Annotated in this window: 415 protein-coding genes, 10 tRNA genes, 1 other RNA gene and 3 pseudogenes (1 of these 429 only partly in view); 166 read left to right on the plus strand and 263 right to left on the minus strand. The window is 61.9% G+C overall.

Annotation, left to right across the window (positions count from 1 at the left end; translation table 11 throughout):
* A pseudogene (locus IB249_RS00005) lies at positions 1–994 on the minus strand (RHS repeat protein); the annotation flags it as partial.
* A gap of 186 nt (positions 995–1,180) precedes the next feature.
* A complete protein-coding gene (locus tag IB249_RS00010) occupies positions 1,181–1,969 on the minus strand; it encodes an SDR family oxidoreductase (protein WP_192301489.1) in 789 nt (262 codons plus the stop codon).
* 207 nt (positions 1,970–2,176) lie between these two features.
* On the opposite strand from IB249_RS00010, the gene IB249_RS00015 reads away from it, so the two are divergent.
* Positions 2,177–2,494: a DUF2388 domain-containing protein gene (locus tag IB249_RS00015; protein WP_192301490.1), complete on the plus strand. Its 318-nt coding sequence runs from the start codon at positions 2,177–2,179 to the stop codon at positions 2,492–2,494.
* Positions 2,495–2,703: 209 nt separating this feature from the next.
* On the opposite strand, the gene IB249_RS00020 is transcribed toward IB249_RS00015, so the two are convergent.
* Complete coding sequence (locus IB249_RS00020; RefSeq protein ID WP_192301491.1) at positions 2,704–3,495, minus strand: SDR family NAD(P)-dependent oxidoreductase; 792 nt, start codon at positions 3,493–3,495, stop codon at positions 2,704–2,706.
* Positions 3,496–3,620: 125 nt separating this feature from the next.
* On the opposite strand from IB249_RS00020, the gene IB249_RS00025 reads away from it, so the two are divergent.
* Complete coding sequence (locus IB249_RS00025) at positions 3,621–4,565, plus strand: GlxA family transcriptional regulator (protein ID WP_192301492.1); 945 nt, start codon at positions 3,621–3,623, stop codon at positions 4,563–4,565.
* Between the two features lie 92 nt (positions 4,566–4,657).
* Here the strand turns inward: IB249_RS00025 and hpaC are convergent, their stop codons facing one another.
* Positions 4,658–5,170, minus strand: a complete 513-nt coding sequence (gene hpaC / locus IB249_RS00030) for a 4-hydroxyphenylacetate 3-monooxygenase, reductase component (RefSeq protein ID WP_192301493.1) — start codon at positions 5,168–5,170, stop codon at positions 4,658–4,660.
* Positions 5,171–5,431: 261 nt separating this feature from the next.
* On the opposite strand from hpaC, the gene IB249_RS00035 reads away from it, so the two are divergent.
* Positions 5,432–6,061, plus strand: a complete 630-nt coding sequence (locus IB249_RS00035; protein WP_192301494.1) for a response regulator transcription factor — start codon at positions 5,432–5,434, stop codon at positions 6,059–6,061.
* Between the two features lie 95 nt (positions 6,062–6,156).
* Here IB249_RS00035 and feaR read toward each other — a convergent pair whose 3' ends face one another.
* From feaR to IB249_RS00080, 9 genes are all read right to left on the minus strand, one after another.
* A complete protein-coding gene (gene feaR, locus IB249_RS00040) occupies positions 6,157–7,077 on the minus strand; it encodes a transcriptional regulator FeaR (protein WP_192301495.1) in 921 nt (306 codons plus the stop codon).
* 148 nt (positions 7,078–7,225) lie between these two features.
* A complete protein-coding gene (locus tag IB249_RS00045; protein ID WP_192301496.1) occupies positions 7,226–8,173 on the minus strand; it encodes a PDR/VanB family oxidoreductase in 948 nt (315 codons plus the stop codon).
* Positions 8,174–8,282: 109 nt separating this feature from the next.
* Complete coding sequence (locus tag IB249_RS00050) at positions 8,283–9,023, minus strand: SDR family NAD(P)-dependent oxidoreductase (protein WP_192301497.1); 741 nt, start codon at positions 9,021–9,023, stop codon at positions 8,283–8,285.
* Between the two features lie 10 nt (positions 9,024–9,033).
* Positions 9,034–9,528, minus strand: coding sequence for an aromatic-ring-hydroxylating dioxygenase subunit beta (locus IB249_RS00055; RefSeq protein WP_192301498.1), 495 nt, complete (start codon positions 9,526–9,528; stop codon positions 9,034–9,036).
* The gene (locus IB249_RS00060; RefSeq protein ID WP_192301499.1) at positions 9,525–10,808 is read right to left on the minus strand and encodes an aromatic ring-hydroxylating oxygenase subunit alpha; all 1,284 of its coding nucleotides are present in this window, start codon (positions 10,806–10,808) and stop codon (positions 9,525–9,527) included. Before IB249_RS00060 ends, IB249_RS00055 begins: the two co-directional genes overlap by 4 nt.
* A gap of 48 nt (positions 10,809–10,856) precedes the next feature.
* Positions 10,857–11,978: an amidase gene (locus IB249_RS00065; protein WP_192301500.1), complete on the minus strand. Its 1,122-nt coding sequence runs from the start codon at positions 11,976–11,978 to the stop codon at positions 10,857–10,859.
* On the minus strand, positions 11,975–12,457 hold the full coding sequence (locus IB249_RS00070; RefSeq protein ID WP_192301501.1) for a nuclear transport factor 2 family protein: 483 nt from the start codon (positions 12,455–12,457) through the stop codon (positions 11,975–11,977). Before IB249_RS00070 ends, IB249_RS00065 begins: the two co-directional genes overlap by 4 nt.
* Before the next feature lie 3 nt (positions 12,458–12,460).
* Positions 12,461–12,832, minus strand: coding sequence for a hypothetical protein (locus tag IB249_RS00075; RefSeq protein WP_192301502.1), 372 nt, complete (start codon positions 12,830–12,832; stop codon positions 12,461–12,463).
* Positions 12,833–12,855: 23 nt separating this feature from the next.
* Complete coding sequence (locus IB249_RS00080; protein WP_192301503.1) at positions 12,856–14,007, minus strand: acyl-CoA dehydrogenase family protein; 1,152 nt, start codon at positions 14,005–14,007, stop codon at positions 12,856–12,858.
* A 253-nt stretch (positions 14,008–14,260) separates the two neighbouring features.
* On the opposite strand from IB249_RS00080, the gene IB249_RS00085 reads away from it, so the two are divergent.
* The 6 genes from IB249_RS00085 (at position 14,261) to IB249_RS00110 (ending at position 20,570) form a co-directional block, all read left to right on the plus strand.
* Positions 14,261–15,745 carry a PAS domain-containing sensor histidine kinase gene (locus IB249_RS00085; protein WP_192301504.1) on the plus strand — a complete coding sequence of 495 codons (1,485 nt, stop codon included), beginning with the start codon at positions 14,261–14,263 and terminating at the stop codon, positions 15,743–15,745.
* A 1,360-nt stretch (positions 15,746–17,105) separates the two neighbouring features.
* Positions 17,106–18,254 (plus strand): amine dehydrogenase large subunit, encoded by a 1,149-nt coding sequence (locus tag IB249_RS00090; protein WP_192301505.1) that lies wholly within the window; start codon positions 17,106–17,108, stop codon positions 18,252–18,254.
* A gap of 13 nt (positions 18,255–18,267) precedes the next feature.
* The gene (locus IB249_RS00095; RefSeq protein WP_192301506.1) at positions 18,268–18,807 is read left to right on the plus strand and encodes a MauE/DoxX family redox-associated membrane protein; all 540 of its coding nucleotides are present in this window, start codon (positions 18,268–18,270) and stop codon (positions 18,805–18,807) included.
* Positions 18,808–18,810: 3 nt separating this feature from the next.
* Complete coding sequence (gene mauD, locus IB249_RS00100; RefSeq protein WP_192301507.1) at positions 18,811–19,437, plus strand: methylamine dehydrogenase accessory protein MauD; 627 nt, start codon at positions 18,811–18,813, stop codon at positions 19,435–19,437.
* An 18-nt stretch (positions 19,438–19,455) separates the two neighbouring features.
* Positions 19,456–19,977, plus strand: coding sequence for a methylamine dehydrogenase light chain (locus tag IB249_RS00105; protein ID WP_027620621.1), 522 nt, complete (start codon positions 19,456–19,458; stop codon positions 19,975–19,977).
* Between the two features lie 71 nt (positions 19,978–20,048).
* Positions 20,049–20,570 carry a cytochrome C gene (locus IB249_RS00110; protein ID WP_192301508.1) on the plus strand — a complete coding sequence of 174 codons (522 nt, stop codon included), beginning with the start codon at positions 20,049–20,051 and terminating at the stop codon, positions 20,568–20,570.
* 10 nt (positions 20,571–20,580) lie between these two features.
* Here IB249_RS00110 and IB249_RS00115 read toward each other — a convergent pair whose 3' ends face one another.
* The gene (locus IB249_RS00115) at positions 20,581–21,408 is read right to left on the minus strand and encodes an AraC family transcriptional regulator (protein WP_192301509.1); all 828 of its coding nucleotides are present in this window, start codon (positions 21,406–21,408) and stop codon (positions 20,581–20,583) included.
* A gap of 131 nt (positions 21,409–21,539) precedes the next feature.
* Here IB249_RS00115 and IB249_RS00120 point away from each other — a divergent pair, with 131 nt between their 5' ends.
* The 3 genes from IB249_RS00120 to IB249_RS00130 all read left to right on the plus strand — a co-directional run bounded on the left by IB249_RS00120 (position 21,540) and on the right by IB249_RS00130 (position 24,035).
* Positions 21,540–22,058, plus strand: a complete 519-nt coding sequence (locus IB249_RS00120) for a carboxymuconolactone decarboxylase family protein (RefSeq protein ID WP_192301510.1) — start codon at positions 21,540–21,542, stop codon at positions 22,056–22,058.
* A gap of 29 nt (positions 22,059–22,087) precedes the next feature.
* Positions 22,088–22,342 carry a glutaredoxin 3 gene (grxC, locus tag IB249_RS00125; RefSeq protein ID WP_192301511.1) on the plus strand — a complete coding sequence of 85 codons (255 nt, stop codon included), beginning with the start codon at positions 22,088–22,090 and terminating at the stop codon, positions 22,340–22,342.
* Between the two features lie 268 nt (positions 22,343–22,610).
* Positions 22,611–24,035 (plus strand): undecaprenyl-phosphate glucose phosphotransferase, encoded by a 1,425-nt coding sequence (locus IB249_RS00130; RefSeq protein WP_192301512.1) that lies wholly within the window; start codon positions 22,611–22,613, stop codon positions 24,033–24,035.
* A 107-nt stretch (positions 24,036–24,142) separates the two neighbouring features.
* Here IB249_RS00130 and IB249_RS00135 read toward each other — a convergent pair whose 3' ends face one another.
* The 15 genes from IB249_RS00135 to IB249_RS00205 all read right to left on the minus strand — a co-directional run bounded on the left by IB249_RS00135 (position 24,143) and on the right by IB249_RS00205 (position 39,981).
* A complete protein-coding gene (locus tag IB249_RS00135) occupies positions 24,143–25,291 on the minus strand; it encodes a glycosyltransferase 61 family protein (RefSeq protein ID WP_192301513.1) in 1,149 nt (382 codons plus the stop codon).
* Positions 25,292–25,346: 55 nt separating this feature from the next.
* Positions 25,347–26,486, minus strand: coding sequence for a hypothetical protein (locus IB249_RS00140; RefSeq protein WP_192301514.1), 1,140 nt, complete (start codon positions 26,484–26,486; stop codon positions 25,347–25,349).
* 332 nt (positions 26,487–26,818) lie between these two features.
* Positions 26,819–27,553: a WecB/TagA/CpsF family glycosyltransferase gene (locus IB249_RS00145; protein WP_192301515.1), complete on the minus strand. Its 735-nt coding sequence runs from the start codon at positions 27,551–27,553 to the stop codon at positions 26,819–26,821.
* Positions 27,553–28,740, minus strand: a complete 1,188-nt coding sequence (locus IB249_RS00150) for a glycosyltransferase family 2 protein (protein ID WP_192301516.1) — start codon at positions 28,738–28,740, stop codon at positions 27,553–27,555. Before IB249_RS00150 ends, IB249_RS00145 begins: the two co-directional genes overlap by 1 nt.
* The gene (locus IB249_RS00155) at positions 28,737–29,939 is read right to left on the minus strand and encodes a glycosyltransferase family 4 protein (RefSeq protein WP_192301517.1); all 1,203 of its coding nucleotides are present in this window, start codon (positions 29,937–29,939) and stop codon (positions 28,737–28,739) included. The genes IB249_RS00150 and IB249_RS00155 overlap by 4 nt, the downstream gene beginning before the upstream one ends.
* Positions 29,940–29,950: 11 nt before the next feature.
* On the minus strand, positions 29,951–30,949 hold the full coding sequence (locus IB249_RS00160; RefSeq protein ID WP_192301518.1) for a DUF535 family protein: 999 nt from the start codon (positions 30,947–30,949) through the stop codon (positions 29,951–29,953).
* A gap of 7 nt (positions 30,950–30,956) precedes the next feature.
* Positions 30,957–31,922, minus strand: a complete 966-nt coding sequence (locus tag IB249_RS00165) for a glycosyltransferase family 2 protein (protein WP_412547986.1) — start codon at positions 31,920–31,922, stop codon at positions 30,957–30,959.
* A gap of 40 nt (positions 31,923–31,962) precedes the next feature.
* Positions 31,963–32,487 carry a serine O-acetyltransferase gene (locus IB249_RS00170; protein WP_192301520.1) on the minus strand — a complete coding sequence of 175 codons (525 nt, stop codon included), beginning with the start codon at positions 32,485–32,487 and terminating at the stop codon, positions 31,963–31,965.
* Between the two features lie 8 nt (positions 32,488–32,495).
* Positions 32,496–33,452: a glycosyltransferase family 2 protein gene (locus IB249_RS00175; RefSeq protein WP_192301521.1), complete on the minus strand. Its 957-nt coding sequence runs from the start codon at positions 33,450–33,452 to the stop codon at positions 32,496–32,498.
* Entirely contained in the window at positions 33,445–34,062 is a 618-nt protein-coding gene (locus tag IB249_RS00180) for an acyltransferase (protein WP_192301522.1), read from the minus strand. The genes IB249_RS00175 and IB249_RS00180 overlap by 8 nt, the downstream gene beginning before the upstream one ends.
* Positions 34,063–34,191: 129 nt before the next feature.
* Positions 34,192–35,568, minus strand: a complete 1,377-nt coding sequence (locus tag IB249_RS00185; RefSeq protein WP_192301523.1) for an oligosaccharide flippase family protein — start codon at positions 35,566–35,568, stop codon at positions 34,192–34,194.
* A gap of 116 nt (positions 35,569–35,684) precedes the next feature.
* On the minus strand, positions 35,685–36,815 hold the full coding sequence (locus IB249_RS00190) for a glycosyltransferase family 4 protein (protein WP_318653485.1): 1,131 nt from the start codon (positions 36,813–36,815) through the stop codon (positions 35,685–35,687).
* 131 nt (positions 36,816–36,946) lie between these two features.
* Positions 36,947–38,389, minus strand: coding sequence for an FAD-dependent oxidoreductase (locus IB249_RS00195; RefSeq protein ID WP_192301525.1), 1,443 nt, complete (start codon positions 38,387–38,389; stop codon positions 36,947–36,949).
* Positions 38,386–38,550 carry a twin-arginine translocation signal domain-containing protein gene (locus IB249_RS00200; RefSeq protein WP_207195359.1) on the minus strand — a complete coding sequence of 55 codons (165 nt, stop codon included), beginning with the start codon at positions 38,548–38,550 and terminating at the stop codon, positions 38,386–38,388. Before IB249_RS00200 ends, IB249_RS00195 begins: the two co-directional genes overlap by 4 nt.
* Before the next feature lie 54 nt (positions 38,551–38,604).
* On the minus strand, positions 38,605–39,981 hold the full coding sequence (locus IB249_RS00205; protein ID WP_192301527.1) for an oligosaccharide flippase family protein: 1,377 nt from the start codon (positions 39,979–39,981) through the stop codon (positions 38,605–38,607).
* Positions 39,982–40,081: 100 nt separating this feature from the next.
* Between IB249_RS00205 and IB249_RS00210 the strand changes: the two genes are divergently transcribed.
* The 3 genes from IB249_RS00210 to galE are packed head-to-tail and all read left to right on the plus strand — an operon-like array spanning position 40,082 to position 45,249.
* Entirely contained in the window at positions 40,082–41,608 is a 1,527-nt protein-coding gene (locus IB249_RS00210; RefSeq protein ID WP_192301528.1) for an O-antigen ligase family protein, read from the plus strand.
* A gap of 4 nt (positions 41,609–41,612) precedes the next feature.
* The gene (locus IB249_RS00215; RefSeq protein ID WP_192301529.1) at positions 41,613–44,225 is read left to right on the plus strand and encodes a cellulase family glycosylhydrolase; all 2,613 of its coding nucleotides are present in this window, start codon (positions 41,613–41,615) and stop codon (positions 44,223–44,225) included.
* Between the two features lie 46 nt (positions 44,226–44,271).
* Positions 44,272–45,249 (plus strand): UDP-glucose 4-epimerase GalE, encoded by a 978-nt coding sequence (gene galE, locus IB249_RS00220; protein ID WP_192301530.1) that lies wholly within the window; start codon positions 44,272–44,274, stop codon positions 45,247–45,249.
* A gap of 42 nt (positions 45,250–45,291) precedes the next feature.
* Here galE and IB249_RS00225 read toward each other — a convergent pair whose 3' ends face one another.
* From IB249_RS00225 to IB249_RS00245, 5 genes are all read right to left on the minus strand, one after another.
* Positions 45,292–46,017 (minus strand): CpsD/CapB family tyrosine-protein kinase, encoded by a 726-nt coding sequence (locus tag IB249_RS00225; protein WP_371048071.1) that lies wholly within the window; start codon positions 46,015–46,017, stop codon positions 45,292–45,294.
* Positions 46,018–46,086: 69 nt separating this feature from the next.
* A complete protein-coding gene (locus IB249_RS00230) occupies positions 46,087–47,646 on the minus strand; it encodes a GumC family protein (RefSeq protein WP_192301532.1) in 1,560 nt (519 codons plus the stop codon).
* A gap of 20 nt (positions 47,647–47,666) precedes the next feature.
* Positions 47,667–48,782: a hypothetical protein gene (locus IB249_RS00235; RefSeq protein WP_192301533.1), complete on the minus strand. Its 1,116-nt coding sequence runs from the start codon at positions 48,780–48,782 to the stop codon at positions 47,667–47,669.
* 29 nt (positions 48,783–48,811) lie between these two features.
* Positions 48,812–49,369: a polysaccharide biosynthesis/export family protein gene (locus IB249_RS00240; RefSeq protein WP_192301534.1), complete on the minus strand. Its 558-nt coding sequence runs from the start codon at positions 49,367–49,369 to the stop codon at positions 48,812–48,814.
* Positions 49,370–49,767: 398 nt separating this feature from the next.
* On the minus strand, positions 49,768–50,265 hold the full coding sequence (locus IB249_RS00245; protein WP_192301535.1) for a hypothetical protein: 498 nt from the start codon (positions 50,263–50,265) through the stop codon (positions 49,768–49,770).
* Positions 50,266–50,573: 308 nt separating this feature from the next.
* On the opposite strand from IB249_RS00245, the gene IB249_RS00250 reads away from it, so the two are divergent.
* The gene (locus IB249_RS00250; protein ID WP_192302780.1) at positions 50,574–50,975 is read left to right on the plus strand and encodes a hypothetical protein; all 402 of its coding nucleotides are present in this window, start codon (positions 50,574–50,576) and stop codon (positions 50,973–50,975) included.
* A 99-nt stretch (positions 50,976–51,074) separates the two neighbouring features.
* On the opposite strand, the gene ligD is transcribed toward IB249_RS00250, so the two are convergent.
* From ligD to IB249_RS00270, 4 genes are all read right to left on the minus strand, one after another.
* A complete protein-coding gene (gene ligD / locus IB249_RS00255; RefSeq protein WP_192301536.1) occupies positions 51,075–53,663 on the minus strand; it encodes a DNA ligase D in 2,589 nt (862 codons plus the stop codon).
* Positions 53,664–53,666: 3 nt separating this feature from the next.
* Positions 53,667–54,659, minus strand: coding sequence for a methyltransferase (locus IB249_RS00260; protein ID WP_192301537.1), 993 nt, complete (start codon positions 54,657–54,659; stop codon positions 53,667–53,669).
* Positions 54,660–54,669: 10 nt separating this feature from the next.
* Positions 54,670–56,052: an iron-containing redox enzyme family protein gene (locus IB249_RS00265; RefSeq protein WP_192301538.1), complete on the minus strand. Its 1,383-nt coding sequence runs from the start codon at positions 56,050–56,052 to the stop codon at positions 54,670–54,672.
* 163 nt (positions 56,053–56,215) lie between these two features.
* Complete coding sequence (locus tag IB249_RS00270) at positions 56,216–56,929, minus strand: tellurite resistance TerB family protein (protein WP_192301539.1); 714 nt, start codon at positions 56,927–56,929, stop codon at positions 56,216–56,218.
* Between the two features lie 280 nt (positions 56,930–57,209).
* On the opposite strand from IB249_RS00270, the gene pcsA reads away from it, so the two are divergent.
* A complete protein-coding gene (gene pcsA / locus IB249_RS00275) occupies positions 57,210–57,932 on the plus strand; it encodes a phosphatidylcholine synthase (protein ID WP_192301540.1) in 723 nt (240 codons plus the stop codon).
* A 6-nt stretch (positions 57,933–57,938) separates the two neighbouring features.
* Positions 57,939–58,325 (plus strand): DUF488 domain-containing protein, encoded by a 387-nt coding sequence (locus IB249_RS00280; protein WP_192301541.1) that lies wholly within the window; start codon positions 57,939–57,941, stop codon positions 58,323–58,325.
* Between the two features lie 63 nt (positions 58,326–58,388).
* On the opposite strand, the gene IB249_RS00285 is transcribed toward IB249_RS00280, so the two are convergent.
* Together IB249_RS00285 and IB249_RS00290 are read right to left on the minus strand one after the other, a co-directional pair.
* Complete coding sequence (locus tag IB249_RS00285; protein ID WP_192301542.1) at positions 58,389–59,201, minus strand: class I SAM-dependent methyltransferase; 813 nt, start codon at positions 59,199–59,201, stop codon at positions 58,389–58,391.
* Between the two features lie 34 nt (positions 59,202–59,235).
* Positions 59,236–59,505, minus strand: coding sequence for a DUF4242 domain-containing protein (locus tag IB249_RS00290; RefSeq protein ID WP_192301543.1), 270 nt, complete (start codon positions 59,503–59,505; stop codon positions 59,236–59,238).
* Between the two features lie 183 nt (positions 59,506–59,688).
* On the opposite strand from IB249_RS00290, the gene IB249_RS00295 reads away from it, so the two are divergent.
* Positions 59,689–60,681: an AraC family transcriptional regulator gene (locus IB249_RS00295; RefSeq protein WP_192301544.1), complete on the plus strand. Its 993-nt coding sequence runs from the start codon at positions 59,689–59,691 to the stop codon at positions 60,679–60,681.
* Between the two features lie 9 nt (positions 60,682–60,690).
* On the opposite strand, the gene IB249_RS00300 is transcribed toward IB249_RS00295, so the two are convergent.
* From IB249_RS00300 to IB249_RS00310, 3 genes are read right to left on the minus strand one after another with little or no spacing between them, the layout of a single operon-like run.
* Positions 60,691–61,920 carry a cytochrome c biogenesis protein DipZ gene (locus IB249_RS00300; RefSeq protein WP_192301545.1) on the minus strand — a complete coding sequence of 410 codons (1,230 nt, stop codon included), beginning with the start codon at positions 61,918–61,920 and terminating at the stop codon, positions 60,691–60,693.
* 48 nt (positions 61,921–61,968) lie between these two features.
* A complete protein-coding gene (locus IB249_RS00305) occupies positions 61,969–62,265 on the minus strand; it encodes a hypothetical protein (RefSeq protein WP_192301546.1) in 297 nt (98 codons plus the stop codon).
* 48 nt (positions 62,266–62,313) lie between these two features.
* A complete protein-coding gene (locus IB249_RS00310) occupies positions 62,314–62,574 on the minus strand; it encodes a DUF2790 domain-containing protein (RefSeq protein ID WP_192301547.1) in 261 nt (86 codons plus the stop codon).
* 293 nt (positions 62,575–62,867) lie between these two features.
* Here IB249_RS00310 and IB249_RS00315 point away from each other — a divergent pair, with 293 nt between their 5' ends.
* The 5 genes from IB249_RS00315 to IB249_RS00335 all read left to right on the plus strand — a co-directional run bounded on the left by IB249_RS00315 (position 62,868) and on the right by IB249_RS00335 (position 67,279).
* Positions 62,868–63,608 carry a response regulator gene (locus IB249_RS00315; protein WP_192301548.1) on the plus strand — a complete coding sequence of 247 codons (741 nt, stop codon included), beginning with the start codon at positions 62,868–62,870 and terminating at the stop codon, positions 63,606–63,608.
* A complete protein-coding gene (locus tag IB249_RS00320) occupies positions 63,605–64,912 on the plus strand; it encodes an ATP-binding protein (RefSeq protein ID WP_192301549.1) in 1,308 nt (435 codons plus the stop codon). Before IB249_RS00315 ends, IB249_RS00320 begins: the two co-directional genes overlap by 4 nt.
* A 204-nt stretch (positions 64,913–65,116) precedes the next feature.
* Positions 65,117–65,749 carry a CDP-alcohol phosphatidyltransferase family protein gene (locus IB249_RS00325; protein ID WP_192301550.1) on the plus strand — a complete coding sequence of 211 codons (633 nt, stop codon included), beginning with the start codon at positions 65,117–65,119 and terminating at the stop codon, positions 65,747–65,749.
* Positions 65,736–66,335, plus strand: a complete 600-nt coding sequence (locus tag IB249_RS00330; protein ID WP_192301551.1) for a lysophospholipid acyltransferase family protein — start codon at positions 65,736–65,738, stop codon at positions 66,333–66,335. Before IB249_RS00325 ends, IB249_RS00330 begins: the two co-directional genes overlap by 14 nt.
* Complete coding sequence (locus tag IB249_RS00335; RefSeq protein ID WP_192301552.1) at positions 66,332–67,279, plus strand: phosphatidate cytidylyltransferase; 948 nt, start codon at positions 66,332–66,334, stop codon at positions 67,277–67,279. Before IB249_RS00330 ends, IB249_RS00335 begins: the two co-directional genes overlap by 4 nt.
* Positions 67,280–67,337: 58 nt before the next feature.
* Here the strand turns inward: IB249_RS00335 and IB249_RS00340 are convergent, their stop codons facing one another.
* From IB249_RS00340 to IB249_RS00350, 3 genes are all read right to left on the minus strand, one after another.
* On the minus strand, positions 67,338–68,093 hold the full coding sequence (locus IB249_RS00340; protein WP_192301553.1) for a DUF2063 domain-containing protein: 756 nt from the start codon (positions 68,091–68,093) through the stop codon (positions 67,338–67,340).
* A gap of 2 nt (positions 68,094–68,095) precedes the next feature.
* Positions 68,096–68,920 (minus strand): DUF692 domain-containing protein, encoded by an 825-nt coding sequence (locus tag IB249_RS00345; protein ID WP_225606785.1) that lies wholly within the window; start codon positions 68,918–68,920, stop codon positions 68,096–68,098.
* 142 nt (positions 68,921–69,062) lie between these two features.
* Entirely contained in the window at positions 69,063–70,397 is a 1,335-nt protein-coding gene (locus tag IB249_RS00350; RefSeq protein WP_192301554.1) for an acetamidase/formamidase family protein, read from the minus strand.
* Between the two features lie 319 nt (positions 70,398–70,716).
* On the opposite strand from IB249_RS00350, the gene IB249_RS00355 reads away from it, so the two are divergent.
* Entirely contained in the window at positions 70,717–71,763 is a 1,047-nt protein-coding gene (locus tag IB249_RS00355; protein ID WP_192301555.1) for a class I SAM-dependent methyltransferase, read from the plus strand.
* Positions 71,764–71,898: 135 nt separating this feature from the next.
* Positions 71,899–72,741, plus strand: a complete 843-nt coding sequence (locus IB249_RS00360) for an NAD-dependent protein deacetylase (RefSeq protein ID WP_192301556.1) — start codon at positions 71,899–71,901, stop codon at positions 72,739–72,741.
* A gap of 130 nt (positions 72,742–72,871) precedes the next feature.
* Here IB249_RS00360 and IB249_RS00365 read toward each other — a convergent pair whose 3' ends face one another.
* The gene (locus tag IB249_RS00365; RefSeq protein ID WP_192301557.1) at positions 72,872–73,771 is read right to left on the minus strand and encodes a LysR family transcriptional regulator; all 900 of its coding nucleotides are present in this window, start codon (positions 73,769–73,771) and stop codon (positions 72,872–72,874) included.
* A 173-nt stretch (positions 73,772–73,944) separates the two neighbouring features.
* Here IB249_RS00365 and IB249_RS00370 point away from each other — a divergent pair, with 173 nt between their 5' ends.
* From IB249_RS00370 to IB249_RS00380, 3 genes are read left to right on the plus strand one after another with little or no spacing between them, the layout of a single operon-like run.
* Positions 73,945–74,643, plus strand: a complete 699-nt coding sequence (locus tag IB249_RS00370) for a CoA transferase subunit A (protein ID WP_077047594.1) — start codon at positions 73,945–73,947, stop codon at positions 74,641–74,643.
* A gap of 36 nt (positions 74,644–74,679) precedes the next feature.
* Positions 74,680–75,345: a CoA transferase subunit B gene (locus IB249_RS00375; RefSeq protein ID WP_192301558.1), complete on the plus strand. Its 666-nt coding sequence runs from the start codon at positions 74,680–74,682 to the stop codon at positions 75,343–75,345.
* Between the two features lie 11 nt (positions 75,346–75,356).
* Complete coding sequence (locus IB249_RS00380; protein ID WP_192301559.1) at positions 75,357–76,538, plus strand: acetyl-CoA C-acetyltransferase; 1,182 nt, start codon at positions 75,357–75,359, stop codon at positions 76,536–76,538.
* 162 nt (positions 76,539–76,700) lie between these two features.
* Here IB249_RS00380 and IB249_RS00385 read toward each other — a convergent pair whose 3' ends face one another.
* The 3 genes from IB249_RS00385 to IB249_RS00395 all read right to left on the minus strand — a co-directional run bounded on the left by IB249_RS00385 (position 76,701) and on the right by IB249_RS00395 (position 79,123).
* On the minus strand, positions 76,701–78,020 hold the full coding sequence (locus IB249_RS00385) for an Nramp family divalent metal transporter (RefSeq protein WP_192301560.1): 1,320 nt from the start codon (positions 78,018–78,020) through the stop codon (positions 76,701–76,703).
* 76 nt (positions 78,021–78,096) lie between these two features.
* Positions 78,097–78,624 carry a DUF3833 domain-containing protein gene (locus tag IB249_RS00390; RefSeq protein ID WP_192301561.1) on the minus strand — a complete coding sequence of 176 codons (528 nt, stop codon included), beginning with the start codon at positions 78,622–78,624 and terminating at the stop codon, positions 78,097–78,099.
* Positions 78,625–78,634: 10 nt separating this feature from the next.
* A complete protein-coding gene (locus IB249_RS00395; RefSeq protein WP_225606824.1) occupies positions 78,635–79,123 on the minus strand; it encodes a chalcone isomerase family protein in 489 nt (162 codons plus the stop codon).
* A 208-nt stretch (positions 79,124–79,331) separates the two neighbouring features.
* On the opposite strand from IB249_RS00395, the gene IB249_RS00400 reads away from it, so the two are divergent.
* Both IB249_RS00400 and IB249_RS00405 read left to right on the plus strand, forming a co-directional pair.
* Positions 79,332–80,123 carry a hypothetical protein gene (locus tag IB249_RS00400; protein ID WP_192301563.1) on the plus strand — a complete coding sequence of 264 codons (792 nt, stop codon included), beginning with the start codon at positions 79,332–79,334 and terminating at the stop codon, positions 80,121–80,123.
* A gap of 129 nt (positions 80,124–80,252) precedes the next feature.
* On the plus strand, positions 80,253–80,816 hold the full coding sequence (locus tag IB249_RS00405; protein ID WP_192301564.1) for a hypothetical protein: 564 nt from the start codon (positions 80,253–80,255) through the stop codon (positions 80,814–80,816).
* A gap of 3 nt (positions 80,817–80,819) precedes the next feature.
* Here the strand turns inward: IB249_RS00405 and IB249_RS00410 are convergent, their stop codons facing one another.
* From IB249_RS00410 to IB249_RS00425, 4 genes are all read right to left on the minus strand, one after another.
* Positions 80,820–81,536, minus strand: coding sequence for an alpha/beta hydrolase (locus IB249_RS00410; protein WP_192301565.1), 717 nt, complete (start codon positions 81,534–81,536; stop codon positions 80,820–80,822).
* Between the two features lie 165 nt (positions 81,537–81,701).
* Positions 81,702–82,814: a M14 family metallopeptidase gene (locus IB249_RS00415; RefSeq protein WP_192301566.1), complete on the minus strand. Its 1,113-nt coding sequence runs from the start codon at positions 82,812–82,814 to the stop codon at positions 81,702–81,704.
* Positions 82,815–83,014: 200 nt separating this feature from the next.
* Complete coding sequence (locus tag IB249_RS00420) at positions 83,015–83,794, minus strand: ABC transporter substrate-binding protein (protein ID WP_192301567.1); 780 nt, start codon at positions 83,792–83,794, stop codon at positions 83,015–83,017.
* 192 nt (positions 83,795–83,986) lie between these two features.
* The gene (locus IB249_RS00425; RefSeq protein WP_192301568.1) at positions 83,987–84,421 is read right to left on the minus strand and encodes a rhodanese-like domain-containing protein; all 435 of its coding nucleotides are present in this window, start codon (positions 84,419–84,421) and stop codon (positions 83,987–83,989) included.
* Positions 84,422–84,520: 99 nt separating this feature from the next.
* On the opposite strand from IB249_RS00425, the gene ftrA reads away from it, so the two are divergent.
* Positions 84,521–85,498 carry a transcriptional regulator FtrA gene (gene ftrA, locus IB249_RS00430; RefSeq protein ID WP_192301569.1) on the plus strand — a complete coding sequence of 326 codons (978 nt, stop codon included), beginning with the start codon at positions 84,521–84,523 and terminating at the stop codon, positions 85,496–85,498.
* Here ftrA and cobF read toward each other — a convergent pair whose 3' ends face one another.
* Positions 85,499–86,254, minus strand: a complete 756-nt coding sequence (gene cobF, locus IB249_RS00435) for a precorrin-6A synthase (deacetylating) (RefSeq protein WP_192301570.1) — start codon at positions 86,252–86,254, stop codon at positions 85,499–85,501. It abuts the gene before it with no gap.
* The gene (locus IB249_RS00440; RefSeq protein ID WP_192301571.1) at positions 86,251–86,826 is read right to left on the minus strand and encodes a histidine phosphatase family protein; all 576 of its coding nucleotides are present in this window, start codon (positions 86,824–86,826) and stop codon (positions 86,251–86,253) included. The genes cobF and IB249_RS00440 overlap by 4 nt, the downstream gene beginning before the upstream one ends.
* Before the next feature lie 552 nt (positions 86,827–87,378).
* Between IB249_RS00440 and IB249_RS00445 the strand changes: the two genes are divergently transcribed.
* The 3 genes from IB249_RS00445 to IB249_RS00455 all read left to right on the plus strand — a co-directional run bounded on the left by IB249_RS00445 (position 87,379) and on the right by IB249_RS00455 (position 90,482).
* Entirely contained in the window at positions 87,379–88,395 is a 1,017-nt protein-coding gene (locus IB249_RS00445) for an arginine N-succinyltransferase (RefSeq protein ID WP_192301572.1), read from the plus strand.
* Positions 88,396–88,426: 31 nt separating this feature from the next.
* The gene (gene astA / locus IB249_RS00450) at positions 88,427–89,461 is read left to right on the plus strand and encodes an arginine N-succinyltransferase (protein WP_192301573.1); all 1,035 of its coding nucleotides are present in this window, start codon (positions 88,427–88,429) and stop codon (positions 89,459–89,461) included.
* Positions 89,462–89,612: 151 nt separating this feature from the next.
* Positions 89,613–90,482 (plus strand): isocitrate lyase/PEP mutase family protein, encoded by an 870-nt coding sequence (locus IB249_RS00455; protein WP_192301574.1) that lies wholly within the window; start codon positions 89,613–89,615, stop codon positions 90,480–90,482.
* Between the two features lie 119 nt (positions 90,483–90,601).
* Here IB249_RS00455 and IB249_RS29900 read toward each other — a convergent pair.
* Positions 90,602–90,928: pseudogene (locus IB249_RS29900) on the minus strand (GGDEF domain-containing protein); the annotation flags it as partial.
* Between the two features lie 259 nt (positions 90,929–91,187).
* On the opposite strand from IB249_RS29900, the gene IB249_RS00465 reads away from it, so the two are divergent.
* The 3 genes from IB249_RS00465 (at position 91,188) to IB249_RS00475 (ending at position 95,111) form a co-directional block, all read left to right on the plus strand.
* Positions 91,188–92,642, plus strand: coding sequence for a flavin-containing monooxygenase (locus IB249_RS00465; RefSeq protein ID WP_192301576.1), 1,455 nt, complete (start codon positions 91,188–91,190; stop codon positions 92,640–92,642).
* Positions 92,643–92,664: 22 nt separating this feature from the next.
* Positions 92,665–93,621: an alpha/beta fold hydrolase gene (locus IB249_RS00470; protein ID WP_192301577.1), complete on the plus strand. Its 957-nt coding sequence runs from the start codon at positions 92,665–92,667 to the stop codon at positions 93,619–93,621.
* 110 nt (positions 93,622–93,731) lie between these two features.
* Positions 93,732–95,111 (plus strand): VOC family protein, encoded by a 1,380-nt coding sequence (locus IB249_RS00475; RefSeq protein WP_192301578.1) that lies wholly within the window; start codon positions 93,732–93,734, stop codon positions 95,109–95,111.
* A 70-nt stretch (positions 95,112–95,181) separates the two neighbouring features.
* On the opposite strand, the gene IB249_RS00480 is transcribed toward IB249_RS00475, so the two are convergent.
* Positions 95,182–95,862: a type 1 glutamine amidotransferase domain-containing protein gene (locus IB249_RS00480; RefSeq protein ID WP_192301579.1), complete on the minus strand. Its 681-nt coding sequence runs from the start codon at positions 95,860–95,862 to the stop codon at positions 95,182–95,184.
* A gap of 392 nt (positions 95,863–96,254) precedes the next feature.
* Here IB249_RS00480 and IB249_RS00485 point away from each other — a divergent pair, with 392 nt between their 5' ends.
* Complete coding sequence (locus IB249_RS00485) at positions 96,255–96,770, plus strand: Hcp family type VI secretion system effector (RefSeq protein ID WP_192301580.1); 516 nt, start codon at positions 96,255–96,257, stop codon at positions 96,768–96,770.
* A gap of 584 nt (positions 96,771–97,354) precedes the next feature.
* Here the strand turns inward: IB249_RS00485 and IB249_RS00490 are convergent.
* The 5 genes from IB249_RS00490 to IB249_RS00510 form a co-directional block, all read right to left on the minus strand.
* Entirely contained in the window at positions 97,355–97,528 is a 174-nt protein-coding gene (locus tag IB249_RS00490) for a hypothetical protein (protein ID WP_192301581.1), read from the minus strand.
* A gap of 11 nt (positions 97,529–97,539) precedes the next feature.
* Positions 97,540–97,782 carry a hypothetical protein gene (locus IB249_RS00495; protein WP_192301582.1) on the minus strand — a complete coding sequence of 81 codons (243 nt, stop codon included), beginning with the start codon at positions 97,780–97,782 and terminating at the stop codon, positions 97,540–97,542.
* A 61-nt stretch (positions 97,783–97,843) separates the two neighbouring features.
* Positions 97,844–98,914, minus strand: coding sequence for a lipocalin-like domain-containing protein (locus tag IB249_RS00500; protein WP_192301583.1), 1,071 nt, complete (start codon positions 98,912–98,914; stop codon positions 97,844–97,846).
* Positions 98,904–101,375 carry an ABC transporter permease gene (locus IB249_RS00505; RefSeq protein ID WP_192301584.1) on the minus strand — a complete coding sequence of 824 codons (2,472 nt, stop codon included), beginning with the start codon at positions 101,373–101,375 and terminating at the stop codon, positions 98,904–98,906. The genes IB249_RS00500 and IB249_RS00505 overlap by 11 nt, the downstream gene beginning before the upstream one ends.
* A 1-nt stretch (position 101,376) precedes the next feature.
* Positions 101,377–102,045 (minus strand): ABC transporter ATP-binding protein, encoded by a 669-nt coding sequence (locus IB249_RS00510; RefSeq protein ID WP_192301585.1) that lies wholly within the window; start codon positions 102,043–102,045, stop codon positions 101,377–101,379.
* A 204-nt stretch (positions 102,046–102,249) separates the two neighbouring features.
* Between IB249_RS00510 and IB249_RS00515 the strand changes: the two genes are divergently transcribed.
* A complete protein-coding gene (locus tag IB249_RS00515) occupies positions 102,250–102,543 on the plus strand; it encodes a type II toxin-antitoxin system RelE/ParE family toxin (protein ID WP_192302784.1) in 294 nt (97 codons plus the stop codon).
* A gap of 2 nt (positions 102,544–102,545) precedes the next feature.
* Entirely contained in the window at positions 102,546–102,854 is a 309-nt protein-coding gene (locus tag IB249_RS00520; protein ID WP_192301586.1) for an addiction module antidote protein, read from the plus strand.
* Positions 102,855–103,082: 228 nt separating this feature from the next.
* Here IB249_RS00520 and IB249_RS00525 read toward each other — a convergent pair whose 3' ends face one another.
* Complete coding sequence (locus IB249_RS00525; RefSeq protein ID WP_192301587.1) at positions 103,083–103,889, minus strand: class I SAM-dependent methyltransferase; 807 nt, start codon at positions 103,887–103,889, stop codon at positions 103,083–103,085.
* A 171-nt stretch (positions 103,890–104,060) separates the two neighbouring features.
* Between IB249_RS00525 and IB249_RS00530 the strand changes: the two genes are divergently transcribed.
* Entirely contained in the window at positions 104,061–104,444 is a 384-nt protein-coding gene (locus IB249_RS00530; protein ID WP_192301588.1) for a hypothetical protein, read from the plus strand.
* Here IB249_RS00530 and IB249_RS00535 read toward each other — a convergent pair.
* The 5 genes from IB249_RS00535 to IB249_RS00555 form a co-directional block, all read right to left on the minus strand.
* Entirely contained in the window at positions 104,435–105,862 is a 1,428-nt protein-coding gene (locus tag IB249_RS00535) for a sigma-54-dependent transcriptional regulator (RefSeq protein WP_192301589.1), read from the minus strand. The two genes, IB249_RS00530 and IB249_RS00535, sit on opposite strands and share 10 nt — an antisense overlap.
* Positions 105,831–107,327 (minus strand): ATP-binding protein, encoded by a 1,497-nt coding sequence (locus IB249_RS00540; protein WP_192301590.1) that lies wholly within the window; start codon positions 107,325–107,327, stop codon positions 105,831–105,833. The genes IB249_RS00535 and IB249_RS00540 overlap by 32 nt, the downstream gene beginning before the upstream one ends.
* Before the next feature lie 101 nt (positions 107,328–107,428).
* Positions 107,429–108,460, minus strand: coding sequence for an SCO family protein (locus IB249_RS00545; protein WP_192301591.1), 1,032 nt, complete (start codon positions 108,458–108,460; stop codon positions 107,429–107,431).
* Positions 108,457–111,264, minus strand: a complete 2,808-nt coding sequence (locus IB249_RS00550; RefSeq protein ID WP_192301592.1) for a multicopper oxidase domain-containing protein — start codon at positions 111,262–111,264, stop codon at positions 108,457–108,459. The genes IB249_RS00545 and IB249_RS00550 overlap by 4 nt, the downstream gene beginning before the upstream one ends.
* A 186-nt stretch (positions 111,265–111,450) precedes the next feature.
* A complete protein-coding gene (locus tag IB249_RS00555; protein ID WP_192301593.1) occupies positions 111,451–112,899 on the minus strand; it encodes a sensor histidine kinase in 1,449 nt (482 codons plus the stop codon).
* A gap of 320 nt (positions 112,900–113,219) precedes the next feature.
* Between IB249_RS00555 and IB249_RS00560 the strand changes: the two genes are divergently transcribed.
* Genes IB249_RS00560 through IB249_RS00575 form a run of 4 tightly spaced genes read left to right on the plus strand, consistent with a single transcriptional unit; the run spans position 113,220 to position 118,844 of the window.
* Positions 113,220–114,566, plus strand: a complete 1,347-nt coding sequence (locus IB249_RS00560) for a hypothetical protein (RefSeq protein ID WP_192301594.1) — start codon at positions 113,220–113,222, stop codon at positions 114,564–114,566.
* A gap of 35 nt (positions 114,567–114,601) precedes the next feature.
* Positions 114,602–116,851 carry an Ig-like domain-containing protein gene (locus IB249_RS00565; protein WP_192301595.1) on the plus strand — a complete coding sequence of 750 codons (2,250 nt, stop codon included), beginning with the start codon at positions 114,602–114,604 and terminating at the stop codon, positions 116,849–116,851.
* Between the two features lie 58 nt (positions 116,852–116,909).
* Complete coding sequence (locus IB249_RS00570) at positions 116,910–117,371, plus strand: curlin (RefSeq protein WP_192301596.1); 462 nt, start codon at positions 116,910–116,912, stop codon at positions 117,369–117,371.
* Positions 117,372–117,398: 27 nt separating this feature from the next.
* Positions 117,399–118,844, plus strand: coding sequence for a curlin (locus IB249_RS00575; protein ID WP_192301597.1), 1,446 nt, complete (start codon positions 117,399–117,401; stop codon positions 118,842–118,844).
* Between the two features lie 53 nt (positions 118,845–118,897).
* On the opposite strand, the gene IB249_RS00580 is transcribed toward IB249_RS00575, so the two are convergent.
* From IB249_RS00580 to IB249_RS00685, 22 genes are all read right to left on the minus strand, one after another.
* Complete coding sequence (locus tag IB249_RS00580) at positions 118,898–119,224, minus strand: DUF6124 family protein (protein ID WP_192301598.1); 327 nt, start codon at positions 119,222–119,224, stop codon at positions 118,898–118,900.
* 879 nt (positions 119,225–120,103) lie between these two features.
* Entirely contained in the window at positions 120,104–120,442 is a 339-nt protein-coding gene (locus IB249_RS00585) for a DUF6124 family protein (protein WP_192301599.1), read from the minus strand.
* A gap of 1,049 nt (positions 120,443–121,491) precedes the next feature.
* Positions 121,492–122,349, minus strand: a complete 858-nt coding sequence (locus IB249_RS00590) for a CsgG/HfaB family protein (protein ID WP_192301600.1) — start codon at positions 122,347–122,349, stop codon at positions 121,492–121,494.
* Positions 122,350–122,392: 43 nt separating this feature from the next.
* Positions 122,393–122,827, minus strand: coding sequence for a curli assembly protein CsgF (locus IB249_RS00595; protein ID WP_192301601.1), 435 nt, complete (start codon positions 122,825–122,827; stop codon positions 122,393–122,395).
* A complete protein-coding gene (gene csgE / locus IB249_RS00600) occupies positions 122,824–123,213 on the minus strand; it encodes a curli production assembly/transport protein CsgE (protein WP_192301602.1) in 390 nt (129 codons plus the stop codon). Before csgE ends, IB249_RS00595 begins: the two co-directional genes overlap by 4 nt.
* Positions 123,210–123,749, minus strand: coding sequence for a type II secretion system protein (locus IB249_RS00605; RefSeq protein WP_192301603.1), 540 nt, complete (start codon positions 123,747–123,749; stop codon positions 123,210–123,212). The genes csgE and IB249_RS00605 overlap by 4 nt, the downstream gene beginning before the upstream one ends.
* Positions 123,724–124,098: a type II secretion system protein gene (locus IB249_RS00610; RefSeq protein ID WP_192301604.1), complete on the minus strand. Its 375-nt coding sequence runs from the start codon at positions 124,096–124,098 to the stop codon at positions 123,724–123,726. The genes IB249_RS00605 and IB249_RS00610 overlap by 26 nt, the downstream gene beginning before the upstream one ends.
* Before the next feature lie 3 nt (positions 124,099–124,101).
* Complete coding sequence (locus tag IB249_RS00615) at positions 124,102–124,575, minus strand: type II secretion system protein (protein ID WP_192301605.1); 474 nt, start codon at positions 124,573–124,575, stop codon at positions 124,102–124,104.
* Positions 124,576–124,577: 2 nt separating this feature from the next.
* Positions 124,578–126,413, minus strand: a complete 1,836-nt coding sequence (locus IB249_RS00620; protein ID WP_192301606.1) for a secretin N-terminal domain-containing protein — start codon at positions 126,411–126,413, stop codon at positions 124,578–124,580.
* Positions 126,410–126,928 (minus strand): hypothetical protein, encoded by a 519-nt coding sequence (locus IB249_RS00625; protein WP_192301607.1) that lies wholly within the window; start codon positions 126,926–126,928, stop codon positions 126,410–126,412. Before IB249_RS00625 ends, IB249_RS00620 begins: the two co-directional genes overlap by 4 nt.
* Positions 126,928–127,476 (minus strand): GspMb/PilO family protein, encoded by a 549-nt coding sequence (locus tag IB249_RS00630; protein WP_192301608.1) that lies wholly within the window; start codon positions 127,474–127,476, stop codon positions 126,928–126,930. Before IB249_RS00630 ends, IB249_RS00625 begins: the two co-directional genes overlap by 1 nt.
* Complete coding sequence (locus IB249_RS00635; protein WP_192301609.1) at positions 127,463–128,008, minus strand: PilN domain-containing protein; 546 nt, start codon at positions 128,006–128,008, stop codon at positions 127,463–127,465. The genes IB249_RS00630 and IB249_RS00635 overlap by 14 nt, the downstream gene beginning before the upstream one ends.
* Before the next feature lies 1 nt (position 128,009).
* Positions 128,010–128,813, minus strand: a complete 804-nt coding sequence (locus tag IB249_RS00640; RefSeq protein ID WP_192301610.1) for a hypothetical protein — start codon at positions 128,811–128,813, stop codon at positions 128,010–128,012.
* A complete protein-coding gene (locus tag IB249_RS00645; protein ID WP_192301611.1) occupies positions 128,794–130,500 on the minus strand; it encodes a GspE/PulE family protein in 1,707 nt (568 codons plus the stop codon). Before IB249_RS00645 ends, IB249_RS00640 begins: the two co-directional genes overlap by 20 nt.
* 84 nt (positions 130,501–130,584) lie before the next feature.
* Entirely contained in the window at positions 130,585–131,115 is a 531-nt protein-coding gene (locus IB249_RS00650; protein WP_192301612.1) for a response regulator, read from the minus strand.
* 224 nt (positions 131,116–131,339) lie between these two features.
* The gene (locus IB249_RS00655) at positions 131,340–132,293 is read right to left on the minus strand and encodes a peptidylprolyl isomerase (RefSeq protein WP_192301613.1); all 954 of its coding nucleotides are present in this window, start codon (positions 132,291–132,293) and stop codon (positions 131,340–131,342) included.
* A gap of 15 nt (positions 132,294–132,308) precedes the next feature.
* Positions 132,309–133,859, minus strand: a complete 1,551-nt coding sequence (locus IB249_RS00660) for an ABC transporter substrate-binding protein (RefSeq protein ID WP_192301614.1) — start codon at positions 133,857–133,859, stop codon at positions 132,309–132,311.
* 9 nt (positions 133,860–133,868) lie between these two features.
* Positions 133,869–134,489: an SCO family protein gene (locus IB249_RS00665; protein ID WP_192301615.1), complete on the minus strand. Its 621-nt coding sequence runs from the start codon at positions 134,487–134,489 to the stop codon at positions 133,869–133,871.
* Positions 134,486–135,145, minus strand: a complete 660-nt coding sequence (locus IB249_RS00670) for an SCO family protein (protein ID WP_192301616.1) — start codon at positions 135,143–135,145, stop codon at positions 134,486–134,488. Before IB249_RS00670 ends, IB249_RS00665 begins: the two co-directional genes overlap by 4 nt.
* Positions 135,146–135,158: 13 nt before the next feature.
* On the minus strand, positions 135,159–137,111 hold the full coding sequence (locus IB249_RS00675) for a YncE family protein (RefSeq protein ID WP_192301617.1): 1,953 nt from the start codon (positions 137,109–137,111) through the stop codon (positions 135,159–135,161).
* 88 nt (positions 137,112–137,199) lie between these two features.
* Positions 137,200–143,040, minus strand: a complete 5,841-nt coding sequence (gene mnxG / locus IB249_RS00680; protein WP_192301618.1) for a manganese-oxidizing multicopper oxidase MnxG — start codon at positions 143,038–143,040, stop codon at positions 137,200–137,202.
* Positions 143,041–143,366: 326 nt separating this feature from the next.
* Positions 143,367–143,975, minus strand: coding sequence for a lytic transglycosylase domain-containing protein (locus IB249_RS00685; RefSeq protein WP_192301619.1), 609 nt, complete (start codon positions 143,973–143,975; stop codon positions 143,367–143,369).
* Positions 143,976–144,169: 194 nt separating this feature from the next.
* Between IB249_RS00685 and gspG the strand changes: the two genes are divergently transcribed.
* From gspG to IB249_RS29905, 3 genes are all read left to right on the plus strand, one after another.
* Positions 144,170–144,619, plus strand: a complete 450-nt coding sequence (gene gspG / locus IB249_RS00690) for a type II secretion system major pseudopilin GspG (RefSeq protein WP_192301620.1) — start codon at positions 144,170–144,172, stop codon at positions 144,617–144,619.
* A 12-nt stretch (positions 144,620–144,631) separates the two neighbouring features.
* Positions 144,632–145,819, plus strand: a complete 1,188-nt coding sequence (locus IB249_RS00695; protein WP_192301621.1) for a type II secretion system F family protein — start codon at positions 144,632–144,634, stop codon at positions 145,817–145,819.
* A gap of 103 nt (positions 145,820–145,922) precedes the next feature.
* Complete coding sequence (locus IB249_RS29905) at positions 145,923–146,459, plus strand: hypothetical protein (protein WP_192301622.1); 537 nt, start codon at positions 145,923–145,925, stop codon at positions 146,457–146,459.
* A gap of 119 nt (positions 146,460–146,578) precedes the next feature.
* Here the strand turns inward: IB249_RS29905 and IB249_RS00705 are convergent, their stop codons facing one another.
* Positions 146,579–147,475 (minus strand): LysR family transcriptional regulator, encoded by an 897-nt coding sequence (locus IB249_RS00705; protein ID WP_192301623.1) that lies wholly within the window; start codon positions 147,473–147,475, stop codon positions 146,579–146,581.
* Positions 147,476–147,635: 160 nt separating this feature from the next.
* Between IB249_RS00705 and IB249_RS00710 the strand changes: the two genes are divergently transcribed.
* The gene (locus IB249_RS00710; protein WP_192301624.1) at positions 147,636–148,655 is read left to right on the plus strand and encodes an alpha/beta hydrolase; all 1,020 of its coding nucleotides are present in this window, start codon (positions 147,636–147,638) and stop codon (positions 148,653–148,655) included.
* A gap of 170 nt (positions 148,656–148,825) precedes the next feature.
* Entirely contained in the window at positions 148,826–150,253 is a 1,428-nt protein-coding gene (locus IB249_RS00715) for a mechanosensitive ion channel family protein (RefSeq protein WP_192301625.1), read from the plus strand.
* A 109-nt stretch (positions 150,254–150,362) separates the two neighbouring features.
* On the opposite strand, the gene ycaC is transcribed toward IB249_RS00715, so the two are convergent.
* From ycaC to IB249_RS00745, 6 genes are all read right to left on the minus strand, one after another.
* Complete coding sequence (ycaC, locus tag IB249_RS00720) at positions 150,363–150,989, minus strand: isochorismate family cysteine hydrolase YcaC (protein WP_192301626.1); 627 nt, start codon at positions 150,987–150,989, stop codon at positions 150,363–150,365.
* A gap of 67 nt (positions 150,990–151,056) precedes the next feature.
* On the minus strand, positions 151,057–152,895 hold the full coding sequence (locus IB249_RS00725; RefSeq protein ID WP_192301627.1) for an amidohydrolase: 1,839 nt from the start codon (positions 152,893–152,895) through the stop codon (positions 151,057–151,059).
* Entirely contained in the window at positions 152,892–153,485 is a 594-nt protein-coding gene (locus tag IB249_RS00730) for an antibiotic biosynthesis monooxygenase (protein WP_192301628.1), read from the minus strand. The genes IB249_RS00725 and IB249_RS00730 overlap by 4 nt, the downstream gene beginning before the upstream one ends.
* The gene (locus tag IB249_RS00735; protein WP_192301629.1) at positions 153,478–153,894 is read right to left on the minus strand and encodes a DoxX family protein; all 417 of its coding nucleotides are present in this window, start codon (positions 153,892–153,894) and stop codon (positions 153,478–153,480) included. The genes IB249_RS00730 and IB249_RS00735 overlap by 8 nt, the downstream gene beginning before the upstream one ends.
* 322 nt (positions 153,895–154,216) lie before the next feature.
* Positions 154,217–155,137, minus strand: a complete 921-nt coding sequence (locus IB249_RS00740; protein ID WP_192301630.1) for a LysR family transcriptional regulator — start codon at positions 155,135–155,137, stop codon at positions 154,217–154,219.
* Positions 155,138–155,168: 31 nt separating this feature from the next.
* Positions 155,169–156,152, minus strand: a complete 984-nt coding sequence (locus IB249_RS00745; RefSeq protein WP_192301631.1) for an MBL fold metallo-hydrolase — start codon at positions 156,150–156,152, stop codon at positions 155,169–155,171.
* Between the two features lie 197 nt (positions 156,153–156,349).
* Between IB249_RS00745 and IB249_RS00750 the strand changes: the two genes are divergently transcribed.
* Positions 156,350–156,790, plus strand: a complete 441-nt coding sequence (locus IB249_RS00750; protein WP_192301632.1) for a helix-turn-helix domain-containing protein — start codon at positions 156,350–156,352, stop codon at positions 156,788–156,790.
* Positions 156,791–156,852: 62 nt separating this feature from the next.
* Here the strand turns inward: IB249_RS00750 and IB249_RS00755 are convergent, their stop codons facing one another.
* The gene (locus IB249_RS00755) at positions 156,853–157,428 is read right to left on the minus strand and encodes a flavodoxin family protein (RefSeq protein WP_192301633.1); all 576 of its coding nucleotides are present in this window, start codon (positions 157,426–157,428) and stop codon (positions 156,853–156,855) included.
* A gap of 379 nt (positions 157,429–157,807) precedes the next feature.
* Between IB249_RS00755 and IB249_RS00760 the strand changes: the two genes are divergently transcribed.
* Positions 157,808–160,612, plus strand: a complete 2,805-nt coding sequence (locus IB249_RS00760) for an ATP-binding protein (RefSeq protein WP_192301634.1) — start codon at positions 157,808–157,810, stop codon at positions 160,610–160,612.
* Here the strand turns inward: IB249_RS00760 and IB249_RS00765 are convergent.
* Positions 160,577–162,058, minus strand: a complete 1,482-nt coding sequence (locus IB249_RS00765; protein ID WP_192301635.1) for an ATP-binding protein — start codon at positions 162,056–162,058, stop codon at positions 160,577–160,579. The genes IB249_RS00760 and IB249_RS00765 overlap by 36 nt on opposite strands.
* Before the next feature lie 162 nt (positions 162,059–162,220).
* Positions 162,221–163,171 carry a GlxA family transcriptional regulator gene (locus IB249_RS00770; RefSeq protein ID WP_192301636.1) on the minus strand — a complete coding sequence of 317 codons (951 nt, stop codon included), beginning with the start codon at positions 163,169–163,171 and terminating at the stop codon, positions 162,221–162,223.
* A gap of 236 nt (positions 163,172–163,407) precedes the next feature.
* Here IB249_RS00770 and IB249_RS00775 point away from each other — a divergent pair, with 236 nt between their 5' ends.
* Positions 163,408–164,130, plus strand: coding sequence for a pirin family protein (locus IB249_RS00775; protein ID WP_192301637.1), 723 nt, complete (start codon positions 163,408–163,410; stop codon positions 164,128–164,130).
* Positions 164,131–164,223: 93 nt separating this feature from the next.
* On the opposite strand, the gene IB249_RS00780 is transcribed toward IB249_RS00775, so the two are convergent.
* Positions 164,224–165,087 (minus strand): LysR family transcriptional regulator, encoded by an 864-nt coding sequence (locus IB249_RS00780; RefSeq protein ID WP_192301638.1) that lies wholly within the window; start codon positions 165,085–165,087, stop codon positions 164,224–164,226.
* Positions 165,088–165,199: 112 nt separating this feature from the next.
* On the opposite strand from IB249_RS00780, the gene IB249_RS00785 reads away from it, so the two are divergent.
* The 3 genes from IB249_RS00785 (at position 165,200) to IB249_RS00795 (ending at position 168,572) form a co-directional block, all read left to right on the plus strand.
* The gene (locus IB249_RS00785) at positions 165,200–166,411 is read left to right on the plus strand and encodes a YbfB/YjiJ family MFS transporter (protein ID WP_192301639.1); all 1,212 of its coding nucleotides are present in this window, start codon (positions 165,200–165,202) and stop codon (positions 166,409–166,411) included.
* A 57-nt stretch (positions 166,412–166,468) separates the two neighbouring features.
* A complete protein-coding gene (locus IB249_RS00790; protein WP_192301640.1) occupies positions 166,469–167,467 on the plus strand; it encodes an NAD(P)H-quinone oxidoreductase in 999 nt (332 codons plus the stop codon).
* 142 nt (positions 167,468–167,609) lie between these two features.
* The gene (locus IB249_RS00795; protein ID WP_192301641.1) at positions 167,610–168,572 is read left to right on the plus strand and encodes an alpha/beta hydrolase; all 963 of its coding nucleotides are present in this window, start codon (positions 167,610–167,612) and stop codon (positions 168,570–168,572) included.
* Here the strand turns inward: IB249_RS00795 and IB249_RS00800 are convergent.
* The 3 genes and pseudogenes from IB249_RS00800 to IB249_RS00810 form a co-directional block, all read right to left on the minus strand.
* Positions 168,569–170,383, minus strand: coding sequence for an ABC transporter ATP-binding protein (locus tag IB249_RS00800; protein WP_192301642.1), 1,815 nt, complete (start codon positions 170,381–170,383; stop codon positions 168,569–168,571). The genes IB249_RS00795 and IB249_RS00800 overlap by 4 nt on opposite strands.
* A 102-nt stretch (positions 170,384–170,485) precedes the next feature.
* Positions 170,486–171,139, minus strand: a pseudogene (locus IB249_RS00805) (DUF6338 family protein).
* Between the two features lie 177 nt (positions 171,140–171,316).
* Positions 171,317–172,321: an AraC family transcriptional regulator gene (locus IB249_RS00810; RefSeq protein WP_192301643.1), complete on the minus strand. Its 1,005-nt coding sequence runs from the start codon at positions 172,319–172,321 to the stop codon at positions 171,317–171,319.
* 166 nt (positions 172,322–172,487) lie between these two features.
* Between IB249_RS00810 and IB249_RS00815 the strand changes: the two genes are divergently transcribed.
* The 11 genes from IB249_RS00815 (at position 172,488) to IB249_RS00865 (ending at position 182,232) form a co-directional block, all read left to right on the plus strand.
* Positions 172,488–173,339 carry a 3-hydroxybutyryl-CoA dehydrogenase gene (locus IB249_RS00815; protein WP_192301644.1) on the plus strand — a complete coding sequence of 284 codons (852 nt, stop codon included), beginning with the start codon at positions 172,488–172,490 and terminating at the stop codon, positions 173,337–173,339.
* A complete protein-coding gene (locus tag IB249_RS00820; RefSeq protein WP_192301645.1) occupies positions 173,326–173,928 on the plus strand; it encodes a TetR/AcrR family transcriptional regulator in 603 nt (200 codons plus the stop codon). The genes IB249_RS00815 and IB249_RS00820 overlap by 14 nt, the downstream gene beginning before the upstream one ends.
* Positions 173,929–174,092: 164 nt before the next feature.
* Positions 174,093–174,506: a VOC family protein gene (locus IB249_RS00825; protein WP_192301646.1), complete on the plus strand. Its 414-nt coding sequence runs from the start codon at positions 174,093–174,095 to the stop codon at positions 174,504–174,506.
* Positions 174,507–174,696: 190 nt separating this feature from the next.
* Positions 174,697–175,113 (plus strand): hypothetical protein, encoded by a 417-nt coding sequence (locus IB249_RS00830; RefSeq protein WP_192301647.1) that lies wholly within the window; start codon positions 174,697–174,699, stop codon positions 175,111–175,113.
* Between the two features lie 286 nt (positions 175,114–175,399).
* A complete protein-coding gene (locus IB249_RS00835; RefSeq protein ID WP_192301648.1) occupies positions 175,400–175,606 on the plus strand; it encodes a hypothetical protein in 207 nt (68 codons plus the stop codon).
* Between the two features lie 177 nt (positions 175,607–175,783).
* Positions 175,784–176,593 carry a response regulator transcription factor gene (locus IB249_RS00840; RefSeq protein ID WP_192301649.1) on the plus strand — a complete coding sequence of 270 codons (810 nt, stop codon included), beginning with the start codon at positions 175,784–175,786 and terminating at the stop codon, positions 176,591–176,593.
* Between the two features lie 104 nt (positions 176,594–176,697).
* Positions 176,698–177,813, plus strand: a complete 1,116-nt coding sequence (locus tag IB249_RS00845) for an ABC transporter ATP-binding protein (RefSeq protein ID WP_192301650.1) — start codon at positions 176,698–176,700, stop codon at positions 177,811–177,813.
* A 34-nt stretch (positions 177,814–177,847) separates the two neighbouring features.
* Positions 177,848–178,990, plus strand: coding sequence for an ABC transporter substrate-binding protein (locus tag IB249_RS00850; RefSeq protein ID WP_192301651.1), 1,143 nt, complete (start codon positions 177,848–177,850; stop codon positions 178,988–178,990).
* A 30-nt stretch (positions 178,991–179,020) separates the two neighbouring features.
* The gene (locus IB249_RS00855; RefSeq protein WP_192301652.1) at positions 179,021–179,938 is read left to right on the plus strand and encodes an ABC transporter permease; all 918 of its coding nucleotides are present in this window, start codon (positions 179,021–179,023) and stop codon (positions 179,936–179,938) included.
* 1 nt (position 179,939) lies between these two features.
* Positions 179,940–180,767: an ABC transporter permease gene (locus IB249_RS00860; protein ID WP_192301653.1), complete on the plus strand. Its 828-nt coding sequence runs from the start codon at positions 179,940–179,942 to the stop codon at positions 180,765–180,767.
* Positions 180,760–182,232 (plus strand): aldehyde dehydrogenase family protein, encoded by a 1,473-nt coding sequence (locus IB249_RS00865; RefSeq protein ID WP_192301654.1) that lies wholly within the window; start codon positions 180,760–180,762, stop codon positions 182,230–182,232. The genes IB249_RS00860 and IB249_RS00865 overlap by 8 nt, the downstream gene beginning before the upstream one ends.
* Before the next feature lie 84 nt (positions 182,233–182,316).
* Here the strand turns inward: IB249_RS00865 and IB249_RS00870 are convergent, their stop codons facing one another.
* From IB249_RS00870 to IB249_RS00920, 11 genes are all read right to left on the minus strand, one after another.
* Positions 182,317–183,795 carry an aldehyde dehydrogenase family protein gene (locus IB249_RS00870; protein WP_192301655.1) on the minus strand — a complete coding sequence of 493 codons (1,479 nt, stop codon included), beginning with the start codon at positions 183,793–183,795 and terminating at the stop codon, positions 182,317–182,319.
* The gene (locus IB249_RS00875) at positions 183,788–184,750 is read right to left on the minus strand and encodes an NTP transferase domain-containing protein (protein ID WP_225606787.1); all 963 of its coding nucleotides are present in this window, start codon (positions 184,748–184,750) and stop codon (positions 183,788–183,790) included. The genes IB249_RS00870 and IB249_RS00875 overlap by 8 nt, the downstream gene beginning before the upstream one ends.
* A gap of 24 nt (positions 184,751–184,774) precedes the next feature.
* Positions 184,775–186,283, minus strand: a complete 1,509-nt coding sequence (locus IB249_RS00880) for an aldehyde dehydrogenase family protein (protein WP_192301656.1) — start codon at positions 186,281–186,283, stop codon at positions 184,775–184,777.
* Positions 186,270–187,337, minus strand: coding sequence for an aminoglycoside phosphotransferase family protein (locus IB249_RS00885; protein ID WP_192301657.1), 1,068 nt, complete (start codon positions 187,335–187,337; stop codon positions 186,270–186,272). The genes IB249_RS00880 and IB249_RS00885 overlap by 14 nt, the downstream gene beginning before the upstream one ends.
* 5 nt (positions 187,338–187,342) lie before the next feature.
* Complete coding sequence (locus IB249_RS00890) at positions 187,343–187,687, minus strand: cupin domain-containing protein (RefSeq protein WP_192301658.1); 345 nt, start codon at positions 187,685–187,687, stop codon at positions 187,343–187,345.
* A 66-nt stretch (positions 187,688–187,753) separates the two neighbouring features.
* Positions 187,754–188,122, minus strand: coding sequence for a cupin domain-containing protein (locus IB249_RS00895; protein ID WP_192301659.1), 369 nt, complete (start codon positions 188,120–188,122; stop codon positions 187,754–187,756).
* On the minus strand, positions 188,115–189,398 hold the full coding sequence (locus IB249_RS00900) for a nucleotide disphospho-sugar-binding domain-containing protein (RefSeq protein ID WP_192301660.1): 1,284 nt from the start codon (positions 189,396–189,398) through the stop codon (positions 188,115–188,117). The genes IB249_RS00895 and IB249_RS00900 overlap by 8 nt, the downstream gene beginning before the upstream one ends.
* 34 nt (positions 189,399–189,432) lie before the next feature.
* Positions 189,433–190,509 carry an ABC transporter ATP-binding protein gene (locus IB249_RS00905; RefSeq protein WP_192301661.1) on the minus strand — a complete coding sequence of 359 codons (1,077 nt, stop codon included), beginning with the start codon at positions 190,507–190,509 and terminating at the stop codon, positions 189,433–189,435.
* A complete protein-coding gene (locus IB249_RS00910; protein WP_192301662.1) occupies positions 190,502–191,308 on the minus strand; it encodes an ABC transporter permease in 807 nt (268 codons plus the stop codon). The genes IB249_RS00905 and IB249_RS00910 overlap by 8 nt, the downstream gene beginning before the upstream one ends.
* On the minus strand, positions 191,305–192,165 hold the full coding sequence (locus tag IB249_RS00915) for an ABC transporter permease (RefSeq protein ID WP_192301663.1): 861 nt from the start codon (positions 192,163–192,165) through the stop codon (positions 191,305–191,307). The genes IB249_RS00910 and IB249_RS00915 overlap by 4 nt, the downstream gene beginning before the upstream one ends.
* A 98-nt stretch (positions 192,166–192,263) precedes the next feature.
* The gene (locus tag IB249_RS00920; protein ID WP_192301664.1) at positions 192,264–193,319 is read right to left on the minus strand and encodes a spermidine/putrescine ABC transporter substrate-binding protein; all 1,056 of its coding nucleotides are present in this window, start codon (positions 193,317–193,319) and stop codon (positions 192,264–192,266) included.
* 195 nt (positions 193,320–193,514) lie between these two features.
* Between IB249_RS00920 and IB249_RS00925 the strand changes: the two genes are divergently transcribed.
* Positions 193,515–194,447, plus strand: coding sequence for a GntR family transcriptional regulator (locus IB249_RS00925; protein ID WP_192301665.1), 933 nt, complete (start codon positions 193,515–193,517; stop codon positions 194,445–194,447).
* A gap of 95 nt (positions 194,448–194,542) precedes the next feature.
* Entirely contained in the window at positions 194,543–195,817 is a 1,275-nt protein-coding gene (locus tag IB249_RS00930) for a nucleotide disphospho-sugar-binding domain-containing protein (RefSeq protein WP_192301666.1), read from the plus strand.
* A 603-nt stretch (positions 195,818–196,420) separates the two neighbouring features.
* On the opposite strand, the gene IB249_RS00935 is transcribed toward IB249_RS00930, so the two are convergent.
* From IB249_RS00935 to IB249_RS00960, 6 genes are all read right to left on the minus strand, one after another.
* On the minus strand, positions 196,421–197,524 hold the full coding sequence (locus tag IB249_RS00935; RefSeq protein WP_225606788.1) for a hypothetical protein: 1,104 nt from the start codon (positions 197,522–197,524) through the stop codon (positions 196,421–196,423).
* Positions 197,525–197,534: 10 nt separating this feature from the next.
* Positions 197,535–198,686: a M24 family metallopeptidase gene (locus IB249_RS00940; RefSeq protein WP_192301667.1), complete on the minus strand. Its 1,152-nt coding sequence runs from the start codon at positions 198,684–198,686 to the stop codon at positions 197,535–197,537.
* 66 nt (positions 198,687–198,752) lie between these two features.
* On the minus strand, positions 198,753–199,607 hold the full coding sequence (locus tag IB249_RS00945; protein ID WP_192301668.1) for an ABC transporter permease: 855 nt from the start codon (positions 199,605–199,607) through the stop codon (positions 198,753–198,755).
* A complete protein-coding gene (locus IB249_RS00950) occupies positions 199,604–200,452 on the minus strand; it encodes an ABC transporter permease (RefSeq protein WP_192301669.1) in 849 nt (282 codons plus the stop codon). The genes IB249_RS00945 and IB249_RS00950 overlap by 4 nt, the downstream gene beginning before the upstream one ends.
* A gap of 1 nt (position 200,453) precedes the next feature.
* Positions 200,454–201,569 (minus strand): ABC transporter substrate-binding protein, encoded by a 1,116-nt coding sequence (locus tag IB249_RS00955; RefSeq protein WP_192301670.1) that lies wholly within the window; start codon positions 201,567–201,569, stop codon positions 200,454–200,456.
* A gap of 77 nt (positions 201,570–201,646) precedes the next feature.
* Entirely contained in the window at positions 201,647–202,747 is a 1,101-nt protein-coding gene (locus IB249_RS00960; protein WP_192301671.1) for an ABC transporter ATP-binding protein, read from the minus strand.
* A 130-nt stretch (positions 202,748–202,877) separates the two neighbouring features.
* On the opposite strand from IB249_RS00960, the gene IB249_RS00965 reads away from it, so the two are divergent.
* A complete protein-coding gene (locus IB249_RS00965; RefSeq protein ID WP_192301672.1) occupies positions 202,878–203,771 on the plus strand; it encodes a LysR family transcriptional regulator in 894 nt (297 codons plus the stop codon).
* Between the two features lie 34 nt (positions 203,772–203,805).
* On the opposite strand, the gene IB249_RS00970 is transcribed toward IB249_RS00965, so the two are convergent.
* A complete protein-coding gene (locus IB249_RS00970; protein ID WP_225606789.1) occupies positions 203,806–204,165 on the minus strand; it encodes a cupin domain-containing protein in 360 nt (119 codons plus the stop codon).
* 17 nt (positions 204,166–204,182) lie between these two features.
* Positions 204,183–205,580 carry an NAD(P)/FAD-dependent oxidoreductase gene (locus IB249_RS00975; RefSeq protein ID WP_192301674.1) on the minus strand — a complete coding sequence of 466 codons (1,398 nt, stop codon included), beginning with the start codon at positions 205,578–205,580 and terminating at the stop codon, positions 204,183–204,185.
* Positions 205,581–205,738: 158 nt separating this feature from the next.
* Between IB249_RS00975 and IB249_RS00980 the strand changes: the two genes are divergently transcribed.
* Both IB249_RS00980 and IB249_RS00985 read left to right on the plus strand, forming a co-directional pair.
* The gene (locus IB249_RS00980) at positions 205,739–206,557 is read left to right on the plus strand and encodes a helix-turn-helix domain-containing protein (protein WP_412547982.1); all 819 of its coding nucleotides are present in this window, start codon (positions 205,739–205,741) and stop codon (positions 206,555–206,557) included.
* A 222-nt stretch (positions 206,558–206,779) separates the two neighbouring features.
* On the plus strand, positions 206,780–207,859 hold the full coding sequence (locus IB249_RS00985) for a sensor histidine kinase (protein ID WP_192301676.1): 1,080 nt from the start codon (positions 206,780–206,782) through the stop codon (positions 207,857–207,859).
* On the opposite strand, the gene IB249_RS00990 is transcribed toward IB249_RS00985, so the two are convergent.
* The 5 genes from IB249_RS00990 to IB249_RS01010 form a co-directional block, all read right to left on the minus strand.
* Positions 207,820–208,998, minus strand: coding sequence for a carboxylate-amine ligase (locus IB249_RS00990; protein ID WP_192301677.1), 1,179 nt, complete (start codon positions 208,996–208,998; stop codon positions 207,820–207,822). The genes IB249_RS00985 and IB249_RS00990 overlap by 40 nt on opposite strands.
* 15 nt (positions 208,999–209,013) lie before the next feature.
* On the minus strand, positions 209,014–209,292 hold the full coding sequence (locus tag IB249_RS00995; RefSeq protein ID WP_192301678.1) for a hypothetical protein: 279 nt from the start codon (positions 209,290–209,292) through the stop codon (positions 209,014–209,016).
* A 178-nt stretch (positions 209,293–209,470) separates the two neighbouring features.
* Positions 209,471–210,403, minus strand: coding sequence for a homocysteine S-methyltransferase family protein (locus IB249_RS01000; RefSeq protein WP_192301679.1), 933 nt, complete (start codon positions 210,401–210,403; stop codon positions 209,471–209,473).
* On the minus strand, positions 210,403–211,377 hold the full coding sequence (locus IB249_RS01005) for a glycine betaine ABC transporter substrate-binding protein (protein WP_192302788.1): 975 nt from the start codon (positions 211,375–211,377) through the stop codon (positions 210,403–210,405). The genes IB249_RS01000 and IB249_RS01005 overlap by 1 nt, the downstream gene beginning before the upstream one ends.
* 86 nt (positions 211,378–211,463) lie before the next feature.
* Positions 211,464–213,527: an ATP-binding cassette domain-containing protein gene (locus IB249_RS01010; RefSeq protein ID WP_318653487.1), complete on the minus strand. Its 2,064-nt coding sequence runs from the start codon at positions 213,525–213,527 to the stop codon at positions 211,464–211,466.
* A gap of 396 nt (positions 213,528–213,923) precedes the next feature.
* Here IB249_RS01010 and IB249_RS01015 point away from each other — a divergent pair, with 396 nt between their 5' ends.
* The gene (locus IB249_RS01015) at positions 213,924–214,370 is read left to right on the plus strand and encodes a cupin domain-containing protein (protein WP_192301681.1); all 447 of its coding nucleotides are present in this window, start codon (positions 213,924–213,926) and stop codon (positions 214,368–214,370) included.
* A 36-nt stretch (positions 214,371–214,406) separates the two neighbouring features.
* Here the strand turns inward: IB249_RS01015 and IB249_RS01020 are convergent, their stop codons facing one another.
* The 3 genes from IB249_RS01020 to IB249_RS01030 form a co-directional block, all read right to left on the minus strand.
* On the minus strand, positions 214,407–215,009 hold the full coding sequence (locus IB249_RS01020) for a DUF4157 domain-containing protein (protein ID WP_192301682.1): 603 nt from the start codon (positions 215,007–215,009) through the stop codon (positions 214,407–214,409).
* Between the two features lie 245 nt (positions 215,010–215,254).
* Positions 215,255–215,596: a hypothetical protein gene (locus tag IB249_RS01025; protein WP_192301683.1), complete on the minus strand. Its 342-nt coding sequence runs from the start codon at positions 215,594–215,596 to the stop codon at positions 215,255–215,257.
* A gap of 34 nt (positions 215,597–215,630) precedes the next feature.
* On the minus strand, positions 215,631–216,572 hold the full coding sequence (locus tag IB249_RS01030; RefSeq protein ID WP_192301684.1) for a catalase family peroxidase: 942 nt from the start codon (positions 216,570–216,572) through the stop codon (positions 215,631–215,633).
* A 214-nt stretch (positions 216,573–216,786) separates the two neighbouring features.
* Between IB249_RS01030 and IB249_RS01035 the strand changes: the two genes are divergently transcribed.
* On the plus strand, positions 216,787–217,407 hold the full coding sequence (locus tag IB249_RS01035) for a helix-turn-helix transcriptional regulator (protein ID WP_192301685.1): 621 nt from the start codon (positions 216,787–216,789) through the stop codon (positions 217,405–217,407).
* Positions 217,408–217,419: 12 nt separating this feature from the next.
* On the opposite strand, the gene IB249_RS01040 is transcribed toward IB249_RS01035, so the two are convergent.
* A complete protein-coding gene (locus IB249_RS01040) occupies positions 217,420–218,523 on the minus strand; it encodes an FAD-dependent monooxygenase (RefSeq protein WP_225606790.1) in 1,104 nt (367 codons plus the stop codon).
* A 216-nt stretch (positions 218,524–218,739) separates the two neighbouring features.
* On the opposite strand from IB249_RS01040, the gene IB249_RS01045 reads away from it, so the two are divergent.
* Positions 218,740–219,789, plus strand: coding sequence for an NAD(P)-dependent alcohol dehydrogenase (locus IB249_RS01045; RefSeq protein ID WP_192301686.1), 1,050 nt, complete (start codon positions 218,740–218,742; stop codon positions 219,787–219,789).
* Positions 219,790–219,864: 75 nt separating this feature from the next.
* Positions 219,865–221,052: an MFS transporter gene (locus tag IB249_RS01050; protein ID WP_225606791.1), complete on the plus strand. Its 1,188-nt coding sequence runs from the start codon at positions 219,865–219,867 to the stop codon at positions 221,050–221,052.
* Positions 221,053–221,068: 16 nt separating this feature from the next.
* On the opposite strand, the gene IB249_RS01055 is transcribed toward IB249_RS01050, so the two are convergent.
* The 7 genes from IB249_RS01055 to IB249_RS01085 form a co-directional block, all read right to left on the minus strand.
* Positions 221,069–221,470: an ExbD/TolR family protein gene (locus tag IB249_RS01055; RefSeq protein WP_192301687.1), complete on the minus strand. Its 402-nt coding sequence runs from the start codon at positions 221,468–221,470 to the stop codon at positions 221,069–221,071.
* A gap of 1 nt (position 221,471) precedes the next feature.
* A complete protein-coding gene (locus IB249_RS01060) occupies positions 221,472–222,197 on the minus strand; it encodes a MotA/TolQ/ExbB proton channel family protein (RefSeq protein WP_192301688.1) in 726 nt (241 codons plus the stop codon).
* An 82-nt stretch (positions 222,198–222,279) separates the two neighbouring features.
* Positions 222,280–223,089 carry an energy transducer TonB gene (locus tag IB249_RS01065; protein ID WP_192301689.1) on the minus strand — a complete coding sequence of 270 codons (810 nt, stop codon included), beginning with the start codon at positions 223,087–223,089 and terminating at the stop codon, positions 222,280–222,282.
* 74 nt (positions 223,090–223,163) lie between these two features.
* The gene (locus IB249_RS01070; protein WP_192301690.1) at positions 223,164–224,225 is read right to left on the minus strand and encodes an ABC transporter substrate-binding protein; all 1,062 of its coding nucleotides are present in this window, start codon (positions 224,223–224,225) and stop codon (positions 223,164–223,166) included.
* Positions 224,226–224,281: 56 nt separating this feature from the next.
* Positions 224,282–224,668 carry a 2Fe-2S iron-sulfur cluster-binding protein gene (locus IB249_RS01075; RefSeq protein ID WP_192301691.1) on the minus strand — a complete coding sequence of 129 codons (387 nt, stop codon included), beginning with the start codon at positions 224,666–224,668 and terminating at the stop codon, positions 224,282–224,284.
* A 19-nt stretch (positions 224,669–224,687) separates the two neighbouring features.
* Positions 224,688–226,409, minus strand: coding sequence for an FAD-dependent oxidoreductase (locus IB249_RS01080; protein WP_192301692.1), 1,722 nt, complete (start codon positions 226,407–226,409; stop codon positions 224,688–224,690).
* Positions 226,402–227,394 (minus strand): ABC transporter substrate-binding protein, encoded by a 993-nt coding sequence (locus IB249_RS01085; protein ID WP_225606792.1) that lies wholly within the window; start codon positions 227,392–227,394, stop codon positions 226,402–226,404. Before IB249_RS01085 ends, IB249_RS01080 begins: the two co-directional genes overlap by 8 nt.
* 297 nt (positions 227,395–227,691) lie before the next feature.
* Here IB249_RS01085 and IB249_RS01090 point away from each other — a divergent pair, with 297 nt between their 5' ends.
* Entirely contained in the window at positions 227,692–228,915 is a 1,224-nt protein-coding gene (locus tag IB249_RS01090) for an MFS transporter (RefSeq protein WP_192301694.1), read from the plus strand.
* A 131-nt stretch (positions 228,916–229,046) separates the two neighbouring features.
* Here the strand turns inward: IB249_RS01090 and IB249_RS01095 are convergent, their stop codons facing one another.
* From IB249_RS01095 to IB249_RS01110, 4 genes are read right to left on the minus strand one after another with little or no spacing between them, the layout of a single operon-like run.
* Positions 229,047–230,069: an aldo/keto reductase gene (locus IB249_RS01095; protein ID WP_192301695.1), complete on the minus strand. Its 1,023-nt coding sequence runs from the start codon at positions 230,067–230,069 to the stop codon at positions 229,047–229,049.
* A 46-nt stretch (positions 230,070–230,115) separates the two neighbouring features.
* A complete protein-coding gene (locus IB249_RS01100) occupies positions 230,116–231,906 on the minus strand; it encodes an ABC transporter ATP-binding protein (protein ID WP_192301696.1) in 1,791 nt (596 codons plus the stop codon).
* The gene (locus tag IB249_RS01105; RefSeq protein WP_192301697.1) at positions 231,903–232,898 is read right to left on the minus strand and encodes an ABC transporter permease; all 996 of its coding nucleotides are present in this window, start codon (positions 232,896–232,898) and stop codon (positions 231,903–231,905) included. Before IB249_RS01105 ends, IB249_RS01100 begins: the two co-directional genes overlap by 4 nt.
* Before the next feature lie 3 nt (positions 232,899–232,901).
* Positions 232,902–233,879 carry an ABC transporter permease gene (locus IB249_RS01110; protein WP_225606793.1) on the minus strand — a complete coding sequence of 326 codons (978 nt, stop codon included), beginning with the start codon at positions 233,877–233,879 and terminating at the stop codon, positions 232,902–232,904.
* 365 nt (positions 233,880–234,244) lie between these two features.
* Between IB249_RS01110 and IB249_RS01115 the strand changes: the two genes are divergently transcribed.
* The 4 genes from IB249_RS01115 to IB249_RS01130 all read left to right on the plus strand — a co-directional run bounded on the left by IB249_RS01115 (position 234,245) and on the right by IB249_RS01130 (position 241,462).
* Positions 234,245–235,834, plus strand: a complete 1,590-nt coding sequence (locus IB249_RS01115; protein WP_192301699.1) for an ABC transporter substrate-binding protein — start codon at positions 234,245–234,247, stop codon at positions 235,832–235,834.
* A 67-nt stretch (positions 235,835–235,901) separates the two neighbouring features.
* Entirely contained in the window at positions 235,902–237,110 is a 1,209-nt protein-coding gene (locus tag IB249_RS01120; protein WP_192301700.1) for an SfnB family sulfur acquisition oxidoreductase, read from the plus strand.
* Positions 237,111–237,268: 158 nt separating this feature from the next.
* Positions 237,269–239,812 carry a TonB-dependent receptor plug domain-containing protein gene (locus tag IB249_RS01125; RefSeq protein ID WP_192301701.1) on the plus strand — a complete coding sequence of 848 codons (2,544 nt, stop codon included), beginning with the start codon at positions 237,269–237,271 and terminating at the stop codon, positions 239,810–239,812.
* A gap of 57 nt (positions 239,813–239,869) precedes the next feature.
* Entirely contained in the window at positions 239,870–241,462 is a 1,593-nt protein-coding gene (locus IB249_RS01130) for an ABC transporter substrate-binding protein (protein WP_192301702.1), read from the plus strand.
* Between the two features lie 120 nt (positions 241,463–241,582).
* On the opposite strand, the gene IB249_RS01135 is transcribed toward IB249_RS01130, so the two are convergent.
* From IB249_RS01135 to IB249_RS01155, 5 genes are all read right to left on the minus strand, one after another.
* Positions 241,583–242,761 (minus strand): JmjC domain-containing protein, encoded by a 1,179-nt coding sequence (locus IB249_RS01135; protein WP_192301703.1) that lies wholly within the window; start codon positions 242,759–242,761, stop codon positions 241,583–241,585.
* Positions 242,754–243,815: an LLM class flavin-dependent oxidoreductase gene (locus IB249_RS01140; RefSeq protein WP_192301704.1), complete on the minus strand. Its 1,062-nt coding sequence runs from the start codon at positions 243,813–243,815 to the stop codon at positions 242,754–242,756. Before IB249_RS01140 ends, IB249_RS01135 begins: the two co-directional genes overlap by 8 nt.
* 30 nt (positions 243,816–243,845) lie before the next feature.
* A complete protein-coding gene (locus IB249_RS01145; RefSeq protein ID WP_192301705.1) occupies positions 243,846–245,012 on the minus strand; it encodes an LLM class flavin-dependent oxidoreductase in 1,167 nt (388 codons plus the stop codon).
* Positions 245,013–245,083: 71 nt separating this feature from the next.
* On the minus strand, positions 245,084–247,621 hold the full coding sequence (locus tag IB249_RS01150) for a TonB-dependent receptor plug domain-containing protein (RefSeq protein ID WP_225606794.1): 2,538 nt from the start codon (positions 247,619–247,621) through the stop codon (positions 245,084–245,086).
* A gap of 153 nt (positions 247,622–247,774) precedes the next feature.
* Positions 247,775–249,016 (minus strand): acyl-CoA dehydrogenase family protein, encoded by a 1,242-nt coding sequence (locus IB249_RS01155; protein WP_318653478.1) that lies wholly within the window; start codon positions 249,014–249,016, stop codon positions 247,775–247,777.
* A gap of 277 nt (positions 249,017–249,293) precedes the next feature.
* Between IB249_RS01155 and IB249_RS01160 the strand changes: the two genes are divergently transcribed.
* From IB249_RS01160 to IB249_RS01175, 4 genes are read left to right on the plus strand one after another with little or no spacing between them, the layout of a single operon-like run.
* A complete protein-coding gene (locus tag IB249_RS01160; RefSeq protein ID WP_192301706.1) occupies positions 249,294–250,283 on the plus strand; it encodes an ABC transporter permease in 990 nt (329 codons plus the stop codon).
* Positions 250,280–251,131 (plus strand): ABC transporter permease, encoded by an 852-nt coding sequence (locus IB249_RS01165; protein ID WP_192301707.1) that lies wholly within the window; start codon positions 250,280–250,282, stop codon positions 251,129–251,131. The genes IB249_RS01160 and IB249_RS01165 overlap by 4 nt, the downstream gene beginning before the upstream one ends.
* A 15-nt stretch (positions 251,132–251,146) precedes the next feature.
* Positions 251,147–252,151: an aldo/keto reductase gene (locus tag IB249_RS01170; protein WP_192301708.1), complete on the plus strand. Its 1,005-nt coding sequence runs from the start codon at positions 251,147–251,149 to the stop codon at positions 252,149–252,151.
* A 57-nt stretch (positions 252,152–252,208) separates the two neighbouring features.
* Positions 252,209–253,804: an ABC transporter substrate-binding protein gene (locus IB249_RS01175; protein ID WP_192301709.1), complete on the plus strand. Its 1,596-nt coding sequence runs from the start codon at positions 252,209–252,211 to the stop codon at positions 253,802–253,804.
* Between the two features lie 29 nt (positions 253,805–253,833).
* Here IB249_RS01175 and IB249_RS01180 read toward each other — a convergent pair whose 3' ends face one another.
* Complete coding sequence (locus tag IB249_RS01180) at positions 253,834–255,273, minus strand: HD domain-containing phosphohydrolase (RefSeq protein WP_192301710.1); 1,440 nt, start codon at positions 255,271–255,273, stop codon at positions 253,834–253,836.
* Positions 255,274–255,382: 109 nt separating this feature from the next.
* On the opposite strand from IB249_RS01180, the gene IB249_RS01185 reads away from it, so the two are divergent.
* Positions 255,383–256,141: an alpha/beta fold hydrolase gene (locus IB249_RS01185; RefSeq protein WP_192301711.1), complete on the plus strand. Its 759-nt coding sequence runs from the start codon at positions 255,383–255,385 to the stop codon at positions 256,139–256,141.
* 176 nt (positions 256,142–256,317) lie between these two features.
* Positions 256,318–257,352: a sensor domain-containing diguanylate cyclase gene (locus IB249_RS01190; RefSeq protein WP_192301712.1), complete on the plus strand. Its 1,035-nt coding sequence runs from the start codon at positions 256,318–256,320 to the stop codon at positions 257,350–257,352.
* Positions 257,353–257,429: 77 nt separating this feature from the next.
* Here the strand turns inward: IB249_RS01190 and IB249_RS01195 are convergent, their stop codons facing one another.
* Complete coding sequence (locus IB249_RS01195) at positions 257,430–257,639, minus strand: hypothetical protein (RefSeq protein WP_192301713.1); 210 nt, start codon at positions 257,637–257,639, stop codon at positions 257,430–257,432.
* Positions 257,640–258,287: 648 nt separating this feature from the next.
* Here IB249_RS01195 and IB249_RS01200 point away from each other — a divergent pair.
* Genes IB249_RS01200 through IB249_RS01210 form a run of 3 tightly spaced genes read left to right on the plus strand, consistent with a single transcriptional unit; the run spans position 258,288 to position 264,221 of the window.
* The gene (locus tag IB249_RS01200; RefSeq protein ID WP_192301714.1) at positions 258,288–260,711 is read left to right on the plus strand and encodes a TerB N-terminal domain-containing protein; all 2,424 of its coding nucleotides are present in this window, start codon (positions 258,288–258,290) and stop codon (positions 260,709–260,711) included.
* Positions 260,708–262,003, plus strand: a complete 1,296-nt coding sequence (locus tag IB249_RS01205) for an ATP-binding protein (RefSeq protein WP_069557042.1) — start codon at positions 260,708–260,710, stop codon at positions 262,001–262,003. The genes IB249_RS01200 and IB249_RS01205 overlap by 4 nt, the downstream gene beginning before the upstream one ends.
* Positions 261,978–264,221: a DEAD/DEAH box helicase gene (locus IB249_RS01210; RefSeq protein WP_192301715.1), complete on the plus strand. Its 2,244-nt coding sequence runs from the start codon at positions 261,978–261,980 to the stop codon at positions 264,219–264,221. The genes IB249_RS01205 and IB249_RS01210 overlap by 26 nt, the downstream gene beginning before the upstream one ends.
* Before the next feature lie 155 nt (positions 264,222–264,376).
* On the opposite strand, the gene IB249_RS01215 is transcribed toward IB249_RS01210, so the two are convergent.
* The 13 genes from IB249_RS01215 to thrS all read right to left on the minus strand — a co-directional run bounded on the left by IB249_RS01215 (position 264,377) and on the right by thrS (position 277,422).
* Entirely contained in the window at positions 264,377–265,426 is a 1,050-nt protein-coding gene (locus tag IB249_RS01215; RefSeq protein ID WP_192301716.1) for a hypothetical protein, read from the minus strand.
* Positions 265,426–266,970, minus strand: a complete 1,545-nt coding sequence (locus tag IB249_RS01220; protein ID WP_192301717.1) for a hypothetical protein — start codon at positions 266,968–266,970, stop codon at positions 265,426–265,428. Before IB249_RS01220 ends, IB249_RS01215 begins: the two co-directional genes overlap by 1 nt.
* Positions 266,971–267,780, minus strand: coding sequence for a hypothetical protein (locus tag IB249_RS01225; RefSeq protein WP_192301718.1), 810 nt, complete (start codon positions 267,778–267,780; stop codon positions 266,971–266,973).
* 11 nt (positions 267,781–267,791) lie between these two features.
* Positions 267,792–269,228: a hypothetical protein gene (locus IB249_RS01230; protein ID WP_192301719.1), complete on the minus strand. Its 1,437-nt coding sequence runs from the start codon at positions 269,226–269,228 to the stop codon at positions 267,792–267,794.
* A gap of 737 nt (positions 269,229–269,965) precedes the next feature.
* Positions 269,966–270,042 (minus strand) — tRNA-Pro (locus IB249_RS01235).
* Positions 270,043–270,131: 89 nt separating this feature from the next.
* Positions 270,132–270,488: a MerR family transcriptional regulator gene (locus IB249_RS01240; protein ID WP_003179985.1), complete on the minus strand. Its 357-nt coding sequence runs from the start codon at positions 270,486–270,488 to the stop codon at positions 270,132–270,134.
* Positions 270,469–270,771 carry an integration host factor subunit alpha gene (gene ihfA / locus IB249_RS01245; protein ID WP_002553164.1) on the minus strand — a complete coding sequence of 101 codons (303 nt, stop codon included), beginning with the start codon at positions 270,769–270,771 and terminating at the stop codon, positions 270,469–270,471. The genes IB249_RS01240 and ihfA overlap by 20 nt, the downstream gene beginning before the upstream one ends.
* Before the next feature lie 3 nt (positions 270,772–270,774).
* Entirely contained in the window at positions 270,775–273,156 is a 2,382-nt protein-coding gene (gene pheT / locus IB249_RS01250) for a phenylalanine--tRNA ligase subunit beta (RefSeq protein ID WP_192301720.1), read from the minus strand.
* Between the two features lie 26 nt (positions 273,157–273,182).
* Positions 273,183–274,199 (minus strand): phenylalanine--tRNA ligase subunit alpha, encoded by a 1,017-nt coding sequence (gene pheS / locus IB249_RS01255; RefSeq protein WP_192301721.1) that lies wholly within the window; start codon positions 274,197–274,199, stop codon positions 273,183–273,185.
* 109 nt (positions 274,200–274,308) lie between these two features.
* A complete protein-coding gene (gene rplT, locus IB249_RS01260; RefSeq protein ID WP_007905879.1) occupies positions 274,309–274,665 on the minus strand; it encodes a 50S ribosomal protein L20 in 357 nt (118 codons plus the stop codon).
* Between the two features lie 28 nt (positions 274,666–274,693).
* Entirely contained in the window at positions 274,694–274,888 is a 195-nt protein-coding gene (rpmI, locus tag IB249_RS01265; RefSeq protein WP_002553160.1) for a 50S ribosomal protein L35, read from the minus strand.
* Positions 274,889–274,948: 60 nt separating this feature from the next.
* On the minus strand, positions 274,949–275,500 hold the full coding sequence (gene infC / locus IB249_RS01270) for a translation initiation factor IF-3 (RefSeq protein WP_169851780.1): 552 nt from the start codon (positions 275,498–275,500) through the stop codon (positions 274,949–274,951).
* Complete coding sequence (thrS, locus tag IB249_RS01275; RefSeq protein WP_192301722.1) at positions 275,500–277,422, minus strand: threonine--tRNA ligase; 1,923 nt, start codon at positions 277,420–277,422, stop codon at positions 275,500–275,502. The genes infC and thrS overlap by 1 nt, the downstream gene beginning before the upstream one ends.
* Positions 277,423–277,791: 369 nt before the next feature.
* On the opposite strand from thrS, the gene IB249_RS01280 reads away from it, so the two are divergent.
* Both IB249_RS01280 and IB249_RS01285 read left to right on the plus strand, forming a co-directional pair.
* Positions 277,792–278,094 carry a hypothetical protein gene (locus tag IB249_RS01280; RefSeq protein ID WP_192301723.1) on the plus strand — a complete coding sequence of 101 codons (303 nt, stop codon included), beginning with the start codon at positions 277,792–277,794 and terminating at the stop codon, positions 278,092–278,094.
* A 292-nt stretch (positions 278,095–278,386) separates the two neighbouring features.
* The gene (locus tag IB249_RS01285) at positions 278,387–278,599 is read left to right on the plus strand and encodes a cold-shock protein (RefSeq protein ID WP_003179963.1); all 213 of its coding nucleotides are present in this window, start codon (positions 278,387–278,389) and stop codon (positions 278,597–278,599) included.
* Positions 278,600–278,670: 71 nt separating this feature from the next.
* Here IB249_RS01285 and IB249_RS01290 read toward each other — a convergent pair whose 3' ends face one another.
* Together IB249_RS01290 and IB249_RS01295 are read right to left on the minus strand one after the other, a co-directional pair.
* Complete coding sequence (locus IB249_RS01290) at positions 278,671–278,991, minus strand: I78 family peptidase inhibitor (protein ID WP_192301724.1); 321 nt, start codon at positions 278,989–278,991, stop codon at positions 278,671–278,673.
* A gap of 164 nt (positions 278,992–279,155) precedes the next feature.
* On the minus strand, positions 279,156–279,461 hold the full coding sequence (locus tag IB249_RS01295; protein ID WP_192301725.1) for a hypothetical protein: 306 nt from the start codon (positions 279,459–279,461) through the stop codon (positions 279,156–279,158).
* Between the two features lie 131 nt (positions 279,462–279,592).
* Between IB249_RS01295 and IB249_RS01300 the strand changes: the two genes are divergently transcribed.
* Positions 279,593–279,805, plus strand: a complete 213-nt coding sequence (locus tag IB249_RS01300; protein ID WP_192301726.1) for a hypothetical protein — start codon at positions 279,593–279,595, stop codon at positions 279,803–279,805.
* Positions 279,806–279,837: 32 nt separating this feature from the next.
* On the opposite strand, the gene IB249_RS01305 is transcribed toward IB249_RS01300, so the two are convergent.
* From IB249_RS01305 to IB249_RS01340, 8 genes are all read right to left on the minus strand, one after another.
* On the minus strand, positions 279,838–280,866 hold the full coding sequence (locus IB249_RS01305; RefSeq protein WP_192301727.1) for a nucleoside hydrolase: 1,029 nt from the start codon (positions 280,864–280,866) through the stop codon (positions 279,838–279,840).
* A gap of 37 nt (positions 280,867–280,903) precedes the next feature.
* The gene (gene rbsD / locus IB249_RS01310) at positions 280,904–281,308 is read right to left on the minus strand and encodes a D-ribose pyranase (RefSeq protein WP_192301728.1); all 405 of its coding nucleotides are present in this window, start codon (positions 281,306–281,308) and stop codon (positions 280,904–280,906) included.
* On the minus strand, positions 281,305–282,222 hold the full coding sequence (gene rbsK / locus IB249_RS01315; protein WP_192301729.1) for a ribokinase: 918 nt from the start codon (positions 282,220–282,222) through the stop codon (positions 281,305–281,307). Before rbsK ends, rbsD begins: the two co-directional genes overlap by 4 nt.
* Positions 282,223–282,240: 18 nt before the next feature.
* Positions 282,241–283,260: a LacI family DNA-binding transcriptional regulator gene (locus IB249_RS01320; RefSeq protein WP_192301730.1), complete on the minus strand. Its 1,020-nt coding sequence runs from the start codon at positions 283,258–283,260 to the stop codon at positions 282,241–282,243.
* A gap of 3 nt (positions 283,261–283,263) precedes the next feature.
* On the minus strand, positions 283,264–284,241 hold the full coding sequence (locus IB249_RS01325) for an ABC transporter permease (protein WP_192301731.1): 978 nt from the start codon (positions 284,239–284,241) through the stop codon (positions 283,264–283,266).
* Positions 284,238–285,791 (minus strand): sugar ABC transporter ATP-binding protein, encoded by a 1,554-nt coding sequence (locus IB249_RS01330; protein WP_192301732.1) that lies wholly within the window; start codon positions 285,789–285,791, stop codon positions 284,238–284,240. Before IB249_RS01330 ends, IB249_RS01325 begins: the two co-directional genes overlap by 4 nt.
* A 55-nt stretch (positions 285,792–285,846) precedes the next feature.
* Positions 285,847–286,803: a sugar ABC transporter substrate-binding protein gene (locus IB249_RS01335; RefSeq protein ID WP_192301733.1), complete on the minus strand. Its 957-nt coding sequence runs from the start codon at positions 286,801–286,803 to the stop codon at positions 285,847–285,849.
* Positions 286,804–287,022: 219 nt separating this feature from the next.
* A complete protein-coding gene (locus IB249_RS01340) occupies positions 287,023–287,475 on the minus strand; it encodes a hypothetical protein (protein WP_192301734.1) in 453 nt (150 codons plus the stop codon).
* Positions 287,476–287,651: 176 nt separating this feature from the next.
* On the opposite strand from IB249_RS01340, the gene IB249_RS01345 reads away from it, so the two are divergent.
* Positions 287,652–287,942: a DUF1654 domain-containing protein gene (locus IB249_RS01345; protein WP_412547983.1), complete on the plus strand. Its 291-nt coding sequence runs from the start codon at positions 287,652–287,654 to the stop codon at positions 287,940–287,942.
* A 4-nt stretch (positions 287,943–287,946) separates the two neighbouring features.
* Complete coding sequence (locus IB249_RS01350) at positions 287,947–288,636, plus strand: endonuclease (RefSeq protein ID WP_192301736.1); 690 nt, start codon at positions 287,947–287,949, stop codon at positions 288,634–288,636.
* Between the two features lie 105 nt (positions 288,637–288,741).
* Here IB249_RS01350 and IB249_RS01355 read toward each other — a convergent pair whose 3' ends face one another.
* Positions 288,742–289,107 (minus strand): SPOR domain-containing protein, encoded by a 366-nt coding sequence (locus tag IB249_RS01355; protein WP_192301737.1) that lies wholly within the window; start codon positions 289,105–289,107, stop codon positions 288,742–288,744.
* A gap of 250 nt (positions 289,108–289,357) precedes the next feature.
* Here IB249_RS01355 and csrA point away from each other — a divergent pair, with 250 nt between their 5' ends.
* On the plus strand, positions 289,358–289,549 hold the full coding sequence (csrA, locus tag IB249_RS01360) for a carbon storage regulator CsrA (RefSeq protein WP_192301738.1): 192 nt from the start codon (positions 289,358–289,360) through the stop codon (positions 289,547–289,549).
* Between the two features lie 111 nt (positions 289,550–289,660).
* On the opposite strand, the gene IB249_RS01365 is transcribed toward csrA, so the two are convergent.
* Positions 289,661–290,116, minus strand: coding sequence for a DUF2214 family protein (locus IB249_RS01365; RefSeq protein WP_192301739.1), 456 nt, complete (start codon positions 290,114–290,116; stop codon positions 289,661–289,663).
* Between the two features lie 221 nt (positions 290,117–290,337).
* On the opposite strand from IB249_RS01365, the gene IB249_RS01370 reads away from it, so the two are divergent.
* A complete protein-coding gene (locus IB249_RS01370; protein ID WP_192301740.1) occupies positions 290,338–290,622 on the plus strand; it encodes a hypothetical protein in 285 nt (94 codons plus the stop codon).
* A 106-nt stretch (positions 290,623–290,728) separates the two neighbouring features.
* Here the strand turns inward: IB249_RS01370 and IB249_RS01375 are convergent.
* A tRNA-Val gene (locus tag IB249_RS01375) sits at positions 290,729–290,805 on the minus strand.
* A gap of 183 nt (positions 290,806–290,988) precedes the next feature.
* On the opposite strand from IB249_RS01375, the gene IB249_RS01380 reads away from it, so the two are divergent.
* Positions 290,989–292,272 (plus strand): NAD(P)/FAD-dependent oxidoreductase, encoded by a 1,284-nt coding sequence (locus IB249_RS01380; protein ID WP_192301741.1) that lies wholly within the window; start codon positions 290,989–290,991, stop codon positions 292,270–292,272.
* Positions 292,273–292,338: 66 nt separating this feature from the next.
* On the opposite strand, the gene IB249_RS01385 is transcribed toward IB249_RS01380, so the two are convergent.
* The 22 genes from IB249_RS01385 to leuC form a co-directional block, all read right to left on the minus strand.
* Positions 292,339–294,750 carry a TonB-dependent receptor gene (locus IB249_RS01385; protein WP_192301742.1) on the minus strand — a complete coding sequence of 804 codons (2,412 nt, stop codon included), beginning with the start codon at positions 294,748–294,750 and terminating at the stop codon, positions 292,339–292,341.
* A gap of 66 nt (positions 294,751–294,816) precedes the next feature.
* Positions 294,817–295,761, minus strand: coding sequence for a FecR domain-containing protein (locus tag IB249_RS01390; protein WP_192301743.1), 945 nt, complete (start codon positions 295,759–295,761; stop codon positions 294,817–294,819).
* Positions 295,758–296,267: a sigma-70 family RNA polymerase sigma factor gene (locus tag IB249_RS01395; RefSeq protein ID WP_192301744.1), complete on the minus strand. Its 510-nt coding sequence runs from the start codon at positions 296,265–296,267 to the stop codon at positions 295,758–295,760. Before IB249_RS01395 ends, IB249_RS01390 begins: the two co-directional genes overlap by 4 nt.
* Before the next feature lie 257 nt (positions 296,268–296,524).
* Positions 296,525–296,601, minus strand: a tRNA-Asp gene (locus tag IB249_RS01400).
* Between the two features lie 91 nt (positions 296,602–296,692).
* A tRNA-Asp gene (locus IB249_RS01405) sits at positions 296,693–296,769 on the minus strand.
* A 53-nt stretch (positions 296,770–296,822) separates the two neighbouring features.
* Positions 296,823–296,898: transfer RNA gene (locus IB249_RS01410), tRNA-Val, on the minus strand.
* Positions 296,899–297,111: 213 nt separating this feature from the next.
* Entirely contained in the window at positions 297,112–297,888 is a 777-nt protein-coding gene (locus IB249_RS01415; protein WP_192301745.1) for an SDR family oxidoreductase, read from the minus strand.
* Positions 297,885–299,096, minus strand: coding sequence for an O-succinylhomoserine sulfhydrylase (locus IB249_RS01420; protein ID WP_192301746.1), 1,212 nt, complete (start codon positions 299,094–299,096; stop codon positions 297,885–297,887). The genes IB249_RS01415 and IB249_RS01420 overlap by 4 nt, the downstream gene beginning before the upstream one ends.
* Positions 299,097–299,157: 61 nt before the next feature.
* Positions 299,158–300,663 (minus strand): amidophosphoribosyltransferase, encoded by a 1,506-nt coding sequence (gene purF / locus IB249_RS01425; RefSeq protein WP_192301747.1) that lies wholly within the window; start codon positions 300,661–300,663, stop codon positions 299,158–299,160.
* A 41-nt stretch (positions 300,664–300,704) separates the two neighbouring features.
* Entirely contained in the window at positions 300,705–301,265 is a 561-nt protein-coding gene (locus IB249_RS01430) for a CvpA family protein (RefSeq protein ID WP_017337640.1), read from the minus strand.
* 99 nt (positions 301,266–301,364) lie between these two features.
* Positions 301,365–302,030: an SPOR domain-containing protein gene (locus IB249_RS01435; protein ID WP_192301748.1), complete on the minus strand. Its 666-nt coding sequence runs from the start codon at positions 302,028–302,030 to the stop codon at positions 301,365–301,367.
* Positions 302,014–303,321, minus strand: a complete 1,308-nt coding sequence (gene folC, locus IB249_RS01440; protein ID WP_192301749.1) for a bifunctional tetrahydrofolate synthase/dihydrofolate synthase — start codon at positions 303,319–303,321, stop codon at positions 302,014–302,016. The genes IB249_RS01435 and folC overlap by 17 nt, the downstream gene beginning before the upstream one ends.
* On the minus strand, positions 303,318–304,238 hold the full coding sequence (accD, locus tag IB249_RS01445; RefSeq protein WP_192301750.1) for an acetyl-CoA carboxylase, carboxyltransferase subunit beta: 921 nt from the start codon (positions 304,236–304,238) through the stop codon (positions 303,318–303,320). Before accD ends, folC begins: the two co-directional genes overlap by 4 nt.
* Positions 304,239–304,447: 209 nt before the next feature.
* Positions 304,448–305,071 carry a phosphoribosylanthranilate isomerase gene (locus IB249_RS01450; protein ID WP_192301751.1) on the minus strand — a complete coding sequence of 208 codons (624 nt, stop codon included), beginning with the start codon at positions 305,069–305,071 and terminating at the stop codon, positions 304,448–304,450.
* 63 nt (positions 305,072–305,134) lie between these two features.
* Positions 305,135–305,959: a tRNA pseudouridine(38-40) synthase TruA gene (gene truA, locus IB249_RS01455; protein WP_192302797.1), complete on the minus strand. Its 825-nt coding sequence runs from the start codon at positions 305,957–305,959 to the stop codon at positions 305,135–305,137.
* Positions 305,960–306,245: 286 nt separating this feature from the next.
* On the minus strand, positions 306,246–308,924 hold the full coding sequence (locus IB249_RS01460) for a FimV family protein (RefSeq protein ID WP_192301752.1): 2,679 nt from the start codon (positions 308,922–308,924) through the stop codon (positions 306,246–306,248).
* Positions 308,925–309,132: 208 nt separating this feature from the next.
* On the minus strand, positions 309,133–310,143 hold the full coding sequence (locus IB249_RS01465; protein ID WP_192301753.1) for an aspartate-semialdehyde dehydrogenase: 1,011 nt from the start codon (positions 310,141–310,143) through the stop codon (positions 309,133–309,135).
* Between the two features lie 222 nt (positions 310,144–310,365).
* Entirely contained in the window at positions 310,366–311,478 is a 1,113-nt protein-coding gene (gene asd / locus IB249_RS01470; RefSeq protein WP_192301754.1) for an aspartate-semialdehyde dehydrogenase, read from the minus strand.
* 68 nt (positions 311,479–311,546) lie between these two features.
* Positions 311,547–312,629 (minus strand): 3-isopropylmalate dehydrogenase, encoded by a 1,083-nt coding sequence (gene leuB, locus IB249_RS01475; protein WP_192301755.1) that lies wholly within the window; start codon positions 312,627–312,629, stop codon positions 311,547–311,549.
* Between the two features lie 65 nt (positions 312,630–312,694).
* Positions 312,695–313,462: a class I SAM-dependent methyltransferase gene (locus IB249_RS01480; protein WP_192301756.1), complete on the minus strand. Its 768-nt coding sequence runs from the start codon at positions 313,460–313,462 to the stop codon at positions 312,695–312,697.
* Between the two features lie 119 nt (positions 313,463–313,581).
* Positions 313,582–314,226 carry a 3-isopropylmalate dehydratase small subunit gene (leuD, locus tag IB249_RS01485; protein ID WP_192301757.1) on the minus strand — a complete coding sequence of 215 codons (645 nt, stop codon included), beginning with the start codon at positions 314,224–314,226 and terminating at the stop codon, positions 313,582–313,584.
* Between the two features lie 11 nt (positions 314,227–314,237).
* Positions 314,238–315,656: a 3-isopropylmalate dehydratase large subunit gene (leuC, locus tag IB249_RS01490; protein ID WP_192301758.1), complete on the minus strand. Its 1,419-nt coding sequence runs from the start codon at positions 315,654–315,656 to the stop codon at positions 314,238–314,240.
* Between the two features lie 147 nt (positions 315,657–315,803).
* On the opposite strand from leuC, the gene IB249_RS01495 reads away from it, so the two are divergent.
* The 9 genes from IB249_RS01495 to IB249_RS01535 all read left to right on the plus strand — a co-directional run bounded on the left by IB249_RS01495 (position 315,804) and on the right by IB249_RS01535 (position 328,837).
* A complete protein-coding gene (locus tag IB249_RS01495) occupies positions 315,804–316,694 on the plus strand; it encodes a LysR family transcriptional regulator (protein ID WP_192301759.1) in 891 nt (296 codons plus the stop codon).
* A gap of 65 nt (positions 316,695–316,759) precedes the next feature.
* Positions 316,760–320,038 (plus strand): PAS domain S-box protein, encoded by a 3,279-nt coding sequence (locus tag IB249_RS01500; protein WP_192301760.1) that lies wholly within the window; start codon positions 316,760–316,762, stop codon positions 320,036–320,038.
* A 502-nt stretch (positions 320,039–320,540) separates the two neighbouring features.
* Complete coding sequence (locus IB249_RS01505; RefSeq protein WP_192301761.1) at positions 320,541–322,817, plus strand: nitric-oxide reductase large subunit; 2,277 nt, start codon at positions 320,541–320,543, stop codon at positions 322,815–322,817.
* 282 nt (positions 322,818–323,099) lie between these two features.
* Entirely contained in the window at positions 323,100–323,723 is a 624-nt protein-coding gene (locus tag IB249_RS01510) for a CDP-alcohol phosphatidyltransferase family protein (protein ID WP_192301762.1), read from the plus strand.
* A 10-nt stretch (positions 323,724–323,733) separates the two neighbouring features.
* Complete coding sequence (locus IB249_RS01515) at positions 323,734–325,488, plus strand: bifunctional alpha/beta hydrolase/class I SAM-dependent methyltransferase (RefSeq protein WP_192301763.1); 1,755 nt, start codon at positions 323,734–323,736, stop codon at positions 325,486–325,488.
* Complete coding sequence (locus IB249_RS01520; protein WP_192301764.1) at positions 325,488–326,828, plus strand: phosphatase PAP2/dual specificity phosphatase family protein; 1,341 nt, start codon at positions 325,488–325,490, stop codon at positions 326,826–326,828. The genes IB249_RS01515 and IB249_RS01520 overlap by 1 nt, the downstream gene beginning before the upstream one ends.
* Entirely contained in the window at positions 326,818–327,273 is a 456-nt protein-coding gene (locus IB249_RS01525; RefSeq protein ID WP_192301765.1) for a hypothetical protein, read from the plus strand. The genes IB249_RS01520 and IB249_RS01525 overlap by 11 nt, the downstream gene beginning before the upstream one ends.
* Positions 327,274–327,282: 9 nt before the next feature.
* Positions 327,283–327,903: a lysophospholipid acyltransferase family protein gene (locus tag IB249_RS01530; RefSeq protein WP_192301766.1), complete on the plus strand. Its 621-nt coding sequence runs from the start codon at positions 327,283–327,285 to the stop codon at positions 327,901–327,903.
* A 1-nt stretch (position 327,904) separates the two neighbouring features.
* Complete coding sequence (locus IB249_RS01535) at positions 327,905–328,837, plus strand: phosphatidate cytidylyltransferase (protein ID WP_192301767.1); 933 nt, start codon at positions 327,905–327,907, stop codon at positions 328,835–328,837.
* 69 nt (positions 328,838–328,906) lie between these two features.
* Here the strand turns inward: IB249_RS01535 and IB249_RS01540 are convergent, their stop codons facing one another.
* The 10 genes from IB249_RS01540 to gltX all read right to left on the minus strand — a co-directional run bounded on the left by IB249_RS01540 (position 328,907) and on the right by gltX (position 334,788).
* Positions 328,907–329,353: an Hsp20 family protein gene (locus tag IB249_RS01540; protein ID WP_192301768.1), complete on the minus strand. Its 447-nt coding sequence runs from the start codon at positions 329,351–329,353 to the stop codon at positions 328,907–328,909.
* 121 nt (positions 329,354–329,474) lie between these two features.
* Entirely contained in the window at positions 329,475–330,434 is a 960-nt protein-coding gene (locus tag IB249_RS01545) for a tRNA dihydrouridine synthase (RefSeq protein WP_192301769.1), read from the minus strand.
* An 89-nt stretch (positions 330,435–330,523) separates the two neighbouring features.
* On the minus strand, positions 330,524–330,973 hold the full coding sequence (locus IB249_RS01550) for an acyl-CoA thioesterase (protein WP_192301770.1): 450 nt from the start codon (positions 330,971–330,973) through the stop codon (positions 330,524–330,526).
* 48 nt (positions 330,974–331,021) lie between these two features.
* Positions 331,022–331,855, minus strand: coding sequence for an alpha/beta fold hydrolase (locus IB249_RS01555; RefSeq protein WP_192301771.1), 834 nt, complete (start codon positions 331,853–331,855; stop codon positions 331,022–331,024).
* Between the two features lie 31 nt (positions 331,856–331,886).
* On the minus strand, positions 331,887–332,426 hold the full coding sequence (locus tag IB249_RS01560; protein WP_134421324.1) for a TetR/AcrR family transcriptional regulator: 540 nt from the start codon (positions 332,424–332,426) through the stop codon (positions 331,887–331,889).
* 184 nt (positions 332,427–332,610) lie between these two features.
* Positions 332,611–332,686 (minus strand) — tRNA-Glu (locus tag IB249_RS01565).
* A gap of 79 nt (positions 332,687–332,765) precedes the next feature.
* Positions 332,766–332,841, minus strand: a tRNA-Ala gene (locus tag IB249_RS01570).
* A gap of 53 nt (positions 332,842–332,894) precedes the next feature.
* A tRNA-Glu gene (locus tag IB249_RS01575) sits at positions 332,895–332,970 on the minus strand.
* A 79-nt stretch (positions 332,971–333,049) separates the two neighbouring features.
* Positions 333,050–333,125: transfer RNA gene (locus tag IB249_RS01580), tRNA-Ala, on the minus strand.
* A 181-nt stretch (positions 333,126–333,306) separates the two neighbouring features.
* Complete coding sequence (gene gltX / locus IB249_RS01585) at positions 333,307–334,788, minus strand: glutamate--tRNA ligase (protein WP_192301772.1); 1,482 nt, start codon at positions 334,786–334,788, stop codon at positions 333,307–333,309.
* 220 nt (positions 334,789–335,008) lie between these two features.
* Here gltX and IB249_RS01590 point away from each other — a divergent pair, with 220 nt between their 5' ends.
* Together IB249_RS01590 and IB249_RS01595 are read left to right on the plus strand one after the other, a co-directional pair.
* Positions 335,009–336,058: an HlyD family secretion protein gene (locus IB249_RS01590; RefSeq protein WP_192301773.1), complete on the plus strand. Its 1,050-nt coding sequence runs from the start codon at positions 335,009–335,011 to the stop codon at positions 336,056–336,058.
* 49 nt (positions 336,059–336,107) lie between these two features.
* Positions 336,108–337,598 carry an MDR family MFS transporter gene (locus tag IB249_RS01595; protein WP_192302799.1) on the plus strand — a complete coding sequence of 497 codons (1,491 nt, stop codon included), beginning with the start codon at positions 336,108–336,110 and terminating at the stop codon, positions 337,596–337,598.
* Positions 337,599–337,690: 92 nt separating this feature from the next.
* On the opposite strand, the gene uvrB is transcribed toward IB249_RS01595, so the two are convergent.
* The gene (uvrB, locus tag IB249_RS01600) at positions 337,691–339,706 is read right to left on the minus strand and encodes an excinuclease ABC subunit UvrB (protein WP_192301774.1); all 2,016 of its coding nucleotides are present in this window, start codon (positions 339,704–339,706) and stop codon (positions 337,691–337,693) included.
* Positions 339,707–340,044: 338 nt separating this feature from the next.
* Here uvrB and IB249_RS01605 point away from each other — a divergent pair, with 338 nt between their 5' ends.
* Together IB249_RS01605 and IB249_RS01610 are read left to right on the plus strand one after the other, a co-directional pair.
* On the plus strand, positions 340,045–341,241 hold the full coding sequence (locus IB249_RS01605; RefSeq protein WP_192301775.1) for an amino acid aminotransferase: 1,197 nt from the start codon (positions 340,045–340,047) through the stop codon (positions 341,239–341,241).
* A gap of 174 nt (positions 341,242–341,415) precedes the next feature.
* The gene (locus IB249_RS01610; protein WP_192301776.1) at positions 341,416–341,625 is read left to right on the plus strand and encodes a hypothetical protein; all 210 of its coding nucleotides are present in this window, start codon (positions 341,416–341,418) and stop codon (positions 341,623–341,625) included.
* Here the strand turns inward: IB249_RS01610 and IB249_RS01615 are convergent.
* Positions 341,622–341,852, minus strand: coding sequence for a hypothetical protein (locus IB249_RS01615; RefSeq protein WP_192301777.1), 231 nt, complete (start codon positions 341,850–341,852; stop codon positions 341,622–341,624). The two genes, IB249_RS01610 and IB249_RS01615, sit on opposite strands and share 4 nt — an antisense overlap.
* Positions 341,853–342,079: 227 nt before the next feature.
* On the opposite strand from IB249_RS01615, the gene IB249_RS01620 reads away from it, so the two are divergent.
* Positions 342,080–342,155, plus strand: a tRNA-Asn gene (locus IB249_RS01620).
* Positions 342,156–342,323: 168 nt separating this feature from the next.
* Here the strand turns inward: IB249_RS01620 and IB249_RS01625 are convergent.
* From IB249_RS01625 to IB249_RS01635, 3 genes are all read right to left on the minus strand, one after another.
* Entirely contained in the window at positions 342,324–345,404 is a 3,081-nt protein-coding gene (locus IB249_RS01625; protein WP_192301778.1) for an efflux RND transporter permease subunit, read from the minus strand.
* Entirely contained in the window at positions 345,401–346,522 is a 1,122-nt protein-coding gene (locus IB249_RS01630; protein ID WP_192301779.1) for an efflux RND transporter periplasmic adaptor subunit, read from the minus strand. The genes IB249_RS01625 and IB249_RS01630 overlap by 4 nt, the downstream gene beginning before the upstream one ends.
* Positions 346,523–346,697: 175 nt before the next feature.
* Positions 346,698–347,318 (minus strand): TetR/AcrR family transcriptional regulator, encoded by a 621-nt coding sequence (locus IB249_RS01635; RefSeq protein ID WP_192301780.1) that lies wholly within the window; start codon positions 347,316–347,318, stop codon positions 346,698–346,700.
* 87 nt (positions 347,319–347,405) lie between these two features.
* Between IB249_RS01635 and IB249_RS01640 the strand changes: the two genes are divergently transcribed.
* Positions 347,406–348,875: an efflux transporter outer membrane subunit gene (locus tag IB249_RS01640; RefSeq protein ID WP_192301781.1), complete on the plus strand. Its 1,470-nt coding sequence runs from the start codon at positions 347,406–347,408 to the stop codon at positions 348,873–348,875.
* Between the two features lie 55 nt (positions 348,876–348,930).
* On the opposite strand, the gene IB249_RS01645 is transcribed toward IB249_RS01640, so the two are convergent.
* The gene (locus IB249_RS01645) at positions 348,931–349,863 is read right to left on the minus strand and encodes a helix-turn-helix transcriptional regulator (RefSeq protein WP_192301782.1); all 933 of its coding nucleotides are present in this window, start codon (positions 349,861–349,863) and stop codon (positions 348,931–348,933) included.
* 575 nt (positions 349,864–350,438) lie between these two features.
* Here IB249_RS01645 and IB249_RS01650 point away from each other — a divergent pair.
* From IB249_RS01650 to IB249_RS01665, 4 genes are all read left to right on the plus strand, one after another.
* The gene (locus IB249_RS01650) at positions 350,439–351,788 is read left to right on the plus strand and encodes an MFS transporter (RefSeq protein ID WP_192301783.1); all 1,350 of its coding nucleotides are present in this window, start codon (positions 350,439–350,441) and stop codon (positions 351,786–351,788) included.
* Positions 351,789–351,888: 100 nt separating this feature from the next.
* Positions 351,889–352,581, plus strand: coding sequence for a fumarylacetoacetate hydrolase family protein (locus IB249_RS01655; RefSeq protein ID WP_192301784.1), 693 nt, complete (start codon positions 351,889–351,891; stop codon positions 352,579–352,581).
* 49 nt (positions 352,582–352,630) lie between these two features.
* Positions 352,631–353,389, plus strand: coding sequence for an SDR family oxidoreductase (locus tag IB249_RS01660; protein WP_192301785.1), 759 nt, complete (start codon positions 352,631–352,633; stop codon positions 353,387–353,389).
* A 32-nt stretch (positions 353,390–353,421) separates the two neighbouring features.
* The gene (locus tag IB249_RS01665; protein ID WP_192301786.1) at positions 353,422–354,378 is read left to right on the plus strand and encodes a 2-hydroxyacid dehydrogenase; all 957 of its coding nucleotides are present in this window, start codon (positions 353,422–353,424) and stop codon (positions 354,376–354,378) included.
* Positions 354,379–354,423: 45 nt separating this feature from the next.
* On the opposite strand, the gene IB249_RS01670 is transcribed toward IB249_RS01665, so the two are convergent.
* Positions 354,424–355,725, minus strand: coding sequence for an Nramp family divalent metal transporter (locus IB249_RS01670; RefSeq protein WP_192301787.1), 1,302 nt, complete (start codon positions 355,723–355,725; stop codon positions 354,424–354,426).
* A gap of 243 nt (positions 355,726–355,968) precedes the next feature.
* Here IB249_RS01670 and IB249_RS01675 point away from each other — a divergent pair, with 243 nt between their 5' ends.
* Positions 355,969–357,102, plus strand: a complete 1,134-nt coding sequence (locus IB249_RS01675; protein WP_192301788.1) for a lactonase family protein — start codon at positions 355,969–355,971, stop codon at positions 357,100–357,102.
* A gap of 114 nt (positions 357,103–357,216) precedes the next feature.
* Here the strand turns inward: IB249_RS01675 and IB249_RS01680 are convergent, their stop codons facing one another.
* Entirely contained in the window at positions 357,217–358,737 is a 1,521-nt protein-coding gene (locus IB249_RS01680) for a nucleobase:cation symporter-2 family protein (protein WP_192301789.1), read from the minus strand.
* Between the two features lie 389 nt (positions 358,738–359,126).
* Between IB249_RS01680 and IB249_RS01685 the strand changes: the two genes are divergently transcribed.
* Positions 359,127–359,444 carry a BrnA antitoxin family protein gene (locus IB249_RS01685; RefSeq protein WP_192301790.1) on the plus strand — a complete coding sequence of 106 codons (318 nt, stop codon included), beginning with the start codon at positions 359,127–359,129 and terminating at the stop codon, positions 359,442–359,444.
* A gap of 9 nt (positions 359,445–359,453) precedes the next feature.
* Here IB249_RS01685 and IB249_RS01690 read toward each other — a convergent pair whose 3' ends face one another.
* Together IB249_RS01690 and IB249_RS01695 are read right to left on the minus strand one after the other, a co-directional pair.
* On the minus strand, positions 359,454–360,296 hold the full coding sequence (locus IB249_RS01690) for an arylamine N-acetyltransferase family protein (protein WP_192301791.1): 843 nt from the start codon (positions 360,294–360,296) through the stop codon (positions 359,454–359,456).
* 90 nt (positions 360,297–360,386) lie between these two features.
* Complete coding sequence (locus IB249_RS01695; protein WP_192301792.1) at positions 360,387–361,181, minus strand: exodeoxyribonuclease III; 795 nt, start codon at positions 361,179–361,181, stop codon at positions 360,387–360,389.
* A gap of 126 nt (positions 361,182–361,307) precedes the next feature.
* Between IB249_RS01695 and IB249_RS01700 the strand changes: the two genes are divergently transcribed.
* Both IB249_RS01700 and IB249_RS01705 read left to right on the plus strand, forming a co-directional pair.
* A complete protein-coding gene (locus IB249_RS01700) occupies positions 361,308–361,895 on the plus strand; it encodes a GNAT family N-acetyltransferase (RefSeq protein ID WP_192301793.1) in 588 nt (195 codons plus the stop codon).
* 89 nt (positions 361,896–361,984) lie between these two features.
* Positions 361,985–362,323, plus strand: coding sequence for a hypothetical protein (locus tag IB249_RS01705; RefSeq protein ID WP_192301794.1), 339 nt, complete (start codon positions 361,985–361,987; stop codon positions 362,321–362,323).
* A gap of 46 nt (positions 362,324–362,369) precedes the next feature.
* On the opposite strand, the gene IB249_RS01710 is transcribed toward IB249_RS01705, so the two are convergent.
* Together IB249_RS01710 and IB249_RS01715 are read right to left on the minus strand one after the other, a co-directional pair.
* The gene (locus tag IB249_RS01710; RefSeq protein ID WP_192301795.1) at positions 362,370–363,941 is read right to left on the minus strand and encodes a GGDEF domain-containing protein; all 1,572 of its coding nucleotides are present in this window, start codon (positions 363,939–363,941) and stop codon (positions 362,370–362,372) included.
* A 164-nt stretch (positions 363,942–364,105) separates the two neighbouring features.
* Positions 364,106–365,833, minus strand: coding sequence for a L,D-transpeptidase family protein (locus IB249_RS01715; protein WP_192301796.1), 1,728 nt, complete (start codon positions 365,831–365,833; stop codon positions 364,106–364,108).
* An 81-nt stretch (positions 365,834–365,914) separates the two neighbouring features.
* On the opposite strand from IB249_RS01715, the gene IB249_RS01720 reads away from it, so the two are divergent.
* The 4 genes from IB249_RS01720 (at position 365,915) to tal (ending at position 369,773) form a co-directional block, all read left to right on the plus strand.
* Positions 365,915–366,619 carry a murein L,D-transpeptidase catalytic domain family protein gene (locus IB249_RS01720; RefSeq protein WP_192301797.1) on the plus strand — a complete coding sequence of 235 codons (705 nt, stop codon included), beginning with the start codon at positions 365,915–365,917 and terminating at the stop codon, positions 366,617–366,619.
* A 59-nt stretch (positions 366,620–366,678) separates the two neighbouring features.
* Entirely contained in the window at positions 366,679–367,464 is a 786-nt protein-coding gene (locus tag IB249_RS01725; protein WP_192301798.1) for a transporter substrate-binding domain-containing protein, read from the plus strand.
* 192 nt (positions 367,465–367,656) lie between these two features.
* Entirely contained in the window at positions 367,657–368,643 is a 987-nt protein-coding gene (gene dusA / locus IB249_RS01730; RefSeq protein ID WP_192301799.1) for a tRNA dihydrouridine(20/20a) synthase DusA, read from the plus strand.
* A gap of 203 nt (positions 368,644–368,846) precedes the next feature.
* Complete coding sequence (gene tal / locus IB249_RS01735; RefSeq protein ID WP_192301800.1) at positions 368,847–369,773, plus strand: transaldolase; 927 nt, start codon at positions 368,847–368,849, stop codon at positions 369,771–369,773.
* A gap of 145 nt (positions 369,774–369,918) precedes the next feature.
* On the opposite strand, the gene rssC is transcribed toward tal, so the two are convergent.
* Both rssC and rssB read right to left on the minus strand, forming a co-directional pair.
* Positions 369,919–370,401 carry an anti-sigma factor antagonist RssC gene (gene rssC, locus IB249_RS01740; protein WP_192301801.1) on the minus strand — a complete coding sequence of 161 codons (483 nt, stop codon included), beginning with the start codon at positions 370,399–370,401 and terminating at the stop codon, positions 369,919–369,921.
* Positions 370,401–371,582, minus strand: a complete 1,182-nt coding sequence (gene rssB / locus IB249_RS01745) for a two-component system response regulator RssB (RefSeq protein ID WP_192301802.1) — start codon at positions 371,580–371,582, stop codon at positions 370,401–370,403. Before rssB ends, rssC begins: the two co-directional genes overlap by 1 nt.
* Before the next feature lie 274 nt (positions 371,583–371,856).
* On the opposite strand from rssB, the gene IB249_RS01750 reads away from it, so the two are divergent.
* On the plus strand, positions 371,857–372,156 hold the full coding sequence (locus IB249_RS01750) for a PilZ domain-containing protein (protein ID WP_192301803.1): 300 nt from the start codon (positions 371,857–371,859) through the stop codon (positions 372,154–372,156).
* 61 nt (positions 372,157–372,217) lie between these two features.
* Here the strand turns inward: IB249_RS01750 and IB249_RS01755 are convergent, their stop codons facing one another.
* On the minus strand, positions 372,218–372,907 hold the full coding sequence (locus tag IB249_RS01755; RefSeq protein WP_192301804.1) for a VacJ family lipoprotein: 690 nt from the start codon (positions 372,905–372,907) through the stop codon (positions 372,218–372,220).
* A gap of 204 nt (positions 372,908–373,111) precedes the next feature.
* Here IB249_RS01755 and IB249_RS01760 point away from each other — a divergent pair, with 204 nt between their 5' ends.
* Complete coding sequence (locus IB249_RS01760; protein ID WP_192301805.1) at positions 373,112–373,729, plus strand: HAD family phosphatase; 618 nt, start codon at positions 373,112–373,114, stop codon at positions 373,727–373,729.
* 109 nt (positions 373,730–373,838) lie between these two features.
* Complete coding sequence (locus IB249_RS01765; protein WP_192301806.1) at positions 373,839–374,102, plus strand: DUF4404 family protein; 264 nt, start codon at positions 373,839–373,841, stop codon at positions 374,100–374,102.
* Between the two features lie 74 nt (positions 374,103–374,176).
* Here the strand turns inward: IB249_RS01765 and queF are convergent, their stop codons facing one another.
* Both queF and IB249_RS01775 read right to left on the minus strand, forming a co-directional pair.
* Entirely contained in the window at positions 374,177–375,007 is an 831-nt protein-coding gene (queF, locus tag IB249_RS01770) for an NADPH-dependent 7-cyano-7-deazaguanine reductase QueF (RefSeq protein WP_192301807.1), read from the minus strand.
* Between the two features lie 61 nt (positions 375,008–375,068).
* Entirely contained in the window at positions 375,069–375,584 is a 516-nt protein-coding gene (locus tag IB249_RS01775) for a plastocyanin/azurin family copper-binding protein (RefSeq protein ID WP_192301808.1), read from the minus strand.
* A 155-nt stretch (positions 375,585–375,739) separates the two neighbouring features.
* Between IB249_RS01775 and IB249_RS01780 the strand changes: the two genes are divergently transcribed.
* Together IB249_RS01780 and IB249_RS01785 are read left to right on the plus strand one after the other, a co-directional pair.
* Complete coding sequence (locus tag IB249_RS01780; protein ID WP_192301809.1) at positions 375,740–376,420, plus strand: heavy metal response regulator transcription factor; 681 nt, start codon at positions 375,740–375,742, stop codon at positions 376,418–376,420.
* Complete coding sequence (locus IB249_RS01785) at positions 376,420–377,769, plus strand: heavy metal sensor histidine kinase (protein WP_192301810.1); 1,350 nt, start codon at positions 376,420–376,422, stop codon at positions 377,767–377,769. Before IB249_RS01780 ends, IB249_RS01785 begins: the two co-directional genes overlap by 1 nt.
* 139 nt (positions 377,770–377,908) lie before the next feature.
* Here IB249_RS01785 and IB249_RS01790 read toward each other — a convergent pair whose 3' ends face one another.
* The 3 genes from IB249_RS01790 to IB249_RS01800 all read right to left on the minus strand — a co-directional run bounded on the left by IB249_RS01790 (position 377,909) and on the right by IB249_RS01800 (position 381,161).
* Positions 377,909–379,153, minus strand: a complete 1,245-nt coding sequence (locus tag IB249_RS01790; RefSeq protein WP_192301811.1) for a lipoprotein-releasing ABC transporter permease subunit — start codon at positions 379,151–379,153, stop codon at positions 377,909–377,911.
* 63 nt (positions 379,154–379,216) lie between these two features.
* Positions 379,217–379,903 carry a lipoprotein-releasing ABC transporter ATP-binding protein LolD gene (gene lolD / locus IB249_RS01795; RefSeq protein WP_192301812.1) on the minus strand — a complete coding sequence of 229 codons (687 nt, stop codon included), beginning with the start codon at positions 379,901–379,903 and terminating at the stop codon, positions 379,217–379,219.
* 7 nt (positions 379,904–379,910) lie between these two features.
* On the minus strand, positions 379,911–381,161 hold the full coding sequence (locus IB249_RS01800; protein ID WP_192301813.1) for a lipoprotein-releasing ABC transporter permease subunit: 1,251 nt from the start codon (positions 381,159–381,161) through the stop codon (positions 379,911–379,913).
* Positions 381,162–381,255: 94 nt separating this feature from the next.
* Here IB249_RS01800 and IB249_RS01805 point away from each other — a divergent pair, with 94 nt between their 5' ends.
* The gene (locus tag IB249_RS01805) at positions 381,256–381,834 is read left to right on the plus strand and encodes a PilZ domain-containing protein (protein ID WP_192301814.1); all 579 of its coding nucleotides are present in this window, start codon (positions 381,256–381,258) and stop codon (positions 381,832–381,834) included.
* A 14-nt stretch (positions 381,835–381,848) separates the two neighbouring features.
* A complete protein-coding gene (locus IB249_RS01810) occupies positions 381,849–382,571 on the plus strand; it encodes a glycerophosphodiester phosphodiesterase (protein WP_192301815.1) in 723 nt (240 codons plus the stop codon).
* Between the two features lie 42 nt (positions 382,572–382,613).
* Here IB249_RS01810 and sthA read toward each other — a convergent pair whose 3' ends face one another.
* Positions 382,614–384,008 (minus strand): Si-specific NAD(P)(+) transhydrogenase, encoded by a 1,395-nt coding sequence (gene sthA, locus IB249_RS01815; RefSeq protein ID WP_085723066.1) that lies wholly within the window; start codon positions 384,006–384,008, stop codon positions 382,614–382,616.
* A 207-nt stretch (positions 384,009–384,215) separates the two neighbouring features.
* A complete protein-coding gene (locus tag IB249_RS01820) occupies positions 384,216–385,160 on the minus strand; it encodes an FAD:protein FMN transferase (RefSeq protein ID WP_412547987.1) in 945 nt (314 codons plus the stop codon).
* Positions 385,161–385,483: 323 nt separating this feature from the next.
* Here IB249_RS01820 and IB249_RS01825 point away from each other — a divergent pair, with 323 nt between their 5' ends.
* On the plus strand, positions 385,484–386,782 hold the full coding sequence (locus IB249_RS01825) for an MFS transporter (RefSeq protein ID WP_192301817.1): 1,299 nt from the start codon (positions 385,484–385,486) through the stop codon (positions 386,780–386,782).
* Between the two features lie 157 nt (positions 386,783–386,939).
* Here the strand turns inward: IB249_RS01825 and IB249_RS01830 are convergent, their stop codons facing one another.
* The 6 genes from IB249_RS01830 to IB249_RS01855 all read right to left on the minus strand — a co-directional run bounded on the left by IB249_RS01830 (position 386,940) and on the right by IB249_RS01855 (position 395,273).
* Positions 386,940–388,349 (minus strand): efflux transporter outer membrane subunit, encoded by a 1,410-nt coding sequence (locus IB249_RS01830; protein WP_225606798.1) that lies wholly within the window; start codon positions 388,347–388,349, stop codon positions 386,940–386,942.
* A 39-nt stretch (positions 388,350–388,388) separates the two neighbouring features.
* Positions 388,389–390,539, minus strand: a complete 2,151-nt coding sequence (locus IB249_RS01835; RefSeq protein ID WP_192301819.1) for a glycosyltransferase family 2 protein — start codon at positions 390,537–390,539, stop codon at positions 388,389–388,391.
* A gap of 1 nt (position 390,540) precedes the next feature.
* Positions 390,541–391,785 (minus strand): hypothetical protein, encoded by a 1,245-nt coding sequence (locus IB249_RS01840; protein ID WP_192301820.1) that lies wholly within the window; start codon positions 391,783–391,785, stop codon positions 390,541–390,543.
* On the minus strand, positions 391,782–392,987 hold the full coding sequence (locus IB249_RS01845; protein ID WP_192301821.1) for an HlyD family efflux transporter periplasmic adaptor subunit: 1,206 nt from the start codon (positions 392,985–392,987) through the stop codon (positions 391,782–391,784). The genes IB249_RS01840 and IB249_RS01845 overlap by 4 nt, the downstream gene beginning before the upstream one ends.
* A 595-nt stretch (positions 392,988–393,582) precedes the next feature.
* Entirely contained in the window at positions 393,583–395,046 is a 1,464-nt protein-coding gene (locus tag IB249_RS01850) for a glyceraldehyde-3-phosphate dehydrogenase (protein ID WP_192301822.1), read from the minus strand.
* Between the two features lie 20 nt (positions 395,047–395,066).
* Positions 395,067–395,273, minus strand: coding sequence for a hypothetical protein (locus IB249_RS01855; RefSeq protein ID WP_192301823.1), 207 nt, complete (start codon positions 395,271–395,273; stop codon positions 395,067–395,069).
* Between the two features lie 136 nt (positions 395,274–395,409).
* Between IB249_RS01855 and mfd the strand changes: the two genes are divergently transcribed.
* The 3 genes from mfd to IB249_RS01870 are packed head-to-tail and all read left to right on the plus strand — an operon-like array spanning position 395,410 to position 402,140.
* Positions 395,410–398,859, plus strand: a complete 3,450-nt coding sequence (gene mfd / locus IB249_RS01860) for a transcription-repair coupling factor (RefSeq protein WP_192301824.1) — start codon at positions 395,410–395,412, stop codon at positions 398,857–398,859.
* A gap of 10 nt (positions 398,860–398,869) precedes the next feature.
* The gene (locus tag IB249_RS01865) at positions 398,870–399,436 is read left to right on the plus strand and encodes a CsiV family protein (RefSeq protein ID WP_192301825.1); all 567 of its coding nucleotides are present in this window, start codon (positions 398,870–398,872) and stop codon (positions 399,434–399,436) included.
* Positions 399,437–399,446: 10 nt separating this feature from the next.
* On the plus strand, positions 399,447–402,140 hold the full coding sequence (locus tag IB249_RS01870; protein ID WP_192301826.1) for a DEAD/DEAH box helicase: 2,694 nt from the start codon (positions 399,447–399,449) through the stop codon (positions 402,138–402,140).
* A gap of 118 nt (positions 402,141–402,258) precedes the next feature.
* Here the strand turns inward: IB249_RS01870 and IB249_RS01875 are convergent, their stop codons facing one another.
* The 3 genes from IB249_RS01875 to psrA all read right to left on the minus strand — a co-directional run bounded on the left by IB249_RS01875 (position 402,259) and on the right by psrA (position 404,885).
* Entirely contained in the window at positions 402,259–402,996 is a 738-nt protein-coding gene (locus IB249_RS01875) for an S-methyl-5'-thioinosine phosphorylase (RefSeq protein ID WP_192301827.1), read from the minus strand.
* 12 nt (positions 402,997–403,008) lie between these two features.
* On the minus strand, positions 403,009–404,019 hold the full coding sequence (gene nagZ, locus IB249_RS01880; RefSeq protein WP_192301828.1) for a beta-N-acetylhexosaminidase: 1,011 nt from the start codon (positions 404,017–404,019) through the stop codon (positions 403,009–403,011).
* A 158-nt stretch (positions 404,020–404,177) separates the two neighbouring features.
* Positions 404,178–404,885 (minus strand): transcriptional regulator PsrA, encoded by a 708-nt coding sequence (psrA, locus tag IB249_RS01885; RefSeq protein WP_192301829.1) that lies wholly within the window; start codon positions 404,883–404,885, stop codon positions 404,178–404,180.
* Positions 404,886–405,114: 229 nt separating this feature from the next.
* On the opposite strand from psrA, the gene lexA reads away from it, so the two are divergent.
* Both lexA and sulA read left to right on the plus strand, forming a co-directional pair.
* A complete protein-coding gene (gene lexA, locus IB249_RS01890; protein ID WP_192301830.1) occupies positions 405,115–405,723 on the plus strand; it encodes a transcriptional repressor LexA in 609 nt (202 codons plus the stop codon).
* Between the two features lie 10 nt (positions 405,724–405,733).
* Positions 405,734–406,207 carry an SOS-induced cell division inhibitor SulA gene (sulA, locus tag IB249_RS01895; protein WP_192301831.1) on the plus strand — a complete coding sequence of 158 codons (474 nt, stop codon included), beginning with the start codon at positions 405,734–405,736 and terminating at the stop codon, positions 406,205–406,207.
* Positions 406,208–406,276: 69 nt separating this feature from the next.
* On the opposite strand, the gene IB249_RS01900 is transcribed toward sulA, so the two are convergent.
* The 7 genes from IB249_RS01900 to IB249_RS01930 all read right to left on the minus strand — a co-directional run bounded on the left by IB249_RS01900 (position 406,277) and on the right by IB249_RS01930 (position 414,735).
* Positions 406,277–406,510: a hypothetical protein gene (locus tag IB249_RS01900; RefSeq protein WP_192302801.1), complete on the minus strand. Its 234-nt coding sequence runs from the start codon at positions 406,508–406,510 to the stop codon at positions 406,277–406,279.
* Between the two features lie 151 nt (positions 406,511–406,661).
* A complete protein-coding gene (locus IB249_RS01905; RefSeq protein WP_192301832.1) occupies positions 406,662–407,186 on the minus strand; it encodes a DUF6586 family protein in 525 nt (174 codons plus the stop codon).
* 160 nt (positions 407,187–407,346) lie between these two features.
* Positions 407,347–409,971, minus strand: a complete 2,625-nt coding sequence (gene topA, locus IB249_RS01910) for a type I DNA topoisomerase (protein WP_192301833.1) — start codon at positions 409,969–409,971, stop codon at positions 407,347–407,349.
* A 114-nt stretch (positions 409,972–410,085) separates the two neighbouring features.
* Positions 410,086–410,322 (minus strand): DUF1653 domain-containing protein, encoded by a 237-nt coding sequence (locus IB249_RS01915; protein ID WP_123365569.1) that lies wholly within the window; start codon positions 410,320–410,322, stop codon positions 410,086–410,088.
* A 98-nt stretch (positions 410,323–410,420) separates the two neighbouring features.
* Positions 410,421–411,596: an acetyl-CoA C-acyltransferase FadA gene (gene fadA, locus IB249_RS01920; RefSeq protein WP_077047137.1), complete on the minus strand. Its 1,176-nt coding sequence runs from the start codon at positions 411,594–411,596 to the stop codon at positions 410,421–410,423.
* A gap of 29 nt (positions 411,597–411,625) precedes the next feature.
* Positions 411,626–413,773, minus strand: coding sequence for a fatty acid oxidation complex subunit alpha FadB (gene fadB, locus IB249_RS01925; RefSeq protein ID WP_192301834.1), 2,148 nt, complete (start codon positions 413,771–413,773; stop codon positions 411,626–411,628).
* A 524-nt stretch (positions 413,774–414,297) separates the two neighbouring features.
* The gene (locus IB249_RS01930) at positions 414,298–414,735 is read right to left on the minus strand and encodes a hypothetical protein (protein ID WP_192301835.1); all 438 of its coding nucleotides are present in this window, start codon (positions 414,733–414,735) and stop codon (positions 414,298–414,300) included.
* A 104-nt stretch (positions 414,736–414,839) separates the two neighbouring features.
* Here IB249_RS01930 and IB249_RS01935 point away from each other — a divergent pair, with 104 nt between their 5' ends.
* Positions 414,840–415,280, plus strand: coding sequence for a universal stress protein (locus tag IB249_RS01935; protein ID WP_192301836.1), 441 nt, complete (start codon positions 414,840–414,842; stop codon positions 415,278–415,280).
* Positions 415,281–415,373: 93 nt separating this feature from the next.
* Here the strand turns inward: IB249_RS01935 and IB249_RS01940 are convergent, their stop codons facing one another.
* Complete coding sequence (locus IB249_RS01940; protein WP_192301837.1) at positions 415,374–417,293, minus strand: ATP-binding cassette domain-containing protein; 1,920 nt, start codon at positions 417,291–417,293, stop codon at positions 415,374–415,376.
* Between the two features lie 213 nt (positions 417,294–417,506).
* Between IB249_RS01940 and IB249_RS01945 the strand changes: the two genes are divergently transcribed.
* Complete coding sequence (locus tag IB249_RS01945) at positions 417,507–419,435, plus strand: transglycosylase SLT domain-containing protein (RefSeq protein WP_192301838.1); 1,929 nt, start codon at positions 417,507–417,509, stop codon at positions 419,433–419,435.
* Positions 419,436–419,504: 69 nt separating this feature from the next.
* Here IB249_RS01945 and IB249_RS01950 read toward each other — a convergent pair whose 3' ends face one another.
* Positions 419,505–420,539: a Fic family protein gene (locus tag IB249_RS01950; protein ID WP_192302803.1), complete on the minus strand. Its 1,035-nt coding sequence runs from the start codon at positions 420,537–420,539 to the stop codon at positions 419,505–419,507.
* 65 nt (positions 420,540–420,604) lie between these two features.
* Positions 420,605–422,371 carry an ABC transporter transmembrane domain-containing protein gene (locus IB249_RS01955; RefSeq protein WP_192301839.1) on the minus strand — a complete coding sequence of 589 codons (1,767 nt, stop codon included), beginning with the start codon at positions 422,369–422,371 and terminating at the stop codon, positions 420,605–420,607.
* Positions 422,372–422,626: 255 nt separating this feature from the next.
* Here IB249_RS01955 and IB249_RS01960 point away from each other — a divergent pair, with 255 nt between their 5' ends.
* Positions 422,627–422,806 carry a PA1571 family protein gene (locus IB249_RS01960; protein ID WP_192301840.1) on the plus strand — a complete coding sequence of 60 codons (180 nt, stop codon included), beginning with the start codon at positions 422,627–422,629 and terminating at the stop codon, positions 422,804–422,806.
* Positions 422,807–422,914: 108 nt separating this feature from the next.
* Here the strand turns inward: IB249_RS01960 and pdxB are convergent, their stop codons facing one another.
* A complete protein-coding gene (pdxB, locus tag IB249_RS01965) occupies positions 422,915–424,057 on the minus strand; it encodes a 4-phosphoerythronate dehydrogenase PdxB (RefSeq protein ID WP_192301841.1) in 1,143 nt (380 codons plus the stop codon).
* Positions 424,058–424,273: 216 nt separating this feature from the next.
* Here pdxB and IB249_RS01970 point away from each other — a divergent pair, with 216 nt between their 5' ends.
* Positions 424,274–425,704 (plus strand): MATE family efflux transporter, encoded by a 1,431-nt coding sequence (locus tag IB249_RS01970; RefSeq protein WP_192301842.1) that lies wholly within the window; start codon positions 424,274–424,276, stop codon positions 425,702–425,704.
* On the opposite strand, the gene tusA is transcribed toward IB249_RS01970, so the two are convergent.
* Both tusA and rlmM read right to left on the minus strand, forming a co-directional pair.
* Positions 425,677–425,928, minus strand: coding sequence for a sulfurtransferase TusA (gene tusA, locus IB249_RS01975; RefSeq protein WP_192301843.1), 252 nt, complete (start codon positions 425,926–425,928; stop codon positions 425,677–425,679). The two genes, IB249_RS01970 and tusA, sit on opposite strands and share 28 nt — an antisense overlap.
* A 76-nt stretch (positions 425,929–426,004) precedes the next feature.
* Entirely contained in the window at positions 426,005–427,078 is a 1,074-nt protein-coding gene (gene rlmM / locus IB249_RS01980; RefSeq protein ID WP_192301844.1) for a 23S rRNA (cytidine(2498)-2'-O)-methyltransferase RlmM, read from the minus strand.
* Positions 427,079–427,460: 382 nt separating this feature from the next.
* On the opposite strand from rlmM, the gene acnA reads away from it, so the two are divergent.
* The 3 genes from acnA (at position 427,461) to IB249_RS01995 (ending at position 432,807) form a co-directional block, all read left to right on the plus strand.
* Complete coding sequence (gene acnA / locus IB249_RS01985) at positions 427,461–430,202, plus strand: aconitate hydratase AcnA (protein ID WP_192301845.1); 2,742 nt, start codon at positions 427,461–427,463, stop codon at positions 430,200–430,202.
* Between the two features lie 143 nt (positions 430,203–430,345).
* The gene (locus tag IB249_RS01990) at positions 430,346–431,137 is read left to right on the plus strand and encodes a type II CAAX prenyl endopeptidase Rce1 family protein (RefSeq protein ID WP_192301846.1); all 792 of its coding nucleotides are present in this window, start codon (positions 430,346–430,348) and stop codon (positions 431,135–431,137) included.
* A 104-nt stretch (positions 431,138–431,241) separates the two neighbouring features.
* Positions 431,242–432,807: a methyl-accepting chemotaxis protein gene (locus tag IB249_RS01995; protein ID WP_192301847.1), complete on the plus strand. Its 1,566-nt coding sequence runs from the start codon at positions 431,242–431,244 to the stop codon at positions 432,805–432,807.
* Positions 432,808–432,936: 129 nt separating this feature from the next.
* On the opposite strand, the gene IB249_RS02000 is transcribed toward IB249_RS01995, so the two are convergent.
* A complete protein-coding gene (locus IB249_RS02000; RefSeq protein ID WP_225606799.1) occupies positions 432,937–433,623 on the minus strand; it encodes an alpha/beta family hydrolase in 687 nt (228 codons plus the stop codon).
* A gap of 96 nt (positions 433,624–433,719) precedes the next feature.
* Here IB249_RS02000 and ccoN (IB249_RS02005) point away from each other — a divergent pair, with 96 nt between their 5' ends.
* The 18 genes from ccoN (IB249_RS02005) to IB249_RS02090 all read left to right on the plus strand — a co-directional run bounded on the left by ccoN (IB249_RS02005) (position 433,720) and on the right by IB249_RS02090 (position 450,223).
* Positions 433,720–435,144: a cytochrome-c oxidase, cbb3-type subunit I gene (gene ccoN, locus IB249_RS02005; protein WP_192301848.1), complete on the plus strand. Its 1,425-nt coding sequence runs from the start codon at positions 433,720–433,722 to the stop codon at positions 435,142–435,144.
* 10 nt (positions 435,145–435,154) lie between these two features.
* Positions 435,155–435,763: a cytochrome-c oxidase, cbb3-type subunit II gene (gene ccoO / locus IB249_RS02010; RefSeq protein WP_192301849.1), complete on the plus strand. Its 609-nt coding sequence runs from the start codon at positions 435,155–435,157 to the stop codon at positions 435,761–435,763.
* Positions 435,764–435,766: 3 nt separating this feature from the next.
* Positions 435,767–435,964, plus strand: coding sequence for a cbb3-type cytochrome oxidase subunit 3 (locus tag IB249_RS02015; protein WP_192301850.1), 198 nt, complete (start codon positions 435,767–435,769; stop codon positions 435,962–435,964).
* Entirely contained in the window at positions 435,961–436,914 is a 954-nt protein-coding gene (gene ccoP, locus IB249_RS02020; protein ID WP_192301851.1) for a cytochrome-c oxidase, cbb3-type subunit III, read from the plus strand. The genes IB249_RS02015 and ccoP (IB249_RS02020) overlap by 4 nt, the downstream gene beginning before the upstream one ends.
* Before the next feature lie 484 nt (positions 436,915–437,398).
* Positions 437,399–438,841, plus strand: a complete 1,443-nt coding sequence (gene ccoN / locus IB249_RS02025; RefSeq protein WP_192301852.1) for a cytochrome-c oxidase, cbb3-type subunit I — start codon at positions 437,399–437,401, stop codon at positions 438,839–438,841.
* Positions 438,841–439,449, plus strand: a complete 609-nt coding sequence (gene ccoO / locus IB249_RS02030; protein WP_192301853.1) for a cytochrome-c oxidase, cbb3-type subunit II — start codon at positions 438,841–438,843, stop codon at positions 439,447–439,449. Before ccoN (IB249_RS02025) ends, ccoO (IB249_RS02030) begins: the two co-directional genes overlap by 1 nt.
* Before the next feature lie 5 nt (positions 439,450–439,454).
* Complete coding sequence (locus tag IB249_RS02035; RefSeq protein ID WP_032831505.1) at positions 439,455–439,640, plus strand: CcoQ/FixQ family Cbb3-type cytochrome c oxidase assembly chaperone; 186 nt, start codon at positions 439,455–439,457, stop codon at positions 439,638–439,640.
* A complete protein-coding gene (gene ccoP / locus IB249_RS02040; RefSeq protein WP_192301854.1) occupies positions 439,637–440,620 on the plus strand; it encodes a cytochrome-c oxidase, cbb3-type subunit III in 984 nt (327 codons plus the stop codon). Before IB249_RS02035 ends, ccoP (IB249_RS02040) begins: the two co-directional genes overlap by 4 nt.
* 155 nt (positions 440,621–440,775) lie before the next feature.
* Positions 440,776–441,030 carry a type II toxin-antitoxin system Phd/YefM family antitoxin gene (locus IB249_RS02045; RefSeq protein WP_192301855.1) on the plus strand — a complete coding sequence of 85 codons (255 nt, stop codon included), beginning with the start codon at positions 440,776–440,778 and terminating at the stop codon, positions 441,028–441,030.
* Positions 441,030–441,440, plus strand: a complete 411-nt coding sequence (locus IB249_RS02050; protein WP_192301856.1) for a type II toxin-antitoxin system VapC family toxin — start codon at positions 441,030–441,032, stop codon at positions 441,438–441,440. Before IB249_RS02045 ends, IB249_RS02050 begins: the two co-directional genes overlap by 1 nt.
* A gap of 208 nt (positions 441,441–441,648) precedes the next feature.
* Positions 441,649–443,061 (plus strand): cytochrome c oxidase accessory protein CcoG, encoded by a 1,413-nt coding sequence (gene ccoG, locus IB249_RS02055; RefSeq protein WP_192301857.1) that lies wholly within the window; start codon positions 441,649–441,651, stop codon positions 443,059–443,061.
* A gap of 11 nt (positions 443,062–443,072) precedes the next feature.
* Complete coding sequence (locus IB249_RS02060) at positions 443,073–443,612, plus strand: FixH family protein (RefSeq protein WP_192301858.1); 540 nt, start codon at positions 443,073–443,075, stop codon at positions 443,610–443,612.
* 112 nt (positions 443,613–443,724) lie between these two features.
* Positions 443,725–446,175: a heavy metal translocating P-type ATPase gene (locus IB249_RS02065; RefSeq protein ID WP_192301859.1), complete on the plus strand. Its 2,451-nt coding sequence runs from the start codon at positions 443,725–443,727 to the stop codon at positions 446,173–446,175.
* 24 nt (positions 446,176–446,199) lie between these two features.
* Complete coding sequence (gene ccoS / locus IB249_RS02070; protein WP_192301860.1) at positions 446,200–446,418, plus strand: cbb3-type cytochrome oxidase assembly protein CcoS; 219 nt, start codon at positions 446,200–446,202, stop codon at positions 446,416–446,418.
* Positions 446,411–447,094, plus strand: a complete 684-nt coding sequence (locus IB249_RS02075) for a sulfite exporter TauE/SafE family protein (protein ID WP_192301861.1) — start codon at positions 446,411–446,413, stop codon at positions 447,092–447,094. Before ccoS ends, IB249_RS02075 begins: the two co-directional genes overlap by 8 nt.
* A gap of 111 nt (positions 447,095–447,205) precedes the next feature.
* Complete coding sequence (gene hemN, locus IB249_RS02080; protein ID WP_192302807.1) at positions 447,206–448,588, plus strand: oxygen-independent coproporphyrinogen III oxidase; 1,383 nt, start codon at positions 447,206–447,208, stop codon at positions 448,586–448,588.
* 274 nt (positions 448,589–448,862) lie between these two features.
* Entirely contained in the window at positions 448,863–449,597 is a 735-nt protein-coding gene (gene fnr / locus IB249_RS02085; protein ID WP_192301862.1) for a fumarate/nitrate reduction transcriptional regulator Fnr, read from the plus strand.
* A gap of 77 nt (positions 449,598–449,674) precedes the next feature.
* Positions 449,675–450,223, plus strand: coding sequence for an adenine phosphoribosyltransferase (locus IB249_RS02090; protein ID WP_192301863.1), 549 nt, complete (start codon positions 449,675–449,677; stop codon positions 450,221–450,223).
* Between the two features lie 108 nt (positions 450,224–450,331).
* Here the strand turns inward: IB249_RS02090 and IB249_RS02095 are convergent, their stop codons facing one another.
* From IB249_RS02095 to dnaX, 5 genes are all read right to left on the minus strand, one after another.
* Positions 450,332–451,480: an acyl-CoA dehydrogenase family protein gene (locus IB249_RS02095; RefSeq protein ID WP_192301864.1), complete on the minus strand. Its 1,149-nt coding sequence runs from the start codon at positions 451,478–451,480 to the stop codon at positions 450,332–450,334.
* A gap of 187 nt (positions 451,481–451,667) precedes the next feature.
* Positions 451,668–452,270 (minus strand): recombination mediator RecR, encoded by a 603-nt coding sequence (recR, locus tag IB249_RS02100; protein WP_192301865.1) that lies wholly within the window; start codon positions 452,268–452,270, stop codon positions 451,668–451,670.
* 65 nt (positions 452,271–452,335) lie between these two features.
* On the minus strand, positions 452,336–453,370 hold the full coding sequence (locus tag IB249_RS02105; RefSeq protein ID WP_192301866.1) for an NADP-dependent oxidoreductase: 1,035 nt from the start codon (positions 453,368–453,370) through the stop codon (positions 452,336–452,338).
* Positions 453,371–453,633: 263 nt separating this feature from the next.
* Positions 453,634–453,972, minus strand: a complete 339-nt coding sequence (locus IB249_RS02110) for a YbaB/EbfC family nucleoid-associated protein (protein ID WP_060539784.1) — start codon at positions 453,970–453,972, stop codon at positions 453,634–453,636.
* A gap of 66 nt (positions 453,973–454,038) precedes the next feature.
* A complete protein-coding gene (gene dnaX / locus IB249_RS02115; protein WP_192301867.1) occupies positions 454,039–456,132 on the minus strand; it encodes a DNA polymerase III subunit gamma/tau in 2,094 nt (697 codons plus the stop codon).
* A 144-nt stretch (positions 456,133–456,276) separates the two neighbouring features.
* On the opposite strand from dnaX, the gene IB249_RS02120 reads away from it, so the two are divergent.
* On the plus strand, positions 456,277–457,023 hold the full coding sequence (locus IB249_RS02120) for a substrate-binding periplasmic protein (protein ID WP_192301868.1): 747 nt from the start codon (positions 456,277–456,279) through the stop codon (positions 457,021–457,023).
* Here IB249_RS02120 and IB249_RS02125 read toward each other — a convergent pair.
* Positions 457,020–458,732, minus strand: coding sequence for a putative bifunctional diguanylate cyclase/phosphodiesterase (locus tag IB249_RS02125; protein ID WP_192301869.1), 1,713 nt, complete (start codon positions 458,730–458,732; stop codon positions 457,020–457,022). The two genes, IB249_RS02120 and IB249_RS02125, sit on opposite strands and share 4 nt — an antisense overlap.
* A gap of 418 nt (positions 458,733–459,150) precedes the next feature.
* Between IB249_RS02125 and IB249_RS02130 the strand changes: the two genes are divergently transcribed.
* The gene (locus IB249_RS02130; protein ID WP_192301870.1) at positions 459,151–459,465 is read left to right on the plus strand and encodes a helix-turn-helix domain-containing protein; all 315 of its coding nucleotides are present in this window, start codon (positions 459,151–459,153) and stop codon (positions 459,463–459,465) included.
* A gap of 179 nt (positions 459,466–459,644) precedes the next feature.
* Here IB249_RS02130 and ffs read toward each other — a convergent pair.
* From ffs to ligA, 3 genes are all read right to left on the minus strand, one after another.
* Positions 459,645–459,741, minus strand: an RNA gene (ffs, locus tag IB249_RS02135) — signal recognition particle sRNA small type.
* A 123-nt stretch (positions 459,742–459,864) separates the two neighbouring features.
* A complete protein-coding gene (locus IB249_RS02140; protein WP_192301871.1) occupies positions 459,865–461,031 on the minus strand; it encodes a putative zinc-binding metallopeptidase in 1,167 nt (388 codons plus the stop codon).
* A 207-nt stretch (positions 461,032–461,238) separates the two neighbouring features.
* Positions 461,239–461,373 carry the end of an NAD-dependent DNA ligase LigA gene (gene ligA / locus IB249_RS02145; RefSeq protein ID WP_192301872.1) on the minus strand. It continues 2,223 nt past the right edge of the window, so only the last 135 of its 2,358 coding nucleotides appear in the window; its start codon lies off the right edge, out of view — the gene reads right to left on this strand; the stop codon is at positions 461,239–461,241.

The raw sequence follows: 461,373 nt of genomic DNA on the forward strand, positions 1-461,373 counted from the left end.
GGTTTTTGAACCAGGTGACGGGTTTGGAACGGTCGTCGATTTGCACCGGATTGCCGACCGGGTCGTAGGCGTAATGCAAATCCTGCAACAGGGCTTGGCCGGGCAGACCTGCACTCAAGCGTTCGAGGCGTGCATCCTCGGGGCGAAATTCGGCGCGGGTGATGACGCCGTTACCTGCCCGCTCCTGCTCGACCAGGCCACTGGCGTTATAGTGGATGTCGCTGACCAGGGTCGTCTCATCGCGTTCCTGGCTCTGCAAGTAAACGGCACTGAGTTGCCCCGCGCACGTCCGGCTCATGCGCCGAAGATTGCCCATCGCATCGGTCTGCGCCGCCACCTCGCCCAAGGCATCGTAAGCCCAGCGGCTGTCGAGACCGGGGGCGGTCTCCAGTAACGCATCGCGAGCAGCAATCTCCTCTGGCCAGTCCACCGCCTCAAGCGATGCCAGAAAATGACTGGTCTCCAGCAGCGGCAACCCCTGCACACTGTAATCGGGCATGTGCCGGGTGGTGGCGGGGTCGTCGTGACGGATCAACTGGCCGCACTGATTGCGAGCGTCACCCTCAACCCCGCCGTACTGAAAACGCTCGACCACCCGCGCGACCTCGCCGTGAAGCTGCTCGGTGATCGCCAAGGGGCGCAGTCGATTATCGTAACCCCGCTGCTGGCTGCCGCGACTGTCCCAGCGCTGCACCAGCTGCCCCGCCTCGCCCAGCAGCGCCACGACCCATCCTGCATCGACACGGGCAGCCAACAGCTCCACCGCTGACAACCCATGAACCGCCCCCAGGTTCGGGCCAAGCCCCTCGGCAAACAACCTGTGATCAAACTGCGCCACGGCACGCCCCCGCGGATCAAACACCTGCCGGGTGATGTGCGCTTGCGACGGCTCTTCCTCGACAGCCCGACAATAAGCCACCGCCCGCACTGCCAGGCCTCGCGGGTCGATCACCGCGAGATCGGGTGTATGGGCATGTACGCCGAGGCTGTTCATGGGGCTGTGAATACCACGCCGGACATGTCGCGGCTACTGACACAAATGACAGTTCTTCGCGCCAGACCCGATCAATCTGACGACAGGCGCCTGACCACCTGCTCGGCCGATGCCAGGCAACGGGTCAGCCTCCGCTGATTCAATGCCGAACAGATCACCAGGCCGAGTACGTCATGGCGCTCACGCTCAAAACGTGCCCGGGTAGCTGCCGCCGTCGAGCAACAGGTTCTGCCCGGTGAGAAAGCCGGCGTGACGGCTGCAAATGAACGCGCAGTAAGCCCCGAACTCGTCGGGCTCGCCGAAGCGCTGCGCCGGTACGTTGCGCCGACGCTGCTGGCTGACCTGCTCGACACTGGTGCCACTGGCATCAGCAGCGGCGCTTAGGGTCTTGTGCAGGCGCTCGGTCTCGAAAGGACCGGGCAACAGGTTGTTGATCGTCACGTTGTTCCCGGCCAGCCGCGACTGGCGTGCAAGCCCGGCAATGAAACCGGTGAGACCGCTGCGGGCGCCGTTGGACAGCCCCAGCACGTCGATCGGCGCCTTGACCGCGCCTGAAGTGATGTTGACCACACGGCCGAACCCGCGCTCGGCCATGCCATCGACGCAGGCCTTGATCAGTTCGATCGGCGTGAGCATGTTGGCGTCCAGTGCCTTCAACCAGTCTTCGCGCTGCCAGTCGCGGAAGTCGCCCGGGGGTGGGCCGCCAGCGTTGTTGATCAGGATGTCCACCTGCGGGCAGGCCGCCAGCACCTGCTCACGTACCGTCGCGTCGCTGATGTCGCCGGCCACGGTGCGCACTTCAATGCCACTCGCGAGGGTGCGCAACTGCGTGGCAGCCACCTGCAAGGCTTCGTCGCCACGGGCATTGATCACCAGGTTGACGCCCTCCTTCGCCAGGGCTCGCGCACAGGCCAGGCCCAGCCCCTTGCTGGCGGCACAGACGATCGCCCAGCGTCCCGAGATTCCCAGATCCATGTCCACACTCCCGACCGTTGAAAACCATTACGTTACCACCCGCGCTCGTTTCCTCAAGCGCTGACTCAGCCGGCGCGAGGGACATGAACGCGGTCCCGGATGATCGGCGATATCGGTTGCAAGGAACTCTGGACGCGTGTCGCGAATCCTAAGTGATGTGGTACTTCCCCTCACGCAGTACGTTCCACCCTTTCGGAGGACACTGTCATGCGCCGTCTGATCATTATCTCTTCTCTTGTGTTGTGCTTACCCGTTGGCTCGGCTTTGGCGAAAGTGGATGCGGGCGATGTCGCCACATCGGCCGGGGTTTCCGCTTCGCTGTACTCGACGTTCAAGGACCATAAACTCATGATCCCTGCGCGGGATGACGCCTCCAGCTTCGTGGCCAGTGGCGGTGCCATTCGCGGCGTGTATCTGGAGTCGGTCATGCAGCAGATCCGCCAGGACAATCCCGGGCTCAACGCCAGCGACGAAGACCTGGCCAGGGCCATTTTGATCCAGGACGGTGCCGCTGCCGGGCAATAAAGGCTGAAAAAATCGTGGTGGGGCTTGTGACACCTGGATCGCGTTTCCGGCCCTGCTTCGCTTTTCCGCAGATTCTGCGTCTCAACGTGCCCAGCCGGCCATCCGCTGTGCGTTGCGGCTGACCCCGCCGCACACCCCGATCACCGCGTCATTGAACTCGGCAATCGGTGTGCACGCCCCGGCAATGGTCCCTGACCCGGGTGGCCGCTTCAGCGATAGCGCGGCGCCGGCCTTGAGCTCCCGAACAGCCCCGAAAGGACTTGGCGCTGGGCCTCGTAACGGTCCCACTGTTCACCGTCGTGCAGACCCGGAATGGTCACCACTTCGCCGCTGGCAAACCCTGCCAGCGCGGCATCGACCATGTCCTCGGCGGACATGACGATTTCATGCGGCAGGTTCTCCACCGGATTGCCCGCCTCGCTCCAGAACTCGGTGGCCGTGGCGCCGGGCAACACGGCTTGAATGCGAATGCCTTTGTCGGCCAGCTCGTGGTGCATGGATTGGCTCAGACTCAGAACGAACGCCTTGCTGCCGCCGTACACGCCATTGAGAATTTCCGGCGCAATCGCCACGATCGAGGAAATGTTGATCACCGCGCCCGTGCCCCGGGCCACGAATCCCGGGACCACCGCGTAGGCCAGGCGCATCAGTGCGGTGACGTTGAGGGTGATCATGTCCTGCATATCGTCCACCGGACTGGCGAGCAACGGCATGACACCGCCTACCCCGGCGTTGTTGACCAGCAAAGTGATGCTGGCGTCGGTGCGCAGAATGTCTTCGACGCGGCGCAAGTCCGCCGGGTCTTTCAGATCGGCGGCGACCACTTCCACGGCGCGTCCGGTTTCATTACTCAAGTGATCGGCCAGGCTGTCGAGCCTGGCCCGACTGCGGGCGACCAGAATCAGGTCATAACCCTGGCGGGCGAGACGGTCGGCGTAGACCGCGCCGATACCGGAAGAGGCGCCCGTGATCAGGGCGGTGCCTTTGGATGAGAGAGCCATGCTTGGTTTCCTTCAGTGCAGGGGGCGAGGTGTTCGCCGGTGTGCACAGTTATAAATGGACTCACGCCCGACTCAAATGACGTTTAAAGTACGGTTTTAGGACATCCGATATCGAGGGCATCGAAATGACTTCCGTGGCGTTCGTGGTGTTTGATGGTTTCCAGTCCATGGCCCTGGCTGCCATGCCCGTGTTCGAGTACGCCAACTTCAGCGCGGGCGAAGCGCTTTACCAGGTGAGCGTCGTATCAGAAGACGGCCGCACTCTGCGCGCGTCCGGCGGCTTGAGCGTGGGCACCGAGGCCTTCGATGAGCGAGTGTTCGATACGGTGATCGTGGTGGGCGGCGATGCCATTCTCCAGCAGGCCCCCGAGGGTGTTCTGGATTACCTGCGCGCCAGCGTGAAAACCGCCCGGCGCACGGCATCCATCTGTTCCGGGGCGTTCGTCCTGGCCCAGGCCGGGCTGCTCGACGGGCGACGGGCGACCACGCACTGGGCATATGCGCGGGATCTGCAGGCGCGGTTTCCGTCGATCAAAGTCGAGGAAGACCGCATTTATGTGGTCGACGGTGCGGTCTGGACCTCGGCCGGCATGACGGCCGGCATCGATCTGGCGCTGGCTATGGTCGAAAAGGACCACGGCGCCGAACTGGCCCGCTCCGTGGCGCAGAAACTGGTGATGTACCACCGCCGCGCGGGCGGCCAGTCCCAGCACTCGGCGTTGCTGGAGCTGGAGCCGAAATCCGATCGTATCCAGACCGTCCTCGGCTACGCCCGAGAACACCTGGCGCAAGCGTTGTCGGTGGAGCAACTGGCGGACGTGGCGCGCCTGAGCCCACGCCAGTTCAGCCGCGCCTTTCGCGCCGAAACCGGTCAGTCGCCGGCCAAGGCCATCGAAAACCTGCGCCTGGAAGCGGCCCGGCAGATGCTCGAACGCGGACGCCTGACCCTCGACCAGATCGCCATGGAAACCGGGTTCAGCGATCGTCGACGAATGCGTGAAGCCTTTCTCCGGGCCTTCGGACAACCGCCCCAGGTGATCCGGCGCAGTGCCCGGGCCGAGATGCTGTAGACGCCGGGAATCCAGCAGGCCAATGGACGGTGGGAGCACCACACGATCATGGCGGCAGCGAGCCTGCTCGCGATAGACGATAACGCGGTTCTTCAGCAGGCCGCCCCGGCATGCTCCAGGCGGTGAAACAGACGGTTGAAATACACCAGGCTGTCGCCCTCCCCGCGCACACCCACTTTCGACAGTTCAACGAACATCACCGAATGCGAGCCCACTTCCTTGCACTCGCTGATTCGCCCTTCCAGTTGCACCAGCGCATCGCGCAGCACCGGCACACCGGTGTCGCCGCCGTCCCACAGGTCCCAGGCAAAGCGCTCGGCCATCGACACCTGGGTCATGCCGGCAAAGTGGCGGGCCAGTTCTTCCTGCTCGCCACACAACACGTTGACGCACAATTGGCCGTTGGTGCGGAACACGTCGTGGGTGGCGCTGTTGCGGTTGACGCACACCAGCACGGTGGGCGGCGAATCCGTCACCGAGCACACCGCGCTGGCGGTAATCCCGCAGCGCCCGCCCGGGCCGTTGGTGGTGATGATGTTCACCGCCGCCGGCAACTGCGCCATGGCGTTGCGAAAGTCGATTTGCTGCTGGCTCAGGTCGGCCATGTCGGTGCCCCTTTTATTGTGCCGGACCGTCGTTTCGCGGTCCCGGGTGATGGCTACAAGACTAAGGCCCGAGGCGGCACGCAGCCATTCTGACGATCCCCATGACGAGGTGGGCTTTCCGCTAGTCGCCTAGGTGGTTTCTTTATCGTCAGGGGCTGCGGCAGTGGGTATTCTGCAGGCAGGCGTGACAATCAACGCCGATCTCCGCCGCAGCGTGCACGCGGGCGAAAACAATAATTAGAAATGTCGTGGCAACCCTTGATGGAAACTCGCAAACCGATTGTTTATATCGTCGACGACGACAAGGATCTGCGCACCTCGCTGGCCTGGTTACTGGAATCGGTCAGTGTGCAGGCGCAGTGTTTTGCCGGCGCCGAAGAATTCCTCAGCCAGTACGACCCACGGCAACCGGCGTGCCTGGTGCTGGACGTGCGCATGCCGGAAACCAGCGGCTTCCAGCTTCAGGATATCCTCAACCAGCGCGGCAGCAGCCTGCCGACGATTTTCGTCTCGGCCCATGGCGACATCCCGATGTCGGTGACCGCGATGAAAAACGGCGCGCTGGACTTCGTTGAGAAACCCTACAACCCCCAGCAGATGATCGACCGCATCCAGGCCGCGCTGAAAACCGCCGTACACGCCCAGGCCGACCAGGAACAACGCCAGCACCTGCAGAGCAAACTGGCCTTGCTGACCAGTCGCGAGCGTGAAGTGTTAATGCTGGTGATCGACGGCAAGGCGAGCAAGGTCATTGCCCGGGAGCTGAACATCAGTGTGAAGACCGTTGATGTGCACCGCACCAAGATCAAGGAAAAGATGGGCGTGACCAGCATCGCCATGCTGGTGCGCGAGGTGCTGCATCTGCCGGCGGAGGAGCCGCTGCGGCATTGACAAACCGAGGCCGCCATCGCGAGCAGGCTCGCTCCCACAGGTTGGATGGTGTCCGCAAGCCCGCTCCCCGATGGATCAGGGGTGCGGTGGCAGGGTCAAACCTGGCTGTAACGCTTGCGATAAACCCCCGGCGATACGCCGAAGCGCGATTTGAACGCTGACGAGAAATAGCTGGAATCCGAGAACCCCCACGCATAGCACAGCGCCGACAGTTTCTGCTCGACATCGCTGCGACGCAGGTTTTCCGCGCAGAAGTCCAGGCGGCGGTGCTTGATGTACTGCGCCACCACCAGGCCACGCTTGGAGAACATCCGGTACAGCCCGCGTACGGAAATCCCCACTTCCCGGGCAATCAGTTCAGGGCACAGTTCCTCGGTGCCAAGGTGGTCGTCAATGTAGGCGATGATCTTGCGGAACTGCCGCTCATGGGCGTCGCCGCCGCTGTCGCGGGTGCTGATGCCCGGCAATAGCAGGCTGACCAGCGCATCGAGCACCGCTTCGCTCTCCTGCATCTCCAGGCCTTCCTGCTGCCGGGTGTCCAGCACAAGCTTGTTGGCCATCGCCGCCAGCGGCGAGTTGGCGGCAATACGGGTCGCGCAGTTGACCGCGTTGAAATGAGAGCCGCGCTCGACCACCTGACGCGGCAGGATCAGCGACAACTGCCGCGAATCTTCGTGATAGGTCATGTCGCTGGGGCGACTGGCATCGATCAGCGCGATGTCGCCAGCGCCCAGGCGGGCGCGATTGCCGCCCTGCTCCAGCTGCGAACTGCCGCGCATCTGGAACACCGCGTAGTAATGCCCGTCGCTGCTGACGCTGACGTCCTTGCTGGTGCGGTACAGGTGCACGTGCGCCATGTCGACGACACTGAGATTGATCGCGCCGCTGCGGTATTCCGCCAGCTCACCGTAGAAATCCGTGTCCAGGGCGCGTGCATCGAAACGCCCACAGGCCTGGTTGACCTGGTTCAACCAGCTTTCGAACGCCTCGTTGCGAACCGCCGAAGAAGTCATCATCACTGCAAAGCCTCACGTCTTTATTGTTATTTTTCGACCGCTTCGTCGAGCGGTTCGGTCTGTACCCTGACCCGGCTGTCTCCTCCTTCGACCGCCGCCGGGCGTTATTCAACAGGCTCCGGCGCCGGCTTGCCAGTCTTCCCTGGGGTCAGAGGTCCAATACCAGACGAGCGGAAACCGCGCGGGACACGCAGGCGCAAATCTGCTTGTTGGCGGCCTTTTCCCTGGTCGACAGGCAGTTATCGCGATGCTCCGGCACGCCGTCCAGTACGTCAACGATGCAGGTCCCGCAAATGCCTTCGCGGCATTCGGTGTCGATGTCACAGCCGTGCGCCTGCAACACGTCCACCAGCGCCGTGTTCGCCGGCACCTGGAGCACTACGCCGGAGCTGGCCAGCTCAACTTCGAAGCCGCCGCTGGGGCCGGCATTCGCTTCGGGGTCCGCCTGGAAATGCTCAAGGTGGATGGCCTCGTCGCCACGGCAGCGGGACGCCACCTCCACCACCTTGTTCATGAACGGCGCCGGGCCGCAGGTATAGACGTGCGCAGCACTGCCGGCCCGGGCCAGGCAATCACTGAGCACCGCGTCCATGTCACCGGGCTCGACACCGTAGTGAAACTGCACGTGCCCGGCAAACGTCTCGGCCAACAGCGCGGAAAACGCGGCGTACTGTGGCGAACGAGCGAAATAATGCAGGCGCCATGGCTGGCCGGTTTCCGCCAGCCGATACGCCATGCTCAACAGCGGTGTGACGCCGATCCCGGCGGCACACAACACATGCTCGCCGGCTTCAGGGTCGAGACGGAACAGATTGCGCGGCGCCCCCATTTCCAGCTCGGTGCCCTCCTGCACTTCGTGCAGCGCGGCGGAACCGCCACGGGACTGCGCCTCTTTCTTCACCGCCACCAGGTAAGCGCGGCGGTCTTGGGGTGGACTGCACAGCGAATACTGGCGGGTCACCCCGGTGGGCCCGGTCAGGTCGACGTGGGCACCGGGCTCATAGGTGTCGAGCGGCTGGCCGTCACTGCGCACGAGGCGAAAGGAGCGGATATCCAGCGCTTCGTCGACGATCCTTTCGATCTTCACCTTCATCATTGCATCACCTGAATCATCTTGTTTTGGTTGACTGCGCCCTGTGGCAGCGAGCGTGCGACGAATCGACCTGCTCGCTCCCACACTGGGGGACTTTGCGGATTGGCTGCGCTCAGCGCATGAACAGCCCGCCATTGATGTCCAGGCACGCGCCCGTGACGGACGTGGCGTGATCGGCAATCAGCAGCAACACGCTGTCAGCGACGTACGCCGGGTCGCCGAGGGTTCCCGCCGGGATCATCTGCAGGATCTGCTCCAGACGTTCCGGCGCCACCGTTTCGCGCACCACCGGCAGGTCCAGCGGCCCCGGCGAAATGCTGTTGACCGTCACCCCGCGCGGGGCCAGTTCACGGGCGAACACCTTGGTCAGCGTCGCGACACCGCCCTTGGCCGCCGCATAGTGCGCCCCGGTGGCGGTGCCGCCGTTTTGCCCGGCCAGCGAAGCGATGTTGACGATGCGACCAAAACCACGCTCGGCGAAATGCGCACCGAACACCTGGCAGGCCACGAAGGTGCCGCGCAGGTTGATCGCCATCGACTCGTCGAACGCTTCCGGGGTGATGTCCATCAGCGCCGCGACTTTCGACACCCCGGCGTTGTTCACCAGGATGTCGGTGCCGCCCCAGCGCTCGGCCAGCAGATCGCGGGCCCGGATGAAATCGGCCTTGTTGCGCACGTCCAGTTCGATGGCGAGCGCACGGGCACCGCTGCTGTCGAGCTCGCGGGCCAGGCGCTGCACGCCGTCGATCTGTACATCCGCCAGGGCGACCCGATAGCCCGCTGCATGCAGGCGACGGGCAATGCACTCGCCGAGGCCGCGCGAGGCGCCCGTGACTAGAGCTACTCGATCCATGGTCCAGCCCTCACAAAAGGAAACCGAGCGCACTCAGGCTGTCGGTGGAGTTGATCAGGCGCACCACTTTGCGTTCCAGCCTCGGCACGCCATCGGTGAAGCGAATGCGGTGGTTCAGTTCGGCCACGAACGGCGTGTGCACGCCGCGCTTGTAGGCGTAGAGCAGCTGCGCCGAGTTGACTTCGACCTCGTCGCCCGCCGCTTCCACCAGGCGGAAGCGCGAAATGCTGCGAATGGTCTTCGCCGCGTCCACCGCCGATGGCGAGTAGCCGGCAGTCAGGCGCTCGATGCGCAGGTCACGCATGCGCGCATCGTCGTAGGCGTAGTTGAGCGTGGCCTCGAAGTCTTCGGTGTCCGGGTCGATCGGCACGATGTACCGGCCGCTCTCGCTCCACAAGCTCGCCCATTCGGCGTAATGCTTGCGGTCCAGCAGCTCGGCTTCGCGCCAGATGAATTCGATGGCCCGGGCCAGCGGGCCGCCGTTCAAGATCTCGTGATTGCTCATTGGCTCATCATCCTTTTCCACATGTCGTAGGCACCGCGCATGCCGCCTTCGTCGGTGGCGTGGCTGACCTTGTCACCGTTTTCAGCAGTGATTTCGCGGTTGAGGCCGCGGTTGACCAGGATCGGCGCATCGACCCCGGCGTACGAACCGCGTTGCACCCGGTCCCAGGCTTCGGCATCGTCGGGGCTGCCGAAGCCGAACGGGCCCTGGAAGTGTTCGTGAATGCGCAGGCGTTCGCGGTTGGCGATGTCCGGGCCGCCGTCCATGCCGAGGGCGACATGGCGGATCTCGGTTTCAGTCACCGACACCGGGCGCAGCACACGGAAGAACGACATCGACATCGCCACGTTGGGGAACAGGTTGAGGTTGAACCCGGCGCCGTGCAGCGAACGCACGATGCGTCGCACCTGTTCGGGTGGCAGGGTTTTCGACAGTTCTTCGGTGACGTGGGCGAAGCGCTCCTGCAACTGCTCGGTGCCGTCGTCGTGATCCAGGTCGACGTGCTCCGGCACCATCACCATCACGCTGTGGCCATTGCCCAACGAGTGGGTCACGGCTTGCTCGTCGGTCATGAACGAGAGCATTTGCGAGGTTTCTTCATCCACCGACGACATGAACGACTTGTGCACGATCGGGAAGTGATAGCCGTCGGTGGTGTTTTCCAGCTGGATCTTCCAGTTGCCCTTGAAGCTGAACTTGTGTTCGCCCTGGGTCTTGATCGGGTAACCGGCGCCCTGCTTCATGAACAGGTCGATCCAGTGTCTGGCGCCGCCGAGGAAGTCCTCCAGCGGTTCGATCTCGTCGTTGTAGCTGGCGAAGATCATGCCGGCATAGCTCTCGACTCGCAGGCTGGTCAGCGGCAGTTCGGACTTCTCCAGAATGCCCTCGTAGCCATCCGGGTATGGCAACGCCCGCAACTTGCCGTCCAGGCCGTAGGACCAGCTGTGGTACGGGCAGGTGAACCCGGTGGCGTTGCCCTTGGGCTTTTCGCACACCGTGGCGCCACGGTGCCGGCAACGGTTTTCCAGCACGTTGATGCGGTTCTTCTTGTCACGGACGACGATCACCGGACGACGGCCGATGGTCGCGGTCTTGAAGTCGCCGCCGTTGCGCACTTCGCTTTCGTGAGCGACCCACACCCAGGTGCGGTAGAAGATCTTTTCCAGCTCGGCCTCGAACAGCGCCGGATCGTTGTACAGCGAGACGTCGACGCGGTCGTGCCGGACCAGGTCCTCGGGGCTTTTCGTTGATGCGATCAGCCGGTATTCATGAGTGCTCATGCGGTTCTCCTCATGGCGTTTCTTATGATGGTCGTCAGGGCCGGGACGTTATCCGGCCATGCTTTGTTGCAGCTGCGCACCGAAGGCGCAGACCTGTTCGTCCTGGCCCTTGCGGCCAATAATCTGCAGGCCGACCTTCAACCCGCCGCCGTCGAGCTGCACCGGTACGGTGAGCGCCGGGTGGCCGCTGAGATTGAAAGGCCGGACCAGGGGCGTCATCCCGGCCACCGCCTGGCTGGCGCTGCGGGCCTCGAGCAGGGTCGGCGGCAGGCTTGGCAGCGTGGGCAACAGCAGCACCTCGAATGTTTCCAGCGCGGCATCGACCTGTTGGCTGAAGCGCGTGCGCACCTGTTCCGCCTGCGCCAGGTCGGCCGCGCGAGTGCGGCTGGCCACCAACAGGCGCTGTTCGACATCCGCGCCGATCAGGCCCTTGCCAGTGAGATGCCCCAACGCGGCCCAGTTTTCAAAATTGATCACGGTCAGGCCGGCGGCGAACGCAGCATCGAATTCGCTCAGGCGCAACGTGCTGCGACGCCAGCCTGCACGGTCGGCGGCAGCGCCGAGGCTGGCGTGCAGCTGCGCGTCGCAGTCCACCTCGAGAAAGCCGACCCGGGCGCCGTCGGCGGGCAGCCCCTGGGCCTCGAAGCCCGGGCAGATCACCTGCATGGCCGCGATCAGGTCGTCCATGGTCCTGGCGAACGGGCCGACACAGTCGAGGCTGGATTGCAGCGGGTGCGCCCCGACCCGGCTGACACGGCCGTAGGTCGGCTTGAGCCCGGCGATCCCGCAACAGGCTGCCGGCACCCGCACCGAACCACCGGTGTCGGTACCGATGGCGATGTCCGCCAGGCCCGCGGCTACCGCAGCCGCCGAACCACTGGAGGAACCGCCCGGAACCCGGTCCGGCGCCTGCGGATTGATGGGCGTGCCGGTCCAGTCGTTGATCCCGGTGACGCCGAATGCCAGTTCGTGCAGGTTGGTTTTGCCGACGATCTGCCACCCGGCCTTGAGGATCGACTCGACCACGTCGGCGTGCTTCGTCGCCGGCGGTGAGTCGGCAAAGGCGCGGCTGCCGGAGCGGGTCGGGTAGCCGGCGATGTCGATCGAGTCCTTGATCGCCACGCGCTTGCCGCTGCCACCGAGGAGGAATTGGCTGATGAACGTACTCATGCGCACGCCTCCGTGCCGAGGTTCATATTGAACAGGCGTTGTGTACGAAAATGTGCGATCAGCCAGAGGCCGTCGACGCAGCGAAAATCGATGTTCAGCCGGGTGCCGAACCATTCGCTGCGCCCGTCGGCGTAGGTGGAAATCTGCTGCATGATCCACTGCCCCTGCGCCGTCTCGCCGTCCACCCGGATCGACTCGCTGGTGAGGCAGTGCAGATTCAGCCGGAAATGCTCCGACGGCGGCAGGTAACCGCCGACGAACGCCGCCACGGCCTCCCGCCCATGATGTTGACCGAAGGTCTGCGCGGTCTGGCTGCCGATGCCTTCCCAGATCGCGTCGATGCAGAACAGCTCGGCCAGGTCGCTGACACGGGTCGGCGCCCTTGGTACATCGCACAGGTCCATGTAGCGCGCCATCAGGCGGCGCACTGCACTCTCCCCTTCGAGCGTCGTCAGACGCTGCAACAAGGCCTGGTCCATGGCTTACACCTTGGCCGCATCGGGAATGGTCAGCGGACGGCCGATGCGCGCTTCGACTCTGGCGTAGCGCCACAGGCTGTATTCGTTGACCGGGGTGGTGCGGAACAGGTTGCAGGCGTCGATCACCGACTGGTGGCAGTCGACGTCGGCCATGATGTACACGGTCCAGGGCGAGGTGGTGGACGGGCCGACCATCAGCCGGTCATCGTCCATTGCGCCGAGCACGTTGATGCCGGGCATGGCACCGAGCGAGGCCATCATCTGACTGAAACCTTTCCACACGCTCAGGCCTTCGCCGGTCGGCAGGTCGAAAAAGTTCTGGGTGATGCCGATGCAAAACACCACGCGCAACGGTTCTTGAGTAGTCTGGGACATGGGTTGATCCTTGAAGAGAGGGTTCAGATGTAGCCAGGGAATGGCGGCACGCCGAGGAACACCGAGCCGGCGCCGTCGTACAGGCCTTCGCTGAGAAAGGCGTGCTGGGTGACCACCATCGAATCGCGCAGGTAACGCTGCAGTGGATGGCGCAGGTAAATCGCCGTGGTCCCGGCGAGGCTATAGGCGCTTTGCACCACGGCCGCTCCGGCCTGGGACACGTGAATGGCGGACAGGCGCAGCAGGCTGGTCTGTTCGGCGGTGACCGGGTTGCCGGCGAGAATCGAGTTCCACACCTGCTCGGTGGCGTTGTAGAAGAAGCCTCGGGCGGCGGCCAGCCGGGCTTCGGCCCTGGCGATTTCGATGCGCACGTAAGCCCGGTCAGCCATTTTCGGCGCACCGGTGATGCCGCTGCCGGCGGCCATGCGGCTCACCTCGTCCAGCGCGGCACGGGCCAGGCCCAGGTTGACCACGGCCAGCACCTGGGCGGCGTAGGCAATCGATGGATAGCGAAACAGCGGCTCATCGAGGGTGGCGGCACCACCGCGGATGAACGTCCAGCGTTCGTCGACCCGTTGCTCGGTGACGCGCAGGTCGTGGCTGCCGGTGCCCTTGAGACCGACCACCTCCCAGTTTTCGATGATTTCGACCTGATCCGGGCGCAGCACCGCCGTGCGCGGCTTGCCCCCGGCAGCGCCGATGCCAACGCCCAGCAGGTCGGCGCCCTTGCAGCCACTGGCGAATTTCCAGGTGCCGTTGACCTGCCAGCCACCCTCGACCGCATTGGCCGGTTGCAGCGGGAACAAACCACCGGCGAACACCAGATCGGGGCTGTCGGCATAGATTTCAGCCAGGGTCTCAGGCGGCAAGGCGGCGAGATAGACGCCGGCACTGCCAAAACTGGCGACCCAGCCCGCCGAGCCGTCGGCCTCGGAAATGCGCTCGATCATCCGCAGGAACTGCGCCGGCGCCAGGGCGTCACCGCCGAAGCACTTCGGGGTGGCGGCGCGGTAGATACCCACCCGCTTGAAGCCCTCGATCATGTCCCGTGGCACATGGGAAAGCGCATCGAACTCGTCACGGCGCTGGCGCACTTGCTCCAGCACTTGCGCAAAAGCGCCGGTCTCGTCGACGCCTGGCAGCGGGTCTTTCTCCGCGACAGCTGAACGCAGCATGGCTTCTCTCCGTTGTATTTATTATGAGTGGGGCCGGTTCGCTGCAACCCCGTGCGGGAGTGCAGCGGTGACCCTTGCATTGCGGCCCAGTGTAAAAACCGCATCCGTGCGCAACCATTGGGGCGTGTAGCCACCTGGCTAAAGAAAACCCCTAGCCCGCCCCCGGTTACTTCTGAGCGCATCCCCACGCACAAGCCGGTATAAGAAGCCATACTCCCCATTCACCGGATTCACTGGCTGCCAGGGCTGCACGATGTACCTGCCAAAACCCCACGACTTCTTCACCCTCATCGAAGCCATGCCGCTGTGCATCATTCTTCACGATGCCCAGAGCAAGGAGATTCTCTGGGCCAACACCGCCGCCCTCGACGCGCTGGGCTTTACCCTGGAGGAGCTGACACCGCTCAAGGCCCCGGACATGACCCGCGACGCCCCGAAATACCGACGCTCGGTCGGCCTGCGCTGGCTGGAAGGCGCCGCGCGCACGGGCCAGCGCGCCATCGAGTGGTGTTACCGCTCCAAGCAGGGGGTGGAAATCCTCTCCGAGGCGGTCGCCACCCTGGTGCATCTGGAAGGCCGGGATGTGCTGATGGTGCAGTTCCGCGACATCTCCCGGGAGGACAAGGTCAAGCGCGACCTCAAGCGCTTCGAAAGCCGGCTCAAGGCCTTCATGCAGGACCTGGCCGAGGGCGTGGCGGTCCTGGGTCCCCAAGGTGAAATCCGTTTCATCAGCGACTCCGGCGCGCACCTGCTGCACGGCGAAGAACACGCGCTGACCGGCGCGAACTTCCTCTCGTGGTGCGATCAGGACTCGCGGCAGCGCCTGCTCCAACAGTTGGCCAGCGAGACCCCGGAACACGCGCCGTTCAGCGTGCATTACCACGTGCAACGCCGCGATGGCGAGTGGCGCTGGCATGAGGCGACCTGTCGTTTTATCGAGATCGAGGACGACCTGGTCGGCCATCTGCTGTTGTTCCGCGACGTCACCGAACAAGTGCGCGCCGAAGAAGCGCGGCGCCTGAGCGAACAGAAACTGGAATACCTGGCGCGCTACAACGCCATGGGTGAAATGGCCGTGGCGATTGCCCATGAACTGAGCCAGCCGCTGGCGGCGACACGCAATTTCATCGAGGGCGCGATGATCCGCCTGGGCAAGGCGCCCAGCCCCGAACAGGGCGTGGCCTGGGGCTTGCAGAACGCCGTGCGGCAGATCGAGCATGCCTCGCTGATCATCAAAAGCGTGCGCGATTACGTGGTCAAACTGGAGCAGAGCGAGGAACTGATCGACCTCAACGAGCTGCTGCGCGAAACCCGCTACTTCATCAGCCTGCGCGCCGAACCGAGCCAGGTCCGCGTCGACATCATCGCCAGCCCCACGCCGCTGTGGGTCAGTTGCGAGAAGGTGCTGATCGGCCAGGTCATCCTCAACCTGGCCTTCAACGCGATCGAAGAAATGAGCGACCTCCCCGTCGAGCGACGCGTGCTGCGCCTGCAGGCCAGCACCGATCAGGACAGGGCGCTGGTGCGCATCGAGGATCGCGGCCGCGGCATCCAGGCCGAGGCGCAGGAGAAGCTGTTCGATGGCTTCTTCTCCTCCAAGGTCAGTGGCAACGGCATTGGCCTGGCCCTGTGCAAAAACATCATCGGCCGCCATCGCGGCGACATCTGGGCGCAGAACCTCGAGCCGTGTGGCGCGGTGTTCACCTTCTCCCTGCCACTGGCTGGAGCCGCCTCGTAAACCCAATCCCTCAAGGAGCGAGCTTGCTCGCGATGGAGGCCGGCACACCGCGGGGTGTCAGGCACCCAGCGTTATCGTTGACGACCATCGCGAGCAGGCTCGCTCCTACAGGGGGGCGCGGACATCCGAGCGAATCATGTTGTCGGTCAGCCCCCCAACCAAACCACCAAACCACCAAACCACAAGGCCGAGCGTTAGCTCGCCTAGCGCTTTTGACCTTGCTTTTGCTTTTGATCCACCCGCCCCTTCGGCAGGCTGAGTGGAGGCATTCATCCGGGGATTGGGCGCGCAGCGCCGTGCGGCGAAGCCGCACACATCGAGAGGAGGTGCAGCGCAGCAAACCGGAGGCGATGTCCCCGGAGGGAGGCCGCAGCGAAGGAACGCCGAGCCCAAGCGAGGGGCCGGACGCTTGGGGCGAGCGTTTTTTGCTTACTTTTTTTGGCGTTTGAAAAAAAGTGAGTCGCCGTAAGGGCGAAACCATAAGTGGCCATTACCGCAGCAATGGATATGTACACCAAGACAACATGGTCGGCTATCCGGCCGCCATCGCGAGCAGGCTCGCTCCCACAAGGCTCATAAGCACACCTGCCAATAACCGTGGGCGGTGAGGACGTCTTCGCTGGCAAGCCAGCGCCCACAAGAATCGCGCGCATCTGCAGGAATCAGGCTGACCGCAACACCGCCATCGCGAGCAGGCTCGCTCCCACAAGAGGCGCCCACCAAACCACCAAACCCCCAACCCTCCAAACCACAAGGCCGAGCGTCAGCTCGCCTAGCGCTTTTGCTTTTGCTTTTGATCCACCCGCCCCTTCGGAAGGCTGAGTGGAGGCATTCATCCGGGGAATGGGCGCGCAGCGCCGTGTGGCGAAGCCGCACACATCGAGAGGAGGTGCAGCGCAGCAAACCGGAGGCGATGTCCCCGGAGGGAGGCCGCAGCGAAGGAACGCCGAGCCCAAGCGAGGGGCCGGACGCTCGGGGCGAGACCTTTTGGTTCCTTTTGGGGCGTTTGCCAAAAGGGACTCGACCGTCAGGGCGAAACCATAAGCAGCCGTGACCGCAGCAATGGATATGTACACCCAAGACAACATGGTCGGCTATCCGGCCGCCATCGCGAGCAGGCTCGCTCCCACAAGGATCGCTTGATCCCGCAAAAATCAGATCCGCCGCAGGCCCGCCATCATTGGGCAATCCAGCTCCCGCAGAGTCGATTGAGAACCACAAAAAAAAAGACTGGCACAGACACACAACCACTTGGCAGCCACAGCAATTCCCCCCCTCCCCCGGCAAGGCAGAATCGAACTGCAAAAATCTGCCATGCACCCGCGATTTGCGAGAACAACAATTCAGGGAGTTCCCCCTAATGCGAGCCACCAGGATCACCGTACAGTCAGCGCTGAGTCTCAGCCTGCTGGTACTGGGTTTGAACAATGCCAGCGCGGACCTGCCCGCTGACACGATTGGCCAGACCGTTTTGGAATTTCCACCGCAAGCCCACCGGGCTTTCATCGTCGACGTCGAATTCGAGAGCTTCGTGGCGGGCCGCGTGACCGTGGTCGACCCCGACAAAAAACGCGTCCTCGGCATGGTGCCGACCGGTTTCGCCGCGCCGTCGACGCTCAGCCACGACCAGAAAACCCTCTACAGCGCCGACATCTGGTATTCCCGTGGCACCCGCGGCACCCGCACCGATGTGCTGACGGCCTGGGACACCTCGACCCTGTCGCCGGCCTGGGAAGTGCTGATCCCGAACAAACGCGCCGAATCGCTGACCCAGCGCTACGGCCTGAAGACCAGCGGCGATGACCGCTTCGTCTACGTCTACAACTTCACCCCATCGACCTCGGTGACCGTGGTCGATACTCAGACCAAAGCCGTGGCCACGGAAATCGCGATTCCCGGCTGCGTGCTCAACTACCCGATCGGCAAACGCCGCTTTGCCTCGCTGTGCGGCGACGGCAGCCTGCAGGTTGTGACGCTTGACGACCAGGGCCAGGAAACCGCGCGCAGCCGCACGCCATTCTTTGACCCGAACGCGGAAAAACTGGTGGAGCGCGCGGTCAACGTCGGCGACACCTACTACTTCACCACGACCACCGGCACCGTGCGCACCGTGGATTTCAGTGGCGAGGCGCCGAAGATCCTGCCGAGCTGGTCGCTGACCACCGACGCGGAAAAAAAGGCCGGTTGGGCGCCCGGTGGCTGGCAGTTGATGGCTGTCGCGCCGAAGCTCAATCGCCTGTACGTGCTGATGCATGACGCGCACGAACCGATGAAATGGGAAGACCCAAGCCCGCTGATCTGGGCCTTCGACCTGAAGACCGGGAAGAAAATCGCCACCCTGGAAGCCCCGGCGCCGATCTGGAGCATGCAGGCCACCGGTGACGACAAACCCCTGCTGCTGGGCTCCGACGTCGAGGGCGGCCTGCAGATCTTCGACCTCAAGACCAACCAGCACACCGGCGCCATGGCCAAGGTCGCAAAAACCGCGACCCAGGTCATGAGCTACTAATCGAGGTTCGGCCATGCATCCAGATCCGATCTTCATCATTGCCAGCGCACTGGCCATCGCCGTGCTGCTGGCCAGCGCCGCGACCCACAAGTTGCGTGCGCCGGCGCGCTTCAGAAAACAACTGGCGGACTACCAACTGCTGCCCGACGTTCTCGTTCGGCCCATCGCCCGAACGATTCCCGTGGCTGAGCTGATGATTGCCTTTGCGCTGCTGGTGCCGGCCTGGCGCGTCTACGCAGCGCTGACGGCTGCGGGGCTGATGGCCCTGTACGCCGCCGCCATCGGCATCAACCTGTGGCGCGGTCGCCGCGACATCGACTGCGGCTGTGCCGGCCCTGACCAGGCACAACCGCTGCGCCCGGTCCTGCTGCTACGCAACAGCGCCCTGGTGGGACTGGCGCTGCTGGCCAGTGTCTCGCCAGTGGTGCGCGACCTGGGTGTGTTCGACGGCTTCGTCACCGTCGCCGCCAGCGCCGTTGCGCTGCTGATTTACGCCGCAGCCGATGGCTTGCTGGCGAACTCCCCTCTTCTGCTCAAACTGATTGGTAGGTGATCAATGGAAGGCCTAATCGTTTCCAACGTTCTGCTCTGGGTACTGCTGGTTGCCGTGGCGTTTGTCGTCATGGGCCTGGTACGCCAGATTGGTGTATTGCACGGGCGCCTGGCGCCGGCCGGTGCACTGATGGTCGACAAAGGCGTGGCGGTCAACGAACCCGCGCCCCAAGTCACCGCATCGGACCGCCACGGGCGCCCGGTGAATTTCGGCTATGCCGGTGAAAAGTCGCAGTTGCTGTTCTTCCTCTCGCCGACCTGCCCGATCTGCAAGTCGCTGCTGCCGGCGATCAAATCCATTGCCAGGGAACAGGCCGATCGCCTGGACGTGGTGTTCATCAGCGACGGCGACATGGACGCCCAGCAAGCGCTGATCCGCGAACACAAGCTGGACGACGTCACCTACGTGGTCGGCCCGGAAGTGGGCATGACCTACCAGATCGGCAAGCTGCCCTACGCCGCCCTGATCGACAAGGCCGGCACCCTGCGCGCCAAGGGCCTGGTGAACTCCCGGGAACACCTGGACAGCCTGTTCGAAGTGGAACACCTCAAACACGCAACGCTGCAGCAATACCTCAATGCTCAGCCCCACGACCACGCTCACGACCATAGCCACGGCCATAGCCACTGATAAGGCAGGGAGACTTTCATGAAACTGCTGGATCTGTTGTTCGAGCGCTCGACGCGCCGTGTTGCCGACACCACTTCGCGCCGCAAACTGCTGTCGCGCATGGGCTCGCTGATGGTGGCCGGTGCCGCCCTGCCTCTGCTGCTGCCACTGGATCGCACCAGCAAGGCACTGGCCGCCACCGACCCGAAAGCCGGCGACCCCGGTGATCCGAACAGCTGCGACTACTGGCGCTACTGTTCCATCGACGGCTTCCTGTGCAGTTGCTGCGGCGGTTCGGTGACGTCCTGCCCGCCGGGCACCGAGGCCTCGCAAGTGACCTGGATCGGCACCTGCCGCAACCCGGCCGACGGCAAGGACTACATCATTTCCTATAACGACTGCTGCGGTAAGCAAAGCTGCGCCCAGTGCGCCTGCACCCGTAACGACAGTGAAGAACCGGCCTACCGCCCGTTCAACAACAACGATGTGAACTGGTGCCTGGCCGCCAAATCGCACATCTACCATTGCACCGTTTCGATCATCCGTGGCGTGGCGGTCTGACGCGCATTGGCCGCCGCTTGTTCAGGCAATCGGCGGCCTTTTTTTGGGCATTTTCTGCTGAGGTGTACGTTATGCGCAGGTTGCTCCTGCTTGGCCTGGCCGGCATCATGGCCGCCCCGCTCGTCCATGCACGTGCCATCCCTGATCCGGCCCAGCGTCACGCGCCGGGCAATGAAGCGTTGCAGACACCGATTGACCAGGCCGGCTACAGCGTCGGCGTGAACTACCAACTGCAATGCGCCGGCTGCCACCTGGGCAATGGTATGGGCTCCCCCACCAATGACACCCCACGAATGGCCGGATTTGTCGGCAATTTCTTGAAAGTCTCCGGCGGCCGCGAGTTTCTCGTGCGCGTCCCCGGCATGTCGCAATCGGCGTTGAACAACGCGCAACTGGCCGACCTGCTCAACTGGCTGATGCGCCCCGACGGCATGGCCGGCAAGAGCACGCCCGAGCATTACCAGCCCTACACGGCGGAAGAGGTGACGGCCCTGCGCGCCGAAACCATGCTCAACCTCCCCGGCACCCGCGCCGAGCTGATCAAGGCGATGCGCGCGCAAGGCATTGCCATCGAAGACGGCATGAACAACTGAGCACAGGCCCCTAGCGAAGCTTGCTGCCCTGCCCCCACTCACGCGGGCTGACCCCGGTCTTGCGACGAAACGCCCTGGCCAGCGCCGATGGACTTTCATAGCCGACTTCATCGGCGATCAAGGCAATCGACTTGCCCTCGCGCAAGCGTTTCTGCGCCAGACTGATCCGCCAGCTCACCAGATAATCCACCGGTGTCTGCCCGACCACCTGACGAAAGTGTTCGGCAAAACTGGCCCTGGACATGTTGGCGGCCGCCGACAGCTCGGCCACGGTCCAGGCCCTGGCCGGCGTGTCGTGCATCAGGCTCAGGGCCCGCGCCAACCGTGGATCGGCCAGGCCGGCCATCAAGCCGGGGCTCTGCTCACGGCTGCTCAGCAGGTGTCGCAGCAACTGAATCACCAGCACCTCGAACAAGCGGTCCATCATCGCCTCTCGCCCGCACTGGCCGTCGAAGGCTTCGTTGAACAACCAGTCGAGCGTGCCTGCCAGGCTCGGCACGTCGTTGAGGTCCAGCACCAGATAATCGGGCAAGGCCGCTGCCAGCGCATTGCCCGCCCCGCCATCGAAATCCAGTGAGGCGCACACCAGCTGCGTGTCGGACGCATCGGTCGCAAACAGCCGGTGGCGGTAAGGCCTGGGGAAAAAGATCAGCGTGGGGGTATTGAGTTGCAGTTCGCGCTCGTCAGCCAGCTTCAGGCTCAACTCGCCGCCGCGCAGAAGATGCAGGTGGCCGCAGGCCTGCTCACCGTCAAAGGCCGTGACACCGCAGAATGTACCGCTGTGGAAGGTTCCGGCACTGACGCCGAAATGGCTGAGCAAGGTGGACAAACGATCCATGGCGAAACTCCTGCCGGCAAGTCTGGACGATCTGTCGCATATCCTCGACGATTTGCAGCCAATAAGCCAGAGCCGATCATTAACATGGCTTCCGTACCCAGCGCATACCGCGCCCTTTACGGAGAATCGCCATGAGCCGCATCAACACCCTGAACCTTGAACTCGCCACTGACGCCACCCGCCCCCTGCTGGAAGGCGTACAGAAAAAAATCGGCTTCCTGCCCAATGTGTTCAAGACCCTTGCCCTTGCACCGGTGGTGCTGACCTCTTACCTGCAACAATCGGCCACCCTCGGGAAAACCTCGCTGAGTGCCAAGGAGAAAGAAGCCATCTCCCTGGCCACTTCCCAGGTCAACGGTTGCGACTACTGCCTGAGCGCCCATACGTTCTTCGGCGGCAAGGTCGGGTTGTCGGCGCAAGAGATCCTCGATGCACGCCATGGCCAACTCGATGCCTACGCCACCCTCGCCCGGCAGATCACCGAAAGCCGTGGCCGCTTGAGCGACGAGCAGATAGCAGCGGCTCGGGCGGCGGGCATCGACGACGTCAAGATCATCGAAGTGATCGCCCTCGTGGCTTCGCAAACACTGACCAACTACCTCAACAACGTAGCGCTGACCGATATCGACTTCCCGGCCATCGACGCTTGAACTGACGCCCTCATCCAGGAGTACCGCTGATGAACACTGTGACGCTCTACACCACCGACACCTGTCCGTACTGCCGCAACGCCAAGGCGTTGCTGGCGAGCCGAGGGATTGCCGCCGAGGAAATCAACGTTCAAGCCGAACCCGGGAAATTCCAGGAAATGCTCAGCCGTAGCGGTGGTCGCCGAAGCGTGCCACAGATCTTCATCGGGCAGACCCATGTCGGAGGCTTCGACGAGCTGGCCAGGCTGGATCGTCAGGGCAGCTTGCTGTCGATGCTGGCCTGAGCCCGGATTTCCCTCGATGCCCACGTGACAGGCTTCATTTTTTGACAAGGATGTTGTATCAAACCTCAGCAATATCGTGATTGATTGCCCAGTACTGCTAAAGTGACAGCACCCGTCTCCATCTACCGGGACCTGAACATTCCGGCGATGGATGACGTGTGATGAGTTTGAGTGGCTTGCCGGTGACGCCAGGGCTCTCGTGGGGGGCTGATTGACCTGAATCTCGTCAGTATCGTCGAGCGCGAAGGAAAGCAAATGAGGTCCAAGCATGATTTTTGAGCCTAACAACACCCGTTCCGTGCTCCAGCGTAGAAGCAGTACCAGTACAGTGATTCAGGCCGGTCTCGATTGCGTTGCGGTCACCGGCGTTGCCTGGTTCTTGATCAACTACCACATTGGCTACCTCACTCAAGACTACGTCATCATGCTGCTGTTGCTGCTCGGGGCATTGGCCGTGGTCTACGACCACTACGCCATCTACCGCAGCAACGTGGTGTTTACCGTCAAGGCCTTCAAACTTCTCAAAGCGTGGACCGCCACGTTCGGGTTCCTGGTGGCCATGGCGTTCCTGACCAAACAGAGCGAAGTGTATTCCCGCCTGTTGATGGGCGAGCTGTTCGTGCTCGGTTATATCGCCCAGTTGCTGTTGCACCTGGGCACCCGGGAAATGCAAAAGAAGTTCCTGGCCCATCCGACGCAACTGGAAAATGCGCTGATCATCGGTTCGGGCGAGCTGGCCAGCTACCTGCACAAGAAAATCAGCACCAACCCCTGGCTGGGCGAGCGTATCGTCGGCTGCGTGCTGATTGGCGCGGACGACGACCGGGGAAAGGAGCCGGCGAATGGCAAGCATCGCCTGGCGATACTGGGCGACATCTCGCACCTGGATGAACTGGTGGTCAAACACTCCATCCGCACCGTTTATTTCGTCACGCCGCTGGGGGGATCGGAGGTCATCCAGGATGTTTACCTGAGGCTGTTCGACAAACACATTTCGGTTAACTGGGTCCCGGACATCTTTTCGCTGCGCCTGATCAACCACAGCGTGCGCGAAATTGCCGGCATTCCCGTGCTGACCCTCTCGGAAACCCCGCTGATCGGCATGCGCCTGTTCCTGAAAAACCTCGAAGACAAAGTCCTGACCTTCCTCATCCTGTTGTTCGCCGCGCCCGTGCTGGCGCTGGTGGCCCTGGCAATCAAACTCGACAGCCCGGGGCCGGTGTTTTTCCGCCAGGAGCGCATGGGCTGGAGTGGCGAGTCGTTCCGTATCTGGAAATTCAGAAGCATGGTGGTCCATCAACCGACCGATGGCACCATCAAGCAGGCCCAGAAGAATGATCCGCGGGTCACCCGGGTGGGTGCGTTCATTCGCCGTACCAGCCTCGATGAACTGCCGCAGTTGTTCAACGTGTTGATGGGCGAAATGTCTTTGGTGGGCCCTCGCCCGCATGCCATCCAGCACGACGTGCAGTACTCCCCGGATGTGTCGGGCTATTTCGCCCGCCACAACATCAAGCCCGGCATTACCGGTCTGGCCCAGGTACGCGGGCTACGGGGCGAAACCCGGGAAATCGACCAGATGATCCGCCGGGTCGATTCGGACATCGAGTACATCAACAACTGGTCGCTCTGGCTCGACTTCGTGATTCTGGTGCGTACGGTGTTTGCCTTCTCTGGCAAGCACGCGTACTAGCGACCCTGAAAATCCCCTGTGGGAGCCTGCTCGCGATGGCGGGCTGACAGTCGCCATCGCAGTGCCGGTGCAGCCATCATCGCGAGCAGGCTCGCCCCGGCACAGGTTCAGCGATATTGCAGGATGGCTTCATTGTGTGAAGACGGAAAAAGATCCAGCGTACGTTCGACCTCGTCCGGGTCGATCCTGAAGCCGTCACCCTCCGGTGTACCGACCACAAAACCGAAGTTCTGGTGATCACGGTCCGTCAGGTACTTGAAAAAACACAGGAAGCGATTCGGCGGCTGCAACACCAGCAGCGAACCGCCCGGCGGCAACACATTCACCCCATGAATCAGCTGGCTACCCTCGATGCCGACCACGGTTTGGGCCCCGGCACACGCCGCGACAATGGTCGGCACATCGCAAGTGGCAGGATCGAGAATACGAAACCCCCGGCGGTCGCGCAGTCGCTCGGCCACTTCCATCTCATTGCGCAGGCGCCGCAAGGCACCGTGACCGCCTCGCAGAATGAACACCCCGGGATGAGTGCTGACGTTGACATGAGAGAGCAACTGCTCGCCCATCGCCCGGAAACGCAGGTGTTTATTCAGGTTCTGGCTAAGGTCGTTGAAAATCACCAACTCCCGGAAATACGCATTGCGCAAGCGCACCGGATTCATGCCCAGCCAACGCTCGTAACCGGGCGCGTGCAGAATGCCGTTGCGGGCGATGGACACATTGTCGGCAAAGGGCGCGGTGGTCACCGGAACCCCTTCGTCGCAGGCCAGGCGATAGGTCAGGCAGTCATCCATCAGCCAGGTGCCGAACCATTTGTTGCCGCCCATGGTGCAATACAACGCGCCACGATCGATTTCGTTTTCCACGCGTATTCCGGGAAACCGCCCCCCTGGGGTCAGCCACGACTTGGCATTACCCTTGTACAGGGCGCCATCGATCATCCACACGTCCTTGAGCAGGAACCCCCGGGTCGCGCCATGCTCGACACGCCCGACACCTTCCATGGTACGGCGGGGATGTTCATTGGGGTAAAACAGCGCCTCCTCCCATCCGGTGACACGCTCAAGCTGGTTGGGCAGGAAAAACGCCGCAGGTGCAATCGCGGTCGAACCTGGGGCAATTTCCCAGGTTTTTACCGCCAGGCTTTCCAGGGTCGCCGACGGCTTGCGTGTAACACGGGTGTTGAACATGTATTTATACGCAGCCAGGCTCCACCGGTGAGGATGCCCATTGCTCAGTGCATTGAATTCCAACATGTGCCCACCCTCTAACCGAGGTTATACCCCATCAACTTTCAAGTCGGAAACTTATTCAGGCGACAACACTTTCCAGAACAGGCGGTAATTTCAAATGGTTGTATCGACCTTGAATAATATCGACTTGTTCCTGTCGCGGCGCACTTGAACAATGGATATATATTCTGGACAACCCGCCAAAACCCATTTCGCGATAACGGGCGGCCACTTCTTCATCACTCTTGCCCTCGGGCACACCCAGATGAAGTGTCAACTTCTTACCTTCAACTGCAAACAACGGTGTTTCCCATAGAAACTCTGCCGTTCCAACTTCAGGCAAGGTCAAAAACAAGTAACCGTGGTTTCCCAATGTATCGACATCGCCACCGCGCCTTCTCTTCCACTCAAGAAGCCCATCGTCCGGGCGGGCCAGGCAAGTGCCGATATCGTAGTAATCGAAGCCGTTCTCGATCGCCCACTCAAGTGCCATGAACGTGGTGATCGAGTTCACTTCGCGCAACTTCTTCTGATCGGAAAACACCGTATCCGGGTAACCGAACCTCACGGTGCTCCAATAGCGCTTGCCGGCGCGGGTGACCACGCAGCCAAGGTGGCAGGCCACCACCTCATCCTCGAGCAACACCAGATCAAGCCGGCCGGCGGTTTTCGCCACCCGTTGCACTTCATGGGTTTCGATTTGCGAGGCCGCCGAACCATGTCGGGCACTGGCATAGGGCTGAAGCATTTCCCGGTCCGCACTGGCAATATCGTCATCGTTCAACGCTTGCTGCATCCGGTAACGCGCCCGGTTCTTGCGCAGGTTGCGCCGTAACTCGGTGTTGTATTGCGCGGTGATGTCGTCAATCGACCGATTCAGCGGCACCACTGCACTCAGCAGTTGAGGCACGTACAACGCCCCTGGGGTCGGTATTTCACTGACCACGACCGTACGCTCGGACTTGCGCAGTCTCAGCCGGGTTCCCACCTCCCTGGACTTGGCCCCTAGCAATACCTGCACAAATTCCCTGCGCTGTTTCGTGCCCACATAAAGGATGTCATGGGCGCTGTCTGCGCGCAGTTTGAACCTGACCATTTCCCAGCGCCAGAAACAGGCACGTGCTGCCATGTCCTGCAGCCAGGCGAGCGCGTTGCGCAGCTCGAACCGCACCGACGGTGATAACAACTTACGCAATAGTTCCGCTGCTTGTTCTTTCATTTATTCATCAACACACGTCAAATAAAGTTTATGCCGGTTTAAAAACCCATAAACCAACTATTCGACACGAGCACTCTACGACGCAGCACTTTCTTGAAAAACCTGGCGCTTTATGCCCGCCGGTTTTCCAAGGCATGCCACACTTTCCTTCTTGCGAAACACTCGCAAATCCCTCCGTGGAATCCGGGTTTTTGACGCCATTTAGTCGTCAAAAACCGTTATGAAGAAAAAAGTCTCTAGTACACCTGCCAAGTCGAAATACTAAGCAGAGTAAAGATGCAAGACGAGAGTTTTGCAAGATATTTCAGAAGTGTTTCCGCAAGGATGGAGCGTCAAGAATGCCTGCTCAACAACGTGCGTAACAAAAACATCGGGTTACCCACCACGTAGCGTGTGAACAGGCGCCTGGGCTCACTGATCAGCCTGAACACCCACTCACAACCTAGGCGGCGCATCCATTGCGGTGCGCGGGAGACCTTGCCGCCAAGAAAGTCCAGGATGGCCCCGCCGCACACGACCAGGCAGGGGACGCCGCTGGCCGCCAGCATCGCCGCGACCGCCTCCTGCTTGGGCATGCCCATGCCCAGCACCACCAGTTGCGGCTGACATTGCCGAGCCAGCTCGACATAGGTCTCCATCGGCGCAAAACCGTGGTGGGCCGAGACGACATTGACCGAGAACGCAGCCTCGCTGTGTTGCACGGCCTTGGCCAGATAGGGTTCTTGCGTCCCCCAGAATGCCACCCGCCGGCCCTTGTAGGCGGCGAGCAACTTGGGGATCAGGTCGGTGCCATTCATGTTCAGCCCCGGCGCCCGACCGAGCCGGCGAAAAAGAATGGTCATGCCCGAACCATCGCGCAACAGCACGTCGGCGGCCGACAGGGCCCGGTAATAATCGCCGTTGCCGGTCACCAGGTTCATGGCGTGGGCATTGACGAAGCCAAGCACGGTCGCCGTCCCGGTTCGGGACAGCGCCTCGATCAGGGCTTGTTCGTCAGCGCCGTCATTGACCACCCTGATTTTCTGCACAATCGCTTGCCAGTTGCGTTGCCAACCCAGGCCACTCATCAATGATCATCCCGTTTCGAACGCACCCAGTCGACCTGACGCTTGAGCAGGAACCCGATGTACAGCGGGATTTTCTTCAGGGCGTAGAGCGGCGCATACATCAAGGCGGTGAACGCGATGATCGTACGCCCGAATTGGCTCCATGCCAGCAGGATCGTCACACCCAGCAGGGCCATCCCGCTCGTGGCAATGATCGCCGGTGCCGGGCTTGCGCCCAGCAGGAACACCAGCCAGGACAAAACGAAGCCAGCCCCCAGCACCAGGGTCAACAGCGCCAATGGCGGGACCCACAGGTCCAGGGTCATTGCCAGCAGGTTCCAGTTTTTGCGGCGGATCGACTCCACGAACAACTTCGGCGCATCGCCCAGGATGACGCCCAGGTGGCCGTGCTCCCAACGGGTTCTCTGAGTGGCCAGACCCTCATCGGTGCGGGGGAAATAGCTGGTCACCAGCGCATCGGGGCAAAACAGCGGCGGTTTGCCGCTGCGGCAGAAATCCAGGCCCATCTTCAGGTCTTCGACAATGTGATTGCTGCCCAACTCGATCAAGGCCAGGTCTTTCCAGACAAACGCCATGCCGGTGCCCATCAATGGACAAGGCAGGCCAAGCCAGGCCCAGCCGCGTGGTCGCACCCGGTTTTTCACACACCAGGCGAACTCGGCCAACTGGACTTTCAGCCCGGAGCCGGCCGGCGCGTGCATCAGGTCCAAGGCCTGGGTCGGTCGTCCGGATTCAATGCAACGGATCGCCAGGCGCTCGAGGGTGCCCTCCCCCAACTGGCAGTCGGCATCGATGACGATCATCACCTGCGGCGCATCGCTCGCCAGGTGGCGTGTACCGAACTCGAGCGCGTAGCCCTTGCCCCGCTGCTGGTCATTGCTGCGCTCCACCACCTCGGCCCCCGCCGTGCGGGCCACGGCGGCGGTGTCGTCGGAACAGTTGTCGGCGACCACCAACAGGCGGTCGCCCTCCAGCAATTGCGCCTTGATACTGTGGAGGGTCGCGACGATGACCGACGCCTCATTATGTGCCGGCACCAGCACCGCCACCCGTGGCCGCGGTCCTCGTGCGGGCGCTGGCGAGCGCACGGGCAGGCAGGCCAGCAGCACTTGCACAAACAGCACCAGCACGGGCAGTACGATGAGGAGCAACACTGCGCTGAACAGCCAACCGATTAATGTGATCATGCCTGCGCCTTGAACAGAGCCGCCAGTCTGGCCGCTTCGGTATCGATATCGTGCCGTACCAGCACGCGCTGGTAGGCGGCCTCGCCCATGCGCTGCAACACCTCGACCGGTTGTGCCAGGCAATCTTGCAGTGCGTCCGCCAACTCCTCCACCGCGCCCGCCGGGAACAGCCAACCGTTCTCACCCTGGCGCACCAACTCGGGAATGCCCGCGACGAAAGTCGTCAGGACGGGACGCCGCAGCGCCATGGCTTCCATGATGACCACCGGCAAGCCCTCGGCAAAGCTCGGCAATACCATGGCGCGGGCGGCGAGCATTTCCGCGCGCACCTGCTCGCTGCTGATCCAGCCGGTAATTCGCACGTGCGCTTGCAGGCCATGCTGCGTGATCAGGGCTTCGATCTGCCCGCGCATCTCACCATCGCCGGCCAGGACCATCTCGAAAGCCACGCCTTTCACCGCCAGCAGACGAGCGGCTTCCATCAACAGCAACTGGCCTTTCTGCTCGCACAGACGTCCCACGCAAACCAGCCTCGGTACGGACGGCACCGGCACCGCCGGCACCTCGTGAAATGCCCGCTCCAGTCCGCAGTGCACGACCTTGACCTTGGCCCAGTGGCCATGGTCGACCCAGCGATACAACTGGCTGCGGCCATAGGAGCTGATAGCCGCGACAAACGCCGAGCGCCGGACTTTCTCGCCCAGATGAATGAATTGCGGTTTGTCGAACTCTTCCGGACCGTGCACGGTAAAGCTGTAGGCCGGCCCGCCCAGTGCGTTGGCCAGCATCACCACCTCGGTGGAGTTGGTGCCGAAATGCGCATGCACGTGTTCGGCACCGAACGCCTGCAACCAAGGCAGCAGGCGACAGGCTTCCGCCAGGTAGATCAAATGATACGGCCAGGCACGGTCGGCACGCCGGCCCATGCGCAGCGCCAGCCACAACGCTGAAAAAAACGCCCGTGGCCGCTCGCGCAATACCTGCAGCACCGGCATCAGCAGCTCTTTGACACCGCCTTGCAACACATAGCGGGTCTTGTCGCGCTCGGACACGTCCTCGGCATCCACCAACTCGGCGTCCCAGCCCCGCAAGGCGATGCGCTGCACCTCGAAACCCTGGCGCTCCAGCGCCAGGATCTCGCGACGAATGAAACTGTGGCTGACCTTGGGGTATTGATTGATGAAGTAGGCGATGCGCATAGGGACCGGGCTTAATTGTCGTTGGGGGTGGTGACGGCAGGCATGTCCACGCCGGCAGCGATACCGAAAGCGTCAACCGGCGCCGCGCCCTGGGTGGCGGTGGTGCCGATCAACACGGCGTCGACCTTGTTGAACGTGCTCTGCAGCAACTCATAACGCCGGCGGTACATGGCGCGCTTTTTCGCGGCAATGGTGTCGAGCGGCTTGATGGACGGTGCCAGGGGGATGTCGAAAAAGTCTTCCCGCTCGGAGGGTGTCGCCCCGTGCTCCAACCAGATCACGTCATAGTTGGCCGCCAGTTCCTGAGCCTTTTGCGCACCAAAATAGGGGTGGCGATGATGACGGAACTCATCCCCGACCGCGTAGAGCTTGTCCACGCCGAGCCTGAGCGCGATATGTTTGATGACTTCAATCAGCAGGCTTCTGGGACGCAGGCCCTCGAACGCCTTGGTCAGGTCACGGTAAATCGCCAGGGACCTGTCACTGTCCACACCTTTGTGAATGCCCTGGACAGCGCCGATGAACAGGCCAGTCCCGATGTCGGTGCGGCACAGCGTGAAGGCCAGCGACGCAATGCGCAGGTCGTCCTGAAACAAATTCAGCACCAGCTCGCCTTCGCGCATGAACCATTTCGGCCGGTCCAGCACCAGGGAACAATCCGCCGCCCACTCGGACAGGTCGGCCAGTTTCAGGGTCTCGTTACGCCCCGACAACAACAGTAGCGGGCAGACCTGGGTGACCGTTTCGTAGTGCGAGGCGATGGCCCCCAACCGCTGCTCTGCTCCCCAGGCTTTACTGACGTAGGGCCACTGGACGACGCCCAGGCAGTCCGTGCCCAGGGTTTGCAGGCCATTGGCGCCCAGCGCCGCTGACATGCGCGACGAAAACGATTCGAGGGCCGGCCGGTGTCTGGCCACCAGGCCCGGAACCTTGAGCTGGTTTTTCAATGCCCTCGGGGTCACCCCGGCATTGAGCCACAACAAGCTTTTAAGGGTGAGCCAGTAATCCATGAACGCCTCACTTGTATTCGATCAAGGCCGACTTGCCGGCGCCGAATCTGCTCAACAGAAATTTGACCTGCCCCAGCATCTCGGGAAACTTCCCCAGCACCAGAAAGAAAGCCAGCAGCCAGTTCTCGCGTGTCGACCTGACACCCCGTCGGGCCAGGCGCGCCACCTGCAACGGATAAATCAGCAGAAGCAACAGCCCTGCCGCGCCCACCATCGAGCAGGCGACAAGCGTTGCCAATGGAACACCCAGGCCCCAGAACCAGGCCCGACGCGATTCGCGTCGCCAGTGCTGCTCTGCCGTCGCCCCGTGTAACGATGCGCCCTCGGCAAACGCGTGGCCACCACGCAACGTACGCGTCCACCATTGGCCGAAACGGGTCATGGCCGCATCGTGCAAGGTCATTTCCTCCTCCAGGCGCCAGACCTTCCAGCCCAGCGCCCGCAAGCGCACGCACAGTTCCGGCTCTTCGCCGGCAATCAGGTCGGCACGGAAACCGGACACGGCGGCAAAGGCCTGCGCGCGCATCAACGCATCGCCGCCACAGGCCCGGGCTTCGCCTATTGGCGTATCCCATTCGATGTCACACATCAGGTTGTACACCGAGCGTTGGGGAAAGCGTTCACGCCGCCGTCCACAGACCACCGCCACCTCGGGCCGCGCATCGAGGAACGCCTGGGCCCGGGGCAGCCAGCTGGCGACCACTTCGCAGTCACCGTCGACAAATTGCACATGCCGCATCGACGGCAGCAGGCGTTGCACACAGGCAAAACCTTCGTTGCGCGCACGGGCCGCGGTGAACGGGATCGTCATGTCCAGCTCGACCACCGCGACCCCGAGTGCCCGCGCCATCGGCACCGAACCATCGGTGGAACCCGAGTCGACGTAGACAACCTGCTGCGCCGCCCCCAGCAGTGACGCCAGGCAACGTTCCAGCCGCTGGCCCTCGTTGCGTCCGATCACCACGACACCCATTCCATTGATCAAGGCGTTCACCGAGTCCAGGCGAAAACGTTCATGAGCCTTCCTTTGCCTGTACAGGCTGTCGTTGCTTGATGATCGCGGGCACGCCCACGGCCACGCAGTCGTCCGGTACATCGGTCAATACGACCGCGTTGGCACCGATCACCACGTTGTTGCCAATGCGGATATTGCCCAGGACCTTGGCCCCGGCACCGATATCGACGTTGTTGCCCATGACCGGCGCGATGGGTTCGTTGACATTCTTCAGCCCCACCACGACCCCGTTACGGATACGGCAATCATCGCCAAACCGGGCGTAACCGCTGATGACGATGCCGCCGAAATGATCGATGACGAAGTTACGCCCGACCTCCACTTCGCACGGCAGCTCGATGCCCGTCACGATCTGCACCAGCTTGAACAGTACTTTGTAGAGCAAGGAAAACACTTTGCGTAACAGCGCCGGGCGCACGCCATAGCGCCAGCGCCCGAAGCGATAAACCAGCATCACCCAGAAGCCCTGGGCTCCCCAGTCACCGCCGTAGGCACGTAAATCCGCGCGTATGTTGTCGAACATGAAGGGCTCTACCGTGTTGGTTGGGTGGCGAACTTGGTATCACGCAGCAGCGCCCAGGTGACCCGGGCATGTTCCCAGCAGGCACCAATGGCGGCACGACCACGACGCTTGAGCAAGGCCTTGAGCGCGAGGATCAGGTCGCCCAGGCACACCAGCGCCATGTGCCAGGCCAGGCCTGCCACGCCATGGTGCTTGCGGAAATACAACAGCTCGCTTTCGATTTGCAGCCGGGGTATCTGCCGACTGGCGACGTTGAGTTCATCGACGGACTTGGCACTTTCTCCACCGATATGCACCACGGTGGTGTGTGGGTAGAAAACCACCTTCCAGCCCGCCTGCTTGACGCGTTTGCAGTGATCCACTTCCTCGTAATAAAGGAAGTAGCGCGGGTCGAACAAACCGACCGTGTCGATGACCTCGCGGCGAATCAGGTAATAACAGCCGGGCACCCAGTCACACTCGCGGACGGAGGCGTGATCCCACTGCATGTCATCGACCCGCTTCACCCAGGGGAAAAAGCGCTCAAGCCCCGCGCGCGACAGAAACACATTCAGCGGTGTCGGGAAATAACGGCACGAAGGCTGCAAATCCCCGTCCCGGCCTTCCAATCGTACGCCGAGAATGCCGCACTCGGGGTGCGCCTCCATGTAGTCGAGGGTCTTGCTCAGGGTGTCCGCCGCCACGAAGGCGTCAGTATTGAGCAGCAATGCGTACTTGCCCTGCAGGTGTTCAACCAGCTGATTGTTGGCACGGCCAAAGCCGACATTGCTTTCATTGGCCAGCAGCAACGCCCCGGGACACAGGGTCGCCAGGCACTCCAGCGAGTTATCGACGGAGGCGTTGTCCACCACCAGGTAACGCGCCCGATCCGTACTGTCGGGTTGGCGCAGGGCATTGAACATCGGCTGCAACAGCCCTGCGGTGTTGTAGTTGACCACCAGCACATCGAGAGGCGCATTAACCATTGGATTTTTCACCAAAGAAGTATTCGGCGCGCATGACTCGCAGCCTGGATTCCAGGGCCGGGTCAAACTCACCGTTACGCTCGCGGATGAGGTCCATCCAGGGATATTCGGCGCATCGATCTTCGACATTCTTCAACAACGTCTCCAATGTGCAGATCACCCGGGCTGGATTACCCCCGACCACGACATCGGGCGGGACATCGCGCAGGACAACCGCGCCGGCAGCGACCAGGGAGTTGGGGCCAATCTTCACGCGCGGCAGGATGATCGCGCCATGGCCGATGAAAACGTTATCGAGGATGTCTATCGGGCCGACGGAATCCAGCTTCGTACCGTAGCGCACGTTGAGCAGCGCGACCGAGGCATCGTGCCCGATCAGCGTGCAATCGGATAAACCGACGTTGTTGCCCAGGCGCACCAGTGATGGATCGGTAATGTTGCACCCGACGTTGATCCACACGTTTTCACCGATGGAATGCAGGGATCGCCACTGGACCAGGAATCGCGCCCATTCGAAACCATCCGGTCGGCACAGTCGTTTGTAGAGCGAGGTTCCACGTCCCGTTGTCCTGGCAAAATGAGCGATAGCGCGCTTCAGTAGACCAATCATCCTGTCAGCCCCAAAAAATTCAAAAAAACGCCTGTGCCAGGGTTCGATGCGCCCCGATCCTTCATTCGTGCCCCTAAGCGTAGCCGCCACTCCGACATCCGGCACGACGACGGCCCTGTCCCGCCAGGGTCAAAACCAGTTGACTATCGCCAGCACCGCCTCGCCACACACCATTCCCACCAGCACCATCGGCAGGACGATGAGCTCTCGCCTGAGATCGAACAACCCCACCTTGCGATTGACATACACCACCAGGATCAACGTCGGCAAGGCATGCAGCGCAACCCCCCAAATCGCGTACTTCGCGCCCCCCAAGGCCAGTAACAGCGGCAGCAGCACCCACAACGAGATGGCGCGAATGATGTTGTCCATCGCCTGGTACTTGGTCAGCCCCAACGCCAGCCAGAGTTGATGCGCCACGGCAAAGCGCCAGGTGAAGAAAGACAGGGACAGAATCGCCAGCATCTCGCCAGCACCGGCATAACGCTCATCGTACAGAAAATGGATCAGCAACGGGCTGAGGACCCAGGCCAGCCCGCAGAGAAACAGCGAAACCAGGTCGAACATCAACTTGAAGCGTACATACAGCGCGTGCAAGCGCGCGGTGTCGTTGACCCGCGCAGCCTCGCTGAACGCCGGCAGGGCCACGGCCCCGAGCAACCGTTGCATGCCCATTTGCAGCGCCCCCAAAAACAGCACGGCAATGGAATAGACCCCCAGCTCGCTGGCCGACATGCTGCCGCCGAACCAGATCCGGTCGCCGTTCATGGCCAGCACGCCCACCGCCGACGACAACAGCATCCAGCGTCCGAACACCACCACTTCCCGCAGCGCGGAGCGCTCCCAGTGCAAACGGTTGTGCGGTCCGGAAAACCAGAAATGCCCGAGCAGCGTCATGGCCAGGGCGGCCACCAGCCCGGAGCCCACCAGCGCCCAGATCGAACGGGTGAAATAACCGATGATCAACATCGTCAACAGCCCGGCCAGTTGCGAGACGAACTCGGCGAGCACGACTTTTTTCTGCTCGAAGTCGCGCACGGCCACGTCGACCTTGGTGGACTGGAAACCGTAGATGATCGCGGAAATACCGGTCACGGCCAGCACCAGCGGCAACTGCGGCGCGGCGTAGGTGGATTGCTCCGGCCACATGTGCAGGACCTGGGCAAGCCAGGCGAAACCGGCGACCAGCAGGGTGAACGCGAAAAGGATGAACCCGCGGATGATCTGCACCGTCCACACGGTGTTGAGGAAGGCCGGATCGTTGCCTCGCGGGCTCTGGATGATGTTCTGGCGGAAGCCGACATCGGACAGCAGGTGCAGCACCACCGACACGGTGGTGGCGATGACCATGATGCCGAACATCTCCGGCATCAGCAGACGGGCCATGATCAGGTTGCCACCCAGGCGGATAGCCTGTGATGTGATCAGTGCCCCCAGATTCCATGCCCCGGCAAATATCGCTCGCCTGCGAAGGCTCAACGATGGCGATACATCAGCTGGTGGCATCACTACAACCCCGGAATCCATGACACGAAAAAGTACTATAGCCGCCGCTTGCCAATCCACTGGTATCTGTCATTGGCCCAGCGGCAGGCCTTGCGATGGCACGATGGGCGTCGATATCAGCCCCGTCCTTCCAGCACGGAAGGCTCCGGTCGGGCAGCACGCTGCCCGGACAGACGCTTGCCCACCGCCTTGTTCAATGCCGCTTCAAACAGACGGGCAGAGTGCTCCCAGGTGCTTGAGGCCACGGTTTGATGAGCCGCTTCGGACACCGCACGCCACGCCATGTCGTCCAGGTTCAGCAGATACTCGACGCCCGCCGTCAGCGCTTGCGTGTCGTCGATATCCGCCAGCACACCGTTGTTGAAACAGGATATGGCTTCCATCGGCCAACCCGTACGGGTCGACACCACCGGCGTCCGACAGGCCATGGCCTCCATCGCCGTCAGGTTGAACCCTTCGCTGCGGCTCGAGGCCAACCAGACATCACATTGCGTATAGAGATCACGAATACGATCCTGATCGGGCGCCAGGTGAAACTCGACACTCGCCGGTAACGCGAACGCACCCGTGGGCGCAAAGCTGCCAAAGGAAACGACGCGCAGGGTCGGGAATTTCTTTTCGAGCGCGGCAATGACGTCGAGCGTCACGTCGAGCCCCTTCAAAGGTGTTTCATGGTAAAGGAAACCAACGGTCGGGCGCTGTTGCCTGGCCCTCGGCGCCGCGAAGAACTGCTGGTGATCGACGCTGTTGGGCACCAGATCGACATCCGCATCGCCGTAGTCCACACGCATCAAGTCAGCCAGCCATTGGGAGATGGTGATCTTGTGCAGCGGCATCCGGTAGGTGGCCATGACCCGGTCGATCGGGCAGAACGGAAAGATCTCATGCCCTTGCACGAAATACACTTTCTCGCCCTTGGCCGGGCTCAGGGCATTGACCCACTCGGCCGTCTCCCACCAGGTGGCAACCACCACATCGGCATCCGGGACATCGGACTCCACGATCGGGCGGTATTTTTCGATCACCCGGTGATCGAGGTCCATATCATCCAGATAAGAGGGAATGACCGGGGTGACCAGCCAGCCCTTTCCAGTGACGAAACTCTTGATCTTTCTGCGCAGCGGAATAGCCGGATAAGGCAGGGAAACCAGTGTCACTTCATGACCGGCATCCGCCAATGCCTGGGCGTAAATCGTCACCACGCGAATCCCGCCCGACATGCTCGCCACGCTCAAAACAAAAGTCACTTTCAACAGGCTATCTCCATTCCCCCCCTGAAAAACCAGGGGCTGGCTACCAAATTCCGATGCACATCCAGCCAGGCAAGCGCTTATCAAGCCCACCCGTACGAGCATCAGCCAGAAAATCCATTAACGCACTAACTTATACGATTGATATGCTCAGCCAACCTGAGTGTCAGTTGTAACAGCGGCATGGTCGGATTGCTCGCACCGCCGGTCGCAAAAACGCTGCTGCCCGCGATGTGGAGGTTCTCCACGCCAAATACCTTGCAGTTCTCGTCCACCACCCCGAACTCCGGTGCCGACGCCATCCGCGTGGTCCCCATATGGTGGGCATGGGGATTGACCTTCAACGGCACGGTCTGGTCATACACGCACTGCTCCAGTTTGACCAGGCCCAGCCCCGTGTCGGCAAAGCACTTGGCCATTTCCAGCCCGATCGATTTGACGGTATCGCGGTCCGCCGAGCTCAGCTCCCAGTGAACCACGGCCTTGCGCATCCCCAGGGCATCTCGCTCCGGTAGCAACGAAACACGGCTGTCGAGGTTGGGAAACTGCTCGATCAACGTGCCGATCACGCCATCGCCGGGGCAATCGAACTTGGTGATGAACTCGATCTTCTGCTCCACACCCACGTCGCAGATGAGGTTCTCGAAAAAGCTCTTGATGGCGGCCATGCGCCCATAGGTCTTGACTTCAGCGACCAGGGAAATGGCAACGTTGCCCTTGCCGGCCTTGTGCTGCGCCACGAAAGCATCGGTGGTGAAGTACTCGCGGGAGTCCTTGCCCTGCCCGTCCTTGAGGATGAAGGTGCCAAGCTCGACGTTCAGGTGCTCCATGAAACATTTGCCGACCAGGCCGCCCTCGGTAACGATGCCGCCCGCTGCCAGGGATTCGCTGTTGAGCAGTTGCCGGGCATTTTCGATGGCGCCTGTGGCCAGAATGAACTGCCGGGCCTTGACCTGCTCCCGATGCTGCTCGTAGTCCGCCACGACGATCGAGGCGATACGCCCGGTTTGGCTGTCGAACTCCAGGTCGACGCAGTTGCAGTTGATGAAGACATCCAGGCCCTCGGTCTCGTCGAGTTCCTTGGCGTACTTTTTTGCAAAACGCGTCGGCGGGCTGAGCAGGAAGCGATCCGCCGCAAATTCGGAGCCGTCCAGGGAAGGGTTGATCGCCTTGAATCCGGCGTTCGGCACCAGGTCGACAATCGCCATCGCCTGCGCCAGATGTGCCTCCATTTCGGCGAACGCAATGGGCCAGCCGGGCAGGCGCACGGGCGGGCCGTTGTTGAAGTCCGACGCTTCGAAGGGGCGGCAGCGCCCGGACCAATGGTTGGAAGTCCCGCCCAGGTAACGCAGGCGTGTTTCCTCGGCGTAGACCTCAAGGCCGGTCGAGGGGCACTGGTAGAGACTCTGCGAGTTTTGCGAGTACTCGCGACCGCCGCCTTCGAGCAGCAGCACACGCCGGCCGTTGACCGCCAGACGCAAGGCCAGGGTAATACCCGCCGGCCCGGCACCGACGATGCAGACGTCATAGAAGTCGCGCAGTTCTTTTTGCGATTGGTAGTCTTTGATCATGTTTGCGCTGGCTGAAAGTGCTGGGCCGGCAGTACCCACCCGTTGATGACGACGTACCCCGACTTGACGGCTGAGGGCACTGCAACGGCTTGCGACAATCCAGGGATGAACCCTGCGAGCCCCAACAGCGCGCACACACGCAGGAAATCCCTGCGGTCCATTGCAGAGGTATTCAAATCAGGTTCATTCACGGTTCAAGCTCCCCGACATCAAAATCAAAACCAGTCAGCAATTTTCAACACCACTTCCCCGCAGATAACCCCTGCCAATGCCATTGGCAAGACGACGAGCTCACGCTTGAGATCGAACAAGCCGACCTTGCGATTGACGTACACCACCAGAACCAGTGTCGGCAGCGCATGCAGCGCAACGCCCCAGATCGCATAATGCACGCCGCCGATGGCCAACAGAAGCGGCAACAGCACCCATAACGAAATGGCGCGAATGATATTGTCCATCGCCTGGTACTTGGTCAGCCCCAACGCCAGCCAGACCTGATGCGCCACGGCAAAGCGCCAGGTGAAGAAGGACAGCGAAAGTATCGCCAGCATTTGCCCCGCTTCGGCGTAACGCTCATCGTACAGAATGCTGATCAGCAATGGGCTGATGACCCAGAACAGTCCACAGATAAACAGCGAGACCAGGTCGAACATCAATTTGAAGCGGCCGTACAGGACGTGCAGGCGTGGCGTGTCCTGGCTGCGGGCGGCCTCACTGAATGCTGGCAACGCCACGGCCCCGAGCAGTCGCGCCATGCCCAACTGCAACGCACCCAGAATCAGCACGGCAATCGAGAACACTCCCAGTTCATTGGCCGACATGCTGCCGCCGAACCAGATCCGGTCGCCATTCATCGCCAGCACGCCCACCGCCGACGACAACAGCATCCAGCGCCCGAACACCACCACTTCCCGCAGCGCGGAGCGCTCCCAGTGCAGGCGGTTGTGCGGCCCCGGAAACCAGAAGTGGCCCAGCAGTGTCATGGCCAGCGCGGCAACCAGGCCGGACCCCACCAGCGCCCAGATCGAGCGAGTGAAATAACCGATGATCAACATTGTCAGCAGGCCGGCCAGTTGCGACGCGAACTCGGCAAGCACGACCTTCTTCTGCTGGAACTCACGCACGGCGACGTCGACCTTGGTCGACTGGAAGCCATAGATGATCGCGGAAACACCGGTAACCGCCAGCACCAGCGGCAACTCTGGCGCGGCGTAGGTGGAGTGCTCCGGCCACAGGTGGATCACCTGGGCAAACCAGGCGAAACCGGCGATCAGCAGGGTGAACGCGAAAAGAATGAACCCGCGGATGATCTGCACCGTCCACACGGTGTTGAGGAAAGCCGGGTCGTCGCCGCGCGGGCTCTGGATGATGTTCTGGCGAAAGCCGACATCGGACAGCAGGTGCAGGACCACCGACACCGTGGTGGCGATGACCATGATGCCAAACATTTCCGGCATCAGCAGGCGCGCCATGATCAGATTGCCCCCCAGCCGAATGGCCTGGGACGTGATCAGCGCCCCCAGATTCCATGCTCCGGCAAAGATGGCTCGCCTGCGAAGGCTCAACGACGGCGAGATATCAGCTGGTGGCATCGTAACAACCCCGGACTCAACTCCATGAAAACGTACTATAGTCGCACTTTGCCATTCTACTAGTCTCTCTCATTCACCCATCGGTAAAGCCTGACCATCCATGCCTGAGCACTTTCGCGCGTTAGTCGTCATTCTGGTTCTGGCCGGCGTTGTTTTTTTCATGGCGCGCCGGCCCGCAAGCGACCTGATCCCTGCCCACGACTTCACCCGTCGACGCAATCTGTGGTTCGTGCTGACCGTCCTGGCTTTTGTCTCGCACAGTTTCTGGCTGTACGTGGCCGTGACCACGGTCATTCTGACCATCGCGCGCAAACGCGAACACAATCCGGTGGCGTTGTTCTTCATCCTGGCGTTCCTGGTACCGCCGGCGCAGGCGCGAATTCCCGGTTTCGGCCTGATGAATTACTTTTTCGACCTCAACTATGTGCGCCTGCTGTCCCTGTGCGTGCTGCTGCCGGCCTTTTTCGCCCTGCGCAGACAAGCCGATACGCAAGGTTTCGGACGCACCTGGCCGGATAAATTCCTCGCCGCCTACCTGGTCTTGACCAGCCTGCTGTTGCTGCGCGAGACCACGGTCACCGATACCTTGCGCCAGACGCTCTACCAGTTCACCGACGTGTTCCTGCCGTACTACGTCGCCAGCCGGGCCCTGAAGAACCTCGGCGATTTCAAGGACGCGCTGCTGGGCTTTGTCCTCGCGGCCATGGTGATGGCGCTGATCGGCTTCTTCGAATTTGCCCGTGGCTGGCTGCTCTACAGCGCGCTGATCGGCGCCATGGGCATGCAATGGGAAATGTCCAGTTACCTGAGTCGCGGCGGCCTGCTGCGCGCCAGCGTCACCACCGGCCAGGCCATCGCGCTGGGACTGGTGATCAGCACCGCCATCGGTTTCTACCTGTATTTGCAGGAAAGCGTGCGCAGCAAGCTGCAGCGCCGCCTGGGCGCACTGCTGCTGGCCGGCGGACTGTTTGCCCCGCTGTCGCGCGGCCCGTGGATCGGCGCGGCCGCCATGCTCCTGGTGTATATCGCCACGGGGCAGAAGGTGGTCAAGCGCATCATGCTGCTGGCAGTCGCCGGGGTGCTCGCCCTCCCCGTGCTGACCCTCGTGCCGGGCGGGCAGAAGGTGCTGGACCTGCTGCCGTTCGTCGGCAACGTGGAAGTCGAAAACATCACCTATCGCCAGCGCCTGATCGACAACTCGATCCTCGTGATCCAGCGCAACCCGCTGCTGGGCACCTTCGATTACCGTAAGGCCCCCGAAATGCAGGCCATGATCCAGGGCGAGGGCATCATCGACATCGTCAACACCTACATTGGCGTAGCGCTGTCCTATGGATTGATCGGTTTGACGGTGTTCGTGGCCTTTTTCGCCGCCGTGCTGCTCGGCATCCGCAAGGCCTTGCGTTCGTTCCCCGACAAGGACGATGAAGCCCGCCGGCTGGGTCGAGCGCTCTTCGCGACACTCGCCGGGATCCTGGTGACCATCTTTACCGTCAGCAGCATCACGATCATCCCCGTGGTGTACTGGTCGGTTGCGGGGCTGGGCGTCGCCTACGTCCGGATGGCGCGCAACCTCAAGCACCCCTCGCCAGCCGTCTCGGCCAGTACCCACCTCCAACTCCGGTAACCCCATGGCCAACATTTTCCGCCGCACCCGCTTGCTGCTTCCGGTTGTCTTGTCCGTTGTTATCCTGCCGCTGAGCACCTGGGCGTCGGACTGGGTGGCCAGTGTCGATGAAAAGAGCGGCCTGCCGGGGGTGACCTATGGCGGCAGCCCCGCCCTGGCCTCCTCGTTCGTGTTTTTCGAGAGCAACTATGGCTGGACGTCCTTCCCCACCCGATTCACAATCAATGCGCCCTACGATTACACCCTCGTTGGCCAGAACCAGACGCTGGATTTCGACCTGGCGGCAAAGGTCCGCAAACAGGGCGAGCAGCAGTTGACCTGGGATGTTGCCCTGGATGCCCGCAGCCTGAAGCCGAACGTGATCGGCGGTGGCTTCGTGTTCAATTTCGACCCCGCGTTGTTCAAGGGAGAGATGGGCAAACCGCAGCTGCTGCCTGGCAACAAAGGCTGGGCCTGGGGCGATGCACAGGGGCGACGCATCGAAATGCGCTTCGAGCCGGCGCTGGCGAACGTGTTCCTCGAACCGGGCGACGGCTCCGAAGTGCGGGCGTTTTTCTACAAGGATGCGATCAAGCCCGGCCAGCAGCATTTCAAGGCGACCTTGAGCGTCTCCGGTGATGTGGCCCTGGGCCGGACCACCAGCGAGCGCTTTGGCCTGGTCGACCCGAAGACCTGGCCGACAGACAAAATCGACTGGAGAACTTCGCCGGTCGACCTGTCCTTCCTGAATGCCGCTGAAAAGCCGGCCGGCAAACGCGGGTTCATCAAGGCCTCCGGCGAGCAACTGAAGTTCGCCGACGACACCCCGGCGCGTTTCTGGGGCACCAACGTGTCGGCCTACACGCTGTTCAGCACCCCCGACGAAGAGATCAAGCAGCAAGCCAGACGCCTGTCGGCCCTGGGCATCAACCTCGTGCGTCTGCACCACCATGATTCGCCCTGGGTCAGCCCGAACATCTTTGGCGCCGCGCCCAACCCCGATACCCAGCAACCCGACCCGCAATCACTGAAAAAAATCGACTTGTGGATCAAGAGTCTCAAGGACGAGGGCATTTATGTCTGGCTCGACATGCACGTCGAGCGGGCCTTCACGGCCAAGGACAACATCTACGGCTTCGAAGAGCTGCCAAAGGATGAACACGGCAACGCCGGCCTCAAGGGCTACAACTACGTCAACATCACCATTCAGCAGGCGATGAAGCGCTTTGCCGCTGCCTACATGAATCACGTCAACGCCTACACCGGCCTTGCCTACAAGGACGAGCCGGCGATCGCCGCGGTCCTGATCACCAACGAGAACGACATCACCAATCACTTCGGCAATGCCTTGCTCGGTGACAAGGACGTGCCCAAGCACAGCAAGGTCTACATGGCTGAGGCCGAAGCGTTCGCCAAGCAACACAATCTGTCCTCGAACCAGACCTGGCGCGCCTGGGAGTTTGGCCCGTCGAAAATGTTCCTCAACGACCTGGAGCAACGCTTCAACGTCGACATGATCAAGCACTTGCGCGACCTGGGCGTGAAGGTGCCCATCGCCACCACCAACAGCTGGGGCGGCGATGGCCTGCTGTCACTGCCAGCCCTGACGTCCGGCGACATCATCGACGTACACAGCTACGGCGGCCTCGGCCAACTGGAAAAAAACCCGCTCACCAGCGCCGGCATCGTCAACTGGATTGGCGCCAGCCAGGTCACGGGCAAACCGCTGACCGTCACCGAATGGAACAGCGAGCCTTTCCCGACCCCGGATCGTCACGGTGTGCCGCTGTACATGGCCGGCACTGCCAGTTATCAGGGCTGGGACGCGCTGATGCAATACGCCTATAGCCAGGAAGGACTCTCCGGCGGCTGGATGACCGTCGGCAACTGGAACGCCTACAACGACCCGTCGCTGCTCGCCACCTTGCCCGCTGCCGCGCTGCTTTATCGGCGCGGTGATGTCAGTGAGGCGAAGACCACCTATATCTTTGCACCGACACCGGCCACCCTGTTCAACCAGGCCATCACACCGAGCACCTCGGCACTGCTGCGCACCGCGATGGAGAAAGGAAAACTGCAAATCGCCATGCCACAGACGCCGGAACTGCCCTGGTTGCAGACCGGCGCCGCCGCAGACAATGCCCAGGTGTTCCACGACCCCGACCAGTCGCTGCTGGACGCCAATGCCAGCGAATCCACGTCCGACACCGGTGAACTGAAGCGCAACTGGAAACGCGGCCTCTACACCATCGACACGCCGCGCACCCAGGCTGCCACCGGCTGGATCGGTGGCGAGTCGATCAGCCTGGGCAACATCCAGGTCAACGCCAGGACCGCGAACGCCAGTGTGGTAGTGCAAAGCCTGAACGACACGCCACTGGGCCAGTCCCAGGACCTGATGATTTCACTGGGCGCCCGCGCCATGGCGAATGAGGACGAGCGACCGCCCTATTTCGTCGAACCCCTGGCCGGCACGCTGACCATACAGGCACCACCGGGCCTGACCCTGTTCACGCCAGGTCCCCTGGCGCAGATGAAGAAGCTGCCCGCCCCCTACGCCGATGGCCGCTATACCATCAAGCTCGATGGACAGCAGACTGCCAACTGGTTGTTTTTAAGGAAAAGTGCCGCGCGTTGATGTCACAATCCGCGTTTACACAGCAATACGGGTCCAGGAGGACAGGATGAATTTCTTGGTGGTTGGCGGCGCAGGCTATATCGGCTCGCACATGGTCAAACAGCTGCGGCGCGCCGGTCATGACCTGGTGGTGGCCGATAACTTTTCCACCGGCTACCGCAGCGCCCTGATGGACGCACGCGTGGTCGAACTGGACATCGCCGACGCGCAGGCCCTCGACGACCTGTTTGCCTCTCAGCACTTCGATGCGGTGTTCCACTTCGCCTCCTTCATCCAGGTCGGCGAATCCGTCAGCGAGCCGGGCAAGTATTATCAAAACAACCTGGCCGCCACCCTGACGCTGCTGCAAGCCATGCTTCGCGCCAATATCAGGCATTTCATCTTCTCATCGACCGCCGCGGTCTATGGCGACCCGATGTATGTGCCCATTGACGAAGACCACCCGAAGGCCGCAATCAACCCCTATGGCCGCAGCAAGTGGATGGTCGAGCAGATGCTGGAAGACTTCGATCGCGCCTATGGGCTCAGATCGGTGTGCCTGCGCTACTTCAACGCCGCCGGAGCCGACCCGGAAGGACAGCTGGGCGAGCGCCATGAGCCTGAGACCCATCTGCTGCCTTTGATCCTGCAAGCGGCCTCAGGCCGGCGCGCCGCCATCACCGTCTACGGGCGAGACTACGACACGCCCGATGGCACGTGCATCCGCGACTACGTGCACGTCAGCGATCTGGTGGCCGCGCACGCCCTGGCCGTGGATTACCTGCTGGCTGGCGGCGCCAGCACGGCGTTCAACCTGGGCAATGGTCAGGGTTTTTCGGTGCAACAGGTGATCGAAACCGCGCGCCGTGTCACAGGCAAGGAGATCCGCGTCAATGAAGCGCCGCGCCGCGCCGGCGACCCGCCACGGCTGGTGGCCGACCCCAAACGGGCCAACGCCCTGCTGGGCTGGCAACCGCAGTTCGCTTCGCTGGAACAGATCGTGGCGCATGCCTGGGCGTGGGAGCAGAAGCATCCCTGGCGGTAGGCGACGGCGCTGGTCCATGGGGCCAGCGCCAGGGGGATGGCTTCAGTAGTAAGTGCGGTTGTTCGGCTCGGCCTTGTTCAGCACCGTGCCTATCAAGTTGGCGCCGCCGAGGTGATACAGGCTTTCCTCGATCTCCTTGTTGCTGTTCATGCCGTTGGCGACGACCAGCAGCACGCAATCGAATTTCGGCAGGACGGTGATCACGTCGTCCGAACTGAGGATCGGTGGCAAGTCGAAAATCGAGATGCGCGAGTCGTAGCGCTCACGCAGTTCCACGATCAGGTTGCTGACCTCGGGCGACGACAGCACCTCGGTCGAGTGTGGAATCGGCTCACGGGTGGGCAAAACCACAAAACGCGGCAAGGTCGGATTGACCAGCACATCCTGCAACTCGGCCTTGTGGCTCAAGAGTTCATTGAGCGAATTTTCCATCGACAATCCAAGGCTGGAACCGACCTTGGGGCGGCGCAGGTCGAAATCCACCAGCAACGCGGTCTTGGTGGTGTGATGGGCAATACTCATGGCCAGGTTGATCGCCAGCACGGTCTTGCCGGCCTCCGGCGTCGGCGAGGTGATCGCCAGGGTGCGCCAGCCATTTTCCTCCATGGCCTTCAGTACCTGCGTGCGCAGCAGGTCGAAGGCGGCGCCCATGTTCGAGTTCTTGTTGTACGCGACAATGCGGTTACGCTCCAGGTGGTCATACCGCAGAGGCACGACCCGAGTCTGTACGTAACTGAGTGCATTGAGCCCCGAACCCGTGGGTGTCATGGCCTTCGAAGAGGCCGGCTGCTCGGCCTTGTCGGCATCGGGCTTGAGAATGTCCATTGCTGTCTTTCCTTATGCAAACCGGCCCAGAACTTTGATCATCAAAAGATCCAGGGGCGTGTAGAGGAAGTGCACGAGCACCAGGAAGAGCGCGAAAAGCACGACTCCGATGATGATCAACCGCACTCGCCATTGCTTGCGGCGTGCCAGTTCCGCTCGGGTGTGAATGTAAGGGATGGAGACCAGTACCCGTTTGCCCAGCACGCTGGCCAGGGCTTCGGCACCGCGTACGCGGGGGTTGATCAGCTCAAGCAGCATCACCAGCGCGCCCGCACCCACCGGCGCCAGCACCAGGCCCATGGCAACCACTTTCTTGCGGTTGGGCTTGATCGGTTTTTCCGGCATCAGTGGCGACTCCAGGAGCACAAAGCGCTCGGCCTTGTTTTCCTGTTCAAGGCTTTCGGAAATTTTCGCACTCATTTGCTTGGTGCGAATTTCCTCATACTTCTTCTGAGCGTTTTCATGGTCACGCATCAACGTGACCATGCCACGCTCGACCTGTGGCGTTTCGAGAATCTGCGCCTCATAAGTGGAGATCTTCCGAAGAATTTCCTGCTTTTGATCGGCCAGCGACTTGATCCGCATGTCGGACGCTGCAATGCGCGCCTGGGCCTTGGCGACATCCATGCTGGCCGGAAGCGCTGCGCCGGAAGTGCCTTGAGCCTCAAGGGCCGCAATCTTGCGTTTGACAGCACGCACATCGGGGTGAGCTTCGGTGTACAGCGACATCAGGCGCGCGTATTCGGCCTTGAGGCTGCCCAGGTCCTGCGGTTTGTCCGCAGCCGCACCCGTTGCACCCGGTTTGGTTGCCAGCCCGGCATTGGCCGCCGACAACTCCAGCTCGTTGAAACGGACCTCTTCGCGTGCGGCCTTGTAGTCGCGATCAATTTCCTTGAGCTCGGTTTCGGCGCGCGTGAGCATGTTCATGCGCAACTCTTGATGCTCGGGCAGCGCATTGGAGTGGAGCTGTTTGAAGTCCGCCAAGCGGTTTTCCAGGGTCTCGAGTTCGAGCCGGAGCTTGTCCGCTTCCTGGGTCAGGAATTCGGTGGTTTCACTGGCGCGCTCGGTGCGCTGCTTGATGTTTTCGTCCAGGAACAGCGTGACCAGTTCGTTGGCCACTTTATTGGCGATCTCTGGCTGGCTGTGCTCGAAGCCAAGCCGGAACGCGATGGTCACCTCTCCACGGCCCTTGACGTCCGCACTGACCAGGGCAACGGTGATCGCGTTGCGCATTTCCTCGATCTTCTCGGTCAGGCTCAGTTGCCGACCCTGCGCCGAGAACAGGTTGTATTTGTTGATGATCCCCTCCAGGTGCTCACGGGTCATGACGCGCTGGCGAATGATCTCGATCCGTTCATCGGCAAACGTAGTGTTGTTCGCCCCCACCAGGTCTGGCGAAATCTGCTGCGACTCCACCAGAATCGTGCCGGACGACTCGTAGGTGGGCGGCAGGGACAGTGCGACAGCCAGGCATACCCCGAGAATGGCCGTGCCACTCAGGATGATGAGCCAGGCATGATGCTTGACGATAGCAAGGTAGTCGTTGACCGACATTTCGTACTCAGAGGCCATATTTCTCACACCACAGAATTTCAGAAACCAGGGTAGCTATAAGTCAGCGTCAACCCGACCACATTGGCAGTAGCATCCGGCAAACCATCTTGCTGGCGTTGTTTGTATGTGTAGGATAGGCGCGCCATCCAAAAAGGCGAGAGTTCCTGACTGAACCAGGCGCCGTAACTGATCAGGGTATTGGGCGTCTGCCCCTTGGAGTCCTGCCAGGATGCGGTGACACCTGCGCGCCGGGTTTCATCGATGGCATAGCTCCAGATGCCGCTCACGCCATCGACCTCGACGAAACCGCCGTCGCCGCTGGCGATGGTATTGCGGCTGGCATCGATGCCGGCATCCACCCGCTCGCCACTGTAGTTCAGATTGAGGCCGCCCTGGGCGCTCGGACCGCTGTTGGCGTTGGACTCCTCATTGACTCCCACGTACACCGTCCCGCGCAACTGTTCGGAGAACTGGTAGTTCAGGCCGATATCAGGGGTGTAGCTGTTGGAAGACTCGGCCAGGGTGGAGCCGGAGTCGGGTTTGTAACGTTTGACGCCCAGACGGGTGAACAGCTCCATGCGCTCGCTCCAGGCATAGGTATAGCCCAGGCGGTTGGAGAGTTCGTCGTAGTTGGTCAGCGAGTCGATGTCGTAGGTGACATGGCTGTATTCAATGTCGTTGGTCAGGGTACTGCGCTCGCTCAGGGCGGTGCGCCAGTTGCCTTCGAGCGAGGTTTTCTTCTGGGTGCCATCGGGGACCACGACGCCGGTTTCCTGGACGGTCGAAGACAGCGTGGAGCTCTCTTCATAGCGGGCCGTGAGGCCAAAGGCACCGGTTTCGGTCTCGCGCTGCCAGCCCAGTCGCAGTCGCGGGTCCTCCCGATCGGTGACAATCGCGGTGTCGGACGAACGCACGACATACAGGCCCAGGCCAAACAGGAACTCATCCTGATCGGACGTCGCCAGGAGCGTAGCGTCCGGCGCGACGATGTAGCGCGTCACGCCCTTCTCGCCGCTGATTGCCAATGTCGGGTTGCTGTCGTATTCGACCGTCGACGGCACCGTGATAGCCGATTGCCAAGTGGCGGCGTAAACCACGCCGGAGCACGGCAGAACGAACATTGCCGTCGCAATCCCGGTTGTACGCAGCGCCATCGAGGTCACTCCCCATGCGTCGCGCAAGGCTAGGGTACGACCAGCGTATCGCCGGCCTGCAGCTGGATGTTGGTGGACATGTCACGACCGGACATGAGGTCGCTGTAGTGCACGGGCAGGATCTGTTGCGTGCCGCCCTTGCTGCGCACCACCTTGATTTCGTCCTTGTCGGCGAACTTGTCGAGCCCGCCGGAGAGGCTCAACGCCTGCAGCACGGTGGTGACACCCGACATCGGCACCGTACCGGGCTTTAGCACTTTGCCCTGCACGTAGACCAGATTGCCGGCAGTGCCGGTGATGACGACGCTCACCTGTGGATCGGGGATGTATTTTTCCAGCCTGGCGGCCAGCTTGGCCTCGACAGCCGTGGAGTCCAGCCCTTCGACCTCGACTTTACCGGCCAGGGGAAAGGTGATGCTGCCATCGGGAAGCACATGCACATCCTGCTTGAGCTTGTCTTCGCCCCAGACCGAAACATTCAGGGTATCCCCCGGATTCAAGCGGTAGGCCGGGATATCTTCGGCGGCATTGGAAACACTGGGCAGAATAGCCAGCGCACAAAACACAGGTAGCAAGAAACGTGACATCGGGGTCCCTCCGCCTAGATAGCCATGCAAGGAGCTTTGCATAAAACGGGGAGCAAATCACGCTCGCCCATGCTCACATCGAGAAAATGCTCATAACGTGATTTTTTGCGCCTGGCAGCCGCCCTTTTTTGCAAAGGCGGCATAAAAATCACCTGACTGGCAGGCTTTTGCGAAGGAAGTTTCTTATTTAACAACAACGTGCAGTCAAACATATTACCCCCGATGCATACCCGCCAAATTATCAGCACTTTAGTTACAAGCGCCCTTCATTCAGCAACTACATCGCAACACACACTCAATGAATCACATCAACTACGGTGCTATCATCTGCACATCAAATTGATATCAGCCAATGCTGTTTCCAATGCATACCCAGATCATGAAAGTCGGAACTACGGCTACACCTTCCGACGATTGGCGACCATTACAAAACCGAACAGCGCGGATGAAAACAACCAGGCTGCGGCAGGCAAGGAAACTGCAATCGGTTGATTGGCAAAGACTTCACCCCCTCCACCCAACACCTTAGTCTGAGTATCGGAATTTGCCAGGAATTTGCCTTGGGCAAGTTGCGCCATTAATCCGTCACACGCAGAACTATTGACGGGAGCGCTCACTTTGGCAGCCGACTCAACCAGGTTGTTCAACTGCTGTTTAGTGTTATCGGAGAAGTAAGTTTCGCTGATGGAGGTGGGGACGCCCGTGCCGACGCCGACCGTATAAGGTGCGCCACCCTGCTCTTCGACCGCCATGCCCAGTTGTGGACCGGCTTCCTCGCATGAATTGCCTATGCGACTAATTTCATAGGCCAAATTGCTCGCCTGCGCGCTGGTGATTACTGCACCATTAAAGAGCACCGACAACAAAACGCATTTAAAGACGAGTGACTTGCGCATGAACCGCCTCCTTGCATAGCGGATTTTTTCTGCTGTCGGACGAAGAAATCGTTACCGGTTTTTCAGCAGACTATAAGCACATAGCCATTACGTCAATGGCCCGTCACCCCAACGGTAAAAAATAAAAAACTGGAGAGAATGACGTCAAAAACTCGACTTTGAAGGCCGTTTCGGGATACCAGCGCTATGCCTATGAAATGATTCAGAAGTCGGTTTTCCACCCCTGCTTCAACGGCGTGCAGGCGAGTAAAATCGTGCCCTGCGCTACGCTGGGCAAACCGTCCCGGAGCACTCTATGATTGAGCCTTATGACGACCTCGCTGCCGATCCGCCAACCCTGCCCCCCCGGTGCCTGCAACTGCGAGCGTGAGCCGCTGCTGGCAACGCCGGGCGCAGACCTGCGCATCCTGTTTTTGACGCGTACCGAGGAGAAGCGCCTGATCGAGCGCCTGGAAAACCTCCAGAGCCTCGGCGACCTCGAACGGATGCAACAACGGATGTATGAGCAACTGGGCATTCGGATGCAGATCGGTCCCGGGTTCAACGAGGTGCGCACGATGCGCGGCATCGCCATCACCCTCGACGACATGCCGGGCCTGTGCCGCAAGACCCGCCAGGCAATCCCCACCGCCATTCGTCGCGGGCTGGAAAAGCGCCCGGAAATCGCCTACGCACTGTTGAACGCCAACGACCTGTTGCGCGATGCCTGAGCGGCGAACAGTCTCGCATCCCGCAGTGCTCCCCCTTCAATCGCGAGCAGGCCCGCTCCCACAGGAATTGGCGCCCCAGGGTTCACGGTGGCGGATACACTATTTCTTCATCCCCACCCGCCGCCGCATCTCGGCGGTGATGGCCTGCCGGGTTTTCTTCAGGTCGGCCCAGGGCTCGTTGCCCACCTCCGCCAGGCGCTTTTGCACGGTGTGGATGTTCCACTGATTGCCGCCCTTGAGCTCGGCAACCTCGTCGCGGAAAACCGGCACCGACACCGGCAGCCCCTCGCGGGTACGCGCGGCATAGGCGCAGATCGTCGTGGCGCCGAGACCGTTGCGCAGGTAATCGATGAAGATCCGTCCAACCCTGTTCTTCGGTCCCGACACGGCGGAAAAGCGTTCCGGCAATAATTTGGCGATGTGACTGACGATGGCGTGGCTGAAATCCTTCACTTCATCCCAGCCAAGCTTGCGGGTCAGCGGCACCACGATGTGCATGCCCTTGCCGCCGCTGGTCTTGAGAAACGCCTTGAGCCCCAGTTCATCGAGCACCGACAAGGTCAGCTGAGTCGCCTCGACCATGCTTTTCCACGGCAGTGCCGGGTCCGGATCGAGGTCGAGAACAAAGCGGTCGGGCTTGTCGAGGTTGTCCGAAGTGGCGTTCCAGGTGTGCAGCTCCACAGTGCTCATCTGCACGGCTCCGATCAGTGCTTCGGCGCTGTTGATGATCATGATCGGCTGTCCGGTCAGTGCCTTGTCCAGCAAGGTGATCCCCGGGATGGCCAGGCGCTCGGCATTCTTCTGGAAAAACAGCTCGCCGGCGATGCCGTCCGGCGCGCGCACCAGGGCTACCGGTCGATCCTTCAGTTCGGGCAGGATCCATTCGGCGACACTGGCGTAGTACTCCGCCAGTTGCACCTTGGTGGTGCCGCTGCTGGCATCGATCACCCGGTCGGGATGGGTGATGCGCACCTTGCCTTCGCCCAGGCCGAGTTGGGACGGTGCAGGCGCGGCTTTCTTTGGACTGGCGGCTTTTTTGCTCGCGTCGGGCTTGTCCGCGGTTTTTCTGGTCACCACTTTGGCGCGCTCCTCGGTAATGGCCTCGGCCGGTTTGTCGTCGCGCAGGCCATGGAACACGGCATGGCGCACCGAACCGTCCTTGGTCATTTCCGCGAAGGCCACCTCCGCCAGCAGCACGGGCTTGAGCCAATGCACGCCTTTGGCGTCAAAACCGCTCGGTGGATTGACCACCGAAGGCTTCTTCGCCTGAAGCGGCTTCAGTTGTTCGTAGATGCGCCTGAGCGTGGTGTCATTGAACCCGGTGCCGACCTTGCCGGCATAGCGCAGCTCGCCGCTGTCACGGTCATGCAGCCCCAGCAGCAGCGCGCCGAAGGCATTGCGTGCCCCCTTGGGATCGGTGAAGCCGACCACGACGAACTCCTGGCGATGCTTGCACTTGAGCTTGATCCAGTCACTGCTGCGACGTGACACATAGGGCGACCCCAGGCGTTTGCCGATCAGCCCCTCCATCTGCATCTGGCAGGCACTGTTGAGCAAGGCATCGGGCGCTTCGGCAAATGCCTCGGAAAAGCGCAACAACGAATCCTCACTGGGTTTGAGCACGGTGGCCAGCGCCACGCGACGCTCTTCGACCGGCACTTCGCGCAGATCGACGCCATTGAGGTAAGGCATGTCGAACAGGTAATAAAGGATGTGTTCGCTGTGCTCGCTGTCAAAAGCGTTTTGCAGTGCCTGGAAATCCGGCACGCCGTGCTCGTTGGTGACCACCATCTCACCGTCGAGCCAGGCCGATTCCACTTGCAGCGCGGCCAGCGCCTGCGCCTGCCCGGGTAATTTGTGCGTCCAGTCATGGCCGTTGCGCGTGAACAGCCTGACTTCGCCGTGGTCGATGCGCGCCATGATGCGGTAGCCGTCGAACTTGATCTCGTAACTCCACTCACCGTCCGGGGCTCTTTCAACCAGTGTCGCCAGTTCGGGCTTCAGCAGTTCCGGCAGTTTTGCCTTGCGCGCGCCGGTCAACTGAGCCGACTTGGCCTTGGCCGCTACCTTGCGTGCCGGCTTTTTGACCGGTTTGAGCCGGTCTGCGGCCAGGGCTTTTTTCGCCACGATGGTCCGGTCACTGAGTACGCTGCCCGGTTCCGCGGCAACCACGTCGTAATCGCCTTCAGGCTTGGCCGCGCTGTCCTGATGCTTGATCAGGAACCATTGTTCCTGTTTGCCGGGCATGTGCGTACGGACCAGGTTCCATAGTCCGCCGAGCTTTTCGCCCTGCAGTTCGAATTTGAGCTTGCCCTTGGCGTACGCCTTGGCCGGATCCTCCTGCGGGATCCATACGCCACGGTCCCAGACGATCACATCACCGGCACCGTAGTGTCCTTCGGGGATGCTGCCCTCGAAGGTGGCGTAATCGATGGGATGGTCCTCGACATGCACCGCCAGGCGCTTGACCTTGGGGTCCAGGGACGGGCCCTTGGGCACCGCCCAGCTTTTCAGGGCGCCATCGAGTTCCAGGCGAAAGTCATAGTGCAGGCGCGAGGCGTCGTGTTTCTGGATGCAGAACTGCAAGGCATGCACCTTGGCGGCCTTTCTGCGCGGTTGTTTGGCTGCCGGCTCCGAGGTCGCCGTGAAGTCGCGCATGCGGTTGTAGTCGTCCAGATCCCTGTTCATGGCTCATTCACCTGTGGCCTGTTCAACCCTGGCGCCGGTGTCTGCACCGAACCGCGTCACGATCAGCGCGACCACGGCGATCCGCTCGACCCGCTGATAGCCCGGGGTGAGCAGTTCTTCGCCGAACACGTCGGGGTCGATCTCGTGATAGGTCCAGCCAAACCGCGCCGAATCCAGGTACGGCGTCAGCGCATCGAAAAAGGGATCGCAGCCATCGACCATGGCCACGCCGGTGTACAGCACCAGCGAGCCGCCGGGGGCCAGGCGATTCAACGCCTGCTCGACGATCCGCAGCGACAGTTGCGCACCCAGCGCACCGCCGCCATGGCGGTAGGCACGCGCCGCCGGGTCGGCCATGTACGGCGGATTGGCGACGATCAGGTCGAAACTGCCGTCGACATCGCGCAGCACATCGCTGGCTTCGACACTGACGTTGCCGACTTCGGCAAGGGCCGCATTGACGGCCGTCAGGCGCAGCGCCGCCGGGTTGATGTCGACCGCCAGCACTTCGGCTTCACGCCGTGCCCGGGCGATCACGATGGCACCGACACCGGCGCCGCAACCAATGTCCACGGCACGCCGCACGGGCGCGAAACGCTGTTGCAGATGACTGTGAATCAGTTGCGCAAACCGGTAGGTGTCCGGGCCGAAGAACACCGAATCGGCTGCGTCGGTCGGGAACCCGGAATGCACGAACAACAGGTCGTCGAGACTGGACCAGCGTACGTGGCTTTTCAGCCGGCCATTGCTCTCCTCCAGGACGCCCGCCTGTTGCAACTGGTGCTGCTCGTCGGCGGATAACAGGCCCGGCTCGAACGAACGAGACCAGCCGAACACCTCACGCAGGGTTCGCGCACTTTGGCCGAACGCCCGGTCATTGACCCGTTGATGGGTCAGCGGGGTCGGCGTGATGAAGCGGTAGCCGTCCGCCTGCAAGCGCCGCCCCAATTGCAGCAAGGCCAGATCGGCAGCACTCAGTTGTGGTTCGTGATTCATGCGGCGCTCCTTATCGCAGACTGGATTTGAGTTCGATAAACCGTCGGGTGGCCATCAGCCCGGCGGGATGGGCGTGGCGATGAGCGGACAACCAGGGCAACAAAAGTGGTATTTGCTCGCCGGCAGGCACGCCGTCCAATGCTGCCTGCAAACGTTGAACGTCCGGATCTTCGGCAGGCGCAGACACTTCGCTCGCCGTATCGCTGCCCTGGCGAAACGCCGGTGTCTTGCACTCGGGTGTCCAGTCGCCGGCGATCCAGTCATGCAGAAGCTGTTTTTCGTAGGGGCTGAACACCCCGAACATGGCCGCGCCGTTGCCTTCGATCAATTGCCAGAAACGGCTCTCTTTCGGATCCTGGTGGCGTTTGATCCAGCCCTTGCTCTGCATCGCCTCCAGGAAGCCCGGCAGTTGCTCGGGTGATGCCAGCCATTGATTGACGGTCTTGCCCTCGAACCGGCAGTAGTCGGAATGCATGTGCTGGCCGAAGGGACGCTTGCGCTCCAGCATGTCCAGCACTTCAGCGTCGAGGTCGAACGATTCGATGATCGCGCGACTGCCCTGGCCCAGGTCGTTGAGCCGATAACCCAGCGCCACCCTGCGCAGGAAATCCTCGCGGTCGCCCTCGATCGGCAACAGCTGCAACACCGACTGCACGGCTTTTTGTGCATGCCCGGTGCTGGCGTTGTCGATGGTGACGTGCAGGGTGAAGTAATAAGGGTCGATACCCAGTTCGCGCAGTTCGTAGGCGCTGATCAGCAGGTGCAGCGGCAATTGCTCATAGCCCAGGTTATAGCCGATCACTTCGGGCAGGAACTGTTCGGCACATTCGCCCAGCGCCAGCTGAATCGTGCCTTGCAGGTAATGCTCGTCAGCGAGCACCGCGCTGTCCAGGCCGTGCTCTGCCAGGAGTTTGCGATAGATCAGCACGTGGTTCTGCGCCGGGTTGCCATCGCCCAGCTCTTCCAGATACGTGCCGATCAAGCCGTCGAAGCGCGGATCGCGCCAGTGCCGCAGCAGTCCGTACAGCCAGGCACCGTCCACCAGTTTGGTCGGGCTGACCGCTTGCAGGAAAAACAGCGCGTGCGCCTTGTTGCTGAAAAACCGGCGGGGCCCGCCTTGCTGGCGTTCGTTCAGGTAATCGGCGTATTGCCGAGCGACCTCGGCGCAGTGCCGTTCGACGAAGCCTTGCAGGGCCGACAGGTCCTCCGGCAGCTCGTCAGGCAGGCCAGAGGCCCGTTGCAATTGGTCTTGCAGGAACGTCTGGCCGAGTGCACGGCGTTGCTCGGGATCGTCGCCCAGCAACAACTGTTCATAGCAGTGTTTGAGGCTGCCAGCAGTTGAAATGGCGTGCTCGTGGGCAGGCCGGGATTGGAATCGGGTCAAGGCAGTCATGGCGCATCTCTCGGTCTGTGGCCGGTGGGCAGGACGCTGAACCAACGTCTCTACCTCAGCAGAGCGATACGCCGTGAATAAAATTCAATCGAGGTTGAAATTGCCCGGACAGACGGAAAGTGTGGCCTCCGTGAGCGGGGCTCTTTCCCGCAACGGGCCTGATTCAGGCCGCGCCGCCCCTGGCCTGTTGTTCCAGGTGCACCTGCAACTCGGGATCGATCTGCAACGCCGCCGCCAGTTCGTCCAGGTAGTTGCGCTCGGCCTCCTGCTGATCGTCCACCAGCATGACGCTGGCCAGGTACATTTCCGCGGCCATCGCCGGGTCCGTTGCCGACCGCGCCACATCGGCGGCATCCAGCGGCCGGGCGACTTCATCGTCCAGCCATTGTTGCAGTTCCGGATCGTCGGTGTGACGACCGATTTCCGTGCTGATCATCTGCTTTTCCGCAGCATCGATGCGGCCATCGGCCTTGGCCGCCGCAATCAAGGCTCGCAGGACCGCGTGGCTGTGGCTCTCGACGTCCGGGCCGGCCAACAAGTCTGCGGTGCGCAGCGCCTGTTGTGGCGCGGTCGCCTGACTGCGTTGCCAGGCCTGATACGCCTGGAAAGCCATCATGCCCAGGGACGCCAGCGCTGCGTAGTTGGTGCCGCCCCCGGAACGGCCACGGGTCGAGCCACCCAATGCCGCACCGCCGCCCAGCAAGCCACCCAGCAAACCGCCCAGGCCGCCGCCCGCACCGGCACCACCGCCCAGCAGGCCGCCAAGCAATCCGCCCAGATCGCCACCCACGCCGCCCTGAGGTGCGCCGCCACCCTGTCGGTTCATTGAGCCTTGGCCGGCTCTCAGCAGTTGTTCGAGCAAATCGCTGGTGTTCATGACGACGTCCTCATCGAAGGGAGCATTCCGTTTGGCAACGATAGACCGCGTGCGTCATTGCGCCAGCACCGTTGGGCCGACAAACCCGCTGACCGCCACAAGCCCTTCTTTTATGGCCTCGATTTAATCCGGGGTATTTTTTAAAGGCCCAGCTAAGATTTACTGACGGTGAACCTTATTCGCGGGTTTCCGGTCGATACCTGCAACCCGACCCGGTTTGCCGCCACCCTTGAATGCCCAGGGTGATGACTGGCTTGCTTGATTTTCTGGAGACCGCCCCGTGATTTCGACCCTACACATCGCCAGACTAAAAGCATGGGGCGCCCATGGTTTTACTGCCACCGGCGTCGTCACCGCCTTCCTCGCCACCCTCGCCCTGCTGGAAAACCAGCCCACCAACTGCCTGCTGTGGCTGGGTGTCGCGCTGATTGTCGACGGGCTGGATGGCGCGCTGGCGCGCAAGGTCAATGTGCAGTCGGTGTTGCCGAGTTTCGACGGTTCGATCCTCGACCTGGTGATCGATTACCTGACCTACGTATTTATCCCGGCCCTGTTCATCTATCGCTACATCCCGCTGCCGGACTACACGCTGCTGCTGACGGTGTCGCTGATCCTGGTTTCCTCGCTGTTCTGTTTCTGCAACGTCAACATGAAGAGCAAGGACAACTACTTCCAGGGCTTTCCCGCCGCGTGGAACGTGGTTGCGCTGTGCCTGTACATCATCGCGCCCTCGCCCTGGATCACCTTGCTCGCGGTCATCGGCCTGGCGCTGCTGACCGTGACCCGGATGAAGTTCCTGCACCCGTTTCGCGTGCGCCGGTTCATGCCGATCAACATTGCGGTGACGGCCATCTGGTTGCTGTGCAGCTTGTCGCTGGTGATCAACCATCCGGTGATCAATCCGATGGTCATGGGGCTCTGGCTGCTGATGTCGGCCTACTTCCTCGGCATCTGCATCTGGCGCACGGCCATGGAGTGGTTTGACGAAGCGCGGCACCGGTAAGCCGCCATGCCGATCCACATCGTCCGCCTGGGCTCACCGCGCTTGCCCGACGAAGGCGTGCGCATCGGCACGGTCCGCCGTCCGCCTCGGGGCGTGCCGAAGAGCGAGTTCGCCCGTCGGGATTTTTATGATGTCTGGCAGCCGCTGCTGTCGCCCAGCGCAGAACTGGTGGCTGAAGCCAAGGCCGCCGAGGATGACAAAGCCTGGGACGTTTTCCGGCGCAAGTTCAAGGCCGAAATGAACCAGCCCGCAGCCAGCCACTTGCTCGACCTGCTGGCCGCCCTCTCGCACCAGACCGCCATGGCCGTGGGGTGCTACTGCGAAAACGAAGCCCATTGCCACCGCTCGGTGTTACGCGAGTTGCTGGTGGCGCGTGGGGCCGAAGTGAGTTAGCGGTCACTGGATCCCTGTGGGAGCGAGCCAGCCCGCTCCCACAGGGGCATTTGCGTGGTCGAATCAACGACGAGTGATCACCACCTCAAGGTATTCGCTCGGCACCACCAGCGACTTCTCTCCGGCCCGGTTCGAGCGGTCGATCAGATCGGTCAGGTCGGCTTCCAGGGCCTGGGCGCCGTCCGCCGGCAGCGCCGCGAAGGCTTTGTGGACCGGGCCATACCAGGAGCGGAACGTGTCGATGAAGTGCGCCGCCGAACGATAGCGGAAGTTGAAGAACCGCCGTGTCACCTGAATCAGGAAATCGCGCTCATCGAAGTGTTCATGCAACCACGCCTCGCTGCCCCAGTTCGACGGCGGTTGCGCCCCCGGTGGCGGCGGCAGGTGGCGACCAAGGGTCTTGAACATCTGCCCGACGAAACCTTCAGGCGTCCAGTTGGCCAGGCCGATCCGCCCACCCGGGCGACACACCCGGGCCAGTTCGGCGGCGGCCTTGGGCTGGTCGGGCGCGAACATTACGCCGAAGGTCGACAACACCAGGTCGAAACTGCCGTCCTTGAACGGCAGCGCCTCGGCGTCCGCCACCTGGAAGGTAACGTTCTGGCGTTCGGCACGGGCCCGGTCTTCGCCGCGCTCCAGCAGTGCCGCCACATAGTCGGTGGAGGTGACGTGAGCGCCGCGACGCGCGGCGGCCAGCGTGGCGTTGCCGTTGCCGGCGGCGACATCCAGCACGCGTTCGTCGCACAGCACGTCGCAGGCTTCGGCCAGCTGTTCGCCGACCAGTTGCAGGGTGGTGCCGATCACGGCGTAGTCGCCGCTGGCCCAAGAGGCCATCTGACGGTTTTTCAAGGCAGTGAGATCAATAGGGGTACTCATAAATCCGCTCCGTTACGAGGTACAGGGTCAAGGCTCAGTCGGCCGTGGTGGGATCGATGATCGCGGTGACCCGCGCGATGCTGGTGGCCGGGAAACCGCTCTGCCTGGCGTGCTCGCGGATCAACTCTTCGTTGGGCGAGATGTACACGCAGTAGAGCTTGTCGCCGGTGACATAGCTCTGCTGCCACTGCACCTCGGGCAAATCGCGCAGCGCCCTGCAGGACTTTTGCGACGCCGCTTTCAGATCCCTTTCCGACAGTGTTCCAGCGCCTGGTATCTCGCGCTCAATGACGAACTTCGGCATGGCAACCTCTCATTCTTGTTATGGGTGACAGAGCCGGCAGGCCCTGTGCGTCCACTATCGCGCCGCTGGCCGGGGGGCGTCCTGCCCGATCGTCGGCCAGGACTGCCCGATCGTCCGGAGGTTTTCCCAAGCGGCGCAACAGGCTCACAATCAAGGGCCATTTCGCCAAACAGGGGAAGCCCGATGGATGCCCTGTCCCAGACCCTGCGCGTCGTCCGCCTGGTCGGTGCGATCTTCATCAACGCCCGGTTCACCGCGCCCTGGTGCTACCAATCGCCGCGCGCCGACACCGCCGCCCCGTTCCTGGAGCCCGATGCCGAACGGGTGGTGATCTTTCACCTGATCACCGAAGGCCAGTGCTACGTCGAACTCGGCGATGATCCGCCTATGCTCCTGAGTGCCGGGGACGTGGTGCTGTTTCCCCAGGGCGACGCCCATCGCATGAGTTCGCGGCCGGGCTTGAAACCCGCCACCAGTGCACGACTGGACGAAATCCTCGCGCGCCGTCCTCGCCAGTTGAGCTACGGCGGTGGCGGCGAGGTCAGCCGCCTGGTGTGCGGCTACCTGGCGTGCGACACGCGGCTGGCGGGCATGCTGCTGAATGGCCTGCCGGCCATTGTGCGAGTCAACGTACGCGACTCGAATGCCGGCAAATGGCTCGAGTCGTCGGTTCGTTACGCACTGGCCGAGGCCCGTTCGCCACGCCCTGGCGGCGAAGGCGTACTGGCCAAGCTGGCCGAGGTGCTGTTCATCGAGGTGCTGCGCCTGTACATGCACCAACAGGGCAAGGGCCGCACCGGCTGGCTGGCCGGCGTGGGTGACCGGATCGTCGGCACGGCCCTCAATGCACTGCACAAAAAGCCCTGTCACAGCTGGACCCTGGAGGAACTGGCACGCACCGCCGGCACCTCGAGATCGGTCCTGGCCGAGCGCTTTCAACAACTGGTGGGGATATCGCCGATGCAGTACCTCACGCAATGGCGAATGCTGCTGGCGGCCAACCTGTTACGCAGCAGTAACAGCTCGTTGCTGCGCATCGCCGAAGAGGTCGGCTACCAGACCGACACGGCCTTCAGCCGGGCGTTTCGACGAGAGTTCGGCGCGCCGCCGGCGGCCTGGCGACGGGGGCAGGAGAAAAAGACAATGGCTCATGGCGCGCAGCCTGTGAGCCATTGATCTTCAGGTTTACACCGCTGGCACGGTGGCCTTGGCGTCGGCCTTGGCCTCTTGCAGCAGTTGTTGGATCATTTTTTCCTGGGCGTCGTAACGACCTTCGCCGAAGTGGGTGAAACGTACCTGGCCCTTGGCATCGATCAGGTAGTGCGCCGGCCAGTACTGGTTGTCGAAGTTGCGCCAGATCGCGTAATTGTTGTCGATGGCCACCGGGTAGGTGATCCCGAGCTTCTTCACCTGATCCTTGACGTTGTCGATGATCCGCTCAAAGCCGTATTCCGGGGTGTGGACGCCGATGACCACCAGGCCATCCTTCTCGTATTTCTGCGCCCAGTCCTTCACGTACGGCAGGGTGTGCTGGCAGTTGATGCAGTCGTAGGTCCAGAAGTCCACCAGCACCACCTTGCCCTTGAGCGATTCATTGGTCAGCGCAGGCGAGTTGAGCCATTCAACGGCGCCGGACAGCGACGGCATGGCGCCCTGGGCGTTGTCCTGCATCGTGTCGGCCTGAACCTTGCTGACCAGGTAATCGACCACTTTCGGTACGCTTTGCAGCACGCCTTTCTCCAGGGTACTGACGCCCTCGGACGAGGTGCGCGCCAGCAGGGTCTTGTCGGCGCCGGTGGAAATCACCAGCGCAGCGGCCAGCACGGCGAACCCGGTCCCGCGACGCAGCCAGCCGGTGACCGGAATCGAGGCTTTCAAGCGGTTGACCAGGCCGCGGCCGGCGAAGATCAACGTGCCCAGGGACAACGCGCTGCCCAGGCCGTAGGCCACCAGCAACAGGCTGGTTTGCGCATTGGCGCCTTGCAGCATGGCCCCGGTGAGAATCACCCCGAGGATCGGTCCGGCACACGGCGCCCACAGCAGACCGGTGGCGACGCCGATCATCAGCGAGCCCAGCGGACCGGACATTTTCCGGGTGTTCGGGTCGAGGCGGTTACCCAGCAGCACGAACGGACGCGCCAGCCAGCCACCGATTCGCGCGGAAATCAGCGACAGCGCGAACAGCGCCATCACGATCAGAGCGATGTGCCGCCCGGTGTTGTTGGCCTGGATCACCCACTCACTGCTGACCACCGCCAGGCTGGAGATCAGGGCGAAGGTCAGGACCATGCCGCCCAGGGTCAGCAGGATCGACGAACGCGTGCGGTCGACACCGGCAAACAGGAACGGCACCACCGGCAGGATGCAGGGACTGAGGACGGTCAATATGCCGCCCAGGAAAGCGATGAGGAACATGGGGATCACCTTGTAAGTACACAGCTACTGTGGGAGCGGGGCCCGGCGTCACGCCGTCTGGTTGTCCAGAAACTGGCCCTGAGGTGTACGACTGCTGCCGTTCTCGGCCAGCATCTGCCCCTGCGGCGTACGACTGCTGCCGTTCTCGGCCAGCATCTGCCCCTGCGGCGTACGACTGGCGCCGTCCTGGGCCAGGAAATCATTGGCGCCCTGCTCCTTCACCGGAGTCAGCTGGAAGCAGGTGCTGCTGCCGCAGGTACTGCGTTCAACGGTGGCGTTGGCGTGGGCGGCGGTGCCGGCCAGGGCGAAGGCTGCAGCGGTCAGAAAGCGTGAGAGGTTGTTCATGGTGTTCTTCCTGTTTTATAGGGGATTGACGTGCGCTCAGGGCAGCACTCAGTTGTCCGAGTTGCATTCGGCAAATTTGCGGTAGTCCAGGACCTGGGTCTTGTCATGGGAGTCCAGGTAGGTCAGCTGGGCATTCACAATCCCGCAGGAATCCGAGGCGTCCTGTTTCAGCGACACCACTTTCTTGATGTCCAGGTGCGTGCCGTAGGTGTAGGTTTTCTCGCTGACATCGGCTTCGGCACGGGCCGACAGGGTGCAGACGTTCAGTGCGGCAAACAGGCATGCGGCGTAGATGGCTTTGGTGTTCATGCTGAGTTCCTCAAGGTTGCAATGGGTTTTCGCTTGAGGCGGCTGGGCCTGCCTCGATGGAAGCCATTTAAAACCGCTGAGGTATCTCGTCTGTGTCGAAAACCGATGCGTGTAAATCGGTACGTATCCAGACCGCCTGCGGATACACAGCGATACAAAACCCCGGAAATTTGCCGATTTTAAGTCGGCGTGTATCCGCCGATACACCAGATACACTGCAATACAAATCGTGGCGGGCGCGCGGACAAAGGCTCGATAGACTGCGCGCATCCCCCTTTCTAGAGGCTTGGCCCATGGAACATGTCGATCACATTCTCATCGTGGACGATGACCGCGAGATTCGAGAACTGGTAGGCAACTACCTGAAGAAGAACGGCTTGCGCACCACCGTGGTCGCGGACGGACGGCAGATGCGCACATTCCTGGAATCGACGCCGGTGGACCTGATCGTGCTCGACATCATGATGCCGGGCGACGACGGCCTGGCGCTGTGCCGCGAGATCCGCGCCGGCAAGCACAAGGCCACCCCGGTGCTGATGCTCACGGCCCGCAATGATGAAACCGATCGCATCATCGGCCTGGAAATGGGCGCCGACGATTACCTGGTCAAGCCCTTCGCCGCCCGCGAACTGCTCGCGCGGATCAATGCGGTGTTGCGCCGCACACGCATGCTGCCGCCCAATCTGGTGGTCAGCGAAAGCGGACGCATGCTGGCCTTCGGACGCTGGCGCCTGGACACGTCGGCCCGCCACCTGCTCGATGAAGACGGCACCATGGTGGCGCTCAGTGGTGCGGAATATCGGCTGCTGCGGGTGTTCCTCGACCATCCGCAACGGGTGCTCAACCGTGACCAGTTGCTGAACCTGACCCAGGGTCGCGACGCCGATCTGTTCGACCGTTCCATCGACCTGCTGGTCAGCCGCCTGCGTCAACGCTTGCTCGACGATGCGCGGGAACCGGCCTACATCAAAACCGTGCGCAGCGAAGGCTATGTGTTTTCCCTGCCAGTGGAAGTCCTGGGTGAACCCTCATGAAGTACTCGCTGCACTGGCCCCGCACCCTGGCCTCGCGCCTGTCGCTGATCTTCCTGATCGGCTTGATCCTGGCCCAGGCGCTGTCCTTTGGCGCGCAATACTACGAGCGCTACGAAAGCGCGAAAAACACCATGCTGGGCAACCTGGAAACCGACGTCTCGACCTCCATTGCCATTCTCGACCGCCTGCCACCCGAGGAGCGCGCGAGCTGGTTGCCACAGCTGGACCGGCGCAACTATCGCTACCTGCTGGACAAGGGTTCGCCCGGCACGGCCATGAGCGACACACCGATTGCGGTGACGTCGATCAAGGACGCGATCGGCATGGATTACCCGATGACCGTGACGGACATCCCCGGTCCGATCAAACGTTTCCAGGTTCACTTGAACCTGACGGATGGCAGCCCGGTGACCATCGATGTGCGTCCGGCGATGGTGCCGTTGTCGCCATGGTTGCCGTTTGTCCTGCTCGGCCAGCTGGCGCTGCTGATCCTGTGCACCTGGCTGGCGGTGCGAATTGCCATCCGCCCCCTCACCCGCCTCGCACAGGCCGTGGAAACCCTGGACCCCAACACCCACCCGGTGCACCTGGATGAAAAGGGCCCGACCGAAGTCGCCCACGCCGCCATGGCGTTCAACGCCATGCAGGCGCGCATCGCCGCGTATCTCAAGGAACGCATGCAACTGCTGGCGGCGATCTCCCACGACCTGCAAACGCCCATCACCCGCATGAAACTGCGCGCAGAGTTGATGGACGACTGCAGCGAGAAGGAAAAACTGTGGAATGACCTCGGCGAAATGGAGCATCTGGTCCGCGAAGGCGTGGCGTATGCCCGCAGCGTCCATGGCGCGACCGAGGAAGCCCGCCGCACCAATCTGGATTCGTTCCTCGACAGCCTGGTGTTCGACTATCAGGACATGGGCAAGGACGTACAGCTGTGTGGCAAGAGTGATGCGGTCATCGACACCCGGCCCCATGCGTTGCGCCGGGTGCTGGTGAACCTGACCGACAACGCGCTGAAATTCGCCGGCGCAGCCGAATTGAAGGTGGAATCGAGCGCCGACGGCAGCCTGTCGGTAAAGGTGATGGACCGCGGCCCCGGCATCTCCGAAGAGGACCTCGCCCACGTGATGGAGCCGTTCTACCGCGTGGAGAATTCGCGAAACCGCAGCACCGGCGGCACCGGCCTGGGCCTGGCGATTGCGCAACAACTGGCGATTGCGCTCGGGGGCGCACTGACATTGAGCAATCGCGAAGGTGGCGGCTTGTGCGCACAGTTGAAGCTGCCCGCCAGCCCCCTGTAGGAGCGAGCCTGCTCCTGCAGACGGCGGTGATGACGCGGTGGGAACGGGCTTGCTCGCGAAAAAACAGCCGGGCACGCTGAGCAGTCAGGCAGTACGCGTTATCGTTGACCACCATCGCGAGCACGCTCGCGATGGCGCACGGCAGTGGCCAGGGAAAGCCTCTATATTGTCCGCACCGACTTCATCATTGATAAGGACCTGCCAATGGATGAAAACAGAAGGCCCATCAAGACGCGTTCTGCGGGATGGGCCCGGCGCATCACCGACGCCCTGGTGAAACGCAACCTCTCCCCCAATCAGATTTCCGTGGCGAGCATCGCTTTTGCGCTGTTCGGCATCGTTGCGCTGAACATTGATAACGGAGTGATCGGTTCGATCCTCTGCGCCATCGGCATCCAGTTGCGCCTGTTGTGCAACCTGTTCGACGGCATGGTGGCGATTGAAGGCGGCAAGAAATCCGACATCGGCAGCCTCTACAACGAGTTTCCCGACCGGATCGCCGACAGCCTGCTGCTGGTCGGGCTCGGCTACGCCATCGGCTATCCGGACCTTGGCTGGTGTGCTGCGCTGGCTGCGGCGCTGACCGCCTATATCAGGGTATTTGGCGGCTCCATCGGCCTGAAGCAGAGTTTCATCGGCCCGATGGCCAAGCAGCACCGGATGGCGGTGATGACCGTGGGGTTGCTGCTCAATGCCATCGAAACCTCGATTCAAGGCAGCCACTACGTGCTGTCGATCGCGCTGGTCATCATCGCCGTCGGCTCCGTCGCCACTTGCGTCACGCGCACGCTGGCCATTGCCAGGCAACTGAAAGGGGCCGTCCATGTGGATCAGTAATGCGTTGATCTCTGTCCTGCGCTTTCTCATCGGCGTCACGGCGAGGTGGGAAAGCCCGCCCGACCTGTCGCGCCAGCGCATCTACTTCGCCAATCACACCAGTCACATGGACACCCTGGCAATCATTGCCGCTCTGCCGCCCGAAGCCCGCAGGAACGTGAAACCGGTGGCGGCGGCCGATTACTGGGGCAAGAACCGTTTCCTGTCGTACCTCTCGCAACAAGGCTTGAACGCCGTGCTGATCGAACGCAACCCAGCCCCCGGCGTCAACGTGCTGGAACCGATTTTCGAGGTGGTGCGTGCCGGCCATTCGATCATCATCTTCCCCGAAGGCACCCGCTCCAGCCAGGCCCTGCCCGGCCCGTTCAAATCAGGCCTGTACCGGTTGAGCGAGACGTTTCCCGACGTCGACCTGGTGCCGATCTACCTGGAAAACCTGCACCGCTCCATGCCCAAGGGCAAACACGTGCCGCTGCCGATCATCTGCACGATCCGCATTGGCAACCCGCTGGAGCGAATCGAAGGTGAGGAAAAGCAGCGGTTCCTGGAGCGTGCCCGTGACGCCATTGTGAGGCTGTCGAAATGAGTCTTGAAGCCAAGTTCCTGTGGTTCTTTTTCGCCATCGCCTGCCTGCTGGCGCTGGCCTCTATCATCGGCCGCATGCTGGCCCGGCGCGCGACGTCAGAGAGTTCGGTCTCGACCATCGAAAACCTCAACCAGCGCGTCAATGCCTGGTGGGGGATGGTGATCATTTTCTTCGTGTCCTACCAGTTGGGGGGCCACGCGACGGTCGTGCTGTTTGCCTTTATTTCCCTGTTCGCACTCAGGGAATTCATCACCCTGACCCCCACGACCCTGGGCGATCACAACGCGCTGTTCTTCGCGTTTTTCATCCTGATCCCCCTGCAATACGTGCTGATCGGTACGCACTGGTATTCGATGTTCACCCTGCTGATCCCGGTGTACGCCTTCCTGTTGCTGCCGGCGATCGCAGTGCTGAGCCAGGACACGGACGCCTTTCTGGAAAGGACCGCGAAAATCCAGTGGGGGGTGATGATCTGCATCTACTGCATCAGCCACGCGCCGGCGCTTTTGCTTCTGGACCTGCAAGGCTTCCAGGGACAGAACGCGCTGTTGCTGTTCTACCTGGTCTTCGTCGTCCAGTTGAGCGATGTGTTGCAGTACGTGTTCGGCAAACTGTTCGGCAGACACAAGGTGGCGCCGCTGGTCAGTCCGTCGAAAACCGTGGAAGGCCTGGTCGGTGGCGGGTTGTCGGCGACCTTGATCGGTGGCTGCATGTTCTGGATGACGCCGTTCAACTTCTGGCAATCGCTGCTGATGTCGTTCGTCATCGTGGCGATGGGTTTCCTCGGCGGTCTGGTGATGTCGGCGATCAAGCGCAGCCTGAGCGCCAAGGACTGGGGCACCATGATCAAGGGCCATGGCGGCATGCTCGATCGCATGGACTCGATCTGCTTCGCCGCGCCGATCTTCTTTCACCTGACGCGGTATTTCTTTTCCGTCCCTTGATGTCAGGTCCCCCCGCCCTCAGTGGGAGCGAGCAGGCTCGCTCCCACAAAAGGGCCGCTCAAGCCAGACCCACCACCCCTTCCCCATGCATCTGGCGCAACAACGCCGCACCGCTCTCGATGAACATCGGCGAGCCGACCGCTTGCGCTTCCACAGCCAACCCTTGCAACTGTTCGCGCCCGGTCAATTGAGGAAACTCGGTGATCCGCTGCAACAGCCGCCACGCCAGCGGGCTCAACTCGGAAAACTTCACGTTCCAGTCTTCGGCCCGGCGCACCAGCAACAGCGTCGGCTGGCCCGGTGGTGCGTCAGGTTGATAATCCGGGCCGACGAGTTGCACCGGCCAGGCGTACGCCAGGGGCCAGGCCAGCGGTGAAACCTGCAATGCGCACTCGAGTAACTGCCCGGCGTCGCTGGCCGGCAACGGCTCGGCCTCGGACTGCTGCAACGCCATCTCGACCCATTCATAGTGCGCCAGTTCCACCATGAACGGTGGCCAGTCCCCATCGCTCAACCCGGGCGGCTGGGCCGCCAGGAACTCGACGAACTCCTGGGCAATCTCGCCGAATTTCGGCGTGCTCGCGCGGTAATCACGCAAAAAGATGCGCATCAGCGAACGCCAGCGCGCCTCACCGAGCACCTTGATCAGCACCGGAAACGTGCCACTGAGCAACAGCGACAGGTTGTTGAAGATCAGGTCGCGGTAGACCTGCGCCCGCGCCACGTCCATCCCGGCCGGCGGCGCACAATGATCGGGGTCGCGCAGGTAGCGACCCAGGGTGTTCTGCTCTTGAAACAACACTGATTTATCCATGGTTAAAAGCCTTGTGCCAGGCGGCGGATGGTCTGCAACTCGGCGACCAGTTCCGCGAAGGCGGGAAAATTGAAATCGCGTTCCAGCAGCGTCGGTTGCGCGCCAAAGCGAGCGTAGGCCTCGGCCAGCAACGACCACACCACGGGCTTCACGGAGGCGCCATGGGTATCGATTTTCAAGGTGTCCGACTCATCGAAATGCCCGGCCACATGCATCGCCACCACCCGGCCCGCCTCGATGCCGGCCAGGAAGGTCTGCGGATCGACGCCGTGGTTGATCGAGTTGACGTACAGGTTGTTGACGTCCAGCAACAGGTCGCAATCGGCTTCGCGCAACACCGCGTTGGTGAAGGTCACCTCGTCCATGTCCTGCCGGGGCGCGGCGTAATAGGAGACGTTTTCCACCGCCAAACGCCGCCCGAGGATGTCCTGGGCCTGGCGGATGCGCGCGGCGACGTGGTGCACCGCCTCTTCGGTAAAGGGCAGCGGCAACAAGTCATAGAGGTGGCCGTCATCGCTGCAGTAGCTCAGGTGCTCGCTGTACAGCGGCACGTTGTAGTGATCGAGGAACAGCCGCACTTCCTTGAGGAACCCGACGTCCAGCGGCGCCGGACCGCCCAGCGACAGGGAGAGGCCGTGACAGGACAGCGGATAGCGCTCGGCCAGGGCGCGCAAGGCGGCGCCGTGGGCGCCGCCGATGCCGATCCAGTTCTCCGGTGCAACTTCCAGAAAGTCGAAGTCGCCCGCCGCAGCGGCCTGCAGGTCTTTCATCAGTCCGCGACGCAAGCCCAGTCCGACGCTGGCCCGGGGGGTAGTGAGAGAAGTCATGATGTCGATCTCAAGTGGTCAGTACGTATTCACAGTTAACCCAATCGATGTATCGGGCCTGTGTGGCGTACCGACGGAAAATCACCACGGTTGTATCGCCGGCGGGTCTGTACACATTGGGGTACAGACCTGCCAACGAGGGTTACGCCAGGTCGTACTGCTCGCGCACCAGTTGGCCGATGCCGATGCGGTCGAGCACGTTCATCGGGCACAGGAACGTCACGCGCACGGTGCCCGGCAAGCGGCTGATGTCGATCGAACCGGTGATGGTCGCGCGGTTGAGCACCTCGTCATAGGGCAAGCCGGTGACCGTGGCCGCGCGTTGCAGGCCATTCTCGACCGCCACGTTGAGGTTTTCGCCACTGCCAATGAAGGTGATCGGGCCGCTCTGCTCGATCTCGGCCTGGCCCCAGCGTTCGCCCAGCTCCCGGACTTTCTGCCGTTGCACGGCGGTCATCGGCCGAGCCATGGGTGGCAGGTCGTCGAGGTTCTGCAGGAGGATCGGCCCTTCCAGGGTGAGGTCCTTGATCACCTGCACCTGCACTTCGGTCTCCCCGGAGCAATCGGTGGCGTGCCCGGCGATTTCACCGTTGCCCTGCTGCGCATGCATGTCACCCATGTACACCCCGGCCCCGGGTACTTTCACCGGGCAGATCAGCACGCAGCCTTCGCGGATCGAGTTGGTGTCCATGTGCCCGTCGGTCTTGGCCGCGTGCAGTTCTTCGCGGCTCATGCCGAAACGGTGCGGCGCGCCGATGAGGTACTGGCCAAAATCGGCACAGTTGTGCGAGTCCGGCAAATCCCGGGACGGCGTGGTACCGATGTTGCCGAGGAACGGCCGCATGTGCGCGGCAACGCCAGGGATGTCGGCGCGGGCCAGCGACAGGATCGAATGCTGGGCGGCGAATTCCGGCAGCGCCGACATGTCCGAGGCATGGCCGGCCAGGCGATTGGCCACGTCCTGGTTGACGGTGAGGCTGACCTGGTTCTGCGCATCGAACACGATCACGTAGCCATGGCTGAACCGGAACGCACTGACCTCGGCACCACAAGTGTTGCACCGGATCGAATCCTCACCGATGCCTTCGACGTGGCTGGCCGGGTGTTCGGTGCCGCATTTGGAACAGAATTTGGAGACGAAAGGGTCGCCGTGATAGCGGCCTTCGACAAAGCTCATCACGCCGGAGGAAGTGGCCTGCGAGGTGACACGCATGCTTTTGATCTTGATCGCCACCGCATCGCCGACCTCGGCCCCGGCAATGGCCACCGGTTGCGTCACTTCGTGCCCGCCTTCGAAGGCCGGCGTGATCATCGGGCCCCAGCAACCGGGCGGCGTCCCGGTGATCAGGGTGCCGCCATCGGCCAACGGCCCGAGCATCGGCTGGCTGGGGCCAATGATGCCGTGGGTGTATTGCTCGACGCGCAAGTGTTTGACGGGTTCGGATTTCAGGTCTGTTTCAGGCTGGAGCGTGCTCATTGTTATCCCCTCGACGGTTATAGGGTGCCAAACGGCCCGCCCAGTTCATCGCAGGTTTGTATCTGGGCTTTGTTCGGGGGTGAGCGTGAATGGGTGGGACTGTATCGAGGAGTGGCCTGGATACACTGCGATACACATCAACCCGGTGGGAGCGGCCTGGGACTTTCGTCGCCAGCAGCGCCGAAGCGCAGCCCGCGAACTAAACTCAATGCACCCAGGACGCATCTGTCGTCCTGTTCTCACCCACGACCACCGCCCAGAGCCGGAAGCCACGAACAACCGATCCCTGGACCGTGATCCTGCTACAGGAGCACACGTGATGGACGAGGCCAGACTCAACGATTTCATGGGCAAACTGGTGAACGACATGGGCGGCGCAGCCATGCTCGCCAACGTCATCCTCGGCGATGAACTCGGGCTGTACCGGGCGATGGCCGACAGTCAACCGATCAGCCCCGAAGCACTTGCCGAAAAAACCGGCTGCAACGCCCGCCTGCTGCGCGAATGGCTCAGCGCCCACGCTGCGTCGGGCTACATGGAACACCTCGATGGCCAATTCCGCCTGCCGCAAGAACAGGCCATGGCGCTGGGCATCGAAGACTCACCGGTCTATGTGGCGGGTGGCGTCGGGGTGGTCGCGTCGTTCTTCCATGACAAGGACAAACTGGTCAAGGCCATGCGCGGCGATGGCGCCCTGCCCTGGGGTGATCACCACCCGTGCATGTTCAGTGGCACCGAGCGGTTTTTCCGGCCCGGCTACCGCGCGCACCTGGTGGCCGAATGGTTGCCAGCGCTGGACGGCGTGGTCGCCAAACTGCAGGCCGGGGCCAAGGTCGCGGACATCGGCTGCGGGCATGGCGCCTCGACCGTCATCATGGCCCAGGCGTTTCCGGATTCGCGGTTCGTCGGTTTCGACTACCACGCCCCTTCCGTCACCGTGGCCACCCAGCGCGCCGAAGAAGGCGGCGTGTCCGGGCGGGCGCGATTCTTCCAGGGCACGGCGAAGAGTTACCCCGGCGACGACTATGACCTGATCTGCTACTTCGACTGCCTGCACGACATGGGCGACCCGGTGGGCGCGGCACGCCACGCCTATGAGTCGCTGAAACCGGACGGCACCGTGCTGCTGGTGGAACCGTTCGCCAATGACCGGCTCGACGACAATGTCACGCCGGTTGGCCGCTTGTTCTACGCGGCCTCGACCTTCATCTGCACCCCCAACTCGCTGTCCCAGGAGGTGGGCCTCGGGCTGGGCGCGCAAGCGGGCGAGGCGCGGTTGCGCAAGGTGTTCACCGAGGCCGGGTTCTCGCATTTCCGCAGGGCCACCGAAACCCCGTTCAACCTGATCCTGGAAGCCCGTAAATGACCTTTGCCGGGGCGAGCTTGCTCCGGGCGGCGCTCCGATGGAGGTCCATCAGATACACTGGTATCGACTGACACGCCTTGGTCGGAACGCTACCCGGAGCAAACTCGCTCCTGCACGTCATCCGGAGTGTTGAACATGCTCGACAGCCGTACCCGCGAACAACTCGACCAACTCCGGCAACTGATGGCCGACCAACCGTTTGCGGTCCTGACCGGGGCCGGCATCAGCACCCCGTCGGGGATACCGGACTACCGCGACAACCAGGGCGTACGTCGCGGCCGGCAACCGATGATGTACCAGGAGTTTCTTTCCGCTCCCGAATCCCGGCGCCGTTACTGGGCGCGGGCAATGCTCGGCTGGCCACGGGTGCGCCTGGCCCAGCCGAACGCGGCTCACGAAGCCCTCGCCACGTTGCAAGGCACGCGGCAGATCGGCGGCCTGATCACCCAGAACGTCGACACCCTGCACGACCAGGCCGGCAGCCGCGACGTGATCGAACTGCACGGCAGCCTGCATCGGGTGTTGTGCCTGGACTGCGGGCAACGCAGCGAGCGGGACTCGATCCAGCAGGTGATGGAGGCGCAAAACCCCTACCTGGCCGGCGTCGATGCCGTGCAGGCACCGGATGGCGACACCTTGCTCGATGCCGCCTTCGAAGCACGTTTCCAGGTGCCGCATTGCCCGCACTGCGCCGGGGAACGGATGAAACCGGACGTGGTGTTCTTCGGCGAGAATGTGGCGCAACCGACAGCGGCCAAAGCCATGGCGGCGGTCGAGAAAGCCGCAGGGTTGCTGGTGGTGGGGTCGTCGTTGATGGCCTATTCGGCCTTCCGCCTGTGCCGGGCGGTGGCGGACCACGGCAAGCCGTTGATCGCGATCAACCTGGGCAAGACACGGGCGGATGACCTGCTCGACCTGAAGATAGAAGGGTCTTGCGAGCGGCTGTTGCCCTTGCTGGTCCAGAGACTGTCTACTTAGCCCCTGATACAACCGGATCTAAAATGTGGGAGCGGGCTTGCTCGCGAAGGCGATGTGGCTGTCGACAAATATGTGGCTTGACCCACCGCATTCGCGAGCAAGCCCGCTCCCACATTTTGATCGGGTTTCTTCAGCCCGGTAGCCGCGCCCCACAGTTTTCCGCCTTGAGAATATCGAACAGCGCCTGCGCTGCCGCCGACAGCTCCACCCCCGGCTTGGTCAGCACGCCAATGGCCCGCTCCACCACCGGGTCACGCAGGGTGATGCACTGCGCGCCCAGTTCGCGCATCTGTCCGGCGCACAGCGCCGGCACCGCGCTCACCCCCAGGCCGCTGGCGACCATCCGCCCCACCGTCGCCAACTGATGGCTCTCGAATTCCACCGGCAACTTCATCCCCCGGGCCTGCAAGTGCTCCTCGAGCATCACCCGCACGGTGGAGGGTCGTTGCAGGGTGATGAACGGCTGTTCGAGCAGTGTCTGCCAGTCGATGTCCTGCCGGGATGAAAAGGCTGAATCCAGCGGCACCACCGCGACAAACCGGTCGCGATACAACGGCGTGAATTCCAGCGACGAACTCATGGTGGGCTCGAACGCCACCCCCAGTTCGACCTGACGATCGCGCACCAGCTCCAGTACCTGCTCGTTGATCACGTCATTCACCGTGACGTTGACCTTCGGATAGCGGGCGCGAAAGGTCTTGAGGATCGGGGGCAACAGGTTGCCGGCAAACGACGGCATCGCCGCCAGGGTCACGCGCCCGCGCTGCAGGGTAAAACGCTGACGCAGTTCATCCTCGGCATTGTCCCAGTCGGCAATCAGGCGTCGGGCCAGCGGCACCAGCGCTTCACCCTCGGCCGTCAGCGCCACGTTGCGCGTGTTGCGGGTAAACAGACGTCCGCCCAACCCCTCCTCCAGCGCCTTGATGGTCAGGCTCAAGGCCGATTGCGACAGGTGCAGACGCTCGCAAGCCACAGCGAAGCTCAGGCTCTGGGCCACGGCCAGAAAGGCGCGGATCTGCTTCACGGTCATGTCGAGGTACTCCGTTGTAAGCTACAGGCTCGTCGCTGCACGATTGAGACAGCTGTTTGTTGAGTTTTATGAATCAATCAACCTTAAAAATCAACTTAACAAATAAATATCCCGGCGAGACACTTCATTCCATACGGCTAGCCAGCCGCCCACAAAGAATAAAAGAGGTGCATATGGCAGGTTTCGACAAGCGCGTGAGTTCCTACGAGGAAGCACTGGCAGGTCTTGAAGACGGCATGACCGTGATCGCCGGCGGCTTTGGCCTGTGCGGGATTCCGGAAAACCTGATCGCCGAGATCAAGCGCAAGGGCACTCGCGACCTTACCGTGGTTTCCAATAACTGCGGCGTTGACGGCTTCGGCCTCGGCGTGCTGCTGACAGACCGGCAGATCAGCAAGGTGGTGGCCTCCTACGTCGGCGAGAACAAGCTGTTCGAAGAGCAACTGCTCAAGGGCGAAATCGAAGTCATCCTGACCCCGCAAGGGACGCTCGCCGAAAAAATGCGCGCGGGCGGCGCCGGCATCCCGGCGTTCTTCACCGCCACCGGCGTCGGCACCCCGGTGGCCGAAGGCAAGGAAGTGCGTGAATTCAAGGGTCGCAAGTACCTGATGGAAGAGTCCATTACCGGCGACTTCGCCATCGTCAAGGGCTGGAAAGCCGACCATTTCGGTAATGTCATCTACCGCCACACCGCCCAGAACTTCAACCCGCTGGCCGCCACCGCCGGCAAGATCACCGTGGTCGAAGTCGAAGAAATCGTCGAACCCGGCGAGCTGGACCCGGCGCAGATCCACACCCCCGGCATCTATGTCGACCGGATCATCTGCGGCACGTTCGAAAAGCGTATCGAACAGCGCACCGTGCGTAAGTGATCCCCTGCCCCCGGACCGAATGAAGGAATAACAACAATGGCACTTTCCCGCGAACAAATGGCTCAACGCGTCGCCCGCGAAATGCAGGACGGCTACTACGTGAACCTGGGCATCGGCATTCCGACCCTGGTCGCCAACTACATCCCCGAAGGCATGGAAGTCATGCTGCAATCGGAAAACGGCCTGTTGGGCATGGGTCCTTTTCCTACGGAAGAAACCATCGATGCCGACATGATCAACGCCGGCAAGCAGACCGTGACCGCGCGCATCGGCGCATCGATCTTCTCCTCGGCCGAATCCTTCGCGATGATCCGCGGCGGCCATGTCGACCTGACGGTACTGGGCGCCTTCGAAGTGGACGTGCAAGGCAACATCGCCTCGTGGATGATTCCCGGCAAACTGGTGAAAGGCATGGGCGGCGCCATGGACCTGGTGGCGGGCGCCGACAACATCATTGTCATCATGACCCACGCGTCCAAGGACGGTGAGTCCAAGCTCCTGTCCCAGTGCAGCCTGCCGCTGACCGGCGCCGGCTGCATCAAGCGCGTGCTGACCGACCTGGCCTACCTGGAAATCGAAAACGGCGCGTTCATTCTCAAGGAGCGTGCACCCGGGGTCAGCGTCGAAGAGATCGTCGCCAAGACCGCCGGTAAACTGATCGTGCCAGAGCACGTTCCGGAAATGCAGTTCGCTGCTCAGTGAGGAATCATTCCATGCAAGAAGTCGTCATTGTTGCCGCCACGCGCACCGCGATCGGCAGTTTCCAGGGTTCGCTGGCCAATGTGTCCGCGGTGGACCTGGGCGCTGCGGTGATCCGTCAGTTGCTGGCGCAAACCGGCCTGAACCCCGCCGAAGTCGATGAAGTGATCATGGGCCAGGTATTGACCGCCGGCGCCGGGCAGAACCCCGCGCGCCAGGCTTCGATCAAGGCCGGCCTGCCCTTCGCCGTGCCTGCCATGACCCTGAACAAGGTGTGCGGCTCGGGCCTCAAGGCCCTGCACCTCGCCACCCAGGCGATCCGTTGCGGCGATGCCGACGTGATCATCGCCGGCGGCCAGGAAAACATGAGCCTGGCCAACTACGTGATGCCCGGCGCCCGCACCGGCCTGCGCATGGGTCACGCGCAAATCGTCGACACCATGATCAGCGACGGCCTGTGGGATGCGTTCAACGATTACCACATGGGCATCACCGCCGAAAACCTGGTGGAAAAATATGACATCAGCCGCGAGCAGCAGGACGCCTTTGCCGCCGCCTCGCAGCAGAAAGCCACGGCCGCCATCGAAGCCGGGCGTTTCGTCGATGAGATCACGCCGATCCTGATCCCTCAGCGCAAGGGCGATCCGCTGTCCTTCGCCACCGACGAGCAGCCACGGGCCGGCACCACCGCCGAATCCCTGGGCAAACTCAAGCCAGCCTTCAAGAAGGACGGTTCGGTGACGGCGGGTAACGCGTCCTCGCTCAACGATGGCGCCGCTGCGGTGATCCTGATGAGCGCGGAAAAAGCCAAGGCCCTGGGCCTGCCGGTGCTGGCGAAAGTCGCCGCCTACGCCAATGCCGGCGTGGACCCGGCGATCATGGGCATTGGCCCGGTGTCGGCCACCCGCCGCTGCCTGGACAAGGCCGGTTGGTCCATCGACCAGCTTGAGCTGATCGAGGCCAACGAAGCCTTCGCCGCCCAGTCCCTGGCCGTGGCCAAGGACCTGGAATGGGACTTGAACAAGGTCAACGTCAACGGTGGCGCTATCGCCCTCGGCCACCCGATCGGTGCTTCGGGCTGCCGCGTGCTGGTGACCCTGCTGCATGAAATGATCAAACGCGACGCCAAAAAAGGCCTCGCCACCCTGTGCATCGGTGGTGGTCAAGGCGTGGCACTGGCGCTCGAACGGGCGTAAGCCAGGCGCGTTCAACAGGCTGCACGGGGACCCACGACGATCCGTCGCAGCCTGGCAAAACACCCGGTGCACCTTGGGTGCACCGGGTTCTTTTTTGGGTCTTTGAAAGGCCGGGAGCGACGGTAAGACGCTTCGACCTGCCGGCGATCGAGGTCCGAACGATCACCCCAGAAACTGCAGAATCAGCCAGCTGTTGGCCCCACTGATCAGCACAAACAATCCCCAGGCCAACACCCGCGTCGGCAGCCGATTGACAAATGGCCCCATCAACCGGTGATCGTTGGTCATGCGAATCAACGGGTACAGGGCAAACGGCAATTGCAGGCTCAACACCACCTGACTCAACACCAGCAATTTCCCGATCGCGTTGTCGCCCATCAGCCAGACACCGATGAACGCCGGGATCAGCGCCAGTCCGCGCGTGATCAGACGCCGCTGCCAGCAGGGAATCCTCAGGTTCAGGTAGCCTTCCATGATCACCTGGCCGGCGATGGTGCCGGTGAACGTCGAACTCTGACCCGAAGCCAGCAAGGCGACGCCGAACAACACGCTGGCCAGCGCCCCGCCCACCAGAGGGTCGAGCAGGTGGTAGGCATCCTGAATGTCCACCACGTCGGTGTGCCCGGTCTTGTGGAAAGCCGCCGCCGCGAGAATCAGGATGGCCGCGTTGACCAGCAGCGCCAGCGCCAGGGAGCCGATGGTGTCGATGCGCGCCAGCTTCACCGCGTCCTGCTTGCTGGCAAGGTCCTTGCCGATCATCCGCGTCTGTACGATCGAGGTGTGCAGGTACAGATTGTGCGGCATCACCGTAGCCCCGAGAATTCCGATGGCCAGGTACAGCGGCGCGGCGTCGCCAATGGCGGACAGCGACGGTGTGAAGCCACGGGCAACGTCCGGCCAGTACGGCTTGATCAACAGCAGTTCAACGAAGAAGCACGCGCCGATGGTGCCCACCAGCACCAGCATGATCGCTTCCAGTCGGCGAAAGCCACGGTTCTGCAGGGCCAGTACCAACAAGGTGTCAAACGCGGTGAGGGCAATGCCGACGCTCAGCGAGCAGCCCAGCAGCAGGTGGAACGCCAGCGCGCAGCCGAGCACTTCGGCGAGGTCGGTGGCGATGATCGAGATTTCCGCCAGCACCCATTGGGTTCGTGCGGTCCGGGTGCTGTAGCGCTCGCGGGACAGCTGCGCCAGGTCGCGTCCCGTGGCGATGCCCAGGCGCGAACACAGGCACTGCACCACCATCCCCGCCAGGCTTGCCAGCAGCACCACGAACAACAGGCTATAGCCAAATCGCGAACCGGCCTCGATCGCGGTCGCCCAGTTGCCCGGGTCCATGTAGCCGATGGACACCAGCAATCCCGGGCCGGCGAAGCGCAGGACCCGCTTGAAGAATGACGCGCGAGGATCGACGGCGACACTGCCCGCCACTTCGGGTGGACAAAACGGCGCCGTGGCGATTTTGGGCAAACTGAATTTCACACACACATCCAGAAACAAGTGGAGTGGCGCAGCTTAGACGTTTCAGCCCGAACGCCCAAGAGGCATTCGCTGGGGATCAGGCGCCGTGGCGGCGGAAGAACAACGTCACCTGGCCCACTTCAAAGCCGAACTTGGTCATCGCCGTGCGATTGGCCAGGGTGTTTTCATCAATCAGGTACATCCAGTCATCCATGTGCACGTCATACACCTTGCCGTCGACCGGCAGGCTCAGCACGTAGCGCCAGTGCAGCGCGTTACCCGCAGACTCGCCGCCGGCCTCGCCCACCACGTCGCCCGCCGTGCCGCGCCAACGGCCAGGGCCGTCGGGGCGTACCGTCCAGACGCGGGTCTGCTTCGTGCCGTCGCTGTAGGTAAAGTCCTCATGCATGATCAGATTCGGCCCTTCCATCCGGCTGTTGATCAGCACATGAAAACGCTTGACCACCTCCCCCGAACGCTTCTGGAACATACCCCAACCGTCCACCCGGCCGACGAAGAAGCCGGGCATGTCGAGCCGGGGATTCTGCGCTTCGTACTGCTGCACATCGACGCCACCGCAACCGGCCAGGCAGACACACAACACCATCAACAGTCTCTTCAACATGATCAAACCCTCAGTCTTTGGCATTGCCCAGCAACTGCTGGCGCAAATCGGGATTGCGCGTGCGCGGGTCGAGCCAGATCGCAAAAAAAGCCCGGGCGAATTGCGGGTCCTTCACTTCGTGCTGCCGCTGCTGGCCGACATAGAACTGCGCGCCCTGCCCCGGCAAATACACGCCGGTGATGCGCGTACCGGCCTGAACATCGACGAACGACCGCTGCATCTGCACCTTCCACTCTTCAAGTTGCCCGGCGCTCACCGACGTGCCGGACAACCGCTGGATTTCATCGACGCTGGCCTGCACCAGGTCTTCACGGCTGATGCTGCGCTGATAAATCAGTTCCAGAGCGAAGGGTTGATCCAGCGTCAATGGCCGCGCCGCGCTCCAGAGCCGAGCGTTGTACACGTCGAAACCAAACACCCGAAACTCACCGGTGCCGATGATCCGCGCACCCGGCACGACCTCCTGCCACGCGGCCAGGGCGTGTGTGCCCCACGCCATCAGAAGCAACGAAACACTGAGCTGTCGGCACCATTCTGATGGGTTCATGGGGTTCAGCCATTTTCGATTACCTCCTGAAAACTTATACGCGAAACATGTTTTTGTACAACTATTCAGGCAGATATTTTTGTATACAAAAATATTGATAATTGGCGTAATTCTTCGAGCTCAATGCTAACGTGGTCCCTCATCCAACCCGGAGGTGCATGTGCTGTTGCTAAAATTGCTGGTGATTCCCGGATTTCTTCTGCTCATTTCTCTGGCCGGCAAGCGCTGGGGCCCAAGCGTTGCCGGTTGGTTGTCGGGGTTGCCGGTGGTGGTGGGGCCGATTCTGTTCTTCCTCGCTATCGAGCAAGGCGAACTGTTTGCCGCCCGTTCGGCAACGGCTGCGTTGTCGGCGATGGTTGCGATGATCGCCTTCTGCGTCACTTACGCCCAGGTCGCGCAACGGGCCGGGTGGCCGTGGGCGCTAGGGGTTTCGTTGCTGGTCTGGGCGGTCATCGCGATGGCGCTGTCGCTGATTGCACCGTCGCTGATGTTCTCGGTGATCGCCGCTGCCACCGCACTGCTCGCGGCGCCGTTCCTGTTCCCCAGCGTGCAGCCGCAGGTTTCAGGCCCGGCACCGAAGTCCGATAGATTGCTGTTGCGCATGATCGCCGGTGCACTGCTGACCCTGGCGGTCACGTTGCTGGCGAGCACGGTCGGCGACCGCTGGAGCGGTCTGCTCGCGGTGTTCCCGGTGCTGGGCAGCGTGATGGCCGTGTTTTCCCAGCAAAGCCGTGGGCCGGCGTTCACCGCCGCGTTGTTGCAAGCCACCGCGACCGGGATGTACTCGTTTGCAGCGTTTTGCCTGGTGGTGGCGCTGGCACTGCCCGGCATGGGCCTGAGCGGGTTTGCCCTCGGCGTCGCAGTGTCCGTGGCGATGCTCGGCGTCACCCGACGGTTGCTGGCCAAATCAGCCAATCCCGGGCCCAGGCCTTCGACGGCGTCGAACGAATGACCCCTCATCGCGTCGCACCAACCCAGCGCTGCCCGGGAACGTCACCCAACCGTCCGTTAGCCCGCGCTGGATGCTTCACAACCTCCATGGGATGATCGCCCCCCACCGCGACAACCCTGGAGATTGCGAATGTCACTGTTGAGTAAAAAAGCCGTTGTCCTGCTGCTGGCGATGGCCAGCCTGGGGGCTATGGACGCGCAGGCTGCCAAGGCCGCGGCCAAGGACGCGCCGCAGAGCGTGTCGATGCTGGGCAACAAATTCAAATTCACCCTGCCCAAGGGGTTCGTCGCCAATCCCCTGCCACCCGATGCGACGGGTGCAACCGGCACGATGTACACCAACGAAACCACCAAGACCGTGGTGATCGCGGCTGAGAACACCATTCCCGGTGGGGTCAACGCCAAGGACAACGACGGCGAGTTTCTCGATGCCACGGCAGCCGACTTCACGACCCAGCAAGCCAAGGCCCTGCCGGATTTCACCCAGCTCAGCGAGAAAAGCCTCACGCAGAAAGGCACCGGCCTGGGGCTGCGGCAGATCGACAGCACCGCCACCCAGGGCGGTGGCAAGACCCTCGACACCACGCTGATGGCCGCCTCGGGCACGCGCATGGCCCTGGTTCAGGTGATTTCCCGTCTCAGCGACAATGCCGGCCACGAAGCGCTGGTCAAGCAGATCGTCTCGGGCAAGTAAGGCTCAAGGGTTGAGGCGCTGCAACCAGGCGCTCAAGTCCTGCATTTCGGCGGCACTGATGGTGTGTCCGACACCGGGGTAGGCGTGAAACTCGGGCTTGAGTGACAACCCCTGCAACAGGCTGTCAGCCTCGGTGCCATCGTTGAAAGGCAGGCGTTTATCCGCTGTGCCATGCCCGATGAAAATCGCCAGTGACTGGCGTTGCACCTGTGGTTTGAGCTCGGACTTGAGCACGGGCAGAATCCGCCCGCTCAACGCGGCAATCCCGCCCACGGCCTCGGGGTGACGCAGCGCCACCTCGTAGGACATGATCGCGCCCTGGCTGAAACCCACCAGGTAAACCTTGGCCGGTTGCGTGTGATATTTCTTCGCAGCCTGGGCGATGAAGTCCAGCAACACCTGACCGCTGGCCTTCAGGTCATCGGTCTCACCGTTGTAAGCCCCTTGGCCTTTTTGGCGAAACCATTGATAACTGCCTTCTTCTATCACGATCGGTGCGCGCACCGACAGGTAGTTGTATCCGGCCGGCAGCTCGTCCTTGATGCCGAACAGGTCCTGCTCGTTACTGCCGTAGCCGTGGAGGAAAATCACCAGGGGTTGATCGACGGAATCGGGATGTACCTGCTCCAGGTATTTGAGCGGCAGGTCGGTGTGCAGAGGGGTTTGGGCGTGGACGGCGGCGGACGCCAGGAGAGTCAGCAGAGCAAGCACTTTCAACATGAGCCTTCCTTCACAAAGCGCAGGATTCGGGGCAGAGCCTAACACCGTGAAGCTGATCGGGGGATTTTCGCTGCGGCTGATGCCGCCATCGCGAGCAGACTCGCTCCCACGGGAATATCCCTCAAATCCCTGTGGGAGCGAGCCTGCTCGCGATTCCATGTTCAGTCAGTCGTTGATCAACTTCCCGACCCGAATCGGCTCGCGCCCCGCGACCTTCGCCTGCCAGGTGCCCGGCTGGGTGTAGCGACCACGATCGATGGCGAACAACACCCCGCGGGTTCCCGCACGCACGGTGGTGACCTTGTCGTTCAACGGATCGACCACTTCGAACAGGGCATCGCCCTGCTCGACCCACTCACCGGCCTCGCGCAGAAAACTGACCACACCATGGTGCGGTGCGAACAGGTATTGCGTGCCTTCGAACGGCATTCCTTCGCAGCACTCATCCGGCGCCGCCGGCCAGTCACCCTGGATGAACCCCTGTTCGGCCAGGAACCCGAGAATCGCTTCGCAATTGGCCTGGGCCTGATCGACGCGGGTGTCGCCCATACTGCCCAGCTCCAGGGTGGTCGCCAGATTGGCCGGAGGAATCGCCGCCTGGGGAAAAGCCCTGGCCAGGCGCAACCAGGGCGAAGAGCAGGACTCATCGAAGGAACTGCCACCGGAATCTTCACACAGCAGCGCCACACCCGCCTTCAACCGCGCCGCCAGTGATTGCCACTGCGGCCAGTGCTGCGGCAAGGCGTAAATATGGATGGCCGCCTCAAAATCACAGTGCAGATCAAGCGTGATGTCGGCATCGCAGGCGTGGCGCAACAACAGGCGGTGCAGGGCTTCCAGCTGCGAGGCAGGTGCAGGCAGGTCGTCGAGCACCCGGGTCATGGTTTGCCGGATCAGTGCAACGTTGGCCTCGGCGTCGGCGCCCAGGCGATCACCGACCAACTGCGCGACCGGCGCGCTCAATTCCACGAACGAGCGATTGAAGTTCTGGCCGCTGCCGAGTTCGAAACGGCCCATGTGACTGCCTTGCAGGTGCTGATCGAGGCCGATGGGGTTGGCCACCGGCACCAGTTCGACCACGCCTTGCAGATGGCCTGAAGCTTCGAGTTCGGCCAGGCGTTTTTTCAGTTCCCAGGCGGTGCGCATGCCCGGCAGTTCGTCCGCGTGCAGGCTGGCCTGGATATAGACCTTGCGTGCACCCGTACCGTAACGAAACACGCTGAGGGTTCGTTCGGTGCCCAGGTGGCTCCAGGGTAGCGGGTGGTCGATGCGTTGCATGGGCGAACTCCTGATACTTGAAAACTTCGAGATGACCTGTGGGAGCGAGCCTGCTCGCGAAGCCGTTGTGTCAGTCAATCGCGAGGTTGAATGCACGAAAGTCTTCGCCAGCAGGCTCGCTCCCACAGAGTTCTCATCCTGGAACCAAAACAAAAAAAGTGGCCACCGCGTCAACGGTGGCCACTTTTTTCTACGGCGTATTAATGGCCGTAAACATCGAAATCGAAGTACTTGTCCTGCACTTGCTTGTACTTGCCGTTGGCGCGGATTTCAGTGATGGCGGTGTTGAATTTGTCCGCCAGCTCCTTGTCGCCCTTGCGCACCGCGATCCCGGCGCCGCCGCCGAAGTACTTGGCGTCTTCGTAGGTCGGGCCGACAAAGGCAAAGCCCTTGCCTGCGTCGGTTTTCAGGAAACCGTCGTCGAGGTTGACCGAGTCCGCCAGCAGCGCGTCGACGCGACCGGAGACCATGTCCAGGTTGGCTTCCTGCTGCGAACCGTAGCGCACCAGCTCGATACCGGCCGGTACCAGCACTTCGGTGGCGAAGCGGTCATGGGTACTGGCGCGCAGTACACCGACTTTCTTGCCCTTGAGTTCGGTCAGCGGATCCTTGATATCGGTGCCGACCTTCATCACGAAGCGCGCTGGGGTGTGGTAGTACTTGATGGTGAAATCGACGTTTTTCTTGCGGTCGTCGGTGATGGTCATGGACGACAGAATCGCGTCGATTTTCTTGACCTTCAGGGCCGGAATCAGGCCGTCGAACTCTTGCTCGACCCAGGTGCATTTGACTTTCATCTGCTCGCAAAGCGCGTCGCCGATGTCGACGTCGAAACCGGTGAGTTTGCCGTCGGGGGTTTTCATCGAGAATGGCGGGTAGCCGGCTTCGATACCGATGCGGATCGGCTTGGCGTCATCGGCCACGGCGGTCAGGGACAACATCGACAGTGCCAGGGCACCGAACATCACTAGCTTCTTCATTTATAACTCCCGTGTACGGAGGCTTTTATATTGGCAGCATTCGATTGATCGCTTTCGGTCAGCGCTTTGTTATGGGTTACGACCGAAGTGGCGGGCAGTCTAGAGCGGCTTTACACGGGCAAATTGTGTATAGGCGACAAATACTTATAAAAAAGGCGAGCGCATCCTCGAGAGGATTCGCCCGCTGCTGGCTCAGCAATCGCAGCCGATCGGCGTCGCGGCTGGCCGTTGTACCGGGGCGCTCAACGCAAACCCTTCGTCCAGCCAACCGGTCACCCCGCCGATCATTTCCTTGACCGGGTAACCGAGCGCCGCCAGCTTCACTGCGGCCTTGTTGGCGCCGTTGCAATGGGGGCCGGCACAGTAGACCACGAACAATGTGGAGGTCCCGTAGCCTGCCAGCCCTTCAGCCGTCAGCAGTCGTCCCGGCAGGTTGATCGCACCTGGCACATGACCGCGTTCGAACGCCAGCGGACCGCGCACATCCACCAGGACAAAATCCACCTCCCCCGCCTGCTGGCTGCCGTAGACGTCGGAACAGTCGGTTTCAAAGGTCAGGCGGTTGCTGAAATGCATCAGGGCAATGGCCGAAGGCGCGGCAGGAATCTTGCGGACCAGACTGGTCATGGGCGGTACTCCAGGGTTCGTGGGTGTGAGAAGACTGTATCCGCCGCTGACTTGCGGCTAAAGTGGCGCACAAGACACTCACCGGGAACTTTCCGCCAAATGCAGCCCAACCCAGGATCAGTCGCCATTCTGGCCTACGACGGCCTCTGCACGTTCGAATTCGGGATTGCCGTGGAGATCTTCGGCCTGGCGCGGCCGGAATTCGATTTCCCCTGGTATGAACACCGCATTGCCGCCGTCGATCAGGGCCCGATGCGTGCCATGGGCGGTATCCAGGTGCTGGCCGACGGTGGCTTGGAACTGCTGGCCGACGCCCGGACCATCATCATTCCCGGCTGGCGTGATCGCAGCGCCCCGGTGCCCGCTGTGTTGATCGAGGCCCTGCGTCAGGCCCACGCACGCGGCGCGCGGTTGCTGTCGATCTGCTCGGGAGTGTTCGTGCTGGCCGCCACCGGTTTGCTCGATGGCCACGGCGCCACCACCCATTGGCGCTACACCACGGAACTGGCCGAACGGTTCCCGAACATTCTGGTCGACCCGGACGTGCTCTACGTCGACTCGGGCCAGTTGATCACCTCGGCGGGCAGCGCGGCCGGCATCGACGCCTGCCTGCACCTGGTAGCCCGGGATTACGGCACGCAAGTGGCCAACAGCGTGGCGCGGCGACTGGTGATGTCGCCGCAACGCACCGGCGGCCAGGCGCAGTTCATTCCGACCCCGGTCAGCCCGACGCCGCGTAGAGATCTCTCGCGGGTCATGCAGTGGGCCCGGGAGCGCCTGCACGCCCCGCTCGAAGTGCGCGACCTGGCCAGCGAGGCGGCGATGAGCGAAAGAACCTTCCTGCGCCGATTCACCGAAGCCACCGGCCAGCCGCCCAAGGCCTGGCTGCAACATGAACGCCTGGCACGGGCCCGGGAACTGCTGGAAAGCACGGGGCACAGCACCGAGCAGGTGGCCGGGCAGTGTGGTTATCGTTCAGTGGAAAGTTTTCGGGTGGCGTTTCGCACGGTGGTCGGCGTGCCGCCGTCGGTGTACCGGGAGCGGTTTGGGCGCGGGATCAAGGCCAGTTCCGTTTGATCAAAGCTTGCGCAACAGATAGGTGTCCATGATCCACCCATGGGCCTCCCTCGCCGCCTTGCGCACCCGCTCGATTTCATCCGCCACGTCCTCGAGCCGGCCACTGATGAGGAGTTCATCCGGCGTGCCCAGGTAAGCGCCCCAGTAAATCTGCGTCTCGCGGTTCGCCACCTGCCGGTAGGCATCTTGCGCATCGAGCATCACCACCAGGCTGTCGGTATCGCTCACTTGCCCCGCGGCCAACCGACGACCCGTGGTGATTTCGATCGAGCGGCCAATACTGTTCAGCGGCACCTTGTGCTGCGCCGCCAACGCTTGAACGCTGGTGATGCCGGGAATCACTTCGAATTCGAACGCGCATCGCCCCGACGCGAGAATCGCCTGCAGAATCCGGATCGTGCTGTCGTATAACGCCGGGTCGCCCCACACCAGGAAGCCGCCGCACTCGTCGTCGGACAGTTCCTCATCGATCAGCCGTTCGAAGGTCAACTGCTTGGCCAGGTTCAGCTCTTGCACACTGCTCGTGTAATCCACCTCACCGCGCTCACGCTCCGGGCTGTGCGCCTCGACAAACCGGTGGACGTGATCGCTGATGTAGCGCTCGCAGATCTCGCGCCGCAGGTCGATCAGTTTGTCCTTGCTCTGGCCCTTGTCCATGAGGAAAAACACATCCACCCGGTTCAGCGCCTTCACGGCCTGCAGGGTGATGTAGTCGGGGTTGCCGGCACCGATGCCGATGACCATCAGTTTTTTCATGAACAGGGGCCCTCAAGGTCCGCACCTGGCAATCGCAGGCGCCAGCGTCCATTGAACCGCAGCTCGATGGCTGACAGCGGTTCAACATCGATCAGGTTGAATGCCGGACTGTGCAATACCCGGGTCAACGCCGCGCGCACGACAAAGGGATGGGTAATGGCGACGATAGGTCCCGGTGTCGCTTGCAGTGTCTCCAGCCAGGCGCTCACCCGCTCGACGAGTTGTGCCACCGACTCGCCACCGTGAGGCGCCGCCAGCGGATCATCGAACCAGGCCTGCAGCGCTTCGGGCTCGGACATTTGCAGGTCGCCAATCCGGGCACCGTTCCAGCGTCCGAAATCACAGTCCCTCAACGCCTCGACAATCACCGCGTCGCTGCCGAACAAGGCGGCGGTTTGTCGCGCGCGCAGTTCCGGGGCACTGAACAGACGCGGCCTGCCCTTGAACTGACGCCCCAGGGAGCCACTGGCCGATTGCCAATCCATCTCCACCGGTTCATCCGTAGGAAAGCGCGCCAATTTTTGTGCGACGGTTCTGGCGTGGCACAACAGAGTCAAACGGGTCGACTGCACGAAAGATCACTCGGTTTAAGGAAAAGCAACAGCATGAGGCCATCATTCATGGGCCATTGTGCCGCAAGAAAGGCCACGGCGGGGGTTTCGCTGTCCATCGAAAAGATGCACTTGCCTGCTACATAACCAGCCATCTCCGACAGCCTTGTCAGCGAAGGCCTACAAGACGGACCGACATGCATGTAACCCAAGGCTGACGGGCGTTTCGCCCCCCGTTAATGCGGTAAAGAACCTCGCAAAAATTCACTAGACAGGGGCTGCGGGTTAAATAAATACTGCTGTAACGGATTATGAAAGATAAACAAAACCCTCATCCAGCAGGAGCCCGGATGCCCTCTCCCAGCGACGCGCACCACCGCCTCCAACATGACGCCAACGCCGATCGACCGTTCAACGCGGCGGTGGTGAACATCGTGCTGCTTCATTCAATGGCTGATCAATAAAGAGCGGCGCTGGACAACCCTCGAGCAACCGCCGATTCAACGCGTGGAAACCGACAGTGATAGTCAGGTTCGTGCCGAACGCCGAACCCTTTGATACAGGAGTGCATCCATGCTGGTCATACGCCCAGTGGAGTTAACGGACCTGCCGCAGTTGCAACGACTGGCTCACGACAGCCTGGTCGGCGTCACGTCCCTGCCGGACAATGCCGAACGCTTGCGCGAGCGAATTCTCGATTCCTGTACCTCGTTCGATCAGGACGTGCGGACCCATGGCCCGGAAAACTACTTCTTCGTTCTGGAAGACCTGGCGACCCGGCACCTGGCGGGCTGTTCGGAAATCCTCGCCACGGCCGGTTTCGACGAACCTTTCTACAGCCTGCGCAACCGCCACTTCACCAGTGCCTCGCGAGAACTGAACATCGAACATGGTGTGCCGGCACTGTCGCTGTGTCATGACCTCAACGGCCACACCCTGCTGCGCGGTTTCCACATCGATGCGGCGCTGGTGCGCTCGCCGGCTTCAGAATTGCTGTCCCGGGCGCGATTGATGTTCATCGCCGCCCATGCCCGGCGCTTTGCCGAAGCGGTAATCACCGAAATCGTCGGCTTCAGCGACGATCAGGGGCACTCGCCCTTCTGGGACGCGCTGGGCAAGCACTTCTTCGACCTGCCCTACGCCGAGGCCGAGCGCCTCTGCGGGCTCGAGAGCCGGGCGTTCCTGGCCGAACTCATGCCGCAATACCCGATCTACGTACCGATGCTGCCCCAGTCGGCCCAGGACTGTATTGGCCGCATCCACCCCGATGGCCAGGATGCCTTCGATATCCTCGAGCGCGAAGGGTTCGAGACCAACAGCTACATCGACCTGTTCGACGGCGGCCCGACCTTGCACGCGCGTCTGGCCGACATCCGTTCCATTGCACACAGCCAGACCGGCACCGTCATCCTGAGCGATACCCTCGATGCGCGCGGCCGCTACCTGGTCAGTAACGATGCGTTGAGGGGCTATCGTGCCATCGTCGCCGATCTGGACTACCGCCCCGGCCAGCCCGTGGCCCTGAGTGCCGGAATGTGCGCCGCCCTGAACGTGAGCGACGGCAGCCCGGTACGGGTGATCGCCCTGTGAGCGCTCGATCGCCCGTGCGAGGAAACGCATCATGATCGTCCGCCCGGCGCAAATCACTGACCTGCCCGCCCTGCTGGCATTGGCGCGGCAAGCCGGTCCGGTGTTGACCACCCTGCCGGCCAGCGAGGAACGCCTGGCCCATCGCTTGCGCTGGACACAACGGGCCTTCGCCGGACAGATCGAGCGGGCCGACGCCGACTACCTGTTCGTGCTCGAGGACGACGATCAGCAGGTGCTGGGCATCAGTGCCCTGACGGGGGCCATCGGGCTGCGCGAGCCCTGGTACAACTACCGGGTCGGGGTGACCGTCAGTTCATCGCCCGACCTGGGCATCCAGCGGCAGATCCCGACACTGTTCCTCAACAATGAAATGACCGGCCAATCGGAAATCTGCTCGTTGTTCCTGCGCCCCGATCAGCGCCAGGGCAGTCACGGCCGGTTACTGTCCGTGGGGCGTTTATTGTTCGTGGCCGAGTTCCCCCACCTGTTCGGTGAAAAACTCATTGCGGAGTTGCGTGGCCGAGCCGATGAACAAGGGTGCTCGCCCTTCTGGGACAGCCTGGGTCGGCACTTTTTCAAGATGGATTTCAATCACGCCCACCATTTGTCGGGGCTGGGCAGCAAGTCCTTCATCGCCGAACTGATGCCACGCCAACCGCTCTACACCTGCCTGCTCACCGAACAGGCCCAGGCGGTGATCGGCAAGGCACACCCCAACACCGAGCCAGCGCTGAAAATCCTCACCGCCGAAGGCTTTACCCACGAAGGCTACATCGACATCTTCGACGCCGGTCCGGTGATCGAGGCGCCCCTGTCGAAGATCCGCAGCGTACGGGACAGCCAGGCGCTGGTGCTGGCCATTGGAACCCCGGACGATCAGGCGCCGATCTGGCTGATCCACAATCGCCGCCTGGAGAACTGCCGTATCACCGCCGCCCCCGCGAGGCTGGCGGGCAATAGCCTGGTGGTCGATCGGCTCACCGCCAAACGCCTGCAACTGCAGCCCGGCGATTCGGTTCGCGCGGTGCCGTTGCTTCGGTCGCAGGCGCAGGCGGTCGCCGCGTGAGGCGCCTGCCCTCTTCCACTGGAGGGCAATCAAATGAATCGTCCTGCAAATTCGTCATCATAATTGCCCCCGTTGCGTGATAGCCTTTTGGGTCTTCGGCGTTGACACTCTTGCTCAAGCCTTTCCATTCCTTTGTATTGGTGGAACTTATATGTCCAGGCTTTCCCATCAGGATTTGCGCCGTAACTTCCGTGAACTGTTCGCTTCCAACAAGTGCTATCACACCGCCTCGGTCTTCGACCCGATGTCGGCGCGCATCGCCGCGGACCTGGGTTTTGAAGTGGGGATTCTCGGCGGCTCGGTGGCCTCGCTGCAGGTACTGGGTGCCCCCGACTTCGCCCTGATCACCCTCAGCGAATTCGCCGAGCAGGCCACCCGTATCGGTCGTGTCGCCCAGTTGCCGTTCATCGCCGACGCCGACCACGGTTACGGCAATGCCCTCAACGTGATGCGCACCATCGTCGAGCTGGAGCGCGCCGGCGTGGCGGCCCTGACCATCGAAGACACGCTGCTGCCGGCGCAGTTCGGCCGCAAGTCCACCGACTTGATCGGGGTCGCCGAAGGCGTCGGCAAGATCCGCGCCGCCCTGGAAGCCCGGGTCGATACCGAAATGGCCATCGTCGCGCGCACCAACGCCGGGATCCTGCCGGTGCAAGAGGTCATCAGCCGCACCCAGCAATACCAGAACGCCGGTGCAGATGGCATCTGCATGGTCGGCGTACGTGATTTCGATCACTTGGAACAGATCGCCGAGCACCTGAGCGTGCCGCTGATGCTGGTGACCTACGGCAACCCGCTGCTGCGCGACGACAATCGTCTGGCGGAACTGGGTGTGCGCGTGGTCATCGACGGGCACGGGGCCTATTTCGCAGCGATCAAGGCGACTTACGACAGCTTGCGCGAACAACGGCAGATCTTCACCCAGGCGTCCGACCTGAGCGCCACAGAACTGACCCACACCTACACGCAGCCCGAGGAATACATCCGTTACGCGGAAGAATTCATGAGTGTGAAGGAATAACATCCGTTCATGATCCTTGTGGGAGCGAGCCTGCTCGCGATGGACGTCAATGATGACGCGGGCTGACTGAATGTCCTCGTCGCGAGCAGTTCGCTCCCATAAAGCGAACTGCTCTGCTGTCACACCGCATCGAACGCCTCTTGACGAGGCTCGTGATCGCCGCTGCAAATCACTCGATTGCGTCCGGTGCTCTTGGCTTCATAGAGCGCCCGGTCGGCCTCATCGAGCCATTGCGTCGCGTCGGTACAGGACGGCTTCCAGGCGGCCAGGCCAATGCTCAGGCCGACGCTCAGCGCCGGGCTCTGGGCGTCATCGAAGGTAGCGAAGCGATCGCGCAGGGCCTCCATGGCGCTGGTCGCATGATCAAGCGCCAGGTCCGGAAGGATCAGGCAAAACTCAATCCCCAAACCCATGGCGCCGGGTCGAGCGGGTACATCGCCACGCCTACACACAACAACCCCAAGGCCAGTCCCAGGGTCCGCGAGGTGTAAAGCCTCCTGGCCAGTAATAGCCCCCTTCCTCCCGCTTTGCTCATAGGAACCTCTGCGCCAGGGTTTTGAGCGTGCAGGCAGTCTAACAGGGCAACATCAAATAGCTATCACCGGCGCGCGGTCCGAATATCAGGGTATTACCGATTTTCACGGGTCAAACGTTCGGCTATACATGAAGAGGGAAACTCAACAGACAACGACAAAAAGGACGCCCATGCAGACTTTCCAGGTGTTGATCATCGGCAGCGGATTTGGTGGTCAGTGCGCGGCGGTCAATTTGCTCAAGGCCGGTATCGATGACTTCCGGATGCTGGAGCGGCGGGACTTTTTCGGTGGCACCTGGTGCCAGAACACCTACCCCGGCGCTGCCGTCGATGTGCCCTCGCCGCTTTACTCGCTGTCCTTCGCCCCCTATCGCTGGACGCAAATGTTCGCCGGCCAGGCAGAGCTGCACCGCTACACGCAGCATGTCGTGGACAGCTTTGGTTTGCGGGACAAGGTGGAATTGGAGGCGAATGTCGAACGGGTGGAGTGGGACGACGACGCCAGACACTGGATCGTCCACACCACCGGCAAGGGCACCTTCCGTGCCCGTTTCCTGATCAACGCCACCGGGCCGTTGAGCCAACCGGTCATCCCGCACTTCGACGGCCAGGAACGCTTTCAGGGCACGACGTTTCACACCAATCACTGGGATCACTCCTACGATTACCGGCAAAAACGTGTCGCCATCATCGGCAGTGGCGCCAGCGCCGCCCAAGTGATCCCGGCCATTGCCCCGGACGTCGGGCATCTGCATGTGTTTCAGCGCTCGCCCCATTGGGTGCTGCCACGGGCCGACCGCGCCTTCGGACCGGTGCAGCGCTGGCTGCTCGGCTTGAAACCGGCGTACAAGCTGCTGCGCTGGATGATTTACTGGCAGTTCGAAACCCGGGTCATCGCCTTCAAGTACTCGAAACCGGCGATCCGCCTGGTCCAGCAACACGCCCTGCGCTTCCTCAAGCGGCAAGTGCCTGATCCGCAGTTGCGACGAAAACTGACACCGGACTATGCCATCGGCTGCAAGCGGGTCATCGTGTCCAGCACCCTCTACCCCGCTCTCGGCCGCTCCAACGTCACGCTGCACAGCCGCGAACAGGGCATCGCGTCCATCGACGAAACCGGCATCAATACCCAGGATGGGCAGCACATCGATGTGGACCTGATCGTCTGGTCCACCGGTTACGACGCCACTGACGGGGTGATTTCCTACCCGGTCAGCGGAAAAAACGGCAAGCAACTGCGGGAATTCTGGGCCACCTACCCTCGGGCGTACCTGGGCACCAGCCTGCCGGACTTCCCCAACCTGTTCATCGTCACCGGCCCCAACACCGGCATCGGCCACACGTCGGCGCTGTTCATCATCGAATCCCAGATGAACTACATCCTCGATTGCATCCGCACGGTGAAAAAACAGGGGTTGCGCAGCATCGAAGTTCGCCCCGAGGCAGAACGTACCTACACTGAAATGATCCACCGGGAAATGGAACGCACGGTGTGGAAGTCCGGTGGCTGCCACAGCTGGTATCAAAGCAGGAGTGGGCATGTGATCGCCATGTTTCCCGGGTTCAGTTTCAGCTACCACCAACTGACCCGGGCGCTGAAACCCGCCGATCACATTCTGTCTTGATCAGAGAGAAGGGAGACACCTGATGCTTTTGTTGGTTGTCGTGATTGCAGTGTTCATCGCCTGGAGCTGGTTGAGCTACCCGGCCATCGGTTACTGGCTCTATGACCTGAACATGGCGGCCGAGGCCAGGTTGTACCGGCTGCACAAGATTGTCGTGCCCATCGCCGAAATGACGGTGTCGACCTGGCAAGGCGGCCCCTATGAAGCCTCGAGCAGTGTGCTGATGCTGCATGGCTACAGCGCGGACAAAAACATCTGGTTGCGCTTCGCCCGGCATTTTGTCGGCACTTACCGGGTGATCATTCCCGACATCGCCGGGCATGGGGAAACCGGTTTCAAGGCCGGCGGCGGTTATGACATTCCGTTGCAGGCCAAGCGCATGATCCAGCTGCTCGACGTCTGCGGTGTCGAGAAGGTGCACGTGATCGGCAACTCGATGGGCGGTTACATGGCTGCATGGCTGGCGGCGACCTATCCGGAGCGCATCGCCTCGGTCGCGCTGATCGACCCGGCGGGCGTCACCGCCCCCGAGGCCAGCGACCTGGAGCGCCATCTGGCCAAGGGCCACAACCCGTTCCTGATCAACTCCCGTGAAGAATTCCGCCGTTTCTACGCCATGACCATGGCGGAACCGCCGTGGGTGCCGGGCGTGGTGCTGGACGCCATTGCCCAGCGCTACGAACAGTCCCGGGACGAGCTCGAAGAAATCTTCAGGGATTTTCGCGCCAGCCCGCCCATGGAACCGAGGCTGGCCGAGATCAAATGTCCGGCACTGTTGCTGTGGGGACGCAAGGACCGCCTGATCGACGTCAGCAGCGTAGCCATCTGGAGCAAAGGCATCGAGGACCTGCGGGTGGAAATCTGGGAAGGCGTCGGGCACATGCCGATGGTCGAGGCCCCGGCGGGTTCAGCACGGCTGTATCGGGAGTTTTTGGCATCCCAGCGCCTGGAGAGCCCACAGGATCAACGGATGCATTGATCGATCAGTCCTTTGCAGAATGAAGTTCGTAAGATTCTTCGTTTGTCGGCGTCGCGCAAGGCTGCGATCTTTCTGCACATCCTTCCCGTCACTGCGCCTGGAATTCCTGCATGAGCCACTCGAACTTTGTCAGCCCTGACCTGATCCGCCAACGCTTTTCCAAAGCGATGTCCGACATGTACCGCAACGAAGTGCCGCTGTACGGCGCGCTGATGGAGCTGGTGGAGCAGACCAACCGCCACGTGCTGGACAGCGACCCGCAGGTCGCCAGGCAATTGAACAACACCGGTGAAATCCAGCGCCTGGACATGGAACGCCACGGCGCCATCCGCGTTGGCACGGCGGCAGAACTGGCCACCCTGGCCCGGTTGTTCGCCGTCATGGGCATGCAGCCGGTGGGTTACTACGACCTCACCCCGGCCGGCGTGCCGGTGCATTCCACCGCCTTTCGCGCGGTGCATGAAGAGGCGTTGCAGGTCAGCCCGTTCCGGGTGTTCACCTCGCTGCTGCGCCTGGAACTGATCGAAGACCGGGAGCTGCGCGCCTTTGCCCAGTCGGTCCTGGACAAGCGCTCGATCTTCACGCCGATGGCGCTGACGCTCATCGAACGCGCCGAATCCGAAGGCGGACTGAGCGCACCGGACGCCGAGGCGTTTGTCCTGCAGGCACTGGAAACCTTCCGCTGGCACCACAGCGCCACCGTGACCGCCGAACAGTACCGCCAGCTCAGCGCGCAGCATCGCCTGATTGCCGATGTGGTGGCATTCAAGGGGCCGCACATCAACCACCTGACCCCGCGGACGCTGGACATCGACGTCGTTCAGGCGCAAATGCCGGCCCACGGCATCACGCCCAAAGCGGTGATCGAAGGACCGCCGCGCCGCCAATGCCCGATCCTGCTGCGCCAGACCAGCTTCAAGGCGCTGGACGAGCCTGTCGCGTTCACCGATCAACCCCACAGCCACGGCAGCCACAGCGCCCGCTTCGGCGAAATCGAACAGCGCGGCGCCGCCCTCACCCCTAAGGGACGGGCGCTCTACGACCGTTTGCTCAATGCTGCCCGCGACGAACTCAAGGACTTCCCCAACGAGGCCAACGCCGAACGCTACAACGCGTTGATGACGCAACACTTCGGCGAATTCCCTGACACCCTCGATGGCATGCGCCAACAGGAACTGGCGTACTTTCGCTATAGGGTCACGGAGAAAGGCCTGGCGTCAGGCGAACGTCGCTCCGTGACGCTGGAGGCGCTGCTCAACCTCGGCTACGTGACGGCCGAGCCGCTGGTGTACGAAGATTTCCTGCCCGTCAGTGCGGCGGGGATTTTTCAGTCAAACCTGGGGGATGCGGCGCAAACCCACTACGGCCAGCACTCGAACCAGCACGCTTTCGAACAGGCGCTGGGGCGAACGACCCTTGATGAACTGGGGTTGTATGCCGAGACCCAGCGCCGGTCGATCGAGGAATGCTTCGCGGCATTGGGGCTGTAGACGCAAGCCTGCTCACGAGAACCGCCCTGGCACTGCGGGCTTCCAGGCAGCCCGCAGGCCAGGCCCGGGTCTACTTTTTCAGTTTCGCCAACAACGCCTGCGCCGCGGCTTCCGACGATGCCGGGTTCTGCCCGGTCAGCAGCAGGCCATCGGTCACCACATAACTGGCCCAGTCATCGCCCCTGGAGTAAATCCCGCCCCGCTCCTTGAGCATGTCTTCCACCAGAAAGGGCACCACCTGGGTCAGTTGCACCGCCTCTTCTTCGGAATTGGTGAAGCCCGTGACGCGCTTGCCCTTGACCAGGGGCTGGCCGTCCGACCCTTTCACATGGCGCAATACCCCCGGCGCATGGCAGACCAACGCCACCGGCTTGCCCGCCCCGTACAGCGCCTCGATCAAGGCAATCGAAGCCTTGTCTTCGGCCAGGTCCCACAGCGGACCATGACCGCCCGGATAGAACACCGCATCATAATCTTCAGCGCGCACGCTGCTCAGCAATGCGGTGCTCGCCAATGCGGACTGGGCTGCGGAATCCTTGCGAAAGCGGTCTGTGGCAGCGGTTTGTGCATCCGGCTCGTCGCTTTTGGGGTCCAGCGGTGGCTGGCCACCCTTGGGTGAAACCAGCGTCAGCTGCGCGCCGGCGTCCTTGAAAGCAAAATAGGGTGCGGCGAACTCCTCCAGCCAGAAGCCGGTTTTCTTGCCCGTGTCACCCAATTGATCGTGGGACGTCAGAACCATCAGGATTTTCATGTCGCGCTCCTTGAATTCAGGGAATGTGTTCGGCGCTGGATTCGACCACCTCGCAGCGCCGTTCGTTGCAACCGCACACCTCATTGGTGGCCTGCCGCCTTGATGTGCAAGAACTCACACGATCAATCCACTGCCTGGCGCGGTTTCAACACACAACGCCGGGTTTATCTGAGCAGCCATACAGTGCGTTGGTAATTGCGCGGCGCTGCGCAGGCGATTGCGCGCATTACCTGAATGATCGTCGCCTGAACAGCGTCGCGCTCCTGAAGAATCAGCACAACACCCTGATCTGAAAGGCTGACGACCGGGCTGGCATGGACCTTGATAACGCTGATGTTCCCCGGAGGCCATACCGCCTTCCGGGCACCTTCACTGATTCAGGGAGAGAATCCATGGCAATACCCGCGTACATGTCCATCACTGGCAAGAAACAGGGACTGATCACCGAAAACGCCTCGACCGCCGACTCGGTGGGCAACGGCTTCCAGGAAGCTCACAAGGATGAAGTCATGGTCCAGTCGGTCACCCATGACATCATCATCCCTCGGGATCCGCAGTCCGGCCAGCCCACGGGTCAGCGTGTACACCAGCCACTCGTCGTGACCAAGGTATTCGACAAGGCTTCGCCCTTGCTGCAAACCTCCCTGACCACTGGCGAAGTGCTGACCGAAGTGGTGCTCAACTGGTTTCGGATTTCGGCAACGGGCACCCGAGAGCACTACTACACCACCAAGCTGGAGGACGCGATTCTCGTCGCCATCAACAACAAGATGCACGACTGCCAGGACGCCACGGGGGCGCACTTCACCCACATGGAAGAGCTGCAATTCACCTACCGAAAAATCTACTGGACCCACGAAATAAGCGGCACTACCGGCTCCGACGACTGGCGTAACCCTGTCACCTGATTCAGCAGGACGGTTTCATGCATCGGTCAGCGCTGCTGGCCGGTGTCATTTGCATCCATGTCCAACTGTCACCACGGGCTGAGTTATTTTCAACAGGCTCTGGGAGCACACTTGCACGATCAACTAGCGGCTACAAAAACTTCGCCTTTGCGAGTGACCGCCGAATTGCACAGCGATATTGCGCACAATATTGCGCAATACTTAAAACAGTTCGGCTATTTGAGAATTACCGCAAGGACAGAGATGTCCATGGGTAAATAACGGCGAGAGAGGTGTTCGCCCAGTGTAATGGCCTTGGCAATCCTTGCACCGGTAAAGAGCCCCGCCACTGGGCGAACGGCGAGTATTTTAATGCAACTTCCCTGTCATGTCCGTGCCAATAACATGAAATTTACTGAGCATTAATTAAATGTCATCAAAAATATGACTTACATACACCACTTAAACTCACCTGTTCGACCATAACGACTGATAAATCTTGTACGAAAGATGTACAAGAACACCCGAAAGTTATAGGGCCAATGCTCGACTCCAGTATTGAGCATTGGCTAAAAACATCGACTCAGCATTACTTCGCTGTCGGTTCAACCGTTGCGGGCCGTTTCCTGCGCCGTGGATTCTCCGCTGGCGGTGCCTTTACCGCTGTCCTTGCGCCGGGTCGGATCGGTAGGACGCAGGGCGTCATTGTCGCGCTCGACTTCCCCGGGCGGACGCGGTTCGTCAGGGTGTTTCGAGGTATCGGGAGATTGGCTCTTCATGGGATTTATCCTCAGGATTCGGGATCGTCAACTTCATGGCTGACGTTCACGGCAGGCGAGTCCTTGTGCGATTGCCTGGCCTTGTCCTTGAGGGTCTGCCACTGCTCCAGGTTGATGGCGCCCTGCCCCAGCAAATCGTCCGCCACGCGCACCAGTTCGGCGTAATGGGCGTCGGGGGATTGTTGCCAGTAGGCCTGGTCGTCGAACAGACGCTGCCACGCGGCCAGGTCGGGGGCTTTGAGGTCATCGCTCATGACGGCTCCGGTGAATGGGCTGGTTCAATTAGGAGGACGCCGTACCGCCGAGAGTTCCGCCTCAGTAGCCAGTCATTTCCAGATAGCCCTGCCCCGCGTGGCTGCCGCTCAGGCGCACGGGGCCCTCCCAGTAGGGAATGCGCAGGTTCATCCAGGCATTGGGGTTGAGCGCGGTGGTGGTGAGGTCGAGCTGCTTGCCGGGAATCCTGATGGACCAGCGCACAGGCATCGAGCGCCCGGCCACCGGCTCGAAGCCTTGCGGTGTGAGGCTGATGTCAGCGGCGTGCAATAACTGGGTGCGCCCTTGCGCGTCGATCCAGGTGCCGGTGAGGTAGGGTTCGCCCTCGTTCTGGCGCATGCGGTAGAGCATCACCCGTTCGCCGCTGTCCAGATGCAGGGAAAACCAGTCCCAACCGCTCTGGTTGGCGGTGAGGGGCTGGCTGCTCCACTCACGGTCCAGCCACGCCGGGCCGCTGACCTGATACGCCTTGCCATCGATTTCCAGCGTACCGCGGGCCTGGAAAAACGGCTGGCTGTAATAGTACGACGCCTGGCCCTGTTCGGATTTCTGGCTGAAACCCTGGTCGCCCTGGAGCACTGGGGCACGGTCGGTCGTCAATTGCAGCGTGTAGCTGAAGCCCTTGTCCCGGGCGCTGAGTTGCAGATTATCCAGGCCGTCGGGGCCCAGGCTGGCGAAGCGCCAATCGTCGATCCAGGCGCTGAACGGCTGAACGCTCACCCCGGCCTGGCCGACGCCTCCCCGGGCATAACGTTCCGCCGCGTGGTGCACGCTCGCCGAAGTCACTGCCGCATGGCCGAGCCAGATCGTCTGGTTACCCCACCCCGCCACTTCCGGCGTGGCTTTCAGCGCACTGCGGAACAATGTCCATTGCACGCCAAACTCGTGCCCCTGATCGTCCTTGAGGTTCGCGGTGACGTACCACCACTCGATGCGAAAACCTTCATGGGCACCGTGATCCGCCGGAAAGATGAACGCCCGGCCAGGCACCACCGGGGTAAAGGTGGTGGCTTCACCACCGAGTCCGGCGAAGCCCTTTTCAACCGGTGCCGAGTCATCGCAGCCACTCATCAGCAGCATCAGCCAGCACAGAGCGACGCACTTAATCCTCATGGGCAAACGTCCTCAGCAGGTCCGCCGGTTGCGTGCGGTACAGCGAATACAGCGGCCACGCCGATGCCAGCAAGGTCGCGAGCAATGCCAGCCCCATCAACTGCGCCAATTGCAGCGGGAACAGCCGCAATGGCAGGCGCCAGCCGAACGCTTGCACGTTGATCACCGTGTCCAGGCACCACGCCAGCGCGATGCCCAGTGGCAAGGCGAGCACCAGCGTCAGCACCGCCAGCAGCCAGGTCTGGCCGAGGTTGAGCAGCATCAGTTGCCGACGCGTCACGCCCAGCGCCCACAGCGGCGCAAGTTGTCCGATTCTGCTCTGGCTCTGGGTCAGCAGGCTGATGAACAGCGCCACGCCGGCGACGCCAAGGGTCAGGCTGTTGAGCGCCGCCGTCGCGGCGAAAGTGCGTTCGAATACCTGGGTGGACCAGCCCTTGAGCCGGGCCTGGTCGACAATGCGGCTGTCGTCGAGGGCGAAAGCGGCCTGAAGGGCGTTCAGGAATGCCGGGATCAATGCGGGTTCGATGCGCAGGTTGAAACGATTCGGCGTCAGTTGCGGCCAGCCGCGCAGCAGGTGATCGGCGTTGACCAGAATGTGCCCCTTCGGATTGCCGTAATCGGCATAGATCCCGACGATTCGTGGCGACCATGTGCCGGTCGGCGTGGGCAGTGCCAGCTGTTCGCCCAGGCGGACGTTCAGGCGCCGGGCCAGTTGTTCGCTGAGCATCAGCGTGTCGTCCTTGACCAGTCGTTCCCACGGGTCATCGCCCAGGGCTTCGAGCAACGGCCAGTGCTGGCGATACGTCGGGTGGTCGATCACGCCAAACACATCCGCCGGCCAGCCTTGCAACTGGATCGACACCTGCCAGTTGGGCAACACCGCCGTGAGCGACGGCTGCTGTTTGAGCCAGGCCTGTAACGCCACCGCTTGAGCCGGGTTTTGCGGGCTCACATACAGCTCGGCAGTCAACCGCTGTTCGAGCCAGTCACTGAAGGTCTGGCGGAAGCCGGCGGTCATGCTGCCCGCGCCGATGTTCGCCGCCAGGGCCAGCAGCAGCGCCATCAACGCCAGGCTCAGGGCCGGCAATTGCTGGCGGCAATCGGCGAGGAAACACTGCCCGAGCACGGAACGACGGCGCTGCAACAGCAGGTTCAGCAGCGTGTTGAGCAGCACCGGCAACGCCAGCGCGGCACCGATCAGCAGTGCAGCCATCAGCACGAAGCCACTGGCGAGGCTGTCGCCAAACGCCAATGCCAGCCAGGCAATCACACCGGCCAGCAGCGCGACCCCGCCCTGGCGCCGCAACCAGCGGGCGTGGGCTTGATGCCAGGCCTGCGGGTCGGCCAGGGCCAGCAGCGGCAAACGCGCCGCCCGCAGCAGGCTGCTGGCACCGGCCAGCAAGGCGCCCAACAGGCTCAGACCAACGCCGCTGAACCACCACCCAGGGCTCAGGCTCAATTGCCCCGGCACCTCGGCGCCGTACAGGCCCCGCAGACTGGCGGCGACATCGGGCAACAACACGCTGGCCAGCAGATAGCCGCTCACCACGCCGGCCAGGGCGCCGATCAAGGCCAGAAGCCCCAGCTCGACGGCCAGGCAAGCGATCAGCCTGCGTGCGCTGACGCCGCAGGCGCGCAGGGTCCGGAGCAGGCCGCGACGTTGTTCGAGTGCCAGGCCGATGGCCGCGTGAACAATGAAAAGGCCGACGACAAAGGAAAGAAAGCCCAAGGCATCGAGGTTCAGGTGGAAGCTCTCGGTCAAGCGCGACAGGTTGTTCTCCTCACCGCTGCTCCTGAACTGCAACTGCCCCTTGAGCGAGTCCGGCAAGGGCGCGCTGAACTCCCTGGGCAGCAGCAGCCGCGACAGCTGATCTGGCAGCCCGAGAAGCTGCTGGGCAAAACCGATGTCCACCAGCAACACACCGGGAGCCATGTCGGCCTGCACCTGAAGCGGCGGCAATGGCTCACCGCTCACGCTGGAAGGCTGCTCACCCTCGCGCAAACCGAGCGCCTGCAAAGTCTGGGGGGAAATCCAGGTGGTGCCCGGAGGGCTGAAGAAGTCGACGATCCTCTCGATGGCCATGGCTTGCCCGGCCACCGCAGAGCCGGCCGGCAACGACACGGGCTCGATGCCCATCAGTTGCAGACGCTGATCTTCATGCCCCTTGAGCGTCACCCGCCCCTGCAATACCGGGGACACGGGCCAGCCCATACGACGCAGCTCGATGAATAATGCCTGGGAAAACGTGCCGCCCGCAGGCGCACTGAGACTGGCCTGGGGCTCACCGCCGATCAACTGGCTGGCACGAGCGTAACTGTCCCGCGCCTGGCTGTTCAGCGCCTGCACACCGGTCAGCAGGCCGGTGGCGAGCCACAGACCGGTCAGCACGCTGAACAACTGCACCGGGTGTCGCCGCCAATGGCTGAGCAGCGCACGCAATGCCTGGAAAAATACCCGCACCTCAGCGCTCGTCCGCGCCGGCCAGGCGACCACGGTGCAACACCACTTTGTCCGCCAGTCGCGCCGCCACGCTGGGGCTGTGGGTGACCATCAGCAAGGTCGTCGGGCTGTCGTCGAGCAGCTCCAGCAACAGCTTCAGCACTTCATCGCTGGTGGCTTCATCGAGGCTGCCAGTGGGTTCGTCGGCCAGCAGCAACCTGGGTTGCGCCGCCAATGCCCGACCCAGTGCCACCCGCTGCTGCTGACCGCCCGACAGTTGCTCCGGATAACGCCGCAGCAGATCAGCCAACCCCAGACGCTGGACCAAATGGGCGTGCCAGCGCGCATCATGACGCCCGGCCAGTCGCGCCTGGAACGCCAGATTGTCCTCCACACGCAAACTGCCGATCAGGTTGAACTGCTGGAACACCAGGCCGATTTCAGTGCGCCGCCAGTTCGCCAGTTGCGCCTCATTCATCTGTTCAAGCCGGTGCTCGCCACTGCGAATACTGCCGCGATCGACCTTGTCCAGCCCGGCGATCAAGTGCAGCAACGTGCTCTTGCCGCTGCCCGACTCCCCCATCAGCGCCAGGCTACTGCCGGGCTTGAGCGTCAGGTCGACCCCCTGCAACACCGGCAGCGGACCTTGTGCGGTGGCATAGCTTTTGTAAACGCCTTGGACCTGAAGCATGGGACACCTGATTGAGAAGCGTGGGCCAAAGGATAGCGGGCCGACGCAGGTTTTGTCCGTTGACGATTGCGGAACGAAGCGACGCACCGGTGCTCCGGACACTCAATGCAAGACGCAAACGTCCCACAAAAAGCCAGGAAGAAAGACTCGAAGCGAGCGAACGGCCTGACTGATCTCACGTATCCGAATGGGTACCTTCAAGCCATGAATTATCTTGTTCGACAAACCACACGCTTCGCCGAATGGCACACTTCAATACGCGACTTGCGGGCGAGGGTTGCTATAGCGCGTCGCATTGACAGGGCTTCTGCGGGTAATCTAGGGGATATCAAATCGGTGGGTGACGGTGTATCCGAAATGCGCGTGGACGTCGGTGCCGGCTATCGAGTTTACTTCACCCTACGGAACAACGTCGTGATTTTACTGCTTGTGGGGGGAGACAAATCCTCGCAGACAGCTGACATCAAGCGGGCAAAAAAATTGGCAAGGGAGGTTTGAGCATGAGCCAGACGTTGACTACTTTCGATATGGCAGCACTGCTGGACAGTGACGACGCGATCAGCGAGTACCTTTCCCAAGTTCTGGCAGATGGCGATAACGAGGAGTTTCTTCGAGCGATCGGCTACGTTTTAAAAGCTCGAGGCATGGCACAAATTGCCAAGGATTCGGGAATGGGTCGCGAAAACCTGTCCAAAGCCTTCGCGCCCGGTGCAAGACCTCGCTTCGATACCGTTTTGAAAGTAGTTCATGCACTTGGACTTGATCTCTACGCACAACCTGGTCATGCGGTAAATCACTCGGCTCACTAGATGTTTGCAAGCCGGGCGCCACCTGCCGCCGGTATACGACTGCGTTGAACGCAGACCCAGCCTCCACAACAGATCCCCTGTGGGAGCGAGCCTGCTCGCGAATAACGCCCGGACAACGCGGGCATCCAGACAGTCCGCGTCATCGACGCCCCCCGCGAGCAAGCTCGCGCCTGCAATGGGCTTCGTGAACACTGGCCGTCTGCCCGTTCCCGCCGGTATCGACCCGGCTCAGCGCTTCACCGCCACCCAGGTAAAACACAGCGGCAACTGCGCTGCCCGTTGTTGATAGCGGTCGTAGAGCTCTTCGCGATTGGAATGCGGGTACTCCTTGAAGTGGCTGATCTGCAAGCCCGCCGCCATGGCGCCGGTGAAGATGTCGCTCAGGGTGTGAACGAACCAGTAGGACGTCGCTGCCGGTTGTTCGATCTTGCCTTCGTAGACGATTGGCTGGTCCTGCACGAACGGCTCGCGGCGAAAGTAAGATGTGGCCAGGTGATAGGGGTCGTCGGCTTCGGGGTCGAACATTTCCAGGAACGGATGGGTTTCGTACACCACCAGCGCGCCGCCCGGCTTAAGGGTGCGTGCGACGTGGTGGAAGAACTCGCCGATGTCCGGCATCCAGTTCAAGACGCCGATGGTGATCAGCGCCACATCGAAACGCTCGTGCAGTGCCTCCGGCAGATGATGGATGTCGGCCTCGATGAATTCGGGCGCGTGCGGCGAGCGGGACGCCAGCTCCCGCGCCTGATCGAGAAACGCCGCCGACTGATCCACACCCACCACACTGCGCGCGCCCAGTGCGAACAGCGAAAGGCTTTCGCGACCATTGTTGCAGCCCAGTTGCACCACGGCCTTGCCCTCGACGCCCAGTTGCTCCAACACACCGTGCAAGGTGGCGTCCAGGCAGGAGAAATCAGCCAGGGTCACGGACTCCAGCAGTGCCGGCCATTCGGGGTTGTTCTTGTGGTGTCGGGCGGAGTCGTTCCAGGCATCGCGGTTGCTGGCGACAGCGTTGGCGTTTGAGGGCATTTCCATTTGCACGCTCCAGAATGGGACAGTGGGTTGACCGGCCCGAGTCTAGATCAGCGCTTTTGATAAGCCCATCGGGTGTTTGTTGCAATCTTGTAAGCCGGCACTGACCGCGCTCGCCAGCTATAGTTAATGACCTTGGGGAAAAGCGGGAAAACCGATTTCACAGGTGCAGCCATGAAACACACCCCTTTGACGCTGTTGTTCGCCCTCACCCTCAGCCTCAACGCTCACGCGGACGACAGCCTGACGCCAACGTCCGAATACAGCAGCGAGTTCAATTACTACGGGGACCGCCAGCCGTTCGCCCATCCCGCGCCACCCAGCCTGAGCACAGTGCCACCCGGTTCGTACATTCCCACGGCACCGCAGGATTTCATTCCGATTTCCAGCCAGCACGCGTTTTCCGACTCACGCCTGCCAACGGTCGCGGACGCCACCGTGCGCGTGTTCATCCGCACCTACGACGCAGAGCGCGGGGTCTACGTCAATCAGGAGGTGATCGACCCGACCTGCCTGCTGGCGTGCCTCAGCCAAAAGGCCACGGCGGTCTACCACTGACGCTTGTCCGGGCGCGCAAGGCCGAGCTTTTCGATCCGGTAACGCAGCATGTCGCGACTCAGGCCCAGCAGACGCGCGGATTTGGTGACGTTCCAGTCAGTCTTGTCGAGCATCTTGCGTACCATGTCGCGTTCCACTTCCGGCAGGTTCATCGACTCGCTGCCGTTGTAGGCCGGGCGGGGTTCGCTGCGGGGCACCTCGGGCATCACCAGCGGTTCATCCATCAGGCTCAGGCACACGTTCAACTGGTGCGCAGCGATGCTATCGGTCTGGGCCAGCAATACCGTTTGTTCGAGCATGTTGCGCAGTTCGCGCACGTTGCCCGGCCAGCTGTAGCCCAGCATCAGCTCTTCGGCCTGGTCACTGAAATGCAGGTTCGGCTTGCCATAGCGCTTGCCGTGGATGGCGAGGAAATGCCGGGCCAACAACAGGATGTCTTCGCCACGGGCGTACAGGCGCGGCACCTTGATCGAGATGATGCGCAGACGGAAAAACAGGTCGCGGCGAAACTTGCCCTGCTGGACCATCTGTTCGAGGTTGCAGTTGGTGGCACTGATCACCCGCAGATCGACCTTGCGTTCCTTGACCGAACCGACCCGCCGAATCGTCCGGTCTTCCAGCAGCTTCAGCAGCTTGGCTTGCAGCAGCAGGTCCATTTCCCCCACTTCATCCAGGAACAACGTTCCGCCGTCAGCCGCCTCCACCAGCCCGACCCGGCGGTCCTTGGCATCGGTGAACGCGCCCTTCTCATGGCCGAACAGTTCCGACTCCAGCAGATTGGACGGAATCGAGGCGCAGTTGAACTCGATGAACGGACCCTTGCTGCGCGGCCCGTCAAAATGCAGGGCGCGGGCCACCAGTTCCTTGCCGGTGCCGGTTTCGCCCTCGACCAGCACCGGTGGCAAATCGGCGTTGGCCATGCGGCGCTCGGCGTCGAGCAACTGGCCAATGGTGTTTTTCAGGTACAGCATGGGCGCCGATTCGCCGATCAACGCCTGCACGCCCGACTTCTGCGCCTCGCGCTCCTGATAGAACGACAGTGTGCGCTCCATGCGTTCGGTGGCCAGGGCCTTGTCCAGCATCAGCTTGAGTTCGGGCAACGCCACCGGTTTGGTGACGTAGTGGAACGCGCCCTCTTTCATCGCCACCACGGCATCCTCGACGTTGCCGTAGCCGGTCATCATGATCACTTTCAGGTCCGGCGCGCTGATGCGCAGCTTCTGGATCAGATCGTGACCGCTCATGCCCGGCAGCGAGTTGTCCGTCAGCACCACGTCCGGGGCGAACGTACGCATTTGTTCCAGCGCTTCTTCCGCCGAGTGACAGACCGTCACCTCGAAATCCTTACGCTCCAGGTAGGTCTGAATATTCTCGGCGAGGAGTTCGTCATCCTCGACCAGTAGAATGCTGTGCTCCATGATCCTCTCCCGTTGCCACTTTAAAATTGAGACTGACGCGGGTTCCTTCCTGCTCCTGGCTAGCCAGTTCGACCGAGCCGTCAAAGCGCTCCATGATTCTTTTGACCAGAGCCAGGCCCACGCCCAGACCACCTTGCTTGGTGGTGAAAAAAGGCTTGAAGACCATTTGCTGCTGCTGTCGGTTCATGCCCTTGCCGGTATCGCTCAGGGTCATGCGCAAATGGCCCGGGTGTTGCGATTCGATCTCGATGCTCAGCACGCCGCCCTTGGGCATGGCCTCCAGGGCGTTGGCGAACAGGCTATTGAGAATCTGCGTCAGCAGCACCTGTTGGCTGACGACCGGCGTACAGGCCATCGGCGTGAAGCGCACTTCGACGCCGCAGCGTTTGATCAGCGCCTCGAAGGCGCACAGGGTGTCATCGATGGCCAGCACCAGGTCCACCGTTTCCTGGTCCTCATTCATCGGCCGCAACGACACCAGCAGCTCACGCACCCAGCGCGACATGCGATCGACCTGGTTGATGATGTCGCCGATATTCTTCTGCGCGCCATGGCTGGCGACTTCCTGGGCCAGTTCGGCGCTGGAGCGGATGTTCGCCAGCGGGTTGCGCAGGCTGTGGGCCACCGCCGACGACATTTCCCCCAGGGCGACGAAGGTTTCGTTGTTGATCAACTGCTTCTGCTGGCTTTCCAGCAGCTTGGCGGCACGCCACACGATCCAGAACAGCCCGAGGTAAATGGCGGCCCCGCCCAGCAGCGTGGCGAACCAGGTCGTCTTGAAACCGCGCTGGATTCTCGCCACCAGGTCCACCGGTTCCTTGTAGATCTCCACCATTGCGATCACTTTGCTTTTGTCGGCGTTGAACATCGGGATGTAGTTCTCGATGAACAGGTATTCCGGTTCCCGCAACAGTCTTTGTTCGGGACGCTCTTCGTCGATCTCGTGGTAGCTGGTGGACACCGGTTCCTTCATTTCGAAGGACTCGTCCAGCTCCTCGTCGTCCTCGATGCGCACACCGATCAGTTCCGGGTTGGTCGACCACACCACCGTACGGTCCTGGGCATACACCGTGGCCAGCAGCAGGTCCGGCAAGTGTTCGACATGATCGAGAAACTCGGCACGCGAAGCCGCCCTGGCTTGCGCCGAAACATCGGGATAGGCGTTGTCCTGGCGCGGGTCGAGCATTTCGCCGATGGTTCTGTTCGGGTTGATCGAAGCATGACGGATTTCAGCCGCGCCGATGGCCTGGACGAATTGCGCGGTCAGCATGGAATCGCGCTCGATACTCTCTTCCACCACGAAACGCGTGGAAATGTAGCCCAGCGCCAGCGCCACACCGGCGATGATCAAAAAGCTGCCCAGGGAAAACCAGCGCAGCAGGTTGAATTGCCCCCGCAAGCCAATGCCCTCTGCTACTGGCGTATTCGGCAACGCAGGTACTTGTGGTGGTTCGAGTATCTGCATGGAAGAGTCCCGAGCGTGACGTAAGGCATTTCCCGTGGCGTTTCGGATCAGTGTAGGTGGCATTGATCGAAACCGACGGCCTCAATGATTGTAATTAGCCGCTATGGCACCTGCGCCGCCTGCAACGGTTGCTGGCGTTCGGTTTCTTCCTCCAGGAACTCGATGATGGATTGCGCCGCGTTCTCATCCAGGCGCAGGTTTGGCATCGGGATCCGCTCGAAACGTTCGAACAGCTGCGTGGCAATGGGGTCCTTCTCGGCCAGCAGGCGATCCGGCTCACGGATCCAGCGGTTGAGCCACTTCGGATCGCGCTGGCGCGTCACGCCAATCAAGTCCGGGCCGATACTGCGCATGCCGATGCCCTGACCGTCCTGCGGCCCAAGGCTGTGGCACGACGCGCAACGGGTGCGGAACAGCTCTTCACCATTGCTCGGCGGGCGGATTTCAGGGGCATTGGCGTAGTTTTGTTCGGCACTGGCCTGCTTCCAGTTCTGCAAGGTGTTGGCCAGTTGGTCGGCGAGGATCCACGGGTTCTCGAACGGCGAGGCTTTCATCCAGCGTCCGGTGCCCTGGTTGCCGACGATCAGGCTCAGGTTGTGGTCCTTGTTGCGACCGTTGTCGACGCCCTCGATGAACAGGCCGAGCTTTTTGCGCAGGTCGGTGACGGCCTCGAACTCACCGGTCAGGAAGCGCCAGCCCGGCCCGACCTTGAAACGTTGCGCATAAGCCTTGAGCACCGGCGGGGTATCGCTCAGCGGGTCGATGCTGATCGAGTAGAAGAAGATGTCCTGGCCAACCCGGTCCCCCAGCAAGGTTTGCACCTGGCGCAGGCGCGCGGTCTCCAGCGGGCAGGAATCGCTGCACGACGTGAAGATGAAGTTGATCACCACCACTTTGCCTTTGATCAGGTCGTCGAAAAACCGCACCTGCCGACCGTCCTGGTCAGTCAGCAGGGTGTTGGGGAAATAATCCTCGCCCCAGGGCGTCGCCGATGGCGTCGGCGCCAGTGCGCCGTCATGGGCCACCAGGGCACGAGTCGCCAGCAGGCAGGTCACCAGGACCAGGACCAGGTGCATGCCCAGGGCACGGGAACGCGGCGTCGACAGCGCCCTGTCGGCGCGCGCCCGGTTCATGGTTTCACCTGCACCTGCGGGCCGAAGCCATCGCCATTGCGGAAGGTGGGCAGCGCGGCAGAGTTGACGTAGCGCACACCATCCCAGCTCGGCAGCGGTGTCGGCATCAATTGCAACTGACCGGGTTTCTCCAGGTCCCAGCGCAGCAGCATGGAGTTGTCCTCATGCTGGGTATTGTGACAGTGCTCCATGTACGTCCCGGCGAACTCGCGGAAATTGATCGCCATCTCGACGCTGTCCAGCCCATCTTTCTCCGAGCCGATGCGATACACGTCCTTGCGCGCCCACTTTTCCCATTCCGGAGGGGCCTTGCCGCCCCGGCTGAGGATGATGCCTTCCTCGAAGTGCACATGCACCGGATGACTCCAACCCGTGCCGCCGGCCTTGATGTTCCACACTTCCAGGGTGCCGAAACCGCTGGTGCCGGCATCGGTCGGGCCGCTGGCCAGTTTGGTCGCGGTGTTCAGGCGCCGTGGGTCCATGTGGAAACCGAACCCGCCGTCGGTCTTGACCGTCCACGGTGCTTCATCGGTGCCGTCGGAGCGGCCGAAGATGTAAGTCCGGTGGCGGGCCTTGGCCAGCAGTTGCTTGTCGGCGGCGTTGTCGCGGTGGATTTTCAGCGGGATCATCACCAGGCCCTCGGCCTTGCCGGGTTTGGCCGGTTCATACGCCGCCGGATCCATCGCCAGGTCCTGGCCGGTGTACGCCTTGACGTTGAGTTGCAGCACCTTGCCCACCGCCGGATCGCCCTTGTCCCACTGCGGGCCCTTGCTGGTCTGCTTGATCACCGCCAGGTATTTCTCGGAGAGCAGATCGGCCAGGGAAATCACTTCTTTGGGGCCTTTGCCGTCGTCGTGTGCCTGCAGGTTGACGAAGAACAGTTTGTCGCCGGGCTTGATCCCGTTTTTCGCGAAGTTGACGATGATGTCGAACCGCTCGGCGATGCCCTGGGTCGGCAGGATGGCGTTGTGGTTCTGCTTATCGCCGTCGGCGTCCAGGTCCATGCTGCCGTCGAACGGCACGCTGTGCTCCATGATGTTGCCGTCGTTGGCGATCATGTGGAACGGCACCCGGGCGTAGGACACGCCCGAGCCCTTGGGTCCCTGGAACTCGCCGCTGCTGCCCTTGATTTCACGCACCAGCGCCAGCTTGAAGTAACGCGACACCGAGCCATTGAGGATGCGGAACCGATAGCTGCGCGCGCGCACATCCAGAGTCGGTTTCCACTGCCAGTTGACCAGCACCTGGTCACCGAGGAAGCCGTCGGTGTTGAACGGGTTGAACCACAGTTGGCCGGCCTGATCCCAGGCCTTGTCGGCGAACACCAGGTTGACGTCATAGTCACGGTTGCCCCACGGCAAGGCGTTGCCGCTGGGAAAGCGCAGGTTGACGCCGTCGTTCACCGATTCATTGCCGCGATCCAGGGCACTGTAGTAATTCATCATCGCCGCGTTGCCCTTGTAGACGTTCTGCGCGGTGAAATCGAGCATGTGGTCGTGGAACCAGTGGGTGCTCATGGTTTCGCGCCAGTCACCGCGAATCCTGATGGTGCCGTGGTCGCAGGTCTTGCGGCTGGGGGTCATGTCATTGGTCCACAGGGTTTCGCCCGGTGCGCAGGGGAATGCCGCGCGCGGGTCCTCGGCCTTGGTGTTGATGCTGTCGTAACCGGCCAGCTGGATCGGCCAGCGGTAGTCGTAGTACTGGCCGGGGAAGAAAAACGCATTGGCATAGCCGTCGCTTTCCGCCGGGGCGTGGCCGTTGTGTTCGTGGGTGCTGATGGTGTGCAGGCCAAACCCCATGTTGGCCGACGGATCGATGGGTAAACCGTTGTAGTGACGCATCAACACCGGTTGGCCGTATCGCACCATCAACAGCTTGGGCGGCAAGGTGCCGTCGAAGGTCCACACCGAATTGTGGTTTTGCACCGGCATGTTCGGGTGGATTCGCGCATCGACGCCCCGGGCCGTGCCCTCGGTCGCCGGAATGCCGGCCACGTTGTGATAGAGGCCGCCTGGCCCGAACTCACCCACCGCGTAACCGTGCATCTGATGGCTGTCGCGCCAACCAGTGTTGAGCCGAGCCCCGGTCTGTACCGTCTTGTAGGCCATCTGCGGATAGAACTCGTTCCAGCGCTGGTGCGACCAGCCCTTTCCCGGCGGACGACCTTCGGCGGACGAGCCGATGCGGCGGTTGAGGAAGTACTCGATCTGCGCCTGCCAGGGGTTGCGGTCCACCACGTTGGAGAACTGGCTGGGGAACGGCGTCAGGCCCGGTTGCCGCATGAACGCATCGAGGGCCGCGCTCGGCGGTGCGCTGCGAGCTGCACTGGTGGGGTCCTGTTGCGGCAGCGGGCCAATCGCCGCCGGTGGAAACGGCAAAGGCGCCGTCGGTGTGGTGGGGTCGAGCTTCTCCGGGCCGAACTCTTCGAACAGCACCAGTTGCTGGGTGAAGGGTTGGGCGCCGAACAGCGGGCTGGGCTTGCCGTTGGTGGGGTAGTTGAAACTGGTCTGCACCGTCGGTGGCAGGATGTTTTCCTGACGCGGGGTGTCGCGGCTGCCCTTGACCCCGTCGGGCAAGTCGAAGGCGTCTTCGTTGGCCTCCGGCATGGTCAGGATGGCATTGAGGGCTGCCGGTTCGTCGGCCGGTTCGTCGTAATACGCAGAGGGGTCGGAAGGTTCTGGCTGTCGCTCGTCATCGATCGGGCTGGCGCGCAGCGTCGCTGTGCCCAGCGTCATTGTCAGCAGGACGCCCAGCGGCGTCAGCAGGCCAAACCACTTGAAGGAAAAACGCGCTTTCATGTTCATCACCAGCCGCCTCGCAGTCATGAAGGGGGTGCTGGTGGTTTTGCAAGGAGCTCGCCAAACCTGTAACAACTTATTACGAAAGCATTAATACTCGCGGAAACAATGGCTTATCAACATCAATGTGCCATGAGTGAAAAAAGGGGGTGGGGAATGGCACCCGCTAACGGGGAAATTTCATCCCCGGTTTCAGGGAAAACGCTTGAACGACAGGCGCACGCAGGTGCCCTCGCCTTCCCGACTGTCCAGGCTCACCGCACCGCCGCATCGTTCCATGATCCGCTTGACCAGCACCAGCCCGACACCGAGCCCACCCTGCTTGGTGGTGAAAAACGGACGAAACGCCATGCTGCGTTGTTCCTCGTTCATGCCTTTGCCGGTGTCGCGCAGCAGCACATCGACGCCCCGGGGATCGGCCGGTTCCAGCGTGATGGTCAACGTTCCGCCCTTGTCCATGGCTTCCAGCGCATTGGCAATCAGACTGTTGAGGATTTGCGCCAACTGGATGGGCTGGCTGAGGACCATCGGCGTTTCCTGGGGTGCGAACACCACATTGACCCCGGCCTTGGCGATCTGCTGCTCAAAGGCCATGAGGCTGTCATGCAAGGCTGCCACCAGGTTCACCGACTCCGGTTCGTCATGCAGCGGGCGCAAGGATTGAAGCAATTCGCGCACCCACTTCGACATGCGATCGACCTGGCCGATGATGTCGTTGATGTTCTTGCGTGCCGGGCCGCTGTCGAATTCCAGGGCCAGCTCGGCGCTGGAGCGAATGGTCGCCAGCGGGTTACGCAGACTGTGGGCCACCGCCGATGACATCTCGCCCAGGGCGACAAAGGTTTCGTTGCTGATCAGTTGCTTTTGTTGCGTCGCCAGCAGTATCGCCGCCCGCCGCACGATCCAGTACAACCCCAGGTAAATCAGCCCGCCGCCCAGGGCCGTTGCCAGCCAGATCAGCACCAGGCCGCGCTCCATGCGCTCGATCAGGTCCTTGGGCTCCTTGTAGATCTCGACCATGGCCGTGACGTTCTTGCCTTCGGCGTCGAACAGCGGGATGTAGTTTTCGATGAAGATGTATTGCGGTGGCGTGACGAACTTCTGCTCCATGCGAGCGTTGTCCACGTCGTGATAACTGGCCGACACCGGGGTCTTGAATTCGAAGGCCTGGTCCAGGTCTTCGTCGGACTCGATGGTGGTGCCCATCAGCGCCGGGTTGGTCGACCAGATCACCATGCGGTCGGGGGCATAGATATTGGCCAGGATCACGTCAGGCAAGTGCTCGATATGATCCAGAAACTCGCCCCGGGCATTGGCCCGGGCCAGCGGATCGACATCGGTCAAATGGCGGTCCTGGCGCGGGTCGAGCAACTCGCCCATGGTCCGGACATTGGGGATCGAGACGTGGCGCACTTCGGCCGAGGCAATCGCCTGGATGAATTGCGAAGTCAGCAACGCGTCGCGCTGCACGCTCTCGGTAATCACGAAGCGTGTCGACACCGCCCCCAGCGCAATCGCCACGGTGCCGATCACCGCCATGCTGATCAGCGAAAACCAGCGCAGCAGGTTGAATGGCTGTTTGCGCGAACGCAGAAGAACATCGCCCTCCTCGTTCTGAAGGGTGTGTGTTGGCATGTTCATGGGCGTACTTCCCGACGACTCCCCCCTTTGGTTATAGCCCATGGCCACGCATTTGCCCGATATCGGGTTGAGGAACCGATGCGGGGTGTTTGGGCGTCGTCCCACCGAGGGCAAGCCCCTCTACAGCGAGTCATCCCCACCTGTCCCCAAACCTGGGGACAGTGGCCCGTTCGCGTCCGCGCCCCACATGCCTAGCCCAGGCCCGACATCCCGCAACAACGGGCCTCTCCTGACACTTTCAGGCTTTTGGTATGGAAGTTGCCGAACCCCCTTCAACTGACCCATCCCCAGGGGGCAGGTCTTTGATAGAGGGAAAACCCATGCACCCTTTACTGTCCAAAACCACGATCGCCCTGATCGTAAGTGCACTGGCCCAAGGCGCTGCCCAGGCCGCCCTGTTTGCCGTGGATCCGGGACCCTATGCACCGGCCAATGGCAATTTCGCTGCCTGGTACCAGGACTCTCACGGTCGGACCCTGGACCTGTGCCTGACAAAAGCTGTCAGTTCCAGGGCACCCATAGTCCCCGGCACACCGGCCTACATGTGCCTGTTGAACCCCAATCCCGGTATCTTCGACGACACGCAGCCCATCGTTTTCCCGGACAACTTTCCCGATGAAGCCTTCTGGTTCACCGGCGACGGTTCCATCGTCGATGCCGCGCGTGGTATCGACCTGACTTACGTCAGCGCCGTGGAAGCCGCTTTCGCCGCCGAAGATCCGAAGGAAGGTGACCAAGTCAGTTTCGGGCGTATCCGCATTCGCGTCGACGTGCCCACCGCCGGTATCTACACCATCACCCACCCCTACGGCGTCGACATCTTCGACGTGCCGGCCGGTGGCCGTCGCGCGATCAACATGACCCGCGACATCGGCATCGGCTCACCGAAAACCTACGACGGCGCGCTCAAGAGCGACATCGGACCGTTCCTGCGCAGCGTCAATGGCCCCTACACCGAAACCAACCCGGCCACCGGTGCCGCCGAGCAATTCGTCGGCGATCCGAACCTGGAAGAAGCCTTCACCGGCAGTCCGTTCAACACCAACTACATCCGCATCGAGGGGCCCAACGGCCTCGATCTGCGCACCACGGTCATGGCGATTTCCGGCAAGTTGTCGACCGTCGCTCGCCCCACCCCGCTGATTGCCGAGCGCAGCACCTACTCTCGCAAAGCGGGCGACAGCGCCCCGGTGGCGCAACAGGATGTGTTCGTACTGGCCCCGCCGCCACCCGCCGTGGTGAAGCTGGACAGCAACACCCCGGTGCTGAACCTGACCGAAGCCGACACTACCGGCCACTGGTACGCACAGTCCTCCACCAACCCGACGCTACCCGCCAACCTGGTGGTGACCGCGGACAACCACCTGGCCATCCCCAGCAGTACGCCGACCTCACGGAGCCTGCCGCTGACCGACCTGGTGGTGATCTCGCAAGCCCAATACAACCTGAGCAACAGCACACTCACCATCGTCGCCTCCAGCAGCGATGAAACCTCGCCACCGGTCCTGACCGCCACCTCCGGCACCGGTGTCGCCATCGGCACCCTGAGTGGCCCCGGCGCAGAGAAAACCCTGTCGACCGGCATCACGCCGATTCCACCGGCCAAGGTTCGGGTGACGTCCGCCAATGGCGGCACCGATATCGAAGACGTGGTCATCGTGCAATGAACGCTCTCATGCCCAGACCCGCATCAGGAGGCATCATGAACAAGTGGCCACGCACCGCGCTCAACGCGCTAGGGCTGACTCTTTCGTTGTCCGGCAGTGCGTTCGCGCAACTCGCCGCCGTCGACCTCGGCCCCTACACCTTTGCCACGGGGAAATTCCCCATGTGGTATCAGGACAACAATTTGCTGTCGCTGGAACTGTGCCAGTCGCGGGCCACCAGCACCCGCGCCCCCGGCGCCCCTGGCGCCCCCGCCTACATGTGCATCCTGAACCCGGAGCCGGGCATTTTCGACGACACCCAGCCCATGGTGTTCCCGGATAACTGGCCGCCGGAAGCCTTCTGGTTCCTCGCCGAAACCAGCATCAACGATGTCGGCGGCTATGGCGTGGACGCCTACGTAGCGGGGATCGAAGCGGCCTTCGCCGCAGAGAACCCGGTTGACGGCGACCAGGCCAGCTTCGCGCGGATTCGCATCCGGGTGAACATTCCCGTGGCTGGCACTTACGTCATCACCCACCCCTACGGTCAGGAGACGATCAACGTCACCGCACCGGGCCGGCGGGCGATCAACATCACCCGCGACATCGGCATCGGCGCACCGGGCAACTTCTCCGGCGCGCTCAATGGCGAGGTCGGGCCCTTCCTGCGCGGTGCCGGCGGCCCCTACACCGAGGTCAACCCGGACACCACCGCCGTCGAGACCTTCATCGGCGACCCGAACATCTCCGAGCCGGTGACCGGCAGCCCGTTCAACACCAACTTCCTGCGCGTCCAGGGTCCGGCCGGGACCATCCAGACCAACCTGTTCACCGTTTCCGGCAAAATCCTCGACAGCCGCGCACAAACCCCTGTGGACATCGGCCGTGCCACTTACCGTCGCACCTCCACGGGCCCAGGCACCAGCAGTACCCGGGTGGAGGTCTTCGGCAAATCGGCGAACAGTTCGACCCTGTGCTTCCGCGAAAGCGTGGCCCTGGTTGCCGGACCACCGCCGACCCCCTGCCTGACCAGCATGCTCGGCGACGGCCGGGGCGAGTACTTCGGTCATCGCCTGACGGGCAGCACCGTTCCACCGCTGGTGGTGCTCACCGCCACCGATCCGAGCGGTGTGACCCGGCCGACCGCCGTGTCGAGCAAAGTCAGCGACGTGGTGAAAGTGCAGACCGCGCGCTACAACTGGAGCAACCACAGCCTGCTGATCGAAGCCATTTCGTCCGATGAAGTGGCGGTGCCGGACATGGTCGCCCAGGGCTACGGACGGCTGTCGAAGTCCGGCACCCTGCAACGCCTGACCGTCGCTGACCTGACCCAGCCACCGGCCAGCGTGACGATCAAGTCTTCGGCGGGTGGCAGCGATACCGAACCGGTCGTGGTAGTCGGCAGCGCCCCGGACAGCGGCGAGAACCAGGCGCCGATTGCTGTCGCCGACACCGGCAGCACCAGCTTCGGCGTACCGATCACCCTCAGCCTGCTGGCCAACGACAGCGATCCGGACGGCAACACGCCGCTCGCCATCACCGCGCTGACCCAACCGGCCACCGGGCAAGGCAGTGTGACGCTGAGCGGCACCACCGCCGTCGTCTACACCCCGCCCGCCGTGGTCAATGCGCCACTGACCACGACCTTCACCTACAAGGCTCAGGACATCAAAGGCCTGGCCTCGACGACGGCGGCGACCGTGACCATCAACGTGGCCCCCAACCAGGCGCCAACGGCCGTGGCCGACAGCATCGCGACCCTGGGTGTGTCGGTGCCCATCAACGTGCTCGTCAACGACACCGATCCGGAAGGCAACCTACCGCTCGCGGTGGCCAGCTTCAGTCAGCCCCCTGCCGGGCGAGGCAGCGTGACCAGCAACGGCACGGTGCTGACCTACAACCCACCGGCCACCGTCACCACGGCGTTCACCACGACCTTCACCTACTTCGTACGGGACAGCTTCGGCGCCGTGTCGACAGCACCGGCGACGGTCACTGTGCAGGTCTCGCCACGGCCACCGGCAGAAAACTTCGCCGTGACCGCCGCCACCGTGACCGCGCGTTCCAACAACCGCTTCACCTGGGACTTCACGGGCACCTCGTCGGTGACCACCGGCAACACCATCACCGTTCAGGTCACCACCCCGACCGGGCTGCAGACACTGGGCACCACCACGGTACCGGTGACCGGACGCTGGCGGCTGACGGTGAACAACACGACCACGGTGATTCCATCGGCCAACCCGACGGCGACCATCACCTCGTCCCAAGGCACCGTGCGCACGGTGCAAGTGATCTCCAACTGAGCCGCGCCCCATCGACCACCCGGTTGATGGGGCCGCCCTCGCCCCAAAGGACAAGACCATGAAAACGTCGACCGCCGCCCTGCTCTGCCTGCTTCTGCTCTGCAGCAGCGCAGGCGTACGCGCCGACGATTTGATGGACAACGACGACCTGGGCCCCGGCGCCGACCTCGGCGAGTTGCCCCTACCGGTCGGCCAACAGGCGCTGATCGACCAGAACGGCCAGGCCAACGTGGCGTTGCTGCAACAGAACGGCCAGTCGTTGCTCGGCACCATCGTCCAGTCGGGCAGCAACCAGGAAGCCTACATCCTGCAACAAGGCAGCGACCTGATGGCGATGATCACCCAGCAAGGCTACGGCAACTCGGCCTCGATCACCCAGGCCGGCAGCCAGAATCGCGCGCAGATTTCCCAGAACGGCAACAACAACGACGCCAGCATCGACCAGGCCGGCACGGGGCTTTCCAGCGCCGTGAACCAGTCGGGAAACGGCATGAGCGTTTCGGTCAAACAATACCGCTGAAGCACTGCACCCCTTGGAGGTTTCATCATGTTCAAACTGACGCCCCTCACCGCCGCCATCCTGGTCATGGTCAGTGCCCAGGCCATGGCCGACGACAGCGTTTCCCTGCAGGACCAGACCGGCACCGCCAACGTCGCCGATGTGAAGCAGACAGCGGCGCCCTTCAGTACCGCCACCCAGCAGCAACTCGGCCAGGGCAACGACGCGGCCGCGGTGCAAGACACCGCCACCAGCACCATCGACCAGCACCAGGTCGGTGACTACAACGCCGGGTACGGCGAGCAGTTGTTCGAAGACAACAGCACCATCACCCAGCAACAGGTCGGCGCCCTGAACATCAGCCACGCCAGCCAGTCCATCGGCGTGGGCGGCAACGAAGCGCTGCAACAGCAACAAGGCAGCGGCAACTTCTCGTTCATCTACCAGGAAGAACAGGAAGCCACCTCTGCACGAACCTTCCAGGTCGGCGACAGCAACGAGGCCAACATCGAACAGGTCGGCCTGGGCCTGGCCAACTCCGCGACGGTCAACCAGGTCGGCATCGCCAACTACGGCACCGCCGAGCAGTCGGGTCAAACCAACGGACAGATCACCATCAACCAGACGGGCGAAAGCAACTACGCCTATTCCGACCAGAGCTTCGGCAGCGACAGCAGCGCCACCATCAACCAGCTCGGCGTGCTCAACGGCACTGAAATCTGGCAGGACGACCAACGCAACAGCCAGGCCAAAGTCGACCAGATGGGCACCAGCAACGAAACCATCGTCGACCAGAGCTTCGGCGAAAACAACGTTGCCCAGGTCCTGCAGGTCGGCGACCTCAACGCCATCTATGCCGACCAGTTCAACTCCGTCGGCTCGGCCTTGACGCTGTACCAGGAAGGCACGAACAACGTGCACTTCACCTACCAGAGCGGCGACAGCCACGTCCTCACCGCCAACTCGGTGGGCAGCCAGAACAAGGTCTACGCCAGCAACTGGAAAGGCCCGCAAACCGGTGGCCAGTTCGGCAGCAACCAGCGCGCGACCATCAACCAGAACGGCACCGCCAACGTCGCCAACTTCACCCAGGACGGCATCGGCCACATCCTGACCACCAACCAGAGCGGCTCAGGCAACAAAACCACGATCAACCAGGCGGATGCCTTCAACGAGCTGTACTTCGACCAGAACGGCAGCGACAACCTCCTCATCGCCGACCAGCGCGGCACCACCAACCTGGCCATGGGCAGCAGCAACGGCATGGGCAACACCACCGACTTCACCCAGTCCGGCACCGGCAACGAGGCCTACACCACCCAGAACGGCAACGACAACATGATCACGGTCAAACAGGCCGACACCCAGAACGTGACCTACGTGAACCAGGGCGGCACCGGCAACATTGCCAATGTCGACCAGAGTGGCGTGACACAGATGGCGACGATTCAACAGATGGGCATGGACAACCGGGCGACCGTGTTGCAGCAATAAGCGCGGGTAAAAAAACCGCGGCCCTGGTGAGGGTCGCGGTTTTTTTTGGGGGATCAATGCGGTGCCTGGAGCTCCAGATTATCCAGCGCCCGATTCACCGCCAGGTCCGCCAGCATGATGATCTGCTGGATACCCAACAGCATGTGGCGTTGCGGACCGTCGACGAATACCGAGAGATCACCGGCCATGACGCTGGCTGAAGCGAGTGATTCACAGGCACTGGCGAGCAGGGTTTCGGTATCGATGTCCGGGGCGATGGAGAACATTGTGCTGGGGGTGTGAGGTGACGCGGTATTCGGCAGCGATGGATCAAAAGCCGGGTCGTCGGCAGATTCGCTTTGTGAGGGTGATTCAGGGGGATTGGGCGTTGGTTTTGGCATGGTGAAAGCTCCTGTGACAATCGGAGCCACCAGTACTCGTCGCTAAACAAGTGAAGGTGGCGGCTGTACGAAGGTTAGCGAACCGGTCACAGGTAAACCCGGCAGACCCGAAGGTCTCCGACGCACAGCCACCATAAATGAATGACAGGCGAAAAACGCTTGCAATCATTGCCGGAGGACTTGTGTCCCTGTAAGTGTTCGAGTCGCTAAACCCGATCGCTGAATGGGCAGCGATGCGCAAACGTTAGAGACCCAAGCCAAGGCACACAAGCCGGCGGATTCTGGCGTAGTTGTAGGCAACGGCGCAAGGCATCGTAATGGTGGAAGGGTCCTACGGAAGAAGCCGACCAAGAAGAAATCCCTTTGTAGGAGCCCATCAAACCCACCCAACCACGAGGCCGAGCGTTAGCTCGCCTTGCGCTTTTGATCTTGCTTTTGCTCTTGCTTTTGATCCACCCGCCCCTTCGGAAGGCTGAGTGGAGGCATTCATCCGGGGAGTGGGCGCGCAGCGCCGTGCGGCGAAGCCGCACACATCGAGAGGAGGTGCAGCGCAGCAAACCGGAGGCGATGTCCCCGGAGGAATGCCGCAGCGAAGGAACGCCGAGCCCAAGCGAGGGGCCGGACGCCGGGGCGAGCGTTTTTTGGTTACTTTTTTTGGCGCTTGTAAAAAAGTGACCCGCTGTAAGAGCGGAACCATAAGCAGCCGTTACCGCAGAAACGGATATGTACACCAGCAAGAACATGGTCGACAGACAAACCGCCATCGCGAGCAGGCTCGCTCCCACAAGGGTTATGGGTAAATTCGCCAATTCCCGGGTGGCCGTGAGACCGTCTTCGCTGGCAAGCCAGCTCCCAAAGGAGCCGCGTGCATCCGATCTATCAGCCTGGCTGTGAAGGTGATGCCTGGAACTCCAGATTATCCAGCGCCCGATTCACCGCCAGGTCCGCCAGCATGATGATCTGCTGGATACCCAACAGCATGTGGCGTTGCGGACCGTCGACGAATACCGAGAGATCACCGGCCATGACGCTGGCTGAAGCGAGTGATTCACAGGCACTGGCGAGCAGGGTTTCGGTATCGATGTCCGGGGCGATGGAGAACATTGTGCTGGGGGTGTGGGGTGACGCGGTATTCGGCAGCGATGGATCAAAAGCCGGGTCGTCGGCAGATTCGCTTTGTGAGGGTGATTCAGGGGGATTGGGCGTTGGTTTTGGCATGGTGAAGCTCCTTGATCAATGGAGCCGCCACACATTGCTGCTAAACAAGGAGGTGGCAGCTGTACGCGGGTTAGCAGACCAGGGATCAAGGAACCCGGCGCACCGAAGTGCCCCACGCACAGCCACCATGACGAGGTGATCTCGGCGTGCCTTGAAATTGTCCGAGCTGCTAAACCCGATCGCTGAATCGGCAGCGATGCGCAAACGTTAGAGACCCGAACCAAGACACACAAGCCGGCGGATTCTGGCGTAGTTTTAGGCAAAGGAGCAAGGCGATGTAGTGGTGCAGATGTCCTACAGCAGAAGTCATTTGCAAAGAAAATCCACTGTAGGAGCGCGCTTGCTCGCGAGGGACCTGAGAGCACACGGGGGTGTCAGGCAAACCGCGTTATCGTTGACGACCATCGCGAGCAGGCTCGCTCCCACAGGAGGCGCCCACCAAAAACCACCGAACCACCAAATCACCAAACCACAAGGCCGAGCGTCAGCTCGCCTTGCGCTTTGGATCTTGCTTCTGCTTTTGATCCACCCGCCCCTTCGGAAGGCTGAGTGGAGGCATTCATCCGGGGAATGGGCGCGCAGCGCCGTGCGGCGAAGCCGCACACATCGAGAGGAGGTGCAGCGCAGCAAACCGGAGGCGATGTCCCCGGATGGATGCCGGAGCGAGGGTATCCCGAGCCTAGGCGAGGGACCGTACGCTTGGGGCGAGACCTTTTGGTTCCTTTTGGGGCGTTTGCCAAAAGGGACTCGCCGTAAGGGCGAAACCATAAGCCGCCGTTACCGCAGAAACGGATATGTACACCAGCAAGAACATGGTCGACAGACAAACCGCCTTCGCTGGCAAGCCAGCTCCCACAATGACCGCGTACAGCCGCAGCGATTAGGTTGCCTGCGAGGCCGTCATCGCGAGCAGGCTCGCTCCCACAAGGGTTATGGGTACATCCGCAAAAACTGCGGTGGCTGTTCGGCCGCCATCGCTGGCAAGCCAGCTCCTACAGGGTTCAGATTACAACCAGCGAGCACCAGGTCGGCCCGCAGGCCGCCTCGGTTCACTCCTCCTCGGTCACCCGGTTCTGGCTCAAATAACGATCGAGCGTCTCATTCTGCGCCGGCACCGAGTTATCCCCCGCCACCTGCCACAGACGCCGCTCGATGCCCTGGGCCAGCAGATGCCCCACCGCCGCTTCAATCGCCGACAACACACACAACTGCGCCGGTTCGTTGGTGGTATAGCCAACCTCCGCCTCGAGCAGCTTCTTGAACTCGATGAACTTGAAGACCCCGGCGCTGCGCCCCACCGAGTAGATGGTCTTGCTGGTCATGACATTGGCCAGCACCTGCCCGCTGCGCACATCCACGGCGCGCAGGTTGACCGTGACCTGGTCCACGCGATACTCCCGGGAAATGTCGATACCGAGGTAGCGCGCCCCTTCCCCGCCGCTCTTCACGTTGGTGTCGTAGGCAATGATCCCGCCCTCGAGCATCATGTTCGCCGCTTGCAACGGAGGCAGTTCAGCCTGGATGTTCACCGGGGTGTTGGGCTTTTTCTGCGAGGCGCGGATGATCTTGCGCTCGGTCAGCAGGTTCTGCAGCCCTTCGCGCTCCAGCACCACGAACCAGCCGCTGGCCTGCAACGCGTCCATCAACATGCTCGCCGCCCCCTGGGTCACGCTGGTGGAGAACGAGCTGGCCGGCGTCGGTTTGTACTGCCCGGTCTGGTCGCGAAAGCCGTACACCACCGCCATCAACCGGCCCTTGGGGCGCGGCATGTTGATCAAGTCGTAGTAAGTCGAAGCCCTTGGGGTCAGCGTCGGGGTTTCGCTGTCCTGCTCGGCGCCGACCGGCTCGCGCAGACTGCACCCTTGTAACGCGGCCAACATCAGCCCCAGCACCATTATTTTTTTCATGACCTTACTCCCCATCAAACCGCATCCCTGGACCCAAAGCCCTTCAAGGGGCCAGGCCACTCACCTGGATTTCCGAAATCTCACCCGTCGCCCGGTCCGTCACAACGATGGTCAATTGGCCGGAGTCGTCGACGACGTTGACGATAAAAGCGTCAGTGGTCAGGCTCCCCGTGTTGCCGGCGGAGATGTTGTCCAGCAACTGCCCGAGCAGGCGTGATTGCAACTGGCTGGTGAAGCGCTCCAGCGCCGAGGTGCCGGCCACCGACGTGCGTTTTTTCAGATCGGGATCGTCGTAGTCGTTCTGCGCCTGGGCATTGTTGAGCAACCAGGTGCCGTTCAACGGGTTGCCGCCGAACGATGGGTTGATCGGCGTGTAGACCAGTTCCGTGGCGTGCACCAGGCTGCAACTGCCAAGCCCGAGCAGGCACAGGCCGGCCCGCGAAAGCGCTGAACGTTGCGAGAAGTTTGTTGTTTTCATAATTCGTCCCTCTCAAGGTCCGTTGTGTCCTGCAACATGGCTTCCAGCTTGCGCTGGACGATCTGCCCGCGTACCCAGTCGGCGGCGTCGTACGCCTCGTCCTTGAGTTCCACGGTGTTTGGCGGCAGAAACCGCCGGTAAACCAGGCGCTGCTGATATTCCACGGTGACCAGGGCGCCCCAGCGCGCCGAAGGCCGTTCACGTACCACCAGGTTGAAATCCATCGGGCTGGTGGCACGCAGGCGTTCACTGAACGAGTAATAAAAGTCGTGGCCGATGTGCGAAATCGTGTCATCGACGATGAAACCCATCATTTCGTCCTCTTCGCCGGCCGCGGCGGCAGCGGACGCCAGCATCAGGATCAGGGCCAGGCAGCGGCGGTTCATGGCTGCAACCCCTGAGGCGATCTGGACGGTCCCTTGCCGGCACCCGGCGCGCCGTCGAGGAACGCCTTCTCGGCCACGAACTGCCAGTCCTTGTAGCTCGCCATGCCGGCAAAATCCGACCACTGGCTGGGGAAGTCCGCCTGCTTCAACGGTTTGTCCGTGGAGGCGCTGGTGAGGCCGGTGATGCGCCCGTCGAACCCGCGCATCAAGGCCCATTCGCCGCCGGTGATCGGGTCCGGGTACAGCTGACGCAAATGGTGCTTGGGGTTGGGAAAACGCTCGTCCTGCAACAGGTCCTCCAGGGCCTTGGGGTACTGCGCCAGCCCGGGCGAACTGCGGTAGTAGCTGCGCAAGGCCTGGGCGTATTGCGTACCGACCCACAGCAACTGGCGCTCGCGGTCACGGCGTGCCGCAGTGGCCCACAACTCGCCGGCACTGGCCAGCCCCATGGCCATGACCAGGATCAGCAGCAGCACGCCCAGGTAGGTGAAGCCGTCTTCGCCTGCGGGCCTACCATTCGGAAAAAAGGCTGCCATCACGCGCCCTCCCTGTGGCTCCGCTCTTGATGTCGGCGACCGCGCCCGGTACGCCGTCCGGCGGTGCGACCATTACCCAGAGGTCCTTGCGCTCGGCGATCGGGTCCATCGGCGCATTGCGCAGGTAACGCTGCTCCACCAGTTGCTCGAGCGAATCGGGATAACGCCCAGTGTCGCCGTAGTAGTGATCCAGGGCTTCGCGCATCGATGCCAGGCTTTGGCGCAGGGTGGTCTCTTTCGAGGATTCCAGGCTTTCGAAATAACGGGGCATGGCGATGGTCATGAGGGTCGCGATGATTGCCATGACCACCATCAGTTCCAGCAGGGTAAAGCCCTTTTGCCGACGCATGATTCACCACTCCCGATACGCAATGCCGTTGAGGCCCTTGCCCCGCGCCTTCGAATACACGTCGAAGATGTCTTCGCCTTCGCGCGGGTTCTGCGCCGAACTGTCGTAGGCACGCAGGCCCCAGCCACCTTCGTCGTCGCGCTTGACCGGGACCAGCGGGTCCCGGGGCACGCGGCGCAGGAAATAGAACTTGGCGCCCTTGGCGCTGCGCACGTCGCGCACGCCGTCCACCAGCACCTTGAGGCTGGGCGGATAGCCGCTGCTGTTCAGCGACTTCTCGATGTAACCGGCGTCGAACGCGCGTTTGTAGGCGTCGATCGCATCGCGGATCTGATACAGCGCGGTGCGCAGTTCCTGCTCCTTGCCCCGGCGCACCACTGTCTCGGTCAGCGGTGCGGCCATGCTGGCCAGCAGGCCGATCAGCGCCAGCGTCACCACCACTTCGACCAGGGTAAAACCACGTTGCGAGGCGTTCATGATCAAGGCTTCTCGATAAAGACCTGGGTGGTGGTCGCGGCCACCGGGCGGTCGATGCGATCGGTGGTCACGGACATTGGCAGGCTGCGATCCGGCGCCTGGATGTGCATGCTGGTTTCGGTGCCAGTGGTGAACTCCATGTCGGACGGGCTCTGGTACGGCAGGTTGCGCACCACCCGCGGGGTGATCGACAGCACCAGCTCCGATTTGCTGACCGAGTCCTTGTTGCTGCCGAACAACCGGCCCAGCCCCGGGATGTCCCCCAGACCGGGGATCTTGTTGCCGGTGGCGCCATGGTCGTTGCGCATCAGCCCCGCCAGGATCTGCGTTTCGCCGTCATGCAGGCGCAGGGTGGTCTGGGCGTTGCGGGTATCGACCTGGACCGGAATCGTGCCCTGGCGGGTCGGTTCCAGCGGCGTGGCGTTACTGACTTCGAGGGCGATCTTGATCGCCACTTCGTTGTTCAGGTGCACGGTCGGCTGCACTTCCAGTTTCAGGCCGACGTCCAGGTAGGTCACGCTTTCAGTGATCACCGGACCCTGGGTGGACGGCACCGAGGTGGCGCTGATGATCGGCACGCGCTGACCGATGTGGATGCGCGCCTGTTCGCGGTTGCTGACGCGAATGGTCGGACTGGCCAGGGTATTGATGTCGTTGTCCTGGGCATTGATCTTGGCCTGGGGCGACGGCGAGATGGTGATCCGGCTGGAGTCGATGCCCTTGAGCTGGTTGAGCAGCGTCACCGGCGAACCGTCGCTGTTGATCACGCCGAAGGTATTGGGCCATTGCAGGCCGAGGTCGAGAATCCGTTGGGTGGCGACTTCCATCACCTCCACTTCCAGCACCACTTCCGGGTTGGACTGGTCTTGCGATTGCAGGAGTTTTTCGGCCATGCGGATCGCGTCTTCGGTGTCGCGCATGGTCAATGTGTTGAGGCGTTCGTCGACGAACACGTCGCGGGTCTTGAGCATGGTCTTGACCATGTTCAACGCCGTGTTGGCGTCGATGCTGGTCAGGTAGAACGTGCGCATCACCAGCTCCTGGTAATCCTTGAGCTTCTGCGGCGAATCCGGGTAGATCAGCAGGGTGTTTTCGTTCACCACCTTCTGGTGCAGCTGGTTTTGTTGCAGCAACAGATCCACCGCGTCTTCGATGCGCACGTCGCGCACGAAGATCGTCGCCTTCATGTCCGGGCGCAGGTCCTTGTCGAAGATGAAGTTCAGGCCGGCGACCTGGGACAGCACTTCGAAAATGGTCTTCAGGTTGGCGTCGCGAAACTCCAGGGTGACCGGCCGATCCAGGCGGGTGCGCAGTTGCGGGTAGGGGATGACGTTGCGGCTCTGTACCAGGCGGATACTGCCTTGCAGTTCCAGGGCGCCGGCATTTTGCGGGTCCAGTTCGAGGATTTGCTTGACCTGGCGGTCGGCGCCGTAGAGGTCACCGCGACGCAGGTCGCCCCGGGCCAGTTCGAGTTTTTCATCCATGCTGCGCAGGTATTCGAGCTGGCGCAGGGCGTCCTGGGCACGGCGGTTGTTCGGCTCGATGGTCAACACGCGGCTGTAGTTGATCCGGGCGGCCGCGAAATCGCGACGGGAGCGGTCGGTATCGCCCTCAGTCAGCAGCGCGGTGATGGCCCGGGTCCGGGCGGTATTGAGCGCCAGGTGCAGTTCGGTGTCGCGAGGGTTTTCCCGCAGCCCTTCCTGGATACGTGCCAGCCCCGCTTCGTATTGCCCCTGCTCGATCAACTCGGCAGCTTCCTTGTTGGCCACTTGCGCGGAACTGCACGCGGCCAGCGCAACGCAGAGGCAAAGGCTCATCGACAAACGGATCGGGTTCATGGCGCGCTCCCCACAGACAAGGTCTGGGACAAATGCATAGGCAGGTAGACCAGGCTCAACTCCCTGTCGGAGATGCCCTCGATCCGCCAGGTTTCGTCGATCACATCCCCTTTGCGTACGACGTATATTTTTTCGCCGTTCTGCAAAAACACCTGCAGGTCGGAACGGTCATCCAGCCGGCCAACGAACTGGAACGGCATCGGCGGTGCAGTGGGGGCCTGCAGCACCGGGGTCACATTGACGGGTTGCTCGGTGACGCTGGCCAGGGTCGGCGCGGCTTTCCAGCTGCGGGCGGCAAACAGGTCGCCCGCCGGGCTCAAGTCCCTGATCGCCGCCGGTTTGCCCGCAGCGGGCGTGGCCGGCAAGGCACCCTTGGCCTTGGCCTTGGCCGGGGGGGCGACCGCCGCCAGCGAGACATCGCCCTCTCCGGCCGGCGTCCAGTACTCGGGTAACCAGGCCAGCGCCGCCGCGACGCCGAAGAAGCCCACCCATCCTGCTACGCGCTTGGTGTTCATCATGACCTCGACAGGTAAAGGGTCAGGCGGATGCGCCCGGTCAGGTCGGTGTCGGCGATTTTCTTGCGCTGGAACTCCACGTCTTCCACCACCACCGCTGGCAACTGGCCGAGCAAGGCATGCAGGAAGCGCCGCAGTTGCGGGTAGCTGCCGCGCACCGGCAGCAGGATCTGATAACGCGCCAGGTGGGTCTTGGGGTCGATGCCCAGGGCGTATTCACCCCGTGCCAGGGTGATGCGTTCCTTCGCCGCGAGGGCGTAGATCTTGTCGATGGCCACCGTGGCCTGGGGTTGCGCCGGCAGTTTGCTGCGAAAGTCATCGAGTTGCCGTTGCGGCACCACGGGGGCGGCGACGCTGCCCTCCTCGACCCTGGCCAGGTAGTCGCGGGCGTCAAGGGTCTGCTGGCTGAGCTGTTGCAGCGACTGCCAGTGCGGCATCAGGCCTGCCAGGCCATACACCAGCGCCAATACCAGCATCGCCGCCCCCGCCAGGCCGGGAACGCCCAGGCCCTGCAGGTATTCGTGGACGATCAGTCTAGGGATTCGCATCGCCAATCTCCCAGGTAGCCGACAGGTTGAATTGCACCGGGTGCTCCGGCACGTTGGCCACGATTTCGTGGCTGAGCAGCGACACATCGGACAGCTCGTCGCTGGCCTCGAGGTTGCGGTGGAAATCGAGCATGGCTTCCAGGTCCTTCGCTTCCGCGCTGATCCGCACCTGCCCTTTGCGGGCATCGGGGGTCAGGGTCAGCAAGGCGATGTCGTCGCGAGGCATGGCTTCGAGCATGGCGAACAGGCTTTCCCAGGGCCGGCGCAGTTGCTGCGAGACCTTGCGCATCTCGGCAAGGTTTTGTGCCTGTTCGCGGACCTGGGCCGGGGTCAGTTCGACTTTGGCACCGCTGTCGCCAGTCAGTACGCGCTGGGTGGTCTGCAGGTGCCCCTGCTGTTGCTCGACCTGTTCGCCCAAGTGCAGCGACATCACCAGGCAGCCCAGCGCCAGTCCCCCGCCCATGGCCAGCAGGCTCCAGCCCAGCGGGCCGGAACGTCGACGGGGCTGAAAATCCAGGTTGAGGGCGCGCATCTCAGGCCACCGCCCGGGACATGACGTACAGGCAATCGCGTACGGGTGTGCGGCCTTCTTCGAGGGTGCGCAAGTGCACCTCGGGCAGATCGGGCTGCACGTCGACGCGCGCCGGGGCATGCAGGTAGACGTTCAGCGGGCGCTCGCTGGTGGACGCCTGCAACTGGCATTCGCGGGCGATCAATGCGCTCAGCGCGGCGTCACTGTCGCTGCTGCCCACCGAGCGCACCGAGGTCCAGCGCTGTTCACGGGCCAGCAGCAACACACTGCGCACCGGTTCCGCCACCACGAACAGGAAGTCGCCGCCTGCCAGGCTCTTGTCGAAGTGATTGAACGCCGCCATCAGGTACGGCTGCACCGAACGCAGGCGCAGGCCACGGGCACGGGTCAGGGTGCGCAGGCGGGTCAGCAGGTCCTCGGGCAATGCGCTGGCGACGCGGTCATGGCCCGCCGGTTCCGCCGAGAGCACCAGGCTCCAGGGTTGGCTCGGCACGCCGTACAGGTCTTCGAAGCACAGTTGCGCGAAGCCGTGCAATTCGCCGGGGCTGCTGATCTGCTCGCTCCAGGGCACCAGGCAGAAGCGGCTGAAGTGCCCGGAAATCACCACGCTCAACTCGGCACCGGCACGGGTGTGGTCGGCCAGCAGGTGGTCGAGGGTGTCCAGGGCCACGGCCCAGGCATGGAAGCCTTCGTCGATGAAACCGACGCTGCCCAGCCACAGGGTTTCGCTGCCACGGCGCTGGCCGAGGCCGACGCCGCTGGCGCCGATCACGGCGACATAACGCTCACGAGATAAAAGTGACACGATTGATCTCCTCGAGAGTGGTCCGGCCCTGTTGCACCAGTTCCAGGGCCGATTCGCGCAGCAGGCGCAGGCCACGCTTGCAGGCGTGGGCCTTGATTTTCGCAATCGGTTGGCGCTCGACGATCATTTGCCGCAGCTCATCGTCCAGGTGCAGCAGCTCGGCAATGGCGCTGCGCCCACGGTAGCCGGTGCCGCGACAATGCCCGCAGCCCTTGCCATGGACGAAGTGGTAGCGGGCGGCCTGTTGCGCATCCAGGCCGGAAGCCTCCAGCTCTTCTTCGCTGGGGAGGTACGGGCTGCTGCAACTGGTGCAGACCAGGCGAATCAGGCGCTGGGCCAGTACCGCATTGAGTGCCGACACCAGGCTGTAGGGGTCGATTTCCATCTGAGTGAAACGGCCGATCACGTCGAACACGTTGTTGGCGTGGATGGTGGTGAACACCAGGTGCCCGGTGAGCGCCGATTGCACGGCAATCTGTGCGGTGTCGGGGTCGCGGATTTCCCCGACCATGATCTTGTCCGGGTCATGACGCAGGATCGAACGCAGGCCCCGGGCGAAGGTCAGGCCCTTTTTCTCGTTGACCGGGATTTGCAGCACCCCCGGCAACTGGTACTCCACCGGGTCTTCGATGGTGATGATCTTGTCCACGCCGTGGTTGATCTCGGTGATCATCGCGTACAGCGTGGTGGTTTTGCCGCTGCCGGTGGGGCCGGTGACCAGCACCATGCCGTAGGGTTCGGCGGCCAGGCGACGCAGCTGGCGCAGGGTTTCCTCCTCGAAGCCCAGGGCCTGCAATTGCACGCCGCAGACCTTGTCGGCCAGGTCCTGCTTGTCGAGCACCCGCAGCACTGCGTCTTCACCGAAGATGCTCGGCATGATCGACACCCGGAAGTCGATCTGCCGGCCGCTGATGCCGATCTTGAAGCGCCCGTCCTGGGGCACGCGCTTCTCGCCGATGTCCAGCTCGGCCATGACCTTGACCCGCGAAATCACCTGCTCGGCAAACTCGCTGCCCTGGATCTTGCTGATGTTGTTGAGCACGCCGTCGATCCGGTACTTGATCACCAGGCCGCTGCCGGTGGTGCCCAGGTGGATGTCGCTGGCGTGCATTTTCAAGGCGTCGTAGAGGGTCGAGTTGACCAGCTTGACCACGACGCTGGCGTCCTCGCTGATGCTGGTCAGCGACAGGCTTTGCAGGGTGTCGACTTCGGTATTGGCGTCGGCCTGGGCGTTGAGCGATTCCACCGCGTGAAAGCTCTCTTCGTGACGCGCCAGATACGCCTTCAGGTCGTCGGCATGCACCAGGTACAACGGCGCGCCGTGCAGGCAGTCGTCGATCCAGGCCAGGCGTGCGGTGTCGAAGGGGTCGGCGAACACGCCGATGACCGCGTCCTCGTGACGCAGCAGGATGAATTCACGTTTCAGGCATTGGGCCAGGGTGACCCGGTCGAACACCGGGGTGGCCTTGAACAGCGTGTCGGTGTCGAGCACCGGGTAATGCAGGGTCGCGCCGAGGCACTGGATGAAGGGCATGGGCGCCAGTTCGCACAACACCCCGAGGGCTTCGAGCATCCGTTCGCCGGAACGGCCGGCCAGCGCCCGGGCCTGGGCCAGTTGCTCACTGGAAAAGCGCGATGGGGGACATTCCAACTGCGCCGATTCAACGGCAAGGGATAGACGGTCCATGGCTTGCTCTCCAACGCCGGGGGCTTTGAGCCCTGTCGACGCGGCGAGCGATTACGGTGGAGACCGCAGCGGCTTGTCGCGCCTTTACTCCCCGGTGAGCAATTGTTCGTCGTCTGGTGCCTTGGAGGTCGAACTTCGTCGGCGATCCGCCAGCACCCAACTGCCGTCGTACAACTGCAGCGGGAAACTCTCATTCCTGCTCTGGCGTCGTTCGACAAAACCTTCGGCGTTGCCCATGCCGGTGAGGGGTTCACGCTTCATCCCCAGAAGGTCGCACACGGCTCGGGCCAGTTCCGCCATTGGAAACGGTTTGAACAGGATATGGCTGACACCCAGTTGGTGGGCCCTTTCGCAGACTTCAGCGGTCGGGTGCCCGGTGATCAGCACAAAATGGCAGTTCCTGTTCTGGCGGATAGCTTCGAGCACCTCAAAACCTTCCATATCAGGCAAGCGGTAATCGAACACCATCACATCGGGTGCGAACTGTTCGGCTTCACCGATACCCGTCGCACCGTCATGTGCAATCCGAACGTCCAGTTCCTGCGCCTGAAGGTAATCCTTGAGGTTTTCAGCAAGAAGCTGTTCGTCTTCAACAACCAGTACTTTGTTTAACAAGGTGGACTCCTTGAAACCGCAGGTCCGATTTCCGAGCCTGGTGGAGTGCGCGCCTTGATAGGGCTAACGCACACTTCATGCCAGGCTGAGCGCCGGTAATTTCACCACTGCATCCCATTGAATTGCTTCGAATCACCTGTTCGTCCAGGCACCCTTTTCCCCAAAGACGGGGAAGCGCACGAAAGGTCGCCGAAGCTTTTCCCCCACTATTGGGGGGGCAATCCTCAGTCGCCGTCAATCCTTTGAATTCGATTGCTGGAGCGCAACTGCGCAAGCACCTGCTGACGAACCTGGACTTGTTGCTGTCGGGCAAGGTACGCCCTGACACTTTCCAGTCCCTGTGTTTCTGAGACATCGACCGCCTCCAAGTGGTTCTGTTGAAAGATCAGATGCCAGCCCAGCGGTGTGCGGACCGGCGCGCTGACCTCACCGGGCTGCAAGGCAAACGCTGCCGCTTCGAACGTGGGCAGCATCCGTCCACGGGGGAAATAGCCCAGGTCACCGCCCGCGCTGGCGGATGCATCTTCGGACCCGGTCCGGGCCACGCTGGCAAAATCCTCGCCCTGGGCGATCCTGACCTGCATCTGTACCAGGCGCAGCCGCGCCGCTTCGACGGTGGCGGCGTCGGCGTCCTGCGCCACCTTTATCAGGATGTGCCGGGCCTGCACGGTTTCCGGCTGGCTCATGTCGGCGCGGTGTTGCTCATAGAAAGCCCGGACCTGCTGTTCATCCGGACCGTCCACCTGGGTCAATTGCGCGAACATTTGCCGGGCCGCGAGCTCGCGGCGGGTGTACTCGGCAAAACCGGCCTCGTCGAAACCGGCATCCTCCAGGCGCTGCGCGAACTTCTCGGCACCGCCCAGGGCGGCGCGCATCCGTTCCACCTGGTCTTGCACCGCAACATCACTGATGACCACACCGCGCTTGACCGATTCCTGCCACAGCAACTCACGGTCGATCAGCGCATCCAGGGCCTGCTGGCGCAATTGCTTGTACGCTTTGGGGTTGCGAATGCTGCCCAGCGCCCGGCCCTGATCTTCCAGGTATTCGGCAAAATACCGTTCGAAGCGCAACGCCGATATCTCTTGATCGTTGACCCGCGCAACCGCCGGGCCATTGCTGGCCAATGCCCCGGGCAACCACAGGGTCAGCAGTATCAGTAACGTGTTGAATGTCATGATCGAGGCCTCCGCTCAAGGGGTCGCCGTCACCGGTTTGTAGGGGGCAACCAGGTAGAAACGCTGGTCGGGCAGATCCACGGTGACGATGTGTGCGCCGTTCAGGCCCAGGCGCCGCCCCGGCCCGAAGCTGATCAGCGGGGTCAGCCCGGTGTCGAAATCATGCAAGCCTTCCAGGGCGTTGATCAGCTTCTCGCGGCTGGCATCGCGACCGGCCTGCTTCATGCCTTCGCTGAGCAGCAGCATCGAACTGAAAGCCCCGACTTGCAGCACCGAGTGCTGGCCGCCAAGTCCCTGCTGCTCGCGCACCTGGGTCAGGGCCAGGCGCCCGGCCTGCGTCCAATCACTGGGCACGAACGGATAGGAGAGGAACACCCGCCGGGAAAAACCGCTGGGCACCTGCAACAGGTCTCCGGCCACCTGATTGGACGTGGCGAACAGGTAAGGCACCTGCCCCGCTGTTTGCAGGCGTGCGGCGAAGCGGCTGAAATCCTCGCCGCAGCCCAGGTAAAACACGGACCGCGAGCCCAGCGGCAGTTGTTCCTGCGTCGGGTCGTAGGCATTGAGGCTGACGTTCTGCCAGCCGCGTCGCAGCAGGTATTGCCCGAGGTTTTGCGCCGCCTGCTGCTGGCCGGGCTCGTTCGGGTAGGTGATCAGCGTCGGGCCCTGGAGCACGCGCAGGCTGTCGGTGGCGTAATCGGCCAGGGCAAACAGTTGTTCGCGCAGCCCCGGCATCGGTTCAAAAATCTGCCGGCTGCTCTGCGTCGCCCCCTGCAACGACACCGGGCCGATCAGCGGAATACCCGCCTGTTCCAGGCGCGCCACCAGTTGCGCATCGAGGGCCGGTGCCAGCGGCGCGATCAGGGCGAACACCTGCTCCGGCCCGATCAACTGGTCCAGCGCGCGTTCGGCACTGGCCAGGTCGGGGCCCGGATCAATGATCGTCAGGCGCAATTGTCGACCGTGAATCCCGCCCGCCTTGTTGATGCGCGCGATGCTCCCGTTGAGCACCGCGGCCACCGTCGCCCCCTCCTCCGCCAGCAGGCCCTGGCTGGGCAGCAAGGTGCCCAGGTGCAGGCTGTCGGGGGTCAGGCCGGGGTCACGCTCATCGGCCAGGCGTTTGAGGTAGGCCGTGAGATTGCGCTGGTCATTCATCGACAGCACGAAGCGCGGCATCGCCGGGTCGAGGCGATTGTTGCCCGGATCACGCCCCTCCTGCACCGCCCGCGCCAGCGTGCGTTCGGTGTAGGCCGGGTAGTCGCGGCCATTGATGTGCTGCTGGCCGTGGCTGCTGGTCAACCGCGCCCAACTCAGGTCCGGCGGCCGCACCCCGCCCTCGGGCCGGCCCAGGCCATCGGCGCCGTGGCAGTTGGCGCACGGCAGGCGGGTGGCTGGCAACACCATGTCCGCCGCCCCGACCCGCGCCATGATCGGCTCGCCACTGCCCGATACGCCCTCGCGATACAGGCGTTTGCCGGCACTTTCTTCTGGGCTCAGGGGCGACGCACCAGCGCTCGGAAGGCATCCGGCGATCAGGAGCAGGCCAAGGACCAGGCTGAGGTTCATGGCGCGCCCTCAACGGCCGGCCACGGGCATTGTCAGCAACTGCAAGCGCTGGGCAATGGCGGCGGCCGGGGCATCGGGACGGATCTTGCTCCAGCGTTTGTTGGCCACATCTCCGACGATCAATTGGGTTGAATGCTGCTCGGGGGTCGGCACGATCTGGCCGATGCGGCTCAATACAAGGTCCATTTGCGCCTTGTCGCCCGTGAGAAAAAACCAGTGGGGCCCATCGACGCCCTGCTTCAAGGTGTAAGCCTTGAGCACCGCTGGCGTGTCCCGCAGCGGATCACTGGTAAGGGAAATGAAGGTGATGTCGTCCGCCTTGTCGCCCAGCACTTCACGCACGTCCTTGAGCTTCTGGGTGATCAACGGGCAGGCATCGTTGCAGCTGGTGAAAATGACATTGAGCAGCACCACGCGGTTTTGCAGGGCATCGCTGTAGAAGCGCAGGGTGTTGCCGTTCTGGTCCTGCAACGGCGTATCGGTGAACCAGGTTTTCGCATCGCGCGTGCCGCTCGCCGGTTGCGTCGCGGCGACCGTCGGCGTGGCGGGTTCATGGCCTTCATGGGCGAACGCCATCGAGCTGAAAATGCAGTAACACAGGGTCAATGAAATCCAGTCGACGACTCTCATGGCTGCTGCTCCGTGCTGGCGATGGCGGTGTGTTTGGCGTGGGCGTTGCGCTGGCCGCTGAGCTTTTCCACTTCACGGGTCAGCACGGCCGGATCGGTGAAGCCGTAGTAGCGCGTCCAGTGGCGACTGTTGCCGTCACCGACGAGGATCAGCGGCTGGTGACTCTTGAAGTCGCCACTGAAACTGCCCAGCCCCTTGAGCGTTTCGTTGACCGACTGCGGCGAACCGGTGAGCCAGCTCCAGCCCGGCCCTTTCTGGAAGGCGCGGGCATAGTCGTTCAGGCGCCGGGCGTCGTCACGCTGCGGGTCGATGCTGATCGACACCAGTTGCACCTCCTTGCCGACCCGCGCCCCCAACTGCTGCTGCACCTTGCCCATGATCGACGAGACCACCGGGCAGACCGTGGAGCAACTGGTGTAGATGAAGCTCATGACCACGATCCGGTTGCTGACCAGGTCTTTCTCCAGGCGCACGCTCTGGCCGTTCTGGTCCACCAGCGCGACGTCGGCGAACTTGACTTGGGTGCTCTCCGAGCTGGCGCTGGCGGGCGGCATGGCGTGCCCGGCATGTTCGCCCTCCGAATGCGCCAGGGCCTGGCCGATGCCGGCGGCCAGCAGGCACAGGGTCAGCAGGCCACGTTGTATGAATCGATTCATGTCGATGTCCTCTTCAATGAGCGGTGTCGGCCAGTACCCGGACACTGGCAAACGTTGAGTCGCCGAAGGTCGCGCCGAGGGACGGCGCACGCACGTGCAGGTACCAGGCACCTTTCTGGTCCAGGGTGACCGGGGCTTCGTAGAAGCCGTTGCCGAGATCCCGTGCCGCGACCCGCTGCGGCCGCGAACTCGGCGCCAGGAAGTAGCGCAGTTGCACGTCCCGCACCCCGCTGCGCACGGTGTTCTGCTTGCCCTGGACGATGCGGAAACGCACGGTGTAGGGGCTGCCGAGTGCCGCCGTGGAGCGGTCGAGCAGGAACTCCACTTTCGCCACGCCGGTCTGTTGCGCGGTGCCGTTGCCCGGTTCCACGACGGTGCTGAAGCAGTGGACGATGTTCGGCTGGTTGAGCAGGAACGCGACGTCGAAACGCCCGGCCGCCGGCAACTTCACCCGTGCGCTGTACAGGCCGGGTCCGACTTCGCGCAGGCTGCGGTCGATGACCAGCGCGGCCCGCGCCATTTGCCCGCGATTGGGGTAGCCGGACATCGGCGCGTTCATGCCTTCGGCGTAGAAGTAGGTGGTGTTGTCCACCGGGTTGACCACGAACACCGCGTTGTCGTCGCGCGACACCGCCAGGCTCGAGGCCAGCGGCAGGTCGCCGGCCAGGCGCGGTGGCTTGTTGCCGGCCTCGAACCCCTGGGTGATCGGCTTGCGGCCTTCCCCCAGCGTCGCCAGGTTGATCATCGTCACCTTCGACGACGCCAGCCCGCGAACGTAGGCGTAGGCCTTGGTGAACACCACTTGATAGGGCTCGGCGGACACGTCCAGATTGTGGATCAGCGAATCGGTGGCGGCGTCGATCACCGCAGCCTGGTTCTCCAGGGTGTTGAGCACGATGCCGAAGCGGCCGTCGGCGCTGAAGCCCATCGGGCCCAGGCCCTGTTTCAAGGCGATCACCCGGCGCACCGACTGGCTCGCGGCGTCGACCACGGTCACCGTGCCGTCCTGACCATCCGTCACGTACGCGGCGCCGGCCAGCGGCGAATACACCACCGACAACGGGTGCGAGCCGGTCCTGAGCTGCTTGATCAGGGTCAGGCTGGCGATGTCGATGATGCTCAGGGTGCCGTCGTCGCGGTTGGTGACAAAGGCGAAGCGGCTGTCCCGGCTGAAGGCGATTTCGTGATGCCCGCCGCCGGTGGCCAGGTGCTTGAGGGTTTTGAGGCTGCGGGTGTCGATCACCGTGACCCCGGACTGTTCGGCCGATGGGGCGTTGTTGCCGACCCACAGCAGGCGTTCATCGGGTTGCAGGGCCACACGGACCGGGTGGCTGCCGGCCGCGACCGAGTCGAGCACCTTGAACTGTTCGCTGTCGATCACCGCCACCTCATCAGCGGCCGGCATCGACACGAACACCCGTTTGTTGTCCCTGGGCGTCACCCAGTCCATCGCTGGTTGCTTGATGTCGATACGCGCCAGGGTGCTGGTGATGCCGCCCACCGAGACCGACGGGTCCACCACCATGACGCTGGCATCGCGGTTCATCACCAGCAGGAAGTAGCTGTTGAGGTCCAGCAGCGGGCGCGCACCGATGCTGGACTTGAGGAATACGCCGACCCGCGACTTGCAGCTGCGGTCACGGCCCTGGGCCTGATCGGCGGCCATGGCCTGCGGGTCCAGCCAGGCACCGGGCGCGGCCCCCGCCAGCGGTTGACCGGAGGCCTTGTCGGTGATGCGAAACAGCACGTCGGCAAACTCGCCTTCGCGCAGCACCCCGTCCTCGGCCAGTGACCGCATCTGCAGCGCCACCGTGACGCCGTCACGCTCCAGGGTCTGGCCGCCCCAGGTGTCGGGCAGTGCGATTTCGCTGAGCAACGTCGGTGGCGTGGCCCGCCAGACGCTCAGCCAGATCACCGCCGCCCCGATGACCAGCGTGCCTGCGACGATTGAGATGGTCTTGTTCATTATTGTTTTCCCCTGTGAATGCCCGCTGCAGCGATCCTCTGTGGGAGCGAGCCTGCTCGCTCCCACAGTGAGGGTGTTATCCCCTGCCCTACGGAACCGGTGCCGGCTCCGGTTCGTTGGTCACCCGCAGCAAGCCCCACAACCCGGAGGTGTTGCCGTAGGCGCCGTAGTCGCGGAACAGGTAGTCCCCCGGTATCGCGTTGATGCCCCCGGCACTCGGCAGCATGAAGCTGAAGTGCGCCGCCGGCAGAACGCTTTCGTGGGCACCGATGTACATCGACATCGGGTTGTACCCGAACCTCACCGACCCCACGCCGGGGCTACTCATCGGGTAACCACCGATATCGCTCTTCTCCGACTGGAACGGGTTGGTCGACCAGACATGCCCGTCCAGCTGGAAGGTGCTGCCACGACTGCCACCGGTTGGCATCAGAATGTGCGTGCGCAACGGTTGCCCCGGCCTGGCATACAGCACCGGTGTCTGCGGGTCGCCCCCCACCAGCGCGTTGCTGTAGGCCATGTGCGCGTTCGTCATGTCGCCGTAGCCGGCGCCGTCGGCATGACCGAACGGTGCATCCGGCGCCAGGCCGAAGCGGTACCACAGCGGTTCGGTCCTGTAGTTGATCGCCATGCTGGAGTTGTCCTGCGGGTCGGTCGGCACGCCGAAGCCTTCGGCGGCGATCCCTTCCACCGGACGACCATTGGCCCAGCGCATGTTCAACGCCTTTTGCCAGACCATCACGAAGTCGCGGTAGCTGGTTTGCCCCGGCGCGGTGACGGTCGCGTTGACCTTGCGCGCATCCTCGACCCAGGTCGCACCCACCGGCACGATGCTCATCGCCGCCGCCAGGCCTTTTTGCGCCTGCTTGATCACGTCCGCCGGGGTGAAGTTCAAGCCGCCGAACTCAATCGCCGTGGCGTTGATGTTGTCGACGTTGCGCCCCAGTTGGGTGATCGGTTTGCCTTCGCGCTCCAGGTGCCCGGCGTAGTACTGATAGGTACGGGTCGGGTACGCGCCGCTGTTGCCGACACGCGGTGGCACCGTCTGGATCGGGTTGGCGCCGACGTTGGTGCCGTCGGATTTGGTGATGTCGTACGCCAGCAGTTGCGCGTGCAGCCCCACGTGGCTCGACGGCCGCATCAGGTTGTTGCTGAAGGTGGTCGAGCCGGTGCCGCTGTTGCGGTCGCGCTTGACCATGCCCTGCATCACGGCGGTCTGGGTCAGGTCCGGCATCACGCTCGGCAGACGGTTTTCCAGGGTGATGTTGATGCAGTCACCGGCCGCCGCACGCAGCACCAGTGGCTCGACAGGCACCCCGGGCTTGAGTTTGCCGGTGGTCGGGTCGAGGTCGGCCTTGCGCACGTAGAGGATCGCGGTCGGGTCATGCAGCGGCCCGCTCTGCCCGCCGATGGTGATGGTCTCTCCGTCTTCGGGATCGGTGACGGTGACCTGTGGAATGCTCACCGTGCGCGAGTTGAACACCAGGGTGCCCCCTGCCGGATTCAGCGGCCCGCCGACGTGCTGGGCCAGGCCAGCCGGGTCACCCAGGGTCAGGCCCAGCGGATTGCCGAGGATATCGTTGGCCAGCGCCGCCACCACTTCATAGTTGCGCTGCGGCGTCGGCCGGGTGCCGATGCCGTTGGGGTTGGCGCCGATCCGTGGGCAGACGCCGTCGAACGCCACGGTGTTGCGCATGCCGGTCGGTTTGGCGTTGTTCGGCAAGGCGAACAGATCGTTGCGTTGCGCGGTGTAGTTGCGCATCACGCCCCAGATGCCGCTCCAGTAACCTTCGATCGACGCGTCCATCGAGTACAGGTAATCACCCGTGGTCGCCGCCGAACTGGACAGCATCGAGACCGGTGCGATGAAGCCCATCTGCTCGGAAATCCCGATCATCTGCGAGGCGCGCCAGCCGGAGTTGGAACTGTTGCCGAAGCCGGAGCCGCTTTGCAGCCATTTCACCCCGTGCAGCGTGACGTTGTGCTCCTCTTCGTGGCCACCGGCATGCACCCGCAGCCGCACGTTGTCACCGGTGTAGGTGCGCAGCATCGGGGTGAACGGGTCACCGGGTTCGGCGCCGCCCTTGTTGATGTGCGGCGGGAACAGCGTGGTGCCGCCGGTTGGGCCGGTGGCCGAAGTGATCAGGTTCGGTGCCAGGTTCATCGCCGGGATCGCCCGGTCGGTGCGGCTTTGCATGGCGTACGCCAGGTCGCCGCCCAGGCCGTCGGCCTGCATGCCGCGCTTGCCGTCTGGACCCACCTTGTTCGGGTCGTACACCCGCAGGGCCAGCGGCTCGTTGCGGTAATTGACCACGAACATGCCCGGGTCATCGACCGAAATGGCTTGCGGGCAAGGCCGGGTCGGGCAGCCGGGAACCATTGCGCCCTGAACCTCGAGAATGCCGTCCAGCAAGGTGCTGGCGTTGTTGCGCACCGGTGGGTTGATGGCGTAGCGGAAGCTGTCCGCCGTGGCCGGGAAGGCCTGCGGATCCGGCACGCCATTGGGGCCGGCGCCGACATACACACCCGCTTCATAGGCGTGCTGGAAGTCGCTGTACTCGAGGAAGAACTCACGGAAGCTGTCGTTCTTGCCGTCGCCGTCCAGGTCGCCGGTGGAAATCACTGCCTGCCACGACGTCGGCCCGCCGTCCTGACGCGCACCGCTGTACAACGGCTCGCCGGTTTCGGCATGGAACCAGGTCGAACCGGCCGGTTCGGCCAGTACCGTGGCGTAGAGGCCAATCTGCTGGTGGGTCGATGGGCCGAGGTGGTCGTGGGTGAAGATGGTGCCCAGGCCACGATCGACACCCTTGGTGTTGACCACCGGATCGACGAACCAGCGTTGCATGGCCGTGCGTGCGCCGACCCAGTCCGCCCGGCCGTACTGGCCGAAGAACGGGTGATTCCTGGCTTTCGGGCACACCGGGGTGCCGTCGCGCGGGTCAGTGCCTTCGCACTGGTTGAACTCGCGGATGGCATGGATACGCTCTTGCACGGCGCCCGGGGAAAGCACGCCGTCCTCGTAGTTCCAGCCGTTGGCCGAACCGTCGGCGGCCGTCAGGTCCCATTTCGGCAGGTGGATGTGCTGGCCGATCACATCGGTCGGTGTGCGCACCTGATAGTCGTCCATCTCGTAGGTGGCCGGCACCAGGTTGGTTTGCTGGTACTGCACGCAGTCGAAGGTGTTCATGCGCATCACCAGGGGCTCTGGCGGACGCTGTTTGGTGATCACCGGCCAGGCGTCCTCCCACAACGCCAGGATGCGTGCCTGCGGAAAGTGGTAGCCGACCTTGTTGTAGACCGCGTCGAACTGGATGTTGGCCGCTTTGTAGACTCGCGGGCGGTCGGCGGTGAAGGTCGAGGACCCGCTGAACGACATGCCGTCGACCCGCTCGCCGCTGGCGAATTCACCCAGGCCGGCGCTGCTGGTCAGGCGTTTTTGCCGGTCATCCATGCACGGTTCGTAGTACGGCGCGCCCGCCACCGGCAAGGCGCCGTTGGTGCGGAAGTTGCGCGGCACGATCTGGCTGCCCGGCAGCAAGGCGAAGCTGGGGTGATCCTTTTTCGCATGGAAGGCCATGGCCGCCTGTTCGACTTCGGTGCCCTCTTCGGGCAGGTACAGCGGCTTGGCGCGCTTCACTTCCTTGGAGAAATCCAGGGAGGTCGTCACCGTCAGGGCCTCACCGCCGGCGGAGAAACCGTCCAGGGAATGACGCCCCAGGCCACCGTCCCAGCCTCCGGACTGATTCGGGTCGAGGTTGGCCCACAGGGCATTGCCCGAGGCCTTGAGACTCTGGGCCTTGGCCGCGTCGAGCATGTCCAGCGGTGGGGTCGGTGGACGTTGGCCGACCGAGCTTTCCATGCCGCCGATCCAGAAGGGATAACCCGGGTTTTTCAGGGTGCCGTCGGCATTGCGATTGGCTTCGCTGCGATCGACCAGTGCCAGCGAGCCGATGGCCTGAGCGCCACCGCCCTGGTGTTGGCTGTCATCGTCGTGCTCATCCTCGTCATCGTCGTCATCGTCGTCATCGTCGTCATGGCCGGCGACCAGGGTTTCGCCGATTTTCGGTACCACGGCGACTTTGCCGGGCATCGGGGGCATGGCTTTGCCGGGAAGCGGTACGACCGCCGGGATCGGGGTGCCCGCGATGATTTCGCCATCGGGCAGGGCCCGCGCGCCGGAGGCCGGTTTACCCTGGCGCAGGGCATACGGCTCGCTGTGGTAGCCGTCGTCGCCCTGCTGCGAAACCTCGAGGCGGGTGCCCTCTTCGAACACGTCATGCACTCGCCACATCGCCCACATGCCCTGGGCGAAGTGCGGGTAGAAGTGGCAGTGATAGATCGCATCGCCCGCGACCCGGTTACGGTTGCCCGAACCGCCGTTGGCGATTTCATAGGTGTAGCCCGCACCCGGCCCGATGCCCTGGGCGTCGATGTAGTCGGAGTTGTCGTCATTGGGGTTGAACAGCCACTGATGGCCGTGCAGGTGGAAAATGTGCTGCTCATGGCCATTGTGGGTGTTGCGGAATTTGACGAAGTCACCGATATAGCTGTGGTTGACGTTGCTGGGCTCCGAGGGATAGAGCGCCATGGTCGCCTTGACCCCGATCTGATCGGCCCTCGGCACCTGGCCGGGGGTGATGCCTTCCAGGCCGGCGTTGGCCGGAACGTCCACCAGCATCGCCACATCGCCGACGGTGTGGGAGCTGAGGAAGAACTCTTCATAAGCGCAGGACAAGCAATCGTGCATCGGCCCGACGCCGAGTCGGTTGGCAACCACCTCGGCGCCCATGCCGCCGGAACCGTAGTTGATCATGAACGAATCCCGGGTCGGCTCCAGCACGTGAGCCATGACCGGGTCGGCCCAGTAAGCCGGAAAGGCCTGGGTCGCAGCGGTCTCGTCCTGGAACTGCGAAGCGAAATCACGGAACGGCTCCAGGCGATTGGGCAGGGCCGGGTTGCGTTTACCGACCGACTCCAGCGCATAGGTCGACGCTGGGAAACTGCCATCGGCATTGCTGCCCATCACGATGGCGTCGCTTTCGCTGGAGATGATCTCGTTGCCATCGACCATGTTGATGATGGGTGAACCGGCCTTGCCTTCGCGAATCCAGGGTTCGCGTTGCGGGTAGCGTGCCTGGTAGTCGACGATCGGCTGACCGGCCGGCGTGCGGCCGGTGCTGGCCAGGCGCATTTCCTCTTCGGTCAGGGTGTTGCGGTAGCTACGGCCGCCCTTGGGCACGACCGCCACCTGGCCGAACAGGCCGTTGGCAACGTTACCGGCCGCCCCTTCGCCACCAAAGGTGGCACCACGGCTGCTGACGGCGAAGACCCCTTCGCGCTCGGCGTACAAGGTGTAGGAACGGGTGGCGCCGGGCGCAACCAAAGTGTTGGCGTTGCGCCCGGTGAACGACGAGATGTCGTCAATGCTGTTGACCGCCTGCAAGCCGTTCACCTGAAAGCCGACATGACGGTCGGCGACTTGCTCGTCGACCTTGAATTCTTCGTTGTTGCCAATGGCGCCGAGGTCTTCCTCGCCTTCCTCGCCCCCCTCGTGGGAGCCCGGGTTGGCCTGATAAGCCAGCAGGTTCTGCAGGTTGACGGTCAGGCAGTCGCCGGCTGCGACACGTAGCACCAGCGGCCGCGGACGCTTGTCGGGGCGCAACGAAACCTTGCCCGGCACCGCCGCGCCCCCCTGCGCCAGAGAGACCTCATGGTCATCGACCACGTCACGACGCAGCGCATACATCATGCCGTTGACGTTCTGCGCGCCGAGGCGGTTGAACATCAGCGGCTGGTCCAGCGCCACGACGTTTGCCACCAGATTGCGTTCGCAGCGTGCGGCCGCTTCGGCCAACTCGACGCCCAACAGCGGCGCCAGAAACAGCAACAGGTTAACCAGGTGATGAGCGTGGGGGATGCCGGCCATGATCAGGGTCCTCGCTGTGGGTGCTCACAGGGAATGGTTCTCGACAAATCCCCTGGAGCAATCCGCATGCCATAAATATTTTTGTGATTTATCAATCGCTTACACAAACGACTTGATAAGTCGGGGGAAATCCCCCACCCACTCCCCCACTTTTCGGGTTGAAGCCATGCGACAAACACGACAGCTGCGTGGGAGCGAGCCTGCTCGCGATAGCGGTGGATCAGCCAACATCCATCTCGACTGACCTTTTGCCTTCGCGAGCAGGAACAGGGGTCGGGTCGTTGAAGCATTCAGGGGGTATTGCCCCACTTCCGGGGCAACCCCCACTACAGCGGCGCGTCGGCTGCCAGGCCCTGCAAACGGCGGTATTGGCGCAGTACGCTGGGCACGTAGCGCTGGGTCTCGGCGAACGGCGGGATCACCCCGCCACGGCTGAGCACCGCTTGCGGCCCGGCGTTGTAGGCCGCGACGGCAAGGGCGATGTCGTTGTCGAACAGGGTCATCAGGCGCTTGAGGTATTTGGCCCCGCCCTGGATGTTGGCCCTGGGGTCGTAGACGTTGGTCACGCCCATCTCACGCGCCGTGTCGGGCATCAATTGCATCAACCCGCCCGCCCCCTTAGCCGACTGCGCGCGGGGGTCATAGGCGGACTCGGCCTGGATCACCGCATGCAACAGCGCCGCCGGCAGTTCGTTGGCCTTGGCGGCCGCCGACACCAGTTCGGCGTAGGGTTGCCGGGCAATCATCTGCGGTTGCTGATCGAGGCTGACCAGCGACGATTGCGGCTCGTGAATCACTCGCTCATAGGTGCGACCAGGGCGGTGGACGTTGGACAGAACGTAGCTGCCCTTGGCGTCCACGGAAACGAATACATCGGCCTGGGCAACGCCGGCCAGCAGCACACAACCGAGCAGTCCCGCGTTGAGTGTTCTCATTATTCTTCTCCCCTGACCGACCCCGAAAAATGGGGCTATTGCCCCAATGGCCGGTGGTGAACCAGCCATACGCAAGCACTGTGCCGAGTGCGAGGAGGCCCATGATTCAAGGGTTGCGCGAGGATCCCGGGGGGTGAGCATGGCTATTGCATGAGCGACCAGGGCGACCCTTCTGCCGACTCTGTGAGGTCATCATGAAACAGCAACTGTCTTGCACCCCGTCGGGGTGTTCAGTGCGAACCCAACGTGGGTTCACCCTGCTCGAATTGTTGGTGGTGCTGGTGGTACTCGGGCTGCTGGCCGGGATCGTCGCACCGAAGTATTTCGCCCAACTCGGCCGCTCCGAAGTGAAGGTGGCCAAGGCGCAGATCGAAGGGCTGGGCAAGGCGCTGGACTTGTATCGCCTGGAGGTCGGCCACTACCCGTCGACCGAACAGGGCTTGCAGGCGCTGGTCACCGCACCCAGCGACGAATCCCGCTGGAGCGGCCCGTACCTGCAGAAAAAACTGCCGCAGGACCCCTGGGGCCGCAACTACACCTACCGCTACCCCGGCGAAAACGGCGAGTACGACTTGCTGTCCATGGGCAAGGACGGTCAACCCGGTGGTGACGGCGAGAACGCCGAAGTCACCAGCTGGCAATGACGGGAGGTGAATATGCGTTTTCACCTCAAGGCCGTCGGCAAGGCCGGCGTGGTCTCGATGAGTGTCGAGGCCCAGGGCGACAGCGAAGCGCGGCGCATGGTCGAGGACCAGGGTCTGCGGGTGGTCAGCCTGCACGCCGAAAGGCACTGGCGCGCGTTGCGCCTGCGCCAGCGCGAAACCTTCAACCTGGTGCTGTTCAGCCAGGAACTGACCACCCTGCTCAATGCCGGCCTGCCGTTGATCGATGCGCTGGAAAGCCTCGCGGAAAAGGAAACCGCGCCCCAGGCCCGCAAGACCCTGAGCGAACTGGTACGCCTGCTGTACGAGGGCAAATCGTTCTCCCAGGCCCTGGCCCAGCTGTCGGCGGTGTTCCCGCCGCTGTACGTGGCCCTGGTCCAGTCCAGCGAGAAGACCGGTGCCGTGGGCGATGCCCTGGGCCGTTACGTCAGCTATCGCCAACGCATGGACGAGGTCCGGCAGAAAATCGTCAGCGCATCGATCTACCCCTTGCTGTTGCTGGTCGTCGGCGGTGGCGTGGTGTTGTTTCTGATGGGCTACGTGGTGCCGCGTTTCAGCCTGGTGTTCGAAGGGCTGGGCTCGAACCTGCCGTGGCTGTCGCAAATCCTGATGAGCAGCGGGATGTTCCTGCACGCCCATCAAACCGAGTTTTTCGCCGGTCTGGGCGGCCTCGTCGTCAGCCTCGCTTTCCTGCAACGGCAACCGACCTTCCGTCGGGGCGTGGACCGTTTGATCCAAAAACTCCCGGCGGTGCATCAGCGCATCTTCATGTATGAGCTGGCCCGTTTTTATCGTTCGCTGGGGATCCTGTTGCAAGGCGGCATTCCGCTCGTCACCGCCATGGGCATGGTCCGCGGCCTGCTCACCGTGGCCTCCCGGACACGCCTGGACGAAGCCTGCGAACGGGTGCGCGAAGGTCAGTCGCTGTCGACCGCGCTGGAGCTCAACCGGCTCGTCACCCCGGTGTCCCTGCGCCTGCTGCGGGCGGGCGAACAGTCCGGCAACCTCGGGCAAATGATGGAGCGCAGTGCCGACTTCTACGACGAGGAAATCAGCCGCTGGATCGAATGGTTCGTGCGCCTGTTCGAACCTCTGCTGATGACCTTCATCGGCCTGCTGATCGGGGTCATCGTGATCCTGATGTACATGCCGATCTTCGAGCTGGCCTCGAGCATTCACTGACCCGCCGAATAAAACCGCACGTTGAGGTGTTCACCGACTGAACCAGCAACACGTTGCATCGTTTATCAACGTTCAAGAACGAAACAAGAAGACGGAGAACGACATGCACATCAACAGACTTTTACTCGCGGTCGCGATTGGCGCGGTCCTGTCCGCTTCGACCGTGTTGATTCCGGACAGCCTGTCCCACGTATCGAGCGCACAGGCCAAGGACGGTGGTAGCGGCGGTGGCGGCGGCGGTCATGGGGGCGGCGGAGGCTCCGGCGGAGGGGGTGGCGGCTCTGGCGGTGGCGGTGGCGGTGGCGGTGGCGGTGGAAACGGTGGCGGTCATGGCGGTGATCATGGCGGCGGCAACAGCGGCCACGGCAGCAGCGGCAGCAGCCACGGCGGCGACAGTCACAGCGGCAATGACCATGGCTCGGGACACTCCGGCAACACCGCCTCCTCCGGTCGCAGCGGCACCCACGCCGAACCGGGCGACGACCACGGCGTGCATCGCTCCGGCGAAATCGGCGACGACCACGGCGTGCATCGCTCCGGTGAAATCGGCGACAACCATGGCGTCCATCGTGCCGGTGAAATCGGCGATGATCACGGCGTGCATGTGGGTGGCGAGCCGGGTGACGACAAACGATCCTGACCACAGCTGATCCCGTCCTGTGGGAGCGAGCCTGCTCGCGATAGCAGGCTGTCAGGCAACATTTTCGTTAACTGACGCAGCGCCATCGCGAGCAGGCTCTCGCCCACAAGGAATGCAGCCTAGAGCCCCCCTTCAACCCCATCCAGACGCTCACGCAAGAACTCTATCAATGCCTGCACCGGGCGCGAACTTTGGCGATGTTGCGGATAGACCGCCGACAACGTCAGCGGTTCGGGCTGATAGTCCTCCAGCACGGGCACCAGCCTGCCATCCTTCAGCGCTGCCCCGACGATGAACGTCGGCAGGTAGGTGATCCCCATCCCGGCAATGGCCGCCTCCTTGAGCACCTCGCCGTTGTTGACGCGCATGCGTCCGGCGACGTTGACTGCCAGTGGTTTGCCCTGCCCCGCAAAGCGCCACTGCACCTGGCGACCGTGACCGTATGGCAGGCAATCATGGCCGTGCAGGTCTTCGGGTTTAAGCGGCGTGCCCCGCTCGGCCAGGTAGGCCGGGCTGGCGCAATACACCCGCTGGATGGTGGCGATGCGGCGGGCGATCAGCGTCGAATCCTCGAGCACACCGATGCGCAACGCCAGGTCGTAGCCCTCGCCCAGCAGGTCCACCGGCCGATCGCTCAAGTCCACTTCCACCGTGACGTCACGGTAGCGTTGCAGGAACACCGGCAGCAGGCAGCCCAGGTGCGCCAGCGCAAAGGACAATGGCGCACTCAGGCGAATACTGCCGCGCGGCTCGGTGGTCTGGCCGGCGATGCCCTGCTCCACCTGTTCGACCTCGCCGAGCAGGCGCAGGGCCGACTCGTAATAACTCTGCCCCAGGGGCGTCACGTCCAGTCGCCGCGTCGAACGGTTGAGCAGCCGCACCCCCAGACGCTCCTCGAGCTGCATCAGGCGGCGGCTGACAAACTGTTTGGACAGACCCAATTGATCGGCGGCGGCGGTGAAGCTGCCGGAGTCCATGACCTGGCAAAAAATACGCATGTCTTCGAACGGGTTCATTGTCACTCCCTGGTTGACAGTTAAACGCTTTATAGCCGCTTTTTCCTTTTACGGCACCTTATTAATCTGTGTCCACGGTGTTGCTGAGGCTTGAAACCCAGCGCCAGCAGCCCTGACCAACAGGTTACGAACATCCAATCAATCAAAAAGGAATTGCCCCATGAACCTCGTCAAGAAAACCCTCACCGCCTCCGTCCTCGCCCTCGCTGTCGGCAACGCTTTTGCGGCCGGTAGCCCAGGCGTCGAACACAATACCCAGGCGTTCCTCGAAGCCCTCGCCGCCGGCGGTGGCAAGCCGCTCGAGCAGTTGAGCCCGAAAGACGCCCGTGCAGTGCTGACCGGTGCACAGAACTCGGTGAAAGTGGACCTCTCGGGTGTTGACGTCAGCGATCGTGCGATCAAGGTCGACGGGCAGACCATTGACCTGAAAATCGTGCGTCCGGCCAAGGTCAAAGGCGAGTTGCCCGTGTTCATGTTCTTCCACGGCGGCGGCTGGGTACTGGGTGATTACCCGACTCACCAGCGCTTGATCCACGACCTGGTGGTCGGCTCCGGTGCCGTCGCGGTGTACGTCAATTACACGCCATCGCCGGAAGCGCAATACCCGACCGCGATCAACCAGGCCTACGCCGCGACCCGTTGGGTGGCCGAGCACGGCAAGGAAATCGGTGTCGACGGCAAACGCCTGGCCGTGGCCGGCAACAGCGTCGGCGGCAACATGGCCGCGGTCGTGGCATTGATGGCCAAGGAACAGAAAACCCCGGCGCTGCGCTTTCAGCTGCTGATGTGGCCGGTGACCGATGCGCAGTTCGAGACCGGCTCGTACCAGCAGTTTGCCGAGGGCCACTTCCTCACCCAGGGCATGATGAAATGGTTCTGGGACAACTACACCACCGATCAGGCTGAACGTGCGCAGATCCACGCCTCGCCATTGCGAGCCAGCGCCGAACAGCTCAAGGGCTTGCCTGCCGCCCTGGTGCAGACCGCCGAGTTCGACGTGTTGCGTGACGAAGGCGAAGCCTATGCCCGCCACCTGGATGCGGCCGGCGTACCGGTCACGGCCGTGCGCTACAACGGCATGATCCACGACTTCGGCCTGCTCAATCCGCTGAGCCAGATTCCGGAAGTCAAGGCGGCGGTGCGCCAGGCGGCGCTGGAACTCAAGACTCACTTGAACTGAGTTTCCCCCCTGTAGAAAACCTGTGGGAGCGAGCCTGCTCGCGATGGACTTGAAGACGACGCGTTCAATCAGGAAACACGCGTCATCGTTAACGTCCATCGCGACGGTTCGACGCCTCGACAGGCTCGCTCCCACAGGAGTATTCCAGCCCCCCTTTGCGGAGATGCCCCATGTCACTCATCTACAACCACCTGCTGTCCCTGAGTGCCCTGCTGCTGCTCATCGACACCGTGCTCTGGCACCTCGCACCGTTCAAGCATCGCGTCACGCGGGTCGGTGTGCGCCTGGTGTTGTTCGTGTTGTTCAGCGCCATCGGGATCAACGCCGGGGTCAACCCGTTGCAGGCGCCGCTGTTCGCCGATGATCGGGTGGCACAATTGGGCGCCACGGCGCTGGGGATTCTCTGGTGGCTGTACGCCGCGCGGGTGCTGACCGAACTGATCGGCCTGGTGCTGATGCGGCGCATCGGTCACAGCGGACGCCTGCTGCAGGACGTGATCGGCGCACTGGTGTTCCTGGCTGCCATCGTTGCGGCGGCGGGCTATGTGCTGGAGTTGCCGGTCAAAGGCCTGCTGGCGACCTCCGGGGTGGTGGCCATCGTCGTCGGCCTGGCGTTGCAAAGCACCCTGAGCGACGTGTTCTCCGGCATCGTGCTCAACACCACCAAGCCGTATCAGGTGGATGACTGGATCGTGATCGACGGCGTGGAAGGCAAGGTGCTCGACATCGACTGGCGAGCGACGCACATGCTGACCAGCGCCGGCACCACCGCCGTGGTGCCGAACTCGGTGGCGGCCAAGGCGAAAATCGTCAACCTGAGCCGGCCGAACAACATGCACGGCGTGTCGATCAGCATTCAGGTGCCCAATCATATTCGTCCACGTCGGGTGCTGGATGCCCTGGAGCGCACGCTGCAGGGCAGCAGTCGCCTGCTGTCCAATCCGGCCCCGAAAGCAGTGCTCAAGGAAGCCGGCGAAAGCCTGTCCGAATACGTGGTCAGCGGCTTCATCGCCGAGCTGGGCAAGAAAAGCGAAGTGCGCAATCAACTGTTCGACCTGGCACATCGACACCTCGAAGCCGCTGGTATTTCCCGTCGACTCGATGGCGTGATCGAGCCGACGACCCGTGCCCGGACGCTGCTCGATGAGGTCAAGATTTTCCGCTCCCTGAGTGACGATGAACGCGATCAGTTGGCGCAGTCGATGGTCGCGCAGCAATACGCGGCGGGCCAGGTGGTGCTGGGTCTGGAGGAAGTGCCGGAGAGCCTGATGGTCATCGCCACGGGCGTGGTCAGTGCCACCGTGCCGGACGGTGCCGGGCACACCGAAGCCGGACGCATGGGACCCAGTGAGGTGATGGGCGAACAGAGCATCCTGGGCGACACTCCTTCTGAGGCGACGTTCACCACCCTGACCTCGTGCATCATCTACCGCATCGACAAAACGCTGGTGCGCAGCTACATGGAGCAACGGGTAGAAGTGGGTCGCGCGCTGAACAAGTTGCAGGCGGTGCGGACACAGAACAGCCGGATGGCGTTGATCGCCAAACCGGCGCCGATCAAGAAAGGCGGGTTCTTGAGCTGGATGCAGAAGCGTTGAGCACAAAAAACTGTAGGAGCGAGCATGCTCGCGATTGCGATGGTTCAGCCAACGTTGTCGTTGGATGTCCTACCGTCATCGCGAGCAAGCTCACTCCTACAAGTTCAGCTTATTTGGCGGTGAATGCCGAGTAGCTGTTCATCAGGTTGCGGTAGTTCGGGATGCGCTGGGACAACAGGTTGGCCAAGCCTTCCATGTCGTTGCGCCAGTCACGCTGCAGTTCGCAGGCTACGGAGAACCAGTTCATCAGTTGTGCGCCGGCGGCGGTCATACGGGCCCATGCAGCTTGCTGGACGACGTCGTTGAAAGTACCGGAAGCGTCGGTCACGACGAAAACGTCGAAGCCTTCTTCCAGAGCGCAAAGGGTCGGGAAAGCCACGCAGACATCAGTCACGACGCCAGCAATGATCAGTTGCTTGCGACCGGTAGCCTTGATCGCCTTGACGAAGTCTTCGTTGTCCCAGGCATTGATCTGGCCTGGACGAGCGATGTACGGCGCATCCGGGAACATTTCTTTCAGCTCTGGCACCAGCGGGCCGTTCGGGCCGGATTCGAAGCTGGTGGTCAGGATGGTCGGCAGGTTGAAGAACTTGGCGCAGTCGGCCAGGGCGAGGACGTTGTTCTTGAACTCGTTCGGCGAGAAATCCTGCACCAGCGAGATCAGGCCGGTCTGGTGGTCGACCAGCAGGACAACGGCGTCGTCTTTGTTCAGGCGTTTGTACGGTACGTTGCTCATGTGAAGCTCCTCGATGGATGGGTGTTACACGAGCGTCGGCACGCAAGGCCGACGCTATTTCTTTCACTTAGAATGCGAAACACGAGCAGCCGAAGGCGCCCCAGAAACCGGCGAAATCGCTGACCGGCACACTCGACATCCGCGCCCGGTCATGGCTGTGGGCATGCACGCCACAGGGGCCGCTGCAATGGTGAACCTGGGCCTGCATCGGCGAGGCCTGGCGCCAGTGACCCGGCACCTTGGCCACCGGCGACCAGTCCGGCAGCACCGGCACGCTGGCCGGGCCGAGTTTTTCGAAATCGCCGGCGGCGTACACCACCTTGCCGCCGACCACGGTCAACACCGACTCGATCCACTTGATCGCTTCCTCGTCGACGCTGAAGAAGTCCGCGCTCAGGGCCGCGACGTCCGCCAGTTGGCCGACCTTGATCATGCCCTTCTTGCCCTGCTCGGAAGAAAACCAGGCGCTGCCGTGGGTGAACAGCTCCAGTGCGGTCTGGCGCGACAAGCCTTCGGCGTGCAGCTCCAGGCCACCGACGGTACGGCCGCTGACCATCCAGTACAGCGAGGTCCAGGGGTTGTAGCTCGAGACACGGGTGGCATCGGTGCCGGCCCCGACCGGGACGCCCTCGGCCAGCATGCGCTTGATCGGTGGCGTGGCTTCGGCGGCCTTGGCGCCATAACGCTCGACGAAATACTCGCCCTGGAACGCCATCCGGTCCTGGATCGCGATACCACCGCCCAGCGCCCTCACCCGCTCGATGTTCTGCGGGGTAATGGTTTCGGCGTGGTCGAAAAACCAGGGCAGGCCGTTGAAGGGAATGTCGCGGTTGACCTTCTCGAACACGTCGAGCATGCGGCTGATCGATTCGTTGTACGTGGCGTGCAGGCGGAACGGCCAGCGCTGTTCCACCAGGTGGCGAACCACCGGTTCCAGCTCGTCTTCCATGGTCTGCGGCAGATCCGGACGCGGCTCGAGGAAATCCTCGAAATCCGCCGCCGAGAACACCAGCATTTCCCCGGCGCCGTTATGGCGCAGAAAGTCGTCGCCCTGATGCAGGGTCACGCTGCTGGTCCAGTTCTTGAAGTCAGTCAGCTCTTCCTTGGGCTTCTGGGTGAACAGGTTGTAGGCGATGCGCACGGTCAGTTGCTGATCCTTGGCCAACTGCTCAATCACCTGATAATCGTCCGGGTAATTCTGGAAGCCGCCGCCGGCGTCGATGGCACTGGTCAGGCCCAGGCGGTTGAGTTCGCGCATGAACTGGCGGGTCGAGTTGACCTGATACTCCAGCGGCAACTTCGGCCCCTTGGCCAGGGTCGAGTACAGGATCATCGCGTTCGGCCGCGCGACCAGCATGCCGGTCGGCTCGCCATTGGCATCGCGCACGATCTCGCCACCGGGCGGGTTCGGCGTGTCACGGGTGTAGCCCGCTACCCGCAGTGCGGCGCGGTTGAGCAAGGCGCGGTCATACAGGTGCAGCACGAACACCGGTGTATCCGGCGCGGCCTGGTTGAGTTCCGCCAGGGTCGGCATGCGTTTTTCGGCGAACTGGAATTCGTTCCAGCCACCGACCACGCGGACCCATTGCGGCGTTGGCGTACGGTCGGCCTGCTCCTTGAGCATGCGCAACGCGTCGGCCAGCGACGGTACACCTTCCCAGCGCAGTTCGAGGTTGTAGTTCAGGCCACCGCGGATCAGGTGCAGGTGCGAGTCGTTGAGGCCGGGGATCACGCAGCGGCCCTTGAGGTCGATGACCTGGGTGGCGGAACCGCGCAGGGCCATGGCCTGGGCATCGGTGCCCACCACGACGAAGCGACCGTCGCTGATGGCCACGGCGCTGGCGTGTGGGTTTTCACGGTCAACCGTATGAAATTGACCATTGAACAGAATCAGATCGGCGTTCATCGCGTTTCCTTGGGTTGATGGGAAGAGGACAACCAGGGGGCGAACAGGCGTGTCGCCATGGGCATGAACAGGTAGACCACCGACACCACGATGGTCAGCGTGATCAGGAACGTGGCGACCACGTAATTGGACAGGAAGGCATTGAGGCCCAGCAGCGGGCCCCAGAGCAGCGGCACCAGCAGGGTGTGCGGCAGAATCACCAGCAGCGTGACGACGGCCTGCTTCCAGCGCGGTGGCGGTGGCGCTGCGGGGTCGGCGCTGGGGGCGAACCAGAATTCATTGACCGGGTTGACCTCGGTCTGGTCGCCATCGGCGAGCATCGGCGTGGCTTCGTTCACCAGTTGCAGGCGCTGGGGCGAATCGAGCCAGCGCTGCATCGCTTCGGTGCTGCAAAAGCGCAGCACGCAGGTGTACAGGTCGAGGCCGGCATTTTTGCCACGAATCACATCCACCCCCAGGTGCCCTTCCTGCTGCCCGGCGATGCTGACGATGTTGCGTAACCAGGCTTCGTAAGGCCCCTCGAAACCGGCCTTGACCCGGTGTTTGATGACCAGGGTCACGACTTCCTCGAAACGGTTGGATTCAGGCATAACGTAAAGCTCCGGTGAATCGGACATTGAGCGCGAGCCGTCCCGGCCCGGCGATAAGAACGCTGCTGAACAGCAGCAACAGCAGCCAGCCGAACTGCCCTTCCTCAAGGCTCCACTGCGGATGCACCACCCGCAACGCGATCAACAGGACACACAGGATCGGCAGGCACGCCAGACGCACCAACACCCCGGCGATAATCAGCAACGGGCACAACACCTCGGCGAAGATCGCCAGCATCAGGGTGACGTGGGCACCGAGGTGGAAAGGGTCTTCGATCACCTGCAACTGAGAACTGTAGTTCAAAAGCTTGGGCAGGCCATGCACCCACAGCAGGAACAGACTGGCGCTGACACGCAAAAAAAACAGACCGATGGCCTGGGCCCGTTCATCCTGTCGCGAAACGTTCATGGGGTACCCGCCCGAATGAAAAAACACCGACGTCAATGCGCCGCAACGTCATTCGATAATGCGGGTAAGGGGATGGGGAAAATTGGATGTACGTGCTCTCTTTGTGGATGCACCCGGATCTGCAGAGAGAGATGAAGCCCCTGAGGGCGCGAGCCTGCTCGCGAGGGTGGCCGTCAATGACGCGGCTGCCTGACACCCCGCGGTGGTTCTGCAGTCATCGCGAGCAGGCTCGCTCCCACAGGGTGGACTGCGCCAAGAAGTTGGACACCCATCCAACCCTTGGGGGCAGTCCAGAAGCCCGATTGGTCTGTGGGCGCGGCGTTCAGCCTGCCAATGGCAAAGGCCTCGACATGAACTCGGCGATCCGCGAGCGCAGCCAGCGCTCGGCGGGGTCGTTGTCGTGCACACCGCTCCAGGCCATCGACAGCTGCGCCGCCGCGATCGGGAACGGGGGATCCTCAGCCCGCAACGCACACCCCTCGACCAGCGCACATGCCGCATAATCGGGCACCGTGGCGATCATCTCGGTGCCGGCGAGCAGCGCGCGCAACCCGCTGAACTGCGGCACGCCCAGCACCACCCGGCGACTGCGGCCGATCTTCGCCAGGTCCAGGTCGATGTTGCCGCTCAGGTCGCCGGAAAACGAGACCATGGCATGCGGCCGCTCGCAGTACTCATCGAGGGTCAGCGGCCCCGGCCGTTTGTCCCCGCGCAGCACCTTGCAGGGGATGTCGCGCAGCTTCTTGCATTTGGCATTTGCCGGCAGATCCGTGGTGTAGCTCACCCCCACGGAAATTTCACCGGAGGCCAGCAGCGTCGGCATCAGCAGGTAGTTGGCACGACGCACCACCACGATGATCCCCGGCGCCTCTTCCTGCAATTGCCGCAGCAATGGCGGGAACAGGCCGAACTCGGCATCGTCCGACAAGCCGATACGAAACACATCGCAACTGGTCGTCGGATCGAACTCCTTGGCCCGGCTGACCGCGCCGGAGATCACGTCCATCGCCGGCTGCAGTTCCTTGAGAATCGCCAGCGCCCGCGCCGTCGGCTCCATGCCGCGACCGTTGCGCAACAACAGCGGGTCGTCGAACAGGTCACGCAAACGACCGAGCGCCGCGCTGACCGCCGGTTGCCCCATGAACAGTTTTTCGGCGACCCGGGTCAGGTTCTTCTCGAACATCAAGGCCTCGAAAATCACCAGCAGGTTCATGTCGACGCGGCGCAGATCGTTACGGTTCATTGGCACGGCTCCCTTTTCAATGCGTCGGACTTTACTCGATCAACGGCACGTTGGCTGCACGTTTGTAGGGACCGTACTCGACCGGCACCCACTGGAAGTGCTTGCCCTCTGCCGCGATATGGCCGATGCCCGGAAACGGCAGATGCGCGGCAGTGACCCAGGTCTTGCTGGCCGCCGCAGCGCTGAATACCTTGGCGCGGCTTTTGATCGCCTGCTGGCCGTTGACGTCAAAGCCGATCGACACCTCCGGGTGCAGGAACTGCACCGCCAGGTTGTGCACCAGATCGCCCATGAACAGGATGCTCTGTCCTTGCGAAGTGAAACGGTAGGTGGTGCTGCCCGGCGTGTGCCCGGTTTCCAGCGTCGCCTCGACACCGGCGACAGGCGACTGGCCACTGTCGAACGTTTTGAAGCGTCCCGTAGCCACATAGGGCGCCGTGGAATCCTGGGCGATCCGGAAATACGGTTTGGCACCTTCAGGGGCCTTGGCGAGCGCCTGGGGATCGAGCCAGTAATCGGCTTCCGCCTTTGCCGCGTAGACCGTGGCGTTGGCAAAGACCGGTTGTTTCTGACCGTCGACCAGTCCGCACACGTGGTCCAGGTGCAGGTGGGTCAACAGAATCGTGTCGACCTGATCCGGCTGATACCCGGCGGCTTTCATGTTGTCCGACAGCATGCCCGCCGTGGCGCCGATGCACTGGCCGGCGCCGGTGTCGACCAGGATCAGCTGCTTGCCGGTGTTGACCAGGAACGCGTTGAACGCGGTCTGCACGCCCGGCGTTTCAATCGAGCGGCGGGCCAGCAGCGCACGAATCTGGCTTTGCGTCAGGCCTTTGAGCAGCTTGGGCGACAGGTCGTTGTACCCGTCGAACAACGCCGTGACTTCATAATCGCCCACCGCCAGGCGGAAGTACCCCGGCGCTTGGGTACCGACCTGCGCCGGCGCCTGAGCCATGGCCACACCCGACATCAGCGCCACTGCCAGGCCTGACGCGCGAATCAAAGAATGTTTCATGTCGCTACCTCGAACGATCGGAAAAAGCGGCCACTCTCAGCGCCGCCAGGTGCCTCGATTGTGCACACCTCCCGCCCGCGGAAATTGCAGCCATGTGCTGAGTCGATCTGCCTGCGCACCGACACAATTAACAACGTTTAACTCGCCTGCCAGAGCCCCGCGTCCAAGAATGAAGCTCACCGACACGGACATTAGTTATGGCCCATTCTCAGCAGAACACCGCCTGTCTGGCCGTCACCGAAACGCCGAAGAAAACCACCGGGGGTTTGACACCGTGGCGTGAAAGCCTGGCCAAGCAACTGATCCTCGAGCGCCTGGGCGAAACCATCGAAGTCAGTGACCTGGCGCGGGCGTGTGCGTTGTCGCGCAGCCACTTTTCCCGCGCGTTCAAATCCAGTACCGGTCTCTCGCCACAGGAATGGATCCGTCAGCAGCGCATCGACCGGGCCAAGCAATTGATCCGCAACACCGACCGCAGCCTGACGCAGATCAGCCTCGAATGCGGGTTTTGCGACCAGGCGCATTTCTGCCACATCTTCACCCGCAGCGAAGGCATCAACCCGTTTGCCTGGCGCTGCCGCACGGTGCGCGCCCTGCCCCATCACGCCCTCCCCAACCCTCCGTTTCACGCGCAGTAAGCGTGCGGCGCTCCCACTTGAGGGGACGCCCCGGACCTCGAATTCATTGAGGCGACATCCGATCAGGCCGGCGCAGCGCCCATGCGCTCGGCCAGTCGTGCCACCCGTTCGCCCAGGCACGCCGCGGTGCAGCGGTCTTCGAGCGGCGGTGCGTCTTCGGGGGATTGCTCGACATTCGATTGAGCCATGGCACCGAGGGAGCTGCCCAGGCGATTCAACTGCCCGTCGAACAGACCGCTGCTGGAGCGTGCCGGCAGTACATCGAGCCCGACCCAGATCATCGAGTGCTGCGCGGCAAACAATGCCATCTGCAGCAAGGTGTTGAGCTTGTCGCCGCACAGACAGCCGGAATTGGTGAAGCCTGCGGCGAGCTTGTCGCGCCAGGGCTGGGCCAGATAGAACGCCGCGGTGGACTCCATGAACGCCTTGAAGTGCGCCGAAGCGCTGCCCATGTAGGTCGGTGCGCCGAAAATGATCGCGTCGGCGTGGTGCAGACGGTCCCACTGCTGATCGACGTCCTCGACGGAAATCAACAGGCAGGTGCTGCCCTGGTGGCGTTCCACCCCCTGGGCCACCGCTTCGGCGATGACTCGGGTGTGCCCGTAGCCACTGTGATACACCACCACCACGTTGCTCATTCCATTGTCCTTTTTGGGAGCGAGACCGACCCGCCGGCCGAAGCGTTGCGCCAGTCATCCACTGAGTTGGATGTGCCGCCGCTGTCGCGAGCAGGCTCGCTCCCACACTGACCGGTGGAAGTTGAAGAAGCAGAGTTTTGGGCGTAGACCGGACGCAGCACGAGTTAAATATTGTTAATTATCCCTCGCGCGCCAAAAGCCATGACGACACCTTTATTCCCGGTCGCAGCCCGTAAACACGCAATGGATGCACAGGGCAGGTAAACCGGTGGTGGCGATGGACACCTTCGGGGGCTCGTCTGTGGATTGCGCCAGGGGATAATCCCGACGAAAATGCTCGGAGACCGCGAACCACAAGGTTGCAAGCAGGAGTGACCCGTTGACCCTAACCCCCGCCCAGGCGATCCATTTCGGTCCCTATCGGATCTATCCCGACCAACGTCTGGTCATGGAAGCCGATCAACCCGTGCGCCTGGGTCGGCGAGCCATGGACATTCTGTTGATCCTGCTCGAACACGCCGGGAACGTGGTGAGCAAGCAAACGCTGATCGCCGGGGTCTGGCCCAACAGTGTCGTCGAGGACATCAACCTGCGGGTGCACATGGCCGCCTTGCGCAAGGCGCTGGGCGATGGTCAGGCCGGACAGCGTTACATCGTCACCGTGGCCCAACGCGGCTACAGCTTCGTCGCGCCCTATTCGCTGGAGCACCTGGAGCAACCGGCGACGCATCCGGCCCCGACGCCTGGCGGCCACAACCTGCCGCTGCGCCGAACCCGTATGATCGGCCGCCAATCCCTGGTCGATAACCTGGTGACGCAACTGCCGCGCCAGCGCTTCATCACCCTGGTCGGCCCCGGCGGGATCGGCAAGACCACTGTGGCCCTGCGGGTCGCCGAGCAACTGATCGGGCGCTACCGCGACGGCATTCTTCTGCTCGACCTGGCGCCCATCAACAAACCGTCGATGATCGCCGCGCACCTGGCCAGACTGCTCGAACTGTCCCTGCACGATGACGACCCCATTCGCGGCCTCGCGACGTTCCTGCGGGACCGACAGATGTTGCTGGTGATCGACAATTGCGAGCACCTGATCGACGCCATCGCCCTGCTCAGCGAAAGCCTCCTGCGCGCAGCGCCCCAGGTGCACGTGCTGGCCACCAGCCGTGAAAGCCTGCGGGCCGAAGGGGAATTCGTCCAGCGCCTGGAGTCGCTGGACTGCCCGCCGCCCATCGCCGTACTCGACCGCGCACAGGCCCTGACGTTTTCGGCCCTGCAATTGTTCGTCGAACGGGCCATGGCCAGCCACGACAGTTTTGAGCTGACCGATGACGAACTGCCGCTGGCCATTGAAATCTGCCAGCGCCTGGACGGTATCCCACTGGCCATCGAGCTGGCGGCGGCACAGGTCGGCAGCCTCGGATTGAACGGTTTGCTCAAACAACTGCAAGGCAGTTTCCGCCTGCTCACCCCGGGTTGTCCGGCCACGCTGGGGCGCCATCAGACCCTGCGCGCCACGCTGGACTGGAGCTACGAACTGCTCAGTGACTGCGAGCGGACCTGCCTGCGTCGCCTGGGGATGTTCCGGGGCAGCTTCACCCTGGAATCGGCGGCGGCAGTGATTGGCGGCGAGCACATCGACTCGCGGGCGGTATTCGGTTCGATCACGCAACTGGTGGCCAAGTCGCTGCTGAACGTCGAAGTCGGCGACGAGGAAGTGTTCTACCGCCTGCTCGACACCACACGCAGCTACGCCCTGGAAAAACTCGGCCTGGCCTCCGACCTGCCGGGCACCCGCGAACGCCACGCCGAACGCTGCCTGGCCTTGATGGAACAGGCCCGGGACGATTGGGAGCAGATCTCGACGGGTATGTGGCTCGAACGTTATGCGCGCAGCCTGGAAGACATTCGTTCGGCCCTCGACTGGGGGTTGACCCGCCAGGGCCCGCAAGTGCTGGCGATCCGCCTGACCGCGACGTCCACACCGTTGTGGCAGGAACTGTCGCTGCTCAAGGAGCATGGCCTGTATGTGCGCAAGGCGCTGGCCCTGCTGGAGGCCGCTTCCGAACCCTGCCCCAAGGTGCAGATCGCCCTCAAACTGGCGCTGGGCAGTTCCTGCTATCACACCCAGGGCGGCACAGCGGAGACCATCGAAGCGTTCGTCAGCGCCCGCACCCTGGCCAGGCAGTGCAACGACATCGCCGGCCAGCTGCGCGCAGTCTCCGGACACATGGCGGTCAACCTCTGTTGCGCCGACTATCAGATGGCGCTGGAGCAGAGCCAGCAATTCGACCGACTGGGCCTGCACGGTGATGCCACCCTGTCCCTCAGCACCCAGCGTTTGCGGGTGCTTGCGCTGCACTTCGCCGGCGACCAGGCACAGGCGCGATTGAACGCCGAGCAAGTGTTGCAGCGCATGACCCAGAGCGGCCACCTCAACCGCTTCACCCACGGGTTTGGCGTGCAGTACGACCAGAGCGTCGCGTCACTGACCATTCTGGCGCGCATCCTCTGGCTGCAGGGGCAGCCGGAACAGGCCTGGCGCACCGCCCGGCAAGCACTGGACATTGCGCTGCAGATCAACCACGGCACCTCCATCTGCTACACCCTGGCCCTGGCCGGTTGCCTGATCGCGCACTACAACGGCGACAGCCGCACGGCGCGTGAACTCTTGCGCCTGTTGCTGGAGCAAGCGCAGAAACACTCGGTGCAACTGTTCCACACCTGGGCCCGGCATTACGCGCAAGTGATCGACCACGAGCAAGCCCACCTGCCGTTCAAGCCAGGCCTGGGGTTGATCAAGGACCTGCTGATCACCCTGGACAACCGTTTCGTCGATGACGAACTGGTGCTGCGGGCGGAAACCGGCATCGCGGGCTGGAACACCGCAGAGATCCTGCGGGCCAGGGCCAGTGCGCTGCTCATCGAGGATGACCTGCTCAATCGTGCGCCAGCCGAGAGCCTGCTGATCCGCGCGTTGAATGTGGCAAAACACCAGGGGGCCCTGGCCTGGGAGTTGCGCAGTGCGACCTCGCTGGCGCAGTTGTGGCAGCGTCAGGGCCGGCATCGCCAGGCCCACACTTTGCTGGCGCCGATCTGCGATCGGTTCACCGAAGGGCATGCCACCCCGGACCTGACAAAGGCCCGCCAGCTACTCGACGAGTTGCAGCCCCACGCGCTCGCCTGAGCCTCGGCCGGCCTGGCTGATGTAGCGCGCGTAGCTTATTTCGACAGCGCGCAGTTCACCGCTGCCTTCGAGCTTCTCCAGGGCATAGCTGCGCGTGGTGTTGAGTAGACGATAGTGGGTTGCACCACTGCCCTGCTCCTCTGACAACAGGGATTTGCGCACCAGGCTCTGCAGCCCCTGCGCCAGGCGAGCCGGCCGTATCGCCCCCCCGTGGGCGCCGGTAGCCGCCTCCAGGGTAAAGGCCTTTTTGAACACCGCCAGACGCTGCAGCACGCTCTGCTCCAGGGGGCTGAGCAAGTGATAGCTCCAGTCCAGCGCGGCCTTGAGGGTTTGATGGCGCGGCACCGCCGTACGCCGCCCCAGCGACAGCAACTGAAAACAGTTATCCAGCTGGGCTTGCACACCGACCAGTGCCAGCGCATCGATTTGCGCGGCCGCCAGTTCAATGGCCAACGGCAAGCCATCGAGGCGGTGGCAGATATCGCGCACCACCGGGAGGTCCTGTTCGCGCAGGGTGAACCCCTGCTGCCGGGCGCGGGCGCGGCTGACGAACAGTTGCACCGCCGAATACCCCATGGCCTCGTCCACCCTGAGCAGCGCCGACCTGGGCGGCACTGTCAGTGGCGGTAGCGACTGGACGGTTTCTCCGTTCGCCCGCAGCGGCTCGCGACTGGTCACCAGCACCGACAGTCGCGGCGCCTTTTGCAACAAGGCTTCAACCAATGTGCGGCAGCGTTCGTGCAAGTGCTCGCAGTTGTCCAGCACCAGTAACGCATGCCAGTCCGACAGAACCTCCAGCGAAGTCCCGACCTGCAGGTGGAGGACGCGACTCAAGTGATCCTCCACCTGCGCGGGGTCATCGATGGTCGTCAGATCCACCAGCCAGACACCGTCCCGATAATGCTGCAAGAGCAGCTCGGCCACACGCAGCGCGACAGTGGTTTTACCGATGCCGCCAGGACCGACCAGCGTCATGAGCCGGCAAACGGGCAATTGCCGCACCAGGCTGCCCACCAACGAGTCGCGACCGGTCACCGGTGTCAACCGTGCCGGCAGGTTGTGCTGAACCCTCTGCGCGCTGTCGAGCGACACCTGCGCATTCGCCGGTGCGTGGGCCACCGGTGCAACGAAACGGTAACCGCGCTGCGGAACGTTGACGATGTAACGCTGCCCTTGCACACCGTCACCCAGTGCGCGACGCAGCGCGGCGATGTGCACGCGCAGGTTGATGTCCTCGACCACCGACGTCGGCCAGACACGCGCAATCAGTTCTTCCTTGCTGACCACGGTGCCTGCGCGCTCGATCAGTACCTGCAGAATGTCCAGCGCCCGGCCGCCCATGCGCAGCGGCCGATCACCGTCCAGGATCAAGCGTTGCCGCAGATGAAAGGCGTAGGGACCGAAATGCAGTGCGGTCTCGGTGTTCAACTCTCTGACGCTGTTCATGCGCGCTCACGTGGACAAACCCGCAATGGCTCAATGACATGCAGGGCTTGCGCACCTCCTCCTATGTAGGTTCACCGGTATCTTGGCAGTCCTACGTGACGTAACAACTGTCAAAGGGGGAGCGTCACGGCCATGACGGTGCGCAAGACGGACATGTCGGCACTAGCTGAACTGCTCGCGGTACTGGGCCGGCGTCAGCCCAAGCTTTTCGCCGAACAGAAACCGCATGTGCCGGACACTGCCGAAACCGCTTTTGAAGGCCACGGTCTTGAGCGGCAGGTCGCTGGTCTCCAGCAGGTTCCTCGCGCAGTCGATGCGCGCACTTTGCAGGAACTCCATCGGGGTCATGTTCACTTCCCGGGCAAACACCCTGGCGAAATGACGCGGGCTCATGTTGGCCAGGCCCGCCAGGCGCTCGATGCTGAACGCTTCGTCGAGGTGTTCGAGCATGTAGTTCTGCACCCGGGTCACCGGTGTTTCATGGGGGGCGACTGTGGCCATCAACGGACTGAACTGCGCCTGTCCGCCCTGGCGCTTCATCACCACCAGCAACACCTTGGCCACATCCTGGGCGACTTTCTTGCCATGGTCCTCGGCCACCACCGCGAGTGCGAGGTCGATGCCGGCCGTGACGCCGCCGGAGGTGATGAGGTTGCGGTCCTGCACGTAAATCTGATCGGTCTCTACCGTGGCCTTCGGGAAGCCCTTGATCAGCCGTTCGGTGTAATGCCAGTGGGTGGTGACCCGATAACCGTCGAGCAGACCGGCATGCCCCAGCACAAAGGCCCCAGTGCAAATCGAGCCATAGACCTCGGACCGACTGACGTTGTGCTTGAGCCAATCGAGCAACGGCGGATGTTTTTCGTTGTAGGCACCGGGGCCGCCGGGCACCAGCAACAGGTCGTATCCGTCACAGGCCTGATCGATGTGCAGGTCGGCCTGCACGCTCACGCCATTGGACGCCCGCAGCGCGCCCGGCACCGTGCCGATGGTCGACAACGCATAATGGTGCTCGGGCTTGAGGTAGCGATTGGCGATGGAAAACACTTCCATGGGCCCCGCCATGTCGAGCAGGAGAAAGTCGGGAAACAGCACCATTGCCACAGTTTTCATGGGTACACATCACTGAATTCAAAAAAAAAGGATCAATTCACCAGACACCGCGTCCTTGTGGCGGGTCTGGGACATGCAGACCATTATGGCCCAGCTCCGTAACCAGCGTCGCTCGCCCGTTACTGTCAACCCAAAGGAGACAGTATTTCAATTTTCATCTACTTATTGCACCAACGGATAAACATTAACCTTCTCCTCACTCGGACGAATCAACGTCCCCCAGAGGAGAATTCATCATGCTGACCCTTCGTAAAGCTTCTGATCGTGGCATGGCCAATCATGGCTGGTTGAAGTCGTTCCACACCTTCTCCTTCGCCAACTACCGCAATCCCAAGGAGCAGGGTTTTTCCGACCTGTTGGTGATCAACGATGACCGTGTGGCAGCCGGCAAAGGCTTTGGCCAGCACCCGCACCGCGACATGGAGATTTTCTCCTATGTGCTCGAAGGCGCCCTGGAACACAAGGACACCCTGGGCACCGGTTCGGTGATCCGCCCGGGCGATGTGCAATTGATGAGTGCCGGCAGCGGCGTGGCCCACAGCGAGTTCAACCACTCGGCAACCCAAGGCGTGCACTTCCTGCAAATCTGGATCGTGCCGGACGTCAGTGGTGCCAAGCCGCGCTACCAGCAAGAGCACTTCAGCGCCGGGAAAAAACGCGGACGCCTGCAGTTGATCATCTCCCCCGAAGGGAAAAACGGCTCGCTGAAAGTGCGCCAGGATGCCCGGGTCTACGCCGGCCTGTTCGACGGCAAGGAAAGCGCCGCCCTGGAGCTGGCCGCTGACCGATATGCCTACGTGCACGTGGCCCGTGGCAGCGTCGAACTCAACGGCCTGCTGTTGCAGGAAGGCGACGGCGTACGGGTTCGCAACGAGCAGTTGCTGAACCTGAGCAATGGCGTCGATGCCGAGGTCCTGGTATTCGACCTGCGCCCACAAGAGCTGCCGGAAATGCCTTGATCCATCCCCCGCTGTTGGAGCGAGACTGTTCGCTCCAGCAGAAATGGGTCATTTCTTGGTGGGAGCGAGCCTGCTCGCGATGGACGTCAACGATCACGCGAACCCTTCGACAATTTCATCGATCACTGCGCGCACCCTGGCGGTGTGCCGCAGGTCGGCGTGGGTCACCAGCCAGACGTCATAGGGCAACGGTCGCGTGCGCTCCGGCCACAGCCTGACCAGTCCGTCCCTCTCGCCCATGTACACCGGAATTTCCCCCAGCCCGATCCCGGCGGCAATGGCTCGACGCACCAGCAGGCCTGAACTCAGGCTCGACACGATACGCCCACGCCCCACTGGCTCCGAGACCAGGGTCAGCTCCTTGTTGCCCTGCAGGTACGGCTGATACACCACCAGATCATGCCCCTCGAACGCCGAACCCGGCGCCGGTACACCGTGGGCATTCACATAATCCTGCGAGGCAAACAAGCCGACCGGCCACCGGGCGATGCGCCGGGCGATCAGGTCGGGGTTGTCCGGGCGGGTGTTGCGCACAGCGATGTCGGCCTCGCGTTTCGACAGGCTGAGCAATTGCGTCGACGCGTCCAGTTGCACCCGCACATCGGGGTGCCGCTCGTGCAAACGGGCAATCGCCGGGATCAGGAAATCGATGGCCATGGAATCGGTGGTGGTGACGCGCACGGTGCCGGTCAAACGATCATCCAGGCCTTGAATACGCCGCTGCAACTCCAGCGCCGAATGCTCCATTTTCTCCACGGCCAGCAATGCCGCCTCACCGACGGCGGTCAACGCGTACCCCTCGGAGGTGCGCAGAAACAGCGTCGCCTCCAGGGTCTTTTCCAGCGCCGAAACCCGCCGTCCGACGGTGGCCTGATCGACCCCCAGCACCCGCGCGGCGCCGCGCAGGGTCGATTCCCGGCAAACCGCGAGAAAGACCCGCGCGTCATCCCAATTCATAAGCTTCTCCAATGATGCATTTACACATCACCATAGCGCAAAATCGCTGCACTATTGCATCAATAAAACTGGATAAGCTGGGCACCAGAGAAAAATCCACAGGACGGCTCCCATGCTCACTCCCACCGTTCCAACCCGCAACGCGGTCTGGCTGCCTATTTTCGCCGGCCTCTGTGCCAGCCTGGTCAGCATTGGCCTGGCCCGGTTCGCCTACACGCCGTTGATCCCCTCGCTGATTCAGGCGCAGTGGTTTTCCGCGAGCGACGTGGTCTACCTCGGCGCGGCCAATCTGGTCGGCTATCTGATCGGTGCCTTGATCGGTCATCCGCTGGCCCGTCGCACTTCCAACAAAACGGCGCTGCGGCTGATGATGCTGGCCGTCACGCTGGCGTTTTTCGCCTGTGGCTTTCCATTGTCGGTGAGCTGGTTCTTCGGCTGGCGCCTGTTGTCGGGCGTCGCCGGTGGCGCGATCATGGTGCTGGTCGCCGGCGCAATACTGCCGCAGGTGCCCGCTTCACGTCGTGGCCGGGCCAGCGGCGCGATCTTCCTGGGCATCGGCCTGGGTATTGCCGGGTCGGGAACGATCGTTCCGCCGTTGCTGAGCCTTGGCTTGCAGAACACCTGGCTCGGCCTCGGCCTGCTGTCACTGCTGCTGACAGCCGCCAGCTGGTTCGGCTGGCCATCTGCTCAGCACGCCGCAACGCTCGCGCCATCGGCCGACGCAGGCAAAACGCCCACCGACCCACAGGTCTATCTGTTGTTTGCCCAATACGCCTTCATGGCAGCCGGGCTGGTGCCGGCCATGGTGTTCCTGGTCGATTACGTCGCTCGCGGCCTGGGTGCCGGGCCGCACGTTGGCGCGTTGATCTGGGTGATGTACGGCCTCGGCGCGATTGTCGGGCCGGTGATCTACGGCTTTCTCGCGGACAAACTGGGAGCACGCCCGAGCATTCGCCTGGTGCTGGTGGTACAGGCCCTCGCGGTCGGTTTGCTGTCCATCTCCAGCTCATTCACCGCCCTGGCGCTGCTGGCGGTGATCATTGGCTCGTTCCCGCCCGGCATTGTGCCGCTGGCGCTGGCCCGGGTGCATGAACTGATTCCGCAGCATCACCAGCAACAAATCGCCTGGAGTCGCGCTACCGTGTCCTTTGCCACCTTCCAGGCGCTTGCCGGGTTTGCCTATTCAGCCTTGTTCAATGCCAGCGGCGGTCGCCACGAACGGCTGTTCGTCATTGCCGCCGCAGCGATCATCGTGGCATTGCTGCTGGAACAGGGCATGCGCCTGGTCACGCGTCGCGATCGGCCGCAGCCGGCGTTGAACTGAATCACTGAGGCCTTGACGTGGTCCCAGCCAATGACACCTTCCAGACAGGATGCTCCGATGAATCTGCCCTCCAGCATGACCCTGATAGAAATCACTGAACCCGGCGGCCCCGAGGTGTTAAAGCCGCGCCAGGTCCCGATACCCACCCCGGGTGAAGGCGAAGTGCTGATCCGCGTGCACGCCGCCGGGGTCAATCGTCCCGATGCCCTTCAGCGGGCCGGCCAGTATCCACTCAAGCCCGGCATGAACCCGATCCCCGGCCTGGAAGTGGCCGGTGAGGTGGTGGCGCTCGGCAAGGGGGTCAGTGAATTCATCGTCGGGGACAAGGTCTGTGCCCTGACCAACGGCGGTGGCTACGCCCAATACTGCGTCACCCCGGCCGGCCAGACGCTCCCCATCCCCGAGGGCATGGATTGGGTGCAGGCCGCGGCCGTTCCGGAAACCTTCTTCACGGTATGGGCCAACCTGTTCGACATGGGCGGCGCCAGCAAGGGCCAACGCGCGTTGATCCATGGCGGCACCAGCGGCATCGGCACCACCGCCCTGATGCTGTGCCGCGAGTTCGGCATCAAGGCTTTCGCCACGGCGGGCAGCGAAGAAAAATGCGCGGCTGTGCGCAAGCTTGGCGCCGAAGCGATCAACTACCGCGACCAGGATTTCGTCCGGGTCATCCAGGACAACACCGCCGGCAGGGGCGTCAATGTGATCCTCGACATCATGGGCGGTTCGTACCTGAATCAGAACATCGCCGCGCTGGGCATGGAAGGTCGCCTGGTGATGCTGGGTTTCCTGGGGGGTGGCCGCGCCAACGACGTCGACCTGCTGGGGATCATGAGCAAACGCGCAACCATCACCGGCTCGCTGATGCGCCCGCGTACCGACGCGGAGAAAGCCTCGATCGCCGAGCAACTGCGCGAATACGTCTGGCCGGTGCTCACGGCCGGGCGCTGCCTGCCGATGATCGACAAAGTCTATCCGCTGGCCGAGGCAGCACAGGCGCATGCGCGGATGGAGGCCGGGGATCATATCGGCAAGATTGTGTTGCAGGTGGCTTGACGATTGTCGCTGCAGGGACGCGGTCGTTGTGGGAGCTGAGGTGTGACGGGGGAAAGACAGTGAACAACCGTCGAAATTGTTCCCGCCACCCCCGCGCTTCTGTTAAAACCCGACTTTCAGTGTTCAACCGGTAGACCCGCCCATGCCCTCTCCCCTGCTCTCCACCTTGCGTCGCCGCTGGCTGGCGCTGCTGTGCATGACCTTGCTGGTGGTCGGCCTGCCGGTGAGTTGCGGGGTACTGGAGCGTACCGAGCGTCAGTTGCTGTTCCGCATCGAACCGGGCACCGCTGGCTGGTATCGCGGTTTGCCCAGGGACGTCCAGGAATTCGACATCCAATCCGACCGTTTCAAGGGCGGACAAAACCTGCATGCCTGGTGGTGGCCCGCCGCACGTCGGGATGCGCCGTCGATCCTGTACCTGCATGGGGTGCGCTGGAACCTGACCGGCCAGGCATTTCGCATCGAGCAATTGCGCGCCATGGGCTATTCGGTGCTGGCCATCGACTACCGTGGCTTTGGCCAGAGCAAGGGCGACCTGCCATCGGAGGCCAGCGTGTACGAAGATGCGCGTGCGGCCTGGGAACGCTTCCAGGCGCTGCAACCGGATGCGAACAAGCGCCTGATCTATGGCCATTCCCTGGGTGGCGCCGTGGCCATCGACCTGGCGGCCGACCTCGCCGCTCAGGCGAAAAAAGACCAGGTCGCCGTTCCGGTGCGAGGGCTGGTGATCGAATCGACCTTCACCTCACTGGGCGATGCCGTGGCGCAAGTGGCCGAAAGCAACCTGCCGGTAAAATGGCTGCCGGTGCGCTGGCTGCTGTCGCAGAAATTCGATTCCATCGACAAGATCGTCGACATCGACATGCCGCTGTTGGTGGTCCATGGCCTGGCCGACGCCTTCATGCCTTCGCGCTTCAGCGAACAATTGTTCAACGCCGCCAATGAACCGAAAAAGTTGCTGCTGGTGCCTGGCGGCACCCACAACAACAGCATGAGCCTGGGCGGCAGCCAGTACCGGCAGGCCATTGAAAACCTGATTAAGACCAGACCGGCACAGATGGCCGGACCGGCACTGACCCGCAATGCCCGGATGCCTGACAGCTAGCGATAACCTTGCGCCTGCAGATTGAACAACTGCGCATAACGCCCGCCCGCAGCCACCAGACTGTCGTGATCGCCACGTTCAAGAATGACGCCCTGGTCGAGCACGATGATGTGATCGGCGTTGCGCACGCTGGAAAACCGGTGGGAAATCAGCAGCGTCATGCGCTCCGTCGTGTGCTCGCTGAAATGCTCGAACACTGCCGCTTCCGCCGCCGGGTCGAGGGCTGACGTCGGCTCATCGAGAATCAGGATATCGGCGTCGCGACGCATGTAGGCGCGGGACAGAGCGATTTTCTGCCATTGCCCACCGGACAGTTCCTGCCCCCCGGCAAACCACCGCCCCAGTTGCGTGGCATACCCTCGGTCCAGTCGCTCGATGAACGGCGCGGCCATGCCTTCGGCGGCGGCCGCCTGCCAGCGCTGCTCATCGTTGAAAGCCAGGGTGTCGCCGACGCCGATGTTCTCGCCCACGGTGAACTGGTAACGGATGTAATCCTGGAAAATCACCCCGATGCGCCGGCGCAACGCCTCTTCCTCCCATGCCTGCAAATCGCTGCCATCCAGCAGGATACGGCCCTGATCAGGGCGATACAGGCGGGTCAGCAACTTGATCAGTGTGGTCTTGCCGGACCCGTTCTCCCCCACCAGCGCCACGCTGCGCCCCGGAACAAGGTGCAGGTCGATCCCCTCCAGCGCTGCCTGGCTTGCTCCCGGATAACGGAAACCAACCTGTTCAAAGCGCAAGCCATCACCCGGCAAGGCGCCCACGGTGAGATGCCCGGTGTCCGCCACAACCGGTTCCGCCAGGTATTCATAAAGGCTCGACAGGTACAAACCATCCTCGTAGAGGCCGCTGATGGCGCTCAAGCTGCTGCTCACCGCCGCCTGGCCCTGCTTGAACAGCACCAGGTACATGGTCATCTGGCCGAGGGTGATATTGCCGTGGACGGTGTCGACCACCACCCAGGCGTACGCCAGATAAAACGCCGCCGTGCCGAGCAGACCCAGGACAAAACCCCAGCCATCGCGGCGCAGGGTCAACCGCCGGTCTTCGGCGTAAAGACGCGTGAATGTCTCGCGGTAGCGCTTCAACAACAGCGGCGCAAAACCAAACAGCTTGACCTCCTTGATGTAGGCCTCATGGGAGAGCAGCGTCTCGATGTAATTCTGCTGTCGGCTCTCCGGGGCACGGCGGGTGAACAACCTGAAGGCGTCGCCGGAAAAGTGCGCTTCGGCGAAAAACACCGGCAGCGCGCCGACCACCAGCAACACCAGTGCCCACGGCGAAAAATGCACCAGCAACACACCGAAACTGATCAACACGATCAGGTTCTGGATCAGCCCCAGCGACTTCATCACCAACGCCAACGGACGGGTCGAGGCTTCGCGCCGCACGCGAACCAGCTTGTCGTAGAACTCGGAATTCTCGAACTGCACCAGCGACAACGTCTGCGCCTTCTGCAGGATCATCGTGTTGACCTTCTGCCCCAACTGCACCCGCAGTAGCGATTGCTGGACCGACAACGCCCGCTGGGTCCCGGACAGCAACGCGAGCACGCCCGCCTCGAACAGCACATAACGCACCACCGGCCACAGCGGCGCACTGCCCTGCTGCGCGTGCAACTGCATGGCAAAGACCACGGCATCGACAATGCGTTGGCCAAGCCAGGCCGCCAGCGCCGGAAGCACACCGGCGACCAGGGTGGCCAACACCAGACCAAGGAACAATCCGCGAGAGGTGCCCCAGACCAGCAGCAGCGCGCGTCTGGACTGGTCGAGCAACGTTGTGATTCGGTTGAGGGCAGCGGGCATCCCTAACTATCGCGCCGGAACGAACGATCAGCGTTTCTTTTTACAGCCGGTGGACCCAAGGGGGGCTTGGGTCGCCGGGACACACCCGGCCTGCCGCTGCTATCAACCGTTGATTTGTAACAAGGAGGCATTTCCTGAGGAGCCCTGCTCGTCATGCTGTTCACCATTCTGCTGTGAAAATTCAACCCATTGAACGTTCGAGACATCAATAACAATAGCCTCTGCGCCTATTTGAAACTCCTGCCCCTCGCCGTCGAGCCAACTGGGATCCTCAATCACAAACTGCCCCCTTGTCGGCTCGGCCGGCCATTCGATCGGCCAGCCATACAAGCGCCTGTTGTCCAGTAAATGCAGTACGACAAATCTTGGTCTGGTCGAGAAAGCACTGTACCACTGGCTGGGAAAGGAGGTCTGCCGGGTTATGTTCACTCTTCTGAGTGCGCGATGCAGCTTGTCACTGCTCGCGATGTAACAGGATAAAAAGCCTAGCAACACCGCAATCACTGCCGACAGCTATGCCTCTGATTTCCTGTCCCACACACCCACGGAAAAGAAACCCTCGCCAATCACGAGAAGCAACGCGCCCAGCCCAACCACCAGCGACTGAATCAAAAACGTAAATATCAACGCCTGGACAATCTGCCCGAAGGTGTCCGGCCGTTTGAACGCCGTCAGCGAATAGAAAATCCAGGCTGCCAGAAAACCCGGGATCAAATACTGAAGCAGCGGAATCACTTCCTTGACCAAGCCATCCATGCCGTTTTCATTCCATTGAAAAAATCGACTCGGAGCCAATAAATACAGCACCCCGAAGGCCTGTGTCACCCACGGACAAAGCAAGGTCGTCACAAGAAATGTCAGGACTACAGGCCGAAGTTTTTTCTTACAAAGGACGAAGATCAGCCGCACAAAAACTCAAACGGCGTCCGACGTTCACGCCTGAAATTTCGCCCGATATTTGCCTGGACTCTCGCCCGTCCATTTCTTGAACGCCCGATGAAACGCACTCGGTTCCTGGAAACCCAGTTGCTCGGCGATGTGACCGATGCTGGCCCGGCTCTCGCGCAACTGCTCGAACGCCACGGCGCGGCGGACCTCGTCCTTGATCTCCTGGTAAGAACAGCCTTCACGCTCCAGCCTGCGGCGAAAGGTGCTGGGGCTCAGGTGTTGTTCCAGAGCAAAGGCCTGCAGGGTCGGCCATTGGCTGTAATGGCTGTTGCGCAAGCGTTGGTGCACCTGCGACGCCAGGCCATGCTGGTTGCGGAAACGAATCACCAGCCATTGCGGAGCCGTGCGCAGGAACACTTTGAGCGACGCCAGATCCTGGACCACGGGCAAGCGCAGGTAGTGGCTGGCGAATTCGATTTCGGTGCGCTCGGTGCCGAAGGTCAGGTTGGGCCCCCAGAGCAGGCGGTCGTCGCTCAAGGACAGGCGCTCATGACGAAAATCCGCACGGTCGATGGGGATGCGCCGCCCGCCCAGCCAGCACATCAGGCTGATCATCAGCACCAGGAACGTTTCTTCGCCAAACCGTGCGATATCCGCTGGCGCACGGGTTTCCAGGCTGATGACCGCACGCTTGCCACGCACCGTCAGCGTGCCGCGGTAGTCGCTGAGGAACAGGGCGAAATTGCCCAGGCACTGGCGCATGGCTTTATGCAAGTCGGGTTCCTGGATCAGGGCGCGGCAGATCAACGCAAAGCTGCCCGCGGGCATGCCGTGGGAATCGAGCCGGAAGAACTCGTCGTTGAGCTCGCGGATCTGAATCAGCCACAGCGCCGCAAACGCACTGGCTGGCACCCGCGCCGCGGGTTGTTCGAGCAACGACGGGTCGATGCCGGCCTGATCCAGCGCCGCCGCGAGGCGTCGCGGATCGTTACCCAGCCCATGGATCATCGCCTGCACGAAGTAGGCGGCCACCGAGTCCTTTTCCCGCATCTGAACGCTTCGCTCCCCAATCAGCCGAATGGCAAAAAACACCAGCACCCTTGAACAGTTTCGGCATAGGCCAACCGTCGCACCGGTTCTAGACTCGCGGCAATCTTACGCCTTCCACCGTTGCGGCGGCGAAGGTATCGCAGGGTCTGATCGGAAGGACGGCAACATGAATCTGCAAAACATTGGCGTGATCGGCGCCGGCACCATGGGCAACGGCATCGCGCAGGTCTGCGCCCAGGCCGGCTTCAATGTGACCCTGATCGATATCGCCGACAGCGCCCTGCAAAAGGCCCTGGCGACCATCGGCAAGAACCTCGATCGCCAGGTGGCCAAGGAAACCCTGACGACCGCGCAGAAGCTTGCCACCCTCGACAACATCCGCACCAGCACCGATTACAGCAGTTTGCACAACGTGCAACTGGTGATCGAAGCCGCCACGGAAAACCTCGACCTGAAACTGCGCGTGTTGCAACAGATCGCCGCGCAGGTCAGTGCCGAGTGCGTGATCGCCTCCAACACCTCGTCGCTGTCCATCACCCAACTCGCCGCCAGCGTCAGCCAGCCACAACGGTTCATCGGCCTGCACTTCTTCAACCCGGTGCCGGTGATGGGCCTGATCGAAGTGATCCGCGGCCTGCAAACCAGCGACGCCACGCACGCCCTGGCCCTGGAGATGGCGACCACCCTGGGCAAAACCGCGATCACTGCCGGCAACCGTCCGGGGTTCGTGGTCAACCGGATCCTGGTGCCGATGATCAACGAAGCGATACTGGTGTTCCAGGAAGGCCTGGCCAGCGCTGACGACATCGACGCCGGCATGCGCCTGGGTTGCAACCAGCCCATCGGTCCACTGGCCCTCGCGGACCTGATCGGTCTGGACACGGTGCTGGCGATTCTCGAAGCCTTCTACGAGGGTTTCAACGACAGCAAATACCGTCCTGCGCCACTGCTCAAGGAAATGGTTGCCGCCGGCTACCTGGGGCGCAAGACGGGGCGTGGCTTCCATGCCTATGCCTGAGCGTTGCTCACGGTTCGCCGAGTACCGGGACAAAGTGCTGGAGCTGTTCGCCAGCAAGGGGTTCGGTCAGGTCGGCATGCGCGAACTGGCCACGTGCCTGGGACTGTCCCCGGGCTCGCTGTATCACCATTACCCGAGCAAACAGCATTTGTTGCTCGATCTGATCGAGGAATTCTACGAAGAGTTGTTGGCGGCCCTCGGGCGCATCGATCACAAGGCCGGTGCGAAACGCGACAAGCTGCACAACCTGATCCGCGCACACCTGAACCTGCATCACGAAATGCCCTGGCATTTTCGCCTGGTGGAGCGCGACAGCGGCTGCCTGAACGACGAGCAGCAGGCGCGGGTCCGGCAATTGCGCGAACAATACGAAGGCACCTTGCTGCAGATGCTTGGCAGCCGCTTGCGCCTCAGCGAACCGGCACGTCTGGCCACCGGGCACGCGATTGCCAACCTGCTCAACAGCGCCCCCTGCTGGCTGGCGCAGCACGCGCTGGACGAACAAGCGCGCGACGACCTGCTGGAAAACCTCATCGGCGGCGCCATCGAACGGCTGCTGCGGCCTGCACTACCGCGCGCGGCAGCCTGACATCTCAGGCGCAACGCCATAAGCCGTGCCGATTCAATAGACAAAACATCTAAAAGATTTTTGCATGTGGTCCCCTCTAACGCTTTGCTATTGGAGCCCATCCACCGCAGAGCCGGACGCGCACCGCGTCCTCCTTCTGCCGCCTTCCTTTTCGGGAGCCTGCCATGAAAATCAATCCCTACCTCATCTTCAACGGCGACTGCAAAGCCGCGTTCACCTTCTACGCCCAAGCCCTGCAAGGCCAGCTCGACATGATGATGACCTTCGGCGAGAGCCCGGCCCGCGAACACTTCCCGGCTGACCTGCACAACCTGATCATCCACACCCGCCTGTCGGTGGGCGACCAGGCGATCATGGGGTCGGACACCACCCCCGACCGCCCCACCGATGACATGGCCGGGTGCTCGGTATCACTGAACGTCGACAGCATTGCCGAGGCGGATCGCGTGTTCAATGCACTGGCCGAGGACGGCAGCGTGCAGATGCCCCTGGAAGCGACCTTCTGGGCGGCGCGCTTCGGCATGCTGGTGGACCGGTTTGGCGTGTCTTGGATGGTCAATTGCGAGAAGGATCGGTAAACGGTTCCCCTGCAGGAGCGAGCTTGCTCGCGATGAACCTGGGAACACTGAGGCGTGTCAGGTTTCCAGCGTCATCGCTGACGACCATTGTCGGAACGCAGGCCGGAGCGAGCGCTCCCGCAGCTTGGCGCACCCTCTGCTATCGTCAATGGGCTACCCGATCAACGCTGGATTTTTCGGAGTAACCCCCATGTTGCCCTGGTCTCCCCGGTTGAAACTGTCCCTGCTGGCAGCAGGGCTGGCCGCCTCCCTCCTCGTCCTCCACGGTTGCGCCACGGTCGATGCGCACACCACCGCCTACGTTGGCGTCGAACACCCGGCGCCAACCCTGGCCAGCGAGGTGCAAGTACTGCGCACCGAACCGTTGCGCCCGCACGTTCGTCTCGGTGAGGTGTTGATCGACGCCAGCACCGAACCAGCGCCACCGATCACCGAAGTCGAACAAAAACTGCGTGAGGAGTCCGCCAAGCTCGGCGGCGATGCAGTGGTGGTGGTCTACGACCATATTCAAACCACGGGCGCGTTTGTCCGCGGGGGATTGTGGAGTCGCGACGTTGAAACCATCCAGGGCCGCAAGCTCAAGGGGATTGTGATCAAGTACCGTTGAGGGCGCTGGATAACTTGGCAGACCTGCCCTGTGGAAGCGACGGAGCGAACAGCTTGCTCGGTCATGCAGAAGAATTGCCCTGCGCGAGGGTTTCCCGTGGAGCGTTCCAACTGCCGCTCACCACTCGTCGCCCAGGCCCCGACGCGCCCTTTCTTCCACCCCCGCTGGCTCACGGATTGCAAACGCTGGCGTAGTCGCCGCGCAGTGACGAAATCCTGACGCGCCGGCCATCATCTATACTCACCACCACCAGCGCCAGGCTGGATCAGTTTTTCGGAGATGCAACGTGTCAACTCTCAGTGAAATCGCAGCGAATCACGCGAAAATGGCGAAAAAAATGGCCGGAGAGTCGACTGAAATGTGTGAGCGCCAATCCATGGTGGTTGGTGGCTTCGAGGTCAATTCCGTCGATGAGCAAGTGCAGGTGCCCTTCCATTTGATCGTGGGAGCCCAGGACACTCCGATTGCGCTGACGGCGGGCTACGCGCTCTGATGGCGACGCCCCCAATGCCTCGAGGATGATACTGACGCTGTAGCTCTCGGTAACAAACAGCCCCCTAACGGTGCGTCTTTTTTACGACGCATCGTCGCTCGCCCCGCCCTGCAAGGCGCCAGCCGCCATGGCGTAGTTTGTGCATCGCAACGCATTCCCCTGCTGCCTGAAGCCGCCATGCGCCCTAAGGAACTCAAACTCTGGACCACCGGTGTCGCCCACTTGCTCGACCTGCAAGCGGGGCATGCACGCCTGGCGGGCTTGAGTCATTGGCTGCGCCAGGTGTGCCCGGTCGATCATTTCGTGCTGTTCGTCTACGAGGGCAACCACCGGCCCCTGGCGCTGTTCGATACCTTTGCCGCCGACAAGCGCGCGGTGTACGTCGATGACTACCAGTGCGGGCCGTATCTGCTCGATCCGTTCTACCTGGCCTGTACCCGCGGACAGGCGCCGGGCCTGTGGCGCCTGCGCCAGTTTGCGCCGGACCACTTCTACCTCGGCGAGTATTACCTGACCTATTACCAGCAAACCGGTCTGGCGGAAGAAGTGGCGTTTTTCGTCGAACTGGGGGGCGGCGCCATGGCGGTGCTGTCGTTGATGCGCTCGTCGGCCAGTTGCGCCTTCAGCCGCGACGAGATGCAGTTGATCGAGTGCGCACAAGGCGTGGTCGAACAGGTGGTCAACGAAGCCTGGCGCTTGCGTCAGGCCCAGCAACCGCGTTCGGCGCAGGACCTGGACTTCAAGATCCGCGAAGCCTTCGATCAGTTCGGCGCGCACATCCTGACCGGCCGCGAGCAGGAAATCGTCCAGCTGTTGCTGCGCGGTCACTCCAGCGCATCGGTGGCCGAGCAATTGAACATCAGCCCCGGCACGGTGAAGATTCATCGCAAGAACATCTACGCCAAGCTGGGCATCGGCAGCCAATCCGAATTGCTCGGTCTGTTCATCCGCGACCTGACCGGACAGGAGTTGGTCGTCGACGCCTGACGCCTGAAAACGACTCTATCCCCCAAGGGATATATACAGCGCAAAACCGCCGTTGCTAGTTTGGCCCCGTCGCACTGATTCATCACTGCAAGGGAGCCGGCCTCGTGAACGACAATTCGCCAAGTGATATCGAATTCTGCAATGTGGTCAAACGCTATGGCGAGGTGACCGCCGTCAGCGGCTTGAACTTCTCCGTGCGCCGTGGCGCATTTCACTCCTTCCTCGGCGGGTCGGGCTGCGGCAAGACCACCACCTTGCGCATGATCGCCGGCTTCGAACAACCCAGCAGCGGCGAAGTGCGCCTGGCGGGCCAATGCGTCGCCGGTGTGCCGGCCTACGAGCGTCCGGTGAACATGGTGTTCCAGCATTACGCGCTGTTCCCGCACCTGACGGTGGCGCAGAACATTGCCTACGGCCTGCGTTATCGCACCCCGCGCCCAGACCGCAAAGCCCAACTGCGCATGGCCGACGAGGCCCTGGAAATGGTGCGCCTGAGCGGTTTCGGCCAACGCAAGCCGAGCGAACTCTCCGGTGGCCAACAACAGCGTGTCGCCCTCGCCCGGGCGCTGGTGAACAAACCCACCGTGCTGTTGCTGGATGAACCGCTGGCCGCACTCGACCGCAAGCTGCGCAAGGAGATGCAATCGGAACTGCTGCGCCTGCAACGGGAAGTCGGCATCACCTTCGTGCTGGTCACCCACGATCAGGAAGAAGCCCTGTCGATGAGCGACAGCATCAGCGTGATGCACAGCGGCTCGATCATCCAGACCGCCACCCCGGAACAACTCTACGAAGCACCGGCCAGCCGCTACGTCGCCGACTTCATCGGCGAATCCAATCTGTTCAATGGCACGGTGCGTCACCTGCACGGCAACTGCGTGGTACTGCGCACCGAGCAGGGACTGGAACTGACCAGCCCGCTGACGCCCACCGGCCAGGCCCTGAGCGCCGACACCGCCGGCTGCATCGCCGTGCGCCCGGAACTGATCAGCATCGCCGGCGCCCACGCCGAGCTGGCCCGTGAAGTGAAACTGCAAGGCTGCGTGGAAGACCGGATCTACCTCGGCAATACCACCGAATACCGCGTACGCACCCAGGCTTTCGGCGTGGTCTGCGTACGGGTGCCGCGCCAGCAGGATCAGGGCGCCAATGCATTCGAACACGGCGCGGCAGTGAGCGTCGGCTGGGATCACGCCAACGGCCTGGCCATGGCGTTGTAATTCAACGATTCATCAACCGGATGTGGAGCGTGCTATGGACCAGAAGACGTTTATCAAAAACCTGCGCAGCTGGCAGAACGGCTCGATCAGCCGCCGCGATTTTCTTGGGCGCACCGGCCTGGGGATTGCCGCGGCGGTGGTCGCCACGAACATGCCGGGCCTGCTGACGTCCACCGCCCAGGCGGCCGAGCAGGCCAAGCTGGGAGATCGCCTGTCGCTGGCGACCTGGCCCAATTACCACAGCCAGGACAACCTCGACGCCTTTGGCAAGACCACGGGTGCGCGGGTCTCGATGAGCGTGTTCGGCTCCAACGAGGAAATGCTCGCCAAGTTGCAGGCCGGTGGCAGCGGCTGGGATGTGCTGGTGCCGACCAACTACACCATCAGCACCTACGTCGGCCTGGGCCTGATCGAACCGCTGGACCTGTCGCGCATTCCCAATTTCGACGCCTCGGCGTTTCAGCAGAAATTCATGGCGCAAGGCACGGTGGACGGCAAGGTGTATGCGGTGCCGAAAAACTGGGGCACCACCGGCATGCTCTACGACACCGGAAAATTGAAGAACGGCCCCACCAGCTGGAAAGAATTCTGGGCCGCTGCGCAAGGCCCGGCCAGTGGCCGCACCATGGTTCACGACTATCAGTTGACCGCCATCGGTAACGCCCTGAAAAGCTTCGGCTACAGCTTCAATTCCCTGGACCCGAAAGAACTGGCCGACGCGGAAAAACTGCTGATCGAAGTCAAGCCGCACCTGTTCGCGATCAACTCCGACATTCAGCCGTCGATGCGCAGCGGCGATGCCTGGCTGGCGATGTCCTGGACCGGCGACGCCTCGCAGTTGCACCGCGACAACGCGCAAATGCAGTTCGAGCTGGGCAAGGAAGGTGGCGAACTGTGGAGTGACTTCTTCGCCATCCCCAAAAGCTCGGAGCACAAGGATGCCGCCTATGCGTTCATCAATTACCTGCTCGACCCGCAGCACAACAAGCTTGAAGTGCTGAGTCACGGCTACCCGAGCGGCGACAAGCGCGTCGATGCCCTGCTGCCCGCCGCCATGCTCGACGACCCGATCATGTACCCGGCCGCCGAGGCCTTGAGCCCGCTGGAGTTCGGTGCAGCGGCGACGCTGACCAGCCCGGCACGCGCCGAACTGATGGCGCGCTTCAAGTCCGCCTGAGCCCCGACCATGGCCAACGAGGAGTCACCCATGAATGCTGCCGCCCACCCGCAAACGGTGCAGCCGGCCAGTGCCCTGTCAGTCGAGGCGCGCCAGCGGCGCAGCCTCGGCCGACGGATCACCCTGCTGATGCTGTTGCCGTCGACCCTGTGGTTCCTGCTGCTGTTGTTGATGCCGCTGGTGATCATCCTGGTGTTCAGCTTCGGCGAGCGCAGCGCCGTGGGCGGCTATGCCGGTGGCTTTACCCTGGCCAACTACCTGAACCTCGGCTCCCGCGGCGCGGCCTTCAGCAACACGCTGATGCTCGCGCCGCTGGGCACCCTGGTGTGCCTGCTGGCGGCCTACCCGCTGGCGTACTTCCTGGCGGTCAAGGTCACCCGCAATCGTTCGCTGTTGCTGACGCTGGTGATCGTGCCGTTCTGGACCAGTTTCCTGATCCGCACCTATGCCTGGATCTTCATCCTCAGTGGCAAGGGCATCCCGGCCATGCTCGCCAGCCTGGGCCTCGAGGATGTGCGGTTGATCAACACCCCCTGGGCGGTGCTGATCGGCATCGTCTATGGCTACTTGCCGCTGATGGTGTTCCCGATTTACGTCAGCCTGGAAAAACTCGACAAGCGCCTGCTCGAAGCCTCCGCCGACCTGGGTGCCAGCGCCTTCGAAAGCTTCCGGCGGATCACCCTGCCGCTGTCCGCGCCGGGGATCATCACCGGGGTCATGCTGGTGTTCATCCTGCTGATGGGTGAATTCCTGATCCCGGCGATTCTCGGCGGCGGCAAGGTGTTCTTCGTCGGCAACGCACTGGTCGACCTGTTCCTGCAATCGCGCAACTGGCCGTTCGGCAGTGCGTTGGCGATGACACTGGTGGCGATGATGCTGCTGATCATCGGGGTGTACCTGAAACTGGTGGCGCGCTACGGCGGCCGCCCTGCCGACGGAGGCGTGTGACATGTGGCTGCGCAGCTATTCGACTTCGCTGTACCTGTTTCTCTATGCGCCCATCGCGCTGATCGTGCTGTTCAGCTTCAACGCCGGGCGCAGTGGCCTGGCGTTCGAATGTTGCTCGACGCAATGGTTCGGCCGCGCCTTCGGCAACCCGTTCATCATGGAAGCGCTGGGCAACAGCGCGTTCATCGCCTTCACCTCGGCGCTGATCGCCACGCTGTTCGGCACCCTGGCGGTGTTCGGCTTGCAACGCGCCCATCCCAAAGTGCGCCTGCTGTTCGACGCCCTGACCTACTGCGCGATCATCGTTCCGGGCATTGTCATCGGCATCTCGACGCTGATTGCCTTCATCAGCCTGTTCGACCTGATCAACCCCTTGCTGGCGAGCTGGATACCGGACGTGCCGCGCCTGAACATGGGGTTCTTCACCGTGATCGCCGCGCACTCGCTGTTCACCATGGCGCTGGTGATGGTGATCGTGCGCAGCCGCGTCGACTCACTGGACAAGGCGCTGCTGGAAGCCTCGGCCGACCTTTACGCACCGCCGATGCAAACGTTCTGGCGCGTGACCCTGCCGCAGATCAGTCCGGCGATCATGGCCGGGTTCCTGCTGGCGTTCACCTTCAGTTTCGACGATTTCATCATCGCGTTTTTTGTCGCCGGCTCCGAGACGACCTTGCCGATCTACATCTTTTCTTCGATCCGCCGCGGCGTGACCCCGGAGATCAACGCGGTATCGACCGTCATCATCTGCGCGTCGCTGGCGCTGCTGTTCACTTCCCGTCACCTGCAAAACCGCCGTACCGGCGTCCAGGAGTCTCACCATGCGTGATCAGCTTTACATCAACGGCGAGTGGGTCAGCCCGGACCTGGGCGGTTACCTGGACGTGATCGACCCGGCCACCGGCCAGGCTTTCCATCGGGTAGCGGCGGGCACCGAGGAGGATGTCGATCACGCGGTACGCGCCGCCCGGCGTGCCTTCGACAACGGCTGGAGCCAGACCACCGGGGCCGAGCGTGCGCAGTGGCTGGAGGCGCTGGCCGATGAACTGGAAAACACTCAGCAGGCGCTGGCCGAGCTGGAAGTGCGCGACAACGGCAAACCCTTGCCCGAAGCGCAGTGGGACGTTGGCGATGCGATCGGCTGCTTTCGCTACTACGCCGGGTTGGCCCGCGAGCTGGATCAGCAGCAGGACCAGCCGCTGGCGTTGCCGGACCCGCGTTTTCGCTGCCGCATCCGCCATGAACCGATTGGCGTGGCCGGACAGATTATTCCCTGGAACTACCCGCTGTTGATGGCGGCCTGGAAAGTCGCCCCGGCGCTGGCTGCCGGGGCAACGCTGGTGTTGAAACCCTCGGAGCTGACGCCCCTCACGGCGCTGGAACTGGCGGCGGCCGCTGACCGCATCGGCCTGCCGGCCGGGGTCCTGAACGTGGTCAGCGGCCTGGGTGCCGATGCCGGCGGACCGCTGACCGAGCACCCCGGCGTGGACAAACTGGCCTTCACCGGCAGCGTGCCCACCGGAGCAAAAATCATGTCGGCGGCGGCCCGCGACATCAAGAACATCAGCCTGGAACTGGGTGGCAAGTCGGCGTTCATCGTGTTCGACGACGCCGATGTCGAGGCGGCCGTGGAGTGGATTCTGTTCGGGATTTTCTGGAACCAGGGCCAGGTGTGCAGCGCCACCTCGCGTCTGCTGGTACAGGAAAACATCGCCCCGCGCCTGATCGAACGGCTGGTCGAGGAAACCCGCCGGATCAGCATCGGCCCGGGACTGCAGCCCGGGGTGTTGCTCGGCCCGCTGGTCAGCCAGGGCCAGTACGACAAGGTCCTGGGCTACATCGATCAGGGCCTCGCCAGCGGTGCACGCCTGCTGACCGGTGGCCAACGCCCGGCGCATCTGCCGGAAGGTTATTTCTTGGAGCCGGCGATCTTCGACGAACCCGGGCACAGCAGCATCCTCTGGCGCGAAGAAGTGTTCGGCCCGGTGCTGTGCGTCAAGCGTTTCAAGACCGAGGAGCAAGCGCTGCAAATGGCCAACGCCAGCCGTTTCGGCCTCGCCGCAGCGGTGATGAGTGCCGATCTGCAACGCAGTGCCCGTGTCGCCAATCAGCTGCGCGCCGGGATCGTCTGGGTCAACTGCTCGCAACCGACCTTCGTCGAGGCGCCCTGGGGCGGCATGAAACACAGCGGCATTGGCCGGGAACTCGGCCAATGGGGGCTGCACAATTACCTGGAGGTCAAGCAGGTGACCGAGTACGTCAGTGACCAACCCTGGGGTTGGTACCTGAAATAGTCTGAAAACCCGTTCCCCCAGCAGCGAGCAAGCTCACTCCTGTAGGGGGAACGCGGAGTGTCAACACCCTGGACCCCACAAGCCTCACCCCAGATACCACCCCCAAGCCTCGCCGTCATAGCGGGTGATCTGCTTGGTCTCGAGGTAGTTGTTGTAACCCCACTCGCCCAGCTCACGGCCAATGCCGCTTTGCTTGTAACCGCCCCAGGGCGCTTCGACAAAGGTCGGTTGCGAGCAGTTGACCCAGACGATCCCGGCGCGAAAACGGCGGGCGACCCGTTCGCAGCGAGAGATATCCCGCGACATGACGGCAGCAGCCAAGCCGAACGGCGAGTCGTTGGCCAGGCGAATCGCTTCGGCTTCGCTGTCGAAGGCCCGCAGGCACACCACCGGGCCGAAGATCTCTTCGCGCCACACCGAGCTGTCTTCAGGCACATCGGCAAAAATTGCCGGGGTCAGGTAATAGCCTTTGTCCAGGTGCGCCGGACGTGCCCCGCCGCTGACCAGGTGCGCGCCTTCCTGCTGCCCCAGCGCAATGGCTTCGAGCACCTTGTCCAGTTGGCCCTGGCTGACCAGCGGCCCGAGCTTCACCCCCTCGGTGAAGCCCTGGCCGATCCGGATCTGCTCGGTCGCTTCGATCAAGCGCTGCAGCAGTGCCGGGTACAGCGCACGCTCCACCAGCACCCGCGAAGTGGCCGAACAGACCTGGCCCTGGTTCCAGAAAATCCCGAACAGAATCCACTCCACCGCTGCATCGAGGTCGCTGTCGGCGAAGATCACGAACGGCGATTTGCCCCCCAGTTCCAGGCTGATGTTCTTGATCTCGGCCGCTGCCGCTTGCATGATTTTGCGCCCGGTGGGCACGCTGCCGGTGAAGGCGATCTTGTCGACATCCGGGTGTTCGGCCAGGGGTTTGCCGGCATCGGCACCCAAGCCACTGACCACGTTGAGCACGCCGGCGGGCAACCCGGCCTGATCGGCGATGCGTGCCAGCTCGATGGCGGTCAGCGGCGTCAGTTCCGACGGTTTCAACACCACCGTGCAGCCTGCTGCCAGTGCCGGGGCGACCTTCCATGAGGCCATCAGCATCGGGAAATTCCACGGGATGATGGCGCCAACCACGCCCACGGGTTCCTTGATCACCGAGCAGTTGAAGCGTTCATCGGGCAGGCTGACGGATTGCTCGGCAGCCTGATCCGAACCCTCGGCGAGCGCGGCATAAAAGTCGAAACAGCCGGCGGTGTCGGCGATGTCCCACGCCGCTTCCGGCAGCGGCTTGCCGTTGTCGCGCACTTCGATGGCCGCCAGTTCGTCCTGACGCGCGCGGATGCCGTCAGCGATGCGCCGCAGCACCTGCGCCCGTTGCGTGCCGCTCCAGCGCGGCCAGTCCCCTTCGTCGAACGCCTGGCGCGCGGCGGCCACCGCCCGCTCGACATCCTGGGCGGTGGCCGCCGCCACCAGCGCCAGCACCGACTCATCGCTCGGGTCCAGCGTTTCGAAAACACCGCGCTGCACCGGTTCGACCCACTCGCCGCCGATGTACAGCCGTTGATAATCAGCCATGACACACCTCGTTTTCCGGTTGTTCCAGCCGCACGTTTTCCAGACGACTGAAAGCATCGATTCGTACTCCGCTGCCCACGCTGACCCCAGGCCCGAACACCACGCAGGGCTCGATGCAGACATCGGCGGCCAGCCGCGTATCGGCACTGAAGAATACCGTGTCCGCAGCCACCAGGCTGACGCCCGATTGCATGACGGCCTGGCGTCGGCGTTGCTGGAACAGCTGCTCGGCGGCATGCAACTGCTCACGATCGTTGACCCCGAGCACCTCGGTTTCGTCCACGTCCACCGCCATCACTGGCAGGCCGGCGTCGTTGGCCACGGCCACCGCGTCGGTGAGGTAATACTCGCCCTGGGCGTTCTGCTTGCCAATCCGGTCCAGCAGCCACAGGCAGGTGTCGGCACGCAGCCCCATGACACCGCCGTTGCAGAAGTCGATCTGCAGCTCCTGCGGGCTCGCGTCCCGGGCTTCGCGGATGGCCAGCAGGCGGCCGTCCTCCACCAGGAGGCGACCGTAGGGCCCCGGCTGCCTGGTGTGAAACCCGGCGACCGCCACGGCGGCACCGTCGATCAGCGCCTGGCGCAACTGCAACAGGGTCTGCGCGCTGATCAGCGGCGAATCACCGAACAGCACCAATACACAACCCTGTTCATGGACCTGCAAGGCTGGCCGGGCCGCCAGCAGTGCGTGCGCCGTGCCCAACTGCTCCTGCTGGACAAAGGTGCGCACCGCCGGTGCGGTCTGTTTCAGGTAGTCGGCCACTACTCGACCGCCTGCCCCCAACACCACCGCACAATGTTCGATGGCCGCGTCTTCGACCGCTGCCAGCACATGGCCGAGCAACGGCCGGTTGCCCACCGGGTGCATGACCTTGGGCAGCGTCGAACGCATGCGAGTGCCCTGCCCGGCGGCGAGAATCACCGCCAGGGTCGGCCAGGAAACGTTGTCGCTCATACGAACCTCTCCTGTGGCGACGGCTCAGGCCTGATCGCGATAGAACACGTCGTCGGCATACGGATACCACCAGTCATGGATCTTCGGCTGATGATCGATGATGACCATTTTCGAGCGGCGGAACGCCTCCAGGCCCTGCCGCCCGAGTTCACGCCCAAGACCGGACATCTTCCAGCCGCCGAAGGGCAGCGCGTCGTTGTCGATCAGCGGGTTGTTGACCCAGACCATCCCGGCTTCGAGACGCTCGGCCGCCTCCATCGCTTCGGCCAGGTCGGTGGAGAACAGCGACGCGCCCAGACCGAACGGCGAATCATTGGCCAGGCGCACCGCGTCGTCGAAGTCGCTGACCCGGCAGATTGCCGCAACCGGGCCGAAGCACTCCTCCTGGAGGATTGCCATGTCGGTGGTCACCCCGGTCAGGATGGTCGGCTCGTAGAACCAGCCGACACTGTGTTGCGGCGGCACCCGACCTCCACAGACCAGCGTCGCCCCCTTGGCCACGGCATCGTCCACCAGGCGCATGACTTTGTTGCGCGCCGCCTCGCTGACCATCGGCCCGATTTCCGTGTGTTCCAGGCCATGACCGATGCGCAGGGCGCGGGTGCGTTCAGCGAATCGGGCGACGAATTCGTCATGCACTTCATCGACGACGTAGAAGCGTTCCGCCGAGGTGCAGATCTGTCCGCTGAGGTGGAACGCGGCAGTCACCGCGCCCGCCGCCGCGACCTCCAGAGGCGCATGCCTGGAGATGATCAACGGATCGCTGCCGCCGGCCTCGATCACGCAGGGTTTCATCTGTTCAGCGCAGGCCACCGCCACGGCCTTGCCCGCCGCCACACTGCCGGTAAACGCCACCGCGTGAGTGCCGCTGGACTTCACCAGTGCCTGTGCCGTCGCCGCATCGCCCGGCACGCAAGACACCAGGCCCGGCGCCAAGGCGGTGAAGTGCTGCATGAACTTGAGCGTGCACAGGGTCGTGGCTTCCGCCGGCTTGACGATGCAGGCGTTGCCGGCCGCCAGCGAGGCGGCGACCGTCCAGCACATCAGCAGGATCGGAAAGTTGAACGGCATGATGTGCACGCTGACGCCATAGGGTTCGTAGCGCACGTGCTGGAACGAGCCGATCTGCGTGGTGCCGGCGACCTTGCCGGCATCGTCCCGGGCCATTTCCGCGTAGTAGCGAAAGATCGGCGCGCAGTTGGCCAGCTCGCCCATGGCTTCCGGAAACGGCTTACCCATTTCCAGGGTCATCAGCCGTGCCACTTCGCGGTTGCAGGCAACCTCCTGCTCGATGGCATTGGCCAGTTGATGCAGGAGCGCGGCGCGGCTTTTCGCATCGATCAGCCGCCATTGCCGTTGCGCGGCGGTGGCGGCGTCGACGGCGGCCTGGACGTCGGCTTCGCCGCACAGCCCGACCTGCCCTACCGGTTGCAGGGTGGCGGGGTCCAGCACTTCGCGCACACGCGCCTCGCTCAGCGGCTGGTATTCGCCATTGATGAAGCGCAGTGCGGTATCAGTATTAAAGGTGGCCATGGGCAGATCCTTGAACCAATCGATAAGGGGTTTGGCGCAATGCGTCGAGGGTGGCCGGCGGCAATTCATCGCGCCAGCCGGGCACATGGCCGTTGAGCCACGCGCGCAGCGGCCCGAAGGCCTCGGCGTCCAGTGCGCGAACGAACAAACCCAGGGTGCGCGGCAAGTGCGCCAGGTAACCGTGCTTGCCGTCGCGACCGGCCAGGCGCACGAAAATACCCAGCACCTTGGCGTGGCGCTGGGCGGCCAGGCGCCGGTAGTCCTCGAGAAAACGCGGCGCATCGAGTTCCGGGCGCTGCATCAGGTAATGCGTCAGCATCGCCACGCGCAGTGCCTCGGGCACATCGCGGCGCGCGTCTTCGAGCAATGACATCAGGTCGTAGGCTGCGGCGCCGATCAAGGCGTCCTGGAAGTCCAGCAACCCGCAGGCCGCCACGCCTTCGCGACCTTCCAGCAGCATCAGGTTATCGACGTGGTAGTCCCGCAGCACCAGCGCTTCGCGGCGTTGCGCGACATCGCTGCAGGCCTCGGCGAACAGCAGCAGAAACGCCTCGCGCAGAGCACGCGCGGCGTCCTGGCCGATCAGCAACGGCACGTACCAGTCGATGAACAGCGCACACTCGTCACTCAGTTGCCCGGCGTCATAGGGCGCCAGTGCGGCGGCGGACGGTGCCCGATGCAACGCCACCAGCGCGTCGACCGCCAACCGGTACAACGCGCCTTCCGGGTGCCCCGCCGCCAGCAGCCGGGTGTAAGTGTCGTGACCGAAGTCTTCGATCAGCGCCAGTCCGGCGTCCTCATCCACCTCGATCAAGCCCGGCGCGGAAAGCCCCAGGCTGTGCAAATGCCGGGCGACCCGCACGAACGGGCCGATCGGCTCGCTGAGCGGCGGCGAATCCATCAGCAACAGGCCTTCGCCGCCGAGGCGAAAATAGCGCCGGGTCGAAGCGTCGGCCGGTAACGCCTGCAACGGCGCCCCGGCAAAGCCGGCACGCGCCAGAAAGGCGGCGCGCTGGCCTTCGCGGTCAAGCGCTGGCGTACGTGTCTGAGTCATGGCAATCACCGGATCATGTAGACCTTTTTCACCGTCTCATGAACGGTGCACACGCCTTTCCAGTCCTTGCGGAAAAAGGCTGCGGTGTCGGGCTTGATCTCGATCACTTCGCCGGACTCATGGACGTAGGTGCAGCGGCCTTCCAGGAAGTGGCAGAACTCGTCGCTGGTGACGTGACAGAACCATTTGCCCGGGGTGCAGATCCACACGCCGCACTCGGACTGGCCTTCGGGCCCCTTGTGCAGGACGACGCCGGAGACACGGGATTCGCCTTCCAGCATGGTCGGGATCACGCCCCAGTCCTTGACGTCGGTGATTTGCAGCGGGTTGTACAGGAACGGGGTGGTCATGGTTTTTCTCCAAAAAATCAGGTTGTCTGCAGGCGCGAGCGGGCTCGCACCTGCCGGTATCGAGGTTCAGACCAGCATGTAAACGTTGCGCAGGGTTTGCCTCACGTGGCACTCGCCGGTCCAGCCGGCCGGGAACAGCACCAGGGTATTGGGTTGGATCTCGATCACTTCACCGTTGTCGTGGCGATAGGTGGCATCGCCCTCGAGGAAGTGACACAGCTCGTCACGGGGAATCGACAGGCGCCAGCGCCCCGGCGTGCACACCCAGAGTCCGGTTTCGGGGCTGTTGTTCGGCCCCTTGAACAGCAGGCGGCCGCTGGAGTGCGAAACGCCTTCGACGGCATCGCTCTGCACGCCCCAGTCCACCAGGTCGGTGCGGGTGCTGACGGCTTCGAGGTACGGCGTGATTCCCGCCGTGGTGTTTGCATCAGGCATCGTTGAGTACCTTGTCGAGAATGGCCGCCGCATCGGCGGGGCCCTTGCGTGATTGCATCTGTGCGCTGGTGCGCTGCAGGCGTTGGCGCATCGCCTGATCGTTGAGGCAGGCGGCGAGTTTTTCCGCCAGCTGCGCTTCGCTCCATTCGTAGCGATCGAGTTTGAAACCGTGGCCGCTTTCCTCGGCGCGCATGGCATTGTCGTGACCGTCCCAGACGTAGGACATGACGATCGCCGGCTTACCGAAAAACAGGCATTCGGTAAAACTGTTGTTGCCGCCGTGGTGGATCACCGCATCGACCTGGGCGATCACTGACGGTTGCGGGAACCAGTTGGAGATCTGCACGTTGTCGGGCAGGTCCGGATACTCGTCGAGGTGCTCGCCGACGTTGAACAACGCGCGGTAAGGCAACTGGCCGACAGCGCGAATCAGGCGCTGCAACAGGTCGACGTCGCCGGAACCGAGGCTGCCGAAACTGACGTACAACAGCGGCTTGTCGTTGTTGGCGCGGAACTGGGGAATTTCATAAGTGGTGTCGCTGCGCACGCAGCCCTGCAGGTAGTGGAAACGCTCGGGCGGCAACGGGTGACGGCGTTCGAACTTGACTGCGTCCGGGTACAGCAGCAGGTTCATGTACGGCGAGGCTTCGAAGAACGTCCCCAGCGGGTACGGTTGTTCGCCATGGGCTTGCAGGAACTGGTTGAAGTCTTCGTGGATCGGCCCGACCACTTCTTCGAAGCGCTGGCGGAAACGGGCATGCCCGGCCTTGTCGTCGACGCTCATGCCCGAGAGGTGCGGCGGGATGTCCGGGTCTTCGATCTCGTTTTCCGAACAGGAAATAATCCGCACCCACGGCTTGCCATACTGCTTGATGGCCGGGAACAGGATGACGTTGTCGACGCAGATCAGGTCCGGCTTGACCTTGTCCAGCACCGCCGGCAGATCCTTCTGCGCCCATTTCGCCGTGTCGACGATGGCGGCCCAGCACTCCTTCACGTAGTTGTCGATCTGATCCAGGGGCGATTTGCGAAAATTGGGAATGTGGCCGTTGATGAAGTCGACCCAGTAACGGGCCATTTCCTCGGCGGGCATCGGCGCCGACATGTTGACCATGTGTTCTTCAAAACCGTAGCCGGCATACACGCCGCTCATGCCCGGGTCGGTGAGGAACACCGCCTTGTGGCCGAGGGCTTCGCACGCCTGGGCGATACCGACTGAGTTCAGCGCCGGGCCATAAGCGGCTTCCGGAAAGAAGGCGATCACTTTCTGTTTCATCGAGCGGTTCTCCTGCCTGGTCTTTTTTTATTTGTCAGCGCGTCAACACACGGGCGTGGCGAGCCTGCCAGCCGAGCCGGACGCTCATTCCGATAGCAAAATGGGCAAATTCGAATTGCGAGGACGGCACCCGGACGATCAACGGCTTGTCGCTGAACCCGGTCTGCACGTGCAGGTTGGTGTCGAGGCCGTGATAGGCGATTTCGACGATGTGACCGCTCACCTGGTTGGCACACACCTCCCCTTCACCCAGCACCTGCAGGCGCTCGGGACGCACCACCACGGCCACCGGTTGCCCCGGCACCAGCGGCGCGTCGGTCTCGACGGCCAGTTCCTGGCCATTGACGCGCACGCTGTGTGGCCCGGAGCGCACGCCTTCCAGCAGATTGCTGACGCCGATGAAGTTCGCAACGAAGCGGCTGTTGGGGTTTTCGTACAGCTCGGTGGGGCTGCCGCACTGGCAGACCTTGCCGCCGTCGAGCACCGCCATGCGGTCCGACATCACCAGGGCTTCTTCCTGGTCGTGGGTGACGATGATGAAGGTGATGCCGCTCTCGAGTTGCAGGCGCTTGAGTTCCAGCTGCATCTTTTCCCGCAGCTTTTTGTCCAGTGCACCCAGCGGCTCGTCCAGCAGCAACACCCGCGGACGCTTGACCAGCGCCCGCGCCAGGGCGACGCGCTGGCGCTGGCCGCCGGAAAGCTGATCGGGCTTGCGCTCGGCCAGTTCACCGAGCTGCGCGGTGCTCAGTACTTCATCGACCCGGCGACGGATGTCCGCCTCTGGCAGGCGTTCCATCTCCAGCCCATAGGCAATGTTCTTGCGCACGGTCATGTTGGGAAACAGCGCGTAGGACTGGAACATCAGGTTCAGCGGACGCTTGTTGGCCGGCAGTGGCGAAATGTCCTTGCCGTCCAGGTAGATGCAACCGGCGCTGGGGGTTTCGAAACCGGCGAGCATGCGCAGCAAGGTGGTCTTGCCGCAGCCGGACGGTCCCAGCAGCGCGAAAAATTCGTTCTCGCGGATGTTCAGCGACACCTCGTTGACCGCCAGGCCGTTGCCATAAGACTTGCTGACCTTGTCCAGGATCAGTACCGCAGATGAGTTATTCATGGGTGCGAGGAGCCTTGTTGAGACGCTGCGAAGCCAGCAGCGCGGTGATGCTGACCAGCATCACCAGCGTCGCCAGGGCATTGATTTCCGGGGTGACGCCGAAACGGATCATGGCGTAGATCTGCATCGGCAACGTGGTCGAGGCCTGGCCGGAACCGGAGTTGAAAAACGCGATGATGAATTCGTCCACCGACAGGGTGAACGAGAGCAACCCGCCGGCCAGCACACCGGGGAAAATCGCCGGCAGCAGGACTCGACGAAACGTGGTGAATGCGCTCGCCCCCAGGTCGATCGAGGCCTCGAGGATCGAGTAGTCGAAGTGCTTGAGCCGCGTGCGCACCACCGCGCAGACGAAGGCGATGTTGAACACGGCGTGGCTGATGATGATCGAGTGCAGGCCCAACCCGACCTTGAGCAGGTTGAAGAAACTCAGCAGCGCAATCGCCAGGACGATGTCGGGGATGATCATCGGCGCCATCAGCAACGTGTCCACCACCTGCCCCTTGTCATTGCCCTTGCGGCGCAACTCGATGCCCAGCGCCAGGAACGTACCCAGCACGCAGGCAATGAAGGTCGCCGCCAGCGCCACGATCAGGGTGTTGAGGGCCGCCGACAGGATCGCCGAGTTGTGGGCCAGCGCCACGTACCATTTCAACGACACGCCGCCCCAGGCGGTCGGCAGGCCGGACTTGTTGAACGACAGCAGGATCAGCACCAGGATCGGCACATACAGGAAGGCGTACACCAGCCACAGGTGCGTATTGAGGGCGGTGCCGCTTATGGAACGAGACTGACTCATGCCCGGCCCCCTTCTGCACGGCGGGCCACCAGGGCCTGGACGAACAACAGGATCAGCATGATCGCGATCAGGAAGAAACTCAGTGCCGCGCCGAACGGCCAGTCCCGCGCGGTGAGGAACTGCGAATAGATCAGGTTGCCGACCATCTGCACCTGCTTGCCGCCCAACAGATCGGCAGTGATGAAGTTGCCGATGCTCAGGACGAAGACAAACACCGCGCCGGCCGCGACACCGGGCACGCTCAGCGGCAGGATGATGCGGCGGAAGGTCATCCAGCCCGAGGCCCCGAGGTCTTTCGACGCGTCCCACAGTTCGTTGTTGATGCGCGACAGCGAGGAGAAAATCGCCAGGATCACAAACGGGATGTAGTTGTAGACCAGCCCCAGCACCACCGACGCTTCGGTGTACAGCAGGTTGATCGGATCGCCGCTGTAGCCGAACAGCTGCAGCGTGCGGTTGATCAGGCCTTCGCGATTGAGCAGGACGATCCAGGCATAGGTGCGGATCAGGTAGTTGCTCCAGAACGGCAGCATCACCAGAAACAGGAACACCGCCTGATGACGCCGAGGCGCACGGGCAATGGCGTAGGCGGCCGGGTAGCCGATCAGCACCGCGAACAGCGTCGCCAGCCCGGCGATTTTCGCCGACTTGAGCAAAATACCGAGGTACAGCGGATCGAACGCACGCTGGTAGTTTTCCCAGGTGAACAGCCAGTCGATCCCGCCGTAGGCGCCGCGCTCGACGAAGCTGTAGACCAGCACCAGCACGCACGGCACCACCAGAAAGATCAGCAACCAGCCAAAGCCGGGCGCAAGAAGCCAGGCCGACAGCCGCCTGTCAGCATGCAAAGCACTCATTACCCATATCCTCCCGCCCCGGAACGGAGGCGGCTTGCGAGCGTGGCGAGGCATGCAGGGCATGCCTCGTGATCAATGCGGCCTACGTGATGCGAGGCTCAGTTCTGCGCCGCCATGATTTCGGTGACAGCCCGGGTGTAGGCTTTTTGCGTGGTGCCGCCCAGATCGCGCAATTGCTCCATCTTCAACAGCTCGCTCGGGGCGATCGTGAGGTTGGGATATTGCTTGAGCAGGTCAGCGGACAAACCGGCCATTGCAGCCTGGTTGGGGATTTTGTAGAGGATGTTTTCCGCGACCCAGACGTGGTTTTCCTTGGCGAGCATGAAGTTGATGAACTGCAACGCCTGCTCCTGGTGCTTGGAGCTCTTGAGCACGACCATGGTGTCGACCCACAGGTCGGAACCTTCCTTGGGCACCACGAACTTGATCGCCGCATTGGCCTGGGTGCCGTAATTGCACCAGCCATCCCAGGCGTGCGCCATCAGCGATTCACCGGAAGCGAGCTTGGAGTAGAAGGTGGTGTCGTCGAAGGCGAGGATGCGTTTCTTGGTGGCGATCAACTGGTCGCGGACGGCGGCGATCTGCTTGGGATCGCTGTCGTTGACCGACCAGCCCTTGGCCAGGAACCCGGCGCCGAGCATCCAGCGGTCGGTGGCGAGCATCGTCACCTTGCCCTTGAGCGCATCGCTCGGGTTGAGCAATTCGTTCCAGCTCACCGGTGCCGGCGTGACCTTGTCGGAACGGTAGCAGATCCCGGTCGTGCCCCAGGTGTACGGCACCGAGAAATGGTTGCCCGGGTCATATTCCAGCTGGGTCGCTTCGGGGTAGAGGTTTTTCAGGTTGGGAACTTTGACCGGATCGATATCCGCCAGCAGCCCCTGCTTGTGCAGGACTTCGGCGAACGGAGAAGAGACGAACACCACGTCATAGCCTTCACCGCCAGACGCCATGAGCTTGCCCATGATCTCTTCGTTGGTCGCATGCAACGCCTTGTCGACGTCGACGCCGCTGGCCGCCTTGAACTTGTCCAGCGCCTCCGGGGCCATGTAGCCGTCCCAGATGGAAATCACCATGTCCTTGGCATTGGCGGTTTGTGCAGCGATCGCCAGGGAAACGCTCAATCCCAGACACATAAGGCCTTTCAGCTTTCTCATAATACTCACCCGACGATTGATTTTTTTTGTGTTCGAAGGCAGTACGGCAAACAGAGAAACGATTGCATGTGTTTTTTTTTAGAAATTAGGACCAGCATGGAAAGATGTCAACGCTTTTTTCCGGCCTGACGCTCGAGCGGTGCATGACATAAGATGAGCAACTGAGTCCGAAGCGCCCAAATAGAGATCAGACGCTTGAGCACAACAGTCGAAAAAAAACCTCGCACCAACCACCTGGAACTGGCCCGACGGATTCTGGAGCACACCCAGGAAAGCGGACTGACGGCCGGCGACCCGGTGGCCGAGCAGGCACTGGCGCGCACGTTCCAGGTGTCGCGCACATTGATCCGAGGCGCCCTGAAAGTGCTGCTGGAGGAAAACCTGCTCAGCCATGAAGCCGGCAAGGGCTATCGCCTGCTCGCCGCGCCGGCCGGCCAGGCCTTCAACGCTGCGCTGCCGCAGGCCGAGGAAGAAGAGCTGGCGACCTCGGTGCTGCGCGACCGCATGGCCGGGCGCCTCGGCGACAGCATCAGCATCAGCGAATTGATGCGTCGTTACAGCATCGGCCGACCTGCCGCGCAAAAAGCCCTGCAGCAACTCAGCGAAAGCCAGGCCATCGAGCGCGGACCCGGCCAGTCGTGGCTGTTTCGCCCATCGCTGAACAGTCTGGCCGCCCTTGAGGAAAGCCTCAAATACCGCCTGATCCTCGAGCCCGAAGCGTTGCTCAGCCCTCACTTCAATGCCGACCCGCAACGGCTGGCCCTGCTGCGCAGCGCCATGCAGACCCTGCTCGCCAGCCCGGTCGAGCACTTCGACATCCAGCAGTTTCGCGAGCTGGACATCAGCTTCCACGAGCTGATCGGCCAGAGCTGTGGCAACCGCTTCATCGGCGACGCCCTGCTCCAGCACCAGAGCCTGCGGCGTCTGCCGAACCTGCTGCCGACGGTCAGCGTGCACCGTTTGCAGGAGGCGCTGCGCGAACACCTGCAGATCATTGCGCACATCGAGCGCGGGCAACTGGAAATCGCCGCCGACCTGCTGCGCCTGCACCTGCGCCTGAGCGCCGCCCAGCGGCCGCAAACGGCCAATCGCGGGATTCCGCAGAGCCAATTGTTCGGGCGCCGCTGAACCACGAAAAAAACAGGATGATTTTTTTTATAAAATAAGACAGCATCCAGTCATCTCAGGCACGGCGGGCTTTACCCGCCACGGATTTTTTTGCCATGCACCCACAAAAACTGATCGCCCTGTTTCCGGAAGCCAGTTTCGGCGCGGCGCTGAACTGCATTGGTATCGCCCAGTCACTGCGTGAGCTGGGGGCAAAACCGGTCTTTATCTGCCACGAACATTTCCAGGGCCTGTTCGCCGAATACGGTTTCGACGAATACCCGATACCGCAAGTCAGCCCGCTGTCGGCAGCGGAGCACCAGCACTACTGGGAGCGCTTCATCGAGCGCAACATCCCCTATTTCGACCAGACCCCGCTGGCGCAGATCGACAGCTACGTGGCGCCGGCCTGGGAAGCGATCATCGACACCGCCATCGAGGCGGAAAAACCGCTGCAGCAACTGTTGGGCCGTCTCAAGCCGGACGTCATTGTGCTCGACAACGTGGTCATGTTCCCCGCCATCGCCAACGCGGGATGCCCTTGGGTGCGCATGGTTTCCTGCGCCGAAACCGAACTGCCGGACGCCGCCGTGCCGCCCTACCTGTCGGGATGCCTGGCCAGTGACGGCCAAGGCCGGGAAACCTTCGCCGAGCATTACCGTCGGGCGGTCATGCCGGCCCATGAACGCTTTTCGCAGTTCCTCGCCAGCAACGGCACAGCGCCCTGCCCGCCCGGCCAGTTTCTCGGCGACTCGCCGTGGCTCAACCTGCTGCTGTCGCCGACGCCGGTGCGTTATGCACGGCAACAGCCCCTGGACCCGCAGCGTTATGTGTACCTCGACGGCTGCGTACGGCGTGAGGCGCCCTACATCGTTCCGGACTTTCCCCGGCACAACGACGCGCCGCTGATCTACATCAGCTTCGGCAGCCTCGGGGCCGCCGACACCGGTATGATCAAGCGCCTGATCGGCACCATCGAACACCTGCCCTACCGGTTCCTGATCAACGTCGGAGCCTATCGCGACGAGTACACCACGGTTCCGGACAACGTGTACCTGGACAGCTGGTTTCCACAACCGGCGGTGCTCAAGGAATGCCAGCTGTTCATCCACCACGGCGGCAACAACAGCTTTTGCGAGGCGCTGTACTTCGGCTTGCCGTCGTTGATCATCCCCTACTGCTGGGACGGCCACGACAACGCCGCCCGCGCCGAGGAAGTCGGTGTAGGGCGCTACCTGCCACGGTTTGCCGACCCGTTGGCGGCCTTGCCTGCCGCCCTCGAACAACTGCTGGCCGACCCGTCGATGAAACAACGCCTGGCCTCCTTCAGCCAGACCATGCAGGCCACCCGCGGGACGGATATCGCGGCACGGGCGATCATGGCGCTGTAGCGAAGCCTCAGTGCCCTGGCGATTGAACGTTCCAACCGCTTCGCGAGCAGGCTCGCTCCCACAGGAGGAGCCCACCCAACCACCAGGCCAAGCGTTAGCTCGCCTTGCACTCTCGATCTTGCTTTTGCTTTTGCAGTTGCTTTTGCTTTTGATCCACCCGCCCCTTCGGAAGGCTGAGTGGAGGCATTCATCCGGGGAGTGGGCGCGCAGCGCCGTGCGGCGAAGCCGCACACATCGAGAGGAGGTGCAGCGCAGCAAACCGGAGGCGATGTCCCCGGAGGGATGCCGCAGCGAAGGAACGCCGAGCCCAAGCGAGGGGCCGGACGCTTGGGGCGAGCCTTTTTGGTTACTTTTTTGGTGTTTGAAAAAAGTGACCCGCTGTAAGAGCGGAACCATAGGCGGCCGTGACCGCAGCAATAGATATGCACTCGGTCAAAGCACAACAAGCTCAGCCCTCAGGCGCCTTCGCGAGCAGGCTCGCTCCCACAAGGGAACTGGATACAGCCGCAACCTGCTCGCGATGGACCGTAGAACACTCAGCAACCCCAGGCTTCCAGCGTCATCGCTGACAACCATCGCGAGCGAACTGCGCCTCCCCCCTGCTCAGAACGCCCAACCCACCTCCTCCAGGGCCCGGCCCAGCGCGGCAACATCCGCATGGCTGCGCTCCTCGAACGCGGGCATGTACGCCAGCGGGTCGGGCAAGGTCGACGCCTGGCCAAGGAAACCCTGGGCCGCCGCGTGCAGGCAGTAAGCGCTGTAGGCCGGGTTGTAGCCGCCTTCCTGAACGATCAGCAGCCGCCCTTCACAGTGCGCGTCGGCGAACTGGCGGGCCCGTTGTGCCAGACGATTGAAGCCGTACATGGTCAACAGCTGCCGGCCGTTCGGGTCGAACTGCGAGGCGTCCAGGCCATTGGCGATGATCAGTAACTGGGGAGCAAACGCCGCCAGCGCCGGCTCCACAAACTGCTCGAACGCCAGTTCGTAGGTCAGGTCCCCGGAACCCATCGGCAACGGGATGTTCAGGTTGCAGCCAAGCCCTTCGCCACTGCCCCGCTCCTCGACGCCCCCGGTCTGCGGATGGCTCGGCCCCCAGGCGCCGTGATCCATGTGCAGCGACACGGTGAGCACCGTGGGGTCCTGGTAGAAACCCTCCTGAGTGCCATTGCCGTGGTGCACGTCCCAGTCGACGATGGCCACCCGCTCGATCCCCGCCGCCTGGGCCGCTCGCGCGGCCACCGCCACGTTGTTGAAAAAGCAGTAACCGTCCGCCATCGCCGGCGCCGCATGGTGGCCCGGCGGACGCACCAGGGCCATGGCCGGCCGATGCTCGCGCAGGGTTTGTTCAAGCGCCGCGACACTGGTGCCGGCGGCGGCCAGCAGCCCGGCCAGGCCGCCAGCGTTGATCAGCGTGGTGCTGCTGAAGCGCCGCCCGTGCTGATCGGCTTGCTGGATGTCGTCGCGATACGCCTCGGTGTGAAAACGCAGGATTTCATGCCACGTGGCGTGGCGGCCCGCGTGCCAGGCCAGATGGTCGGCCACCGGTCCATTGCGCAGAATGGCCCGCATGTTCACCAGCCGAGGGTTGCTTTCCGGGTGTTGGGTCTGGGTGTCCAGCAGCTCGCTGGGCGGTGCCTCGAACACCCCGTAGCCGGTGTCGTGGCGCAGCACGTCGTCGTGCCAGAAAACGTCCATCAATGCAGACATGAAGTACTCCTCAGTCGATGATCGTCAGTTCGGGAGCAATTTCCGACAGGCTGCGCGAACCGTCCGCTTCGCACAGCACCGTGTCCCCCAGCTTGAGGCCGAAACCTTCGGAGTACAGCGACAGGTTCGGTTCGATCGAGAACGACATGTTCGGCTGGAACACATGATCGTCCGCCTCGTCGACCATCATCGCCTCCAGCCAGGTCGGCGGATACGCCAGGCCAAGACTGTAGCCGATGCGGTGCACGCGGGTGCGCGACAGGTCGATGCGATCGAGGATCTTGTTGCACACGCGGTTGGCCTCGCCGACCGGCGTGCCCGGCTTCGCCACCTCGATGGCGGCGTTGAAGGCTTCGGTCAGCAGGGTCGAGACTTCACGCACCCGCGCCGTCGGTTTGCCGATGACCGCCGTGCGCATCAGGATCGCGTGGTAGCGATTGCACACGCCGGCATGCTCGAGAATCACCACGTCGCCGGGGCTGATGGTGATGCGATGCGGCATGGCGTGGGTCATGGTGCTGCGGCGGCCGGTGGCGCACATCGGGCTGATCGCCGAGTACTCGCTGCCCGCCTCCCCCAGCGCCTTGGACACCACGCCGGAAATTTCCACTTCGGACATGCCCGGACGCAGCGCTTCGAACGCCGCCCGCATGCCGTAGTCGGCCATGCGCGCGGCACTGCGCTGGTATTCGATTTCTTCGGCGGTCTTGATCAGGCGTTCTTCGGCCACCACCACCGAAGCATCCTCGAAATGCGCGTTCGGCATGTGCCGCAGCAGGGTGGTGTATTGCAGGGGACTGAAGGTCGACGCCTGCATTTCCAGGCCGATCCGCCCCTGGCTCAGGCCCAGCCCTTCGAGCGAGTCGGCGACGATGCGCAGCGGGTCCTGCTTGGCGATGTCGTAGAAAATCCCTTCTTCCAGGCTCGACAACTCATAGGTGCAAGGCTCTTCGCTGGTGCGGGTCAGGAAGATCGGATTGGCCAGCTTGGGCGAAATGATCAGCGCCTGATACCAGAGGAAACCCAGGCTGTCGAAGCCCGTCAGGTAGTTGATGTTGTCCGGGTAATTGACCACCAGCGCGTCAAGACCACGCTCGCTCATTCGACGTTTGACCGCGTCGATGCGTTGACGATAAGTGCGCAGGGGAAATGCAGTCATCATGAGGTATCCCTCCTTAGGGAAAAGGTGCACGGGTGACGGGTGAGTTACCGCAGTAAGGCGGGTCGGCTAGCGACCCGGTGTGTCAGCGTTCCTGCCGTGCCGGTACAGACGCACCAACAGCACGACCAGGGTGATGAAAATCATCAGGGTGGAGACGGCGGCGACGGCCGGGTCCAGGTTGTAGCGCAGGCCATCCCAGATCCGCTTGGGCACGGTGATCACGTTGAGGCCGCTGGTGAACAGCGTGACCACCACTTCCTCCCAGGACATGATGAAGGCCATGAAAAAACTCCCGGCCATGCCCACGCGCACGTTGGGCATCAGCACCTGGCGGATGGTCATCCACAACCCGGCGCCCATTGAGCGAGAGGCCTTGTACAGGCTGGTGTCGAGCCGGCTGTAAGCCACCAGCATGGCGATCAGCGAGTACGGCAGCGCCATCATCAGGTGACCGAAACCCACGCTCAGCAGGGTGTCGAGTTGCTGGACCCTGGCCCCCAGGTAGTAAATGGACATGGCCGACACCACCTGCGGCACGATCATCGGCAACAGCACTACGCCAGTGAGCGCGACACGGTAGCGCGGCTCCAGCCAGATGCCGGTGGCGAACATGAATGCCAGCGCGGTACTGACCACGCCCACGACAATCGCCAACCCCAGGCTTTGCAGGATCGAACTCAGCCAGCCGCCGCTCAGCAGTTCCAGGTAGTGACGCAACGACCAGGCACCGTCCGGAAAAGCCAGGTAGCGCTGATCGCCGAACGACAGCGGAACGATGACCAGGATCGGCAGCAGCAGGAATCCCGCCGCCAGCCACAGACCGGCGAACGACAGCAGCCGGGCGACATCGAAACGCAACTTGAATCGAGTGGCGGCCGGCGTTTGTGCCGCCGCCCGATTCACCGTAGGCAATGTGCTCATGCGGTCCTCCCGGTCAAACGTCCAAAACCCACCAGCTTGCCAAACACCACCGCGCAAACCGCGACCATCAACATCAGGACAATGCTCAGTGCCGCGCCCAGGCCCCAGTTGGACAACTGGAACATCTGGATGTAGATGCTCTCGGCCAGCATCGCGGCCTTGCCGCCGCCCAACAGGGCTGGCGTGACGAAACAGCCCAGGCTGAACACGAACACCGTCGCCGAGGCTGCCGCCACACCCGGCAGGGTGAGCGGGAAAAACACGTCCTTGAGCATGGCCCAGCGACCGGCGCCCAGGCTGCTCGCCGCACGCAACAAGCCGTCGTCGATCTGCCGCATGGACGACAGCAATGGCAGCACGGCGTAGGGCACCATGAAATGCACCATGCCGATCAGCGCGCCCAGTTCGTTGCGCACCAGGGCCAACGGTTCGTCGACGATGCCCAAGGTCAGCAGGCTCTGGTTGACCAGGCCGTCGTTGCGCAACAACACCAGCCAGGCAAACGCGCGAATCAACATCGACAACCAGAACGGCAACAGCACGAACAACTCGATGAACTGCCGTCCCCGTCCCGAGGCGAAACGCCAGCGGTAGGCAATCAGGTACGCAATGGCGACGCTGATCAGCGTCGTCAACAAACAGATGCGCAGGGTTCGCCAGATGATCGTGTGGATCGTCGCGCTGTCGAGGATGGTCGCGTAGTGCTGCACGCCAGGCTGCGGCAGGCTGAAGCTCCAGCCCAGCACACCCAGCGTCGGCAGCAGGTAGCCGACGAGGATGATCACCGGCAGCGGCAGGATCAGCAGTGCGTAGATGCGCAACGTACCTTGGGAACCGAGTCGCATGTCAGCCACCAATCAGCGCCAGGTAACGTTCGAGCGTCTCACCGTAGTGATCGGCGTACCACAGGTTGTTCATCGACACCTGCCTGCTCAGGTTTTCCGGCGCGGTCGGGTTGATGCGCTGCAACTCGGGCGAGAGCAAGGCGTTCGCCTTGGCATCCACCGGCCCCATGTTGTAGACCTCCATCAGCCTGGCCTGAACCTCCGGGCGCAGCGCATAGGCGATGAACTTCATGGCGTTGGCCGCGCCGGCGGGGTTGTTCTTGGGCACCATCCACACCGACGGCGCGACGATGGCGTTGTCGAACGTCCAGTCGATGGCACCTCCGGTGTCGTGTTTGATCAGCTCGGCGCGGGTGTGCCACACCTGGCCCATGCTCGCCTCGCCGTCGCGCAACAGTTGCTGCGACTCGGCACCGGTGGACCAGTGCGTGACCACGTGCGGCATCAATTCTTCGATCTTGCGCAGGGCACGGTCGACGTCCAGCGGGTAGAGCTTGTCCGGCGCGACACCATCGGCCAGCAAGGCGCACTCCAGGTTGGCGCTCATCCATTTGTAGAGCGTGCGTTTGCCGGGGTACTTCTTCACGTCCCAGAAATCCGCCCAGCTTTTTGGCGGGTTCTTGCCAAAGCGTTTGGCGTCGAAGGCGATCACGTAGCTGTAGGTGTAGTTCGCCAGGCCGAATTCATGGATGTCGCCATAGCCGATCAGCGACTTGTCGACAATCGAGTAATCGATCGGCGCCAGCACGCCCTCCTTGCCCAGGCGGTACGAGGAATACATTTCACCGTCGCACACGTCCCAGCGCACGGCGCCGCTGTTGACCTGGGTTTTCACCGCGCCCTCGGTGGGCCCGCTGCCATCGACCTTCAACTGCAGGCCGCTGGCGGCGTTGAAACCCTGATAACTCTTCTCGAAAGCGGGGACTGCGTCACCGCCCCAATTGGACACCACCAGCGATCCGCCTGCGGCGAATGCACTGCGCAGCGGGCCAAGCCCGGCCATGGCGGCCGCGACCATCAAGGCCTGGTTGAAACTGCGACGACTGAGCGTGCCGGCTTCGAGCTTTTCCCGGGCGATGTCCATTGTGTCGTCGATAAAGCGCTGTTTGTCTTTCATCCTAGAAACCCCATGCAATAGGTTGTGGGCAGGTGATCGAACCAGTTTCTTGTTAGGTGTGTTGCTTGGTTTTGTCGTCAGGAACAAATCAGGTGGCCATGCTGCCGTGACCAGGAGCACCAATACGCTTGGCCGCGCTCCAGGCTGTTCAACATCGGGTGACCGACCGGGATGCGCAGCGCCATCGGTTGCGCATCCTCAAGTCGCATATCCAGGCTGACGTGGGTGCCCAGATAGGTCAGTTTTTCCATGCGGGCGACCACGCCGTTGCCGCCGCCGGCCTGGGCGAACGGTTGCAGGTCGACATGTTCGGGACGGATCGCCAGCCAGTGCTGGCCGGTGTTGCTGACGGCCACCGGGTCGGCGCCACGGGTGACCACCAGCGGCCGGCCCTGATAATCGCAGACCAGCGTATCGTCCTGGCGGCGGATACCCTGCACACCGAGCAGGTTGGTATCCCCGAGGAAATTGGCCACGAACCGACTGGCCGGACGCTCGTAGACTTCCTGCGGCGTGCCCAGTTGTTCCAGCCGGCCGTGGTTGAACACGGCGACACGATCCGACAGCGCCAGCGCTTCTTCCTGGTCGTGGGTGACGAACACAAAGGTGGTGCCGAACTCCTTGTGCATGCGCGCCAACTCGACCTGCATCTCCTGGCGCAAGCGCCGGTCAAGGGCGGACAGCGGCTCGTCGAGCAACAACAGCGATGGTTCGAACACCAGCGCCCTGGCGAGTGCGACGCGCTGCTGCTGGCCGCCGGAAAGCTGCTTGATGCCGCGATTGCCCTTGCCTTCCAGGCCGACCCTTTCCAGCATCTGCCCGACTTTCTCGGTGATTTGCGCGGCGGGCACTTTGCGCACCTTGAGCGGGTAAGCAATGTTCTGCGCCACGGTCATGTGCGGGAACAGCGCATAGCCCTGGAACACCACGCCGAAATCGCGCTGGTCGGCTGGCAGGTGGGTGATGTCCTGGCCGTTGCGCTCGATGCGGCCTTCGGAGGGCTGCTCGAATCCGGCGAGCATCATCAGGGTGGTGCTTTTGCCGGAGCCGGATGGCCCGAGCAGGGTCAGGAATTCGCCGCGCTTGATGTGCAGGGTCAGGTCACTCAACGCACGGGTTTCGCCGTAAGACTTGCCCAGCCGCAACAGGTCGACAAAATGCTCATGCTTGACCGACATCGAAAATCCCTCTCATTTAAGCGGTTGAGTGACTGACGCGTGCAGCCATCTTCAAGTCAAACCAGATTGACATCAAATGATTTGTTTTCTAGGGTTCATGTGAATTCAACTAACGGTTAATCAAGCGAACATGGCTCTGAAAGCGACCCGCCGACTGCCCTCGCTGATCGCCTTGCGCGCCTTCGATGCCCTCGTCCGCCAAGGCAGCACGGGGGGTGCCGCGCTGGAACTGCACGTCACCCACAGCGCCATCAGCCATCAGATCAAGAAGCTCGAAGAGGAGTTGCAAGTCGCACTGGTGGAACGCCAGGGCAAAGGCGTGCACCTGACCTCGGCCGGGCGCAAGCTTAGTCAACTGGTCAACGGTGCGTTCGAGCAATTGCGGGATATCCAGACCGCCCTGCCGACCACGACCCCTTCCGGCAGTCTGCGCATTGCCTGCGCCCCGGCGCTGCTGGCGCGTATCTCGAAGATCCTCGACCGCTTCCTGCGCGACTACCCGGACGTGTCGCTGTACATGCTGCCGATCGAGCAGGCCACGCCGAACGTGGACATGGTGATTTCGTTCGGCGACAGCCAGGTCGAAGGCCAGCGCATCGCGGCACTGGGCGACATCATGTATTTCCCGGTGGGCAGCCCGCGGCTGCTCAACGGCAGCGAGCCGTTGCGCAAGCCGCGTGACCTGGAGCGACAGGTGTTATTGCACGAGGACGAGGGGTACGACTGGAGCCGCTACTTCCTGGCGGCAGGCATTCCCAGCCTGCAGGGCCGACAAAACATCTACCTGCCGAACGCCTCGCTGACCATCGATGCGGCCATTGCCGGCACCGGCGTCACCATCAGCGATTACATCCTGGCGGGCGAACACCTGGCCCAGGGCACCCTGATCCGGCTGTTCGACATCGAGTTCCCGGCCCCCCACCCCTACTTCATCATCATGCCGCTGCGCAGTACCAATGAGCTGGCCAAGGCCTTTTCGGACTGGTTGATGCGTGAGCTGGAGATGATTGCGCGGGTGGATTGACGCGCGTCGCAGGCATGGGCTCCCACCGTTCCAATCACCCCCGCAGAATCATGAACACCTTGCGCACAGGCGTGAGATTTTCCCAGGTGCCCTTGAACCCTGCAGCGACCACGAACGTGGCGCCAGCCATGAACTCCTGGCTGACGCCCTGGCTGTCGGTCAGCCGCACATGCCCTTCGAGCAGGTGGCAGAGCTCGTCGTAATCGCATTCGCAGCGCTCAAGGTGCTCGGGCGCTTCCCAGATACCGCCCGTGGCTTTCTTCTGCGGGTCGACAAAATGCCGCCAACTGCGGCTGCGATACGGCGTATCGACCAGCGCCGGGTCGCTGGTTTCCAGCTCGACCGCTGGCAAATCGGGGTTGGCGAAGTCGATGATGTGTTCAGGCTTGTTCATGGATGTGCTCACTTCAGTCAGGAATCAAAACCGATGCCCAGCGCGTCAAAGCCCTTGAGCAGCCAGTCACGGTGCCCGGTGAGGTCTTCGCGGGCCAGCGAGCGCTGGGCCAATGACACGCCCGCGTAACGCAAGGGCTCGGGTGGAAACGGAAAAGGTGCGGTCGAGGTCATCGCCAGTTTGGTGCGTTCGGTCGGTTTGCCCTCGAGCAGATCAAGCAGGGTCAGCGCCGCGAAACGACTGGCCGATACCCCTTGCCCGGTGAACCCCTGTGCATAGGCCACGTGCCCGTTCGGTGAGGTGCCGCAAAACATCGTGGTGCGCGCCGAGGTGTCGATGATGCCGCCCCAGGCATGGGTAAACCTGACATCGGCCAATGCCGGAAACGCCGACTGGAACTGCCGGGCCAGGGTCGCGAAGCTGTCCGGACGTTGCGTCAGGGCCTCGTCACGGCGGCTGCCGAAATGGTAAATCGCGTCATACCCGCCCCAGAGAATGCGGTTGTCCTCGGTTTTGCGCAGGTAATGGAACTGATTGCCGCTGTCGGCGATGCCGTAGCGCCCGACCCACCCGATGGCGCGCAACTGCGCGTCGTCGAGTGGCTGGGTCGCCAGGGCATAGTCATAAATCGGGATGACCTTGGACTTCAGCGAGCCCAGCAATGGCGGCGCAATGTTGGTGGCAAGCGCGACCCTGGCCGCCTTGACCGTGCCCAGGCCGGTTTCCAGCACCTGGGCAATACCGTCCTGGCGCAAGGCGCTGACCGGGGAATGCTCGAACAACTGAACACCTTGCGCCAGGCACACCCGGCGTAGCTCGGCGACCATTTTCACCGGGTTGAGCAGCGCGTAGTTGGGCTCGAAAACACCCGCGACATAGTCAGGTGAGTCAAGGTACGACTTGAGTGCCTCGCCCTCCAGGTACTCGCAGGCAATCCCGAAACGCGCGTAGTTACGCTGCATCGAGCGCAACCCTTCGACCTGCCAGGGCTGGTGGGCGACGTTGAGTTTTCCCTTGCGCTCGAAACTGACGTCCATGGCGTAGTGCTGCAGATCCTGCTCGAAGGCATCCAGGTTTTCCCGGCCCAGGCGCACCAGCTGCTCGGCTTCCCCGGGCCAGCGTTTCAGCGCATTGGCCACCCCGTGGGAAATGCTCGGTGCGCAAAACCCACCGTTGCGCCCGCTGGCTTCGCCGCCGCACTGCCCGGCCTCCAGCACCACAATCGTCGCGTCGGGCGAGCGCTGACGCGCCAACAGCGCCGTCCACAAACCCAGGAACCCGCCGCCGACGATGGCGAGATCGCACGAGACATCGCCGGTCAGCCGCGGGGCGACGGGCGTGTCGACTCGCGCCTCCTGCCAGACAGGGTAAGGCCGGGCATCGGCCAGGGACTGGTTCGCGGCGTGAGGTGTCATGGGCGCATGCTCCAAAAAATTCATGGGCTGACGCTAAAGCAATGGCCGGCGCTTTCACAGGTACGACGGCGCGACAAACCTCGCAGCGGACACGGGCGGAAAACCGGCGCTTCTGGAATACTCTGGGCTTTGCCCTGATCCGCGCCATGGAGTTCGTTGTGGAAGCACTTGATTTACCCACCACCGCTACCTTCGTGACAGACCCTGCCAGCGTGCAGACCCACGAGGTCGCCGTGCGTTATCACCAGGCCTGGAAGCGCCGTGACCTCGATGGCGTGATGGCGCTGTATCACCCCAGTGTCGAATACAACGACTTCCTGCAGAACCGCACCCTGGACTACGCGCAACTGCGCGACTACCTCGGCGCCAGCATGCCGCTGGGATCGCAGGAGTTGCAGACCTACACCGACCGCCTGCGCATCGATGGCGATACCGCCTTCCTGCAATACCGGGTCACGCTCAATGGCAGCGACGGGCTGGTTTCATTCCGCACGGTGGAAGCGCTGTCGATCAGGGACGGGCTGATTGTCAAAGTCAACGAACACGCGGTCCTGGTCAGCCAGGCGCTTTCGGTGACCCGCCCGGCCTACAGCGCCGGCGCGGTCAGTCGCCTGGGCTTGTCGGCCCGGCAGATCGGGGCGCTGGCCAATGACTTGCAGCAGTACTTCGAACAGTCCAAGCCCTTTCTCGATCCCCGGCTGGACCTGTCCCATGTGGCTGCATCGACGGGTTACACGCGCAACCAGATTTCGTTTTTCCTCAATCAGGTTCGCGGCCAGACGTTTTATGCCCTGCTCAATCAGCTGCGCCTGGACGAGGCACTTGAACGGCTGAATGCCCAGGGAGCGGCGGCGCGGATCGAGGAGATTGCCAGCGCGGCCGGGTTCAACTCGTTGTCGACGTTTTATCGGTGTTTCAAGGAAAGGACCGGGTGTTCGCCGAAGGGTTACCTGCAATCCAACACCCCCCCGCTGTAGGAGCGAGGTCCGGACAACGCCGGTAGCCGGACCGCCAGAGCGTCGTCATCGAATGCCATCGCCAGCAGGCTCGCTCCCACGGGGGTCATGCATCGCGCCTACACTCTCTTCGTCCTCAACTAAAATGACACCTGGAGCCAAGGCCGGCTCCTTCGCCCGTTCGCCTGTCGGACGCAAGGCACATTCCTATTACGGGTTACCAGGGAGGCAAGAACGACCGCTATGCGACTGTCTGATTTCATTCTCACGCACATGCAACAGATTTTATTGGCAAGGGAGACGTACACCGGGACGATCGACACACCTGGGCCGGCAATGGACGCCAAAGGCCTGAACAACCATGCGCAGTTCATTCTGGAAACGGTTGCCCGCGACATGCGCAGTGCCCGGCCCGAGGGCGATTCGCCGGCCAGGGCTCAGGCAAGCACACGTCTGATGGCAGGGTTCACCCTGGACCAGATGGTCCTGGAGTACCGGGCCTTGCGCGCCAGCGTGCTGCGGCTCTGGCTCGCGGACGCCCCCTTCGTCGACGGTTCCCAGGTCGATGACATGATTGGTTTCAACGAAGCGATCGATCAGGTGCTCGTGGAATCCATTGCGACGTATGGGCAAGCCGTGGAATCGACACGCAAGAACGTGCTGGGCGTTCTCGGGCATGACCTGCGCTCCCCGTTGGGCGCGGTGATGATGGCGAGCGACCTGCTGCGCCAGCACGAAAACCTGTCCGAGCGCGGACTTCAGCTGGCAACACAGATAAGCACGAGCGTGCGGCGAGCCAACCTGATGGTCAATGACTTGCTCGACCTGGCGCGGGTCAACCTGGGGACGGGAATACCCGTGAAGCGCGAAGCCTGCGAGCTGAACGCGCTGTGCACATCGGTCATCGAGGAGCTGCGCACCGGGTTTGCGCAGGTACGGATTGTGTTGCATGCCAGCGAGCGCGTCACCGGCCACTTCGATCCGTTGCGCATGGAGCAGGTGTTCACCAACCTGATTGCCAACGCGATTCGCCATGGCGATCCGCAGCAACCGATCCACGTGACACTCGCCCGCCAAGGCGACCGAGCATTGTTCAGCGTGCACAATCGCGGCGAACTCATTCCGGCCCATCTCATGCCCTGCCTGTTCAATCCCCAGGGCCGCTACTCCAGCTATGCCAGCGACGAAAAGGGCTCATCCGCCGGGCTGGGCCTGGGCTTGTTCATCGCCGCGCAAATCGTCGAAGGCCACGGCGGCAGCATCGAAGTGGCGTCGACGCTCGATCAGGGCACGACCTTCACGGTGCTGCTGCCCTCGGCCTGAGCCGTACGCGGGCGATGGCCCTGGGCGGTTTCCGTCAGCAGATGATCGACCACCTGCGAAAGCGCAAGATCGGTGGTGTGGCCGCTGCTGATGGAGGCTTCATAAACGCCGCGCTGCCGTTCTGCGCTGCTGCCTTCGCAGGCAATCTGCCGCAGCTCGGCAAACACGCCCTCCACGCCCAGTGCTCGCGCGGTTTCCCCCAGCGTCTGCTCTGCCATGGACAGCCATTGCCCAAGGGTCACCGGTGCGTCGAAACCCTCGACGAGGAACGCTGCGTTGATGCCCGACCGTTTCGCCCTCCAGCGATTCTCCATCACTCGCCATCTTGATTTCGCCGAGTAATCCGCGCCCGGGCGAGGTTGCGCGATGGCATGGGCGACCATCACGCGGAACAGTGAAGCCAGACTCAGCGCGTCCCCCAGGCGCGGACAGGCGTCGGTCATGCGTAACTCCAGCGTCGGATAGCCGGCCGAGGGACGCACGCCCCACCAGCAGCCACCGGCGTCTTTCAGGGTGCCATTGGCGATGAGAAAGGCGACGTAGGCGTCGTAGTCATGCTGATCTTCCAGGTACTCCGGCACGCCCATGCGCGGCCATTCATCACAGGCGGTCTGCCGATAACTGGCGAACCCACTGTCATCGCCCTGCCAAAAGGGCGAGGAACTGCTCAACGCCAGCAGCAGCGGTGTCCAGGGCAGCACCTCGTTCATGACGTGAATGCGGTCCCGGTCACCCGGAATTTCAACGTGCACGTGCAGGCCCGAGAGCAGGCTGCGTCGGGCAACCTGCTGGTAATCGTTGAACAGTTGCTGGAAATGCGCCTGGGTCGTGGCCCGTTGCAGGTGCCAATCCCCCAGGGGATGGCTGCCGGCGCTCAGCAATCCCAGGCCGAAGGGCTGCAACGCCTGCCGCAGGGCGCCGCGGGCGTTGGCGAAATACTCTGCGGCCTGCGACAGGCGGGTGAAAACAGGCGAAGCCACTTCGATCTGCGCCTGGAACATCTCGTAGGCGAAGCCATGGCCAACTGCAGCCTTGCACGCATCGCTCACAGCCCGAGGCACTTCGCCTGGCATCCGCTGGGTGGCCAGGTCCGTAATGAAATACTCTTCTTCGATGCCGAACCTCAGTTGCTCGCTCATGGCGGCCCCGGTGTGCTAAGCGAGGTTCGGGATGCAGGGCCGTGCCGGGTGGTAATCCTCCCCCGCGACCGCCCGCAGATAAGCCTGGTCTGCGCGGACACGCAGTTCCCGCCACTCCGGCCAATCGACAAGACCGACGCGATCCATCTCGTCCGCCTGGCGAAGCAGCTCCTCATGGTAGGCGTCCGGGCAGTGCCTGCGCAGCGTGCCGTCGTCGAGCGCACGATGCCAGGCGTCCAGGGCACAGAGTCGCTGCTGTTGCAGGGGCGTCAACGGGTGGTTGAAAGAGGTCATGGCGGCATCAATCCGGGGATGTTTTGGTATGGAACATCCGGGATGCCGCCAGGTTCAGGGAAACTGACGAGTGTGTTGTTTGCGCAGGCCTGATCGCCGGCAAGCCCGCTCCCCACGGCAGTCCAGCATTCAAAAATCCACAGCGCGAGCGAGCCGGCTCGCGATGGCTACCGGGCAGTCAACCAGATCCGTCAGGTGCCACCCCCTTTTGTGACGGCAGCAGGTGCAAATGCAACTGCGCGATGTGTTCAGGCCCGATACCGCAGCAGCCGCCGACGATGTTGGCGCCAGCGGCGACCCAGGCACTGGACCAGTGCAGGTAGGATTCCGGGGTCAGGTCGGCACGGATCTCCAGCAAGGTGCTATTGGCCTTGGCCTCGGTGCTGACGGGAGGAAACGCGTTGGCGTAAACCCCCAGTTCGATGGCTTGGCCAAGACGCTGAATCACCGCTTGCGCCTCGACCAGTGCCGCCGCCATGACTTCCGGCTGGCTGCAGTTGAACAACACCACGGCGGCCCCCAGTTCGGCGGCGACCTCCACGGCATCGGCCACCGCTTCGCCGGAGCGCAGGCGCGGTGCGCCATCGGCTTGATCCAGCAGCGTAAAGGACAACCACAGGGGTTTCGGTTCAGAACCCAGGGCTTCGCTGACCGCGCGTACTTCGGCAATGGAGCTTTGGGTTTCCGCCAGCCAGACATCGACCTGGTCGCGCAACCCGGCAATCAGTTGCCGATGAATGTCGACGCTGCGCGAGTGATCGAACAAATCCGGCCGATACGAGCCCAGGGCCGGCGGCAACGAACCGGCCACCGTGACCGGCTCGGCATTTTCGCCAGCGGCCTGGCGAGCCAGGCGCCCGGCCCTTTCAGCCAGGGTTCGGCCGTGCTCGGCAAAGCGTTCCTCACCAATGTGAAACGGCACCACCGCGTAGCTGTTGGTGGTGATGATCCGGGCCCCGGCCGCGATGAATGAGCGGTGAGCCTGCAGCACGGACTCCGGCGATTCGATCAACGCCAGCGCCGACCATTCCGGTTGACGGAAAGGGGCGCCGATGCGCTGCAACTCCCGCCCCATGCCGCCATCGAGCAAACGTAGGTTCGATGCACTCATCAGTTGGCGCTCACCTTCTGCGCCGGACCGGCCAGCCACTGATCGACGATCGCAGGGTTCGCCTTGACCCAGGCCTTGGCCGCTACATCGGCCGGCTGCTTTTCCTTCTCGATCTTCAGGATCAGGTCATTGAGTTGCGAGGGCTCGATGGCGACGTTTTGCAGAAACTCGGCAATCTTCGGTGCCCGCTTTTGCAGGGCGACAGAGGACAGCACGTAGACCTTGGCATCCGGGAATGCGCAGGTGATCTGGCTCTTGTTCAGCCAGTCCGGATCCACCGTCGGGCTGATGAACTTCCAGCAGCCATCGGCCTTGTACAGCGGATCGCCTTTCTTGTTGTCCTGGGCATAACCGTCGAAGGCCGGCTCTTCCAGGCGACGCAGGTCGAAGGCGGAGAAGATCCAGTCCGGGGTGTAGGCATAGAACACCACGCCGCGCTGGGCCTTGTAGGCCGCTGCCAGTTTCGAATAGGTCACCGAAGCCTCGGTGGAAATCGACTCGAATTTATCGGCGAACTGGTAATCCTTGGCCTTGATTTGACCGATGTAGGTCGACTCCCAACCCGCCGGCCCCACCAGCAACTGAGCCTTGCCACCGCCCAGGGGTTCGAAGAGCTTGGCCACTTCCGGCTTCTTCAGGTCATACACGGATTTGACCCCGTATTTGTCCTGCAAATAGCCGGGGATGTAGAAGCCTTGCTCCCCCACATAGGGCTGCTTGTTCGGCACCAGCGAGCGGGTGCCGCCGGTGACATACTTGGCCCACGCCGCGGATTGGTTGGGCAGCCAGATGTCGGTCAGCACGTCGACCGAACCGTCGCCTTTGGACGCCGCACTGAACAGCACCGGGACATCCCCGGCCAGGTAGGAAACGTCGGCATCCAGACGGGTTTGCAGCACTTCTCCGAGGATGTGCTGGATGGCGATGGCCCCGGTCCAGTTCTGTTCGCCGATGACGATCTTGTCCTTGGCCATGGCCGTGGCGGAACCGATCAGGGAAGCCAGCAATGCCGCCGTGCCAAGGGTGCGCGATAGGGGTGTCTTCACGATAAATCTCACTGTCAGTGGTTGAGGTGGTCTTGCTTGCGCAAGCTCGATTGAATGATTCGGTCGGGGATCAGCGCGCACACGACAATCGCAACGCCGGCCAGCACGCCCTCGCCGCCCTTGATGTTGCGCAGCGCGGTCATGACGTCGTAACCCAGGCCGCCGGCGCCAATCAGGGCCGCGACCACCACCATCGACAGGCTCATGACGATGGTCTGGTTGATCCCCAGCAGCAGCGAGCGACGGGCCAGCGGCAACTGCACCTTGATCAGGGTCTGCCAGGGGCTGGCGCCGTGTGCCACGGCGGCTTCGACCGCGTCCTTGGGCACCTCCTGGATGCCCAGCGACGTCAGGCGGATCATCGGCGCCAGGGCAAAAATCACGGTGGCGATCACGGCAGGCGTCTTGCCCACCGAGAAGAACGCCACGGCGGGGATCAGATAGACGAAGGTCGGCAGGGTCTGCATGACATCCAGCAAAGGCGTGACCAGGCGGCGCACCAGCGGTCGTTTGGCCAGCACAATGCCGGTGGGAACACCCAGCACCAGGGCGATCAGCACCGAGGACCCCACCAGCGCCAGCGTGGCAATGGTGTGCTCCCAGAAGCCGAACACACCGATGTACAACAATGCTGCGCCGCTGGTGAGCGCCAACGTCCATCCGGCAGAGCGCCAGGCCAGGAACACCAGCGCCAGCGCCGAAACGGGCCATGGCAACCAGCCCAGGATGTTTTCCACGCCCTCGATCACCGTGCGCACGGCAACGATCACGCCCACGAATGCGCCTTCGAAGGTGATTTGCGACCAGCCGATGAAGTCGTCGATGCCTTGCGCGGTCAACAGCATGGCCTGGCGGTTGATGGGAAACTGCAACAGCGCATGGGTGGTTTCCGGCGTCACCACGCGCCACAGCACCAGCGCCTGGGACACCAGCACCACCGCCAATGGCAGCAGCCAACCGGAGGGGCTGAAACGCGAGGCATGACGGCTCAGGGAAATCGCCGTCAGACGGCTGGCTGCCAGCACGAGCAGCGCAACCGGAATCAGCCACCACGATGAGCTGGCAACGCCCTGCCCCAACGCGGCCAGGGCCGCGAGTTCGAGCGCATAGGTGCTCCAGAAGGAGCCGCCCTTGCCCCGCGCCGCCAAGGCCGCCGGCCCCAGCAGCAGCGCTTGCCACCATGGCAACCCGGCAGTGGCCGGCTGCTCGCGAAGTTCCGGTTGCGCGGCGTGCACCGCCAGGCTGTTCACAGCGACGGGCGCGGATGAGGCGGGCTGGCAATCGCGGAAGAAATCTGCCACTTCGGCGTCGGCCGGTTGCTCAAGCAGCTGTTGCGGCGTCCCCAATTGCACCAGGCGCCCCCGGCGCAGCACCGCGATGCGGTCGGCCAGGCGGATCGCCTCGGCCGGATCATGGGTGACCAGCAGTGTCGTGATCCCGCGCTCACGGACCAGTGCCAGGAAATGACGTTGCAGGTCTCGCCGGATCGTCGGGTCCAGCGCGCTGAAAGGTTCGTCCATCAACAGGAAGTCCGGCTCCGTCACCAACGCCCTGGCCAGCCCGACGCGTTGCTGCATGCCGCCGGACAGCTCGCGGGGGTAATGCTCGCCCCAGCCCTCCAGGCCGACGGCCTTGAGTTGCACGGCGGCCGCCGCCAGGCGGATGGCTTCCGGCTCGCCACACAGTTCCAAGGGCAGCGCGACATTCTCCAGGACCGTGCGATGGGGCAACAGGCCGAAATGCTGGAACACCATGCCGATGCGCCGTGACCTGAGCGTGCGCAACGCACGGTTGCTCAAGCCGCTGATGGCCTGGCCTTCGATCAGCACTTCACCCTGGGTCGGTTCGATCAAGCGATTGATGTGGCGCAGCAAGGTCGACTTGCCGCTGCCCGAAGTGCCCATCAGGCACAGGACCTCACCGCGTCGCACCTTGAGACTGACGTCGTTGACCGCAGGCAGGGTCGGCGCGCCTTTTTTGCGCAGGTAAGCCTTGGTGACGGCCCGCAGTTCAAGCACCACATCGCCATCTTTCTCAAGCTCGGCACCGGGTTGAATGGACCTCTGCGCAGACTCGATGTCTGTCGCCAACGGGGTTTGAATGACTGTCACAGGCGCTCCCGGCAAACCACCTGCAAGAACACTCGCTCACAGGTTCTGAAAAGTCGGGCGTCAGACCGTGACCGGAAATCGGTCAGCCCAACGCCAAAAAAACGCCCGGCTGGAAGCCCGGCGCTCTGGATTGGCATAAAGCTAAACGATCTTAAAAAATTAATATAAATACTATTTTGGAATTAGCTTAGGCGACGTTTCGCTCGCGCTTTTGTACCCCAACGTATCCCCGGAGGCGGCGGCCAACTCCCGATACAAAAGCCCTCAGTCTCGACACGCGGCAGATACACCGCGCCCTCCTAATGAAGTCACCGCAGACGCGGCCCCTCAACCCTTCGCCGTGCTCTTCCAGGAGAACAAAAAATGTCTCGATTCAAGACTCGTAAAACCGCTGGCGTATTGGGTGCTGCCCTTGCTGCGAGCATCGCACTGGGCGCATTCGCTGGCCTCACCCATGCCGAAGACGTCAAGGCTGCCAAGAGCTGGCAGACCGGCCTGCACCGTACGGACCTGTTGCGCGGGGACCTGGGGGCCGCCGACCGCGAAGTCATCCAGGTTCGTGTGGACTTCGAGCCAGGCGTCGCGGCGCCCAAGCATTCCCACCCCGGCGTTGAAATCGCCCACGTCGACAGTGGCACGTTCGAGTATCAGCTCGAAGGCCAGCCGCCCGTGACGCTGAAAGCGGGCGACTCGCTGTTCATTCCGGAAGGGGTCGCCCATACGGCGAAGAACGTTGGCTCGACCACCGCGTCGGAACTGGCGACCTACATCGTGAAGAAAAATACGCCGCTGTTGATCCTGTCGAAATAAGCGACGTTTGTCGCAGGAGGCGCTCAGGGCGTGGGGTCATTGCGGACCACGCCCCGCAGCGGCCTCTTCGCGCATCACCCGCCCCACCTCGATCTGAACGGCGTAGGCCGGTTCCTCCACGGCGTTGAAATCCTGCGTGTAACGCTGGGCGAACCCTTCGACGCCCCACGTCTGATACTGCTGCACATGCTTGAGTTCATGGGCCCAGAGCGCGATGTTCTGCTCGGCATCCCGAGGGGCTCGGAAAATGATGACGTCGATCAGCGTCACCGCGCCGATATCCGGGTTCTGCAGCATGGCATTGGCGGCGTTGAACTGGCCGTTATCGCTGATTCTGTAGCGCACCGCGTCGAGCACAGGGGCGTCATACCAACGCAGCAGTTGCTCGCGGACAGCCGGCGGCATCGGTTGAACACCGGCGTTGACCGCTTCGGTGCGCGATTGGGTCAGCCACAACGCCAGGGCTGGCGCCGCCACCTGATAGATACCCTCGGGCACGCCCACGATTTTGCCCAGGTCGGGCAGGCAAAGGCAGCCGTTCAGGCACACCTGTTTCTCGCCTGACGGGCAGGCGCTTTCTTGAGCCGAAACTGAAAGGCTCAGGCACAGCATCAGCATTGGCAGCAAGTGCAGGGTCATGGCAGCGCAGGTTCCTGCTCGGGAAGGCGGCAGTGTGTCGTCCAGCCCAAGGTTAGCCCCGAACTGAGTTCCTCCCAAGCCTGCAACCTGTCATCAGGCTCGACGCACGTGGGGGTTCACCAGGCATCTGCGATGACGTCAGTTCACTGGACGAAAAAAGCCCCACGCCGAAAACCGGCGCAGGGTCAAAATGGTTGGTTGCGGCCAACCAAAGGAGCTGGGGGAAACGTACTTGCGGGCCGAGATCAGATGCAGTCCCGGGCCACGCGCTCGAAGCTCGACGGCAAGACATTCGAGGCCAGCGGTTGGCGGTCGTAGACAAACACCTTGCCGCCCTTCCCGGCCTTGTGCGCCTCCAGGACCTTGTCCGCCGACAACCTGCTGGGCACCACGATCCGATAACTGCGCTGACTCTGTGAAACGCTCGGGGTCAATGCGCCGTCCTGCAATTTCGGTACGACGCAATCGGCGTACTCGGCAGGCGTCTTGCGGGTCTGCAGGGTCAGGGTCGGGTCGTTCGGCGCGCAGGCACAACCCGCGAGCAACACAGCGCCAAACGCCATGGTCGTCACGCGTAAAGGATGCATGGATCTGAGCCTCGGGATAGCCAGTGGTGTTTGATCAGTTCGCGGCTTCGTCAGCAGCCTGACGACGCGCCAGCGATACGCTGTACGCCGCGCTGCGCGCCAGGAGCACCGGGTCGTCCGACGGTTCGATGCCTTCGGGCAGGCGCATCGGGTCGAAGACGCCCTGGTTGCACAGGGCATCGGACGTGGTGGTGCGGATGCTCAGGCACCCGAGCTCAAGGCGAGCGCCAACGTTCTCGCTCCAGGGCTGCGACGGATCGACCAGCGAGTCGTCCGGTCCGGCGGGCTGGATGTACAAGTTGAATTGCACCGTGCCGGCCTGTAAACGCGACTCGAGGTCTGTCGCCAGAAAGGCATCGGGCAGGTTGGCTTCCTGCTCCTCATTGAGATAAACCGTGCCTGCCAGCGGTTCCATGACCAGCCGGCCCCACACTCCCTCCCCGCGGCTGTTGACGAAGCGGAAGGCGTGCGTCGAGAAATACGCCGTCGTGGCGTAGGACGCCGGTGCCGGGTGAGCGGCCAGCAGACGGGGCTGGCGTTTGCCGTCGGGGAAGCTGGCTTCATATGCCTTGATGTTGTCGGGATCAGGCTTTTGGGTGGCCGGGTCGGCGACGCGTGCCTGCAGGAACGCGACAAACGAGGCCGGTGTCGCGGCGAAGAACACCGGCTCGGAGATCATCATCAGGTCGTAGGCTTGCGAGTCATTGCTCAGGTGCACTGACAAACCGCGCACGGTGCGACTCTTATCGGAAACGTTCGGATTGCCACCGCCGACCGAAAAGCGCAACACGGCAGGCACCTCGCCCTGGGAAAACAGGCTCGAGCGGACCCACTGCGGTGCGTTCGGCGAGGGCGTGAATTGACCGGTCGCGCAGACCCCCTTGGCATGAGAACTTCGAGCGGCCTTGTGTTTGCCGAACACGGCATTCAGTGCATCGATCATTTCGGCAGGGCGGGCGTTTTCGTGTGCGTTCATTGGTCTGGGCTCAGGAACATCAGGCTTGGCTTCTTCGCGACGTGCTGCTGAAACAGCAGAAGTCTTGCGCATTGGCGTTAGGTTTCTGGGTTTTGCCAGGCCAGTCTAACGAGCTTACGCGATTAATGACAATACCAATTGTCATTAATCGCGTAAGCCCATTTCCCCGACGGGATTGCTATGATCGGCACTTTGGAACCACAAGGGTTTTTTCGTGACCACGAAAAACGACATCCTGCGCCTGTTGCAACGCGAACCGCTCACCGTCGTGCAGCTGTGCTCGCACCTCGACGTCACGCGCAACGCCATCAACGTGCAGTTGCGCCAACTCGAAGCCGAAGGGGCGGTGCGCCGCGCCAGCGTCAAGCAACGGGGGATGCTGGGCAAACCACCGGTGGTGTACGAGGCGGCACCGGGCAGCGAGGACATCGAATCGAGCGCCTACCGCCTGTTCCTGCGCGGGCTCCTGAAAGTCATGCAGACACGCATGGACGAACAGCAGATCAGTGAACTGCTCGACGAAACCGGTCGTCACCTCGCCCGGGAAGCCGGCATCGCCACACCGCGGGATTTCCAGAGTGGCCTGCAGTCGGCCATGGCGGCGGCCGACGCGCTCGGCGCCAGCACCGAAGCCCATGCCCAGGAAGAAGGCGTCATGGTGCGCAACTACACCTGTCCGCTGGGCGGTGCCGTGCGTGACCAACCTTGCGTTTGCCGGGCCATGGCCTCGTTCTTCTCCGAAGCCACCGGGCAACCGGCCGCAGACCAGTGTCTTCGCGGAGAACGTCTGGTGTGCCAGTACCTGATCACGCGGCCCATGGAGAGCGGGGCCTGAGCCCCTTCCCGACTACAGCGAAGCCAGCAGCGGCGTGTAGCTGCGTTTGTAGAGGCGGTCGCCCAGCCACCTGAGGATGACGTTGCGGGCAGGCGTCGGCAGCGTGCGCATCTTGTCGCGCGCGACACATTGTTTCTGCACCCAATCCACCCTGGGCTTGCGTCTCGCGCTGTAGGCCTGCAACGCCGACGCCACGTCCTGATGCGCCGCGAGGGCTTCGGCCAGCGCCAGTGCATCCTCGAGGGCCATGCCGGCGCCCTCCGCCATGCTCGGCGATGACGCGTGTGCCGCGTCGCCGATGAGCACGGCGCGGCCTCGATACCAGTCCTGCATCACCACCTGCTGGATACTGCCGAAATGCGTGTCCTGCCCGGCCTGGGCGAGCAATGGCAGCAGCGGCTCGGCGAAGTCGGCGAACAGGCTTTCGAGCGAGGCGTGCCGGACGCGATCGGCGTCCGCTTCGGCCAGTGCCATGTCGGCATAGACGTAGACCTGTTCGCGGCTGACAGGGATGGCCAGCAAGGTGCGCCCCTTGCCCAGCATCGCCGTCCAGCCGTCGATGCCCGGGCTGTTGTGCGTGATGAAGCGCCAGCAGACATTGCCGACGTACGACGGCTGGACCGCCGGGAAGATCATCCGGCGAACCGTGGAGTCGATGCCGTCGGCGCCAATGACCAGGTCATAGGTGGCCGTGGTGTCGTCGGAGAAAGCCACTTCGCACGCCTCGGCGGACGGCGTCATGCCGGTGATCGAGACACCGAACCGGGTCCGGGTGCGTTCCAGCGCGCCACGCAGGATCGCGTGCAGCGCATTGCGCGGCAGCGACAGGCAAGGCCCGCAATCCCGCCAGAAATCCTGGGTATCGGTGACGGTCAGTATTCGTCCGCGCTGATCCATGATGCGTTGCGTGTGGATGACCGCCGCGACAGCGCGCACCGACTCCAGCAGCCCCAATTGCTCAAGGGCCCGGCCGGCATTCCCCGGCAGATAGAACCCCATGCCGCCGGGCGTTTCATCCTGGCGTCGTTCGATCAGGTCCGGTTCCAGGCCCTGGCGTTCCAGAGCCCTGGCCATGGCGAAGCCGGCAATGCCGCCGCCCACTATCAGTATCCGCATTCCCGTGTCCTTGAGTCTTTGAGTCTTTGAGTCTTTGAGTCTTTGAGTCTTTGAACATAAGCGATGACGCCATCATAACCTGCAGAAATGACAACCCGTGCCAGGGGACCGGCCAACACTCATAGAATCAGGCAAGCAATCCACAGGAATGGTCTACAGCGAATCCGCGGCATGGGCAGAGAATGGGCATCCGACTTACTCAATCAGGAATTTCCCATGCTTGTACACGCCTACGGTGCCCATGCAGGTGACAAACCCCTTGAGCCCATGCAGATCAACCGCCGCACGCCCGGCGCCCATGACATCCAGATCGATATCGCGTTTTGCGGCATTTGCCATTCGGACCTGCACCAGGTGCGTGCGGAGTGGGCAGGCACGCAATTTCCCTGCGTACCGGGGCATGAAATCGTCGGTCGCGTCGCCGCCGTCGGCGCCCATGTGACGGATTTCAAGAAGGGCGACCTGGTCGGTGTCGGCTGTATCGTCGACAGCTGCAAACACTGCGACGACTGTGAGTCCGGCCTGGAAAACTACTGCGACGGCATGGTCGGCACCTACAACTTTCCGACCCCGGACGCGCCCGGCTGGACACTCGGCGGCTACGCGCAAAACATCGTGGTGCATGAGCGTTACGTCCTGCGCATCCGCCATCCCGAAGCACAACTGGCCGCCGTTGCGCCGCTGCTGTGTGCGGGCATTACCACCTACTCGCCACTGCGGCACTGGAACGCCGGGCCGGGCAAGAAAGTCGGCGTGGTCGGCATCGGCGGCCTGGGTCATATGGGCATCAAGCTCGCGCATGCCATGGGTGCGCAGGTCGTGGCCTTCACCACGTCCGAGTCCAAACGTGAGGCGGCCCGGCAACTGGGCGCCGACGAAGTGGTGGTGTCGCGCAACGCCGAAGAAATGGCCGCGCATGCCAAGAGCTTCGACTTCATCCTCAACACCGTCGCCGCGCCCCACGACCTCGATGCGTTCCTGGTACTGCTCAAGCGCGATGGTGCGTTGACGCTCGTGGGCGCTCCCGCCTCGCCGCATACCTCGCCGAACGTGTTCAACCTGATCACCAAGCGCCGCACGATTGCCGGCTCGATGATCGGCGGCATTCCCGAGACCCAGCAGATGCTGGATTTCTGTGCCGAACACGGCATCGTCGCCGACATCGAGCTGGTGCGCGCCGACCAGATCAACGCGTCCTATGAGCGCATGCTCAAAGGCGAGGTGAAGTACCGTTTCGTGATCGACAACGCCACACTCGCCGGCTGAAGCCCCTCGATAAAAACACCCCTTCCCCGCGCCCCCGCTCCAGGGGGCGCGACGCTTTGCGCAGGATTCAAAACCATGACCCATCACCCCCGACAATCATGGGGCGCGGTATTCGCCATGTCCCTCGCCGCCTTTGTGCTGGTGGCCTCGGAGTTCATGCCCGTCAGCCTGTTGACGCCCATTGCGGCAGATCTGCACGTCACCGAAGGACAGGCCGGCCAGGGCATCGCCATGTCCGGACTGTTCGCCCTGATCACCAGTCTCCTGATCGCCTCGGTGGCAGCGCGAGTCGAGCGCAAACCATTGCTGCTGTCGCTCACGCTGCTGATGATCGTTTCTGGAACGGTAGCGGCGTTCGCACCGAACTACACGACATTCATGCTCGGCCGCGCCCTGATCGGCATCGCCATCGGGGGTTTCTGGTCGCTGTCGGCAGCCACCGCGATGCGTCTGGTGGCCGAAGATCAGGTCACCCGGGCGATGGCCATCGTCAATGGCGGCAATGCCCTGGCCACGGTGGTTGCCGCACCGCTGGGCAGTTTCCTCGGCGCGCTGATCGGCTGGCGCGGGGCGTTTTTCTGCATCGTGCCGGTCGCGGTCCTCGCCGGCCTGTGGCTCTTGATCAGCTTGCCAACGATGAAAAACACCGCCAGCACCGGCAGCGCGAATGCCTTGCGGTTGATGAAAAGAGTGCCGGTCGCGCTGGGCATGGTCGCGGTCAGCATATTTTTCATGGGCCAGTTCATGTTGTTCACTTACTTGCGCCCCTTCCTTGAAACAGTCACCCACGTCAGTGTGTCCATGCTCTCGCTGATGCTGCTGGTGCTGGGGTTGGCGGGGCTGGCCGGCACCTTCCTGATCGAAGCGTTCCTCAAGGTCGGCCTGCATCGCACCCTGATCGTCATCCCGGTGCTGATGGCCATGATCGCACTGGCCCTGGTGTCCTTCGGTAGCTCGGCGATCACCACCACTGTCTTGCTGGGAATCTGGGGGCTGGTGGCGACGGCAGCGCCAGTGGGTTGGTGGACATGGCTGGCGAAAACGCTGCCGGACGATGCAGAAGCGGGAGGCGGCTTGATGGTCGCCATCGTCCAGCTGGCCATCGCGTCTGGCGCGACCGTGGGCGGCCTGGTGTTCGACTTCAGCGGCTACCGCGCGACCTTCGAATTGAGTGCCCTGTTGCTGGGGGTGGCGGCGGTTCTGGCGTGCCTGTCTGCACGTGCCGCGTTGCGGGGCACGCCTGCGGTGGCGAACCCTGCATGAACCGCCGCTCACGCCCCTACTTCGCGGTAATCACTGACAATTTGGTGATTCCTGCCCGTTCGATCGACGCCATGGCCCGCGCCACTTCGCCGTAGTTCACCCCGTTATCCGCCTGCAGCTGGACACGCAGGTCGGCGTTTTTTTCCCTGGCGGATTTGAGGTTGGTTTCCAGCAGGTCCGGCTGAATCTCGTCCTTGTTGATGAACAGCTTGCCCTTGTCGTCGATGCTCACCACCAGCGGGTCTTTCTGTTCCACCGGTGCCACCGCTTCGGTCTTCGGCAGGTTGATCGGGATCGAGTTGGTCAGCAGTGGCGCGGTGACGATGAACACCACCAGCAGCACCAGCATCACGTCCACCAGGGGTGTGACGTTGATTTCACTCAGCACTTCATCGCTGTCTTGGGTGGAAAAAGCCATCTCAGGACGCCTCCTTCACTTTTTGCCCGGTCGCGGTGGCGGCGGATTTTTTGTGGGCCGGATGCAGCAGTACGCGGAAGGCGTTCTTTTGCGCCAGGCTGTAGAAGTCGTGGGCGAAGTCGTCGAGGTCGGCAGCCGTGAGTTTCAGGCGCCGCAGGAAGTAGTTGTAGACCAGCACCGCCGGGACCGCGACGGCGATCCCCACGCCGGTGGCGACCAGAGCGGCGCCGATGGGGCCGGCCACGGTTTCCAGGCTGGCCGAACCGGCCGCGCTGATGCCCTTGAGCGCGGACATGATGCCCCAGACCGTACCGAACAGGCCGATGAAGGGCGAGGTGCTGCCGATGCTGGCGAGAATCGCCAGGCCGGTTTCCAGCGAGCGGCGCTCACGCACGATCTGTTGGCGCAGGGCGCGCTCGAGGCGGTCCTGGTGATTGATCGCCTGGCTCAGGTCGGTGGCCTGCGCCCCGTCCGGCACCTGGATCGCGGCATACCCGGCCTGGGCGACACGGGCGGCGGCACCGGGATGGTCGTGGGCCAGTTGCGCGGCGGAATCGAGGCTGGAAGCGGCCCAGAATTGTTTGTGGAAACGCCGGTCCTGATTCTTCAGGCGGGTGAACTGCACGCCCTTGAGCAGGGCCAGGCCCCAGGTGGCGACAGAAAAGACAATCAGCAGCCAGATGACCGCGTGTTCGATGGATTCGAAAGGGGAAGCGATGAGGTTCATGGTCGGCACTCCAACAAGGCATTAGTCGTTTGTTGCGATGCGCCTTTTGTCAGGTGGCCCGCGATGTCAGTCAGCAATTGAGTCATTTGATCTTGAAGTCGATGGGCACGCTGACCCAGCCGTCCTGGGCAACATCGCCCTGCTTGGCCGGGACGAAGCTCCAGCGTTTGACCGCAGCCAGTGCGGCGTCATCGAGCTGGTCGCGGCCGCTGCTTTTCTGGATCTGGATCTCCCCGGGCTTACCGCTGGCCAGCACGTGCACGCGCAACAGCACCGTGCCTTCCCAGCCGCGACGCATCGCCAGCGACGGGTATTCCGGGGCCGGGTTCTTCAGGTAAGCGGCACTCGCCGAGGCCGGGGTCACCGGTTTCGGCGCGGGCGGTGCCGGGGGTGCAGGCGCGGCGACCGGAGGCGCCGGAACCGGTGGCGCAGGTGGTTGCTCCAGCGGTTTGGCCACCGGCTTGGGCACCGGTTTCACCACCGGCTTGGGCTTGGGAACCGGTTTGGGCGGTGGTGGCTTGACCGCCAGTTCATCCTCCACCGGTGGCGGTGGCTCGACGACGGGCTGCACGATCGGTTCGGGCGGTGGCGGTTCCACCACAGGTGGCGCCGGCTGCGAGAACTCGATGGTCATGGGCGGAATTTCCGGCGGCACGATGGGCAGCGCCGGCGTCGGTGTGTTGTTCACCCAGACGATCACGGCACCGTGCAGCACCAGGGCGAACACGCCGAGCAGCACCGCTTCACGACGGCTCAGTATGCGTTTGGGCGTGCTGTGCAGGCGTGATTGCGACAGAGGGCCGAGGTAGACCCGGCCCAAGTCGAGCAACTCACTGCCCGGCGCTTGACGCCAGGGCGCATTCAGCGTCGGGACGGTTTGGACATTGCCCATTTTTAATCCTGTCAGTGTTCAGTGATATCGAAGAGAAACGCCGGCCCCAGTCCGGCGTGTCCATGCCGCCGGTGTCAATCCAGCACGATCTCGTCCTTGATTGCCTGGGCCTGCTGCAACGGTGCCGGGTCTATCCAGCGGTCGAAATCGAAGTCCTTGTCGATGAAGCCTTCGGCGAGCAGGAAGTCCTTCTGCCGGCGCAAGCCTTCGACGTAGACCTCAGACAGCGTCGGCTCGAATGCCAGATGCACCTGCTCGCCAAACGCCAGTCGCACGCTCGCCTCGTCGGTGGCAGTTTCGGCGGCGATGGTGGTGACCACCTCCTGCGGATGTGTCTTGGCCCATTCGTGGGTTTTCAACAGCACCGCCAGGTAACGCGCGACGATGTCCGGCGAGTCGATCAGGGTCTGACGGTCGACGGTGATCGGCCGTGGCGAACCGGCGCTCAGGCGCAGCAGCGGATCCTCCTGCTCGTTGATGTTGATGATCGGGCGCAGCCCCTGGGCCAACGCACGGGCGCTGCCGGCGCCCTTGATGAAGATCGCGTCGACCGTGCCGTTGAGCAGCGCCAGGGTCGGGATGGCGTGATGGTCCTCCCGGGTCCTGGAGACTTCCTTGAGGTCCCATTCCGGCGCGGCGATATCGACGAATTGCACGCTGTCGCGGGGCACACCGTCCAACTGCAATGCCGTCAGCAAACCGCGCAGGCCTTCGGCGCGACCGACGTCCACCAGGTCACTGGCCGCCTTGCGCACCACGCCGAGCTTGCGCCCGCGTAAATCCGCGACGGTGTGGATGTCGCTGTCGCCCCGCACGAATACCTGCTGTTGTTCGTCGACCCAGGTGATCCCCACTACGACGGTGTCCTGGCCCAACGACCGCGCCCAGATCGGCGGCACGTTTCCGCCTTCGCGGAAGCTACCGGCCAGGCTGTGGCGGAAATGCGATTCACGTACGGCCCGGTCTTCGGAAGCACGGATCGAGTCGAGCTTGATGCCGTGACGGGCAAATTCGTTTTGCAGCCAGTGCTTGTGCTGGGCGATGCCCGAGGTGGTCGGCACCGGGCAACGGGTGTACCAGATTGCCGTGGGCTGTGTGTTGGTTTCCGGTGCGGTTTTGCGCAAGGCTTCAGACATGGTTCAACTCCTGAAAGGGTTCACGGGGTGATTGGAAATGCAATCCCGACAGGCAGTCAGGTGGTTGTTGGAATGCGGTGCCCGGTGGCCGCTTTAGCCACACGCTCGGGCTTGATTCTGACGAGGCTGAGTTCGACGACCGTGTCGTGCAGCGCCAGCTTGGGCTTGGCAGGTTCGATGCGTATGCCGTCGTGCAACGCCACCGTGCAGGCCAGTTTGACTTCGCCGTCGATGCGCATCGCACACAGCTTGCACAGGCCCCGGCGGCACGACAGCGAGTAACCGAGGTTGGGTTCGAACACCCGCTGGGCGTACTGCAACGCGGTACTCACCGACGCGCCTTCCCAGCGGTCGATGCCAAGGCCGAGCCCGGCTGGCGGCGGCAAGCGGATGTCCAGTTGTCGCAGTTCGCCGTCGCGGTACAACGTCAGGTGCATCAGCATGCAACACTCCTTGAAAGCGTCATGGTCGTGCCACCCACGGGAAGGCGACGGCCCGGGTCCGGCGCACCAGCACGCCCCCTTCGTCGCTCACCAGTGAATGGCTGAGCACGCCGCTGTCGGCGTGTTTGTGATCGTGACGCTGATGGGCGCCAATCGAATACTCGCGCCCCCTGGCGCCCAGCAACGCCGACTCGATCACCGTGAACGCCGCCTGACACTCCAGCGCATCGCTCCAGTCACGGTTCCACATCCGGTCAGGGGTGCGGCACGCCAGTTGCGGCAACACGTTGCTCCTCAGGTCGGCCAATTGCGCCAGACCCTCGTCCAGCGCCTTGGCGCTGCGTACCGGGCCAAGGGCGCGTTCAGCCAGCTGCGAGAGACTTTCCTTGAGCTCGAATGGCGCGATGCCGCTTGTGCGTTGGAACGGCGCGAGGGTCACCGCCACGGCTTCGTCAGCGTTCTGTGCCCGACGATCCCGGGCACGACGCTCCCGGGCATCGTTCGCAGCTGCCTGGCCGGCCACACGGCCCTGCACCAACACCTGCGCCCCGGCATTGCCGGACAGGCGATTGGCGCCGTGCAGGGCCCCGGTGACTTCACCGCAGGCAAACAACCCGGGTACACCCGTGGCCGCGCCGGTATCGACCTGCACGCCGCCCAGGGAAAAATGCGCGGCGGGCGCCACTTCGATGGCATAGCCCTGCTTGATCCGCTCCACCAGCGGGGTCATGTCAAAACCTTCCCACTGCCAGTGCGCGCTGATCGAGCGCGAGGTGCTGGGGAAGTTGTCGATGATGTCGTTGGGCAAATGCTTCCACGACAGGTACACCCCACCGTTGGGGCTGCCACGCCCCTCGTAGACTTCCGTGGCGCTGGCGGCCGACACCATGTCGCGGGTCGCCAGTTCCATGCGCTGCGGGTCCCAGCGCGCCATGAAGCGTTCGCCGAAGCGATTCATCAGCCAGGCATGCACGCCGCTTTGCGGTCCGAGAATCCACGGGAACTGCAAACCGCGCCAGAGCGCCGGAGCGGTCAGGCAGCAGGGCAGAAACTGCATCATTTCCATGTCGATCAGGGTCGCGCCGGCCTCCACGGCCATGCGCTGCCCTTCCCCGGACAACTCTTCCGGCGCGGTGCGCAAACTCCAGTTGGACGTCGCACCGCCGGTGGCGAGGACGGTGCTGTGGCCATGAATGCTCTCGACCGTGCCGCTGCGCCGGTCCAACCCGAGTACACCGACCACCGCCCCCTCGCGCCGCAACAGTTGCGTCGACTGGAAGTCCTCGCGAAAACTCACCCCCGCCTGCTGGGCAATACGGGTCAAGGCACGCTGCATGTCGACGCCACTGATGTGTACACCGCGCCCGCTGCTGTGACCGGGGGCGCGACGGTTGATGGTGAACTTGATGCCCCAGTCGATCAGCCGGCGCATCTCCTCGCCGATGCCGGTGACCATGCTCTGCACCAACGACTGATCATTGAGCCAGGAGCCGGCGACCACGGTGTCCTGCAGGAAGCGTTCCTCGGTATCGGTGGCATCGGCTTCCAGGCCAATGGCGACCAGGCTTTCGCCCGCGATCGAAACACCACCGCCCGAGGTGATGGTCGCGCCGCTGCGCCCCACCAGCCCCTTGTTCACCACCAGCACGGAGGCCCCCGCCTGGCGCGCATGATAGGCCGCGACCAGGCCGGCCGCGCCGCCACCGAGGACGATGACATCCCAGGTCACCGCCTCAGTCATACACCCACGCCTCCACGGAGAAATCGTTGTCGATGAAGCCTTCAGCCAGCAGGAAACCCTTGAACGAATCGATCGCCTGCAACCCTGGCGCATCGATCGAGGTGCTGAACTTCAGATGCAGCTCCGGGCCGAAAGCACCCTGCACGGCCTCTTCCGATACGCCGATTTCCTGAGCGACAAAGCGCCGGGTCTCATCGGGATGCTGCGCGGCCCATCGGGCAGCTTCAGCCACCGCCTCCAACAGCGACTGCACCAGGTCCGGGCGTTCCCGGGCCAGGGTGCCGTCCACCGTCAACAAGCGTGGCGTGCCGTTATTGATGCGGATCGCCGGCTCGGCATGGCCGCCGGTTTCACTGAGAATCACCGCGTTGAACTGATGGGCAAGGCTCAGGCCTTCGGCGCCCTTGACGAAAAACGCATCGATCTCGCCCTTGATCAGCTGGGTGATTTCGTTGGCATAGGGCAGACGCCGCACAAGCTGGGGCGGGTAGCCCGGCGTGGTGCCGCCCCACTGCGCAGTGCCGGTGGCGACGTCGACAAAACGCACGGCCTCGCGGGCAATGCCGGCAACCTGCAAGGTCGACAGCAAGCCCTTGAGCGCCGTGGCGCGCTGGAAATCAATGATGCCCGGCGGCTGGCGTGGCAGGCCGAGGCGCTTGCCCACCAGTTCGGCGACCGTGCGCACCTCGGAGGACGGCAAAGTGATGACGGCCTGGAATTCGTCGATCCAGTTGATGCCGATCAACCGCGTATCGCGGCCATTGGCCCGGGCATGGATCGGCGGGATATTGCCGCCCTGGCGAAAGGACCAGGGCTGGGTGTGATCGAAATGACTGGCGCGGACTTTTTCATCTGTCGAGCTTTGCAGGGACTGCAGGCCGACCGACTTTGCCGCAAGCGTGGACTGCAAAAAGCCCAACTTCACGGCAAGCCCCAAGGGCGTCGGCGTCGGGCAGCGGGTGTACCAAAGATTAAGGTCGGTCATAACATTCGCCATTAAAAAGATGACAGCACGTCGCAACTAAGAGCGACGACCTGAAACTACAAACATAATGACGGACGTTGTCGCACGGCATTGAAAAAGCGCTTTATACAAATAAAAACAGCTCACGCCCCGTGCGAGGTGAAACGAGTGTAAAGGAAACTAATTGGCGCCACATAGATCGTTAAGTTCTGAGTTTATGACTGCGTTTCAATTGACAGCACCCGATGCATTGCGCAGATTACATCGCGTTTTCAGCCCTACCTTCTGCTCTGCACTTTGTCTGGATATAACCTATTTATGTCTGCTCTTTCGTTGTGGCTGAATAATTTCACTCCCCTGCAATCCGCGCACACTCGAACTTACCTTGGCGGCCAGTCAGTATCGATGATCGGCATCTGGCTGCAACAAACGGCGATGGCACTTCTGGTGTATCAACTGTCGGACGGGCAGGCGTTTGCGCTGGGGGTCAGTGCGCTGTGCTCAAGCCTTCCCATCCTGATGTTCAGCCTGTTCACCGGCGCCTTGGCCGACCGTTATGACAGGCGCAAGTTGTTGATCGGCTGTCACCTGGTGGAAATCGCCCTGACCTTCGTGATCGCCGCACTGATCCAGACCGGGCAGGTGCAACTGGCGCACCTGTTCTTTTTTGCCTTTCTGATGGGGTGCGTCAACTCGGTGTATTTCCCGACGCAGCAGGCGTTTCTGTTCGACCTGGCGGGCCTGGACAACATTCGCAAGCTGATCAGCATCAACTCGATGATCCTGAATGTCTGCCGCACCCTGGGGCCAACACTGGCGGGTTATCTGGTGGCGCAAGTGGGCATGTCGGCGGCCTTCTGGGCCAACGGCTTGTCGTACTGGGTGGTGATTGTGTCGCTGATGTCCCTGCGTCAGGTCCGGCAACGCCAGCCCGATGCCGGTGAAAAAGTCTCCCTTGGCGAGGCGGTGGCGCATATTCGCCAGACCTTGACCCTGCGCAATATCTACATCTGCAGCGCGGCGCTGACCATGTTCGGCCTGGGCACCCTGGCCCTGCTCCCGGCGGTGGCCCAGGGCGATCCGCAGCGCACCGGTCTGCTGCTGGGCGCTGCGGCGGCGGGGTCGCTGGTGTATGCGTTTTTTCTGTCGCCGGTGATCAGCCACATCCGGCGCATGGGCCTGACGCTGTCGCTGACCCTGGTCTGGATGGGCGGCTGGCTGGTGGTCTCGGCGCTGTCCAGCCTGCTTTTCCTGCAACTGTTCGCGCTCTTCATGTTCGGACTGGCCACCTCGCAGGCGATGGTGACCTGTACCAGCCTGGTGCAGATCCTCTCGCCCGCGACCATGCGCGGCCGCCTGATGGGGTTGTTCAGCATCATCGGCTTCGGCCTGCAGCCCTTGGCCACCCTGGTCGCCGGCTACATGGCCGACCGCCTGGGCGTGGCCACCACCATTGCCCTGTGGGGTCTGGTGGCGGTCACGATTGCCAGCCTGCTGCTGGTACAACCGCAATGGCGGCATTGGAACCTGGCAAAAAACTGATCCCGACACCCACCTGTGGGGCCGGGATCGACATCAAGATTCAGTGCGGGAACGAGCCTGCTCGCGAAAGCGAACCGCCATCGAGCAGCGATATCGCCTGTAAGCCCCTTCGCGAGCAAGCCCGTGTGTCATCAGACCCGCGACTTACGCCCGGCAAACGGATGGCTCGGGTCGTTATAACCCGGCGTCGAAGAGTGACCGGTGATCACCAGGTCGTCGATAAAGGCTTCATCTTCGGCGGTAAAGGCGTAGTTCAGTGCCGGCACATAATCATTCCATTGTTCTTCGGTTCGAGGCCCGGCAATCGCGGAAGTGATCAGTTTGTTGTTCAGTACCCAGGCCAGGGCGAACTGGCCCGGGGTGATTCCGCGCGCCTGGGCGTGGTCCTTGACGCGCTGCGCCAGGTTCAGCGATTCGGGGCGCCATTCGGTCTGGTGCAGGCGCTTGTCGTTGCGCCCGGCGCGGGTGCCTTCGGAGGGCGGCTGGCTCGGATCGTACTTGGCGGTGAGCACGCCACGGGCCAGCGGGCTGTAGGAGACCACGCCAATCCCGTAGTACTCGGCCGCCGGCAAGTGCTCGTTTTCGATTTGGCGGTTGGCCAGGTTGTACAGCGGCTGGCTGGCTGCCGGACGCTCGATGCCCAGCAGGTCGGCGGCGCGGCTGAATTCGGCGAGTTTCCAGCCACGATGGTTGGACAGGCCATAGGAACGGATCTTGCCCGCCCGAATCAGGTCCGACAACGCGCGCAGGGTCTCTTCCACCGGCGTCGTATGGTCCTCGCGATGCAGATAGAACAGGTCGATGTAATCGGTGTTCAGGCGTTTCAGGCTGGCCTCCACCGACTGAATCACGTTGTGCCGCGAAGCACCGCGATCATTGGGGCCCAGCGCCCCCGGGTTCGGGTTGACGAACTTGGTCGACAGCACCCATTGCGAACGCCGCTCGGCGATCAGGCGGCCCACGGTTTCTTCCGAAGCACCGCCGTTGTAGCCGTTCGCGGTGTCGATGAAGTTGATGCCCTGCTCGTACGCCTTGTCGACAATTCGCCTGGCCACCGCATCGTCGGTCTGCCCGCCAAACATCATCGTCCCCAGGGTGATGGGCGACACCTTGATCCCGTTGCGGCCCAGGTTGCGGTACTCGATAGCGCTCATGTTCACTCCCCTAATGGTCTTTTCACTGGTTATTCAAACAACATCACTAAATTGCAAAGCGCGATAACAGCAAGGCCACCGGCAGGTCCTGCCAGACGGCATCGCTGTAGGGCACCGACTCGTCGTCGGCCACCGGATAACGCGGGACCGGCACCGAGCCAATCAGTTTCTTCGTGTAGTCATGGCGGGCGTTTTTCCAGATTCCGTCATGGGCGCCCTCCTCGACGATCTTGCCGTCGTGCATCACCAGCACACGGTCGGCCATGTACTTGACCACCGACAGGTCGTGGGAAATGAACAGGTAGGACAGGCCGAATTCTTCCTTCAGATCCGCCAGCAGATTGAGGATCTGCGCCCGGACCGAGACGTCCAGCGAGGACACCGCCTCGTCGAGGATCACCAGCGAAGGCCGCAGGATCAGCGCCCGCGCCACGCCGATGCGCTGCCGCTGGCCACCGGAAAACTCGTGGGGGTATTTCCACACCGCCGAGGCCGGCAGCCCCACGCGCTGGACGATGTCGAGGATGCGCTGGCTGCGCGCCTGGGCCTGTTTCACACCGTGATTCTTCAACACGCCGTCGAGGATGCGATAAACGCTGTGCCTGGGATTCAGCGACCCGTACGGATCCTGGAACACCATCTGCACGAAAGGCCGGTGGGCACGCAGCTGTTTCTCGCTGAACGACGCAATGTCGGTGCCATTGAGCAGGATGGCGCCGGAACTGGAGCGGATCAGGCCCAGAATGGTTTTGCTCAGGGTCGATTTTCCGCAACCGGATTCGCCCACCAGCCCGAGGGTTTCGCCGGGCCGGATCTGAAAGGACACGTCGTCGACGGCAGTGACCACGCCCTGGCGGGTCTTGTACTCGGTGCGCAGGTGGCGTACGTCGAGGATGGGCCGTAGCTCGGCGTCAGCCAGCGCGTCACGGGCGGTGGGCGCGCGGGGATGGCTCTGCAGATCGAACTCGATCAGGCCGTTGGCGCCGGGGCGCACGTTGATTTCCGGCAACGAAGCGCTGGCGTAATGCGATTCACTGTCCAGGCGCAGCGAAGCACCGAGCAGGCCTTTGGTGTACGGGTGCTGCGGCGCGGTGAAGATCGCTTCGGTGCTGGCGGTCTCGACGATCAGACCGTCGTACATCACCGCCACCCGATCAGCCCACTGCCCCACCACCCCCAGGTCGTGGGTAATCAACAGCAAGCCCATGGCGTACTCTTCGCTGAGCTCCTTGAGCAGTTGCAGAATGTGCGCCTGCACCGTCACGTCCAGTGCGGTGGTCGGTTCATCGGCAATCAGCAGGCGCGGCTTGCAGGCCACGGCGATCGCGATCATCACCCGTTGGCGCTGGCCGCCGGACAAATTGTGCGGAAAGTCATCCAGGCGCGCCGCCGCGTTGGGAATCCGCACTTTCTTCAGCAGGGCCAGGGACTCGGCGCGAGCCTCCTGGCGCGACAGGCCACGATGGCGGCGCAGCACTTCACCGATCTGCTCGCCGATGCTCAGCACCGGGTTGAGCGAGGTCATCGGATCCTGGAACACCATGGAGATCTCGTTGCCGCGCAAGCCACGCATCAGCGGGTCACTGATGCCGGACAGGTCCAGGCCATCGAAATCCACGCGTCCCTCCAGTTCGGCGCGACCGCCCAGCAGGCGCATGATCGCCATCGCCGTGGTCGACTTGCCGCAGCCGGACTCGCCCACCAGCGCCAGGGTTTCGCCCCTGGCCACTTGGAAACTCACGCCCTTGACGGCCTGGTGATCGCCATAGCTGACGCGCAGATCAGCGACCTTGAGCAAAGCCTGACGGTGGTCGTCAAGGTTGGCTACAGCATTCATGCAGTTCTCCCGCGCAGTCGTGGATTCAGGGCGCTGATCAAGGCGTCACCCAGCAGGTTCAGGCTGAACACCGTGATCACCAGGGTCAGCCCGGGGATCGCGGTGAGGTACAGGGCGCTGCGCAACATGTCGCGACCGGTGCCGATCATGCTGCCCCAGCTGACTTTGTTCGGGTCGCCGACGCCGAGGAACGCCAGCGAGGATTCGGTGAGGATCGCCGAGGCGACGATCACCGAAGCGGTGATGATGATCGGCGGCAAGGCGTTGGGCAGGACTTCGCGAACAATGATCCACCGTGTGCTGTAGCCGACGCTGCGGGCGGCGAGCACGAAGTCGGCGCTGAGCAAGGCGCGGAATTCGGCGCGCACCAGTCGCGCCACGGTGTCCCAGGAGGTCAGGCCGATGACGACGGCGATGATGGTCACGGTGGATTGGGTGATGGAGACCACGACCACCACCAACAGGAACGACGGCGTGGTCTGGAAAATCTCGATCAGCCAGGTCAGCAACCGGTCGACCTTGCCGCCGAAGTAACCCGCCAGCGCACCGATCAGTGTGCCGATCAGCACGCTGACCAGGGCGGCGGTCACGCCGACCAGCAACGACACCCGCGCGCCGTGGGCCAGACCGGCGGCCAGATCACGCCCCAGGGCGTCGGTGCCGAGGGGAAACTGCCAGTCCTCGCCCGGCGCCAGCAAGGGCTGCCCGGCCATGTCCAGTGGATCGCCGGGGTACAACAGCCCCGCCGCCAGGGCGACGAACAGGATCAACAGCAAGATCGCCGACCCCGCCACCGCCCCCGGCGAACGCAGCAGCGCTCGGGTCACCGGCCAGCGGCTGCGCTGATCGTCCGACACGGGTGCAATGGGAACTGCCGACAGCGTGGCGCGGGGCAGCAAGCGACCCAGCATCGTCGTGCCCAGTTGCTGGCGCCAGCCGGTCAACGCCGCACGCGAAGGTTGCAGGCTCACATCCTGTAGATCGAGGCTCATGGTTCAGCGCCCTCTCAACCGGGAAGCGATGCGCGGATCGAGTCGAGTGTGCAGCCAGTCCACGAGGATGTTGGCGACGATCACGATGAACGACGACATCAGCAGGATCCCCAGCAACACCTTGTACTCACGGGCCTGCACCGCCTCCAGGGTCAGGCGGCCAATGCCGGGCCAGCCGAAAACGGTTTCCGCCACCGCCGCACCGCCGAGCAGGCCACCCAGGTGCGCCCCGGCCACGGTGGTCAACGGCAACAAGGCATTGCGCAGCACATGGCGCCAGGTGATGCGCCACGGCGACAGACCTTTGGCCCGGGCCGTGCGCACGTAATCCTGGGTCAACACTTCCAGCACCGAGGCGCGGGTCAGCCGGGCATAAATGGCGACGAAGAAACTGGCCAGGGTCAATGCCGGCAGAATGGCGTACTGCAGTTTGTCGACGAACTTGTCCAAACCACTGAGCCCGGCGCCGATCGTGCCGTCGCCGCCGGCCGGCAGCCATTCGAGCTTGACCGCGAACAGCACGATGGCCATCAGGCCGATCCAGAATCCCGGTGTCGAGTACAAAATGAACGCCAGCGAAGACAGCACCCGGTCCGGCCACTTGCCGGCCCACAGCGCCATCACCACCCCCAGACTGACACCCGCCACCAGGGAAATAAGCAAGGCCAGGCCCATCAGCAACAAGGTATTGGGCAGCCGCTGGGTGATCACATCGAGCACCGGAATGCCGTAACGCGGTGAATCGCCGAGGCTCAGTTGTGACAGGTGAGCGATGTAATCGCCGAACTGCGCCAACGACGATTTATCCAGGCCGTACTGCTGGCGCAGCAACTGGGTGGTTTCCGCCGTCGCCGAGCCCGCCTCGGCCATCAGGGCGTCCACCGCATCGCCCGGCACGCTCTGCAGCAGGATGAAGTTGAGAATGATCACGCCGATGGCGGTGGGAATGGCCCGGACAATCGCACGAAAGAAAAACGGCATCCGCGCCCCTGAGCGAACAAATTGAGTCACGCGTAAATAAAGATTACTGGCCGGCATCTAGTTCTCTGCACACAAGCGAATGGGGCGGGACAGGTTCAACGGCCAACACTAATACAGCAATTTTCAAAGCCGAACACCGAATAAAAAGTTCTAAACTTATTATCTGCCGGGGTTATTGAAACTGCGTTTAACGTTATAACTCGGCCACTTGAATACTTCGGAAACTATCCGCTAGGCTCGCCGCTCTGTTCTGATTCCCAACAGAACAACGACACACCCTCCATTTAATAAAACGCCGCGTTGGTTCTAACCATAGAACCAAAATCAGCGCGCACTCTTATTACTTGCTTTGCGAAAGGTGCAGCATGTCGTTATCCAGAAGGATGTTTATCAAGGATTCCATGATCCTGGCGGCGGGAACCGGTCTGTTGAGCCAGGCATCCGGGGTATTTGCCGCGGTCGACGGCAAACAGACCCTCGTGGTGTCGCAGTTCCCCGAACCCACGGTGCTGACCAACGCACTTACCACCGACGGCACCATTTACACCGTCACCAGCAAGTTGTTCGACGGCCTGCTGTCCTATGACGCACAACGCCAGCCCGTCCCCCGCCTGGCCACCGACTGGCAGGTCAGCGCCGACGGCCTGGTCTATACCTTCAACTTGCGCCCCGGCGTCACCTGGCATGACGGCCAGCCGTTCTGCTCGCAGGACGTCGCCTTTTCCCTGCAGAACATCTGGCGCAAATTCAATTCGCGAGGCATCACCACGTTCGCCCCGGTGAGCAACGTTGAAACGCCCACGCCATTGCAAGTGGTGCTGACGCTGTCGACGCCAGCGCCCTACTTGCTCAGCGCCTTGTCGTCGACCGATGCCCAGGTCCTGCCCAAGCACCTGTACGACAGCGGCAACCCGCTGACCAACCCGCACAACATCCAGCCGATTGGCACCGGCCCCTTCAAATTCGAACGTTGGGACCGCGGTGTATCGATCAACCTGGTGCGCAACGAACAGTATTGGGACCCCGGCAAGCCGCACCTGGACGCCCTGATCTTTCGCATCATTCCGGACCTCACCGCCGCGTCGGCCGCCCTGGAAACCCAGGCCGTGCAACTGGCCTCGGTGGCCCTGAGCAACGTCAAGCGCCTGCGCGGCATCAGCCAGTTGCAGGTCAGCGAAATCAGTGCGCCCTACTCCCCGGGCCTGGTCGGGTTCGAGTTCAACCTGGAAAAACCGGTGTTCCAGGACGTGCGGGTGCGCCAGGCGTTCGCCCACGCCATCGACCGCGACTTCGTGGTCAAGAACATCTACTTCGGCTACGCCCAGCCGGCGTTCAGCACAATCCCCGCGAGCATGAGCGATTTCTACGACGACAGCGTGCCCCGCTACCCTTTCGACCTGGCGAAGGCCGAGGCCCTGCTCGAGCAAGCCGGGCTGAAAAAAGGCGCTGACGGCCTTCGGCTGACGATCTACAACGACCCCAACCCGGCCAACGAAACCCTGCAGATTGCCCACTACCTGCGCAGCAACCTGGCAAAGATCGGGGTGAAACTGGTGATCCGTTCCCAGGATTTCCCCGAGTACGTCAACCGCGTCTACACCCGTCGCGACTTCGACACCACGCTGATCAGCGCCACCGCCGGGCCTGACCCGGTGATGGGCACCCAGCGTTTCTATCACTCGGCCAACTTCAAGCCCGGCATCGCCTTCTCCAACGGCGCGCGTTACGCCAACCCACGGGTCGACCAACTGCTGGAGCTGGGGCAGTCGGAAATCGACCCGGTCAAGCGCAAGGCCTGGTACGCCGAGTTCCAGCACATCGTGCTGACCGACCTGCCGAAGATCCCCATCGTCTCGCCGACCGTGGTGGTGGTGACACAGAAACAGCTCAAGGATTTCTTCAACTCCTCGGAAGCGCTGTACGGCAATTTCGCCGATGCGAGTTACCAGGCCTAGATCCCGCAACCCACAGGGGACCGGGATTGGCTGAACCCTCCACCACTGCAAAGGAACAGGACTCACGATGACCGAAGCTCTTCGCACCGCCCACCCCCTGACGGTCGCTCCGCCCGCCAGCCCGGCCCATATCGTCCGCAGCGACCAGGAAGCGGTGCAGGTCGCCGAGCGCCTGGCCGCGCAGTTCAAGCAGAACGCCCAAGTGCGCGACGTCGAACGGCAACTGCCCTGGCAAGAACTGGAGGACTGTGCCCGTAGCGGCCTGCTGGCGATCCGCGTGCCCCGCGAGTACGGCGGCGCGCAGGTGTCCTACCTGACGTTGACCCGAGTGGTGGCCGCCATCGGCGAAGCCGACGCGTCGATCGGGCAACTGTTGTTGAGTATTGTCCTTGCCAGCAGCGTGATCGAAGCCGTCGGCCGCGAGGAACAGAAACGCCTGTTCTTCGGCAAGATCCTCCAAGGCTATCGCTGGGGCAACGGCCACGCGGAGGGCGGAAGCCTGCCGGCCGGCACGACCCGCACGCGGATCACCCGCGAAGGCGACCATTACCGGGTCAATGGTGCCAAGGCATACTCCACCGGCGCACTGTTTTCACAGTTGATTTCCATCGGTTGCGTGGACGACGACGGCCTGTCGAAAACCGCGGTGATCGATCGTCATGCCCCCGGCCTGACCATCATCGATGACTGGGACGGTTTCGGCCAACGCACCACCGCCAGCGGCACCTTGTTGCTGGATAACGTGCGGGTCGAACACAGCCACGTACTGGATTCGGAACAGGGCAAGACCCGCGCCAACACCTATGGCATTCCCGACCTGTTCCACAGCGCCCTGGACCTGGGCATCGCCCGCGCTGCGTTCAGCGACACCCTCGACTACGTACGCCATCACGCCCGTCCCTATGCGCGGACCGGTGTCGAGGCGGTGGCGGAAGACCCTTATGTGCTGGCGATCATCGGCGACGTGCACACGCGCATTCATGCCGGTGAAGTCGTGCTGGAGCGCGCCGCCGAGCTGTTCGACCAGGTCACTGCCGAACAGGGTCCGGGACCCTCGGCCCAGGTATCGTCGGCACTGGCGGCGGCGAAGATTCTCACCACCGAAGCGGCACTGCTGGCCAGCAACAAACTGTTCCAGCTCGGCGGCGCCAGCTCGACACGGCTCGAGTACGGCTTCGACCGACATTGGCGCAACGCCCGCACCCACACGGTCCACGATCCGGTGGCATGGAAATTCAATCTGATCGGCAAGTATCACCTGACCCTTCAACGCTGATCCCTTACGCACTTCGACCCCAGGAGGCAAACGCCACTCACACGACCTTGCGCGCTTCACAGCACATGCACCCCCACTTGCCAGGCTAGAACCAGCCAGCGTCGACTCACTACTGCACACACAGAACATAATGCAGAGGCAATACCAGGCTCATTCCCATGTCTCAACTTCCATCCCGACGTCACACCCTCGGTGTAGTTTTCTCCATGGGCGCTGCCAGCCTCGCGCCCGTTGACACCGCCAGCGCCGAAACCGATTACGAGAAAGACCGACTGGAAACCGTGGTGGTCACCGGTTCCCGGGTCGAGACCACCGCCCTCAAAGCCCTGGCCCCGGTGCAATTGATCAAGGGCGAGGCCCTGCGCTCCACGGGGGCCAGCGACTTGCGCCGCGCCCTGTCGCTGGTCGCGCCGTCGTACATCAACATCAACAGCAACGGCGGCGCCCTGTCGAAGAACGTTGGCGGCTCCTCGCTGCGAGGGCTGTCGGGCAACCAGGTGCTGGTGCTGGTCAACGGCAAACGCCGTCACGGCACCTCGATGATCAACAACAGCGGCGGCGCGACCCTGGGCTCCTCCGCCGCAGACCTCGGGCTGATCCCGATCTCGGCGGTGGAACGGGTCGAAGTGTTGACCGATGGCGCAGCGGCCCAGTACGGCTCCGATGCGATTGCCGGAGTGATCAACGTCATCCTCAAGTCCTCGGCGTCCGGTGGTTCGGCGGACGTGTCCTATGGCGAGTACAACCACGACGTGTCCAAGGTCGGCAACCTGGGCGATGCGGGCGCCACCTACACCGGCGGGCTGAACTCGGGGTTTGCGCTCGGTGAAAACGGCGGCTTCGCCAACCTCAGCCTGTCGTACCTGAAAACCGGCGACAGCCACACCGTCGGGCCGTGGAAACAGCCGTCGCAAGCGATCTGGCAGATCTACGCCGCGCCCAACGATCCGCGTGAAGCCTCGGCCAACCGCAACGTGCCGGAAAACTACGAGGTGGTGCCGATCCAGGAAAGCACCAGTTTCGCCTACAACCTCGGGTTGCCGCTCAACGACAACCTGTCGCTGTATTCCTTCGCCACCTACAGCCCCCGCACCTCGGAGGCCAAGGGTTCGTTCCGCTCGGAAACCAACGCCACGGCGAACGTCGTGACCACCCCCGGCGGCTACAGTTCGCGCCTGCAGACCAAGGAAGAGGACCTGCAACTCAACGTTGGCCTCAAGGCCGAAGACCTGCTCGGCTGGGCCTGGGATGCGGGCCTCAGTTACGGGCAGAACCGCGCCGACATCAACATCCTCAACACCACCAACCCGTCCTTCGGCGCGCTGTTGCCGTTGCAGAACATGCACGCCGGCGACCTGACCTTCGCCGAGAGCATCGCCTCGCTGTCCGCCCAGCGCGCCTTCGACACCGGGCTGTTCGAGCATCCGCTGAACGTCACGGTCGGCACCGAGTACCGCTACAACCGCCTTGAACTCGGCGCCGGCGAGTACTACTCCTATGCCGGTGGCGGCTACCGCTACCCCAACGATTATCCGGCGGTGAACCTGCGCGGCAGATTGGCGGGAGCCGGCTCGGCGTTCCTCACGGGGTTCAGCCCGCAGTTCGAATTCGACGAGTCGCGGCACAACACGGCGTTCTACGTGGACTTTGCCCAGAAGATCACCGACAAGTGGGACAGCGGCCTGGCGGTGCGCTACGAGGACTACTCGGACTTCGGTTCGGCGGTGGCGGGCAAGTTTTCCAACCGCTACCAGTTCACCGAACAGGTGGCCTTGCGCGGCACCGTGAGCAACGGTTTCCGGGCGCCGTCCCTGGCCGAACAGAACTACCAGAGCGCGACGGTGCAACCGGTCAACGACCCGATCACCAACACCTCGTACATTTCCTACTATTACGACACCCTGCGCCCGGACGCTCCCGCCGCCCAGGCGCTCGGGGCGAAGAAGCTCAAGCCGGAGAAGTCGACCAACGTCAGCTTCGGCCTGGTATTCACCCCGACCGATCGCCTCTCGGCCTCGGTGGATGTGTACCAGATCGACATCCGCGACCGGATTTTCCTCACCGGCGCCTTCAACGGTTTCAACAACGCCGCCGTGGCCCAGGCGCTGACCAGCGCCGGGTTGACCAGCCAACAGCAGGTTCGCTACTTCACCAACTTTGGCGATACCCAGACCCGTGGCATCGAGTTCAAACTCGACTATGACGCCGACTACGATCGCTTCGGCCGGGCCCACTGGGGCCTGAGCTATGCGCGCAACCGCACCAAGGTCAAGAGCGTCGACGACCCGGCGGTACTGAGCAATGCCGGGCTGAGCCTGCTGGATCGCGAGCGCATCACCCTGCTTGAAGAAGCCTTGCCGCAGAACATCGTGCGCGGCTCCCTCGACTGGCAATTGGGCAAATTCCAGGTGCAGTTGACCGAGCACTACTACTCCAAGACCCGTGCGGTGAACAATGTGCTCAACCGCGCCCAGGACTCCACCACCAGTGACTCGTTCATCACCGATGCGGCCTTGAGCTACCTGGTCACCGACAACATCAAGGCCACTCTCGGCGCCAACAACCTGTTCAACAAACGCCCGCCGAACCAGCCCGACAGCCTGGCCTCGACCATCAACCATGAAGACCCCTACGCCAACCGCAACACGCCGTACGGCATTGGCGGCGGTTTCTATTACGCGCGCCTGAGCTACGACTGGTAAGCCCCTCGCCACCTGGCTCCCTGGCTCAGGGAGCCCTCGCCTGAAAGGTCTTTTCCCATGGTTACGCGACGTACATTTCTCGGCTACTCCCTGGCTTCAACCGCCGCCGTCGGCCTGCTGGGTCATCGTCCTGGTTTGGCAAACACCCGCGGCGGCACCCTGATCATCGCGCAAAATCCCGAACCCACGGTGCTCACCACCGGGCTGACCACGGCCCCGGCCACACAATTGATTTCACCGAAGATTTTCGATGGCCTGCTGTACCTCAGCCCGCAGAACGGGCCGCAACCGCAACTGGCGGAAAGCTGGAGCTTCAGCCCCGACGGTTTGCAGGTCACGTTCAAACTGCGCCCGGGCGTGTTGTGGCATGACGGGCGGCCGTTCACCTCGGCGGACGTCGCCTTTTCGGTAATGGAGGTCTGGAAAAAATACAGCTCCCGTGGGCGTTCGGCGTTCCCCAATGTCCAAAGCGTCGAGACACCCGACCCGCTCACGGCGGTGTGGAACCTGTCGCGCCCGACGCCGTACCTGCTCAGTGCGTTGAACGCCCGGGACTCACAGGTACTGCCCAAGCACCTGTACGCCGGCACCGACATCCTCAACAACCCGGCCAATACTGCGCCCATCGGCACCGGGCCGTTCCGGGTCAAGGAGTGGGTACGGGGCAACTACCTGACGCTGGAGCGCAACCCCGATTACTGGCAAAGCGGCAAGCCGTTACTCGATCAGGTGATCTACCGGTTTATCGCTGACCCGTCGTCGGTGTCGGCGGCGCTGGAAACCGGCGCGGTGCATGTGGCCTATGCCGACACCCTGTCCAACAGTGAAATCAAACGCCTGAAACACCACCCGGCGCTTACCGTGCATGATCGGCTCAACACCTACGGCGGCACCGGCATCATGGCTTTCGAGTTCAATCTGCAACGCCCGGAATTCCAGGATGTGCGGGTCCGCCAGGCGTTCGCCCATGCCATCGACAAGCAGTTCATCCTGGACAACATCCTGCTCGGCCAGGGCACCACGGCCGACTCGCCGATCCCGAAGAATTTCCCGCAGTTCTACAGCGCCGATGTGCCGCAGTATCCATTCGACCTGAAGCGCGCCGAAGCCCTGCTCGAAGAAGCCGGCTTGAAGCGCGACAAGGATGGCGTTCGTCTGCGGATCAGGAATGACCCGAGCCCTTCGGCGGCGTACCAGCAGACCGCGAACTTCCTGCGCAGCAGCTTTGCGAAAATTGGCGTGAAGCTGGACATCCGCAACCAGGACTACGCGCAATTCATCGACCGCATCTACGGTCGCTACGACTTCGACACCAACCTGTCCCCCGCGTCCACCGCGCCAGACCCGGCCATTGGCTTGCAACGGTTCTACTGGAGCAAGAACATTCACTCGGGGGTCGCCTACTCCAACGCTACCCATTATTCGAACGCCCAGGTCGATGCATTGCTGGAGCAGGCCCAGGTCGACAACGACCCGCAACGCCGCTGGGATCTTTACCACCAGGTGCAGAAAAAAGTGCTGGAGGACGTGCCAAGGATTCCGATCGTTTCCAGTGAAGATGCGTTACTGGCCAGAAGCACCGTACAAAACCTCACCGACTCGACCGGCGGCGGCTTCATTGGCAACTTGAGCAATGTGACGCTGGGTTAATGGTTGCTCACAAGACCCGCATCCACCTCGGAACCTGTGGCAGCGAGCCTGCTCGCGATAAGGGCTTCACATCCGGCATCCACGACGCCTGACACTCCGCCCTCGCGAGCAAGCCCGCGCCTACCCGCGCGGCACCAGTTGGCGCAGGGCGCTGGCTTTCACCAGCCGTTCAAGCAACTGGCGCAGATCGCCCGGAGGGACCTGTGGCGACTGCCGACTCAGTCGGGGCAGGTCAAAGGCTGACGTGCGTTGCTGTAGCCACTGGATGGCGGGCAGCAATCCGTCGGGGACTTCACTGTCGAAGGTCACCCGCGGCCGCCAGTCCTGATCGAGCGCGGTCACCTGCAAATGCACGCGTCCAGGCGCAGAAGGCGTCACGGCAAGCTGCGAGCCGGGCACCCGCAGCAGCTCGGTGCTCTCCACCGGCGGCGTCGAACTCCAGTCAAGAATCGGTTGCTGCGCGTTGTTGACCAGGCGCGCGGCCAGTTCCCCGAGCAAGGTCGTCAACCCGTCGCGCTGCGCCTCCACCCCGCCATACAACGGCAAGCGCCAGCGCGAGTCCCCCAGCAACCACGGCTGCAACCACCGCAGCAGCGCATCGGCCAACACTGGCGGGCGGATGACGATGCTCAGGGACAACGACGGCTCCCGTGCCTCAGTCCGATGCCAGGTGCCGCGCGGCAGAAACAGCACTGAGCCGGGTTGCATCTCGTGCGGGGTGAACAGCACCTGCGAAGGATCGGGAAATCCCGCACGAGCCTGTTCGTAGAGGTTTTCCACCGCCACCATGTCGGGGCCGAATTGTGCGCCATACGGCAACTCGATCTCGGTCATTGGCGCCACGTAAAAGGTCTTGCGGCCCAGCAACTGAATGGAGATCACTTCCTCGGCATCGTAATGACAGGAGACCCCGTCATCCCCCGCCGAAGCAAAGGCGCTCAACCGCGCGCTGCCCGTCGCCACGCCCAGTTCACGCTCCAATTGGCGCAGAAAACCGGGCGCACCGGGCAGCGTCTGGGCAATGTCCTGCAGAAACACCGTGAGCCCCAACTGCAACAGGCTCGCGGCATTGGCCTGGCTGTCGAATGTCTTGGGTGAGCGCAAGCCACGACCGAACGACAATGGCCCACGGTAACGATCGGCCAACGCTTCAGGGCTGCTTAACAGCGGCTGCCGGAACACGTCCGGCAACCTTGCCAGCGGCCCGTGCTGGACACGGATCGCCGAGGGCCATGCCGAGCCTTCAACGCTGAGCCCTGGCGTACCGAACAACTGGCCGAGCAGGCTCAACTCAGCCACGACGCGCCACGGCAGCGCGTACCAGCGGGATCACGTCACGGCCAAAAACCAGGGTGTCGGGCACCGGATCGAAGCCGCGAATCAGGAACTTGTCGACGCCGAGCCTGTGGTACTCCAGCAACGCATCCGCCACCTGCTGCGGTGTGCCGACCAGCGCAGTGGAATTGCCATGCGCGCCGGTGACCGCCGCAAACTCCGTCCACAAACGCTCGTCGAGCACCGCCCCCTGGGCCGCCGCCTCGCGCAGACGCTGGGAACCGACGTTCTGGTGCAAGGCCGGGGCCGCCGGGTATCTGGCTTTCGCCGCCGCCAGCAGCTCCCGGCTGCGGGCCCACGCGGCGTCTTCGGTGTCCGCCACCAACGGCCGGAATGCCAGGAGGAACTTGATCTCGTTTTCCCGTCCATACCGGGCCGCCGCCTGGCGGACGTTGGCGATGGTCTCGGCGGTCTGCGCCAGCGACTCGCCCCACAACGCATAGACCTCGGCGTGCTGCCCCGCCACTTCGAACGCGGCCGCCGATGAGCCGCCAAAGAAAATCGGCACCCCGGCTCTGTGCCACGGCTTGACCGAGGACAGCGCCCCTTTGACCCGGTAGTAATCGCCCTGGTGATCAAACGGCTGGTCGCTGTGCCAGACTTTTTTCACCACGGTCAGGTACTCGGCGGTGCGTGCATAACGCTCATCCTTGGCGAGAAAGTCACCGTCGCGTTGCTGGTCCTCGTCGGTGCCGCCACTGATCACGTGCACCGCCAGCCGGCCTTCGCTGAACTGGTCGAGCGTCGCCAGCTGCCGGGCGGCAACGGTCGGCGCGACGAAACCGGGCCGGTGGGCGAGCATCACCCCCAGGCGTTCGGTGTTGTGCAGCACATACGCGGCAATCTGGTTGTTGTCCGGCCAGGTGGCAAAGCTGCCGATCAACAGGCGATCGAAGCCATTGGCCTCGGCGGTGTGCGCCATGTGCCTGATGTACGCCTTGTCGATGATCGGGCCACTGGCCTCGATGGTTTCCGCGCCGGTACGGCTGCTGGTGTGGCCGATGAACTCGAGACTCATGGTGGGCTCCTGATAAAGCGATGCGAGAGGTTACAGGCGCAGGCCGGCCTGCTTGAGCAGCGGCAGGATGCGCTCGCCGAAATACGCCAGGTCCACGGCAAAATCGTGGAAATTCAATTGCACACCATCGATGCCGGCGGCCTTGAGCGCCACCAGTTGCTCGACCACCTGCTCTGGCGTGCCGACGATTTCGATGTTGCCGCCCAGACCCAACCCTGTGTTGCGCGAGCCGTCTGCCCGGCCCCGCCAGGCATGGGCGTCGCTGGCATAAGCCTTGTGATTGCCAAAGGCGCCGGGGATCTTGTTGCCGATAATCGCTTCCAGGTACTCACGGGTTTGGGCTTCGGTATCGCGGCTGACAATGATCGGGTTGATGATGGTTCGCACCTCGCGGCCAAACGCCCGGGCGCGTGCCTTGATGTTCTGCACGTGGGCAGGAATGTCTTCCAGCGTCTCGCGAATCCCTGCGCCCGAGGAGTTGGTGATGAACACCAGGTCGGAATGGCTGGCGGCGAAATCGATCCCCGCCTCCGACCCTGTGGCCGTGACCAGCACCGGACGCCCGAAGAGCGGCTTGGGTGTGATGTAGCCGTCCTTGATCCGCCAGCCATGCCGGCCTTCGTAGGTGAAGTTCTCGTTGCTGCTCCACAACGTATTGAGCACGTCGAACAGCTCGCCGGTCAGTTCATAACGCTGGTCATGCTCGATCTGTGGGTGACCGAACATTTCATGCTCGATGGGCCGGTGTCCGGTGACGATGTTGATGCCCCAGCGCCCCTTCGCGATATGGTCCAGGGTCGCGCCGTACTTGGCGATGTGCAGCGGGTGCAACGGGCCGTAGAGCACGTGGATGGTCGACACCAGAATGATGCTGTGGGTAATCGCCGCCATCGCGCCGAGGGCGATGAACGAATCCAGCGATGCCTCGCCGTCGTAACCGCCCTTGGGCAGCCACTGGGTGCGGCTGAAAGCCAGGTCGAAACCCAGGGCTTCGGCCTGCTGGACGATTTTGGCGTTGTAGTCGAAGGTCCAGGTGTTGGACGTCGGGTGGCTGGTCAGGCGGATGTCCTGCATGTTGAGGAACACCCCCAGCAGCAAGGGTTGCTCCAGGGCCTTGCTCAAGGGGCTGTCGGCGAAGTCCAGCGGTGCCGGAAACGCCGCGCGTTCAATCGGTTCATTGACGTGGGGCTGAGCCATTTCGATATCCTTTTTAGGCGAATGAAAGGCTGGGACACCCCGGCGGCAAACGCGCCGGCGTGCCACCGCGATTACCAGAAATAGTCGAGACGTGCGTAGTAGTAGCCGCCGTCCACGCCGTAGGGCGAGTACCAGCTGTACGCCGGGTTATCGACGGGCATGAAGTAGAAAAGCTTGGCTTGCTCGCTGAGCTGTTCCGGCCGCTCGTTGAAGATGTTCAAGCCCCCCACGGACACCTTGAGCTGGTCGCTGACGTTGTAGGCCACGTCCAGGTCGGTGATGAACGCCGACTTGACCTTCTCATCCCGGTTGGGGTTGAAGTAGCTCTTGCCGGTCACGGGGGAATAGCGGGTTTCCTTGACCGACACTTCGAAGTCGTTGACGAACCAGGTGTGCGACAAGGCGGTCTTGTTCTTCGGGAAGGCCGTGGTCAGGTTGCCTTGCTTGTCCCGGCCCAGCACCTGCACACCGGTCCCCGCCAGCGAGTCGGGCTCGTTGATGCTGCGGATTTCCTGCAGGCTCTGGGTGCTGGTCAACGTCCATTTGCCGCGCCCGTACGGCCCGTAATCGGCCCGGTAATCCGCCACCAGATCGATCCCCCGGGTGCGCGTGTCGGCGAGGTTGCCGTAGTAGGCGACGCTCTGGTTGGTGCTCAGCCCCGCGTTTGCCAGCAATTGGGCGATGTTGGCGTCATTGACGCCGCTCAGGGCGCTGGTTTGCAGGATGCGGTCCTTGATGTCGATCTGGTAGAAGTCGACGGTCACGTCGAGGTTCTTCGCTGGCGTGGCGACGAAACCCACGCTGTAGTTGCGCGACTTCTCCGGCTTGAGCGCCTTGGAGCCCAGGGCCGTCGCCTCCGGCGAGCCGGGCTGTGCGTAGGTGGTGATGTTCTGGCTGAGCACCCCGGTGACCGGGTTGGCGCTCCAGGCCGATGTGCTGGAGGAGAAATACTGTTGCTGCAGCGACGGCGCGCGGAAACCATTGTTGATCGCACCGCGCACGGCGAAGGTCGGGGTCAGTTGATAGCGGGTCGAGATCTTGCCGCTGGTGGTGTCACCCACGTCGCTGTAGTGCTCGAAACGTCCGGCCAGGCTCAACTCCCAGTCGCTGGTCAGCTTCTGGGTGAAGTCGACGTAGCCGGCGGTGTTGCTGCGATCCCAACTGCCGGCGGCCTCGGGGCTGAAACCGCCCCACCCCGCCGAACCCGAACTCGGGCGCTTGCCGGCGTTGGGCGAACCCACCGGGTAGATGTAGCCACCGTCGGCGTAGGAAGCGAATTCACCCTTGCGGATCTGGTAGCCGTCGACCCGGTATTCGATGCCCGCCGCAACATGCAACGGGTCGGCGAACAGCCCGGTGTCGAACGAGCGGTTGATGTCGAGGTTGTTGGTCCACTGGCTGAAAATCGCTTCGCCGTTGTCGATGTCTGTCGGGCTGGCGGGACCGAAGGAGGCATTGAGCGAGTCGTCGTTGTGGTACTGCACGTCGTTGCGGCCATAGCTGGTCGACAGGTCCCAGTCCCAACCGAGCACGTCCTTGCCCTTGATGCCGAACACGCCTTGCAGGTCGTCCTCGACCGAGCGGAACTTGGGCAGGAAGCCGTCGGGATAGATCTCGGGAATGTTCTGCGCCGAGTTGGCGGTGCGGTAGGTGCCGAAGCCCGTGGAGTCGCGGTGGCTGAACGTCGAGAACGAGTAGAAATCCAGCGCGTCGTTGAGCGGCAGCTCGGCGTTGTAGGCGAAGTTGTAGGTCTGCGCTCGGGGCTGGCCCATGATCTGTCGGTTGCGACTTTCGCCGAACTCCCGGGGGTCGTTGCCCGAGTAGATCTTGGTCCGGTCCGGCACGGCGCCGGCGACGTTGCTGGTTTCCTGGATCTTGATGTCGCCGCTGAGGTTGAAAAACCCGTCGTTGGGCAACTCGAAACCCTGGTTGATCAGGCTTTCACCGGTCGCGCCAAAGTTGCCCTTGTGCCCCTCGCGCTGGCCGTACTGGCCGTAGAGCGCGGTGGCCTGGCCGCCGCTTTTGTTGCTTTTGAGGATGATGTTGATCACCCCGGCGATCGCATCGGAACCGTATTGGGCGGCCGCGCCGTCACGCAGCACTTCGATGTGGTCGACCGCACTGACCGGGATCAGGTCGAGGTCCACCGGTGACTGTCCGTTGGAAGTCGAGGACGATTGGTGGAAGATCTGCGCGGTGTTGTGGCGGCGCTTGCCGTTGACCAGCACCAGCACCGCGTTACCGCCCAGGCCCCGCAGGGTGGCGGATTTCACCGCGATCCCGGTGGCGCCGGTAAAGCCAGCGTCGTTGGTGTAGGAAGGCACTTGCGCCGCGAGGGCATCGCGCAGGTTCTGCTTGCCGGACCGGGCCAGGTCATCGGCGGAGATCACATCGATGGGGGCCAAGCTCTGGGCCACGGTGCGTGACTCAGTGCGCGAGCCGGTGACCACCACGGTTTCCAGGGCATTGTCGCCTTTGGCCGATTGCCCGGCACTGCGTCCGCTGCTGGAATCGTCGGCGAAGGTGGCAGCGCTGCCACACAGGGTCATCACGCCAATCGACACCATCAATCCGAGGGGCGAGCGTGGGGTATTCAAACGAACATTCATGAACTACCTGCAAAAAATCAATTTATTGCTGGCGTGGTGGACGTTCCTGGCCATCTAACAAGGATTAGGAGATGCGGTACCTGGTGGGGTCTTGCGCGTTAGTAGGGTGAAGCGGATGGAAAGATCAAACTTGCAGCGTCCATGCACAACAACTTAGAAAACCAGCCCCTCTCTCAGGTGTGTGGTGGTTTCATTCAAATAAAAGTCACCGACAACCCGTGCCTTGTGCAACAAGGGATTGTGGTTCAATACCGTGCGAATATTTCGCCAATGCCGATCAAAGTTGTACTTTCGTGAGGTCGCCGAACCGCCTCCGACTTCAAACAGGACTTCGGCAGAACGCAGGGCAAGTTTGGCGACCACCACTTGCATCTGTGCATTACTGATCGACGCATCGATCAATTGTTGATCCACCCCCGGATCAGCACTTAACAGGGCGCGTGAACTTTCATCCAGAATACGAGCGGTGTGGGCGATCAACGCGTCCGCCGCGTAGACGTTGGCGGCAATTTCGCCGACCACCTGTTGCACGAACTGATCGTCCCGGGCGATCTCCACCGGGCTGTGCATGGCCGCGCGCGCCTGTTTGCGTACGTAACTCACCGCGTCCTGGCGGATGTTGCGCACCACGCCGGCGGCGCAGGCAGCCAAGTGCAACTGGCGCAACGTCGAGCAATGGCGGCCGACATCAGCGTCGTGGCTGCGGGTCTTCAGTTCGCTGACCAGCACTTCGACATTGTCCAGCAACACCCCGCCACTGGCGGTCAGGCGCTGGCCCATGCCGTCCCAGTCGTCGAGCACGTTGATGCCCGGGCGGTCGGCGGGCAGCAGCACGGAAACCACCTGCCCGTCATCGTTGGTCGCGGAGAAAGACAGGAAATCGGAGTAGGCAGAGCCGGTGGCGTACCATTTCCTGCCGTTCAAACGGTAACTGTCCCCGACCCGGGTCAAGCGCGTGAGAATGGTGCCCAGCGGCGCACCCACCTCGGTGTGAGCCCCGGCAAACAGCTTGCCATCGAGAATCTTGCTGATGTAATCGCGCTTCTCGGCACTGTCCGGGCTATGGATCACCGCTTCGCTGAAGTTGAAATGCGAACGCAGCGCATGGGCGACGTTAGGGTCGGCGGCAGCCAGGCTCGCGATCAGCTCGATGTAGTCGCTCACGCTACCGCCGGGCCCGCCCAGCTCGACGGGAATCCTCAGGGCGCCAAGCCCGGCCTCGCGGATCAGGCGGAAGGCTTCGAACGGCAACTCGCGCTCCAGATCACGCTGCGACGCTTCCTTGGCGATCTCTCCCGCCAGGGCCGGGATACGCCCCAGCAAAGTGCGCAAGACATCGGGGGATGAAGTTCCGGGCCGGTTCGAGCTGACATCAATGGAATGATTGAACGTCACACTTGCCTCATCTAACGAACGAATAAAGTTGCTCTGCCCACGATGGACAGACCCTATAACTTTTGGACATATACCCCAATTAGCGAAAACTCGATTTGTTGCTGGAGGCCGACAGTAATCATCCCCCGGCGACCCGTCAATCGCTTGAACTTAACCGACGTATATCGTTTTTATCTATGCTTAGATAAACGCAAAAGCATAACGATAGAACTTTTTCCTTCATTGACAAAGGTTATAAGCAACCCGTTAATAGCGGCGCACTTGATGGAATCATTCAATGAAGAACTTGCTGATATTCAGCAACGCACTCTGGCGCGCGTTGTTGCACACCCTGCCGACCATGCTCGGTATTTTGTTGATCAACTTCCTATTACTGCAACTGGCACCGGGCGACGCCGCGGATGTCATGGCCGGCGAATCCGGTTCGGCCACCCAGGAAAGCCTCGCGGCCTTGCGCAGCCAGTTCGGTCTCGACCAGTCGATCGGCGTGCAGCTGTGGAACTACCTGAATAACCTCGCGCACCTCAACCTCGGCTATTCACCACGCTACGGCTCAACCGTCGAGGCGCTGATTTCGCAACGCCTGGGTACCACGTTGACCCTGATGCTGTTGGCGCTGACGTTCTCGCTGCTGATCGGCATCGCCCTCGGCATGCTCATGGCTCACTGGCACGGGCGCTGGCCGGATCGGTTGCTGTCGGTGTGCTCGCAGTTTTTCTATTCGGTGCCGGGCTTCTGGATCGGCCTGATGCTGATCGTGGTGTTCTCGGTCAAGCTCGGCTGGCTGCCCACCGGAGGCGCCGGGACCATTGGCGCTGACCTGCACGGCTGGGCCGCCGTCGTCGACACGCTGCGCTACATGGCACTGCCGGCCAGCTCACTGGCGCTGATCTACATCGCCATATACGCCCGCCTGACCCGTGCGTCCATGCTCGAGGCCGGCGCCCAGGACTATGTGCGCACCGCCACCGCCAAGGGCTTGTCGCCCTGGCTCATCACCTTCAAGCATGTGCTGCGCAATGCGCTGCTGCCGATCACCACCATGGCCGGGCTGCACCTGGGCGGCATGCTCGGCGGCGCCGTGGTGATCGAAACCGTGTTCAGCCTGCCGGGGCTCGGGCGACTGGCCTACGACGCGGTGATGGCTCGCGACTACAACGTCCTGCTCGGCATATTGCTGGTGTCGTCGCTGTTGGTGATCGCCACCAATGTCTTGGTCGACCTGCTGCAAACCTGGCTCGACCCGCGTATCCGGAGCCGTCGATGAGCGCGCCACGCAGCGCGGCGCTGCGACGTTTCGCGGGTAACCCGACGGCCATCGGCGGGCTGCTGTTTTTGCTCCTGGTCAGCGTGCTGGCGCTGATTGCGCCGCTGCTGTTCCCCGGCGATCCGCTGGCGATGGAGGCCGACGCCTTGCTGTGGCCGGGCCAGGACTGGCACTACCCGCTGGGCACCGATGCCCTGGGCCGCGATGTGCTGGCCGGGATCGTCCATGGCGGCCGCGTATCGCTGCAAGTAGGGATGCTCGCCAGCCTGTTCGGCGTGTCGCTGGGCCTGAGCGTCGGCGCGCTGGCCGGCTATTTCGGCGGGCGTGTCGACTATGCCCTGCAACGCCTGATCGAGATTTTCCAGACCATGCCCAGCTTCGTCCTGCTGGTGGCGCTGGTCGCGATTGCCCAGCCCTCGGTGCCGACGCTGATCTTCGCCATCGGCATCATTTCCTGGCCCACGGTCGCACGCCTGGTACGCGCCGAAGTGCGCTCGATCCGCGAGCGCGAATACATCCTCGCCGCCCGCAGCGTCGGCTACAGCCAACTACGGATCATTGTCCTCGAAGTGCTGCCGAACATCCTGCCGACGCTGATTGTCACCACCTCGATCATGGTCGCTTCGGCGGTGTTGATGGAGTCGGCGCTGTCGTTCATGGGCCTCGGCGATCCGAACCAGGTGAGCTGGGGCAGCATGATCGGCAGCGGCCGTGAACAGATCCGCAGCGCCTGGTACCTGACCGCCATTCCCGGTCTGGCGATCTTCCTCACGGTGCTTGCCTTCAACCTGATCGGCGACGGCCTGACCGACGCTTTCAATCCCCACCAGGCCAACGGCCGTCATTAACCCCGGAGTTCTTCCATGGAATATCGCTACCTCGGCCGCAGCGCCCTCAAGGTTTCACCGCTGACATTGGGCAGCATGATGTTCGGCGGTCCCACCGATGAAGCGACGTCCCATCGCATCATCGCCAAGGCTCACGAGCAAGGCATCAACTTCATCGACACCGCCGACGTCTACCATGACGGCCAATCGGAAAGCGTGGTAGGTCGGGCCATCCATGACACACGGCACCATTGGGTGCTGGCCACCAAGTTCGGCTATTCCCGGGCCGGGCGGCCCAATGTCGGCGGGCAATCGCGCAAGTGGATCATTCAGTCGGTGGAAGACAGCCTGCGGCGCCTGGGCACCGACTACATCGACATTCTGTACTTCCACCACGCCACCTTCGACGCTCCTTTGGGTGAAGGCGTGCGCGCCATCGCCGACCTGATCAGGCAAGGCAAATTGCGCCACTTCGGGGTCTCCAACTTCCGCGGCTGGCGGATTGCCGAGGTGGCGCAACTGGCGGACGAACTGGGCATCGACCGCCCGGTGGCCAGCCAGCCGCTGTACAACATCGTCAATCGCAGCGCCGAAGCCGAGCAGATTCCGGCGGCCCACCATTTCGGCCTCGGCGTGGTCACCTACAGCCCGCTGGCTCGTGGCGTGCTGACCGGCAAATATCGTCCGGACGTGCAGCCGGACGCTGACTCCCGGGTCGGTCGCAATGATAAACGCGTGCTGGAAACCGAATGGCGTCCGGAGTCTTTGAACGTGGCCCAACGCATCCAGGAACACCTGAGCGGCCGCGACGTGACCCCGGCGGACTTTGCCCTGGCCTGGGTGCTCAACAACCGCCAGGTCACCTCGGCCATCGCCGGGCCACGCACCGAAGCACAGTGGGACCAATATCAGCGAGCCTTGCAGGTGAAGATCAGCGCCGAAGACGAAGCGTTCGTCAATCAACTGGTCAGCCCTGGTCACACCTCGACACCAGGCTTCACCGACCCGGGTCATCCCGTTGAAGGTCGTACCCCGCGCTGATTTTCTTTCACCTGTCACGGGTTCGCCGCGCGAACCCGTGACCCACCGGATACCGCCATGAGCCTGACCCGACGCCAGTTGCTGGCCTACGCCAGCGCCACCACCACACTGCTGCAACTGACACCGCGCTTTTCCTTCGCCGAAGACACCCCGGTGCGTGGCGGCACGTTGAAAATGCACATCGCCATCGAACCGCCGATTCTGGTCAACCTGACCCACACTGCCGGCGCGGCGGTGTACATCACCGGCAAGATCACCGAGGGTTTGCTGACCTACGACCTCGATCTCAAGCCGCTGCCGCAACTGGCCACCGCCTGGACCGTCAGCGACGATGGCCTGGAATACACCTTCAGCCTGCGCCAGGGCGTGAAGTGGCACGACGGCCAGGACTTCACCGCCGATGATGTGGTGTTCTCGCTGCAGACCCTCAAGGCCTCCAACCCACGGGGCCGGGCGACATTCGCCAACGTCGCCAGCGTCACCGCGATCAACCCGCACCTGGTGCAGCTCAAATTGAGCAAACCGGCACCGTACCTGCTGACCGCCCTGGCGGCCTGCGAATCGCCCATCGTCGCCAGGCACGTGTACAAGGACGCCCGTCCGGAAACCCACCCGAACGCCACCGCGCCGATCGGCACCGGGCCGTTCGTGTTCAAGGAGTGGGTGCGCGGCAGCCATGTGATCCTTGAACGCAACCCCCACTACTGGGATGCAGGAAAACCGTATCTGGATCGGGTCATCGTGCGCTTCATCGCCGATTCGGCCGCCACAGTGGCAGCGCTGGAAGCCGGGGAAATCGACATTTCCACCGGTGGTGTGCCGCTGAGCGACATCGACCGGATCAAGGGCAACCCGCGCCTGAGCATCGAGGACCGCGGCGAGCCGTACATCAACGGCATTACCCGCGTCGAGTTCAACTTCGATAACCCGTACCTGCAACGGCACGCCGTGCGCAGCGCCATCGCCCATGCCATCAATCTCGAGTTCATCCGCAAGACCATCTTCCTCGGCTACGGCCAGCCGTTGTACGGACCGATCAGCCCGGACATGAAGCATTTTCATGCGCCGGACCTGCCCCGCTACGCTTTTGACGTGGCCAGGGCCAACCAGTTGCTCGACGAAGCCGGATTGCCCAGGGATGCCAAGGGCGTGCGTTTCAAGCTGACTCTGGACCCGCTGCCTGGCCCGGAAACCTACCGCCGTACCGCCGACTACATCAAGCAGGCCCTGGCGAAAATCGGCATCCAGGTCACCCTGCGCTCCCAGGACTTCGCCACCTATGTCAAACGGGTCTACACCGACCGCGACTTCGACTTCACCCTCAATGGCATGAGCAACCTGTTCGACCCGACCGTGGGTGTGCAGCGCCTGTACTGGTCGAAGAACTTCCAGCCGGGCGTGCCCTTCTCCAACGGTGCGCATTACAGCAATCCGAAAGTCGACCAGTTGCTGGAAGCGGCGGCTGTGGAAACCGACGTGGGCAAACGCTTCGACTTGTTCGCCGAATTTCAGCGAACCATCGTCGAGGACTTGCCGGACCTGGGCATTTCAACCCTGGTGAACCCGATTGTTTATGACAAGCGGGTCAATCGGTTCTTCGTGGGTGCGGAAGGCCTGGGAAGTAATGCGGCGGAAATTTTCATCAGGTCTTGAGCCGCGACGCCGCACACCCTGCGTGAAACTCAGATCAGCCCCAGCGTCAGCGCCTTGAGTGTCGCCGCGGCACGGGTGGTGCATTGCAGTTTGCGGAACACGCTCTCGACGTGGGTGCGCACCGTGCTCGGGCTGATGCCGAGCTGGCGTGCCACCTCCTTGTTGCTACCCCCCATGCTGATGCGCTGCAGGATTTGCGTTTCACGCTCGCTCAGCGGGCTGTCGTTGGTTTTGCAGGGCGCTACCGCACGCTCGCCGCGTGCAGCGGCAATCACCGCCTGGCAGGCCCGAGGGTCGAAACGCCCCTGCGCGGCCTCGTCGAGGATCAGGCGTTCGGCGTCCCCCTCGCTCAACGCTGGCCGCCAGGGGCGCACGGAGCGCAAGGCCTGCCAGGCGAGCGCCGCCGCCAACAGGCGATGTTCCGGTTGCAGGGCATCGCCGTCGAGGCCCTTGAAGTAGCCGCTGCCATCGAGCCGCTCGTAGGCATTGGCGGCGATTCGGCCAGGGGCTGCCAGTTCCGCGATCTGGTTGCAGGCACGCGAGGTCCAGTAAGGCACCAGCCGGACCTGTTCGAGATCGCCGTCCAGCAACGGTCCGGCCATGTTCCAGATGCGATTGGGCACGGCCGCACGGCCGACCCCATGAATCAACGCCGCCTTGCCCAATTGCTCGACGGCCGGCTCCGCCAGCCCCCAGAGCCTGGCGGCGTCCCGCACCAGCTCGGCGGAACGGCGCGAGTAACCCGCCAGCCAGGGAACCTTGAGGTCGATGACGTCTCCGACCAGGGTGAGAGGGACCTGTGCCCTGAGCGCAGGCGAGTGTGAGTCAGCGGTCTGCGGCTGGCGCAGCGCGTCCAGCCAGTCCACGGCGTTGCGCGTCAGCTCGGCGGCCAATGCGGCCGGGTAACGACGATTGGCCTGGCTGGCGATCCACTCCAGCGCGGCGTCCAGCCCATGCACCCGCGCGAGAATCTCCAGGTCACCGGCCAACAGCACTTGGTAAACCACCTGCGGTACATCGGGATGGCGCAATTCACCGGGGTTGCCTTCACCGTCGAACTGCTCAAACACATGCCGCAGCCCCAGCTCTACCGGGGCGCTCAGGCCGAGTGTCTGGGCGATGTCACCCGCCACCTCGCAATGCACCTGGGCCAAGGGTGCCGATTTGCGCATGGCGCGCAAGCCTGCCGCGCCGAGTGTGTGAGTGAGCATGGCGTTACGGCCGCCGACGTCATCGCCGAGCAGGCGCATGAAGCCTTCGGCGTTGGCGGTGCAGCCCGACCAGCGCAGCAGGGACACCTGACGCGCCACTTCGGTGTGCTCGCCGGCGCCGTCGCAGGACTGCGCGAGCATCTGCGCCAGACGCGCGGCACGGCGCGACTGATCCGTGGGTTGCCCCATGCTCAGGTCGCCTACCACGGACAAACACAGGATCGCGCTTTCCAGCTCGATGCCATCACTCTCGCGCATATCGCTCTCCATGATTCACTCGGTTTTTGCCCGGCCTCGGATAAACGACCGATACCGGACCCTGCCTGAATTCCTGAAACTGATCCCATCAACCACAGGAGATTCCACCATGTTCAAACCCAAGGCTATCGCCCTCGCACTCGCCATGACCACCTCCCTGTTCGCCGCTGCCAGCCACGCCGCCCCGCAACCCTCGGTGGTGATCGTACACGGCGCTTTCGCCGACGGCTCCGACTGGGCCAAGGTCGTTCCTTTGCTGCAAGCCGAAGGCATCAAGGTGACCGTGGTGCAAAACCCGTTGACCTCGCTGGCCGACGACGTCGCCGCCACCCAGCGCGTACTGAACAACCAGGACAACGATGTGGTGCTGGTCGGGCACTCCTGGGGCGGTACAGTAATCAGTCAGGCCGGTACTGACCAGAAAGTTCGTGGCCTGGTGTACGTCGCCGCGTTTGCCCCCGATGCCGGTCAGGCCGTCAAGGACCTGGGCAAGGAGTACCCTGCGCCGGTCGGCACCAAGGACATCGCCGCCGATAAAAACGGTTTCCTGTACATGACCCCCAAAGGCATGGCCACCGGCTTCGCCCAGGATCTGCCGGCCGCACAGACGGCCGTCATGGCCTCTACACAGGGACCGATCCGCGCCGCCGCGTTTGAAGACAAGACCAGCGTCGCGGCCTGGAACGGCAAACCGTCCTGGTACGTGGTGGCCCGTGAAGACCGCATGATCCAACCCGACCTGCAACGCGCATTTGCCAAGAAGATCAAGGCGCAGGTCACCGAGGTCGAATCAAGCCACGTGCCACAACAGTCGCGCCCTGCGGATGTGGCCAAGGTCATCATCGACGCGGTGCGTAAAACCCAGTGAGTCAACGCTGCACCATGACAGGCGCCCCACGCCTGTCACGGTGACAGGGGGACCCTCCAGGCCGGAGGTGTCCCACGACATTCAGTCTTCCATTAGCCAGGGCCCTCCCCGGGCTGTAAAGTTGGCCGCCGACACGTCGATAATCGATAAACCTTTTCAGCGACCGGCAGGCTTAGATGGATCAGCTTCTTTCTCTTCTCTCCGAGACCATTCCCAAAGCCCATAACCTGGAGCAACTGACGCGACCGTTGCTGGCCCTGCTCAGCCAGGTCACGGGAATGGAATCGACCTACCTGACCACCATCGACACCGACGAAGGCCTTCAGCGTGTCGAGTTCGCGCGCAACGCCGGTGACCTGGTGATCCCGGAAGGCCTCGTCGTGCCATGGGCCGATACGCTGTGCAAACGGGCGCTGGACGAGAACCGCCTGTACTCGGATGACGTTGCCGACTGCTGGGGCGATTCCGAAGCCGCGGCGACCCTGGGCATCCAGACCTACGTGAGTGCGCCCATCAAATCCCACGATGGAGAGGTGCTGGGAACCGTCTGCGCCGCCAGCTCGGATCGGGTGCCGCGCACGCCCGAAGCGGAACCGTTGCTGATGCTGCTGTCGGGGCTGCTGGGCTATTCACTGGAACGTGAACGGCTGGTGGAGCGGCTGCAGGTGGTCAACGCCGAGTTGACCCGACTGGCCCTGTCGGACCCGCTGACCGGTTTGTCCAACCGACGCGCCATTCTCAGCGATGCCACACGCCTGCTCGCCCTCGCGGAACGGGAAAACAAGTACCTGCTCATGGGCGTCATCGATCTCGACGGCTTCAAGCTCGTCAATGATACCCACGGCCACCTTGCCGGCGACGAGCTACTGCGCGGTGTCGCCATCCGGCTGCAACAGGCCCTGAGAACCAGCGATATCATCGGACGTACCGGGGGTGACGAGTTCATCGCAATCGCCCTGGGCACACCGTCCGAACACCCGGCCCAGGCCAAAGACATGCAGCATGCCGCCGAACGGCTGCAGGATCGCCTTTCCAAAGCGACCATCGGACGTTACGAGTTGGGTCATGGTCTGGACGATATCCACTACCCCGGCGCCAGCGTGGGCGTCGTGGCGGTGATGCCGAAAAACATGACGGCGGACGAAGTCATCAAGCTGGCTGATCACGAGATGTACAGGGTGAAGCAGCAGCGCAAGCGACTCAGCGTGTAGGAAGAACACGCTCGCCTGGGAGCGGAGTTCCTGAGGCACTGATGCCGAAATGAGCTTTCAGCAAGTAACGGACCCGCTTAGTGGAGGGTGACAACTCTGCGGCTTTCGCCAATCCTGATTCGATCCAAAGCCCGATTCAAGGCATCCAGAGCATCCAGGAGCGCTTTCGCCTCCGCCTCACGGCCATTGCCCCAAAGGCGTTCAGCCATTTTGTTCAGGGCCTGAATGGACCGTTCGATATCGGCAGCCGTCGTTGACGCTCTTTCTTCAGGAAGGTTCTTTGGCATTGGGAAGCCTCTTCAAGGCGATGCCCTGTTGTGACGTTGAACGAGTACACCACCTGACGTAGGCACCGCACTCACCAGGCAGATCCTGCAACGATGGGAAATTTATCACTATTAAAATGCCACTACGAGACTACGTCTTGAAAGCTTCCAAAACTTCACTCTGGATTTTTCCAAGCGAGTATTTACTTGAGCTCCAGCGGTGTTCTGCTCTATGAGAGTCCAGGAACCTCCATCAAGAGCCGACGTTTTTGTGGGGGTAAAAAGTTGGGGAAGTCCGTTTCGTGGCCAAATTACCATCGAAGAATTCGAGGCACTGATTGCGAACGATCAGGGCTTAGGCGCACGCCGCGGCTAGTCGAAAAGAGATGGCCAACGCAACAATCCTAGCTTCTGCAACAGGGGCTGACATCATCGACTTAGTGAGCATCCACTTCTGACCGGTAGCTGCCACAATGAATCGCAGCCATCAGCAATGGAGGGGGATGATCTGCGCGCGTCATGCTGAAAAGCTACTTCTGATGATTGTAGCTATTCGTGCGCGAGCAAAAATTTTCCGATCAATAGCGTTCCTCAGCCCATGGTTCTCGTAGGGCAATTATCGGATACTGCCATTGCGCCAGCACCCATCTTTCAAGGTTGAAACGACTCATGGCAAGGAAGAAGGCAAAAAACTCTACAAGTAACGGCATCCTGATCATTTTCGCTCTGGCATTCGGCGCAGTCGCATCGATCCCGAAAAATGCTTGGATCGCCATTGGTGTTATTGCTTGCATTGCCGCGGTTTTTTGGCTGCTGGTTCGTCGCTCAAGGCGACAGGCCGAGCAATTGTCAGTGGCCGTTTCGGAGACTGAACATCTGCGAGAACATCAACGGTCAGGCATCACTTTCTCTATCCGTGAGGTTTCAGGGAGCAATATGGGCACAGAGGAAAACTCTGATTTTTACACTGTCCAACTCGGCTCAGCATCTTCAAAGTCCTTCAAAATTCCAAATGCGAGCACGCAAAAACCTGATGTTCGCTGGGTGCCAGCAGGTGAATCTGTCACCGTTTCCGGTTTTTCAATTCCCGATGGCATGTTCTATATGGGCAGCGTGCTAGGTGGCCGGCACGATGCCGAAGAACCCTCACTGATAAACCCCAAGCTCCGTATCGCAAAGACACACGTCGATCTAGAAGAACGGCTGATGTCCTATTGGCCCAGTTTTCACTCCATCACGTCAGAGGCTCGCCGTGGATACCTTCAATGGCTGGAGGGCGGTCGTCGTGCCCCACTGGCAGACACCGGCTACGTCTTTTTGTATTTCTATGGTCTAGAGCGTCGAGCACTCGTTGACGCAGTGAGTGACCCGGGCGTCAAGGCTGAGCTTCCTTTGATCGTCGAAGAAGTCCGACGCCTATTGAGTATCTACGGGGAAAATAGGTCGTTCAGGGGATATGCAGAAGGTTTTCTGGATTACCTGAGCAACACCAAGATCGATCCAGAACTTTACCTTGGCCCACCTCCCAACGTTGTCGCCTATAGCTACGAGATGCCACTGCCACTGCGCGTAGGTCTGGGGCAATTCGCCTCCAACAAGCGCCCTCTTGATGCCGATTGGGCATTAGCCTGGACGCTAGCTGATCCCAACATCAGCAAACGCACGCCCGTGACCCGCTGTAAGGATGTCTTTTCGAGACTGTTTAAGCTTAAGTACACGAGCGCCCATCCTAAGGGGCTTATCCTGGCGCAGAACAAGACCAAGCTTAAAACCAGCTATCGGCCGGCCTCCGCGGTCTTAATGGCCCCCACGCTTAGCTTGGGTGACCTTCCTGATGTCCTGGCCACGTCAGGCACACGAAAAAGCCTGCAGTTGCTGGTTGAGCTATGCACTACCGAGCTTGAACCATACAGCCGATATTTGGGCCGCAACCCTGAAAGCGCAGAAGCTCTCGAAGGTCTTCTGCAGCTTCCCGTCACTCTCTGGCCGACGGCAGCCCGTACAGAATTGGACGAGCTTCAACTCAGAATTGGCGACGACCTGATTGTCATGAGCTTTGGCGAACTCGCAGGCCGGTTCAAGAGCGCCGGCGCCCTGTCCCGCGACAAAGTACTTGCACTTGCCCGCGCATTGGAATCGCTTCACATTGGTATTGAACCCGACGTACTGGCTGGCAGTAAGACACCGAAGGCAGAGGATCAAATCGCGCTGTTCGTGACTCAACCAGAAGACGGGTCACTGCGAGCTTCTGCAGCTTATAATGCTGCTTCGGTGACGCTCGACCTTGCTAGTGCTGTGGCTTCTGCCGATGGTGATACCTCCACTGAGGAAGTTACGCTGCTTGCTCAACACATCGACTCCTGGAATCACCTAAGTGTGGCCCATCGCAAACGCCTTAAAGCACACCTGCGAATCCAGATCCAGCAACCGCCAACGCTGGCCAGCCTGAAGAAAAAACTCGACCCACTAACGGTCGAAGCCAAACGCACGATTGCCAGCTTCCTGGCCCATCTGGCGCAAGCTGATGGCATCGTCAGCCCATTGGAAGTGAAACTTCTTGAGCGCGTTTACAAGGCCCTGCAGCTAGACAGTCAGTTGCTGTACAGCGATCTCCACGGCGCTGCATCTGGAGCAAGTATTGCCTCCGTAAAACCAAAAGCCGGCATTCCTCGTTCCGAGCCTGGAACCCCGATCACCGCCACTGCGAATCAAGGGTTCGTGCTTGATCACGAGCGCATTGCAGAACTGCAACGAGAAACCGCAGAGGTCTCCGCCCTCCTTGCCAAAGTCTTTACTGATGACCAGGTTGATGAACCGGAACAGTTGGTCGATGTGGCAGGATCAGTACAAGAGTCGAGTGCAGACATTGATGGTCTCGATTTAGAACACTCTGCATTCCTTCGGTTGCTGATCTCACGCCCTGAGTGGAGCCGCTCCGAACTTGAAGCTGCCGCCAGCGACATGGAGCTGATGCTCGATGGTGCCCTGGAACAGATTAACGACATGGCTTTTGAACGTTTCGACATGCCCGTCACTGAGGGTGATGACCCTGTCGAGATCAATACAGACATTCTGGAAGAGTTAGCCCTATGAGCACTATCAGAGCCAAGGATCGCGATGCGGTCATCCAGTCGCTACGCGCAGGCGTCGTTCCTCGCGTGGGCCAACACCTGATTCAGGTTGGCCGGGTAGGCGAACTAGATGCACTGATCAAGGACGTCAATCGCCTGGTTGAAAGTGGATCGGCATTTCGAGTCGTCATTGGCGAGTACGGTGCAGGCAAGACGTTTTTTCTGAACCTAGTACGAGCCATTGCCATGGAGCGCAAGCTTGTCACCATGCATGCCGACTTGAACCCAGATCGCAGATTACATGCCACGGGTGGACAAGCACGTTCGCTTTACTCCGAGTTGGCTAAAAACATGTCGACGCGTACGAAGCCCGACGGTGGGGCTATGCAAGGCATTGTTGAGAAATTCATCTCTCAGGCCAAAACCGAAGCCAAGGCGGCGGGTACAGACAGCGAGACTGTTATTCGTGCTCACTTGGCCGAGCTGACCGAGATGGTCAACGGGTATGATTTTGCGGAGGTGATTGCCGCCTATTGCCGAGGTTTCGAAGAAGGCAACGAGCAGCTCAAGGCCGACGCCATCCGTTGGTTGCGTGGAGAGTTCACCACTAAGACTGATGCCCGAGCAGCCTTGGGCGTACGAACCATCATTGATGATGCCTCCGTCTACGATCAGCTCAAGCTCCTGTCGAGATTCGTCAGACTTGCAGGTTTTGGCGGTCTGATGATCTGCCTCGACGAACTGGTCAACCTCTACAAACTGGCCAATACCCAAGCTCGTAATGCCAATTACGAACAGATCCTCCGTATCCTCAATGACTCTCTGCAGGGATCGTCCGAAGGGCTTGGTTTCGTTTTAGGTGGCACGCCTGAGTTTTTGATGGACACTCGTCGGGGGCTATTCAGCTACCCTGCCCTGCAATCTCGATTGGCCGAGAACTCGTTTGCAAAATCAGGATTGGTGGATCTGTCGGGGCCGGTCATTCGCCTGACCAGCCTGACCCCGGAAGACTTCTACGTGCTGCTTCAGAAACTTCGTCACGTATACGCTGGCGGGGATGTCGAAAAATACTTACTACCTGACGAAGCGCTCCCCTTGTTCATGGCGCATTGTAATCAGCGCCTGGGAGAAGCTTACTTCCGCACGCCACGTACCACGATCACAGCGTTCATCAACCTGCTCGCCATCTTGGAGCAAAACCCGGGCGCCGATTGGCGAATGCTGCTTGGAGCTGTCGAGGTCGCCAGGGACTCAGGCGGCGAAGACGATACCAAAGTCGATGCGGACGATGAACTTGCCACCTTCACACTCTGAGTCATCGGGTTTCGATCAACTTGAGTCCCGAATCCAGAGATGGGTTTGGGCGGAAGGCTGGACTTCCTTGCGCGACGCCCAGGAATGGGCGGTACCTGTTCTGGTGGATGCCGATCAGGATGTCATCATCGCCGCAGCAACAGCGGCAGGCAAAACCGAGGCTGCTTTTCTTCCCATACTCACCAATTTGCTGAATCGTGATGATCCACCCGGTTCGGTGCTGTATATCAGCCCGCTCAAGGCCCTGATCAACGACCAGTGGGACAGGTTAAGCCGTCTTTGTGAGCAGCTTGAGATTCGCGTAGTGGCTTGGCACGGGGACATCTCCTCAAGCAAAAAACATCGCTTTTTGAAGTCCCCTGAGGGGGTGCTTCTGATCACTCCTGAATCCCTTGAAGCCCTGTTCGTCAACCGCGGTTCAAGTCTTGGCGGGGTGTTCCAGCACCTGCGTTATATCGTCGTGGATGAGCTGCATGCGTTCATCGGTAGCGAACGAGGCAAGCAACTTCAGTCGCTAATGCATCGGGTAGAACTTGTTGCCGGCCACCGTCTCCCTAGAGTCGGGCTCTCAGCCACCCTCGGCGATATGAAGATGGCGTCGGAGTTTTTGCGCCCGGGAAATGCCGATGGCGTTACCGTCATTGAATCAAAAAGCTCCAACCAGACTCTCCAGGTGCAAGTTCGTGGTTACATTCAGCCACCCATGAGCGAGCTCAAGAAGAAGCCCGTAAAGCTCTCTGACCAGGCGGAAAATGAAGACGAGACAGAGAACGAGGCAAGCCCAGACTTCGCGATCGCTGATCATCTTTACAAGGTGTTACGCGGCAGTAACAACCTGATTTTCCCAAACAGCCGGTCTCAGGTCGAATGGTACGCAGATCAACTGCGACGGCGCTGCGAGAAAGACGGCGTGCCTAACGAATTCTGGCCTCATCACGGTAGCCTTTCGAAGGACTTACGTGAGCAAGCAGAACATGCTCTCAAGGCAGGGACTCATGCAGCATCCGCGATTTGCACCACGACGCTTGAGCTCGGCATAGACATCGGCAGCATCAAAACAGTCGTGCAGATTGGTGCCCCACCATCGGTGGCGAGTCTACGACAACGTCTAGGGCGATCGGGAAGGCGCCCAGGAGAAAAAGCAACGCTGCGCATTTACTGCAAGGAATCGCCACTCAAAGATGGATCGAGCCTCTCGGATCAACTGCGCCAAGGCTTGGTTCAAACCATTGCCATGGTTCGACTGCTGGCTAAGGGGTGGTTTGAACCTCCCAGGGCTCAAGGCATTCACGCGTCCACCCTCGTTCAACAATGTCTTTCAGTGATTGCCCAGTGCGGCGGTGCATCTGCCGCAGATCTCTGGAAAAGTTTGATTGCTGAAGGAGCATTTCCAAAAGTTGAAAAACCAGACTTTGTGAAACTGCTAAAGGCGCTCGGAGAACACGAGCTCATTGTTCAGGACAGCTCAGGATTGCTGCTTCCTGGGACGGTTGGAGAGCGATTGATCAACCACTATGAGTTCTACAGCGCATTCACCAGCGACGAAGAATTTCGCCTTGTATGCGATGGTAGGGCACTGGGATCTGTGCCGGTAAGCCGTCCACTAACCAAGGATCAGCGCATTATTTTCGGAGGCCGGAGGTGGCAGGTTCGTGATGTTGATCTCCAGGCTAAAGTCATCATCGTTTCAGCAGCACGCGGTGGTGCCCCTCCTCAGTTCGACGGTCTGGGTGCGATGGTGCATGACAACGTACGACAAGAAATGCGAGCCGTCTTGGCAGACACACTCCCCTGCCCCTTTATTGATCAAGGGGCTCAAGAGCTTCTCGACGAGGCTCGAAAGACATTTGTTTCGCTGGGCCTTGGTAAGCGCTACATAGTTGAGGCGGGCGGCAAGTGTTATCTGATGAGCTGGCTAGGTGATCATGCCAACGATGCACTGCGCTTGTTACTCAATCATGTCGGCCTTTCTTGTGATAACGCTGGCCTTACCATTGAGGTTGATGCCGACATCGGTCGAACCCAAATGGCACTGAAAGAAGTCGGAAGCCTGGATGCTGCTGATCTAGACTCGATACTTTCGGAGGTGGAAAACATGCTGCGCGAAAAGTGGGATTGGGCACTGCCGCAATCCTTGCTGATGAAGTCGTTTGCTTCCATCTCGCTCGATATCTCGACCGCAATTCTTTTTGCACAGAGTCATTCTCTGGAAAAATAAGCGGAAGAAACCGCACTGCGTTGCGCCGACGCGACTACGCGCGAACACGCTGACGTCCCGCCACTGGGCTGGTGATGAGTGATCATTACCAGCCTAGCCTTGCGTAATTCTGAGCCTGTTAACACGCTTCAGAAACCGCATATCGACGACAAGACCTAACGTCGAACTTCAACCTTGTAGAACAAATTTTCGATCATCAGGCGGCGCCGATCGGACATCACTGCCCCTTGAATTTGACTCGCCAGTCGCACATAGAATTTACACTCTCGTTGATTGGCTAAATCAGAGATGGAGCGTGCCGCCTGAAGAAAGTCCTCATACGTGCGAGTGGTGTTTGCCATCAGAGCGGAGAAATTCGGGAGCGCTTCAGCATCTGCCTGTCGTGTTGGCGGCCAGGCCGGTTCAAAGCTCAGTGAGTCCTCCTTCAAGTACACCGTGAGGAACATTTCTGCTTTGCCGGCTTCGTTCGCCCAGCAAGGCGGCAGATCGCCTCCCTTGCCCTTGTTCAGCTTGTTTTGTAGAAACTGAACCTGCCCTTTCAGGTCACTGTTGGTTTTCTGCAACGTCGTCGGATTTGCACCTTGTTTCTCGGCTTGGGCATAAGCTTCAGCGTTCTTCACAATATCTGAAATCTGCTCCAAAGTCGGAACGCCTTCTTGACCTAACGCGGCCTTCAACAATTGCTCAGTTGCCTTGAGAGCACCTATGCGTTTGATGACGTCCGTGGGTTGTGCGTCCTTTTCCTGGTCAGGATCGACCACGAGTTTTTTGAGCTGGTCATAGGACATCATTGTTTCAAGGATAAGGCGCTTGGCATCTTCACCCTTGTTTTTGCTACCAGCCTCCTGCAAAGCCTTATCGATAGCGGCTAGCGCAGTAAGCTGTTCATCTTTCTGAGTGAGTAGCACCTTGAGGCGGCCGGCCTCTTCTTTTGCCTTGGAGGCATCGATGAGCTTCGAAATGATCTCGTCTGGATTTTTCACCTTTAGAGAAACCATCCGCGCCTTGAGCTCATCACTCGCAAGCTTGATAGCTTGTTCACGCTCATCGATATTTTGATAGGCGGAAATTTTGTTCGCCATCTCCGTATTCTTATGCGTGAGCTGCCAAACTTTGTACCCCATCAGCAAAAGAAGAATGAAACACAAAATGATCCAGATTTCGGTAAGTGACAGCTGAAACACCTGATCATTTTTAGAACTCATCAGGCAGTTCTCACATCCGACGCAGGCACATGGTCGAGGGCCAGCGTCGCGTTGGCAATTGACTCGAGTGATGATCCGAAAGCTTCTTCGCTGGCCGCTATCAAACGTGTTTCAGGATTGCTGATGAGATCAATCTTGCCCATCAGATCATCCAGCAATCTGGCATTCGCCGCCTCGATGCCGCGGTTGCTCAATTCAACGCTGGCAGCCAGCGCCTTATGCACATCACTGCTGGCCACGACCGCCTCCACCAACGGCATCAACGTCAAGCGTAAATTGTCCGCGAAGACCTCGTTACTCTTAACACCGGAATCGCTGACGGCATTTAGTGCGCCCGTTACTTCCTGAGTTAAACGTTCCAATGTGGTTTCGTCACTCACAACAGTGCGTAATTCTTCAAGCTTTTCGACAATTTTCGCGAATACCTGCTGGTTAGCTTTCATGTCCTCCATGAAATCCTCTCGTTGATCTTCCAACGCGTCCAGATAGCTTTTTTGAATTTGTTCCACTCGATCCATGACGTCACTGCCCTGTGACTTCATCGATTGCGCCAAGCGTTCTTGGCTTTCCACGATAGAACTAACCGCGGCGACTGCCTGTCCGATCGTTTCAGTTTTGGTGTTCAAACTACGGATCGCAGTGCCCACCATCCGAGCGGCAGCCTTGACGTCCAATGCCAATGTAGAGACCCCTTCGTTCAGGGTGTCGGTGGTTCCGGATAGCGTATCAATAGCGGGGTTAAGTTTTTGAGCGAACAGGTTATCCGGGAACAGAGTCTGATCGAGCCGCTCCTGTGCTTTTTTACCGAAGTCGAGTGCATGCGATTCCATGCGATCGAGTGTCTGAGAGCTGTTCTCAGAAAGCCCGTTGATGGTGGTCAGTAAATCCGTACTGGCGTCATTGGCTTGTTTAAGGATGCGTTCGAAAGCTTCATTGCTTTGACGGGTAGCGCTGGCGAAAAACGCATCCATAGCATTGGTGCTGTGCTGAGAGATCGTGGTGATTTGCTCATGGACGCTCTGCACTGCTTCCTTGGAAGCAGCCATAACTTGATCCCTGAACACCTCCAGCTGCTGGCTGGCAGCGTCAAAAGCCATGGTCAGGTTTTCAGCCGACTGAACAGCACGCTCCTCAACGCTCCTGACCGCGTCGTTTGTATCAACTTTGAAGCCTGTATGTAGCACCCTGGCTAGCATGCCTATGGCTGTGCTCACCATCGCGGCGCCAAACCGAACGGCCATTCCATTGAGATTCTCACCAATGGAGTTAATGTCGAGCAGACAGATGATGATGCTGCCGACAGTGAATAAGAACCCGAGGTAGTACACCGAGTCCGCAAATTTTGCGAGGGTGAGCTGGACATTCCACTTCTCCCGTACGCGGTAACCTACAAACCAATAACAACACATCACGAGCAATGGAAGCATAAAGCCGAGCCAGAAAGGCTCGTTGAGTAGGAGGCTGGTTACGGCCAAAGTAGCCTTGAGTATTACCGCCGCAATGAAGTAGGTTTGCACCCGGCGCACGTGCTTGTTGAAGTCCAATTACAGCCCCTCCATTGCAGTAATTCCCTCAATCGAAGCCCCGTTGGCCTCGAAATATTGAGCCCAGAAATTGCCAAGCTCGTTGGTTTGTGGCGTTTTCTGCTCGTTAGCCAGCAAATTGATGGTCACGGTGGCTCCGTTTAAGCCTGGCGCTTGGGCGTTACGACCATAAGGAGACTTGGCGAACTCTGCATAATTGTGTCGTTTATTTTTGTACATTGAGAAATCAGGCATGTTGGCCAACATGTCCGAGTAGATAACAAGCTTGCGGTCACCTTTTACGTTGGCATGATCGAACCCGTTGATGCCTACCAGTTGGAGCATCTGAAAAATGGGTGACAGCTTGCTGTGTTCGTCGAGTGGGATATGGCGCACAACGGCATCGAGCGGCTTGGCGAACTTTTCATTGAAATCCCTATCAACAAACTTCTTGGTCGCTGTGAGTTGACTGCGATCGCCCCACTGACCAGGGTTGCAGCGTTCGAAGATAGGCTTTTCGTTTTGCTCAAATTTTTCCCCGAGCAAAAACACAGAAAGCAGGTGCCCTTCAGGCACCTCGTTCAACACCATTGTCTTGAGCCGCTGGGACAAAGCAGCCTTTTGGGTGAAAGGGAACGGCGAGGTGTTATCAATTAACACGACATATTGGCCTTTAGGGCCGTTACTGGGGCAAAGGGTCTCCTTGTCCAGGGTTTCGTGGTTCATTTTGTAATAGCCAATCCCGCCGAGCACCAAGGCGACTGCAACGCCAATCACACCGCCCCAAACCCATTTCCCGGTGTTACTTTCACGCTTGGCATAAACCGACATCAAAAATCCCCTTATACCAAATCCTGGAGCGGCTGAAGCTGGTTGTATTGCTGGTTGAACGAAGATTGGACTCTTGCCCGGATCGGCTCAACTTCAGCGACTAATTCACGCAGAAGCTGCTCCTGTGCATCCAGTCGCAACTCATCCTTCTGAACACTGAAATCCGGCATGTCCAGGGGGCCAAATGTCACTGGATGGTCGAAATAATCAGGTGGTTGAGCATCCGTAGGGCGCGCCATCATATTTTCGTTCTGGTAGTAGCGGGTTAGGCTCTGCAGCGTTTCATCGGCCATGAACAGCGTTTCGAATACCTGTTTTTTCACTATCGACTTCTGGTTCATATTGAACTTGAAAGCTTTGATCGCCTTTTCAGCTGCCTGCACGCCACTATCGATTTTCAACAGCACTTCTGCCTTCTCGACTTCCAGCCTATCTCGCAAGCCTTCGATCAGTTCGATATAGCGGCGGTGAGCCTCAGCATATTGACTCCATACCCCCGCATACCCCGGATAGCGATCCGTGAAGTTGTAGCCCTCCCAAACGCCGACACAGCCAAACACAATCGTCCCGAAGAACAGAATCAATGACTCGAAATCCTGAATGGGAAATATGCCTGTGCGAAGGCTTTGCCAAACCAGAGGGAAGGCGTTTTGACTTCCGCCTTCATCCACGGTCAGCACATAACGGAAATAGGAGATCAACACCCCCAATCCAATCATGACGGCTACTGCCAAAGCGAAAGAGACCCACCCCCAAAACTGGCGTGTTCCCCTGACGTGGTTCTTGTTTCTGAAACCAAGCCCTGCGAGAAAACACGCAAGTACGTTGAAAAACGACAACATGAAGGCCATCGTAAAACCGCTGAGCAAACCACCCTCCAGTCCTGAGCCGAAGAACGTGGCATTTAGCGCGCCTTCTAGGACGCAACAGCCAAGCACGACCATCAGCTTGAAAAATTGGCTACCACCAGTGGGGCATTTTGCAGGGATACTGGGCAGGCGGTTTTCGCTACGAAAATCGCTGAGGATCTGAAATTTTGTTTTTGTGTCAGCTGCGAAATCCTTCATACGCCCGTCTTCACGAGTAAGGTGATGATCGGACGTACGAACAAACTCGTTCCCTAACTCGATGGCGCGGTTCATATCCAGCGTAATGTCGATCGAGTCCAGGCGATTCTGAATTTGCTTAACACGCTGCTCGCCATACTTCACCGTTTGCTCTCGCATCCGGCCAAGCTCCGCACGGACGGCGTGCTCGGCAGAGGTTAATTGCGTATCGCCGCTCCTCGGGATGCCTTTCGCGCCGTGCTCTCTAGCGATTTTTTGAAGATCCAGCTTTTTCTTGAGCTTCTCAGGGTCAATCTTCGGGATGAGCGGTTCGCTATGCTCTGTTTCCTGGCTCGAAAAAAGGGAAGCAATAAAAGCAAAGAATCTTTTGAAAAAATGCATTGAAGACATCCATGCGCTTTGTTAATCAATGGCTTATGACATTCATATGCGCTAGCGTGCTACGCAGCATAAATTGCCGTTTTTATCGTTCTGGAGGGTGGGTTCAGGAGGAATCGTCGTCCGTAACGTACAGCCGTATCAAATAGCCATCAAGGTGGCGAAATGATGACTGCACCACTGCTCCATAGCAAGCAGGGATGAGTAGTTTGCGGACTGACGGGCGGGCTAATAGGCGGCTGCTAGTCAAAGCAAGAATTTTTACTCGGCTGGAGGCCCAACTAGGTTGGATCATCCGCGCAGTACTAGAAGGGTCCGAACTATTCGCCAAGCAGCCTCAACTTGTAGGCCGCTGCCACGCCTTTGAAGCTAGATTGTTCATGGTGGACTACGACCTACGCAGTCTAGTCCCCTGACGGCTATACGATCCCAGTGCCGCCCAAGCCTAACTTCCGGGTATGCAGGATGACCCGAGCGACCTGAGATAAACAAGCTGATGATTGACCTGTATGTAGTTCTCAATCAGCAAGAAAATAGCCTTAAACACTCAAAAACGTTAGGACCTGAAGAGAAAGACCAAACAGCATTGGTAGAGAGAACACGCGTGAGCGCCAAAGCCTGCGCCCGCCCCACGCGGAAGCCGTGAGGATTCCACCCAGAACCGGTGGTTTTGTGGGGGTAAAAACGGCAAAAAATAAAAAGGGGTCGCGAGATAAAATCTCGCAACCCCTTGAATTATATGGTCGGGACGGAGTGATTCGAACACTCGACCCCTAGCACCCCATGCTAGTGCGCTACCGGACTGCGCTACGCCCCGACTAGGCGTGAAACTTGTTCTTCACCTCGAAGAACGCTCAAGAATATATCGCAAGCGGTTGAAAACTGGAAGTATTCAAACGAATGATTTTATTTCTTGAGGACAACCAGCACATCTTCCAGCTCGGCAATCATCTGCCGAATCATCTGCTTGTACTGGGTGGTGTCATCTTTGGCCTCATCACCGGACAAACGCAAGCGCGCACCGCCGATGGTGAAACCCTGATCATAAAGAAGCGCGCGGATCTGCCGGATCATCAGCACGTCCTGTCGCTGATAATACCGGCGGTTTCCGCGTCGCTTGACGGGGTTGAGTTGAGGAAACTCCTGCTCCCAATAGCGCAGCACGTGCGGTTTTACCGCACACAGCTCGCTGACTTCACCAATGGTGAAGTAGCGTTTGCCTGGGATGACGGGTAGCTCGTCGTTATGACTTGGTTCCAGCATAAGCCTCAACTCGGGCCTTCAACTTCTGCCCTGGACGAAAGGTGACCACACGGCGAGCCGTGATCGGGATTTCTTCACCCGTTTTCGGATTGCGGCCAGGCCGCTGGCGTTTGTCCCGAAGGTCGAAATTGCCGAAACCGGACAATTTGACCTGCTCGTTGTCTTCAAGAGCGTGCCTGATTTCCTCGAAAAACAGTTCGACCAATTCCTTGGCTTCCCGCTTATTCAGGCCCAGCTCTTCATACAGACGTTCCGCCATCTCAGCTTTCGTCAAAGCCCCCATACGTCACTTCCTTAACGTGGCGTTCAACCTTTGTTCGAGCGAGGTGAGGATGTTTTGCGTCGTGGTATTCACCTCATCGTCATTAAGAGTGCGCGATGGATGCTGCCAGGTCAAGCCAACTGCAAGGCTTTTTCTATGCGGATCAATACCTTTACCCTGATACACGTCAAATAGCCTGAGGTCTGTCAGCCATTCACCTGCATTTTCACGGATTACGTCGAGCACGGCATTGGCCGCGACGCCGACATCAGCGAGCAGCGCCAGGTCACGACGCACTTCAGGAAAGCGCGACAACTCCTGGAATTTCGGCATTTTCCCCAACGCCACTTCTGCCAGCACCAGCTCAAAGACGAAGACCGGACGATCAAGGCCCAGGGCCTTGGACAATTCAGGGTGAATCGCGCCGACAAAACCGACCAGACGCCCCTCACGCTCAATGCGTGCGGTCTGGCCTGGATGCAATGCAGGGTGCTTGCCCGGCACGAAAGAGAACGAATCCAGTGCCCCGGCGAAACCCAGCACGGCTTCCACATCGGCTTTGACGTCGAAGAAATCCACGACATCGCGACCTTGTGCCCAGCCTTCCGGCAAACGGCTACCGCACACCACACCCGCCAGCATCGGCTCCTGTTTCAGACCGTCCAGTTGCCCGACAAAACGCAGGCCACTTTCGAACAGACGGACACGGTCCTGTTGACGGTTCAGGTTGTGCTGAAGCGCCTTGACCAGACCCGGCCACAGGGACGAACGCATCGCCGCCATGTCGTTGGAAATCGGATTGGCCAGCAACAGCGGCTCGACACCCGGATTAAACAACTCGAATTGTTTCGGATCGATGAAGCTGTAGGTGATCGCCTCCTGATAACCACGGGCCACCAGCAGGCGACGCAGCTCAGGCAGGTCGCTGCGCGCTTCGGCCTTGGCTTGCGGCGCCAGGCGGGCTTGCGGGTAACGCACCGGCAGACGGTTATAACCGTACAGGCGCGCCAGCTCTTCGATCAGGTCAACCTCAAGGCTGATGTCGAAGCGATGGCTCGGCACTTCCACGCGCCACTGCCCTGCCCCTTCGGCGGTGATGGTCAGGCCCAGGCCGCTGAGCAGGCTCTCGACCTCGGCCGAGTCCATTTCCATGCCCAGCATCTGGCTGATGCGTTGGGCGCGCAGGGTCACCGGCGCGATCGACGGCAGGTGCTGCTCGCTGACGGTTTCGATGATCGGACCCGCTTCGCCGCCAGTGATGTCCAGCAGCAGACCCGTGGCGCGCTCCATGGCTTCACGGGCCAGCTTCCAGTCCACGCCGCGCTCGTAACGGTGCGAGGCATCGGTGTGCAGGCCATAGGAGCGGGCCTTGCCGGCAACGGCAATCTGATCGAAAAATGCGCTTTCGAGGAAAATGTCGCGGGTGGTCGCGGTGTTGACGCCGCTGTGCTCGCCCCCCATGACGCCGGCGATGGCCAGGGCCCGGGTGTGGTCGGCAATCACCAGCGTATCGCTACGCAGGCTGACTTCCTGGCCGTCGAGCAGTACCAGCTTCTCGCCTTCTTCAGCCATGCGAACGCGGATGCCGCCGTTGATTTCGGCAAGATCGAACGCGTGCAGGGGTTGTCCCAGTTCGATCATCACGTAGTTGGTGATGTCGACGGCAGCGTCGATGCTGCGCACGTCGGCGCGACGCAGACGCTCCACCATCCACAGCGGCGTAGGCCTGGACAGGTCGACATTGCGGATCACGCGCCCCAGGTAACGCGGGCACGCAGCGGGTGCGAGCACGTCAACCGGACGCACTTCGTCGTGCGCGGCAGGCACGCTGGCAACGACCGGACGGGTGACCTTGGCGGCATACAGCGCGCCGACTTCACGGGCCAGACCCGCCAGGGACAGGCAGTCGCCGCGGTTCGGGGTCAGGTCGACCTCGATGCTGGCGTCGTCCAGGTTCAGGTATTCACGAATGTCCTGGCCCACCGGTGCATCGACCGGCAGTTCCATCAGGCCATCGTTGCCCTCACCGACCTGCAGCTCGGCCTGGGAACACAGCATGCCGTTGGACTCGACGCCCCGCAGCTTGGCTTTCTTGATCTTGAAGTCACCTGGCAGTTCGGCACCGATCATGGCGAACGGGATTTTCAGGCCCGGACGCACGTTCGGCGCACCGCATACGACCTGGAAGGTTTCCGAGCCATTGCTGACCTGGCACACACGCAACTTGTCCGCGTCCGGGTGTTGCTCGGTGCTCAGCACCTCGCCCACTACCACGCCACTGAATTCACCGGCGGCCGGCGTAACGCTATCGACCTCAAGACCGGCCATCGACAGACGAGCAACCAGCTCGTCGCGACTTACCTGCGGGCTGACCCAGCCGCGCAGCCATTGTTCACTGAATTTCATCCTGCTCTCCTAAGAATTCGTTACGACTAGCGAAATTGCGCGAGGAACCGCAAGTCGTTGTCGAAGAACAGACGCAAGTCGTTCACGCCGTAACGCAGCATGGCCAGACGCTCTACGCCCATGCCGAAGGCAAAGCCGGAGAACTCTTCCGGGTCGATGCCGGACATGCGCAGCACGTTCGGGTGGACCATGCCGCAGCCCATGACTTCCAGCCAACCCGTCTGCTTGCAGACGCGGCAGCCTTTGCCGCTGCACATCACGCATTCCATGTCGACTTCGGCCGATGGCTCGGTGAACGGGAAATACGAAGGACGGAAACGCACGGCCAGTTCTTTTTCGAAGAACACGCGCAGGAACTCTTCGATGGTGCCTTTGAGGTCGGCGAAGTTGATGTCGCGGTCGACCAGCAGGCCTTCAACCTGGTGGAACATCGGCGAATGGGTGATATCGGAGTCGCTGCGGTACACGCGACCCGGGCAGACGATGCGGATCGGCGGCTGTTTCGATTCCATGGTGCGGACCTGTACCGGGGAGGTATGGGTGCGCAGCAACATGTTGGCATTGAAATAGAAGGTGTCATGCATCGACCGGGCCGGGTGATGGCCTGGGATGTTGAGTGCTTCGAAGTTGTGGTAATCGTCTTCGACCTCTGGACCTTCGGCGATGCCGTAGCCAATGTGGGTGAAGAATTGTTCGATACGCTCCAGCGTGCGGGTCACCGGATGCAGGCCACCGGAGGTCTGGCCGCGGCCAGGCAGGGTCACGTCAATGGACTCGGCAGCCAGTTTGGCGGCCAGATCGGCCTCTTCAAACAGCGCCTTGCGGGCATTGAGAACCTCTGTAACACGCTCCTTGGCAACGTTGATCAGGGCGCCGACCTGTGGGCGTTCCTCTGGTGGCAGATTGCCCAGGGTCTTCATCACCTGAGTCAATTCACCCTTCTTGCCAAGGTAGTGAACCCGGATTTGCTCCAGGGCATTGATGTCTTCAGCGCTTTGCACAGCCTCTAGTGCTTGAGAGACGAGCGCATCCAGGTTTTCCATGTACAGACTCCAGATACAAAATAGGGGAAGAGCTTGAAGGCTCTTCCCCTATTTATGACGTTTAACACCTGGCCCCACAGAGGTGAGGCCGGGTGACTGTCGGGGGTACTTAAGCCAAGGTGGCTTTAGCTTTCTCGACAATCGCAGCAAACGCCGCTTTTTCGTTCACTGCCAGATCAGCCAGAACCTTACGGTCGATCTCGATGGACGCTTTTTTCAGGCCGGCGATGAAACGGCTGTAGGACAGACCGTTGATACGAGCACCAGCGTTGATACGAGCGATCCACAGAGCGCGGAACTGACGTTTTTTCTGACGACGGTCACGGTAGGCGTATTGGCCTGCCTTGATTACCGCTTGCTTGGCAACACGGAATACGCGGGAACGAGCGCCGTAGTAGCCTTTAGCAAGTTTCAGAATTTTTTTGTGACGTTTACGGGCAATGACGCCACGCTTTACACGAGCCATGAGTTACTTCCTCTATTCTTGACTAAAATTAACGAAGGCGCAGCATGCGCTCGACTTTTGCCACGTCAGACGGATGCAGCAAGCTGCTACCGCGCAGTTGACGCTTACGCTTGGTCGACATTTTGGTCAGGATGTGGCTCTTGAAAGCGTGCTTGTGCTTGATACCGTTAGCAGTTTTCAGAAACCGCTTAGCAGCACCACTTTTGGTTTTCATTTTTGGCATGTTCGGATACTCCGCATTCAGTTGATAAACATAATCAGAAGGCCTGCCGTGCCCTGTTGATTACTTCTTCTTTTTCGGGGCGATGACCATGATCAGCTGGCGTCCTTCCATCTTAGGATGCTGTTCGACCGAACCGTATTCGAGCAGGTCAGCTTCAACCCGCTTGAGCAGTTCCATCCCCAGCTCCTGGTGGGCCATCTCACGGCCGCGGAATCGCAAGGATACCTTGGCCCTGTCCCCGTCACTCAGGAAACGTACCAGGTTGCGCAGTTTTACCTGGTAATCCCCTTCCTCCGTCCCTGGACGAAACTTGATTTCTTTAACCTGAATCTGCTTCTGGTTTTTCTTGGCCGCGGCAATCTGCTTCTTCTTCTCGAAGATCGATTTGCCGTAGTCCATCAGTTTGCAAACAGGGGGTACTGCATCGGCGGAAATCTCCACCAGATCCAGCTTGGCCTCTTCAGCCTTAAGAAGCGCGTCTTCAATTGACACAATCCCAAGCTGTTCACCTTCAGCTCCAATTAACCGAACCTCGCGTGCCGAGATATTCTCGTTGATCGGGGCCTTCGGTGCAGCTCGTTTATCTTGTCTCATTTCACGCTTAATAATAATTACTCCGAATCTGGGCGACCACGCCGGGAAACCGCTTGCGCGAGAAACTCAGCGAACTGGGCGACGGGCATCGAGCCCAGGTCAGCACCTTCACGAGTACGCACAGCGACAGTTTGCATTTCGACTTCCTTATCTCCGATAACCAGGAGGTATGGAACCTTGAGCAAAGTATGCTCGCGGATTTTAAAGCCGATCTTTTCATTTCTCAAGTCAGACTTGGCACGAAACCCGCTTTCGTTGAGAGTTTTTTCCACCTGGGCGACGAAATCTGCCTGTTTATCAGTGATATTCATCACCACTGCCTGGGTCGGAGCCAGCCACGCAGGGAATGCACCCTCGTAGTGCTCGATCAGAATTCCGACGAAACGCTCGAACGATCCGAGGATCGCCCGGTGCAACATCACCGGATGCTTGCGGCTGTTGTCTTCGGAGACATACTCGGCGCCCAGACGGACAGGCAGGTTGAAATCGAGCTGCAGGGTACCACACTGCCAGACACGGCCGAGGCAATCTTTCAGCGAGAATTCGATCTTCGGCCCGTAGAACGCGCCTTCTCCCGGCTGCAGGTCGTACGGCAGGCCCGCACTGTCGAGGGCTGCGGCCAATGCGGCCTCGGCACGATCCCACAGCTCGTCGGAACCCACGCGCTTTTCCGGACGAGTGGACAGCTTCATCTCGATGTCCTTGAAGCCGAAGTCGGCGTAGACATCCATGGTCAGCTTGATGAACGCGGCGGACTCGGCCTGCATCTGCTCTTCGGTGCAGAAGATGTGGGCGTCATCCTGAGTGAATGCACGCACCCGCATGATGCCGTGCAGCGCGCCCGACGGCTCGTTACGGTGGCAGGCACCGAATTCGGCCAGGCGCATCGGCAGCTCACGGTAGCTCTTCAGGCCCTGGTTGAACACCTGCACATGGCAAGGGCAGTTCATCGGCTTGATGGCGTAGTCGCGGCTTTCCGACTCGGTGGTGAACATGTTGTCGGCGTAGTTGGCCCAGTGCCCGGACTTTTCCCAAAGGCTACGGTCGACGACCTGAGGCGTCTTGATCTCCAGGTAACCGTTTTCGCGCTGAACCTTGCGCATGTACTGTTCGAGGACCTGATACAGGGTCCAGCCGTTCGGATGCCAGAACACCATACCCGGCGCTTCTTCCTGGGTGTGGAACAGGCCCAGGCGCTTGCCGATCTTGCGGTGATCGCGCTTTTCAGCTTCCTCGATGCGCTGGATATAAGCCGCCAGCTGCTTCTTGTCAGCCCACGCCGTGCCGTAAACGCGCTGCAACTGCTCGTTCTTGGCATCGCCACGCCAGTAGGCGCCGGACAACTTGGTGAGCTTGAAGGATTTCAGGAAACGCGTGTTCGGCACGTGCGGCCCGCGGCACATGTCGACGTATTCTTCGTGATAATACAGGCCCATGGCCTGCTCGTTCGGCATGTCCTCGACCAGACGCAGCTTGTAGTCTTCGCCGCGGGCCTTGAACACTTCGATCACTTCGGCGCGCGGAGTGACTTTTTTGATCACGTCGTAATCTTTCTCGATCAGCTGCTGCATGCGCTGTTCGATGGCCGCCATGTCGTCCGGGGTGAAAGGACGTTCGAAGGCGATGTCGTAATAGAAGCCTTCGTCGATGACCGGCCCGATGACCATCTTGGCAGTCGGGTACAGCTGCTTGACCGCGTGGCCGACCAGGTGCGCGCAAGAGTGGCGAATGATCTCCAGCCCCTCTTCATCCTTTGGCGTAATGATTTGCAGCGTGGCATCGCTGTCGATGATGTCGCTGGCGTCGACCAGCTTGCCATTGACCTTGCCGGCCAGGGTGGCCTTGGCCAGGCCAGCACCGATGGATGCGGCGACCTCGGCAACGGAAACCGGGTGATCGAATGAACGTTGACTGCCGTCGGGAAGAGTAATAGTTGGCATGGCGCCTCCTCTCCTAGTGGTGACCCCTACCAAAGGTCACGTGGGTTGGGATGAGCCAGTACAAGATCCAGTCCAGGCCATTCAATGACGAACGCCTGCCTTACAGCGGCAGGAGCCTTGCGGCCAACCGGAAAACCGAACCAGAGTGACTGGGATTCAAATCGGGGTTATTCGGACATTCGCCGCCGGGACCGCGGGTCATCCGGAGCGTGCAAACACCCGAGCGACGCATGCTAGCACAGATGAACGGTCATCGCCGCGCCCAGGTTTTCCATTGGGGCAAATCGGCCATTTTATGCCAGAGTGCTGAACTTGGCCCCCTTTCACCCCTCAGATAAAAAGACATTGACCCACAAGGAGCATCTCAGCATGCGTCTGAATCGTTTGTTCGCAGTAGTCGCCCCCATTGCCCTCCTGCTGCCGCTGACTGCCCACGCCGACTGGCCCAAGGGCGAACGCGAGAAGTACATGGCGCAGTGCACCCAGGCGGCAAGCCCCCAGATCGGCGCCGCTGCAGCCAAGGCCCACTGCGCCTGTGGTGCGGATGCGATCAAGTCGTACCCCGCCGCCGATCTGCAAGCTCTGATGGATAACAAGGCCGACGAAGCGCTGCAGCGCAAGGCGCTCACCCAGATTTCAGCGTGCAAGGCCGATAACAAGGCCAAAAAATAACGTCGAACAGACGCGAGAAGGGCTCGACTACCGTTGAAAATCCCGCGAAAAAGCGCCCTTTTCAACAATTTATGCAGGTTTTACAGCTTTTTTTATCGTCTTTACTTTAGCCTGAAAGCCTTTTAAATCGGGGCTTTCAGGCGCATCGAGCAACAAAGAGCGAGCGACTGAAGGGTAAACAGTACGTCCGGGGGGCTCCCAAATCGAACATTTCGACTATGATACCCCGGTGTGCCCAGTTGGCCTGAGCAGCACAGTACTACTGAAAATATATGTTTCTTGGAGATACACCATGTCTAATCGCCAAACCGGCACCGTTAAATGGTTCAACGATGAAAAAGGCTTCGGCTTCATCACTCCTCAAGGTGGCGGTGACGACCTGTTCGTACACTTCAAAGCTATCGAAAGCGACGGTTTCAAAAGCCTGAAAGAAGGCCAAACCGTTTCCTTCGTGGCTGAGAAAGGCCAAAAGGGTATGCAAGCTGCACAAGTTCGCCCAGAGTAATTTCCCGGCGCGCTAAAAAAACCCCGTCCATGTGACGGGGTTTTTTATGGGCGATTGAAAACCTGTCGCTATCAGCCGCAATTGACCCGGTTGATCACCAGTTGGTCATCGGTGCTCAAGTTCAGGCGATCGGAGCGATACTCCAGGGTCACCATGTCGTTGGGCTTGAGGATTCGGGCGCTCTGCGCACCGGCGCGAACGCGTGCCTGCTCGAGCAGTTCGGGCGAAGCCTTTTTACCAAGAGTGAACTCGGCAGCCTTTGCTTCGCAGCGACTGTGGCCGGAATCAGCCGACGCAACAGGGTCCGTGGCCGAGTCGGTGGATGTATTGCTGCAACCGGCCAGCAAGCCAGCGGCCAGCAATGTACCCAATGACGCGAGCTTCCAAGGCATGGAGCCTCCTTTTTTCCAGTAGTTAAGACTAGATCGTGCGACCGCCAATATGACGTTTGGTTTCACAAAGGGGTACTAGCACCTTGCCCACGACCGTGGCTGGCGAGTGTGCCTGACCCTCCTCTGTCGTCCACCGCTCAATCGTGACTGAATATGAACGGCACTCAATATATATCGATGTAATCGAAGGGTGGCTTGGGCCAGTTGGCTTTCAGCGCATTGAAGATCTGCATGACCCAGACCTCATCGCTGGCGGCAACCCGCCCCACGTAACCGGAGCCCTTGGCCCACGTTTCCAGGCGAAACAGCAGGCCCTCGATGTCAGTGCCGCCCACGACACCCGACGAAATATAGGCAATACCACCCTTGGTCACCCGCAGCTGCGTGTGTTCATCATCGCTGGCACTGGCCAGCAGTTGGCGCACCGCTTCCAGGGTCAGGCCGTCAGGAGCATTCAAATCGATCTGCACAGCACGATCCTTGAAAAATCGTTAAAGACCCAGTGTCGCATAGCACTGCCCTCATGCCTAAGTCGGAGTGTCAAACGGGCCGCAAAATGATTAACTCCTACGCGGACTTCACCCAATTCACGAGCGCCATCATGACCACCGTAAGCATAGACGCCGACATCAAGGCCAAATGGCCCCAGGGCCATAGCTCCTACAGCCCGGGCAGCCCGGAAGAGTTGGCAATCATAGGCATCGATCTGTTGGTCAAGGAGCTGGGCACAGAGGCAGCACAATCGTTCATTGCCCAGGTATTCGAAAAATACCCGGCCGACTACAAAGGCGCCGACACCAACGAAAGGGAGTGAAACCCGCAGGCCGGCACCTGCGGGGGTGAAGCTTACTTCAGGCGAGCCAGACGCTGGGTCAGCAGGTCAAAAAAGCCCTGAGCGTCACCACTTTCAATCCAGACGGCATTCTTCGGCGCTTTCAGACCGTCGTACCAGTCGACAATGGTTTGACCGAAGGTCGGGCCTTCACGGCTATCGATCACCACATTGACCGCGCGCCCGCTGAACAGCTCAGGCTTGAGCAGATAGGCGATGACGGTGGCGTCATGCACCGGACCACCTGGAATGCCGTAGTGCTCCATATCGGCCTTGATATACTCGTTGAGGATGTCGCCCACCCGCTTGCCGGCCCCGTTGTTCAACGCAGCGATTTGCTTCAGACGCGCGTCACTGGTCAGGATCTTGTGCGTCACGTCCAGTGGCAGGTAAGTCAGCTTGACGCCGCTTTTCAGCACCACCTCTGCAGCCTGCGGGTCGGCGAACAGATTGAATTCGGCCACGGGGGTGATGTTGCCACCGTTGAAGTGCGCCCCTCCCATAATCACCACTTCCTTGATGCCTTCAACGATTTCCGGCGCCTGGATCAGCGCCAGGGCCAGGTTGGTCTGCGGCCCCAGCATGGCGATGGTGATGCTGTGGGGCCTGGCGGTTTTCAAGGTATCGATCAGGTAATCGACCGCATTTCCCTTGGCCAGCCCCTTCTGCGGCTCATACACCGTGACGCCCGCCATGCCTTCCTTGCCGTGAATGTTGTCGGCATAGATCGGCGTACGCATCAGCGGCTTCGGCGCTCCCGCATACACAGGCACTTCTTCGCGGCCTGCCCACTCCCGCGCCAGCCGCGCGTTACGCGAGGTCTTGTCCAGGCGCACATTGCCGGCCACGGTGGTCAGCGCGAGAACATTCAATTCCTGTGGTGATGCCAGGGCGAGCAGCAAGGCCACCACGTCGTCGGCACCTGGATCGGTGTCGATGATCAGGTCGATCCTGTCGGCCGCCTGGGCGCTCGTTGCGGTCATGAGGGTCAAAAGCAGCAGGCTCCGGAGCAGACGGGGCAATTTCTGAGCATAGCGGTACATGGCGCACTCCTTGTGCAGGGGGAAACAGTGAATCGATTCAAAAGGTGACCCCGGCCGCCAGCACGATGTTGCAGTACGGCTGGCATTCACCGGTGCGCACGATCGCCCTCGCCTGTCGGCTCAAGGCCTTGAACTGCTCATGGCTGAGCAACTCGCGCTGACCCAGCGCACCTTCGGCATGCAGTTTTTCCAGCGCAGCCAGCGCTGACGGTTGTTTGTCCAGGATCTCAAGGGCCAGCACATGACGTTCGACCTGCATTTCGCTGAGCACAACGTTCAACGTACTGATGAAATCCGGAATACCCTGGGTCAGAGCCAGATCGATCAGCTCGACACCCGGCGGCACTGGCAGGCCGGCGTCACCGATCACGACCAGGTCGCCGTGCCCCAGGGAAGCAATCAGTCGCGACAACGCGACATTGAGCAGAGGTGTCTTCTTCATGGTGCTTCAAAGGCCTGTACTTCGGATAAATCGGGAATCGAGGGCTGCGCGCCAGCCCGGGTGACCGACAGCGCAGCGGCAACCTGTCCGAACTGTATGGCCTCGCTTTCACTTTTACCGGCGGCCAGTGCAGCGGCAAAACCACCGACAAAGGTATCGCCGGCCGCCGTCGTATCGACCGCTTTCACCTTCGGTGCGGCAAAGTGCTCGAAGCCCTGGCCATTGGCGAACAACGAGCCCTGTGCGCCGAGTGTGATGATGACCTTGCCTGCGCCCATCGCGATCAACCGGGACGCCGCGGTTTCAGCAGTCGCCAGCGAGTCCACCGGCAGCCCGGTCAGGGCCGAGGCTTCGCTTTCGTTGGGGATCAGGTAATCGATGGCGCCATACCAGTCTGCCGGCAGCGGACGACTGGCAGGCGCCGGATTGAGAATGACCGTCTTGCCCAACTCGCGGCCGCGCTTGAGCGCATGACCGACCGTGGCATCGGGCACTTCCAACTGACAGATGATCACATCCGCCGCCTGCAATACCGTGTCGAACCGGTCGATCAATGCTGGCGTCAACGCCCCATTGGCACCGGCAACGATCACGATCGCGTTCTGGCTGTTGTCATCGACCACAATCAACGCAACGCCGCTGGCACCCTCTGCCACGCTGACCGCCTGACAATCGATTCGCTCAGCCAGCAGCGCCCCGCGCAGCGCTTCGCCATAGGCGTCGCTGCCGACGCAACCGACCATCGAAACCTGCGCGCCCAACCGCGCCGCAGCAACGGCCTGATTGGCACCCTTGCCGCCGTGGACCGTGGTAAACGACTCACCGATGAGCGTCTCGCCGCCACGGGGCAAACGCGAAGCACGGGTCACCAGGTCCATGTTCAGGCTACCTATCACCACTACTCTTGCTGGCATACATCACTACTCGCTGTATCAACGCAATTGTGCGAAAAGACCCGCCAGAGGCGCCGTCGATTCCCGCAGGACAATACTGGGTGTCACGATCCGCTGGTCGATCGCCGTATCCGGCTTGGCGATCCTGCGCAGCAGCACGCCGGCCGCCATCTCCCCCAACTGCAGGATCGATTGCCCTACGGTGGTCAGCGCCGGATAAACGTAACGGCTCATCTGGATATCGTCGAAGCCGATCACCGACAACTCGGCCGGTACACGGATGTTGCGCTCGGCGGCAGCTCGCAGGACGCCGAAGCCGATCATGTCGTTACCGGCAAAAATCGCGGTGGGCGGGTTCTTTTCCAACAGGGTCGCGGCGGCTGTGTAACCGCCGGTGCTGGTGAAATCGCTTTCCAGCACCCGCTCGCGGGGCACTTCGACGCCCGCTTCCTGCAAGGCGCGGCGATAACCCGCCAGGCGCATCTGGGCCACACTGGTGCCTGCCGGCCCGCCGATCGTGGCGATGTCCCTATGCCCCAATTCCAGCAGGTGCCGGGTCGCCAGATAAGCACCGTATTCATGGTCGATGCGCACAAGGTCGGTATTCACGCCTTGCAGCCCACGGTCGACGATGACCATCGGCGTGCGCACCCCCGCCAACCCCTCCGCCAGACCGGCGTCACCACCGGCTGACGCCACGATCAATCCGTCGATGCGCTTTTCCAGCAACACGCGCAGGTAACTGCGTTGCTTGTCCGGATTGTCATCGGAGTTGCAGAGAATCACGCAGTAGCCATTGCGCTCGCAGTAGTCCTCGATACCGCGCGCCAATTCGGCGAAGTACGGGTTGAGGCTGTTGGGCACCAGCAGGCCAATGGTTGCCGTGGTCTTGGCTTTCAACGAACGGGCCACCGCGCTGGGCACGTAGTCGAGACTCTTGATCGCGGCCTCGACCTTGACCCGCACTTCTTCGCTGACCGGACGGGTCTTGTTCACCACATGGGACACCGTGGTGTAGGAAATTCCCGCGAGCGCGGCTACATCTTTAATGGTTGCCATGACTCAGGTCCGCCGGCTTGCGCGCTGACTGCGATAGGTATCCAGCACCACCGCTACCACAATGACCGCACCGGTGATGATGCGTTTGGTCGGTTCCGTCGCGCCGATCTGCGCCAGGCCGGCCGCCAGCACGGAAATGATCAGGACTCCGAAAAACGTGCTGATGACCGAACCGCGCCCCCCCATCAGGCTGGTGCCTCCGATCACCACCGCCGCGATCACTTGCAACTCCAGGCCGGAACCGGCATTCGGGTCCGCCGCCTCCAGGCGTGAAATCTGAAACAGCGCCGCGATACCGGCCAGCAACCCCATCAGACTGAACACCAGGATCTTGTAGGGCTTTGGATTGATCCCTGCCAGACGTACCGCTTCTTCATTGGTGCCGATACCGATCAGATAACGACCGAACACGGTGCGGGTCAATACCGCCTGGGCAATGAAGATGATCAGCAAGGCAATGATGAACGAAGGCGAGATGCCGAAGGCAATCGGGTTGGACAGCCAGGCGAAGGCATCGCCGATGTAGGCCGTGCGCGAGCCAGTCATCTGGTACGCCACGCCACGCGCCATCTCCAGCACGCCGAGGGACACGATGAACGACGGGATTCGCCACGCTACAGTGATCGACCCAGTGATGGTCCCGGCCAATGCAGCGGCCGCCATGCCAAGCAGCGCTGCCGGCAGCACGCTCCAGCCCCAACCCAGAATGGCCACACTGACCGTCGATGCCGCCAGCGCCAGCACCGACCCCACCGACAGGTCGATGCCACCGATGATCAGCACGAAGGTCATGCCGACTGCCAGCACCATCAAGTCCGGTATCTGGTTGGCCAGGGTGCTGAAGGTGTCATAGGACAGGAAATGGCTGCTCAGGATCGAGAACAGCACGACCATCGCCAGCAAGGCACCGGCCAGGCCCAGGTAAGTGCCAAGGCCGTAGAAATTGCCGCTACGTTGACCGGCAGGCGTTGCAGTTTTCATGGGAGATCCCTAGGCGCTGCCTCGTTGAGCAACGCATCACGTTTTTGGTAGCCGGCAAAAGCGGCGGCAAGCAAGTCATCCTGGGTCCAGCTGTCGCGCTCGAACGTCTCGATCAGGCGCCCCGCCGACAGTACGCCGATGCGGTCGCAGATCAGCATCAGCTCGCGCAAATCACTGGACACCACCACCAGCGCCTTGCCCTGCCGGGTCAGCTCACCGAGCAATGCATAAATGTCGAATTTGGCACCGACATCGATGCCGCGTGTCGGTTCGTCAAACAGCAACACCGAACAATCGCGCTCCAGCCAGCGGCCGATCACGACCTTCTGCTGGTTACCGCCGGACAGCTCCGATACCAATTGCGTCGGGCTGGAACTGCGGATGCGCATGGCGTCGATCTGGCGCCGGGCCAGCGACACCTCCTCGCCGTTGTTGACGAAGCCCGCGCTGGATATCTCCGCCATATTGCCCAGGGCAATGTTGGCGCTGATCGACTGAGTCAACAGCAAGCCTTCGCCCTTGCGGTCTTCGGTAATCAGCGCGATGCCATGTGCAACGGCATCCGCCGGCGAGCGAATGGTTGCGACCTGCGCCGGCGAACCCAGCGCCACCGTGCCGCTGTCTGCCGCATCGGCGCCGAATATCAGCCGTAGCAGTTCGGTGCGCCCTGCCCCGATCAAACCGGAAATGCCGAAGATTTCGCCGGCACGCACCTCGAAGGACACATCGCGCACCTTGTCGGCCCGGGTCAGCCCCCTGACCGTCAACGCCGGAGCGCCGATCTTGCGCGGCCCCATGTCGATGTGTTCGCCGAGCTCGCGGCCAACCATCAGGGTCACCAATTGATCACTGTTGTAGTTGGCCATCGGTTCGACGCAGACCAGGTTACCGTCGCGCAATACCGCAATGCGCTGCGCCACTCGCGCCAGCTCTTCAAGGCGGTGGGAGATGTAAATGATCGACACCCCACGTGCCTGCAGGCGTGTGATCTGCTCGAAGAGCATTTCGACTTCACGGGCCGTCAGCATCGCGGTCGGCTCATCGAGAATCAGCACATGGCAATCGCCAATCAGGTTGCGGGCGATCTCCACCATTTGCTGGTGACCGATGCCCAGCTCGCCGACCAGCGTGTCCGGGTCGATCGCCTCGAGCCCGACCTGGGCCATGGCCTCGATCGCCGCCTTGCGCAATTGCTTGCGACTGATCCAGCCCGCGTTGCTGGGCAGATTGTCGAGAAACAGGTTTTCCGCCACGGACAGGGTCGGCAGCAGATTGAGTTCTTGCATCACCATGCGGATGCCCAGCTCTTCAGCCTGGGTGCGGCTGCCGGGACGGTAATCCTGACCCTGGAATTGCATCTGACCGGTGGTTGGCGTGACCAGTCCGCCGATGATTTTCGACAGCGTGCTTTTGCCGGCGCCATTCTCGCCCGTCAGCGCCAGCACCTCGCCGCGCATCAGCGTCAGGTCGATTCCAGTGAGGACAGGTTGCGCATAAGTCTTGCCGATACCGCTGACCGAGAGGACAGCGTTCGGGGCGGAAACTGACATAAGAATCTCCATGCGCTCGCCCGGACGGGCGAGCACCGTTGTGTCGCCAGAAGGACTACTTGGTGACCAGCTCGACCGGCGTTTCGATGACGCCGTTGGCGCCGCTGTCGACTTTCTCACCCTTGATGATCTTCAGCGCCGTCTCGATACCGAACACGGCTTGCCTGGCGGCAAACTGGTCGGCCGTGGCGAGGACGCGGCCGTCCTTGAGCATCGGCTTGATCGCATTGATGTTGTCGTAACCGACTACCTGCACCTTGCCGGCCTTGCCTGCGGCACGCACCGCAGACACCGCGCCGACCGCCATGCTGTCGTTGCCGGCCAGCAGGGCCTTGAGGTTCGGGTATTCACTGAGCATGGAGGAGGCAACCTGGTTGCCCTTGTTGATTTCCCAATCGCCGGACTGCAGGGACACGACCTTGATCTGCGCCGCTTCCATTGCATCCTTGAAGCCTGCAGTGCGGGCCTGGGCATTGGTGGTCGTGGAAACGCCTTCGATGATGCCGACTTCATCACCGGCTTTCAGTTGCCTGGCCAGGTACTCGCCCACCAGGCGCGCACCCTTACGGTTGTCCGGGCCTACGAACGGAACTGTGATGTTCTTGCTTTTGAGGACCGCAGCGTCCAACTGGTTATCGATGTTTACCACCGTGATGCCGGCATCGACCGCTTTTTTGATCACGGGCACCATGGCCTTCGAATCAGCCGGGGCGATGACCAGTGCATTGACCTTGGAGACGATCATCTGCTCGACGATACGGATCTGGTTGGCGGTGTCCGTTTCGTCCTTGATACCGTTGGAGATCAGCTCGAAATCGCCGGAGTGTTCTTTCTGGTAAGCCTTGGCACCGTCTTCCATGGTCAGGAAGAATTCGTTGGCCAGAGACTTCATGACCAGCGCGACTTTAGGTTTTTCAGGGGTTTCGGCGAAAGCCGAAGAGACAGGCATCGCGGCGGATGCGGCAGCCAGCATAGCGACAGCAAGAAGACGTCCAGCGAATGGCAGCTTCATGGGTTCACTCCGATCTTATGATTGTTCTGAGCAACGCTTGCGCTGATGTACACTTCACCGCTGTGCAATAGACAGTCGGCGGAGCCTCGCAAACGTTTGCGAAGACCGAACTATGCGAATCTCGTCGTGATTTGTCAACGACTGGAAAGCTGCCAGGTGTGTCAGCGCCTGTGCGGCGCTTGAGCCTCTGGCCAGAGTGACAGCCTATGGTGTCAGGAACTACACCGTGGTGCTGACAATGCCGCCCGTACCGGAACCCTTGGCCAGCTCCTTGACCAGGTTAGCCGTGACCTGAGCCAACGCACCATTGGTGTCGGCTATCTGGCCCTGAATCGACATGACCACCGCCTGCTTCGCTTCCGGAGTTGGATAAGACGCAGCCTGCGCCGCTGCCAATTGTTGCTGTTGCTCTCGCAGTTGCTGTTGCAACTCCTGCATGCGCTTGAGCAGCATCTTCACCGTGATGCTCTGGCCACTGCCGCTCTCCGTTTTTTTGCTCTCGGTCAAAGGGCCGCCACCTGTGCGGACCTCCGCTGCATCGCCTTCATCCTCGTTGCCCAACACCAGCGACGAAGCCTCGGCCGTCGCGTCGCTCAATGTGTTGATCGTGGCTACGGATTTGCCCCCGATGGTGATTGCGCTCGCATTGGGGAAGCCAACCGAAAATGACATGTGAACTCCTGGAAAGAAAATCCTTTGAAGGGCATCGACCCGAACTCGGGATTCTTTAGCGATCAGCCAGGTATCAGCCTGCCGCCGTTGCCGGCTGATAAAAAAAACCAACGTCCTACACCAAACGGGAAAAACCGCTGTCAGAGGATTTTCTTGAATTTTAAGCAGTTGCGAAAATGCTTACGGTTAAATACTGTATGCACGTACAGCTTAATAAGGATAATTCCGTGGCCACCACCTCCGCTTCTCCTGACACCTATCAACGCATGGGTCTGCGCGTTCAGAAAATCATCAATTCCCCCACAGCCCAGAAAGCCAGGGCGGCACTGATCTTTCGCCTTCCGGATGAACCCGAGAGTGAGTGGGAGCAACTGCTCGAGGAAATCGACGAGAACGATAACGTCACCCTCGCCTACCGCGACGACGGCGGTGTACAGATTTTCTGGGTTGTACCGAAGGAAGATTGAGTCAATGAGTGTCCGCTGGTTTGTTTTACTGTTGCTGTTTTCCGCGACGGCCGCCCACGCCGACGCTCCACGCACCTTCAACGAAGCCAAGAAAGTCGCCTGGAAACTGTATGCCCCACAATCCACCGAGTTCTACTGCGGGTGCAAGTACACCGGCAACAAGGTGAACCTCTCCGCCTGCGGCTACGTGCCGCGCAAGAATACCAAGCGCGCCTCGCGCATCGAGTGGGAGCACATCGTCCCGGCCTGGCAGATCGGCCACCAGCGCCAGTGCTGGCAGGAAGGTGGACGCAAGAATTGCACGCGATACGACCCGACCTACCAGAAGGCCGAGGCCGATTTGCATAACCTGGTGCCAAGCATCGGTGAAGTGAACGGTGACCGCAGCAACTTCAGCTTTGGCTGGCTGCCGGAACAATCGGGTCAATATGGGTCGTGCCTGACGCAAATCGACTTCAAGGCGAAGAAGGTCATGCCTCGTCCGTCCATTCGCGGCATGATCGCCCGGACTTACTTCTACATGAGCAAGCAATACGGTTTGCGCCTGTCGAAGCAGGACCGGCAACTGTACGAAGCCTGGAACAAAACCTACCCGGTACAAGCCTGGGAACGTCAGCGCAACCAGAGCGTGGCTTGTGTCATGGGGCGCGGCAACGAGTTTGTCGGGCCGGTCGACATGAAGGCGTGCGGTTAAACGTCAACTGGAAAACACAAGGCCCCGGGGTGAACACCCGAGGCCTTTTTTGTTTTAAACACGACCCAGTCTTCATCTTGCCGCCCGATCAACAGGCGACTGCGATTACTGAACCGCCGGGCGCTCGATGACCAGCAATTCGATGTTCTGTTTTTTCGCCCGAGTCAGCGCCGCGCGCACCTCTTCCTGCTTGGCCTCAGCCTCGGCTTTCGAACTGTAGGGTCCCATCAGGATGCGGGTCTTGCCGTTTTCCTTGATCACATTGGCGATGAAGCTGTGCTCGATCAACCAGCCACTCAGGTCACTGACCGCCTGGGTTATTTCACCCCGGACCTCCAGATCCCACTGAGGAGCCGAGGCAGCCGCCGGCGTAGCGGCCACTGTCGGTTGCGGCTTTTGCGCATCGACGCTCTTGCCTTCACCACATCCCGCCAATGCCAGTACTGCGATTACCCAGGCCATTTTGCGCACAACGCTTTCCTCTGAATGCTGAAAGCGGGGATTTTATCATTCATGAATACATCCCGAGTCCCACAAAATCGGCTGAAAACAACGAGAATGATGGATGCGGCCTCTGTATAGTTACGCCTTGGGAATTAATGCAGCATCTGCACGTCAGAAAGAGGCACCCAAACCGTGAGACTTCGCACTAATCTATACATACCACCGACCTCTGCACTGTCCGAAACAGGTGCCCCACGAAGCAATCAAGGAGAAGACCATGCTGATACTCACCCGCAAAGTCGGTGAAAGCATAAACATTGGCGATGACATTACGATCACCATTTTGGGCGTAAGCGGCCAGCAAGTCAGAATCGGCATCAACGCCCCGAAAGACGTTGCGGTGCACCGCGAAGAAATTTATCAGCGCATTCAGGCCGGCCTGACCGCCCCGGACAAGTCGCAGTCCTGAATCCTGTCGCAGTCAGTAGCCAGCCCGTTCGCCGCGCAACGACGGCTGGCTAAAGATTTGCGCATCAATGCTCTCCTCCCCCCCCCCGCTTCACCGTCCGACGAACCTCAGCTAGCCAAACGTGACGCCACGCGCCATCCCCGTGGCCGCGATGACCATCAGCAAGACCAGCAACCCTTCGACATGACTGATCCTTGCAAACAGCGTGGCGCGCGCGGTGTCGATGGCTGCGCCCCGGGCCAGCGCGACCCGCCATTTGATCAAGGCCACCATCGGCGCCACTTCAAGCAGCAGGATGAGCACGAACAGCGTCATCTTCAGGTGGAACAGCGGCTGGTGCAGGTAATAGTCCATTCCTTTTTCGTACCCGCCAAATGCGCGCATCCCACCGGTCACCAACAGCATGAGGGCACAAAGCCCCCAGACGTTATCCGCAACCAGCACACTGCGGACCTCGCCCACACCCACTGCCAAACGTCGCAAATTCGTACCGCGCGCCAGCACCGCCCATAACCCCAGGCCAAATGCCAATAGATGAAGCGCCGCTAGAAACCAATGAACAAGCATCGAGAAACTCCTGTCAGGACACGGTTATGCAACCTGTCAGTAGTAGCTCATCAATCGATGCATTGCATGAACAGACGCGCCCCCCCCTCGGCCAGCAAAACCAATGGACTGGCTAAGCACTTCCCGAGCGAATGAAAGCATTCTCTCGCAAATCCTCACACCGACACGCTTCGCAAATGATAATATTTCGCAATATGGAGCAAAACAGGCACGCTTGAGTAATGAAGGAACGTTACGAGATCCACTTTGTAGTGGGCGGTTGCAAGCAAGCCATCATCATCGAACGATCCAGCATGAGTGATCTTGAAGCGTGGAAAGCTGCCCTGCTGCACCACGGGGAATGCGCAGGGACGACATTCAGCATCCGACTGGTTTCAGAAGCCATCGACAGGGCTGAAGATCGTGGAATAAGAAAAGTGCGGTGGAACAAGGCGAGCCACACCATTGCCTGGAGTGAACGAGCAAGACTGGCGCGGAGCATGGTGGGCTTGAAAAGTATTGAGTAGCGCTCTGTCAGGCACAAGGAGATCGTGAGGCAGAAACGCCAGACAACAAAAAAGGGCCCACCTTTCGGTGAGCCCTTCCAGACCGCCCAGCAGAGCGGATTTTGTTTGGTAGGCGCGATTGGACTCGAACCAACGACCCCCACCATGTCAAGGTGGTGCTCTAACCAACTGAGCTACGTGCCTGCTGTGAGGCGGCATTCTACGGAATTCCGGAAGGGTGTCAACACCTTTTTTCGAGCTAACCCTATGAATATGCAAAATATTTAATTTCGTTGCCGCCAGCAGGAATTTGCGATGGCTGGCGGTCGATTTTCAACTCGGGTAGGATCGCTGCACTCGTAAAATATATTAAACAGAGGCAGCAGGATGGCGAACACTCCCTACCCAGAGTCCTATTACGCCGCATCGGCCAACGCGGTTCCGCCGCGCCCGGCCCTGCAGGGTGACGTAGAGACTGATGTCTGTGTGATCGGCGCGGGTTATACCGGCCTGTCCTCTGCCCTGTTTTTGCTGGAGAGCGGCTTCAAGGTCACGGTACTGGAGGCGGCGAAGGTCGGTTTCGGCGCGTCGGGTCGCAACGGTGGTCAGATCGTCAACAGTTACAGCCGCGATATCGACGTGATCGAGCGTACGGTCGGTCCCAGGCAAGCCCAGTTGCTGGGGCAGATGGCGTTCGAGGGCGGACGGATCATTCGTGAGCGGGTCGCCAAATATGATATTCAGTGCGATCTGAAGGACGGCGGCGTGTTTGCCGCGATGACGACCAAGCAGATGGGCCATCTGGAAGCGCAGAAGCGCCTGTGGGAACGATTTGGTCATACCCAGCTGGAGCTGATGGATCAACGTCGCATCCGTGAAGTGGTGAATTGTGAGCAGTATGTGGGCGGCATGCTCGACATGAGCGGTGGCCACATTCACCCTTTGAACCTGGCCCTGGGCGAAGCAGCAGCCGTCGAATCACTGGGTGGCACCATCTACGAGCAATCGCCGGCGGTGCGTATCGAACGCGGCGCCAACCCGGTGGTGCACACGCCTCAAGGTCGGGTGCGGGCCAAATTCATCATCGTGGCGGGCAACGCCTACCTCGGTAATCTGGTGCCGGAACTGGCCGCCAAGTCGATGCCTTGCGGCACCCAAGTGATCACCACCGAACCCTTGGGCGATGAGCTGGCGAACAACCTGCTGCCTCAGGATTACTGCGTAGAAGACTGCAATTACCTGCTCGATTACTACCGGCTGAGTGGCGACAAGCGCCTGATTTTCGGTGGTGGCGTGGTCTATGGCGCGCGGGATCCTGCAAACATCGAGGCGATCATCCGGCCAAAGATGCTCAAGGCCTTTCCGCAGCTCAAGGACGTGAAGATCGATTACGCCTGGACCGGCAATTTCCTGCTGACCCTTTCCCGTCTTCCCCAAGTCGGACGTCTGGGCGACAACATTTACTACTCCCAAGGCTGCAGCGGCCACGGCGTGACCTACACCCACTTGGCGGGCAAGGTCCTGGCCGAAGCGTTGCGCGGTCAGGCCGAACGTTTCGACGCCTTTGCCGACCTGCCCCACTACCCCTTCCCCGGCGGACAGTTGCTGCGCACACCGTTTGCTGCGTTGGGTGCGTGGTATTACGGGCTTCGGGACAAGCTCGGCTTTTGAACGACACAACGGGATGAACAAAAGGCGCCTGGTGGGAGCGAGTCTGCTCGCCCCCACAGCCCTCACTCAGAAATCGACGGTTGCAGAGAGCAGATAGGTCCGCGGCGTCGACAGCGTCAACCCAGGCTCACTGTCATCCGACGCGCCGGCCGAGCTCCAGTAACGCTTGTCCGCAACGTTCTCGATGTTGGCCCGCAGGGTAATGTTCTTTTCTTCGACCTTGAACGCGTAACGCGCCCCCACGTCGAACCGCTCCCAGGAATCGATTTCCTTGACGTTGGACTGATCCAGGTACTGCGAGCTGGAATAGATGCCCCGGCTGGTCAGCGTCAGGCCCTCGACGGTCGGCACGTCCCACTCGGCGCCGAGATTGACGTTGAACTTCGGCGTGGCCGGCGCGCGGTTGCCATCGAAGGTGCCGTTGGTGGTGTGGGTCAACTCGCTGTCGATGTACATCACACCGCCAAGCAGACGGAACCCTTTGAGCGGTTCACCGAACACACTCAGCTCCACACCGTCGTTCTGACGCTTGCCGTTAGGCCCGAAAACCCGCGTCGTGGCATTGGTTTCATAGGCGGGCTGCTTGATGCGGAATACCGCAGCGGTGACGGCAAACGGGCCGGCATCATACTTGGCGCCGACCTCGACCTGGCGACTGATGAAGGGCGGGAAGATCTCGTCTTCGTTGATCGACGTCGACGGCGCGACCTTGCCCTGGCTCAGACCCTCCATGTAGTTGGCGTACAGCGACAGCTTGTCGGTCGCCTTGAACAGGATGCCGCCCGACGGCGAAACCTTTTCCTCATCGTATGCGGTGTCGCCTTTGACATCATCGGCCCAGTCGTCAACCTTCACCCGCTGCCAGCGCGCGCCCAGGGTCAGCAACAGGCGATCATCGAAGAAGCCCAGGGTGTCGGAGAGCGCTACGCCGCTGAAGCGGTTTTCGGTGTAGACCTTCGAGTCCAGCCGGGTGGGACGCACAGGCGTTGGCGTGACCACCGGGTTGTAGAGGTTGCTGTTGGCCGCCGCGTACCGAGCCCCGCCGTTTTCAAAGTCCATATAGAAATAGCTGGCCGCCAGGTTCACCTCATGACTCACTGAACCGGTATGGAACCAGTTGCGCACCCCTACGGTGGCCGTGCGGACATTTTCGTCGCGGGTGAAGTCTCGCGGCTGAACGCTGAAATCCCCCCGGTTGTTGGTCACGGAAACGGCATGCCGGAGGAAATCATGATTACTTTTGCGCGCACCCGCCGCGCCGTACAGCATGACCGAATCGCTGATATCGAACTCGCCGGTCACCGTGCCAAACGTGTCGTTGGTGCTGGCCTTGCTCCACGGCTGCGCGTAGTTGCGGTGCACCTCGTTCGCGCTCGGCACTTTCGCATTGGCACCGACCTGCACACGCTCCTGCGGCGCATCGGTGTCTCGTTCGGTACGCCCCAGGTCAGTCGACAGCCGCAGGCGCTCACCACGAAAGTCCAAGCCCAGCACAGCCATCTCGCGGTCGACATTCTGGTGATCCCATTCGGTGTCGCCGGACTGCTTCACACCGTTGAAACGCAGACCGAACTGGTTGTCTTCGCCGAAACGCCGACCGACGTCCACGGCACCACCGACCTGACTGTCCGACGCGTAGTTGCCGGTGAACGAGGTAATGGGCTTGTCGGTGGCGCGCTTGGGTTCGACATTGATCCCTCCCCCCACGCTGCCCCGCGGCGAGATGCCGTTGATCAACTGGCTCGGACCCTTGATGATGTCGACGCGATCAGCCATCTCCATATCGATGGTGTACGTCGGCAGCACGCCGTAAAGCCCGTTGTAGGCGACATCGCTGTTGAACAGGCTGAACCCGCGAATGGTGAACTGTTCATAGCGCCCCCCCGCCGGGTTGGTGGCACGAACCGAAGGATCGCTGGAAATCAGGTCGCCCAGGGTGCGCGCCTGCTGGTTCTTGACCACTTCACTGGTATAGGTCGTCATGCTGAAAGGCGTTTCCATGAAGTCTTTCGAGCCCAGTAGCCCCTGCGACCCGCGACGCGCGACCTGGCCGCCGGCAAACACCTCACCGCCAGCCCCGCCCGTGGCCCCGAGAATCGAGGTCGGGGCCAGTTGCAGGCTGCTGCCATCCGGCGCGGGGGTCAGGATATACGCCTGCTCGCCGACCGGTTGCAGTTGCAGGCCAGAACCTTGCAACAGGCGGGCAAAGCCCTCCTCGACCGCGTACTCGCCAGACAGGCCGGTGCTGCTGCGCCCGCTCACCAGCGCCGGATCGACCGAGAGGTTGACGCCCACCAGGCCGGCGAAACGGGTCAGCGCATCGCCGAGACTGCCGGCAGGCACCTGAAACTGGCGCCGGGCGGCATCATCAGCCCAGGCCGGGCTTACCCACAAAGGACTGGCACTCAGGCCCAGCATCAGCCCCAGGTGCATCAACGGACCCGAAAAAACCGGACGACGGTAACGAACTGCACGCATTGGAATTGCTCTCTTGATCATTCACATGCCTTGAATGACAAGCGAGCCAAAAAAAGGGGACAGGCTTTACACACTATTTTTGCGCGATTGCAGCGTGACCCAGTATCGGGTCCGGGCATGCACCTCCAACGGCAGGCTGGCCGCCAGCAGTGCAAGGACCCGGTCGGTGTCGTCGAGCAGGAAACTGCCGGTGACACGCAGGGCTTCCAGTTCCGGGTCCCAGCGCAGGATGCCCGGTCGATAGAGGCCAAGCTCACGCAGGAAATCACCCAGCGGCTGGTTGTTCGCCATCAACACACCTTCGCGCCAACCCGGCGCAAGCGTGTCGAATGGCGCGATCACACCGGCACCTGACTCGCCGAGGCTGACCTGTTGGCCGGCGCGCAACGCCAGTGGTGGCCCCTGCAAGGGCTGCAACTGCACGGAACCGTTGAACACCGACACGCGGCAGCCGCGTGCTTCCTGACGCACACAGACTTCGCTCTGACTGACGACGACGCTGCCGAATCGGGTCTGGATCGTCAGCGCCACCGAACCCGGCACCTTCAGCGACAACTCACCCTCGATCAGCCTCACCCGACGCGCCTGCATATCGACATCGACGGCGCTGGCGGTATTGAGCTGCAGGGAACTGCCCTCGGCCAACTGCACCTTCCGCCGCTCGCCGGTAGCGGTGTGCAGGTCGGCACGCCAGACGTCCAGCGGCAGTTGCCGGCTGATCAACCACGCTGCCGGAACCAACGCCACAGCCCCCAGTGCACGCTTGAGCAGCACCCGACGCCCGGGATCAGGGCGATCCAGGCTGCTCAGCGCGAGCGCCGACGGCAGATCGGCAAAACGCTGGCGCAGGGCTTGTGCCTTCTGCCAGGCCTGCTCGTGGGTCGTATTGGCATCGCGCCAGCGCTGCAGATTCGCCCGGTCCTGCTCATCGGCGGCGCCCGACTCCAGGAGCGCAAGCCATTGCGCAGCAGCACGCACGGCCTGACGCGGATCGACCACCTGACTGTTCACAGGTCCACCAACAGGCAATGTTCATAAGCCTGCGCCATGTAGCGCTTGATCGTACGCTCGGACACCTGCAGGCGCTCGGCGATCTGTTGATAGTTCAAGCCTTCGAGCTGACTCCACAGAAACGCCCGACGCACCGCCCTCGGCAGGCCATCGAGCAGCTCATCCAGCGCTTGCAGAGTTTCCAGCAGCAGCCAGCGCTGTTCCGGGGATGGCGCGCATTCTTCAGGCAGCGACGCCAGTGCAGCCAGGTAAGCCTGCTCAAGGCTGCGACGTTGGTAGAAATTGCTCAGCAGGCGTTTGCCTACGGTCAGCAGGTAGGCCCGGGGTTCCTGCAGATCGGCGATCCGCTGGGAGCTGGAGAGTACGCGCAGGAATGTATCCTGACTCAGGTCCGCGGCATCACAGCCGTTCCCCAGGCGTCTTCTCAACCAGCCTTCCAACCAGCCACGGTGATCGCGGTACAGGTCGTGAAGGGTTTGCTCCTGCGGCATCGCTGCATCACTCATTTCAAGAAGCCCTGGCCCGAAGAGTTTTCGTAAATGAGAGTGATTCTAATTAATGATGATGCGTTGAACCAAGCCTTTTATACAGCGAATGTGCAGAAAGGCCGCATGGATCAAACAAGGAGGGGTATAAACAGCCAAATTTCAGACACAAAAAACCCCGGTCTTTCGACCAGGGTCTTTGCTATCGATCCGAAGTAAACGCTGAAATTCAGCGGCCTTCGTAGCACCAAGGCGTTCAGTGGGCCTTGAGGCAGATATGGCGCAGCGGACGGGACTCGAACCCGCGACCCCCGGCGTGACAGGCCGGTATTCTAACCGACTGAACTACCGCTGCGTATCGCTGTGGACTTGCGTCCAGGTAACTCGTTTGACTGAAGCCTTCGGTGGCTTCAATCGCGAACCGAATGAATTCGATTCGTAAAATATGGCGCAGCGGACGGGACTCGAACCCGCGACCCCCGGCGTGACAGGCCGGTATTCTAACCGACTGAACTACCGCTGCGCGTCGGTGGAGGCTTTTCAGCTTCCATCTTGCTTTCGCAAGACTCTCGGGAGTGGTGGGTGATGACGGGATCGAACCGCCGACATTCTGCTTGTAAGGCAGACGCTCTCCCAGCTGAGCTAATCACCCGTTTGCATCTCCGAGGCCGCGAAATTTACGCAGGTGGCGAACCTAAGTCAATAGCAGGATTGAAGTTTTTCTTAAAAAGACAAAATCATGTCATTTGCAGGCAGAAGGCCTTCGCGGGCCGACCCACCCCCGCAGCGATCACATTGCTTTAAAGCGCGGGAGCGAGGCTGTTCGCGAAAGCAGTGGCCCGGACAATCACCGCGCCAGCCCCGATCACTCGCTGTAGACCATCTTCTTGCTCATCCCGCCATCGACCACGAACTCCTGGCCCGTGACGAACCCGGCGTTCTTCGACAGCAGCCAGGCCACCATCGACGCCACGTCCTCGACCGTCCCTACCCTGCCCGCCGGATGCTGGGCATGGTCGACCTCGGTCAGCGGTTCGGCACGTCGCACCGCCGCGTCACGGGTATCGATCCAGCCGGGGCTGACAGCATTGACGCGAATCTCCGGCCCCAGGCTGATGGCCAGTGCATGGGTCAGGGCCAGCAGGCCGCCCTTGCTCGCCGCGTACGCCTCGGTATCGGGTTCCGACTGTCGCGCCCGGGTCGAGGCCAGGTTGACGATCGCGCCACTGTGGGCACGCAGGTAGGGTGCACAGTGCTTGGCCAGCAACATCGGCCCGCTCAGGTTCACCGCCAGCACCCGATTCCAGTAGGCCAGATCGAGGCTTTCGAGGGTGATATTGTGCGGATCGGCCACCGCGGCGTTGCACACCAGCGCATCCAGCCGTCCAAACTGTCCCAGTACTTCGGCAACGCCCAAGGCCACCTGCGCCTCGTTCGCGACGTCCATGGCAATGAACCAGGCGTTATCGCCCAGCACCTTCGCCACTTTCGCACCACGATCGCGGTCCAGGTCCGTCAGCACGACCTGCCAGCCTTCGCTGATCAGCCAGGCCGCGATCCCCAGGCCAATGCCCCGCGCGGCACCGGTTACCAGTGCCACGCGACCTCTGGAAGCCGTGGTCAATGAGGACAGCTCAATCACAGGGCAGCCAGCCCACGGGCCAGATCGGCCTGCAGATCCGCCACGTCTTCCAGACCGACCGCAATGCGGATCAGGCTGTCGCGAATGCCTGCGGCTTCACGCTCCTGCGGCGCCAAACGGCCGTGGGAGGTGGTGCTCGGATGGGTGATGGTGGTCTTGCTGTCACCGAGGTTGGCGGTGATCGAAATCAACCGGGTGGCATCGATGAAGCGCCACGCGCCCTCCTTTCCACCCTTGACTTCGAAACTCACCACCGCGCCGAAGCCTTTCTGCTGGCGCTGGGCCAATTCGTGCTGCGGATGGCTTTTCAGACCGGCGTAGTGCACTTTTTCGATGCCGTCCTGCTGCTCCAGCCATTCGGCCAGTTGCTGGGCATTGGCACAGTGTGCCTTCATGCGCAGGCCCAGTGTTTCGAGGCCCTTGAGGAATATCCAGGCATTGAACGGGCTCAACGAAGGACCGGCGGTCCGCAGGAACCCCACCACTTCCTTCATCTGCTCGCTGCGACCGGCCACGACGCCCCCCATGCAACGACCCTGGCCATCGATGAACTTGGTCGCCGAGTGCACGACGATGTCTGCGCCCAGCTTCAGCGGCTGTTGCAGGGCCGGTGTGCAGAAGCAGTTGTCGACCACCAGCATCGTGCCCTTGGCGTGCGCGATCTTCGCCAGCTCGGCGATGTCCACCAGCTCCGCGAGCGGATTGGATGGCGACTCGACGAACAGCAACTTGGTGTTGGCCTTGATTGCCGCCTCCCAACCGGACAAATCCGCCAGGGGCACGTAATCGACTTCAATACCGAAACGCTTGAAGTACTTCTCGAACAGGCTGATGGTCGACCCGAATACACTGCGCGAAACCAATACGTGGTCACCTGCGCTGCACAGGCTCATCACCACCGCCATGATCGCGGCCATGCCGGTGGCGGTCGCCACGGCCTGCTCGGCGCTTTCCAGCGCAGCAATGCGCTCTTCGAATGCACGCACGGTCGGGTTGGTGTAGCGCGAATAGACGTTGCCCGGCACTTCCCCGGCAAAGCGCGCGGCCGCGTCGGCGGCAGTACGGAATACATAGCTGGAAGTGAAGAACATCGGATCGCCGTGCTCGCCTTCCGGCGTGCGGTGCTGACCGGCACGTACCGCCAGGGTATCGAACGCTACGCCTTCGAGGTCGCTGTCCAACCGACCGGCATCCCAATCCTGACTCATGCTGTCACTCCTTGCCTTTCTCTGGTAGATACAAAACCGGCCCCTCAGGGCCGGTGCAAACTCAGTTGTTGTACAGGTCGATGATCGCGCTGACCGCCTGCGTCTTGACCTTGGAGGCATCGTTGCGTGCCTGCTCGATCTTGTTCAGGTAGTTCTCGTCGACATCGCCAGTGACGTACTGACCGTCGAACACCGCGCAATCGAACTTGTCGATCTTGATCTTGCCGCCCCCGACCGCTTCGATCAAGTCAGGCAAGTCCTGATAGATCAGCCAGTCAGCACCGATCAGGTCAGCCACGTCCTGGGTCGAACGGTTGTGGGCGATCAACTCGTGGGCGCTCGGCATGTCGATGCCGTAGACGTTCGGGAAGCGCACGGCCGGGGCCGCAGAGCAGAAGTAGACGTTTTTCGCGCCGGCTTCGCGGGCCATCTGGATGATCTGCTTGCAGGTGGTGCCGCGGACGATGGAGTCGTCCACCAGCATCACGTTCTTGCCGCGGAACTCCAGTTCGATGGCGTTGAGTTTCTGGCGGACGGATTTTTTCCGTGCAGCCTGGCCAGGCATGATGAATGTACGGCCGATGTAGCGGTTCTTCACGAAGCCTTCGCGGAACTTGACGCCCAGGTGGTTCGCCAGTTCCAGCGCCGCGGTGCGGCTGGTGTCGGGAATCGGGATGACCACGTCGATGTCGTGCTCCGGGCGCTCGCGCAGGATTTTCTCCGCAAGTTTCTCACCCATGCGCAGGCGGGCCTTGTAGACCGAGACGCCGTCGATGATCGAATCCGGACGCGCCAGGTAGACGTGCTCGAAAATGCACGGCGTCAGGGACGGATTGGTCGCGCACTGGCGGGTGTGCAGCTTGCCGTCTTCAGTGATGTAGACCGCTTCGCCTGGCGCCAGGTCGCGAATCAGGGTGAAACCGAGCACGTCCAGGGAGACGCTTTCGGAGGCGATCATGTATTCGACGCCTTCGTCGGTGTGACGCTGGCCGAAAACGATCGGGCGAATGCCGTGCGGGTCGCGGAAACCGACGATGCCGTAGCCGGTCACCATCGCCACGACGGCATAACCACCGACGCAGCGGTTGTGCACGTCAGTCACGGCGGCGAACACGTCTTCTTCGGTAGGCTGCAACTTGCCGCGCTGGGCCAGTTCGTGTGCGAACACGTTGAGCAGCACTTCCGAGTCGGAGTTGGTGTTGACGTGGCGCAGATCGGACTCGTAGATCTCCTTGGCCAACTGTTCAACGTTGGTCAGGTTACCGTTGTGCGCCAGGGTGATGCCGTAAGGCGAGTTGACGTAGAACGGCTGAGCCTCGGCCGACGTCGAGCTGCCGGCGGTCGGGTAACGCACATGGCCGATGCCCATGTGACCCACCAGACGCTGCATGTGACGCTGATGGAACACGTCACGCACCAGGCCGTTGTCCTTGCGCAGGAATAACCGGCCGTCATGGCTGGTCACGATACCGGCAGCGTCCTGGCCGCGGTGCTGGAGCACGGTTAGCGCGTCATACAGCGCCTGATTGACGTTCGACTTACCGACGATACCGACGATGCCACACATGCGAAGCAACCCCTACTTTATGGAACTGGATTGAACACCACTCACTGAGGCGTTTTGGCCGTCGGCAAGAGGTGCTCCTTGAACGGTATTTCAGCGGGTACGCTGATACCGCTGGCAAGCCACTGACTGCTCCACCCGAGGATCAGGTTTTTGGACCAGTCTGCAACCAATAGAAATTTTGGCACGAGCTGGGACTGCTGCCACCACCCGTCCTGCTGTACCGGCCCCAAGCTCAACAGCCCGACCGCCACGACCACCAGCAACACGCCACGCGCGGCGCCGAAGGCCATGCCGAGAAACCGGTCGGTCCCGGACAACCCGGTGACGCGAACCAATTCGCCGATAAGATAATTGATCATTGCGCCTACGATTAACGTGGCGACAAACATAATCGCGCAACCCGCGATCACGCGGGCCGATGGCGTTTCGATGTATCCGGCGAGGTATTCGGACAATGCACCACCGAACATCCAGGCGACGACTCCTGCGATGATCCAGGTCACCAGCGATAATGCTTCCTTGACGAAGCCGCGGCTCAAACTGATCAATGCGGAGATGGCGATGATTGCAACGATCGCCCAGTCAACCCAGGTAAATGGCACAGTGCAGCCTACAGACGGATAAGGCGGCGCATTTTAGCAGAGCCCATGCGTGTCGGTAAGCTGCGATTGTCAGTGCATTTCAAATCGGGGCGATAGTTTTTACCCACGCTCAGGTTGGAAACGCACGACAAAACCCTTGAGGTTCTGTTGGCGATTCAACAAATCACGCAGGCGATCGGCTTCCGCACGCTCGATCAGCGGCCCGACGAACACGCGATTCTTGCCGTCGGCCGTGCGGATATAGGCGTTATAACCCTGGCTGCGCAGGGTCTTCTGCAGGTTTTCCGCACTGGCACGGCTCGACAGGCTGGCCAGTTGCACCGACCAGCTGACCGACAGGCCATTGGCATCGACGCGGCTTTGCGTCGTGTCCGGCTTGGTCGGTGCGGCTGCAATCGGCTGGCTCGGCGCCGTGGATGGTCGGGTAACCGGTGCCGGCACGGGGGCTGGCGTCACAGGCTTGGCCGCCGGTGCCGGGGCGACCGGCGCAGTCGGTGCGATCGGCGTCGAAGGCTCCTCCTGCTGGGCGATCTCGTCATCGCTTGGCACGGGCTCTTGCGGCAGGGCTTGCGGTTCCGGCACCACGACCGGCTCGACCTGCACTGCCGGCACCGAAGGCGCCTGCGGGGCGGCGGGCGCTTCGACCGTGACCTGACGCTGCTCATCCTGGCGGGAAAACAGCATCGGCAGGAAAATCACTGCCAGCGCCACCAGCACCAGGGCGCCAACCATGCGCTGTTTGTACGCTTTATCCAGCAATGCCATTTGCCGCTTCCTCCGTGGAGCGCCGAGCCAGCCAATCCAGGGCCTCGGCGACACAATAAAATGATCCGAACAACACAATCTCGTCGTCGCTCGTTGCCTGCGCGCACTGGCCTTCCAGGGCGGCCGCCACGCTGTCGTAGGGCGTCACCGAGGCCCCGAGCCTGTGCAGCGCTCCGTACAGGTCGGCCACTGGCCGTGCGCGCGGCGAATCCAGCGGGGCCACAGCCCAGTGCTGGACACTAGCACTCAACTCGCCCACAACACCATCCAGATCCTTGTCCGCCAGCAATCCGAATACCGCCAGACGCTTGCCGGCCGGTGGTCGGCTCGCCAGGCGCCGGGCCAGATACTCGGCCGCGTGAGGGTTATGCCCCACATCGAGCAACAGATTCAGGCGCTTGCCTTGCCAATCGAACTGGCGGCGATCCAGACGCCCGACCACGCGCGTGGCTTGCAGGGCATCGGCAATCTGCTCCCTGACCCAAGGCAAGCCGAGCAGCAGATAGGCTTGCAGTGCCAACGCAGCGTTTTCCATCGGCAGATCGAGCAACGGCAGGTCATGCAGTTCGACGGAGCGCCCCTGGGCATCCAGACCGCGCCATTGCCAGCCGTGGTCGGTCACGCCCAGGTCAAAATCGCGCCCACGCAGGAAAAAGGGGCAAGCCAGCTCACGTGCCTTGTCCAGCAGCGGTTGAGGCGGATTCAGGTCGCCACAGAGCGCAGGCGCGCCTTGGCGGAAGATTCCGGCTTTTTCATAGGCCACGGATTCACGGGTGTCGCCCAGATAATCGGCGTGATCAACGCCAATGCTGGTCACCAGCGCCATGTCGGCGTCCACCACATTGACCGTATCCAGACGCCCGCCCAGCCCGACTTCCAGCACGACGGCATCCAGCCCGGAATGCTGGAACAGCCAGAAGGCCGCCAGGGTGCCCATTTCGAAATACGTCAGAGAAGTGTCGCCACGCCCGGCTTCCACAGCGGCAAAGGCTTCGCACAGCTGGGCATCGGTGGCTTCGACACCGTTGACCTGCACCCGCTCGTTGTAGCGCAGCAGGTGCGGAGAATTGTAGACACCGACGTTCATGCCCTGCGCCCGCAGCAACGAAGCCACGAATGCGCAGGTAGACCCCTTGCCGTTAGTGCCGGTGACCGTGATCACCCGAGGCGCCGGCTTGCCCAGTCCCATGCGGGACGCTACCTGTTGCGAGCGCTCAAGGCCCATGTCGATGGCCGAAGGGTGCAATTGCTCGAGGTAGGCGAGCCACTCGCCAAGGGTACGTTGGGTCATAGGTTTGCAGGCACCGGCGGAACGACGATCGGCTCGACGGGTGTGGCGACGAATTTCGGCGTCGGCTTGCCGGTCAGTTGCGCCAGCAGGTTACCCAGGCGTGGACGCAGCTCCTGACGAGGAATGATCATGTCGATGGCGCCGTGCTCCAGCAGGAACTCGCTGCGCTGGAAGCCTTCCGGCAGTTTTTCGCGCACGGTCTGCTCGATGACGCGGGGACCGGCGAAGCCGATCAGGGCTTTCGGCTCGCCGACGATCACGTCGCCGAGCATCGCCAGGCTGGCGGAAACACCACCGTAGACCGGGTCGGTCAGCACGGAGATGAACGGAATGCCCTCTTCACGCAGACGCGCCAGCACTGCGGAAGTCTTGGCCATTTGCATCAGGGAAATCAGGGCTTCCTGCATCCGCGCACCGCCGGAGGCCGAGAAGCAGATCATCGGGCATTTGTTTTCGAGGGCGTAGTTGGCCGCGCGGACAAAACGCTCGCCGACGATGGCGCCCATCGAACCACCCATGAAGGAGAACTCGAACGCCGAAACCACCACCGGCATGCCCAGCAGGGTGCCACTCATGGAGACCAGGGCGTCTTTCTCGCCGGTCTGCTTCTGTGCAGCAGTCAGGCGGTCCTTGTACTTCTTGCCATCACGGAACTTCAGGCGATCGACCGGTTCCAGGTCCGCACCCAGCTCGCTACGGCCGTCGGCGTCGAGGAAAATGTCGATACGGGCGCGAGCGCCAATGCGCATGTGGTGGTTGCACTTGGGACAAACATCCAGGGTCTTTTCCAGCTCCGGACGATACAGCACAGCCTCGCAAGACGGGCATTTGTGCCACAGACCTTCAGGCACCGAGCTCTTCTTGACCTCGGAACGCATGATCGAAGGGATCAGTTTGTCTACTAACCAGTTGCTCATGCTTTCTTTCTCCAGTACCGGCGGCCCGAACGCTCTGGTTCGCAGCCCCGCGTATGCCCTTGAGCCAAATTCATGTGTGTGGCGATGATCGCTGGATGGCCGGGTCAGTGAAGCGTGACCTGCGTACAACCCATCGATCCTCAGCCGTGCCTGCTTTGTGCAGCGCAGTGCATTTTGGGACGGCGGCAGTCTGCCAGCCGTCACATCGACTACGTGCTGCTGCGTACCGCTTCAATGAATGCCTGAATCTTTGCGTGATCCTTGATGCCCCTGCTCGCTTCCACCCCACCGCTGACGTCCACGGCATAAGGCCGAACCTGTGCAATCGCTGCGGCGACGTTGTCTGGCGTCAACCCACCCGCCAGGATGATCGGCTTGCTCAGGCCTTGAGGTATCAGAGACCAGTCGAAGGCTTCGCCGGTTCCGCCCGGAACGCCTTCGACGTAGGTGTCGAGCAGAATGCCACTGGCGCTTGGAAAGGCCCGGCAGGCCGCCGCGATGTCATCGCCGGCCTTGACCCGCACCGCCTTGATGTACGGTCGATGCCAGCAATCACAGTCGGCGACGACTTCATCGCCATGAAACTGCAGCAGGTCCAGCGGCACGGCGTCGAGCAGTTCACCCATCTCGCAACGACTGGTGTTGACGAACAGGCCAACGGTGGTCACGAACGGCGGCAGCGCACTGATGATGTCGCGAGCCTGTTGGAACGTCACGGCGCGCGGACTCTTGGGGTAGAACACGAATCCGATTGCATCCGCCCCGGCCTGCACTGCCGCCAACGCATCCTCTATGCGGGTAATCCCGCAAATCTTGCTGCGAACGGGCGACATGTCGATAAAACCTCAGGGTAAATCCGGGGAAGTCCCGGATGGTAGCAAATGCATTCGAGGGCGTCAGCCGTCAAGTTCGGAGAAACCTGTCAGGAAGTGCGGGCCGATGTAACGCTCGGGCAACTCGAACTCGTCGCGGTACTCGACCTGCACCAGGTACAAGCCAAATGGATGCGCCGTCACCCCGCCGGAGCGGCGAATACGGCTCTCCAGCACCTCTTTCATCCACTCCACCGGACGCTCGCCAGCACCGATGGTCATCAGTACGCCCGCGATATTGCGCACCATGTGATGCAGGAAAGCGTTGGCACGAATGTCCAGCACAATCATCTTGCCATGCTGGGTAACCCGCAGATGATGCAGCTGCTTGATCGGCGATTTGGCCTGGCACTGCCCGGCGCGGAAGGCGCTGAAATCGTGGGTGCCAACCAGGTACTGCGCCGCCTCGGCCATGCGCTCGACATCGAGCGGACGATGATTCCAGGTGATTTCCTCGTTCAAGTGTGCCGGGCGGATCTGATCGTTGTAGATCACATAGCGGTAGCGCCGGGCGATGGCCTTGAACCGGGCATGGAAATGCGCCGGCATGACTTTGGCCCAGGTGACGCTGACGTCATGGGGCAAGTTGATGTTGGCGCCCATGACCCACGCCTTCATCGACCGCTCGACCTGCGTGTCGAAATGCACCACCTGGCCGCACGCATGCACGCCCGCATCGGTACGCCCGGCGCACAGCAGCGACACCGGCGAGTTGGCGACCTTGGACAGGGCCGTTTCCAGGGTTTCCTGAACGGTGAGCACACCGGAAGCCTGACGCTGCCAGCCACGAAAGCGCGAGCCCTTGTACTCAACGCCCAGGGCGACGCGAAAAAAGCCCTCGGCTGCCATTTCGGCGGCCGGGTTATCTATATTTGCCAAGAGGTGAAGCCTGCTGATGTTCGCAAAGGCGGGCATTATAAGGCGGTCGGAGCGGGATACCAGCGACGTTTGATGCGCTGCCGACGTCGAACAGGCCCTCATCGCGAGCAGGCTCGCTCCCACATTGGATCTGGCACCGCCGACTCTTTGTGGGAGCGAGCCCGCTCGCGATAGCCATTCAAATATCACCACCAACCAACACATACAAAAACGGCAGCCTCATGGGCTGCCGCTTTGCTTATGCCTGAATGATCACTCAAGCCAGACGCGAAAGCATTTCCTTGGCCTCGCTTTTCTGGCCATCGCTGCCTTCGGTCACCACCTCGTTGAGAATGTCCCGGGCGCCGTCGGCATCCCCCATGTCGATATAGGCCTGGGCCAGATCGAGCTTGGTGGCGACTTCGTCGGTGCCGGAGAGGAAATCGAACTCCGGCTCGTCCGCTGCGGACGCCAGGGCGTCCTCTTCGCTGAAGGTGGGCTCGCTGATGCTCTGGGACAGGCGATCCAGCTCGGCATTGACGTCATCCAGCTCGGCCGAGAAGGCGTCCGGAGCGTCCATCTCATCGGCCAGCGACAGGTCGAAATCAGACGGCAGCTCCAGATCATCCGGCATTTGCGCGGTGACCGGCACCTCTGCGGCCGGCAGATCCTTGACGTCGTCGTCCAGGCTCAACAGGAAATCGTCTTCGGCCAGCGTGGCCGGTGAAGGCTCGGCGCCGAGGTCCATGTCCAGATCGAAGTCCGACAGGTCATCGAGGCTTTCCTTGATTTCGGTCTGCTGCTGCAACACCGACTCAAAGCTCAGGTCATCGTCCGCCGGAAATTCTTCGAGCTCATCCAGGACGCCCGTCTCGGCTTCTGGCGCGACGAGCGGCGCGGCCACAACCGGTGTGTCCAGATCATCCAGGCTCAGGTCGAACGCGCTGTCGAAGTCGGCGTCGTCCAGCGCCGGCGCTGGCGCCTCCGGCTCGTCCAGCAACAGGTCCTTGACGTACTGCGCATCCAGTTCGGCGGCGACCGCAGCCGCCGCGAGGCCGCCGGCAGCGACCACTGCCATGGCCGGGAAGCGGCTTTTCAGCTCTTCGACACGGGCGAAGTTCTCGCCGTTGGCCACCAGCTGACGCTCCTGACCGACGAATGCATCGCGGTCGCCCTGCTGGCCGTAGACTTCCATCAGTTTCAGGCGCAAATCACTGCGCTGGGGTTCCTGCTTGATCCCGTCTTCCAGCAACGCGGCAGCCTGGTTCAGGCGGCCAGCGGCGATGTGCGACTGCGCCTTGCTCAGCACGTCATCATCGCGCTCGGCGGTCGGCTCGACCAGGAACGAGGCGATGGGCGGCGTCACCACTTCCGGCACGATCACGGGCGCAGGCGTCGGAGCGGGTGCGGGTGCCGGCTTGGGCGCTGCAGCTGGCGCTGGCGCTGGGGCTGGGGCTGGGGCGGTAGCAAGATTGACGCTCGGCGCGGGTACTTCAAGGCCTTCGAAGCTGCTGTCCGGCAAATCATGATCGAAAGACAATGACTGCTCTTCGGCCAGGGCACGCGCCATGCGCAAGTGTTTTTCGGCCTCCTGCTGGGCCTTGCGGCGACGAGCCAGCAACAGCAGCAACAGCGCCAGAACCACCGCACCACCACCGATCAGGCCCAACAGCACCGGATTGGTCAGCAGGTCGTTGAAGGCCTGCTCGTCAGATGCGGCAGGCTTCGACTCGGCAGGCGCTTCAGCCGGGGCTGGCGCTGCTTCGGTGGCGGCTGGTGGGGTCGGGGTTGCCGGTGCGGCCGGCGCAGGCGTCAGCTCGGCGGAAATCACCGGTGCCGTCGCGATCGCGCCGGCCGGGGCCACAGCAGGCGCCGGCTCTGGAGTGCCGCTCGCCGCCCCCTCCGCTTCCAGCTTGGCCAACTGGTTGTTCTTGAGTTCGATCAGGCGCTGCAACTTGTCCATCTGACTCTGCAGATCGCTGATACGGCTTTTCAGTTCGGCATTGTCACGTCGGGTCGTGTCCAGGCTTTCCTGGGTGACCGCCAGCTTGTTGCCGATAGCCTTGGCATCGCCTGCGGGGCCTTTGCCACGCGCCTTGCCGGACTCAGCCGACACCAGGCTCAGATTGTCCTTTCCCGCTTGCGCAGGGGCGGCATCACTGCGACCGCGATTGGTCGCATCGAGCTGCTGCTGGCCGGTGCCGGGCTTGGCCACATAACGGCGACCCTGGCGCCAGGCGGCGTTCTGCGCGGCGACTTCTGCAACGGCCTTCGGTTGCGCCAGGCTGGTGCTCTGGGCCTGATCCGGCAGGCGCAGGACCTGACCGGTTTTCAGCAGGTTGATGTTGCCATTGATGAACGCATCCGGATTCAGCGCCTGGATGGCCAGCATGGTTTGCTGGATCGACCCGCCATTACGCGCCTTCGCGGCGATTTCCCACAGGGTATCCCGTGGCGTGGTGGTGTATTCGGCAGGTTTGCTGGCGCCGGTGACGGGCGCCGTGACGGACTGGACGGGTGCAGGCTGCGCAGCCGCGTCGGCGGCTTGCGGCGAGAATTTGGACGGATCGAGCAGGACGCTGTAGTCGCGCAGCAGGCGACCGTTGGGCCACATCACCTGAACCAGGAATTTCACCATCGGCTCGGACAGCGGCTTGCTGGACGTCACACGCAGGACGCTCCGACCACCGGCGTTGATCACCGGGGTGAAGCTCAAGTCATTAAGCAGCGCCTGGCGGTCGACACCGGCCTTGGCGAACTCTTCCGGCGACGCCAGGCTCGGCACCACTTCGGCGGCGGTGAGCTCCTTGACGTCGAGCAGCTCGATTTCCGCCACCAGCGGCTGGTTCGGCGACGACTTCAGGGTCAACTCCCCGAGCCCGAGCGCATGCGCCATACCGGAGGACAGCGCCGAGGCGGCCGCTATTGCTAACACCAGTTTGCGAACTTGAACCATAGCCTCATCCTTTGTCTGAACATTCCTCGGCCAGCGAGAAGGTGTTGATTGTCGCTGCCGTAAGGCATTGCGCGCGGCGGCGAAGGGTCGTCGCGCGCGATCATTTCTTTCATGCCCCGGAAAGCCCCGCAGGGTGGCTCGCCTTCAGCAATCCGGCCTGGCAAGGTGCCCGACTGGAATCAATATGCAAATTGTGGCCAAGTATCTTTTACAGCAGGTCTTTTATCAACAATTCAGCCACCTGCACAGCATTGAGCGCCGCGCCCTTGCGTACGTTATCTGACGTCAGCCACACATTAAGTTCCGACGGGTCGTCGATCCCGGCGCGAACCCGACCGACGTACACCACATCCTGCCCTACCGCGTCGCCGACCGGGGTCGGGTAATCGCCGGCTTCCACCCGCTCGATACCCGGCGCGTCGTCCAGCGCGGCATTGATGTTTACCAGGTGCACGGCACTTGCTGACTGCAGGGTCACGCTAAAGCTATCGCCAAAAAACACCGGGGCTTGAATGCAAGTCGCGGAAATCTTCAATAAAGGCAAGGCCATGACCTGACGCAGCTCTCGCACCAGGCGTTTTTCCAGCAACGTATGCCCCTGCTCATCCGCCTTGCCGACTTGCGCCAGCAGGTTGAACGCCATCTGCCGATCGAAGAATTTCGGCTCCAGCGGGCGCATGTTCAGCAATTCGGCGGTTTGCCGGGCCAGTTCGCTGACCGCCTCGCGCCCCTGATCGGAAACCGCCAGGCCGGCCACCACGTGGACGCGTTGCAGGTCGAGCAGACCGAGCAACGGCGCCAGCACCACGGCCAAGGTCGTGGCCGACGGGCTCGGGCTGCTGACCTGGAACGGCTTTTTCAGCCCTGCCAGCACCTGGGCGTTGGCCTCCGGCACCACTGGCGGCGCCTGATCGGCCGGCAACGCGCCGGACAGGTCGATCAATGAGCAACCGGCGGCCGCAGCCCGCGCGGCAAAACTCAGGGTGATTGCCGGTCCGGCAGCGAAAAACGCCAGCTGCACCTTGCTGAAGTCGAACTCATCGACCTCCCGCACCCGCACGTTGCGGCCGCGAAACAACACCGAACTTCCGGCGGACTCGCTGCTGGCCAGCAGGTGCAGGTTGCCGATCGGAAAATCGCGCTCTTCGAGAATCTGTACCAGCGTTTCGCCGACAGTACCGGTGGCGCCGATCACGGCAATATCTAAGGTCTGGCTCATGGTGCTACCTCTGGCGAAACGGGGGGAGCGGCACTTTACCGGGTGGGTGGGGTGCAGGCAATTCATCGGCCATTACGGCGCCATCGCGAGCAGGCTCGCTCCCACAAGGACATCACCAAACCGTGTGGGAGCGAGCCTGCTCGCGACAGGGCCTGAAGGGCCGCGCAAAAGAAAAAACCCGCGCCTCCTTCAAGGCACGGGTTCTTTCATTGCATCAACCGATCAACGCTCAAGCAGAATCCGCAGCATGCGACGCAGCGGCTCGGCCGCGCCCCACAACAGCTGGTCGCCGACAGTGAAGGCACCAAGGAACTGCGACCCCATGTTCAGCTTGCGCAGACGACCAACGGGGATGTTCAGGGTGCCGGTGACCTTGTTCGGGCTCAGCTCCTGAATGCTCGCATCGCGGTTGTTCGGCACCAGCTTGACCCATGGGTTGTGCTGGCTGATCAGCCCTTCGATGTCGGCCATCGGCACGTCTTTGTTCAACTTGATGGTCAGCGCCTGGCTGTGGCAGCGCATGGCGCCGATACGCACGCAGATGCCGTCCACCGGGATCGGGCTCTTGAAGCGACCGAGGATCTTGTTGGTCTCGGCCTGGGCCTTCCATTCTTCGCGGCTCTGACCGTTCGGCAGTTCCTTGTCGATCCACGGAATCAGGCTGCCGGCCAGCGGTACGCCGAAGTTTTCGGTCGGGTACGCGTCGCTGCGCATGGCTTCGGCGACACGACGGTCGATGTCGAGGATGGCACTGGCCGGATCGGCCAGCTGATCGGCGACGGAGGCGTGGGTTGCGCCCATCTGCTTGATCAGCTCACGCATGTTCTGCGCGCCGGCACCGGAGGCCGCCTGGTACGTCATGGCGCTCATCCACTCGACCAGACCCGCTTCGAACAGGCCGCCCAGGCCCATCAGCATCAGGCTGACGGTACAGTTGCCACCGATGTAGTTCTTGGTGCCCGCGTCGAGCTGCTGGTCGATGACCTTGCGGTTCACCGGGTCCAGCACGATCACCGCGTCATCCTGCATGCGCAGGCTGGAAGCGGCGTCGATCCAGTAGCCCTGCCAGCCGGCCTCGCGCAGTTTCGGGAAGACTTCGCTGGTGTAGTCGCCACCCTGGCAGGTCAGAATCACGTCGAGAGTTTTCAGCTCTTCAATGCTGTAAGCGTCCTTGAGCGGAGCAATGTCCTTGCCCACGGACGGGCCTTGGCCACCGACATTGGAAGTGGTGAAAAACACCGGCTCGATAAGATCGAAATCCTGCTCTTCCAGCATCCGCTGCATGAGCACGGAACCGACCATACCGCGCCAACCGATCAGACCTACACGTTTCATCGCAACTACACCTTCTTGAAAAGTGGGCCGCTGCTTCCGGGGGTGAAAGTGGCAGCGGGCCCGAGAGATTACAGATTCCGCAGCGCGGCGACTACTGCGTCACCCATTTGCTGCGTACCGACCTTGGTGCAACCGGTCGACCAGATGTCGCCGGTGCGCAAGCCCTGATCCAGCACCAGGCTCACGGCTTTCTCGATGGCATCGGCCGCGGCCGACTGGTTGAAGCTGTAACGCAGCATCATCGAGACCGACAGGATGGTCGCCAGCGGGTTGGCGATGCCCTGGCCGGCGATATCCGGCGCCGAACCGTGGCACGGCTCGTACATGCCCTTGTTGTGGGTGTCCAGGGACGCCGACGGCAACATGCCGATGGAGCCGGTGAGCATCGAGGCCTGGTCGGACAGGATGTCGCCGAACATGTTGTCGGTGACGATCACGTCGAACTGCTTCGGCGCGCGCACCAGTTGCATGGCCGCATTGTCGACGTACATGTGGCTCAGCTCGACCTCGGGGTAATCCTTGGCCACTTGCTCGACGATTTCGCGCCACAGCTGGCTGGACGCCAGGACGTTGGCCTTGTCCACCGAGCACAGCTTCTTGCTGCGCACCATGGCCATGTCGAAACCGACACGGGCGATGCGGCGGATTTCGCTTTCGCTGTACGGCAGGGTGTCGTAGGACTGGCGCTCGCCGTTCTCCAGGGTACGGGTGCCGCGTGGCGCGCCGAAGTAGATACCGCCGGTCAGTTCGCGAACGATCAGAATGTCCAGGCCCGAGACGATTTCCGGCTTCAGGCTCGAAGCCTCGGCCAGTTGCGGGTACAGGATCGCCGGCCGCAGGTTGCCGAACAGGCCCAGTTGCGCACGGATTTTCAGCAGACCGCGTTCAGGACGGATGTCCCGCTCGATGCTGTCCCACTTCGGGCCGCCCACGGCGCCCAGCAGCACGGCATCAGCCGCACGCGCGCGGTCCAGGGTTTCATCGGCCAGCGGCACGCCGTGCTGGTCGATGGCGGCGCCGCCGATCACATCGTGGCTCAATTCGAAACCCAGGCTGTACTTGTCGTTGGCCAGTTCCAGCACCTTGACCGCTTCGGCCATGATTTCCGGGCCAATACCGTCGCCTGGGAGAATCAGAATCTGCTTGCTCATGCTTTCCTCATGTCATCAGTCGGTGCGCCCTGGGGCGCGCCCGGAAAAAATCTATCGATCGGGGCTCATTTTTCGGCGAACAGTACCAGTACATCGGTACTGAACGAACCATCGGCCTCAATCTCGAAATATTCGCGCACTTCGTTGCCCATCGATTGCTGCAATTCGCGGATCGCCGCACGCATCGCTGGGGGTGTGCGCATGCGCTCGACCCAGGAGTTGTATTCCAGGCGCAGGCGTTGACGCGTGGTGCTGCGGACGTGCAACCCGGCCTCGCTGACCTGGCGCAGCCACTCGCCGGCGGAATAATCGCGCACATGGCTGGTGTCGCGCAGCACTTCGACACTCTGCAGGTAAGTGTCGAACAACGGGCTACCCGGTGACAACACGTCGACGAACGCCGCCACGCCGCCCGGTTTCAGCACCCGGCGCACTTCGCGCAGGGCCAGGCCCAGGTCGCTCCAATGGTGCGCCGAATAACGGCTGAACACGAAGTCGAATTCACCCTCGGCGAACGGCAAGCGCTCAGCGGCGCCGCACACCGTGGAAATATTGCCCAAGCCGCGATCAACGGCCGCGGCGGCGACCACATCGAGCATTTGCTGCGACAGGTCGTAAGCCACCACCTCCCTGGCCTGCGACGCCACGTGGAAACTCACGTGGCCGGCGCCACAGCCCAGGTCCAGGACCCGGGCCTCGCCCTGCCCCGCCAGCTCAGCCTGTAGCAGGGCGAATTCAGTGCCTTGAGCGTGGACAGCGCTGCTCAGGTAGGCCGAGGCCTGCTCACCGAATTGTTTCTGGACGACCTGGCTGTGTTGGACGGTGCTGGTCATGGGGTACTTCCTTTTGTAGTTGAATCTTGAGGTGTTGATTCGGGCCCTATCGCGAGCAGGCTCGCTCCCACAGGGGAATAGATTTCAATGTGGGAGCGAGCCTGCTCGCGATTGGGCCATCAAGCATCGCGAAACAACCACGGCTGGCTAGCACGGTGCTTGCTTTCAAACGCTGCGATCGCATCGCCGTCCTGCAGGGTCAGGCCGATATCGTCCAGACCATTGAGCAGGCAATGCTTGCGGAACGCATCGATCTCGAAATTCAGCACCTTGCCATCCGGACGGGTCACGGTCTGGGCTTGCAGGTCGATCTGCAACTGGTAGCCCGGATCGGCCTCGACCTGCTTGAACAACTCATCGACTTCCTCGTCGCTGAGGATGATCGGCAGCAAGCCGTTCTTGAAGCTGTTGTTGAAGAAGATGTCGGCGTAGCTCGTCGCGATGATGCTGCGGAAACCGTACTCTTCCAGCGCCCACGGCGCGTGTTCGCGGCTGGAGCCGCACCCGAAGTTCTCGCGGGCCAGCAACACGCTGGCGCCCTGGTAACGCTCGGCGTTGAGGACGAAGTCCTTGTTCAGCGGGCGCTTGGAGTTGTCCTGGTAGGGCTGGCCGACATCCAGGTAACGCCACTCGTCGAACAGGTTCGGACCGAAACCGGTGCGTTTGATCGACTTCAGGAATTGTTTCGGGATGATCTGGTCAGTGTCGACGTTGGCACGATCCAGAGGCGCGACAAGACCGGTGTGCTGGGTAAAAGCTTTCATGCTGCGCTCCTTCAGATCAATTCACGAACGTCGACGAAACGACCGTTCACCGCCGCCGCAGCAGCCATGGCCGGGCTCACCAGGTGGGTACGCCCCCCCGCGCCCTGACGGCCTTCGAAGTTGCGATTGGAAGTCGACGCGCAATGCTCGCCCGATTCCAAACGGTCCGGGTTCATCGCCAGGCACATCGAGCAGCCCGGCTCACGCCATTCGAAACCGGCTTCGAGGAAGATCTTGTCCAGGCCTTCGGATTCGGCCTGCGCCTTCACCAGGCCCGAACCCGGCACCACGATGGCCTGCTTGATGGTCGAGGCCACCTTGCGACCCTTGGCGATGACCGCCGCCGCACGCAAGTCCTCGATCCGCGAGTTGGTGCAGGAGCCGATGAAAACACGATCGAGCTGGATGTCGGTGATCGCCTGATTGGCGGTCAAGCCCATGTACTTCAAGGCGCGCTCGATGGAACCGCGCTTGACCAGATCGGCTTCCTTGGCAGGGTCCGGCACGTTCTGATCGACGGCCAGTACCATTTCGGGCGAGGTGCCCCAGCTGACTTGCGGCTTGATCTGAGCGGCGTCGAGTTCAACGACGGTGTCGAACACGGCATCGGCATCGGACACCAGGTCTTTCCAGGCTTCGACGGCCAGGTCCCATTCTGCGCCTTTCGGGGCGAACGGACGGCCTTTCACGTAGGCCACGGTCTTTTCGTCGGCCGCCACCAGACCGACGCGTGCACCGGCTTCGATGGACATGTTGCAGATGGTCATGCGGCCTTCGACGGACAGGTCGCGAATGGCGCTGCCAGCGAATTCGATGGCATGGCCGTTACCGCCGGCCGTGCCGATCTTGCCGATCACGGCGAGGACGATGTCCTTGGCCGTCACGCCGAACGGCAGCGTGCCTTCGACGGATACCAGCATGTTCTTCATTTTCTTGGCGACCAGGCACTGGGTGGCGAGCACGTGCTCGACCTCGGAGGTGCCGATCCCGTGAGCCAACGCACCGAAGGCGCCGTGGGTCGAGGTGTGGGAGTCGCCGCAGACCACGGTCATGCCCGGCAAGGTCGCGCCCTGCTCCGGGCCGATGACGTGGACGATGCCCTGGCGCACGTCATTCATCTTGAACTCGACGATGCCGTACTCATCGCAGTTGTCGTCGAGGGTCTGCACCTGCAGGCGCGAGACCTGGTCGGCAATGGCTTCGATGCCGCCCTTGCGCTCCGGCGTGGTCGGTACGTTGTGGTCCGGGGTCGCGATGTTGGCATCGATGCGCCAAGGCTTGCGCCCGGCCAGGCGCAGGCCTTCGAAGGCTTGCGGCGAGGTAACTTCGTGGATGATGTGACGATCGATGTAGATCAGCGCAGAGCCATCGTCGCGCTGCTTGACCAGGTGCGAATCCCAGAGCTTGTCGTAGAGCGTTTTGCCGGCCATCAGACGGTTCCTCATCAGCTTGTTTCTATGCCCCGGGCCTTGAACGATTCAATAACCCTTTGGCTTGTGAGGCTGATGCTATGGGGTTAGATTAAATAACTCAAATTCATATTTTTTATGCTTTGGATAACAAACTGGAATGACCCCATGGACCTCGCCAATCTGAATGCCTTTATTGCCATTGCCGAGACCGGCAGCTTCTCCGGTGCCGGCGAACGCCTGCACCTGACGCAACCGGCCATCAGCAAGCGAATCGCCGGCCTCGAGCAGCAATTGAAGGTGCGCCTGTTCGATCGCCTGGGGCGCGAAGTCGGCCTGACCGAGGCCGGGCGCGCCTTGTTGCCGCGGGCCTATCAGATTCTCAACGTACTGGACGACACCCGCCGCGCCCTGACCAACCTGACGGGCGAGGTGAGCGGTCGCCTGACCCTGGCCACCAGTCACCATATCGGCCTGCACCGCTTGCCGCCCTTGCTGAGGGAATTCACCCGTCGCTACCCACAAGTGGCGCTTGATATTCAGTTCCTCGATTCGGAAGTGGCCTACGAAGAAATTCTGCATGGCCGCGCCGAACTGGCGGTCATCACCCTGGCGCCGGAACCCCATACCCTGGTCAAGGCCACCGCAGTATGGGATGACCCCCTGGATTTCGTGGTCGCCCCGGAGCATTCGCTGATCAGCAACGGCGCGGTCAGCCTGGCGGACATCGCCCGGCACCCGGCGGTGTTCCCCGGCGGCAACACCTTCACCCACCACATCGTCCAGCGCCTGTTCGAAGCCCAGGGCCTGACGCCGAACATCGCCATGAGCACCAATTACCTGGAAACCATCAAAATGATGGTCTCGATCGGCCTGGCCTGGAGTGTGTTGCCACGCACCATGCTCGACGAGCAAGTTGCACGAATACCTTTGCCGGGCATACAACTCTCTCGCCAGCTAGGCTATATCTTGCACACCGAACGGACGCTGTCGAACGCAGCACGGGCTTTCATGGCCCTGCTGGATGCGCAAATCGATCTGCCAGGGACTCAAGGCTAAGTTGTGCTACTCCTATAGAGCCGCGAATGCCTGTGCCTAACGCCAATTCAGCCTAAGGCTTGCCAATGCCCAAATCTGTTGACCGTATTCCGCCCATGCCACGTATCCAGGCGCTCGACCCGAAGCGGTCCGAGCAGAGCTGGGAAAGCGCCCCACAGTTACTGGCCGCCCTCAACGGCGCACGCCTGGGCGCCTGGTATTGGGACATCGAGCGCGGACAGATCAGTTGGTCGCGGGGCACGCAGGCCTTGTTCGGTTTCGATCCTCACCAGCCATTGCCTGCCGACCTGGAATACCTCGACCTGTTGCCGCCCGAAGATCGCGCCAAGACAGTCCGTGCCTTCCACGCCGTGATTGCCGGCGCGCCGCTGGAGCAGGCGATGCACCACCGCATCCGCTGGCCCGACGGCAGCCTGCACTGGCTGGAAATCAACGGCAGCCTGCTGCCGGACAAACACGGGCGTCCGCGGATGATCGGGGTGATCCGCGAGATCACGCACCAGCGCCAGCGCGAACAGGCGTTGAGCAGCTCGGAAAAACGCTTCGCCACGCTGTTTCACCTGTGCCCGAACATGGTGTTGCTGACCCGCCAGGAAGACGGCCTGATCACCGAAGCCAACCAGTATTTCGAAAGCCTGTTCGGCTGGCCGGTGCAAGCCGCGATAGGCCGCACCACGGTCGAGCTGGGTTTGTGGGTGCACCCCGAGCAACGGGAAAAACTGGTCAAGGCGACCAAGGCCAAAGGCGAACTGGTCAGCATGGAAGTGCAGTTTCGCGCAAGCAACGGGCAAATCCACGACGGCATTCTCAGCGCACAAAAAGTCGAACTCGAGGGCCAGCCCTATCTGCTCAGCACCTTCCTCGACACCACCGAGCGCAAGGCCGCCGAACTCGCCCTCAAGGACAGCCAGGAGCGCCTCGACCTGGCGCTGGACTCGGCGCAACTGGGCACCTGGGACTGGCACATTCCCAGCGGCATGCTGTACGGCTCCGCGCGAGCCGCGCAACTGCACGGGCTGGACGCCAAGCCGTTCCATGAATCGTTCGAGGACTTTTTCGAGGGCGTACCCGGCGAAGAGCGCGACAGCATGCGCGATGCCTATCGAAGCCTGCGTGAAGGCCCGGCCGGCAACTATCAATTGACCTATCGCGTGCAGCTCGAGGACGGCTCTTCGCGCTATCTGGAGAGCCGCGCCCGCCTCTACCGCGACCAGAACGGCGCACCACTGCGCATGGCCGGCACCCTGCTGGACATTACCGACCAGGTCGAGCGCGAGCAGAAGCTGGTCGCCTCCGAAGAGAAGTTCGCCACGCTGTTCCAGGTCAGCCCGGACCCGATCTGCGTCACGCGCCAGGACACCGGCCAGTTCATCGAAATCAACTCCAGCTTCACCCAGACCTTCGGCTGGGGCACCGCCGAGGTCATCGGTCGCAGCGCCGACGAAATCGGCCTGTGGGACGCCTCGACCAAAAGCCAGCGACGCATCGAACAAGTCATCCGCGAACAGGGATTGAACAACGTCGCCATCCTGGTCAGGCACAAGAACGGTCAAACGCTGACGTGTGTGATTTCCAGCCGCCAGATCATCGTCGGCGACCAGCCCTGCATCGTTACCACGCTGCGCGACATTACCCAGCAACAACGCTCGGAAGCGGCCCTGAAAGCCAGCGAAGAGAAATTCGCCAAGGCCTTCCACTCCAGCCCGGACGCCATCACCATCACCGAACGCGAGACCGGGCGCTACCTGGAGGTCAACGATGGATTCTGCCGCCTGACCGGCTATCGCGCCGATGAAGTGGTCGGCCGTACGGTGTATCAGGTCGGTATCTGGGCCGAGGAGAAGCAACGCTCGGCGCTGCTGGCCGAATTGCAGATCAAGGGCCGGGTTCATCATCAGGAAATGCTCGGGCGCAACAAGCGCGGAGAATTGCTCACGGTCGAAGTGTCCGTGGAACCGATCACCCTCAACGAAACCGACTGCCTGCTGCTGACCGCTCGCGACGTAAGCCTGCTGAAAAACGCCGAAGCGCAGATCCGCCACCTGGCCTATCACGATCCGCTGACCAACCTGCCCAACCGCGCCCTGCTGATGGATCGCCTGAGCCAGCAGATCGCCTTGCTCAAGCGCCACAACCTGCGCGGCGCCCTGATGTTTCTCGACCTCGACCACTTCAAGCACATCAACGACTCGCTCGGCCACCCGGTGGGCGATACGGTGCTCAAGATCATCACGGCGCGCCTGGAAGCCAGCGTGCGCATGGAGGACACCGTCGCGCGCCTGGGTGGCGACGAATTCGTGGTGCTGCTCAGTGGCCTCGAAGGCACGCGCAATGAAGTCTCGGCCCAGGTCCGCGAACTGGCCGACACCTTGCGCGAGTTGCTGTCCGAGCCGATGTTTCTCGACGGCCAACGCCTGCAAGTGACGCCCAGTATCGGTATCGCGCTGATTCCCGATCACGGCTCGACCCCGACCGATTTGCTCAAGCGCGCCGACATCGCGCTCTACCGGGCCAAGGACTCCGGCCGTAACACCGCGCAGATGTATCACAACACCATGCAGAAGGCCGCCAGCGAGCGCCTGCGCATGGAAACCGACCTGCGCCTGGCCCTTTCCCGGGGCGAATTCGATGTGCATTTCCAACCCCAGGTCGACGCGCGGGACAACCGCATCGTCGGCGCCGAAGCGCTGGTGCGCTGGAACCACCCGGAGCTCGGCGCGCAATCCCCGGCCGAATTCATCAAGGTGCTGGAAGACAGCGGCCTGATCCTGGAGGTCGGCACCTGGATCGTCGACGAAGCCTGCGATGCCTTCAGGCAACTGATTGCCCTGGGGTTGATCGACCCGCTGCAGTTCAGCCTGTGCGTCAACATCAGCCCCCGGCAGTTCCGCCAGAACGACTTCGTCGAGCGCATCGAACACAGCCTCGAGAGCCACGGCCTGCCCTGCTCGATGCTGAAACTGGAAATCACCGAGGGCATCGTCATCCAGAACCTGGAAGACACCATCAGCAAAATGCGTCGCCTGAAAAAACTTGGCGTCAGTTTCGCCATGGATGACTTCGGCACCGGGTATTCCTCGCTGACCTACCTCAAGCGCCTGCCGGTCGATACCTTGAAAATCGACCAGTCGTTCATCCGCGACGCCACCACCGACCCCAACGACGCCGAGATCATCCGCGCCATCGTCGCCATGGCGCGCAGCCTGGAATTGAAAGTGATTGCCGAAGGGGTCGAGACACCGGAACAACTGGAGTTTCTCCAGGGGCTGGGCTGCCACCTGTACCAAGGTTATCTGCACAGCAAGCCCTTGCCGGTGGAGGCGTTTCAGGAGCTGCTGCGCTGATCGGTGCCCTCCTGTGGGATGCATACCTGAGTATGAATCGCTCAAACCTACACATGACGCCACTGACCCTGCGTACAAATGACGCGACGCCGGCCACCCCGTACATTTGATCCCACGACGACGGCATGCCCCCCCGCACCGCCGTCGGCTGATCGCTGACAGTCGATCACCCTCCCTGGCAATACCCGGTCCTACCCTTCCCGATCACAGGGCCGGTTTTTTTTGCGCCCGCATACCCGTTATGCGGGCGCTTTTTTATAGGTCACATCGACCAGGTCGTAGTCAATCTGACCTTTTTGCATCGAGTCATATAGACACGGCAGCGGCAGTCCACCGGGTAGAACCTGGCGATTGCAGGCGGCACGAGTCTTGATAGGGCAACGCCCGTATGCCGAACGTCAACATCAAGGAGCTGATATGCACCGCAACACCTATCCGGCAGCGATGACGCTGTCGCGGCCACTGCACAACCCTGTTCCGTCCGTGAACATTGAGGTGATCCATGGGTGAATACCGCAAATTATGGTGGTCGCTGATCGGCGTCCTCGGCGTGACCTTCTGCCTGCTGGGCTGGTTCGGTCGCGAGATCTATCGCCAGGCCCCGCCGATTCCCGAGCAGGTGCAGAGCGCCGATGGCACCACGCTGTTCCGCGCCGCTGACATCCTGGATGGCCAGACAGCCTGGCAGAGCATCGGCGGCATGCAGCTGGGCTCGATCTGGGGCCACGGTGCGTACCAGGCGCCGGACTGGACGGCCGACTGGCTGCACCGCGAACTGCTCGCCTGGCTGGACCTGGCGGCGCAACAGCGTTTTGCCAAGGCCTATCGGGATATCGACGACGACCAGCAAGCCCTGTTGCGTCATCAACTCAAACGCGAATACCGCGGAAACCGCCTGGTCAACGGCAGCCTGGTGCTCAGTGAGCGCCGCATCCAGGCCATTGCAAAAACAGCAGCGTACTACCACGCACTGTTCAGCAACGACCCGTCGCAGCACGGCAGCCGCGAAAGTTTCGCGATGAAAGAAAACACCCTGCCCGACGCCGCCCGGCGCGAGCAACTGACCCACTTTTTCTTCTGGACCGCCTGGGCCGCCGCCACCGAGCGCGACGGTCAGACGGCGACGTTTACCAACAACTGGCCCCACGAACCCCTGATCGATAACAACGCCACGGCCGAGAACATGGTCTGGTCGATTGTCAGCATCGTCGTGTTGCTGGCGGGCATCGGCTTCCTGGTCTGGGGCTGGGCGTTCCTGCGTAACCACGAGGAAGGCGAACCCACGGTTCCGGCGCAGGATCCGCTGAGCCTGATCAAGCTCACGCCGTCGCAAAAGGCCTTGGGCAAGTACCTGCTTCTGGTCGGTGCGCTGTTCGGCTTCCAGGTGCTGATGGGCGGCACGACCGCGCACTACACCGTTGAGGGCCAGGATTTCTACGGCCTGCCGCTGTCGAAATGGTTTCCCTATTCGCTGACCCGGACCTGGCATCTGCAGAGCGCGATGTTCTGGATTGCCACCGGTTTCCTCGCCGCCGGGCTGTTCCTGGCGCCGTTCATCAACGGCGGCAAAGACCCCAAATACCAGAAGCTGGGCGTGGACCTGTTGTTCTGGGCCCTGGTGCTGGTGGTCGTGGGTTCCTACACCGGCAACTTCCTCGCCATCGCGCAACTGATGCCCGTCGAATGGAGTTTCTGGCTCGGTCACCAGGGTTACGAGTACGTCGACCTGGGCCGCCTGTGGCAGATCGCCAAGTTTGCCGGGATCGTGTTCTGGCTGGTGCTGATGCTGCGCGCGATGGTGCCTGCCCTGCGCCAGCCCGGTGACAAAAACCTGCTGGCGCTATTGGCCTGTTCGGTGATTGCCATCGGCCTGTTCTATGGCGCGGGCCTGTTCTACGGCGAACGCACCAACCTGTCGGTCATGGAGTACTGGCGCTGGTGGGTCGTGCATCTGTGGGTCGAAGGCTTCTTCGAAGTGTTCGCCACCACCGCGCTGGCGTTCATTTTCACCAGCATGGGCCTGGTGTCCAAGCGCCTGGCGACGACCGCGACGCTGGGGTCGGCCTCGCTGTTCATGCTCGGTGGCGTGCCCGGCACCTTCCACCACATCTACTTTGCTGGCACCACCACACCGGTGATGGCGGTGGGCGCGACGTTCAGTGCACTGGAAGTGGTGCCGCTCATTTTGCTGGGTTATGAGGCCTGGGAAAACTGGCGGCTCAAGGAACGGGCCGAATGGATGGCGCGGATTCGCTGGCCATTGCAGTTCTTCATCGCCACGGCGTTCTGGAACATGCTCGGCGCCGGTGTCTTCGGCTTCCTGATCAACCCGCCGATTTCGCTGTATTACATCCAGGGCCTGAACACCACGCCACTGCACGCCCACGCCGCGCTGTTCGGCGTCTACGGCTCGCTGGCACTGGGCTTCAGCCTGTTGATCCTGCGTTACCTGCGGCCGAACCTGCAGTTCAACGATCGCCTGATGAACACCGGTTTCTGGTGGCTCAACGGCGGGCTGGCGCTGATGATTTTCACCAGCCTGCTGCCCATCGGCATCCTGCAGTTCTACGCCAGCGCCAGCCAGGGCTTGTGGTACGCCCGCAGCGAGGCGTTCATGCAACAGGACCTGCTGCAAACCCTACGCTGGGTGCGCACCTTCGGCGACATCGTGTTCCTGGTCGGCGCGTTCGCGGTGATCTGGCAAATCGCCGGAGGGCTGCTGTTTTCGTCCCGCCATCCGCGCGCGGTCCGCACGACGGAGTTCACCGGACAGCGCTGACGCAGATGCTTGAACACCTGACGCCCGGTGCCCTGCACCGGGCGTTTTGCATTTTCAGGGGGAACAGCACCCAGTGCCAGACCCGGCCAGGGACATGCCCTACAACCATTCGGGAAGCGTCCGACACAATCAATCCCACTGTTTCATTAAGATTCTCGCCCAGCATTCAGTGAGCAGCACATTGGCGCTGGCGGCACCGTCGCAATGACCGGGGGTGCTGCAAGAAGCCATCTACACTGAAAAGCGCGAACCCTACCTCCCACTGGCCGAGATCCTATCGACGTGCCCAGCATCTACCAGATCAAACCTGCGTTTCAAAATCTCCTGCGGCCACTGGTTCGACGACTGTTCAGCAACGGCACCACCGCCAACCAGATCACCTTGATCGCCGGCCTCGGCTCGGTGGTGGTGGGCCTGTTCATCGCCAGCCTGGTGCACCACCCCTGGGTATTTGCTCTGGTCCCGCTGTGGATGATCGCGCGCATGGCGCTGAACGCCATCGACGGCATGCTTGCCCGGGAATTCAACCAGCAGTCGCGTCTGGGGGCTTACCTCAACGAGCTCTGCGACATTGTCGCGGACTGTGCGCTGATCCTTCCCTTTGCCCTGTTGCCTGGCGTCAGCCTGTGGCTGGTGCTGCTGGTTACCCTGCTCGCACTGTTCAGCGAATACACCGGCGTGCTGGGCCCGATGGTCGGCGCTTCGCGGCGCTATGACGGGCCGATGGGCAAGAGTGACCGGGCCTTCGTGCTGGGGGTGATGGCTGCCGCCATCGCGCTGGGCTGGATGAGTGCGCCGTGGATCAACGGCGTGTTCACGATAATTGCGGTGCTGTTGATCTGCACGCTGATCAACCGGGTCCGACAGGGCCTCAAGGAAGTACAACCCGACAACCCTTCAGCATAAGGAAATGGCAATGCGCGAAGCTCTGCACCAGACCTTCACCACCCATGACGGCGTGGAACTGTTCTACCGACATTGGCCCGCCACCCCTGCCCCGGGCGAACCGCGCAAAGCCGTCGTGTTGTTTCACCGCGGCCATGAACACTCAGGGCGCATCGCCCACCTGGTGGATGAACTGGATCTGCCCGGCTTCGACTTCTTCGCCTGGGACGCCCGGGGCCACGGCCTCTCTCCCGGTGCCCGTGGCGACAGCCCGGGGTTTACCAGCAGCGTGCGGGACGTGCAGACCTTCTGCGAGCACCTGGGCACGACGTACCGGATAGAAGAAGAAAATCTCACCGTGATTGCCCAGAGTGTCGGCGCCGTCATCGTGGCCACCTGGGCCCATGACTACGCGCCGCGCATACGCTCGCTGGTGCTGGCGTCACCGGCATTCAAGGTCAAGCTCTACGTGCCTTTCGCCCGCCAGGGCCTGGCCTTGATGCGGCGGTTTCGTGGCAACTTTTTCGTCAACAGTTACGTCAAGGCGCGCTTTCTCAGTCATGACCCGCAACGTGTCGCCAGCTACGACAACGACCCGCTGATCACCAAGGCCATTTCGGTGAATGTCCTGCTTGGCCTTTATGAAGCTGCCGAACGGGTGGTGGCCGATGCCCAGGCCATCCAGATCCCCACGCAAGTACTGATCTCCGGTGCCGACTTCGTGGTGCATCGCCAACCCCAGGAGCAGTTCTTCGAGCGCCTGGGCAGCTTGCACAAGGAAAAACATGTCTTGCCGGGGTTCTTCCACGACACCCTGGGCGAAAGGGATCGCGCACCGGCCATCGCCAGCGCGCGCCGCTTCATCCTGGAGAGCTTCGAACTGGCGCCGGGGCGTCCCTCCCTGCTGAACGCTGACCGTCTCGGCCTGACCTGCGCCGAATCCGAGCGACTGGTGACACCGCTGCCGCGCAACTCCCTGGGCGACCTGTACTGGCGCATGATCCGCGCCAGCATGCGCCTGGGCAGCCGGCTGTCGTCCGGGGTCAAGCTGGGCTTCGACACCGGTTTCGATTCAGGAAGCACTCTGGACTACGTCTACCGCAATACCGCCACCGGCACCTCGGGTGTGGGCCGTCTGATCGATCGCAATTACCTGGATTCCATCGGCTGGCGCGGCATCCGACAGCGCAAGCTTCACGTCGAGGAGCTATTACGCCTGACCATGGCGCAACTCCGTGAGGAGGGCCGTGAGGTGCGCATCGTCGATATCGCGGCCGGACACGGGCGCTACATTCTCGAAGCCTTGCAGGGCGTCGATCCGCTGCCAGAGTCGATCCTGTTGCGCGACTACAGCGACATCAATGTGCGTGACGGCAGCGCGCTGATCCGCGAAAAGGGCCTTGAGACCATCGCCCGATTTGTCAAGGGCGATGCCTTCGATCGCGACGACCTCGCCGCCCTTGATCCCAGGCCGACTCTGGCGGTGGTGTCCGGCCTCTACGAGTTATTCACTGACAACCGAATGGTCGCTGCCTCCCTCGCCGGGCTGGCCGACGCCGTCGAGCCCGGCGGCTATCTGGTGTACACCGGCCAACCCTGGCACCCGCAACTGGAACTGATCGCCCGGGCCTTGACCAGCCACCGGGAAGGTCAGGCGTGGGTCATGCGTCGGCGCACCCAGGTGGAAATGGATCAACTGGTGGAGGCTGCGGGATTTCGCAAGGTCGGCATGCGCGTCGATCAATGGGGCATTTTCAGCGTGTCTGTCGCGCGACGGGTGTCGTGATGCTGCGTGACGCAATCACGCTTCGCGAGCCGGGCCTGCTGAAGCCTGCGCTGCTCTGGCTATTGCTCCTGGCCCCAGTGTTCTTCGGCACCTACGGCTTGGCCACCTGGGTCACCACTCAGCGCGACGACGTCGGCAGCCTGGTGTTCGGCTGGGAAAGCCATATGCCGTTCTGGGACTGGAGCATCGTGCCCTACTGGTCCATCGACCTGCTGTACGGCCTGTCACTGTTGCTCCCGGCCAGCCGCCTGGCCCTCAAACGCCACGCCTTGCGCCTGCTCACCGCTCAACTGGTCGCCGTCAGTTGTTTCCTGATCTGGCCGCTGCGCTTCACCTTCGCTCGACCTGAACTCGAGGGGGTATTCGGCTGGCTGTTCGATGTGCTTGCAGGTTTTGACAAACCGTTCAATCAGGCGCCGTCCCTGCACATTGCATTGCTGGTGGTGTTGTGGAGTTGCTACCAGCGGTATTTGCACGGGCGTTGGCGTGTACTGGTGCATGCCTGGTTCACCCTGATCGGGGTCTCGGTGCTGACCACGTATCAGCACCATTTCATCGACCTGCCCACCGGCGCCCTGCTCGGCTGGCTGTGCGTCTGGCTGTGGCCACTGGAGGGCCCCGGCCCGCTGCACGACGCACGCCTGGCATCCCAGAGAAAACGCTGGCGCCTGGCGCTGTATTACCTGCTGGGAGCAGCGATGTTCGCGATCCCGGCCTTCCGCTTTTCGAGCGCTTGGTTGTGGTTACTCTGGCCCGCGCTGGCCTTGTTGCTCGTCGCATTCAATTACGCGGTGCTGGGCGCGGCGGGTTTTCAAAAACGCGCTGACGGACGCCTGTCCCCTGCCGCACGCTGGCTATTCGCTCCTTATCTGGCGGCCGCCTGGCTCAATTCACGCCTGTGGACTCGCAAGCACCCACAGCCCGATCAGGTGATCGATAACGTCTGGCTGGGGCGCTTGCCGACCCGAAAGGAACTCGAGCGCGGTCCCTTCACAGCGATGTTGGACCTGTGTGCCGAGCTGTCGATCGACCCGGGCACAATCGCCTATCGCACGCTGCCGACCCTGGACCTGACGGCGCCCACAGGCCTGCAATGCCGGGAAGCGGCAAGCGCCATCGAAAGCCTTCGCCAACACGGTCCCGTGCTGGTCTGCTGCGCGCTGGGTTATTCGCGCAGCGCCACGGCGCTGGCCGCCTGGCTCGTGCACTGCGGACGGGCCTCCAATGTCGATGAAGCGATCCAGCTGATTCGGCGCGCACGACCCGGCGTCGTACTGGGCCCGCTTCAGCGCCAGGCGCTGGAGCATTCACTCATCATGGAGCGCCCCTGTGTCCATTGAAATGCAGTTGCAGGTGACGGCCAGCCTGTTGCGGCGTAGCAGTTCGCTGGATCGGTTGTCCACCGGACTCGCCCTGATCGGGGCCTTGCTTGGCCTGAGTCAGTACGTGATGGCAAGCACGGTGGGCTGGGGCCTGGTCTGCGGCAGCATCCTGTTGGTTATTGGCCTGTGGCAGAAATACTGGGCAGTACGCGTCGCCTTCGATGCCGATCTGTTCCAGCACCTGGCCACTGGCGAGGATGACCTTGATGAACGAATGCAATCGCTGGACAAGGCGCTGACGACGCTGAATCTGCAACCGTCGAACCGCGGGGGCCGCCCCTGGAGTGAGCGCATCACCGGCGCTCTCAAATTGCTACGCCGCCAGGCCCTGCTGGTGGCAGCACAAACGTTGGTGGCGCTTGCATTCATCATCGCCAGCCCATGGCTGACCTTTGCCGGATAAGGAGACATCATGTTGGAACCCGTGGTTGCCACCGTCATTACCTCAGCTGCCCGCCTCCTCACCGGCGCCCGTAGCCTGTGGCTTGGCTGTGCGCCGGAACCGGTGCAGCGCATTTACTTCGCCAACCACAGCAGTCATGGCGATTTCGTTCTGCTGTGGGCTTCGCTGCCTCCCACCCTGCGTACCATCACCCGACCTGTGGCCGGCTCGGACTACTGGCTCAAAAGCACGGTGCGGCGTTACATCATCAATCGGGTGTTCAACGGTGTACTGGTTGACCGTGAACGCAAGGACGCTGCCGACAATCCCTTGCAACCGATGCTCGATGCCCTGGAAAACGGCGACTCGCTGATCATCTTTCCCGAAGGGACGCGCAACCTCGAAGAGGGATTGCTGCCATTCAAAAGCGGGCTGTACCACTTGGCCAGACAATATCCCCAGGCTCAATTGATTCCGGTTTGGATCGCCAACCTCAACCGAGTCATGCCCAAGGGGCGCGTCCTGCCGCTACCGTTGCTGTGCACCATCAGTTTCGGCGCTGCGCTGACCCTGGATCAGGACGAAAGCAAGGCGCAGTTTCTCGAACGCAGCCGCCACGCGCTGCTGAGCCTGGCCGGGGAGCATGCCTGACATGGACAGACAAACCTTGATGTTGTTCGGCGGGATTGGCGGGCTCCTGCTGCTGGCCTCGCTGATCGGCCTGATTCTCAAGCGCCGCAGCCATGGCGCCCTCAACCCGGTGATCGACAACCTCAACGCACGGATCAACGCCTGGTGGGTCATGGTGCTGGTGATCGGTGTCGCCTTCTGGCTTGGTACAACAGCGGTGATCGTGCTGTTCTATCTCGTGTCCTTCTACGCCCTGCGCGAATTCCTTACCCTCACCCCGACCCGTCGCAGTGACTACCCGGCACTGGTTGCGGCCTTCTACCTGGCGCTGCCGTTGCAGTACCTGCTGATTTACTACGACTGGTACGGGCTGTTTTCGATTTTCATTCCGGTGTACGTGTTTTTGCTGTTGCCGATCCTCGCGTCCCTGGGTGGTGACAGCACGCACTTCCTTGAGCGCGCCTCGAAGGTCCAGTGGGGCCTGATGATTGCGGTGTTCTGCGTGTCTCACGTGCCAGCCCTGCTGACCCTGGACATCCCGGACTATGAGGGGCGAAATCTGCTGCTGATCGCCTATCTGGTGATCGTGGTGCAGATGTCGGATGTGCTGCAGTACGTCTGCGGCAAATTGTTCGGCAAACGCAAGATTGCCCCGAACCTGTCACCGTCCAAGACCGTGGAAGGCTTCGTCGGGGGCATTGTGCTGGCGTCCCTGATCGGTTGTGCAATGTGGTGGATTACACCGTTCACTCCTTGGCAATCGTTGCTCATCGCGCTGCTGATCAACCTGCTGGGATTTGCGGGCGGTATCGTGATGTCGGCCATCAAACGCGATCGAGGGGTCAAGGACTGGGGGCACATGATCGAAGGCCATGGCGGCATGCTCGACCGATTGGACTCGGTATGTTTCGCGGCGCCGATCTTCTTTCACCTGGTTCGCTACGGCTGGACCTGAGTGCGGTGAAAACCCGCTGCAAAAAAAAGACCCCGATCACTCGGGGTCTTTTTCAGTCAGTGGCCTGACTCAATGTTGCAGGGCCGGTTTTTGTTCCCCGTTGATCGGGATGCGCTTGGCCTTTGCCTCTTCCGGAACGACCCGCAACAAGTCAATGCTCAACAGACCATTGCGCAGGTCTGCGGCCTTGATCTCGATGTGATCGGCCAGACGGAAGGACAGCTTGAAGGCCCGCTGGGCGATGCCTTGATGCAGGAAGGTCACGCCTTCGTTCGCATCACGTTTGCCGCCACTGATGGTCAGCACGCCCTTCTCGACCTGCAGTTCCAGGTCATCTTCCTGGAAACCGGCCGCCGCCACGACGATACGGTATTGATCGTCACCGTGTTTTTCCACGTTGTAGGGAGGGTAAGAGCTGCCTGGCTCGTTACGCAGGGCCGTTTCGAACAGGTCGTTGAAACGGTCGAAACCTACCGAGGAACGGAACAGAGGCGCGAGGGAAAATGCAGTAGTCATGATTCAAATCTCCTGAAAACAATCAGCAAGTTTTTTTGTCTCCGCGACCCGAATTCGGCATCGCGTAACCCTTAGATAGGGACCGCCGATTGCATTTCAAGAGCTTTTTTTCAGATTTTTTTCACGCGGCCTGCGCCGCTGGCAAACCGAGCAAACGCGAAACCTGATCCGGTTCCGTCTCGCGCCGCAGCACGGTGAACAGCGCCACCGCCTCGGGATAATTGCGCGTCAACATCGCCAGCCACTGCTTCAAGCGACCCGGCGACTGGCGTGGCGTCATTTGCGCCTTGGCCTGCAGCCAGAAATCCTGGATCAGCGGCAACAGCTCGGCCCAGCTCATTTCGACCACTTCTTCACCGGCACGGGCTGCCATGATCTGCCGGCCCAGGTCCGGACGCGACACCAGGCCGCGACCGAGCATGATGTCTTCCACGCCGCTGATTTCCCGGCAACGACGCCAGTCTTCGACACTCCAGATGTCGCCATTGGCGAACACCGGCACCTTGACCACGTCCTGCACGCGCGGAATCCATTCCCAGTGGGCCGGTGGTTTATAGCCATCGGTCTTGGTTCGTGCATGCACCACGATGTGTTCCGCACCGCCGTCAGCCAGCGCCGTGGCGCAGTCCAGCGAGCCATCCGGGCTGTCGAAACCCAGGCGCATCTTCGCGGTGACCGGAATGTGCGCCGGCACCGCGCGACGGACATGCTCGACAATCCGGTTCAACAGCTCGGGCTCCTTGAGCAGCACTGCCCCACCCCGCGACTTGTTGACGGTCTTGGCCGGGCAACCGAAATTCAGGTCGATGACTTCAGAGCCCAATTCGCAGGCCAGCGCCGCGTTTTCCGCCAGGCACACCGGATCGGAACCCAGCAGCTGCACGCGCAAGGGCACACCGGCGGCGGTACGCGCACCGGTCAGCAGCTCAGGGCCGAATTTGTGGAAGTAGGCCGGGGTCAGCAACTGGTCGTTGATCCGGATGAACTCGGTCACGCACCAATCGATACCACCCACCCGGGTCAGCACGTCCCGCAGGATGTTGTCGACCAACCCCTCCATGGGTGCCAGGGCAATTTGCATGAGAAACACACTCGACGAAAAACGTGCGGCAGTTTACTGGATTACGCAAGAAACCGCAGAACATCAACGATTCCCTGTGGGGGCTCCCATCAGCTCTTCAGCAGATCCAGCACCTGTAACGCCGGGCCATAGCCTTCGATGAACTCGGCCGGCATGCGTTTGGGCCGACCAGTGGACAGTTCGATGCAGACAAACGTGGTTTGCGCGCGCAACAACGTGGCGTTGTCGCGCGGGCGCTTGAGCTGGAAGTGTCGGGTCATTTTCAGGCGCTGGTCCCAATCGACGATCCAGGTCGCCAATTGCAACTGGTCACCCTCGTAGGCCGCCGCCAGGTAATCGATCTCGTGACGCACCACCGCCATCGCCCGGTCCAGGCGCCGGTACTCGACCAGATCCAGACCCAGGCGCTGAGAGTGGCGCCAGGCGCAGCGTTCGAGCCAACTCACGTACACCGCGTTATTGGCGTGCCCCAGGCCATCGATGTCCTCGGCGCCCACTTCCAGATCGATGATAAATGGCGTTGCCCGATCCCAGCCCATGCCCCACTCCCGGTCAGATTGTTTCGACCGGGGCAGTGTAACGGATGCTCAGGCCGATTGGCGTGATTGCAGGCTGCGGCCGGCCAGCAGTGATAACACGCCATCAATGACACGCGGGTCGGCCAGCACCCGTTGATGACCGCCCTCGGGCAGGCGCAACAATCGGCTGTCGAACCAGGCGTCGTGGATCAACTGGGATTCCTTGACCGAGACCAGGCGGTCGTCTTCGGCATGAACGATCAGGCCGGGCATGTCCAACTGATAGTGCGCGACGTCCAGTGCCGCCGCGCGCATCCCGACGTCTTTTTCAACCTCACGGATGAACGCCGAGCGGGCTTTCGGCGGCAGGCGCACGTAACGGGCAAAACCACGCAGCACCCCGAGAATCCTGGCCGGTGCGGCAATCGTCACCAAGGTTTCGGTCCGCAGCCCCAACTGGACCGCCAGCATGGCACTGGCGCCGCCCATCGAGTGGCCGATGACCGCCTGCAAGGGCGGCAGTTCGGCGGCGGCTTCAAGCATGGCGCGGGCGAACAGCATGACATTCGCTTCACGGCCAGGGGAACGGCCGTGACCCGGACCATCCAGCGCCACCACGGAGTATCCTGCCTCGACCAGCGCCGTGATCAGGCTGGCAAACTGGGTCGGCCGTCCTTCCCAACCGTGCATCAGCAACACCGCCGGGCCTTGCCCCCAGCGCAGGGCCGAGAGACCGAAACGCAGGGTGATACGCTCGGATCTTGCCAGCAGTGGCAATTCCCAGTCACGCGGCGGCAGATCCCGCGGCGTCATGAACGCCAGGCGCATTTTTGCTGCGACCAGCTTCGGTGCAAACCAGCCCAAGGTGCCATTTACGCCACGAACCCACTTCAACGTGCTCATCGCTCTCACTCCCCAGGCCACTGCCTTCAGGTCATAGCACCGCCGACTTGGCGGCACGCAGCAATCGATCGGACAACTCTCCCGGTCCCAGCGCCCGTGCCAGGGCCAGACCACCGACCATCAGCGCCATATCGGCCAATGCCTTGTCGGTGTCTTCCGGGCTGGCCGCCAACTGCGCGACCATCAACTCCACATGCTCGTTCAACGCCACACGGAATGCGTCCGGCAGACGCCCCAACTCACCGACCGACGCCGGGATGGGGCAGGCCGACTCAGACGAATCGCGGTGTTTGCGTGACAGGTAGAACGCTGCGACCAGAGCGCGACGCTCTTCACCGGTCAACTCGGCGTCCATGTCGGCAATCAATCCACGGCGGTGACCGAGCAGTTGCTTGAACGCTTCCAGCATCATCGCGTCCTTGCTTTCGAAGTGCGCATAGAAGCCGCCCACCGTCAGGCCGGCTGCCCCCATCACTTCGCCCACACTCGGTTCGGCCGGACCACGCTGAATCAGCGCAGCACTGGCGGCCTTGAGAATGCGTTCGCGGGTTTGAGCTTTTTTGTCGTTCATCGTTGCCTCCAAATATTACGACTAGAATATTATTCTCATAATAATTTTCTGCAAGCCGTGATTGTGACCGTCGGTCTGAAGCGCCGTGGGATAGAAATGAGGGATTTTGGTCAAACGCCAGACAAACAAAAGGGCCATTCAATAATTGAATGACCCTTATAAAATCCCGCAGAGCGGGTAATCGTGGCGTCCCCTAGGGGACTCGAACCCCTGTTACCGCCGTGAAAGGGCGGTGTCCTAGGCCACTAGACGAAGGGGACGCAAAACCTTCTATGCAACTGATCAGTGCTGAGTGCTGATCGATTCAAGGCCGGTGTGGCCAGACCTTGAACTGTAAATTGGTGGAGCTAAGCGGGATCGAACCGCTGACCTCCTGCATGCCATGCAGGCGCTCTCCCAGCTGAGCTATAGCCCCGGATTTTTCGCCTCGCGGCGGAGCGACATCGTGCAACGTCGCTTCTGTAAAACTGGCGTCCCCTAGGGGACTCGAACCCCTGTTACCGCCGTGAAAGGGCGGTGTCCTAGGCCACTAGACGAAGGGGACGCAAACCCTTCTATACAACTGATCAGCGCTGAGTGCTGATCGCTTCAAGGCCGGTGTGGCCAGACCTTGAAGTGTAAATTGGTGGAGCTAGACGGGATCGAACCGTCGACCTCTTGCATGCCATGCAAGCGCTCTCCCAGCTGAGCTATAGCCCCTCATCGCTGAGGACGGGGCGAATCTTAATGGCGCTTCGGAAACGTGTCAAATTTATTTTTAACAATTTCCAAAATTTTTTGCCGACATAACAATCACTTACCGCCCTGCCCCGTAAATCCGGGGGTGTCTCCGTTCCCGTAGCCGCCACCCGTGAGGGCGGCTACGGGAAGACGCCCTGAATCAGGCGATGTTACCCAGCAGTTTTTCCCACTCCTTGTTTTCCTTCTTCGACACGCCACCGAGCAGATCGATGGCCTGGCGCAGACGGAAACGGGTCAGGTCCGGACCGAGGATTTCCATGGCATCGAGCACCGACACCGAGCTCGCCTGCCCCGTGATGGCGGCAAACATCAACGGCATCGCGTCACGCAGCTTCAGCTCCAGGGATTCGACCACCGCCTGGATCGTCGCGGTAATGTTGTCCTTTTCCCACTGACGCAGGCTCTCCAGCTTCCACAGGATCAACTGCATCAACTGACGAACCTGATCGCCCGAGAGTTTCTTCGACTCGAACAGACTGGCATCCGGGTTGACGCCACCGGCAAAGAAGAACCCTGCCAGCGGTGCGACCTGGCTGAAGGTCTCCACCCGGCCCTGGACATGCGGTGCGATCTTCATCATGTAGTCGGGGTTGAACGCCCACTTCTGCACCCGCGCGGCAAACTCTTCCACCGGCAGGTCACGCAGCCACTGGCCGTTGAGCCACGACAGCTTCTCGATGTCGAAAATCGGCCCGCCGAGGGAGACGCGGCTCAGGTCGAAGTGGTCGACCATTTCCTGCAGCGAGAACTTTTCGCGCTCGTCCGGCATCGACCAGCCCATGCGCCCCAGGTAATTGAGCATGGCTTCCGGCATGAACCCCATGCGCTCGTAGAACGTCACCGAAGTCGGGTTCTTGCGCTTGGACAGCTTGCTCTTGTCCGGATTACGCAGCAGCGGCATGTAGCACAACTGCGGCTGCTCCCAACCGAAATACTCGTACAGCAGGATCAGTTTCGGTGCCGAAGGCAGCCATTCTTCGCCGCGCAACACATGGGTGATGCCCATCAGGTGGTCGTCGACCACGTTGGCCAGGAAGTACGTCGGCAGGCCGTCGGTCTTCATCAGCACTTGCATGTCCATGCGATCCCACGGGATCTCGACATCGCCACGCAGCATGTCCGGAACCACGCACACACCTTCGCTCGGCACTTTCATGCGGATCACGTGCGGTTCGCCGGCGGCCAGGCGCCGGGCGACTTCTTCCTTGGACAGCAGCAATGCGCGGCCGTCATAACGCGGGGTTTCGCCACGGGCCATCTGCTCGGCACGCATCTGGTCCAGCTCTTCGGCGGTGCAGAAGCACGGGAACGCATGCCCCAGGTCCACCAGTTGCTGGCAGTACTTCTGATAGATATCGCCACGCTCGCTTTGCCGGTAAGGACCGTGCGGACCACCCACGTCCGGGCCTTCACTCCAGTCGATACCCAGCCAGCGCAGGGCGTCGAAAATCTGCTGTTCGGACTCGCGGGTCGAACGCAACTGGTCGGTATCCTCGATCCGCAGGATGAACTCACCGCCGTGCTGCTTGGCGAAGCAGTAGTTGAACAAGGCGATGTAAGCGGTACCTACGTGGGGGTCCCCGGTAGGCGATGGCGCAATGCGCGTGCGGACGGTGGTCATGGCAAGTCTCGAAATGAAGATGAAACAAAGCGCGAATGTTAACAGGCGTTGCCCGCCCGGCTCCAGTGAGCAGGGCATTTAAGCCAAGTTTGCCTCTACAAGGGGCCGCCACCGCGATGAATGACGGATTATCACCCGATGGCATTTACCCACTATTGGCTGTATGCCAAATTCGCCTGCTGATAACTTTCCTTACAATTTCTCGACTACAGTTTGCCCCATGCCTGCCCAACTCAAGCGCCGCCTGTTCATTTTCCTGTTGATCGTCCTGCTGATTGCCGGGGGCTTTTTTGCCCACTGGTTCTTCAAGGGGCGGTTTTATGAAAGCACCGACAACGCCTATGTCCAGGGTGAGATCACCCGCGTGTCGAGCCAGCTGGGCGCGCGCATCGACCAGGTGCTGGTGCAGGACAACCAGCACGTGGAGAAAGACCAGCTGCTGATCAGGCTCGAAGGCGATGACTTCCAGCTCGCCGTCGACCGCGCCAATGCCACGCTCGCCACCCGCCAGGCCGAACGCCTGCAGGCACAGAGCAAACTGACCCAGCAAGCCAGCCTGATTGCGGCCAGCGAAGCCCAAGTGGCCTCCAGCCAGGCCAGCCTCGGCCGCTCGCAAATCGACCTGGCCCGCGCGCAAGCCTTGCGCAAACCGGGCTACGTTTCCGAGGAACGGGTCACCACCCTTTCGGCCGACAACCACATCGCCCGCTCGCAGGTGAGCAAGGCCCAGGCCGACGCGCAAGGCCAGCGCCAGCAAGTCGACTCCCTGAATGCCGAAATCAAGCGCCTCGACGCGATGATCGCCAACGCCAGGACCGACCTGGCCCAGGCCGAGCTCAACCTCACCCGCAGCGAAATCCACGCCCCCATCAGCGGTCTGATCGGCCAGCGCGCGGCGCGCAACGGCCAGTACGTGCAGGCCGGTGCCTATCTGCTGTCGATCGTCCCGGACCAGGACATCTGGATCCAGGCCAACTTCAAGGAAACCCAGATCGGCCACATGCAGCCCGGCCAGAAAGCCGAGCTGACCTTCGATGCCTACAGCGACACGCCCATCGAGGCACGGGTCGACAGCCTGTTCGCCGCCTCGGGCGCGCAGTTCAGCCTGTTGCCACCGGACAATGCCACAGGCAACTTCACCAAAGTCGTCCAACGGATCCCGGTCAAACTGACCTTCGCCGCAGACAACCCGCTGCGCGGCAGGATTCGCCCGGGCATGTCGGTCACCGCGACAGTGAACATCAAAGAAAGCCCTGACGATGGCCGGTGATCAACTGATCCGCCCGGTCGGGGAACCGACCCGGCGGGACTGGATCGCAGTGATGAGCGTGATGCTCGGCGCATTCATGGCGGTGCTCGACATTCAGATCACCAACTCGTCGCTCAAGGACATCCAGGGCGCGCTGTCGGCGACCCTGGAAGAAGGTTCGTGGATCTCGACTTCGTACCTGGTCGCGGAAATCATCATGATTCCGCTGACGGCCTGGCTGGTGCAGTTGCTCTCCGCGCGCCGCCTGGCGGTCTGGGTGTCGCTCGGGTTTCTCGTCGCGTCGCTGCTCTGTTCCATGGCCTGGAGCCTGGAAAGCATGATCGTGTTCCGTGCCCTGCAAGGGTTCACCGGCGGTGCGCTGATCCCGCTGGCATTCACCCTGACCCTGATCAAGCTGCCGGAGCATCACCGCGCCAAGGGCATGGCCATGTTCGCCATGACGGCGACGTTCGCGCCCTCCATCGGTCCGACACTGGGTGGCTGGCTCACGGAAAACTGGGGGTGGGAATACATCTTCTACATCAACGTGCCGCCAGGCCTGATCATGATCGCCGGCCTCATGTATGGCCTGGAGAAGAAGGCAGCGCACTGGGAGCTGCTCAAAAGCACCGACTACACGGGGATTGTCACCCTCGGGATCGGCCTCGGCTGTCTGCAGGTGTTTCTCGAGGAGGGTCATCGCAAGGACTGGCTCGAATCTGAGCTGATCGTCACCCTCGGCAGCATTGCCCTGATCAGCCTGATCACCTTTGTGATCGTGCAGTTCTCCAAGCCCAACCCGCTGATCAACCTCGGCATCCTGGGCAACCGCAACTTCGGCCTCTCGAGCATTTCCAGCATCGGCATGGGGGTCGGCCTGTATGGCTCGATCTATCTGCTGCCGCTGTACCTGGCGCAGATCCAGAACTACAACGCCCTGCAGATCGGCGAGGTGATCATGTGGATGGGCGTGCCGCAGCTGTTCCTGATTCCGCTGGTGCCGAAACTCATGAAAATTGTCTCGCCGAAATGGCTGTGCACCCTGGGTTTCGGGCTGTTCGGGCTGGCGAGTTTCTCTTCGGGCGTGCTGAACCCGGATTTCGCCGGGCCGCAGTTCAATCAGATCCAGATCATCCGCGCCCTGGGCCAGCCGCTGATCATGGTGACCATTTCGCTGATCGCCACCGCTTACATCCTGCCGCAGGACGCGGGCTCGGCGTCGAGCCTGTTCAACATCCTGCGCAACCTCGGCGGAGCGATCGGCATCGCCCTCCTCGCCACGCTGCTGGATGCACGGACCAAGACCTACTTCGATTACTTGCGCGAGTCGATCGTGCCGACCAACCCACAGGTGGCCGAGCGAATCGCCTCATTGACGGACCGTCTGGGCAGCGAGACGGCGGCGCTGGGCAAACTCAGCGAAATCGCCCACCAACAGGCGTCGATCATGGCTTACAACGATGCGTTTCATTTTGTCGGGATTGCGCTGGGGATCAGCATGGTGGCCGTGCTGCTGACCAAGGCGTTGCCGGCGGGATTGAAGGCCGGGGAAGCGCACTGAAACTGCGTCGCCCCAGTCGCGAGCAGGCTCGCCCCCACAAAGGTCGGTGTGATCCCTGCTCGCGATGAGGCCATGTCAGACACTGCAACAACTCAAACCTCGATCAGCCGCTCCCGCAACTTGGTGATCTCGTCGCGCATCTGCGCCGCCGCCTCGAACTCCAGGTCGCGGGCCAGTTGGTACATTTTCTCTTCCAGCGCCTTGATGCGCTTGGCGATCTCGCCCGGCGAGCGCAATTCGGCTTCGTACTTGGCGCTTTCCTCGGCGGCCTTGGCCATGCCTTTACGCTTCTTGCTGCGCGAGCCGGGCACGGTGGCGCCTTCCATGATGTCGGCGACGTCCTTGGTCACGCCTTTGGGGACGATGCCATTGGCCAGGTTGAACGCGATCTGCTTGTCGCGCCGCCGCTCGGTTTCGCCGATGGCCCGCTCCATCGAACCGGTAATCCTGTCCGCGTAAAGAATCGCCCGACCATTGAGGTTGCGCGCCGCCCGGCCGATGGTCTGGATCAGCGAGCGCTCGGAACGCAGGAAGCCCTCCTTGTCCGCATCGAGAATCGCCACCAGCGACACCTCGGGCATGTCCAGGCCTTCGCGCAGCAGGTTGATGCCCACCAGCACATCGAAGGTGCCCAGGCGCAGGTCGCGGATGATTTCCACCCGCTCCACGGTGTCGATGTCCGAGTGCAGGTAGCGCACCCGTACGCCATGGTCGGCCAGGTAATCGGTCAGGTCTTCGGCCATGCGCTTGGTCAGCGTGGTGACCAGCACCCGCTCATCGACGGCGACGCGCTGGGTGATTTCCGACAGCAGGTCGTCGACCTGGGTCAATGCCGGGCGAATCTCGATCTGCGGGTCCACCAGACCGGTCGGGCGCACCACCATGTCGATGACACGCCCGGCGTGCTCGGCCTCGTAATTGCCCGGCGTTGCCGAGACGAAGATGGTCTGCGGGCTCACCCCTTCCCATTCGTCGAACCGCATGGGCCGGTTGTCCAGCGCCGACGGCAGACGGAAACCGTACTCCACCAGGGTCTCCTTGCGCGAACGGTCGCCCTTATACATGGCCCCCACTTGCGGCACGCTGACGTGGGACTCATCGATCACCAGCAAGGCGTCGGCGGGCAAGTAGTCGTAGAGCGTCGGTGGCGCCGCGCCGGCCGGACGCCCGGACAGGTAGCGCGAATAGTTTTCGATGCCGTTGCAATAGCCCAGTTCGAGGATCATCTCCAGGTCGAATCGCGTGCGCTGTTCCAGGCGCTGGGCTTCCACCAGCTTGTTGTTGGAGCGCAGGTACTCCAGGCGTTCCTGCAACTCGACCTTGATGCCCTCGACGGCATCGAGCAGGGTTTCACGCGGTGTGACGTAGTGGCTCTTCGGATAGAAGGTGAAGCGCGGCAGCTTGCGGATCACCTCACCGGTCAACGGGTCGAAGGCCGAGAGGCTCTCCACTTCGTCGTCGAACAACTCGATGCGGATTGCCTCGAAATCGGATTCCGCCGGATGGATGTCGATCACGTCACCGCGGACACGGAAGGTCGCACGGGCGAAATCCATGTCGTTGCGGGTGTATTGCAGGTCGGCGAGGCGGCGCAACAACGCGCGCTGGTCGAGCTTGTCGCCGCGATCCACGTGCAACACCATTTTCAGGTAGGTTTCCGGGCTGCCCAGGCCGTAGATGCACGACACGGTGGTGACGATGATCGCGTCCTTGCGCTCCAGCAACGCCTTGGTCGCGGACAGGCGCATCTGCTCGATATGGTCGTTGATCGAGGCATCTTTCTCGATGAAGGTGTCCGAGGACGGAACGTAGGCTTCGGGTTGATAGTAGTCGTAGTAGGACACGAAGTATTCGACGGCGTTGTTTGGGAAAAACGCCTTGAACTCTCCGTACAACTGCGCGGCCAGGGTCTTGTTCGGTGCCAGGACCAGCGTCGGGCGCTGGACCTGGGCGATCACGTTGGCGATGCTGAACGTCTTGCCCGAACCGGTAACGCCGAGCAGCGTCTGGTGTGCCAGCCCGGCCTCGATGCCCTCGACCATCAGGCGAATGGCTTCCGGCTGGTCGCCGGCGGGCTCGAATCGGGTGACTAGCTGGAATTCAGACATGAAATACCCTCTGGGTCGCGCCCGTCCGGGTCAAACGGACAGCAACGAAAAAGACCGCAAACGACCGAAATCGCCCGAGAAAAAAACTGGATTGCGCTCAATGTGGAGTCGATTGCCCGCTCTTTCAAGACAAACGTCCTACATCCCTTAAAGACTATGACGCGGCCAATCGACTAACGGTCGAAAAATAATCGGAAAAACTTACGGTAAAAGCCGATTCGGCTGTCGCCATCACTCGCAGATGGCCTCTATACTAGCTCCCCGTTTGTGCACCGCTCTAGTGCATTCGGCTGGAGCGCGACACGTCCCTCCACACTCCATTCAGAGCCGCCGCAAAAATGAGCCTGTTCTCCGCTGTCGAAATGGCACCACGCGATCCAATCCTGGGCCTCAACGAAGCATTCAACGCCGATACCCGTACCAGCAAGGTCAACCTGGGGGTCGGTGTTTACTGCAACGAGGAGGGGCGAATTCCACTCCTGCGCGCCGTTGTCGAAGCCGAGACGATTCGCGTCGCTCAACACGCTTCCCGTGGTTACCTGCCGATCGACGGTATTGCTGCCTATGACCAGGCGGTGCAGAAACTGCTGTTCGGCAATGATTCGCCACTGATCGCCGCTGGCCGCGTTGTCACCACCCAGGCCGTTGGCGGTACCGGTGCGCTGAAAATCGGCGCCGACTTCCTCAAGCAGCTGCTGCCGAACGCCGTCGTCGCCATCAGCGACCCGAGCTGGGAAAACCACCGCGCGCTGTTCGAAACCGCCGGTTTCCCGGTGCAGAACTACCGTTACTACGATGCTGCGACCCACGACGTCAACCGCGCCGGCCTGCTGGAAGACCTGAACGCCCTGCCTGCCGGCTCCATCGTTGTGCTGCATGCCTGCTGCCACAACCCGACCGGCGTCGACCTGAGCCCGGCGGACTGGAAAAACGTTCTCGAAGTGGTCAAGGCCAAAGGTCACGTACCGTTCCTCGACATGGCTTACCAGGGCTTTGGCGACGGCATCGACGAAGACGCCGCGGCCGTGCGCCTGTTCGCTGAGTCGGGGCTGACGTTCTTCGTCTCCAGCTCGTTCTCCAAGTCCTTCTCGCTGTACGGCGAGCGCGTGGGCGCCCTGTCGATCGTCAGCGAGTCGAAGGAAGAAAGCGCGCGCGTGCTGTCGCAAGTCAAACGCGTGATCCGCACCAACTACTCCAACCCGCCGACCCACGGCGCGAGCATCGTTGCCGCCGTGCTGAACAATCCGGAACTGCGCGCCCAGTGGGAAGCGGAACTGGCCGAGATGCGCCTGCGCATTCGCGGCATGCGCACGCAGATGGTCGACCTGCTGGCCCAACAGGCGCCGCAGCGCGACTTCAGCTTCGTCGGTCGTCAGCGCGGAATGTTCTCCTACTCCGGCCTGAGCGTTGAACAGGTTCACCGCCTGCGCAACGAATTCGGCATCTACGCCCTGGACACCGGCCGCATCTGCGTGGCCGCGCTGAACCAGAGCAACATCGATGTCGTCACCAAGGCGATCGTTGCGGTGATCTGAGTCGTCGAGCAGTAAAAAAACGGGAAGCCAGTGAGCTTCCCGTTTTTTATTTGTCCAAGATAAATCTCAAACCGCCCCCCAGGCCCCCTAGACTGCACACAGATCGATGGTGGGAGCGAACCTGCTCGCTCCCACAGGCTTCATGTACACCCATGAGTTCAGAAGAGAATGCCAATGAAAAACGATGACCTGCGCGCAGAGCGCGATGACCTGGACGACCTTGACGTCTTCGTCCCCCGCCCCACGGCAAAACGCACCAACAACCTGGTATTGCAAGTGGCGGCCGGGGTGTTCCTCGGCGGTCTGGCCCTGTGGCTGGTGCAACTGGGCGCGACGCTGCTCTACGCCAAACTGATGCTCGGCACGATCACCTTCGGCGGCTAGGCCAGTTCGCTCGCGCGCTGGCTGGCGGCGTCGTCGAAGGCGACGTACAGCGATTCCGCGACCTGGCTCTTGATCGCCTTGGTGCTTTCCAGGCCCAGGACAAACCCTTCGGCCTTGCCCCCAGCACGGTTCAAGTCGGCAGCGGTACTGGCTTGCGTGATCGCATCGAACAGTTTCTCGGCGTGTGGGCCAACCCCTTTAGGCAGGCTGATTTGTCCGATGCTCATGCGAACACCCCGTGGGTGCAGGCGGTGAAGGTTGAATGGTTCATGGCGCGTACCTTTTCGGCGAATGGCCGGCAGCGCGTGTTACCACTTCCGGGCCGCCATGGTAGACCTGCGATGCGTTTCTGGTAACCGTCAATCGACGATAAACCGCCGCCCGTCCCGATCAATCGCTCAAATTGCCATGGCGCGCTTGACTTCTCTTTTTGAATCAGTAACATGCACGCCATTCCGCGATAGCTCAGTTGGTAGAGCAAGTGACTGTTAATCACTGGGTCCCTGGTTCGAGTCCAGGTCGTGGAGCCAGACAAGGTTTCAGGGATAGCTTTCAGAATCTCTGCAAACCCTTCAAAACCCGCCTTACGGCGGGTTTTTTCGTTTATGGGATGACCCTTTCCAGATCCGCTTGCCGTTCAGCCCCACCTGCAGACCGCGCCGACGCGCTTTGGCTGGCAACGGCCCCGACCTTCCGGCTCAACCCAATGGCTGCAAAAGCTCATGCGCGGGCTCGGGCTTGATCTTGAACCAGAGGGCGTACATCGCGGGCAGGAACACCAGGGTCAGCACGGTGCCGGCAAACGTCCCGCCAATCAGGGTGTAGGCCAGCGTTCCCCAGAACACCGAATGGGTCAGCGGAATGAACGCCAGCATCGCCGCCAATGCCGTGAGAACCACAGGCCTCGCACGCTGTACGGTGGCTTCGACCACGGCGTTGTAGGGCGACAGGCCGGCTTGCTCATTGGCATGAATCTGCCCGATGAGGATCAGCGTGTTGCGCATCAGAATCCCTGACAAGGCAATCAGCCCCACCAGGGCGTTGATCCCGAACGGTTGCTGGAACAGCAGCAGAATGGGCACCACACCAATCAGGCCCAAAGGCGCGGTGGCGAACACCATCATCATTGCCGACATCGAGCGCACCTGGATAATGATGGTCAGCAACATCAGCGCGATCATGATCGGGAACAGCGGTAGCAATGCCCTGTTCGCTTTGCCCGACTCTTCGATCGAGCCGGCAAACTCGATCCGGTAGCCCGGCGGCATGTTCTCGATGATGGGCTGCAACTGCGCTATCAAGGCGTTGGAGACGTCGGGGGGCTGAAGACCTTCCGCCACGTCGCCGCGCACTGTGATCGTCGGCGTCCGATCACGACGTCGCAGAACGGGCTCCTCCATGCGCACATCCAACGCCCCGACCTGGGACAGCGACACGCGCTGCCCCTGGGCGCCGGTCAGCGTGAAAGCGGCAATTTTCGATGGATCCAGACGCGTCTCTCCCGCCGAACGCGCGATCACCTGAACCGACCGGATATCCTCGCGCACTTCGGTGACAGGCACTCCGGTGAGCAGAAATTGCAGCTGTTGCGCGACGTCGGCCGAGGTCAGGCCGAACGCTTGCAGGCGATCCTGATCAAGGGTGAGATGAAGTGCCGGCGCGCGCTCCCCCAGGTCGGTATTGACGGTTCTCATCATCGGACTCGCGGCCATGACCCCACGCACCTGCGTGGCGATATCCCGCAACACGGCCGGGTCGGGCCCCATCACCCGAAAGGCCACCGGATACGGTGAATAAGGCCCAAACACCAACTGTGTGATACGCACCCGGGCTTCCGGCGCCAAGCCATCGGCGACGGCTTGCCGGAGGCGCAGCTTGAGCGCCTCGCGCTCTTGCTGACTCGCGGTCAGGATGACGATTTTTGCGAAGGATGGATCAGGCAGCTCGGGAGCCATCGCCAAATAAAAGCGCGGTGCCCCCTGGCCGATGTAAGCGGTAACGATCCCGGCTTCCGGCTGCTGCGCCAGCCACGCCTCGACCTTGGCCGCCGCTGCATCCGTCTGTTCGATGGAGGTGCCGTAAGGCATCTGCACCTCAACCAGCACCTCAGGCCGGTCGGACGTTGGAAAGAACTGCTTCTTGACCACGCCCATACCCAGAATCGCCACAGCGAACAGGCCAACCACGAGTGTGGCCACCAGGCCTTTGCGGCGGATCACACGGCCCAGCAGGCGCCTGAAACGCTGGTAGTTCGGCGTTCCGTAGATCGCCGCATGCCCGCCATCAGGCACCTTGATCGACGGCAGCAGCTTGACGCCCAGGTAAGGGGTAAACACCACGGCCACCACCCAGGAGGTGATCAGCGCGATACCCACGATCCAGAACATGTTCGCGGTGTACTCACCTGCGGTCGATTTGGCAAACCCGTTGGGCATGAAGCCGATCGCCGTCACCAGCGTCCCCGACAGCATCGGCGCGGCCGTGTGGCTCCAGGCGTAGGCGGAGGCTTTGATTCGGTCGTAGCCCTCCTCCATCTTTACCACCATCATTTCAATGGCGATGATTGCATCGTCCACCAGCAGGCCCAGCGCCAGAATCAACGAGCCCAGGGTAATTCGATCGAAATCCTTGCCCGTGGCGGCCATGACGATGAACACCGCCGCCAGGGTCAGTGGCACCGCCGCCGCCACCACAACGCCGACACGCCAGCCCATGCTGAGAAAACACACCAACAGCACCACGCCCAGGGCGGCAAAAAACTTCACCATGAACTCGTTGACGGAGGCGCCAATATTCACCGCCTGATCCGTGACCTTGATCAGACTCATGCCCAAAGGCATCTGTGCGTTGATCGCCGTCGCCTCGGTTTCCAGCGATTTCCCCAGATCCAGACCGTTCCAGCCATCGCGCATGACCACGCCGAGCAACAATGCGGGCTCGCCATTGTTGCGCACCAGGAACGTCGCAGGGTCCTCATAACCGCGCTTGACCTCAGCCAGATCGGACAACTTGAGGGTTCGGCCCTGCACCGTCAGCGGGGTATCACGAATCTTCTGCAGGTCATCGAACGCGCCATCCAGGCGGATGAAAACCTGTGGCCCCCTGGCTTCCACCGAGCCGGCCGGCGTTATCATGTTCTGCGTGTTCAACGCACTGAAGATGTCTCGTGCGGAAACGCCTAGTGTCGCCAGCCGCTCGTAGGACAGCTCGACGAAAATGCGCTCGGCCTGTTCACCGATGATGTTGACCTTCTTCACACCCGCCACGTGCAGCAGACGCTGACGCAAGCGCTCCGCTTCGCGCACCAACAGACGTTGCGGCTCACCCTTGGCCTTGAGCGCATAGAGCGCGAAGGTGACATCGGAATACTCATCATTGACCATCGGGCCGATCACCCCGGACGGCAACCCTTTCTGCTCATCCAGGATTTTCTTGCGCGCCTGGTAAAACTCCTCCTGGACGGCTGAGGGCGGCGTGCTATCGAGCAGATAAACCGTGGTGAACGCCAAGCCTGGCCGGGTGAAGGTCTCGGTCCGGTCGTACCAGCGCAGTTCCTGCATGCGTTTTTCCAGTTTTTCCACCACCTGGTCCTGAATCTCCCGGGCCGTCGCCCCAGGCCAGGCAGTCACCACCGTCATTTGCTTGATGGTGAATGCGGGGTCTTCCGCACGGCCCAGCTTGAAGAAGGCGTACAACCCCCCTACAGAAATCAGCAGGATCAGAAACAGGGTGATCGAGCGCTCGCGGACCGCCAGCGCCGAAAGATTGAAGTGGCTCATCGACTGACCTCAACCACCGATTTTTGTGTGGCGCCAGCCTGTTCGGTTCTGACCCTTTCTCCCTCACTCAACAGGTGTGCTCCCAACGCGACCACACGATCACCCGCCTGGAAATCACCCGTCACACGCACGCTGGCCTCGTTATCCAGGCTGCGCACCTTGACCGGGCGCCATGCCACCTGTTCCGGTTCTCCCGCAACCACCCAGACACCCGGGCCTTTACCCGTGTCGTAGAGGGCGCCCATGGGCACCTGAAATGCCTTGGCATCAGCCACCTGCGTGTCGGCGATCACTACTGAGATGGTCGAACCCAGGGTGGCGTTGGAGAACGCGCCCTCCAGCACATAACGTGCTTCAAATGTTCGGGTCTGTCGATCTGCGGAGTCGGACAACTGACGTAGACGGGCGTTGCCGGCACGCTGGTTCTGACCGTAGAGCTCGACCGTCGCCGCCGAGCCCAGCGCAGGCCGCAGCGTCTCGGGTAACTGGATCACGGCCTCGCGCTGGCCTGAATGCGCAACGCGAACCACTATCTGTCCTGCGCCAACCACCTGCCCCGGCTCGGCCAAGGTGTCCACTACCACGCCATCAGCATCCGCCAGCAACGTCGAATAACCGGTCGCGTTTTTCGCCACGTCAGCCTGAGCCTGAGCAGCGTTCAACTGAGCTTTCGCCGAGTCCGCAGCCGCTTTGATCCCTGAGTAAGCCGACGCAGATACCGCACCGACGGACACCAGATCACGGTAACGACGTTCATCATCTGCGGCCTGCCGGGCTCTGGCCATGGCAGCCAGCACCGCTTCCTGCTGCGCCCTGGCGGTCAGCGTCAGGTCATTGGCATCGATGCGCATGAGGGGCTGTCCACGTTTGACACTCTGCCCGGCGTCCACCAGGCGTTCCAGGACTTTCCCAGGCACCCGAAAACCGAGATCGCTCTGAACGCGAGCCTCGACAATACCGGTGAATACCCGTGCCGCAGGTGCGCTGGGTTGAACCACGCCGATGCGCACCAACGGTACTTGAAGGCGGGGATCGGCAGGCGCGGCCTCGTTGCAGGCCGTCAGGACAAACGGCAGCAAGCCAATGAAAACAAGTGACAAGCGATGGCGCTGGATCATAAAGACCTCTCTGTAGCGAATGCGCCCATGCTTATTCAAGTGACCAATTCTGTCAACAGTCACAATCCACGCGAATGGGTATCGCCCACGTGTCGGAGCGAGGCAGAGAGGCTTGATATCGGTTTTTCAGGCGCCCACACAGGTACGGATGCGCAGCGCATCCGTCATCGGAGGTTCAAGGCATCAGGCTGCGCAGAACCAGATTGGAGATAAGAGAGGGGGCTTCTTCAACAACATCGAGGTTGTATTGCAACAGCAAGGGATTGATGAAGGGCCGCAGCGCGAGATGAATGGCCTCCACCGTCTCGTCCAGCGGCGTCTTGCGTTCGAACTCGCCGAGCTCTCGCCCTTCACGCACGATTTGCGCCACGAATCCCTTGATCCGAGCGTCATAGACTTGTGAACTGGGCCAGCGCTCCGACGCGGAGAATGCGGCGATGTCATAGAGTTTGCGGTCGTTGAAGAACAGGCTCACGCCTGTCGCGATCAAGGTTTTGACCAGGCGCCGAAACCGCTCAGTGGGCGAGATGCCGTCCACATTGATGGCCTGCTCCACTGCCGCAACGATTTCAGTCAGGCAATTGGTACAGATTGCTTCACCAATCGCCTGCTTGGATTCAAAGAATTTGTAGATGTAAGCCTTGGAAAAACCGATGGCTTTGGCCAGGTCAGAAACGGTGGTCTTGCCGTAACCGTACTGACTGAAATGCTCGTTGGCCGCCGCGACAATCTGGTTTCGGATGTCGTGATCGGCGGGGCCACGAACGCTGGGCGAAGAAACTGATGGCTGATTCATGCGAGCAGCTTACTCATCCCAAAGGTGGTTGACAACTTGTGACCAAATCGTAATATCGTCACAAAACAACCCTTCCGCAGGTATCGCATGCACCCGCCTCCTCGTTTCGCCGTCTTACTGTGTCTGGGTATGGTTGCAGGTTGCGCAGTGGGTCCCGACTACTCGGAACCCCGCACGGAATTGCCCGAGCATTTCTCGGCGCAAACGGCCAAGGCGCGACCATTGGGCGCTGCAAATGGCGATCTCGCCGCTTGGTGGAACACCTTCAATGACCCGTTACTCAGTCAGCTGATCAATCGAGCACTTGAACAGAACCTCGATTTAGCTCAGGCAAGCGCAAGGATCGAGCAGGCGCGCGCCGGTTTGGGCGCGGCTAACGCAGCCCTCCTGCCGTCGGCCACCGTCAACGGTCAAGCGGCCCGAGCCCGTCAGTCATTGGAAACTCCGTTGGGCCAGGTGCTCAATTCAGACCCTTCCTATGATCGCTACGGCAGTGCCTACGAGGCGAATATCGCTGCCAGTTGGGAGCTGGATGCGTTTGGCGGGCTGCGCCGAAGCAAAGAAGCCGCTCTCGCCGATTATCAGGCCTCACAAGCCGGGGCGATTGCCACACGCCTGGCCGTGGTCGCGCAGACAGCCGATCTTTACGTCAGCATCCGTGGCCTTCAGACACGCCTGGACATTGCCCGACAGCAAGTCGACACGCGACAACAACTGCTCGACACCCTCGAACATCTCTATGCAAAAGGCCTGGCGGCCGAATTGCAGCTGAATCAGGCCCAAGGTGCGCTGTATCAGGCGCAGGCCACCGTTCCGGTGCTGCAGGCAGGCATTGACGCGGCAATGAATTCACTGGATGTCATGTTGGGCAAACCACCCGGCACTTACAGTGCGCTGCTGAACAAGCCGGGGCCCATCCCTGATGTGCCTGGCCTCTCGGACATCGGTGCTCCAGCCGACCTGCTGCGTCGGCGTCCGGATGTGATGGTCGCTGAGCGCCGACTGGCGGCCTCCAGCGCGCGCATCGGCGAAGCCATGTCCGAGTACTACCCCAAACTGTCTGTGGGGGCGCTGCTCGGCAGTGCCACCTCGGTATCCAGCGCAAACCTGTTCAGCAACGGTGCCAGCCAGGCTTCGGCGGTATTGGGATTACGTTGGAGGCTGTTCGATTTTGGCCGCATCAACGCTCAAATCGATTTGGCGAAAGGCCAGGAGGCAGAAGCCTTGGCCGCTTATCGCCAGTCCATACTGAGGGCCTGTGAAGAGGTCGAAAGCGCTTTTTCAGCACTGATCAACCGCGAGCAACAATCGGCACGACTGGCCCAGGGCGAGTCGGCGTATGCAAAAGCCCGGGCAACATCGTTCGTCGCTTACGAGAAAGGCGTGGTCAGCCTGATCGAAGTGCTGGATGCCGATGAACACCTGCTGGCGGCATCGGATGGCAGGGCTCAGGCACAAACCGAGTCGGCTCGCGCTGCTGTGGCCGCGTTCAAGGCATTGGGTGGCGGTTGGCAGCCGGACAACTCAAATGTTCGTGTTGCCTCGACGACACGGTAGCGCGATGACCGGTGTGATTTCTCTCTGACCACCCACTCTGCGATCGAACGACCCATCAGGTATTGGATGGTGATTGCGGCGTGTCGGGGTTGAGTTGCTGGCGGCGGAATTGCCCCGGAGGCTGGCCATGGATCTGGCGAAAGCGTCGCGAAAAGTAGGCTTCATCGGCGAAGCCACACAACCTCGCCACCTCCCCTACAGGCCGCGTGCCATTGAGCAGGTAATTGCGCGCCGCGTGCATTCGGCGTTCCAGCACCAGCTCAGTGAAGGTCTTGCCGATTTCCTTGCGCAACCAGTGTGTCAGGTAGGTCGGTGACAGGTAGGTCGCGGCGGCGACCTTGATCAGGTTGAGGTCCGGGTCGGCGATGTTCTTGCGTAGATACTCGGACATCCGGCTCAACGCATCGCGTCGGCTGACTTCAGCGGCGTTCTCTTCGGCCAGCCGCTTGAGCGGCTCGGCATACAAGGCACACACGCCCCCCACCAGTTGCAGCAGCAACCCCTTGAGCATCTCGCGGGTGCCGAACTGGCGGTTCTCGTCCAGCACGCGCATCTGTTCGATCAATCCGCAGACCTTGCTGAAATCCTCATCGGCGAGGATGAAGTCCAGATGCTCCTGGAAGCGAAACGGTGACAGCTCGGGCGCCAGCAGGATCGACACCTCCTCCAGATCCATCGGATCGCACTGCAGGTGCGGCAGCAGAAAGGTCTGGGAAAAATTGATCACAATGAAATTGCTGTCGGCCGGGTGCGGGATCACGTGCACGCGATGCGGCAGGATGAACGCCAGCGTGTTGCGCGGAAACGGACGTTCGACGTTGCCGATGTGCTGGACGGTGTCGCCACCCAGGTTGATCTGAATCTGGAAGTATTCGTGGCGATGCGGGCTGGTTTCGGCGCGTCGGCCCTTTTTGTCGCGAATGTAGAAGTCCGTCAGCTCGCTGCGCTGCTGCATGACGTAGGTGGGAACACGACTCGGTGACGACATTTCCTGGGGATCCTCGGCAATACATGGACAGGTTGTCGTTGTGCGGCGACGAGGCCCATTGTGAGGGCGATTACGGCTCGACTTCAACACGACATAGGATGACAGCGCGATTCCGAAAAATAATTGTATCCGTGAGTGATATTTCGACTGTCCAAAAATCCCGCACAGCTTGTCTAAATTTTATTTCTTAAAAAACAGATAGTTATGAATCCATCGACGCAAATGCAAAGAAATGCGTCGGTAGGATTTTTCTTGGACAGATGCATTTCACGCCGTTTTCAGCGAAAAAAACGATCTAACGCCTCCGTTGATTTTGCAAGGTTGTACGACCACTGTGGCAGTCATTGCAGCCCGACTCCTTCCAAAAACAATCAAAAGGTGCGCACTCATGAACCCGTTTTTTTCTCTCGCCAATCCTCCCCCGCCCTTCCCGACTCCAAGGCGTCCCTGAACACCTGACAGCGGCTGTTCGCGCCTCTTTTCCCAGCAGAGATTTCGCTGTCCCCGGCAATGGGGGCAAGGACTCCGGCTGCGCGCGAACCACTCGATTCACCTGACAATAAGAAGGTCCACTCATGTCGAACTCACAAACCTCTGCGTCCACCGCCCCACCGCTGAGCGCCGGCATCCGCGACGCTGTGCTGCCTCAGCGCCTGCCGACACGCCGGCGCTGGATCATGCTGTCGCTGCTGCTGATTGCAACGATCATCAACTACATCGACCGGGTGAACATCTCGATTGCTGCGCCCTTCCTGTCCAAGGACCTGGGCCTGGACAAGATCGAGATGGGCCTGATTTTCTCGGCGTTCGCCTGGACCTACGCCCTCGCCCTGGTGCCTGCCGGGTTCGTGGCCGATCGCTTCGGCTCCCGGTTCACTTACGGCGTCTCGCTGATCAGTTGGTCGACGGTCACCGTGTGCCAGGGTTTTGCCACGGGCTTTGCGTCGCTGTTCGGCCTGCGCCTGGCCGTCGGCGCCATGGAAGCGCCGGCCTTTCCGGCCAACAGCCGTGCGGTGACGGTGTGGTTTCCGGCCCGGGAACGGGGCATGGCCAGCAGCATCTACGTGTGCGGCCAGTACCTGGGCACGGCACTGTTTACCGGCGCGCTTCTGTGGCTGGCCACGACCTTTGACTGGCGCCACGTGTTCTACAGCACCGGGGCACTCGGTATCGTTTTCGGGGTGATCTGGCTGTACATGTACCGCGATCCGCTGAACTGCAAGAAAGTCAGCCAGGAAGAACTGAAGTACATCGAGTCGGGCGGAGGACTGGTCAAGTGCAGTCAGGAACGCACCAAATTCAACTGGCGGCAGATTGCCGAGCTGTTCACCTATCGGCAGATCTGGGCGATTTGCATCGGCAAGTTCGCCAGCACCTCGGCGCTGTATTTTTTCCTCACCTGGTTCCCGACGTACCTGATTGAAGAGCGCCAGCTGACCACGATCAAGGCCGGGATCTTTGCCGTGATGCCGTTCGTTGGCGCAACGGTCGGCATCCTGCTGGCGGGCATCGTCTCCGACCTGTTGATTCGTCGTGGCTACTCCATGTCCTTTGCGCGCAAGTTGCCGCTGGTGGTCGGATCGATGCTGGGCATGTCGATTGTCCTGGTGAATTTCACCGATTCGAACCTGATCTGCATTGCCATCCTGACCATCGCCTTCTTTGCCCAGGGCATCGCCTCGTCGTCATGGGCGGCGGTCTCGGAAGTGGCCCCCAAGGAACTCATCGGCCTGACCGGCGGGGTCACCAGCCTGGCCGCCAACATCGGCGGAATCGTCACCCCGATCGTGATTGGCGCAATCGTCCAGTCGACCGGCTCCTTCGCCTTCGCCTTCTGGTTCATTGGCGGCGTGGCACTGATGGGCACCTTGTCCTATTCGTTCCTGCTCGGCCGCCTGCACCGCATCGAACTCAAGGTTCGTTAAGTACAGAAACGCGTTTTTCTCCAATACGAGGCGGCTTTCGTCCAACTTCGCCAAACGAAGCCGCCGTAGGCTGATGCCTCCACCAGGACAATGACAAGAAATGACCATGACCGACTACGTGTTCACCCCGGATCTGCCCGTTACCCTGCCGGTTGCCGGGAGCCCCAAGCGCTTCCCCGTCGGCCGGGTATTCTGCGTCGGACGCAATTACCCATGGCCAGACACCCAGGGCCAGTCCCGCCAGCCACCGGTGTTTTTCATGAAACCGGCCAGCAACGTGGTGGATGCCACCGGTGAAGTGGCGTTCCCACCCCTGACCGACGAGTTCGCCCACGAAATCGAACTGGTCGTGGCCATCGGCGAGGGCGGCGCCAATATTCCGGAAGATCAGGCACTGGCCTATGTCTGGGGCTACGGTGCCGGCCTGGACCTGACGCGTCGCGATGTCCAGCGCTCGGCCAAGAGCAATGGCTTGCCATGGGAAGGTGCCAAGGTGTTCGACGGCGCCGCGCCCATCACCGCCATCGTGCCGGTCTCCCGCGCCGGCCACCCCGAGGGTGACCTGTGGCTGAACGTCAACGGCGTGGAACGCCAGCGCGACAGCCTCGACAGCCAAATCTGGTCAGTCAGCGAAATCATCAGCCGAATTTCCCAATCGGTGGCGCTGCGGGCCGGCGACCTGATCATGACCGGCAGCCCCGCCGGCGTCGATGTGCTGCAACCCGGCGACCTCATCAACGCCGGGATCGACGGCATCGGCCAGATCGAAATGCGCGTCGGCCAGCGACCTTGATCCCTCAATACAACACGCCCCAAGTGAACTGAAAAAAGGAAACAACAACATGTCCAGTCCTTTGAAAGTGGCCCTGGTAACCGGTGCAGGCAGTGGAATCGGTCGCGCCGTGGCCCTTGGCCTGATGGCCGATGGGTTCACCGTGGTCTTGGCCGGACGCCGGCCGGAACCCTTGCTGGAATTGGCTGAACTGGCGGCTGTCGACGGACACGAAGCCCTGGCGGTGCCCACGGATGTGCGCGATCCGGCCAGCGTCGATGCGCTGTTTGCCACCATCACCGTCAAATACGGACGCCTGGACGTCGTGTTCAACAATGCCGGCGTCAATGCCCCGGCCGTGCCGCTGGACGAACTGACGTTCGAGCAGTGGCGCAACGTGATCGACACCAACCTCAACGGTGTTTTCCTCTGCGCCCGTGGCGCCTTCGGCCTGATGCGCCGGCAACAGCCGCAAGGTGGACGCATCATCAATAACGGCTCGATCTCGGCCCATACCCCACGCCCCTTCAGCAGCGCCTACACCGCGAGCAAACACGCGGTGTTGGGGCTGACCAAGTCCCTGGCCCTGGACGGCCGCGAATTCAACATTGCCTGCAGCCAGATCGACATTGGCAACGCCCTGACCGAAATGTCGGTACGCATGACCAAAGGCGTGCGCCAGGCCAACGGCACCATCGCCGTGGAACCGATGGTCGACGTCAAGCACGTGGCCGATGCCGTGCGCTACATCGCCGCCCTGCCACTGGAGGCGAACGTCCTGAACATGACCGTCATGGCGACTGCCATGCCGTTTGCCGGTCGCGGTTGACCGGCCTTTTTATTCCGCTTCGCGAGGTCTACATGAAACCAGAAGTCTTGCAGCTCAGCCCGATCCTGATTCCTGAAATCAACACCCGGCTCGACGAGCTGTTTACCGTGCGCCGTTACTTCCAGCAGGCCGACAAGCAAGCCTATCTGCAAGAGCACGGCGCGAACATTCGCGGTGTAATCACCGGCGGGCACACCGGCATCACCCAGGCCGTCATGGCGCAATTACCCAAACTGGAAGTGGTGGCGGTCAACGGCGTGGGCACCGATGCGGTGGACCTGGCCTACGCCAGGGATCGCGGGATTCGCGTGACCGCGACCATCGGTGCACTGACCGAAGATGTCGCCGACCTGGCCATCGGCCTGTTGATTGCCGTGTGCCGTGGCCTGTGTACCAGCGACCGCTACGTGCGCTCGGGCCAATGGCCGCACAGCCCGACGCCGTTGGCACCGTTGCCGTTGGCGCGCCAGGTGTCGGGCATGCGCATCGGCATCGTCGGCATGGGCCGGGTCGGTCGCGCCGTGGCGGCCCGCGCCACCGCGTTCGGTTGCCCGATCAGCTACACCGATCTGCAACCGATGAGTGACGTGGACCACACCTTCGTCGCCGACCTGAAGCAACTCGCCAGCAACAGCGACGCGCTGATTCTCGCCGCTGCCGCCGACAAGGGCGAAGCGATCATCAATGCCGATGTATTGCAGGCGCTGGGCACAGGTGGCTATCTGATCAACGTGGCCCGGGGCAAGCTGGTCAACGAGGCCGACCTGGTGGCGGCACTGGCGGCCGGCGAGATCGCGGGGGCGGCACTGGATGTGTTCGTCGATGAGCCGAACGTACCCCAAGCCTTGTTCGGCCACGAGAACGTCGTGCTGCAACCCCATCGGGCCAGTGCGACCGTGCAGACCCGTACACGTATGGGCGAGATGGTGGTGGCGAGCCTGGTGGACAGTTTCGCCGGGAGAGTCCCAAAGGGATCGGTGACGGATTGAACCCTTGGCATCGAGGGGACATGACGTCCCCTCGATGCTTCGGTGTCAGGCAAACAAATCGGCACCCAGCTGGAAGGCGACCCACAGCGCGAGGCCGGTTGCAAAGGCCAGTGCGATATTTTCAAACAGGTTGTTGCGGTATTGCTTGTCCAGCAACGATTTCTGGTTGGACATGATCAGCAGGCCCAGGGAAATCACCGGCAAGCCAATGATGTTCAACGCGCTGACACCGATGGTCAGCGTCACGAAGTCCGGCATGCCCGGCAGCGACCAGATCAATGGCGTGACGAGGATGAACAGCATGAACCATTTGTGCATCGGGTCATGGTGAAACTCCTTGCCGTACTTGGCGCGACGCTTGGGCAGAACGTGCTGGAAGGCATCGGTGATCAACATCGGGAAAGCCGTGGTCTTGCCCGAGATACTGGCAAACAGCGTCGCGAACACACCGATGAAAAACACGTACCAGCCGATCGGGCCGAAGTAGATTTCCAGTGCCTTGCCCAGGTCACCCAGGGTTTTGACCTCGATGCCGTTGGGCCGCAGGATTTCCGCGCCGACGATCCAGATGGCGAGGTTGATGACGATCCCGACGAACACCGCAAACAGCAGGTCGTTGCGTTGAATGCGCTTGTGTTGTGGTCCGACCCAGCCCTTTTGCCGCATGACGTAAGGATGCACGAAGTTGGCAATCGAACCCGCGACGGCGCCGATGACCGAAACCGCCACCAGCAATGCGCCATGCACGCCCTCGTCAGGCGGAATGCTGAAACCGACGGTGCCTTTGATGATGCCGGTGACATCGGGACCGGACATGACGGCCAGCGCGATGAACGCCAGGGTCATGATCGCCAGCAGCAGCTTCATCACGCCTTCGATCATCGAGTAGATGTTACGCCCGACCAGCATCCAGACCGCCAGCACCACCGCCACCGAACAGAGCAGCGGCTGGTCGATCTTGAACAGCATCGCCAGCGACTCCCCCGCGCCCTTGATCATGTAGGCGTTCATCAAGTGGCCCATCAGCAGGGCATAGACCAGCATGAACCAGGCGAAGACCGGATTCAGTTGGGCGTAACCTTGCAGGATGGTCATGCCCTGGTTATTGCACAACTGGAAGCGCGCGATGATGTTGACGATCAGGTATCTCAACAGCAGAGAGACCGCCAACACCCACATCATGGCGTAACCGTAGTTGGCACCGGCCACGGACGACGTGATCAGGTCACCCGCGCCCAACCACGACAGCACGGCAATGATTCCCGGGCCCAGGAGTTTGAATATTCGTAGAAATCGACTTTGCGCGGGCGCCGCAGCCTGGCCTTCCACGGAAGGAATGCTGGTCATAGAGTGTATCTCCATTGTTTTTTTTGTGAGAACCCGCGAAGTCGAACACAGTAAGTACGATGTCGTACAACACTTGTTAAAACGAGATTATTTAAAAATATTTCAATTCCTCAACAGCCGTATGGGCTTTTCGTAGTGACACCTGTCTGGCGTTTCTCTCCTGGTTGGCAAAACAGGCATTGAAGTCCAGCAAGCACAGTCATAGGATGACTGACCACACTCATAACAATAAAAGGTCCCATTGTGCGTAAATCCCTCGTCCTGGCCGCTGCCGTTGTCAGCGGTCTCAGCCTGCAAGCCAATGCCGCTACCTACGCCTATATCTCCAGTCCGGGCGACGGCTTGATCTCCCAATATCGCCTTGACCAGAGCAACGGTGCGCTGAGCCTGGTCAATCAGGTCAACGCCGGAGACCAGGTCAACCCGATGGCGATCACGCCTGACGGCAAAGTGTTGTTTGCCGCATTGCGGGTCAAGCCGTTTCAGGTCCTGGGCTACCGCATTGACCCCAAGAGCGGGCAATTGACGCCGTTGTCCAAGGCCCCACTGGCCCAAAGCATGGCTTACCTGTCGACCGACAGGTCCGGGCGTTACCTGCTCGGCGCCTCCTATGGGGCCGACGCCGTTACGGTGCAAGCCATCGACAAGGCCTACCAGCCATCGGACAACATCCTGAGCTACGCCACCGGGCCACATGCCCATTCGGTGCGCACCGACCCGAGCAATCGTTTCGCCTACACCGGCAACCTGGGTGCAGACCGCGTGCTGCAATATCGCCTGGATGACCAAACCGGTGCGCTCACCCCCATTGGCAGCGGCTACGTCAGCGTGCCGGCCAACACCGGTCCTCGGCACCTGACCTTTTCCAAAGATGGCAAATACCTGTACGTGGTCGGCGAGATGAGCGGCACTGTCACGGCCTTTTCAATCAATGACAGCACGGGCGCATTGACCCAGATTGCCGTGGCCAACGGGATTCCCGAGCGTTTGAAACTGGCCCACGGCGAAGTGCGCGATGCGCGTAACAACGACCTGAAAGACGACCCGACACCCCGTATCTGGGCGGCGGACTTGCAGATTTCGCCCGATGGCAAACTGCTGTTCATGACCGAGCGCACCAGCAGCTCGGTGTCGGCGTTCGCGGTCGATACGACCACTGGCGGTTTGCGTTTTCTGCAGAACTATCCGGTCGAAGAGCAGCAACCGCGCAATATCGCGTTTTCACCCAACGGGCGCTGGTTGCTGGTCACGGGAGAGAAAAGTGCAAAGGTCGGCACGTACGCAGTCGGCAGTGAAGGCGCCCTGAAGCGTGTCGGTGAAGCGGCGTCGGGCAAGGGCGCGTTATGGATTGAAGTGTTGCAGACGTCGGTGGAGTGATCCTGCACCCCCGTTGCGGCCAGCTCGGGATGGGGGCTGACGCGTTCTCCGACTGAACGCGTCGTCCTTTGGTCCATCGCGAGCAGGCTCGCTCCCACAGATTCAACGGACTGTTCAGGCATGCTCGCTGCTGTTGGCGTGCACCGTTCGCGGTTCGCCATGCCCATGGTCCTCCACCTCGATCACCGGAACCTCCTTCCCGTCGCAATCGTGCAACTTGCCTTCGCTGAAGTAATCGCCTTCGCGCAACGCGGCCAGGTCCTGGTAGCGCAAGACACGTTCAGTGCCGGCGGCAAACACCGATTGTTGGTCCGAGTTACCGGCGGTGAGGTGGTTGAAGGTCAGGTTCAGCACAATCGCCATGATCGCCGAGGAACTGATACCCGAATGAAAGATCGTGGCAAACCAGCTCGGGAAGTGGTCGTAAAAATTCGGGGCGGCGATGGGAATCATGCCGAAGCCGATGGAGGTGGCGACGATGATCAGGTTGACGTTGTTGCGATAGTCGACCTTGGACAACGTGCGAATGCCGCTGGCCGCCACCGTGCCGAACAGCACGATCCCGGCCCCGCCCAGTACCGAAGTCGGTACAGCGGCGATGACCCGGCCCATGAATGGCAACAGGCCAAGGATCACCAGGAACAGGCCGCCGGTGGCGACCACGTAGCGACTCTTGATGCCGGTGACCGCCACCAGCCCGACGTTCTGGGCAAAGGCGCTCTGGGTGAACGACCCGAAGATCGGCGCGATCATGCTCGACAGCATGTCGGCACGCAGGCCATTGCCCAGGCGTTTGGAGTCAACCTTGGTGCCGATGATTTCACCGACGGCCAGGATGTCCGCTGAGGTCTCCACCAGCGTCACCATGACCACGATGCACATCGACAGGATCGCGGCGAAGTGAAACGTCGGCATGCCGAAGTGGAACGGCGTCGGGAAGCCGAACATCGGGCCCTGGGTGACGGACGAGAAGTCCGCCATGCCGAGGAACAGCGCAATGATCGTCCCGATGACCATCGCCAGCAGGATCGACAAACGGGAAATGGTCGCGCTGCCGATCTTGCTCAGCAACAACACCAGCACCAGTGTTACTGCCGCCAGACCGATGTTCGCCATGCTGCCAAAATCCGCTGCGTGGCTGTTGCCACCCATGGCCCAGCGTGCGGCCACCGGCATCAGCGTCAAGCCGATGGTGGTGATCACGATGCCCGTGACCAGGGGCGGGAAGAACCGGGTAATTCGCGAAAACACCGGTGTGATCAACAAGCCGATCAGTGACGCCGCGATGACCGCCCCCAGGATCGATTGGAAGCCGCCCTCCCCCCCACTGCTGACAATCGCCACCATGGTCGCGACACCCGAGAACGACACCCCCTGCACCAGCGGCAACTGACAACCGAAGAACGGCAGGCCGAGGGTCTGCAGCAATGTCGCCAGCCCTCCCGCAAACAATGAAGCAGCAATCAACAAACCAATGTCCGCCGGTGTGAGCCCGGCCGCCTGGCCGATGATCAACGGCACCGCGACGATACCGCCATACATGGTCAGGACATGTTGCAGGCCGTAAGCCATATTCGCGCCGACCCCGAGGTTTTCGTCCTCGGGCCGTTGGTGTGAAACATGGGGCGTTTTCATGATTGGGGGGTTCCCTGGTTTTTGTTATGCGCACACTGTATGCAACACAACAGACAAATGTCCATAGAGTTGTATACAACTTGCCAGTCAGATTATGGACACAGGTTCATGATTTCCTGCCGCATCCACTCCGCGCACCTCAATAAACCTTGCCATTCACCACCTCGAGACTGCGCTTCTCGCCCGCCAGTCTTTTTCAAATACGGCGACAGACGGCAACGCTGGCGCATTTTCTATACATATAAAGTCTGCATAACGATCTCATTCGACATTCAGTTCGACAAAAGCAAGAACGCGGCCAATAACTTCAAGCATCGCAGCGTCAGCCTCCCGAGACAGAGGCGGTGTTCGGTGAGAGCTAGCGTCGCCGCTACCTGGAGGCTTGAGCAATGAAGGATCAATACGACTTCAGCAACGCCGGGCGGGGGGCCGTTGCTTGCGGCAAGGGCAAGACACGCATCACCATCATGCTGGACGAAGCGGTGATCGAGGCGGCTCGCACGCTCGCGGAAACCGAGGGCTATGGCTACCAGACAGTGATCAACAACACGCTTCGCCACGCCTTGCTCAGTAAAACGGGCCAATCCGCAGGATCGGCACAGCTCAAAAAAGGCATCACGGCCTCAGACCTGAAAACCCTGGAGAAAAAGCTGCTGGACGCCGTCAGCGAAATCCAGCAATTGATGGAAGCTGACGTTCGTCCCTGAGCGAATCAGTCAATCGAAGGTGCCCTGGCTGGACTCGATCAACCGTCCAAGCACCTGCTTCAAATGTTCACTTGCGGGCACCTGGATGCCGAACTCGCTCTCCAACAGTGCAACCAGCTCTTCGACATCCGCGACCTGGCGCCGCTCGCTGTCGCGGCCGATCCGGTGGACCGCGAAACTGCCATTGTTCAACGTGCGCCGCCACCCTTCTCCGGTCCGCGCCACCATCAGCCTCTGGGCAAATGAGGAGTCGGGAGAGGTCGAGACGTACCAGTTGCCGACCGCGTAATCGATGTCTTCCTGGCGCTGCAGGTCGAAGATGTACATCGGCCGCCATTCACCGTCGACCTTGGCGCGCAACGTGTAGCCGTCCACATGCTGCTCGATGCGATAGGGCTCATGGGGCGTGGACTGTTCAGCGCACGTATCGAGCAGCAATGGCGCCGTGGGCACCATGCCGCCGAAACCGACATCGGTGATATAGCGCACGTCGTCCAGGGTGACCAGGCTCAGGCGATGGGTACGCGCCGTCCATGCGCCTTCCGGTTGGCCCATGACCACGCGCCCGGAGATTCCGTGAGCGTTGAAGCCCAGTTGCTGAAGCAGGCAAAGAAACAGCTTGTTGAGTTCGTAACAGTAACCGCCGCGTGCCTGGTGCAGGACCTTCTGCTCGATGGAGGCCAGGTCGATGAGCACCGGCTCGCCCGACAATGTCGTGAGGTTTTCGAACGCAAAGGCACCGGTATGACGCCGTTGCAGTTGGCGCAGGGTTTCCAGGGTCGGTGGCGGGGCCGTGTCGAACCCCAGACGTTGCAGGTACAACGCGAGGTTGCTCGGGCGTATCTCACTCATTGCTCGTTCCTTATGCGCGGCGATGGCGCCATGTATAAGGGAAAAAGCGCGGCAACCGACAATTGATTTCGCCAATTGCCTCCACGACCATCAGCGTCGCTTGCGCGAGCTCAGTTGAATCCAGGTCGGGGCATGGTCGCTGGCGTGCGGTTCATTACGCACCCAGGCATCGACACCGGCCTCCTGCAGATAAGGACTCAGCGCCGGATTGAGCAGCAGATGGTCAATGCGAAGCCCGGAATTTTTCTGCCAGTGCTGTCGGAAATAGTCCCAGAAGGTGTACAGCCGATCCTCGGGATACAGATGGCGCAGGGCGTCGGTCCAGCCCTGATCCAGCAATCGTTGATAGCACTCGCGGCTTTGCGGTTGCAGCAGCGCGTCCTTGAGCCAGGACCGCGGGTTGTAGATATCCAGGTCAGTCGGCACCACGTTGTAATCGCCGGCCAGCACCACCGGGTGCTCGCTGCGCTGCAGGTCCCTGGCGTAAGCGATCAGCCGCTCGAACCAGGCCAGCTTGTAGTCGAACTTCGGGCCCGGCTGCGGATTGCCGTTGGGCAGGTACAAACACCCCACCAGCACCCCATGCACCGCTGCTTCGAGATAGCGGCTGTGGGTGTCGCTGTCGTCACCCGGCAGACCGCGCCGGCTCTCCAGGGGCTGCGCATCCCGCGCCAGGATCGCCACCCCGTTCCACGACGATTGCCCCTGCCAGATCGCACCGTAACCGGCCTTCTCGAGTTCGGCCGCCGGGAACGCGCTGTCCACCGACTTGAGCTCCTGCAAACACGCGATGTCCGGCTTCTCCCGCTCCAGCCAGGCCAGCAGGTTGGGCAGCCGGGCGCGCATGCCATTGACGTTGAACGTTGCGATTCGCAATTGCTTCATGGACCAGCGCTCCGTACAAGGGTGTTGTGCGTGTGACATCCTTGCCTTGCGCGGGTTGCGTTGGCGATTGCCAACGAGGCGTAATAGGCACCCTTACTCAACTGATCCGCCGAGAAAGAACACCTGATGGATATCACCCTGCAAGGCCACGGAATCAACCTGCGCCCGCTGCAATACCGCGATGCCGAAGCCCTGGTCCACGCCGCGTCCGATGGCGAACTGTGGAACCTGACCGTCACCGTCGTGCCCTCCCCGACCACCGTCGACAGCTACCTGAAAAAAGCCCTCGACGGCCGGGATGCCGGCACGGTTCTGCCTTTCGCCATCGTGCTGAACGACACAGGCGAAGTGATCGGCTCGACGCGGTTCTGGAAGATAGACCGGCTCAACCGCAAGCTCGAAATCGGCAGCACCTGGATCTCGGTCCGCTGGCAGAAAACCTTCGTCAACACCGAAGCCAAATACCTGATGTTGCGACACGCCTTCGAGGCACTGGGCTGCGTACGGGTGCAATTCACCACCGACGAAAACAACCAGAAATCCCGCAACGCCATTCTCAGGCTCGGGGCGCAGCAGGAAGGCATCGTGCGCCACGAGCGCATCATGCCGGATGGTCGCAAGCGCAACTCCGTAAGATTCAGCATCATTGACGACGAATGGCCGCAGGTCCGGCAGACACTCGAACACAAACTCAGGGAGGGCACGGCCCGCTGACCGGTGATGACCGCTCGTCGTCCAACCGGCACCAACTTCCCGCCCCCTCACACCAACATCAGGTACCGACTCATCTTTGGGAGACGCACTTGATGAACATCAAACTCACTTCATTATTGCTGGCGAGTCTGTTGGCCACCTCGGCGACCGCCTATGCAGCCAGCGGTGACGGCGCGGATGCCAGCGGCACCAAATCCGGATCCACAGGCGGATCGACCATGGCGCCCAACAACAACCCAGGCGAACCGTCCGGTGGCAACAACGGCGGCGGTGCTGAGGGCAAGGGCAACAATGGCGGCGCGGGCACCTCAGGCGGCAGCTCAGGCGGAACGGGCGGAACCGGGGGCGCCAGTGGCTCGGGCGCAGGTGGTGGCACCGGGGCGTCAGGTGGTGGGACCGGTGGTGCCGGAGGCGGCACCGGCAACTGATCGCACAAAAGCCCCCGTGTTACACGAGTGCGGGGGCTTGCGCGTCTCAGCGGTCGGAGCGCATCAGCTCCCCGAAAGCGCCTTCAATCGACAACACCGCCGCGCGGTTTCGCCCCAAGTGCTTGGCTTGATACAGCGCCGCGTCCGCACGCTCGATGAACACTTCAGGGCTGTCCAGGCGCGTTGGCACGAAGGCATGGCAGCCCAGGCTGACGGTCACGTGGCCACTGGGCGCGCCGCTATGGATGATGTTGCGGGCCATGACGCTGTGACGGATCTGTTCGGCAACCACCAGGGTGCCATGAATGTCGGTGTCCGGCAGCAGTACAGCAAATTCCTCGCCGCCGTAGCGCACGGCCAGATCGACCGGACGATGGCAGCAACTTTTCACAGCCCTGGCCACCTCGGCCAGGCAATGGTCCCCCGCCACGTGGCCGTAGGCATCGTTGTAGCGTTTGAAGTAATCGATATCGAGCATGATCAGGCCCAGCGAGCTGGACTGGCGGATGTCACGTCTGAACTCGATCTCCAGCGCCCGCTCGAACAGACGACGATTGGCCAACCCGGTCAGGCTGTCGTGGGTCGCGATCAGCTTCAGTTCTTCCTTGGCCTTGCGCAGATCCCGCTCGACCCGCTCGCCCACCCGCACCTGACGCACGAACACCCAACCGAACAGGCCAATACCGAGTATGACCAGGGCCACAATCAGGCTCGACTGGAAGGCCGTGTCGTACCACCCCTTGAGAATCGAATCCCTCGACGAGGCCGCCGTCACCACCAGCGGGTACGCATCGAGTTGCCGGTAGCCATGCAGGCGCACCGCACCATCGAGCACCGAACTGATCATTGCGCTGCCGGACATGGCGCCGGCCAGGTACTTGCTGAAAATCTCGCCCTTGGCCAGTGACTGGCCGATCTGCGACTCCACGAAGGGTCGCCGCGCCAGCAGTGTTCCATCGGTCAGCGCCAGGGCAATGGAGCCATCCTCATCGATGCTGAAACTTTTGAAGAACTGATCGAAGTAGGACATCTTGATGCCGGCCAGCATCACGCCCTGAAAATGGCCGTCCTTGTCGTTCACCCGCTTGGACACCGGGATGATCCATTCGCCATTGGTGCGGCTGCGAATCGCCGGACCGATGTGCGCCACGGACGACACGTTCTGCTGGTGATAGAGGAAATACTCGCGGTCAGCCACGCCTGGACCACGGGGCAGATCCTCGAATGAAGTCACGATCCACTGGCCGTTGCGGTCGAACAGGAAGATCCCGTGCAACTGACTCAGCGCCTGTACGCGCCGCGCGAACGTCTTCTGCAACAGGGATTTCTGCACCTGATCGAAACCGTCCATCTGAAGCCAGTCCGCCAGGCTGGTCAGCACCAGGTCGGCCTTCATGAACGTGTCTTCGGCCTGCTGCGCCACGGCGCGCGTCAGGTTAGAGGACGCGGCTTCGGCCACCGCCAGATCGTGCCGACGCGATTGCTCGAGTTGCAGATACAGCAGGCCGCACAGGCACAAGCACACCACGGCAATAAACAGCACCGCAGCCTTGCGCAGGGGCAGCCGTTTCAAGGCGGTACCATTGGCGTGGCGCGGGTCGTCATCGGAGATAGGCAAAAGCTCATCCTGCAAGGGCAAGGCATGGGCAGAAGGCCCAAAACCCTTAAAGGAAGCGAGCTTAGTCTACGCGTCGAGGCGCGGCAATTGTCCTTTCGACGGGCGTCACATCGCGTTTTGCAAATGTCCGCGCCGAGGCAGAAGATCCCCCCGAATGCACCTGATTACTGCCCCGCCACCGCTGCATGCAAACTCAACACAGGCGCCGGCGAAGGTCGATTCAACGCTCGCAACACGGGCGCATCGTAGCCATACACATCCGGCTTGAAAGACACGCGTCCATCATTGCCCAGGTCGACCGTCCAGTAAGCCAGCAACACCGGAACCTTCACCGGCAGCCGAATGTTCTCGGTCCTGCCGTTGGCCAACTGCTTCTGGATACCGTCGCTGTTCCACTTGACCGGGTCGTTGAACAACAGCTCCACCAACTGCAGCGGGTTTTCCACGCGGATACAGCCGGAACTGGTCGCACGGACGGTCCGGGCGAACAACTCGCGATGCGGCGTGTCGTGAAGGTAAATCGCGTAGTCGTTGGGGAAGCGGATCACCACCTGTCCCAACGAACTGTCGCGTCCGGCATCCTGGCGCAGACTGAGCCCACGCGGATGGGTCCAGTCGACGGTGGCCGGGTCCACTTCGTTGCCCTCGCGATCGATCACCCGCATCCGATTGGCGGCGAGGTAACCGGGGTTGCTCTGGATCTTCGGCAGGACGTCTTCCTTGAGGATCGTCGGCGGTACGGTCCAGGTCGGATTGAAGGTGATGTAGGAAATCTGCGCCTGGAAGATCGGCGTATTGCGCGCCGCCTTGCCGACCTGCACCCGGGAACGCCAGATCGGCTGGCCATCGCGGTACATCGCCACTTTATAACCTGCGATATCAACGATCACGAACGTGCCTTGAAGCTTGTAAAGCAGCCAGCGCGCCCGCTCCATGTTCACCCGTACCTGATCGATACGCGCTTCAACGGGCACGTTCAACGCGGCCAGGGTGTTCGCGCCGACCATGCCGTCCGCGCCCAGGTATTGCTCGTCCTGATACTTTTTCACCGCCGCCGTGACGGCAGCGTCGTACCGGGTGCCATGGAGCAGGCGCGGATCGAGAAAACCTGCCGCGACCATCCGCGCGCGCAACTGCGCGACGGCCGGTTCGTCCATGCCAGGCTTGAGCGAATGATCCACCGTCACCTTCGGCCAGCCGCCCCGGTCCCGAACACTGCGCAGTTGTGCCAGCGCCTGGCGCAATCCGGCGTACACCGCTTCCTGGGGCGGTGCCAGGGCAAAGGCTTTCGCCACGTCGTGCTCGTCCAGCGCAGCGAAAAACGCGTTGACGTCCTCCCGCGGGTCAACCCCGTTGGCATCGAAGTTCCAATGAATGTCCAGCCGTGAAGGGTCGACCTTGCCCCGTCGTAACTGCAGCAGCGCGGTGATGAAGGTATGAGTGGTCGCCAGGTCGAATGCGGCCTGCTGCTCAGGCGTGACCGGCGTGGTCTGCATCGCGGTGCGGGAGCGGACCAGCTCATCGATGCGGAAATCCGCAGGATTCAGCCCATCGGCGTCGGTCGCATTGAGACTGGCGATCAATTGTTCGACGTCGCGGTCATTGGCCCAGGCCGCGCGATAGGCGCGGTGGGTGTAGAAATCCATGACCAGGCGGCTGACATCCACACGCCGATGACGCGCCGACGTCAGCAACGGCGGGAACGCTGTTTTCAGGGGTTCCAGCGAGGCCTGGATGGCTTGCGCGACGTTGTCATCCGCAGAAGCCTCAAACACGACATTGGACGCAGATACCGGCGCAATCGGCGAAGTTTCTCCGAGCGCAGTGCCGCTGATCAGAAAGACCATAAAAAAAACACGGCTTATGACGAATAACCTTGTTAAAAGCACCATGGATAATCCTTAATCTCCCTCATTCAACGCCTGGCTTTCATCGCACTGCTAGACTCGAACTTAACATGATGAGACATCTATATGGCGCTACTACGTTTTGGCATCCTGCTGCCGGGCCTGCTGCTGACTGCAATGTTCATACCGTCAGCCTACGCCGATTCACTGGCGGCCGCCCTCATCAAAGCGGCCCCGCAAGCTGACGCCAAGGTCATCAACCTCGCCGTCCGTGCCTCGCAATGCAGCATCGCTCAAGGCGCCGCTCCTGTCCAAAGACTTGCCGTCATTGATTATTCCCTGCCTTCGACCCAACAACGACTGTGGGTGTTCGATCTAAAGAAGCGCAAATTGCTGTTTCATGAACTGGTTGCCCACGGACGCAACAGCGGCGAGAACATGGCCGTCAACTTTTCCAACCAGAATGAGAGCTTTGCCACCAGCCTCGGCCTGTATCGCACCCAGCAGAGCTACGTCGGACAGAACGGGTACTCATTGCGCATGGAAGGCCTGGAGCCAGGCTTCAACGATAACGCGTTCGACCGCGCCATCGTGATTCATGGCGCGCCGTATGTCAGCCCGGTGCTGGCGCGGGCCAATGGGCGCATCGGTCGAAGCCTGGGTTGCCCGGCCGTGCGCCCGGCCATTGCGCACAAGCTGATTGATTCCATGAAGGGCGGGCAGTTGCTGTTTTCCTACTACCCGGATCAGCGCTGGCTGAAGACGTCTTCCTACATCAACTGCGGCAGCGGGACGATGGCGACAGCGGAAAAATCGACGAGTAAACGCTGAAGCGCGATTGCGTGCACAATAAGCACCGCCCCAAAATCCATCAGGGAAGTCGGATCACAATGAAAACAAAAAAGCAGGCGCTGATTCTCGGCGCTTTGCTCGCCCTGTCGTCTGGCGTTCAGGCCGAGCCATCGCATCTGGACAGCGTCATCCAGCAAGGGCAACTGCGCGTCTGCACCACAGGCGACTACAAGCCCTATACCTTCAAGGCCGAGAACGGCGAATATGCCGGCATCGACATTGCCATGGCCCGCTCGCTGGCCGACAGCCTGGGCGTCAAGGTCGAATGGGTGCAGACCACCTGGAAAACCCTGATGCCTGACCTGGTGGCGGGTAAATGCGACATCGGCATGGGCGGCATCTCGGTCACGCTGGAACGCCAGAAAAAGGCATTCTTCAGCACCACCCTCGACATCGACGGCAAGATTCCGCTGGTACGCTGTGAGGACCAGGCGCTTTATCAGACCGTCGAGCAAATCAACCAGCCCGCAGTTCGACTGGTCGAGCCCGCCGGCGGCACCAATGAAGCCTTCGTTCACGCCTTCCTGCCCAAAGCGCAATTGAGCCTTCACGACAACGTCACCATCTTCCAGCAACTGCTGGATAAAAAGGCCGACGTGATGATCACCGACGCCTCGGAAGCCCTGTACCAGCAGAAACTCAAACCCGGCCTGTGCGCGGTGAACCCGACCCGGTTCATGCAATATGGCGAAAAGGCCTACCTGCTGCCGCGTGACGACATGACGTGGAAGCTGTATGTCGACCAATGGCTGCACCTGGCCAAGGTGACGGGCCATTATCAGAATGTGCTGGGGCAGTGGATTGCGACGCCGGAGTCCAAATAGACCGGAAGCGCTGAACTGAGCTCGTTATCCTAAGCTTCCGGCTCACAGACACGATTTAATCTGTCAGGGTTACAGGTGTGGTTCAGGTGTCGAGGTTGGTCGATGTAAAAACAGAACAAAAATGCTCACCAAACACCGCCTGTTTATCCCTGATAAACTGCACGCCTCCGCCTTCCTGATTCAGATCCCCCAATGCCTCAACGCAAAGCTACACCCTCCCGCCGCTTCTCCGTCGCCCCCATGATGGACTGGACCGACCGCCACTGCCGCTATTTCCTGCGCCTGCTCTCCAGACACGCCCTGCTCTACACCGAGATGGTCACTACCGGGGCGCTGCTCAATGGTGATCACGAGCGGTTCCTGCGTCACGATGAAGCCGAGCACCCGCTGGCCCTGCAGCTCGGCGGCAGTGTGCCGCTGGACCTGGCCGCGTGCGCGCGCATGGCCCAGGCGCAGGGTTACGATGAGGTGAACCTGAATGTCGGCTGCCCGAGCGATCGGGTGCAGAACAATATGATTGGCGCGGTGTTGATGGGGCATCCGCAATTGGTCGCCGATTGCGTGAAGGCGATGCGCGATGCGGTGTCGATCCCGGTGACGGTGAAGCATCGGATCGGTATCAACGGGCGCGACAGTTACGAGCAGCTGTGTGATTTTGTCGGCACGGTTCGCGATGCCGGGTGCACGAGTTTTACCGTGCATGCGCGGATTGCGATTCTGGAAGGTTTGTCGCCGAAGGAGAACCGCGACATCCCGCCCCTGCGTTATGACGTGGCGGCGCGGCTGAAGGCGGATTTTCCGGAGCTGGAGATCATTCTGAACGGCGGGATCAAGACGCTTGAGGATTGTCGCGAACATTTGCAGACGTTCGACGGCGTGATGCTGGGCCGCGAGGCGTATCACAATCCTTACCTGATGGCCGAAGTGGATCAGCAATTGTTCGGCAGCACGGCACCGATGATCAGCCGCGCCGAAGCGCTGGCGCAATTGCGGCCCTATATTGCGGCGCATCTCGAGGCGGGCGGCTCGATGCACCATATCACCCGGCATGTGCTGGGGCTGGGCAGCGGTTTTCCGGGGGCGCGCAAGTTTCGGCAATTGCTCTCGGTGGACATTCACAAGACCAAAGAGCCCCTGGCCTTGCTGGATCAGGCGGCGCAGTTGCTGGAGGGGCGGTAACCGCACTCTCCCGGGTCATGGCTGACCGTCGCTCGCATTGAACCTGTGCCCTGATTTGTCATCGTATCTATCGATACCGCGCCCCGCCAATCAGACAGCCGTTCCCAGGTTGTTGCCACCGGGGCCGTCGATACACACATGCGCCCTTGAGTGGCTGTCAGCGCTCGGGTAATGTCATTAGACCCACAGGACAGAGCACGCCCATGACTTCCAAGCTGGAACAACTCAAAAAATTCACCACCGTGGTTGCCGACACCGGCGACTTCGAAGCAATCGCTCGCGTCAAACCGGTTGACGCCACCACCAACCCTTCCCTGCTACTCAAGGCGGCCGCCATTCCTGCTTACGCGGAATTGCTGAACGCCAGCGTCAGCGACTGCAAGGGCGACGTGGGCCTGGCCAGTGACCGCTTTGGCGTCGCCGTAGGCCAGGAAATCCTGAAAGTGATTCCTGGGCGCATTTCCACCGAAGTGGATGCACGCCTGTCGTTCGACACGGATGCCATGTTGAAGCGTGCGCACCGTCTGATCGAGCTGTACGAAAAAGCCGGCATCGGCCGCGACCGCGTGCTGATCAAGATTGCGTCCACTTGGGAAGGTATTCGTGCTGCCGAGATCCTGGAGAAGGAAGGCATCCAGACCAACCTGACCCTGCTGTTCTCGTTTGCCCAGGCGGCGGCGTGTGCCGATGCAGGTGTGTTCCTGATTTCGCCGTTCGTGGGCCGGATCTACGACTGGTACAAGAAGGCCAACGGTAACGACTACACCGGCGCGGACGATCCGGGCGTGCAGTCGGTAACGCGCATTTACAATTACTACAAGGCCAATGACTACAAGACCGTGGTCATGGGCGCCAGCTTCCGTAACCTGGGCCAGATCGAACACCTGGCCGGTTGCGACCGCCTGACCATCAGCCCGGACTTGATCGACAAACTGGCCGCCGACACCGGCAAGCTGGAACGCAAACTGGCGCCGGGCAATGCCGGCGAAGCTCGCTTGAGCCTGAATGAAGCGCAGTTCCGTTGGTTGTCCAACGAAGATGCCATGGCCACCGAGAAACTGGCCGAAGGCATTCGTCAGTTTGCCCGGGACCAGGAGAAACTCGAGGCACTGCTGCAGGCCAAGCTGTGATCTGATTTCCCGTCATGCAAAAAGGGCGAACCCTGGTGGGTTCGCCCTTTTTTGTGGGGATCAACTCTGTGGTGTTCTTGATACCGCCATCGCGGGCAGGTCAAGTCGTCGCACCGTCGCTCCCACACTTCATCCCCTCAGGAAATCAGTGCCGCTCCAGCGCATTGACCAAGTCATGGAACGCTTCGCGGTTGGAATCGTTCAGCCCCATCAGGATCTTGTGCGCTTCGAGCACCTTGATCCGCACCACTTCTTCGGATTGATCCTGATCCGGCAGGTCGTCCAGGCATTCCGGGCACGGCACAGGCTTGTCGACGATGTTGAACACCTGCTCGAAGCCCATGGACTGCAACAGACGGGTGATGTCTTCGTGGGTGGTGACCACGGTCGGCAGCAGGCCGACCTTTTGCCGCGACAGGATCGACAGCTTGGCCAGCAGGCCAAGGGTGGTGCTGTCGATGCTGCGGGTTTCGGTCAGGTCGATCACGATCGCGTTGAAATTCAACGCCGTGAAGATCCGCTCAATAGTCGCATCCAACGCCGAACACAGGGTCAGGCGAACTTCACCGACGAACTTCAGGACGAAGGTGCCGTCCTGCTCGGCGAACTGGATTCTACCGGTACTCATCAAAGATTCCTGCTCAACACCAACAGGGCGATATCATCCGGCATCTCCCCCAGCGTGGCCAATCCAAAAACCTGCCGCAGCCCATCCAGGGTGCCGCCCGCTGCCTTGACCCGCTGGGGCAAGGCCGCTTCTTTCTCTTTGAGTGTCGGTTCCGGCAAAAGGTCCAGAATGCCATCAGACATCAGCGTCAGGCTGAACGTCGGCGGCAGCTCCAGCACGTGGTCTTCGTAGGTGGCCTCATTGAAGAGGCCCACCGGCAGGCCACGCCCTTCCAGATAACGGACACTGTCTGGCGTGTACAACACAGGCAACGGCAAATGACCACCGATGCTATAGGTCAACAAACCTGTCTCCTCGTCGATGACTCCACCGACCATTGTGACGTGTTTACCCAGCTTACAACTGATCAGGCCCCGGTTGATATGACCAAGGACCTCGGAAGGCTTGAATTCCGGCAATGTGCCGTTGCGCTTGGACTCGAACAGCAAGCGCGTGGTCATGAACTTCAGTAGCACGGTGACGAAGGCTGAAGAAGCGCCATGCCCGGAAACATCCGCCAGGTAGAACGCGACCCGACGCTCGTCGACCCGGAAGTAGTCGACGAAATCACCCGACAGGTACAGCGACGGGATGATCTGGTGTGCAAACTTGAATTCGTCGGTGGTCCATGGACTGACCGGCAACATGTTCATCTGCACCTGGCGACCGGCGTTCTGGTCCTCCTGGAGCAGGTTCAGGCTGGCTTCAAGCTCACGATTGGCCTTTTCCAGCTTCTCGCGGTAGCGCTGGTTTTCCAGCAACAGGCGCGCACGATCCAGGGCCCGGCGTACGGAATGCTCGAGCACGGCCAGATCTTCTAGAGGCTTGATCAGGTAATCCGCCGCGCCCAGGCGCAGCGCCTCGACCGCGTCATTCATCACGCCGGCACCGGACACCACGATAACCGGTGTTTGCGGCGACCGCTCGGTGACCTGGCGGATGAGTTCGAGTCCGCCCATCTGTGGCATGCGCAGATCGCAGATGACCAAGTCGGGCTTGTCTTGCTCGAATACCTGAAGACCCTGCTGGCCATTGCCGGCCTGCAGGACGCTGAAACCACTGTCTTCCAAATAGGCGGCGAGGCTCGCGCGCACTACCTCGTCATCATCGATTATCAGCAGCGTGGCACTGGTTTTTGGCATGTGGGCAAACGGCGCCAGAATTAGGTTGGCGTAGCAGGCTGGGGTTGTCCCGGCTCACACTACTGGATTCGCTTTCTAGCCTCTCTGCCGCACCGCTTTCGGGCATTGACCCTACTCGCCGGCACACCAGAGGTGCCCTTCTAAGGCGCAGACGGTACTCCCATCCGCGGGGCGTTTCAAGCTCACGCCGATGGTCGCTTGACGTCTTTACTTGTCAAATCACCGGGAGTTATAAGAACAGGCAAAACCGTAACCCAATGGAAGGACGATGCCCATGAGTCGAACCGATCGGGACTACAGCGAAAAGCGTGATTTCATCCGCATGCGGGTCGATGCCGATATCGCGCTGATTCATCAGGGAGACGAGATCGCAGCCGTCTGCGTCGACCTTTCCAGCAGTGGCATGCAGGTCCAGGCGCCCCGTTCATTTGCGGTCGGCGACCGCCTCAGCGTGCGCATAGAGTCCGATCACGCTGCGCTCAAGGGCCTCGAAGCCGACACCGAGGTGGTGTGGGTAAAAGCACAGGACGGCGGTGCGCAGAAACTCGGGCTTACAATCCTGAAGATGAAATAAACAGGATCCAGAACGAAAAAGGCGGCCGATGGGCCGCCTTTCTCATGTTTACCGGTCGAAATCAGAAATCGTCTTCGACCTGGCCATCCTTCACTTTGAATTCGCGGTTCTGCAGGTACGCATTGCGAATGAAGGTGTACTTGTCGCCGCTGATCAGCTTCTCGCTGGACAGCAGACTGGCGCGGGTATCCACGATGTTCAGGGCGAAGATCGAATTACGCACCGGCACGTCGTTGATGTACCGGTAAGGGCCGGTGTAGCTGTCGACGAACCTGGCCGGCGCATCGCGCAGGGTGCTTGGGCCCAGCAGCGGCAACATGACGTAAGGACCGCTTCCTACACCCCAGTAGCCCAGGGTCTGACCGAAATCTTCGTCGCTGCGGTTCAGGCCCATGTGGGTGCCGACATCGAAGAAGCCGAGCAGGCCGAAGGTGGTGTTGAAGATCAGACGTGCAGTATCAACGCCTGCGGCAGCCGGTTTGGCTTGCAGGATGTTGTTGGCAAGGTTGGTGACATCACCCACGTTGCGATACATGTTGTGGATGCCGTCTTCGAGAAACTGCGGGGTCACGGCCTGGTAACCCTGGGCAAGCGGCTTGAGACCGTAGGTGTCGATGAAGTCGTTGAACTGGAAGATCGGACGGTTAACGCTTTCCCAAGGGTCGTCTTCCGAAGCTGCCTGGGCAGCGAACGGAACCAGCATGACGCTGGCGCACACACAAAGCTGAGCTAGATGATTGCTCCAGCGCATAAAAAACTCCTTGGGGTTTGTACGGGGCGCAGGCCTCTTGGCCCAGGCATCAAGCTGCTTAGTATAAGACGGAAACGCCGCTTTAGGCAGCCTCGTGGGTGATGGCCTACGGATGATTCGCCATGACTGCCCGTGATTCACATCCCTGTCACTCAACTGTCATCGTTAACGCATAGCCTGTTTCGTTATTTCAGGGATGTTGACATGCCGCACGCCGAAGCCTTGCCCCTCGCCGCTCCGAACCTGACCGCCGTCCTGTTCGGCCTCAGCGGCTGCCTGGTGGATTTCGGCGCCCGCACGCGCCAGCACGGCGTACGTGCCGAGCATGCCGAGGTGACACCGGGCGCGCTGGACAGTGTGCTCAGCTTGCAACGACAACAGATTCCCTGTGCCTGGCTCGACGAACTCGCCCCTGCCGTCAGCCGTTCCCTGGCTGCCGCCCTGCCGGAATGGATCAAGCCATCGCAACACCCAGCAACAATCAATCCGTGGCCGGCGCCAAATGCCTGCTGGCAGGCGTTGATGGCATTGAATGTCGAGCGTCTGGATGGCTGCGTCCTGGTCAGCGGCGAACCGCGTCTGCTGCAGTCGGGCCTGAACGCCGGGCTGTGGACCATCGGACTGGCGTCGTGCGGCTCGCTCTGCGGGCTGGCGCCCAACGAATGGCAAGCCCTGAGCCAGAAGGAGCGCGAACACCTGCGCGGCAAGGCCACGGTGCAACTTTTCAGCCTTGGGGTGCATTCGGTGATCGATCATCTGGGCGAGCTCGATACCTGCCTGGCGGACATCAGCCTGCGTCGCTGCAAAGGCGAAAAGCCCTGATCGAGATCATGCAGGTTGCGCACGAGTGGATTAATCTAAAGGTCAGCCATAGACCTTTGGCGCGCCGCTGCGGTCTATGCCAGTGCCTATCGATAAAAGGAAGAACGCCATGCCTGCCCGCGAATTGCAACAACAGCTCAACACTCTGCGCGAGCAACTGGAACAGAATCCCCCACTGACCGAAGTCGAGCGCGAAGATCTGCACGCGCTGATGCAGCAGATCGAACTCGAGCTTGAGCTCGAAACCAAAACCCAGGATTCCAGCGTTGCCGATAACGTGAACCTGGCCGTAGAACGCTTCGAAATCGAACACCCTACCCTCGCCGGCACCCTGCGCAACATCGTGCAGGCCCTGGGCAACATGGGTATCTGAAACCGCCGGATACAAAAAGCCCCGCCAATGGCGGGGCTTTTTCATGTCTGCGGGCTCGCTCCCACAGGGTACGGTTATTGGCGAACCAGACGATGGTTCGGTAACCGCACGTCCTCGGTGCTGCGATACGGATTGATATCCAGCCCGCCACGCCGCACATAGCGCGCATACACCGTCAGCTTTTCCGGTTTCAGCAAGCGTTGCAGGTCGAGGAAAATCCGCTCCACGCATTGCTCATGGAAGTCCGAGTGCTGACGGAAACTGACGATGTACGCCAGCAGGCTTGCATGATCCAGTGCCGCACCGCGGTACTCGACCACCACGCTCCCCCAGTCGGGCTGGCTGGTGACCGGGCAATTGGATTTGAGCAGGTGACTGTGCACGCTTTCCTCGATCACGCGCGAATCATCGCAGCGCAACAACTCCGGACGCGGATGCTCATAATCGCTGACGCTGATGTCCAGGTCGTCGATGCAGGTGCCGGGCAACGTCACCACACCTTCGGCCTCGACCTCGCGCAAGCTGCGGACCCGCACGCCCACCGATTTGCCAGCAGCGGCGGACAAATCCTTGACCAGCGTCGCTTCCAGGCTGGCGGCATCGGCAAAGGGGGTCTGGTTCAAGGAGTTCAGGTACAGCTTGAACGACTTGGATTCGATGATGTTCGGTGAATCCGCAGGAATGCTGAATTCGCCGATCGCCACCACCGGCTTGCCGGAAGGCAACAGCCACGACAGCTCGAAGCAGTTCCAGAAGTCCACGCCCTTGTACGGCAAGGTTTCAGCCGTCAGTCCCAATTCCGCCCATTTTGCGGTGCGCGGGATCGGGAACAGCAAGGACGGCGTGTACGTGGCGATGTATTCGCTGGATTTGCCCAGCGGCGAGTGTTCGGCTGCGGGATGCATGGCGGAAACCTGACTGAAGAATCAGCGGATTCTACCAGCCTTTGCCCGCGCCTTAGAGTGCTTACTGACTGACAGTCAGCTTGCCGACCATGCCCGCCTGATAGTGACCCGGGATATTGCAGGCAAACTCCAGGCTGGTCGCCTGGGTGAACGTCCAGGTCAACTCGGCAGTCTTGCCCGGCTCGACCAGCACGCTATTGGGGTCGTCGTGCTTCATTTCATGCCCCATGCCGGACATCGCACCGTGATCCATTTCCTTCATGCCGGTAGGCGTCAGCAGGCCGCTCTGCTGCATATTGAGCATTTCCTGCTGATGTCGTGCATGCATCGCCGCGTCGCCAAGGTTGAATTCGTGCAACAACTGGCCTTTGTTCACCAGCACAAAACGAACGGTTTCACCGGCCTTGATATCTATCGCCTTGGGCGTGAACGACATGTCGCCCATCACCACTTCGACGCTGCGGGTCGCTTTGGCGGCCGAGGCCGGTTCTCCGAAATCGAAACCGTGCCCCGGCGCTGCCCACAGCGGCGAACTCAACGCCAACAGACAGACCGCCATCGCTTTGCGTAAAAACATGGTCACACTCCAACAAGGTAAGGTTCAGCGTGGAAAAACCTTAGACTGCTGACGCTGCCCGCAACCTGACGAACAGATTACAACTTTGTCAGGTTGGCCTGTACCGACACCGCCCACGGTATAAAGCATCCGTCCCATTGATCCCGAGTCGCCCCATGAAACTGCTGATCGTCGAAGACCAGGCAAAAACCGGTCACTACCTGCGCCAGGGCCTGGCCGAGGCCGGATTCAACACCGAACTGGTCGCCGACGGCAGCACCGGCCAACAGTTGGCGCTGAGCGGTGATTACGCCCTGTTGATTCTCGATGTGATGCTGCCTGGCCGCGATGGCTGGCAAATCCTGCAGGCGGTGCGCAGCGCGGGCCTGGACACGCCAGTACTTTTTCTGACAGCCCGGGACGCCGTGGAGGACAGGGTCCACGGCCTGGAGCTCGGTGCCGACGATTATCTGGTCAAACCCTTCGCCTTCTCCGAACTGCTGGCCAGGGTCCGCAGCCTGTTGCGGCGCGGCAGCGCCCAACCCCAGGAAACCAGCCTGCAACTGGCGGACCTGCGCCTGGACCTGATCCGCCGCCGTGTCGAGCGCAATGGCCAGCGCATCGACCTGACCGCCAAGGAATTCTCCCTGCTGGAAATGCTCCTGCGCCGTCAGGGCGAGGTGTTGCCCAAATCGTTGATCGCCTCCCAGGTCTGGGACATGAATTTCGACAGCGACACCAATGTCATCGAGGTCGCCATCCGTCGTTTGCGCCTGAAGATCGATGACGAGTTCCCGAACAAGCTGATCCACACCGTGCGCGGCATGGGTTATGTCCTTGAAGAGCGCCCCGCCTGATGCGTCGATTGTCGTTGAGCAGCCGCCTGGCGCTGCTGTTCGCCGCCTGCACCGCCGTGGTGTCGCTGGTGGCCGGCGTGCTGTTCAGCCGCGCCAGCGAGGCGCACTTTGTCGAGCTCGACCAGCAATTGCTGGACGGCAAGCTGATGGCTTTGCGCCGGGCGCTGCCTGACCTGCAATCGAGCGGGAGCGAAGTCAGGCTGGCGGATGAACTGAGCCGTCAGGCCGACGTCTCCCTGCGCATCACCGGCAACGACGGCCAGCGCTGGTTTGACAGCTCGACGCGCCTGCCCGACAGGCTCCCGCAAACGCCAGGGTTATCCACGATCAGCCACGACGGCACCGACTACCGGGTGCTGAATGCACCACTGTCTGTCGACCAGCCGGGCTCCCCGCAACTGACCCTGTTGCTGGACATCACCCATCACCAGCATTTCCTGCAACGCATGCAGCGCCTGATCTGGCTGACCGTCGGCCTGTCCGCCCTGGCCACCGCACTGCTCGGTGCCTGGGCGGCACGCAGCGGGCTGCGGCCGTTGCGCCGCATGAGTGCGGTCGCCCGTGGCGTTTCAGCGCAATCGCTCAATGCTCGCCTGCCCGCAGAAGACATGCCGCCAGAGCTCGCGGAAATGGCTCACCACTTCAATGCCATGCTCGGACGCCTCGACGACTCTTTTCAGCGGCTCTCGGCGTTCTCCGCCGACATCGCCCATGAACTGCGCACACCGCTGTCGAACCTGCTGACTCACACCCAGGTCACCCTTACCCGCCCTCGCCCCCTCGAAGATTATCGCGAAGCGTTGCACAGCAACCTCGAGGAACTGCAGTGGATGGCGCAACTGGTCAACGACATGTTGTATCTGGCCAAGGCCGACCACGGTCTCTTGGCGCCCAGGCGCGAATCGCTGGAGCTGGCGGAAGAAGCGGATGTGCTGCTGGAGTTTTTTGCGCCACTGGCCGAGGACGCCCGGGTAACGGTGAGCCGTCATGGCAGTGCGCGCATCGACGGCGATCGCAGCATGTTGCGGCGGGCGCTTTCCAATCTGCTGGACAACGCCTTGCGCTTTACCCCGGCCGGGGGGGAGATTCGGGTACGCATCACCGATCAGGCCAAAGGCTTGAGCCTGACCGTCGAGAACAGCGGCGCCGGCATCGACGCAGCCAGGTTGCCGCGTTTGTTTGACCGGTTCTACCGGGCAGACCCGGCGCGACAGGAAGGCAGCAGCGAACATGCGGGACTGGGATTGGCGATCACCGATTCGATCGTTCGAGCCCATGGCGGGCGGATTCATTGCGAATCGGAGCAGGGGTGGACCCGGTTTGTGATCACGCTACCCAGGATGGATTGACGTACACAGGACTGGCCCCTTCGTAGACCAAGCCCGCTGCCCCATGGGGACCGAGTCGTTTACAAATGCGTATCTCGACTCGGTCAACCGTGGGAGCGGGCTTGGCCTGGGCGGCATTGCGACGAAAGCGTCTGTCGGCTTACGAATATCGAAGGGCGTGAGCCGGTTCGACCTTCGCCGCGCGCCACGCCGGGTAAACCGTGGCCAGGAAACTCATGACGAACCCCGCCGTGCAGATCAGGGCCACATCGCCCCCCTGCAGCTGCGAAGGCAGATTGCTGACGAAGTACACATCGGAACTGAAGATGTGCTGCCCGCTCACCCGCTCGACCCAGCCGACCAGCTCACTGACGTTCAGCGCGGCGATCACGCCCAGCACGCCACCGATCAACGTGCCCACCACCCCGATCACCGTCCCCTGGACCATGAAGATCGCCATGATCTGCCGGGGCGTGGCGCCGATGGTGCGCAGGATCGCGATGTCGGCGCCCTTGTCGTTCACCACCATGATCAGCGTGGCAATGATGTTGAACGCCGCCACCGCGACGATCATCAGCAACAGCAGGCCGATCATGGTTTTTTCCATTTTCATCGCGCTGAACAGGCTGCCCTGGGTGTGCGTCCAGTCGTCAGCCTTGTAGGCCGTGCCCAAACCGCCAGCGATATCGCTGGAAACCTTCGGCGCCGCGTACAAGTCCTTCAATGCCAGGCGCACACTCTGCACCTGATTCGGTTGCCAGTGCTGCATCTGCGCGGCGTCGGCGACGTGGATCAGTGCCATCGAGCCATCGAGCTCAGCCCCTACCTTGAATACGCCCACCACGTTCAAACGCTGCATGCGCGGGGTGATCCCGCCCGGCGCGGTGCTGACTTCCGGCACGATCAGAGTGATCTTGTCACCGACATTCAAGCGAAACCGTCGCGCCGTGATCTCGCCGATCACCACACCGAACTCGCCCGGCTTCAGGGCATCGAGACGACCCTGAACGATGTGCTGGGCAACGATCGACACCTTGCCTTCCAGCGCCGGATCCACGCCGCTGACCTGGATCGGCTGCATCGAACCTTTGTAGGACAGCATGCCTTCCAGTTCGGTGAACGGCACGGCGGCAGTCACTTCAGGGTTCTTCATCGCCGCCGCCGCCACCGGCTGCCAGTCGTCGATCGGGTTGACGCCGACGATCGTGGCGTGGGGCACCATGCCGAGGATGCGCGAACTCATTTCACGCTGGAAACCGTTCATGACCGACAACACCACGATCATCGACAGCACGCCGAGGGCGAGGCCGATCATCGAGGTCATCGAAATGAAGGAAACAAAGCGATTGCGTCGCTTGGCGCGGGTATAGCGCGTGCCGATAAAGATCGATAACGGTCTGAACATTCGCTGGGGCACCGTATAAAAATCAGCTTTAAAAAGCGGTCAGTCCCTTGAGCGCGGCAGCGCTCAAGGGATTGGGGTCAGGCAACCTTCCTGCAGGTGCAGGACACGATCCATCTGGCGCGCCAGGTTCATGTCATGGGTCACCACCAGGAACGCCGTGCGCATCGACGTGCTGAGTTCCAGCATCAATTCCTGAATGCCTTCGGCCGTGTGGGAATCGAGGTTACCGGTCGGCTCGTCGAGCATCACCAGGCCGGGCTTGTTCACCAGCGCACGGGCGATGGCCACACGCTGACGCTCGCCGCCGGACAACTCTGCAGGCTTGTGCTCCAGCCGATGGCCGAGCCCTACCCGCTCCAGCAACGCGGTTGCACGCTGGCGCGCCTCGGGAATTGCGGTCTTGCCGATCAGCAGCGGCATGCAGACGTTTTCCAGCGCGGTGAACTCAGGCAGCAAATGGTGGAACTGATACACGAAGCCCAGTGCACGGTTGCGCAGCAGGCCACGGTTTTTCTCGCTCAGGGCCGACAGTTCCTCACCGTCGAGCCAGACGCTGCCCTTGGTCGGCGTGTCGAGGCCACCGAGCAGGTTGAGCAAGGTACTTTTGCCCGAACCCGACTTGCCGATGATCGCCACGCGCTCCCCCGGATGCAGTTCCAGTTGCAAGCCACTGAGAACCTCCACCGATTCAGGGCCTTCCTCGTAGGACTTGCCCAGGTTGCGGCAGCTCAAGATTGCTTTATCACTCATGCCCGACTCACTCATAACGTAGCGCCTCCGCAGGCTGGGTGCGCGCGGCACGCCAGGCTGGATACAGGGTGGCGAGGAAACTCAGGACCAACGCGGCGGCGCAGACCATCAACACATCCTGGCTCTGCACTTGCGACGGTAGGTAATCGATGAAATACACGTCGGCGTTGAGGAATTTGTGGCCGATCAGGCCTTCGAGCGCCGAGATCGCGGCGCTGACGTTCAGCGCGGCGAAGATCCCGAGGACGGCGCCGATCAACGTGCCGACCACGCCGATGACGGTGCCCTGCACCATGAAGGTCGCCATGATCGTGCGCGGCGTGGCGCCGAGGGTGCGCAGAATCGCGATGTCGCTCTTCTTGTCGTTCACCACCATCACCAGCGTGGAAATGATGTTGAACGCGGCGACGGCGACGATCAGCAGCAACAGCAGGCCGATCATGGCTTTTTCCATGCGGATCGCCTGGTACAGGTTGCCGTGGGTACGCGTCCAGTCGCGGGCGTAGTAATGGTCTTCGCCCAGCTGTTGGGCGATGTTCCACGCGGTCCGTGGTGCCTGGAACAGGTCGTCGAACTTCAGGCGCAGGCCTTGCACCTGATCCGGCTTCCAGCGGTGCAGTTTCCCCAGGTCCTGCAGGTTGGTGACGCCCAGGTAACCGTCGATCTCGCCGGCACCGACGTGGAAGATGCCCACCACGGTGAAGCGCTTCATGCGCGGGAACATCCCGGCCGGCGTCACGGTGACCTCCGGCGCGACGAAGGTCAGTTTGTCGCCAATGGCCGCACCGAGCTTGGCGGCCGCCTTGTCGCCGATGACGATGCCAAAGCTGCCGGGCTCGAGGTCGTCGAGCTTGCCCTGCAACATGAACTTGTCAATGATCGACACCTGCCGCTCCAGTGCCGGGTCGATGGCATTGAGCAGCACCTTGGACACCTTGCCGTTGTTGGTCAGCAGGCCCTGCATCTGGGTGAAGGGTGCCACGGCTGTCACCTGCCGGTTCTGCCGGACCTTGTCGGCCAGACCCTGCCAGTTGCTGATCGGCTCGCCGGACTCGATGGTCGCGTGGGGCACCATGCCCAGCACGCGGGTACGCATCTCATGATCGAAGCCGTTCATGACCGACAGCACCACGATCATCACGATGACGCCAAGGGCGAGACCGATCATGGAAGTCAGGGAAATGAACGACACAAAGTGATTGCGACGCTTTGCACGGGTGTAACGCGTGCCAATGAATACGAAGAGAGGTCTGAACATGTCGGGGCTTGTTCGGAGGGAAAAGGAACGTCCTTGTGGCGGGGGTCGATAACCAGCTTTACACTCAGACCACCGCCGCTACCATGGGTTCGCCATGTCGACATTAGATGAAGAAGATCGCCGCGAATACTACCGTATCGAGGACACGATCGCACTGGAAATTCGGCCCCTGTCCGCTCCCGAAGCCGCAGGCCAGGAAGTGTTGCAGGATGCTTCCCCACTCTTCAACGTGCTCAGCGAACTGCACCTGAGCGAATTCGAGTCGCAGCACCTGTTGCGCCAGATCAGCGAGCGCGATCGCAACCTCGCGGCGTTCCTCAAAGTCCAGAACAAACGCATCGATCTGCTCAGCCAGGTGATCGCCCTCACCGTGCTGGGCCAGATCGGCGAGCCACAGCCGGTGATCATCTCCGAGGGCGGCATCGACTTCCAGCACCCGACGCCGATTGCCACCGGCGCGCACCTGTCGATAAAACTGGTGCTGATGCCACAGGCCCTCGGGTTGTTGCTGCGCGCTCGCGTGACCCATTGCGACCCCAAGGGCGACGGTTTCGACATCGGCACCGAGTTCGAGCGTCCGACCGACGCCCAGCGCCAGTTGCTCGCCCGCTACATTTTGCAGAAGCAGGCCCAGGAACGACGTCTGGCCCGCGAACAAGAATCAGGCATTTAACGTAAGGAAGAACCGTGACCCTCATCTACGGCCATCGCGGCGCCAAGGGCGAAGCACCGGAAAACACCCTGACCAGCTTTCAGGAATGCCTCAAGCACGGCGTGCGCCGCTGCGAACTGGACCTGCATCTGTCCATGGACAACGAGCTGATGGTCATCCACGACCCGACGCTCAAACGCACCACCGACCGGCGCGGCAAGGTGGTCGAGCACAGCGCCGCCGAGCTGGTGACTTACGACGCGCGCAAGGGCGGCCCGGGCTGGATCAAGCCGTGCCCGATCCCGACGCTGGAGGAATTGTTCGAGAAATGCGCCTTCGATCACTGGCAGCTGGAGGTCAAGAGCGCTTCACGTACCCGCGCCGCGACCACGGTGCTGGCGATTCGCGAGATGGCCCAGCGTTTCAACCTGCTCGACAAGGTGACGATCACCTCGAGCTCGCGGGAAGTGCTGAAAGCCGCACTGGACCTGGTGCCGGACGTATCGCGCGGGCTGGTGGCCGAGTACGCCTGGCTCGACCCGTTGAAGGTGGCGGCCAGCTATGGCTGTGAATACCTGGCGTTGAACTGGACCCTGTGTACGCCGGAACGCCTGCAAAAGGCGCAGCGTCAGGGGCTGCATGTGTCGGTATGGACAGTCAACGAACCTGCGCTGATGCGCAGGCTCGCCGACTTCGGCGTTGACAGCCTGATTACAGACTTTCCCGGTTTGGCCACTGCCACGCTCGGGAATTGCTGAAATCGGTCTCCCCGGCCGGCTCAGGCCACCGGCCGGAGCCGCTCAAAAAAGCCGGTTGAGGCCGTCGTAGGCGGCGACCCGATAGGCTTCGGCCATGGTCGGGTAGTTGAACGTGGTGTTGACGAAGTACTTCAGCGTGTTCAGTTCGCCCGGCTGGTTCATGATCGCCTGGCCGATGTGCACGATCTCCGACGCCTGATAACCGAAGCAGTGCACGCCCAGCACTTCCAGGGTTTCGCGATGGAACAGGATCTTCAGCATGCCTTGCGGCTCGCCGGCGATCTGCGCACGCGCCATGCCCTTGAAGAACGCCTTGCCCACTTCGTACGGCACCTTGGCCTGGGTCAGTTCCTGCTCGTTCTTGCCGATCGAGCTGATCTCCGGAATGGTGTAGATGCCGGTCGGCACGTCGTTGACGAAACGCCAGCTGCCGTTCTCGACGATGCTGCCAGCAGCCGAACGGCCCTGGTCGTGGGCGGCACTGGCCAGGCTCGGCCAGCCGATCACGTCGCCGGCACCGTAGATGTTCGGCACGCAGGTGCGGTAGGCCTCGTCGACTTCGATCTGGCCACGGCTGTTGACCTTGACGCCGATGTTCTCCAGCCCCAGCTGATCGGTGTTACCGGTACGGCCGTTGCACCAGAGCAAGGCATCGGCCTTGATCTTCTTGCCGGACTTCAGGTGCAGGATTACGCCATTGTCCACACCTTCGACACGGTCGTAGTCTTCATTGTGGCGAACCGTGATGTTGTTGTTGCTGAAGTGATAGCTCAGCGCCTGGGAAATTTCCGAGTCGAGGAAGCTCAGCAACTGGCCACGGTTGTCCACCAGCTCCACCAGCACGCCCAGGCCGCTGAAGATCGACGCGTATTCGCAACCGATCACGCCGGCACCGTAAACGATGAGTTTGCGCGGGGTGTGGCCGAGGCTGAGGATGGTGTCGCTATCGTAGATACGCGGGTGATGGAAATCGATGTCCGCCGGGCGATAAGGACGCGAGCCGGTGGCGATGATGATGTGCTTGGCCACCAGTTTTTCCACGACGCCGTTGGCGCAGACCACTTCGATGGTCTGCTCGTCGGCGAAGCTGCCGGTGCCGAAGAACACGTCGACGCGGTTGCGGGCGTAGTAGCCGGTGCGGGACGCAACCTGTTTGGAAATGACTTTCTCGGCGCTTTTCAGCACGTCCGGGAAGGAGAACCAGCGCGGCTCGCCAATCGCCCGGAACATCGGGTTGGTGTTGAACTGCATGATCTGCCGGACCGAGTGACGCAGTGCCTTGGACGGGATGGTGCCCAAGTGGGTGCAGTTACCGCCGACCTGCCGACGGCTGTCGACCATGGCCACCTTGCGCCCTGCCTTGGCGGCGTTCATTGCCGCGCCTTCTCCCGCCGGGCCGGAACCCAGTACCACCACGTCGTAGTTGTAGACAGCCATGCGTACTCCTCAGAACAGGCCGCGGCGCCCTCGGCACCTGCGGCTAAATCACGCCGGTCGGCGGCGTGAAGGAACAATTTGGGGCCAGTGCAGAACCCGGACACAGTCTATAGAAGCGTCATCGCCGCGCACATTAACCCTTGGTCGCGTCGTAGGCTAGTTTTGCCTGCACTACAACGCCAGTCTTCAATAGGCCCAACACCCTCATCACTCGCTTTTCCCGCCACTGAGGCGCTCAAAAGCGTGACTGGTGCGTGTGACGAAACCTGTATCGACACGAATCACAAAAAATGCGCCGATATCGTGTTTTTCCGCGTAGTCCCAGCCACGTTCCGGGCCGAGAATCAGCAACAGCGTCGACAGGCCATCGGCCAATAAGGCAGAAGGATTAATCACCGTGACTGCCGCGAGGGTATGCGAGACCGGTGTGCCGGTGCGGGCATCGAAGGTGTGGGAATAACGCCGACCGTCCTGTTCGAAATAGTTACGGTAGTCGCCCGACGTCGAGACGCCAAAACCATCGACGGCAATGATCCGCTGCGCCACCTGCTGATCGTCCCGAGGCGCCTCCAGAGCGACATGCCAGGGTGAGCCATCGAGTTTCCTGCCCGAGGCCTTGAGCTCGCCCGTGACTTCGGCGAGGTAGTTGCCGATGCCCATGGCTTCGAGCCTGGCAGCGATACGGTCCACCGCGTACCCCGCCGCGATGCTGTTGAAGTCGACTTCGACGGCCGCATCCTTGCACAGCTGGTCACCTTCGATGCGCAAGTGCTGATAACCCACTCGCTGTCGTACGTCCGCCAGCGCCTGTGCGGACGGGACCTTGTCCCCTCGCGCCTGGGGACCAAAGCCCCAGAGATTGAGCAATGGCTCGACCGTCAGATCGAAGGAGCCTTCGCTCTGTTCCGACAGTTGCCGACCGACACGCACCAATTCCAGGACCGGCGTGGGCATGCTCTGACAACGATGGGCCGGCAGATCGTTGAAACGCTCGATGTCTGAATCGCTGCGGTAGGTCGACATCTGCCGATCCACCTGCGCAAGAATTTTTTCGACTTCGGCCTGGACCTCCGCCGGCTTGGGAAGATCGGCATGGCGCAGGTACTTGATCGAATACGTACTGCCCATGGTCGGACCACCGAAGCCCTCCATGGAGTCACCGCTACCGCAGCCTGACAGCGCGCCAAGCAGTAAAAAGACAATGCCCTTGCACCCTTTCAACAATTCCTGCGCTCCCCACGTCGATGCCTGACACACACCTAGGCCGGGCATTATGCGACAAGACCGATCACCGCGCCTTGATCCGACGAACAACTGAAACGCTTAAGCAGCAAGCTAACTAGTTGTTGCCTAACGATCTACATACACATATTGTTACAACTCTGCTCGCCGAGGGAATTTGCCTCTGGGGTGATGGCGAGGATGCGTCTAATCCATGGACTTCCGACCAGACAGCCAACAGTGAGTGTGTACCCATGTCCTCGAATACGGGCAAAGGCAAAGCGATTTTTCGCGTTGTCAGCGGCAATTTTCTCGAGATGTTCGACTTTATGGTCTATGGCTTCTACGCCACGGCCATTGCCAAAACCTTCTTCCCCGCCGACAGCGCTTTCGCCTCCCTGATGTTATCGCTGGCGACCTTTGGCGCCGGTTTCCTGATGCGTCCCTTGGGCGCGATTTTCCTTGGCGCCTACATCGACCGTCATGGTCGCCGGCAAGGGTTGATCATTACCCTGGCAATGATGGCGGCCGGCACCGTGCTGATTGCCTGTGTGCCGGGATACGCCACGCTGGGCGTCGCCGCGCCGCTGATCGTGCTGTTTGGCCGATTGCTGCAGGGCTTTTCCGCCGGCGTGGAACTGGGCGGTGTGTCGGTGTACCTCGCCGAGATTTCCACCCCCGGTCGCAAAGGCTTCTTTGTCAGTTGGCAGTCCGCCAGCCAGCAGGCCGCCGTGGTCTTCGCCGGGTTGCTCGGGGTCGCGCTGAACCATTGGCTCAGCCCGCAAGAGATGGGTGAATGGGGCTGGCGCGTGCCGTTCCTGATCGGCTGCATGATCGTGCCGGTGATCTTCGTGATTCGCCGTTCCCTGGAGGAAACGCCGGAATTCCAGGCGCGGAAACATCGCCCTACCCTGCGGGAAATCATCCGTTCGATCGGTCAGAACTTCGGCATTGTCATCGCCGGCATGGCCCTGGTCGTGATGACCACGGTGTCGTTCTACCTGATCACCGCCTACACGCCGACCTTTGGCAAGGCCGAACTGCACCTGTCGGACATGGACGCCTTGCTGGTGACCGTGTGCATCGGCCTGTCGAACTTCTTCTGGCTGCCGGTGATGGGTGCCGTGTCCGACAAGGTCGGGCGTAAACCCCTGCTGCTGGCGGCGACCCTTCTGGCGATCCTCACCGCCTATCCGGCCCTGTCGTGGCTGGTGGCGAACCCGAGCTTCAGCCATTTGCTGATTGTCGAATTGTGGCTGTCCTTCCTGTATGGCTCTTACAACGGCGCCATGGTCGTGGCGCTGACGGAAATCATGCCAGTGGAAGTGCGGACAACCGGTTTCTCTTTGGCCTACAGCCTGGCGACCGCGACGTTCGGCGGCTTCACGCCGGCGGCCTGCACCTACCTGATCCATGTGCTGGACAACAAAGCCGCGCCGGGGATCTGGCTCAGTGGCGCGGCAGTGCTGGGGTTGATTGCGACGCTGGTGCTGTTCCGGGGCAACCGCCATCAACTGCGCACAGCGCAGGCGGCAGTCGTCGGCGGCGCCTGATCGATTAAGCAACCTGTGGGAGCGAGCCTGCTCGCGATGGGGCCGTCCGATTCAACGTCCGTGCCCTCTGACACGCGGCAATCGCGAGCAAGCCCCTTCCCACAGCCAAGTGTGGGAGCGGGCGTGCCCGCGAAGAGACCCTCACACACAGCGAAACTCAGCGTTCGGCCACTTTCAATGAACCACTCCACCCTCCACCCAGCGCCTTGTACAACGTCACCTGATTGATCTCCCGCGCCAACTCCAGTTGCGCCCATTTCTGCTGTGCATCAAACAGCGAACGTTGCGCGTCCATGGTGGAAAAATAGCTGTCCAGGCCCGCTTCGAACCGCAAGCGCGACTGGCGATAGGCTTCCTGATAATCCCCCACCAGTTTCTTCTGATACTCCACCTGAGTCAGCATCTCCTGCCGGGCATTCAAGGCATCCGCCGCCTCGCGAAAGGCGTTCTGCACGGTCGCTTCATACGCCGCCGCCTGCCCGTCGAACCGCGCATGGCTGGCATCCACCTGCGCCCGCCGCGCACCGCCGTCGATCAAGGGCAACGTCCCCGCCAACGCCACCGACCAGAACTCCGCCGGGCCGCTGAGCAACCGGGAAAAATCACCGGTCAGGCTACCCAGCGCCGAGGTCAGGGAAAACGTCGGAAAGTAGGCGGTACGCGCAGCGCCGATATCGGCGTTGGCTGCCCGCAACTGCGCTTCGGCGGACATGATGTCCGGACGACGCTCCACCAGCGACGATGGCAACCCGGCCGGCACATCGAGCGTGGCCAATTGGGCACCGAGCGCACCGGTCGGTAGCAGATCGGTCGGCACCGGCTGCCCCACCAACACACGCAAGGCATTGCGGTTCTGCGCCACCTGCATGCGATAGGTGTTGACCTGCACCGCCGCCGTATTGGTTTGCGCATCGGCCTGGTGAACGTCGATTCGCGCGCTGGAGCCGAGGTTGAAACTCTTGCGCAGCAGTTGCCCGTAACGGTCCTGGGACTCGAAGGTGTTCTGCGCCAGGTCAAGCAAATGCTGATTGGCCTTGAGACTCAGCCAGGTGCTGGCCACTTCGCCGATCAGCGCCAGCCGCGCCGTCTGATAGTCCGCCTCGGACGCCTCGAAGCGCGCCCCGGCGGCATTGCGCTGACTGCGGATACGGCCAAACAGATCCAGTTCGTAGGACGTGAACCCGCCGGTTGCCTGAAACGTATTGGCGATACTGCCCGCACTGTCGCCGCCGTTCGGCGTCCGTACCAGCGCTGGCAATTTGCTGCGACCGGCGTAGGTGTCGATGCCAATTGTCGGAAAAAGGCCGGAGCGCGCGCTGTCGTACCCAGCCCGGGCCTCTTCGACGCTGGCGGCGAACTGCCGCAGACTGCGGTTGTTGACCAGTGCCATATCGATCAACCGGCGCAGGCGCTCATCGACCACAAAGCCGCGCCAGTCCTTGTCGAACGCCTGCTTGCCGGCACAACACTGCCCCGCTGTATCGGCGGGCCATTGCTGGTCGATCGGCGCCTCGGGTTTCTCGTAGGTCGGCTCCAGCGAACAGCCGCCGAGCAGCAGCAAAGACATGAAACAGGAAGTCGATAAGCAACGATTCATGGCGCGCACCTAAAAGCGTTGGCCGAGCAAAGCTCGCAAGGGAGAAAGCAGTACGGACCACAGGCCTGAGCGCTCGACATCCAGGTGCGGCAGAGCCTGTTTATGCGCTCGCACACTGACGGGTCGCCATCGGCGCTGGGGCACGTAGGACAATGCCTTGATGCGTGCAGGCAAACGCGGGGCTGTGCGTTTCTCCCCCAGCAACGAACGTCGCAGCAAGGTGCCGAACGCCAGCGCCGGCTCGGCCTTGCTGACTACGTTGATCGTCGCGTCACTGAACAGCCGCGCGATCAGGCGCCGCCGCAAGGCTTCATCGAGCTCGGCAAACCGCAGGCCCAACTGATCCGTGCCGTGGTTGCGCATGACTTCGACCTCGAGCCAGCCCAGCTTGTCGATCCACATCTCGCCACACAGACCCGGCTTGATCGACGAGGCGAAGGCGCAACTGAACGATGCCCCGCTGAGGGAAATGTCCACCAGACGACCGGGAAGGACCTTGCCGCCAAAACGCAAGCCGGTGGCTTTGTCGAACGGAAAGCGCTCTTCGCCATGCAACCGCGGGCGGTCGACACAGGCCACCAGCGTCGCGAGGTTGTAGATCAGTGCCACCACCGTCCAGAACAGGTTGAACACCATGTTGCCGTCGAACGCAGCAGCCGTGCTGATGGCGATGTAAGCGCCGATCTGGGAGAACAGTGTCAGCGCGAAAAAGAACCCGAACAACTTCCAGTGAACCATGGTTTTCGTCCGGTCCAACCCCTTGGCAGTGACTTTGAAGGGCCGTCCGAAAGGCCGGATCATCGCGCTGGCAAGGGTTGCGGTGACGGCCAGCGACGCAACGATCTGTGTGACTTCAGTGAAAATCGGCAAGGTACGCCGGTCCGTAACCCACGTCCCATAACCCCAGAATGCGATCAGTGCCGGCATGCCGAACGCGAGGAAGTCCACCGGATTGGCGTAAAAACCGGCAATGCCGAAATACCAATACAACACCGGCGACACCAGCATCATCAAGATGAACGGTTTGGAAAACCAGTGCATCAGCCCGTGGATGTAGTGCAGGCGGTCATTGAACGTGTAACCGCCGCCACGCAAAGGTCCGTCCTTGAGCAGCGCCACCTGGAGGGTGCCCAGGCACCAACGCCCGCGCTGGTTGATGTATTCGGTCAGGCCCTCGGCGGATAAACCAATCGACAAGCGCTCGTTCAACCAGCGCGTGACGTAGCCTTTTTGCAGCAGCCGATAGGTGGTGTAGATGTCTTCGCAGACAGAGCCTGTAGGAAAACCGCCGATTTCGTTGATCAAATCCCGGCGTACCACGAAGGATGTACCGACACAAAATGCCGCATCCCAGCCGTCCTTGGCCGGTTGAAACACGTCGAAGAACACCCGTTGCTCATCCACCCAGCATGCCGATGTCCCCAGGTTGTGCTGGATCGGATCGGGGTTGTAGTAAAACTGCGGCGTCTGCACCAGGCCGACTTTCGGATCGTCGAACAGGCCCAGTGTGCGCATCAGGATCGGCTGCTGAGGCGCGAAGTCAGCGTCGAGCACGAGGATGTACGGCGCATTGCTGCCCGCCGCCGACTGACGCAATCCGTTGTTCAAGTTACCGGCCTTGGCGTGGGCATTGTCCGGGCGCCGCGCATATTGCACACCGACCTCGGCACAGTAATCGCGCAGCCAGTCGCGACGCGTATCGTCGAGCACCCAGATGGTGAAGTTGGGATAGTCGATGGCCTGGGCCGCGATGATGGTCTTTTCGAGGATCTCCAGGCCTTCGTTGTAAGTAGCGATAAACACGTCCACCGCCGGTACGTCAGCCCCCTGGGCACGCAGGCGTCGCTCGCCCGCATCGGCCTGCTTGCTGTGATCGGAACGGCAGAGCATGACGACAATGGAAAACAGCGTGTAGCCGATCGCCAACATTTCGAAAAACAGGAAGGCATAGGCCCAGACCGTGGCAAACCCGGAGTGATCGTCAGGCAACGTCTCGCGAATGCGCCACGCCGCATAGTTGACCAGCAACAACGCGGTAACGGCGCCAAACCCGGCACGCGCAGCCCATTGATCCCGGTGCGTCAGGCAGGTGAACAGAATCACCACCGCCAGCGTCCAGAAGTTGATTTGCAGCAGTTGCATCGCATCCAGTGCCTGCATGTCAGTCAGCCTCCATCGAACCGGTAAAGGGATTGACGCCCGTGGCCGCAATTGCCGCCCACGCCGTGGCGCCCAAGTGAGGCAAGTGGTAATAGAAAAAATCGTTGGTGATGGAGTCCGGGCCAATGGCCAGGCCGGTGCTGATGCGCGGTGCCGGTGTCGCGAACAGCCAGCCTTCGCTCGCTTGCTGGTCGAGCAACACGCCCCACAGCGGTCGCGCCTTGTCACCCAGGCCGTTCAATTGCGCCACCGCAGCCGCCTGCGCGGTGCCTTCGGTCCATAGACCGTCAGGGTCGCGGTTGAAGCCATAACCGTCACCGGCGCGGTGCACGCGATCGATAAACGCGAAGACCCGGCGCCAGTCCCTGGGGGGATCCTGCAGGGCAATCAGCGGCCAGATCTGGGCGTCCAGCCCTGAACGCACGCGATCGGAGGTCTGGCCATCCGCCCCGGTGCCGATCAGGAACCGCCCTTCCCCGGCATCCCACTGGCTGGACACGAATTGCCGGGCGATTCGCGCCTGTTGTGCCGAACCTGCATCCGGCGCCACCGCATCGAGCGCCGACCACGCCGCAGCCAGATCGACGTTATGCTCCGTGGACTTCCAGTTCTGCTGCACCTGCTGGGAGAAATACCCGTAGTAGCCGCCGCTGAAGCCGGCGGGCGATTGGTCGTCGTAGGTGTTCTTCTGCGACCAGTGCAGGACTTTTCTGGTGGCCTCAAGGTAAGACGCCTCGCCGCTCTGGCGAAAAGCCTCCAGCAAGGCCAATGCCGCCCACGCCTGATTGCCGGTGGCGCTGCTGACTTGGTAGGCATCCTGGTTCCAGGCGTTCCGCTCGGTGCTCCAGTAGCCCGGCAATTTCATCGACGGCAGCCCCACCGGCCCTGCCGCATAGGCGTTGCGCAAGCGGCCGTCCTGATACTCGGGATCGTGCTCCGTGGCGAACACCAATGCGTCGGCGATCCGCCGCGCCGATGCGGCTTTGCCACAGGCAAACAATGCAATGCTGGCCAACGCGTTGTCGTACGTGAACGCCACGCCGCGCAACGCCAGGATCGGTGCAGGTTGACCGTTCAATGCCGGATAACTGGGCAACAGCACCGGCCCCGCCGGTTGCGATGTCACCGCCTGATCCAGTGCCGCGCACGTCATCGCCATCAGTTGCGGCCTGGCTTGCGCAGCCAATGCAGGAAAGGCGCCACCGATCAGCATCACGCCAGCGGCCACTCGCAAGATACCCTTCATGGTCGCGACACCTCGGCGCTGGCCCACAAGCCCGGATTGCAGGTCATGGCGCGCTGGCTCTGCGTCAGGTCCGTGGCGAACGTCCCGACCACGTACACCGAGTTCTGCTCGGCATACGGAAACGGCACGCTGTAGGTGTTGGCGCGAATGTCCGAAGTGCTGGACAGCAACTGCACCACACTGGCCTTGAGCGGTTCGGCGAGGCCGCGGATTTTCACGGTCAGCACACTGTCGCGATCGATCTTGCTGGCCATCCGCTCCGGGAACACCGCGATCACGTAGCTCTGCGCGCAATCGGTGGCGCGCAGCAAGGTCGACCCCGCCTGCACCAGCGTGCCCTGCGGTGCCAACAACTCCTGCACGGTGCCGGGGGAATAGGCGACGACGTCATACCCGGACATCATGTTGACCCGGTTCTGTTCGGTTTCGATCAGTTGGTTGAGGTGGTCGAGTTCCTGTTGATAGGTCGCACGATTGCGCGCCTGATTGTCCAGGCTCAGCTTCAACGTGGTCATCTGCGCACTCAGGTCGAACATGCGCATTTGATCGGGATCCAGGTACACCTGCTGGTTGGCCGCACTGACATCGCCGTCATTGATCCGCAACTGCGAACGCACCGACTCCGCCGCACCTTGCAGCGATGCCAACTGGGCTTTGGACGAAGCGACCACTGCGCCACTCACCGCCCCCTGCACGAACAACTCGAGATTGCGCTCAACGGTTTCCCGGGCATCCATCAACCGTGCGCTGGCGGCGCTGTTTTCCGCTTTGAGTGCCCGCTGGATGAACAGCTGCCGAGTATGAAACGCGGTCTGGTATTGCTGACTGGTTTTCTCCAGTGCCTCGTAATACTGCTGATCATGTTCGGCCTGGCTGGCCGACGACGACAATTGTTGCTCCAGGGTCAGTCGACGGGTTTGCAGCGTCAGCAGGGTTTCCTGGTTCGCTCGCGGGTTCTGCACCACGGCGATCTTCTGCCCTTGAACGAAGGTCGCGCCAGGTTTGACCTCCAGTGTACTGACCACCCCGTCAATGGGCGTTGTCAGCAAAATCACCGGGGCATTCAAAATGGCCCGTGTGGCGGAAGCCGACACCAGGGGCATCAATAATGTCGACAACAACAGCCAGACGATAAACCCCAGGACGCCCAACCCCACCAGGCGCGGCAACAGTGATAACAGCCTTGAGCGTTCTTGCGCCATGTTCGACTCTCCCGATAAACCAACCGCGTAAAGCCAGGCAATAACAGGCCGTGACCGAAAGACACTTTTGGCAGGGTGAACAAAGCAAAAAAACGCGAAGAGTCGGCAACTAAGACGACGCCAGTGATCTGGATTATTGTGATGTGAGCAGGAATGGGATTCCCGTCTTTTTGGAGAGTTGCTGTAACAGCGTTGCGAGCCCGAGACAGAGCGGGCGGTGTTATTGGCGACACTAGTTTCAGGACTTTGACGTGTCAAGCGGATGTATCAAGCAATTAAATGGCGCCAAATATATAACGCAGCGTTGATTGGATCCACTTCAGTCATTGATTCGACATACATCGGCAACTGTTTATTTTAAATGGAAGTTTTTATTTTTTCCGACACCCTGAACTTTTTATTGTATTCGAGACAATGCTTAATAATTAATCGAACATATTAAAACGATATAAGTCCGAGGGTTTTGATTGCGCCATTGGGCGGGTCCGCGGAACAACCTGCTTCCGTGATCACTGGGCAGCTTGAACGAGAAAAATCGCCACCAACAAAAACGCCCCGACCGAAGTCGGGGCGTTCCTGGTGTGCAGCTAGGCGCTTAGCGTGGGAATGCAGGCGGGTTTACACCGGCCATGTCTTCCATCACGCGCACCACCTGGCAGCTGTAACCGAACTCGTTGTCGTACCAGACGTACAGTACAACGCGGTTATCCTGGGTGATGGTCGCCTCAGCATCCACCACGCCTGCGTGGCGCGAGCCAACGAAGTCGGTGGAAACCACTTCCTGGGAGCTGACGTAGTCGATCTGCTTGTGCAGGTCCGAGTGCATTGCCATCTGGCGCAGGTACTCGTTGATTTCGTCGCGAGTGGTGGCCTTTTCCAGGTTCAGGTTCAGGATGGCCATCGACACGTTCGGCGTAGGAACACGAATCGCGTTACCGGTCAGCTTGCCCTTGAGCACTGGCAGCGCCTTGGCGGCGGCGGTGGCGGCACCGGTTTCGGTGATGACCATGTTCAGCGGCGCGGCGCGGCCACGACGGCTGCCCTTGTGGAAGTTGTCGATCAGGTTCTGGTCGTTGGTGAACGAGTGAACGGTTTCGACGTGGCCGTTGACGATGCCGTACTTGTCGTTCACCGCCTTGAGCACCGGCACGATGGCGTTGGTGGTGCAGGATGCCGCCGAGATGATCTTGTCGTCCGGGGTGATGTCGCCATGGTTGATGCCATGCACGATGTTCTTCAGCGCGCCCTTGCCGGGTGCAGTGAGGATCACGCGGGCAGCGCCCGGGCAGGCCAGGTGCTGACCCAGGCCGTCGGCGTCACGCCATACACCGGTGTTGTCGACGATCAGCGCGTTTTCGATGCCGTACTGGGTGTAGTCGACTTCGGTCGGGCTCTTGGCGTAGATCACCTGGATCAGGTTGCCGTTGGCGGTGATGGTGTTGTTGGCTTCATCAATGGTGATGGTGCCGTCGAACGGGCCATGAACCGAGTCGCGGCGCAGCAGGCTGGCACGCTTGACCAAGTCATTCTCGGCACCCTTGCGGACCACGATGGCGCGCAGGCGCAGGCCGTCGCCACCACCGGTTTTCTCGATCAGGATGCGCGCCAGCAGACGGCCGATACGACCGAAGCCGTAGAGGACAACGTCGGTGCCTTTGCGTGCGGAGGCGTTCTGCTGGCCAACCACGTCGGCCAGTTCTTCACGGACGAACTGCTCGGCCGTACGGCCATTGCCTTCGGCCTTGAACTTGGACGCCAGCTTGCCCAGGTCGACCGAAGCGGCGCCGAGCTTGAGCTCGCTCATCGCCTTGATCAGCGGGAATGTTTCGTGGACGGACAGTTCGGTGTCGTCGGACTGACGGTGACGAGCAAAGCGGTGAGCCTTGAGAATCGCGATCACCGAACGGTTGATCAGGCTGCGGCCATAGATCGAGCTCACCACGTTGTTATTGCGGTAGAGCTGACCGATAAGCGGAATCATCGCTTCTGCGAGTGCTTCACGGTCGATCCATTCACCAAGACACTGGTCGGGCTTCTGAGTCACGGGAACCTTCCACATGTAGGGGCAGAAAAAAGGGGCTACATTATGCCGCCGAGAGACCCGCGTAGCAATGCGCGCCTGTCGTGCGATCCGTAACAAATTTCCGACAGAAAAAAATCAGTGCCGCCGAAGCCCAGTAAAACCGGGCCTTCCAGCGGGGTCAATTTTTTGAAGACATCGCTGTCTTGTGCGTAACCCTCCGTAACACTCGCTTGTTTTGCCACTACATAATCGGTGTTTTTCATCAAAAAACCGGCGTTTTTTGTCTTTACCACTACATTTCGCCAAACCTGCGTAATAGACACAGTCAGCAACTGACAGGCGGCATCCGGGCCCGCTACAATTACCGACTTTGTCGCAACGCTTGGAGCTCAACCTTCCGTGCCCGTTCTGCGTCTACCGCATCTCCCTGCCGCGGCAGGTAAACAGCATTGGGGCAACCTGCCCGGTGCCGCCCTCAGCCTGGCCATTGCCGAGGCTGCCAGCGCCGCCAGGCGCTTTACCCTGCTGCTGACCGCCGACAGCCAAAGTGCCGAACGGCTGGAGCAGGAGCTGGGTTTCTTCGCCCCGGATTTGCCCGTGCTGCATTTCCCGGACTGGGAAACCCTGCCCTACGATCTGTTTTCACCCCACCAGGACATCATTTCCCAGCGCATCGCCGCCCTTTACCGGCTGCCTGAACTGAGCCATGGCGTGCTGGTGGTGCCGATCACTACCGCCCTGCATCGTCTGGCGCCGACCACCTTCCTGCTGGGCAGCAGCCTGGTCCTGGACGTTGGCCAGAAGCTCGATGTCGAGCAGATGCGCACCCGTCTCGAAGCCACCGGCTACCGCTATGTCGATACCGTGTACGAACATGGCGAGTTCACGGTGCGCGGCTCGTTGATCGACCTGTTCCCGATGGGCAGCAAATTGCCTTATCGGATCGACCTGTTCGATGACGAAATCGAGACCTTGCGCACCTTCGACCCGGAAAACCAGCGCTCCATCGACAAGGTCGATTCGGTCAAACTGCTGTCGGCGAAGGAGTTCCCGCTGCAGAAAGAAGCCGTGACCCGTTTCAAGGCGCGGTTTCGCGAGCGCTTCGATGTCGACTTCCGGCGCTGCCCGATCTTCCAGGACCTGAGCAGCGGGATTACCCCGGCCGGCATCGAGTACTACCTGCCGCTGTTTTTCGAGGAAACCTCGACCCTGTTCGATTACCTGCCCCAGGACACGCAAGTGTTTTCCCTGCCGGGCATCGAGCAGGCCGCGGAAAACTTCTGGAACGACGTGCGCAATCGCTATGAAGAGCGTCGCGTCGATCCATCCCGTCCTTTATTGCCACCGGCCGAGTTGTTCCTGCCGGTGGAGGACTGCTTCGCGCGCCTGAAAAACTGGCCACGGGTAGTGGCCAGCCAGCAGGATGTGGAAAGCGGCGCCGGTCGCGAACGCTTCCCGGCACGGGAACTGCCAAACCTGGCGATCGAAGCCAAGGCCACCCAACCGCTGGCGGCACTGGCCGGGTTCCTCGATGAGTTTCCCGGTCGCGTGCTGTTTACCGCCGAATCCGCGGGCCGTCGAGAGGTGCTGCTGGAACTGCTGGAACGCCTGAAGCTGCGCCCCAAAACCGTCGACAGCTGGCCGGACTTCGTGGCGGGCAAGGAGCGCCTGGCCATTACCATTGCGCCGCTCGACGAAGGTCTGGTGCTCGAGGATCCGGCCCTGGCCTTGGTCGCCGAGAGCCCGCTGTTCGGCCAGCGCGTGATGCAGCGCCGGCGCCGCGAAAAACGCGCCGACGCCAACAACGACGCGGTGATCAAGAACCTCACCGAATTGCGCGAAGGCGCGCCGGTGGTGCATATCGATCACGGGGTCGGCCGCTACCTGGGCCTGGCAACCCTGGAGATCGACAACCAGGCCGCTGAATTCCTCGCCCTGGAATACGCCGAGGGCGCCAAGCTTTACGTGCCGGTGGCCAACCTGCACCTGATCGCGCGCTACACCGGCAGCGACGATGCCCTGGCCCCGCTGCACCGCCTCGGCTCAGAGACCTGGCAGAAAGCCAAGCGCAAGGCCGCCGAACAAGTGCGCGATGTGGCGGCGGAACTGCTCGACATCTATGCACGCCGTGCGGCCCGCGAAGGGTATGCCTTCGCCGACCCGAAAGCCGACTACGCAACGTTCAGCGCCGGCTTCCCCTTCGAGGAGACCCCCGACCAGCAGGTCACCATCGAGGCCGTGCGTGAAGACATGCTCGCACCCAAGCCAATGGATCGCCTCGTCTGCGGCGACGTGGGCTTCGGCAAGACCGAAGTGGCGATGCGTGCGGCCTTCATTGCCGTGCACAGTGGCAAGCAAGTGGCGATCCTGGTGCCGACCACCCTGCTCGCCCAGCAACATTACAACAGCTTCCGCGACCGCTTCGCCGACTGGCCGGTGACCGTGGAGGTGATGAGCCGCTTCAAGTCGACCAAGGAAGTGAACGCGGCGGTCGCGGACCTGGCCGACGGCAGGATCGACATTGTCATCGGCACCCACAAGCTGCTGCAGGACGACGTGAAGATCAAGAACCTGGGCCTGGTGATCATCGACGAAGAGCACCGCTTCGGTGTGCGCCAGAAAGAACAGCTCAAGGCCCTGCGCAGCGAGGTCGACATCCTCACCCTCACCGCCACGCCGATTCCGCGCACGCTGAACATGGCCGTGTCGGGCATGCGTGACCTGTCGATCATTGCCACCCCACCGGCCCGGCGCCTGTCGGTGCGCACCTTCGTCATGGAGCAGAACAAGAGCACGGTCAAGGAGGCCCTGCTGCGCGAGCTGCTGCGTGGCGGTCAGGTCTATTACCTGCACAACGACGTGAAGACCATCGAGAAGTGTGCCGCCGACCTCGCCGAACTGGTGCCGGAAGCGCGGATCGGCATCGGCCACGGGCAGATGCGCGAGCGCGAGCTCGAACAGGTGATGAGCGACTTCTACCACAAGCGCTTCAACGTGCTGATCGCCTCGACCATCATCGAGACCGGCATCGACGTGCCGAGCGCCAACACCATCATCATCGAGCGCGCCGACAAATTCGGCCTGGCGCAGTTACACCAGTTGCGCGGACGGGTCGGCCGCAGCCACCACCAGGCGTATGCCTACCTGCTGACACCGCCGCGCCAGCAAATCACCCCGGACGCGGAAAAACGCCTGGAAGCGATTGCCAACACCCAGGACCTCGGCGCGGGCTTCGTGCTTGCCACCAACGACCTGGAAATCCGCGGTGCTGGCGAGTTGCTCGGCGACGGCCAAAGCGGACAGATTCAGGCCGTTGGCTTCACCCTGTACATGGAGATGCTCGAACGCGCGGTGAAGTCGATTCGCAAGGGCGAACAACCCAACCTCGATCAACCGCTGGGCGGTGGTCCCGAAGTCAATCTGCGCGTGCCCGCGTTGATTCCGGAGGACTACCTGCCTGACGTGCATGCGCGGCTGATCCTGTACAAGCGCATTGCTTCGGCCACCGATGAAGATGGCCTCAAGGACCTGCAAGTGGAAATGATCGACCGTTTCGGCCTGTTGCCGGAACCGACCAAGAACCTGATGCGCATCACCGCGTTGAAGTTGCAGGCCGAAGGGCTGGGCATCAAGAAAATCGACGGAGGCCCGCAAGGTGGCCGCATCGAGTTCGCGGCGCAGACGCCGGTCGATCCGCTGACCCTGATCAAGCTGATCCAGGGCCAGCCCAAACGCTATAAATTCGAAGGCGCCACGATGTTCAAATTCATGGTTCCGATGGAGCGCCCGGAAGAGCGCTTTAATACTGTAGAGGCGCTGCTTGAGTGCCTCATTCCGAAAACTGCTTGAAGGACGCCGCATGCGCCTGTTTCGCTCACTGACTTTGCTGCTGACCCTGGCCGCTCCGATGGCGAATGCCGATGACCTGTATCAGGTTGAAATGATTCTGGTGCGGCAGAACGCCGTGCCGGCCATTGTCAGCCGCGCAGCCCCAGAAGATTGGGATGCCGGAGCGCAGCGCATCAGCCCCGACAGCCTGCGCACGCCAAGCCTGAATGGCGAGGTGGAAAAGCTCACCGCCAGCAACGAGTACACCGTGTTGCTGCACAAGGCCTGGCAACAGACCCTTGGCGAGGAAGCGTCCAGGGTGGCGATCAGCGACGGCAAGGAACAGTTCGGCCAGTTCCCGATCGAGGGCACGTTGAGCATCAAGCAAGGGCGCTTCACCGACGTCGGCGCCGATTTCTGGGTCAACCAGTTCGACGCCGATGGCCTGGTCACCGCCAGTGAGCGCCTGAACACGGACAGCCACACCAAAAACGGACAACTGAACTTCCTCGATGCCGGGCACCTGGGCCTGCTGATCAAGATCACCTCCCTGACCGCGCCTGCGCCTCGGCCAGCCCCCGAAGAAATTCCGGACTGATTGTGCCCCTATGTCCGCGCCCCTGAGCAAACCCCTGGCACCCTCCTGGGTCAGCCGATTCAAGGAACAGAGCCTGGAGCGCGGCCGGCGATACGCGCTGGAAAATCGCGTCAGGATCGTTGAGGCCGGTGATGCCACCATCACCGCCGTTTGCGAAGGTTCGGGCGGTAACGTTTACCGTCAGACCATCCACCTGCGCGAGTCGGCCAAAGCCACCCTGCTGATGGTCGATGCCACGTGCACCTGCCCGGTACGCAATAACTGCAAGCATTGCGCAGCGGTATTGCTCAAGGTCCAGGAAACCCTCGCCTATCCTGCCGCCGCGCAAGACGCCGAACTGCTGGAGAAGCTCCAGGCAGTCCTGGAAAACCGCAGCCCGAAGGCGCCACCCCAGGTGCTGGTGGACAACGTGCAACCCGTTCCACGCCTGTGGCTGGCGAGCATCGAATTCAGTGCCTTCGAACCGCGCAACGGCAGGATGCAGCGCTACATCCAGCATCGTGCAGCGCTGTCCTTCAGCTACCTGGATGAATACGTCAGCGGGCAGAAAAACGCCGACGTGTTGATTCGCCAGGAAACACAGACCTTACGGATAAAACGCCATCCGGAAGTCGAACAGGCCTACAGGGAGCAACTGCGAATCCTCGGCTTCAAAGTTGCCACCCGCCAAAGCAAGGCGCTGCCGGAAAGCGCCGGCGAACTGTATGAGATGGTCAACGACAGCGCCTGGCTGACGTTCACCCTCAATGAACTGCCAAAACTGCGCACCCAGGGTTGGGAGCTGCAGATAGACGAAGACTTCGGTTTCGATCTGACTGCGGTGGACGACTGGTACGCCACGGTCGAACAGACACCGGAGCGCGACTGGTTTGACCTGGAACTGGGGATCATCGTCAACGGCGAACGGCTGAGCCTGCTGCCGATCCTGCTGAACCTGATGCGTTCCCACACCGAAATCCTCAACCCGGAGCGCCTGGCCCGTCGACGCGATGACGAGCTGATTCTGGTGAACATTCCCCATCGCCCGAACTCCGAGCACGGCCCGCTGCAAGTCGCCCTGCCGTTCGGTCGCCTGAAGCCGGTGCTGGCGACCCTCGGCGAGTTCTACCTGCAGGAACCCGGTGAAACCACATTACGCTTGAGCAAGGCCGACGCCACACGCCTGAACCCGCTGGAGGACCTGCCGCTGCTGTGGGAAGGTGGCGAGCAGATCCGCACCTTTGCCCAGCGCCTGCGCGACGTTCGCGACTACAGCGCAACCGCCCCCGAAGGCTTGAACGCGACCTTGCGTCCCTACCAGCTGGAAGGCTTGAGCTGGATGCAGTCGCTGCGCCAACTGGAGGTCGGCGGCATACTTGCCGACGACATGGGCCTGGGCAAAACCCTGCAAACCCTGGCGCATGTGCTCAGCGAGAAAAACGCCGGACGCCTCGATCGGCCCTGCATGGTGGTGATGCCCACCAGCCTGATTCCCAACTGGCTCGACGAAGCGGCGCACTTCACGCCTCAGCTCAAGGTCCTTGCGCTGTATGGCGCCAGTCGCAGGAAGCATTTCGAGCACCTGGCCGATTACGACCTGATCCTCACTACTTACGCCCTGCTGCCCAAGGATGTCGAGCGCCTGGCCGCGCAGCCCCTGCATGTGCTGGTACTGGACGAGGCGCAGTACATCAAGAACCCGAACAGCAAGGCCGCTCACGCCGCACGAGAACTGAACGCACGCCAGCGCCTGTGCCTGAGCGGCACGCCGCTGGAAAACCACCTGGGCGAGCTGTGGTCGCTGTTTCACTTCCTGTTGCCCGGCTGGCTCGGCGACGTCAAAAGCTTTAACCGCGATTACCGCGTGCCCATTGAAAAACGCACCAGTGAAGTCCGGCTCCAGCACCTGAACGGTCGGATCAAACCGTTCCTGCTACGCAGGACCAAAGAGCAGGTCGCGACGGAATTGCCGCCCAAGACCGAAATCATCCACTGGGTCGAACTCAACGAAGCCCAGCGCGATGTGTACGAAACCATGCGCCTGGCGATGGACAGGAAAGTGCGCGACGAAATCACCCGCAAAGGTGTCGCGCGCAGCCAGATCATCATCCTCGAGGCCCTGCTGAAGCTGCGCCAGGTGTGTTGCGACCTGCGCCTGGTCAACGACGCGGCCCTGCCCGCGCGCGGCAGCACCTCGAGCAAGCTCGACAGCCTGATGGAAATGCTCGAGGAGTTGTTCGAGGAAGGCCGGCGGATCCTGCTGTTTTCGCAATTCACATCGATGCTGGCGTTGATCGAAGCCGAGCTGGTGAAACGCGGCATTGACTACGCACTACTGACGGGTCAGACCCGTGACCGCCGCTCCCCGGTAAAAGATTTCCAGAGCGGCAAGCGTCAGATCTTTCTGATCAGCCTGAAGGCCGGTGGTGTTGGCTTGAATCTGACCGAAGCGGACACGGTGATTCACTATGACCCCTGGTGGAACCCCGCGACGGAGAACCAGGCAACCGACCGCGCCTACCGGATTGGCCAGGAGAAACCGGTGTTCGTCTACAAGATGATTGCCCGCGGCACGGTCGAAGAGAAAATCCAGCACCTGCAAAAGGAAAAATCCGATCTCGCAGCGGGCGTGCTGGATGGGCGCAAGGCCGGGGACTGGAAGTTGCAGAGCGATGATATCGAGGCGCTGTTTGCGCCGTTACCGGACAAGCTGGAGAAACGCTGAGATTTGAGTGCTCTTCATCGCGAGCGGGCTCGCTCCCACCGGTGATCGCTGGTGCAACATCGATCCAGGGTGGGAGCGAGCCTGCTCGCGATGAACGCCACTCGGTATCAAGCCCGACTCACCCCTTGAGCACCCGCGCCAACGTCGACTTCACCTTGCCCATCCCGTCATGCAGCGCCTGCTCGATCTCGGCCATCGTGATCACCGCCGTCGATTTGCCCGCCGCCGGGTTCACCACCAGCGCCAGGCAGGCATAATCCAGTTCCAGCTCACGGGCCAATGCCGCTTCGGGCATGCCGGTCATGCCGACGATGTCGCAACCGTCACGTTCCAGCCTGGCGATTTCAGCAACGGTTTCCAGGCGTGGCCCCTGGGTGCAGGCATAAACGCCATGACTGCTGTAACCGACTCCCTCGGCCACCAGTGCCGCGATCAGTTGCTGGCGCAAGGGCTCGCTGTACGGGTAACTGAAATCGATGTGCGTGACCTGTTCCAGGTCATCGGCAAAATAGGTGTGCTGGCGACCGCTGGTGTAGTCGATCAACTGATGCGGCACGCAGAAATGACCGGTCCCCATTGCCGCGTGTATTCCACCGACTGCGTTGACGGCCAGAATGGCTTCGGCACCGGCCTGCTTCAGCGCCCAGAGATTGGCGCGGTAGTTGACCTGATGCGGGGGGAAACGGTGAGGATGACCGTGACGGGCGAGGAACAGCACTTCCTTGCCTGCATACTCACCGATCTGCACCTCGGCCGACGGCGCACCGTAGGGCGTATCGACCGCCAGTGACTGGCGAATACTCAGGCCTTCCAGTTGAGTCAGACCGGTGCCACCGATAATCGCGTAAACCGTCATAACGTACTGTCCTTATTCAATCAGTTGAGCGTCTTTGAGCGCGCCAATGGCAGCGAGCCAGCGCGGGTCTTGACGGTATTCGGTGCTGGCGTGCGATTGACCGCGCATCTGCGCAATACGCGCGGATGGCTTGACCTTCAAACGCTGAGCGGCACTCAGGGCGAGCTCGGCGGCAGCACGATCATTGCACACCAGGCCCATGTCACAACCGGCGGTCAATGCCGCTTCGATGCGACTGGCGGCATCGCCGACCACGTGGGCACCGGCCATCGACAAGTCGTCACTGAAGATCACCCCTTCGAACTGCAACTCGCCGCGCAGGATGTCCTGCAACCAGCGACGGGAAAAACCGGCGGGCTGGGCATCGACCTGTGGATAAATCACATGAGCCGGCATGACTGCGGCCAGTTGCCGGCTCAATCGGGAGAACGGCACCAGGTCGTTGGCGCGAATCTCCTCGAGGCTGCGTTCGTCATTGGGGATCGCAACGTGGGAGTCCGCCTCGGCCCAGCCGTGGCCGGGAAAGTGCTTGCCAGTGGCGGCCATACCCGCGCTGTTCATGCCACGGATAAACGCTCCCGCCAGCTGTGCCGCACGCTCCGGGTTACCCTCGAACGCACGGGTGCCAACCACCGCGCTGCGTTGGTAATCCAGGTCCAGTACCGGGGCGAAGCTCAGGTCGAGCCCCACGGCCAGCACTTCGGTGGCCATGATCCAGCCGCACTGTTCGGCCAGGTATTCGGCGTTCGGGTTGTCGGCGATGGCACGCATGGCCGGCAGCCGCACGAAACCCTGACGCAGGCGCTGCACCCGACCACCCTCCTGGTCCACCGCCAGCAGCAGGTCAGGGCGAACGGCGCGGATCGCCGCGCTGAGCTCGCGCACCTGGCGTGGGTGTTCGATGTTGCGGGCAAAAATGATTAGGCCGCCCACTTCAGGCTGACGCAGTAATTGGCGATCTTCGGCCGTCAGCCAGGTACCGGCGACGTCCACCATCAACGAGCCTTGCAGGCCAGCAGTCATAGAGATTCCTTGATAACGATGAACCCGGCTCGCACGCGTCCGCTGCCTGGGGCTGTGCCCGGCAGGTCGGCGATATGAATGGGGAGCGGATTCGCAACGAGAGTCGGCATGGGCGGCTAGCTTAGCGGATGTCAGCTGCCGCGCCCACCCATGCGCGGTCAAACCTTGGCGGCGACCTGTGTCGACTTGCTACGGGGACGCAACTGCGCCGTGGCCATCGCCGCGTCGGTCACACCGGTTTCGGCACGCATGCCGGCGGCCAGGAACGGCACCATCAGACGCATGACCTGCTCGATGGACGTGTTGACGCCGAAATCGGTCTCGGCAATGGCCCGCAAGGCCTTGATCCCCGACATGCTGAATGCTGCGGCCCCCAGCATGAAATGCACACGCCAGAACAGCTCGATTGGCGGAATGCGCGGCGCCGCTTCGTTCACCAGCATCATGTAGCGACGAAACACCTTGCCGTACATGTCCTCCAGATAACGACGCAGGTGGCCCTGGCTCTGACTGAACGCCAGCCCCAGCAAACGCATGAAAATGGACAGGTCGTTGCCGCTGCGCGGTTGCACCACGAGGGCCTGCTCGACGAGGATTTCCAGCAATTCCTCGAGGGACGGCTTGTTTTCCGGCTTGGCCTGGCGCCGCTCCAGCTCTTTATCGAGGCTCAGGCAGAACGGCCCGAGAAAGCGCGAGAAAACAGCCTGGATCAGTGCTTTCTTCGAGCCGAAGTGATAATTCACAGCCGCGAGATTGACACCGGCCTTGCTGGTGATCAAACGCAACGAGGTTTCAGCAAACCCTTTTTCCGCGAACAACTGCTCGGCAGCATCGAGAATGCGTTCAACGGTTTCCGACTGGGCCATGGCTACTCCGCCTGACAAACACTTGTTTGAAACATACGTTTCAGCCCAGGCCTTGTCAAGCCTGCCGGTTCGTTTTGGGAATGGTCAGTCAGCTATTTAATCACACATTCAGGCACGGTTAATCAGCACACGGATTGACCGTCTGGCGGCGAGCAAAAAAAGGGGCATTGCCAAGATGCTTTCACTGTATATAATCCCAGTCACTGTATAAAAAGACAGAGCGATCAATATGCTAAAGCTGACGCCACGCCAAGCAGAGATTCTGAGTTTCATCAAACGCTGTCTTGAAGACAACGGCTACCCGCCCACTCGTGCGGAAATTGCCCAGGAACTGGGTTTCAAGTCGCCGAACGCGGCTGAAGAGCACCTCAAGGCACTGGCCCGCAAGGGCGCCATCGAGATGACGCCAGGCGCTTCCCGCGGCATCCGCATCCCGGGCTTCGAAGCCAAGGCCGACGAATCCACTCTGCCGATCATTGGTCGAGTCGCTGCAGGCGCACCGATCCTTGCCCAGCAGCACGTCGAAGAGTCCTGCAACATCAATCCAGCGTTCTTCCACCCGCGAGCCGACTATCTGCTACGGGTGCATGGCATGAGCATGAAGGACGTCGGCATCTTTGATGGCGACCTGCTGGCCGTCCACACCACCCGCGAAGCCCGCAACGGCCAGATCGTGGTGGCGCGCATCGGCGACGAAGTCACCGTCAAACGCTTCAAGCGCGACGGCAGCAAAGTCTGGTTGATTGCCGAGAACCCCGAATTCGCCCCTATCGAAGTGAACCTGAAAGATCAGGAACTGGTGATCGAAGGCTTGAGTGTCGGCGTCATTCGCCGCTAAAGGAGGCTTTATGCAGTTCCCACACACCTCACAGCAAGCCCAACTGCCGTTGTTCGAGGCATTCATGGTGCAGCCGATGGCGCCGATTCTGAAAGACGTGGTCGAGTCGCCCTGGGGCGCCGAACCCGAAGTCTTCAGCGAGCTGTCACTGCGTGGTGCGGCCGGGAGCTGCCTGAGCCTTCTGGCACCGATCCTCAGAGAGCTGAGCGAGGATCAGGATGCACGCTGGCTGACATTGATCGCCCCACCCGCCAGCCTGACACAGGCCTGGTTGCGGGACGCCGGGCTAAATCGTGAACGCATTCTGCTGCTGCAACCGCGTGGCAGCCAGAGCGCACAACAGTTGACCTGCGAAGCCTTACGCCTGGGTCGCAGCCATACCGTCGTCAGCTGGCTCAACCCGCTGAGCACCACGGCACGGCAACAGCTGATCAGCGCCGCCCGAACCGGGGACGCACAAAGCCTGAATATTCGACTGGGCTAAACAAGACTGCGCCGAATGACGCATGGCTTCTCCAAGGACAGAGAAGCCGTAACGGGGCGACGAACGGGATCAGTGGAGAACCCGGGAGCCTTCATCCGTATTGAATTCACCTTCGACCAAACGACCGGCCATCTGAACGCCGACGCTCAACATCGCCTTGGCGACCTCAACATGCTGGCCCTGCAGGAACGCCTTGGCATCCTCTGAGAAATTCAAAGTAACCAGAGAACCCTCGTCCTCAGCCCTTCGCAGCTCGATTCGGCCGTCTGGTAACTCGACAATTTCTAGAAAGGACGTTGGCATAAAGGTCTGGTCTCCACGAAAGGCAGGCATTATATAGGCATCGGTCAGGCTTCGCTCAGGATCTTGACCAAATGCCACTTCGAAGAGAATTTTCTGACAGCAAGCCCTGAACGAACAGCCTCCAGCAACCGCCCTTCCCATCCTCACGCCATCAGCATTCGTTCAAACCTTCGCGAAACCGGATCGCCAGCCCCTTGAGGTTCTGGCGCCAGGTCTCCAGTTCTTCACGACTGAGCTCTTCAGGCTCGTCCTCTTCATCCAGGTTAACGGCCAGAATCAGCGGCTGCGTCACGTCCCCCTTGGGCTTGTGGGGAGCACGGGGTGGCTGAAACAGCGCCGCATGCGCCGATAGCAGCTTGGCCAGCCAGGTTTCCGGATTTTGCGCCAGCTCCACCATTTCGGCCATTTCAGGAATGGCGATGGTGTCCAGCACTGCCCGGGTCAACAGCATCTCGGCGCGGGACGCATTGGCCTGTGGCAAGCGATAGAAGCCGGCGATCTCATGACACAGGCCCAGCAAGGCTCCGTACAAATGGAACAACGCCGATTCGCGTCCGGCCTGGATCAGCGCGAGAGCGTTCATGGCCCGCCCCTCTTCGGCTCTGGCGAGGGCTTCAAGCGACAAGCCGGCAAAATAGATCTTCTGGTTGGTACGGGTATAGAGCTCGTGGGCCATGACGGCAGCCTCCACAACAAGGAATCGCTTCACGCAGGTCGGACAGTGTCGGGGATCAGGCAATCCCACCGCAAGCCCTTCCGCCTGCCCCGCGCGAGCGAGCGTGCAGGGCATAAAAAAGGCCGCATGCTTGCATGCGGCCTTTTCGTTACAGCGTCAATCAGGACTTCGCGGCAGGACGCTTGTCTTCAACGGTCCACTTGCCACCGTCGTAGTAGGCTTTCCAGCCAGTCGGCTTGCCGTCGACTTCGGTCTGCACATACTGCTCCTTGGTCTTGCGGCTGTAACGGATCACCGCAGGAAGACCATCCGGATCCTTCTTCGGCGCCTCACAGAGGAAATGATACTTCGGATCGATCTCATCCTTGTGCGGGATGATCTCGATCACCAGCGGAGCACGGGTCTCGCGGTTTTTCGGAAACTGGCTCGCTGCCAGGAACAGTCCGGAAGCACCGTCACGCAGGATATAGGTGTCGTTGACCTTTTCGCATTTCAGCTCAGGCATCTTCACCGGGTCCATTTTCGGCGGTGCCGCGTCGCCGCTCTTCAACAGCTTGCGAGTGTTCTTGCACGTCGGGTTGGTGCAGCCGAAGAACTTGCCGAAACGGCCGGTCTTGAGTTGCATCTCGCTGCCGCACTTGTCGCATTCCAGGCTCGGGCCTTCGTAGCCCTTGATACGATAGACACCCTCTTCGATTTCGTAGCCCGCGCAATCCGGGTTGTTACCGCAGATGTGCAACTTGCGCTTCTCGTCGAGCAGATAGGCGTCCATCGCCGTGCTGCAGATCGGGCAGCGGTGCTTGCCACGCAACACCAGCGACTCCGACTCACCCTCGTCGTCCGCAGCGATTTCATCGCCCGGCACCAGGTTGACGGTGGCTTTGCAGCGTTCTTTGGGCGGCAGGCTGTAACCCGAGCAACCCAGGAATACGCCGGTCGAAGCCGTACGGATCTGCATCGGACGACCGCAGGTCGTGCACGGGATATCGGTCATCACCGGCTGGTTGGCACGCATGCCGTTTTCCGCGCTTTCGGCCACTTCGAGCTTCTTCTTGAAGTCGCCGTAGAACTCGTCCAGCACGTTTTTCCAGTCACGCTCGCCCTGGGCCACGTCATCGAGATTCTCTTCCATGCCGGCGGTAAAGCCGTAGTCCATGAGGTTGGAGAAACTCTCGGACAGACGCTCGGTGACGATGTCACCCATCTTTTCCGAATAGAAGCGACGGTTGTGCAGCGCCACGTAGCCGCGATCCTGGATGGTCGAAATGATCGCTGCGTAGGTCGAAGGACGACCGATGCCGCGCTTTTCCATTTCCTTGACCAGGCTCGCTTCCGAGTAACGCGCCGGCGGCTTGGTGAAGTGTTGGGTCGGATCAAGCTTGATCAGCTTCATCACGTCGCCCTGGGCCATGTCTGGCAGCACGTCATCATCACCCGGCTTGGCGATTTGCGGCATGACGCGGGTATAACCGTCGAACTTCAGGATGCGGCCCTTGGCGCGCAACTCGAAGTCGCCGGCACCGACGGTCACCGTGGTCGACAGGTATTGGGCCGGCAGCATCTGGCAGGCGAGGAACTGGCGCCAGATCAGCTCGTAAAGACGCTCGGCGTCGCGCTCCATGCCCGACAGCTTGCTTGGCTCGGTATTGGCGTCGGACGGACGAATCGCTTCGTGAGCCTCCTGCGCGCCTTCCTTGCTGCTGTAGACGTTCGGGGTTTCCGGCAGGTATTTCTTGCCGAATTCGCTTTCGATATAGGTCCGCGCCATGGCCACGGCATCGGCCGACAGGTTGGTGGAGTCGGTACGCATATACGTGATGTAGCCGGCTTCGTACAAACGCTGGGCCATCATCATGGTTTTCTTCACACCGAAGCCCAGGCGGTTGCTGGCAGCCTGTTGCAGGGTAGAAGTAATGAACGGTGCCGACGGCTTGCTGCTGGTCGGCTTGTCTTCGCGCTTGACGATGCTGTAGCTGGAGGCCTTGAGCTTTTCCAGTGCAGCCATGGCCTGGGCTTCGTTCAGCGGCTTGAACGCCTCGCCCTTCTCGCGAGCGACGTCGAAGCGCACCGTCGCGCCCTTGGCGGTACCCAGGTCAGCGTGAACTTCCCAGTACTCTTCCGGAATGAACGCGCGGATTTCACGTTCGCGCTCGACCACCAGCTTCACGGCAACCGACTGCACGCGACCGGCGGACAGGCCACGGGCGATCTTGGCCCACAGCAGCGGCGACACCATGTAACCCACCACGCGGTCGAGGAAACGACGCGCCTGCTGAGCGTTGACACGATCGATGTCCAGTTCGCCCGGCTCGGAGAAGGCTTCCTGGATCGCCTTCTTGGTGATTTCGTTGAACACCACGCGCTTGTAGCGGCTGTCATCACCACCGATGGCTTCGCGCAGATGCCAGGCAATGGCTTCCCCCTCGCGATCCAAGTCGGTTGCGAGATAGATGGTGTCAGCATCCTTGGCGAGCCGGCGAAGCTCCTCGATGACCTTTTCCTTGCCCGGAAGGATCTCGTACTTGGCTTTCCAGCCATGATCGGGATCGACCCCCATGCGCGAAACCAGCTGATTGCGCGCTTTTTCTTTCGGCGTGAGCACCGGACCTTCACCCGCAGCCTTGCCGCGCTTGGCGGCCGGCTCTTTGCTGGCGCTAGCCGAACCGCTGGTGGGCAGGTCTCGGATATGGCCGATACTCGACTTCACCACGTATTGGTTGCCCAGATACTTGTTGATGGTCTTGGCCTTAGCCGGGGATTCCACAATGACCAGCGATTTGCCCATGGATCAGAAAATTCCTGAATTCTAGAAGTGAGAGGCGGTTGGCGCCTGACGCGGCACCGCTATATATAGTGGCTACAAGGTGAGGTCAAGCGCAGGGTTTTGCGCGCACTCAGCTCATGGCTTGGAAAAAACGCTCGGTTCGGCCTGTACCAAAGCAAAGCGTGGCACCTGTTCGCCGTCAACCTCGACCGACTCCAGGAACATGCTCAGGGGGCGTACCCAAAAGCCGTAATCGCCATACAGGGCTTGGTAGAAGACCACTTCCTCTTCCGTTTCCGAATGCCGCGCAATACTGAATACACGGTACTGCGGACCTTTGTAATGTTGGTAGAGCCCTGGTTGTATCGGCATGTATTGGCCCTCACTCAAATCTTTTCAAAATAAAAACAAAATAAATTCAGAAAAACAAAAACCGGGGCACTTGGCCCCGGCTTCCATCAACGGAACGCTTAAACGCGTTCGAAGACGGTGGAGATGCCTTGGCCGAGACCAATGCACATGGTCGCTACCCCGAAGGTGCCGCCATTTTGCTTCATCACGTTCAGCAGGGTGCCGGAAATACGCGCACCGGAGCAACCGAACGGGTGACCCAGGGCGATCGCGCCGCCGTGCAGGTTAACCTTCTCATTCATCTTGTCGAGCACTTTCAAATCTTTCAGCACGGGCAGGGCCTGTGCGGCGAAAGCTTCGTTGAGTTCGAAGAAGTCGATATCGTTGATGCCAAGGCCTGCGCGCTTCAAGGCTTTTTGCGTGGCCGGTACTGGACCATAGCCCATGATCGCCGGGTCCACACCGGCCACAGCCATCGAGCGAATCACCGCCATTGGCTGGATGCCCAGGTCTTGCGCACGCTGTGCCGACATCACGATCATGCACGAAGCACCGTCGGTGATCTGCGACGAAGTACCGGCTGTCACGGTGCCGCCCTTTGGATTGAACGCCGGCTTCAACGTCGCCAGGCTTTCCAGGGTGGTTTCCGGACGAATGGTCTCGTCGTAGTCGAACAGTTTCAGGAAACCGTTCTCGTCATAGCCCTGCATCGGGATGATTTCGTCCTTGAACTTGCCTTCCACGGTCGCCTTGTGCGCGAGCTGGTGGGAACGCACGCCAAAGGCATCCTGTTGCTCACGGGTGATGCCGTGCATCTTGCCCAGCATTTCCGCGGTCAGGCCCATCATGCCCGAGGCTTTTGCCGCGTACAGCGACATGTGCGGGTTCGGGTCGACACCGTGCATCATGCTCACGTGGCCCATGTGCTCGACGCCACCGACCACGAACACGTCACCGTTGCCGGTCATGATCGCCTGCGCAGCAGTGTGCAGCGCGCTCATCGACGAACCACACAGACGGCTGACGGTCTGGCCGGCCGAGGTGTGCGGGATCTGGGTCATCAGCGACGCCATGCGGGCGATGTTCCAGCCCTGCTCCAGGGTCTGGTTCACACAGCCCCAGATCACGTCTTCGACTTCGTTCGGGTCGACCTTGACGTTGCGTTCCAGCAATTTGCTGATCAGGTGTGCCGACATGTCTTCGGCACGGGTATTGCGGTGCATGCCGCCCTTGGAGCGGCCCATCGGAGTACGACCGAAGTCGACAATCACGACGTCTCTAGGATTCAAGCTCATAAGTTCACTCTCACTCTAGTTGGGGGCGCTTAACCGAAGAAGCTCTGGCCGTTCTTGGCCATTTCGCGCAGCTTCGCGGTCGGGTGGTACAGCGCGCCCAAATCAGCGTACTGGTCAGCCAGGGCAACGAATGCTGCAACACCGATCGAATCGATGTAGCGCAGCGCGCCGCCACGGAATGGAGGGAAACCAATACCGTAGACCAGACCCATGTCGGCTTCGGCGGCGGTTTCGACGATGCCGTCTTCCAGGCAACGCACGGTTTCCAGGCACAGCGGGATCATCATCCAGTTGATGATGTCTTCGTCAGTGACTTCGCGCTGCTCGTAGACGATCGGCTTGAGCACTTCCAGCACCGACGGATCGGCGACCTTCTTCTGCTTGCCCTTCTTGTCGGTCTCGTAGGCGTAGAAACCCTTGCCGTTCTTCTGGCCCAGGCGTTTGGCTTCGTAGAGCACGTCGATGGCCGAACGGCGATCGTCCTTCATGCGGTCCGGGAAGCCTTCGGCCATCACGTCACGACCGTGGTGGCCGGTGTCGATGCCGACCACGTCCATCAGGTAGGCCGGGCCCATCGGCCAGCCAAACTTTTCCATGATCTTGTCGATACGGACGAAGTCCACACCGGCGCTGACCAGCTTGGCGAAACCGCCGAAGTACGGGAACAGGACGCGGTTGACCAGGAAGCCCGGGCAGTCGTTGACGACGATCGGGTTCTTGCCCATTTTCTTGGCGTAGGCAACGGTGGTGGCAATCGCCTGTTCGCTGGACTTCTCGCCACGAATCACTTCCACCAGCGGCATCATGTGCACCGGGTTGAAGAAGTGCATGCCGACGAAATTTTCCGGACGCTTGAGGGCCTTGGCCAGCAAGCTGATGGAAATGGTCGAGGTGTTGGACGCGAGGATGGTGTCCTCTTTGACCTGGCCTTCCACTTCAGCCAGTACGGCTTGCTTGACCTTCGGGTTTTCGACGACAGCCTCGACCACCAGGTCCACGTGACCGAAATCGCCGTAGGACAGGGTCGGGCGAATGCCGTTGAGCACTTCAGCCATTTTCGCAGCGGTCATGCGGCCTTTATCAACGCGGCTGACCAGCAATTTGGCGGCTTCGGCCAAGCCTTGCTCGATACCGTGCTCGTTGATGTCCTTCATCAGGATCGGCGTCCCTTTGGAAGCCGACTGGTAGGCGATGCCGCCACCCATGATGCCGGCGCCCAAAACGGCAGCCTGCTTCACATCGCTGGCGATTTCGTCGTAGGCCTTGGCCTTTTTCTTCAGTTCCTGATCGTTGAGGAACAGGCCGATCAGGCTCTGCGCGGCAGAGGTCTTGGCCAGTTTGACGAAACCGGCCGCCTCGACTTCCAGTGCCTTGTCGCGACCGAAGTTCGCCGCCTTCTGGATAGTCTTGATCGCTTCGACCGGCGCCGGGTAGTTGGGGCCTGCCTGACCGGCCACAAAACCCTTGGCGGTTTCGAAAGCCATCATCTGTTCTATGGCGTTCAGTTTCAGCTTTTCCAGCTTCGGTTGACGCTTGGCCTTGTAGTCGAACTCGCCGGAAATGGCACGTTTGATCAGTTCCAGTGCAGCTTCCTGCAGCTTGCCAGGCGCAACCACGGCATCGACGGCACCGACTTTCAGCGCGTCTTCGGCACGGTTTTCCTTACCGGCGGCAATCCATTCGATGGCGTTGTCGGCACCGATCAGGCGCGGCAGGCGAACGGTACCGCCAAAGCCCGGGTAGATGCCCAGCTTGACTTCCGGCAGGCCGATCTTGGCGCTGGCGGACATGACGCGGTAGTCCGCTGCCAGGCACATTTCCAGACCGCCACCCAGGGCGATGCCGTTGATCGCGGCGACGGTCGGGACGTTGAGGTCTTCGAAATCGCTGAAGATCCTGTTGGCTTCGAGGTTGCCAGCAACAAGCTCTGCATCCGGCAGCTTGAAGTTGTCGACAAATTCGGTGATGTCGGCGCCGACGATGAACACGTCCTTGCCACTGCTGACGATCACACCCTTGATCGAAGCATCTGCCTTGATGGTGTCTACGGCCTGACGCAATTCGTTCAGGGTTAGACGGTTGAACTTGTTGACGGACTCACCCTTGAGGTCGAACTTCAGTTCGACGATGCCACTTTCAAGAGCCTTAACCGTGATGGCTTTACCTTCGTAAATCATCAACTGATCTCCACGATATGGAAGCTGAACAGTACACGTCGGAAGCAGGCGAATGGCTGGGCAGGACGTTCTTCGTCGATGCTACGCCAATCCACCCGACACACCCGCCAACGCGATAGTCGGGATTCTGTAGGAGCGCTGTGTAATGCAAACGCTCAATTCATACGCCCGTTTGATTTGGGTACGCCACCTTCACGGAATTTCCGGCAATTGTCAATCGCCCAAAATGCGGGTTGAAATGCGACTTTGCAGTCATTTCTGTAGGACGAAGGCCGGCAACACGCCCCTGCATGCACACACATTCATAGAATCAATAGTTAGAAAAGTCGCCCTAATTCACCGCAGCCCGCTCTGGACAGGCTACGCTGGGGGAACCTGGAAAATTTTGAACGCTTTCGGCGAACGCCAAGCGTAAGATCAGCCCAACCGAATTACCGGCCTGCCTGGCCAACCCCGCCCGATGATGTTGTCGGGCTTTTTATTGCCTGTTCCTCGCGGACGTGGTCGCGAGGCAGGAGTCAGGCTCAGGCGAGCGCCTTGAGGGTGGTATCAATGTGCTGCAAGACCTCGGCCTCGCCCTTCTCTCCCCAATACAAGGCGATCATTTGCTGGTCGGCTTCAACCTTGTAGACATTGCCAGGCAATCTTTCGAAATGATTGAGCAGCGCCTGATCGTCGCAGACCTCCTGCCACTGATTCACCCAGACCCCCGGCGCTTTCTGCCAGTAAGTCCAGCAGGCTGGCTGTTTGCTGCGGCGCGGCCGATGGTACTGCGCACAGGGGCTCGGAGGCTCCGGCTGCAGCCAATGCGGCCATTGCTGAGGGGCCAGTTGCATGGCCAATCCGATGCGGCGAGCCTCCATGCGCAGGGCGATACGCCCGCTCTGGCCACGGGAAGGTCGCAGCCATGCCAGGGGGCTCAACACCACCAACAGGATTGACACCACTATCCAGACCGTCATATGTGTACTCCCGATTCTTGATGAGCGCATTGAGTCACGTTGAAAACAATGTGCTTGAAACCAGCCATACTTACCCTTATTGCAGTTTTCAGGAGGAGCACCTTATGCCCTACTTCCACATTCTGGTCGCCGTCGACCTCACCGAAGAGTGCGATCCTGTCATCCACCGCGCTCGCGAATTGTCGGTGAACAGCGGCGCGAAACTGTCCCTGGTACACATCGTCGAACCCATGGCCATGGCCTTTGGCGGCGATGTGCCAATGGACCTTTCCCAATTGCAACAGCAACAGTTCGATCAGGCCAAGGAGCGCCTCGACCGGCTGATCCTGAAGTACCCGGAGATTTCCAAGGAGTACAGCCACCTGACCTACGGCCAACCACGCCAGGAAATCCATCACCTGGCCAAGGAGCAGGGTTGCGACCTCATTGTGGTGGGCAGCCATGGGCGACATGGCCTGGCACTGCTGCTCGGCTCTACCGCCAACGACGTGCTGCACGGGGCACCTTGCGATGTGCTGGCCGTGCGGTTGCAGAGCAAAAGCTGACGCTCACTTCCGCAAGGCCATCGGCCAGTGACCGGCACATGAAAAGCCCGGCATTCACATCAGTGAAGCCGGGCTTTTTTATCCCTGGATCAATCAGGCATCCAGTTCGGCCCAACGCTCGACCATCACGTCGAGTTCGGCTTGCAGCTGTTCAAGCTGGGCGATCACTGCAGCCGTCTCGGCAGCGGGACGCTGGTAGAAACCCGCATCGGCCATCTTGGCTTCAACGGCTGCGATCTGCTGCTCCATGGCCTCGATCTGGCCGGGCAACATTTCCAGCTCACGCTGCAACTTGTAACTGAGCTTCTTCTTCGCCGCCGGCGCTTCGACCACGGCCGCCACTGGTGCCGGCTCGGCCTTGACCACCGCCGAGTTCAGGTCAGCCTTGCCGGATTTGCTCTCGGTGACGCCCAACAGACGCGGCGAGCCACCCTGACGCAGCCAGTCCTGATAACCACCGACGTATTCGCGCACCTTGCCTTCGCCTTCGAACACCAGGGTGCTGGTGACCACGTTGTCGAGGAATGCCCGGTCGTGGCTGACCATCAGCACGGTACCGCTGAACGTCAGCAATACCTCTTCCAGCAATTCGAGCGTTTCCACGTCGAGATCGTTGGTCGGTTCGTCGAGGACCAGCAGGTTGGCCGGCTTGCTGAACAGTTTCGCCAGCAGCAGACGGGCGCGCTCGCCACCGGACAGCGCCTTGACCGGCGTACGGGCACGCTGCGGGCTGAACAGGAAGTCGCCGAGGTAGCTCAGGACGTGACGGCTCTGACCGTCGATGTCGATGAAGTCGCGACCTTCAGCGACGTTATCCACAACGGTTTTCTCCAGATCCAGCTGATGGCGCAACTGGTCGAAGTAGGCGACGTCGATCTTCGTGCCCTCTTCCACCTTGCCGCTGGTGGGTTGCAGGCCGCCGAGCATCAGTTTCAGCAGCGTGGTCTTGCCGGTGCCGTTGGCACCCAGCAGGCCGATACGGTCACCGCGCTGCAACACCATGGAGAAATCGCGGACAAGGAACGGACCGTCCGGGTGAGCAAAACTGACGTTTTCCAGCACCATGACCTGCTTGCCGGATTTTTCCGCCGTTTCCAGCTGGATATTGGCCTTGCCGGTGCGCTCACGACGTTCGCTACGCTCGACACGCAGGGCCTTGAGGGCGCGCACACGACCTTCGTTACGGGTGCGTCGGGCCTTGATGCCCTGACGAATCCACACTTCTTCCTGGGCCAGGCGCTTGTCGAACAGCGCGTTGGCCGTGGCTTCGGCAGCCAGTTCGGCTTCCTTGTGCACGAGGAAGCTGGCGTAGTCGCCGTTCCAGTCGATCAGGCCACCGCGATCCAGTTCGAGGATGCGGGTCGCCAGGTTCTGCAAGAAGGAACGGTCGTGGGTGATGAACAGCACGGCTCCCTGGAAATCCTTCAGCGCATCTTCCAGCCAGGCGATCGCACCGATGTCCAGGTGGTTGGTCGGCTCGTCGAGCAGCAGCAGGTCCGGCTCAGACACCAGGGCCTGGGCCAGCAGGACGCGACGGCGCCACCCACCGGACAGTTCGGCGAGGGTCTTGTCGGCCGGCAGTTGCAGGCGACTGAGGGTGCTGTCGACCAGGGTCTGCAAGCGCCAGCCATCACGGGCTTCGAGGTCGTGCTGGACGTGCATGAGTTTTTCCAGATCGGCATCGGTGACGATGTTCTGGCTCAGGTGGTGGTATTCGGCGAGCAATGCACCGACACCGTCCAGACCTGCGGCCACGACATCGAAAACCGTCCGCTCGTCGGCTACCGGCAATTCCTGCGGCAATTCGCCGATCTTGAGGCCGGGTGCGCGCCAGACGGAGCCGTCATCGGGCTTCTGGTCGCCCTTGACGAGCTTCATCATGCTGGACTTGCCAGTGCCGTTGCGGCCGATGATGCACACCCGCTCACCACGGGCGATCTGCCAGGACACCTTGTCCAACAGCGGCATAGCGCCGAAAGCAAGGGACACATCGCTGAATTTGAGCAGGGTCATGAGCTTCTCCAAAAACCGGGCGCGCATTCTACCTGAATCGAGGCTTCAGAAGGCCGGCAATTTCACTTCACAGGCACTCTGCAACACAAATGTTGCGAACTGATGCCGACAGGGCCGCAAAGCTTTCGCCCGCTGCTGGCAAAAGGCTAAGCTACAGATTATTCAGTGCGGGCACGGCTCGCACTTGTCATGATTTCTCTGCCCGGATGTCTCATGCGCAGTCGCCTTTTCAGTCTTTTATCGTGCTTGCTCCTTTCTGCCACTGCCGTTCAAACAGCCCAGGCGGTGGACTTGTCCACCCAACGCCAGTATTACGATGAAGCCAAGCGCGCCCTGGCCAAGGGCGATACCGGTCCTTACATGCGCTACAGCCAGGCCCTGAGCACCTACCCGCTGGAACCCTACCTGGCCTATGACGAACTCACCGCACGCCTGAAAACGGCGAGCAACGCCGAGATCGAGAAATTCCTCGCCGAACACGGCGACCTGCCCCAGGCCAACTGGATGAAACTGCGCTGGTTGCGCTGGCTGGCCGAGCGCGGCGACTGGGCGACCTTCGTCAAGTACTACGACCCCAAGCTCAACTTCACTGAACTGGACTGCCTGAACGCCCAATACCAGATCAGCCACAACCTCAAGTCCGAAGGCTACGCCAACGCCAACAAGCTCTGGCTGACCGGTAAATCCCTGCCGGCGGCCTGCGACGCCCTGTTCGGCATGTGGGCGGCCGAAGGTCAACTGACGGAACAGAAACGCTGGGAGCGCACCAAACTGGCGGCCCAGGCGCGCAACTATCCGCTGGCCAACAGCCTGGTCAACGGCCTGAGCACCCTCGCCCCACGCGGGCGCCTACTGGTGGATGTGGCGCAAAAACCCGAATTGCTCAACCAACCGTCGCGCTTCACCCCGGCCGACGAGCCGATGTCCGACATCGTCAGCCTGGGCCTGCGCCGCCTGGCTCGCCAGGACCCGGACAAGGCCATGGCACTGCTCGACGGATATGCCAGCAGCATGCACTTCTCCCGCGATGAAAAAGTCGCGATCGCCCGGGAAATCGGCCTGACCCTTGCGCGCCGCTTCGACAGCCGCGCCCTGGACGTGATGACCAAGTACGACCCGGAGTTGCGCGACAACACCGTGTCCGAATGGCGCTTGCGCCTGCTGTTGCGCCTGGCGCGCTGGGACGACGCCTATCAGTTGACCCGTCGCCTGCCACAGGACCTGGCCACCACCAACCGCTGGCGGTACTGGCAGGCCCGCAGCCTGGAACTGGCGCAACCGCAGAACCCGGAGGCGCTGACGCTGTACAAGAGCCTCGCCCGCGAACGTGATTTCTACGGTTTCCTCGCCGCCGACCGCTCGCAACTGCCTTACTCGCTGGTCAACAAACCGCTGGTGCTGAGCCAGGCCCTGATCAACAAGGTGCGCAATACGCCGGGCGTGCGACGCGCCCTGGAGTTCCACGCACGCGGGCAGATCGTCGACGGTCGTCGCGAGTGGTACCACGTCAGCCGGCACTTCAACCGGGACGAAATGGTCGCCCAGGCGAAACTGGCCTACGACTTGAAATGGTACTTCCCGGCGATCCGCACCATCAGCCAGGCGCAGTATTGGGACGACCTCGACATTCGCTTCCCGATGGCCCATCGCGACACCCTGGTGCGCGAGGCCAAGGTCCGTGGCCTGCACTCGAGCTGGGTGTTTGCCATCACCCGTCAGGAAAGCGCCTTCATGGACGACGCCCGCTCCAGCGTCGGCGCCAGCGGCCTGATGCAATTGATGCCGGGCACCGCCAAGGAAACCGCACGCAAGTTCAGCATTCCCCTGGCCTCGCCACAACAGGTGCTCGACCCGAACAAGAACATCCAGCTCGGCGCTGCGTACCTGAGCCAGGTGCACAGCCAGTTCAACGGCAACCGTGTCCTCGCTTCCGCCGCCTACAACGCCGGCCCCGGCCGCGTACGTCAGTGGCTGCGCGGCGCCGATCACCTGAGCTTCGACGTGTGGGTCGAGAGCATCCCGTTCGACGAGACCCGCCAGTATGTACAGAACGTGCTGTCGTACTCGGTGATCTACGGCCAGAAGCTCAACTCACCACAACCGCTGGTGGATTGGCATGAGCGGTATTTCGATGATCAGTGACCAGGCGTGAACCGCTGAAAAAAATGCCCGCATCGAGAGATGCGGGCATTTTTCATGGCGCTCAAGCTCTCACGCAGACCGAAGCGCTGCTGCGACATTCTGGCCATGCGGGGTGAGTCGGTATCGCTGAATCGGGCTACGGGGCGAGTCAGGGTCGGTCATCTCAATCAAACCCGAAACCAATGCAGGCTTGAGATAGTTGGCCCTAAAGGTCGCCTTGTGAGCCAATCCGAGCTCCGTCATCAGATCGTTAACCTTTAGCGGCGTAGCTCCATCGAGGGCACCCAGCAGCTTCGCTACTTGGTCGGTTACTTGGTCGGTTACTTGGTCGGTCAACAGTTCGCTTCTCGCCGCTTCCTGTAGCGCAAGACGCAATGCCTGCAACATGAACTCAACAAAAGGTGTCGCCTCGGCCAACTGATCAGCTGCGGACAACGCACCGTAATAGGCATCTTGCTGGTCTCGTATCACCGATTCAACTGGCAGATAAGCCAGCACCGGACGCCACTGACTGAGGATGAGCGTCTGCCATAAGCGCCCCATGCGGCCATTGCCGTCGGCGAACGGGTGGATAAACTCGAACTCATAGTGAAAGACGCAACTGATGATCAAGGGATGCCAATCAGAACTGCCAAGCCAAGCCAGCAGTTCCTCTACCAAATGAGCAACCCGACTCGGCGGCGGAGCCATATGAACCAGTTTGTCACCCCGATAGATACCCACACCGGCTTGGCGAAACCGCCCACTGTCGTCGATCAGCCCGCCCATCAGCATCTGATGCGCTGTGAGCAAGTGGGCTCGACTGTTTGGCTGCCACTCTGACATGGCCTCGTAAGCCGCGAAGGCATTACGCACTTCCTGGATTTCCCGAGGCAAACCCAGCACACGCTTCCCCGCCAGAACAGCGGTCACTTGCTGAATACTCAGTGTATTGTTCTCGATCGCCAGCGACGCCTGAATCGTGCGAATACGATTACCCCGTCGCAGCTGAGGTGTTTGCTTCCTACTTTCTCCCGCCGACAGTCGACCAATCTGCTCACTGATCTCGGCAATCAAGGTCAACATTGCAGGGGTCAGCGTCAAAGGTGGTTGGTAACGACCCATATCCTCATCCATGTTCGCAGTGAGTTCGACATGATGCCCGAACCCGGCGTCATCGGCACCGCTGATCATGCCGCCTCATGCCCGTCATTGAACTGCAGCGCCGCCAGCCGGGCGTACAAGGCGTTGCTGGCAATCAACTCCTGGTGCGTACCCACCGCCACCAGTTTTCCCTGGTCCATCACGGCGATCCGGTCGGCGTTCTTTACCGTGGCCAGGCGGTGGGCGATGACCAGGGTGGTGCGATTTTTCATCAGGCTCGGCAGGGCTTGCTGGATCAGGTGTTCGCTCTGGGCATCGAGGGCACTGGTCGCTTCGTCGAGCAGCAGGATGGGCGCGTCCACCAGCAATGCCCGGGCAATGGCCAGGCGTTGGCGTTGACCACCGGACAGGCCGAGGCCGGCATCGCCCAGATGCGTCTGGTAGCCCTGGGGCATGGCTTCGATGAAGTCGTGGGCGTAAGCGATTTTCGCGGCGTCACGAACCTGCTCCAGGGTCGCCGTCGGGTTGCCGTAGCGAAGGTTCTCCTCGATGCTGCCGAAAAACAGCGCCGGGGATTGCGAAACCAGGGCGAAACAACGCCGCAGGTCGAGTGGGTCAAGTTGGGCCAGCGGCACACCGTCCAGCAGGATGCACCCTTCGGCCGGGTCGTAGAAACGCAGCAGCAGGTCATAGACCGTTGACTTGCCTGCGCCGGAAGGGCCCACCAGCGCCAGGGTTTCACCGGCCTTGACGGTCAGACTCAAGCCATCGATGGCGAAGCTTTCAGGGCGCGACGGATAGGAAAAGCGCACGTCCTGCAGCACCAGATTGCCGGCGACCCGTTCGGGCAGTGTCACCAGCCCGGTCGACGGCGGCTGGATGATGTTTTCCGAACGCAGCAATTCGGCGATCCGCTCGGCGGCCCCGGCGGCGCGTTGCAGCTCGCCAATCACTTCGCTCAGGGTGCCGAACGCACTGCCGACGATCAGGCTGTAGAAGACGAACGCCGCCAGTTCGCCTGCGGAAATCCGCCCGGCCATCACATCCATGCCGCCGACCCACAGCATCACGCCCACGGCGCCCAGCACCAGCACGATCACCAGGGTAATCAGCCAGGCACGCTGGAAAATCCGCTTGCGGGCGGTGTTGAACGCTTCTTCCACGGTCGCGGCAAAGCGCTGCTCGTCCTGGACTTGATGGTTATAGGCCTGCACGGTCTTGATCTGGCCCAGGGTTTCGGACACGTAGCTGCCGATGTCGGCAATTCGGTCCTGGCTCAGGCGCGACAGGCTGCGGACCCGCCGACCGAAGATCAGGATCGGTGCGATCACCAGCGGCAAGGCAATGACGACGATGCTGGTCAGCTTGGGGTTGGTGATGAACAGCAACACGATCCCGCCGATCACCATCAACAGATTGCGCAGAAACAGCGACAACGACGAGCCGATCACCGATTGCAGCAACGTCGTGTCGGCCGTCAATCGCGACTGGATCTCGGAACTGCGATTGTTTTCGTAGAAGCCCGGATGCAGGTAAACCAGATGGTTGAACACCTGTCGGCGGATGTCGGCCACCACACGCTCACCGATCCACGACACCAGGTAAAAACGCACGAAGGTTCCGACCGCCAGGCCCAACACCAGAAGCATGAACAGGCCAATGGTCTGGTTCAGCAAATGCGCGGACTGCGTCATGAAACCCTGGTCCACCAGCAGCCGGATCCCCTGCCCCATGGACAGGGTGATGCCCGCCGTGACAATCAGCGCCAGCAAGGCTGCGAAGGATTGCCAGCGATACGGCAGGAGAAAACGACTGGCCAGGCGAATCGCGCGGCGGTGGCGGGCAGAAAGCATCAGGATGTTCCCGTTCGTGGATTATGGGACCGGCTCTACCCTGTAATGGGGGGAACTCTGTAAATCACAATGAGTCAGGTTAATTATGACCGCAATGACCACACCCTAGGCGCTATTGGTCTAAGGCTCGGCTAGCCACACACGGTTATTTCTGGTGGACTGGCGTCGCCGCCCCGCAAAGATCGCAGGGAGTTGTCACAGCCCGGTCACCTGGCGGTTCTACAGTAAGCGCACAACCTGATGAGGAGACAGGCCATGTCCTTGCAAAACAGCAGCAGCGACAAGATTCAAGTGATCCGCACGCAACCGAACCAGTCTCTGGGTTGCTCGATCATTGACGAAAAAGGCCGCGAAGTACCAATCACCGAAGGCATGATCCAGGACGCCTGCCGCGAACTGGAAAAACGATTGGTCAAGCCTGCCAAACAAGATTGATATAGCCACCGTCTTCTGGACCCGGCCTTGATGGCCGGGTTTTTTGTGGGTGTCATCTGGAAAACACCTGGCGGGGCCGGGCCGATCGCGACAGGCTCGCACGGTTTTCTAGATGGCCGACGCGCCCAGCGCCGCCACTATCCTGCGCAACTCAGGCGAATCCCCCTCGATCCGTACCTGCAACCCATCGATTTCCCGCCGCGATGGGTAGTGCTTGCGCAACGCGTCGAACGCCGCACGCTGTTCGCTCACGCTGCCGACCAGGCTGCGGCGGAAATCCGCGTCGTCACGGCGCGGGTCGTACACGCCACGGCACACCATGGCCAGCGCCCAGGCCGGGTCGCAGTCGGCGTTCAATGTCACCTGTGACAGCCAGGGCGACGGCAACAGGTCGCTCAACTTGACCTGGGCAGGCAGTCCGAGGAAATCGCAGAATGCCTGATAGATCTGTGCCGTCCCGCGCTGTTTGCCATCGAGGCTGTAGCCGGCGATGTGCGGGGTGGCCAGTACACAGAGTTCAGCCAGTGCCACATCGACTTCGGGCTCGTTTTCCCAGACATCCAACACCGCTTGCAGGTCCTCGCGCTCGAGCAACACCTCGCGCAGCGCAGCGTTATCCACCACCGGACCGCGGCTGGCGTTGATCAGCCAGGCGCCCGGCTTGAGCTGGTTCAGGCGGCGATCGTCAAACAGGTGCCAGGTCGATCCAGCGCCCGATCGGGTCAGCGGCGTGTGCAGACTGATGACATCGCATTGCTCGATGATGTGCTCGAGACTGACGAAATCGCCCCCCTGCGCGGCCTGCCGTGGCGGATCGCATACCAGCACTTTCCAGCCAAGGCCTTGCAGCACCTTGACCAGCCGGCCACCGACTTCACCGGCACCGACCACACCGTAAGTGCGCTGGGTCAGGTCGGCGCCTTCGATGTCGGCGAGGGTCAGCAGACTGCCCAGTACATAGTCGACCACGCCACGGGCATTGCAGCCCGGAGCGCTGGACCAGGTGATGCCAGCCTGCTGGAAATAATCGAGGTCCAGGTGATCGGTGCCAATGGTGCAAGTACCGACGAAACGCACCTTGCTGCCTTCGAGCAGCGCGCGATCGACGCGGGTCACCGAACGCACCAGCAGGACATCGGCCTGCTCGACGGTGGCGCGGTCGATGGAACGCCCGGGTACCCGGCGGATTTCGCCGAAGCGGGCGAAGAACGCGTCGAGCAGCGGGATATTTTCGTCGGCAACAATCAGCATGGCAGGCTCCTTTGGCGGATCGGCAGTGTAGGCGCAGATAGCGGGTCACGCCTAGCGCGGCTCTCGGTTTTAACCGGTGGCTGCGCGCCCGACTGCTCCGACAACGGGTGAGTGCGATCCGGGGATTACAAATCGCTAACACAGGATTTTTCCTGACCGTTGCGTCAGGGCGTAGAATGCGCCGCCCAGCGCCTCAACTATTTGGACGTTTCGCCCTTGAATTCCGTGACCGACCGCCCCGCCGCTTCCCTTGACCGCCTGGCCCGGGTCCGCCTGGAGCTGAAGAACCTGCTCGGCCTGGCGCTGCCCATCATGATTGCGCAACTGGCAACCACGGCGATGGGCTTCGTCGATGCGGTGATGGCCGGTCGTGTCGGCCCCAGAGACCTGGCGGCGGTGGCACTGGGCAACTCGATCTGGGTTCCGGTGTTCCTGCTGATGACCGGCACCCTGCTGGCCACCACGCCGAAAGTTGCCCAGCGTTTTGGCGCCGGCACCCACAGCGAAATCGGCCCGATCGTGCGCCAGGCTTTGTGGCTGGCAATTGTCGTGGGTTTGATCGCGACCACGCTGTTGCTGTGCGCCGAACCGGTGCTGCACATCATGAAGGTCGACCCCGAGCTGATCGGTCCCTGCATGCAATACCTGCACGGCATCGCCAGCGGTTTACCGGCCGTGGCGCTCTACCACGTGCTGCGCTGTTTCAGCGATGGCCTGGGACGCACGCGCCCGGCCATGGTCATCGGCCTGTGTGCCCTGGCGCTGAATATCCCGCTGAACTACGTGTTCATTTATGGCCACTTCGGTGTGCCGGCCATGGGCGGTGTCGGGTGCGGCTGGGCCACGGCCATCGTGATGTGGATCATGGCGCTGGGCATGGCCGCCTGGGAACGCTGGGCGCCCGTCTATCGCTCGAGCCAGTTGTTCAGCCGTTTCGACTGGCCACAATGGTCGGTGATCAAACGCCTGCTGGCCATCGGCCTGCCGATCGGCATCGCGGTGTTCGCCGAGTCGAGCATCTTTGCCGTGATCGCGCTGTTGATCGGCAGCCTGGGCGCTACCGTGGTGGCGGGCCACCAGATCGCGCTGAACTTCAGCTCGCTGGTGTTCATGATCCCCTACTCCCTGGGCATGGCCGTGACCGTACGTGTCGGCCAGGCGCTTGGCCGCCAGGAGCCCCGTGAAGCGCGGTTCGCCGCCGGTGTCGGGATGGGCACCGCACTGGCCTATGCGTGTATTTCCGCGAGCATGATGCTGTTGTTGCGCGAGCACATCGCGACGATCTACACCGCCGACCCGACGGTGATTCACGTGGCGGCGATGCTGATCGTGTATTCGGCGCTGTTCCAGTTTTCCGATGCGATCCAGGTCACGGCAGCCGGCGCACTGCGCGGGTACCAGGACACGCGGGTGACGATGGTCCTGACCCTGTTCGCCTACTGGGGCATCGGGTTGCCGGTGGGGTACACGCTGGGGTTGACCGACTGGTTCGGCGCGCCGAGCGGCCCGAGCGGGTTGTGGCAAGGCTTGATCGTGGGACTGAGCTGCGCGGCGCTGATGCTGACGATCCGCCTGACGCGCAGTGCGCGCCAGCGGATCCGCATCAGCCGGGGCGCCGGTCAGGCAAGTTTCTTGCGAATCCAGTAGAGGTAGGTGCCAGCCTCTTCATGCTGCGCAACCAATTCGTGGTCGAGGAATACGCAGAACTTGGGGATGTCGCGGCGGGTCGACGGGTCGGTGGCGATCACCTTGAGCAGGCCGCCGGGGGCCAGGTCACGGATGTGCTGGTGCAGCATCATCACCGGCTCCGGGCAGTTCAGGCCGGTGGCGTCGAGGGTGCCGTCTACCGGCGTATCAAGCAGTTCACTCATGATTTACTCCTGAAGCAGGCCGGCATTGTCGCGCAATGCCGGGTCCATCGTCATCCACCCTGCGCAAACGCTTCGGTCAGCGGGCCTTGGGCTTCTTCACATCCAGCCGGCGCAAGTGGCAGGTGACCTCCTCGCGGTCGTGATACAGCTGCTTGCAGCCGATCTCGACCCGGATGCCGCGGGCCTTGAACCCATCGGCGATGCGTTCCAGCAAGCGCGTCACTTCGGCGTAGCGTTGTTTCATCGGCAACTTGAGGTTGACCACCGCTTCACGGCAATGACCTTCGCCGATCCACTCTTCCAGCATCGCCGCATTGCGCGCGGGCTTCTCGACGATGTCGCAGACCATCCAGTCCACCGGTTGCCGGGGTTTGTAGGTGAAGCCATCGGCCATCAAATGTTGCACCAGGCCCGTGTCCATCAGGCTTTCGGCCATCGGGCCATTATCGATGGCGGTCACCAGCATGCCGCGGTTGACCAGTTGCCAGGTCCAGCCACCCGGCGCGGCACCGAGGTCGACACCGGTCATGTCGCTGTGCAGGCGCTCGTCCCACTGCTCCCGGGGGATGAAGTGGTGCCAGGCTTCTTCCAGCTTCAGGGTCGAGCGACTCGGCGCCTCCCGGGGAAACTTCAGGCGCGGAATGCCCATCGGCCACATCGCCGAATTGTTCGGCTCGGCCAGGCCCAGGAACACTTCGCGACCGCTTTTGAAGGTCAGCAACAGACGTGGCTTGCTCGGGTCATCCACCAGTTTGCCCGCCGCCAACAGGGCCTTGCGCAGGTGCACCTCGAATTTCTTGCAGAAGTTCGACAGCGCCTTGCCGTCGTTGGTGTCGACCATTTCCAGCCACAGGCTGCCGCACGGGGCAACGTCCACCAAGTGCGCGAGGATCACGCTGATACGGTCGGTTTCCGGCAGATCGATGAACATCCCCCGGGCCCACTGGCGCGGGAAGATCAGATCGGCGAAACGCAGACCGCGCATCAGGCGCTCGGCGCCCTCTTCTTCGGTACAGACGAACTCGGCATAGGCGCTGGCGGCTTTCGCCTTGGCGTAGCCGGCCACGTTGAGCCGAGCGGCGTGCTCGGAAATCTCCGAACAGACTTCACCTTCGAAGCCCGGTCGGCAATGCATGAAAAGGGTGTTCATCTTTACTCCTGGGCAGATGGCGAGACATTCAACCACTGCGCGATGCCCAGGCTTGCGTTGAAGCAAAGCCTGTCATGAAAACCGGCGCATGATAGCCGAGTTCGAGCCCCTGGACCCGGCGATTCAATGCAGCCCCCGGAATTTTGCCCGCCCACGCAAAGGGCCCGGATGCAATATCCCTTGGTTTAGTGGCATCACACCATCTGACGATTGAGGCGATCCGGTCGAACCATCACGATGGTCACAGACTCTGAGTATCGTACCCACCGAGCTGCCAAAAAAAGGCAACCGGTCATTCGCCTTACGCAGCAAACAGGGCTAGGTTTAATGCTCTGCCCGTCCCCTCAGTCCGTAGCCGTGCGGACGCAAAGGAGTGATTGCAATGCCGTCCCTCGATAGCCTGAAAACCCTTAAAACCCTGCAAGTCGACGACAAGACGTACCACTATTTCAGCCTGCCCGACGCTGCAAAAAGCCTCGGTGACCTGGACAGGCTGCCGATGTCGCTGAAAGTCCTGCTGGAAAACCTGCTGCGCTGGGAGGACGAAAAAACCGTCACCGGCGCCGACCTGCGGGCAATTGCCGCCTGGCTCAAGGAACGCCGCTCGGATCGCGAAATCCAGTACCGCCCGGCGCGGGTGTTGATGCAGGACTTTACCGGCGTTCCCGCCGTGGTCGACCTGGCAGCCATGCGCGCCGCCATGGCCAAGGCCGGTGGCGATCCGCAGCGCATCAATCCGCTGTCGCCGGTGGACCTGGTGATCGACCACTCGGTGATGGTCGACAAATTTGCCAGCCCAAGCGCCTTCGAACAGAACGTCGACATCGAGATGCAGCGCAATGGCGAGCGTTATGCCTTTCTGCGCTGGGGCCAGAGTGCCTTCGACAACTTCAGCGTGGTGCCGCCGGGCACCGGCATCTGCCACCAGGTCAACCTTGAATACCTCGGCCGCACCGTCTGGACCAAGGACGAGGACGGTCGCACCTACGCCTTCCCCGACACCCTGGTGGGCACCGATTCCCACACCACCATGATCAACGGCCTCGGCGTACTGGGCTGGGGCGTCGGCGGTATCGAGGCGGAAGCGGCGATGCTCGGCCAACCGGTGTCGATGCTGATTCCGGAAGTGATCGGCTTCAAGCTCACCGGCAAGCTCAAGGAAGGCATCACCGCCACCGACCTGGTGCTGACGGTCACGCAGATGCTGCGCAAGAAAGGCGTGGTCGGCAAATTCGTCGAGTTCTATGGCGATGGCCTGGCCGACCTGCCGCTGGCCGACCGCGCGACCATCGCCAACATGGCCCCGGAATACGGTGCCACCTGTGGTTTCTTCCCGGTGGATGACGTGACGCTGGATTACCTGCGCCTGTCGGGCCGCCCGCTCGACACCGTGAAGCTGGTCGAGGCCTACAGCAAGGCCCAGGGCCTGTGGCGCCTGCCGGGCCGGGAACCGGTGTTCACCGACAGCCTGGCGCTGGACATGGCCAGCGTCGAAGCCAGCCTCGCCGGGCCCAAACGCCCGCAGGACCGGGTCGCCCTGCCCAACGTGGCGCAGGCGTTCAGCGATTTCCTCGGCATCGCCCTCAAACCTACCAGCAAGGAAGAAGGCCGCCTCGAAAGCGAAGGCGGTGGCGGCGTGGCAGTGGGCAATGCCGACATGGCCGGCGAAGCGGATTACCAGTTCGAAGGCCAGACCCACCGGCTGAAAAACGGCGCGGTGGTGATCGCTGCCATCACCTCATGCACCAACACCTCCAACCCTAGCGTGATGATGGCCGCCGGCCTGGTGGCGAAAAAAGCCGTGGAAAAAGGCCTCAAGCGCAAACCCTGGGTGAAAAGCTCGCTGGCCCCCGGTTCCAAGGTGGTGACCGACTACTATAAGGCGGCCGGCCTGACGCCGTACCTGGATCAGCTCGGTTTCGACCTGGTGGGTTACGGCTGCACCACTTGCATCGGCAACTCCGGGCCGCTGCCCGAGCCGATCGAAAAAGCCATCCAGAGCGCCGACCTGACCGTCGCTTCGGTGCTGTCGGGCAACCGCAACTTCGAAGGGCGGGTGCACCCGCTGGTGAAAACCAACTGGCTGGCCTCCCCGCCGCTGGTCGTCGCCTACGCGCTGGCCGGCACGGTGCGCATCGATATCAGCAGCGAACCCTTGGGCGAAGACAAGGACGGCAACCTGGTCTACCTGCGGGACATCTGGCCAAGCACCCAGGAAATCGCCGACGCGGTGAACCAGGTCAACACGGCGATGTTCCACAAGGAATATGCCGAGGTGTTTGCCGGCGACGAACAATGGCAAGCGATCGAGGTACCCCAGGCAGCGACCTATGTCTGGCAGGATGATTCGACTTACATCCAGCACCCGCCGTTCTTCGACGACATCGGCGGCCCGCCGCCAGTGGTCAGGGACGTGACGGGGGCGCGGGTCCTCGCGCTGCTGGGCGACTCGGTGACCACCGACCACATCTCGCCCGCCGGCAACATCAAGTCCGACAGTCCGGCAGGGCACTACCTGCGGGAGAAAGGGGTGGAACCGCGCGACTTCAACTCCTACGGTTCCCGGCGCGGCAACCATGAAGTGATGATGCGCGGCACCTTCGCCAACATCCGCATTCGCAACGAAATGCTCGGCGGCGAGGAAGGCGGCAACACCCTTTACATCCCGACCGGGGAACGGATGGCGATCTACGACGCAGCCATGCGCTACCAGGCCAGCGGCACACCGCTGGTGGTCATTGCCGGTCAGGAATACGGGACCGGCTCCAGTCGCGACTGGGCTGCCAAGGGCACCAATCTGCTCGGGGTCAAGGCGGTCATCGCCGAAAGCTTCGAACGCATCCACCGTTCCAACCTGGTGGGCATGGGCGTGCTGCCGCTGCAATTCAAGCTCGATCAGAACCGCAAGAGCCTGAACCTGACCGGCAAGGAAACCCTGGACATCCTTGGCCTGACCGGTGTCGAGCTGACCCCGCGCATGAACCTGACGCTGGTCATCACCCGTGAAAACGGCAGCCGGGAGAAGATCGAGGTGTTGTGCCGGATCGACACCCTGAATGAAGTCGAGTACTTCAAGTCAGGGGGGATCCTGCATTACGTACTGCGACAGTTGATAGCCTCTTGAGCAACGCGTGATCACTGCACCGCCTTCGGGCGGTGTTTTTATTTTCGGGGTATTGATCCCTATAATCGCCGCGCCTCAGCCTCCCGCCCACCCATGCCTGTGGGGCCGGTTGCTCGGCTTCATTTCGCCCACAAGGACACCCAATGCCCGCCCTGCCCTGGACCTACCTGATTCTGCTCTCCCTGGGCTACGGCCTGGCCCTGGCCTACGGCCACCTTGGCTGGTTGTCGGGCATTTCCATTGCACTGCTGCTGACCGCCGGGTTGGCCGCCCGCCAGCGCCAACTGCGATTCGGTCGCCATCTCGGACACGCCTTGTTCCTGTTCATGGCCCTGGCGCTGGCACTGCACTGGCTCCCGGGTTTCTACAACGGCCGCGGCATCAATCCGCAGCGTTTCAGCGACGATGCGGTGCCGTTTTCCATGTACCTGAACCTGGACAAACCGCTGATCGGCTTCTGGCTGCTGCTGGTCTGCCCATGGATCGTCGGCCGGCGCTCACTGCGCCTGTCCGCGTACGCCACGGCGATGGGTCTGGCCGTGAGCGCCGTGCTGGCGTTGGGCGGTGCCGCGTTGCTGGGCGTGATCGACTGGGCCCCGAAATGGCCTGACCAGGCCTGGCTGTGGTTGTTCAACAACCTGTTGCTGGTGACGCTGGTGGAGGAAGCGCTGTTTCGCGGTTACATCCAGGGAGGGCTTGCCCGGGCGTTCAAACACCTGCCGCAAGGCGAACACCTGGCCCTGCTGCTCGCCGCGCTGCTGTTTGGCCTGGCTCACTTGAGCGCGGGCTGGCAATGGGTGTTGCTGTCCGCCCTGGCGGGCATCGGCTACGGCCTGGCCTACCGCTTCGGCGGATTGGGGGCGGCCATTGCCACGCACTTCGGTTTGAACCTGCTGCATTTCGGCCTGTTCACCTACCCGATGCTGGCCGGCTGACGCAACGGTCACTTTGCGACGCACTGCCGAATATCAAAAAATAATTTCAATTAATCGCTGGCGTTGCCGACAACCTGTGAAAGCCTTGCGGACAAAAAAAAGCCATGCGTAACAACCAGCCCATTACTCAGAGCGAACGGACGTTCCCGGCTCAACAACGGTTGATTTCCACGACCGATACCAAGGGCGTCATCACCTACTGCAACGACGCGTTCGTCGACATCAGCGGGTATTCCCGTGATGAATTGATCCGTGCCCCCCACAACCTGGTCCGTCACCCCGACGTACCGGCCGCCGTGTTCGCCCACATGTGGGGCACGCTGAAACAGGGCCTGCCCTGGATGGGCATTGTCAAAAACCGCTGCAAAAGCGGTGACTACTACTGGGTCAACGCCTACGTCACGCCAGTCTATGAAGGCAATCAGGTCATCGGTTACGAGTCGGTACGGGTCAAACCCACCGCCGAACAGATCCAGCGCGCCAAAGCGCTTTACCAGCGCATCAACCAGGGCAAGTCGGCGATTCCATCCTCCGATAAATGGTTGCCGGTGCTGCAGGACTGGGTGCCATTCATCCTGGTCAGCCAACTGAGCTTCATGATCGGCGCTTCGCTCAACTCCCAGTGGGGTTTTGCTCTGGCCGCCGGCCTTTCCGTGCCCCTGGGGCTGCTGGGGCTGAGCTGGCAACAGCGCGGCCTCAAGCGCTTGCTGCGCCTGGCCGAACAGACCACGTCCGATCCGCTGATCGCGCAGATGTACACCGATAGCCGTGGCGCACAGGCGCGCCTGGAGATGTCGATCCTCAGCCAGGAAGCACGCCTGCGAACCTGCCTGACCCGCCTGCAGGACACCGCCGAACACCTGACCGAGCAGGCCAGGCAGTCCGACTCGCTGGCCCACGACAGTTCCACCGGCCTGGAGCGCCAGCGCGTCGAGACCGAGCAGGTGGCCACGGCGGTCAATCAGATGGCCGCCACCACCCAGGAAGTGGCCAGCCACGTACAGCGCACCGCCGACGCTACCCAGGAAGCCAATCGCCTGACCGGTCGTGGTCGCGACATTGCCGGGGAAACCCGCGATGCGATTCAGCGTCTGTCGGAGGTCGTGGGTGAAACCGGCCTGACCGTGACGCAGCTGGCCAAGGACAGCGACGAAATCGGCGGCGTGGTCGATGTGATCAAGGGCATCGCCGACCAGACCAACCTGCTGGCGCTGAACGCGGCCATCGAAGCGGCGCGTGCGGGTGAGATGGGGCGCGGGTTCGCGGTGGTGGCAGACGAAGTCCGCCAACTGGCGCAGCGCACCAGCGAGTCCACCGGGCAGATCCACGCCCTGATCGCCAAGCTGCAACAAACCGCCAACTCCGCCGTGCAGACCATGGACGCTGGCCATCGCCAGGCCGAGGAAGGTGTGGCGCGGGTCCTGGAAGCAGATCAGGCCCTGGTCGGGATCAGCGAGGCGGTGGCCAACATCACCGACATGACCACGCAGATCGCCGCCGCGACCGAAGAGCAAAGCTCGGTGGCCGAGGAAATCAGCCGCAACATCAGCAACATCTCTCACCTGGCAGACCAGACCTCGGAACAGGCCCAGAACTCGGCGTTGCTCAGTGAAGAACTGATCAAGACCGCGAACACCCAGTATTCGCTGGTGGAGCGGTTCAACCGCTGAGGGTTGCTGCCAGTCAAGAACCCGGACGGTGAAAGCCTCCGGGTTTTTTATTGCCGCTGTGAAAAAAGAGGCATGAAGACTTCAATCGCGAGCCAGCTCGCGAAGAGGTGCCGGAAAGGCCTGCATGCCTCACCGCAGAAACGCAGCCACCCTCGCCGCCGCCGTCGCCAAATGCTGCTCATGGGTCAACCCGGAGGCCTTCAACGGCTTCAAATCATGGTCCCCCGCGGCCAGCCAGCCGATCTCGATGCCCGGTGACAGCGCATACCCCTCGACCGCCTCGCGATTGCCCAGCGCATCGCGCTCGCCCTGGACAATCAACGTGCGCGTCTTCAAGCCCGCCAAGTGCTCGACCCGCGGCTTCTCGGGCTTGCCCGCCGCGTAAAACGGATAACCCAGGCACACCAGCGCATCGGCTCCCAGCTCATCGGCCAAAAGACTGGCCATTCGTCCGCCCATGGACTTGCCGCCGATGGCCAGGCGCCCGGCGACATGGCGTCGCACCACGGCATACACCTCACGCCAGCACTCCAGGAGTTTTGGCGCCGGGTTCGGCGGACGTTTACCGCCATCGACCCGACGTTGCGCCATGTAGGGAAACTCGAAGCGCACCACGTTGACGCCCCGTGCGGCGAGGCGCGCAGCCATGTCGTTCATCCAGTCGCTGTCCATCGGCGCACCGGCGCCATGGGCGAGTATCAGGGTCACCGGTTGCGCCGAGTCCGTTGAAGAGGCCGCATTCCACAACCATCCATGTTCGTGCAGGCACCGCGCCCATTGATCCCCGTCAATACTGGCATTGTGCTCTTTGTCCATGCTTGCCTCGCTTTTAGTCTGCCTATAACTCCAGTCGAAGGGTGCGTCTGCCTTGCGCGAACGTCTTTCCTTGGGCTGAACCGTGGATGGGGAACCATGAACACTTCTATCAGTACCGCCTACAACTACAAGGTGGTCCGCCAATTCGCCATTATGACGGTGGTGTGGGGCATCGTCGGCATGGGGCTCGGGGTTTTTCTCGCGGCTCAATTGGTCTGGCCCGAACTCAACTTCAACTTGCCGTGGACCAGTTTCGGGCGTTTGCGCCCACTGCACACCAACGCGGTGATCTTCGCCTTCGGCGGCTGCGCCCTGTTCGCCAGTTCGTTCTATTCGGTGCAGCGCACCTGCCAGACACAACTGTTTGCGCCGAAAATCGCCGCATTCTGCTTTTGGGGCTGGCAACTGGTGATCCTGCTGGCGGCGATCAGCCTGCCACTGGGCTACACCAGTTCCAAGGAATACGCCGAACTGGAATGGCCGATCGACATCCTGATCACCATCGTCTGGGTTGCCTACGCCATCGTGTTCTTCGGCACGATCATGAAGCGCAACACCAAGCACATCTATGTCGGTAACTGGTTCTTCGGCGGGTTCATCCTCACCGTGGCCATCCTGCACATCGTCAACAACCTTGAGTTGCCGGTGAGCCTCACCAAGTCCTACTCGCTGTATGCCGGTGCAACCGATGCCATGGTGCAGTGGTGGTACGGCCACAACGCCGTGGGCTTCTTCCTGACCGCCGGCTTCCTGGGGATGATGTACTACTTCGTGCCGAAACAGGCCGAGCGTCCGGTGTATTCCTATCGCCTGTCGATCGTGCACTTCTGGGCACTGATCACCCTCTACATCTGGGCCGGCCCGCACCACCTGCACTACACCGCGCTGCCGGACTGGGCGCAGTCGCTGGGCATGGTGATGTCGCTGATTCTGCTGGCACCGAGCTGGGGCGGGATGATCAACGGCATGATGACCCTGTCGGGGGCCTGGCATAAGTTGCGCAGCGACCCGATCCTGCGCTTCCTCGTTGTGTCGCTGGCGTTCTACGGCATGTCGACCTTCGAAGGTCCGATGATGGCGATCAAGACCGTCAACGCCCTCTCCCACTACACCGACTGGACCATCGGCCACGTACACGCCGGGGCACTCGGCTGGGTGGCCATGATCTCCATCGGTGCGCTGTACCACATGATTCCCAAAGTCTTCGGTCGCGAGCAGATGCACAGCCTCGGCCTGATCAACGCGCACTTCTGGCTGGCGACCATCGGCACCGTGCTGTACATCGCCTCGATGTGGGTCAACGGCATTGCCCAGGGCCTGATGTGGCGCGCAGTCAACGAAGACGGCACGCTGACTTACTCCTTCGTCGAAACCCTGGTGGCCAGCCACCCAGGCTTCATCGTGCGACTGGTGGGCGGTGCGATCTTCCTCAGCGGCATGTTCCTGATGGCTTACAACACCTGGCGCACCGTGCGGGCCTCGCAGCCTGCTGACGTCGTTGCTGCCGCGCAAATGGCCTGAGGAGTCCACCATGAAACACGAAACGATTGAAAAGAACGTCGGCCTGCTGATGCTGCTGATGGTGTTCGCCGTGAGCATCGGCGGCCTGACCCAGATCGTCCCGCTGTTCTTCCAGGACGTGACCAACAAACCGGTCGAAGGCATGAAGCCCTACACCGCACTGCAACTGGAAGGCCGCGACATCTACATCCGCGAAGGTTGCGTCGGTTGCCACTCGCAGATGATCCGTCCGTTCCGCGCCGAAACCGAACGCTACGGTCACTACTCGGTCGCCGGTGAAAGCGTCTGGGACCACCCGTTCCTGTGGGGCTCCAAGCGTACCGGTCCGGACCTGGCCCGGGTCGGCGCCCGCTACTCCGATGACTGGCACCGCGCGCACCTGTACAACCCGCGCAACGTCGTGCCTGAGTCGAAGATGCCCGCCTACCCATGGCTGGTGGCCAATCAGCTCGACAGCAGCCACACCGAAGCGAAGATCAAGGCCATGCGCACCCTCGGCGTGCCTTACACCGACGCCGACATTGCCGGCGCGACCGAGTCGCTCAAGGGCAAGTCGGAGATGGACGCGCTGGTCGCCTACCTGCAAGTGCTCGGCACTGCCATCAAGAGCAAGAGGTGAGCCATGGACCTGGAAATGAGTACTGGCCTGATCCGCGGCCTGGGCACGGTCGTGGTGTTCGTGGCCTTCGTCGGCCTGACGCTGTGGGTGTTCAACGGCAAGCGCAATCCGGAATTCGCCGAAGCGCGCCTGCTGCCGTTCGCCGATGAGCCACAACCTGATAGCACCCAAGAAACTGTCACAAGGAGTACCCGGTCATGACCACCTTCTGGAGTACGTGGATCTGCGTACTGACCATCGGCAGCCTGATCGGCCTGACCTGGCTGCTGATCGGCACCCGCAGGGGCGAAACCAAGGGCAGTGTCGACCAGACCATGGGCCACAGCTTCGACGGCATCGAGGAGTATGACAATCCGCTGCCGCAGTGGTGGTTCATGCTGTTCGCCGGCACGCTGGTGTTTTCCGTCGGCTACCTGATCCTTTACCCGGGCCTGGGCAACTGGAAAGGTATCCTGCCGGGCTATGAGAACGGTTGGACGGGCGCCAACGAATGGGAAAAGGAGATGACCAAGGCAGACGCCAAGTTTGGGCCAATCTTCGCCAAATTCGCCGCCATGCCCGTGGAAGAAGTGGCCAAGGACCCGCAAGCGCTGAAAATGGGCGGCCGCCTGTTTGCCTCCAACTGCGCCGTGTGCCACGGCTCCGACGCCAAGGGCGCCTTCGGCTTCCCGAACCTGACCGACAGTGTCTGGCGCTGGGGCGGTAACGCCGACACCATCAAGACCACCATCCTGGGCGGACGCATCGCGGCGATGCCGGCTTGGGGTGAGATTCTCGGTGAAGCCGGTGTGAAAAACGTTGCCGCCTACGTGCGTCATGACTTGGCCGGCCTGCCATTGCCGGCTGACGACACTGCCGACCTGCAAGCCGGACAGCAAGCGTTCAGCACCACGTGCGTAGCCTGTCACGGTGCGAACGGCCAGGGCACTGAAGCCATGGGCGCGCCGAACCTGACGCAACCGGCCGGTTTCATCTACGGCACCAGCCTGGCGCAACTGCAACAGACCATTCGCCATGGCCGCCAGGGTCATATGCCGGCGCAGAACGAACTGCTCGGCAACGACAAGGTGCAACTGCTGGCCGCTTACGTGTACAGCCTGTCCCACGGTGTGAATAAAGAGCGTTTGCAGGCTGAAGGCAAAAGCGAATAATTCCTGACCGCTCTACTGCCGCATTTTTTCCGAATGCGGCAGTTCCCCGCCCCTTTTGCGACTCATTGTCGCACCCCTCCTCCCGTCCTCCTTTCGGTTCCCCGGATTCGGGTCTAAGCTTCCTGCGACACGCGATGGCAAGTGCCGGCTCCAGGTCGACCCAACCGATGTGTGCGACGAATCCAGGCGATGACAGGCCGCAAAGGCTGGTAGATACCGGCTGTCGCGCCACCTGCCCCCGATCCCCTTTTCGTTGCGTTTGAACACACCTCGTTACACACGACCCGATCCCCGCCCCACTCTCGTTCGCAACGACATTTTGTCGTGGGGTATTTTTAACCCTACGTGGCGCATGGAAAGGCCGCAGAATCAGCGGTTGAAAGCATTGACCCAGGTCATGGCGCGTTGCAATGACCCCCCGCTTTCTCCATACTTGCGACCGATTTTTACTCCTAATAAAACACCCAAACCGTGGAACCTTAGAATGAGCACAGCAATCAGTCCGACTGCTTATAACTATAAGGTAGTCCGCCAGTTCGCCATCATGACGGTGGTCTGGGGGATCCTTGGCATGGGGCTCGGTGTCTTCATCGCCTCACAGCTCGTATGGCCGGAATTGAACTTCGGTCTGCCGTGGACGACTTTTGGACGCTTACGCCCGCTGCACACCAACCTGGTGATTTTCGCCTTCGGTGGTTGTGCATTGTTTGCCACTTCTTACTACGTCGTGCAGCGAACCTGCCAAACGCGACTGATTTCCGACAGCCTGGCTGCCTTCACCTTCTGGGGATGGCAAGCGGTGATCGTCGGCGCGATCATTACCTTGCCGCTGGGTTACACCACCACCAAGGAATACGCGGAACTGGAATGGCCTCTGGCTATTCTGCTGGCCATTGTCTGGGTGACCTACGGTCTGGTGTTCTTCGGCACCATCACCAAGCGCAACACCAAGCACATCTATGTGGGTAACTGGTTCTACGGTGCCTTCATCGTCGTGACGGCCATGCTGCACATCGTCAACCATGCCTCCCTGCCGGTCAGCTTCTTCAAGTCCTACTCGGCCTACTCCGGTGCGACCGACGCGATGATCCAGTGGTGGTACGGCCACAACGCCGTGGGCTTCTTCCTGACCACCGGCTTCCTGGGGATGATGTACTACTTCGTGCCGAAGCAGGCCGAACGTCCGATCTATTCCTATCGCCTGTCGATCGTGCACTTCTGGGCACTGATTACCCTGTACATCTGGGCCGGCCCGCACCACCTGCACTACACCGCGCTGCCGGACTGGGCACAATCGCTGGGCATGGCGATGTCGATCATCCTGCTGGCCCCGAGCTGGGGCGGCATGATCAACGGCATGATGACCCTGTCGGGCGCCTGGCATAAGCTGCGCACCGACCCGATCCTGCGCTTCCTCGTGGTGTCGCTGGCGTTCTACGGCATGTCGACCTTCGAAGGTCCGATGATGGCGATCAAGACCGTCAACTCACTGTCGCACTACACCGACTGGACAATCGGCCACGTACACGCCGGGGCACTCGGCTGGGTAGCGATGATCTCGATCGGCGCCATCTACCACATGATTCCGAAACTGTTCGGCCGCACACAGATGCACAGCGTTGGCCTGATCAACGCGCACTTCTGGCTCGCGACCATCGGTACCGTGCTGTACATCGCCTCGATGTGGGTCAACGGCATTACCCAGGGTCTGATGTGGCGTGCAATCAACGATGACGGCACCCTCACCTACTCGTTCGTCGAAGCGTTGCAAGCCAGCCACCCTGGTTTCATCGTTCGCGCCCTGGGTGGTGCGTTCTTCGCCACCGGCATGCTGTTCATGGCCTACAACGTTTTCCGTACCGTACGTGCCTCGAACCCGGTTGAAGCCAAAGCCGCCGAACAGATTGCTGTAGTTGGAGCTCACTGATGAAGCATGAAGCAGTCGAGAAGAACATTGGCCTGCTGGCCTTCTTCATGGTTATCGCCGTCAGCGTCGGCGGCCTGACCCAGATCGTTCCGCTGTTTTTCCAGGACGTCACCAACAAGCCGGTCGAAGGCATGAAGCCACGCACCGCCCTTGAACTGGAAGGCCGCGACATCTACATCGCCAACGGTTGTGTCGGCTGCCACTCGCAGATGATCCGCCCGTTCCGTGCTGAAACCGAACGTTACGGCCACTACTCGGTCGCCGGTGAAAGCGTCTGGGACCACCCGTTCCTGTGGGGTTCCAAGCGTACCGGTCCGGACCTGGCCCGTGTCGGCGGTCGTTACTCCGATGACTGGCAACGTGCGCACCTGTACAACCCGCGCAACGTGGTGCCCGAGTCGAAAATGCCGGCCTACCCGTTCCTCGTGGAAAACAAGCTCGACGGCAAGGACACCGCGAAGAAAATGGAAGTCCTGCGTACGCTCGGCGTCCCTTACACCGACGAAGACATCGCCGGTGCCCAGGAAGCCGTGAAGGGCAAGACCGAAATGGACGCGCTGGTGGCCTATCTGCAAGGCCTGGGCACCATCATCAAAAGCAAACGGTGATCTGGATGGATATCGGGATGATTCGTGGCCTGGGCACCGTCGTCGTGATGGTGGCCTTCGTAGGTTTGGCCCTGTGGGTGTTCAGCCCCAAGCGCAAGTCGGAGTTTGAAGACGCGACCCTGCTGCCTTTCGCGGATGATCCCGAAGCCATCAAGCACGTCGAGCAAGCTTCTAGGAGTAACAAAGAATGACTACATTCTGGAGTCTGTATGTCACAGTCCTCAGTCTCGGCACGATCTTTTCCCTGACCTGGCTGCTGCTGTCCACCCGCAAGGGCCAGCGCGCCGAGCAGACCGAAGAGACCGTCGGCCACTCTTTCGACGGGATCGAGGAGTACGACAACCCGCTGCCGAAATGGTGGTTCATGCTGTTCGTGGGCACCATCGTTTTCGCCCTGGGCTACCTGGTGCTGTACCCGGGCCTGGGCAACTGGAAAGGCCTGCTGCCGGGTTACAACTACCTGGATAACGAAAAGCAGACCGCGTTCGCCAACGGCCAGACCGGCTGGACCGGCGTTCACGAGTGGGAAAAGGAAATGGCCAAATCGGACGCCAAGTTTGGGCCGATCTTCGCCAAATTCGCCTCCATGCCGATCGAAGAAGTGGCCAAGGATCCGCAGGCCCTGAAGATGGGTGGCCGCCTGTTCGCCTCCAACTGCTCGGTTTGCCACGGTTCCGACGCCAAGGGCGCCTACGGTTTCCCGAACCTGACCGACGCCGACTGGCGCTGGGGCGGCGAGCCGGAAACCATCAAGACCACCATCATGGGCGGACGTCACGCGGTGATGCCGGCCTGGGCTGAAGTGATCGGTGAGCAAGGCGTGGCGGATGTCGCGGCATTCGTGCTGACCAGCCTCGATGGCCGCAAGCTGCCGGAAGGCACCAAGGCTGACCCGGTTGCCGGCCAGAAACTGTTCGCTGCCAACTGCGTGGCCTGCCACGGCCCGCAAGGCAAAGGCACGCCGGCCATGGGCGCACCTGACCTGACCCACCCGGGCGCGTTCATCTACGGCTCGAGCTTCGCTCAACTGCAGCAGACCATCCGTTACGGCCGTCAGGGTCAGATGCCTGCGCAGGAACAGCTGCAAGGGAACGACAAGGTCCACCTGCTGGCCGCTTACGTCTACAGCCTGTCTCACGGCGAGAAGGCTCCGGCGCAAGACGCTCAGTAAGTCGAACGTCGGTTGTAAAAAAGGCCCCGCTATCCAGCGGGGCCTTTTTTTATCCGCTGAAAACAACCGGCGGTCGCGCACTGCTGCGGCGGTGTTGCGAGCCCCGAAGCCAGGTAGTAACGTTTCTACATAGACACTCGGGAGGCTTGCCCTTGATGGCCATCACTACCATTTCCAGCCGCGAATTCAACCAGGACACAAGTGGTGCCAAAAAAGCCACGCGCCAGGGTCCGGTTTTCATCACCGATCGAGGCAAACCGGCTCATGTACTGCTAAGCATTGAGGAGTACCAGAAACTGACCGGCCTCAACGCCGACATCGTCGATCTTCTGGTCATGCCGGAAGCGGCGGACATCGAGTTCGAAACCGAGCGCACCGTGATCTCCCACCGCCCCGTGGATCTGTCCTGATGTTCCTGCTCGACACCAACGTGATCTCTGAACTGCGCAAACCCCAGGCTGATGCCAATGTCGTCGCCTGGGCCAAAAGCATCGTCGCGCCGCGAATGTTCATCTCGGCGATTACCTTGAAGGAACTGGAGACCGGCGTTTTACGCATGGAGCGTCGCGATCCTGTACAGGGAAAGATCCTGCGCACCTGGCTCAAGCGCCACGTCCTGCCGGCATTCGACGCCCGAATCCTGCCGGTCGACGCTGCCGTGGCCCTTCGTTGTGCCAGCCTGCACGTACCCGACCGTGCCAACGAAGCCGACGCATTGATTGCCGCCACGGCACTGGTTCACGGCCTGACCGTGGTCACGCGCAACGTCGGCGACTTTCAATCCAGTGGCGTGGCATTGATCAACCCGTGGGCCAACTGACCGCCAACACTGGCAAAACCGTCCATAATTTCACCAGTCAATTGATTCAGGTCATTACACTGTCAGTTCATTTCCACCAACGTGACCAATGGTCGCACCCTTGTGATAGAGCTACAGGGGTATCATTGCGCCATTGCAACACCCCTATTTTGACCGCGGTCGGCACGTACTGACCGGGGCATTTCTCCACTGCCGTGGGATGCAACCGATGAGCAACCAGATTCCGGTACACGACGTTACGCCACCCGCAAAAGGGGACAAAAGCGTCGACCTTTATGCCTCTCGAGAAAAAATCTACAACCGCGCCTTTACCGGCCTGTTCCGCAACCTGCGCATCATCGGTGGCGCGTTCCTGTTCCTCCTGTACTTCGGCACGGTCTGGCTGAACTGGGCCGGTCACCAGGCGGTCTGGTGGAATTTGCCGGAACGCAAATTCTTCATCTTCGGCGCCACCTTCTGGCCCCAGGACTTCATCCTGCTGTCCGGAATCCTGATCGTCAGTGCCTTTGGCCTGTTCTTCATCACCGTCTATGCCGGTCGGGTCTGGTGCGGCTATTCCTGCCCGCAATTCGTCTGGACCTGGATTTTCATGTGGTGTGAAAAGGTCACCGAGGGCGACCGCAACCAGCGGATCAAACTCGACAAAATGCCCATGAGCGCCAACAAGTTCCTGCGCAAGTTCACCAAGCATGCCCTGTGGATCCTGATCGGATTCGTCACCGGCATGACGTTCGTCGGCTACTTCTCGCCGATTCGCGAACTGGTCGTGGACTTCTTCACGGGCGAGGCCGATGGCTGGTCCTATTTCTGGGTCGGCTTCTTCACCCTCGCCACCTACGGCAACGCAGGTTGGCTGCGTGAACAGGTGTGCATCTACATGTGTCCGTATGCGCGCTTCCAGAGCGTGATGTTCGACAAGGACACCCTGATCATCTCCTACGACCCGCGCCGTGGCGAAAGCCGTGGACCGCGCAAGAAAGGCGCCGACTACAAGGCCCAGGGGCTGGGCGATTGCATCGACTGCACGATGTGCGTCCAGGTCTGCCCGACCGGTATCGACATCCGCGACGGCCTGCAGGTCGAATGCGTGGGCTGCGCGGCCTGCATCGATGCCTGCGACGCCATCATGGACAAAATGGACTACCCGCGGGGCCTGATCAGCTACACCACCGAGCACAACCTGTCGGGGCAGAAAACCCACAAGCTGCGGCCACGCCTGATCGGCTATGCCACGGTGCTGCTGGTCATGATCGGCCTGCTGGTCGCCGCGTTCGCCACCCGTTCACTGGTGGGCTTCGACGTCAGCAAGGACCGCGTCCTCTACCGCGAGAACGCCGAGGGCCGGATCGAAAACGTCTACAGCCTGAAGATCATGAACAAGGACCAGCGTGACCACACCTACGTCCTCGAAGCCAGCGGCTTGCCGGATCTCAAGTTGCAGGGTCGGCGCGAGATCAAGGTCGTCGCGGGTGACATCGTCAGCCAGCCGGTGGAGCTGTCCATGGCCCCGGAAAAACTGCCATCGAGCACCAACGAGGTGAAATTCATCCTCAAGGACGCCGATGACGAGAGCATTCACGTTGAAGCCAAGAGCCGATTCATCGGCCCACAAATTCGTTGAGAGAAGTCATCATGCCTGCAGTAAACGCCGCAAGTCCCTGGTACAAGCACCTTTGGCCGTGGATCATCATTGCCATCCTCGCCTGCTCGGTGACGCTGACCCTGTCCATGGTGACGATTGCGGTGAACAACCCGGACAACCTGGTCAACGACAACTACTACGAGGCAGGCAAAGGCATCAACCGCTCACTGGACCGTGAACTGCTGGCGCAAACCCTGCAACTGCGCGCCAGTGTTCACCTGGACGAGGTGACCGGCGAAGTCGACCTGCGCCTGAGCGGCAACAGCCAGCCCAAATCCCTGGAACTGAACCTGATCTCGCCGACCCAGCCGGACAAGGACCGCAAGATCACCCTCACCCGCAGTGAAACCGAACAGGGCCGCTACATCGGCCAGCTGAGCGACAAGGTCGAAGGCCGTCGGTTCGTCGAATTGCTGGGTACCCAGGACGACCATATCTGGCGCATGTTCGAAGAAGAACTGGTCAGCCATGACAAGGACCTGTTGCTCGGTGACGAACCCTTGCAGGGTGCGGAAGACCTGAAGAAGTAAAAAACTGCGCTTCGCGCATCGCGAGCAGGCTCGCTCCCACAGGACTCCCACTGCACTGTGGGAGCGAGCCTGCTCGCGATGAGGCCCAACCGGACGATGTAGACTCCGCCCCATGACCACCCAACTCCCCTGCTACCACTGCGCCCTGCCCGTACCGGCCGGCAGCCGTTTCACCGCCGTCGTGCTCGGTGAGACCCGCGAGTTCTGCTGCCCCGGTTGCCAGGCCGTGGCCCAGGCCATTGTGGCCGGGGGGCTGGAAAGCTATTACCAGCATCGCAGCGAAGCCTCGGCCAACCCCGAAGCCTTGCCGGTGCAACTGGTCGATGAACTGGCGCTGTACGACCGCGCCGACGTGCAGAAGCCGTTCGTTCGCCACGACGGTGAACTGGCCGAGACCACGCTGTTGATGGAAGGCATCAGTTGCGCGGCGTGCGGCTGGCTGATCGAGAAACACCTGCGCGGCTTGCCGGCGGTGGCGGAAGCGCGCCTGAACCTGTCCAATCATCGCCTGCACGTGCGCTGGGCCGATGGACAGTTGCCGCTGAGCCAGATGCTCGGCGAATTACGCCAGATCGGCTACGCCGCCCATCCTTACCAGCCGGACCGCGCCAGCGAACAACTGGCCAGCGAGAACCGCCTGGCCCTGCGCCAACTCGGTGTGGCCGGGTTGCTGTGGTTCCAGGCAATGATGGCGACCATGGCCACCTGGCCGGAATTCAATATCGACCTCAGCCCCGAGCTGCACACCATCCTGCGCTGGGTCGCGCTGTTCCTGACCACACCCATCGTCTTCTACAGCTGTGCGCCGTTCTTCAAGGGGGCGATGCGCGATCTGCGCACGCGCCACCTGACCATGGACGTCTCGGTGTCGCTGGCGATTGGCTGTGCCTACATCGCCGGGATCTGGACCTCGATCACCGGCGTGGGCGAACTGTATTTCGATACGGTCGGCATGTTTGCCCTGTTCCTGCTGGCCGGGCGCTATCTGGAGCGACGCGCCCGGGAGCGCACCGCCGCCGCCACTGCACAACTGGTCAACCTGCTGCCCGCCTCGTGCCTGCGCCTGGGTGCCGACGGGCAGAGCGAGCGCATCCTGCTCAACGAACTGCGTGTCGGCGATCGGGTGCTGGTGCACCCGGGCGCCGTTCTCCCCGCCGACGGCCGGATCCTCGACGGCCAGTCGAGCATCGACGAATCCCTGCTGACCGGTGAATACCTGCCGCAACCGCGCGCCCCGGGGGATGCGGTCACCGCCGGCACGTTGAACGTTGAAGGTGCGCTGACAGTGGAAGTCCTTGCGCTGGGCCATGACACCCGGCTGTCCGCAATCGTCCGCCTGCTGGACCGCGCCCAGTCGGAAAAACCGCGACTGGCGGAAATCGCCGACCGCGCCGCACAGTGGTTCCTGCTGGTGTCGCTGATTGCCTCGGCGATCATCGGCCTGGTCTGGTGGGAGCTGGATGCCTCGCGCGCCTTCTGGATCGTCCTGGCGATGGTCGTTGCGACGTGCCCCTGTGCCTTGTCCCTCGCCACCCCCACCGCACTCACCGCGGCCACCGGCACCTTGCACAAACTCGGCCTGCTGCTGACCCGTGGCCATGTGCTCGAAGGCCTGAACCAGATCGACACGGTGATCTTCGACAAGACCGGCACACTGACCGAAGGTCGTCTGGCACTGCGCTCGATTCGCCCGCTCGCCGCCGTGAGCAGCGATCTATGCTTGGGCCTCGCCGCTGCCCTGGAAAACCGCTCCGAACACCCGATTGCCCGTGCCTTCGGTCGCGCCCCACTGGCTGCCGAGGAAGTCCACAGCACCCCGGGACTGGGCCTGGAAGGCGTGGTCGCAGGGCAGCGACTGCGCATTGGCCAACCGGGTTTCGTCTGCGAACTCAGTGGCGCCATCACACCGTCGATGCCCGAAGAAGCCGGCCAATGGCTGCTGTTGGGCGACGCCCGTGGACCGCTGGCGTGGTTCGTCCTCGACGACCGCTTGCGTGAAGACGCGCCGGCACTGATCAAGGCGTGCAAGGCTCGCGGTTGGCGCACGCTGCTGCTGTCCGGCGACAGCTCGCCGATGGTCGCCAGTGTCGCCGCCGAACTGGGCATCGACGAGGCCCGTGGCGGCTTGCGTCCGGACGACAAATTGCAGGTCCTGCAACAGCTGCACCAGGAAGGCCGCAAAGTGCTGATGCTCGGCGACGGGGTCAACGATGTTCCGGTGCTGGCCGCCGCCGACATCAGTGTGGCCATGGGGTCGGCCACCGACCTGGCGAAAACCAGTGCCGACGCCGTGTTGCTCTCGAACCGCCTCGACGCCCTGGTGCAAGCCTTCGGTCTGGCCCGTCGCACCCGGAAGATCATCGTCGAGAACCTGGCCTGGGCCACGCTGTACAATGGGCTCATGTTGCCGTTCGCTGCCGTCGGCTGGATCACGCCCGTGTGGGCGGCGGTCGGCATGTCCATCAGTTCGTTGGTCGTGGTGCTGAACGCCCTGCGCCTGACCCGCCTGCCACGTACGGCGGCCGTCAGCGCCACCCCAGAAACCCGCCCGCTGCCGGCCTGAGCCGCGCGGGCATGGAGCCTCACCATGCCAGCTCTCTACGTGATGATCCCGGCGGCGCTGCTGATCGTCGCCATCGCGATCTACATCTTCTTCTGGGCGGTCGACAGCGGTCAGTACGACGACCTCGACGGCCCGGCCCACAGCATCCTGTTCGATGACCAGGACCCGAACCACACCGCAGCGGTCGACGAAGCCAGCCGCCAGTCCGGCAAGCCGGACGACAAGGCGCCACCGCATGCTTGAACTGGCCCCCCTGCTGGTGTCGGCGGTGATTCTTGGCCTGTTGGGCGGCGGTCATTGCCTGGGCATGTGCGGCGGCCTGATGGGCGCGTTGACCCTGGCCATTCCAAGGGAACAACGCAGCCGGCGCTTTCGCCTGCTGCTGGCGTACAACCTCGGGCGAATCCTCAGCTACGCAATAGCCGGCCTGCTGATCGGCCTCGCGGGCTGGGCGCTGGCGAACAGCCCGGCCGCCACGTTCATGCGGGGCCTCGCCGGGTTGTTGCTGATCGCCATGGGCCTGTACCTGGCCGGCTGGTGGAGCGGCCTGACCCGCATCGAGAGCCTCGGGCGCGGCCTGTGGCGGCATATCCAGCCCGTGGCGAACAAACTGCTGCCGGTGTCGAGCCTGCCCCGCGCCTTGCTGCTGGGCGCCCTGTGGGGCTGGCTGCCGTGCGGGCTGGTTTACAGCACGCTGCTGTGGTCGGCGAGCCAGGGCAATGCGCTGGACAGCGCGCTGCTGATGCTCGCGTTCGGCCTCGGCACCTGGCCGGTGCTGCTGGCCACCGGCCTGGCCGCGGAACGGGTCACGGCGCTGCTGCGCAAGCGCAGCGTACGCATGACCGGTGGCCTGCTGGTGATCCTGTTCGGTGTCTGGACCCTGCCGGGGCCGCATCAGCATTGGCTGATGGGACACTAGCCAGCTCCCGCAGACGGCTCTGATCCTGAGCGTTGATGCAAATCAAGATGCCCCAACGCCGCACCCCATAGACTCGCAACACCGCTAGCCTATCCGGGGAATGCCCGCATGATGCTCGACGATGTTCGTTGGGACACCGACCTGATCCGCCGTTACGACCTGGCGGGACCGCGCTACACCTCCTACCCGACCGCTGTACAGTTCGACGGGACCGTCGGCACCTTCGACCTGTTCCACGCGCTGCGCGAAAGCCGCAAGGCCCTGCGCCCGTTGTCGCTGTACGTGCACATCCCGTTCTGCGCAAACATTTGCTACTACTGCGCCTGCAACAAGGTCATCACCAAGGATCGCGGTCGCGCCCTGCCCTATCTGCAACGCCTGGAGCAGGAAATCCAGTTGATCGCCTGCCACCTCGACCCCGCGCAGAAAGTCGAGCAACTGCACTTCGGCGGCGGTACGCCGACCTTCCTCAGCCACGACGAATTGCGCCAACTGATGGCCCAACTGCGCAAGAGCTTCAATTTGCTGGACGACGACAGCGGCGACTACGGCATCGAGATCGACCCACGGGAGGCCGACTGGTCGACCATGGGCCTGCTGCGTGAACTGGGGTTCAATCGGGTCAGCATCGGCTTGCAGGACCTCGATCCCGCCGTGCAACGGGCGGTCAATCGCCTGCAAAGCCTGGATGAAACCCGTGCGGTGATCGAGGCGGCGCGCACCCTGCAATTTCGCTCGATCAACATCGACCTGATCTACGGACTGCCCAGGCAGACGCCCGAACATTTCGCCCGCACGGTCGAGGAAGTCATCCACCTGCAGCCGGATCGGTTGTCGGTGTTCAACTACGCGCACCTGCCAGAGCGCTTCATGCCGCAACGCCGGATCAACGGCGATGAGTTGCCCACTCCGGCCCAGAAACTGGAAATGCTCCAGCAGACCATCGAACAACTGACGCAAGCCGGCTACCGCTACATCGGCATGGACCACTTCGCCCTGCCCGACGACGAACTGGCGATTGCCCAGGAAGAGTCGACCCTGCAGCGCAATTTCCAGGGCTACACCACCCACGGTCATTGCGACCTGATTGGCCTCGGGGTGTCGGCGATCAGCCAGATCGGCGATCTGTACTGCCAGAACAGCAGCGACCTGAACCAGTACCAGAGCAGCCTGGCCTCTGCGCAACTGGCCACCAATCGCGGCCTGCTGTGCACCCGCGATGACCGGGTGCGCCGCGCCGTGATCCAGCAACTGATTTGCAGTTTCGAGCTGGAATTCGCTGCGATCGAACAGGCGTTCAACCTCGACTTCCGCGGTTACTTCGGCCCGTTGTGGCCGCAATTGCAGGGTATGGCCCGGGACGGGCTGATTGAATTGAGCGATGAACGCATCACGGTACTGCCCGCCGGACGCTTACTGGTGCGTTCAGTGTGCATGGTGTTCGACGCGTACCTGGATCAGCAGAATCGTCAGCGCTTTTCCCGGGTGATCTAACGCTTGATCGCCAGGGCGGCGGTTTCAACACGTGTTCGGGGGTCGGGCTGACCTGGCTCATGGTCTTGGACAGGGACAGGTTGTCGGTGATCAACCCGCCATCGAGCGCGGTGATGGCGGCTTGCAGCGCGCTGAGTTTGGCCTGATGCCTGTTTATCCGGCAACACCGGCCACCCTTGACCGCGATGTGACAATTCGGCACACCGCTGGCCTCAACGAGTTCCGTTGGGTTACCCTTACGTCCTATGTGTGATTTCCCACAAGGATTCAAGAAATGTCCGAGCCAGTAAAACTGCGCGCTCACAACCAGGCCCATTGCAAGGATTGCAGCCTGGCTCCCCTCTGTTTACCACTTTCTCTGAATCTGGAAGACATGGATGCGCTGGACGAAATCGTTAAACGTGGCCGCCCGCTGAAAAAAGGCGAATTCCTGTTCCGCCAGGGCGACAACTTCGATTGCGTTTATGCAGTTCGCTCCGGCGCGTTGAAAACGTTCAGCCTGAGCGATGGCGGTGAAGAACAGCTCACCGGTTTCCACCTGCCGAGCGAGCTGGTCGGGCTGTCGGGCATGGACACGGAAAAGCACCCGGTGTCGGCGCAGGCGCTGGAAACCACCTCGGTCTGCGAAATTCCGTTCGAACGCCTGGACGAACTGGCGCTGCAACTGCCGCAACTGCGCCGTCAACTGATGCGGGTGATGAGCCGCGAGATTCGCGACGATCAACAGATGATGTTGCTGCTGTCGAAAAAAACCGCCGACGAACGCATCGCCACCTTCCTCGTCAACCTGTCGGCGCGCTTCCGGGCCCGTGGCTTCTCGGCCAACCAGTTCCGCCTGAGCATGTCGCGCAACGAAATCGGCAACTACCTGGGCCTGGCGGTGGAAACCGTGTCGCGGGTGTTCACGCGCTTCCAGGCGAACGAACTGATCGCCGCCGAAGGCAAGGAAATCCATATCCTTGACCCGATCCAGCTCTGCGCACTCGCTGGCGGCTCGCTCGAAGGCTGATGCAACAAGGCGGCTGAGCCAAACGGTTCAGCCGTCGTTATACTGCGACGTTTGCAGCCTGCCAGGACACCTCGACGATGGTCTTCGACTCCTTCGACATCAAATCCCTGATCCGCCCGGTCATCGACTTCCCGAAACCGGGCGTCATTTTTCGCGACATCACCCCGCTGTTCCAGTCCCCCACCGCCCTGCGCATGGTGATGGACACCTTCGCCCACCGATACGTCGAAGCCGACTTCACCCACATCGGCGCCATGGACGCCCGTGGTTTCCTGATCGGTTCGGTATTGGCCTACCAGTTGAACAAGCCGCTGGTGCTGTTTCGCAAACAAGGCAAGCTGCCGGCGGACGTACTGGCGGAAGGTTACGCGACCGAATACGGCGAAGCCTTCCTGGAAGTGCACGCCGACAGCCTGTGCGAGGGCGATTCGGTGGTGATGTTCGATGACCTCATCGCCACCGGTGGCACCCTGATCGCGGCAGCCAGCCTGATTCGGCGCATGGGCGCACGGGTTCACGAAGCGGCGGCGATCATCGACCTGCCGGAGCTGGGTGGGTCACAGCGCCTGGAAGACATGGGAATTGCGACGTTTTGTCTGACGCAGTTTGCGTTGACTGACAAGTAACGCGGCGCCCGCCGGCGCCTTCGCGGACAAGCCCGCTCCCACAGAAACGGTGTAAACACCACACATCCATGTGGGAGCGAGCCTGCTCGCGATTGCAACACCCCAAGCCTACAGCCCCATCTGCTTGCTGATGATCTCGTTCATCACTTCCCGTGTCCCCCCGCCAATCGAAAGAATCCGGTTGTCCCGGTACAGCCGCTCCACCAGGCTCTCGCGCATGTAACCCAGGCCGCCGAGGATCTGCACGGCATCACTGGTGATGCGATCAGCCGTGTCGGTGGCAAAATTCTTGGCCATGGAAATTTCCTTGATCACACTCTGCCCCGCTGCCATTTTTGCCGCCTGCCGGTAGGTGAACTCCCTTGAGACCTCCAGGGCCGTGGCCATCTCCGCGAGGCGGTGCTTGATCACCTGGAACTTGCCGATGGGTTTGCCGAACGCTTCGCGCTGACGCGCCCATTTCAGGCTCTCCTCCAGCGCCAACTGAGCGGTCATGTTGGCCATCAGCGCCAGGGCCAGGCGCTCGCTCTGGAAGTTACCCATGATGCAGGCAAAGCCCATGTTCTCGCCACCGATCAGGTGGCCCACGGGCACTCGGCAATCGTCGAAGAACAACTCCGCCGTGTCCGAGGCCCACCAGCCCATTTTCTTCAGTGATCGCCCCACGGTGAAGCCGGGGGTGCCCTTCTCGATCAACAACAGGCTGATGCCGGCGAAACCTGGCTCACCGGTGCGCACCGCCACCGTGTAGACGTCGGCACGCACGCCACTGGTGATGAACGTCTTGCTGCCGCTGACCCGGTAGACATCGCCGTCACGCACGGCGCGGGTGTGCAGGTTGGCAACGTCGGACCCACCGCCGGGTTCGGTGACGGCCAGGGCGCTGATCTTCTCGCCGGCCAACACCTGCGGCACGATCCGGTCGCGGAGCTCGGGTCGAGCCCATTTGAGAATCGGCGGCAGGCCGATGTCCAGCGAGCCCAGCCCCGCCACCAGGCCACCCGAGCCGCAGCGCATCAACTCCTCGCTGGCGGCGACCTTGGCAAACAGGTCGCCTTCATGGCTGCCACCAAAACGTTCCGGGTAGCCGATACCGAGAATTCCCGCCGCACCGGCCTTGAGGTACAGCTCACGGGGGAAACTTTCGGCTTCTTCCCATTGATCAATGTCTGGAAGAATCTCGCGTTCGACGAAACGTCTGACGCTGTCACGGACCAATTGGTGGCTGGGGTCGAAGTATTCCTGGAAGGCAGGCATCGGCAAACTCCGCGGGAGAGGTCCAGCGAAGTTAACCGAGCGCTTGCTTGGTTTTCAACAGGATTGTGTGGATCAGATGAATCGGGTTGCCCGCATCGCGAGCAGGCTCGCTCCCACAAGGGACTACACACCAGACCAATGTGGGAGCGAGCCTGCTCGCGATGACGTCAGCAGCAACACCACAGAACTACAGGGAGATCGGCTTACGCCCCGCAAACGAATGCGCCAGCGTCCCGCCATCCACCAGTTCCAGCTCCCCGCCCAAGGGCACACCGTGGGCGATGCGCGAAGCGATCAGGCCTTTGCTGGAGAGCAACTGAGCGATGTAATGCGCGGTGGCTTCACCCTCGACGGTCGGATTGGTCGCGAGAATGACTTCGGTGAACGTGCCCGCCTCGTCGATCCGCGCCAGTAACTGGGGAATCCCGATGGCTTCCGGACCGAGCCCATCAAGCGGCGACAGGTGGCCCTTGAGCACGAAATAACGACCACGGAAACCGGTCTGCTCCACCGCGTACACGTCCATCGGGCCTTCCACCACGCACAGCAGGGTGTCGTCGCGACGGGTGTCGGCACACTGCGGGCACAGGTCGTCTTCGGTCAGCGTGCGACACAACCGGCAGTGCCCCACCCCTTCCATGGCCTGGCTCAAGGCCGATGCCAGGCGCGCGCCGCCGCTGCGATCACGCTCGAGCAACTGCAACGCCATGCGCTGGGCGGTTTTCTGACCCACGCCAGGCAAAATTCGCAGGGCATCGATCAGTTGGCGAATCAAAGGGCTGAAGCTCATGAAGAAAAGTCCGACAAAACGACGAGACGCGGTTTATACCCGCGCCTCTGGCCAGCGTCAAATGCTCAGTCCCGTGCGACCCGCACCACCAGTTTGCCGAAGTTGCGCCCTTCCAGCAGACCGATGAACGCCTCGGGGGCATTCTCAAGACCGTCGACCACATCCTCACGGAACTTCACCTTGCCATCGCGCACCCAGGGTGCCATGGCGCTGATGAACTCCGGCTGACGGTCACCGTAGTCATCGAACACGATGAAGCCCTGGATACGCACCCGCTTGGTCAGCAGAGTGCGCTGCAGCAACGGCAAGCGATCCGGGCCGGACGGCGCTTCACTGGCGTTGTAGGAGGCGATCAGGCCGCACAGGGGAATGCGCGCCTTTGGGTTGAGCAACGGCACAACCGCATCGAACACCTTGCCCCCCACATTCTCGTAATAGATGTCGACGCCCTTTGGACACGCCAGCGCCAGTTCACTGGCGAAATCCGCGCTGCGGTGATCGATGCAGGCGTCGAACCCCAGTTCCTCGACCACGTAGCGGCACTTGTCCGCGCCACCCGCGACGCCGACCACGCGCAAGCCCTTGATTTTCGCCACCTGGCCGACCACCGAACCGACCGCACCGGAGGCCGCCGCCACCACCAGGGTTTCGCCGGATTGGGGTTGGCCAATGTCCATCAGGCCCATGTAGGCGGTCATGCCCGGCATGCCCAGCACACCCAATGCCATCGACGGGCTTGGCAAGCCGGACGGCACCGGGATGATGTTGCGCCCGTCGCTGATGCTGTGGCTCTGCCAGCCGGTCGCGCCGACCACCAGATCGCCTTCATGAAACTTGGGGTTCAACGAACGCTCAACCCGACTGACAGCCCCACCGGTCATCACCTCGTCGATTTCCACCGGCGCGGCGTAGGACGGCGCATCGCTCATGCGACCACGCATGTAGGGGTCCAGCGACAGAAAAAGGGTCTTGAGCAACACCTGACCATCGGCCAGGTCCGGCAACGCTTCCCGTTCCAGGCGGAAATTCTCGGGCGTCGGCGCGCCCACCGGACGGGACGCCAGGACGATACGTTGGTTGAGGGTCAATGCTTCTGGCATGTGAGCGTCTCCTGTGATCGATGAGTTTGGCGGTATTAGTTGAGCAGACCTTCGTGGCGGTTGGGTGTTCGATGTTTCTGCCGCAGGAGCCGGCCGAGTTCATCGCGAGCAGGCTCGTTCCTGGCGGTGACAGCGTACGGATGTGGGGCGAGCCCGCTCACGAAAGCGCTGTCACTGTCAGCCGTTCGCCCACAGGTAAAAACAAAAATGCCAGGCATAATGCCTGGCATTTTCTTGTCGCTCATCCAATGCGCCTCGGCGAATCAGAACGGCAGTTTCATGCCCGGTGGCAATTGCATGCCAGCGGTCATGCTGCCCATTTTTTCCTGGCTGTTGGCCTCGATCTTGCGCACGGCGTCGTTGACGGCGGCAGCGACAACCGCTTCCAGCATCTCCTTGTCATCTTCGCTCAGGCCTTCGACCAGGCTCGGGTCGATGCTCACGCTCTTCACGTCGTGACGACCGGTCATCACCACGGTGACCATATCGCCACCGGCTTTACCGGTGACTTCGGCGTTGGCCAGTTCTTCCTGCATCTTGGCCATTTTTTCCTGCATCTGCTGCGCCTGCTTCATCAGGCCGGCCATGCCACCTTTCATCATGGTAATCACCTCAAATGTACTTGGATAAAAACGGTGCCCGACCACCCGGCCGAACACCTTCAGTTACTAGCCCTGACTGACCAGGGCTTCGACAGGTTCAATAGTATCGTTACGGATCACCGCGCCGAACTGCGCCATCATCTGCTGGATGAACGGATCACCGTGGATCGACTCCTCGGCCTCGCGCTGACGATCGGCACGACGTCGGGACGCCGCCTGGGCCGGGGTCTCCTGTTCGGGTTTGATCAGCTCCATGTTCAGGGTCAGCGTGCGACCGTGGAACTGGTTCAAGGCATCGTTGAGACGGCGTTGCTGGGTCGCATTGAACAGCGCGCTGTGGGCCGGATCGAGGTGCAGCAGCCAATTGTCGCCATCGATGGCGATCAGCGTGCAGTTGGCGGCGATGCTGCCGGTCATGCCGGAAATCGGCAGTTTCGGGAACAGCTCCAGCCACTGCAGGGCCAGCCCCGTGGCGGGCATCGCCGCCGGTTCGGGCTCAGGCTCGGGTGCCGGCTCGGCTGTGTGCTCGCTGGCCAGGTCGTCGAGGTAGCTGTAGGCCGAGTCCATGTCCGGCTCGATGTAGTCCTCGTCCAGCGGCGGCTCATCATCGAGGTCAAAGCCCGGTGTCGCGGCGTCCACTTCAGCGGCTGTCGGTTCGGCAATCGTCGCAGCAGGCGGCTCGGCAGCATCCGGGACGACGCTGTCCGGGGTCGACGACAGGACCGGCGGCAATTCGGGTTGTTCAGCGATGGTTTCCAGAACCGGCTCGACCGCAGGCTGCTGGACGACTTCGGGCTCTACCGGGTCGTTCCACGGCAGGTCGACGACTTCCTCGACCGCGACAGGCTCAGGCTCGGCAACCGGCTCGGGCGCAGCCACCGGCGCAACCGGGACCGGGACCGGGACCGGCTCAAGTTTCGGGGCAGGAACGGCTGGGACCACCGAGGCCGACGGTGCAACTGCCGCAGCCACTACCGGCGCAACCACGGGCGCGGCAGCCACTGACTTGGCGGAATCAACTGTGGCCTGGCTGATCCCCACTGGCTTTAGCGGCTGCCTCGGCGCGTCCTCGGTATCGGCAGGCCGGAACGCCAGCATGCGCAGCAGGACCATTTCAAAACCGCCACGCGGATCCGGTGCCAGCGGCAGGTCGCGGCGACCGATCAAGCCCATCTGGTAGTAGAACTGAACGTCTTCGGCCGGCAGGGCCTGGGCCAGCGCCAGCACCCGGTCGCGGTCGCCATGGCCGTTGTCGACGCCCTCGGGCAAGGCCTGGGCGATGGCGACACGGTGCAGCACGTTGAGTATTTCCGAGAGCACACCGTTCCAGTCCGGGCCTTGTTCGGCCAGGTGGCGCACGCCCTCGAGCAGCGCCTTGGCGTCGCCCTCGATCAGCGCATGCAATACGTCGTAGACCTGGCCATGATCGAGCGTGCCGAGCATGGCCCGCACGTCGGCGGCCATGACCTTGCCTTCACCGAAGGCAATCGCCTGGTCGGTCAGGCTCATGGCGTCGCGCATCGAACCGTCGGCGGCACGACCGAGCAGCCACAGCGCATCGTCTTCGAACGGTACGTTCTCCACGCCCAGCACATGGGTCAGGTGCTCGACCACGCGTTCCGGGGTCATGTTCTTCAGGGAGAACTGCAAGCAGCGCGACAAAATCGTTGCAGGAAGTTTCTGCGGGTCGGTGGTCGCCAGGATGAACTTGACGTAGGGCGGCGGCTCTTCGAGGGTTTTCAGCAGCGCATTGAAGGAATGGCTGGACAGCATGTGCACTTCGTCGATCAGGTAGACCTTGAAGCGCCCGCGGCTCGGCGCGTACTGCACGTTATCCAGCAGTTCGCGGGTGTCCTCGACCTTGGTGCGGCTCGCGGCGTCGATCTCGATCAGGTCGACGAAGCGCCCTTCGTCGATCTCCCGGCAAACCGAGCACTCGCCACACGGGCTGGAAGTGATACCGGTTTCACAGTTCAGGCACTTGGCGATAATCCGCGCAATGGTGGTCTTGCCGACCCCGCGCGTGCCGGTGAAGAGGTAGGCGTGGTGCAGCCGCTGGCTGTCCAAGGCATTGATCAGAGCCTTGAGCACATGGGTCTGGCCGACCATTTCGCGGAACGAGCGCGGACGCCATTTACGTGCAAGAACCTGATAACTCATCGAAAACCGTCGCAACCAAGGAACAGAAGCGGCTAATGCTAGCGGAGCAAGGCCAAAATTGCATCCGGCATGCTCGTCTAATCTGGCTAAGATGCACTCTTTGGGGCTTTTATCGGCTTGGGTTTCATCAGTACCGGAGCGTCTATGCGGCTGGCCTTGGGGGCACTGCTGTTGATCAGTCTGAGTAGCGCCGCCACAGAGGCGCCGTTGCGCTTCGTGGTGCCCGACAGCTGGTCCATGCCGATGGTGCAACTGGAACGCGGCCAGCCGACCCAGGGCATCCTGTATGACGCGATGCTCAGCCTCGCCACCCAGGTCGGCCTGCCAGCCGAGTTTCACGTGCTGCCCAGGGCGCGGGTGCAAGGCGCGATGGAGCGTGGTGAGGTCGATGTGCGCTGTTATGCCGCGCAGACCTGGCTGCCCAACCAGTCCGGCGACTATATCTGGAGCATCCCGCTGTGGACCCAACCGGACGTGCTGGTCAGCCGGCAGGAGCCGCCGGGTGTCGTGGTCCCGGAAAACCTGCCCCACCAGACCATCGGCACGGTGCTGGGTTACAGCTACCCGACCCTGCAGCCGTTGTTCGACAGCGGCCACCTGCTGCGCGAAGACGCGCGCAGCCAGGATCAAACCCTGGAAAAGCTGCTGGCCGGGCGCTATCGCTACGCCGTGACCAACCAGTGGACGCTGGACTGGTTCAATCAACGGCAACAAGCCGAACGGCAACTGCAAGGCGTGGCGGTGTTGCAGGAGCAGAGTGTTGGCTGCTTCGTGCGCAACGACCCGGGCGTACCGGTGCAGCGCATCCTGCGTACCCTGCTGAGGATGAAGATGTCCGGGGAGATCGACGACATCATCCGGCTGTATGTCGGTAAAGCGGAAGCCCCCTAGCCATCCGTTTTACCGGTTGACCTCGGCAACTGCCATTGCGGCGGCACCACGAAGCGTTCGACCCAGCCAGGCACGTCAGCCGCCGACATGGGGTGGGCGATGAAATAGCCCTGGGCGACATCGCACCCCAATTGCAACAGCAGCTCACCGTGCTCGATGCTCTCCAGCCCCTCGGCAATCACCTGCCGGCCAAACGCCCGGGCCAGGCCAATCACCGCCGTCGTCAAGGCCAGGTCGTCATGGTCGTGCAGAATGTCGCGAATGAACGACCTGTCGATCTTGATCGTCTGCGTGCGCAGGCGCTTGAGGTAGCTCAGCGACGAATAACCGGTGCCGAAGTCGCCCAGTGAAAACCGCACCCCGAGCGCCTGACAGGCTTGCAGGCAAGCGCTGACGTGCTGGATGTTTTCGATGGCCACCGATTCGACGATTTCCAGGTCCAGCCTCTGCGGCGCTACCTGCGCATGCCTTGCGAGCAACTGCCCGAGGCGCTCGACGAAATCCGCGCGCTGGAAGTGTCGGGCGGCAATGTTGACGCTGATCGGCCACTGTTTGCCGGCGGCTTGCCAGCGGTCCAACTGCAGCAGCACCTGATCGATCACCCACTCGCCGATGTCGATGATCAGGTCCGTCTCCTGCACCAGCGGCAAGAATTCCCGGGCCCGGACCGTACCGTTTTGCGGGTGCTCCCAGCGCAGCAGCGCCTCGAAGCCTACGACTTCGCCGCTGCGCATATGGACTTTGGGCTGGTAATACAAATGCAGCTCACCGGCGAGCAACGCCTGGCGCACCCGCTCGACGGTCTGGTGCGTCGCCTTGACCTCCTGGTCGCGACCGACATCGAACAAATGAAAGCGATTGCGCCCGCTCTGCTTGGCCACGTACATCGCCTGATCGGCATGGCGCAGCAAGGTTTCGGCATCCTCGTTGTCGTGTGGGAACAGCGTGACGCCGATGCTGGCGCAGACCGTCAGCACCTTGTCCTGCAGCGCATAGGGCGCGGACAGGGCACCCAGGACACGATTCAGTGCGGCGCGCAGTTCCGGCAGATCGCGCACATAACGCAACACCAGCACGAACTCGTCACCCGCCAGCCGCGCCACCACATCTTCGCCGCGAACGATGTCACGCAGACGCCTGGCCACCTCGACCAGCAACAGGTCGCCACTGGCATGCCCGTAGCCATCGTTGACGGCCTTGAAGCCGTCGAGGTCAAGCATGCAAACGGCCAGCGGGATATTTTCCTGACGGGAGAACGCCAGCGCCTGATCAAGCAGATCCGAGAGAAAGGCGCGATTGGGCAGCCCGGTCAGCACGTCATGGCCGACCCGCCACTGCAGGGAATGCAGCAGCTGGCGCTTTTCACTGATATCGAAACGAATCGCCAGGTACCGGTGAATCCGTCCCGTAACGTCGTCCAGAACCGGCACCAGGGTGCTCTCGACCCAGAACAGGCTGCCATCCTTGGCGCGATTACAGATTTCCCCCTTCCAGACATTACCCAACGCAATGGTGCGCCACATGCCCAGGAAGAATTCGGCCGGGTGAAAACCCGAGTTGAGCACACGATGATTTTGCCCGAGCAGTTCATCGCGGCTGTAGCCGGACAAGGCGCAGAACTGATCGTTGACGTAAGTGATTCTGCCGGTCAGATCGGTTTCGGAAAAAATCGCGGCGGCATCCACGGCCCTGCGGTATTTCTCATCCATGAGTCAGGCTCACTGCCGACAGCGGCGATTCCGCTCGACCAGCGCACAATGGCCGGTAGAGGTGAGTTGAATCCTGTTGCGCAGCGCCACGTGATCACTCCATGAACAGCAATTGATGGCCCATTGGCAGCCGAAGATCCACTAGTCTCAAAGACCCGGACATCCGGCGACAACAGCCATTTCGGTAACTTTTTGCAAGGCTTCAAGGCAACTTGAGTCCACCGCATGCCTGTGGGAAGGAGCGCGCTTCTTGCCCTGCGCCACCAGGCCAACTTCAGAGAACCGGACACCCAATATCCCCTTGGGAGCGCCGATTCTACGAAACACATCACATTTTGCAAAGCAAGGTGATGAATCGCGCGGTTGCCTAATGCGAAAATCTATCGTTAAGTTCTTGATTCTAAATGGGAATTGAGCGATGCAAATTTTAAGTTTGGGTTCAGCCATTCGCCGTCACCGCAAGGTCGCGGGGCTTACTCAGGCTGAACTCGGCGAAAGGACCGGTTTTGACCCCAAAACCATCAGCCGCTTCGAAACCGGCACCTACACGCCAAGCGTGGAAGCTCTGTTCCTGCTTGCCAATGTGCTGGGGGTCAAGCTCAAGGTTTTTTTCACCGACCTGGATGACGAAGACGAACAACGGGCCTACCTGTTCTCCGTCATCCATAAAGCACCCCCGAAGGACCTCGGCAAACTGATCGCCGCAGTTGACCAGGCCCTGTCCAAGTCATAGTCGCAGACATGAAAAAAGGAGGCCGACCTGTCGAATCAGGTCGGCCTCCTTTTTTATGCGCCGCTTTTCAGATCGCAAACGACAAAATCCGCCTGTGGAAACGATCCAGGGCAGAGCAAAAACGGTGTCGGGAATGAGGAGGAACGCGAGAGAGGGCTCGCGGGGCGTTATGGAGGCAACCCCACCAGCCACACCCCGGCACACAATGTTCCCGCTGTGGCTGCTGCCTTCCGGCTCTGACCAGGTTCACGGGTAATCGTTGCGGGGGGACCGATGGGGTCACCATAACGACGCCCGCCTGACGGCGAGCCGCGCCATTGTACCTGTCTGCGGCGAAGTTACAACCGTTCGCTGACATTAAAAAACATGAGTCGCTTCAAGGACATGCAAAAGCGCTCACTACGCGTCCCTGACCACCTCGTCCGCCCTGCCGCCCTCCTGCTGGATCACCAGGTGGATGAAGTGCAGCTTGGCAATCGCCTCCGGCGGCAGGACGAACGGGTAGAAATCCGGCTGGCCCATGCTGCGCGACAGTTCGTTGAGCATGCCCGCCAGCTCGATCCACGCGTTGACGAAGGACAGGAACGCGGCGCCGCCCGGATGTTGCGGGTCGTAGAGGGTGCTGGCAGGGAATGGCTGGTAGTCGAGGTCCATCTCCCGCGCGCTCATGCCGAAACCGAGGGCGGTGTCCACGGCGTCCATCATGTGCAGGTAGTGCGCCCAGGTTTCCGCCCAGTCTTCCCACGGGTGCATGGTGGCGTAGGCGCTGACGAACCGCTGCTGCCAGTCGGTCGGCGCGCCCTGCTGGTAGTGCCGGTCGAGGGCGTCGGCGTAACTCGCGCGCTCGTCACCGAACACGCGGCGAAACGGCTCCAGCCACAGGCTGTCGGCGATCAATCGATCCCAGTAGTAATGACCCACTTCATGGCGAAAATGCCCGAGCAGGGTGCGATACGGCTCGTGCATGTGCACCCGGACCTGCTCGCGGTGGGCATCGTCGGCTTCCTGGATGTCGAGGGTGATCAGGCCGTTGGCGTGGCCGGTGGTCGGCAGGTTGCCTTCGAGGTCGACGCCGATGAAATCGAACGCCAGGCCGCTCTCCTCGTCCACGGTCTTGGGAATCACTGGCAAGCCCAGGCTGACCAGTTGGGCGATCAGCCGCCGCTTGGCGGTCTCGACCTTGAGCCAGCGCTCGTGGTTTTGCGCAATGGATAAATCGGGAATGGTGCGGTTCAAACGACAGGCCATGCACAACGCCTCACGATCGCCGGCCGGCAACAGCCAGTTGCAGGCGGCCGGGGAATCAAGGTTGGCGCAGCGGCGAAAGGCGCCCGCCTCCGGGGCGGCGTCCAGCGTCCAGGTATCGGCCTGCGCGCCTGGCTGCAGGGAGGACAAGCGGCCGCGCTCGGGTTCATAGCCCAGTGCTGCGGAACACGCCAGGCACTGGCTGTTGCGAAAGAACAGCGATTGACCGCAGCGGCACTGCCAGATTTTGCTGTTGCGCGAGCTTTCACCCATGAAGGGCGCAGCGATGCGTGAACTGAGCTGCTCGAAAAAGCGGTACATGGCGATCTCTCCCTGGGGCTTGCCAAGACTAGATCATGATTGGTTGTGCATCGTTCCCGCTTTTTGCGTTGTGGCGGACATTGCTATCGCGAGCAGGGCTCGCTCCCACATTCGCCTGCTCGCGAAGACGGTGGCAGCTGCGACACCAAAGTGTCTGAAACTGCGCTTTCGCGAGCAGGGCCTGCCCACAGACTGAATCGCCAGACCTCAATCCAGCTTGCCGTACTCGCGCAACGTCGCAATCAAAGCCTCTTCATCCAGCACCTTCAACCCCAACTCATTGGCCTTGGCCAGTTTCGAACCGGCGCCCGGCCCGGCCACCACGCAATGGGTCTTGGCCGA

It is taken from the genome of Pseudomonas sp. PDM04, from assembly GCF_014851765.1.
In the GTDB taxonomy this organism is placed as follows: Bacteria; Pseudomonadota; Gammaproteobacteria; order Pseudomonadales; family Pseudomonadaceae; genus Aquipseudomonas.

Bases quoted from the DNA above. Each gene is read 5' to 3' on its own strand.
- IB249_RS00010 (WP_192301489.1), bottom strand. From the start codon at position 1,969: ATGGATCTGGGAATCTCGGGACGCTGGGCGATCGTCTGTGCCGCCAGC.
- IB249_RS00015 (WP_192301490.1), top strand. From the start codon at position 2,177: ATGCGCCGTCTGATCATTATCTCTTCTCTTGTGTTGTGCTTACCCGTT.
- IB249_RS00020 (WP_192301491.1), bottom strand. From the start codon at position 3,495: ATGGCTCTCTCATCCAAAGGCACCGCCCTGATCACGGGCGCCTCTTCC.
- IB249_RS00025 (WP_192301492.1), top strand. From the start codon at position 3,621: ATGACTTCCGTGGCGTTCGTGGTGTTTGATGGTTTCCAGTCCATGGCC.
- hpaC (WP_192301493.1), bottom strand. From the start codon at position 5,170: ATGGCCGACCTGAGCCAGCAGCAAATCGACTTTCGCAACGCCATGGCG.
- IB249_RS00035 (WP_192301494.1), top strand. From the start codon at position 5,432: ATGGAAACTCGCAAACCGATTGTTTATATCGTCGACGACGACAAGGAT.
- feaR (WP_192301495.1), bottom strand. From the start codon at position 7,077: ATGATGACTTCTTCGGCGGTTCGCAACGAGGCGTTCGAAAGCTGGTTG.
- IB249_RS00045 (WP_192301496.1), bottom strand. From the start codon at position 8,173: ATGATGAAGGTGAAGATCGAAAGGATCGTCGACGAAGCGCTGGATATC.
- IB249_RS00050 (WP_192301497.1), bottom strand. From the start codon at position 9,023: ATGGATCGAGTAGCTCTAGTCACGGGCGCCTCGCGCGGCCTCGGCGAG.
- IB249_RS00055 (WP_192301498.1), bottom strand. From the start codon at position 9,528: ATGAGCAATCACGAGATCTTGAACGGCGGCCCGCTGGCCCGGGCCATC.
- IB249_RS00060 (WP_192301499.1), bottom strand. From the start codon at position 10,808: ATGAGCACTCATGAATACCGGCTGATCGCATCAACGAAAAGCCCCGAG.
- IB249_RS00065 (WP_192301500.1), bottom strand. From the start codon at position 11,978: ATGAGTACGTTCATCAGCCAATTCCTCCTCGGTGGCAGCGGCAAGCGC.
- IB249_RS00070 (WP_192301501.1), bottom strand. From the start codon at position 12,457: ATGGACCAGGCCTTGTTGCAGCGTCTGACGACGCTCGAAGGGGAGAGT.
- IB249_RS00075 (WP_192301502.1), bottom strand. From the start codon at position 12,832: ATGTCCCAGACTACTCAAGAACCGTTGCGCGTGGTGTTTTGCATCGGC.
- IB249_RS00080 (WP_192301503.1), bottom strand. From the start codon at position 14,007: ATGCTGCGTTCAGCTGTCGCGGAGAAAGACCCGCTGCCAGGCGTCGAC.
- IB249_RS00085 (WP_192301504.1), top strand. From the start codon at position 14,261: ATGTACCTGCCAAAACCCCACGACTTCTTCACCCTCATCGAAGCCATG.
- IB249_RS00090 (WP_192301505.1), top strand. From the start codon at position 17,106: ATGCGAGCCACCAGGATCACCGTACAGTCAGCGCTGAGTCTCAGCCTG.
- IB249_RS00095 (WP_192301506.1), top strand. From the start codon at position 18,268: ATGCATCCAGATCCGATCTTCATCATTGCCAGCGCACTGGCCATCGCC.
- mauD (WP_192301507.1), top strand. From the start codon at position 18,811: ATGGAAGGCCTAATCGTTTCCAACGTTCTGCTCTGGGTACTGCTGGTT.
- IB249_RS00105 (WP_027620621.1), top strand. From the start codon at position 19,456: ATGAAACTGCTGGATCTGTTGTTCGAGCGCTCGACGCGCCGTGTTGCC.
- IB249_RS00110 (WP_192301508.1), top strand. From the start codon at position 20,049: ATGCGCAGGTTGCTCCTGCTTGGCCTGGCCGGCATCATGGCCGCCCCG.
- IB249_RS00115 (WP_192301509.1), bottom strand. From the start codon at position 21,408: ATGGATCGTTTGTCCACCTTGCTCAGCCATTTCGGCGTCAGTGCCGGA.
- IB249_RS00120 (WP_192301510.1), top strand. From the start codon at position 21,540: ATGAGCCGCATCAACACCCTGAACCTTGAACTCGCCACTGACGCCACC.
- grxC (WP_192301511.1), top strand. From the start codon at position 22,088: ATGAACACTGTGACGCTCTACACCACCGACACCTGTCCGTACTGCCGC.
- IB249_RS00130 (WP_192301512.1), top strand. From the start codon at position 22,611: ATGATTTTTGAGCCTAACAACACCCGTTCCGTGCTCCAGCGTAGAAGC.
- IB249_RS00135 (WP_192301513.1), bottom strand. From the start codon at position 25,291: ATGTTGGAATTCAATGCACTGAGCAATGGGCATCCTCACCGGTGGAGC.
- IB249_RS00140 (WP_192301514.1), bottom strand. From the start codon at position 26,486: ATGAAAGAACAAGCAGCGGAACTATTGCGTAAGTTGTTATCACCGTCG.
- IB249_RS00145 (WP_192301515.1), bottom strand. From the start codon at position 27,553: ATGAGTGGCCTGGGTTGGCAACGCAACTGGCAAGCGATTGTGCAGAAA.
- IB249_RS00150 (WP_192301516.1), bottom strand. From the start codon at position 28,740: ATGATCACATTAATCGGTTGGCTGTTCAGCGCAGTGTTGCTCCTCATC.
- IB249_RS00155 (WP_192301517.1), bottom strand. From the start codon at position 29,939: ATGCGCATCGCCTACTTCATCAATCAATACCCCAAGGTCAGCCACAGT.
- IB249_RS00160 (WP_192301518.1), bottom strand. From the start codon at position 30,949: ATGGATTACTGGCTCACCCTTAAAAGCTTGTTGTGGCTCAATGCCGGG.
- IB249_RS00165 (WP_412547986.1), bottom strand. From the start codon at position 31,922: ATGGGTGTCGTGGTGATCGGACGCAACGAGGGCCAGCGGCTGGAACGT.
- IB249_RS00170 (WP_192301520.1), bottom strand. From the start codon at position 32,487: ATGTTCGACAACATACGCGCGGATTTACGTGCCTACGGCGGTGACTGG.
- IB249_RS00175 (WP_192301521.1), bottom strand. From the start codon at position 33,452: ATGGTTAATGCGCCTCTCGATGTGCTGGTGGTCAACTACAACACCGCA.
- IB249_RS00180 (WP_192301522.1), bottom strand. From the start codon at position 34,062: ATGATTGGTCTACTGAAGCGCGCTATCGCTCATTTTGCCAGGACAACG.
- IB249_RS00185 (WP_192301523.1), bottom strand. From the start codon at position 35,568: ATGCCACCAGCTGATGTATCGCCATCGTTGAGCCTTCGCAGGCGAGCG.
- IB249_RS00195 (WP_192301525.1), bottom strand. From the start codon at position 38,389: ATGATCAAAGACTACCAATCGCAAAAAGAACTGCGCGACTTCTATGAC.
- IB249_RS00200 (WP_207195359.1), bottom strand. From the start codon at position 38,550: ATGGACCGCAGGGATTTCCTGCGTGTGTGCGCGCTGTTGGGGCTCGCA.
- IB249_RS00205 (WP_192301527.1), bottom strand. From the start codon at position 39,981: ATGCCACCAGCTGATATCTCGCCGTCGTTGAGCCTTCGCAGGCGAGCC.
- IB249_RS00210 (WP_192301528.1), top strand. From the start codon at position 40,082: ATGCCTGAGCACTTTCGCGCGTTAGTCGTCATTCTGGTTCTGGCCGGC.
- IB249_RS00215 (WP_192301529.1), top strand. From the start codon at position 41,613: ATGGCCAACATTTTCCGCCGCACCCGCTTGCTGCTTCCGGTTGTCTTG.
- galE (WP_192301530.1), top strand. From the start codon at position 44,272: ATGAATTTCTTGGTGGTTGGCGGCGCAGGCTATATCGGCTCGCACATG.
- IB249_RS00225 (WP_371048071.1), bottom strand. From the start codon at position 46,017: ATGACACCCACGGGTTCGGGGCTCAATGCACTCAGTTACGTACAGACT.
- IB249_RS00230 (WP_192301532.1), bottom strand. From the start codon at position 47,646: ATGGCCTCTGAGTACGAAATGTCGGTCAACGACTACCTTGCTATCGTC.
- IB249_RS00235 (WP_192301533.1), bottom strand. From the start codon at position 48,782: ATGGCGCTGCGTACAACCGGGATTGCGACGGCAATGTTCGTTCTGCCG.
- IB249_RS00240 (WP_192301534.1), bottom strand. From the start codon at position 49,369: ATGTCACGTTTCTTGCTACCTGTGTTTTGTGCGCTGGCTATTCTGCCC.
- IB249_RS00245 (WP_192301535.1), bottom strand. From the start codon at position 50,265: ATGCGCAAGTCACTCGTCTTTAAATGCGTTTTGTTGTCGGTGCTCTTT.
- IB249_RS00250 (WP_192302780.1), top strand. From the start codon at position 50,574: ATGACGACCTCGCTGCCGATCCGCCAACCCTGCCCCCCCGGTGCCTGC.
- ligD (WP_192301536.1), bottom strand. From the start codon at position 53,663: ATGAACAGGGATCTGGACGACTACAACCGCATGCGCGACTTCACGGCG.
- IB249_RS00260 (WP_192301537.1), bottom strand. From the start codon at position 54,659: ATGAATCACGAACCACAACTGAGTGCTGCCGATCTGGCCTTGCTGCAA.
- IB249_RS00265 (WP_192301538.1), bottom strand. From the start codon at position 56,052: ATGACTGCCTTGACCCGATTCCAATCCCGGCCTGCCCACGAGCACGCC.
- IB249_RS00270 (WP_192301539.1), bottom strand. From the start codon at position 56,929: ATGAACACCAGCGATTTGCTCGAACAACTGCTGAGAGCCGGCCAAGGC.
- IB249_RS00280 (WP_192301541.1), top strand. From the start codon at position 57,939: ATGCCGATCCACATCGTCCGCCTGGGCTCACCGCGCTTGCCCGACGAA.
- IB249_RS00285 (WP_192301542.1), bottom strand. From the start codon at position 59,201: ATGAGTACCCCTATTGATCTCACTGCCTTGAAAAACCGTCAGATGGCC.
- IB249_RS00290 (WP_192301543.1), bottom strand. From the start codon at position 59,505: ATGCCGAAGTTCGTCATTGAGCGCGAGATACCAGGCGCTGGAACACTG.
- IB249_RS00295 (WP_192301544.1), top strand. From the start codon at position 59,689: ATGGATGCCCTGTCCCAGACCCTGCGCGTCGTCCGCCTGGTCGGTGCG.
- IB249_RS00300 (WP_192301545.1), bottom strand. From the start codon at position 61,920: ATGTTCCTCATCGCTTTCCTGGGCGGCATATTGACCGTCCTCAGTCCC.
- IB249_RS00305 (WP_192301546.1), bottom strand. From the start codon at position 62,265: ATGAACAACCTCTCACGCTTTCTGACCGCTGCAGCCTTCGCCCTGGCC.
- IB249_RS00310 (WP_192301547.1), bottom strand. From the start codon at position 62,574: ATGAACACCAAAGCCATCTACGCCGCATGCCTGTTTGCCGCACTGAAC.
- IB249_RS00315 (WP_192301548.1), top strand. From the start codon at position 62,868: ATGGAACATGTCGATCACATTCTCATCGTGGACGATGACCGCGAGATT.
- IB249_RS00320 (WP_192301549.1), top strand. From the start codon at position 63,605: ATGAAGTACTCGCTGCACTGGCCCCGCACCCTGGCCTCGCGCCTGTCG.
- IB249_RS00325 (WP_192301550.1), top strand. From the start codon at position 65,117: ATGGATGAAAACAGAAGGCCCATCAAGACGCGTTCTGCGGGATGGGCC.
- IB249_RS00330 (WP_192301551.1), top strand. From the start codon at position 65,736: ATGTGGATCAGTAATGCGTTGATCTCTGTCCTGCGCTTTCTCATCGGC.
- IB249_RS00335 (WP_192301552.1), top strand. From the start codon at position 66,332: ATGAGTCTTGAAGCCAAGTTCCTGTGGTTCTTTTTCGCCATCGCCTGC.
- IB249_RS00340 (WP_192301553.1), bottom strand. From the start codon at position 68,093: ATGGATAAATCAGTGTTGTTTCAAGAGCAGAACACCCTGGGTCGCTAC.
- IB249_RS00345 (WP_225606785.1), bottom strand. From the start codon at position 68,920: ATGACTTCTCTCACTACCCCCCGGGCCAGCGTCGGACTGGGCTTGCGT.
- IB249_RS00350 (WP_192301554.1), bottom strand. From the start codon at position 70,397: ATGAGCACGCTCCAGCCTGAAACAGACCTGAAATCCGAACCCGTCAAA.
- IB249_RS00355 (WP_192301555.1), top strand. From the start codon at position 70,717: ATGGACGAGGCCAGACTCAACGATTTCATGGGCAAACTGGTGAACGAC.
- IB249_RS00360 (WP_192301556.1), top strand. From the start codon at position 71,899: ATGCTCGACAGCCGTACCCGCGAACAACTCGACCAACTCCGGCAACTG.
- IB249_RS00365 (WP_192301557.1), bottom strand. From the start codon at position 73,771: ATGACCGTGAAGCAGATCCGCGCCTTTCTGGCCGTGGCCCAGAGCCTG.
- IB249_RS00370 (WP_077047594.1), top strand. From the start codon at position 73,945: ATGGCAGGTTTCGACAAGCGCGTGAGTTCCTACGAGGAAGCACTGGCA.
- IB249_RS00375 (WP_192301558.1), top strand. From the start codon at position 74,680: ATGGCACTTTCCCGCGAACAAATGGCTCAACGCGTCGCCCGCGAAATG.
- IB249_RS00380 (WP_192301559.1), top strand. From the start codon at position 75,357: ATGCAAGAAGTCGTCATTGTTGCCGCCACGCGCACCGCGATCGGCAGT.
- IB249_RS00390 (WP_192301561.1), bottom strand. From the start codon at position 78,624: ATGTTGAAGAGACTGTTGATGGTGTTGTGTGTCTGCCTGGCCGGTTGC.
- IB249_RS00395 (WP_225606824.1), bottom strand. From the start codon at position 79,123: ATGGCGTGGGGCACACACGCCCTGGCCGCGTGGCAGGAGGTCGTGCCG.
- IB249_RS00405 (WP_192301564.1), top strand. From the start codon at position 80,253: ATGTCACTGTTGAGTAAAAAAGCCGTTGTCCTGCTGCTGGCGATGGCC.
- IB249_RS00410 (WP_192301565.1), bottom strand. From the start codon at position 81,536: ATGTTGAAAGTGCTTGCTCTGCTGACTCTCCTGGCGTCCGCCGCCGTC.
- IB249_RS00415 (WP_192301566.1), bottom strand. From the start codon at position 82,814: ATGCAACGCATCGACCACCCGCTACCCTGGAGCCACCTGGGCACCGAA.
- IB249_RS00420 (WP_192301567.1), bottom strand. From the start codon at position 83,794: ATGAAGAAGCTAGTGATGTTCGGTGCCCTGGCACTGTCGATGTTGTCC.
- IB249_RS00425 (WP_192301568.1), bottom strand. From the start codon at position 84,421: ATGACCAGTCTGGTCCGCAAGATTCCTGCCGCGCCTTCGGCCATTGCC.
- ftrA (WP_192301569.1), top strand. From the start codon at position 84,521: ATGCAGCCCAACCCAGGATCAGTCGCCATTCTGGCCTACGACGGCCTC.
- cobF (WP_192301570.1), bottom strand. From the start codon at position 86,254: ATGAAAAAACTGATGGTCATCGGCATCGGTGCCGGCAACCCCGACTAC.
- IB249_RS00445 (WP_192301572.1), top strand. From the start codon at position 87,379: ATGCTGGTCATACGCCCAGTGGAGTTAACGGACCTGCCGCAGTTGCAA.
- astA (WP_192301573.1), top strand. From the start codon at position 88,427: ATGATCGTCCGCCCGGCGCAAATCACTGACCTGCCCGCCCTGCTGGCA.
- IB249_RS00455 (WP_192301574.1), top strand. From the start codon at position 89,613: ATGTCCAGGCTTTCCCATCAGGATTTGCGCCGTAACTTCCGTGAACTG.
- IB249_RS00465 (WP_192301576.1), top strand. From the start codon at position 91,188: ATGCAGACTTTCCAGGTGTTGATCATCGGCAGCGGATTTGGTGGTCAG.
- IB249_RS00470 (WP_192301577.1), top strand. From the start codon at position 92,665: ATGCTTTTGTTGGTTGTCGTGATTGCAGTGTTCATCGCCTGGAGCTGG.
- IB249_RS00475 (WP_192301578.1), top strand. From the start codon at position 93,732: ATGAGCCACTCGAACTTTGTCAGCCCTGACCTGATCCGCCAACGCTTT.
- IB249_RS00480 (WP_192301579.1), bottom strand. From the start codon at position 95,862: ATGAAAATCCTGATGGTTCTGACGTCCCACGATCAATTGGGTGACACG.
- IB249_RS00485 (WP_192301580.1), top strand. From the start codon at position 96,255: ATGGCAATACCCGCGTACATGTCCATCACTGGCAAGAAACAGGGACTG.
- IB249_RS00490 (WP_192301581.1), bottom strand. From the start codon at position 97,528: ATGAAGAGCCAATCTCCCGATACCTCGAAACACCCTGACGAACCGCGT.
- IB249_RS00495 (WP_192301582.1), bottom strand. From the start codon at position 97,782: ATGAGCGATGACCTCAAAGCCCCCGACCTGGCCGCGTGGCAGCGTCTG.
- IB249_RS00500 (WP_192301583.1), bottom strand. From the start codon at position 98,914: ATGAGGATTAAGTGCGTCGCTCTGTGCTGGCTGATGCTGCTGATGAGT.
- IB249_RS00510 (WP_192301585.1), bottom strand. From the start codon at position 102,045: ATGCTTCAGGTCCAAGGCGTTTACAAAAGCTATGCCACCGCACAAGGT.
- IB249_RS00515 (WP_192302784.1), top strand. From the start codon at position 102,250: ATGAATTATCTTGTTCGACAAACCACACGCTTCGCCGAATGGCACACT.
- IB249_RS00520 (WP_192301586.1), top strand. From the start codon at position 102,546: ATGAGCCAGACGTTGACTACTTTCGATATGGCAGCACTGCTGGACAGT.
- IB249_RS00525 (WP_192301587.1), bottom strand. From the start codon at position 103,889: ATGGAAATGCCCTCAAACGCCAACGCTGTCGCCAGCAACCGCGATGCC.
- IB249_RS00530 (WP_192301588.1), top strand. From the start codon at position 104,061: ATGAAACACACCCCTTTGACGCTGTTGTTCGCCCTCACCCTCAGCCTC.
- IB249_RS00535 (WP_192301589.1), bottom strand. From the start codon at position 105,862: ATGGAGCACAGCATTCTACTGGTCGAGGATGACGAACTCCTCGCCGAG.
- IB249_RS00540 (WP_192301590.1), bottom strand. From the start codon at position 107,327: ATGCAGATACTCGAACCACCACAAGTACCTGCGTTGCCGAATACGCCA.
- IB249_RS00545 (WP_192301591.1), bottom strand. From the start codon at position 108,460: ATGAACCGGGCGCGCGCCGACAGGGCGCTGTCGACGCCGCGTTCCCGT.
- IB249_RS00550 (WP_192301592.1), bottom strand. From the start codon at position 111,264: ATGAACATGAAAGCGCGTTTTTCCTTCAAGTGGTTTGGCCTGCTGACG.
- IB249_RS00555 (WP_192301593.1), bottom strand. From the start codon at position 112,899: ATGAACATGCCAACACACACCCTTCAGAACGAGGAGGGCGATGTTCTT.
- IB249_RS00560 (WP_192301594.1), top strand. From the start codon at position 113,220: ATGCACCCTTTACTGTCCAAAACCACGATCGCCCTGATCGTAAGTGCA.
- IB249_RS00565 (WP_192301595.1), top strand. From the start codon at position 114,602: ATGAACAAGTGGCCACGCACCGCGCTCAACGCGCTAGGGCTGACTCTT.
- IB249_RS00570 (WP_192301596.1), top strand. From the start codon at position 116,910: ATGAAAACGTCGACCGCCGCCCTGCTCTGCCTGCTTCTGCTCTGCAGC.
- IB249_RS00575 (WP_192301597.1), top strand. From the start codon at position 117,399: ATGTTCAAACTGACGCCCCTCACCGCCGCCATCCTGGTCATGGTCAGT.
- IB249_RS00580 (WP_192301598.1), bottom strand. From the start codon at position 119,224: ATGCCAAAACCAACGCCCAATCCCCCTGAATCACCCTCACAAAGCGAA.
- IB249_RS00585 (WP_192301599.1), bottom strand. From the start codon at position 120,442: ATGCCAAAACCAACGCCCAATCCCCCTGAATCACCCTCACAAAGCGAA.
- IB249_RS00590 (WP_192301600.1), bottom strand. From the start codon at position 122,349: ATGAAAAAAATAATGGTGCTGGGGCTGATGTTGGCCGCGTTACAAGGG.
- IB249_RS00595 (WP_192301601.1), bottom strand. From the start codon at position 122,827: ATGAAAACAACAAACTTCTCGCAACGTTCAGCGCTTTCGCGGGCCGGC.
- csgE (WP_192301602.1), bottom strand. From the start codon at position 123,213: ATGAACCGCCGCTGCCTGGCCCTGATCCTGATGCTGGCGTCCGCTGCC.
- IB249_RS00605 (WP_192301603.1), bottom strand. From the start codon at position 123,749: ATGGCAGCCTTTTTTCCGAATGGTAGGCCCGCAGGCGAAGACGGCTTC.
- IB249_RS00610 (WP_192301604.1), bottom strand. From the start codon at position 124,098: ATGCGTCGGCAAAAGGGCTTTACCCTGCTGGAACTGATGGTGGTCATG.
- IB249_RS00615 (WP_192301605.1), bottom strand. From the start codon at position 124,575: ATGAACGCCTCGCAACGTGGTTTTACCCTGGTCGAAGTGGTGGTGACG.
- IB249_RS00620 (WP_192301606.1), bottom strand. From the start codon at position 126,413: ATGAACCCGATCCGTTTGTCGATGAGCCTTTGCCTCTGCGTTGCGCTG.
- IB249_RS00625 (WP_192301607.1), bottom strand. From the start codon at position 126,928: ATGAACACCAAGCGCGTAGCAGGATGGGTGGGCTTCTTCGGCGTCGCG.
- IB249_RS00630 (WP_192301608.1), bottom strand. From the start codon at position 127,476: ATGCGAATCCCTAGACTGATCGTCCACGAATACCTGCAGGGCCTGGGC.
- IB249_RS00635 (WP_192301609.1), bottom strand. From the start codon at position 128,008: ATGCGCGCCCTCAACCTGGATTTTCAGCCCCGTCGACGTTCCGGCCCG.
- IB249_RS00645 (WP_192301611.1), bottom strand. From the start codon at position 130,500: ATGGACCGTCTATCCCTTGCCGTTGAATCGGCGCAGTTGGAATGTCCC.
- IB249_RS00655 (WP_192301613.1), bottom strand. From the start codon at position 132,293: ATGACATTCAACACGTTACTGATACTGCTGACCCTGTGGTTGCCCGGG.
- IB249_RS00660 (WP_192301614.1), bottom strand. From the start codon at position 133,859: ATGAACCTCAGCCTGGTCCTTGGCCTGCTCCTGATCGCCGGATGCCTT.
- IB249_RS00665 (WP_192301615.1), bottom strand. From the start codon at position 134,489: ATGAGAGTCGTCGACTGGATTTCATTGACCCTGTGTTACTGCATTTTC.
- IB249_RS00670 (WP_192301616.1), bottom strand. From the start codon at position 135,145: ATGAATCGATTCATACAACGTGGCCTGCTGACCCTGTGCCTGCTGGCC.
- IB249_RS00675 (WP_192301617.1), bottom strand. From the start codon at position 137,111: ATGAACAAGACCATCTCAATCGTCGCAGGCACGCTGGTCATCGGGGCG.
- mnxG (WP_192301618.1), bottom strand. From the start codon at position 143,040: ATGGCCGGCATCCCCCACGCTCATCACCTGGTTAACCTGTTGCTGTTT.
- IB249_RS00685 (WP_192301619.1), bottom strand. From the start codon at position 143,975: ATGAGAACACTCAACGCGGGACTGCTCGGTTGTGTGCTGCTGGCCGGC.
- gspG (WP_192301620.1), top strand. From the start codon at position 144,170: ATGAAACAGCAACTGTCTTGCACCCCGTCGGGGTGTTCAGTGCGAACC.
- IB249_RS00695 (WP_192301621.1), top strand. From the start codon at position 144,632: ATGCGTTTTCACCTCAAGGCCGTCGGCAAGGCCGGCGTGGTCTCGATG.
- IB249_RS29905 (WP_192301622.1), top strand. From the start codon at position 145,923: ATGCACATCAACAGACTTTTACTCGCGGTCGCGATTGGCGCGGTCCTG.
- IB249_RS00705 (WP_192301623.1), bottom strand. From the start codon at position 147,475: ATGAACCCGTTCGAAGACATGCGTATTTTTTGCCAGGTCATGGACTCC.
- IB249_RS00710 (WP_192301624.1), top strand. From the start codon at position 147,636: ATGAACCTCGTCAAGAAAACCCTCACCGCCTCCGTCCTCGCCCTCGCT.
- IB249_RS00715 (WP_192301625.1), top strand. From the start codon at position 148,826: ATGTCACTCATCTACAACCACCTGCTGTCCCTGAGTGCCCTGCTGCTG.
- ycaC (WP_192301626.1), bottom strand. From the start codon at position 150,989: ATGAGCAACGTACCGTACAAACGCCTGAACAAAGACGACGCCGTTGTC.
- IB249_RS00725 (WP_192301627.1), bottom strand. From the start codon at position 152,895: ATGAACGCCGATCTGATTCTGTTCAATGGTCAATTTCATACGGTTGAC.
- IB249_RS00730 (WP_192301628.1), bottom strand. From the start codon at position 153,485: ATGCCTGAATCCAACCGTTTCGAGGAAGTCGTGACCCTGGTCATCAAA.
- IB249_RS00735 (WP_192301629.1), bottom strand. From the start codon at position 153,894: ATGAACGTTTCGCGACAGGATGAACGGGCCCAGGCCATCGGTCTGTTT.
- IB249_RS00740 (WP_192301630.1), bottom strand. From the start codon at position 155,137: ATGAACCGTAACGATCTGCGCCGCGTCGACATGAACCTGCTGGTGATT.
- IB249_RS00745 (WP_192301631.1), bottom strand. From the start codon at position 156,152: ATGAAACATTCTTTGATTCGCGCGTCAGGCCTGGCAGTGGCGCTGATG.
- IB249_RS00750 (WP_192301632.1), top strand. From the start codon at position 156,350: ATGGCCCATTCTCAGCAGAACACCGCCTGTCTGGCCGTCACCGAAACG.
- IB249_RS00755 (WP_192301633.1), bottom strand. From the start codon at position 157,428: ATGAGCAACGTGGTGGTGGTGTATCACAGTGGCTACGGGCACACCCGA.
- IB249_RS00765 (WP_192301635.1), bottom strand. From the start codon at position 162,058: ATGAACAGCGTCAGAGAGTTGAACACCGAGACCGCACTGCATTTCGGT.
- IB249_RS00770 (WP_192301636.1), bottom strand. From the start codon at position 163,171: ATGAAAACTGTGGCAATGGTGCTGTTTCCCGACTTTCTCCTGCTCGAC.
- IB249_RS00775 (WP_192301637.1), top strand. From the start codon at position 163,408: ATGCTGACCCTTCGTAAAGCTTCTGATCGTGGCATGGCCAATCATGGC.
- IB249_RS00780 (WP_192301638.1), bottom strand. From the start codon at position 165,087: ATGAATTGGGATGACGCGCGGGTCTTTCTCGCGGTTTGCCGGGAATCG.
- IB249_RS00785 (WP_192301639.1), top strand. From the start codon at position 165,200: ATGCTCACTCCCACCGTTCCAACCCGCAACGCGGTCTGGCTGCCTATT.
- IB249_RS00790 (WP_192301640.1), top strand. From the start codon at position 166,469: ATGAATCTGCCCTCCAGCATGACCCTGATAGAAATCACTGAACCCGGC.
- IB249_RS00795 (WP_192301641.1), top strand. From the start codon at position 167,610: ATGCCCTCTCCCCTGCTCTCCACCTTGCGTCGCCGCTGGCTGGCGCTG.
- IB249_RS00800 (WP_192301642.1), bottom strand. From the start codon at position 170,383: ATGCCCGCTGCCCTCAACCGAATCACAACGTTGCTCGACCAGTCCAGA.
- IB249_RS00810 (WP_192301643.1), bottom strand. From the start codon at position 172,321: ATGCGGGAAAAGGACTCGGTGGCCGCCTACTTCGTGCAGGCGATGATC.
- IB249_RS00815 (WP_192301644.1), top strand. From the start codon at position 172,488: ATGAATCTGCAAAACATTGGCGTGATCGGCGCCGGCACCATGGGCAAC.
- IB249_RS00820 (WP_192301645.1), top strand. From the start codon at position 173,326: ATGCCTATGCCTGAGCGTTGCTCACGGTTCGCCGAGTACCGGGACAAA.
- IB249_RS00825 (WP_192301646.1), top strand. From the start codon at position 174,093: ATGAAAATCAATCCCTACCTCATCTTCAACGGCGACTGCAAAGCCGCG.
- IB249_RS00830 (WP_192301647.1), top strand. From the start codon at position 174,697: ATGTTGCCCTGGTCTCCCCGGTTGAAACTGTCCCTGCTGGCAGCAGGG.
- IB249_RS00840 (WP_192301649.1), top strand. From the start codon at position 175,784: ATGCGCCCTAAGGAACTCAAACTCTGGACCACCGGTGTCGCCCACTTG.
- IB249_RS00850 (WP_192301651.1), top strand. From the start codon at position 177,848: ATGGACCAGAAGACGTTTATCAAAAACCTGCGCAGCTGGCAGAACGGC.
- IB249_RS00855 (WP_192301652.1), top strand. From the start codon at position 179,021: ATGAATGCTGCCGCCCACCCGCAAACGGTGCAGCCGGCCAGTGCCCTG.
- IB249_RS00860 (WP_192301653.1), top strand. From the start codon at position 179,940: ATGTGGCTGCGCAGCTATTCGACTTCGCTGTACCTGTTTCTCTATGCG.
- IB249_RS00865 (WP_192301654.1), top strand. From the start codon at position 180,760: ATGCGTGATCAGCTTTACATCAACGGCGAGTGGGTCAGCCCGGACCTG.
- IB249_RS00870 (WP_192301655.1), bottom strand. From the start codon at position 183,795: ATGGCTGATTATCAACGGCTGTACATCGGCGGCGAGTGGGTCGAACCG.
- IB249_RS00875 (WP_225606787.1), bottom strand. From the start codon at position 184,750: ATGAGCGACAACGTTTCCTGGCCGACCCTGGCGGTGATTCTCGCCGCC.
- IB249_RS00880 (WP_192301656.1), bottom strand. From the start codon at position 186,283: ATGGCCACCTTTAATACTGATACCGCACTGCGCTTCATCAATGGCGAA.
- IB249_RS00885 (WP_192301657.1), bottom strand. From the start codon at position 187,337: ATGACTCAGACACGTACGCCAGCGCTTGACCGCGAAGGCCAGCGCGCC.
- IB249_RS00890 (WP_192301658.1), bottom strand. From the start codon at position 187,687: ATGACCACCCCGTTCCTGTACAACCCGCTGCAAATCACCGACGTCAAG.
- IB249_RS00895 (WP_192301659.1), bottom strand. From the start codon at position 188,122: ATGCCTGATGCAAACACCACGGCGGGAATCACGCCGTACCTCGAAGCC.
- IB249_RS00900 (WP_192301660.1), bottom strand. From the start codon at position 189,398: ATGAAACAGAAAGTGATCGCCTTCTTTCCGGAAGCCGCTTATGGCCCG.
- IB249_RS00905 (WP_192301661.1), bottom strand. From the start codon at position 190,509: ATGAATAACTCATCTGCGGTACTGATCCTGGACAAGGTCAGCAAGTCT.
- IB249_RS00910 (WP_192301662.1), bottom strand. From the start codon at position 191,308: ATGAGTCAGTCTCGTTCCATAAGCGGCACCGCCCTCAATACGCACCTG.
- IB249_RS00915 (WP_192301663.1), bottom strand. From the start codon at position 192,165: ATGAGTGCTTTGCATGCTGACAGGCGGCTGTCGGCCTGGCTTCTTGCG.
- IB249_RS00920 (WP_192301664.1), bottom strand. From the start codon at position 193,319: ATGAGAAAGCTGAAAGGCCTTATGTGTCTGGGATTGAGCGTTTCCCTG.
- IB249_RS00930 (WP_192301666.1), top strand. From the start codon at position 194,543: ATGCACCCACAAAAACTGATCGCCCTGTTTCCGGAAGCCAGTTTCGGC.
- IB249_RS00935 (WP_225606788.1), bottom strand. From the start codon at position 197,524: ATGTCTGCATTGATGGACGTTTTCTGGCACGACGACGTGCTGCGCCAC.
- IB249_RS00940 (WP_192301667.1), bottom strand. From the start codon at position 198,686: ATGATGACTGCATTTCCCCTGCGCACTTATCGTCAACGCATCGACGCG.
- IB249_RS00945 (WP_192301668.1), bottom strand. From the start codon at position 199,607: ATGAGCACATTGCCTACGGTGAATCGGGCGGCGGCACAAACGCCGGCC.
- IB249_RS00950 (WP_192301669.1), bottom strand. From the start codon at position 200,452: ATGCGACTCGGTTCCCAAGGTACGTTGCGCATCTACGCACTGCTGATC.
- IB249_RS00955 (WP_192301670.1), bottom strand. From the start codon at position 201,569: ATGAAAGACAAACAGCGCTTTATCGACGACACAATGGACATCGCCCGG.
- IB249_RS00960 (WP_192301671.1), bottom strand. From the start codon at position 202,747: ATGTCGGTCAAGCATGAGCATTTTGTCGACCTGTTGCGGCTGGGCAAG.
- IB249_RS00965 (WP_192301672.1), top strand. From the start codon at position 202,878: ATGGCTCTGAAAGCGACCCGCCGACTGCCCTCGCTGATCGCCTTGCGC.
- IB249_RS00970 (WP_225606789.1), bottom strand. From the start codon at position 204,165: ATGAACAAGCCTGAACACATCATCGACTTCGCCAACCCCGATTTGCCA.
- IB249_RS00975 (WP_192301674.1), bottom strand. From the start codon at position 205,580: ATGACACCTCACGCCGCGAACCAGTCCCTGGCCGATGCCCGGCCTTAC.
- IB249_RS00985 (WP_192301676.1), top strand. From the start codon at position 206,780: ATGCGACTGTCTGATTTCATTCTCACGCACATGCAACAGATTTTATTG.
- IB249_RS00990 (WP_192301677.1), bottom strand. From the start codon at position 208,998: ATGAGCGAGCAACTGAGGTTCGGCATCGAAGAAGAGTATTTCATTACG.
- IB249_RS00995 (WP_192301678.1), bottom strand. From the start codon at position 209,292: ATGACCTCTTTCAACCACCCGTTGACGCCCCTGCAACAGCAGCGACTC.
- IB249_RS01000 (WP_192301679.1), bottom strand. From the start codon at position 210,403: ATGAGTGCATCGAACCTACGTTTGCTCGATGGCGGCATGGGGCGGGAG.
- IB249_RS01005 (WP_192302788.1), bottom strand. From the start codon at position 211,377: ATGGCCAAGGACAAGATCGTCATCGGCGAACAGAACTGGACCGGGGCC.
- IB249_RS01015 (WP_192301681.1), top strand. From the start codon at position 213,924: ATGTCTCGATTCAAGACTCGTAAAACCGCTGGCGTATTGGGTGCTGCC.
- IB249_RS01020 (WP_192301682.1), bottom strand. From the start codon at position 215,009: ATGACCCTGCACTTGCTGCCAATGCTGATGCTGTGCCTGAGCCTTTCA.
- IB249_RS01025 (WP_192301683.1), bottom strand. From the start codon at position 215,596: ATGCATCCTTTACGCGTGACGACCATGGCGTTTGGCGCTGTGTTGCTC.
- IB249_RS01030 (WP_192301684.1), bottom strand. From the start codon at position 216,572: ATGAACGCACACGAAAACGCCCGCCCTGCCGAAATGATCGATGCACTG.
- IB249_RS01040 (WP_225606790.1), bottom strand. From the start codon at position 218,523: ATGCGGATACTGATAGTGGGCGGCGGCATTGCCGGCTTCGCCATGGCC.
- IB249_RS01045 (WP_192301686.1), top strand. From the start codon at position 218,740: ATGCTTGTACACGCCTACGGTGCCCATGCAGGTGACAAACCCCTTGAG.
- IB249_RS01050 (WP_225606791.1), top strand. From the start codon at position 219,865: ATGACCCATCACCCCCGACAATCATGGGGCGCGGTATTCGCCATGTCC.
- IB249_RS01055 (WP_192301687.1), bottom strand. From the start codon at position 221,470: ATGGCTTTTTCCACCCAAGACAGCGATGAAGTGCTGAGTGAAATCAAC.
- IB249_RS01060 (WP_192301688.1), bottom strand. From the start codon at position 222,197: ATGAACCTCATCGCTTCCCCTTTCGAATCCATCGAACACGCGGTCATC.
- IB249_RS01065 (WP_192301689.1), bottom strand. From the start codon at position 223,089: ATGGGCAATGTCCAAACCGTCCCGACGCTGAATGCGCCCTGGCGTCAA.
- IB249_RS01070 (WP_192301690.1), bottom strand. From the start codon at position 224,225: ATGTCTGAAGCCTTGCGCAAAACCGCACCGGAAACCAACACACAGCCC.
- IB249_RS01075 (WP_192301691.1), bottom strand. From the start codon at position 224,668: ATGCTGATGCACCTGACGTTGTACCGCGACGGCGAACTGCGACAACTG.
- IB249_RS01080 (WP_192301692.1), bottom strand. From the start codon at position 226,409: ATGACTGAGGCGGTGACCTGGGATGTCATCGTCCTCGGTGGCGGCGCG.
- IB249_RS01085 (WP_225606792.1), bottom strand. From the start codon at position 227,394: ATGACCGACCTTAATCTTTGGTACACCCGCTGCCCGACGCCGACGCCC.
- IB249_RS01090 (WP_192301694.1), top strand. From the start codon at position 227,692: ATGTCTGCTCTTTCGTTGTGGCTGAATAATTTCACTCCCCTGCAATCC.
- IB249_RS01095 (WP_192301695.1), bottom strand. From the start codon at position 230,069: ATGAGCGCTATCGAGTACCGCAACCTGGGCCGCAACGGGATCAAGGTG.
- IB249_RS01100 (WP_192301696.1), bottom strand. From the start codon at position 231,906: ATGAATGCTGTAGCCAACCTTGACGACCACCGTCAGGCTTTGCTCAAG.
- IB249_RS01105 (WP_192301697.1), bottom strand. From the start codon at position 232,898: ATGAGCCTCGATCTACAGGATGTGAGCCTGCAACCTTCGCGTGCGGCG.
- IB249_RS01110 (WP_225606793.1), bottom strand. From the start codon at position 233,879: ATGCCGTTTTTCTTTCGTGCGATTGTCCGGGCCATTCCCACCGCCATC.
- IB249_RS01115 (WP_192301699.1), top strand. From the start codon at position 234,245: ATGTCGTTATCCAGAAGGATGTTTATCAAGGATTCCATGATCCTGGCG.
- IB249_RS01120 (WP_192301700.1), top strand. From the start codon at position 235,902: ATGACCGAAGCTCTTCGCACCGCCCACCCCCTGACGGTCGCTCCGCCC.
- IB249_RS01125 (WP_192301701.1), top strand. From the start codon at position 237,269: ATGTCTCAACTTCCATCCCGACGTCACACCCTCGGTGTAGTTTTCTCC.
- IB249_RS01130 (WP_192301702.1), top strand. From the start codon at position 239,870: ATGGTTACGCGACGTACATTTCTCGGCTACTCCCTGGCTTCAACCGCC.
- IB249_RS01140 (WP_192301704.1), bottom strand. From the start codon at position 243,815: ATGAGTCTCGAGTTCATCGGCCACACCAGCAGCCGTACCGGCGCGGAA.
- IB249_RS01145 (WP_192301705.1), bottom strand. From the start codon at position 245,012: ATGGCTCAGCCCCACGTCAATGAACCGATTGAACGCGCGGCGTTTCCG.
- IB249_RS01150 (WP_225606794.1), bottom strand. From the start codon at position 247,621: ATGAATGTTCGTTTGAATACCCCACGCTCGCCCCTCGGATTGATGGTG.
- IB249_RS01160 (WP_192301706.1), top strand. From the start codon at position 249,294: ATGAAGAACTTGCTGATATTCAGCAACGCACTCTGGCGCGCGTTGTTG.
- IB249_RS01165 (WP_192301707.1), top strand. From the start codon at position 250,280: ATGAGCGCGCCACGCAGCGCGGCGCTGCGACGTTTCGCGGGTAACCCG.
- IB249_RS01170 (WP_192301708.1), top strand. From the start codon at position 251,147: ATGGAATATCGCTACCTCGGCCGCAGCGCCCTCAAGGTTTCACCGCTG.
- IB249_RS01175 (WP_192301709.1), top strand. From the start codon at position 252,209: ATGAGCCTGACCCGACGCCAGTTGCTGGCCTACGCCAGCGCCACCACC.
- IB249_RS01180 (WP_192301710.1), bottom strand. From the start codon at position 255,273: ATGCGCGAGAGTGATGGCATCGAGCTGGAAAGCGCGATCCTGTGTTTG.
- IB249_RS01185 (WP_192301711.1), top strand. From the start codon at position 255,383: ATGTTCAAACCCAAGGCTATCGCCCTCGCACTCGCCATGACCACCTCC.
- IB249_RS01190 (WP_192301712.1), top strand. From the start codon at position 256,318: ATGGATCAGCTTCTTTCTCTTCTCTCCGAGACCATTCCCAAAGCCCAT.
- IB249_RS01195 (WP_192301713.1), bottom strand. From the start codon at position 257,639: ATGCCAAAGAACCTTCCTGAAGAAAGAGCGTCAACGACGGCTGCCGAT.
- IB249_RS01200 (WP_192301714.1), top strand. From the start codon at position 258,288: ATGGCAAGGAAGAAGGCAAAAAACTCTACAAGTAACGGCATCCTGATC.
- IB249_RS01205 (WP_069557042.1), top strand. From the start codon at position 260,708: ATGAGCACTATCAGAGCCAAGGATCGCGATGCGGTCATCCAGTCGCTA.
- IB249_RS01210 (WP_192301715.1), top strand. From the start codon at position 261,978: ATGAACTTGCCACCTTCACACTCTGAGTCATCGGGTTTCGATCAACTT.
- IB249_RS01215 (WP_192301716.1), bottom strand. From the start codon at position 265,426: ATGAGTTCTAAAAATGATCAGGTGTTTCAGCTGTCACTTACCGAAATC.
- IB249_RS01225 (WP_192301718.1), bottom strand. From the start codon at position 267,780: ATGTCGGTTTATGCCAAGCGTGAAAGTAACACCGGGAAATGGGTTTGG.
- IB249_RS01230 (WP_192301719.1), bottom strand. From the start codon at position 269,228: ATGCATTTTTTCAAAAGATTCTTTGCTTTTATTGCTTCCCTTTTTTCG.
- IB249_RS01240 (WP_003179985.1), bottom strand. From the start codon at position 270,488: ATGCTGGAACCAAGTCATAACGACGAGCTACCCGTCATCCCAGGCAAA.
- ihfA (WP_002553164.1), bottom strand. From the start codon at position 270,771: ATGGGGGCTTTGACGAAAGCTGAGATGGCGGAACGTCTGTATGAAGAG.
- pheT (WP_192301720.1), bottom strand. From the start codon at position 273,156: ATGAAATTCAGTGAACAATGGCTGCGCGGCTGGGTCAGCCCGCAGGTA.
- pheS (WP_192301721.1), bottom strand. From the start codon at position 274,199: ATGGAAAACCTGGATGCGCTCGTCTCTCAAGCACTAGAGGCTGTGCAA.
- rplT (WP_007905879.1), bottom strand. From the start codon at position 274,665: ATGGCTCGTGTAAAGCGTGGCGTCATTGCCCGTAAACGTCACAAAAAA.
- rpmI (WP_002553160.1), bottom strand. From the start codon at position 274,888: ATGCCAAAAATGAAAACCAAAAGTGGTGCTGCTAAGCGGTTTCTGAAA.
- thrS (WP_192301722.1), bottom strand. From the start codon at position 277,422: ATGCCAACTATTACTCTTCCCGACGGCAGTCAACGTTCATTCGATCAC.
- IB249_RS01280 (WP_192301723.1), top strand. From the start codon at position 277,792: ATGCGTCTGAATCGTTTGTTCGCAGTAGTCGCCCCCATTGCCCTCCTG.
- IB249_RS01285 (WP_003179963.1), top strand. From the start codon at position 278,387: ATGTCTAATCGCCAAACCGGCACCGTTAAATGGTTCAACGATGAAAAA.
- IB249_RS01290 (WP_192301724.1), bottom strand. From the start codon at position 278,991: ATGCCTTGGAAGCTCGCGTCATTGGGTACATTGCTGGCCGCTGGCTTG.
- IB249_RS01300 (WP_192301726.1), top strand. From the start codon at position 279,593: ATGACCACCGTAAGCATAGACGCCGACATCAAGGCCAAATGGCCCCAG.
- IB249_RS01305 (WP_192301727.1), bottom strand. From the start codon at position 280,866: ATGTACCGCTATGCTCAGAAATTGCCCCGTCTGCTCCGGAGCCTGCTG.
- rbsD (WP_192301728.1), bottom strand. From the start codon at position 281,308: ATGAAGAAGACACCTCTGCTCAATGTCGCGTTGTCGCGACTGATTGCT.
- rbsK (WP_192301729.1), bottom strand. From the start codon at position 282,222: ATGCCAGCAAGAGTAGTGGTGATAGGTAGCCTGAACATGGACCTGGTG.
- IB249_RS01320 (WP_192301730.1), bottom strand. From the start codon at position 283,260: ATGGCAACCATTAAAGATGTAGCCGCGCTCGCGGGAATTTCCTACACC.
- IB249_RS01325 (WP_192301731.1), bottom strand. From the start codon at position 284,241: ATGAAAACTGCAACGCCTGCCGGTCAACGTAGCGGCAATTTCTACGGC.
- IB249_RS01330 (WP_192301732.1), bottom strand. From the start codon at position 285,791: ATGTCAGTTTCCGCCCCGAACGCTGTCCTCTCGGTCAGCGGTATCGGC.
- IB249_RS01335 (WP_192301733.1), bottom strand. From the start codon at position 286,803: ATGAAGCTGCCATTCGCTGGACGTCTTCTTGCTGTCGCTATGCTGGCT.
- IB249_RS01340 (WP_192301734.1), bottom strand. From the start codon at position 287,475: ATGTCATTTTCGGTTGGCTTCCCCAATGCGAGCGCAATCACCATCGGG.
- IB249_RS01345 (WP_412547983.1), top strand. From the start codon at position 287,652: ATGCTTACGGTTAAATACTGTATGCACGTACAGCTTAATAAGGATAAT.
- IB249_RS01350 (WP_192301736.1), top strand. From the start codon at position 287,947: ATGAGTGTCCGCTGGTTTGTTTTACTGTTGCTGTTTTCCGCGACGGCC.
- csrA (WP_192301738.1), top strand. From the start codon at position 289,358: ATGCTGATACTCACCCGCAAAGTCGGTGAAAGCATAAACATTGGCGAT.
- IB249_RS01365 (WP_192301739.1), bottom strand. From the start codon at position 290,116: ATGCTTGTTCATTGGTTTCTAGCGGCGCTTCATCTATTGGCATTTGGC.
- IB249_RS01370 (WP_192301740.1), top strand. From the start codon at position 290,338: ATGAAGGAACGTTACGAGATCCACTTTGTAGTGGGCGGTTGCAAGCAA.
- IB249_RS01380 (WP_192301741.1), top strand. From the start codon at position 290,989: ATGGCGAACACTCCCTACCCAGAGTCCTATTACGCCGCATCGGCCAAC.
- IB249_RS01385 (WP_192301742.1), bottom strand. From the start codon at position 294,750: ATGCGTGCAGTTCGTTACCGTCGTCCGGTTTTTTCGGGTCCGTTGATG.
- IB249_RS01395 (WP_192301744.1), bottom strand. From the start codon at position 296,267: ATGAGTGATGCAGCGATGCCGCAGGAGCAAACCCTTCACGACCTGTAC.
- IB249_RS01420 (WP_192301746.1), bottom strand. From the start codon at position 299,096: ATGAGTCAGGATTGGGATGCCGGTCGGTTGGACAGCGACCTCGAAGGC.
- purF (WP_192301747.1), bottom strand. From the start codon at position 300,663: ATGTGTGGCATCGTCGGTATCGTCGGTAAGTCGAACGTCAATCAGGCG.
- IB249_RS01435 (WP_192301748.1), bottom strand. From the start codon at position 302,030: ATGGCATTGCTGGATAAAGCGTACAAACAGCGCATGGTTGGCGCCCTG.
- folC (WP_192301749.1), bottom strand. From the start codon at position 303,321: ATGACCCAACGTACCCTTGGCGAGTGGCTCGCCTACCTCGAGCAATTG.
- accD (WP_192301750.1), bottom strand. From the start codon at position 304,238: ATGAGCAACTGGTTAGTAGACAAACTGATCCCTTCGATCATGCGTTCC.
- IB249_RS01450 (WP_192301751.1), bottom strand. From the start codon at position 305,071: ATGTCGCCCGTTCGCAGCAAGATTTGCGGGATTACCCGCATAGAGGAT.
- truA (WP_192302797.1), bottom strand. From the start codon at position 305,959: ATGGCAGCCGAGGGCTTTTTTCGCGTCGCCCTGGGCGTTGAGTACAAG.
- IB249_RS01460 (WP_192301752.1), bottom strand. From the start codon at position 308,924: ATGGTTCAAGTTCGCAAACTGGTGTTAGCAATAGCGGCCGCCTCGGCG.
- IB249_RS01465 (WP_192301753.1), bottom strand. From the start codon at position 310,143: ATGAGCCAGACCTTAGATATTGCCGTGATCGGCGCCACCGGTACTGTC.
- asd (WP_192301754.1), bottom strand. From the start codon at position 311,478: ATGAAACGTGTAGGTCTGATCGGTTGGCGCGGTATGGTCGGTTCCGTG.
- leuB (WP_192301755.1), bottom strand. From the start codon at position 312,629: ATGAGCAAGCAGATTCTGATTCTCCCAGGCGACGGTATTGGCCCGGAA.
- IB249_RS01480 (WP_192301756.1), bottom strand. From the start codon at position 313,462: ATGACCAGCACCGTCCAACACAGCCAGGTCGTCCAGAAACAATTCGGT.
- leuD (WP_192301757.1), bottom strand. From the start codon at position 314,226: ATGAAAGCTTTTACCCAGCACACCGGTCTTGTCGCGCCTCTGGATCGT.
- leuC (WP_192301758.1), bottom strand. From the start codon at position 315,656: ATGGCCGGCAAAACGCTCTACGACAAGCTCTGGGATTCGCACCTGGTC.
- IB249_RS01495 (WP_192301759.1), top strand. From the start codon at position 315,804: ATGGACCTCGCCAATCTGAATGCCTTTATTGCCATTGCCGAGACCGGC.
- IB249_RS01500 (WP_192301760.1), top strand. From the start codon at position 316,760: ATGCCCAAATCTGTTGACCGTATTCCGCCCATGCCACGTATCCAGGCG.
- IB249_RS01505 (WP_192301761.1), top strand. From the start codon at position 320,541: ATGGGTGAATACCGCAAATTATGGTGGTCGCTGATCGGCGTCCTCGGC.
- IB249_RS01515 (WP_192301763.1), top strand. From the start codon at position 323,734: ATGCGCGAAGCTCTGCACCAGACCTTCACCACCCATGACGGCGTGGAA.
- IB249_RS01520 (WP_192301764.1), top strand. From the start codon at position 325,488: ATGCTGCGTGACGCAATCACGCTTCGCGAGCCGGGCCTGCTGAAGCCT.
- IB249_RS01530 (WP_192301766.1), top strand. From the start codon at position 327,283: ATGTTGGAACCCGTGGTTGCCACCGTCATTACCTCAGCTGCCCGCCTC.
- IB249_RS01535 (WP_192301767.1), top strand. From the start codon at position 327,905: ATGGACAGACAAACCTTGATGTTGTTCGGCGGGATTGGCGGGCTCCTG.
- IB249_RS01540 (WP_192301768.1), bottom strand. From the start codon at position 329,353: ATGACTACTGCATTTTCCCTCGCGCCTCTGTTCCGTTCCTCGGTAGGT.
- IB249_RS01545 (WP_192301769.1), bottom strand. From the start codon at position 330,434: ATGCAAATTGCCCTGGCACCCATGGAGGGGTTGGTCGACAACATCCTG.
- IB249_RS01550 (WP_192301770.1), bottom strand. From the start codon at position 330,973: ATGGGCTGGGATCGGGCAACGCCATTTATCATCGATCTGGAAGTGGGC.
- IB249_RS01555 (WP_192301771.1), bottom strand. From the start codon at position 331,855: ATGAGCACGTTGAAGTGGGTTCGTGGCGTAAATGGCACCTTGGGCTGG.
- IB249_RS01560 (WP_134421324.1), bottom strand. From the start codon at position 332,426: ATGAACGACAAAAAAGCTCAAACCCGCGAACGCATTCTCAAGGCCGCC.
- gltX (WP_192301772.1), bottom strand. From the start codon at position 334,788: ATGACCACCGTCCGCACGCGCATTGCGCCATCGCCTACCGGGGACCCC.
- IB249_RS01590 (WP_192301773.1), top strand. From the start codon at position 335,009: ATGCCTGCCCAACTCAAGCGCCGCCTGTTCATTTTCCTGTTGATCGTC.
- uvrB (WP_192301774.1), bottom strand. From the start codon at position 339,706: ATGTCTGAATTCCAGCTAGTCACCCGATTCGAGCCCGCCGGCGACCAG.
- IB249_RS01605 (WP_192301775.1), top strand. From the start codon at position 340,045: ATGAGCCTGTTCTCCGCTGTCGAAATGGCACCACGCGATCCAATCCTG.
- IB249_RS01610 (WP_192301776.1), top strand. From the start codon at position 341,416: ATGAAAAACGATGACCTGCGCGCAGAGCGCGATGACCTGGACGACCTT.
- IB249_RS01615 (WP_192301777.1), bottom strand. From the start codon at position 341,852: ATGAGCATCGGACAAATCAGCCTGCCTAAAGGGGTTGGCCCACACGCC.
- IB249_RS01625 (WP_192301778.1), bottom strand. From the start codon at position 345,404: ATGAGCCACTTCAATCTTTCGGCGCTGGCGGTCCGCGAGCGCTCGATC.
- IB249_RS01630 (WP_192301779.1), bottom strand. From the start codon at position 346,522: ATGATCCAGCGCCATCGCTTGTCACTTGTTTTCATTGGCTTGCTGCCG.
- IB249_RS01635 (WP_192301780.1), bottom strand. From the start codon at position 347,318: ATGAATCAGCCATCAGTTTCTTCGCCCAGCGTTCGTGGCCCCGCCGAT.
- IB249_RS01640 (WP_192301781.1), top strand. From the start codon at position 347,406: ATGCACCCGCCTCCTCGTTTCGCCGTCTTACTGTGTCTGGGTATGGTT.
- IB249_RS01645 (WP_192301782.1), bottom strand. From the start codon at position 349,863: ATGTCGTCACCGAGTCGTGTTCCCACCTACGTCATGCAGCAGCGCAGC.
- IB249_RS01650 (WP_192301783.1), top strand. From the start codon at position 350,439: ATGTCGAACTCACAAACCTCTGCGTCCACCGCCCCACCGCTGAGCGCC.
- IB249_RS01655 (WP_192301784.1), top strand. From the start codon at position 351,889: ATGACCATGACCGACTACGTGTTCACCCCGGATCTGCCCGTTACCCTG.
- IB249_RS01660 (WP_192301785.1), top strand. From the start codon at position 352,631: ATGTCCAGTCCTTTGAAAGTGGCCCTGGTAACCGGTGCAGGCAGTGGA.
- IB249_RS01665 (WP_192301786.1), top strand. From the start codon at position 353,422: ATGAAACCAGAAGTCTTGCAGCTCAGCCCGATCCTGATTCCTGAAATC.
- IB249_RS01670 (WP_192301787.1), bottom strand. From the start codon at position 355,725: ATGACCAGCATTCCTTCCGTGGAAGGCCAGGCTGCGGCGCCCGCGCAA.
- IB249_RS01680 (WP_192301789.1), bottom strand. From the start codon at position 358,737: ATGAAAACGCCCCATGTTTCACACCAACGGCCCGAGGACGAAAACCTC.
- IB249_RS01685 (WP_192301790.1), top strand. From the start codon at position 359,127: ATGAAGGATCAATACGACTTCAGCAACGCCGGGCGGGGGGCCGTTGCT.
- IB249_RS01690 (WP_192301791.1), bottom strand. From the start codon at position 360,296: ATGAGTGAGATACGCCCGAGCAACCTCGCGTTGTACCTGCAACGTCTG.
- IB249_RS01695 (WP_192301792.1), bottom strand. From the start codon at position 361,181: ATGAAGCAATTGCGAATCGCAACGTTCAACGTCAATGGCATGCGCGCC.
- IB249_RS01700 (WP_192301793.1), top strand. From the start codon at position 361,308: ATGGATATCACCCTGCAAGGCCACGGAATCAACCTGCGCCCGCTGCAA.
- IB249_RS01715 (WP_192301796.1), bottom strand. From the start codon at position 365,833: ATGGTGCTTTTAACAAGGTTATTCGTCATAAGCCGTGTTTTTTTTATG.
- IB249_RS01720 (WP_192301797.1), top strand. From the start codon at position 365,915: ATGGCGCTACTACGTTTTGGCATCCTGCTGCCGGGCCTGCTGCTGACT.
- IB249_RS01725 (WP_192301798.1), top strand. From the start codon at position 366,679: ATGAAAACAAAAAAGCAGGCGCTGATTCTCGGCGCTTTGCTCGCCCTG.
- dusA (WP_192301799.1), top strand. From the start codon at position 367,657: ATGCCTCAACGCAAAGCTACACCCTCCCGCCGCTTCTCCGTCGCCCCC.
- tal (WP_192301800.1), top strand. From the start codon at position 368,847: ATGACTTCCAAGCTGGAACAACTCAAAAAATTCACCACCGTGGTTGCC.
- rssC (WP_192301801.1), bottom strand. From the start codon at position 370,401: ATGAGTACCGGTAGAATCCAGTTCGCCGAGCAGGACGGCACCTTCGTC.
- rssB (WP_192301802.1), bottom strand. From the start codon at position 371,582: ATGCCAAAAACCAGTGCCACGCTGCTGATAATCGATGATGACGAGGTA.
- IB249_RS01750 (WP_192301803.1), top strand. From the start codon at position 371,857: ATGAGTCGAACCGATCGGGACTACAGCGAAAAGCGTGATTTCATCCGC.
- IB249_RS01755 (WP_192301804.1), bottom strand. From the start codon at position 372,907: ATGCGCTGGAGCAATCATCTAGCTCAGCTTTGTGTGTGCGCCAGCGTC.
- IB249_RS01760 (WP_192301805.1), top strand. From the start codon at position 373,112: ATGCCGCACGCCGAAGCCTTGCCCCTCGCCGCTCCGAACCTGACCGCC.
- IB249_RS01765 (WP_192301806.1), top strand. From the start codon at position 373,839: ATGCCTGCCCGCGAATTGCAACAACAGCTCAACACTCTGCGCGAGCAA.
- queF (WP_192301807.1), bottom strand. From the start codon at position 375,007: ATGCATCCCGCAGCCGAACACTCGCCGCTGGGCAAATCCAGCGAATAC.
- IB249_RS01775 (WP_192301808.1), bottom strand. From the start codon at position 375,584: ATGTTTTTACGCAAAGCGATGGCGGTCTGTCTGTTGGCGTTGAGTTCG.
- IB249_RS01780 (WP_192301809.1), top strand. From the start codon at position 375,740: ATGAAACTGCTGATCGTCGAAGACCAGGCAAAAACCGGTCACTACCTG.
- IB249_RS01785 (WP_192301810.1), top strand. From the start codon at position 376,420: ATGCGTCGATTGTCGTTGAGCAGCCGCCTGGCGCTGCTGTTCGCCGCC.
- IB249_RS01790 (WP_192301811.1), bottom strand. From the start codon at position 379,153: ATGTTCAGACCGTTATCGATCTTTATCGGCACGCGCTATACCCGCGCC.
- lolD (WP_192301812.1), bottom strand. From the start codon at position 379,903: ATGAGTGATAAAGCAATCTTGAGCTGCCGCAACCTGGGCAAGTCCTAC.
- IB249_RS01800 (WP_192301813.1), bottom strand. From the start codon at position 381,161: ATGTTCAGACCTCTCTTCGTATTCATTGGCACGCGTTACACCCGTGCA.
- IB249_RS01805 (WP_192301814.1), top strand. From the start codon at position 381,256: ATGTCGACATTAGATGAAGAAGATCGCCGCGAATACTACCGTATCGAG.
- sthA (WP_085723066.1), bottom strand. From the start codon at position 384,008: ATGGCTGTCTACAACTACGACGTGGTGGTACTGGGTTCCGGCCCGGCG.
- IB249_RS01820 (WP_412547987.1), bottom strand. From the start codon at position 385,160: ATGGAGGGCTTCGGTGGTCCGACCATGGGCAGTACGTATTCGATCAAG.
- IB249_RS01825 (WP_192301817.1), top strand. From the start codon at position 385,484: ATGTCCTCGAATACGGGCAAAGGCAAAGCGATTTTTCGCGTTGTCAGC.
- IB249_RS01830 (WP_225606798.1), bottom strand. From the start codon at position 388,349: ATGTCTTTGCTGCTGCTCGGCGGCTGTTCGCTGGAGCCGACCTACGAG.
- IB249_RS01835 (WP_192301819.1), bottom strand. From the start codon at position 390,539: ATGCAGGCACTGGATGCGATGCAACTGCTGCAAATCAACTTCTGGACG.
- IB249_RS01840 (WP_192301820.1), bottom strand. From the start codon at position 391,785: ATGAAGGGTATCTTGCGAGTGGCCGCTGGCGTGATGCTGATCGGTGGC.
- IB249_RS01845 (WP_192301821.1), bottom strand. From the start codon at position 392,987: ATGGCGCAAGAACGCTCAAGGCTGTTATCACTGTTGCCGCGCCTGGTG.
- IB249_RS01850 (WP_192301822.1), bottom strand. From the start codon at position 395,046: ATGTGGAAGGTTCCCGTGACTCAGAAGCCCGACCAGTGTCTTGGTGAA.
- IB249_RS01855 (WP_192301823.1), bottom strand. From the start codon at position 395,273: ATGAAAAACACCGATTATGTAGTGGCAAAACAAGCGAGTGTTACGGAG.
- IB249_RS01865 (WP_192301825.1), top strand. From the start codon at position 398,870: ATGCGCCTGTTTCGCTCACTGACTTTGCTGCTGACCCTGGCCGCTCCG.
- IB249_RS01870 (WP_192301826.1), top strand. From the start codon at position 399,447: ATGTCCGCGCCCCTGAGCAAACCCCTGGCACCCTCCTGGGTCAGCCGA.
- IB249_RS01875 (WP_192301827.1), bottom strand. From the start codon at position 402,996: ATGACGGTTTACGCGATTATCGGTGGCACCGGTCTGACTCAACTGGAA.
- nagZ (WP_192301828.1), bottom strand. From the start codon at position 404,019: ATGACTGCTGGCCTGCAAGGCTCGTTGATGGTGGACGTCGCCGGTACC.
- psrA (WP_192301829.1), bottom strand. From the start codon at position 404,885: ATGGCCCAGTCGGAAACCGTTGAACGCATTCTCGATGCTGCCGAGCAG.
- lexA (WP_192301830.1), top strand. From the start codon at position 405,115: ATGCTAAAGCTGACGCCACGCCAAGCAGAGATTCTGAGTTTCATCAAA.
- sulA (WP_192301831.1), top strand. From the start codon at position 405,734: ATGCAGTTCCCACACACCTCACAGCAAGCCCAACTGCCGTTGTTCGAG.
- IB249_RS01900 (WP_192302801.1), bottom strand. From the start codon at position 406,510: ATGCCAACGTCCTTTCTAGAAATTGTCGAGTTACCAGACGGCCGAATC.
- IB249_RS01905 (WP_192301832.1), bottom strand. From the start codon at position 407,186: ATGGCCCACGAGCTCTATACCCGTACCAACCAGAAGATCTATTTTGCC.
- topA (WP_192301833.1), bottom strand. From the start codon at position 409,971: ATGGGCAAATCGCTGGTCATTGTGGAATCCCCGGCTAAGGCCAAGACC.
- IB249_RS01915 (WP_123365569.1), bottom strand. From the start codon at position 410,322: ATGCCGATACAACCAGGGCTCTACCAACATTACAAAGGTCCGCAGTAC.
- fadA (WP_077047137.1), bottom strand. From the start codon at position 411,596: ATGAGCTTGAATCCTAGAGACGTCGTGATTGTCGACTTCGGTCGTACT.
- fadB (WP_192301834.1), bottom strand. From the start codon at position 413,773: ATGATTTACGAAGGTAAAGCCATCACGGTTAAGGCTCTTGAAAGTGGC.
- IB249_RS01930 (WP_192301835.1), bottom strand. From the start codon at position 414,735: ATGACGGTCTGGATAGTGGTGTCAATCCTGTTGGTGGTGTTGAGCCCC.
- IB249_RS01935 (WP_192301836.1), top strand. From the start codon at position 414,840: ATGCCCTACTTCCACATTCTGGTCGCCGTCGACCTCACCGAAGAGTGC.
- IB249_RS01940 (WP_192301837.1), bottom strand. From the start codon at position 417,293: ATGACCCTGCTCAAATTCAGCGATGTGTCCCTTGCTTTCGGCGCTATG.
- IB249_RS01945 (WP_192301838.1), top strand. From the start codon at position 417,507: ATGCGCAGTCGCCTTTTCAGTCTTTTATCGTGCTTGCTCCTTTCTGCC.
- IB249_RS01950 (WP_192302803.1), bottom strand. From the start codon at position 420,539: ATGGGTCGTTACCAACCACCTTTGACGCTGACCCCTGCAATGTTGACC.
- IB249_RS01955 (WP_192301839.1), bottom strand. From the start codon at position 422,371: ATGCTTTCTGCCCGCCACCGCCGCGCGATTCGCCTGGCCAGTCGTTTT.
- IB249_RS01960 (WP_192301840.1), top strand. From the start codon at position 422,627: ATGTCCTTGCAAAACAGCAGCAGCGACAAGATTCAAGTGATCCGCACG.
- pdxB (WP_192301841.1), bottom strand. From the start codon at position 424,057: ATGCTGATTGTTGCCGACGAAAATATCCCGCTGCTCGACGCGTTCTTC.
- tusA (WP_192301843.1), bottom strand. From the start codon at position 425,928: ATGAGTGAACTGCTTGATACGCCGGTAGACGGCACCCTCGACGCCACC.
- rlmM (WP_192301844.1), bottom strand. From the start codon at position 427,078: ATGAACACCCTTTTCATGCATTGCCGACCGGGCTTCGAAGGTGAAGTC.
- acnA (WP_192301845.1), top strand. From the start codon at position 427,461: ATGCCGTCCCTCGATAGCCTGAAAACCCTTAAAACCCTGCAAGTCGAC.
- IB249_RS01990 (WP_192301846.1), top strand. From the start codon at position 430,346: ATGCCCGCCCTGCCCTGGACCTACCTGATTCTGCTCTCCCTGGGCTAC.
- IB249_RS01995 (WP_192301847.1), top strand. From the start codon at position 431,242: ATGCGTAACAACCAGCCCATTACTCAGAGCGAACGGACGTTCCCGGCT.
- IB249_RS02000 (WP_225606799.1), bottom strand. From the start codon at position 433,623: ATGGACAAAGAGCACAATGCCAGTATTGACGGGGATCAATGGGCGCGG.
- ccoN (WP_192301848.1), top strand. From the start codon at position 433,720: ATGAACACTTCTATCAGTACCGCCTACAACTACAAGGTGGTCCGCCAA.
- ccoO (WP_192301849.1), top strand. From the start codon at position 435,155: ATGAAACACGAAACGATTGAAAAGAACGTCGGCCTGCTGATGCTGCTG.
- IB249_RS02015 (WP_192301850.1), top strand. From the start codon at position 435,767: ATGGACCTGGAAATGAGTACTGGCCTGATCCGCGGCCTGGGCACGGTC.
- ccoP (WP_192301851.1), top strand. From the start codon at position 435,961: ATGACCACCTTCTGGAGTACGTGGATCTGCGTACTGACCATCGGCAGC.
- ccoN (WP_192301852.1), top strand. From the start codon at position 437,399: ATGAGCACAGCAATCAGTCCGACTGCTTATAACTATAAGGTAGTCCGC.
- ccoO (WP_192301853.1), top strand. From the start codon at position 438,841: ATGAAGCATGAAGCAGTCGAGAAGAACATTGGCCTGCTGGCCTTCTTC.
- IB249_RS02035 (WP_032831505.1), top strand. From the start codon at position 439,455: ATGGATATCGGGATGATTCGTGGCCTGGGCACCGTCGTCGTGATGGTG.
- ccoP (WP_192301854.1), top strand. From the start codon at position 439,637: ATGACTACATTCTGGAGTCTGTATGTCACAGTCCTCAGTCTCGGCACG.
- IB249_RS02045 (WP_192301855.1), top strand. From the start codon at position 440,776: ATGGCCATCACTACCATTTCCAGCCGCGAATTCAACCAGGACACAAGT.
- IB249_RS02050 (WP_192301856.1), top strand. From the start codon at position 441,030: ATGTTCCTGCTCGACACCAACGTGATCTCTGAACTGCGCAAACCCCAG.
- ccoG (WP_192301857.1), top strand. From the start codon at position 441,649: ATGAGCAACCAGATTCCGGTACACGACGTTACGCCACCCGCAAAAGGG.
- IB249_RS02060 (WP_192301858.1), top strand. From the start codon at position 443,073: ATGCCTGCAGTAAACGCCGCAAGTCCCTGGTACAAGCACCTTTGGCCG.
- IB249_RS02065 (WP_192301859.1), top strand. From the start codon at position 443,725: ATGACCACCCAACTCCCCTGCTACCACTGCGCCCTGCCCGTACCGGCC.
- ccoS (WP_192301860.1), top strand. From the start codon at position 446,200: ATGCCAGCTCTCTACGTGATGATCCCGGCGGCGCTGCTGATCGTCGCC.
- IB249_RS02075 (WP_192301861.1), top strand. From the start codon at position 446,411: ATGCTTGAACTGGCCCCCCTGCTGGTGTCGGCGGTGATTCTTGGCCTG.
- hemN (WP_192302807.1), top strand. From the start codon at position 447,206: ATGCTCGACGATGTTCGTTGGGACACCGACCTGATCCGCCGTTACGAC.
- fnr (WP_192301862.1), top strand. From the start codon at position 448,863: ATGTCCGAGCCAGTAAAACTGCGCGCTCACAACCAGGCCCATTGCAAG.
- IB249_RS02090 (WP_192301863.1), top strand. From the start codon at position 449,675: ATGGTCTTCGACTCCTTCGACATCAAATCCCTGATCCGCCCGGTCATC.
- IB249_RS02095 (WP_192301864.1), bottom strand. From the start codon at position 451,480: ATGCCTGCCTTCCAGGAATACTTCGACCCCAGCCACCAATTGGTCCGT.
- recR (WP_192301865.1), bottom strand. From the start codon at position 452,270: ATGAGCTTCAGCCCTTTGATTCGCCAACTGATCGATGCCCTGCGAATT.
- IB249_RS02105 (WP_192301866.1), bottom strand. From the start codon at position 453,370: ATGCCAGAAGCATTGACCCTCAACCAACGTATCGTCCTGGCGTCCCGT.
- IB249_RS02110 (WP_060539784.1), bottom strand. From the start codon at position 453,972: ATGATGAAAGGTGGCATGGCCGGCCTGATGAAGCAGGCGCAGCAGATG.
- dnaX (WP_192301867.1), bottom strand. From the start codon at position 456,132: ATGAGTTATCAGGTTCTTGCACGTAAATGGCGTCCGCGCTCGTTCCGC.
- IB249_RS02120 (WP_192301868.1), top strand. From the start codon at position 456,277: ATGCGGCTGGCCTTGGGGGCACTGCTGTTGATCAGTCTGAGTAGCGCC.
- IB249_RS02125 (WP_192301869.1), bottom strand. From the start codon at position 458,732: ATGGATGAGAAATACCGCAGGGCCGTGGATGCCGCCGCGATTTTTTCC.
- IB249_RS02130 (WP_192301870.1), top strand. From the start codon at position 459,151: ATGCAAATTTTAAGTTTGGGTTCAGCCATTCGCCGTCACCGCAAGGTC.
- IB249_RS02140 (WP_192301871.1), bottom strand. From the start codon at position 461,031: ATGTACCGCTTTTTCGAGCAGCTCAGTTCACGCATCGCTGCGCCCTTC.